Below are 455,986 nucleotides of genomic sequence, written 5' to 3' on the forward strand. Positions count from 1 at the left end.
TACGCGCCCTAGGATCTGATCCCTGAGCACTTCATAGATCCGACGCGCTCCCATCTGCCCGACACGGTGTGGCACCTTAATCTGGACCATATGAACCTAACCAAGAACGCTATTGGTTAGACCAGTCTGCGCCCGTTCGGCTTCAAAACCAAGCTGGTTCAATCGAGGTGGCCGCGCAAAACAAGCTCCGTGAACTGCTGACCGTCTGTATTCCGGCGTGACCCAATATCGGTCTCGATGAAGTCTATCGCCGACTGAATTGCAAGGAGCCTTCCGGGTTATGTGCTCAACAAGGCCGGGACTGCCGTTTTTGAGACGATACCGACAAAGTTGGTGGGATTGTCGTGCTTGAAACCAAGTTCAGGTGCTTCTCGGCCTCGGGCGGCTGGAGATTCCATCTGCTTTGATTGGCCTGCCTCTTGCAAAGTTCAGGCAAGTCGCAGACGCGATCTCTCATGTGACTCTTTGAGACCAAATCCAGCGCTTCGTAGCTTCCGTCCAGTTCGCAAGAGCTTGGCCGGCCGACCCAGTCCAGGACATGCCCCTAAATAAGTCGCTCCTCCTCGCGCATCACTCTCCATGACATGTTATCCTCGGCGTTTCCCCATACCTTAGTGGCCAGCGTGTCGGCAGGTGATCCTTTTCTTTGGCTTGAGAGGAGGAAGGCGCCGCGCGCATTGAGGTGGGCTCGCAAAGAGACCCGTAAGACACTAGTGACCCTACAATCGGATTGGCGCTATAGGCGCTTCCACCAGGGCGCGCTCACCATCAGGAAGGGCCGAGACGACATCCCGAAGGTTTCCTTGGGATGGCGCGGCCTAGACAATTTCACCCGAGACGAGAAGCACGTGCGCGGCGTCTGGCGTCGTACCACGCTTGATAGCTATCGCACCAAAGAGCCGCAATGGGAAACTATTCTGGACGTGGACGCGTTAGCTGCGAAGGAGAAGAAGAATTGGGTTTTTAACGGAGACACCAGATGCCTACAGCCCGAAGAGCGGCTGTGCTTGGTCAAACTTTTCGATGGCGGAAGGGAAGCTGCATTTGTACGCGAGTTTGACCAAGATATGAAGGCCTTCGTCAAAACCGGCTTCAATCTCCCTGAGGGAAAGCAGGATGTCGACTGGGTAGACCGCGACACTATTCTGGTTGCGCGAGATTGGGGCAAAGGGACCATGACACGTGCCGGTCATCCCTTCGTCTTGAAGGAGGTCAAGCGCTCTCAGCCGCTCGCGCAAGCACGCGAGGTCTTTCGCGGCGAACGGACCGATTATAGGGTTGAGCCATTCGTGCTGCGAGACAATGAGGGCGCGGTCCATGCGACCGGCGCCGTACGATACACGAGCTGCGATGAGCGGGAGTATATACTCCTGGGACCCAAGGGACCAATCAAGCTCCGTCTGCCCAAGCGCGCGGAGATCGGCGGCATCACCGGTGGCCGCCTGCTCATTAAACTTGATAAAGGCCTTGATGAAGATTGGGCGCCGTTCGGTGGCGCCGGCTTCAGGGGCGGCTCGATGATCTCGTATGATTTGGCGGAATGGAAGCGGGATCCGCTGCATGCCAGGCCCTCGCTTGTCTTTCAGCCCGGGCCTCGACAGGAACTCAGCGGCTTCCTCATCAGCAAGAGCTTGTTGATACTCACAGTCCTTGACAATCTTCAGGGCAAGGCATTCACCTACAAGTACGACCGCGGCACTTGGCGGGTCACGTCCATTCCACTTCCAGAGAATGCGAATGTCAGCCTGTTAACCGCTTCCGATACTTCCGATCGAGTAGTGTTCACCGTCTCCAACTACCTCAAGCCGACGTCACTCTGGTACTTTGACGCCGAGACCGAACACCTTGACTCCTTGAAGGTCGCGCGTGAAAGCTTCAACGCGTCTAGACATGTCGTTGAGCAACTCAAGGCGACCTCGCGCGACGGAACGCGTATTCCTTACTTTTTGGTGCGGCCCCGTAACGCCCGTCTCGACGGTTCAATTCCTACTCTTCTCTATGGCTATGGCGGCTTTGGGCATCCCCTCCTGCCGTCCTATGATGGGGTCATGGGACGACTCTGGCTCGAACAGGGCAACGCATATGTCGTCGCGAACCTGCGCGGCGGCGGCGGGCTAGGGCCGCACTGGCACGAGGCTGCCCAGGGAGCGTCGAAGCAGCGCACATGGGAGGACTTCATCGCAGTTGCGGAGGACCTGATCAGGCGGAAGGTCACAAGTCCGCGGCGGCTGGGAGTGGTCGGCGCCAGCCAAGGAGGCCTGCTGGTGGGAACCGCGCTGACCCGGCGCCCCGATCTCTTCAATGCAGCGATCGCGCGGGTACCGTTGTTCGACATGCTTCGGTTCACCAAGCTGACATTGGGCGCGCTCTGGAGGGGTGAATATGGCGATCCCGCCATTCCCGACCAACGCGAATGGATCCAGCGTTACTCGCCTTATCAGAAGCTGGTGCCAGGCAGAACCTATCCGGCTCCGTTCATTCTCAGCGCGACTAACGACGACATCGTACATCCAGCACACGGCCGCAAGGCAGCCGCCAGGCTGCGTGCGCTTGGCCAGCCGTATTTCTACTATGAGGATTTCAAGGGCGGACATGGGCCCGCCACTCCTATCGAAAGTGCTCGCCAGGATGCGCTCATCTACATCTATGCACATCGGCGGCTTGTCGATGGTGGGTGAAGTGGAGCACGATCAGCTCGTCAGTTGTTACTTTCACCAACGCTGACTAACATCAGCTCGTGCAGCCCTCGGCAGCTTTGAGAACTTCTCAGTGGAGGCAAAGTGGCAGTCGGCTGGAGACCCTTTCGATATTCAGGCAGCGCGCAAGGGAAGTCGCTAATTAGGCTCAGACCCCGCATGCCGACCAGCGCCTTGAAAAGCGGTGCCGGGTAATGAGCCATCGTTCGGCCGGCGCCTCCTAGGTCTGTACCTAATTAGCGAACTCTGATTCCTTCGCACCGAGTTGATTCGGCGGAGACTTCGATGCGCAAAGGGCTGTTCTGGCTCAACCACAAGCGGTGGGCTCAGATAAAGCCGCATCTGCCCACGAACCAGACTGGCCCGGCGCGCGATAACGACAATTTGCTCACATAGATTGGGCTGAGACTTGATACGTCAGCTCAACTTGTTGCAGCTTGCTATGAGACGTCTCGCTGCTGTGTCTTTTCCATATTCTGAAGCTGAAGCTACTACTCTGACGGTTGATTCGCACGGAAACGGTAGAGCCAACGAGCGCCAGCTCCTTCCGGCATTCAGCCGTCATGGCCGCCCGCTGAAAGCGGCGACGACACACTCTCAAGGATCGCCGTCTGGCTTGCATTGAATCGCTTACCTCCGTCAATAGTCCCAGCACCCATGAACGGCCAAGAACTTCCGATTCAATTAGGGTCCAGGTTTTGCACTCCGGAGGAGACGTAGGCTGGACCGCGCCCGAACGCTCCTTCGATACTTCAGCCGGTGCTCAAACAGAAAATGATGCGGGTCCGTGATCGTGACGTGAGACACGACCCGCTTACGAATAGGGGGACTTTTGTTTCGGCGACCCCACCATGACGCTCGCCGCCATCGATCGCCTCGTTCACCAACCCACCATCGTTGAGGTGGACGTCGAGAGCTATCGCAGGCGCACCGCGCCATTCGGTCGAGTGGAAGTACTCGCACGCGCGCCGTAAGGCCAACCGCCTCATTCATGTTCGATCGCTCTAGTCGAGCGCGGTTATCTGGCGGATGAAGACCCTGAAGGGCCTCACGCCCTACGAATACATCTGCAAATGCTGGACATCCCAGCCAGAACGATTCAAGCTCAATCCGCTCCAGCAGATGCCGGGACTAAACACCTAATGCCGGGTGAGTTTAGCTTCCGCGTGCTCCATGCGGATCCGTTGCTTCGAAAAAGTGCGCGTCTTGCAGACCGTTTGCCGGTTACGAGTCAATTTGTTCGGGATGCGCGTCGACAAACACTGCGAGCTGTGGATGGAAGGGGCGCTGCGCCAACTCTTTAATCCGGCGAATGACAACTACGACTTCCCGTCTGCCGAGCGCCTTGCGATAGCAAAAGAGTTCTCCGAACAGAGTTTGGCGCTGAATCCTCCGGACGCTGTCCTTAGAGAAGGGTAGGAATGAGCATGTTGATGAAAGAGTCCCCCCAGGTGAGGCAAACATCATACCGTTCTTGTTTCGGCTATCGATGCAGGTGCGTGCTCGATAAATGCATCTTCCTCATTGCTTTAGACCAATCTCTAGAGTGGCGGCGATCATAGCGATTGAGGATCGTATACTGGCAGTGAAGTCTCGCTGGTTCACCGTGTCCGAGTTCAGACACGCGGGGCGCATTGGCGTTCACTGCAACGTCATTTAGACGACATCTACATCTAAAGACCAGACGGATACACATTGCGCCTCGCCGCATCGTCGCCCAGCGCCGATCGCCCCGGGCCGCCGCTGTTCTTTGTTCCCACAGGCTTAGGAGATTGTTCCTATATCCTCAACTTGGTGGAGGAAATGGACGCGGACTGTCCAATCTATGGTCTACCGTGGCCTTCTTTCAGTGAAGTTTGTTCACCAACTCTTGAAGCGATAGCCTCGCAAGTCATTCCGGCGATCAGGGAGATACGGTCCCGGGGTCCATATCGATTTGCTGGATACTCATCAGGCGGAATATTGGCTTACGCCATAGCCGAGCACTTACTGAGCCTCAATGAAACTGTCTCATTTATGGCGTTCATTGATGTTAGGCTACCCGCAAAGCCAGCCGGCATGACGCCCACCCAGATGGTATGCGAAGTGGTGCTGGAAACTCTTGAACCCCTTGAGGACGAGCACTTTAAACTATTAAAGCGCTTTGCACGGCACAGTTCAATTGCTCAACTACTTGAGAAGGCTCATCAAATAGGAGCTATACCTCCGGATCACAATGATGCTTTGATGTACGAGAGAATTGAGCAGTTTCAAAGGGCGCTGCAGCTATATCGGGCTCCGTCGCTGCCAATTGAGGTACATCAGTTTTACGCGACGGATTCTTTCGTAAGTTGTCGCGCACGACTAGACAAGAGCTCAATAGCTCCAGAGATGAGCTCGCCGATGCGAGGCTGGGACAGGGTTTTGAGTGCAGCGGCCATTGATACCACACCGATTCCAGGCAATCACGCGACGATGATGAACACTCCAGAAAACCGCAAAGTCCTGGCACGCTCGTTATCAAGAGCCTTAAATAGCTCACCGACGTGATCTGAGGCCGCCGGCGAACCGGACCATTTTTGGTTAGAGTTTTTCGCGATTTCCCAGGCCGGGAGGAGCGAAGAACGATGAAGGCTCGAAGTTTTCGGGCGCCCAGAAGGCGTTCATTTTGAAGCTCCACTGAACGTCCTTGAAGCGGCGTGCGGGTTGATCGGTCCTCTCGGCCGTAGCCTGGGCCGCCGTCAGTTCGTCCGCGATCATGGCGAGTAGCCGCGTGTTGCGGGCGAACCCGAACAGATAATCCACGTGGTTGTCCTCGCACCACGCCATCAGCGGCTCGCGCGCAAAGGTATATCGCTTCGCGCTTATGTCGGCGTTAACCAGTTGGCGGACCAGCTTGAGATACCGCTTCCTCACAAAGCAGCTATTCATGTATTCGCCACTTTCGACATGGACCGGCCTGGGCCAGCGAGGTAAACAGCGTCTCGTGGCCTGATCTGGTCCCGCCCCGGCCGTCGCAACGGCGACTGACCGGATCCAAAAATGCCTCGCCCGGTTAGTCCGGGCGGGGCATTACCTTGCGCAGGAGCCGGCTGCGATCTTGCGGCGGCGTCTCACCGACCATGCGAGCTTCGCAGGATGGACGCACCGGTTCCCTTAAGGAGCTTCAGTCGCAAGCAACGGAGGGCGCGTTGTCGTGCTTGAGGTGTCGCTTTCGGACATTGTAACTCACGAGCCAGATCACGCCGACCGCGATCGGCACGAAGGCTGCGGTCAGGAACGAGGGCTCTACTCGCAGTCCGACGTCATGCGCGCCCTTGGCAAGATAGCTAAACAAGCTGACCACATAATATCCTATCGCCCCGACCGACAATCCTTCGACCGTGCACTGCAGCCGAAGTTGCTGTCTCGCGCGCTCGTTGATAGCCTGCAACAGGTCACGATGTTGTCGTTCGATTTCGACGTCGACACGGGTTCGCAACAGATCGGCGGCACGCGCGAGCTTGACCGACAGAGCTGCCTGACGATCCTCTACGGTCGCGCAGGTTCGCATTGCGGGCGCCATGCGGCGCGCCAGAAACGACGACCAGGTTGGATAGCCCGAGACATCGTTGCCTTCAATGATGGACAGTCGCGATTGGACCAGCTCGTTGTAGGCCCTGCTGGCGCCGAAGCGAAACAGGCTGCCGGTCGCGCCTTTTTCGAAGGAGGCGGCCAGCGCCGTCAGCTCAGCAAGAAGATGGTTGTTGAACTGCAGCCCCTCACCGCTTTGCATTTTTTCGAGCGCCTCAACAAGCCGGCGATCGATGCGATCAACGGAAGGTGCAAGCTCAAGGGCCGCCGACAGGCCAAGCAGCGCCAGTGGACGGTAGGTCTCGATCTCCAGGAGCCGTTGCACCAGCGCTCCGAGATCGTGCGACGTCAATCCGAGGTCGCAGACGAGGATTTTCGTAAAGCCTTTTTCGTCTACGCGGAAGTCTGAGGCGGCAACGCCTGCGCCGCTCTTTGTGGCAACCATGGCCAGGCTGTTCTTGTCAAAAACCTGTTCGGCGCGCCTGGTCGGCGAGGCGTCCTGCTCCACTTCTAGCCTGATCGCGACCAGCAACTGTCCGGTCTGACGCAACGCGCGGATCAGCGATCGGACGGTACCATCAACTTTGTCAAATCGGTCTGCGGTGGAAGCATTTGTGTTACTCCAGATCCAGGTGAATGTTGTGAATTCCGAATGCTGCTCCCAGCGTAGCATAGCGGGCCCGATGACAATCTGATGAAGTTTCGCCGATTGCTCAGGTGGCGGAAGATTGCGCTCGAGGCAAAAATCGATAAAGCGGCAGCGATCGCTTGTGGCCGCCTCACCCTGCGCAAGAAAAGCCAAGTGGATCACGCTGAATGGCGAAACAAGGCGCGTAAAAGGGCGCGCGTGCACTTCGCCGAGCACGGCGTCGCGTTGCGGATGTGGCGTGAAGGTTCGCAGATCCAATTCATCGACCATGTATTGACGCCTCTCTTCAGGGTGAGCAAGCAACCGTCAGCCGCGCGAGGCCGTGGCAAGCAGGAGCGTCCTGCGTTCCGCCAGCGGGGTGCAGACAGGCGACCTCCGGTGCGGCAACCACATTGTCGATTGACAGATCGAGGCCCAAACACGACTCCCATCTTGCTGCCGCCGCGCCCTGACGCGGAGAGGCGGTGCAGGATTTGGGCCAGCACTGTAGAAGGGGCATGCTCGTGTCCTTTGGCGCAACGTGGCTTTCGAAGACAGTTGGAGGCAGGTTTTAGACATGATGCGCGCTTGTATTCTGACAGGATGCGTACGGGGCGCAGGCCACAGGAAATTGCCTGCTTCGCACCGTGATCGCTCGCCAAGCGGCTACATTATCTGAGACGCCATGCTGTGGACGGATTTGCCCATGCAGAGGCGGCGACTGACCGCGCCCGGACCAGGCGGGCAAGGCTTGGCCGATGGGCTGATAACGTTCCGTCGCGTGAGGTTGACGTGATCACGCAGCCGGAGCGCACGCCGTCATCGTTTTTTGAGGTGACATTCAGGGCAGTGCAGCGCCGCGGCTCGACCGCAGTGAGGCAGATACGTGGTGAATGTCGTGAGCGATCGACCGAATAGCGGCGGATCACAAGTACGGCCGACTCGACTTGGCGGGCGTATTGCTCGAGTGCGGTCGCGGAGGTTTTGATTCGTCGTAGCCATCCGGCCGAGATCCGGTTTCTCGCCGGTCTTTGCGGGACGCGAGGATCGCCACGTTCTCGTTGATGTCAACTCTGTTTCGGATCGAGCGCACGAAGTGGCCTCTTCGATCGGTGGATCTGGCCGAAGGCGCAACAGAGGCGTCACAACGTTCATCCCCTGCCGCCTGCGCCGTCATTCCTCGAGAAACAAGAAAGTTACTCCTTTGCTGTCGAGCCCCTGCGGGGTGCGCCGTCGATCGCCTCCGGCCTGTCGATCACCATCGAGGCCGCAAAGTGCGGGCTCGGAAAACAGAGGCCAAGGAGGATTACCATGGCGACCATCGGCACCTTCAAGACGACCGGCAACAACGAGTCCGGGCGCTCTATCTGCCAAATGAATGGACGGACGACCCCGCTCGCCTGAAAGCGGCGCATGTCCCGAGCGATGTGGGCATTGCGACGGAGCCGCAGATCGCGCGTCGAATGGTCGCTCGCGCCGTCGCCGCAAAGGTGCCGTTCTCGTTCGCGGCGGCGGACAGCGTGTATGGCACAGGTGAGATCGAAACCCTGCTGCGCAAGGCGGGAAAAGGCTATGATCTGGGGTTCTTACAATCACGTGTTCGTTCCTGGGGCAAGCAGCAGCCTGTCGCCGGCACCGCCTCCGCGATCGCGCAGAGCCTTCCCAAGAAGGCCTGGCACCGCTCGGCGTCCGGCGAAGGGACCAAAGGTCCGCGCTGGCCGGTGGTCCGGCGATTCGCGGGTAGGGTCGGGTTGTTGACACCAACCTGATTCGAGGAACTACCGATGCCCGACGAGATGATGAACCTCGGACGCTCGCGGAGAAGACCCCTGATGCGGATCTGCGGCGGGAGATGATCGGCTTGCCGCCCAGCTACTGATGGAGCTGGAAGTGCAAGGCCAGACCGGAGCGGCCTACGGCCAGGAGGATCCCGAGCGGCTGGCGCAGCGCAACCGCTAGGAGAGGTGGGCTTCGTTTTCCGTAATAGCTAGCGCCGACATCGGAGTGGCTTCCGGCGAACCACACCTGCTGCAGCCAATCCGCATGCTTGAAATTCGCGCAAGGGCTGCCCCGCATACTCAGCGCGAGAGCAGGCCTTTGTCGGGCACTTGCTGGGCCGGTTGTCGACATTAAGACTCAATGCCAGAAACCTGACACTACGCGCCGCTACGAAGTGTCTGCTGAGCCTGCGAATTCACTTCGGCACGCGATTTGCTCTGTTCACGGCATCGTCGCCAATCGCACTGCGATGGTCTTCGGGGACCGACCGCCGCGTTCGCGTCTGGTCCCCTCCGACGGTTTGCTGTGGCAGTAACTTGGCGCTCGGTTGTTGACTGAGAAAATGCAGGCAAGTGTTGGATGCGATCTAGAGTGCTTCTTTTGGGAGCCGCAACAATTGCGCCCGTCGCAAGCGGTGCAACCAAAACGGCGAACCTTGAGCCCGGAGTGAAACTGCCACCGGCGGTGCGGGACTGGTCCGGGGGCTATATGGGCGGACAGGTACGGTCGAACCTCGTTCACCAATCCCTGCGGTCAGTCGATCTATGGCGATGCCGACAGGTTCGATGTCACCCGGCACAACCCGCACCTGTCGATTGGCCACGGGCCGCATTTCTGCTTGGGCGCTGCGCTGGCCCGCCTGCAATTGCGATGCGCCGTCCCCGCGCTGTTCGTGCGACTGGATCTAGCGCTGATCATCGCCGCGGAGGACGTCGTCTACATGCCGTTTTACGTCATTCGCTGCCCGCAGCGCCCGCCGGTCACCTTCCGCCCTTCCATCGCTCAGAGAGTGAAGTGCCACCATGTCCGAGCAACCCTTGCCGACGCTGCCGATGTGGCGCGTCGATCACATCGAGCCCTCGCCCGAGATGTTGGTGCTATGCACCAACGGTCCGATCCACCGCGTGCGCTTCCCGTCCGGGCACGAAGGCTGGTGGGTGACAGGCTACGACGAGGCCAAGGCGGTGCTGTGTGACGCGGCGTTCCGGCCCGCGGGAATGCCGCCGGCGGCATTCACCCCAGATTCGGTGATTCTCGGTTCGCCGGGCTGGCTGGTCTCGCACGAGGGGGGCGAGCATGCCCGGTTACGCACGATCGTGGCACCGGCCTTCAGCAACCACAGGGTGAAGCTGCTCGCCCAGCATGTCGAGGCGATCGCCGCGCAGTTGTTCGAGACGTTGGCGGCCCAGCCCCAGCCCGCCGACCTGCGGCGCCACCTCTCATTTCCCCTTCCGGCCATGGTCATCAGCGCGCTGATGGGCGTGCTCTACGAGGATCACGCCTTGTTCGCCGGGCTGTCCGACGAGGTGATGACGCACCAGCATGAAAGCGGCCCGCGCAGCGCGTCGCGCCTGGCTTGGGAAGAACTGCGCGCCTACATTCGCGGCAAGATGCGGGACAAGCGCCAGGATCCGGGCGACAACCTGCTAACGGATCTGCTCGCGGCGGTTGACCAGGGCAAGGCGACCGAGGAAGAGGCGATCGGCCTGGCGGCGGGCATGCTGGTGGCAGGCCACGAGAGCACCGTCGCGCAGATCGAATTCGGCCTGCTGGCCATGTTCCGCCATCCGCAACAGCGCGAACGCCTGGTCGGCGATCCATCGCTGGTGGACAAGGCGGTGGAGGAAATCCTGCGTATGTACCCGCCGGGCGCGGGCTGGGACGGCATCATGCGCTATCCGAGGACCGATGTGACCATCGCGGGCGTGCATATTCCCCCGGAAAGCAAGGTGCTGGTCGGCCTGCCGGCGACGTCGTTCGATACGCGCCATTTCGTCGACCCGGAAATCTTCGACATCGGGCGCGACGGAGAGCCGCACCTGGCGTTCTCTTCCGGGTCTCACTCCTGCATCGGCGCGGCGCTGGCCAGGCTGGAACTCAAGGTGGTGTTCGGTTCGATCTTCCAGCGCTTTCCCGCGCTGCGCCTGGCCGTGTCGCCCGAAGAATTGAAGTTGCGCAAGGAAATCATCACTGGTGGGTTCGAGGAGTTCCCGGTGCTCTGGTGATGCGCCGCGGATCGCGATCTTCTCCGCAACTGTCGGCGCGCCTGGCGCGCGCCCGTCAGATCAGCCAGCCAACAGGTAACCATCAACGTGCAAGAAACCACGGCAGCATGCCGGGACGCCTTCGCCGAACTGGCGTCGCCAACCCGCATCCACGACCCGTATCCGTTCATGCGGTGGTTGCGCGAGCACGATCCGGTGCATCGCGCGGCGTCGGGCCTCTTTCTGTTGAGCCGCCACGCCGATATCTCCTGGGCGTTCAAGGCCACGGGCGATGCGTTTCGGGGACCGGCGCCTGGCGAACTGGCGCGCTATTTCCCGCGTGCGGCGAGAAGCCTGTCGCTCAATCTGCTGGCGTCCACGCTTGCGATGAAGGACCCACCGACGCATACGCGTCTGCGCCGGCTGATCTCGCGCGATTTCACCATGCGCCAGATCGACAACCTGCGGCCGAGCATAGCGCGCATCGTCGCTGCGCGACTGGACGGCATGGCGCCCGCGCTGGAGCGCGGGGAGGCGGTGGACCTGCATCGGGAATTCGCGCTGACCTTGCCCATGTTGGTCTTCGCCGAACTGTTTGGTATGCCCCAGGACGACATTTTCGGGCTCGCCGCCGGCATCGGCGGCATTCTGGAAGGCCTGAGCCCGCACGCCAGCGATCCTCAACTCGCCGCGGCGGACGCGGCCAGTGCCAGAGTGCAGGCCTACTTCAGCTGCCTCATACAGCGCAAGCGCACCGATCCCCGCCACGACATCGTGTCGATGCTGGTCGGCGCACATGATGATGATGCCGACACGCTGTCGGATGCCGAGTTGATCAGCATGTTGTGGGGCATGCTGCTGGGCGGCTTCGCCACCACTGCTGCGACCATCGACCATGCGGTCCTGGCGATGCTGGCGTATCCCGAACAGCGGCACTGGCTGCAGGCAGACGCCGCGGGGGTGAAGGCATTCGTCGAAGAAGTCCTGCGCTGCGACGCGCCCGCGATGTTCAGCTCCATTCCGCGTATCGCCCAGCGTGACATCGAACTGGGCGGCGTGGTGATCCCGAAGAACGCGGACGTGCGCGTGCTGATCGCGTCCGGCAATCGCGATCCGGACGCCTTCGCCGATCCCGATCGCTTCGATCCCGCGCGGTTCTACGGCACCAGTCCAGGCATGTCGACCGATGGGAAGATCATGCTGAGCTTCGGCCACGGCATTCACTTCTGCCTCGGTGCGCAACTGGCCCGGGTGCAGTTGGCCGAGAGCCTGCCGCCGATTCAGGCCCGCTTCCCCACGCTGGCATTGGCCGAGCAGCCGACCCGGGAGCCCTCGGCCTTCCTTCGGACGTTCCGCGCGCTGCCGGTGCGGCTGCATGCGCACGGGAGCTGAGATGCGCGTCACGGTCGACCAGGATCTGTGCGGAACCAGCGGGCAGTGCGTGCTGACGCTGCCGGGCACCTTTCGCCAGCGCGAACCGGACGGCGTGGCCGAAGTGTGCGTGGCGAGCGTCCCGCAGGCGCTGCACGCCGCCGTGCGGCTCGCGGCCAGCCAGTGCCCGGTCGCCGCCATTCGGGTCATCGAAAGCGACGCTGGCCATGGCGAGCGCGCCAGCGCCGACCCTGCGCCTTCTCCAGCGGAGGCCGAGCGGCATGCCGCGAAAGACCAGCACAATCTAGGATGACACGATGGGACGGTTTGAAGGCAAAGTGGCCGTGGTGACCGGCGCCGGCGCCGGCATCGGCAAGGCATGCGCCCTCGCCATCGCGCGCGAGGGCGGCAGAGTGGTGGTGGCCGACATTGAGGGCTCGGCGGCTATCGCCTGCACCGCGCAGATCGCGGCCGAAGCGGGCCACGCGCTCGCCCTGGCGATCGACATCGCCGATGCGCAGGCGGTGGCAGCGCTGTTCGAGACGGCGGAGCGGCACTTTGGTGGGGTCGACCTGCTGGTGAACAACGCGAGCGCGATGCATCTGACCCCGCGCGACCGCGCGATCCTTGAGCTGGACCTAGCGGTGTGGGATCAGACCATGGCGACCAATCTGCGTGGCACGCTGCTCTGCTGCCGGCAGGCCATCCCCCGGATGATCGCCCGCGGCGGTGGCGCGGTCGTCAACATGTCGTCGTGCCAGGGGCTCAGCGGTGACACCGCGCTGACATCCTACGCCGCGTCGAAGGCGGCGATGAACATGCTGTCGGCCTCACTCGCCACCCAGTACGGTCATGCGCAGATCCGCTGCAATGCGGTTGCGCCGGGTCTCATCATGACTGAGCGACTCCTCGCCAAGCTGGACGCGTGCATGCAACTGCATCTGCGGCGCCACCAGCTCCTGCCGCGCGTCGGCCGCCCCGAGGACGTGGCCGCGCTGGTGGCGTTCCTGCTCTCCGACGATGCTGCGTTCATCACCGGCCAGGTCGTGTGCATCGATGGCGGCATGCTGGCGCATGTGCCGACATACGCCGACGGTGGCAACAGCCGCGCCGCGCGGCCTGCCGGCGAGACCGCCGAAGCGGACGCGGCGCCGCGCTGCTGATGGACATGCTGCTCAACCCGCTGAACCGTCGGCATCGGCTGCGGCACGACATCCCGGTCGTGCCCGGCGCTTTCCCGCTGGTCGGGCATCTTCCCGCCATCGCCAGAGACCTGCCGCGCCTGCTGCGGCGCGCGGAACGGACGCTGGGTAGCCAGTTCTGGCTGGATTTTGGCCCTGTCGGCCACCTGATGACCTGCATGGATCCGGATGCTCTCGCACTGCTCCGGCACAAGGACGTGTCCTCGGCGCTGATCGAAGACATCGCGCCCGAATTGTTTGGCGGAACGTTGGTCGCCCAGGACGGCATCGCGCACCGGCAGGCGCGCGATGCGATCCAGGCGGCGCTTCTGCCCAAGGGGCTGACACAGGCCGGCATCGGCGAGCTGTTCGCGCCTGTCATCCGGGCGCGCGTGCAGAGGTGGCGCGACCAGGGCGACGTCACCATCCTGCGCGAAACCGGCGATCTGATGCTCAAGCTCATCTTCAGTCTCATGGGAATCCCCGCGCAGGACCTGCCGGGATGGCATCGCAAGTACCGGCAACTGCTGCAGTTGATCATCGCGCCCCCGGTCGACCTGCCCGGACTGCCCTTGCGGCGCGGCCGTGCCGCCCGCGACTGGATCGATGCGCGGTTGCGCGAGTTCGTCCGCGCCGCGCGCGAACATGCCTCGCGCACCGGGTTGATCAACGACATGGTGAGCGCCTTCGATCGCAGCGACGATGCGCTTTCCGATGACGTTCTGGTCGCCAATATCCGCTTGCTGCTGCTTGGTGGTCACGACACCACCGCCTCGACGATGGCCTGGATGGTGATCGAGCTAGCGCGGCAGCCTGGGTTGTGGGACGCCCTGGTCGAGGAGGCGCAACGCGTAGGCGGGGTGCCGACCCGGCACGCGGACCTGGTGCAGTGTCCGGTCGCCGAGGCGCTGTTCCGCGAGACGCTGCGCGTGCATCCGCCGACGCCGCTCCTAGTGCGTCGCGCACTGCGTGAATTGCGACTCGGCCAACGGCGCATTCCTGCGGGCACCGATCTGTGCATCCCGCTGCTGCATTTCTCGACCTCGGCGCTGCTGCACGAGGCGCCCGATCAGTTTCGGCTGGCGCGGTGGCTGCAACGCACCGAACCCATCCGGCCGGTGGACATGCTGCAGTTCGGTACCGGCCCACACGTCTGCATGGGCTACCACCTGGCATGGCTGGAACTGGTGCAGTTCTGTATCGCCTTGGCGCTGACCATGCACGAGGCCGGGGTGCGACCGCGGTTGCTGAGCGGCGTCGAAAAAGGCCGGCGCTATTACCCGACCGCACATCCGTCCATGACTATCCGCATCGGATTCTCATGAGCTGGCATCGCATGCCCCGTGTGGTGAGGCAGCGGCGCCGGCGACGCGCGGCATTGCTGCACTCGGCCCGCGCGCTCGGTGCGAGGCCCGCAACACCGCGGCGGCTCGCCGCTCGCCGTGGCCGTCTCCTGGCAGGTACAAGGACATGAACAACATGCAGACCGGTTCCACGCCACACGACGACCGAGCTGGCGTTTCCGCGAACGGCGGATTGGGCGCGCAGGCGCGCGGCGCATCCGGCAGGCTGCTGCCCGAGATCTGGATGCAGGACGGCGCAAAGCGGGTCGAACAGGCGCTGGCGCGTCTTCTCTGCGCCGAAGACGACGGTGAGACCGAGCTGATGGCGGCGATGCGCTACGCCACCTTGCATGGCGGCAAGCGCACGCGCGCCTTGCTCTGTTTGGCTGCCGGCGCACTGGCCGACACGCCGGCGCACATCCTCGACGACGTCGGTGCCGCCATCGAGATGATGCACGCCTGTACGTTGGTCCACGACGATCTGCCCGCGATGGACGACGACGTGCTTCGCCGCGGCCTTCCGACCGTGCACGTCAAGTTCGGCGAAGCCACCGCGATCCTGGTCGGCGATGCGCTGCAGGCGCACGCCTTCCTGACCCTGGCGAGCCTGGATGCGCCGGGCGACAACCGTATCGCGCTCGTGCGCGAACTGGCGCAGGCGGTGTCCGCCGAGGGTGCCGCGGGCGGGCAGGCCATGGATCTGTCGCTGGTTGGAAAGCACGTCGAGCTGGACAGGATCCTGGTGATGCACCGGATGAAGTGCGGAGCGCTAGTGCGCGCATCCGTTCGCATGGGCGCGCTATGCGCCATCGCGGAGGATGCCGCGCACGCTGCGCTGTACTGTGCGCTCGATCGCTACAGCGCCTGTTTCGGCCTGGCGTTGCAGGTGATCGACGACATTCTCGACGCGACAGCGGATACCGCGACGCTGGGCAAGACCCCCGGCAAGGACGCGGCGGCGCGGAAGCCGACCTGCGCGTCGATCATGGGGCTGCAGGCAGCGCGCCAGTTCGTGCTGGATCTGTTGCGCGACGCGGGGGAGGCCGTCGCCCCGTTGGGGCCGCGTGCGGAACGGTTGGCGCAGATCCTGCAGCGGGCCAACGCGTATCTGTTCAAGCACGCGCCATGCGCATGAGCGCACCCGTCCGCATGGCGTCGGCCCTGTGCCGCTGCGATCGGCCGGCGGCAGCGGTGCATGCTGCACTGTGTCCGAGTCCGCGGCGCCGATCGCAGCGGTTGCCCAGCACGGCCGCGACGGGCCTGCGGCGACGTGCGCGGCGTCTGCCCGATCTGGTTCCCGTCAACCGTCTGCAGAAGGAACATCCCGCGTGAACGCGCTGGCTGAACAGATCCTTTCCGAATTGCGCCACCTGCTAAGCGAGATGCGCGATGGCGGCAGCGTCGGTCCATCCGTCTACGACACGGCGCGAGCTCTGCAGTTCCACGGCAACGTCACCGGTCGGCAGGACGCATACGCGTGGCTCATCGCGCAGCAACAGGCCGATGGCGGATGGGGAAGCGCGGACTTCCCGCTGTTCCGTCATGCGCCGACGTGGGCGGCGTTGCTGGCTTTGCAGCGTGTCGACTCTCTTCCCGGCGCTGCCGACGCTGTCCAGGCTGCAACGCGGTTCCTCCAGCGCCAGCCCGATCCCTATGCGCATGCGGTGCCGGACGACGCGCCGATCGGCGCGGAGCTCATCCTGCCGCGGTTTTGCGACGAGGCCACATCCTTGCCGGGCGGCGAGGCGTTTCCGCGCCACCCGGCGCTGTTGCCGTTGCGGCAAGCGCGGGTCAAGCTGGGGGCCGTGGCGACGTTGCCGAGCGGCCATCCGTTGCTGCACTCCTGGGAAGCCTGGGGGGCGTCGCCGACCACCGCATGGCCAGATGATGACGGCAGCATCGGCATCAGTCCGGCGGCCACCGCCGCGTGGCGTGCGCACGCCGTGACACAGGGGAGCACGCCGCAGGTCGGGCGCGCCGACGCGTATCTGCAGGCGGCATCGCGAGCGACGCGCAGCGGCATCGAAGGTGTCGTTCCCAACGTCTGGCCGATCAATGTGTTCGAGCCATGCTGGTCGCTGTACACCTTGCATCTGGCCGGTCTGTTCGCGCATCCCGCGCTCGCCGGGGCGGTGCGCGTGATCGTCGCGCAGCTCGATGCCTGCCTGGGCGTGCGCGGTCTGGGCCCGGCCGTGCACTTCGCGGCAGATGCGGACGACACCGCCGTTGCGTTGTGCGTCCTGCGCCTTGCAGGCCGCGCCCGGGCGTTCGATGCGTTGCGCCATTTCGAAATCGGCGAGCTGTTCGTCACCTTCCCCGGCGAGCGCAATGCCTCGGTGTCGACCAACATCCATGCCCTGCATGCGTTGCGACTGTTGGGAAAGCCCGCCGCCGGCACCAGCGCCTACGTCGAGGCCAATCGCAACCCGCACGGTCTCTGGGACAACGAAAAATGGCACGTTTCGTGGCTGTATCCCACCGCGCATGCGGTCGCAGCGCTGGCGCAAGGCAAGCCGCGGTGGCGCGACGAGCGCGCGCTGGCGGCGCTGCTGCAGGCGCAGCGCGACGACGGCGGCTGGGGCGCCGGTCGCGCGTCCACATTCGAGGAAACTGCCTATGCGCTGTTCGCCTTGCACGTGATGGACGGGAGCGAAGAGCCGGCAGGGCGGCGGCGCATTGCGCAGGCGGTGGCGCGTGCGCTGGAGTGGATGCTCGCCCGCCATGCGGCGCATGCATTGCCGCAGACTCCGCTGTGGATCGGCAAGGAACTGTATTGCCCCACCCGGGTCGTGCGCGTGGCCGAACTCGCCGGGTTGTGGCTGGCGCTTCATTGGGGGCGGCACGTCCTGGCCGAGGGAACAGGAGCGGCGCCATGATTCAGACCGAACGCGCGCTGCAGCAGGTGCTGGAGTGGGGGCGTTCCCTGACCGGGTTCGCCGATGAGCACGCCGTGGAAGCGGTCAGGGGCGGCCAGTACATCCTGCAGCGCATCCACCCGAGCCTGCACGATATCAGCGCCCGCACCGGCCGCGATCCGCAGGACGAAACGCTGACCGTGGCGTTCTATCGCGAACTGGCGCTGCTGTTCTGGCTCGACGATTGCAACGACCTTGGCCTGATCGCGCCGGAGCAGCTCGCCGCGGTGGAGCAGGCACTGGGGCAGGGCGTGCCGTGCGCGCTCCCCGGATTCGAGGGTTGCGCTGTGCTGCGCGCTTCGCTGGCCGCGCTCGCCTACGATCGTCGCGACTATGCTCAGCTTCTCGACGATACCCGGTGCTACTGCGCGGCGCTGCGCGCTGGACACGCACAGGCGGCAGGGGCTGGACGCTGGTCCTACGCCGAGTACCTGCACAACGGCATCGATTCGATCGCCTACGCGAACGTGTTCTGTTGCCTGTCGTTGCTGTGGGGACTGGACATGGCGACCTTGCGCGTGCGTCCGGCGTTTCGCCAGGTCCTGCGGCTCATCTCCGTGATAGGGCGTCTGCAGAACGATCTGCATGGACGCGACATGGACAGCTCGGCCGGCGAAGCCGACAACGCGGCGATCCTGCTGCTGCAGCGCTATCCGGCTATGCCTGTGGTGGAGTTCCTGAACGACGAGCTGGCCGGGCATACGCGCATGCTGGATCGGGTGATAGCCAAAGAACGCTTTCCTGCGCCCTGGGCACCGTTGATCGAGGCCATGGCGACCATCCGCGCGCAGTACTACCAGACCTCGACGAGCCGCTACCGCAGCGACGCTGTGGGAGGAGGCTAATGTGCGCCGGCCTGAACGCGCGGGATGCGGCGGCGTGCGCGTGCTGCCGTCGGTCCGATCCGACGCAACACCGTCGCCCGATGCGACGGATGCCCTCGTTGTCCACCATGTAATACGCAGTGGTAGAGAGTCCTTGGGAAGTGGATAGTTGGTCTATGGATTGCCGATGAAAGGGGCTGCCATCGCTCATCGCGAAATCCCAGAGATGCGGCTTCGGCAGCAGCAGAACTCCGCTTACGTTCTTGTGCGCGCTGTGGTTGGATGCCCGCAATACGCGTTGACGATAGATCTTCGATATATTCGTCCGAAGTCGACGTCAGCAGCGCAACGCCTGCCGCATTCAGGCCCATGACTCAGCTTCCGGCAGCTCGAGCCAAGCTCAAGATTTTGGCGCTTGCTCAGAAGACCGCCTCTGTGTGAGACAAGTGTCCCTGTACGCGCAATAAGAGGAACCGCGCTGTGACAGTCTCTCTTGACGGCAAAGTTCGAGACGGACGGCACTACATGCAGGTCCGTGTCTACTTTGAAGATACCGACGCCGGCCAGATTGTTTATCACGCAAATTTTTTGCGTTTCATGGAACGTGGCAGAACGAATTACTTGCGCCTGCTCGGCACCAATCAGAAGGCGCTGCTCAAGGAAACGCGGAACGATGCGCCAGGCTTCGCCTTCGTTGCCCGTTCCTCCGTCGTGCAGCAGCACCACATCCGGCAATCTCCAGCATGGTGATCAGCGAGCGGTTGGTGTGCCCTTTGAACTCCGCCAGATCGGCCGCCCAACCGCACATCGACTCACTATCCATTCTAGCCGATCACGTATGGAAGGCGCGACCGTCTTATCTCACGGAGACCACCACCATGATCATCTTCGGACCACTGCTTGCCTCGTCGGCATCTGCTTTTTCTGCTGGCTGCTGTTCACGCTCGCTGTCTTCGCACTGCCCTTCTTCGTTGGCCTGACGATCGGCACCTGGACCTTCCACACCGGCGCCGGAGTGCTCGGTGGCGCAGTAGCAAGGCTCATGGCGGGCGGTGCAACCATTTGCATTGGCCAACTCGCGCTCGCCTTCCTCCCATGGACTTGGCTTAGAATCTTGATCATCCTCATCTATGTCGCGCCTGCTACCTTCGCTGCTTACAGCGCGACGCACGGAATTGCCCAGATGGGGATATCTTCACCCCCGTGGCAGACGGTTTTCGCAGTCGTCGGGACTGTTGCCGTCAGCATCACGGCCTTGGTTCGCTTCACCGGGATGGCCGCAGACGAACCAGCAAGACAACGCGTGACGCGGGGCTGACATCAGTACTGGCCGGCAAGACCTAGTCAGACCGTATATTACAAAGGCTTCGAAGCACTACCGGCGATCGATGTGGACGCAGACACAATCAGCATCATAGGACGCTCCAGTTCTTCGGCCAATTGCGGCACCTGCTGAATCTGCTCGCGTGTCGGGGCAAACTCCTCGACCTGCCGAATCTGAAAACCCGCGCTGATCAGCGTATTCAGGGTAGTGCCAAGCGTCCTGTGGTATTTCAGAACGCCCCTGGCGAACCAGTCCGTCCGACGTTCACCCTCGACGGAATATCGATTGACCGGCCAAGTTTTGCGGCCCTCCTCATCGGAAATCCAGTGCGCATGCGCCGCTGCCATGAAGATCGGATGCTCAATCGTGAAGACAAAATGCCCGTCAGGAACCAGTGCTTTGCGGATCACATGCACGAGGCGGCCAAAATCCTGAACATAGTGAAAGGTCAGCGCGCTGTAGGCGAGGTCGAAAGCCGTCTCAGGTAGGTCCAGCGTGTCGAGATCGGCGATGCGATACTCGATGGCCGTATCCGCTGTGTCTCTCCTGGCACGCTCGATCATGTTTTGCGACAGATCCAGACCCAGAACCGAGGCCGCGCCCTGCTCGCGCATCCAGCGCGAGGCCCAGCCGAAGCCACATCCCAGATCGACGACACGTTTGCCGCCCAGATCGGGCAGCATAGCCCGGATCGCGGGCCATTCAGGGGCGCCGTCCAGCCCATGCACCTGTCGGGGCAACTGGCCGTAGCCAGCGAAGAAATCGGGGTCGTCGTAAATATTCTGCGCCATGTCTGCCTACTACTCGGCTTTTCGCTCTGCCCCGGACGGTTCCTGCAGATCAAAACAGAATTGTCGCGGTGGGCTGCGAGGCGTCATGATCCTACTCAAATCAAGCTACACAAAAGGCATCTTGAATTGGCCGGACTTCTCGCGCCGAAAACGAAAAACCCCGGCATGAAAGCCGGGGCTCCCGTTGATGCCACGGCGTACATCCGGCCGCGACAACCAAGCGACAGTTAGCACGCGGTTTTCGAAGAAAATGTGACCTTCGCGTCGTCGTTCTTGAATATCGGCGGATTTCAAGGTGTTTGTACTTCGCACGACGATCACGCCGGGCATTCCAAGGCCTACGACCAGGCGAGACAACAGATCCCTTGCCACCTCGCGCAGAGACTTGCCGCACGGTCCTTGATTGATTTAGATGAGAAGGTGTTTTTTCTTTTTGGAGCAAATGACGTGGCGTTAGGGACTGTTAAGTGGTTCAATCCGACGAAAGGCTATGGATTCATCGCGCCGGACGATGGTGGCAAAGATGTTTTCGTGCACATCTCTGCGGTAGAGAAGGCGGGCTATACCTCGCTTGTTGAAGGCGCGAAGGTCAGCTACGAGCTGGTGACGAACCTCAGCGGCAAACAAGCCGCAGAAAATCTCCGCCTAGGATGAGGCGGGGCTCGACGTCCTGGCGTTCTTTGAGCTAGTCAGAATCTCGCGCTCTTGAGACATTTGGAAGATATCCGAGTTGGCGCTCGAGGGCGGCCAAAGTCGAGCGGGCTGAATCCAAACGTGCGGTCGCCTCAGTTAGGTTGGCCCACACTTCGTTCTGCCGCGAGACAGCTGCCGAGCCGATCTTACGGCTATTCTTAAGACACCGCGTGTTTTGGCTGCGTAAGGCGCGCCCCAATTCAGGCAGTATCCTGGTCAGCGCTCGATGCGCGGAACGTTCTTTTCGCTCCAGGCCGTCGACCACGGCGAGGGCCTCGCGACAGTGCCGTATCGCTTCGATGGTTCTGTCTTCGAGGTTGCTATTGTCGCTCATCCGATTCTTTTACTCCCTCGAGCTCTTAACGGGTGCCGTCCTGCACGAGATCCTCCCCGGGCTGCACGGCTAATATGTCGTGACCTCTGCGCCGTTCAGGGAAAGGCCTGGCGACGGGCGATAGGTCCGCATTGAAAGGGCGGATCAGGCATCCAGCGTGCTCGCGATTGTTATCTTTGAGCTACACTCAGAGCGGCCCAAGCGTCGAGCCTCGACCGATCATCGCAGAGTGGCAGTTTCGTGGCGGTCGTATGCGGCATCGGCCAAACGGCGACGGATCACAGATACGGCCAGCCGCTCTCGTGAATGTGGTGTGCTGTCGACGCGCGATCGTGGAAGCGGAGATCCGTCCACCTGCAATAAAGAGAGCTCATCACCATTGGATTCGGTTGAGCCAACTCTTTCAGTGGACTCGCAGATCGCCACGTCCTGCTTGATGTCAGCTCTGTTCGGACCGCGCGCAACCAAACGGCCTCTTCGATGGATTGATCTGGCCGAATGACGGCTGACGCCTCGACCGCCTATGGCGCAACGGCGCCGATCGACTTTCTTCCCCTGCCGGCTGCGCCGTCATTCCTCGCGAAACAAGAAAGTCGCCTGGCTGCCATCCTCCGCTGACGCTTGGTCATTGCACCGCCGGATTTGCCGTTCGTACCAGGCATGAAAGCGAGGATTGATCGTTGACATCTCGCCTTCGTCGCGCAAGAGGTCGCGATGACGCAACATCTCGCGGAGATACTCATCCCACATCACAGCCTGCGGCCACGGCGCAGACTCCGGTTTGAAACTGTATTGTTGGTAGCCACCGCGCCAGAGCGGCAGCACCTCCATTGGATCCACTTTGATGCCGTACCGCTCTGTTACCGCTCGAGGGGTGGCGATTGCCTCCGCGAGTGCCCTGCGGAACTCCACGTCACCGACTAACCGCTCCATGAAGCGTTTGAGGTGCGACAGCGTGCACAGTTGCTCCGGGGTGCGCCGGTCAAAAATCTGTCGGTAGTGTTCGGCGGCAGCGTGTGTCATTTGACGAAGCTTACTTCATGTTCTCATCGCACTCATCGCCTCCTCGAGCACCCCGCCGATGCGGGTCGGAGCGAAGCCATGTCAGACCTCGGTCACGACCGCAACAATAACAACCGCAACAACTGCAACGAGATCAACTGCGTTGGCGTGGACAGCGGCCGCTTCCGCGGCTTGCGCGCCGCTCGTGGCCACCTCCGCAACGGCCTGCACAGCGCCGGTCGAGATCGTATCACTCGAATTTAAACAGTGCCACCGGCGAGCCGTTTAGTCGTCAACTTCTGTCGAGCTCGAATGCAACTTTTAGCTTCATCAAGTGTGAAGCTGTAGCCGAGGCTCTTTCGGATCGCGACAATCGATGCAAGGCCGGTAGCAGTTGGTTTTACGCGTTCGAGCAGACACCCTCGTTCCCCAGATCGTTGACGAATCGCTCTACGTCAGTTCGCGACACAGCCAGTCTCCGTGAATTTGCTCAAAGTCGCCAACCATCTCGGGCTCACAAGCAATCGGTACCGACGCCGTGAACAAGGCAAGAGGCGTTGAAGATTGTTGATTTTTCGCTTTTTCTGACCCTACGTATCGTCCACTTGGTGACACTTTGTTGCCGAACTGACAACCGGCCCGCTAGGCGGGACGAGGTTTTCGTTGTCGGTGTCCAAACGCAGCGGCTTGGGGCGATATCAAAGGGCGGAATGGACGACTTCGGACGTTGCTGATCGTTGGTGCGACCTTGATTCAAGTTGCTTGACGAGTTGAATGCCCCGCTCTGCATTCGGACTGCAAAGACGACCGATCATGGTCGCATCCGTGGCACTCGCCAACAAGATTTGCCGCGCATCATCTAGGCCTTGCTCGTCAAGGCGCGGCATTTAACAGGCGCCGGCGGCAATGTTGAAATCTTGATCGAAGGAACACTCCAGCCGAGGCAAGGTGCAAATCTGGATGAACCTTGAACGACCACTGGCCGCCAGAGAAATGGATGATGGCCAGCGAGCAATTCCGACACTCACCCTTCTTTTTGTTGTTTGCTCCGTTGCCTGCGCTTTGACGCTGTCGGAAACCCGTCTTGCGGAGTTGCACAAACAGTCCCATAGCAAGCCTTCTCACCCTTGTAGTTGGCCAGCGCTTCGACCAACGTCGACATGACGTCCTGTTTCAGTTCGTCGGGGATAGGCTCAGGACCTCCTAGCGAGTTCAACGCCACCTCGATCAATTCGATCGCGCGATCCTTGTTGCCGCTCTCATAATAATACTGAGCGACCGTCCCATAGGACAGGTACTTAAAGCCACCGTCCCCTTGCGGAGGATTCAGCGCAAGAATGTGTTCGGACAACTCTTTGCCCATCGCGAGGCGCTCGGCAGACGGGAAGTGGGAGTTGTCATTCGCCGGATCAAAGAGTTGGCGCAGCGCCCACTCCATCCACTGCTCATCGTTTTTGTCGATCGCGTCGCGAGCGAATTGCCTCAAAACCGGCAAGCCGGTCTGCAAGTTGCGCAGTTTGTGAAGCAACAGTTCCGCATGGAGCGCGCGGAAGCGGAGATCGTCCGGCATCACCGCGACGGCCTCTTCAACCGTCGAAAGCGCCTTTGCCCAATCCTCCGCCTCCATCGCCGGCTGAAGCTTGGCGAGTATAGGCTCAGTCAGCGCCCGCTTGCGCTTCATTTCGCGCATTTCGCGTCGTCCGCTGTCGATCCGCTCTGTATCGGCGGCTTTAGCTTCATCGCTGGTGCGCCAGCTGCCGTTAAGAATTTTCGGCAAGACGTCATCGAGCTGTGTCGGAAAACCGACAAAGGCGATGCGGCCGTCACGGTCAACGACGAACGAGGTGGGAATCCCGACAGAAAAGCTGGGATCCATCCAAAGCTTGTTCATTTCGCCTGTGGAGTCGAACCCGATCCGAAAGTTCAGGTTCGAGAACTTGTCGGTCAACCACGCGTCCAAGCTTGTTCGGGCTTCGTCCGCCGTTGGAGCTTGTTCGTAAGCTGCGACGCCGAGCAGCTCAAGTCCGCTGTCTTTGTATTTCTCTTGCAGCTGTACTAGATGAGGCATCACTGCCGTACATGGCCCGCACCAAGTTGCCCAAAATTCGACGATGTACACCTTCCCGGGCTGGAAGCTTGTGAGGGGCTCGCCGCGCAGCCAATTCTCCACCTTGATCGGAGGAGCCGGGGACTCCATGCGCAGCACCATGTTGTTCTCCAAAACTATTGCCACTCGTTGCGCGACTTTGTGCGCTAGCCCGTCTCTCTCAGAAACGGAGCACCCCTTCAAGAGAAGGAGAGCATCACTCGTTTTGCGCATCTGATGTGCGCTCAGCCCTCACTCCGTGTTTCTGCATCCAAATAGCAACAAGCGTGCCATCTCGGTCAGCACCCATCAAGCGCCTGATTACGCTTTGAAAACTCCAAGGCGCCCCAAACGCAGCCGGTGTTTTGAACCTGACAAATTTGTCCCGTGTCAGACGTTGGACACGGAATCCAAGAGGGGTGAGCGCTTGGTCATGCGATCCGATCCGGCAAGATCTCGTGTCTAGGACTGCCGCCGCCCTAACGCATCATGTAGCAATGGCAGACAGGATCGATTTCGCAAGGGAGGCGCGCTCCCGTTCCAGGGTGACCAGCACAAGCATTTGAATAGGTCTTCCCACCGCCTTCGGCGAGACGATTGAGACGTCGGTTTCGATGATGCCCTCAGAGCGGAGCCTCTTCAGTCGTCGTTGACAGGGCGGTAGCAGGAAGCCCGGCCATTTCGCCGAGCACCTCGGAAGTTAGGCGGTTGTTCTTTCGCACAATCTCGAGGATGTGGGCGTCTACTCGATCATATCGCATGATCAGCTCCCGCCTGAGGTGAATTCCGCCGTGAAATTCTATGCGATGCAGGAAATCGTCCAAACCTCGGGAAAGTGCGCCGCAAATAGGTTCAGGACAATGCACGCAGACGACATGGCACAGACCTTGCTCACAGACCTTGCTACTGGAGTGCGGCAATAGCGAACGAGTGCTGGTGCAAACGGATGCGCACCACCCGAAGCTCTGCTTCCTTGAACGGATGTAACCCCTCATGAGGGAAAACCTTCCTGCTTGTGACTTGGATCGTCCTCGCGCTTAGCGGCGGCACCGACATTCGCCGCGGATCTCGCTGGGAAGCCCCCATGCGGCAAGCCGGTCGCGCCTGCGATCAGAGATCAGCTACACAAAAAGTCGCCCAAGGTCGGGCACTAAGTTTTGGAGAGTAACATGGTGCTCGGATTAGAATCTCCAGCTCCTCCGATCAAAGTGGAGAACTGGCTGCGTGGCGAGCCCCTCTCGAGCTTCCAGCCTGGGAAGGTGTACATCGTCGAGTTTTGGGCAACTTGGTGCGGACCGTGTGTCGCGGCGGTCCCGGAACTGGTGCAGTTGCAAGAGAAATACAAAAACAGCGGCATTGAGGTCCTCGGACTCGCGGCTCTTGAACGCGCTCAAACAGCGGACGAGGCCCGAGACAAGTTGGACGCCTGGTTGACTGAAAAGGTACCGAATCTCAATTACCGGATCGGGTTCGACTACACAGGCGAAATGGAAAAGCTCTGGCTGGATGCCAGCTTGTCTGTCGGGATTCCCACCTCGTTCGTGGTCGACCGTGACGGCCGCATCGCCTTTGTCGGTTTTCCGACACAGCTCGATGACGTTTTGCCGAAAATTCTGACCGGCAGCTGGCGGACCAGCGATGAAGCTAAAGCCGCCGAAATAGAGCGGATTGCCGAAAACGAGCGTATAATGCGCGAAATGGAGCAACAAGCCTGACTGAGCCGCTTTTCGCCAAACTTAGGCTAGCGATGGAGAGATTGGGCGAAGCCGCGTTCTGCCCTCGAAGAGGCGTCGCTCTAAGGCCGGATGAGCTTAACGTCCGTCTCCTCCATGCGGATCCGTTGCTTCGAACGGACCGGGTTTCCAGCTGCGAATGAATTTGTTCGCGGTGATCGACAAATACTGTGGGCTGTGGATGGAAGGGGGACGAGTGCCTCGGCACTTTTAGCTATACGGTGTGCGGTCCCATTGGCGACAAAGGATGCGTGTGCGAGTCATCAAGAGGCCCGCCTACAAAAGTGGTTCATCAGCGGTGGCGCCTAAAGCTAGCGCTGTCCCCACGACTGGACTGCACCCCTGCAGTGAGACACGATAATTACAGTGAGAGTGGGTTGTCGTGAATCGTTACCGCGCGTTGTTTTGCGCGAACGCTGCTTCGAACCGAATAGGTTTGCGAGCGGGGCATCGGCACCCGTAATCTTGCACCCGTTTCTAGTTCGGTCGTATTTTCCACAAAGGCTAACATGCCCGAATCCACACGCCGGCAAAACCGGGCTAAGATTGGATTTTCCCTTCTGGGGGCACCTCATGTTCGATACGGCAACCATCGCGCTTTTGCGCGCGGTCCTTGATCAAGTGTGCGAAAGCGTCTTAGGACGACAGATCGGCGCACGTACGCACGTTGCTTCGAAGATCCTGGAAACCGGGGGCGAAGTCTCACGCGAGAGGCTTAGGCAGATTGGGCGAGATGCCCTTTCGCACGCGCCCACGATGTGGCGTTGATCGGGGGGGCGGACGTGAACTTCCAAGTCACGGTCCTCAAGATCCTGGTGGCATATCCGGATGGGTTTGCCGTGATGGAGGACCTCAAGAGGGACATGGCCATCCTGGCGACCAGCGGACGCGATTGGGCGGACCGGACCAGACGCCTCGCGGCGCGGGTGCCGGATCTCGACATCTGGTCACAAGGGCTCATCGAACGCACAAGCGGTGGTTGGAGGCTGACTTCCAAAGGGCGGGAAGTGCTTGAATTTATGGAAGCCCGACCGATGCCGGAGCCAATCCAAGCGGCGGCGGCCAGCGAGACGACCCCGCCGGTAGCCGAAATAGCGGCGGTTCCTCCACTGACGCAGCCCGCCGACCGTGCGAAGCTGCGGCGCGAACGCCGTGAACGCCGCCGCGAAGCCCGCGAACGAGCCAGGGCGAACGCCTCCTAGTCAAAGAAAAAGCCGCCAGCGGAGCTCGGCGGCTTAATAGTCCCGGACTGTCGATTGCCTCCCCAGCCCCAAAGCGTACCGCCGCTACCTTGTTTGCGGTCATGCCGGCCCGATCTACCGACCGTTTTTCGATTCGGCCATCAGGCGGCCGAGTTGTGCACCGAGCTCTTACAGGCCCGGTAGGGCCAGAAACGAAGTGGGCGGGAGGCGCACCCGCACGATATCGCCGGCCACGACCGCCCCTCCAACCCGCACCACGCCCAGCACCCCACATCTGAATGCAGGGCCCCTTTCCGCCGACGAGTGCACGCGCCGCTTAAGGCCCGCCCGGAAGCGGTCTATCAGGACACAGGGCGTCCGGAGGCCGGTCAACTCGACGATGGCTGTGGGCCCGAGTTCGATGAAGTCCCGAGCGGCATCCGTTCGAGGTCCAGGCCTGCATTGGTGATGTTCTCGCCGAGCTCTCCGGCTCCGACCACGAAACCAGCCTTCGAGAGGGATGCGAAGAGCTCGAATGGGATCAGGTGGACCTGCCGCAGGTTGGGAAGCCGGGGTCGGCGCCGGGCGAGATAGCGGTGCCCGACGAAGGGGCCGGCGTGGGCGTCGCCTTCGACGCCACGGCCTTCAACCAGCACGATCTGATCCCGTGACGGCTTGCTGAAGTGGTGCCCGCGATCGGCGGCGACCGCCACCACCTTCCCTCGAGCGAGAGGTCGTGCGCGTGCGACATCAGGCAGCGCGGGCGAGGGAGCGCCGCTTCTGTCGCAGGTAGCGCGTGATTTCTGGCAACGTCATCGCGTTCAGGATCCGGTCGGCAGGGACGCCGCCCTTGCGGGCCATCTGGACGCCCCAGTGCATGTGGTCGAGCTCGGGAATCGAGTGCGCGTCCGGATTGATGCTCAGCATGCAGCCAAATTCGAGGGCGGCCTGCTGCCAGCGCCAATCCAGGTCAAGACGCCACGGATGAGCGTTGATCTCGACGACGACGTCGTGCTTCGCGCATGCCCGAAGCACCTTCTCGACGTCGATTTCGTAGCCAGGTCGACGCTGGAGTTGTCGTCCGGTCATGTGGCCGATGATGGTGGTGCAAGGATGGGAGATCGCCCGAAGCAGGCGCTGCGTCTGTGCCTTGCGGTCCAGCTTGAAGCGGCCATGGATGCTGGCGACGAGGAAGTCGAAGCGTTCAAGCACCTCGTCGTCATAGTCGAGCGACCCGTCCGCCAGAATGTCGGACTCGATGCCTTTCAGGATCCGGAAATCCTTGCCGAAGCGCTTGTTGAGCCGGTCGGCTTCCCGGTGCTGCTGCGCGATCTCTTCCACGGAGAGACCCCCGGCATAGTGGGCGGACTTCGAATGGTCGGCGACCCCGAAATACTCGAAGCCGCGCTGGTGGGTTGCCTTCGCCATCGACTCCAGGGTCTCGATGCCGTCGGAAGCATCGGTGTGGCAGTGAAGGATTCCGCGCAGATCCTGGTCGGTGACGAGCTTCGGCAACTTGCCCTTCAGAGCCAGCTCGACCTCGTTGCGCCCCTCCCGGAGCTCGGGATCAATGAAGGGCAGCCCGAGAGCGTGGTAAATGTCGGGTTCGTCGCCGGCGATCAGCGGGCGGCCCTTGTGCAAGCCGTCGGCCTCCAACCGCATTCCCTTCTTAGAGGCTATCTCTCGGAGCTGCTCGATGTGAGCGGTGGAGCCGGTGGCGAAGAGAAGGGCGGCGCCGAAGTGTTTGCGGTCGGACAAGCGGATCCGCAGCCCATCGGTCTGAGCAGGCTCCGATGTCTTGCCGCCCCTGGAAGCTTCCGCAACGATCGCGAGGTCGCCGACGAGCTCGCAGCCTCGACGGAAATCGCCGGCGATTGTTACGCGCTTGAGCTCGGGATGGGCCTTTCGGATCGAATCCTTCGCTTGCGCAAGCAGAGCGGCGGCACGGTGCAGGTGGAGGCGGCCTTCTCCGCTTTTGGCGATCGCCGATTCTGCAGGATCTTGGTCTGCAGCGCGGCTCCGAGCCCCTTGGCCTTGTTGATGCGGTCCTCCTTGGCAGCGTCCTCCAGCTCCGCGAGCGAGCCGATGCCGAGATCCTTGTAGAGGCGCAGCACTTTGTCCGGACGCAGACCCGGCACGGCAAGCATCTCGAGCACCCCCTCAGGAATCTCCTTCCGCAGCTTTTCGAGGCTCGGATGAGTGCCCGTCTGGTGAAGTTTGGTGACAATGTCGGCGATAGCATCGCCGACGCCCGGGATCTCCGTGAGACGATCTTCGGCGATGACCGCGTCCAGCGGGACGACAAGGGCGCCCAAGCTATCGGCGGCCCGAGAATAGGCTTTTGCACGGTAGGGGTTGCCGCCACGCAACGCGGTGCGCTGCGCATATTCTCGCAGGAGTCCTGCTATGGTGCGAGCGTCGAGGGAAGTCACTCAACGGACCTCCTGCCCCGCGCGATGAGGACTCGTTGCGGCAAAGCGAGTTCGAGGGGCCATGTCGTCGTTGGGCCGACTCTCCAGAGATCTCTCGAGCTTCTGCGCTGCCCGGAAGTCTTCCAGGTGTTGCGTGTTTGGGCCGTAAGCCGCCTCCTTCTTGAGGAGGTTATAGATCCGGCCGACCACAAGCTGCAGGTGCTTCATCCGGCCCTTCGGCATCGATCGGGCCTTGCAAAGAGCTCGGACGGCGTAGGGGCGGAAATAGTCGAATGCGTCTGACATGATCGGTAAACGCCTGTTCCCGCCGATAGTTCTGCCGCCAAGGCTGTCACACGCGCCCTGTCAAAGGTCCTCGGGTAGTCCTTGAAAGGCGGGTGCCGCACCTTCCCCTCCGCCGGCTTTGCCCGATACTCGACCTCGGCGAGCGACTTCGCTGTTCTGCTCATCCGGCTCCACGGCTCGCGCTCAATTCGTCCTAAATCGGTGACGGCTGTTGCGCCGCGCGCCGAGCGGCCCGTGACGGGCCATAAGCGATCCATAAGGCCGCTCTTCGGTGGGCCCGATTGTGTGTTCACTGGCTGGACAGTAGTCCGGGAAAATCACAGGAACCTGCGGTGGTCGATCGCAATCTCCTCGAACCTGTTGTGATCGACACAAAGGGCCAGCCGGTCAACCTCGGGTGGGGTCTTTAGTACACGGGTCACAAAGCGGGCCAGAGACGGGTGAACTTAACATTGGTGCGGCAGTGACAGGCTGCACGGCAGCACGCAATCGATCGAGAACCCGCACTGCTCGTCATGGCCCCGCACCGTTATGTCGATATTCGGCCGAGCTCGATCAAGCTGAGGCGATCGTCAGGGACGTCGGAGCAAGCCACTGCACCGTCCTATGCCCATGATTCAGAGCGATAGAAGGTGTCGCAGTGGCAATTGGGCAAGTTAGGAACGAGGGCTCGGATTCCACATTGCTTATGAGGTGCAATCGGGAGTCTCAGCATGGCAGTGCAAATCGTGATGGATCACAGCGGCGACAGCCAGCACTTCTTCGACAACTCCAATGCAGAAGCATTGGTAGAGGCGGAAAGGCTTTTTCTCCAATTTACCAGCACAGGATATACCGCGGCGGTGCGGAAGGGGCCCGGTGAGGTAATCCGGATCACCGCGTTCGATCCGACGGCCGAAGAGACATTGTTCTTACCGCGGCTCGTGGGCGGGTGAGCACCGGTGAAGAAAAGGATCGTTCGCATCGGCCCGTGGACCGTCCGGAGCTTGGCCGTTGGTAGGCTTTATCAAGCAGCAAAGGAGGAGAAAACGGTTCAGGGTCGAGCGCTGCGACTGCTGCGTTCTTGGCTTTCGCCCCAGCAAAGGGTCGAATTCGATAGGAAAGGATATTTCGACGTCGTGGGGTGCGATACCGGAAAGCGGTACCGCATCCGGCTGGGAACGTCCGGCAACGTCAACGAGATCGACGAATACGGGCGGCTCGGGAAAGGATGGTGCTTCGTTCCGGTGGGCGGCTTGGTCCTGGGCGATGTCATGCTTGCCCAAAAAATAGCTCTTGAATCGGATGAGGCACGGGTCTTGAGCATCGCCAATAGCTTCCCGGGGCCGATCCGTTGGCGCCGACCCGGTACTCGTCCGCCCGAGGGGAGAATTCCGCTCGGACGTGCCGGGTAGAGGCAGGCCGGCGTCGCCGACCGGCCGGCCTTCTGTGCGGCGGCCGGTAGCGTCGTGCGCGAGGCCCGCAGCGTCGCGGCGGCCGAGAAGTTGGCGCGCGAGCGCGGCCACAGCGGCATGGGGATCATGCTCGCAAAGCGGTTTTGCAGGTAGAGATCTGTGCCGGCCGGCTTCCCTGCCATCACCACAAGAGAAGGAAGGAGACCATGCAAAGGGCGCCGATGCCGTCTGTGCGACCGCTTGCAAGTGCGCCGATCTATTCAGAGGAGAGGAGCAACTCAGCGGCACAAAGTGTAGCGAAGTGTGTAGCAGGCGTTTGGCGCGCGCACCCGAACGCGCTGATTTTGTGGGGGCTCTCGGCGTCTTGGCGCTCCCTAGGGTGCCCCCATTGAACCCGCCGGGGTGTCCTATTGAAACCGGGGTTCGAGGTCGCCGATATTTTATCAGACAGTGCAGAATTGCATCGCATCCGAACGACTGTTCCCAGCGGGCACTCAGTTTCGTTCCCGCGGTGATCGTCGTCTCGATGTCTTGCAGCATTTCGCCGAGCCGTTCCGCAAGGCGTTCGAACAGAGCCCGGGACTGCCTGTCCTGGGCGGCCTCGCAAATCGAGCACATTCGGCTTCGTGTTGGCGAATCTTCTCAAGCTGAGCAACGAGTTCTTCCATATCCTATGTGGACAGTCACGCTCGGTACTTCACACCTGCGACGACTTTTAGCGGCCACAGCGGGCTTCTGGGAAATTTCCAAGGTTGGTGTCGCGGTATGGCCGAACCCGGCCGCTAACGCGCCTTGAGGGCGCCCGCGACGGTTCTTAAGGGCGGCCTCGACAATCCTGGGAAGAGACCTGCTTGCCTGCAAACGCCAAGCAGAGCTCGTATGCCCCGACGCATGAATGAACCAGGCGTGCACCCGCCATTCAACCAATCGGGAACCCAAGATCGTAGCCCGGCGACCACAAAGCCGAAAGTACAGGTCAACGAAACCATTTGATGGCGGAAGGAAAAGAACCTGCAACGCACGCTATCTACCTGCTCGCAAAGATCAACGAGACCCTACTCGCGATGGACCAGGCCGGCGAGATCAACCAACTCTGGGACAAGTGGCTCGGTCCGAGCACCGAGTTTAAGATGACACGCACCGACAAGGTCGCGCCGCTTAGCCAGTTGAAGTTCACGCCGCTCCCATGACTTAGTTGGCGCCATTCACATTTGAGCAAGCTATATCCTGAGCCGCCCGCTGGCTGCTCTTTCGCCGGGCGTGTGTACTATCAACGTGGTGCGAAGAACTTCAGCGCGGGGAAATCGCATTTTCGCGATCGAGCTGCGCCACGAGCCAATCTGCAAAGGCTCGTACCGCAGATCTCTGTCGGCTGGCCCGTGGGTAGATCAGGCGATGGCCGACGTAGCGGATATCGTTGGCGCGTCCTGCCAGGGGCGCAACCAATCGCCCGCTCGCCAATTCGCGTTCGGCCAGAAGCATTGATTCCAGCGCTACTCCCAAACCCTCCGCGGCTGTCGCGATCGCGAGAAAGCTGCGATCGAATCTCATGCCGTGGAGTGCAGGGGCCTCCAATCCGTTGGCCGCGAACCATTGGTGCCACTGAACCTGCTTCACGTCGGAGCGGATCAGCGTCTGATCGAGGAGATCGGCAGGCTTCCTGATCGATTTTGCAAGGGCAGGCGAGCAGAGCGGGGTGACCGTCTCCTCCTGGAGAGGAACAACCTCCACGCCCTCCGCGCGCGGCGGACCGTAAACGATATCGATATCAAAATCATCGTTGCTGAAGCGAGCGTAGTCCGTGCTCGCAGCCAGGCGGACTTCGAGCTTCGGATAAGCGGCGAGAAACTGTGCAAGCCGTGGTGCCAGCCATTGTGCGGCAAAGCTTGGCGCGGAGTGGACGCGCACCAATTGCGGACCGCGCGCGGCGACTTCCTCGAGGCCACGGCGAAGCTGATCGAAGGCCGCTCCCGTGTGACGCATCAGATTTTCGCCGGCCGGCGTGAGCCGCACTGATCGTGCGCGGCGTTCGAACAGAACGGTGCGGAGCGTGTCCTCCAGCTTGCGGATCGCGTGACTGACCGCACTCGGCGTCAGGTGAAGCTCATTCGCGGCATCACGGAATGATCCCGTGCGAGCCGCGGCTTCAAAGGCGCGAATTGCCGATATTGGGACATTCGACAGCATTCCATAAGTGAACCAGATTCATCGATCCGTGACAACTGTGCGTTTGTCTGTTGCGCCTCCGCGGTTCATTCTTGGCCTGCCAAGGGAAAAAATTCGCGGGAGGAACTGATGCTGCTCAGCAGTAAGGCGGCCATCATTTCGGGGCGCGGCATCGCCGCGCGGCATCGGGCTTGCCACGGCACGGCGGTTCGCCGCCGAGGGCGCCCGCGTCGCCATTCTCGACGTTGACGCGAGCGCGGCGGCGGACGCCGCGGCGTCGCTTGGCACGTCCCACATTGGGCTGCGATGCGACGTTGCCGACAAATCATCCTGTGAGCAGGCCGTCGCTCGCGTGATGGAAGCCCTCGGGGGTATCGATATTCTCATCAACAACGCCGGCATCACCCAGCCGGTCAAGTTCCTGGATATCTCGCCGGCTGATTGGGATCGCATTCAGGACGTCAATCTCAAGGGCATTCTGTTCCTCTCCCAGGCGGTGATCCCGCACATGCGTGCGCGCAAGTCCGGATCGATCGCCTGCATGTCGTCGGTTTCGGCCCAGCGTGGCGGTGGAATATTTGGCGGCCCGCACTATTCGGCGGCCAAAGCGGGTGTGCTTGGTCTCGCCAAGGCGATGGCCCGTGAATTCGGCCCGGACGGCATTCGTGTCAACTGCGTCACGCCCGGCCTGATCGGCACCGATATCACGGCCGGCAAGCTGACTGACGAGATGAGGACGAAGATACTCGAAGGCATTCCGCTCAATCGTCTTGGCACGGCGGAGGACGTGGCTGGTATTTACACATTCCTGGCCTCGGATCTCTCCGCCTACGTGACTGGCGCCGTGATCGACGTCAACGGCGGCATGCTGATCCACTGAGCCAGCGAGACAAGGTCCAGATCGATGGAAACGCTGACCAACACGCCCAAGCTGACGGACCGCGCCTATAACATTCGCCGCAATGCGCTGCGCATGGGCGAGGTCCAGGGCCAGGGCTATATCGCACAGGCGCTGGACATCTCGGACGTCCTCGCCGTGGCCTATTTTCACGCAATGCGCTACCGGCCGGAAGATCCCTCCTGGGAAGACCGCGACCGCTTCCTGTTATCAAACGGGCACTACGCCATCGCGCTTTATGCGGCTTTGATCGAGGCGGGGATCGTCCCCGAGGACGAGCTCGAAACCTATGGCAGCGACGAGAGCCGCCTGCCGATGTCTGGCATGGCCGCCTACACGCCCGGAATGGAAATGTCGGGCGGCTCGCTCGGGCTTGGGCTCAGTATCGCCGTCGGCATGGGCCTGGGGCTCAAGCGCAAGAAATCCGAGGCGCGGGTGTACACGTTGTTCTCCGACGGCGAGCTCGACGAGGGCTCGGTCTGGGAAGCCATCCAGTCGGCGGGCCATTACAAACTCGATAATCTGATCGGCATCGTCGACGTCAACAATCAGCAGGCGGACGGTCCTTCGACGCAGGTGATGGCGTTCGAGCCGCTGGTCGAGAAGCTTCAGGCTTTCGGCTGGTTTGTGCAGCGGATCGACGGCAATGATCTCGATGCCGTGGTTGCCGCGTTCGATGTCGCCAAGTCTCATCCCGCGCCCAAGCCGCGGATGATCGTCGCCGACACGCTGATGGGCAAGGGCGTTCCCTTCCTGGAGCAGCGCGAGAAGAACCATTTCATCCGGGTCGAGCAGCACGAATGGCAGCTGGCGCTGGCCGCGCTGGAAGCCGGGAGGCAGGCATGAAGACCGTCAGATCAGCACCCCAGCCGGGCAAGCCGCGCCTGACCACCTCGGCCATGATCGCCTCGATTGCGGCGGAGGGACAGAAGACGAAGCCGGCGCCGTTTGGACACGCGCTCGTCGAGCTCGCGCGCAGCCGTCCCGATGTGGTCGGCATGACGGCCGATCTTGGCAAATACACCGACCTGCACATCTTCGCGAAGGAATTTCCGGACCGCTATTATCAGATGGGCATGGCTGAGCAGCTTCTGTTCGGGGCAGCCTCCGGTCTTGCCGCCGAAGGCTTCATGCCGTTCGCGACCACCTACGCCGTGTTTGCATCGCGTCGCGCTTACGACTTCATCCACCAGACGATTGCGGAGGAAGACCGCAACGTTAAGATCGTCTGCGCATTGCCCGGGCTGACCTCGGGCTATGGCCCGAGTCATCAAGCCGCAGAGGATCTCGCGCTGTTTCGCGCGATGCCGAACATGACGGTCATCGATCCCTGCGATGCTCATGAAATCGAGCAGCTGGTGCCCGCGATCGCGGCGCATCAGGGGCCGGTCTACATGCGCCTGCTGCGAGGCCAGGTGCCGGTCGTGCTGGATGAATACGACTACAAGTTCGAGCTCGGCAAAGCCAAGCTGGTTCGTGACGGGAAGGATGTTCTAATCATCTCATCCGGCATCATGACCATGCGTGCGCTCGAGGCTTTGCAAACTCTGAAGAACGACCGCGTCGATGCTGCGGTGCTCCATGTTCCGACCATCAAGCCGCTCGACGCCGAGACGATACTGCGTGAAGCCGGCAAGTCAGGCCGCTTGGTCGTCGTCGCCGAAAACCACACGACGATTGGCGGTCTCGGCGAGGCGGTTGCCGCACTCCTGCTGCGTTCAGGCATCCATCCGCCGTTCCGCCAGATCGCATTGCCGGACGAATTTCTTGACGCCGGCGCACTTCCGACGCTGCACGACCGCTACGGGATCTCCACCGCCGAGGTCGCAAGGCAGATCAAGCAGTGGCTTTAGCGCACCAGCACTAAGCGCCAGTCACGCCGAATCCGAGTGAAGAGTTCCGCCCGCTGCATGTTGCAGCGGGCGAGCGATGGCTGTTGCCCGAATGCGGGCGGTCGAAGAGCCCGGAGAGCTGAAAGCCAGCGCAGGCTCATGTAGCCGCACAACGTCAATACAGGATCAGGAGGAAAACATGACTGTCTCGAAGCTCGGACGCATCAGCCGCCGTTCGCTATTGGTGGGGGCGAGCGCCGTACCTCTCTGCGCGATTCTGACCCGTCCAGCGTCTGCCGCCGAGTTCGTCTACAAGTTCGCAACCGGACAGGACCCGACCCATCCGGTGAACGTCCGCGCGCAAGAGGCGATCGACCGCATCCGCGAAGCAACCAGCGGCCGGCTGGAGATCAGGCTGTTCCCGGCCAATCAGCTCGGGTCCGACACCGAGCTGCTGACCCAGGTTCGCAGCGGCGGCGTCGAGTTCTTCAATCAGTCCTCCTCGATCCTCGCCACTCTGGTGCCGAGCGCGGGCATCGTGAACACCGGGTTCGCGTTCACCGACTACGACAGCGTGTGGAAGGCGATGGACGGCGACCTCGGCACCTACATCCGGGCGCTGATCGCCAAGACACCGATCATGGCGGTTTCGAAGGCCTGGGACAACGGCTTCCGCCAGGTGACCTCGTCCGGCCGCGAGGTGCGCACCCCGGATGATCTGAAGAATTTCCAGATCCGCGTTCCGCCCGCGCCGCTGCTCACTTCGCTCTTCAAGGCGCTCGGCGCCGGCCCGACGCCGATCAACTTCAACGAGGTCTATTCCGCGCTGCAAACCAAGGTCGTCGATGGCCAGGAGAATCCGTTGCCCATCATCGCGACCGCGCGCCTCTATGAGGTGCAGAGCACGTGCAGTCTAACGGGGCACGTCTGGGATGGCTACTGGATCCTCGGCAACAAGCGCGCCTTCGAGCGCCTGCCCAAGGACGTGCAGGAGATCGTGACGCGCGAGCTCGACCGCTCCGCCGTCGATCAGCGTGCCGACATCGCGAAGCTCAGCCAGTCGCTGCGCAACGATCTCTCGGCCAAGGGCCTCAAATTCATCGACGTCGATCGCGCCGCCTTCCGCCAGGCCCTGTCCAAGACCAGCTTCTACGCAGACTGGAAGGGCAAATTCGGCGAGGAAGCATGGTCGCAGCTCGAAAAAGCCGCGGGCCAGCTATCATGACCAGCGTGAGCCATCCGCCCCCCGTCCATGCCGGTGTGGCGGCCAGCGCCCCGCAGGCAGGCCGGCGCAGTTGGGTGATAACGGCGAACACGGTGCTTGGTCATGTCGTGGCGGTTCCGGCAGCACTGCTCGTGCTGGCGGAGATCGCTGTGCTGTCTGCCGGCATCGTGGGGCGATACGTGTTCCGCTCGCCGATCATCTGGTCCGACGAGCTTGCCGGCATTCTCTTCCTCTGGCTCGCCATGTTCGGTTCCGTGATCGCGTTCCAGCGCGGTGAACACATGCGGATGACGGCTATCGTTGGCGTTCTCAGTGCGGAGCATCGCGCGTTCCTAGATGTCGTCGCGGCCGCAGCATCGCTGGCATTTCTTGCGCTCGTTGTCTGGCCGGCCTACGAATTTGCGGCCGACGAGGCCTTCGTCACGACGCCGGCGCTCGAGATCGTCAACAGCTGGCGCGCGGCGGCGCTACCGATCGGCATCGGCTTGATGCTGATCGCCGCGGTTCTCCGGCTGATCCGCATCGCGAGCCTGCGCAACCTGCTGGCTTCGGTCGCGATGGTCGCAGGCATCCTCGCGACGTTCGTTCTGCTCGCTCCCGTCTTGAAGCCGCTCGGCAATCTGAATCTTCTGATCTTCTTCGTTTTTGTCGTCGGCGCAATGGTCTTCGCGGCCGTCCCGATCGCCTTCGCATTCGGCCTCGCCACGGTCGGCTATCTCGCCCTGACGACCAGTACGCCTGACGTGGTGGTGATCGGACGGATGGACGAGGGCATGAGCCACCTGATCCTGCTCGCCGTGCCGCTCTTCGTCTTTCTTGGCCTCCTGATCGAGATGACGGGCATGGCGCGCGCCATGGTCAGTTTCCTGGCGAGCCTCTTGGGCCACGTGCGCGGCGGACTGCACTACGTGCTGGTCGGGGCGATGTATCTGGTCTCGGGTATTTCCGGCTCCAAGGCAGCGGACATGGCGGCGGTGGCTCCGGTCCTGTTTCCCGAGATGCGGCAGCGCGGGGCCAAGCCGGGCGACCTCGTTGCGCTTCTGGCGGCAACCGGCGCGCAAACCGAAACGATCCCGCCCTCGCTGGTCCTGATCACGATCGGCTCGGTGACCGGCGTGTCGATCTCGGCGCTCTTCACTGGCGGGTTGCTCCCGGCCGTGGTGCTCGCGGTCATGCTCGCGGCCGTGGTCTGGTGGCGATACCGCCGCGAAGACCTGTCTCACGTCAAGCGGGCTACCGGCCTGCAAATCGGGCGGGCCTTCGTCATCGCGATACCGGCCATCGCGCTGCCATTCGTGATCCGGACCGCCGTCGTCGAAGGCGTCGCGACGGCAACGGAGGTCTCGACCATCGGCATCCTGTACTCGGCCTGTGCGGGTCTCTTCGTCTATCGCCAGTTCGACTGGCGCCGCATCTATCCGATGCTGGTCGAGACAGCCTCCCTTTCAGGGGCGATTCTGCTTATCATCGGCGCGGCGACAGGCATGGCCTGGGCGCTGACCCAGTCGGGATTTTCTGCCTCTCTCGCCAAGTTCATGACCAGCCTGCCGGGCGGGGTACCGGTCTTCCTAGCGGTGACGATCGTGACTTTCGTGATCCTCGGCAGCGTGCTGGAGGGAATCCCGGCCATCGTCCTGTTCGGTCCGCTGCTGTTCCCGATCGCGCGGCAGGTCGGGGTACACGATGTCCACTACGCGATGGTCGTCGTCCTCGCCATGGGCATCGGCCTGTTCGCGCCGCCGTTCGGCGTCGGCTACTACGCGGCGTGCGCCATCAGCCGCATCAATCCGGACGAAGGCATGAAGCCGATCGTGGGCTATATGATCGCGCTCCTGATCGGCACGCTGATCGTTGCCGCCGTGCCCTGGCTATCGATCGGCTTCCTTTGATGAGTTCGGAAGGAGCCTCGTGAAAACCCTTGCCTCCTGCTCAGGCGAATTTCGGCAGGTGCAGGGGCAGGCCGTCGCAAGGCATATCGATCTGCTCGACCTGGCCCTTGCCGACCTCCGTCACCCGGAGCTTCTTGCCTCCGAGCGTGAAGGCACAGTTCGTCGGCTGAGGCCCATCCAGGATCAGCCGATCTATCACTTCGCCGCGCTGATCCAGCACCGTGACGTTCTTCTGGTTGTAGACCGTGCAATAGAGCCGGCCGTCCGTTCCGAAGGCCATCCCGTCCGGCCCTTTGAAATCCGGATTGGAATCCGGCTGCAGCACGTTGCCGAAGACAAAGCGTTTCGGCACTGCCTCGCCAAGCACGTCATATCGGTAGATCTCGCCGGTGAAGGACGCGTTGGCGTAGAGGTGGTTGTCGGGACCGAAGGCAATGCCGTTGGTGAAGCGGATCTTGCGATCTAGCACGCGGAGCACCTTCATGGCTGCCGGATCGATCTCATACACACGGCCGTCCCAGTCGAGGTCCATATAACCGTCGACGAAGGCCTGACCGTTGATGAAATCCTCGGCGGCCATTCCGGAGTCGGTCATGTACAGCAATCCGTTCGGACCAAAGCAGAGGTCGTTCGGAAACAGAAACCGGTCCGCGCCTTCGCCCTGCATGCGCCGGACCTCATTTCCGCTTTCGTCGATGCAGATCAGCGCCCTGAGCCCGGCTTCCGCGATCCAGATCCGGCCGTGGCCATCGATCGTCAGTCCATTCGGACGGCCACCCGTCGTTCGGATCACGCGGCGATTGCCGCGAGGATCGAGCCGCGTGACGCAAAGGGTCGAGGCGGACATCTCCGTGACATACATCGAGCCGTCGGGCAGGCACACCGGACCCTCCGGCGCGCCAATTCCCGTTGCAAACAGTCTCGACGCCATTCATCCCTCCCGTTCTCGAATGTTGCTCTCGTTATGCGATGACCAGGCCGCTGGCCGGATCGATCAGCACCACGCGATTGAGGTCGATGGCTAGGTCGACCTGCTCGCCATGGCTGCTGACGTCGTGGGCCTGCAGCTCGGCAACCGCATCGACGCCGCCGATCTTGATGGTGGTGAAGGTGCGTGTCCCCGTCGGCTGAATGAGATCGGCAGTGGCCGAATAGGAGACCGCGCCTTCGCGCAATGGCCCGCCGGCCCGACTGAAGTGCTGGGGCCGAATGCCGACGAGAATCTCTCGCCTATCCATACTGGCCAGCGGCCTCGCCTTCGCGCTCGGAAGCGTCAGTTCACCGCCGGACTGAAACACCACTGCGGCGTCGCGGCCGTTTGTCTTGAGGGTCGCGGGGATGAGGTTGATCGAGGGAGAGCCGAGAAAGCCGGCAACGAACCCCGTGCGCGGCTGCTCGAACAGCTCGAGCGGAGCGCCTTGCTGCTCGATCTGTCCCTCGCGCAGCAACACGATGCGGTCGGCCAGCGTCATCGCCTCGACCTGGTCATGGGTAACGTAGATCATGGTCGTCGTGATCTCGTGATGCAGGCGCTTGATCTCGGTGCGCATTTCGTCACGCAACTGAGCGTCGAGATTCGAGAGCGGCTCGTCGAACAGGAACAGGTCGGCCTTGCGAACGATGGCGCGGCCGATGGCGACGCGCTGACGCTGTCCTCCGGAGAGCTGCCGCGGATAGCGCTGGAGGAGATTGCCGATGCCGAGCATCTCGGCGGCTTCACCGACCCGCTTCCTGATCTCGATCTCGTGAGTCTTGCGCGCGCGCAGACCGAAGGCGATGTTCTCGCTGACGGTCAGATAAGGGTAGAGCGCATAGTTCTGAAACACCATCGCAATATTGCGCTCGCGCGGGCGCAAATCGTTGACCACCGCGCCCCCGATGTTGATCGTTCCACCATCCGGATCCTCGAGACCGGCGATGGTTCGCAACAGAGTACTCTTGCCACAGCCGGACGGCCCCACCAGCACAGCGAATTCACCATCGGCGATGGTGAGATCAACTCCCCTGACTGCATGCACGTTGCCGTAATATTTGTGTACTCCGGACAGCTTGACGTCAGCCACTCCGCTCTCCCTAACCCTTGACTGCGCCCAGCGAGATGCCGCGCACGAGATAGCGCTGCATCACCGAGACCGCGACGAAGATCGGCAACGTCCCCAGGACCGACATCGCCGCGATCTTTGCCCAGAAATTCGATTGGCCGCCGAAATAGTGCGTCAGCATGACCGGAAAGGTGATGACCTCGGTGCGCGTGAGCACGAGTGCGAACAGAAAGTCGTTCCAGGCGAACACGAAGGTGAAGACCGACGTCGCCATGAGGCCGGGGCGAACCATCGGGAAGACGACCTTCCAGATCACCTCCCATCGATTGAGGCCGTCGATGAGCGCGCTTTCCTCGAGCTCCAGGGGCACGTCGACGATATAGCCGCGCATCATCCAGATCACGTAGGGAAGATTGAAGGCCGTGTAGAGCAGGATCAGCCCGAAGTAGCTGTCGACGAGGCCGAAATACACGTAGATCAGGAAGATCGGGAAGACGACCGCAATCGGTGGGATCATGCGCTGGGAGATGATCCACATCGCGAGGTTCTCGCCGCCGGTGCCGAACCTGGCAAGGCTGTAGGCGCAGAGCGTCCCGAGAACGATTGCGATGCCGGAACTGACGCCGGCGACGATCAGGCTGTTCAGGATCGCCAGGACGTCGCCATCTTTGAACAAGACGTAATAGTTTGAGAACTGGATCTGTCCGGGAATCCACAAGGGCGGGACGTGGTAGATCTCGTCCGGTGTCTTGAACGAAATCATGAACAGCCAGTAGACCGGGAACAGAAACAGCAGCGTTACGACGCCCGCGCCGAGATAGCGGGCCGTGAGGATCCGGGTCTTTCTCGCCGGAAGCCTGCCGATCCTCATCGCACAAGCTCCATGCGCTTGAGGACCAGGGTCGTGATCAGCGTCAGCAGCGCAATCACCAGGAAGGAGATCGCGGCCGTGTAGCTGGTCTCGAATTGCGAGAAGCCCTGCACATAGGTGTAGAGCGAAATGGTCTCGGTCATCGAGCCCGGCCCGCCTTCGGTGAGGGCCCAGATGACATCGAAGATGCGAACCAGATCGAGGCCGCGGATCAGGCAGGCGACGGCGATCACGGGCGCGATCGCCGGCAGAACGATCGCGCGAAGCACGCGCAGGTACGACGCCCCATCGGTCTCCGCGGCCTCGAGCTGCGACTGGTCAACATTCGATAGTGCGGCGAGCAGCAGCAGGAACATGAACGGCGACCACTGCCAGACCTCGCAGATGATGATCGCCGGATAGACGAAGGCGGGATTGACGGTCCAAAGGATCCGCACTTGCTCGCCGGCGAAGAAACTCAGAATCTGGCCAATCGGTCCGAAGCGGACGTCGAACATCAGACGCCAGGTCGCACCCGCGACGATCGGAGAGATCACCGTCGGAAGCACCAGCAGCGCGACGAAGAGCTGTCGACCCGGCATGCGATCGATGAAGAGTTGCGCCATCAGGAACCCGATCAGCAGCTCCAAGGGGAGGGCGATCGCGGTGATGATGGCGGTGTGGCCGAGCGAAGCCCAGAGGCGGGCATCCCTGAACAGCTCCGCATAGTTCAAGAAGCCAACGAAGGAGGTGTCGTTCTCGGTCATCGTGATGCGCTGGAAGCTCACGATCAGCGAGTAGATCAGAGGGAACAGGCCGACCAGGAGAAGAATCAGAATGGCCGGCGCAACGATGAGATAGGGCAGGCGGTCCTCGAGCATGCGCCCGAAGCGGCTGGGGCGGCGCTGCTCGGCGCCATTGAGGTTCACAGAAACTGTCATCATCAGTCCGGAAAACGGCACCGCACGGGAGGGCGATGCCTCCCGTGCGGTATCCAGTCAGTTATTGCGGGTAGGCGCCGGGCTTTGCGGCCCAGACCTTGTAGACGGCTTTCTGGTTCTCGACGCCGACCTTCTCGGTGATGGCGTCGAATTGTTGCGCCATGCGATCGAGAATGGCCTTGGGATCTTCACCGGCCCAGAGGCTCGAGATCGCCTTGGTCATTGCCTCGTCGTACTTGTCCTGTTGCAGCAGCGACAGGTCGAGCAGCCCCTTCTCGCCGGACGTCTTGATGGTGTCGAGATAGGCGGCAGCGTCAGGCCAGAGCGCACGATACTTCTCGCTCGCGTAGTGCGAGAGCCGGAACGGATCGCGCAGCGTATAGGGCAGCTGGACGCGCTCGAGGCTGGTCTTCTTGCTGTTCAGCCACTGGATGAACAGATACGCGGCCTCCTTGTTCTTGCTGGTGGCCGAGACCGACAGGTCGAAGCCGACGCCGAGCTCCGGGCGACCGAGAGGCGTGAGCGCGTAGCCGACCTTGCCGGCGACCTGCGATTTCGGCACCCACTTCAAAGCTTGCTCGCCCGAGCCATAGCCCGCGGCCCAGCGGCCGTAGGGCGGCCAGGAGATCGTCATCGCGGTCGTGCCCTGAAGGAACGCGGCGAGGTTGTCGACGAAATTCCACTGCTCCACGCCCGGCGGCATGAACTTGTTCTCCGCCACCATCTGCTTGAACACCTTGAGACCGACCTCGCCATTCACCGCGGCCTTCATGGTGTCGCCATTGAAGAACTTGCCGCCTTCCATGCGGAAGCGCTCCTGGAACATGTATTGCGGATAGGGCGCGGTACGGAAGAATCCGGCGCCGTAGACCTTCGGCGCCATCTTGTCGGTGATGAACTGGCCGATCTCGTCGAACTGCTTCCAGTCCTTTGGCGGGGCAAGCTCATAGCCGAACTTGGCCTTGAACTCGTCCTTCATCTTCGGATCGTCGAAGATGTCCTTGCGGTAGTAGAGCAACATAACGTCGCCGTCGTCCGGGAAGCCGTAGATCTTCCCGTCATACTGCATCTGGTTATCGCGGTACGCGGCCGCGATGTCCTGCAGCTCGTCGCGGTAGCCGAACTTGTCAACATACTTGTCGAGAGGCTCGAGCGCGCCTGCACGCGCAAGATCGGGCATCCAGGACGGAATGACGTTCAGTGCGTCATAAGCTCCGGCGCCCGATTTGAAATCCTGCATGATCTTGGTGAACATCTGGTCGGTCGGCACTTCGACCACCTTCACCTTGATGCCGGTGAGCTTCTCCCATTGCGGACCCGAATAGTTCAGCGGGTCGAGCGACTGGAGGCCAGCCTCCCAGACGATGCTGATCGTTGTACCCGCGTACTTCTTCGCGGCTTCCACCGCTGTGTCGGCGGCATCCTTGTCGGCAGCCAGCGCCGAACCAGCAGCCAGCGTTAGCACTGCAGCCGCGCCGAGAAATGTCCTGAACTTCATCCCTTCCTCCTCCTCTCCTGAGCGTCCGGAGTCCAGCAGCAGAGCCGGCTTCGGAGCGCTTCTCACGTGATCTCTGCCCGGTTAGCCAGCCGCCGGCGTGAACGGACGCTGTCGGCGGCGATCCTGGCCGAGAGAAACAAATTCATCTATGTCGAGGATTTGCAGCGCAGGCGCATCGCGGGTCCGGGCTTGTCGCCCGCAACCTGAATGGACGCCAGCTGGCGTTGTAGAAGCACGTATCCTCCCCAAAACGCTCGAGAGCGTTGACTTTGGGGCTAGTCTGCGTCGAGGCGGAACTGGTCGACAAATGAGAACTTTGCAAGCATCGGTGAACCGCAGTCACCTATCTGCTGAGGTCTCTCGGGAGCAAAGCGAGCCAATCATGCGGTTGCTAGATCGGGCAGGAGAACAGGCTCACAGGACTGTCCAGACGCAATGCTCGCGCAAGCTCGCGCCGGTGCAATCGTGGCGGAACAGGCCGCGCTTCAGGACAGTGGTCGCGGGCGCGGCGCCATTTCCGAGTCTAGGATCAGTCGGCCGTCGAGACGGCCATCCAACCGCTTCACGTATTCCGAAGCTTCCTCCATATGCGCCTTCATGAGCGCGCGCACGCGCTCGCTGTCGCGTGCACGGGCGGCCTTGGCGATCTCCGTGTGAATCTTGACGTTGGCGCATCCAAATCGCGTGTGCTCTTCCGGAGGCGTCTGGGTGCTGAAGACAACCAGCCGACGGAGCATCTCGTTGATCAGCTCGCATGCGAAGCGCAGGAAGGGATTGGGGTTTGCTGCAGCCAGGATGTCGTGAAAGTCGAGATCCGCCTGGCGTTGACGAACCAGAAGAGACGGCTCCTGCGAGGTAGGCTGGCACGTTTCGATGTTGTGCTCCAGCGCGTCGAGCTGCTCGTCCGACAGAAATGGCACCGAGCCGGCAGCCAGTTCCGGCTCCAGCAAGCGCCGGGCCGCATAGATGTCCTCCATGCTGACCTCTTTGAAGAACAGGTAGTTCTGCAACAGCTGAAAGGTGCGCTCGAGCGGGACCTCCATGATCGTCGCCCCGCCGGTCGGGCCGGTGCTGATGGTGATCAGTCCCTGCACCTCGAGGGACTTGAGCGCCTCGCGGATCGTGCTCTTGCTGACCGAAAACAGCCGCTGAAGCTCTTTCTCCATCGGAAGCTTGTCGCCCGGACGGAGATTCTTCTGGGTGATCAGCTGCTTGATCTCTTCGGTAACGAGGTCGGCGCGCTTTTGAATTTTCAGCCGGCCCCCCGGCCGCGGCAATTTTTCTAACTCCATCGTCATTCCCGAATTCTCCAAAGCTACCAATGAGTTCCAAGGTTGGTTCTGGCGGGAACTAAGCGTGTGGCCAGAGAAAGACCCGACTCATTGATTGACACTTTTCTCATAATAGGCATATTCATGCAAATCCGGTTTATCATGATAAATAGAATAGACCGGTCGGATGAGGGGAGCGAGCATGTCGATCGGGCAGAACATCCCGGAAATCTGGGCGGCGATTCACACCCCCTTCGACGCCTCCGGTGCCATCGACGAGGCCGGAGTCCGCCGGAACGTCCGCCACTACATCGCAACCGGATTGGCGGGCGTGTTCTGCAATGGGCTGATCGGCGAAGTCTGGTCGCTCACGCTGCAGGAGAGAAAGCGTGTCATAGAGGTCATTGCGGACGAGGCGGGGGGGCGCCTTGGGATTTCCGTGGTGATCTCGGGTCCCTCGGTGGAAGAAACCATCGATCTCGGCGAGCACGCGCGCCGGCTTGGCGTCAGCCACGCGGTGCTCATGGTCCCAACCTCCGGGCCGCGATCCCCTGCGCAGCAGTTCGCGTATCTGCACCACATCTGTGTCCGGTTGGAGATGCCGATCGTCATCTTCAACGCGCGAACCGCCGCGGGCAGTCCATTGGATCCCGGCGTTTTCACGCAGCTCTGCTCACTACCCAATCTCAAGCTGCTGAAGACGACAGGCAACGCAGCCGAGAACGCGGCGCTTCGCCAGGCTGCGCGAAACGGCGTGCTGGTGTCGGACCCGCTGGAAGAGAACTTCTTCGCCAACATGCAGACCGAGGGTCAGTCGATCCTCTATGCTGACCCCGAGCCTTACCTCTATCAACGCGGCGAGTTTCGCCCGATCGCGGACTATGTGGCACTGCTTGCGGCCGGACGGACGGACGAAGCAGCACGCATCTGTGCTTCACTCGCGCCGCAGCGGATCATCTTCAACAAATGGATCATGGACCCGCTGAAGCGCGGTCACATGCCGAACGCAGCGGTCAAGCATTGGTGCGATCTGATCGGCCTTGCCGGCGGCGCCGTGCGCTCGCCGGTCACGCCGCTGTCCGCTGCTGAAAGACGGGAGCTGGAAGCCGATCTCATCGCATGTGGTGCGCCCGGCCTGCTGTCCACCGCCGAGCGAATTTCGTCGTGACTTGTGCTGATTGCAATCTTCAATGGAGAGGAACATGACTTTGAGGCCTGTCGACCGTCGCTCGGTACTCCAGATGCTGGCCGCTGCCGGCTCCGCACCATTCGTTCTCAAGAGTACCTTTGCCCGCGCGGAGACGCCGCTCACGGTCGGAGTTCTGTACTCCGGTTCCAAGCAGGATTACGGCTTCAACCAGTCCCACGCGCAGGCCGCCGCGGCGCTCAAGAAACAACCCGGCATCAAGGTGATTGAGGAGGAGCGCGTTCCGGAAACGATCGCGGCCCAGCGCAGCATGGAAGGCATGATCCGTCAGGACGGCGCTCAACTCATCCTGGCGACGTCCTTTGGCTACTTCAAGCCCCACGTTCTGGAGATGGCGGCAAAGTATCCGGACGTCACCTTCGCTCACACCGGCGGCGTGTGGACGGCGGGCATGCCCGAGAACATCGGCACGTTCTACGCCTACATCTTCGAGGCGCAGTACATTTCGGGAATCGTCGCCGGCCACATGACGAAGAGCAAGAAGCTCGGCCTCGTCGCGGCGAAGCCGACTCCCAACCTTCTGCGCAGCATAAATGCGTTCGCGATTGGCGCGCGCTCGGTCGATCCGGCCATTCAGGTGCAGGTCATCTTCACTGGCGACTGGGTGCTTCCTGTGCGCGAGGCCGAAGCGACGAACACGTTGGTCGACCAGGGGGCCGACGTCATCGCCGCCCAGGTCGATAGCCCGAAGGTCGTGATCGAGACGGCGGAGAAGCGCGGCGTCATGTCATGCGGCTACCACTCGAGTCAGGCCGATGTGGCTCCCAACGGCTATCTCACCGGGGCCGAGTGGAACTGGATCACGCCCTACCTCGTCTATGCCGGCAGCGTGCGTGGCGGCAAGAAGCCGGAGCACTATCTCCGTGCCGGGCTTGGCGATCATTTCGTCAAGAACAGTCCTTTTGGAAAACTTGTTACGCCTGAGGCGCGCGCAGCGGCCGAGACGGCGCGGGCAGACCTCATCGGCGGTACGCGCGTGATCTATAGTGGCCCGCTCAAGGACAACAAGGGCAACGTCGTCATCCCTGCCGGAATCATGCAGAGCAGCAACGACCGTGCGCTCGACGGCATCAATTATCTTGTCGAAGGCATCATCGGCCAAGTGTAGGAGGCGCTCTTGTCTTCGATCTCCGGAATCGAACCCGTGCCTTCGAAGCCGCTGGTAACCGCAGCTCAACTGAGCGTGGCCTTGCCTGTCCTGGCGGTGCTGCTTGCGTCGGCTATCTTCGCGGCGTTCGTGGCCTTGTACGGACAGAACCCCGCCACGGTGTTCGGTCTGATCGTCCAGGGCGGCTTCGGTAGCAGCTTCGCCTGGCAGGATACCTTGTCACGCGCCGCTCCTTTGGTACTCGTGGGGCTGGCCGCCGCGATTCCCGCGCAAGCGGGGCTGGTGATTATCGGCGGCGAGGGGGCCTTGGTGCTCGGCGGGCTCGCGGGTGCCGTTGTGACGTTGCCCTTCGCGGGAGCGCACGCGCTTCCCATGCAACTCCTGATGTTGCTGGCCGGCGCCTTGATCGGAGGGCTCTGGTTCGGTCTGGCGGGTGTGCTCCGCCAGTATCGCGGCGTCAACGAAACGATATCTAGCCTGCTGCTGTCCTATATCGGAATCGCCGTCTTCCACCACTTGACCGAAGGCATGTTGCGCGATCCGGCAAGTCTCGACAAGCCGTCGACCCACCCTATCGATCCGTCCTACATGCTGCCGACGCTGCCAGGTGTGGGCGTTCACGCCGGCCTTGCCGTCAGTCTATTGCTGGCGATCGCCGCACATGTCGTGCTCCGCTACACGCGTTGGGGTTTTGCGCTGCGGGTGGTCGGCGGAAGTGCCCGGGTCGCGAGGATGATGGGCCTTGCCGTCAATCGCTGGATCATCGGTGCCTCGGTCGTGGCAGGTGGTATGGCGGGAATTGCCGGCGCCATCGAGGTGGCGGCCGTGCAGGGGACGGCCAACTCCTCACTCATCGTCGGCTACGGCTATAGCGGAATCCTCGTCGCATTCCTGGCGCGGCACCAGCCGCTTGCGATTGTCGCTGTCGCGCTGTTGATCGGCGGCATGCAGGCAAGCGCCAGCCTGCTGCAACGACGTCTTGGACTGCCGGATGCGACAATGCTGGTGTTTCAGGGGCTGATCTTCGTCTGCGTCCTCGTCGCGGATGCAATTGCGCAACAACTCCGAGAAACGACGCGGAGGTAAAGGCATGGACGGTACATCAATCGGCTGGCTTGCGCTGCCGCTCGCGATCCTGGGTGGGGCGATCCGTGTGTCGACACCCTTCATTTTCGTGAGCATCGGTGAGCTGATCACCGAGAAATCGGGCCGTATCAATCTGGGCCTCGAGGGCACTCTGATGCTCGGTGCCATGGCGGGGTACGCGATCTCTTACCTCTCCGGCTCGCCCTGGCTCGGCGTGCTTTCGGCCGGACTTGCCGGAATGGCATTCGGGCTGCTGCATGGCCTTTTGTGCAGTGTGAAGCGCGTCAATGACACCGCGATCGGCATCAGCCTGATCGTGCTAGGGACGGGCCTCGCGTTCTTCCTGGGCAAACCCTTGATCGAGCCCAAAGCGCCGCCGCTTCCCTCGATTGGACTCGGGTTTTGGTCGACCGTACCGCAGGTGCGAGCTGCGCTGGACGTCAACGCACTGTTCTTCGTCGGAATTGCACTGGCTTTTGCGGTCTACCTTTTCCTGAACAGGACCGGCTGGGGGCTGATGCTGCGTACGGTGGGAGATAGCGAGGATGCCGCACGCGCGCTTGGCTTTCCCGTACTGCGGGTACGAATCATCGCGACCATGGCGGGCGGCTTTCTCGCCGGCATCGGCGGCAGCTTCCTGTCGCTTTCGTATCCGGGAAGCTGGAGCGAAGGCCTGTCGAGTGGCCAAGGCATCATGGCCGTCGCGCTCGTCATCTTTGCGCGCTGGCGTTCGGTCAACGCGCTGGGCGCATCGCTGCTGTTCGGCGGGGCGGGCGCTCTCGGTCCTGCGCTCCAGGGCATTGGCGTGACCGGCTATTACTACCTGTTCAATGCAGCCCCCTACATCCTGACGCTGGCGATCATGGTTGCCTCGACGTCGCGCGCCGCTCCGTTCGCCGATGCGCCGGGCGAACTCAAGCTGCACCGGTGAGAAGCGCCGTGACGGGAATTCATCCTGGGAGGATAGTCCGATGACCGCTCCGCAAGTCGAGCTCAGGAACATGACGAAGCGTTTCGGAGCGAATCTCGCTTTGAACAACGTGTCGCTACTGATCCGCTCGGGCACCGTCCATGCGCTGCTAGGGGAGAACGGCGCCGGCAAGAGCACGTTGGTCAAATGCCTCGTGGGCTTTTATCATCCGGACGAGGGTCACATCCAGGTGGATGGGCGCGAGCACCGGCTAAACTCGCCGAAGGATGCCGATGCGCTCGGCATCGGCATGGTGTATCAGCATTTCACTCTCGTGCCGTCGATGACGGTGGCGCAGAATCTCGTCGTCAGCGGTGCGAGATTGCCGGCCTATATCAACTGGCAAAGCGAGCTGAGGCGGCTGGCCGAAGTCACCAAGAAGCTTCCGTTTCACGTGCCACTCGATGTACGCGTCTCGCAGCTCTCTGCGGGCGAGAAGCAGAAGGCCGAGATCGTTAAACAGCTCTATCTCGGGCGCAAGCTACTCATCCTGGACGAACCGACGTCGGTGCTGACGCCGGCAGAAGCCGATGAAGTGCTCGGCCATGTTCGCAGCCTGACACGGACGGGCGTACTCAGCGCCATCCTGATTAGCCACAAGTTCCATGAAGTGCGCCGATTCGCCGACGACGTGACGGTATTGCGTCGAGGCGTGTCGGTGAGAACGGGCGCCGTCGCCGATTTGACGGACGACGCTCTGGCAGAAGCTATGATCGGAGAGCCCGTCAGCAAGATAGTGCAGCACGCGCCGAAATCGCCGCCGAGGTCCGATATTATCCTCTCCATCAGCGACCTCCGCGTGAACGGCGACAATGGTCTTCCCGCTGTGAAAGATCTCTCGCTCGAGGTGCGGGCAGGGGAGATTGTCGGGATTGCCGGGGTATCCGGAAATGGACAGTTGGAGTTGGTCGAGGCCCTGATGGGGCAGCGGGATCGAAGCGGTACGATGACCGTGTCCGGCTCGCCGTTCAATGGTACGCGAAGGGAAATCGCCCGCCTCGGCGTCTATGGACTGCCGCAAGAGCCCCTGAAGAACGCCTGCATCGACCGCATGTCGCTGGCCGAGAACCTTGCCCTGCGTAATTTCGATCGGGTGCCGCTCTGCCGTGGTATCGCAATGAACTACGGCGCGCTCGCCCAGCAGGCCGAGAGGCTGGTCGCTCAATTTCGTGTCAAGGCGCCTAGCCTGACCGCAAGCATGAGCACGCTGTCCGGTGGCAACGTGCAACGGGCCGTACTGGCGCGGGAGCTCACGCAGGACGTTCGCCTGCTGGTCGCGTCAAATCCAACGTTCGGGCTTGATTTCGTTGCGTGCGAAGAAACGTACCGCCGGATCCTCGAGGCGCGGAATCGCGGAACCGCAGTGCTACTCATCTCGGAGGATCTCGACGAGTTGCTTGGCTTAGTCGACAGGGTCCTCGTCATCAGCGCGGGTCGCATAGTCCATGAAGTGTCAGCCGAAGGCGCCGACAAGCGCGTGATCGGCAAATACATGGCGGGAATGAAAGCGGCCTGACTCGAGGGCGCGCATCTGACCAAAATCAACAGGGAGACGTTCGTGGTCACGCAGATCAATCATTTCATCGATGGCAAGCAGGTCCCGAGCGGCACTGAACGCAGTTTGCCCGTCTTCAACCCGGCAACGGGTGAGCAGACGGGCCGTGTTGTGGCCGCCAACGCGGTCGTGGTGGCGGACGCGGTATCCGCCGCGAAGAGGGCGGCGCAGGGTTGGGCCGACACGACGCCTCTTCGGCGTGCACGCGTCCTCAATCGCTTTCTGCGGATCGTCGAGGATCGCGCAGATCAGCTTGCCGACGTAATCGTCTCCGAGCACGGCAAGGTTCACTCTGACGCTCTCGGGGAAGTTCAGCGCGGAATGGAGGTGGTCGAGTTTGCCACGGCCGCTCCGCAGCTCCTCAAGGGCGAACTCACCGAGAATGTCGGTACCCGCGTCGACAGCTATTCTACTCGCCAGCCGCTCGGTGTTGTCGCCGGAATCACGCCTTTCAATTTCCCGGTCATGGTTCCGATGTGGATGTTCCCGGTGGCTCTCGCCTGCGGAAATGCGTTCATTCTGAAGCCATCTGAGCGCGACCCATCGGCGTCGCTCATCATGGCGGAGTGGCTGAAGGAAGCCGGTCTGCCGGACGGTGTGTTCAACGTGGTGCAAGGCGACAAGGAAGCTGTCGATGCGCTGCTGCATCACCCAGATATTTCGGCGATCAGCTTCGTGGGCTCCACGCCTATCGCGCAGTACATCTATTCGACGGCCGCGAACACCGGGAAGCGCTGCCAGGCGCTGGGTGGCGCCAAGAACCACATGATCGTGATGCCCGATGCCGACATGGATCAGGCGGTGGATGCGTTGATGGGGGCCGCCTACGGTTCCGCCGGCGAACGCTGCATGGCGATCTCGGTTGCCGTGCCGATCGGCGAGGGGACGGCGGATAAGCTGATCTCTGCGCTCGAACCCAAGGTCCGAGGCCTGAAGGTCGGGCCGGGTACCGACCGCGAAGCGGAGATGGGGCCTCTCGTCACGAGGCAGCACCTGGAGAAGGTAAGGAGCTATATCGATGCCGGTGTCGCCGAGGGTGCAAAGTTGCTGGTCGACGGACGCAAGTTCAGGATGCAGGGCTATGAGAATGGTTTCTTCGTGGGCGGTACCCTGTTCGACCATGTCAAGCCGAACATGAAGATCTACAAGGAAGAGATCTTCGGACCGGTGCTGTCAGTCCTTCGAGCGCCGGACTACACGACAGCCGCGCGCATGATCAATGAACACGAATTCGGCAATGGCACCGCCATCTTCACACGTGATGGTGATGCCGCGCGTGAATTCGCCCATCAGATTAAGGTCGGAATGGTCGGCATCAACGTTCCGATTCCGGTGCCGATGGCCTTTCACTCCTTCGGTGGATGGAAAGCATCGATCTTCGGCGACCACCACATGCACGGCCCTGAAGGCGTCCGCTTCAATACGCGAATGAAGACCGTGACCAGCCGCTGGCCGACAGGAATACGAGCAGGTGCTGAATTTGTCATGCCAACCATGTCATGACGGCGTCTCGAAGCTGCATGTTTCTCTTTCTCCCAAACTGCGAGGGCCCTCGGCCCTCGTTTCTTTTTCGGGCCATTTCATTGGCCGCAGTCTTAGAGAAATGATCGAGTCTGCGCAGACAGTTGTGCAAGCGCAGTGCGGACAGGAGTGCGATTTTTCTCCAGATTGCTTGCTCGCTCGAATATGGCGAAGCTGAAGTTTCGGTACCGGGCGCGATATCGCATTGTACAACCTAGGGAATTGGCGCACCCGACACGGGTTCGAACGTGTGACCTTGCGTTCGGAGCGCAACGGTCGGCCGACGCGCGACGCGCCCGGTGCTTTCCGAATAGAAGCTGCGCAGCCAGTGGAGATAGTCTCCGCGATTGCGGCTGGCTACACGAACGTGACGACAAACATGCGCCACGGGAAACGCGATTCCACTGGCTCGAACCCCTGACACATAAGCCATAGCGGCGCGCAGCCCCGAACACTGGAAAAAAAGGAGCGGGAATGACTGTTACATCGAGAAATATCAACAGCTTAGATGGTGCCCCAAGTACGGCCTGCACCTGCCGCTTCATCGTCAGGGCGACGTCTACCAGCGTGAAGGCATCGATCTCGACGTATCGACGCTCGCGGACTGGGTAGGTGCCTCCGCGGTAACCCTGATGCCTCTGGTCGACGCGATCCGGAGCCATGTCTTCGCAGCCGAGCGCATCCACGCGGACGACAGTGTGCTGCAGAAGCACACGGAAAGGATGATCGAAATAATCTGAAAATCTGTCTGCACAAGCTGTGGCAGCGATGAGGGTAGGCCCCTCGGGATCGACTTTCAGGAGTAGGTCCCAAATCACTTCAAGCGGCTTCGCTTAAGAGGCGCGGTCGTGAGCGTTGACCCGAACCGGCCGGCTCTGACCTACGTGCGCGACGAACGTCCGTTTGCCGGCCCAGACCCGCCGGCGGCAATGTTCTTCTACTCGCCCGACCGTGGCGGTGCGCATCCGGAGCAGCATCTGGCAGGCTATGCCGGACTGATGCAGGCCGACGCCTACGCCGGCTTTGGCAGGCTCTACGAGGCCAATCGCAAGGGCGGCCCGACCATCGAGGCCGCGTGCTGGGCGCACGGCAGACGCAAGTTCTTTGGTCTCGCGCGGCTCGGCAAGGCGCCGATCGCGGCCGAGGCGGTCAAGCGCATCGATGTTCCGTTCGCCATCAAGCGCGAAATCAATGGTTTTACTGCGCAGGAGCGTTTGCGTGTGCGCCAGGAGCGTAGCCGGCCCCTGATCGTCGAGCTGGAGTCGTGGTTGCGCGAGCAGCGCGCCAAGCTCTCCAGGAACAACGATACGACCAAAGCGATCAATTACTGTCTCAACCGCTTGGATGCATTTGGCCGCTTCCTTGATGACGGACGGCTTTGCATGACGACGGATGGTGTTGAGAAGCTCTTACCTTCAGTTCGTAGCAATTTTTTTTGGTTTTTCCTTCCAGGCAGCCACCATGCGTTCGTAGGCCTGCTCGACGCGTGCGACGTAGCCAGCTTCCCGTTCGCGGATTCCTTGATCCAATAGTCCCGGCCCGGGCCAGCCTTGCCGTAGGCACGGGGAGCCCCAGCCTTCAGAGCCACCTTCCGGAGTTTCATCGCCGTGAACGCTGGCCGCGCGTAAGCGTAGTCCTTCCCGGTCGTCAGGACGTGCCAGATCATGACGGCGAGCTTGCGCCCCGTCGCGACGGCTGCGACCCCGGCCCCGTGCTTTTTCTGCGTGCGGTTGAAGAATGCTCGCAACGGACCCGGCGCCGTCTTGGCTGACCACGCCGCCTCAACCAGCATCTTGCGGGCGTCACGGTTGCCCTGCTTCGAGATCCGGCCATGCCGTGCCGGGTGCTCGCCTGACTGCCGAACCCGCGGAGTCAGCCCGAAATAGCTGCTGAGCTTATCCGGCGACGGGAACCGCGCGATGTCGCCGATGGAGGCCAGTACACTCGATGCGACAACCGAACTCACGCCGGGGATCGTCATCAGCTTGAGAGCCCGTGGATCGTCCAGAGCCTGCTGGGCCACGACTTTGTCGATCTCCGACAGTTGCTTCGTCACGCGTTCGAGTTCCGCGATCAGACGCCGGAGCATTGCACGCTCCTCCGATGGAAGAGGCAGACTGTCCAGCCAATGCTGTCCGCGCTTGCCGAAGAGATAGCCTTTGTAGGGCGGGATGAGGTTGGCATGCAGGATAACCTTCATGCGTCCTTTAATCCGGATGATCTGCGCCAAGACGCCAGCTCGCTCGGCCATCTGGCGCCGGCGGCTGTAGGTGTCCTCGTCAGCAACCCAGACCTCCGGCAAGAAGCCGGCAGCATGCAGCTTTGCCAGGGTCCCAGCATCGACCTTGTCCGTTTTGACTCGCGCATAGGCGATCGCCCGAACGAGCCTCGGATTGGCGACGGCGACGCGCTTAACGTGCGGGCGCAGAATACGTTCGACCGCCGCGCTGTTGCCCGTCACCTCGATGACCGCCTCATCCTCGAGGCTGAGTGTCTTGGCAAAGGCGACAAGCCGATCGTGGACGAGATCTACGCGGAGCTGTCGGATTATTGTTCCGTCCTCCAGGATCGCCACCTGGGCGAACGATCGGTGGATGTCCATGCCGACGATTTGCATGCTTGGTTCTCCTTCGTCTCAGGAGCCAGTGGCTTGCACGACATCTACGGATCCGCGCTCGCAGCGCAGCCGGGCAAGTCGTAGGGGGCGGCCAAGTAACAAAGCGAGCTCACAGCTCATGGTCATGGCGGCCTGCCACCGTTTCGTGCTCCAGCGCCCCTATCCCGGCTTCGACAGACTAATCCGGACGACCAGTCCTCTCCACCGGGTTTGAGCGCTGAAAACATCATGCCCTTTAACAATGCTGCTGAACGTGAGCTACGGGCGGTCGCCGTGGGGCGAAAAAATTGGACCTTCGCCGGGTCCGATGAGGGCGGCCGGCGCGCGGCTGCCATCTACAGCCTCATCGCCACCGCCAAGCTCAATGACATCGACCCACAGGCTTAACTTGCCGACGTGCTGGCACCCTGCCGGATCACCCTCCAAGCACATTGACGAACTGCTGCCTTAGAATTGGCAGCCCCAAATCGTCGCTCACGCCGCTTAAGCTCCATTAGCCTTCCGCCAAAACGGCCCAGCCGGGGGCCGTCGCCGGATGCGTACCCATGATGCCACCGCCCCGCTTTCAAGCTTACGCTCAAGCTTTGCAAGATCATCGCTCACGGTTGGGAATTGCGCACAACGACACACGAACCCGCAACGTGAGAAAGTAGCATTGCTCGCGCTCTTACGTAAGAGTTTACGATCGAGCCAAATGCGGTAGGGTCAGTTCACCTTTACCCGCCGCAACCGAGAGGTTCAATTTCTCGGCGGCAGCGCCGAGCACCGGCACGGAAACGGCACTCTCCCGCGCTAGGCGCACAGCACACTCAATATCCTTTGCAGAATTCGCAATAGAGATTGCCAATACATCTGGTTTCTCACCCAGCAGAAAGGCCGCGAAAGCTTGGAATATCCCGCTGTTTGTGGAGCCGCGTCCGACCAAAGAGCGGAGGGTTACAAGATCCATCTCAAGACTATTAGCAAATTGGCAGACCTCAGCGGCGACCGCAGCTATGCCCATAGTCATGCTGTTGTAAACAAGCTTGAGCTTGTGGCCGTCTCCAACATCTCCAGCATGCATAACGGTCTCGCAAAATGCAGCGAGAATGCGTTCAACGATAGGAAAGAGCTTTGGATCCGAGCCAACCATCGCGTTGAGAAGGCCGAGTTCCGCTTGTTCGGGGCTCCGTGTTACCGGTGCATCAATAAAGCTTAGACCTAGCTTTTCGGCTGTTTTGGCCAATGCAATCGTCGAAGCAGGGTAAGAGGTCGTGCAATCGATTATCAAACCGCCTTGGGACATATGGACAAACAGTCCATCTTGCTCCAGGCACACCGCCTCAACTTCACGGCTGGATGGTAAGGACAAAATGACGACGCCTACATGCTGCGCCAACTCAGCGATCGAAGTATGTTCGCGGGCCCCTGCACGAGTTAGACGATCAGCACCACACCGGTTCTTGTTGGCTTTGATATAGAGCTCGCATTGGCGACGTAATAGGCTGATGCCTATACCTGTTCCCATGCGCCCAGCTCCGATTAGGCCTATGCTCTGCTTGATCGTATTGGGAGAGGCGCATGCTGATGATCCCTTGCTCATGATTTAGCATTCCGAAAAAAGCCATGCCTTTGTAGGATGGGCAATAGCTCGTGATGGTTGTTGATGGTGTAATCTGGACGCGCGGCTTCCAGGCGCGCCGCCGAAACAAATCCACCTGTAATGGATATGCTTGTCAGCCCGAGATTGCGCGCAATATCAGTCTCGACGGGCATATCGCCGATGATGAAGGTTGAGGACGGATTCAGGTTGTACCTGTGCATATAAAGGCGAAGCCGCTCTCCTTTGCTCATCGATTTGTACTGCGTGGCGCGGCTTTCAAAGGCGAGCACATCGGTGATGTAGTTATCAACTCCAAGTCTCCTCAGCTGGGATTGTAGAGGCACGACTATATGGTTGCTAACGATGATGAGTAGAGCGGATTCCCGGCGCGCTAACTCGAACACTCTGCGCGCCCCCTCACGTAAATCGGCTTTTTCCGCAAGAGGCTCGTATGTGTCGTGGAACAGTGCGCCCTCGTCACGCTCTACTGCCGCAATCTCCTCCTGCGACATTCCAAGGCTACGAAAGAGACGAGAGAGGGGGACATCACAATGCTCTCGAAAGGTGTCTATATCGATGCGCGGATGACCAAAATGGCCCAAAATTACATTGGTCGTTTCGAGCAGCGCGTACGTGTCATCGAGCAGTGTTCCGTTCCAGTCAAATACGAGGGCGGGTTTCATGATCCTGACCCCAGACAAGGATTAACAGGAAGAGCGGCCAGCAACGCCTCCAAGCTTCTGTCCGCGCGCTGCCGTCCAGCGGGGGTCGGCATCTCGAACGTGAAGGGTGACAAATCGATGCCCTCTAGCCTGTCGGCCAGTACGGATACTAGGGCGCGGAAGGGCAGATAAGTTATTGTCGCTGCTTGGATCGCTGTCGCAATGTTGCTTTCAATGGTTCTGAGGACTGGCAAGTCCATCCTGTGGAAGCGAAGGCACTGGGCGCGCAGTTCAGGCGGCAGTCGCTTCAATGCCTGCCAGAATGCGAGCTCATCTAGCGTTTCAATACCCATGCCGTAGTAGTTTGGAGCAACTATAGGTGGCGAACCGATCGCCCAATGTACGGCTCTGGCTCCGGCGGCAAGGAGCATTGTTGTGACGGCTTGGCTGGTATCGCCTCGAATGAGTGCCTCGTCGACGACTACTATGGTCCGTCTAGCGACGGCAGGTTCCGACACCCGATACTTCTGAGCGATACGAGCTTGCCGGCCCCTGGGTCTGCCGAGGAGCGTTCGCTCCAGAAAGTGCGTTGCCACTACGTCATCACGCTCGGCGAGCACGCCCTGTTCGGCGAGAGAGTCAAACAGACCATCGGCGTACGGCCCCCCAGTATTTGGCATGGAGGACACGATTGGCGGCGTCACGAGTGGCTCTGCTTGAACTCGCTCGGCAACGATTCTCCCCAAGGCGAGCCCGATGTTGTAACGGGTATGAAGATGTGAATGGCCCTCGACCGACGTGTTCGGACTTCCCAAATAAAGAGTTTCGTAGGCGCAGAGTTTGGCCCTATATCGTCGGCTGTTCAGGGCATGGTCAACGCTGTCGCCCGTCTTCGCGTCCACACGCTGTATGCTCCCAGGCAAGAGCTGCTGGGTCTTACCTTTCAAGCCGGCGAAGGCACAATTCTCAGAGGCAAAGAGCAAAAATCCGTTGTCCGTGCGCATAGTCTCCAATGGTCGCAAACCACTTCGACTGCGGTATGCAACAAGATTTCCGTCCCTATCTATCAAGAGCGCGCTGATGGCGCCGTCGACACGATCATCAATTTCGCGAAAGATGGCCTCGTAGTTTGCGGGTAAACCGTGGCGCCAGTAGTCTCGTTCACAAAAGCGTTCAATCCACTTTAGCAAGAGATCGGAGTCTGTGTTGGCGTCTGTCAGTTGCTCGTGCGCCAATAATTCGTCCCTTAGTTCATCAGCATTGACAAAAGCACCATCCAGAGAAATTGCAAAATAGCCGCTGGTGCCTGTACCGGCGGGAATTGGCTGCATATCGCCATCACCTCCAGATCCACAGGATCTGCTACGGATCTGCGCGATTGCAACATGAGGCCGAAAGCGCGGATCTTGTTCGATGCAGTCAATGCGTACTGAATTATCGGCCGATTGAAATGCCCTTCCATATCGGATCCCACGCTCTTGCATGAAAGCAGCGACTACGACACCTGCTTGCCCACGGAGTGCAAGTGTCGGAATCATAGTCTTCAACTGATTTACAACACGCGGCGATGGTTCGGTTGAAGAGCAGAGAAACGCACCGGCGACACCGGACATATAGTCACCCAATTTTTTAAGGAGCCGATCTGGCGGGTCGTTTCCATGCCTAATGTGCTTATGAAGCCGGGACTTCGCTTCATCCTTAAGCAAGCGTCGTACCATTGCTTCGCCACCTCGAGATCGCGAAGAATTGGGATAAGTGCCATCTTAGGCGGGCAACGATTACTATGGGTCGTTCAGGTCCAGACATTTTGTCGGAGATGGTACAAGGTCGTACGAAAAGCACCACGCAGGGCGGCGCCCTCCGGAGCCCAGAGACAAAGTCTGCCGCGAGCTCGGGTGCCAGGCAGTTTCCTCGGACATGTGCAAGCCGCCCGAGGCTTTCTGATTTGCCACTTGTGCGTTCGATTTTGCAGTGAGCCGAGGCGGTCTTCACGCAAGACCCAGGATCAAAAATGGGAGTCACGACATCCCAGCAGGTCTTTAATGTCGGCGGCATTTCGTTTTTTTCGAGCAAGCATCGGCAGAGATGACGAGGAAAAGGTGCCGCCGTGTCTCGTCAATACCGAGCAAGAGCAGATCTAGACCGATGAAAGGCACCCAAGACGGTGTGCAGAGAAGGCTAGCGCATGTTCATGTCGTTCGCTCGAACGGTCCAAATGCATCTGGAGCGGTCTCTTCGCGTCACGAAAAGTCGGCCGCGCTCACGCTCACTATTTCGGTCGAACATCGGCTACGCTGGTGACGGGCGGGGGAAGGTCCGAAGGCTGGGACTATCACTGGCAGATGCTTGATGAGGGCTATCTGGTGGACGGAACGACGGCCCGATCAAGGGTGATTCCTGGTGCGCTTGCTTATGTCAAGCACGTCTCCTACGAACCCTGAGCGAAGGCGACACCGTCAAGTCTCGATGTTTCTCGGAAGCCACAAGTCGTCAGGCAGATGATCCAGGCTGCGACGGCAGGCTCTGGTACTTTCCGCTATACCCGCCAGACCTCAACCTGATCGAACAGGCATTCTCCAAAGACCAAACACTGTTTGCGGCAAGCGCAGAACCGCACCATCGAGGACACTTGACGCTACATCGGTCACCTCATCGAGGGTATTCTGTCTCGCGAATGCGCAAGCGACCTCGCCAACGCCGGTTATGCCTCCGTCAAAATGCGAGACACTCTAGAGCTTATCTTGCGCGATGTGGCGATAGCTTTCGGCGGGCGCAGTTAGGAATGGATCGTGTTAGCGGCTCCGGGGGATATCGGTTGAGAAGTCCAATTGCGGCACTGGTGATGTTCTTTTCTCGCATAGGTGAGAAATCGAGATAAGGCAGTCGGACTTGATATACACGAGCGCTGGTCTGAGCCGGGCGGTGGAATGTCGATCAGATCGGCTTCGTTAATCTTTGGCGCGATGGAGTGAGACCATCCAACTCACGCCATTGTAAGTGTCGTTTCTATTCAACTCGAACATGGCATCTTTGCCATCACCACGACATAGTGTTTGATTGCATCGACCGAAGCGAGCCCTGGACGCACGTCGTCGACGCTGGCCGGATCAACTACTAATAATGGCGATTGATCAGCGGAATAGTGCATGGCATTTCTCAGTGAGACGCAAGACCAGGCACCGTCTACAAGCGTAGCATAGAAGGCGAGCTGCATTGTGTCATCCTCGACGGGCCCTGCCGAGGCGGGGCAGCGTAACCCTGGTAGTTACACAATCCACAAGGTGTTGATGCTGTGTAATCGTGCGCAATCTCATTTGCGCGAAAAGCTCAGCAACTTCGAGGAGGGCAGAACCTTGTTCCTTCGCGGGCGAAGACAGGCTGGCGCTTTGTGCAACGACAGTCGGATCAATGATCACACTATTTAGTGTTCGGCACAATTTGTCTCGCCTGCCTCGGAGAAGTCCGGTGCCGCCGCGGAAAGTTCGTCACGCTGTCTCTCATCTTATCGGACTGTGAGCCGCGACAACAAGGCTGCCGGTGATGGAGGAAAAATGTGCCGTTTTGCGTGAACCTTTCAACCGCGCCGAGTGTGGCCGGTTTGCCAAACCACTAAGATAAAGGCGTTCGCGTGTCTTGGTTCACTCCCATCAGTTTCGACGACTGCAGGAGGTCACACTATGCTGTCGCGCTCGACATCGTTCAGTTCTAGAAAGTATATGCCCGGTGACCAGTACGTGGTTACGGGGTCTGCCGCTATCGGAGGCCGATTCATCGATCTAGGGAATGACGAAATCGTCCAGCCACTCTTATCAGCGCGCGAAAAGACAATGGAGCCGGTCAATTCACGGCCGAGCGGCTACTTCGATCCTACCGGCCTCATGCCGCTCCGGAAAGCTGTCGCCAAAAGGCTCGCCGCCCAAACAGGCATTGAGTGGACAGCGGAAGAGATCGTAATCACTGCAGGTTCAAACAAAGCACGGCTCTATGCTGCCTTGGCCGTCCTGAAGGGGGGCGATGAGGTTATCATTATTCGCCCCTGGCAGCCGGAGGTCCCTCCTCTGATTCTTGCCCTTGGCGCAGTACCAGTGTTCGTCGATGCTCAACGACCAAGATATACTCCTGATGTCAGCTCTATTCGAGCTGCTGTCACACCACGAACGAGAGCTATAATTATTCATTCCCCTAACAATCCGACTGGCGCAGTCTACAACCGAACAACACTGCACAATATCGGCGAGCTCGCTATCGAACTCCGGATATGGATCATTTCGGATGAGTGCTACTCTAGTTTCGTATTCACTGGTTTCCATCGCCACGAATCGATCGTCACCGTCCACCCTGGCGTACGGTCGCGGACAATCATCGTCAGTCCACGTTCAAAGTGCCTAGCAATGGCTCGATTTCGCTTGGGTTATTTGGCGGCGTCCGCGCCTATCGCGCGAGCTGTGGGAAAGCTTCAGAGTCGTGCAGGGACAACTCCAAGTCCAGCCGTCCAGGAGGCTGCTCTTTACCACCTTAAAGTAACCGAGGGCCATGTTGAGCGGGAGACATACAACTGGCTGGTCAGCGCTCGCGACATTGGTCTTCACATTCTTTCTGATTTACGTGACGTAGCCCCGCCTCGCGCCGATGGTGCGTTCTTCTTCTACCTCGATCTGAATAGGCTTGCATCAGCTTTGCAGGCCGACGGTCGAATTGGAGCGACGAATGATATTGCGCGGCGGCTTCTGAAAGAAACTAACGTAGGATGCGTTGCCGGTGACACGTTTGGCGACGTCAACGGCCTGCGTCTCTCCTTCGGCAGTCCGCCTGAAGCAGTGGCTATCGGACTGAAGCGTATCGTCCAAGCGCTGAATAGCCTTAGGCTTGAAGAACCATAAGTCCGATCTCATCACACGGAAGACATCGATATGAATAACAGCCTCAGGCCATGAAATGGCGGCGTGGGTAGTGCCGGTGGCCTTAAGACCGAGAGTCGCTTGGATTGTGAAATTGAACCCGAGAGCCGCCGCAGCTTCTGGCGATCACGGCTCCTGATCGAGGCTCCAATGAAGCGATCGGTCAGAGATATGACTGGTTCCTGCCACGCGCCAGAGGGCCACTCGGCCATCCCTGTGATGGTCGCGCGTTGCGGACGCTATCGTCCGCACTGAAGTGCTTGCCGCCTCTGTCGATCGAGCGGGCGCATGTCGGCAATGGTAGGTCGGCCGCATTGCGCAAAATTCAAGCCGGGGTCTTCATCTCGGGCCAGATTCTGCATCATCAATCCAGAGCTGCGTCACGCTCCTCCATCATCATCAGGTCACCGGAGGCCGAGGTCATCCAGGCGCGGCTAGCTCAAATGACGGGCCGGCGAGGGTGCCAACGTGCTCCTCTCGGCTGTCCGCAACAACCTCCGCGGCGTTGACGCCTCTCAGAGAATTCCTGGCCGCGCCGTGGGACCCCTACGGCGACCGCATGTCCAGCCAAGCTCAATACGGCTTCTTAACGGACGACTGGCTAGTGCTCTCCAATGAGCGTGAATTCCCTTACTAACTGGCAGGAGCGCGCTTCTGCTGGAACGTCAACAACAATCCGCGTAGTAAGACTTCATGCGTCCGTAAGTCAACCGTTTGGCGTGAACAACCTTGTTAGCTCCCAGTGACTCGCCTACGGGGCTTTCGTCCACATCGTACCATCGCACCATACGTGATCAACGCGCCCCCACTCGCAAGCCGCTGCGACACTTGGGAAGAATCCACGGCCATGGTGGTTGGCGCTTGTATTGCAAAGCAGCGGAATGCCAGTCAGCTTTTCGTATTCGATTAGAAGCTCGGCGACTTTGTGCTGAGAGGTTCTGCAAATCGTCTGTAGCCGCGCAGAGCCGTCGAGATGTACAATGGCCGGGATTCTGTCTCGCCACTCTGCTCTCGTCTCGTGATCAAAAAGCATGTAAGGGTCCCGCGTTCCAGGATCAAAGATATCGGGCGCACGATCCTCCAAGCAGATCGGCGCCACTGGTCTGAAGTGTTCGCGAAGTTTGATGTCGTTGAGATGATCTTTCATTCTCGATGATGTTGGGGCTGCGAGAATGCTTCGGCTGCCCAATGCGCGAGGTCCGAGCTCGGCGCGGCCGGAAAGAAAAACCACCGGCTTGTTGCTCGCGAGGATGGTAGCAAGCTCATGCAAGCTGCACGGCGTGGACCTCCATTCTGGTGGTACATCACAATGTTCCAAGGCCGGCCCACTATACACCGACCAATCTAAGGGCGCGAAACCTTTATCCGCCACCATCGCACAACAAGCCGCACCGATTGCGGAGCCGCTGTCATTTGGGAACGGGGGCACCCAGATAGCATCGAACAGGCCTGCCGCCCGTAACGCGCTATTCCATTTGATATTGAGACCGCAGCCACCAGTAATGCACAGATTGCGTGCTGAAAAGTCCGAATGGCGCTGTATTGCATTCGAAATCTCCTGGACGAGCAGACGTTCGAGGAAGCAATGAAAGGATGCGAGCACATCCTCGGGGGACGAAGTCTCCAAGCGACGCGCGCTAGCATCAAAGAACTCATGCGTGGTCGCAAGTGCGGACTCCATGCTCGGAACGTCCGTGCGGTAGCTGGCAAGGTTCGTCTCAGCCGCGAAGACCTTATGATAGAGATCTTGAAAGACCGCGACAATGTCTTCATTAACAGACCCGAGCGCGATATAGGCCATCAGTTTCCCGGCAACACCTAAATTGAGTTTGCCCGCACCGCCGGGGTCTAGCTTGCCGGGATCACCCAAGTCCCAGTTGGCGCGCTTCACCTGCTTGTATGGTCCAAAGTGAAGGCCCGCAGCGGCATAGACGTGCCCGATCATAGGGAAAAGACATTCGACGAATCGAGCGCTCCTGCGTTCTACGTGATAGAGACGTGGAAATGTGCCGCCATCCCATAAAAGGCAGAAAGCGGGCTGCCCAGCTTTGGCAAAGGGGCTGGTGCAATATGCGGCGGCCACGTGGCTCGTCACATGTGGAAAACTTATGTATGGATAGTCCGCGCCGTCGAGTCTAAGACCAAAGCCCTCATGTGAAGCAAGGACGCTCACTGCGTCCTTTTCAACATAGGGACCGCCTTTGAGGGCGATGGGTGCTGTCCCGCTGAGGACCCGGAATTGCGACTCGCGCTTGCCTACCCAGCCGTCGACGACGAACTGATCAACTTTCCCTGGATGCAGGCCGTGTTCCGCCAAGGCAAGGACGATTGCATCGAGATTGTCGATCGTTTGATACCGAGGGTTGTTGGTACGCTTTTCCTGCTCGATACAAAAGATAAGCCGTTCGTCCTCGACGAGAGCGACAGCTCCGTCATGCGTCAGCTTGATACCGCAGATGCGCATAGTGCCTCCATGATTTTGAAGTGATCAGAGCCGCTTCGGAAGTATGCGGGTACGTAGTCACCGCCCAAGGCACTGCTCGCGGGGACTTCCATCAACGCTCGAAACCCCAAGTTCACATCTGTTCCACCGTTAGGGGACGCTGATCTCATCGCAAAGAGCCGATTAGTAGGTGCCGCGCGAGGTGCAGAGCAAAATTGAGGCCAGTCGAGTTGGAGAATTGTTTGCGATTTCACGGCTGCATCGAGTGGTCACAGACAATTTGTAAGAGTTCTGACATCTGGGCGTATGTTTTCGGCGAGAGTTTGCAATACGTTTATCGAGAGGGAACGTTCTGGCACGCAAGGCGCGAGACCGCCGCCGGCATCCGATGTGCCCTCTCAAGTAGAAGCTGGAGAACGCAACAGTCGACTATCGAGAGCGACCGTAGGCTGATCATGGGAAGCGCGTCGCGGACCCTGGAAAACTGGCCCTCGGCATCACGAGAAATTGCCCCTGCTTGGATAGCGCGGGAGAGAGCGAAGGAACGAGAACGAACGACGGAAGGCTCGTCCGGATTGATCCACCGGGGGAGCTGATGAAGACATCGAATGATGTGGTGGAGATGTTGCGCCAAGTGGCGTGCGGGTGGGGTCTGAAGCGGATTGCGCCACAGCTGGGCGACGGGCATTACGGTGAAGGACTACGTGGCGGCGGGCGGCGGTCGCCTGAGCGCCGGAAATGGCTCCATGGACTCGAGGGTAGGCTGCGCAAGAGGTTCATTCGGCACGGCGGCGATGCGGATCTGGTGCGCCAGGACCTGTTGGTCGGAAAAGGCGTGGCTGTCAGCCCGCGAACGTGGCAACCCTGCCGTGCAGCCCTATCGTTAGGTGCTGAAGGCCGAAGCGCTGGCGACGACGCGGTTTCGAGACGGGCAGCGGCAGATGGACGTCGGCGAGCGTCTAGTCGAGATCGGGGAGGTGTAGATCAAGGCATTCGTATCTGGCGACGCCTGGGCATTCGCGGCGGCTGCATGTCGGTGCGTTTCGAGCCGCGAAGAGTCGATTCAGTTTAGCCGCAAGTTCATCGCGCTCGCGAAGCATTGGGCTTCTGTCCTCGCGCCTGTGCGCCGTGTCGGGCGTACACGAAGGCAAGACGGAGAATGGCATCGGCGACTTGAAGAAGAACGCGCTCGCGGGCGTTCCTTCGCGGGCTAGGAGGCATTCGAGGCGCATCTCGCCAAGTGGGAACGTAAGGTGGCGAACGTGCGTACCTACGACACGACTTGGCGAGGCGCCGATCGCTCGTGTTGGGCGTGACCAGGCAGACCGGTTGAAGCCGCTCTGCGGGCAGCCGTCGCTGGATCGTTGCGCGAACTGACCGCCTGGCGCCGAGCTCTTCGTCGCCGCGGGATGTGGCGCTGGGAGAGCGGTTCAGCCAGGCATGGAAGCCCGAGCGCGAAACCCTCAGCGCATCGCGTAGCCGTTCCACCGGCCAGACCGCCCGGTGCTTTGCGATGAAAACGAACTTCATGTCGCTTCCTCCGCGAGAAGGCTGCGGGCCTTTTTTAGGATATCCCGCTTGGCCTTCAATTTGGCGACCTCACGGCGCAACCGATCGATCTCCTGCTGCCGGCTTCATCTGCCCGTGGCCGGGAAAGGCCTGCACTGGATCGGAGCCCAACGCCTTCACCCGCTCGCGCAGAACGCTCTCATGAACATCCAGGTCGCGCTCAGCCTGCGCCACCGAAACACCCACGCTCCCTGACCAGCTTCACCGCCTCGATCTTGAACTCACGATTGAAACTTCCGTCTTTTCACCGCCCATCTCCGGCTTCAGACACACCTAATCTCGGTGTCTATCCAACCGGCAGCAGCCCGGCATGATGGGCCTGTCGGAAGGAGACACCTGGATAGGCAGCGGCGGTCGCACCTCCCAAAGCCAGCAGGGCACCCCAGCCTGCGCCAACCAACGTGAGCAGCCGGTCGAGCGCCACATCATCGCGCAGCCCCAGGCATGCATCGGTACTCCCCAGTTTGCTGATGAGCAGCTTATAGAATTCCGATCCCGCTCCGTGCCGTGGCAACAAGAGCGTCTCAATCCTCAACTCCCCCCAATGAACCACATTGTGCGCCCTAAATGGATGGTTCTCGGGACAGCGGGGACAACGCGTTCGCTCCAGACCGATTGGATTGGGCTCTGCTACGAAAGCAATATCAATTGCAGGACTGATGAGATCGGAGATCAGTTGGACTCTCGCTCGGTCGACTAGATGAGAATCGAAATTAGCGCCGCCGGTGCTCGAGGAGCGTGGCCCGCAGATTGCCGGCCAAGAGGGAAGTGTGAACGCCGGTGATCAATCGGCCGTTCTCGCTGCGCGAATGGATATTGAGGCGAGCGGTCAGTGCTCCGGATCGTCGACGATACACCGGGCAGCATTGAGGAATTCCTGACCTTGGATAATTGGTCCCGTGCCGCCGTTGGTGCGCTCCAAGAGGGTGCTACCCACGTTGTGTTCGAAGTTGCGCAATCAGCGACTCAGCGTCCACTGTTGGATTCGGAGTGCCCTCGGCTTGGCGCAGGCTTCGATGCTGAGAAACGGTGATTGTCCAGCGTAGATCGCGAAATTCCACCGCCACTCTCGAAGAGCAACCCGAACTCGCGTGGTTCAGTCAAATGCTACCATTCCAAATCGGAGTTGGGTCAATCGCAAATTCAACTTGGCACTGGCATGTCCTTCCGAATTGATCGGAAGCATGTTTCAATCGATGAAAGGGGTAGAACCGGTCGGGAATATTCATTTTGGTGACGCCATCCTTCGCGAGCCTGCCTCAGGCCAGTCGCTTGCCAAACTGCTGTCCAGCGAGAGCGCGCGGCTGAAGGCCGAGGGCGGCGAGTCACTGACAGTTTATGAGCCAAAAGCAAAGGAAGATCTTGAATTATCGGGGCTCTTCCGTTCTTCCAACTATCTGAAGCTGGCGGGTGTCTGCCTTTGTCCCAATCGGCGGCTGCTTTTTAGTGAGGCCAATCTTTTGATCTTACTCAATCTTACCCAAACCTTTGAGTGAAAGGGACGCTCGGACGAAACAATGATGGCTAGCCTTCCCCTGCCGCGGCCTGGAACCGAAGGGGCACGTGGATTTCCGGGCCAAAGAGCCCAGAGGAGGGATTGATGCCAAGGAAGCTCGCCGCTCTTCGCGACCATTCGACGAATTTTGCCAGAAACGCTCTCATCTGCTCGACGCTTTTGGTCGGAGCGGTCGGAACACTCAGCCCAACCAAAGCCGACGACCTCAATTGGCGGCAGTTCGAAGGTACATCGATTGTTTGGGCATACGACATCCATCCATATGCGGATGCGGTCGCGGCCCAGTTGCCCGAATTCGAAAAGCTGACGGGCATCAAGGTGACACCGGAGCTTTATCCGGATGATGCGTACTGGAATAAGCTCACCATTCAACTGAGCACCAAGTCGCCGAGCTGGGATGTTGTGGGGACGGGGATTCAGCCCGCCTGGGATCTCGCACCAGGGCAGTTGCTTGAGCCGCTCGATCGCTATCTGAACGATCCAAACCTAACGGCGTCCAGCTACGACTACAAGGATTTCTTCCCTGCACTGCGGAATGCACTCACCTGGAAAGTGAAGGAAGGGCAGATCGAGCCGGGAGGCGGTCAGGTATGGGGCATCCCGCATGGATTCGAGAACATCCAGCTGTTTTACCGCAAGGACATCTTGGACAAATACGGGATCAAGGTTCCGACAACGCCGCCTGAGATGTCGGCCGCTTGCGAGAAACTCAAGGCGTCCAATCCTGCCATCACGCCATTGGGCGTACGCGGCGTGCGCTTTTGGAGCAGCATCCACACAGCCGCAATCTCGATCGCCAAGTCCTACGGAGTCCACGATTTTATCCTCAAGGACGGAAAGCTGGAAACAGGTCTCGACTCGCCCGAGTCGATCGTCTTCCACAAAGAGTATGTGGACATGATCAAGAAGTGTGCGGCTCCATCCTTCGCCAACGACAACTGGTACCAGGTGGTCGATGGCATCAGCTCCGGACGTACGGCGATGGCAATTGATTCCAATATGTTCGGGTTCTGGAACAACGTGGCCGGCAAGCCCGCTTCGGGCAAGATCGCATTCGCACCTCCATTGCACGCTCCGAACAGCAAGAACTTCGAATCGAACATCTGGATCTGGTCTTTGGCGGTGAATGCTGCCTCCCAGAAGAAGGGTGCCGCCTGGCTGTTCATCCAGTGGGCAACGTCGAAGCAGGTAGAGTTGAACGGCGCGGTCGCCGGCAAGCTCGTCAACTCTCCGCGCGCCTCCACATGGAGCGACAAGGCTTGGCTGGAATATGCGGCAAAGCCCGAATTCAATAACTTTGTCGATACGTTCAAGAGCGTGCAGGACAGAGCAGCGCTCGCTTTCACGCCGCGGGTCGGATTCGCCGAAGCAATGAACGCCTGGGCCGTCGCCATGCAGAAGATGGTCAATGGCGCCGATGTGAAAACGACGCTGACCGATCTCGCCTCGGGAATCCGCTCGTCAATGTGAAGCCGAAAAGGGGCGGCAAGGTCAGTTGCCGCCGCCTCGCATCCTAGAGTTAGAGTGATGGATCCTCGAGGGATTAACGGGACCGTGACGCTACAGCCTACGGCCGGTCAACTTGCCTCGTCGAAGGACGAGCCGGTGAAAAGTGCCGGCGAGTGGCGTCTCGACTGGTGGAGCATTGCCGCGGTCGTACCCGCTATCGTCGTCCTGCTCGGCTTTCTTTTCCTGTTCTTCTACGGAATCTTTCAGTCTCTTACAGATCTCCGGTTTGGACGACCGCTGGTCCACTTAGTTGGGTTCAACAACTATGCAGCCCTGATCAAGACTGAAGATTTCTGGAGCAGCGTTCGCGCGACCCTCGGCTACGCGGGATTGGCTGTACTAGTAGAAGCCATATTTGGACTTGCGCTTGCAAAGCTATTCGCCACGGAGGTGTTCCTTGCACGTTTGATGCGGCCTGTCATTCTGCTGCCACTCGTCCTTCCGCCGATGAGCGTTGCCCTCATGTGGACGACGATGATGGACCCGCAAAACGGGATTCTGAATTATTTGCTCTCGCTTGTTGGGATCAGCCGCTTTGCATGGATTTCGGATCCAACGACGGCGATGTTCTCCCTGGTTCTCATCGACGTGTGGACCTACACGCCTTTCTTCGCACTGATCATCTTTGCCGGTCTACAGGGCATCAACGACGAGGTGAGGGAGGCCGCTCGGGTCAACGGCGCGAAAGGTTGGGCAACCTTCCGGTATATCGAGTTACCGCTCGTCGCTCCATATATTCTGATTGCCGCGGTATTTCGGCTGATCGAATCCCTCAACCAGTTCGACATCATTTTTGGGACCACGCAAGGAGGGCCGGGCGATAGCACCGCCGTGCTTTCGGTACGCGCCTACATTGTCGCCTTCCAGAATCTTGCCTTTGGGCGCGGTGCCGCGCTCATGGTAATCAATTGGTTGATAGTGCTCGTCGGAGCGTTTGCCATGGTCAAGCTGTGGCGCTTCGTTAGGCAGCGTGTAAGCTGAACGAGGTCGCCAATGCGTTTGAGACGATCAACCTCTACCAGTCTGATGCTGAATGTCCTGGTCGCTGCTTGCGCGCTGATCCTGACGTTTCCCCTCGTCTGGATCGTGATGATGTCGCTCAAACAGCAGTCCGAGGTCATGACGTGGCCGCCGACGTTCATATTCACGCCAACGCTGGAGAACTTTCGCGTCCTCTTTGACGTCGCCCAGGCCGGCGCGACCAGTTACGGTACCATCAAGGTTGATTTCCTGACACCGATCGCGAACAGCGTAGTGATTGCGTTTGGCGCCGTTACGATCTCTGTGCTCGTCGGAGTGCCCGCCGGATACGTGCTGGCGAGGCGCGACGTACCTTTCAAGGAAGATATCGCTTTCTTTATCCTGGGCTTCCGCTTTGCTCCGGCGTTGCTGGTCGTCATCCCGCTCTTTAGCGTTTTCCAGAGAATTGGGCTGTACGATACCTATTTCGGGATGATCTGGGTTTACCAGGTCGTCACCCTGCCGATGATCGTCTGGCTGAGCCGCTCCTATATCGAAGACATCCCGAAGGACATCGAGGAAGCGGCCGCCATGGATGGTGCAAAGCCGTTCCGCATCGTGCTGCACATCGTGCTGCCGCTCTTAAAGCCGGGTCTGATAGGCGCCTCATTGCTCATTTTTCTGCTCGCATGGCACAACTTCGCGCTCGGTCTGATCTTGAGCTCGACCAGGGCGCCGGTGACGGTAGCTCTTCTCAAGCTGCTCAATCCGGGCGTCCAATTCTACCCCGTCATGGCCGCCGGACTTGTGGTGACCATGGTCATTCCCGTCGTTCTGATCGTCCTCGGCCAGCGTCATCTTGAACGTGGTCTTACCTTCGGTGCCGTGAAATGAGCCCCAGGCCATTGATGTTCTTCGGAACGACCAATCTTGATCTCTGCTTCAATGTCGAGCGGCTTCCGACACCGGGCGAAAGCCTCATGGGAGCCTTGAACCGCAACCCCGGAGGCAAGGGCGCCAACCAGGCTGTTGCTGCTGCTCGGCTTGGACTGCGCCCACACTTTTACACGCGGCTCGGAGACGATGATGCCGGTCGATCGCTGTCGCTGTCCCTGCGGGATGCGGGCGTTCGCGCTGACGCTATCGAAGTGTGCCCAGGAGAAATATCGGGATCAGCTCTCGTTCTGGTCGGTGACGATGGCTCCAACATGATCGTCATAGATCCCGGCGCTAATCTGAACGTCACCCCTGCCATGATCGATAGAGCCGCGGAATTCATTGAGCACGACGCGATCGTTGTTGCCGAGATGGGCATGCCGATTCCCGCTCTTAATCGCCTCTTTGAGATGAAACGGGCAAAGGGATTTGAACTCATTTTCAATCCAGCGCCCGTTAGAGCCGGGCTTTCATCAGCGGCATGGAGAAACGTCAATTTCGTCACTCCGAACCAGACCGAAGCTTTTGAGTTAACCGGGGTCGAGGTGCACGACTTTGAGAGTGCCGCTCACGCCGCCGGAAAACTACTCGACCTCGGTCCAAACGCAGCGCTGATTACTCTCGGCGCGCAGGGGGCCTTTTACGCCGATGCGGAGCGGGCTTTTGCCCTGCGGGCATTTCCCGTGAAGGTCGTTGACACGACCGCTGCGGGCGATGCGTTCAATGGGGGCTTCGCAGCGTCACTCGCCCAGCGGCTGCCGTTGCGAGAAGCCGTCAAAAGGGCGCTGGCAGTGGCCGCATTGTGCGTGACACGACGCGGCGCCCAAAGCTCCATGCCGACCGGCGAGGCCGTCGACGAGTTCCTGAAATCCCAAACGATCTTGGAGTTGTAATGACCGAACAGTTCTCAGTTGCAGACAGGACCGTGCTCGTCACCGGGGCCGGCGGCGGCATAGGCTCCTCCATTGCCAATGCCTTCCGCCAAGGCGGAGCAAACGTCCTCGCGACAGACGCGAACCTGGAGAACCTCCGGGACATTCTGACGAGGTTACCTCACGGGAACGGCATACTGCCAATGGCGATGGATGTGGCGCGCGAGGAAGACGTTGCAAGGGTTCTCGACGAGATCGCCAGGCTGTTCGGCAGGCTTGACGTGTTGATCAACAACGCCGGCATAAAATCGGCCCAGCCGCTTCTCAGCGGCAATGCTGACAAGATCGAGCGTACCATACAGATCAACTCGGTCGCCGTGCTGCGCTGCTCGAAGCTGGCCATCGAGCGTTTTATGAACAGCAAAGGCGGTCGCATAGTCAATGTCGGCTCCTCACTGTCCTCGCAAGGCGCCGTTTTCAACTATCAGGCCGGCGGAGCCGACTATTGCTTGTCGAAGGCGATCGTCCACGACGTAACCAAGCTCCTCGCCTACGAATGCGCTCCTCTCAACATCAACGTCAACGCAATCGCGCCCGGCATCATCGATACACCCATGCACGGCCGTCCGCGGCAGGAGACCGAGGCACGGCATAGTGGCCGAATTCCTTTGGGGCGGGTCGGATTGCCCGAGGATATCGCTGGGCTTGCGGTCTTCCTCGCAAGTCCCGCAGCCTCCTACATGACCGGGCAGATCGTTCATGTGAACGGCGGGATGCTGATGAATGGCTAGCGCAGGCTCTCACCTCAGCTGGCCACCAATCCAAGGCATCATCTCGGATCTGGACGGGGTGGTCTATCGCGGGCACGCAGCAATCGCAGATGCGATAGGAGCATTCGCTCGGTGGCAGACAGCCGGCCTGCGATTTTGTTTCGTGACGAACAATTCGACGCACACGCCAGAGGACGTCGTCCGCAAGCTGGAAGGACACGGTCTTGCAATTGCGCCCGAGCAGGTGGTTACAAGCGCTGTCACGGCCGCGGAGCTCATCCGTGCGAAATACCCAGAATTGAGACGCGTCTATGTTATCGGTGCTCCCTCCCTCGTGAAGGCCTTGGTTGGCGCAGGACTCGAGGTCACCGAGCGAACACCCGAAGCCGTAGTGATGGGGCTCGATCGCGAGATCACGCACGAGAAGATGCGGATCGCGGTTGACGCGATCCTGAATGGAGCCGCTTTTATCGGCACCAATCCGGATCTTCTGCTGCCGACGGCGAGCGGATTCGAACCAGGAGCTGGTGCAGCGATCGCAGCTATTGCTGCTGCCACGCAAGTGAGACCGTTGATCGCCGGTAAGCCCGAACCGCATATGATCGAAACGGCACTTTCGCGGCTTGGTACCGCTCGCGATTCGACTATTCTAATCGGGGATCAAATTCAGACCGATATTCAGGCCGGAAAGAGGGCAGGTCTACCGAGCGTGCTTGTCACGACCGGTGTGCCGGCCCGAGAGGACCCGTCTTTGAAACCGCCCGATTTCATCGTGTCGAGCTTGGGCGAGATCGATGTGACCGCGACTCTCTCGGGGCCGTCACGACAGAGGAGGGTATGATGGCCGATGTGCGCCTGCAAGGCGTTAGGAAGGTGTATGGAACGATAGAAGTCCTGCGCAACATTGACCTGAAAATAGATCACGGCGAGTTCGTTGCCTTCGTCGGTCCATCTGGGTCGGGCAAGTCCACTTTGTTGCGCATGATAGGGGGGCTGGAGCCCATCAGCGGCGGGCGGCTCCTGATCGATAATGAGCTCGTCAACGATATCGACGCGGCGGACCGCAACATCGGAATGGTATTTCAAAGCTACGCTCTCTATCCGCATATGACCGTGAGAGAGAACCTTGCCTTCCCGCTGCGTATGGCCAAGGCTGCGAGGGGCGAGATCGCCACCAGGATAGGGGAGACTGCTTCGCTCTTGCAGGTGGATCATCTGCTGGACCGCAAGCCCCGACAACTCTCAGGGGGACAACGGCAGCGCGTCGCAATCGGGCGCGCAATCATGCGCGAACCAAAGGTGTTCCTGTTCGATGAGCCCCTCTCCAACCTGGACACGGAATTGCGGGTGCAGATGAGGGTTCAGATTGCCAAGCTTCATAAGCAGCTCGGCAACACGATGATCTATGTAACACACGACCAGGTCGAGGCGATGACCATGGCGGACAAGATCGTCGTGCTCAAGGACGGAAATATCGAGCAAGTCGGCAGCCCGCACGACCTCTACCACAATCCGGCATCGCGCTTCGTGGCAGGGTTCATTGGTTCGCCCAAAATGAACTTCCTGGGTGGCGAGGTCGAGGCGGCGCACCAGGGAGGTATGGACGTGCGCCTTCAGGCCGGCACCAGCGTCTGCGTCCCGGTCCAACCAGACAAAGAATTGGTCGGCAAGGCGATCACGCTCGGAATTCGGCCCGACGATTTCTCCGCGTCCTCGCAGACGCAGCAGGATATCGCCATCGAGCTCGATGTCGATTTCGTCGAGCATCTCGGCAGCGTTACCTACATCTACGGCAACGCCGGAAACGAAGCTGTCGTCGCCAAGGCGCCAAAAGAGCCGCTCAAGAGGGCGGGGAAGCTTCGTCTTGCTGCTGCTCCCGCGGATTGCCACCTGTTCATGAGCAACGGCAGGGCGCTTCGGCGGTTGCATGCGCCGGCGAATTGGAGCTAGTCTTTCGCTCAAGCCGGGCGATGATGTCGGCTCGAGTTTTGGATAGCGGACGGATGAGGTGAAGGGAGCCGGTATCAGGCAGTTCTTCCGAAATTCCCGCTCTTTTGTACTTGGGGCGGGAATCGGTTCAGGCATGACCGCACGAGCGGCCGAACGGGCGGGCGCAGATTTCGTACTTGCGCTCAATGCGGGCCGTTTTCGTGCGATGGGCGGCTCCTCGCCTGCATCCATTCTTCCAATCCGCAATTGCAACGAGTTCGTGGCCAGCTTTGGACGGACCGAAATCCTGCCTAGCACGAAACTGCCCGTATTCTTCGGTGCCTGCACGTTCGATCCGCAGCTCGATCTTGACCGCTGGCTCGATCGGATCATCAGATGGGGGTTTTCCGGAGTCACCAACTTTCCGTCAGTCATACACATCGATGACTACCGGAGGTCGTTGCTCGAGAAGTGCGGCCTTGGTTACGCTCGAGAGACCGAGCTTCTGGTGAAGGCCGCAAAACGCGGCCTGATGACCATCGCCTATACGCGCACCCAAGCCGAGGCCAGGCGCATGGTTGAAGCGGGTGCTGAGGCGATCTGCATCAACTTCAATCTAAACCGCGGTGTCGAAAGCACGTCGGACCCGTCGATCAGCCTGTCGGAGCTTGCAGCACGCACCAGTGCTGTTGCGCGCGTTGCTCAATCCATCGACAAGAGTGCCATTTGCCTGCTTGGCGGCGGACCGATTACAAAGCCCGACGAATTGTTGGATATCTGCCGAGAGACGGGTATCCAAGGTTTCATCGGAGGCTCTTCGCTGGACCGCGTGCCGTTGGAGATGTCCGTCCTTGAGGTGACCTCGGGCTTCAAAACCATCCACTTATTGCGGGAGAAGGTCGATCTGCTTGAACGGCAGCTCCAGCTGAGCGGATTCAGGCACGGGGTCATCGCGCAGGCGTCTTCGATGAAGCGCATCCTCGAGACGACAAAACGCTTGGCCGCCAACCCCAATCCAGTGCTTGTCTGGGGCGAAGCCGGCTCGGGGAAACGAAGAATAGCAGGTCTCGTACTCGCCTTTAGCGATCGCAAGCACGCCAAGGCGGCGCTGTTTCAGTGCCGGCCAGGCCCCGCGATCGATACGCTGGGAGCGTTGTTTGGCGCCGAGCGCGATGAGACCAGAAGGCGCCAATTGTCGCTCCTGGAAACGTCAAGCGATGGTGCGGTCTTGCTGCTGCATGTGGACCAGCTTTCGCGCGAGGGGCAGGAGCGTCTTGCCGATTACCTCGAGACTGGCGGTTTCACACCTTTGAACGGTATCGCGGTTGTCCGCTCCACGGCGCGGATCATCGCGACCGCCACCGTCTCCCGGGGGGCTGGCCTTGAAACTGTGTTATGTCCCCGGCTGCTCGCTTTGTTTGCGGGACTCGATATTGAGCTGCCTTCCTTGCCAGACCGGCTCGAGGATCTTCCGCAGCTGATTCAACACTTCACGGTCGAGGCGAAGGGAGATTCGAGGGCCCAGACGCTTGCAATTGAAAATTCAGCATTCCTGGCGCTCGCCGGTCATGACTGGCCGGGCAATTTGCGGGAATTGCGCCAGATCGTAAACCAGCTCGTGACCCTGCGGCAAACCCACATCACGGCCGATGTGCTAAGACCGCTTCTGGATGCCCAGTCACATGCCAAGCCCTCGGCTTCGCTGTCCGAACGCGAGTGGATCATTGAAGGCCTGAAAAGAAACCGGCTTCACCGAGGCAAGACCGCCCGCTCTCTCGGGCTTTCAAGAAAAACGCTATATAACAAGATCAAGAAGCTGCGGATCCTCGAATAGCGCTGCGCTTCTCACGTTGGAAGTGGCCGCCTTGAAGCGGTTGCCTCTAGGAGCGCGAACTTCGGTACCGGCGACCCCTGAGGTCCAAGGCTTACCAGCCCCATGTCGGTTCCAATCGTCAGAGCGAGCGCCTCCGGGGGCAAATAGACCACGCCATCGAGTTGCGAACCTAACCGCCGCTCCGCCGCCGCGACGTCCGACTCGTTGGCCGCCGCGAACAACGCCTTGAACCCGAGGCTTGCGAACCATTCCATGCGCCGAAGCTCGAGCTCCTGTCCGGTGTCGACGGGCACGCCTCCGCTCGACCGTTCAAGTATCGACGCAGGTGGAAAGTTTATGATCCCGGTGATCTCAGCATTTTTCAACAAGTCGGCGAAATCCTCCCAGCATGCAAAGGGATCGATCATGACGATCGCCGCATAAGCAGGAACGGGCGTCCTCTTTTTGATAATGTGCAAGTCCCGCAATAGGCAGTTGTTCCAGTCGATGACAGGCAGGGTCGCCATGACGAGCATAGCGTCCTCAGGAAGGCTGCGCAGCGACGGGGCATAGATCTGCAGGGACATGCCACGGCGAACCAAGAGGTCTGTGGCAAGTTTGCCGATAATTGTCGCTCTCACGGCTTCTACCCAATCTTACCCATTTACACGCTTCGTCGATCTTATACCCGGTTTGGGCCCGGTCTAGACCACCTGCTGTCACAAATGGTCCGGGAGGACAACCGTGTCTCACCATTGCGCGGACGGCCAGAGGTCGGTCCGGGATGGCCATCTATTCGAGCCAGCGACTGCGGCCTTGGGCGCGGTCGCGGTCGTGGCCACAATGGACACCAAGGGGAAGGAAGCCTCTTTCCTTGCGGATGTCATCAAGGGACAAGGCAGAAGTACCGTCCAGATCGATATTGGCACGTCCGCCAATCGGAATCTGGCGCGGCCAGCTGACGGTGCGGGAGCGCGCCTGGCGTCACCAGCCGAGCTCCTGAAAGAGATAGCCGCCACTACGCGCACGCGAGTTGCCGGGCTCCTGGCCTCCGGCGAGATCAGCGCGATCGTGGCGATTGCGGGAGGCAAGGGGAGCGCTGTTTTCGGCGAGATCGCGTCTGATTTGCCTTATGGCTTTCCGAAGCTGCTGGTGACGAGTGCGCGGCCAGCGCTCCTCGCTGAACTCGCGACCCATCACGACATCGTCCTGTACCCAACGCTGGTCGATCTCGTCGGTATCAACGCGTTCACGGCACGAGTGCTGGAGAATGCAGGGCGGGCTATTTCCGCCATGCATTATCAACCCAGCAGACGTGAACGCGAGAGGAAGGTCGTTGCGATCACGGCCTTCGGCGTGACGACGCCTGCAGCAAATCAGTGCGTGTCCCTGCTTGCCGATGCCGGCCTGCACGCGATCGTGTTTCCGGCCAACGGAGCCGGTGGCCGGAAAATGGAGCAGCTGATCGCTGCCGGCGAATTCGATGCCGTGATCGATCTGACTACAACGGAGTTGGCCGATGAACTCGTGGGAGGCACAGCCAGCGCCGGCCCCGATCGGCTCAAGGCGGCCTCGCACCAACAGATCCCGCAAGTCATCGCACCCGGCGCGGTTGACATGGTTAATTTCGGCCCGCCCTCCAGCGTACCCGATCAATTCCGAAACCGCCGGTTCTACTCCCATACTCCTTACACGACACTGATGCGTACGACGCCTGCCGAGAATGCCAGTATCGGCGAGCTTACGGCCGAGCGGCTGTCGCAGGCCCAGGGGCCTGCCATCGTGCTTTGGCCAGCCAAAGGCGTGTCGGACTACGACCGGGAGGGCGGCGTATTTCGTGACACGGAAGCCGACCAGGCCTGGCTGCAGGCAATCAAGACCAGTCTCCGGCCAGAGATCGCGGTCCGCGAACTCAGCTGCCACATCAACGACCCCGAATTTGCCGAGGCCGCCGTGACGTGGATCCTCGAGCACTTGGACCTGGGAGGTCTATTTCGTGCGAATATTTGATCGAGCGGAAATTGTTTCGAGGATCGCAAGCCAAGTCGCGGACCGAAAAGCGATTCTCGCCGCGGCCAGCAGCTGTGGGTTGGTCGCAAAATGTGCTGCGCTCGGAGGGGCCGATATGCTGGTGGTCTACAGCACAGGTCTCTCGCGGCTCATGGGCCTTCCCACCAGTCGCATCGGTGATTCCAATGACCGAACGTTGGAGCTCGCTGCGGAAATCCGCAACGTTGTATCTTCTGTGCCGGTGATTGGCGGCGTTGAAGCTTGGGATCCTCTCCGGCTTGATCTTGATGCTCTTCTGGACAAGTTCTCTGCTGCCGGCTTCTCCGGCGTGATCAACTACCCGACCATCTCCACCATGGGAGAAAAATGGCGTGACCGCCGCGGTCGTGTAGGGCTCGGCTTCGAGCGCGAGGTCGAGATGATTGCGACTGCCCGCAAGAAGAACATCTTCTCGCTCGCCTACGTAGCGAGCCCTGACGACGCCAAAGCCATGGCGAGTAGCGGAGCGGACTGCATTGTCCCTCATGTCGGCGCTACCCGAGGCGGGCTCGTGGGCCACGAGGAAGGACAGTCGATCCAGGAGGCGATCAGGCGCATCAACGAGATCAACGCGGCAGCCAAGGGGGTCCGATCGGATATCATTCTCCTCTGCCACGGTGGGGCAATCGCCGAGCCACAGGATACGTATGAAGTTTACCGCTCGACCGAATGTGTCGGCTTCGTTGGCGCCTCCTCCATCGAACGGATTCCAATCGAACGTGCAGTGAAGGCAGCGGCAGAGGAATTTAAAGCCGTTCCTCTGCCGCAGCAAAACTGATGTTCATCGCAAATAAAAAAGAGGCTGGAATGAACGAGCCAATCAGCCAATCAGGCAAGCAGAACAAGGTGACGCTCTCCCGAGCGGGCAGATCGGCGGATGATAGGGAAGCCGATGTCCTCGTGATCGGTAGCGGGGCAGCCGGTCTGTCAGCCGCCCTCTATGCGGCGAAGGCTGGACTTCGAGTGACCGTCTGTGAAAAATCTCCACGACTTGGCGGAACGACGGCTCTCTCAAACGGCATGATCTGGATTCCCTGCTCGCCCCAGGCGCGGTCCGCAAAAATCGAGGACTCGTTTGCCAAGGCCCGGACCTATCTTCAGCATGAGCTGGGCAATTACTACCGGCCAGACCTCATCGAAGCCTATCTGGAGGACGGTCCATCCGCGCTTGCTTCGCTCGAGAACGGGACAGAGGTCAAGTTCACACTGGCCTCAGCGCCCGATTATCACTCGAGCCAAGTCGGCGGCGTAGACAAGGGCCGGGCACTCAGCCCTGCCCCCTACGATGCGCGCCTTCTCGGCAAAGACTTCAATCTCATCGGGGATCCCATTCGTGTTGTACTCGGAGGGATGATGATCTCGTCCGGCGAGGTCCGAAGCTTCCTGAATCCGTTTCAATCCTTCTCGTCCCTCAAGCACGTCCTGCGCCGCGTCAGCCGCTACGCACGGGATCGCTTGAGCTATAGGCGCGGCACGGAATTCAGTGGAGGCAACGCGTTGATCGCTCGCTTGCTGGTGAGCTTGCGCAAGCTCAATGTCGAAATATGGCCGGCGTCTACTCTTCTTGAACTCATCAAGGAGGATGGGCGCGTCACGGGGGCAATCATCAAACACGCCGATTCCGAGCTTCGCGTGCGTGCTTCCCATGGCGTCGTCCTCGCAACCGGCGGCTTCGCGCGCAACGCCCAGCTGAGAGCCGAGCTGAGCGGACCGCATCAGCATGACGACACCCTGGCTCATCCCGATGTCACCGGCGATGGCATTGAGCTTGCAACGAAGGTCGGAGCCGCAGTCGATAAGGATGTCGCGTCCGCAGGGTTCTGGACACCAGTATCGATCCTCAAGACCAGGAGCAGCTCACAAGTTGTCCCGTATGGCTGGCTCGATCGGGGGCGTCCCGGCGTCATCGCGGTCGCGCCGAACGGGCGCCGATTCGTAAATGAGTCCAACTCCTACCATGACATTTGCCTGGCGATGTTCGCAAACGGATACCCCGCAGACAAGCGGTTCTATTTCGTCTGTGATTACGATTTCGTTCGCCTCCGCGGCATGGGACATCTGTTGCCGTGGCCATGGACGCTGAGCATCCGGAAATACGCGCGGCTTGGATATATCAAGGTGGGGCGAACAATCCCAGAGCTTGCCAGGGAAATCGGACTCGACCCAGCCGAGCTCGAGAGAACGATCGAGGAGCACAACGCCCACGCCGCCACAGGGATCGATCCACTCTTCAAGCGTGGTGAGTCGGCCTTCAACCGCACGCTTGGGGATCCATCGGTCGGAGCAAAGAACCCAAATCTCGGACCGATCCGAAAGGGCCCCTTCATTGCGCTGCCGATCGTTCCGGCAACGCTCGGCACTGCGTCGGGCCTCGCAACCGATAGCTGCGGTAAAGTTCTGGACGCACAGCGCAAGCCGATCCCGGGTCTCTACGCCTGCGGCAACGACATGACTTCGCCAATGCGCGGAATCTACCCGGGAGCAGGGATCACAATCGGTCCCGCGATCGTCTTCAGCTACCGTGCTGTGGCGGATATCCTCGCCGCCTCCAATACCGAGAAGCGAGTGGCTTCCTAAAGGGAGGATTGAGATTGCCGCCCTGCGATCGCGGAAATTCTGCTGATGCTTGCGGTTCCGTTCGAGCGGGGCGGCGACGTGCCGAAGGGCGCTATAAGTGTGAGCCGATACTATTGATGCTAGGCCGTCAGAAAAGGGGGAGGCCGTCGCGGCACTGTGATCTGCGCGACTTCGTTGTCTCTTCGGATACCAGTCCTTGTTGTGAATCATGATGATGAGCCGCGATAATCTCAGCTTGCTCTTTCCGACTGCCGATGACGCGGCTTTGCACGAGGCCGCCATTGCGCCCATTGAACAGCGGAGTGTTCTCGTTAACGGCGAAATGCGGGACTGGATAGGGCCGGTCAAGAACGTTCTGTCTCCCGTGATGGTCCGCGGAAGTAATGGCGGGTTGACGCAGATGCGGATCGGCAGCCATCCGTCCGGCGACGTCGCGACGGCGATAACCGCACTCGACGCTGCGGTCGCTGCATACGACAGCGGGCGCGGCGCGTGGCCCACCATGCGTGTTTCAGAGCGCATCCTGGCGATGCAAAGATTTCTCGCCGGAATGTGTGCGCGCCGCGCCGAAGTCACACGGCTTATCATGTGGGAGATTGGCAAAACGCTCGCGGATTCAGAAAAGGAATTTGACCGCACAGTGGACTACGTCCGGCAAACAATCGACGCGGTGCGCAATCTCGACAATGCCAACTCGCGGTTTGAAATCGTTGAAGGAGTGATTGCCCTGATACGCCGAACGCCACTCGGCGTTGTCCTCTGCATGGGGCCATACAACTATCCCCTGAATGAAACTTTCGCGACGCTCATTCCGGCGTTGATCATGGGCAATTGCGTCGTCTTCAAGCCGCCCCGACACGGCGTTCTCTTGTTCGAACCGCTGCTGGAGGTGTTCCGGGCCGCGTTCCCGCCTGGAGTAGTCAACTTCGCCTACGGTGAAGGCGCGGAAATCGTCCCGACACTTCTTGAGACCGGCCAAATCAATGTCCTTACGCTAATCGGCTCGAGCCGAGTGGCCGACCACCTTAAAAAACTCCACCCAAAAACCAACCGCCTGCGTGCCATTCTCGGTCTCGACGCAAAGAACGCGGCGATCGTTATGCCTGATGCTGATATCGCACTCGCAGCAAAGGAATGCCTACTAGGCGCGCTCTCGTTCAATGGACAGCGCTGTACGGCCCTGAAGATGCTGCTCGTGCACCGCGATGTCGCTGATTCGTTCATATCGGCGCTACAAGCGGAGCTCGCCCAACTAAAAATCGGTATGCCCTGGGCGCCAGACGTGACTCTGACGCCCTTGCCAAGTGTCGAGAAAGTAAACCAGATGAGCGCGCTTCTAGATGACGCCGTAACGAAGGGCGCCCGTATTCTCAACGCCGGCGGGGGTACGGCCGTAGGCACTCTTTTCTATCCCGCAGTCGTCTATCCTGTGGGGCCGTCCATGCGGCTCTTTCGGGAGGAGCAGTTCGGACCACTCATCCCCATGTCGAACTTCGAGGATGTCGACCTCGCGCTTGATTACGTGGCCACCTCTGAACATGGCCAGCAGGTAAGCTTGTTCGCCCGCGACCCCGACGTGATCGGTCGCATGTCGGATGTCCTGGTCAATCAAGTCTGCCGCGTCAACTTGAACTGTCAATGTCAGCGTGGGCCGGACGTGTTTCCCTTCACGGGCAGGAAGGATGCGGCCGAAGGCACCTTGTCGGTCACGGATGCGCTACGTTCGTTTTCCATTCGATCGATGGTGGCCGCGAAGTATACGAGCCCATCGCGCGAGATTCTGAATACCATCGTCGAGGGACGGCATTCCAATTTCGTTCACACTGGTTCATCCTCTAACTAGGGGATCCAAGATGCGTCGCTCTCGCTTTGCCAAAATTGTAGCAACGGTGGGGCCGGCGACGGCCGCACCCGAGATGATCCGCTCTCTTTATTTTTCAGGTGCGGACACGTTCCGGCTCAATTTCAGTCACGGATCGCATGATGACCATGCGGGGGTTCTTGCGTCGATCCGGCGGCTTGAACACGAGGTCGGCACGCCAATCGGCGTGCTGCAGGATTTGCAAGGACCGAAGCTTCGCATCGGCTCATTAGATGGCGGCAAGCTGATGCTGAATGCGGGCGAAACGGTCCGCTTTTCGCTCGACGGAGGAGGGGACGGAAAACAATCCATTCCCCTGCCTCATCCCGAAATCTTCGCAGCCGTCCATCCCGGCCAGGACGTCCTGATCGATGACGGCCGAGTACGTCTAAGTGTTGTTAGTCCCGGCGACAAGGAGATCGTCGCGAGAGTTGTCGTGGGCGGCGTGATCCGTGACCACAAAGGGGTAAACCTCCCAGGTGCACTCCTTGATATATCCCCCTTGACCCATAAGGATCGCACCGACTTAGCCTTCGGCCTTGAACTTGGCGTCGACTGGGTCGCTCTGTCGTTCGTTCAAAGACCATCGGACCTCCTCGAAGCACGTTCCCTGATCGGTGAAGCTGCAGGTCTGATAGCCAAGATCGAGACGCCCATGGCGCTCGAATGTATCGGCGATATCATTGCCCTGTCGGACGGCATTATGGTCGCGCGCGGCGATCTTGGTGTTGAGATCCCGCTCGAGGAGGTGCCTCCGCGACAGAAGGAGCTCGTTCGCGCCTGTCGGCTTGCCGCCAAGCCCGTGATCGTCGCAACGCAGATGCTGGATTCGATGACGGCTATGCCGACGCCAACGCGCGCGGAAGCGTCCGATGTCGCGACCGCCATCTACGATGGTGCCGACGCTGTCATGCTTTCTGCTGAATCGGCGAGCGGAGCCTATCCGATCGAGGCGGTTACCATGATGGACAGAATCATCAAAAGCACCGAGCGGCATCATCTCTATCGGTCGCTTCTCGACGCCTCGCAGGTCGGTGAGGAAATCACGCCTCCTCATGCGGTTGCGGCCGCGGGCGCGGATCTGGCCGCCGCGATTGATGCGAGAGCGATCATCGGGTTCACCGCAAGCGGGACCACCGCCGCTCGTATCGCGCGTAGAAGGCCGCTGGTCCCGATTCTCGCTCTTACGCCAGACGAGAGGGTCGCGGGGCGCATGAGCTTGCTGTGGGGGGTACACAGCATTGTTGCAGCCGACCCCTCCAGCTCCGATGACATCACGCAAATAGCGGCCGCGACGGCGCGCAAGGAAGGCTACGCCGAGCCGGGTGATTTAGCGATCGTGATCTCCGGAGTGCCATTTGGACTGAGGGGCGCGACCAACAATCTCCGTGTTGCGGCTTGCTAAGGTCACGTAATGCGATCCGCTGGCAGGCCGGCTTGTCTGCTTCCTCCCTAGACTAAGCCGCTGTTGGAGAAATCCAGCAGCGGCGATCTTTTGAGGCGGCAATCTCAATGGTCGATCGCCAGGAAGTGTCAAAAGCGACTCATCTCGTGTTTTACAGTATTCCAGCAAGATGTCTTCGTCATTTAAGTGGGTATCTAATTTTAATCGAGACGATATGATGCCGGACGTGCGCGCGTTCCTGGTGCTCTGGGCGCAAGCCTTCAACGCTCACGACGTCGACAAGCTGGCGGCCTTGTACGCACGTGACGCGCTACTGTACGGTACATCGAGCTCGAAGCTCTATTCGGGTGCTGAAGAGATTCGAACCTATTTCCGTCGCACGCATACAGTGGAATTTGAAGCTTGGCGTTCTGCGAGATTGGCCGCCAACCTCGTTCTGGTGGTGGGCAATTATGTCTTTTCCCAATCTTCCACGGATCACATAGCGGCGACACCGGCTCGTTTCACCTTCGTGCTGAGCCACAAAGACGATGCGTGGCAGATCTTGCATCATCATTCGTCCGCAGCCCCTGACTAGTCGATCTGTAAAATTTGCCCGCGACGAGGATGTGTTCGAACAACACATCCAATCCGCTTTGCGTCATCTCGCCTCGCTTGACGTGCGGGAGTGAACCTCCAGGCAGCAACTTTGGACTCTGCATCAGGGGTACCGCAATCCACGGCTCTTGAGCGAGCGTCGTTGGCTACCTGTCGCGGTGATCTTGGATCGCTTCTATTCCGACAGCTTCTGGATTGTAAACGCGAGAGCCAAATCTCGGTGCCAGCAGTTCGGTGTGTTAGTACACAAATGATCTATTCCCCGGTAGGACTAATAATTGTCGCGCTGAATGCGCATTATTCCCGCATAAATTGCTTCTTTTTTCGGCGATTTTTGTAGGATGAATTACTCAAAATTACCCAGTTTTGAGCGCGGGCTCGGTGACTCGGCTGCACCAAGCATATTTTCTTGAAATGTTAGTGACGAGCCACCGCAGAGCGGCCTCACAAATACGAATAGCCCACCTCGAGGAGGAAAGCCCAGTGTCAATCGTCCCGCCTACACCAGCGCAGTTGCGAGATGTCGCAGGGCAATGCGGTCTTTCACTTTCCGATGAAGACCTTGTCTCCTTCCGCGGCCTTATCAAGGGGGCGCTTGAAGCCTACAACTATGTCGACGCCGTTCCCGACGAATTGCCTGCGGTGAAGTATCCTCGCACGCCGGGATATCAGCCGAGAGCCGAGGAGAACCCGCACAACGCCTGGTATCGAAAGACGAGGGTGCTGGGGGCGCCTAGTGGGAAGCTCAAGGGAAAGACAGTCGCGCTGAAAGACAACATCATGCTCGCCGGGGTGCCCATGATGAACGGCTCGGCGACGCTCGAAGGATTTGTTCCTGATATCGATGCGACCATTGTCAGTCGGATGTTGGACGCGGGCGCCGAAATTGCAGGCAAAGTCCACTGCGAATGCTTTTGCACATCCGGCGGCAGCCATACCGGTGCGCTCGGACCCGTGCACAATCCTCACAAGATGGGCTACTCCGCAGGAGGCTCGTCTTCGGGCTCCGGGGTTGTCGTTGCCCTTGGCGAAGTCGATATGGCGATCGGCGGCGATCAGGGCGGTTCAATACGCATGCCCTCGTCCTTTTGCGGAATCTACGGCATGAAGCCGACTTGGGGCTTGGTCCCCTATACCGGCATCATGCCCAATGAAATGACGCTGGATCACACCGGTCCGATGACCGCAACAGTCGCCGACAACGCATTGTTGCTTGAAGTGATTGCTGGAGACGACGGTTACGATCCGCGCATCAAGGCGCCGAAGGTCGAAGACTACACCAAAGCGCTCGGCCAAAGTATCAGTGGATTGAAGATCGGCGTTCTGAAGGAGGGCTTTGAGCAACCCGGAGCGGAGGCGACTGTCAACAGAAGCGTTCGTGAAGCGGCCAAGCGCTTCAGAGATCTCGGCGCCTCGGTAGAGACAGTGTCAGTGCCGATGCACCTCCAGGGAGCCGCAATCTGGACGCCGATCGGTACCGAGGGCGCGACACAGACCATGATGTTCGGCGACGGCTATGGTACCAGCCGATCGGACCTCTTTTCACTGTCGCTCATGGACTTTCATCGCGGCTGGCGGCGGAAAGCGAATTCCCTGTCCGAGCAGGCGAAGCTGTTCCTGATGCTCGGCACATTCATCAATAACAATTATGGGCCGCGATTTTACGGCAAGGCGGTCAACATATCTCGCCGCCTGAGGGCGGCATACGACAACACGCTTAAGGATTACGATCTTCTTCTAATGCCAACGACGCCGATGAAGGCGACCCAGCTTCCTCCGCAGGATGTCAGCCGAGAGGACTATATCGCGCGCGCGACTGAGATGTTCACCAATACCGCTCCGTTCAACTTCACGCACCATCCCGCTATGTCGCTGCCCTGCGGAATGGTGGATGGCCTGCCAGTGGGTTTGATGCTTGTTGGTCGTCACTTCGAGGAGACGACCATCTATAGGGCGGCGCATGCGTTCGAGCAGATTGGCGACTGGAAACAAATGTAGAAGCAATGGGACGGGTGACGCCGAAGCTGTCCCGCCATGATCAATACCACAACCTTAGATGTGACGAGGGAAAGTCGCGCGTGCGAGCACGCGGCGTAAGAGATGACTCGTCAATTTTCTCACGCCAAACGCGATATCGAGAGATGACGGCGCCTGCACGCGGATTGCGGACTCTTTGAGAGACGATCGAGGTTTGAAACGAGTAGAGGAGGGAACTAATGCGCAACTTGTCTGCCTACGTTTTTGCAACAGCCGCTCTGTTGGCGTCGTTTACAGCCGCAAGGGCCGAGGATGTCCTGTCCGAGGTCTCCACGCTGGAGAACGAGTATTTCAACAACTGGTCGCAAGGTGCCGAGCAGGCGGCGAAAGCGCTCGGTTTGAATTACCGCATCCTTTCGGGAAAGGGTGATGCCGCCAAGCAAATCGAAATCTACGAAGCTCAGTTCGCGGCGGGCGTCAAAATTACATTCGGCGAGAATCTGGTCGCTGCAAACATCAAGCCCATCGTCGAGATGGCGAAAAAGGCAGGAGCAGTGCACGTTGCTGTCTGGGAATCTCTGCCGGGCTTTCATCCTTTGGACGGTGGGACCGACAACTATGCCTTCGCGACCTTCTTCACGCCGGACGACGTCGACAACAGCTATAGAATAGCAAAGCTGCTTTTCGACAAGATCGGCGGAAAAGGCAACGTCGTTCATATCACAGGCTTTCCCGGGGTCGATGCGGACATCGCCAGAACCGCAGGCTTCGAAAAGGCCCTCGCTGGATACCCGAACATCAAGGTCGTCGCCCGCCAGCCAGGAAAATGGAACCAGGTCGACTCCCGCAAGGTCATGGAAGACCTGCTGGTGGCACATTCCAAGATCGATGCGGTATTCGGTCAGAACGACTCGATCGCACTCGGAGCCATGCAGGCCGTTGAAGATGCTGGTATGCACATCCCGATCACAGGGCTTGACGGCAACGGCGAAACCCTGAAGCTGGTGAAGGAGGGCCGAATTCTTGCTACCATGGGCTTTACGCCACAGTGGCAGGCCGGTTTCGCACTTGTGCGGGCGTACGACGCCTCCAAGGGGTTCAAGCCGAGTCCGTGCGAACGCATGATGTACACGGGGGCGACGCTGATTACGGCTGCGAATGTCGACAAGTATCAGGCGTTTCTTGCAGGGGAAAAGCTGCCCTTCGACTGGAAGAAAATGTCGCGCGCGCTCCATCCCAACGATTGGGACCCTCAAAACTACGTCTGGCCGATCGACGTGAAGACCTATTGGGGAAGCCGTATGCCCGCCGGTTACAACCTTCCGAAGCCATATCAGGAAGCCTTCGACGCGGGTTGTGTGGGGAAGCTGACGGCGGAGTATAAGGACCACTACAAGCAGCGAATTCCCGAGTAAAATGCGCCTGGATGCCTCCCTTCTCGAGGGAGGCATCCCTCCAAGAAATGCTCAATCGGATCGCAAAATGTTGCAGGCATGGCAGGTCGGGCGTGGGGATGGCGAGCTAGCGCGGCGCATCGTAACCATTTCGGTGTTTGCTGTCGCATGCGCGGCCATCGGCTTGGCGGCCCCCTCATTTTTGACCGTGGGAAACCTGAGGGCGATTGAGCTATCCAGTTCTGTCCTCTTGGTTGCATCGGTCGGTGCGACTTTCGTCATTTTGATGGGCTCCATTGACCTTTCGATCGGAGCGATCGCGAGCTTCTGTGGCATGCTGGTTGCGCGGATGGCGCCGGACTTCGGTTTCTGGGCAATTCCCATTGTTTGTCTGGTGGGCCTGTCCTGTGGTGTGATCAACGGGCTCGTCTACGTCTACCTCAGGATCCCCTCCATCCTGGTGACGCTTGCAACCGCAACGACTCTCTCGGGTGCCGTCCTCTTTGTCTCTGATGGCCGTTCGCTGACGGTAACTGATGCCGCCGTGATCGACATCGCTCAGGGCGCATGGCTGAATGTGATTCCCAATGCGGTCCTGATTTCCCTCGTCATCTATATGGCTGCAGTCGTTCTAGGGGCGCGCACTCGGTTTGGCCGTATGACGCTTGCACTTGGAAGTGACGAGCAAACAGCCGCTCTTGTTGGAGTGAAGGTCAATACGATCAAAATACAGGCGTTTGCGTTGTCCGGCCTCCTGGGGGGTTTTGCCGGAGCGTTATTGGCCGCGCGTCTTGGATCCGCCACAGCGACAATGGGCAGCTTCATGACTCTGGACACCATTACCGCGGTGGTCGTCGGCGGTACTGCGATCACCGGAGGATTCGGCAACGTGCGCCTGACGATTCTTGGGGTGCTTTTCACGACGACTCTTTCGAATGGTCTGAACACGCTTGCGCTCGCGCCTCATCTGCAGGCGATCATCCAGGGGGTCGTCATACTGTTCGCTGTTCTCCTCAACACGAAGCGTGTGAGCGCGGAGGACGTGAGATGACGGCAGTACGCAATCCAATCTTCGCGATGCGAGGCGGATCCAAGAGCTTTAACGGCAATTGGGTCGTGGAAGGAGTTGATCTTCAGATTTTTCCAAACGAGATTGTCGGCATCGCAGGTGAAAATGGGGCGGGAAAATCCACGACCCTCAAAATGATCGCTGGCATCCATTCCCCGAATGGGGGCGAGATGGAGTTATTCGGTAAACCGTTCAAGCCCCTCCGTTACACCCAGGCCGTCGAGGCCGGGATCTCGATGGTGTTCCAGGAGCAGGCCCTTATTCCCAGCCTTTCCGTCTATGAAAATATCTTTCTGTCGCTCGAAGTCAATTTTACCAACCGGCTGGCCCTCGTTGATCGAAAAGCGATGATTGCCCACAGCGAACGGCATCTGAAAGACTTGGGTCTTGCGCACATCGACCCACGTCGGCGGACGAGTGACTACGCCTTCCACGACCGGCAGATGATCGAGATTGCCAAAGCCTTTGCATTGGCTGAGTACTTCCACATTGACCACCCTATCATCCTGCTTGACGAACCGACCGCGGCCATCGGTGAGCGCGAAGTCAGGCTTCTCTTCGACTCGATCCGCCAATTCCGTGCGCGCGCATCCTTCGTTCTTATCACTCACAGGCTTTCCGAATACATAGAGCTGTGCGATCGCATCTATGTTTTCAAAGATGGTCGAAACGTGGGTGAGTTTGCCGGAGAACGGATTTCCGAGCAGAACCTCCACATGGCGATGGTGGGGCGAATCCGGGATGAGGAGTACTTCAAGGAAAAGCGCCAGCTGGACGTCACCGAAGCGCCGATTGTGATTTCGGCGAATGGGCTTGAGGGCGATAACGTCAGGAACGTCAGTTTCGATGTTCGAAAAGGCGAGATCGTCGGACTTGGCGGACTGGTTGGATGCGGCAAAGAGGCCGTTGGAAGGGCAGTTGTCGGATTTGATCCGTTTCCGGCAGCCGGCACCGTCGAGGTGAACGGAAAAGTCCTGCCCCTTCGGAGGCGTGGCAAGGCCGCCATCGCAAATGGCGTAGGCTTCGTCCCCAAGGAACGAAAGACCGAAGGCATCGTACCTTACATGTCAGTCGAAGCGAACATTTCTCTGGCTTCGCTGCCCCTCGTCTCCCGGCTGACTGGAATCATATCGGCAGCGCGAGAACGGTCTTTAGCGCAGAAGCACGTCAATGGCTTACGGATTCGATGCAGCGGGCCGACGCAACTCTGCCAATTCCTCTCCGGCGGAAACCAGCAGAAGGTCGTGCTGGCAAAATGGCTGGCGCGAGGGGTACAGGTTCTGGTGCTCGACAATCCTACCCGTGGTGTTGATGTCGGCGCAAAAGAGGAGATCTACAGTGTCCTCAGGGATCTGACGGACCAGGGAGCAGCCATTCTTCTGATATCGGACGATTTGCTCGAGCTCATCGGTCTGTCAAACCGGATTCTGGTGATGCGCGATGGCGAGATCCAGTTCGAGCGGGACGCGCCTGCCAATGATAAACCGACGGAGCAGGAACTTGTCAGGCACATGGTCTGAGACAAAGGCGCGTAGATCGAGATTGCGACTCGAGGCTACAATGGAGATCGCGAGGCAGTTTGTTCAGCGTCACCGCGCGATCATAAATCCAGGTGGCCCCGCGCTTCTGCTGCTGACGATGGTCATCGTTTTCACAGCCATCAATCCTCGCTTCCTGAGCTGGATAAACCTTTTCAATCTGATGAGACAGTCCTCCATCCTGCTCATCGTGGCGACCGGCATCACCTTTGTCATTCTCATGGGAGCAATCGACCTTTCCGTCGGCGCGATCGTGACCTTCGTGGCAATCTCCTCGGCAGTTCTGATCCGGGATTTCGGGTTCAGCGCCGCTGCGATCCTGTTTGCTGCTTCCGTCATCGGGGCGCTTTGCGGCCTTTTCAACGCCATTTTGGTGCTGCGCCTGCGGATCCCGTCCTTTGTCGCCACCCTCAGCACCATGACCATCATTGGGGGCATTTCCACCTGGATCAGTGGCGGTGTGAACGTGTTTTTTCGCAGTCCGGATCTCACATGGGTCGCATCCGGTGTAATGATCGGGCGCATTCCAAACTCGGGAATTCTGGCGCTTCTGATATTTGCGGTCGCCTCTTTTATCGGTGCGAGAAGCCATTTCGGGCGATCTCTGTTTGCAATTGGCGGGGGAGGAGTGACGGCTCGGCTTTCGGGCATCGATGTTCTTCGCACGAAAGCAATCGCGTTCGTCGCATCCGGAATGCTCTGCGGAATTGCAGGCTTGCTGCTTGTCGCGCGAACCTCGACCGGAACCGCCCGGATGGGCGATGACCTTTTGCTTCAGGCGATCGCAGCTGTGGTCATGGGCGGCACCGCTCTTTCAGGCGGTTCAGGAGGCGTGCATCGAACGCTAATCGGGGTGTTGGTGATTGCCGTTCTGCAAAATGGCTTAAACATCGCAGGGGTGCATACCTACATCCAGATCATGGTGACGGGCCTTATCGTCATCCTGGCCGTGACAGTCACGCTCGATCGATCACGGCTTGCCTTCATCAAGTAGACGGGATCTGTTCCGGTATTGAGCGGGTCAATTGGGCGGCTTCCTTGCACAGGCTTCCCTTTCAGGCTTTATCTTGTTTTATGGGAGTGCGAGTGGTGTCCAAACAGCGCCCATGGACATCTCGGAACGTAAACGATGGCTATGAAGGTGCTACTGGCGAAGCGGTTCGTCTCTGGACATTCTTCGTCGATGCAGAGTCCAATAGCGGCGAGAGGTCTCGCGCATCATTTTATCAATACCGTTACTGCGAACGGCACCAGGAAGGATGTCACAAGGGCATTCAGGCCCATGCCAAGGCTTGAGAACACACCAGCGATCTCATCAACCTGGAAAGCGCGTGCGGTGCCGATGCCGTGCGCCGCGATGCCTGCGGCAAAGCCTCGAGCCCGAAAATCGATGATGCCTGTCCAGTTCATCAAGGGGGTCACGATGATGGCGCCCATGATACCAGTGAGAATGACTGCGACAGCAGTCACCGACGGATCCGCATGTAGCGTTTCGCTGATTCCCATTGCAACGCCGGCCGTGAGTGACTTCGGCGCAAGAGACAGGATAGTTTCGAGGGGAAGCCCGGCGGCCTCGGCAAGAAGGACCACAGATGTGACAGCTGTAACGGAGCCGGCAACCAGGGCGGCCAGCATCGGAACGATCGCCGCGGTGACCAGCTTGCGATTTTCATAGAGAGGCACGGCGAGCGCGACGGTTGCAGGCCCCAGCAGAAAATGTACGAACTGCGCACCAGCGAAGTAGGTTGTGTAGGAGGTACCCGTCAGAAGCAGAAACAAGCCGATGATCCACATCGCATGCAACACAGGGTTGCCGAGTGGATGACGGCGCGTTGCAACTGATACCGCGTCGGTTATTGCGTAGACCAGCAAAGTGATTGTCAGCCAAAGTAAGGGGGATTGCGACAGATAGACCCAGAGCGAAAACGGATCTTCCTTCATCGAGCGTCCTCTCGGCTTGTGAAGCGACTGACAATCTGGAACGTCAGCACGGTCGCGAGCAAGGTCACAGTCACCGACACCATAAGAATGCAAATGATGCCTATGCCATGCGCAGCGAGCAGATCAAGTTTCTGCACGACCCCAACGCCGGCTGGCACAAAAAGGAGCGACAGGTGAGTCAACAGTCCCTTGCTGACATTCTCCACGCTATTATCCCGAAACGGTCCTCGGGCCATCATCACGAAGCGGTCGCGGGCAAGCAGCATGATCAGCAAGAGGAGGAGACCAAGCACAGGCCCTGGCAACGGCAAGCTCAGACCTTGCACAATGATCTCGCCGATGAGTTGGCAGAGGAGGACAACAGTGAGACTCGCGATCATGAACGACCCTTACGATAAATCGCATCAAGTCGTTGAGGACCTGACGCATAATCCACAGCCTCCGGCAAAGCGCGATGCATCGTGGCCAAAGACGAAGCGACTCTAGTAATCAGTCCTTATCCTCGTCGGAATTATCGCGCACGCTCCTCTCCCTGTGAGAGAGCTTGCTAGGCAGGCAGCATTGCCTCGTCGATTTTCGATCTACGGTGACCGCAATACGTATTTCAAAAATCAGGAGGTCTCAAGTTTTCTGTGCATGGTTTGGCAAGCACAACTGGTGCTCATCTCGTGAGCCTCTGATCTCTCTATCTCCATTGTTTGGCCGTTGGTCAGAAAACGCACGATAATTGCAAATTGTGTCTCACATTCTTCGGATGCTGGGATCGATTTTTTTTATTTGCTGGTTGGCAAGCCAAGTGTCCGGCCTCGATAGGTTGAAACCGTTATCTGTGTAGGCCGCGAGTTTCTCACGATCTTCGTCCGGTCGCCTCTCGAGGTCGCCTGGTCTATTTACCCAAGGTTACCCCGATGCTGCGTCGTGCCCCAATGACCCAGGCGAGTTCATTTGGAAGAATGGCGATTGGAAGCAGGACTTCACTCCGTATCTCGAACCGTTTGATGACGTTCCAATGCGCAAAGTCGAAGTCGAATCGTTCCGCAATGCGAGCGGAAAGAGGTCGGCAGTGTCAATGGGCGACCACGATTGAGATTCTGTTTTGTTGCTCGGCTCCGCTGGCAGACCGGCTCGTCTGCTTTCTCCCAAGACTTAGGCCGCTGTTGGAGAATCCGGCAGCGGCATTTTTTGGAAGGCTGCCGGTTGTCTCATTCATTGATGCGCACCCAAGAAGGATGTCGCTGGATAGTGTTGTTGTCAAAGCAGGGCTCGCTGGATGGCTGCCACGCCCGTCAGGTGGTGCGGCACCAGCCCGTGGGGGTGCCTGAGGAGGGAGGCGCGGTGTAGTTGCGGACCGCGAACTTCTGATACTGCCTGCACAACATCCATTCCCGTGATTGCACAGGACCGCATCGACACGCTGGACCGCGTGTCGCGCAGCCGGCATCAAGGTCTGCTGTAGCGGCATCATCGGAATGGGCGAGCAGGCTACCGACCGGCTCCGCATGCTAGTGCTGCTCGCCAACATGACCGTTCACCCGGAGAGTGTTTCCATCAATCTTTGGAATGAAGTCAAGGGGCGTCCCGGTCAACGTAACCGCGGAACGGCCGGATCCCATCGATGTGGTGCGCCTCGTTGCGGTGGCGCGCATCATGATGCCACAAAGCGTGGTCCGGCTCTCTGCCGGACGTCAGTACATGACTGATGAATTGCAGGCACTCTGGAAGCGATGTGCCGGATGACGAGCGCCGTCTCTATGAAAACCACATGCGGCCTTTCCATCGGCAAGAAGCCGTATCTGAAGGACGGCTATGGAGCCCACGTCGGCTTCGAGCTGAAAGGCGGCGTCGAGGCCGGCCGTCGCTTCATCGATGCGCTCAAGCTGTTCTATCACGTTGCCAATATCGGCGACGCACGGTCGCTCGCCATTCACCCGGCGTCGACGACGCATCAGCAATTGACCGCCGCCGAGCAGCTCGCCGCCGGCGTCACGCCAGGCTATGTCCGCCTGTCGGTCGGCATCGAGCATCCCGACGACATCTTGGCTGATCTCGGCCAGGCGCTGGCGCAGGTCGATGCCGGCACACGCAAGGCCGCCTGAATCGCATCATCCAAATTGCAACGGAAATCTAGAATCATGAAAATCCTTCGTCGTACAACCCAGGCCGCCGGTCTTTGGCTCGCATTCACGGCAACCGCCTTCGCCGGTGAACCGCTGAAGATTGCGACCAGCGCCGGCCCGGTTGCCCAATTGGCGTCCTTTGCCGCCAAGCTCGCCAAGGAGAAGGGGCAGGACGTCAAGATCGTCGAGCTGTCGGACTGGATGGCGTTGAACGAGGTCGTGAACAGTGGTGAGGTCGACGCCAATCTGTTCCAGCATGCGACTTATCTTGCTCTTCAGAACAAGCAGCGCGGCTTCAATCTGGTGCAGGCCGACAAGGTGGGCGTGATTGCGTCTGTCGGCCTGTTCTCGAAGAAGATCAAGACGCTCGACGAGATCAAGTCCGGCGACAGCGTCGCTATTCCAAACGAGCCGCTCAACGGTGCCCGCGGTTTGATCCTGCTGGAACGGGCTGGGCTGATCAAGCTTGCGCCCGGCAAAGGCTTTTCGGTCAGCAAGCTCGACATCATCGAGAATCCAAAGAACCTCAAGATAGTCGAGCTCGACCCCGCCCAAACCTATCGGTCGCTCGACGACGTAACGCTGGCGCTCGTCAACATCACTTACCTTATTCCGGCCGGCGGCGATCCGAAATCCGCCCTGATCATCGATCGCACCGCTGACGATGGCCTCGTGCTGCGCTTCACGGCCCGGCCCGACAAGAAGGACGATCCGCGCCTGAAGGCATTCATCCAGGTGTTCAACTCGCCGGAGGTGAAGCAATTCATCGAGGAGAAAGTCCCGGCGTTCATCCCGGCGGGGTTCAGCAGCTAGCGCGCCCTCGAGGGAAAGCTTCGGCATGATCTATGTCGTCGACGTGAATCAGATGAGCTTTGCCTTCATGGCCGGAGTGAGGGCCACGCTTCAGAGATCGCGGGATCGCCGGCGTTTGTGCAGGCTCTGGGGCGCTTCTTCCTGAATCGACAGGGCTCCGAGGCGTTGAACCGCCGCCCGCGTGCCGCAACCGTTCAGGAACCCGCGCTCTTCAACGACATGTCTTCCGAATTCGCGGATGCTACGGCGGATGTCCTCGTTGCCCGCGTTGGATAGATCTTGCGGCAGATTGCGCGTGATGGCCGAAGCGCCGTTCAGAAATGAGACTGGAGATTAGTGATGTCGAACCCTGGTCGTGCCGAGAGGCTGTCGAGTTCGGCAGGATCCGTTGTCTTCGAGGCGGATGTGCTGGTGCTCGGGGGCGGTCCCGCGGGCACATGGGCAGCGGTCAGCGCCGCCGAGCATGGCGCGCGTGTCGTGCTGGCGGACAAGGGCTTTTGCGGCACATCAGGCGCCACGGCGGCGGCCGGAACCGGCGTCTGGTATGTCGACCCCGCTCCGGAGCGCCGCGAGGCCGCGATGGCCAGCCGTGAGAAGCTCGGTGGGCACCTCCAGGACCGCCGCTGGATGGCGCGCGTGCTGGACCGGACCTACGTCCAGAGCAACCAGCTCGCCGAGTGGGGCTATCCTTATCCCGTCGATGACGACGGCAGGCCGCGGCGCAATTCGCTCCAGGGCCCGGAATACATGCGCCTGATGCGCAAGCGGACCAAGCAGGCCGGCGTAACCATCCTCGATCATTCGCCCGCGCTCGAGCTGCTGGTCGACGGCAACGGTGTGGTGGCGGGAGCTTCGGGCCTGCGCCGCCAGAAGGGGGATCGCTGGGCGGTGAACGCCAAGGCCGTGGTGATCGCCACCGGCGGATGCGCCTTTCTCAGCAAGACGCTCGGCTCGAACGTGCTGACCGGGGACGGCTATCTCCTCGCCGCGGAAGCGGGTGCGGAATTCACCAGCATGGAGTTCTCCAACGCCTACGCGATCTCGCCGGCCTTCGGATCGGTGACCAAGACCTTGTTCTACAGCTGGGCCAGCTTCACCGATGAGCAGGGGAGCGTCATTCCCGGCGCGTCCTCGAAAGGTGGCCGCTCCGTGATTGCGCGCGCGCTCCGCAAAGGCCCCGTGTACGCTCAACTTGACCAGGCAGATGCCGAAACCCAGCGGCACATGCGCGCGTCGCAGCCGAACTTCTTTCTCCCGTTCGACCGCACCGGTATCGATCCCTTCACGCAACGTTTTCCGATCACGCTGCGCCTCGAAGGGACCGTCCGCGGCACCGGCGGCCTGCGGATCATCGACGACAGCTGTGCGACCACCGTGCCGGGTCTCTACGCCGCAGGCGATGCCGCGACGCGCGAACTGATCAGCGGCGGCTTTACTGGTGGCGGCAGCCACAATGCCGCCTGGGCCATGTCGTCAGGTTATTGGGCCGGCCAGGGCGCCGCCGATTTTGCGCGACAACTGGGCACAACCATCTGGTGCCCGGCTTTCCGGCGCGGCACTGTTGGTCTGCGCTCCGGCAACGGGCGGCCATTGCAGGGCGTCGCGCTCGCGCGAAGCGTTCAGGACGAGGTGTTCCCCTACGAGCTGAATTACTTCCGCGAGGCTGGGCGACTCGGTGGGTCGCTCCGTCGGCTGGATGCATTGTGGTCTGATGCCTCGGCTGCCGATGCGCCGGACGAGCAGGAGCTGCTACGTGCACGCGAAGCGGCCGCCATGCTCGCGACCGCGCGTTGGATGTATCGCAGCGCGCTGGCGCGTCAGGAAAGCCGGGGCATGCACCGCCGTGACGACTACCCCGAACAGGACGACCGTTACCTCCATTTCGTGACGACCGGCGGGTTTGACGACGTCTGGACATCGGCGCGCCCGTTGGCATCTAGGCAATATGCGGAGGCCGCGGAATGATCGAGGTCATCGATGCCGAACGGTGCACGGCCTGCGATATTTGCGTGAGCGTGTGCCCGACCAATGTCTTCGACAAGACCGACGGCATTCCCAGGATCGCGCGCCAGAGCGACTGCCAGACCTGCTTCCTGTGCGAGCTCTATTGTCCCGAGGATCCGCTGTTCGTCTCGCCGTTCGCCGACGCGCCGCAAGCGGTCGACGTGGCGGCGTTGAAGGAGGCGACCCTGCTGGGCAGTTATCGGCGAGCGGTGGGTTGGGTCGAGGAGAGCCGCCACCTGCGGACGGCCGATCGGAGCTATCGGCTGTTCGGCCATTGAAAATCATGTCGTCTCTGGAGGCCGGCCATGAGCGGAGATCGCCTCTTTCTGGTGAAGCCGGGATTTGAAGATCCCCGAGCGGCCGGGCCGCTTCTTCGTCTGCCCGCACTGCAACGCGATCGAGGGATTGCTGGCGTCGTTTCCCGGATTGGCAACGCAGATCGAGGTACACCGCCTGCCGTTCGCGCGTCCGCGAACGTCCCTCGTCGAATTCCTGGGCGAGCAGCATCAATCGCTTCCGGTTCTGGCCTTCGATGAGAGTCGGCCGGTGCCTGAGGACGCAGGCGTTGCCAACGGCCGGCGCTTCATCGATTCCTCGGAGCGAATACTCCGCTATCTGGCTGATCGCTACGCATTCCCATATCTTCACCATTAGGACCGATCGGGATCGTCGGCATTCCCCTAGGTTTGCACCTGTCCCCAGCGCTGGACCGTGATCCGCGTCAGGCTCCGGAAGATCACGCCCTCCACAAGGAGGCCGATCAAGATCACGGTGAGCAGTCCTGCAAAGACGCTCGCCGTCTCCAGCTGTGCGCGGCTGGTGTAGATGAACCAGCCGATCCCGCTGGACCGCGCGCTGACGCCGAACAAAAGCTCGGCCGCAATCAGCGTGCGCCAGGCGAACGCCCAGCCGATCCGCAAGCCCGACAGGATCTGCAGGAAGGCCGCTGGCACCAGGATCTCCGCGACGAACCGGCCGCCCGAGAGGCCGAGGTTGCGGCCGGCCATTCACAGGGTCGGCGGCACGGCGAGGAAGCCGCCGTAGCAGGTGAGGGCCACCGGCCACAGAGCTGAGTGCACGATGACGAAGATGAGGCTCGGCGGTCCCACGCCGAACCACAGCAATGCGATGGGCAGCAGCGCGATGGCCGGAAGCGGGTTGAACATCGACGTCAACGGGCCAAGGGCCTCATTACCCCAGCGCGACAAAGCGGCGAGGGTCGTCAGCACCGCCGCGACGGCAATCCCCAGTGCGTAGCCGGTGATGAGACCCGCAGCGAGGTCGCTGCACGGTTCGGTAGTTCGCCCGACAAGATGGCCGACCACAACGCCGACAGCGTCGGGCGCAGGGTCGGCAGCAGAAGCGCGTTGTCGAGCCAGCGCGCATAGAGCTCCCAGGTGAGCGCAAAGCCGGCGAGGATGACGAAGCGCCGCCAGAGCGTTCCCGCAAGCGCACGCCGTAGCGCCGGCGCATGAACGAGTTTGGGGGCCGCGATGTCAGACATGGTCGATTTCCGGTGCGGAAAACAGGGTCTCCTGGATCCGCCGCTCCAGCTCGCCAACCTATGCGTCGACCGGCCTCGTCTACGTCATGCATGTCGGCGCGGCTCAGACGATCAATCTGTTTGGTAATGATGACCAGAAGGAATGCTGGCTCAACACGAACAATGGTGCGTTGCTTGGCACATACTCGACAAGCGAACGCGCCACGGGCGGCCATTGGTGGTACAATCTATCCGAGGCTTCACGCGAAGGTGACAATTATCTTCTAAACGCCGAAAAATCGTTCGCCAGATCCCCCGCGAATAGCTTCGAGACATACGAGCTCAGATATGTCCTAATCTCGGACCCCGCAGGACTGGCTCTAACGTTGCCGCCAGTGCTGGAAGATCGCGGCAAACATTTGAGAAAAGATAAATTGTTGAAGTTCGCCACGTCCGGCGGCATGCGTGGCCGAACTCATCATTTAGCGAGGGGCGAAGGCGGGGCCGGGCGGGCTGACTTTCGTGTCCTCTATCACCGCAAACGCGGGGCACAGTTCTGTACATTACGTACTGACCTGTGCCTCTAATCGATCGCCGAATTCAGCTAACCGACCATGACGGCAGCTTGTGCACTAACCTGAATTAAACGGTGGGCCGGTACGAGATGATGACCAAAACGCCCACACATCACCTCTATTGGCCTGGGCGATATTCGACCTGGCCTTGCGTTCGCATCGCGCGTTTCTTGGGGTGAACGCGCAGCATTGCTTCATTCTATCGGACGGACGCTGGAAAGCGGCGAGATGTCGGGCGTCCACGATCGGCACCGCGTTCGTCCAGGCCAGAGGCTCAGTCGCGTATCCGCAGCTGAGGATGGGAGTCGCCTAGCGCGACCCGCCTCCACAACGATCGAGCCGAAGGTAACTATGTCCTTGTGGTGTTTGACGGCCTGAAGAGCCACACCCGCTTTAGTTGCGAATTGTGGTGGCGTTGATAAACTCACTAAACGCGCAACTAAGGGGTAACGATGTCCGCGTATGAACCCACTCCCGAGGAGCGGCAAAAAGTCGCCTTCGACGCCCTTCAGGCTCTTGCTGGAGCTGACGTCACGCAAAAGCGCCTACTTGCCGCGTTGGCTATGGGGACTCCAAGTATCGAAGCGACAAGCTATCTCATCAAGAGCCGCGTCAAGGATCACAAGAAGCTCGTCGAGAAGGTGTTCGAACGGCGGCAGAGTAAACCAACTTATCAAGCCAAGGATGTCACAGATATCATCGGCCTGCGCATCCTAACGCTGTACCGTAGTGACCTACAAAGCGTGCTACAGCGATTTCTCAAATTCGTTGAATTGGCTCGCAACGAACCCCTGGAACTTTTCTTCGGAAAATCAGTAAGTGAGGTGGTCGAGGAGCTGATCATATATGGATATCCTTACGAGCAATCGCTCTGCCAAGCGCTGGTCTCGCAGCTCAAAAAGTATGACTTAGTGCTAGATGGCAAGCGCATCCGGCACGAGCCAAAGGACAATGGCTACTCGTCTATTCACATCATCCTGCGGGCTCAAGGCTCCCTCGGCGAAACGCGATTTCGCGTCCCGGTCGAGGTACAAATCCGCACCGTTCTCGAGGACGCGTGGGGCGAGGTCCAACACGAGCTGATGTATAAATCTCGTTTCGGTAATCCAGAGAAGGCCACGGATGGCCTACGCAAGAGCGCGAGTGATCAGCTCCGAAACTGGAAAGATCTACTCGACTCGTGCGGAAATACCGCCGATATTATCAAGGAATTGATTAAGGAGATCTATAAGTCCGCAGATTCCGAATCGGGTCGAGCATTTCCCTCCATTGACAATCGTCAACTAACTAAGCTTGACCTGTCACCGGATATCCAGAAAGGCGTCAATGAGGCCGTCGAGCGCATCGACGCACTGTTCAGCAGTGTGCGGAATACGACCAACAATTTGCCTCGCGAACAAGGCATCACCGAGCTCGCAGAGATTGCGATTACCCTGCAAAACTCGCTCGAAAACGTAGGCTCACATTCGAAACGCGACGATGCAATTTATTATCTCAATATGGAGATCGCACTTTGTCTGCTCTGGATTGGTCGTCTTCTGCAGGAGCTCGCACTGGAAAACTCCGAATCTGGCTTCCTAGTATCGTCTGATCTGCGCGGAAAGATGCGAGCGGCGCACGTGCTCACTCGGTCCGGTGATGAGGTCAAGGACTTTCCCTTCGCCATAGAAAGCCTCGACGAAGCAGCTCGGCGCTATTTTGCTCTTGAGAATACTGCAAGTCATCCTCCTGACGCGCTACTTGCATTTCGGCTAGGCGAAGTTCTATCTGCTCGGGACGAGCCGGAGCTTGCGCTCAGCAAGTTCGAAGAAGCCATGGAACTGCTTGAAAAAGATCCGCAATTTCTGTCCGGCAACCCTATGCGGAGCTATATCGCTCGCCGCCTTGGGTTTGCATATTGGGAGGCGGCCGAGACCATCCGGCAGAAAGGGATGGAAATTGGCAGCACTGACTTCATGCTAACCAAGCGTCGCGATGCCTACGCCGACGCAATTCGCGTTACCAAACAGGCCTTCGATGCTGCAAATGCAGCCCTCCAGACCTCGGCAGGAGGAGCTGAGATGCAGCGCGAGGTCCGCCTTTCGGCAAACAACCTACTCTATTATTCAATAGAGTTTTTACGGGCTCGGGGTGCCGCCGAGACGCTCGAGCAGCTGGGCTTGAGCCGTAAAAATTGGGGAGACCTGCTTAAGGTTATAGTTCCCGCTGCTGCTGATTTAGATCGGCAAGAACTGCCGGCTGTTGTCGACACGATTCGGGAGGTGGCTCGCCTGTCAGGGGACCGCGACCTAGAAATTCGCGCGGCCCATCGCGTGATAATGCTGCTCGAAAAAGGCGACTGGCGGACGCGGTACCCAGCGGAGTTGTTGCAATCCATGCTAGAGGAAGCGAGAAACTCGCTGAAAACTTAATCTTAACTTGCAGCAGGTCTAATAGCGACGGAACTTGAGCGTTGCGACTGCGTTGACAGTGGTCGTCTTAGGCCCTATGTTTATGATCCTCTGAAAAAGGTAAGACGAATCAATGGCTAAGCCTGTTCTTTGGTAGTTTGAGACTGCCATCAACTTCGATATTGCCCGACGACGATCGGAGAAAGTTTTTCTTCGAAGCTTTTGCGCGTCGATCTGTTTGGTATCGTCCATCCCCTAGTTTAGTGTGGGCGGCCCCCTGACGAACATTGGAGGTTCATTCGGAAGGCCGGGTCAGGTAAGTGATTTCTCAATGATCCGAAGTGACTGTTGCCCCAGTTCCATGGTTCAGGAGTGTCAGCTTAGGGCGGCGTAGTATCCCACGGACAGCTGACCTTCCCCATATTTCGACGGCGAACCCGCTATCACGCGTGAAAGAAACTTGCCCCAATCCCTCTGACTGAGTTCGCCCGGCTTACCCGCCCGCTTTGCGGCGTCCGCCTTAAGAAGCTCAAGCGACTTGTCCGCCCGGAATACTCGTCCATTTGTTTTTTCGAGAAGACGGGCGAGGAGAGAGGAAGGGCATATTCCAATGTTTGGTATTGCGCGCGAATTCCTCTTTCACAGGAATCATCGCAACGAGTTCGGGACTCGTCATCAACTCGAGACCTGCAGCGCGCAACGTTGCATTGTGACTAGCGTGGTGATCTGCCCTGGCGGACCACCGCTTCCATCGACAAAGCTAAAGCTTGGCGTTTCATCCTAACTTAAAGCGAAGCTGTGCGCGGCTCACGTGAGCGGCACTGAATACTCCACATACAGTGGCGCGACGCCTGAATGAGCCGATTTGGGGCCGAAGCCAAGACGGGAGAAGAAATTCTCCCAGTCGTCCCGACTGAGTTCGCCTGGTTTGTCCTGACGACGATCTCGGTCGGCCCTCAGATCATCCACAGACTTGTCTGCACGCAAAACTCTTCCCTTTGTTCTTTCCAGCAGACGTGCCAGCAGAGAGGGGAATGGCATGTTCCAGTGCTTGGTCTTGCGAGCGAATTCCTCTCTCACCGGGATCATGGCGACAAGATCTGGATGGGTCATGAGCTCAAGGCCGTTGGCCCGCAGCGTCGCATTATGGCTAGCGTGATGGCCCACCTTGTACAGCACCGTCGCCGCGAGAAGTTTCTGTATGTCAATGGCGGCGGGATCCTCTCGCTTGGTGCCGCTCGGCCAAACGTATTGCTGCCAAGACTCCCAGTTTCCGACCTGCGCATCTCCTGGGAAAAGCAGGACGCGAGGATCAGTTTTGCTTCCGAACGCGAAAGCGAGAACCAAGCTGGTGTTGTTGGTGTCGGAATCGAGCTTCAGAGCGAGCTGTTCCGCGGCGCCGAGCCAATCGCGATCGATACGCCGCCAATCTTCCCGTTCGGAAAAATAGGCCTGGTTCCGTTCCCCTTCGACTTCCGAAAGCCGGCGAAAATGCTGGTTGTCAAAGGGCATTGAAAGTTCGATGGTTCTGGCTTCATCAGCATCAAGCGAAATGGTTTCCTTCTCCAGTTGAACCGCAGCTGCCAAATAGACGCCGAGTCCAGCGCTCTCGTCGGTCAGGTAGACCTCTCCCTTTCGCGGGTTGCTGCGGAGGAGCAGCTTGGTGTCCTTCGGAGGACCAAGAACGTATGCTTCGACGGGAATTCCGGCGGGCAGGGGAATCGGATCCGCCCCTGGCGTGAAGTATCTGACCTTTTTGGCAAGGCCCTTGAGCATCGTCAGAATGGCTCCGGTATCCATTCTCGATGCAGCCACACCTGGCGATTGACCGGTAAACGCGAGTAGCTCTCTTACTTCATCGCGTTGTCCTCCGCCTCTTGGCGCTGTTGCTGCCTCTTCATCATCCTCCTCCGGAGCGGCTGCGGCCGGCCCGAAGTGCTTGTCAAGCGTCAGCAGGAGCTGAAGTGCTTTTTGCCGTCGCGCGCGGATCCGTGCCGCATCCGCATCCTTGTCGTTCTCCGTCCAGGCGAGCCAGAGCTCATCGATCTCGAACTTTCGGAAAATAGTCTCCGCTTGACAGAATCCGGATAGATGGTCCCAATGTTCATGGGTGATTACCAACACATCGAGATGAGAACCCGTCGCTTTTGCTAGGTCGCCGGCGATCTCGTTCATAATGTCCGACGCGGATGGCATCCCTTGGAGCGCCCCGCAATCGATCAAGATTTTCACGTCCCGTTCCGGTCCGGCGGGAATCCTGATCAGAAAACAGTCGCCGAGGATATTGTTGTACATGCGAACAGAGATGTGGCCGGGCCTGGCTCGTGCAGCTGTTGTGGCTGAAGCCGCGTCCACCTCGCTGTCAAAACCCGTATCAGGAGATGGAGCGGACTGGGCACCTCTTTTGCGCGCCGGCTTTTTGTCTTTTGTCTTTTTCGCCGTCGTCCGCTTTGCAGCCTTCTTTCGTGCGCTTAACATGGCGTTATCCGTTCCGGTGCAGAAAGGCGAACGGCTCTTCGCGGGAATCGAGACCGAAATAAGTAGCCCCGAGCGACTCCGTCTCACGCTCGAACAGAAATCGCCTCTGCGCTTCGAGACGCGATGCGCTTAGAATGTCCTTGCTTACGATGTATCGAACTTTTGCCGAATGAAGATCGATGATCAGGGTACATCCACCACGGAAGATGAAGTCCGCCGCGCGCGACCGGTGCCCTGATGCATCGACGTTCGTTTGCTCCTGGGCATCGCTGAAGCCTCTTCGCTCCTGGACGATCTCGACCACAAGCTGCGGAAGTTCCTCGCCGTCGGGACCGATACGACGTGTGGTTCGGACCGACTGGACATCAAAGGCAGGTGCCCCGCCATCCTTGATCGACCGCCTGATCGTCTTCGGCGCATCGTCGTCAAGCGCCAATCCCATCTTGCGAAGGGTTTCCGCCGGTAACCGGCTTCGGTCCTTCAGGCGTCCATAGAAAGCCGCTGCGTTGTCGATGGCTTGCTTCCAGAGATCTTCACGGCTTTCCTTATGGCTCGTGTCGATTCCATCAAGCCATCCCAGAGCTACGTCCTCATCCGGTTCCTCCCACAACAGGCTGTCGACTGCCAGGGATCGGCAATCCCGCGGGTAGATGCCCCTTCTTCTGAAGGCTTCAACAAAAGCAATGCGGTATCCACGATCGTCATCAGCGACAAGATCGCTATCAGCCGTCACAACGCCGCGCAGGAAGTCGCCGAACGTGATGTCGACGGGAGGAAGATAGTCGAGCGCACGGATGCACATCCGCAGGACATGGCCTGCCGTCTTGTTCGCCTCAGCGGTCAAACGATTCAGCAGATCGGGATGAAGATCTCGGTCGGGGAAGCGCTCGCCCTCGCCTGTAACCATCCGGATCAGGTCCGCCACACGGGTTCGATAAATGGTTACGAATGCGTCGAAGACGGCCGCAACCAGAATGGCGCCGCGCTCGTGCGGCTCCGTCACATGCGCAATCGCCCGCGCGTCCGGAAGACCGGTCGCCCGATCGATCTTGTCGATGCCATCTCGGAGAGCTCCGTAATTGCCGATCGCCTGACCGAACTGCAGCGCAAGATTGCTGAGCAGCGAGCGCTGCGAAAGGTCGCCACGTAGCCGTCCGATCTGGTTCTTGACGGCTTCGGGCATGGTAAAGTGCTGCAAGAGGGCTACGATGTCCGCGAATGCCTCATGGAACGCCAACGAGTCAGGGTTGCTCGGCTCAAGATACATTCTGTGCATGCCGTCCAAGATCGCGTGACTCATCTCGTGCGCGATAATGTCGTGCGACAGACAAGAAAAGATCATTCCGCCCGGCAAGTTATTGCCAACATCCTCCCCGCTGGCCCGGAAGTAGCCGAACAACAGAGCTCGTTTTTGCGGACTGTAGTATGCGTTCGCCTCGCGTAGCGCGTGTGGATGGATGCGAAGTTTGCCGATATAGGTCCTGCGCTTATATGCAGTCAGATCGTCTTTTCGCGCCCATCTCCACGCCCAAAGAACTCGTCGACCGAGCGCGCGCTCAAAATTACGGATCGTCGTCATGCCGATCGCATAGACCATCTGTTGATGGAATTGCGGGTTGCCCTCCGATGGCGCGTGCCCGTCTTGCGCCAGTAGCTGCGGTGAGTTCAGATTGACCGGTTCATAAAACGCGTCGCTAGCCGGGTCTACGTCAATCACCTCAAGGTATTCGCCCGTTGGACCAGCCTCAAGTTGCTCCCAGGGCACCTTGATGACTGCCGCGTTCATGGTGGCGGTCCGCAGATCCGTCGACGCGGAAGGGTCGAACGCGTAGACGCGCAGTCGTCGGAACGCGGGAGAGCTGGGCTCGCGCACGATCAATATCCTCCAGCAAAAGGAAATTGCGTCGGAGGGGTGATGGCGACACCAAGCTTGTTCTGCAATGCCGGATCAATATGTGCACGCAGAGCTGCATCGCAGATGGCGTAACCCCAGTTTATTAGCCGATCCTGTAAATTCCTGGGCACCGCCTCAAGTCTGGTCGGAACCTCGGCGAGGGGGATTGGATTGCGGGTCGAGCATCCAAGTGGATCCTGGCCGAGCTTGTAGTCGGCGAAGGACGTCCGAATGCCCCAATATGTACCCGTGTGGTCCTTGCGTTGGAACGAGTCGATCAGGTGTCGCTTGCGCAAGCTCCTGACCTGATTGTCCACCGTATCAAGCACCCGCAAGGAGTGGCGGGTCCAATCCCGATGCGGATCAGGCTCGGGAGCGATTTTTTGACCTGCGTCACTGACGAGCAACGTCGTGTATCTCTTCGAAATCGTCTCCAGGCCGAGATTGTCGTACACTCCGCCATCGCTCAGGATCGCCGTCTTCGTGTAGGGCTCACGATGAAGGTCGGCGCCAGGAGTGTTCACGACGTCTTGTGTGATATCGAGCTCGCACGGCGACAGGATCGGAGGAAAGGCCGAGGACGCAGCCACGGCTTTCGCAAGCGCAACATCCGGGCGGTTCACCAATCCTACCCTGTAGTCGCCCATGTAGTTGCGCGAAAAGCGCCAGAGAGCCGCCGTCTGAATGTTCGTTGCGTTTATGACGAAGCGCGGATTGCCCGGTTGGCCGTCGTCAGGAAGATCTGCAAGTGTCGCTCCCTTGAAGGCGAGATCGTCATAAGCCTTTGCAACGCGGTCGCTGATAGACCCGGGCAGCAAGATTCCCCCGATGATCGCACCGGCGTCAATTGTCGTATTAGCCATTGCTCTGATTTTGCTGACGACGATGTCGAAGTTGGTTGCAACATCGTTCTGGAAATTCAGATCTTTCCAGTTTGCAGCGAGTATCCCAGCCGTGATCGAGCCGCCGGAGACGCTGGAGATCCGTTTGATCTTCCGCAGCAGCGATAGCTCGTTCAGTCGGATCAGTGCCCCGACATGGAAAACCATGGCACGGTAGCCGCCCCCAGAGAGTGCAAGGCCAATTCCGTCTTCCGGTTGGGAGGGGGCTCTGTCGATGAACTCGTCCACAGACATCAGAAAAGCTCCAATAGTTTTATACTGAGGAGTTGGGCTTAGAGGAGCATTCCATCAACGGCATGCCGCTCCGCAATATGCTTACGAAGGTACAAAGTAGGTCTTATGAAAGGACGGCAACAACGATACACGCTTCGGTAGAATTGGCAAGCGACCGGACCACTTAGGTAACCGACGCGGCGCTTATCACCAGAGGCGTCGCATGAGCTACAGGCACGCCCCTTTTTCTACTGACTGCCGTTGACTCGCGGTTGTGATAGACGCAACGTAACTACTTTTCAGTTATAGGAGGGGGCGGTGCGTTTTCAATCGAAATGTCGGGTTCGCTCAGCACGTCGTGCTGTTGCTTTGATGATGTTGTTGGCTTGCGCCACGGGCTGCACACGAGGCGAGCTTGAACATAAGGCCGACGCCTACAATCAAGCGATTGCCGAATCGAACAATCGTCAAATCCTGCTGAATGCAGTCCGGGCTAGTCAACGCGCGCCAATGTCCTTCGTCGGCTTCGGGGACGTAGCTGCGACTCCGACTTTTTCCGGCGCGGCGGGAGGAACGTTCAATTTCGATGTGCTGGGGCTCACGACCTATAATGTGAATCCGACAGTCAATGTGAATGGCGGATTCACCTCCTTTACGATGAACAACTTGAACTATTCGGCTTTCGCTCACGAGATGCAGGTCCCGCTATCGCCGAACATCGTCGCGTATTTCGAGCAGCTAAAATTTCCGAAAGAACTTCTCAGATTGATCTTCGTCCAGGAATATACGCTTCCCTTGCAAAAGAGGCAGCGGATCGCAGCCGAAGCTGCGGCGAGATGTCGGGCGAGAGCGAACCAACGTGATACTGATATCTGCGAGGCGATCGACAAGGATCGCGACCGCTTTGATAAGGCTGGCTGTCAGGACTTTCCGGAAACTCATGCGACCGTGACATTGTTAAATGTGGGCCGTGATCTATGTGCGATGGTGACCTTCCAGACGTTCGTAAGACAATTGCGGCTTCTCGAGATTGAACTCCCATTCAAGCCGCGTACTACGCAAGCGATCCTGTACTATCTCGGCGACCTGATCGCGGCGCAGAATTACTCGACGCATCCCTTCATACCCGAGGTCCTGGTCGAAAAGGACAACCGAAGACTGACGGTTCCGCTCTTCGAGGTCAGGCGGGCCGTTCCAGCCCCCTCCGGAGCTGCCGTTGCCGTCTCTTATGGCGGCGAGAGTTTCTTCATCCCGACACCTGCCTTTGGCAGCACCGAAGAGGCGCGTTCACTGCAGGTGTTGGACTTGGTGTCACAGGTGATAACAGCCGCCACCTCCAAAGACGCGCTACCGAAAACCTCGACCGTCACATTGGTGCAAGCTCGATGAATTCGGCGAGACAGCACCGAGGTAGTGCTGTCCACACGGACGGCCGAGAGTGGCCAGCAGTCTATACGTCGATCACGCTGAAAAAATGCAATTTCGCGCTACAACAAGCAGAAATGATGCGTCTGTTTTTCATAATGATATGCACTTGACTGGTTCGCAGCTCGCTCTCTGACGGCGCATCGCGGAACAGGTCATTGGAAGTTTCCGCCAAACAGCAATCTCTCGCCTTGGACGAGTAGGGATTGCCAAGTACAGTTCGTTTATTTGCGGCCGTGAGTCGTATTTAGCCAAAAAAGCAAATGGATCAACCATCTCTGTTTTCTCAATCTGAGCCGCCCCGGCAGTTTTTGCGGTCCGCCCTTGAGATCGTTAGGACGGTCTCTGTCGGTCAGATTCGGCACGTGCTCTACCAAGGCGGCCCGTGCGAAATGGTTCTCCTCGGTGAGGTGTCGGTCTCGCCAAAAAGGAGCGAGCCGACATACAGGCTTTCCACCGGAGAGACTGTTGTCGTCACGGCTCGGGCTCAGGTTGAGTTACCAACAGGTATTGACGGGGTTCTTCGCAACCTCGGAGATGGAAGGTTTAAGTGGCTAAGACACCGTCGCCTGAAAGCCTTTGAAGAGGCTGTAGCCAGAGAGGGTTGGGCGGGGGTAGCAAGGAAGCAGGCTCGAGAGTGGTCCGGACAGTTTAGCTTTCGTGCAGAGGGGGAGCGGTCGCAAGCCCTGAGACCGCCCCAAGTCGGTGCGTTGCATGCAGTCGGCGCGCATTGGAGCCTGTTCAGCCAGCCGGCCACCGTCGTCATGCCCACAGGGAGCGGTAAGACCGAAACAATGATATCGATCCTTGCGGCGTACGACCCGGCGCCGCTTCTCGTGATCGTGCCGTCCGACCCTCTACGTGCTCAAATTGCGCGAAAGTTCACCACCTTCGGCTTACTGCGAACACTCGAGGTTCTTGCACACAACGTGCCCAATCCGATCGTCGGGATCGTGTCAAACTTGAATGGTCGCTCGAAGACTACCTCTCGAGCTATCCTCCCATGGTTCGGTTTATCGATCTAACCGCGTGCCGCGCGTTAGCGACCAGCGGGAGACACAATTGCCATTTTAATGGGTGACTTCGGTGAAATGCTCGCTCAGATTGAGCACGGAAGTATTCGTAGATTCGGAAGCGATTTAGAATGCCGCTCTCGCTAAAGACGTCCATTACTACCGAATGCAATTTTTCTGAATGGTCGATTAACAAGAAAAGCCGTGCCAAGCTGATTGAAGTTATTGCCTACCTGTATTTGCGACAGGAGGAAAACGCTCAGCGCGTGATCAATGCCTTGGAGCCGCGCCGACGGGCTTCAAAGGGCAAGGTGGTACAGAATGTCGTGCGAAAGCTGACGGCTCCGCATGCGGAAGACCTAGAGTTGCGTCGGTCGGGCAGCGACGCGGAGAAGGAAGCCGCGGAGAAGCGGATCAGAACATCCATTATTCATCGCGACGGCCTACTGTTCCAACATATCTCGTGGGTCGCCGCGAGAATGGCTCTTCCGAATGGCTATATGACCGCTCCCGCATGTGCGGCAGGCAGATAAGGGCTTTGACGGTTTTATCGTCGACTTGGATGCGAATGGACGCGAGATCAAGCGAATTGTGCTTTGTGAGGACAAGGCTTCGAAATCACCCCGTAGCCTCATAAGTTCCAGCGTATGGCCTGAGATCGGGACTATTCTTAGCGGTGATCGCGACGATGAGATCCTCGCCGAACTCGTAACCCTGCTCAAGAGTGTCCCAAACATCGATCCCGAGACGGCGGTTGACGACGTGTTCTGGGAGGGCGCGCGCGAGTTCAGGGTTGCCGTGGCGACAGGCGAAGATCAGCGCAAGGCAGGGAATTTTCTGCACATCATTGCCGGCTTTGAAGCCGTGGCCGGTGGTTCGCTCGAATCGCGGACGGCCGGCGTGTTGGCCTTCGACAACGTGCGGAGTGGGTTGGCCCTCCTCGCAGGCGAGGTGGCGGCGAAAGTCAAGGAGATCGCCGGTGTTTGATCCAAGTTCCCGCGTTCTTCTACGCCAAGCACCGGACCTGCCTGGTCTGGACCCGGAAATATTGGACGAAATACTTACGGCCGCGCACATAGAGCTGGCCACAGTCCGCCTTCTGGGGGCATCTGCGATCACAAGCGATGTGATCGACCGGGTGAGGCGCCTTGCTTCGACCTTCGAGGCTTATGTCGCACTCAATCTTCGACCAGAGCAAACACGTGCTGCGGCCTTCGTCGCAGCGAGTGCTCATCAGATATTGAGCCGCGTTCGTGAAGCCGCATTAGACCGGCCGACGCTTGTTTCGGGTGATGCTGTAGGAGCGTCGATTTCGGCGACGCTCCTGTTCCTGATTGCCGACCGCGCGGCTGATGCTGCGGAAGTTGCAGGTCAACTGAGGGCCAGGGGCGAACGGCGGGCCGTCCGACGATCTTTGATTCTTAGCCTTCGGGAGTTGGCAACCGGCAATCTCACCCCGCTGATAGAGCGTGACCTCGACGAAGACTTCATTACGCAGGGTGACAGCCGCGAAGTCGCTACCGACCTCCTTCTGAGGGAATGTGCGTATGTTGTCCAGGGACTCGGTCAGGAGGCGCGCGGAAGCGCCACTCCTGACGCGGAGGTCCGTTCAAGGCTGAGCCGGGTCATCCGTCTGTCGGAGGCATCGGCAGTAGAGTTCAAGCTGGGGCTTGAGGGAACGGTACATCACCAGTTTGCGGGGCCGCATCATCTGGCAACGCTCTTGAGCCGCCTCGTCAATGGCATGCAGGCTGCAATGCTAGTTCGGCTTCCAACACCATCCGGTGCGCAGCCGAAGGCCTGGGCCGACTGGCTCCTCTCGCAGGCGCAATCGCGTCCGTTTTTATGGATCAATCATCTGAAGGCAATCAGGACCGGATACCTGAACCGCGGCAGATCGATGGTGATGACGTCTCCGACCGGTTCGGGAAAGACAACTCTATCTGTTCTGAAAATTGCAGCGACCTTATGTGCGGGGGAGAGCGTCGTCTACCTAGCGCCAACGCATGCTCTGGTCGATCAGGTCGAAACGGACATGTCTGCGCAAATCGGGGGCCTGGAGGCGGTCAGCGTTGTCGAAGACGTCGCCCTCGAGGAGCTTGGTGAGAGGCTGCCACGGTTCTCCGTAATGACGCCAGAGCGTTGCCTTGCCCTTTTGGGTTTCGCACCAGAACTATTTGAAAAGGTAGGGCTTCTTGTATTCGACGAATTTCATCTCATCAGTGCAGACGATCCGAAAACCTCATCAAAGGTGAGCGCGCGAGCGATCGACGCAATGCTGGCGCTTCTGACGTTTCTCCGTCATCGCAAGCAAGCGGACCTGCTGCTGCTGTCTGCCATGGTCGCCAACGGCGCCGAAATTGCGCGTTGGCTGCGCGGTGTGACGGGAAGGGAAGTCGAGCCGTTCGACGATCCTTGGAAGCCAACACGACAACTTCGCTCTTGTGTCATCTATGACCGCTCTGACGTTGCTCAGGCCGCGAAAGAAGCACTGAGGATGAAAAGTAAGGCGGCACAGAACCGCGTTCCCGCACAGCCGCTCGGGCTATTCTCGTTGATCTCAGGCTGGCACCCCAAGAGGCCGGAAAAACTAGTCGTGCAAGCACTCTCAGATCGACGGCCGCCGCTAGTGAGAAACGCCAGGGGCCGATTTACATCGAACAGGAACGAAGTCGCTGCGCAGATTGCCGCGGACTACGCGTCCGTCGGAAAGCGTGTGATCGTGTTCTGCAACGATACCAAGGCATGTGGAAGCGTTGCAGATCAGATCAATGGACTCCTGGCGCGGGCTACGATCGCGTTGGATGAGGCGCAGGAGGAGATGCGGAAGTCGGTTCTCAAAGATGTGGGATCGTCCGAAGCCACATTCGATCCCTCTGGGTGCAGGGCGACCGTACACCATGGCGATCTGCTCCCCCTGGAGCGGAGGCTGACGGAAAGCGTTTTCCGGGTTCGCAGGGAGATCGAAAGCGACGATCTGGGCCTCGATGTGGTCGCCGCGACATCAACCATTGCGCAAGGGTTGAATCTGCCGTGCGACGTGGTGATCCTCGCAGGCACCGACAGGAGCGCGGTTGATGACCCAAGTGGCAGTCCCCGCACGGATCTGCGTCCTCACGAGATACTCAATGCGCTAGGAAGGGCCGGGCGCGCGGCATACGCAGCAACCGGGCTAGCAATCGTCATACCTGCACAGCCGATTGGAGTAGAGAGAGCGAACCTCGCTCTACCGGAGGAAGGAATCTTGAAGACGGTCTTTTCCGAGCAGGATGCCTGTGAGGAAATCTATGATCCGATCGAGTTGCTGCTCGATCAGATCGAGGTATCCGCCGATACCGATCCGAAAATGCAGTCGGTTATCCGGCGTTTGTCGGCTGTCACAGCAGCGGGCGAGAGCGGCTTCGACGATATTGTCCGTCGCTCTCTGGGGTACTTCCGGCTGAAAGAAGCTGATGCTCCAGGAGCGGATAGATGGCTCCAACGCTGCCGTACCGCGCTCAAAGCTGCCGAGGAGCAACTGGAAGATCCGCCCGTTCTCGATTGGCAGCGGGAGATCGCTGTACGGAACGGTATTCCTCCAAGACTCATCGAGCGGCTGGAGGAGGCGCTTGATCAGGCGCCGGTTGATAAGACCGCAACCGAAGACTGGATCAGATGGTTGCTCGATGTCGTGGCTGAACACCCTTTGGATTTGACGATTTTTGTCAGGGAGGCGGCCCTCGAGTCGGTCTTCGGCCGAGCCTACACAAATACGACAGCGCCCAAAGCCACAGCCAGGCGGATACTGGATGCGCTTCAGACGTTAGTCTCGATGTGGTGTGGAGGACGCACGCTTGTTGAGATTGAGGCTTGGCTCCTCACCTTCATCCGGAAGCACGAGGGAAAGGTTAAACAACAAGCAAATCGATCGTCCACGGCGCAGCGTGCACGCCGTTTCGCCATACGCATTGCCCCTGATTTCGGTTTCCTCTGTGGCGTGCTTGGACAGATCGTCGCCCATAAGGCTGCAGAACGGGAAGGGACCGTGCTTCCGATCATCGACATGCTGCCCCAAATGGTGAGAGCCGGGGACTACGATCGCCATCATGCCGCCTTGAGACAAATTACAACCGCCGCTTCGCGGGTTGAAACCTTTGAGGCATGTCTCGCGTTACGAGGGCACTTCAAGGCGGGACCATCCGCAGAAATGGACGTTGTAAGAAATGAAGTCACGGCCGCGATGCTGTTTCAGTCGTTTACGGGCTTGAACGATGAGGAATAACGATTCAAGAAGGGGTTGAGGAACGCTTGGAGGATGACGCTTCGCCGAATCGCTTTGTAGCGAAATTCGATTCTTCAAATGCGTTGACTATCTTTCCGACAACCAGAAAGCTATTCGGATTCAGGGGAGGGGAAGGTCCTGAGCGACTGCACCGAACTGGTCGGGCGGAAAGAGGCAATCCGTCTGATCGACGAGCAAATCGGGCTTCACGGCGAGGCTATTTCGAAGCATCTGGCACAGTATGATGCGCGCGGTGCGCTGCCGACTTGGCACGGAATCATTCGTGACATCGAGGAGTTCATCAATGTCGTTCTCTACAGCGACATCGATGACGAGAAGTCGCTTCGGTTGATGCACCTGCCGGTCGGCGGGCTGGTCGCAGACCCGAATGTGCCTCTTCTAGCGCGAGACCTGGTGGCGCCATACTACGGCGAGGCGTTGGCAAAGCGATTCATCATCGCCATGCTTCGGGTCACTCGCGCTAGGCCCATCCGCGGTCCGTCGGTGCACTTTGTCACCGGACCTGCGGTAAGTGATGCAGTGCGAAAAGCCGTCTTCGCTTGGAGAAAAGCCGTCTTCGCTTGGAAATGACTCCCAAGCTTGAGTTTGCTAAAGGGCATTTCAGCCGTTTTTTCCAAATGAGCCTTGAAATCGCTGGATGAATTGAGCGGATTTTTGATTTCGCTGTGCGACTTCTGCCTCCGCGTCCAAGCACTTGGCCAACAGGCGGTGCAGCGGAGCTCTACGATCGTGCGACGAATACCCATTTCCGGCCGGTTAAGCCCCAGAGTGCGACCGGCAAGTCATTGATTCTTCAAAACCTGCGGCTGACTCTTAATCAGCGGGTCCCAGGTTCGAGCCCTGGACACGGCCGGTTTGCTATTCGGTGTTTCCCTAGTTTCTATATCTTCACCCATTCGATACAGCGCGCAGATCCGATGAGACAAGTCGGTCACGTGCTTGTCGTAGAATAGGAAATCGGAGCGGGCAAAACGGACGGTGTGTTCTGTCCCTCGCAGCAAGATACCGCTTGCTGCAAAACCACAACCAGAAGCAGAATGTTCCGGATCTGGCCCGCGAAACGCAATGCGCAGTTCGATGCGGCGGCGCAGCGATCGCTGGCGGAGTCACGCGCAAAGATCCGTTATGCACGCACGAACTAGCCGGCTTAACCTCTTTCGCGTCAGCCGCGCTTTCGCTCAGAGGGTAACGTAAACTCCACGACCTCGTGCTTGTCGCACGGATCAGGTGGCTGATTTTTCTTCACGATCAGCTCGAGCTCGAGAGCCTCGAAGGCGAGCTCATCCGCCAAGCGCTTGAACAGCTCGCGCTTTTCTATGTCCGTCGCCCGCTGACTCATCAGCGTAAATTCTCTGGCGTCAGCGCGGACCTTTTCCAAACGTCGTCGGAGGTCCTTCATGTGTGTCGGCGTAGCTTTTAGTAATATCCTCGGCCCGAACAATCAGTTTGCTTGTTCGGATCCACCGGGAGACAACTGCCGAAGCTCGATACTGGTTCTATGTGCACCGCTAATTCGCCGCTCTTAGTGCTGCGATATTTAGCCATGCTCCATGACCCAGCCCCGGTTCAGGGATTGCAGGCTGAGGTCGGCCGTCCTGGCTGATGAGCCATCTCTGTCCGGCTCTCGCCCGATGATGCATAGACTAGCATACCTGAAGGGCCTGAATGTTCGAAAGCGCACAGACGCGAGTGTTGCGCCCGACTAGGCTGCGAGCGATCCTGGGCGTTCGCGAAGCGCACAGGCCCAACGGCATCGGCGGATGCCAAATGTGCCGGCTGCGGCGACGCGGTTCCGTCCGCGAACGCAGCGTTGCCGGCTGCGTGCCGGGTATGAGGCAGGAACAAGCTCGGCAGATTAGATCAACGATGGTCGTTCTCGTGCGTAGTTTCCTTCTCATAGTGGGAATATGGCTGCTGGTGAACGTTCTGTTCGTTGTAGCTGTCCTGCCCTCGCGCAGACCGGCACCTACTCGGCGCGCAGCAATTCCATCGCCCGTGACGATCAACGGGACGGCCGGTCGCTCGGATGGTCGCGAACCACCACTCCTGCAGCGCCGGATGGCTCCAGTTGCAATCAGAGTTCTTTTCGTCGTCCTCCTCCTTCCAGCCCTTCGAGCGTGGAATGCGGTTAGGCGGCACTTCAGAGAGCATCACGACTAGAGTCGGGCCATCGTGCGCTTGAGTTCTCGTCGATGTCTTCACTGCGCCGCGGGCCCCCCGAGCGATTCAGCGAGACCGTCAGCCCGATCGCAAGTGCGGTCGCTATGGCCATGGCTCCAACCATAGTCATGACCCGCGTTAAAACGATAATGTGAAAATCTCAGATCGGGAAACAGCCGGCGCCAGCATTCCCAACCCAAAATGCCGCAATCGGCGCTCAATTTGTCTGCCGCTTTTGAGCTGAAGCCTGATCGATCAGGAAATCGTCCAAGTCTCGGCCGCTTCGAAGCTGCGGCCGCAGCCATCGCGGCTGCCTGCCACGACCCGACCATGTCTCCGCTGGGTTCTTCGGATTGCGATATTTGGGACGGACGGGCGGATATGGACGGCGGCGCTTGTAATTGAGCCGTGTGACCTCGCTGGCCAGTCTAATGCTGCGCAGCCTTTCCTCCAAACGTGCTTTTTGCACCAACATTTTCTGAGTGAGTTTGGCGGCGACCTCTTGGTGAAGGGTCCAGAGCTCGTCAACGGAGAGCGAATTAAAATGCGCGGTGTTCATGGCTCCAATCCGAATCTTGGGCAGAAGGCCCGGGCACACAAGTCGGGAATCAGGGAGCAGGCAAGCCGTCAGTTAAATATTGATCGTACAATCCACATTTAAATCCGCTAGGTGGCAGGGAAAAAGGCGCGACGATGGTAATATCGTGATGGAGTATTTAATTCGTAGCGGGGGTGTCCACGTATCGCGACATCCACGAACTCATCCCTCGGCAAGTTTTGCTTTGGTGTTCGGGAACGGGCGCAACTATCGCGATCGACCGGGCGGCTAAGCCGCGGATCGAGGCCGGCGCAACTCAGATGACCCGATGAATCCATCGGCCTATCCCCTTGTTGCAGGCATCCCTGGAGTGCTGGACCGGCATATCAATTAGGTGGCCAAGAATACCATTAATTCATCGCGTTGCCCGATTTAAGCCGCATGGGGGCCGTTGTCGCCGCTAAGGCTCAAGCGGGGGCGCACCCGGGAGTTTCCGATGTCCGGACAGTTGCGATTGTACTTCGCCAGTTTGCTCCTTGTCGGAGGTTTTTCGGCGACGCCTGCGTCTTCCAATCCTCTAACCGATTTCTTCAATACTGCTACGTCCCAACCCACGGTAACCACCTCTCCGCCGCAAGCCGAATGCGCGCCGCGTCCCGGTACCTCGACCATTGGCGGACAGCATTGGGTCTACCGAACGGACGGTCGTCGCAGATGCTGGTTCCTGGCCGAGGGCATCGCGACGGTGAAGAAGCCCATTCGGGCTCCCGCGGCCAAAGACCGTAGCGCCAGTTTCGACGAGAACCGGACCACGCAGACCACGCGGAGCGTGATCGTTGATGCGCGCGCGGAGTTGCTGCGCTCTGCACCGCCCGAGCAATCTCAGACGCCTGTAACGGAAATGCAGGTAGCAGATGCCACTTCCGATCTCGGCACGGGTGCTGCCCTGATGTCGGAGGCTCCCGTCGGAGATATTCCCCGCAACCAGCTCAAGCACGAACACTCCGTGCCGGATCAAGTCAACGTTGGGCAGTTTCTCGCCGCCGCGCCTGCCGACCCACCTCAAGATATGCCGCTGGGCCCGCGCACTGCAGAGGGGCACGACGAAGCGCGCAGCTGGACGGGCTGGCTCGGTGGGCTGCTGATGACGCTTGGTGGCCTCTCGCTCTTAAGCTCGAGCCACACGCTTCGGCACGCAGTGAGACTACGCCACTGAGGTGGCGACATACGAGGTATTGCCGCCGCGCGAGGTATCGCCGAACTGCCACACGTACAATGGTTCCGTTGCATCGCACTTAGTTTGGCGCTGCCTTAGCTGGACATTCGGGTACGATGATCGTCACCTTTTTGGATCGGACGGCATCATGCGGTATAAGGTTTTCGTGGTGGACGGCAGCCGGCAAGTGATCTGCACTGCAAAGCTCGACTGTATTGACGAGCAGGCGGCGAGACGCCGAGCCGAGCAAATGCATGACGAGCACGACGTTGAGCTTTGGGAAGGCGATCGGCTCGTTGCGGTGTTCCGAAGTGCAACGTCGAATGAAAGTCGGAGCTAACGCCCGACCCTGAATGGGCGGCCGGTCTCGCCGCCGAGTTCGTTCAAGTGTTGTGAGGCATCCCGGCCTGGCTGGTTGGCGACGCGTCGTAGCGACGTCATCGCCGAGGCTCGCTAGGCGCAGATGAAGCCGCCCAGTCCTCTTTCAAGGTAGAGGTGGACGCGAGGAACGCGGGCAATCCGTGCATCGAATCGCGCGAGTGAGCCGGGTCATCCTTCGGATCCGGCGGGTCTCTAAACGGCTCTAGCTCTGCCGCTCGCTTTGGTACGCCGCCTTCTGCCGATTGGTTCTGTTTCTAGATGTCGGAGCTTACTTCGAAGCTTCTCCACCTCTCTGAGCTCCTCCAGAAGCGCCTGGTGCCGTTCGCTCAGAACAGCACTAGAAGAAATTTGACGCGTACTCGACATCACATGCCTCAGAAAAGGACTTAACTAGGAAGTCGACGAAAAACGGAAGACAAAGAACGCCCGACTGAAGCTCAATGAGCTATGGCCGCGGCCGCCAGATGCTCCCAGTACTCTGCCTCTGCAAGCAATTTCCAGCTTCGCGCAGGTTGGAGTACGGCAGTCTGACGGCAAAGCAAGGCCATTGCGCGAAAGCGGCGGGCAGCTTCCATTCCAACCTCCCATGTTTTCTTTTTCCCAACATATTTTTTAATTTTGTGATGGAGTCATCATGATTATATACGATAACAAAATAATCGTTTGTTTTGCTTTTCTCCGCACCCAGGGCAGATGCGCCGGCTACCGAGCCCGTAACAATGATGGCGGGTCCTGGCTGCGCGCTACGCTCTAGAGCGTACCACCATCCCGCGATGGTCCGCCTCGCAAGGTGGGGTCCAGGAGCCTCTATGATTGCGGCACACCGGTGCAACTGACGGGAATCATGCGGCTACAGGCAGCGATCAGTGCGATCGGAATTTTCGAAGGGATCACCTCACCCGTCGTGCACAGATGTGCTGTCCGCGCCGCCGCACGTCGGCGAAACTTGCTCCATGCGCCCCGGCCTGGGCGCAGCATCGATGAATCTTATTAAACGCTGCTCATCCGTAATAATCCGGTGATTCTTTACCGGCTCTCAGCCGGCGCTCTTGTCGGGATTCAATTGTTGGGTCGGCTATCGTATTTGTATTGCGACGGTTTTGTCGATTGTTGGGTCGTCGCGACGGGTTATTTCGCGGTAGCTTAATATGAAATATGTATTATATATTAAATGTTGACGATAATAGACATTTAATGAATAGTTTGTCGCTGGCGGGGCCGGAGATAAATCCGCAGCCGCTGAAGTTGCCAAGGTGTCTGAAAAATCCATCTTGAAAGAAGGGATTCCTCCTATGTTGCATCATTTCATCGAGACCAAGGAAGCGTTGAAGCGTCTGCGGACGGACCAGGACGGCGTGGTGTCATTCGAGTACATCATCGTCGCGGTTTGCATCATCGGCGCAGTGTCGGCTGTGTTCGGCGTTGGTGCCGGCGGTGCGATCGGAACCGCGCTGACAGGCGGGATCACCGCGATCACCACCGCTTTTACTGCGGCAGTCTGATACGGCCGTCCGGCCAGAGGGGGGCATCGGAATGTGTCCCCCTCCGAATGTTATTTCTCTCCATTCTTATTCTTGCTGTGCCTTCCACCACCCTGAGGCATGCATGAGCTGGGTTTGTTCCATCGTCTCGATACTGGAAATCTCGTTGTTGCTGTATGTCGCAACGCTCGACGTCGCGACCCGCACGATCCGAAATGACGTCTGTCTCTTGCTGGCGCTGCTCGGGATCGCCCGTCAGCTTGCCAGCCCAATGCAACTTGCCGAATCCCTCATCGCCGCGACGATCCTGTTCCTGCTGCTGCTCGCGCTCTACCAGCGTGGCGGGATTGGCGGGGGCGACGTCAAGTTACTGGTAGCTTTGGCCATTGGCCTGCCGCCGACGGGCTTGATTGAGTTGCTGACGGTAACCACGCTGGCCGGGGGCGTTCTTGCCCTGGTGCATCTGGTGATGCGCGTCCTGCCATATCCGAGGTTGGCGCCGGTCGGATCGTCGCTCGCACGCCGCGTCTACGCGATCGAGCGCTGGCGCCACGTGCGACACGCGCCCCTGCCTTACGGGGTGGCGATAGCGTGCGGTGGCATCTGGACCATCTCGAGCAGAGGATTTTGACATGTCATCCACGTTGCGCCTCTCGATCATCCTGGTGCTCTTGCTCGCAACCACCGCATTCGGGCTGATCGCCTACAACATGAACCTGCCGAAACAGGTTCCTGTAACCGTTACGGCGCAAGGGCCGGCGCCTGCTTCGACTGTCGGGTATTTTGTCGCGGCACGTCCCCTGTCGAAAGGTACATTGACCCGCGAAGACGATTTCGCCGTGCGCTCGGTGTCGCCTGAACGCCTCCCTGCAGGAGCGATCCTGGAAACACCGGACTCGAAGGCCGGACTTCCCGGCTCTCTGGTTCGCAAGTTCGTCGACGCTGGCAGTCCCATTACCTTGCAGGACGTATTGCGACCTCGGGATCGAGGCTTCCTGGCCAGCGTCCTGGCACCGGATAGCCGTGCAATCAGCATCAAGGTGGACGAGGAGTCTGGCGTGTCGGGGCTGATCAGGCCGGGTGATCATGTTGATGTCTTGTTGACCCAGGTGTTCGAGAAGGCAGATCCCGCGCGCCGGGCCCTGAGCGAGACCGTTCTAGGAAACGTTCGAGTCATCGCGATTGATCAGGAAATCATGCAGGGTGGCCGAACCGTAAGCTCGGTAGCCGGCTCGGTGGCCGGCAAGCAAGCGCAGACTGTGTCGTTGGAGCTTGCCCCGGACCAGGTCAAGAAGATCACGGTCGCAAGGCAGCTCGGAACGCTTTCCCTGGCGGTGCGGGCCGCAGTCGAACAGTGGGATACGGCGGACACTGGCGCGATGTCCAGCTGCGATGTGTCGCCGGAAATCGCCCGCCAAAATGCGATTGCCGGCCGGACTGCAGCGGTCGTTGTTCATTCCGGTGGTCAGATAAAGCAATACTCGGTCAGGAAACAGGAATCTGCCGACGGCGACGTTCCGATCAACTGCGACGGGTCCGAAGTGTCTCGCCGCGGAGCGACGATGGTGGTTCAGGCAGGCAAGTTGCTGGAGAAACGTTGATGAGCGTTAACATAGCGGCCATCAGTACACCTGAAGAACCAACGTCTGTCGTCGCGCGCAATCGAATCGTCTGCTTCGTCAATGACGAACTGAGTGCCGCGGCTCTGCGCAAGGGCCTTGAAGGCAGCAACATTTCGATCAAGCGGGGCACGATCCGCAATGCCATACGGATGCTCGAAACGGACACCGAACTATTCGCCCTGGTGACGGACATCAGTGGAATCGATGATCCATTTGCCGAACTGGAGCGGCTGGCCGGCGTCTGTCCGCCCGATGTCCGGGTGGCTCTGATCGGTGAAAGCAGGGAGATCACCTTCTATCGCGCGCTTATGGAGCTCGGCCTGACCGAGTACCTGCCGAGACCGATCACGCGGGACATGGTGCTGGACCAGCTGCGCCCAAAGCTGCTTGGCGATCGTGCGCCGGCGCCGACCGACCGAGGCGGGCATGTGATCTCGATCTGCGGCGCGCAGGGCGGTGCCGGCGCAACGAGCATCGCCATCAATCTCGCGCTGCAACTGGCCGAGACCACCAAGGCCAAGGTCGCGCTGCTCGATCTTCATCTTCAAGGCGGCGAAACAGCCGTGATGCTGGGTGTTCAGCCCGGACCAGGCCTGCGCATCGCCCTGGAGAACCCGATGCGGGCGGACACGTTGTTCCTCGAGCGCGCCGCAATTGCAGTCAACGAGCGGGTTAGCCTGATTTCCGCCGATGAGGAGCTGGATGCTCAGCTCGACATCACCGAAGCGGGCGTGAGGCACGTCCTTGGCCTGCTCCGCCAACGATTCAACTACATCGTTGTCGATGTCCCGGTCCCGTTTCCGTCATCCATCCATCCGGTGATCTCTCTTTCCCGGCACGTGCTGGTGCTGCTGGAGGCGGAGGTGACCGGACTTCGCAATGCCCACGCACTACGGACCGCCGTCACCAACATTGCCGGCAGGGATCGGGTCTTCACCTTGCTGAACCGTGCCAATCGCCCGGGCGGCCTTCCCAGGGCCGCAGTGGTCAAGGCGTTGGGGACAGAGCCTGACATGGTCGTACCCGATCTCGGGAAGGGCATGACCCAGGCGGTCAATCTCGGAATACCCGCGCTGAAGCACGTATCTGCACTGCGACGCCATCTCGCGCCGATCGTACGGGAGATCACGGGGCTCGGCGCCGAGCAGAAGGGACGGCTGAGGAGGCTGCTGGGGCTATGAGAAGGTTTGGTAGGCGCGACGAGGAAACGCCGGTTCGCTTGCCTGCATCGACGCCGAGCTTGGCTGCAACGACGCCAAGCGTGCCTGCATCAACCTCAAGGCGCGACGAGGCTTCGATTGACCGGCCGGTGATGCCAGCTTCACTGCGCGAACGCGTCATCGAGCAGATTGAGCCATCGGTGGCCGCAACTGTTTCGCGTGACGTCCTTCGGCGCCAGATCGAGGAAATCATCCATGGCATCGCCAATGAGGAACGGCTCGAACTGTCGGGTCGCGAGCAGCTTCAACTGGCGGACGAGATTGCCGACGACATGACCGGCTATGGGCCGCTGCGTCCGCTTCTGCTCGATCAATCGATCAACGACATCATGATCAACGGGCCTAGTAACGTTTATGTCGAACGAGCCGGCAAGCTGGAGCGGATCGCGGTGCGCTTCCGCGACAATGATCACATCGCATCGGTGGCCCAGAAAATTGCCGCGCAAGTTGGACGGCGCATCGACGAATCCAGTCCGATGGTGGATTGCCGCTTGTCCGACGGCAGCCGCGTCAACATCATCTTCCCGCCGCTGGCGATCCACAGCCCCTGCATCTCGATTCGAAAGTTTCCGAGCCGCCGTCTGGATATCGCCGCACTGATCGAAAACGGCTCGATGACGGCAGCCGTCGGACAATTGCTGGAGATTGCCGCCCGGTGTCGGCTCAATGTCCTGGTCTCCGGCGGCACCGGGTCCGGCAAGACGACGCTGCTCAACGCCATGAGCCAGTTCATCGATCACAGCGAACGCGTCGTCACCATCGAGGATGCGGCGGAGTTGCAGCTCCAGCAGCCGCACGTGATCAGCCTGGAGACCCGGCCTCCCAGCCTTGAAGGCACGGGGCAGGTGACACAGCGCGATCTGTTGTGGAATGCGCTGCGCATGCGTCCTGACCGGATCGTCGTGGGCGAGGTGCGCGGCGCCGAAGCGTTTGACATGCTGCAGGCGATGAACACCGGCCATGATGGTTCGATCTCCACGGTCCATGCCAATAGTGCTCGCGACGCCCTGACCCGCATCGAGAACATGGTGCAGATGGGGCAGGTGAATCTGCCGTCGCGAGCCATTCGAACTCAGATTGTCGCTGCACTGGATCTCATCGTGCAAGTCGAACGCATGCGCGATGGGCAACGTCGCATTATCCAGATCAGCGAGGTGATGGGGCTGGAATCGGATGTGATCACCACCAACGACATCGCAACTTTCGAATACCAGGAGGAGGACGACAATGGGCGGATCTCGGGCACTTACCGGGCCACCCTTGCAGTCCCGAAATTCAAGAGCCGTCTCGTCTATTTCGGGCTCGATCGCGCCTGGGCCGAGGCAGTGAGGCAGATATGATACCTGAGGCCGTGATCGTCGCTGTTCTGGTGCTCGCGATGTGCGCAGCCGTCGGCTCGTTATGGCTCGACGGCCGGGAGCGACGCATGGACCGCCGGCTGGCGGTCGCTCTACCGGCCTCCCATCCGGCCAGTCTGCCATCCATTCGCCGGGCGGAGACCGGCTCCCGGTATCTGCTTCTCCACCGTTTGGCCAATTACAGGCCCGAGATGGTTCACGCCTGGCATCCGGCGTATGTGCTGCTTGCTGCCGCTATCGCCGTAGCAGCGATCTTCTACGCTAATCGCCTGCTGGGATTTTCCGTTTTCTACGTGTGTGTCGCGGCTGCGATTGCCGCCGTGGTAGTCGTGCGAGGTCTGTTTGGCTGGCAGCAACGTCGGTTCGCCAGTCAACTTTTCCGGCAGCTGCCTGACGCCATTCAGCTGGTGACGAGTACGGTTCGATCGGGTCTGCCTGTGCACGAAGCATTTCGCACCATCGCGCGCGAAATGCCGCAACCGACGTCCGGACAATTTGCAATCGTGTGCAGCGAAATGAATCTGGGAAGACCTCCGGAGGAAGCCGTCGAAGGCGTCTATCGGCGAACGCAAGTGGCAGAGTATGCGATGTTTGCGGTGACACTTGCGGTTCAATTGAAGTCCGGCGGCAGCTTGGCCGAGACCTTGCAGACGCTGGGCGACACGGTGAGTCAGCGTGTTGCGCTCGCTGCTCGCGCCAAGGCGCTGGCGGGAGAAGTGATCTTTTCCTCGCGAGCACTCACGATCTCGCCCCTGATTGCCGGAGCATTGCTATACGCGGCCAATCCGCAGAACGTCGATCTGCTGTTCACTGACCCGACCGGAAACAAGCTTCTGGCTTACGCGGTAGTCTCGGTGCTCATCGGGCATCTGGTGATAAGTTGGATGGTCAGGCGGGAAACAGAACTATGACTTTCGGTCTCGGGCTGGCGGCCCTCGCAGTCGTAGCTGGAACGGCGGCCTTCATGTTGATCATCCGCGAACTACACGTCCGTGCATTGGACACGCGGGTCTCAAGCGCCGTGATGGGTATCCCTTACCGTTCAGCCCCCTTCAAAGACCTGACCGGTTGGTTCTCGTGGCTGGGCATGCGCTATCGGCGCTTCTACGCCGAGGAGAATCTGGAGGAGCTACGAACGGTCCTCCACTCATCTGGTTTCAATCATCATAGAACCTTGCCGATCTGGATCGGCATCAAGATCGTCAGCATGTTCGCGCTGCCGGTCATTGCGCTGCTTCTGGCGCAACTTTCGGGAAGGAGACCTGCCGACGTGCTGGTCTTCACGCTGATGGGTGTGGTGATCGGAATCTTGGGTCCGCGATTGGCTCTGTCGGTGATGAAGCGGCGCTTTGATGCTGCCATTCGGCTGGGTACGCCGGATATGATCGATTTGCTGATCGTGTGCAGCGAGGCGGGAATGGGCCTGGAAAGCGGGCTGGGGCGGGTCGCCGAAGAAATGAAGTCGACCAATCCTGCCATGGCCTGGGTGCTGCACCGACTCCTTGATGATCTCCGGATACTGCCAAGTCGCGTCGAAGCATTCGAGAACTTGGCGGTCACTTCGGATGGTCTTCGCCGGTTTGGCACGATGATCAGCCAGAGCTTGCAGTACGGAACGCCGTTGGGCCAGGCGCTGCGCAGTATCGCGCTCGACCTGCGGCGGGAACGCATCACCAAGCTGGAAGAAAGGGCGCACAAGTTGGGCGCCAAGCTGACCATTCCGATGGTGCTGTTCCTGCTCCCAGCCATGTTCGTCATCATGGGGGGAAGTCCCGTTCTTCACCTCGTGCGTTCGTTCGCCAGCTTCGGAAAGTAGCCATGACCACAATTGCCCTCTCCAAGAGCGGATCTTACGACCGGATCATGCGGCTGCTTGGCAGCTTGTGGTTCTTGTTGCTGGCTCTTTGCGTCGCCGTCAGGATTGGGGCGTCGCTGCACGATCCATGGCCCTCGCTCTTGTCGAGCTTTTGCCTCGGCATCTTCTACATGCTCCTGGCACTGTTGATCATGACGCGCTCACCGGCAAAGGCGCATGCCGATGGCCTGCTTCCAAGAATAGCTGCCTTCGTCGGCAGCTATCTGCCATGGACGATCAGCTTCCTCGGCAAAACCGACGACACGCTGCCCAACCTGGCATCGACCGCCTGCGTGCTGGTCGGCACGATCATGATGCTTGTCACCATCCGACATCTGGGTCGGTCGTTCAGCCTGGTGCCACAGGCGCGCTCGGTGGTCCAGACCGGTCCGTATCGATGGATCAAGCACCCGCTCTATGTCGCAGAAGAAATCGTGGTGCTGGGCGTCGTGCTGCAATACCTGACACCGGTCACGGTGATCGTCCTGGTCCTGCATATCGGCATTCAGGTCTGCCGAATCCTTTACGAGGAAGACCTGCTTCGGCGCAATTGCCCTGAATATTCGAGTTACGAAGCATCACGTTGGCGAGTGATTCCTTACGTTTGGTGAGCGGCTATGCGTGGCCGGATTGTGGTGGACATGGTTCAGATCGCTGCGGCTCGGGTGACGCGATCGCACGTGGCAAGTCCCCGTGGAGGCAGGCGCGCGTATCGTAGAGGGTCCTTCGTCGCCGATCAGCGCGGCGCCGTCGCGTTTGAGACAGTCATCGTTTACATTTTCATGGTGTCGTTCCTGCTGATGCCGCTCGCCGACGTCGCTGCCGCGGGCTTCCGGTTTATCTCTGCGTGGTCGGCCTTGCGCTCATTCGGACAATACATTCAATACAAGAGTCCGCCCGACCCGGCGAACCCGGGGACCTGGGTGTCGACGCTGCAGACAACGGTCGCCGGGCATACCATCGGCAACATCCAGGTCATGTGCGGAAGCACAGCTTGCAACTCCGGCAACCTTGGTTTGACTCCCAAGTACTTTACGTTTTCGACGACCGTCACTTTGGCCCCGATTGTGTTGACGTCGGTGCTGTGCCCCAGCAGTTGCACGTACACGCTGCCTTACTCCGAACGTTTCCAGTAGGTGTTCTCATGCGCAGTCTGCTCCGTTCCAGACGAGGCTCGGCCGCATTCGCGACAGTGATCGCGCTGATTCCGCTCATCGGCGTGGTCGCACTCGGGGCCGAGGCGGGATCGTGGTACGTCACCAGGCAGCACGCGCAGAATGCCGCCGATGCAGCGGCCTACTCGGGCGCCCTGCGACTTGCATGCGACAATGCTGGTGTGCTCTGCGATACATCAGTGGATTATCAAGCAAAGGAATTCGCGGCGCAGAACGGGTTCTGCAACTCCGGTGACACGGCCTATCCGGGCACCAACTGTGCGACAAGCCTTCCAGCAGGAATCTCGCGCGCCGTGCAGATCGATATCGGCAGCTACAGTGCGGGTGCGTTCACAGCGCCGCCCGCAGGAGGCGGCGGTAACGCCGTTCGCGCCCTCGTCAGTCAGCAACAGCCGGCCTACTTATCGGCAGTGCTGGGTTTGACGACCGTCAACATCCCCGCCCAAGCCATCGCTCTGGTCGAACTGCCGAGCAAGGTGTGCGCCTTGGCGCTCGGACCTGATCCGAACGGCGGCGGAGGGGCGCTTAAAATTGCCGGTAACGTCAGCAACAACGGCACGGGCTGCCCGATAATGTCGGATGCCAGTGTACAGTTTGCCAGCACTGCCTCTTTCACCGGTTCGGGGTGGGCCGTCTTGGGCGTAACGGGCTGTAGTCCAGCCAGCACCTGCGCCGATCCCGGCGTCACGCACAACTATTTCATGCCGTACGCCAACAATCCGCTCAGCAAATTGGATAGCCAATCGTTCAATAGCTTGACATCGAGCGGAAGGCCAAACGATTTGGCATGCAGTGGTACGTTGACGCCCAACACTCCGCCGAGCAGCACTAACCTGTACCGCAACCTAACGTGCACGACCGGGGACACGGTGGATTTTAGTCCGGGCACGTACTTTTTCTACAATGGGACAATAAAGTTCAATGGCGGAACCATCACCTGCAATGCCTGTAGACCCTGGCCACCGGCAGGCACGGGCGAAGGCGTCACTCTGGTATTACTCGGGGATTCGAGCATTTCCATCTCTGGCGGCGCCAGCGTTGAGCTGTCCGCTCCCTACACCAACACCTTCTCTTCCGATCTGAACGGCGTTCTGATTGATGATCAGGCGCCGAGCAAGAGCAGTAATAAAGTCAACATCACCGGCGGTACGGTAAGGCTGGGTGGTGCGATGTATTTCCCGCATGTCGACGTGACCTGGAACGGAGCGACACAAAGTACCAATACGACCTGTTCACAAGTGATCGCCCAGACACTCACCATGGGCGGTGGCGGCTTCCTGAGCACGGATGGATGTAATCCGGTCACCGTCCCTTACACCCAAGTTGTCCGCTTGGTGCAGTGATGAGAAAGCTCGATCAGCGGGGCATCGCATCGTTCGAGTTCATCCTCGCCTTTGTGTCCCTTTTTATGTTGATCTTCGCCATCTTCGATCTCGGACGCTATGCGATCACGATGCAGTCCTTGCGGACGCTCGCGAGCGCCGGGGCCCGAGCGGTCATGATCAGCTGCTACACGCCCGCCTTGCTTCAAAGCCCGCCTCAGTCGCCGTCAATCTGCGGGGGCGATCCGATGTCCACGACCGCTAAACAGACTGCCGCGCCGTTCCTGTATCGCGGCGGTCTCACGCCGACGCTGAGCGTGGCATCCAGCGGCAGCAACTTGACCGTGACCGCTTCTCAAGCCGGCTTCACCATGCTGATGCCGATATGGGGCACAGCACTCAATGCGCCGAGCGCGTCAACGCAGATTCCCTTTTAGGCAAAATATGGCAACGTGCCTTACCCATCTTGGCCGACATCGCCTCGGGTCGGTGCTCGAGCTGGACAAACCCCTCGGAATCGAACTGCGCCAAAGCAATCTGAGCCTGGCCAAGTGCCGTTTGGAGACGACGAGCCGACGCCGTTCGATCGTGAGCCACGACGGAATCTCGCGCAAACGTGGTCGTGCTGCAGCAGTTCTGAACGGAGCTGCAGAGAGAAATGATGCGCGCCCGCAACATTGGAAAGTTTTCTTTGCCACTTGAGGCTGTGCGGGAAGCGTCTCTTCTTGCAAGCAGGCAGCATCAAGGACGATGATCTTGGAAACGCGAAGTAACGAATTGTAGTCGGACATCTTGTAAGCTCTGCGGCGTGGTGCGCAGAGGGGAACTATTGGGGATGTCGAGCACGTAGATTTGCGGGGGAGCCGCGGATCGCAGTTGGGGGACTCGAATGGGTGGCGATCGCATTTCAGGTAAGATAAGGGAGCTTCTCGCCTTCAGCGTGATGGGTCTTGGCGCGGCGCTCGCCTCCTTTGCGTCCGCTGACCGCGCGATGGCGGCAGACCGGCGGGGCTTCTCCGGCGGCGGCGTCTTCGTCAGCGAAATGAACGACGTCCAGCGGGTCAAGGTGGTGGTCAACAAGTCACGCACCTTCAAGGTCGATACGGCTTTCGCAACTATCGTGGCCGGCTCGCCCGACATTGTGGACGTGAAGTCGCTCAGCGATCACCTGATCTACGTCCAGGGCAAGCAGACCGGCACCACCAACGTCATCCTGCTCGACTCCTCGATGAAGCAGATCGGCATCCTCGACGTCGAGGTCGTGATCGATACCGGCAATCTCCAGCAGAACATCCGCAGCAGCACTGGCGGGCACGGGATCCGCGTCTCGGCTTCCGAGGGCCAGGTGGTACTCAGCGGAACGGCCGCCGATGCGGTTACGGCCGAGCGGGCCATGGCGATCGCCACCAGCACGGTCGCGAAGGGGGGCACCGTCGTCAACGCGATGAGTGTCGCGGCGCCGCAGCAGGTGATGCTGGAGGTGCGGTTTCTCGAGGTCACCCGGGATGCCGGCCGCGACCTCGGTGTGAACCTGTACGCAGCGAATGCCAACGGGACCAACGTCGCGAATACGGGACGTGGCAATTTGAGCACTACGGCGGGCCGGCGACCGATTGGTGGTATCAACACCGCTAATAGCCCCCTGGGCGTTGGCGGCGGCCAAGTCGGTGCTTCCCCCACCGGTAGCCTGCCGTTACTCGGAACAGCTGGTACGCTTCTTGGCACAGCGGGCGGCATAGCTCCGATCCCGTTCGGAAGCTTGTTGACCAGCATCGTCCGAACCAGCAATGGCGGTTCGGTGGACTTGTTGATCTCTGCGCTGGAAACCAAAGGATTGGCTCGCAGGTTGGCCGAGCCGAACTTGACCACGCTTTCCGGAGATGCAGCGCGCTTCCTGGCCGGTGGTGAGTTTCCAGTGCCGATTCCGAACACGACCGCAGCCGGCTTTCCGACCATCACCATCGACTACAAGAAGTTCGGTGTCGAGCTGGCCTTTGTCCCTACCGTGCTCTCGCGGGGGGTCATCAACCTTCGGGTGGAGCCGTCGGTCAGCGAGCTTGATTTCGCCAATGCAGTGACGATTCAGGGGACGACAGTTCCGGCGTTGACCCGCCGCGATGCACGGACCACGGTGGAGCTGCGGGACGGCCAGAGCTTTGCGATCGCCGGCTTGCTGCAAACCCGCAACCGTCAGGACGTTTCGCAATTGCCCTGGATCGGCTCCGTGCCTGTGCTCGGAGCCTTGTTCAGCAGCAAGTCGTACCAGCAGGAGGAAACCGATCTCGTCATCATCGTGACGCCGCGCCTGGTCGCACCGGCCGCACCGGGTCAGCAACTGGCGTCGCCGCTCGACTCTCGCCTTCCGGCCAACGACGTCGATTTCTTCCTCAATGGCCAGATGGAAGTCCGCAAGCGTTACAATGACTACGTTAACTCCGGCGGCGACGTTAAAGGACCTTATGGTCACATCATCGCTCCCGAGATCACTGCGACCATTCCGGCACCGGCTGTTGCGAACCAGCCCGTCGTAAAAACGCTCAACTGAGAAGGAAGCGGGAGATGACCATCAGGTATCTGGCTCTGTTCGCACCGCTGCTGCTCGGGGGATGTTACGGGGTGGCCGGTCATGACGAGGTGGACCGCTATTTCCAGCGTTCAGACACCATCACGATGAGTGCCGGCAATGCCAAGGAGGTCAACGCGGTCACCCACACAATCCATCCATGGCCGCGAAACGTCGGTGATCGCAGGATCGTGCACGACGCCCGGCGCGTGGGCGCCGCCGTGACTCGCTATGGCAACACGAAACAGCCAGTGGATCAGCTTCCCGACATTGGCGATGCGACGAAACAAATGGGCGTGCGGACTGCCCCAACCCAGAACGTCAACATAGAAGGATTGGGGGCTGGATCGACTACAGGAGTATCAGTGCCGGTCGGCGGAGTAGGCGTAGGCGGCAGGTAACGATTTTTAGTGCGTGGTTTTGGCGATGTTGTTTGCGAACGGCGCAGTGAAGTTGCTGCGACGTGCGGGGGACCAAGGGGTTATGCGACGTATCATCTTCATGCTGACCTGTTGCTGGTTGGGGATCGGCCTTGCGGGGTGTGATCATACGCTTAGGCAGGCTGCCGTCGTCGCTCCCGTCGAGCCGCCTGGCGGCGACCCGGTGCAGGAGCCGACCGACGTCAAATATTATCCCTCGGACGAGCCGGTACGGCTGGGCTTGGAGCATTTCAACCGCGGCAGCTACGGGTTAGCTAATCGCTATTTCAGGGATGCGGTCGAGAAATCGCCGAAGGACGTGACGGCCTGGGTTGGACTCGCGGCGAGCTATGATCGGATACGTCGGTTTGATCTGGCTGACCAGGCCTATGCCCAAGCGATCCGGCTGGGCGGCGAAACCGTGCAGGTCCTGAATGACCAGGGATATTCGTACATGCTGCGCGGCAATCTGAGTGCGGCGCGCCGAAAGTTTGAGAAGGCCTATTCGCTCGACCCAGGCAACCCGGTTATCGCCAATAACCTCGAGCTTCTCAATGGCAGCCGGCGGTTCATTGAAAGACCACCAAACAACCAGCCTTAAGAGGGCGATCGACTACTGCAATCGCGGCCAGTTCCCGTCAATTGGGCCCAATCACAGCATCAGCGTGACGGCTGCCGCTGCGGACGATGACAACAACGCCATTGCGAACGGTAAATCTCGCGCCGAGCAGCTTCCGCACCTTGTCCGTGATCGGAGAGGAAAAGGGAACGGTTTCTCCCACGACGGGATCGCCGACCTTTGTCGTCTCAGTCGCGGGGCCAGCAACTGGTGCAGGCTTGATATAGTCTCGGACAAGCTGAATCTCTTCACGTGACAGGATGAGCGGAGCCTGGTCGGCTTGGATCTCCGACGGCGGTTTGGGTATTCCACTGCTTGCCTTTTCGCGCATCTCATTCGTGCTTGCGATCTGATCGAGCCTGGCTACGCGCAGCTTGAGTGCGATGATATCACGTTGCAGTGTCGCGATCTCCAATTTGCGCGCGTTGACCTGCATGAAGACAATGATGGCGCAAACGCAACTCACGACGAAGCCGACGCTCAGCAGTGCGATCAACCAGCGCTCGAAGTTTCCCGTCGATCCCCCGGTCGTTCGGGGGAGTTGATCGCGCTGGAGATGGCGTCGCCAGATGCGACGTGCTCGGTCGATCCAATTGGTAGAGCCCGTTACGCCGGTCCCCGCCCGGCCCGACCCAAAATGCGCGGGCGACGAGGCGGCCTTCTCTCGGGCCGGTTCAACGGACGACGACGTGTCGACTTGCTCAAGCCCAGGATTGTCGGGGACGCGATCCGCCGTCGTCAGATGCGCGGCAGGGTGGAACGGATCCATCTGCTTATCGAGCCGGCCCATCTCCGCTCTCCATGCAGCCAATCTATCAACTCCGCCAGTTCCGCCGACGCGGCGGAATGAGGGTACCCGAGGATCCGATCAATCGGAACGGAAAAGGGTCCAATCCGTCGCGTGAGCCGCTCTAACGGTAGCTTGCAAGAGATACGGCGCCAACCAGATGCCAGGGTTTACCCCGCGGATGCTCCGACCGCGCGGATGGTAGCCGGTGAAATGCAGCACTTTGATCGTGCGACGAACGCCCACTTTCAGTCGGATAAGCCCGGTCGTGCGACCAGCAAGTCATTGATTGTTCTCAACCCAAGGCTGACTCTTAATCAGCGGGTCCCAGGTTCGAGCCCTGGTGCGCCCACCAAACAAATCAATGACTTGGCGAGAAAAACCGTTTGAGCAGCTGATTTTTCAAACGGGCTTTTGAGCAGCGATCAACCGGAACTTGGCGATGCGATGGGCTCACCCGAGTCATCACTAAGAGTTCGGGTTCTTGAGTTGCTGCCATTGCCCGGCGCGATTTCTGCTGCCAACCGGCATCAGTGGGCAGCAGCTCGGTCGCTCCGATGATGGATTGGAGCGAGAGTTTAAGTTTTTCAATTGGTTAGAGGGCCGCGTGGGCCCGATGTGTGCACCGCGAGATCAAGAAAAATCTCACCACAGCCAACGTGAGCAGGCTTGTGGCGCATTTGCAAAATCTGGATTTCCGAGGGCAGCAGGCCGGCGGGTGCTTACTTGCAATCTCAGCTGTTCGACGCGTAATGATCGAAGATCGTGGGTTTGACTCCCACTCTCTCCGCCATTTGCGCGGTTTTGTACGCCAAACGACGATTTCGTGCGCTTGGGTCCGTTTCGCGAGCGACTCGTCCATCTGCTGGTCGCCCTGGCCACGGCCCATCTCTGTAGGGTCGCGATCGGCACCGTTGGCACCCGTTCTTACCGAGCTCGCTTCATAGCCTCAACTCAAAGCGTGACCGGCCAGCCCGTACACCCATGGCTCATTTTCCTTGCGGTTCAGGAATGGCCGGCCCTTAGACATCGTCGTGACGGTCTCGGTGATCGCGAGGCGGCTCTGTTGAAGGAAGTCGGCAAACAGACCCGTCTGCTCCCGCGTATCGACGCGGACGAATTGTCCCGCGAGATCCCTCAGATGCACGGCGGTGAGATGGATCGCGTCACAATCGTTGCTGGCGACGATCGGGCCGATCACATGACCGCGCCCGAATTCGCGCTTCATCGAAAAACCGACGGCCTCTCCGCCGCGGCGCAAGACGGAGATTGACGCGCCATCGGAAAGCAATGCGAGCAGCTTCTGCCGGTTAGTTCCGAAGGCGCGCTCATCCAGTGCCGCGATCTCTCCGATGCTCGCCGTGGACAGTGAAGTCAATTCACCGTCGAGAGCCGGCACCGGCGGAGGTGGTGAGACGAGTTCTCCCTGCCACATATATGCGGTGGCTTCCTTCGTGAACCCCAGCGACAGATACAGGTGATAGGCGGCATGGGTTGAGTTGAGGGCCAAATTTCGGTCGCCGCACCGCTCGAAAACCTGTTCCATGAGCCAGCGGCCAGTACCTTGTGCCTGGGTTCGAGGCGATGTGATCACCAGGCCGATCGTCGCGAATTCCTGGCTATAAGGGAACCACATCGCGCTGCCGAAAACGCGGTCTATGCCATCAACGGCGACGATGCCGTGGCCGGCGCGGCGCAGGAAATCCCAGTCCTTGGGGCGATGCGGCCAGCCGACACCGATCGAAAGCGCGTGGAGCAGCTTCACATCAACGTCGTTGATGTCCTTGGCCATCAGTTCAAAGGACTTCACGCGTACCGTTCGTCCCATTTAGCTCATCCATTCCTTTGCGGGGCTCAAAGCCTGCGGCCTATGCCCGCCGGCCTTCTGCTGCGTGCCGCACAAGCCCTCTTTTGCAGCAGCATAGCGCGGAACGCCAGCAGGTTTCGCCTGTTTGGCAGGCGGTATTCGGAATGTTTCGCCGCCAGTGCAACTCGATTCAGCAGGGAAAGCTACTGGTTGCCGCCTATCGATATCCGGCAACAGCACGCAGGGTGAGCCCCAGTGAACGTTGAAGGCTTCGCTGGAGGGCTCGCCGCCTTTCCAGCCCTCGGTGGCCGGCCATGCCGGTCTCAACGCGCCGCATCCCGGGCGAGGACCTGAGAGGACCACGTCGATGGCGTTCCTTTTCAATTCCGATGCTGCTCGGGCGGCTATTTTCCGGCAGGCCTTTGCGCGCGAGCTCCCTGATCTCGGGTTCTATCATTCCAGCGAATGCTTCGAGCCGGAAAAGATACAGTACCTAATAACCTGGAACGCGCCAGACGACGTCTCACGCTTTCGAAATCTGGAAATGCTCTTTTCCATCGGCGCCGGGGTCGACCAGTTCAAGCCAGAGACCATACCTGGCCACGTCAAGCTCGTGCGCATGGTCGAGGATGGCATCATATGCATGATGCAGGAGTATGTCGTGCTTGGGGTGCTGACACTCCATCGCGAGATGCTTGCCTATCGGGAGCAGCAGGGAAGAGGCCTATGGCAGGCTCTTGCAACGACCCAGGCTGCCGATCGGCGCGTCGGCTTTCTGGGCCTCGGCATGTTGGCGCAAGCTGCGATTGATCGCCTCAAGCCGTTTGGATTTCCGCTTGCCGCGTGGAGCCGCAGCAACAAGAAGATCGAGGGCGTCGCGTGCTTCCACGGCGATGGTCAGCTTGGCAGCTTCCTGAAAGGAACGGACATTCTCGTCTGTCTCCTGCCCCTGACGGAGCAAACAAGCGGCATCTTGAACGCACAACTGTTCTCTCTCCTGCCGGCTGGAGCAAGGCTGCTTCATGTCGGCCGCGGTCCGCAGCTTGACCAGGGCGCACTCATCGAAGCACTCGACAGCGGGCGCCTCGCCGCAGCGATGCTCGACGTGACCGATCCCGAGCCGCTGCCGGAAGCCCATGCGCTCTGGTCGCATCCGAAGGTAATCATCACGCCGCATATCGCGTCCGTGACGCAGCCGCATACGGCCGCGCAATCCGTCATACAGAACATCCGGCGCCACCGCGCCGGACGAAATCCGATCGGCCTCGTCGATCGAACGCTCGGCTACTAACAGGAAAGATGCCATGTCACTTCTGATCGCCATCGACACCAATCCGGACTTCGCACCGAAGAAGGCCGTGCCGGATCCCGAACGGCTCATTTCGGGCAATCCGTCCTTCAAGACCTGGGCGCAGGACGCCTCGAAGGGTGAGAAAGTGCTGACGGGCGTCTGGGAGGCAACCCCCGGCGAGACCCATTCGATCAAGGGCACCACCTTCGAGTTCTGCCACATCATCTCGGGTCTTATCGAAATCGAGGAAAAGGGTGGCGAGACGAAGACTTTCCGCGCCGGCGACAGCTTTGTGATGAAGCCGGGCTTTGTCGGGGTCTGGCGCACGATCGAGACCGTGCGAAAGATTTATGTCTGCCATTATGACTGAGCACGGTGCCTGACGGCGGCTTCACTGAACGACGGCCAGAACAATCGACTTTCGAGATACCGTCTGACCGGATTCGACGCCATCAGACGCTTCCTTCTCGATGAAAAATGCGGCGCGCGGCGCGGTGCTGTATCGCTCGGTTGAGACGGCTTTGTCTCGCCAATCGCATATCCAGCAGTGATGGCGGTTTGACCCCAAGGGCAAGGGAACAAATACATGGTTGCATTGAAAGACAAGGATCTGTTTCGCCAGCAGGGACTGATCGGCGGCCACTGGCGCGACGCGAGTGCGAAGGCGACGGTGGATGTCATCGATCCTGCCAGCCAGCAAGTTCTTGGCACCATCCCGGATATGGGGTGCGAGGAGACGAGGGCTGCCATCAACGCTGCGGCCGCTGCATTCAAGCATTGGAAGACCAAGGCCCATGCAGAGCGTGCCGCCCTGCTGGAGCGCTGGTATGAGCTCATGCGACACCATGAGCAGGATTTGGCTCTTCTGCTCACGCTCGAGCAGGGCAAGCCACTGGCGGAATCGCTCGGCGAAATCCGCTATGGGGCATCATTCGTCAAATGGTTTGCGGAAGAGGCGCGCCGGATCAACGGATCGACGATCCCGTCACCCACGGTCGATCGCCGCATTCTGGTTCTGAAAGAACCGGTCGGCGTCTGCGGGATCATTACGCCCTGGAACTTCCCCAACGCGATGATTACACGCAAAGTGGCGCCCGCGCTGGCTGCGGGCTGCACCGTCGTCATCAAGCCCTCTGAATTCACGCCGTTTTCGGCCCTCGCGATCGGTGTGCTGGCGGAGCGGGCAGGAATTCCACCTGGCGTGATCAACGTCGTGACGGGCATGCCCGCGGACATTGGCAAGGAGCTGATGGCCAATGAGACCGTCCGCAAGATCTCGTTCACGGGATCGACCCGCGTCGGCGGGCTGCTGATGAAAGGCGCCGCCGACAACATCAAGCGGCTCAGCCTCGAGCTCGGCGGCAATGCGCCGTTCATCGTCTTCGACGATGCCGATATCGACCGGGCCGTCGAGGGCGCGATTGCGTCGAAGTTCCGCAACGGCGGACAGACATGCGTCTGCTGCAATCGCATTCTCGTGCAATCAGGCGTCTACGATACCTTTGCACAGAAGCTCGCCGGGAAGGTCGCGAAAATGAAGGTCGGCGCAGGTACCGAAGAGGGGGTCACAATCGGTCCGATGATCAACGGCGCGGCGATCGACAAGATCAAGCGGCACGTCACGGATGCCCTGGACAAGGGCGCAAAGATCATCTCGGAGAGTGAGGCGGTGCCGGAAGGTCGGCAATATGCCCGGCCACTCGTGCTCGGCGGCGCGACGACTGAGATGCTCCTGGCGTCCGAAGAGACGTTCGGGCCGGTCGCACCGCTTTTCCGCTTCGAGACGGAGGAGGAGGCGATTGCGATCGCCAATGGCACGCCGTACGGCCTTGCGGCGTATTTCTACACTGAAAACCTGAAGCGTTCCTGGCGTGTTGCCGAAGCGCTTGAGTTCGGCATGGTCGGCCTGAATACCGGCCTGATCTCGACGGAGGTCGCGCCTTTCGGCGGTGTCAAACAGTCTGGATTGGGACGCGAGGGATCTCAGCTCGGGATAGAAGAATATCTCGAGAGCAAGGCGCTCCATGTCGGCGGCCTGGACTGAGCGTCCATCGGATCTGAAATAAGAAAGGGGGCGGCTGAACCGCCCCCTTTTCCTTGACCAGCGCAGATCTCTATTGAAGTTTTACAAGAACTGAAGCGTCGTGAGGGATCCCGAAAAGACAGCGCTCAGGCGCTCTTGCGAAGAGGCTCCAGGCCGACTGCGGCAGCCAAGCCACCGATGCTCGAGACCTCGGTGTATTCATAGAAGGGATTCGCCGGCTCGTGACCGCGGTTCACCCATACCTTGCTCTTGATGCCCAGATCGTAGGCGGTCATCAGATCGTAGCGGAACGAGGAGGAGACGTGAGTGATATCTTCCGGGCCGCAGCCCAGCTTGTCGAACATGTATTCGAAGCCTTTCATGTGCGGCTTGTAGGCGCCAGTCTCCTCGGCCGTGATGACCGTGTGGAAGGGAGCGCCGAGCTTCTCCACGTTGGACATGATGAGGTTCTTCATGGAGTTCGACAAGATGACCAGCGGAATCTGCTTGGCAACCTTGGCCAGACCAGCCGGCACGTCGGCGTGTGGACCCCACGTGTGGATCTCTTCATTGATGCGCTGGGCATGCTCCGGCTTAAAGACGACGCCATTGCGCTTGCAGGCGCGCTCCAGCGCGTTGTGCACGACCTCGAAGTACGGTTTCCAGGCGCCGAGAACCTCGTCCAGGCGATAGGCTGAAAAGTCCTTGATGAGCTTTGCCATCGCCGCGGCAGAAAGCTCCGAGCCGTAGACACGGGTCGCGGCGCCGGCCATGTCGAAATTTGTCAGCGTCCCGTAGCAGTCGAAGGTGATGTATTTCGGTCTGAATGTCGCCATAGCTCCAATCCTTGCGATCTCGCACCGCTAGCCGGTACGACACACAGCCTAGCGAGCAACCGGCGAGATAAAGCGCCGATGTCGCGGTGGTCGGGAGCAGATTGTGTCGTATCGCATCGGAGCCGTGGCAGAGAGTTGCGCGACGACGGCTCTCCCCGTTTAGCCTCGATCCGTCGCCGCACCATGCCGGCATAACATGCCGCAGTGGTGCCCAATCAAAGTCAAAACGCCCTCCGTCCGTGTCATGCCTGGGAGCAAGTGCTGTCTTCGGCAACTTATGTTGAGCCCGGACACAACGGGCTGTTCGCACAAACATCGCGGCCGATCTGGAGGACAATATGTTGAGCAACTCGCTAATTGAGCTCGATCGCGCGCATCTGATTCACCCGGTCTCTTCTTATCGCAGCCACGAGGCGACGGGCGTCCGCGTGCTGAAGTCAGGCAAGGGCGCGACGCTGACCGATGTCTCGGGACGCCAATTGCTGGACGGCTTTGCGGGTCTATGGTGTGTCAATGCCGGTTACGGACAGGACAGCATCGTTAAAGCGGCTACGCGACAGCTGCAGGAGCTGCCTTATGCGACAGGCTATTTCGGTTTGGGCTCGGACCCGGCGATCCGGCTGGCGGCCAGGTTGGCTGAGTTGGCGCCTGGCGATCTGAACCATGTCTACTTCACGCTGGGTGGCTCCGATGCCGTCGACAGTACAATCCGGTTCATCAGGTACTACTATCATGCCAAAGGGAGGCCGCAGAAGGACCAGTTCATTTCCGTGGAGTCTGGCTACCACGGATCATCGACGGCAGGGTCTGGCCTGACTGCGCTGCCGGCCTTTCATACGGGCTTTGGAGTGCCATACAACTGGCAGCACAAAATTCCGTCCCACTACGCCTATCGCAACCCTGTCGGTTCGCATCCCCAGGCTATCATTGCGGCGTCGGTCGCGGCCTTGCGGGCGAAGATCGCCGAACTCGGCGCCGAACGCGTCGCCGCCTTCTATGTCGAGCCGATACAGGGGTCAGGAGGCGTCCTCGTTCCGCCGCCGTCCTGGCTCAAGGCCATGCATGCGGTCTGCAAGGAGCACGATATTCTGTTCGTGGCCGATGAGGTCATCACCGGCTTTGGCCGTGTCGGTCCGCTCTTTGCCTGCGAGGAAGATGATGTCGTGCCGGATCTCATGACCACGGCAAAGGGGCTGACCTCGGGCTACGTGCCGATGGGGGCCGTTCTCATGTCCGACGGCGTCTACAACACGATTGCCGACGGTGCCGGCAAGGCGGCCGTCGGCCACGGCTACACCTATTCCGCGCATCCCGTCAGCGCAGCCGTTGGGCTCGCGTGCCTTGATCTCTATGAAAACGGCCTGTTGGAAAACGGCCGGAAGGCCGGGCACCGCCTGATGGAAGGTCTTCGCGCGCTTGCCGATCATCCGCTCGTCGGCGATGTCCGCGGTCGCGGCATGCTGGCTGCAATCGAGCTTGTGACTGACAAGGAGCTCAAGACGCCTCTGCCGGCGGAAGCCGACGCGGCGCGCCGCATCTTCGACCGCGCATGGGACAATGGTCTCGTGATCCGCGCTTTTGCGCAAGGCGTGCTGGGCTATGCGCCGCCGCTGTGCTGCACCGATGACGACATCGATGGCATTATTGAGCGGACAAAGACTACGCTCGACCATACGCTCGAAGACAAGGACGTCCGTGCGGCGATGAAGGGATGATCACCGCGCTGCCGGCGCCGTTGTCTTAGTTGTTAGCCATTGAAGATGCTTTCGAGCGGAAGATGGGATTTCACGATCGGGGACTTCAGCACGACGAAGCTGAAATACTTGTCGATACCGATATCCATCTCGACCAGGCGTTCCATGACCGCCTGGTATTCGCTGATCCCCGCCGTGATGAACTTGACGAGATAGTCGTATCCGCCCGAAACGAGATGGCACTCGACGACGGAATCGATCTTTTCAATCGTCGTGAGAAAGCGCGCGAAATCGATCTGCCGGTGATTTTTCAAGGTGATTTCAGCGAAGACCGTCAGAGTTTGTCCGAGCTTGGCAACATCGATCTGGGCGGAATAGCCGGTGATGAAGCCCTCCGTCTGGAGCCTCTTGACGCGCATCAGGCACGGGCTCGGCGAAAGATTTATCAGCTCTGCGAGCTCGACGTTGGAAATGCGCCCGTTCTTCTGCAGTTCGCATAAAATCCTGATGTCAATCTTATCGAGCTTCATAGCAATGCCATCAGATGGGGCCGACAACGGCGTCGGGGCTTTGAGCCTTCAGCGTCATATGCATCTTCATAGCATCAACCAGCAGCTTTTCCCAACGAGGCGGAAACTGCAATTCAGAACTCGCTGACCTTGCCCCAGGCGCTCATTCTCAGCCGTTCCGGCCTGTAGGGACGCGGGTCGACGATCGGTGCCCGACCGGTGATGATGTCGGCGATCATGTGCCCGGTGCCGGGCCCAATCCCGAAGCCGTGGCCACTGAACCCCGCCGCGAGGATGAAGCCTGGAATGGATTCAACTTCGCCGATTGCCGGAATGCCGTCCGGTGTGCTGTCGATGTAGCCGGCCCAGACGCTTGAGATGGCGAGGTGCCGCAGCTCAGGAACCAGCTCGCACGCGCGTCGATGCGTCAGCCGAATCTGCCTCATGTCGGGGCGGGGATTGAGCGTTCGATTCAGCTCCATCGGGGTCACCTCATCCAGTCCCCATTTAGCCAGCGTCTCATGGCCCTGCCGCATGCCCTCGAAGGCCCCGGGGCTGAGGCTTCGCCAGCGGCGGGCGAACATGGGGAGGAATTCGCGGCCGAACCTGACCTGCTGCGGCGTCGGATCGACTCGCGCGCGCCCGCTGATGGCGAGCGTGTATCCGCCGTTGCCGCGCCGTGTGAGCGACAGCTGCGCAGTGTGCAGAGCATCAGGCAGGCCGGCTGCACCAGGAGCCACGGCGAGAATGGATTGGCGCACCGATGCCTGAGGGAAACGAATTCCAAGCTGGTTGCAGAACGAAGAAGCCCACGCGCCTCCCGCCATCACCACCGTTTTCGTCCGGATCGTGCCGGCCTCGGTCACCACCCCGCTGACCCGACCGGCGCTGAGCTCGATGCCGCGCGCGGCGCAGAGCTGGTGCACGGTACCGCCTGCCGCCATGATCGCACGCGCGGCGATGGGGACGGCTTTTGAAGTGTCCGCCGTCCCGTCTGTCGGTGAGAAGACGCCGCCCTTCCACTTACGACCCGTCGCCTTGCCCCGACCGCTCGCCTCTTCCGAGCTCAACATATGCGTCGTGACGCCAACGGTCCTGGCGAAGTCCCCCCACTTGGCCCAGCCCGCCAGCTCATTCTCGTCGTTCGACAAATACAACAGGCCGCAGCGGCGAAAGCCCGTGTCTTCACCCGTTTCCTGGGCAACTCGTTCCCAGAGATCGAGGCTCTTGGTCGCAAGCGGCAGCTCGCGTGCGTCGCGGTTCTGTTGGCGGCACCATCCCCAGTTGCGGCTGGACTGCTCGGCGGCGACGCGGCCCTTCTCGAGCAAGGCAACCTTGAGGCCGCGACGCGCGAGATAGTAGCTTGTGAACACGCCTACGACGCCGCCGCCGATGACGACGACGTCCGCTTCACGAGGAAGGGACGGACTGGATTCGATATGCAGGAGCGGCGCGCTCATCCGACAGGGATCTCCGGTGGTCGCCGTAGCGTAACCGAGGAATTGCGGCAGCCCCCGCGGACTTTCGTCGTGAGACCGAATATCCTGCGGTTTACTGCCTTTGACGCAGGCTAATATTGCGAAAACACCTTGCTTGCGTCGCAGCTTGCAGGCGGCGAGACTGATGCACGTGTTCCTGCGATCCGTCGCGCGCCTTCGTGGCAGGGGTCACGACAGGCCCGGCGGCGCAGATTGAAATGCCAAATCGGACTTCGTTTTCAGAAGTTCGTGCTGCCCGGATGCCGGCTTTCGGCGACTCCGCGGTGATTGAAATCGTCAAGATCGACAGAACCAACTGATCGATCGGCCAAGTCCATAGAGGCAACTTTCATGAGCCGTGTCCATGAACAGGCCTTCGCGGAAGCGATCAAGCCATGACGTGGATGCCGTCTGAGGTTCGCTTCGATCGAGTTGGCCGATCAGGTCGGCACTGCGCTCCGAGCAACAGCTCTTGCTTCTTGCGCGAAGAGACCTGAATCATGTCGCAGCCTCCAATGAAGGAATGGCAAGTTGAGCGGCGAATTATTGACCTGTCGAGGGAGCGTGGAGGCGCAAGGAGCCGAAGGCGCCGGCCGCACCAAGATGACGGCACTGGCTTGAAAGAGGAGGGTGCTCGCATGGTCTCTGGCATCCAGGTGGCAAGTCCCGCCGATGTCGCGCTGTCGGTGCGCGAGCTGACCGCAAGTTTGCCGGAAGGAATGGAGCGGGCCAACGCCGTCGAGAACATCTCCTTCGATCTGAAGCGCGGACAGATTCTCTGTATCATCGGGGAATCCGGATCGGGCAAGTCGGTCACCGCCAATGCGATCATGGGCCTTCTCCCGAAGGCGATCCGGATCCCTTCGGGTGCGATTCACCTGGACGGAATGAACATCGTGGGCCTCTCGCCCGACAAGCTCCGTAGCCTGCGCGGCCGCGTCGTCTCGATGATCTTTCAAGATCCTCTCTCGGCGCTCAACCCGCTGATGACCGTGGGCGCGCAGATCGAGGAGGTGATGGCAGCCCACGACGTCGGCACGCCGGCCTCGCGTCGCAGCCGGGCCATAGACTTGTTGATTGAAGTGGGTCTGCCTGATCCGCAGCTCATGTATCACCAATATCCCTTCCGGCTTTCGGGCGGGCAGCGGCAGCGGGTGATGATCGCCATGGCGCTGGCCCTCGAGCCCGCCATCCTGATCGCGGACGAGCCGACGACGGCTCTCGACGTCACGACCCAGGCGCAAATCCTCAAGCTGATCCGCGACATTCAGCGCCGCAAGGGGATGAGCGTCATGTTCATCACCCATGACTTCGGCGTCGTCACGGAGATCGCCGACAATGTCGTGGTCATGGAGAAGGGTCACATCGTCGAACAGGGCAGCGCTGCCCAGGTGCTGCAGTCGCCCAGTCATCCCTACACAAGGCGCCTCATCGCAGCAGTCCCGCACTTGACGGGCGAAGACCGTGCTCTTGTGGAAGCTCCGGCCAACGAGCCGATCCTCAAGGTCGAGGGGCTGGTGAAGACCTACCGCAGTGGCAGCGCGCTGTTCGGAAAACAGCGGATCGTGCCGGCGGTGAACCAAGTATCGTTCGATCTGGCGCCCGGACGCACGTTGGGGGTCGTCGGCGAAAGCGGCTCGGGCAAGTCCTCGCTGGGCCGGCTGTTGATCAAGCTGCTCGACAGCGACGACGGCCGGATCCTGTTCGAAGGTCGCGACGTCGCCAAGCTCTCGGAGGCCGAATTCCGTCCGCTACGGCCGCAAATCCAGATGATCTTCCAGGATCCCTTCGCCTCGCTCAATCCGCGCTCGACGGTTGGACAGATCCTGACCGTAGGTCCGGCCGCGCATGGAATGCCTTACGCGAAGGCGTGCGACCAGGCACGGTCGCTGCTGTCGCGTGTCGGTCTCGATGCCGGAGCTTTCGGCCGCTACCCGCACGAGTTCTCCGGCGGGCAACGTCAGCGCATAGGCATCGCCCGCGCGCTGATGTTCAAGCCGAAGCTCCTGATTGCCGACGAGGCGGTCTCCGCGCTCGACGTGTCGATCCAGGCGCAGATCCTCAAGCTGCTGGACCAGATCCAGCGCGAGACCGGCGTCTCGATGATCTTCATCACCCATGACCTGCGTGTCGCCAGCCAAATCTGTGATGAGATCGCGGTCATGCACAAGGGCCGGGTCGTCGAGAGCGGGCCGCCGTCGCAGATTTTTCTGCGCCCGCAGTCGGCCTACACGCGCGAACTGGTCGCAGCGATTCCCGGGGAGCAGCAGGGCGGCGCACGGGCCTTAGCGGCAAATTCATGAGAGCCACGGCGGACAGCGCCATCTGGAGGGAGATACGATGACAAAACGCTCTGGAAATTCGAGCTACTCACGACGCGACGCGCTGCGCGTAATGGCCATGGGCGGGGCAGCCAGCCTGCTCGCGCCCAACCTGCTCGGCAAGACGGCTTACGGCCAGACTCGTCCGGAAAAGCCGACTGGCCGCATCATCGTCGGGCTTTCCCAGGAGCCCACGATCTTCAATCCCCTGATGGTGAAGATCGAGGTCGACGATGGCGTTCATTTCTCCGTCTTCGATGCCCTGTTCCGCGTCGATCCCAAGGGCGTCATCCAGCCGAATCTCGCCGCGGAGGTCCCGAGCCAGAAGAACGGCGGTATCTCGGAGGACGGCCTTAAATGGCGAGTCCGCCTGCGCGACAACGTTCGCTGGCACGACGGCGCTCCCTTCACGGCCGAGGATGTCAAATTCACCCTCGAGCTCATCACCAACCCAAAATTCCGCAGTTGGCGTACCGCGGGTCATTCCCTCGTCCGCGACATCACGGTGGTATCGCCACAGGAGATCACTTGGCGCATGGAAGAGGCCTTCGCGCCCTACCTGTCGTTCCTGACCGAAACCTTCATCGTCCCCAAGCATATCCTGGAGAAGGAGGCGGACCCGAACACAGCCGCCTTCAATCAAGCTCCGGTCGGCACCGGTGCTTTCAAATGGGGCAAACGCGTAGCAGGCGACCATCTGGAGCTTGTCGCCAATCCCGACTATTTCGGCGAAGGTCCCTACATCAATCAACTGGTCTTCAAGTACATCCCTGACCTCACGGTCCTCTACACTCAATTCAAGAGTGGCGACATCGACCTCGTCGGTCAGGCTTACATCACGCCTGACAATTACCAGGAGGCCCGCAAGCTGCCGGACCGTGTGGTGACGCTGGTGCCGAGGTCCTCGGTCGAGACGATCTATTTCAACCTCGAGCGGCCGCAGTTCAAAGAGCTTGCAGTCCGCCAGGCGATCTATGCCGCCATCGACAGGAAAGCGATCCTCGAAGGGCTCTATTATGGCGTGCCGAACGCCACGGAAACCTTCATGCCGCGGCAATCGTTCTATCATAATCCGAACCTGCCGGTTCAGGAGTTCAGCCCGAAGCAGGCGCGAGAGATCCTGGATAAGGCGGGCTGGCTGCCGGGGCGCGACGGTATCCGCGCCAAGGATGGGGTGCGTCTGTCCTTCGCGAATTCGGCGACATCAGGCGACCATCTGCGCGAGCAGGTTCAGCAATTCCTCAAGCAGTCACTGGCCGAGATCGGCATCGAGATGACGATATCGAACTTGCCCTCAGCGGTGATCTTCGGCGATTTCTGGGTCAAGTCGCAGTTCGATACGATGTTCGCGGGCATCACCTATCTGATCGGCGCCGATCCGGACGTGACGAATCGATTTCATTCGCGGGCAATTGCTGCGAAAGGCGGTCGTGGCTCGAACACCGCTCAGTATGCCAATCCGGAAGTCGATGCCCTTCTCGATAAGGGCGCCCGCTCCTTCGATCCCGATGAGCGGCGTGCGATCTACCACAAGGTCCAGGAACTGGTCCGTCGCGACCTGCCCTTCATGCCGCTGTACCAGAGCACGTCCGTCCATGGGTGCAAGAGCGCGATTCGAGGCGTGGTACCGAACCCCAACACCCGCACAGAATCGTGGAATGCCGCGAGCTGGTATCGGACGGCTTGAGCACGGCGGCCGCCGCTCAACTTTCGGGAAGGCCGGCGGCCATCCAATGGCACTATCACGTTACTGAGGGCCAAATGCGCGCATTCCTGCTCAGCCGTCTTTCGCAGAGCCTCGTGCTGCTGGTGATCGTTTCGATGATCGGCTTCGTCATCCTGAGCATCAGCCCGGGCGGCCCCCTGTCGCAACAGGGGCTCGATCCAGGGATGACACAGGCGGATATCGCCCGCATCAAGGAGCAACTCGGGCTCAACCGGCCGCTGTGGATCCAGTATCTCGATTGGGCGTGGCGCCTCGTTCAGGGTGATTGGGGCCATTCCTTCCGCGGCGGCACGCCGGTGCTGACGGTCATCGGCCGGCACGTCTTTGCCACGCTCCTTCTCATGGGCACATCGACGATGATCGCGATAGCGGTCGGCACCTGGATCGGCATTCGTGGCGCCACGCACCGTTATTCCCTGTTCGATTATCTGGCGACCGCCGGAGCCATGGTCGCACTGTCGATTCCTACCTTCTGGTTCGGGCTCGTCGGGATCTACATCTTCTCGCTGCGGCTGGGCTGGTTGCCTGCGGGCAACATGTACACGATCGGCGACGGCTCGGCGCTGAACTATCTGCATCACCTCATCCTGCCGAGCATCGTGCTGTCGCTGGTCCATGTGGCGGTCTGGAGCCGCTACATGCGGACGGCAACGCTCGACGCCATCAGCCAGGATTTCGTGAAGACGGCGCGCGCCAAAGGCGTGAGCGAGCGCCGGGTCTTGATGAAGCATGTCGTCGGTAACGCGCTCCTGCCGATGATCACGCTGGCTGGAGTGCAGTTGCCCAGCATTCTGACCGGCGCATTGGTGACCGAGACCGTCTTTACCTGGCCGGGAATGGGACGCCTGTTTCTGGACAGCCTCAACTACAGCGACTACCCGGTCGTGATGGGGCTGCTGATGTTCTCCGCCGTCCTGGTCATTCTCGGAAACCTGATTGCGGACATCGTCGTCGCTATTGTCGACCCGCGCATACGTCTGGCTTGAATCCGCAACGCCCTGCAAGGAGCCGACCGTTATGACCGCTCTCGCCGTAAGCACAGCGCCAAGCCGATGGTGGCACAGCCGCGCGGCATACCGCTTCATGAACCATCGCCTGGCGCTGCTGGGTCTGGCAATGATCACGCTGCTGACGCTGGCATGCGTCGTGGGCCCGTATCTGCTGCCATATGACTCTCTCAACATCGACTTGCGCGCACGCTTCGCTCCTCCGATGACCGGAAATCATTATCTTGGCACCGATCCGCTCGGACGTGACCTGGCGGCTCGACTGCTGATGGCAGGACGGATCTCGCTGCTGGTGGGATTTTCGGCGATGCTGATATCGATCGTGATCGGAGCACTGGTCGGCGTGGTCGCAGGATATCGCGGCGGCTGGATCAGCGCAGTCCTGATGCGGACGGTCGATGGGTTCCTGTCCTTTCCGTCGATCTTTCTCGTGCTGGCGCTGGCTGCAGCTTTGCGGCCGAGCCCCCTCATGATCACGGTTATCATTGCGCTCACGAAATGGATGGAAGTTGCCCGCATCGTCGAGACCGAGGTTCGCTCGCTACGCGAACGCGAGTTTGTCCAGGCCAGTCGAATGCTCGGCTTGAGTGGAACGCATATCATGTTCAGGGAGATCTTGCCCAACGCCATGGGCCCGATCATCGTCGCCGCCAGTTTGACGGTAGCCCGCGCGATCCTTCTCGAAGCCTATATCAGCTTTCTAGGTTATGGGATTCAGCCGCCGCTGCCGAGCTGGGGCAACATGCTCAACGGCGCCCAGCAATATCTGGCGAGCGCTCCATGGCTCGCCATCATTCCCGGCGCCGCGATTACGATCGCAGTGACGAGCTTTAACTTCATCGGCGATGGCTTGCGCGATGCCCTCGATGTTCGAAACGACCACATCTGATCAGCTCGCGCCAAGCCGCGGCTGAGCACGGCAGGATATGAGAGAAGCAAACTAACTCCCTCGGAACGCTTGCTACTTCCATGCAGCGCGCTGCGGCGTTTCGGTTTTTACTGTCGCGCCTTTGGGACTTATATCTGCCCCGCAAAGCTACGCTCTTAAAGCCACACGATCCGGGTCACTTCGAGCGCATGTTGCGTATGCTACGTGGAGAAATCCCCATGATGATCGCCGAAATGGCGCCCTAGCGACGATTGGGGGTAAGTATGACGCCGACTTTCGAACTCCGCGCCGCGGCAGCTCTGACGGCCCGTCTTCGAACGGCGTCTTGGCGCGCCCGCCGCCGACCGCAGATTGGCCGCCTCGAGCCACGAACAATGAAATTCTATGCCGAACTTTGCTCCAGTCCAATTGTGTAATGCTGTCTGGTGCAACGTACAGTGCGGACGATGCGAGGATCAGGTGGCCCTCACCGTCAATCAGGTCCTGGCGACAAGTACAGCGAGCAAGAGAAACGTCGACCAATGATGAAGCCCGCAGCCTACAAGGCCGGAGATCGCGACGATCGAGCCGCGGTGCTGGTTCCGTTCGCCAAGTTGCATCTGGAAGGCGCCCTGAAGCTCTCGCAGGAAATGTCCTGGCCCTATCGGCTCGAAGATTGGGATGTCGCGCTACAGCTGGGCCAAGGCTTTGTTCTGGAGCGGGCTGGGACGGTGATCGGGACCGCGGCATGGTGGCCGTATGGCGAGACCCATGCTTCCGCTGGTATGATCATCGTCGCGAAGACTGCTCAGGGCCGTGGCTATGGGGCCCGGCTCATGGATGCGTTGTTGACGTCCGCGCGTCCACGAAGCATTGCGCTGAATTCGACCGCCGAAGGCCAGGCGCTTTACCAGCGGCGCGGTTTCGTCCCCGTCGGGGTCATCCACCAGCATCAGGGACTTCCCAGAGGACGCCATGAGCCGCCGCCGGGGCTCGTCAGGCCGATGGCTGCCTCGGATTTCGAGGCGATCATGCGACTCGATCGCGACGCTACGGGCTTGGAGAGACGACACATGCTCGAAAAGCTGCTCAAAAGCGGTGATGGCTATGTCCTGCATCGCGACGGCACGGCCCGCGGCTACGCCATTTCCCGGCTGTTCGGCCGCGGGCATGTCATCGGTCCTGTCGTCGCCGAAACCGCGACCGATGCGCAGGCGCTGATCGAGGCTGCGCTCGCGCGGCTCGGCAGTGTTTTTGTCCGCATCGACACCTCTGCCACATCGCAACTCGGGGATTGGCTTGAAGGCATCGGCCTGGAGCAGGTCGGCGATGCCACCACCATGATCCTGGGCACGCCGGCGCTTTCGCGCGGGCCGGCGGGCGTGTTTGCGATTCCCAATCAGTCGTTCGGCTAGGAGACATCGACGTGCGACGCGAGGAGATGAGCGGAACGGATCACCAGAACTCCGAGACGGCCGCAACGCTCGGCACGCTGGCAACGCCGGCTCTCCTGCTCGACGAGCATCGGCTCGATCGGAATCTCGCCCGCCTGTCCTCGCGCATGGCGGAGCGGGGCGTCGTGCTGCGTCCCCACATGAAAACCGCGAAATCCATCGACGTGGCGCGACGGGCCTATCCGTCTGGATCGGGGCCGATTACTGTCTCTACCCTGGCGGAAGCCGATTACTTCGCGCGGCACGGTTTTCGCGACATGACTTATGCGGTGGGTCTGGCGCCCCACACAGCTGAAAGAGCGATGCGTCTGCGCAAAGCAGGCGTTGACCTTAAGGTACTGCTCGATTCGCCGGAGCAGGCAAGAATGCTCGGCGCCGTCGGTCGTGCCGCTGGTGTGACACCGACCGCGTTCATCGAGATCGACTGCGATGGTCACCGCGGCGGGTTGACCGCGAACGATCCAAAGCTCATTGCTGTCGCGGTCGCGCTAGGCGAGGCCGGCGTCAAGCTTGCCGGCGTTCTTACCCATGCCGGCGAATCCTACAGCCTCTTCACGCCCGAGGCTCTCGTCACGGCCGCGGAGAATGAGAGAGCGGTGGCGGTTGCCGCCGCGGAGGCCTTGCGGGCAGCCGGGCACCAATGCCCAATTGTGAGCGTCGGCTCGACGCCGACAGCGCATTTCGCCGAAGACCTGACCGGCGTCACGGAAATGCGGGCGGGCGTCTACATGTTCTTCGACTTGGTCATGCACGGTGTTGGTGTCTGTACGACGGAGGACATCGCCATCTCGGTGCTCGCTACCGTGATCGGCACCAAGTCTGAGAAGGGTTGGATTTTGGTCGATGCGGGCTGGATGGCGCTCTCGCGCGACCGCGGCACCGCGGCGCAGCGGGTCGACCAGGGATATGGTCTGGTCTGCGACGTGGCCGGCAAGGTCTATCCGGACCTGATCGTTTCGCAAGCGAGCCAGGAGCACGGCATCCTCGCCATCAGGCCCGGGTCGTCGGGCGCTTTGCCCGACCTTCCGATCGGCGCGAAGGTCAGGATTCTCCCCAATCACGCCTGTGCGACGGCCTCGCAACACGAGTTGTACAACGTCGTCTCCGCCGGCAGCGACGCGATCGAAGCGCGATGGCCCCGGATGCGCGGCTGGTAGGCCGCCGAAAGGATCGCTTCCAATGACCTCGCCCCTTCGACACCTGACGGAAGCTGGCCTCCTCGGAAAATTTTACATCGACGGAGAATGGCGGAAGCCGATCGGATCAGTCGCGGCAACAGCAACCGTGGTCAATCCGGCGACGGAGCAGCCGATTGCTGACGTCGCGCTCGGCGATGACGATGACGTGGACTGCGCCGTCGCAGCCGCCAGACGAGCCTTCGCCGGCTGGTCCGCGACACGGCCCGCTGAGAGAGCGGCGCTGCTCGACCGGATTCACGCTTTGCTTCTTGAGCGCCTGGAGCTGTTCGCGCAGGCGCTTACCTGCGAGATGGGAGCTGCGATTAGCTACGCGCGTCGCGCTCAGGTGCCGTTGGCCGCCGAACATATCCGCGTCGCCCGCGAAAATCTCGCGAATTATCCTTTCCTCGCCGCGCGCGGCAGCACCGCGATTATGCGCGAGCCAATCGGCGTCTGCGGCCTTATAACGCCATGGAATTGGCCTCTCTATCAAATCACAGCCAAGGTCGGTCCGGCGCTCGCAGCAGGCTGTACGGTAGTGTTAAAGCCGAGTGAGCTGTCGCCGCTGAGCGCTTTGCTATTCGCGGAGTTGATGGACAATGCGGATTGTCCACCCGGCGTCTTTAACCTCGTCAATGGGACAGGTCCGATCGTTGGCGCCGCTCTGGCGTCGCATCCAGAGGTCGACATGATCTCGATCACCGGCTCGACGCGGGCCGGCGTTCTCGTTGCGCAAGCGGCGGCGCCCACCGTCAAGCGCGTTGCCCAGGAGCTCGGCGGCAAGTCGCCGAATATCATCTTGCCGGACGCCGATCTTAGCCGTGCTGTTCCGCTCGGCGTCGGCGCCGCCTTCCGCAATCTCGGCCAATCCTGCAGCGCACCGACGCGTATGCTCGTGTCTCGCTCGCACATGGAAGAAGTCGAGACTTTGGCGGCAGCGGCCGCTTCAGAACTGGTGGTCGGCGATCCCCTTGCGGAAAGAACGACTCATGGTCCGATTGCGAACCGTCCACAATTCGAGCGAGTCCAGGCCATGATCGGTGTCGGCCTGGAAGAAGGCGCCAAGCTCGTCATCGGCGGGCGAGGCCGGCCCGGCGATCTTCAGATTGGCTTCTATGCGCGGCCGACCATCTTCTCGAACGTCCATCCCGACATGAGGATCGCGCAGGAGGAGATATTCGGCCCGGTGCTGTCGATCATTCCCTACGACACCGTGGACGAGGCGATCGCGATCGCCAATGACACTGTCTACGGCCTCGGCGCGCACGTGCAGGGCACCGATATGGAGACGGTACGGGCGGTCGCCCATCAGATTCAGTCGGGCCAAGTGCATCTCAATTATCCCGACTGGGACCCCAACGCACCTTTTGGCGGCTACAAGCGCTCCGGGAACGGCCGCGAATACGGCATCGAGGGCATGGAGGAGTATCTCGAGACGAAGGCCGTCCTCGGATTTTACCGATGAATGCTGGCAACATCTGCTTGGCACCGCACAAAACTGGTCTGCGCTGCGATCGGCCGGTTATCTGATGATGCGCCTTCACCTCCGAAGAACGTTCCAGCCGTCGTTCACAACGCACTGGAGCGCGCCTGCCGCCGCAACAACATCCTGTCCCGCGCCGAAGGCGCCGACACGATCTATAACCGCATTCCGACCTGGGGACCGTATCCGGACGTCCCCCCAAAGCTATGCTGCAATCCTTCCGGCAAATCACGGCCAGGTATTGCAGTCCAAGACCTGGAGATCGCCGTTTGCGGAGGCGAGGAAGTGGAAGAAACTTCTAAGCATCTGCTGAACTCCGCCAGAAGAGGGTTCTCACGCTGCACAGGTTGAACAACTGGTCCAAACATCCATTTCCGCCAACTCAGCTCTCAGCGACTAGATGGAAATTATACATGTCAGTTCAAAGTACGAGAGGTTCCGCCAAAACGGTGGCGTTCATCCATACGGTTTCCGGCGTCGTTTCCGAGTTCGAGGGCCTCGCCAAAAAACATTTGCCCGATTGGAAGCCGTTCGCGATCCTCGACGAGAGCCTCTTGAGAAACACCATTGAGTGCGGGTCGCTCTCCGATCTGACGAAACGGAGGCTCGCGACCTACGTATGGTCGGCAGCCGACGCCGGGGCAGATGCGGTTGTCGTCACATGCTCGACTCTCGGACCGGCAGTCGATGCCATTGTGGCGCTCTGCCCTGTGCCGCTGTTCCGTATTGATGAAGGTATGGCCAAAGCCGCTGTAGAGCTTGGAAACCGCATAGGCGTCCTAGCGACCTTATCCACAACGCTGGTGCCGACAGTGGATTTGCTGAAGCGCCAGGCATGCGAGGCGGGCAAGGCGATAGCGATCGACCATGTGCTTGTTGAGGGAGCGTTTCAACTCCTCGCCGATGGGGACGTCGAAGCCCATGACGCGCAGATCCGTCAAGCTCTCGAAGGGCTGTCGCAGAAGGTTGATGTGGTCGTTTTTGCGCAGGCCTCGATGGCTCGTGCAGTGCGGGGCACGGCCCACAGTCTTCCAGTTCTGACAAGCCCCGTGCTTGGGGTTGAAAACGTGAAACGGCGTTTAGAGCAGCGATAGGGACCAGGTGGGAGAGGCTGCAAATGGTTCGCCATCCTCGAAAACCTTCGATTGCAGCACCTGTAACAAGACTGATTAGGACATGCCAAAGGCCCCTTCGTCGCGCTCATCAAAGGCGACGACATTGGCGTCGACGTTCCGATGCCGCTATTTCGCGTCGCCGACCATCGCGACGCAAACGGGAGTTTCTAAACGCCGTCGAGTGCGATCCAGCGGGCGAGCAGTCGCGCCGCCCCTGCGCCGAACTGGGAGTCGATAGCGCTTGAGCAGCTCGTATCAATCAAGCGCTCAAAAACCCGAGCATCTTGCGAAGTTCTAGATGATTTCAGCACATTCTGTTGCGCGCACGATGCGATGAAGGGTTGATCGGAACTTTGCTTCCGCATTCCTGGCAGCCGAGGTTCGGTGGAACATGTCACCCCACGTCGAGCGCATTCACAGCGATGAGCGTCTTCCCGCCGAGGCGGACGTCGTCATCGTCGGCGGCGGCATTCTCGGCTCTACGGCCGCCTATTACCTGGCAAAGCGCGGCCTCTCCGTGGCGCTGCTCGAGAAGGGCCACGTCGCCTGTGAACAATCGAGCCGTAACTGGGGTTGGTGCCGCCAGCAGAACCGCGACCGGCGCGAACTGCCGCTCTCCGTGCTGTCCATGCGGCTGTGGGACGAGCTCACGCGCGATATTAATCGGGACCTCGGATTTCGTCGCTGCGGTCTCGTCTATGCGACCCACGACGAGGCTGTGCTCGCCGGCTGGGAAAAGTGGCGCGAGATCGCCAGGGAGTACGACGTCGACACGCGCGTGCTGAGCCGGGCGGAGGTGGCCGAACGCGTCCCGGAAGCGCGCGACAAATGGGTGGGCGGGACCTATTCGGAGCGGGACGGCAAGGCCGAACCTGCGCTCGCTGCGCCGGCTATCGCCGAAGCGGCCAGAACTCTGGGCGCCACAATCCACCAAGGATGCGCCGCGCGGGCGCTCGACTTGGCCAACGGCAAGATTGCTGGCGTGCACACGGAGAAGGGCTACATCAGAACCAGCGCGGTGCTGTGCGCCGCCGGCGCCTGGTCCTCGCGCTTCCTTCGGCCGCTCGGCATCAGTTTCCCCCAAGCGAGCATCCGGCAGACCGCGCTGCGTTCTACCCCGACAATCAACATAGGCGAGGCGGTCTCCACACCCTACTGCACCATCACGCGTCGACTGGACGGCAGCTATACGCTTGCGATCAGCGGCAAGGCGAACCTCGAGATTACGCCTCAGGCCATCAGGTATAGCCGGGAATTCATGCCGCAATTCTTGCGTCGCCTGAAGAACGTCAGGCTCGGCGTCGGCCACTCGTTCGTGTCGGGGCCGGATTCAATGTCGGCCCTGCTGACCAACGATGATCGGATCTTCGAACGGAATCGCGTGCTGGATCCTCCGCCCTTGAAATGGCTGGTGAGCCAAGTGGTGGAGAGTGTCCGGAAAACCTTCCCTCAACTCGGCGAAATCAAGATCGATAGCGCCTGGGGCGGCTTCGTCGATTGCACGCCGGACGCGGTGCCTGTGGTGTCGCAGGTGGATGGGGTGAAAGGCCTCGTCCTCGCGGCGGGCTGCTCGGGTCATGGTTTCGGTCTGGGCCCGGGGCTCGGCTATCTGGCCGCAGACCTTGTCGTCAACGACACGCCTTGCGTCGATCCTACACCGTTCCGGCTGTCGCGTCTGGTCGACGGCTCGAAGCTGGACATCTCCGCCATCTGAAGATCGAGCCGGAAGTCGGCAGTTCCGAAGGAACGTTTCCTCCCCAACTTGAGCCACTCCTTGGGGGTGGCTTTTTCTTTAGAAAGCGATTTGGATGATCCAGGGGCTTAGCCGAGGGCGCAGCGTTTGGGCCTGGACGAAAGTATCGCCAGCTCGCCGGACGGTGGTTCAAGAGCCGGGCGTCTCGTCCAGCGGACGAACGACCGCGTCGGAGTTCATGATATCAGCCGGATCAAAGGCGGTCTTGATCCGGCGCATTGCCGCGATGCGCCCAGGATCGCCGTACCGCTCCAGAAGGTGCTTCTTGAACCGCCCGACGCCGTGCTCCGCGCTGAACGTGCCGCCGAGCGCCGCGGCCGTGTCGTAGAGTTGCAGCGACAGGCTGCCTTCGATCCGCTTGGTGAACTCCAGCCGGTCGACATTGGGAGGAACGAGCACGTTGTAGTGCAGATTGCCGTCGCTGACATGGTCGTAGACGGACAGCTCAAGGTCGGCGTCATACGATCGCACCTGCGCGCCGGCCAGATCCAGGAAGCGCCGAATGGAGGAAAGCGGTACCGAGGTGTCGTGTTTTACTGATCCGCTCCGGCGCTTCTCCCCCTCGGGGATGGTCTCGCGGAGCCGCCACATCGCGGTCCGCTGCGATCCGCTCTGCGCCAGCAATGCGTCGTCGAGCCATCCGGCCTCGATCGCCTCGGCCAGCACGGCTTCCATCAATTCGTCGAGATCGAGATGGCGTGAGGAAGAGGCGAACTCGACGAGGACAGCGCCTGCTGGGCCGGCTCCAAGGCTGGGCGGATCGGTCATTGTATCGGTCGCAAGTGCGATCGATCGGGCCGCCATGAATTCGAATGCGGTCAGCAGATCCGCGGATTCGCGGCGGACCAGAGCGAGAAGCTCGGCAAGCGGCGCGCCGCTCGCGAGCTTCAGCCAGGCGGTCGCGCGGCGGGTCGGCAAGGGCGCGAGACGCAACACTGCGCCGGTGACGATGCCGAGCGTCCCCTCGCTTCCGACGAAACGCTGTTTGACGTCGTAGCCGGTGTTGTTCTTCCGCAGCTTGCGCATGTCGGAGACCACCGTGCCGTCCGCCAGCACCGCCTCGATTCCGAGCAGCAGATCGCGCGTCATCCCGTACCTGACCACCGACAGCCCGCCGGCATTGGTGCCGATGTTGCCGCCTATCCGGCAACTCCCTTCCGCGCCGAGACTGAGCGGCAGCAGAAGTCCGGCGGCCGCCGCGGCGTCCTGTATGAATGGAACGCGATCTTCCACCGAACCTAGCAATGTCAGCTGCGATGCGGAAGATTCCCCCGAAAGCGCTGGCGCATCTCGTCTATAGCTTGAACGAGATTGACGCTCCAACCGCATTGTCCTGGGGGCTCGTTGGAGTCGTCTTTCCCGATGCGTCGTTGGGGAGTGAGAGCGATCGGCTGCTTGCCACCATGCGGGCTCGTTCTCGAAGTGCGCTCGTCGCAGTTAAAGAATATCAACGCGCGGCTCCGGAACTTGGGCCACGCGCTGCGCGCGATTCCGCCGCAAACTTGCTCGCGACGGTGCTGTCCTCGGCGATCGCTAGAAGTTTGCGAGGATCCTGACATTTCACCGCCGATTAGCCCGCTCCTCCCATCACCTACTCGCTCGATACGGGCGGCGTGCTTATCATGTTTGCAAGCATTACTACGGTGCCCAGTACGGGGACAGTGTCAGCGCCATCACTGCGAGACTGTTGCGGAAGCCAGTCGTGCTGCAAGGCAGCAATTGAGATGGATGACATTGCCGGTCGGTCGCGTGTATGTTAACGCCCCACAGACCAATCAATTCGTATCGAAAAGCCTGAAGGGAGGTACTTGATGTCGACGGCCCTGCGCATCGCTCATGGTGCATTCGGCAGGGTCGCTCTGCTCGACATGGACCGGTCCCTGGTCCGTCACGCCCATCATCACTGCCATGTCCTGCTCAAGGTCGAGGGCGCCGACACGCATTTCCTGGTGGGCGAGCGGGTCTATCCGCTCATGGACTCGACGGCCGTGCTCGTCGACGGCTGGAAGCCGCACGCTTATGTGCATGACGTCAACCGGCCGCGAACCCTGATCTTAGCGCTCTACATCGAGCCCGAATGGCTAAAGGAGTTCCGGCCGGGTTGGGCCGCCAGCGGTGCGCCCGGTTTCTTCGAGCAACCGTCGGGCGAGGTTTCTCCGCGCATCCGCCAGCTCGCGTTGCACCTTGCTGCCGATATGATGGCGCATCCGGACGCGCTGCATGCCCATGAGCAGATGCTGTCGAATCTCATGATCGCGGTGATCGAGCGCTTCACGCCTTGGCGCAGCTTTCCAAACTCGATCCGCGGCATGAGCGCCGTGAGTTGCGACTGGCGGATCCGGCGCGCGATGGATGCCATGCGGAGCAGGGATTCTTACGCCAACGTTGATCAGTTCGTGAGGGGCGCAGGCCTCTCGCGCGCGCAGTTCTTCCGCCTGTTCGAGACCTCGCTCGGAGTCTCGCCAAAAATCTATCTCAATGTAGTGCGCATGGAACGGGCGCTGGATGCGGTGATGCGCGAGGACACCCCGCTCGGGGAACTCAGCGAGCGCTTCGGTTTTCCGGAGCCGGCGCACTTCACGCGCTTCTTCCGCGATCATTCCGGCGTCAGCCCGCGCGAATTCCGCAACGTCTCGCGTCTTGCGGGCTGATATTGCGGCGCACCTGCCTTTCAAATGAGACGATTTGGTAAGTCGTGAGAGCGGGCGGTATGGCGCCCGCACCCCTCCTCCTGACAACTGTCGGCGTCGCGTCGAAGAACGCGTCGGGAGGTATGCCGGGACATGGCGCAGGCCGCGGTCCGAACCGCAACATCGATCGATCAGGGCAAGGGTGACGAGCGGCCGTGGGTCGGGCGTTCGATCGAACGCGTCGAGGATGCCGCGCTGCTGAGCGGTCGCGGCCGCTTCATCGACGATCTCGGCGTTCAACCGGGCACGCTGCACGCCGCGATCCTGCGTTCGCCACATGCGCATGCCGATATCCTCGCAATCGATACCGAAGCAGCAATGCGATTGCCTGGCGTTGCGGTCGTTCTGACCGGCAGGCAGGTCAAGGCCGTGACGTCGAGCCTCGTCGTGGGCGTGAAAGCGCCCGTCGAGTGCTGGCCGATCGCGATCGACCGCGTACGCTATGTCGGCGAGCCGGTGGCGGTTGTGGTGGCGACCGACCGCGCCCGCGCCGAGGACGCCCTCGAGCTGATCTCCGTGGAGTACCGCCCGCGGGCCGTCATCGTCGATCCGCTCGGCGCACTTGCGCCGGAGGCTCCCCTCCTGCACGACGGCTTTCCGAGAAATCTCGCAAGCGATCGCACGTTCCGCTACGGAAATCCCGAGCAAGCTTTCGCGGACGTTCCTCACCGTTTCTCGATCGACGTCAAATATCCGCGCAACTCCTGCACGCCGCTCGAGACTTACGGCGTCATCGCCTCGCACGATGCCGCCGAAGATGCCTTCGATATCCTGGCCAATTTCCAGGGGCCGTTCAGCATCCACACCGTGATCGCGCGCGCCTTGAAAGTTCCGGGCAACCGGCTCCGACTTCGCACGCCGCCGGATTCCGGCGGCAGTTTCGGCGTCAAGCAGGGCGTTTTTTCGTACATCGTGCTGATCGCAGCAGCGGCTCGCGTCGCGGGCCGACCGGTCAAGTGGATCGAGGATCGGCTCGAGCACCTCACCGCATCGGTATCCGCGACCAACCGGGCCGTGACCCTGTCGGCGGCCGTTGCCGTCGATGGCAGAATTCTCGCGCTCGATTGGGATCAGGTCGAGGATTGCGGCGCGCATCTGCGCGCGCCCGAGCCGGCGACCCTCTATCGCATGCACGGCAATATGACGGGGGCTTACGACATCCGCCACGTCAGGATCCACAACCGCGTGGTCGTCACCAACAAGACGCCAACCGGGCTCAACCGCGGGTTTGGTGGGCCGCAGGTCTACTTTGCGCTGGAGCGCTTGGTGCAGCGAATCGCGATCGGCCTCGATCTTGATCCGCTCGAGGTCATCAGGCGCAATCTGGTTCCGGCCAACGCCTTCCCTTATCGCACGGCAACCGGTGCGCTGCTGGATTCCGGCAACTATCAGGAGGCGATTGCGAGCGCTGTCGAGCAGGGACAACTCGCGGAGCTCAGGGCGCGGCGCGATGAAGCGCGCGCGCACGGGCGTCTCTATGGGATCGGATTCACTGCGGTTGTCGAGCCCAGCGTGTCCAACATGGGCTATATCACGACCGTGCTGACGGCGGCCGAGCGCCGCAAGGCGGGGCCGAAGAACGGCGCGCAGGCCACCGCGACCGTCGGCCTCGATCCCGTCGGCAGCGTCACCGTTCACGTCGCCTCCGTGCCGCAGGGGCAGGGCCATCGCACCGTGCTGTCGCAAGTCGTCGCCGACGTCTTCGGCCTCGAGCCAAAGGACGTCCGGGTCAACGCCGAGATCGACACCACCAAGGACGCTTGGTCGATCGCGTCCGGCAACTATGCCAGCCGTTTCGCCGCGGCGGTGGCCGGCACCGCCAAACTGGCGGCCGAGCGCGTGGCGGGCCGTCTCGCCCGCATCGCCGCCAGTCAGCTCAATGTCGAACCGGCGGACATCGTGTTCGCCAAAGGCTTCATCGCGTCCCGGCATAATCCGGAAAACCGGATCGCATTTTCACGAGTCGCTGCACTCGGCCATTGGTCGCCGGGCTCGCTTCCGGACGACGTCGGTCAAACCATTCGCGAGACCATGTTCTGGACGCCGCCGGAACTGACGTCGCCCGACGACGAGGATCGCATCAACTCGTCGCTGTGCCACGGCTTCATCTTCGATTTCTGCGGCGTCGAGATCGATCGCACCACTCTTGAAACCCGCATCGACCGCTACGTCACCATGCATGATTGCGGCACGATCTTGCATCCCGGCATGGTGGACGGGCAGATCCGCGGCGGCTTCGCGCAGGCCCTGGGCGCGGCGCTCTATGAGGAATATGCCTACGCCGATGATGGCAGCTTCCTGATGGGAACGCTGGCCGACTATCTGCTGCCGACCACCACCGAGGTGCCGGAGCCGCAGATCATCCACATGGAGACGCCGTCGCCCTTTACTCCGCTCGGTGCAAAGGGCGTCGGCGAAGGCAATTGCATGTCGACGCCGGTCTGCGTCGCCAACGCGGTCGCAGACGCGCTTGGGCTCGCCGATGTCACGCTGCCGCTGGTGCCGGCAAGGCTTGCCGAGCTGGTGCGCGGCGCCGAGCCGCCGCCGCCGTCGGGGCGGTCGACGGCGAGGCCTGCGCGGCAGGGAGACCGGCGGCTTCGCGGAGAGGGCCTGGCCTTCGTGAAGGGCGCGCCGGAGCAGGTCTGGGCCATGCTGCTCGATCCGGCGACTCTGCAATCGGTCATTCCAGGCTGTCAGCGCGTCGACAAGATTTCCGAGACGCATTTCCGCGCCGACGTGACGCTTGGCATCGGACCTGTCACCGGGCGCTATCGCGCCGACGTCGAGCTGTTCGATCCCGACCCACCGCACGCGGTGACATTGCGCGGAGCGGCCCACGGTGCGCTCGGCTTCGGCAGCGCGCAAGGACGCATTACGCTCGCGCCCGACGGCAAGGGCGGCACGCACCTGACCTACAGCTATGACGCCGCCATCGGCGGCAAGGTGGCGAGCATCGGCGGCCGCCTGCTGGATGGTGCTACGCGGGCAATTATCGGGCAGTTCTTCGCGGCATTGGCCCGCAAGGCCGGCGGCGGGGCGGCCGGCCGCTTCTCCCGGTTCTCATGGCTGACGAAACTCGCAGGCCTGTTCGGAGGGCGCCGATGAAGCCCGCCGCGTTCGACTATGTCCGCGCCGAAACCGCTGACGAAGTCCTTTCCGGACTAGCGCAGGAAGGCGGCAATGCGCGTGTTCTGGCCGGCGGCCAGTCGCTGATGGCGATGCTCAATATGCGTCTCGCCAAGCCAAAGCGGGTGATCGATATCATGCGCCTCAACGAACTCCGTCATATCGAGCGGAAGGCGGGCGCCGTCGTCGTCGGCGCCGGCGTGCGCCAGGCCGAACTGTTGGCCTGGCCCGATCTCGCCGAGGTCCTGCCACTCGTGGCACTCGCGCTGCCATGGGTCGGGCACGAGCAGACCCGCAGTCGCGGCACGATCTGCGGTTCGCTCGCCCACGCCGATCCCAGCGCCGAGATGCCGCTCGCGTTGATCGCGCTCGGCGGCGAGGTGCATCTGCGCAGCGCCAAGCGGCGGCGGCATGTGGCGGCAAAGGACTTTTTCGCCGGCATGATGCTGACCGCGCGCGCGGATGACGAACTGATCGAAGGTATATCTCTGCCGATTATCCGCCAAGCGCGCTTTGCGTTTCGAGAGGTCGCGCGGCGGCACGGCGATTTCGCCATCGTTGCCTGCGCGGCGATGACGACGCCTGCAGGCATCCGCTTCGCCGTGGGGGGCGTTGCGGACGTCCCGACCGCGCGTGACTGGCCGCGACTCGAGGGCAGCGCGCTCGACGACGCCCTCAACGGATTTGCCTACGAACTCGATGCCCGCGACGACATCCACGCAACCGCGCGCTATCGCCGTGACCTGGTGCGGATGATCGGCCGCGAGCTGATCGGCGAGGTGCTGCAATGACCCGGCTAGTCGCTAATGCCCGCCATCCCGTCTCCATCACGCTAAACGGCAAGCCCGTCGAAGGGGAAGCCGAGCCGCGCATGCTGCTCTCCGACTTCCTGCGCCATGAGCTCGGTGCGACAGGCACTCATGTCGGCTGCGAGCACGGTGTCTGCGGCGCCTGCACCATCGTCGTCGACGAAATGCTCACGCGTGCCTGCCTCGCCCTCGCGGTGCAGGTCGATGGCTGCGATATCGGGACGGTCGAAGGGCTCGCGCCCTCGCCTGACCGGCTCGGCGTGCTGCAAAGCGCCTTCCGGCGCAACCATGCGCTCCAGTGCGGCTTCTGCACTGCCGGAATCCTGATGTCGCTGGACCACTATCTGAGTCGGCACAAGGCGCCGACCGAGGACGGTATTCGCGATCTCCTGAGCGGCCATCTGTGCCGTTGCACCGGCTACACCCCGATCATTCAGGCGGCCTTGGAAGCGGCCGCGGAGCTTGCCACCGTCACGGAAGAGACCCCAGATGCTTGATCTCGGCAGCAGCTTCGTTGCCAGCGCGTCGCGCGATCCCAACGCCATTGCGCTCGTGGATGGCGATCTCCGTCTCACTTATCGGCAATGGTACGAGAAGATCTCGGTGCTGGTGGCATCGTTCGACCAAGTCGGGCTGAAGCCGGGAGATCACGTCATCACCCTGCTGCAGAACCGCTGGGAGGCGGCCACGCTGCATTGGGCCTGCCAGTTCGCGGGAATCGTCATCACGCCGATCAACTGGCGGGCCAAAGCCGACGAGCTGGATTTTTGCATCGAGAACTCGGAGGCGTCCGCCCTTTTCTACCAGGACGTCTCCGCGGAGGCCGTCAGGCAATCGTCGCGCGCCGGCCAATTGCGGCGTTTCCCGGTCGATCCTGGGACAGGCGAGGCGTTCAGCTTTGCCGAGATGATCGAGGGCAGCGCGCCCGACGCCGAGCCGCGCGTGGGCGCCGACGCCTGGTCGATCATGCTCTATACCTCGGGAACGACCTCGCGGCCGAAGGGCGTGCCGCGGCGGCATCGCGCGGAACGGGCCGCGGCGATCGCCCATGTCGCGCAAAACCTTTATGGCCGCGGCGAGCGCACCCTTGGCGTGATGCCGCTCTATCACACGATGGGGGTTCGCTCGCTGCTTGCGATGTCGCTGATCGGCGGTACCTTCATCTGCCTGCCGCGCTATGACAGCCGCCAGGCGTTGGCGTTGATCGAAAAGGAGATGGTCAGCAACCTCTATCTGGTGCCGACTCTTTATCACGAACTCGTCCACCACGAGGCGTTTGGCGCCACCGACGTGTCGAGCGTACGCAGGCTTGGCTTCGCCGGCGCCTCAATGACCGACGGATTGCTGAAAAAGCTAAACGAGACGTTCAGGCCGGAACTGTTCGTCAATCATTACGGCAGTTCGGAGATCTATACCTTTACGATCGACCAGAATGCGCCGGCAAAACCCGGCTCTGCCGGCAAGGCGGGCATCAATCAACATATCAAGGTGGTGCGGATCGACGCGCGCTCGGTCGCGGAGCTTGCCGCAGTCGGCGAGGAGGGCGAGATCATCGCATTGCTCGCTACCGATGAGGCGTTCGAAGGTTATTGGCGGCGATCCGAGGCCGACGCCAAGGCGCTCCGCGAGGGCTGGTACTTCACCGGCGACACCGGCTTCGTCGATCCGGACGGCGATCTCCACGTCACCGGCCGTGTCGACGACATGATCATCACCGGCGGCGAGAACGTCTCGCCGGTCGAGATCGAAAGCTGTCTGTCGCTACATCCCGCCGTGTCCGAGGTCGCAGTGGCCGGCATTGCCGACGAGAAATGGGGCAAGATCGTCGCCGCCTTCGTCAAGCGTAACAAGCCCGTATCCGAGGCCGAGCTGGAGCAGTTCTGCCGCACCTCCGGGCTCGCCAATTTCAAGCGGCCGCGCCGCTATGTCTTCGTCGACGGCATTCCGAAATCGCCGGTCGGCAAACTGCTGCGGCGGCTGCTCGTCGCCGGGGAATACGAGACCGAGCGCCTGCCGCCGCCAGGCACCGCCTGACCTCAATCACCAACAGAAGGAACCACAAATGTCGTCACCCTACACATTTTCCGATTCCCGCCTTGCCAAGCTGAACGGCTTCAAGGTCGAAATCGATGAGGCACATGAGCGCGCCGACATCATCCTTGTCCGCCCGCCGTATAACATCGTGGCGATGCCGCAGCGCGATCAGCTCCGGCTGAGCTTCGAGACGCTCGATGAGGATACGCGCGTGCGCATCATCGTGCTGCGGTCGGAGGGAGAGCATTTCTCCAGCGGCGGCAATATCGGTGGTTTCATGGAGGCAAGTCCCGAACATGTCTCCAAACTCGCCTGGAATATCGCTGCACCGGCGCGTTGCGCCAAGCCAGTGATCGTCGCCAACCGCGGTTACTGCTTCGGTGTCGGCTTCGAACTCTCGCTCGCCTGCGATTTCCGGATTGCGTCGGAGACCACGCAGTATGCGCTACCGGAGCAGAAGCTCGGGCAAATTCCGGGATCGGGCGGTTCGGCGCGGCTGCAGAAGATGGTCGGCATCACCCGCACCAAGGACATCGTGATGCGATCCAAGCGCATCTCGGCGAAGCAGGCGCTGGAGTGGGGCATCGCAACTGAATGCGTGCCGGATGCGGAACTGGAGAAGGCTACCGACAGTTTGGTGGACGAGCTTCGCACGTTCTCGCCACTGGCGCAGCGGACTGCGAAGAAGCTCCTGAACGACACCGAGGATTCGACGCTGGCCATTGCGATCGAGCTCGAGGGGCACTGCTACAGCCGCCTACGCCAGTCGGACGACTTCAAGGAAGGCGTTGAAGCCTTCAACGCGAAACGTCCCCCGAAATTCATCGGCAGTTGAACCGTTCCGGCGCGTGGTGGCTAGCCACCGCGCGTCGTTTCCGGCGGAAATTTTCATAAACAAGACCATAGAGGGAGCGAATATGAATCCGTTTAGCATTTTAGCCGCTGCGAGCGCGCTGCTCGCCGCCACCGCGCTTTCGAATGCCGCACTGGCGCAGGCTGGACCGCTCAAGATCGGCGTGGTCACCCCTTTGTCCGGCACGTATACGCCTATTGGGCAGCAGGTCCGCTGGGGACTGGAGCTGGCTGCCAAGGATATCAACGCGGCAGGCGGAATTGCAGGACGGCAGATCACCCTGATCTTCGAGGACGAGGAAGCCAATCCGGCCGTTGCCGTTCAGAAGGCCGAGAAGCTGTTCCAGGTCGAGAAGGTGGACTTTCTCACCGGCACGGTGAATTCGGGGTCGACGCTCGCCGTCGCGCAGCTCGCAGAGCGTAACAACAGGCTTGCCGCTACGACTGTCTCCTTCGCCGACTCGATTACCGGCGACAAATGTTCGCCGAACATGTTTCGCGTGAACGCCCGCGCCGAGCAGCAGTCGGTCGCGCTCGCCGCCTGGCTTGAGAAGGAGAAGCCGAAGTCGAAGGTATTCTATCTCGGGCCCGATTATGAAATGGGTCGCTCCACCGTCGCCGCCTTCAAGGTCAACGCCGAAAAGAGCGGCGCCCAGTCGATGGGCGAGGTGTTCGCGCCACTCGATTCCAAGGATTACACGCAGTATTTCGGCCAGATCCGGGCTGCCCGCCCGCAGGTCGTCTATACCTCGGTTGCGGGGAACGACACGGTGCGACTGCTGACCCAGTTGCAGGATTTCGGCATGCTGTCGAACCTGACAGTCGTTGGCGCCTCAGGCACCGTGACCTCTCAGAACATCGGCGCGATCGGGGCCGCGGCGGAGGGCTTCGCCACCGGTGTGGGTTATTCAACTCAGATTGATACGCCCGAGAACAAGAAATTCGTCGAGGCGTTCCGCGCCGCCAACAAGGCCGACCCTGACCTCTACGGCGCCGACAGTTACGGCGTCCTCTTTGCCTACAAAGCGTCGGTCGAGAAGGCGGGCTCAACCGAAACCGACAAGGTACGCGATGCGTTGAGGGGACTGACCTGGAAGACGCCGCAGGGCGACAAGACGATCAGGGCCGGCGACCATCAGGCAATGCAGCCGATGTATGTGGTGCGCGTAAGCAAGGGCAAATTCGACATCGTCACGAGTGTGGCTGCGGATAAGGCGATCGGACCCGACGCCTGCACACGATTCTGAACCAAGGGAAACGTCCGCGTTCTCTCCCGTGAGTCCGGGCGAGCGCGGGCGGAGCATGATCTCTGGAGACGACGTCCATGTCACCGATAGACTATCTGCAATTTGTGTTGGCACCGCAGATCCTGAACGGGCTGACGCTCGGCGTTGCTGTTGTTCTTGTTGCGCTGGGGCTCACCATCATTTTCGGTATGCTGGACGTCATCAACATGAGCCACGGCGAATTCTATGCAGTGGGAGCCTATGCAGCGGTGGCGCTTGGAGCCGCGGGCGTCGGTTTCTGGTTTCTGCTGGTCTTGGTGCCGATCTTGATGATTCCCCTCGGTATGGTGGCAGAGCGGCTGTTGATCCGTCCGGTCTTCGACTCGAAGGACCGCCACGTCACCACGCTGCTCGTTACCTTTGGCCTGGGCCTCGTTGTCGAGGATGGGCTGAAAGTGATCTTTGGTGCGAACACGCAGCGCCCGCCGACACCCATTCCGGGCGCAACGGAATGGTTCGGAATTCTCGTGCCAAGCTACCGTCTCTTCCTTCTCGCGGTGGGAGCAGCGATCATCGGCGGCGTCGCCTATGTTGTGTACCGCACGCGCCTCGGCGCCATGGTCCGTGCAGCTGCCTTCGATCGCCATATGGCGGCCTCGCTGGGGGTGCCGGTCTCGGTCGTGTATGCGGGAACCTTCGCGTTCGGCGTAGCGCTCGCGGGGCTCGCCGGCGTGCTGCTCGCGCCAATCTATTCGGTCTTTCCCACCATGGGGCGGGACTTCATCCTGCTTGCCTTCAGCGTCGTCATCGTCGGCGGCATGGGCTCGATCTGGGGGTGTGTGTTTGCCGGGTTGCTGCTGACGCAGGTGCAGGCGCTCGCGAGCCTCGTTATTTCGCCGATATGGACGGATCCCATCGTGTTCGGGACGATGGTCGCCTTCCTCATGGTCCGCCCTCAAGGCCTGTTCGGGAGGCTCGGACATGCTTGATCGGCTCGCTGTCTCCATGCGTGCGAGCCATGTACTCGCGTTTCTGCTTCTCGCGGCGGCGTTGGGCCTCGCGGGCATTGGCGCTGCATTGGACGACAGTTTTTACCTCCGCCTCGGTACCGAAGCGCTGATCTTCGCTGGACTCGCTCTGTCAGTCGACCTTCTTCTCGGCTATTCGGGCGCGCTGTCGCTGGGGCAGGCGCTTTATTTTGGCATCGGCGCCTATGTTTCGGCCCTGACATTGATGACTGTTCCCTCGTTCTGGCTGGCCATGGCTGCCGCAGGTCTTGCGACGCTCGTTACCGCCACGATCGGCGGCCTGATCGCGAACCGGGTTCGCGGTGTCTATTTCGCCCTCATCACCTTTGGCATGGCGCAAGTCGTGGCCAAGATCGTCTACAACACGCGCGAACTGGGCGCTTCTGACGGCATGATCGGCATTCCCGTTGTCCAGATCCAATTCGGCCCTGTCGCGATCTCGGCTGGCAATCCAGTCGGGTTCTTTCTGATCGTGCTGGCCATCATCATGGGACTGTATGGACTGAGTGCCTATTTGCTGGAAACGCCCTTCGGCCGGGTGCTGATGGCCCTGAAAGCCAACGAGAGGCGAGTGCCCTTCCTTGGTTATTCGGTGTGGCGGGCGCGTATGGCGGTCTATATCTTCGCAGGACTCGTGGCCGGGCTGTCTGGCGCGCTCTATCCGGTGCTGCGGGGTTTTGTCTCGCCCGAGCTGATGTTCTTCGCCACTTCCGGGAACGCGGTGATCTCGGTGATCCTCGGGGGTGTCGGTACGCTCATCGGCGCGATCTACGGTGCGGTGCTGCTCGTCATCCTGAAATCGATCATCGGCAGCTGGACGGAGCATCATCTCATCGTCATCGGCCTGCTGTTCATGCTCTGCGTGATGTTCCTGCCGAAGGGGCTCGTCGGCTTCACAAGGCCCTGGATTGAACGCCGAATCGCCCGCGCGCCATCTCAGGAGGTCGCCGCGTCCGCGGTTTCCCCCGCGATCGTCAAATCCGGGAGCGTGTCATGATCCCGCATGTCCTCGACGTTCGTGGTCTCGGCATCTCATTCGGCGGCCTCAAGGCGGTCGACGATGTGAGCTTTTCCGTCGAGCGCCATCGCATTACCACGATCATCGGTCCCAACGGTGCCGGCAAATCCACCTTGTTCAACCTGATCAGTGGCGCCCTGAGGCCCAGAAGCGGAAAGGTCATGATCGACGGCGTCGAGATGACACGGGATTCTGCCGAGCAGAAGAAGGCCGCAGGTCTTTCCCGCTCGTTCCAGATCACCAACCTCTTCTTCGAGTTGACCGTTGCGGAAAACCTGCGGCTCGCGGCGCAGCTGCTCGAACCGCCATCGCGCGCCTTGTTGCCAATCCGCCGTTCGCGCCGCGCCATGGAGAAGACCGAGCAAATGCTCGAGCGCTTCGCGCTGGCGCATCGCCGCGACGAACTCGCCGGCAATCTCTCGCACGGGGATCAGCGCCGGCTGGAAATAGCAGTCTGTCTCGCATCCGAACCCAAGATCTTGCTGCTCGACGAGCCGACACAGGGCATGAGCCATGCCGATACGCGGGACACGGCGGTCCTTGTGCGCAGCCTGACCGAGGACGTGACCGTTCTGCTCATCGAGCACGATATCGGTCTTGTGATGAGCCTGTCGGACCATGTTGTCGTCATGCACCAGGGTCGCAAGCTGGCCGAAGGTCCTCCAAACGTAGTGCGATCTGATCCGGCCGTTCAGGCCGCCTATTTCGGGCATCGCTGACATGCTAGACATTCGCGGATTGCACTCCCACTACGGTCTCAGTCACATCATCCAGGGCATCGATCTCGACGCTAGGGCCGGTGAAGTCATCGGCATCTTTGGGCGCAACGGCGTCGGAAAGACGACATTGCTCAAAACTATCGCCGGTTGGGTGACAGCGAGTGCCGGCACGGTCACGCTCGCTGAGCGCGGACTTTGCGGCCTTTCACCCGATCGCGTCTGTCATGCTGGCGTCGGCTTTGTGCCGGAGGATCGCCGCATCTTTCCAGGGTTGACTGTTGAGGAAAATCTGTCGCTGGGTTTGCTGCAGGTGAGGGGGCGTTCGAGACAGCAGGAGCACCGTGCGATTGATGCGATTTACGGTCGCTTTCCGCGACTGGGCGAGCGACGGCATCAGCTCGGCACGACACTATCCGGCGGCGAACAACAGATGCTGGCAATGGCGCGGGTCATGGTCGGTGAGCCACGTCTCGTGTTGATCGACGAACCAAGCGAAGGCCTGGCGCCAATGATTGTTGCAGAAGTCTTCGCAATCGTGCGGGAACTGCGCGATCGGGGGGCAATCGTGTTGCTGGTCGAGCAAAACGTACATGAGGCCCTGTCGGTCGCCGACCGCTTCCATGTGGTCGAACGCGGAAAGATCGTATTCAGCGGCGAGGCAGGCGTCGAGACCGATTGCACCCGGCTGATGCAGCTAATCGCGGTATGAGGACGATACCAAACTGATCACCACCAACTCCCGTCGCAAAAGAGGAGCATAGTGGATGAAGTCGCCCCCGGATGAATTGAGTTAAGTGGAAGGACGTCTGTTTCGGGCGCTTTCGAACGTTCATGATGGTCAGACGGCGTTTGACGACACTCCTCGCGCGTAGGCTCAAACAAGCTTCACCACCTGGAGATATCGATAATCCTGCCCCGCTCGTGCGGTGAAAGACCGGGAAGCAAGAACTTCCGCTTGCCAGTAAATTGAACATGATTATTTATGATCATGATCACTAGTGATCATGGTCACATTTTGATTTTGGGTCCAAATCTGAGCAGGTCGGTGCCGTTCGAATGCCATCCCTCGCTGGGAGAGGCGCTTCCTTATTTGGAAACGCCTGCCAAGCAATTGATATCATTGCAGGCGAATTCGGCCATTTTTTCCAGATGTTCATTGGAATCATTGAATATTCAAACTGATCTTGATTCCGCGATTCTGGCGTTCGCTCAGGGCAGACGTTGCTGCAGAACTCCCAGACCTACCGCTCCACTTCGGCTGTTCGTTTGGAAACTAGGCATTTGGAAAGGCGCCGCGTTGCCGGTGGCCAGGACCTAGCGTGCGTTCAGGCTACATGCCAAATTCTGTCTAGATCCTCACCCAGATCGGCTCGCTTCATCTGGTGCCCGCCGGTTACACATCGGCTTGCGCAGGGTCCGAGCCAATCTCGCAAGGCGGCGTCCTTCGTAAGCATTTTGCCGATAGCGGAGAACACAGCAGTGCCGATTGCTTGTTGCTGGCTGCGCAGATGGTCCTCAAGCAGCTTGTGTCGGGTAACGTAGCCGGCATTCACGCCTGGGATTGATTGGTTCATTAGCAGCTTTGCATCGAATTCTGAAACTCCAGCAGCTGTGGCAATGGTCCGGAATGTTTGGCGAAGATCGTTACCCCACTTCGAAAGGGTATCGCGATCCTCTTTTGTTTCGGCAAGATGGCCCGACTCACTGTCGCCGGGAAAGATCCATTTCCGCGACTGCAGCGGATACATCTGCCTACCGAAGCGTATCGCCCGAATGAGACACAGCATCATTTCTCGGGAGAGTGGGACGTCGAACGCTCGCTTCCTGCCGCCCTTTGGCTTTTCGATGTGTAGAGTTCGGCGGCGAGAGTCGACGTGACTCGGCTTCACCTGCTGTAGTCCGAGATCCACAAAGCAGCGTGAGCAGATGGAATTCGCGACGGACCGGATTTTCGAGGGCAGCCAACTCCCGGAACCATTCGGTCAAGTCGCTCGCGCCCATGCCGGTATCTCGGCGCTTCTCTTCATTCCAATCGACGGCGTCTGCTGGGTTGTCGCGTGGCAGAAATCTGTTGGTCTTGCGAGCATGATTGTAGATTGCGCGCAGCGTTCGCATGCAGCCATTTGCGATATACGGACCGTTCTCTTTCGTAATGTCGTCGTGCTTTCTGGCAACGCGAGCAGGATCCATCGCGAGTTCGCTTAGCGAAGTATCGAGCCATTCCGCAAAGAGGCCTTCTACCTGATCGCGATAACCGCTTATGGTCTTTTCACTGCGACCCTTTCGGATCAAGTGCGCTTCCCGATATCGCTGCCATGCTTGTCTGAGGGTGACAGTCGAAACCTCGATTTTCGCCTCGTTCCCAGCCTGGCCGGCGCCAGTCTCTCCATCTTGCTTCGCCGTCTTCGGATGCTGTCCTCTGCTGATCTGAGCCAGATATTCCTTCGCAATCGCGCGGGCTGCTCGGGTGGTCAACTCGCGCGTGTCGCCGATAGATACTCTGATCGAAGACGCCCGCTTTCCTCCCTGCCGGAGATCGCCACGGTCGGTCTGGCGCTTCCCGGTAAACAACGCCAGATGAAAGCGGCTTGCCGGGAATGTTGGGTATCGTCTGCTGAAAGTGCGGCGTAACCGTTTCGCCGATACCACGGGCGGCGGCAGGTGTCGCCATGGCGATGGCAATGGCAGCATAGGCTGCACTTAGGATGTCGCATTTTCATGGTCGTGTTCTCCTTCGGTTGCATGGAGGTGCTGATGCTGTTTTCCGAAAGTGGCCTGCTCACCTGCCAACCACAGTCTTGATTGAGTCGACGAATACCCAGAACGAGGCGGCGAACAGGCCGACATCCTTCAAAAGAAACTGACCCGGCGCGACGGTGATCGCGGGCGGTCCGAGCTCCGGCACGACGACCCCCGGCGTCGAGAGCATGAAGCTAAGTGTCGCAACGAAGAGTCCGGCGGAGAGCAGACCACCGGCAGCGGAGAAGATCGGACTCGCCAATCTGAGGGCGATCAGCAGCCCGATGCTGAGTTCGAGGAGCCCAAGGAAGGTGGAGAAGCCGCGGACCGAGAACAAACTATAGAACCAGCTCAGTAACGGGCTGTTCTCAACCAGCGGCACCAGCCCCTGGGCCTCGTAATCAGTGAACTTCATCCCGCCGAACCAGGCGTAGATGATCCCGAGCGATGCATAGAGGCCGAACCGGCTGAGTGGTTCGGCGTAGACAAGCACATGGCGCGCGTGATCGCGCCAACCGGCAATGGCGAGCGGGGCAAGGCGCGGCGTTGAGATCGGGATATTGAAGAGTGACATGGTTGGTCTCCAATTTGTTGAGCACGTGTTACGCCGCAGCCGCGATTCGGTATCGCGCCGGAACTGAGCTGAGGGAGAGGTTTGGTATGAGCTTCTGCCGCGCCGCTTCGTAGTTGGCCCAGTCCGCTGCATCTGGAAGCGAGGGAATGCTGACGACTTCACCCTGATCGAAGCCGGCGAGCGCCGCGTCGACGAGGTCATCCGACGTCATGACGATGTTGGATGGCAGATTGTCGACGGCGCCGCCGGCTGCACCCCAGAAGTTGGTCGCTGTCGCGCCGGGCAGGACGGTCTGGATACGCACGTTCTTGTCAGTCAGTTCCTTCTGAAGCGACTGGCCCAGGGCGAGGACGAACGCTTTCGTTCCGCCATAGACGCCGTTCAGGACTTCCGGTGCGATGGCGACCACTGAGGCAATGTTGATGATCGCGCCGCCTCCACGCGCAACGAGCGCGGGAGCCGCGGCATAGGTAAGCCGCATCAGTGCGGTCACGTTGAGATCGACCATCTCCTCCATGGCATCGACGTCGGACTGCAACAGCGGCTCGAGTCCGCCGACACCTGCGTTGTTAACCAGCATGGTGATGGCGGGGTCCGTGGCGACGATCGCCTCGATCCGCTTCAGGTCCGCCTTGTTTTTCAGGTCCGCGGCAACAGTCTTGACCATACGGCCCGTGGCGCCGGCGATGCGCGTCGCCAGCTGGTCCAGCCGAACCTCGTTGCGTGCGACGAGAATCAGATCGTAGCCCCGGCGAGCCAGCCGGTCGGCATAAACTGCACCGATCCCGGCGGAGGCGCCTGTAATGACCGCGACACCTTTGAGAGAGATGGACATTGCACTTCTCCTTGTTGGCGCCACTGGCGCGTTGGGGTTTGATACTTCTGGGTTAATCTACCGAAATGCGGCGCGAACTTCGTCGATGGTCTGCTTGGGATTCTGGAGGTGAGGGTAGTGCCCGATACCGGGAAGGAGCGTCAGCCCGGCGCCAATTCTGTCGGCGAGCTCGATCCCCATCTCCTTCTTGATGTAGAGGTCGTTCTCGCCCCACACGACCTTCACCGGGATCGCGAGTTGCTCCAGACGCGATTCGAAGTGATTCTGGTCCCGCGTAAAGTGCGCATAGTAGTACGAGAAGGCATCCGCTGTCGTTATTGCGCCGTGGCCCCAGGCACGTGACATGTCGTCCTTGAATTCGCGCGGCACATCGAATTGCGCTTCCTTGGGCAGGCCTCTTCTGAACGCGTTTTCGAGGATGTCGTCGCGGTTCTTGTTCAGCTGGTCCCGAGCCTTATCCATTGAAGGGCCAGCCTTCAGGCTCTGCAGGCTCGCATACATGTAGTGGGACCTGTCGAAGGGGGCGAAATCGCCGACGATGATCGACGTCGCGATGCCGGGCTTCTCCTGAGCCAGGAGAAGAGCCGGCAGAGCTCCGACGTCAGTCGCGTAGATCGTAAGCTTGGATGTGTTGATGCCCGCCTTGCGTATGTAGTCGTTCAAGACGCGCGCGTAGTCCTTGGGGGCGTACGAAAACCTGTCGACCTTCGGCCTCGAGGAAAACCCGAAGCCGGGCCAGTCGAAAGCGTGGACTTCGTAGTCGTCGGCGAGGGTAAGAGAGATACTTTTCCAGGCGTACAGCGTTTCCGGAAATCCATGCAGGAAGAGGACGGTCCCCTTCGGGTTCGCGTTGTGGACCACCATTCTCCGGAGCGTGATGTCCTCGTCGATCTCGATGAAGCCGACGTCGACCTTCTGTTCCTGTTCGGAAAGAGTTTGGGCGCGTGCCGGCGCACCCAAAGAGCCGGATATGGGAGCGCCGAGTGCCGTAGCCGCCGCGACCGCCATCGCTACGCCGCGGTGACATCGGTCGATTCTCTCCGAGATATTGATCATGTCGGTCTCCCAAATGCGAAGGTCGCGTGTGTCGCAGTCGTCATGCCGCTTGCCTGGCCTTCCTGAGCTGTTCACTCGCTCAGCATCAGAAGCGGCTTGCCCTTCTCGACGATGTACGTGGCAAGCTCGGCGGCCTTGACGGAGCCGATGTTCTTCACCGCATGCGGCGTTCCGTGCGGAATGAAGAGCACCTCGCCGGCCTTGACGGTCAGCGGCGGCCTGCCGTCGAGCTGATACTCCAAGGCGCCTTCGGTGACGTAGACGAGTTCTTCGCCGGGATGCGAGTGCCGGACCGCGCTCACGCCCGGGCCGAACTCAACGAGCACCTGGATGACCTCGCGTCCAGCAGCACCGAGATCGTTGCGGAGCAGGTTGGTGCGCTTGATGTCGCCCAGATTGACTTCGTGGGCCTGAGCCACAGGCAAGGTCAAGCCGGCGGCGACGAACAGTGCCGCAACTGCGGCGATGGTGCGGAGTGTCTTCATGGATATTGTCCTTCAGGGTTGATGGGTTGCAGGGCGTTGAGATCTGGCTCAGGTCAGAGATTGCGGAGAGGCCGAAACGCCGCGGCGACTTCCCGGGAGAAAAGTTCGGGTTGTTCCCACGCAGCGAAGTGTCCACCCTTCTCGACCTCGTTGAAGTAGATGAGGTTGCGGTAGGCGCGCCGCGCCCAGCTCTCCGGAGCGCGATAGACCTCGTCGGGGAAGACGGAGATCGCGACGGGAAGCGAGATTTCGGCTGTCCTCTGCGCGGAGGAGAGAATGACGCTCTGACCCGCCGTCTCCCAGTAGATGCGCGCGGATGAAACAGCCGTGTTCGTCAGCCAGTAAAGCGTGACGTCATCCAGCATCTCGTCGCGCGTGAGCAGGCGAAGCGGTTCGGCGTTGTTGTAGTCGAACATCCAGGCCGCCAGCCCGGCGGGAGAGTCGGTCAGCGCGTAGCCGATGGTCTGCGGCCGCGTTCCCATCATTGCGGCATAGGCCCGATATCTCTTGTAGAAGATTGAGAGTGCGTCGAACGCGGCTCGTTCCTTCGACGAGAGATCCTGCGGAGCAGCAGCGCCGGTGGCAAGCAGCGCCGCGATCTCGGACGGCACGGCCGCCGGCAGATTGATGTGGATGCCGAGCAACCCTGCAGGAGCCTGTCGCGCCATTGCGCTTGAGATCGGCGCGCCCCAGTCGCCGCCCTGGGCGACATAGCGGCCGTAGCCGAGGCGATTCATAAGTTCGGCCCAGGCTCGTGCGATGCGCTCCGGCCCCCATCCGAGACTTCTCGGCTTGCCGGAAAAGCCGAAGCCGGGGATCGACGGTAGGATAAGATGGAATGCGTCCTCTGCACGTCCACCATGGCTCGTTGGGTTGGTCAGAGGACCAACAGTCTTGAGCAGCTCGAACACTGAGCCCGGCCAGCCGTGCGTCATGATCAACGGCAGCGCGTTCGCATGACGTGAGCGGATATGGATGAAGTGAATGTCGACGCCGTCGATTGTCGTTGTGAACTGCGGCAGGGCGCTGAGCCTGGCTTCGGCTTTGCGCCAGTCGTATTCAGTGGCCCAGGAGCGCATAAGTTCGCTGAACGCGGCGAGCTGAAGGCCCTGCGATCCGTCATCAACCGTCTCCCGGTCGGGCAGGCGTGTCGCAGCGACGCGCCGCCTAAGATCGCTCAGTGCCTCATCAGGGAAGTTGACACGAAACGGGCGAATTACATTGTTCGGTTCAGCCAGAGCGTGGTGAAGAGGAAACAGGCCAGCGGTGCCGGCAATCGCAATACCCATCGCAGCGCCGCCGAGCAGGGCGCGCCGATCCTGGTCGATAACTTCGTAAACGTGCGGCCTGTCCATCTTGCTCTCCCTTGCCTGACCGGGCGTTGACCATCTGGTTCGCGCACCGCCCGTGGCTTGAATGTCGCCGGAGAGCCGGAAAATAGCTTGTTAGGTGTTGTTAGACGCTGTTACCAATTGTTTACGTTGAAGAAATTCGCTACGCGGCAACCACATGCCTGCCGATGTCAAGATCCATGCCTGCCGATGTCAAGATCCATGACTGGGGTCCGGCAGCGATTGGTCGTGGTGAGTGTGACAATTTGGCCGGATCAGCGGTACTGGAAGTGCCGCTCCCTCCGTTGCACTCACTTGCACCTCACAACGTGCAGCTTCTTCTTGAGCTGCAAAACCTCCGATAACGATGTTGTCCGCACACAGATCGCCGGGCTTTCGGTGGTTTTCCCCGAAAGAAAAGGGAAGCTTGATGGGGGCAGACGCGGTACAGTGAATTCCGCAAACCAGCAATCGACAAGGGTGAGCGCAAGTGACCGGGCTTGACACAACGAGCGGTTCTCGCGCCAATCTCGTGAGGGCTCCGCACGACGCAGGCATCGCCTCCTTCGGACCGTTCTCCCTTCACGACAAGACGCGGCTGCTTGAGAAGGACGGGGTGCCCGTCAAGCTGGGCAGCCGCGCGCTGGATATCCTGCTGCTGTTGGTCAGCCGGGCTGGCGATATCGTGTCGAAGAATGAGCTGCTGGCCCACGCGTGGCCGGGCCTTGCCGTCGAAGAGATTAGTTTGCGAGTGCATATCGCCGAGCTTCGCAAGGCGCTCGGTGACGGCAAGGAGGGGGCGCGCTACATCACCAATGTACCGAGCCGCGGCTATTGCTTCGTCGCACCGGTGCAGCGCATCGCAGACGCATTTCCGGTGGTTTCACCTTCTGAGCAGGCGCCGAGCGCCCCTGAGGCGTCTGTGCCAGTCCTGCCTCCCCGCCTGGAGCGGATGATTGGGAGGGATGACGTTGTGCGGGAAGTGGCGCAGCGTTTGCTAGCCGAACGCTTCATCACGCTCAGGGGCCCTGGTGGCATCGGCAAGACCACCGTTGCGATCGCGCTGGCCCACGAACTCTCGGCCCGATTCGAAGGTCAGGTTCGCTTTCTCGATTTCAGCATGGTGAAGGATGCGGCGCTTGTCGCCGGCACGGTGGCCTGGGCCCTTGGGCTCGTGGTGCACCATTCTGATCCAACGGAAAACATAGTCGGTCACCTGCGCAACCGGCGCCTGCTGCTGGTACTCGACAGTTGCGAGCATGTCGTCGAGGCGATTGCGGCACTGGCGGAGCGCATCCACCAGCAGGCGCCTGGCGTCAGCATTCTCGTCACCAGCCGCGAGTCGCTGCTTGTCGAAGGCGAGCAGATCTTCGAGCTCGCCCCACTCGAGGGGCCGCCGCAGGGGGCGAGGCTGAGCGCACGCGAGATGCTGGCCTATCCGGCTGCGCGCCTGTTCACGGAGCGGGCGGCTGCGGCAGGCCATCGCGAGGAAATCGCCGACGAAGACGCCGAGATTGTCGCCGAAATCTGCAGCAAGCTCGATGGCATTGCGCTGGCGATCGAACTCGCCGCCGTGCGGGTCGGCACGCATGGATTGCGCGAGATAGTGACGCTGCTCGACGGCCGGCTAAAGCTGGAGTGGCGCGGCCGGCGGACGGCGCCTCCGCGCCATCAAACCCTCGGTGCAACGCTGGACTGGAGCTATGGCTTGATCAGCGAGAGCGAGCGCATCGTTCTGCGTCGCCTTGCCATCTTCGCCGCTCCTTTCACTTTGCAGGGAGCGACTATGGTCGCAGGCGAGGAGGGCGAGCCGGTCGAGCATATAGTGGAGTCGCTGGAGCAACTCGTTGCCAAGTCGCTGATTTCGGTGCGGCCTGACGCCCCCGTCACGCGCTATCGGCTGCTTGACACCACCAGGGCCTATGCCACGCAAAAGCTCGCTGACAGCGGTGAAGCGACGAGCATCGCGCGCCGGCATGCCCGCTATATCCAGCACGCGCTCGAAACGACGGCGACGGATTCAGGCGCTGGCAACCAAGCCTCGAGTTCGCGAGCTCGGACGCTGCTGTTTTCCGATGCGCGTGCCGCGCTGCAATGGGCTTTCGCCAATGATGATGGCGCTGGACTGCGCGTTCCGCTCGCCGGCGCTTGCGCCAGGCTGTTCGTCGAGCTCAATCTGCTGGACGAAGGGCGCCTATGGTCGAGCCGCGCGCTCTCGATGCTTGATGATTCGACCCGCGGCAGTGCGTGGGAACTGGAGCTTCAGGCAACGCTCGGACACGCTTTCATGTTTACCGAGCGCAATAGCGATCAGGCTGAACTGGCGCTGCGCCGCGGCCTCGAAATTGCCGAGGCGCTGGGTGACCGCCCCAACAAGTTTCGTCTGCTGGCGCGTTTGAATATGTTCTATCGGCGCACTGGTGATTTCCGCGAACTGCTTCCCACTGCTTTTGAGGCGGAACGTGTTGCGCGTGAGATCGGCGACAAGGCCGGTCTTGTCGGAGCCAAAGCACTAGTCGGCGTTTCCTATCACCTGATAGGCGATCAGAGAACTGCGCAACTGCATCTCGACGAGGGCCTTTCGGATGCCGGTGCGCTCCGCGGGGCTCAACCCGGTCATTTCGCTTACGCGAGAATGCCACAGGTGCCGCTCGCGCGCGTGCTATGGCTGCTTGGGTTCCCCGATCGGGCGGTCGAATGCGTTCACTCTATCATTAAGGCGGCGCCACAGGACGCGGTGATGCATTGCATCGCTTTGTGCTGGTCTGCATCACTCTATGGTTGGATCGGGGATTGGTCTTCAGTTGAGCAGATGGCCGGACGTATTTCGACTCATGCCGCGAGCCACGCACTGGCGCCATATCAGGCCGTAGCCACCGGTTTTCGAGCGCAGACAATGATCGCGCGCGGTGAGCGCAAAGCAGGAATCGAATTGCTGCAAAACGTGCTGGCACGTTTGCATGCGGATCGTTACGAACTGTATGCATCTGCCTTCATCTCCGAGCTTTCACAGGGATTGGCAGAGTTGGGTCAATTGGCGGAGGGGCTGCGCATCCTGCATGAGGCAATCGCCCGCATCGAGCCGGCCGGAGCGGCTTTCGACGCGCCGGAGCTTCTGCGCCTGCGCGGTGAACTCGAGGCGCGCGGCGGTGACACGAACGCGGCAGAGGCAAGCTTTGTGGCCTCGATCGCACTGGCAGAGAAGCAGGGCGCGCTGTCGTGGCGGCTGCGAACGGAAACATCGCTGGCCCGCCTTCGACGCAAGCAACGCAGGGCGAAGCCGCTGCACGGACTGGCCGAGACCTATGCCCGCTTCACGGAAGGCTTCGAAACGGCCGACCTGAAGGCTGCACGCGAACTGCTGGACGAGGCTTCAAAGTAGTCGCTGCGTCAGCCGAAGCGGAAGTCGGAGAGGTCGATCGACACCATCAGCGTATCGAGCATCGGCTTCAGGTCATCCGCGCGCAGATAAGCCCGGCGTCGGGTCGGAATCCAGATGCCGTCCACGTTCACGTGGTCGGATACGTACTGCGCCGCCGGGAAGCTGCCGGCGATATCGACGCGGTAGTCGTGCCGGCGGATGAGCATGTCCTCGCCGAAATAGAAGTCCTGCTCGGAGCTATGGCTCGCGATCTCCGCGGGAAAGGTGGCCCTCAAGCCGCGCCAAGTTTCCGCTTCGTCGCGCCAGGGCTCGATTTCCTCGACCTTGAAACCGTCCATGGCGAGCAGGAACGGTGTGGTGAGGTAAGTCCAGAGCGCGTATCCGTTGAAGTAGGCGCGATGCAGCGGGTCCCAACTCGTTCGCAGATCGTGCCGCGCAAACGAAGCGCGGGGATCGGATCGTTCGGCGACGATGCTGCCATCCTCGGCAAGGATGGCGATGCGGTTGGATGTGAAGGCGGTATGCCTGCCTTTTTTTTTTTTTTTCCAAACGGCGCGACCGATGCCCATTGCCGATGCAGCTCGACCTGCATGGTCCGCGCGACCGGATCCTGCGGGACGCCCTTGAGGGCCCAAAGGTCGCCGCCGCTGACGATGGTCGCGGTGAGCGTGTGGTGAGATTTCCAGCGGTTCAGGCCTCCGTGGGCCTCGATCGCGTCTTTCAATAACGGAAGCATTCTTCGTCTCCCAGCTCAAATATTTGCTTCTGCGCCAGCATCAGCATTGCCGATCAGCTTCGATCGTCGTGACCTGTGTTGCCGCTGCTGTCGAACGGCTTGACGCATGACCGCGTGGCGGCCCGTCAATTTGAACCGTGCGGGCGGCGAACAGCGCCGCACCGTATCCGAATTGGAGCTGGCCTTGCCGAGAACATCTCGCAGCACCCCGAGTAACGGCGTGCCGCCATCGGCATCGGCGCTGCGTGCAGTTTCGCCAACTTGGATGGTGAAGGTCATGAGGCGATCTCCTGAGAATTGCCAGATGAAGCGCACATCGCGCGCTTACATTTTCGACTGTGGCGTAGGCTTTAGCTGCCGAGCTGACCGACGTAGTGTCCTAGGCGATTCTCGACATCGCCCGGCCGATGAAAGCCGCGTGCCATCAGCGTTTTGATCCTGGCCTGAGCGGCAGGACGTCCGAGCGAGGCAACAAAAGCGTCCCACTCCGGCGCAATGTCCGAATCCGCAGGCAAGCTTGCCGCATCGACCAAGCGTTTGGTGTCAACGATGGCCTGCTTGTCAAAAGACGCGATCCGCATGGCTAGCGCATCGACGAAGGTGTCGAGCTCCGCATCCGCAAGCGATCGATTGACGTATCCATACCGCTCGGCGAGCTCGCCGCAAATATCGTCGGCGCTGAGAAGAATCTCCAGCGCGCGTCCGCGCCCGACCAGGCGAGGCAACCGCGCCATCGGCCCACCACCGGGTACGAGGCCGGCACCAACTTCCCATTGCGAAAGAATGGCCCTTTCGCGGCTCGCGAAGCGCATGTCGCTCGCTAACGCGAGTTCGCTGCCGACGCCCGTCGCCCGCCCGCGGATCGAGGCGATCGAGACGACCGGCGCGCGACTGAGCCGTACCAGCATATCGGGAAGAGCTTGCAGCCCGGTCGGTCCGGGCGGGATACTCGTCGAGTCCTCAAGGGGCGCGAGGAAGTCGTAGTGCGTCAGGAAAAAGCCTTCGACAGCGCTGTCGAATACAACGACCTTCACCTTCTCATCGGTTTCTAAGGCCGCAATGATTTCATCAAGCTGTGGGATGCTTTCCGGACCGAAAATATTCAGCGGCGGATGGTTGAACGTGACTCGCCAATAAGAGGGCAGGCGTGGCTCGAGCCGGACACGTGGCGCGGCAGATGTCTTCTCTAGGTGGGTCATAATGCACTCCTTGGTTGCTCACCGACCTTCCCCCATGAACTCTCAGAACGCTCGTTAGGCGTTGTTAAACGGTGTTGGACGTTGCGGTAGACGACAAAACCTTCGTCCATTCATGCGCTTAGGCTGGGCCCTGGCTTTAGAACCCGCACGGACCGCGATACCGATCCCCGGGGCAATCAATTCCTCCCGGCTCTGACCGGCCGAATCGCGCTGACAACGTCTAACAACGCTTAACGAGCCAACGTGCCGTACCCGGTGCATACCGCTTTCACACGAGGCCGATGTCTTTCGAAAGACGACGCCTCAACGGGAGCAAAGACCATGCACAAGGACGTCAACCAGACTCGCCGCGCGTTCATCGGTGCCGCTGCTGCGCTCGCAACCGGCATTGGCTTAACCGGCCCCGCAGCCGCGCACCTGAGCCAGGTCGCCGAAGCTGCAGATGCAACGAGTGCGTCCCTTGGGCATCTGAAGCAGATCAACGCCGGCATTCTGAACGTAGGATATACCGACAACGGCCCAGAAGGCGGGCCAGCGGTCCTGCTGCTGCACGGCTGGCCCTACGACATCGACAGCTTTGCCGAGGTCGTGCCGCTCCTGACCGCCCAGGGCTATCGCGTAATCGTGCCGTATCTGCGCGGCTATGGGACGACCCGCTTTCTTTCCGCTGCAAGCGCCCGCAACGCCCAGCCTTCGGCGCTTGCAGCGGATATGATCGCGCTGATGGATGCGCTGAAGATCGAGAAGGCAGTCGTGGCCGGCTTCGACTGGGGCGCGCGCACCGCCAATATCATGGCAGCGCTCTGGCCAGAGCGCGTCAGCGCCAACCAGCAGGCCGGCAAAGTGCCGCTGTCGCCGAAGGCCGAGCTTGAGTGGTGGTACCAATTCTATTTCGCCACGGAGCGCGGCCGCATCGGCTACGACAAGCACCGCCGCGAGTTCGCGAAGCTGATCTGGAAGCTTGCATCGCCGAAATGGGAGTTCGACGATGCGACCTTCGAGCGCAGCGCGAAGGCCTTCGACAATGCCGATCACGTCGCGATCGTGATCCACAATTATCGCTGGCGGCTTGGATTGGTCGACGGCGAAGAGGCCTATGACGAACTCGAGGCGCAGCTCGCGCTGGCGCCGACCATAGGTGTGCCGACCATCACCATGGAAGGCGACGCCAACGGCGCGCCGCATCCCCAACCCGCCGTCTACGCCAAGAAGTTCACCGGCATGTACGAGCACAGGCACATCACCGGCGGCATCGGACACAATCTTCCCCAGGAAGCGCCGAACGCTTTCGCACAGGCCATTCTCGACGTCGCCGCGCAGGTGTGATCGCGGCGTCCGTATTCACCACGCACACCAGGAGAGAACCATGACACTAGCAGTTAGTCCCGCCAAGGTCCGTTCGACGGACATGAAGTTCGAGCTAGCCGTTATCCCGGTCTCGGACATAGCGCGCGCCAAGGAATTCTACGCGAACCTTGGCTGGCGTTTTGACGCCGAGTTCACCAACGGTAGCGACTTCCACATTGTCCAGTTCACGCCCCCGGGCTCCGGCGCCTCGGTGATCTTCGGCAAGAATGTCACGCCGGCCAAGCCGGGCTCTGCCCAGGGCCTGTACCTGATCGTGTCCGACATCGAGGCTGCCCGGAAGGAGCTGCTTGCGCGCGGTGTCAAGGTCAGCGAGGTCTTTCACGGCGGCGATGGCGTCCACACCGGCACCGATGAGCCTTATCTGTTCGGAAGCGTCCGGATCAGTGGCCCGGATCCGCAGCGCCGCACCTATCAATCGTTCGCGTCATTCAGCGATCCAGACGGCAATGGCTGGGTGCTGCAGGAAGTCACCAGCCGTCTGCCGGGCCGGGTCGAAGGTGATACGACCTTCGCATCGGTATCTGACCTCGCAGCGACGCTTCGCCGCGCGGCGACCGCTCACGGCGAGCATGAGAAGCTCACCGGCGAGCACGACGTGAATTGGCCGGATTGGTACGCGGAATACATCGTCAACGAGCAGGCGGGCAAGCCGCTGCCGGAGTAACCATCATCAGCTGCGGCCCGCCGCTCGCCGGCGGACCGCAGCTTCAGAAGCCAGCTGCGGAGTAATGCCCATGAGCAATCGAATCCTCGTCTTCTACGGCTCCTATCGTTCCGACCGGATGGGTATCCGGCTTGCAGAGTACGTTGTCGACCAGCTGCGCCGCCGAGGTGACGAGGCCGAGCTGATCGACGCCAAGGCGATCAACCTCCCGATTCTCGACCGCATGTACAAGGAATACCCGAAGGACGAGGCGCCCGCGGCGCTCGAGCAACTCGCACGGAAGATCAAGGCGGCGGACGGGTTCATCTTCGTCACCGGCGAATACAACTGGGGCGTTCAACCCGGATTGAAGAACCTCACCGACCACTTCCTGGAGGAGTGGTTCTGGCGGCCTGCTGCGATCGTCAGCTATTCGGCCGGGCGTCTGGCTGGAGCGCGCGCCGCCACCGCCTGGCACGGCACATTGTCCGAAATGGGCATGGTGGTGATCTCGAGCACGGTCGCCGTCGGGCCGATCGGTCAGACCCTCTCGGCCGACGGCCAGCCGACCGGTGAGGGCGGCAACGCGCTCGAACAGTCCTTTCCCCGCTTTGCAGACGATCTGATGTGGTGGGTGGAGGCCGGCAAGGCACAGCGGCAGCGCAAGGCGCCACCGTACTGAATGCGACGTAGGGAGATGATCGCGCCACGGCTATCAAAACGACTCGTCTGACCGGAACTAGTCCGAACACCCGAACACGCCGTCGAGGTACAGTACCGCATCGTCAATGTCGGATATGTCTCCAGCGGCGGGCGGTATTGCACATATTTGATATATCATGTATCAGAGTTCGCAGGTATCTGCTTGAGATCTGCGAGACGCATGACGAAGCTCATCTTCGGGGTGGTGGCGGACGATCTGACGGGCGGCATGGAAACGGCCGCCATGCTGGTCGCTGCCGGAATCCGAATGCGGATTTGTCACCGACCCCGATCTCGTCGGCAGCTGCGGCGATGTGCCGGCTATCGTGGTCGCGCAGAAGACGCGGGTGATCCCCGCGAACAAAGCCGTCGGTATGACCGCGAAGGCGGCACGGGCGCTGCTCGCGCGGGACGTCAGGCAAATCTTCTTCAAATATTGTGCGACGTTCGATTCCACCGACCAGGGAAATATCGGGCCGGTCTCCGACCTGCTGATGCAGCTGACCAGCGCCGAATACACCGCCTTTTGCCCGGCTTCTCCCGCCCTTCGAAGGACCGTCTATAACGGTCATCTGTTTCTCGGGATCGAGCTGATCTCGGACTCGCCGAAACGCAATGACCCGCTGACACCCATGACCGATCCCGATCTCGTGCGGGTTCTGCAGCGCCAGACGCGGGCCAAGGTTGGCCTTCTGGCGCATTCGCAGGTCGACGCCGGCGCGGACTCGGCCGGACGCGTGATCGCGGAAGCGGCGGCTCGGGGTATCCGCTACTTCATTGCAGATGCGATCTACGATCGGGATCTCAATACGCTTGCCACGCTGACTTGCGATTGGAAGCTGATGACGGGCAACGCGACGATCGTGCAGCACTACCCGGACATCTGGAAGGCGCGCGGGCTCGTCGCCGCCGACAGGAGGCCGCCCAGTCTGCGCGCGGTTGGCGGCGGCGGCGTGGTCCTCGCCGGGAGTTGCGCTGAGCGGACGTTGGAGCAACTTGCTGAATTCGAGAAGAGCCATCCCTTGCTTCGCATCAATCTTCTGAACGCTGAAGATGTGGCGGCGACGGTTGGCGATGCGCTCGACTGGGCGCGGCCGCGGCTGGGCCGCGGTCCCGTTGGCTTCGCCACCTCGGGCGCTCCGGAGGCCGTTAAAATGGCTCAGCAGCGGTACGGCCGAGAAGGCGCGGCGGAACTCGCCGAAACCATTCTTGGTCGGCTTGCTGTCTCTCTTCGCGGTGTCGGCGTGCGGCGCTTCGTCGTGGCCGGTGGCGAAACGTCTGGTTCGATCGTCGAACAGCTCGGCATTCGGCGTTTGCGGGTCGGTCCCTATGGCGGGCCCGGCATCGGCACTGCGGTGACCGAAGACGAGGATCCGGTGGCCCTCTGCCTGAAGTCCGGCAAGCTGGGCCCTGTCGACCTGTTCGCGACGACGCTCGAAGCGATGTTGAATCCGGAGGCGGTGAATTGAACGAACGCGAACTTAGGCAATCCGTGCTGGAGACTGTAGCGCGCCTGGAAGCCAAGGGCTTCAATCACGGCAGCAGCGGAAATGTCAGCGCTCGCATCGGAGAAGACATTCTCATTACACCGACGGGCGGCAATAGCGGCAATACGACGATCGACGGTCTCGTCCGTTTGAAGCGCGATGGAACGGTGGTTGGAGACGGCTTGCCCTCGAGTGAATGGCACATGCATCTGGCGATCCTCAACGCCTATCCGCATGTCAACGCGGTCGTGCACAGCCATGCCGACTGCTGCGTCGCGCTGTCCTGCCTCGCAAGGCCGATTCCAGCATTCCACTACATGGTCGCCAGTTTTGGTGGAAATGATGTGCCTTGTGCACCCTACGCCACATTCGGCACCAGGGCTCTCGCCGAGGGCTCCGTCGCCGCGCTGAAACAGCGCAAGGCCTGTCTGCTCGCGAACCACGGGATGATTGCCGTGGGCAAAGGGCTGCAGGCGGCGTTCGACCTTACCGTGAAGCTCGAAACCCTTGCCCGCCAGTATCTGCTCGCCTGTCAGGCCGGCGAACCCGCGATCCTTGCCGATGACGAAATGGCGCGGGTGGTCGAGCGCTACGGCAGTTACGGCCGCGCCGATTTGCCGGCCTGAGAAGGACAGCTTCATGGAGATCACCGGCAGGACCAAGATCATGTTCGTGCTCGCCGACCCGATCGATCATGTGCGGGCGAGTGCGGTGATGAATGCCTATTTCGGATCGATCGGCGACGACTTGGCGGTGTCGCCGATCCACGTCCTGCCGGGCGATCTCGGCCACGTCGTTGCAAGCATCAGGCTGATGCGCAACGTCTTCGGCTTCGGCGTCACGATCCCGCACAAGACCTGCGTGACCGAGCATCTGGATGACATGACGGAGGCGGCACGGCGCATCGGCGCGGTCAACTTCGTCAAGCGAACGGCCGAAGGAAGTCTCGTTGGCGACAATCTGGATGCGAGGGGATTCATCGTCAGCCTCGCTCAGCATGACATCGCGGTTCGGGATCGGAAGGTGCTCCAGGTCGGTGCTGGTGGCGCGGGACGTGCAACTGCATTCGGCTTGGCGGAGGCCGGCGCCCGCGAACTCATGATCATGAACCGGGATGAGGAGAAAGCTCGCGCGCTTGCGGCCGCCGTCGCTGCGCATTATCCCGCGACGAAGGTCAGCGCCGGTCGTGCGGAGGCACGCGCATTCGATCTCATCGTCAATACGACGTCGCTCGGCATGAAACCGGACGACCCGCTTCCGCTGGATATCGAAGGCGTCGGTCCCGACGCCACCGTCAGCGACATCATCGTCAATCCTGCCGTCACGCGGCTTCTCGCAAGGGCGGCTGCGCAGGGCGCAAAGGTCATCGGCGGAAAGCCGATGCTCGATGCGCAGATGGCCCTTGTCGCCGGGTTCATCGCGCGATAGCCTGATATATCAAATATTATATCGAAGCGGAGCCGTGCCGGCGGCTTTGGATTGGGTGCAAGGGTCGCCCGCATCGAGGCAGACAGAAGGAAGCGAGGCTCCGTGGATATTGCATCGGCCAGACAATCGGCATCGGGCGCATCGATCCGCATCAGTGGCTTGGAGAAGCGCTTCGGTGCCGTATCCGCCGTCGATGGCGTCGATATCGATATTGCTGCCGGTGAGTTTGTCGCCCTGCTCGGACCAAGCGGCTCCGGAAAGACCACGATCCTGATGAGCGTCGCAGGATTTGAATTCCCGACCAGCGGCACCATTCACGTCGATTCCGAAGACCTGACCTATGTTCCTTCGAACAGACGCAATCTGGGAATGGTGTTCCAGAATTACACGCTGTTCCCGCACATGTCGGTTCTCGACAATGTTGCCTTTCCCCTGAAGATGCGCGGTCTCCGGACGGCTGAACGTCACGCGCGCGCCGAAGCCGCGCTCGCGACCGTGCGGCTGGCAGGCTATGGCTACCGTCGCCCGAATGAGCTTTCAGGCGGCCAGCAGCAACGCGTGGCGCTCGCGCGTGCCATCGTCTATCAGCCGCGCGTCCTGCTGATGGATGAGCCGCTCAGTGCGCTCGACAAGAATCTGCGCGAAGACATGCAGCTCGAGATCAAGCGATTGCACGCCGAGCTCGGCATCACCGTCATCTTCGTCACCCACGACCAAAGCGAGGCGCTAACCATGGCCGACCGGATCGCCGTCCTGAGGGACGGCAAGATCCAGCAGATCGGGCCGGCGCGCCAGCTCTACGAAAGGCCCGCGAATCTCTTTACTGCCGGCTTCATCGGCGAGATGAATTTCGTCGACGTCGCCGTCCAAAGCGTCGGCGACGACATCTCCGTGGCTCTTCCATGGGGTGAAACATGGCGTCTGCCGGCCACGGCGGCCGTTGAGCCGGTTGCAGCCGGCGAGGCCGCGGTGCTGGCCGTGAGGCCTGAGCGGCTGCAGTTCGGCGCCGGCTCCAGCGGGCAAGTCATCGCTGTGACGTTGAGCGACATCGTCTATGCCGGGGCGGCGCTGCTGCTGATCGGACGTCTGCCTGACGGCACCGAGATGCGGGCGCGAATCCCCGGCGCCTCGCAGCTCAGCTCTTTGACCCCAGGCGACGTTGCGTCCTTCGCGATCCCTCCGGAGGCGATGCTGCTCTACCGGGGAGAGCGGCAATGATGGAGGCGCGGCGATCGCATTTCTGGCGTTCCGATGGCCGTCGGCTGAGTGGCCTGTCGACGTTGCTGCTGCTGCTGCCATTTTTCGCCCTCGTCGCCTTCGTCTTTGTCTATCCGATCCTGCAGCTCCTGGTGATCAGCATTCTCGAGCCGCATCCGACCTTGGAGAATTACGCGCGCGTCGTCGAAAACCCGGTTCACATGCGCGTCCTGCTGCGCACGCTCTGGACCGCAACGCTGGTGACCGCCTTGTCCGTGGTCCTCGGCTTCCCGGTGGCCTACTACATGAGCCGGGCAAAGGGAACGGTCGCCGCCCTTGTCGCGGTCTGTGTCATCCTGCCGCTCTGGTCGAGCGTCCTGGTACGCACCGCCGCCTGGTCATTCCTGTTCCAGCGCAACGGGCTGATCAATTCGGCGTTGATGTCTCTCGGTCTGACGTCACAGCCGTTCAAGCTGCTTTATACCCAGAGCGCCGTGGTCATCGCCATGACCCACGTGCTTCTGCCGTTCATGATCCTGCCGATCTACGGCGCACTACGCAGCATTCCGAGCGACTATGCGCGTGCGGCCGCCGTGCTCGGCGCAACGCGCCTGCGGACCTTTCTGGAGGTCATCCTTCCCTTGAGCCTGCCGGGCGTCGTTTCCGGTTCGCTGCTCGTGTTCCTCACGGCGATCGGCTTCTTCATCACGCCCGCCCTGCTCGGTTCGCCGCAGGAGATGATGATCTCGACGCTCGTCTCAAAGCAGATCCGTGAGGTCCTCGATTGGCCCTTCGCTGCAGCGTTGGTCGGGGTACTGACCGTATTCGTGACGTTGCTTGCGGTCATCTTCAGCAAGACGCTTCGCTTCGACCGGCTGATGGGGAATGCCTCATGAAGCCGCCGACCGACCGCGGATCGCTCGCGCTGGCGGCCTATGTCTATGCCGTGCTGGCCTTCATCATCGTGCCGTTGGTCATCGTCATCCCAATGTCGTTCAGCCAGAACGACTATCTGGCATTTCCGCCGTCCGGCTTCACGCTGAAATGGTACTCGGAATATTTTGACAGCAGGCAATGGCGTGCCGCCACCTGGCTCAGCGTGCAGGTGGCCTTGCTGACCGCTCTTTTCGCGTCGGTCATCGGCACAGCCGCGACCTATGCAATGATCCGCGGCCGCAGCCGGTTGGTCACCGCTTTCCAGATCCTGCTGATCGGGCCGATCATTGTGCCGCATATCGCACTCGCCGTCGGCCTTTATCTGTTTTTTCAGACGATCGGACTCTCCGGCACGATTCCGGGCTTCGTGCTCGCGCATACGGTGCTCACCTTGCCCTTCGTCGTTTTCACGATGGCCGCCGCCTTGGGAAAGGTCGATGCTAATCTGGAGGCGGCCGCCATGAGCTGCGGCGCGACACGCTTTCAAGCCTTCCGCCTGGTCACGCTGCCGCTCGTCCTGCCGAATCTCGTCAGCAGTGCGCTGTTCGCCTTCATCATCTCCTTCGACGAGCCGGTGGTATCGTTCTTTCTGTCCGGTGTGCGACAGAAGACGCTGCCGCGTCGAATGTTCGAGGATATCGAGCAGAACCTGACGCCGGTGATTCCCGCGATCGCGACGCTGCTGATCGTCTTGTCCATTTTGATTCTGCTGGGGGCCCAGGTCCTCCGATCCCGCAGCGTTACCCGGATAGCGAGCCAGTGAGAAGCCAGAGAGGAGATCGTCGATGCTGAAAACAGGTTGGATGTGGAACTCGGCAGCTGTCGTGCTTGCCTCGGTTCTTTCCGGAGCGTTGCCGGCTGCCGCTGAAAAACTGGAAGACCAGTTGGTGATTGCAACGACCGGTGGCCTGATGGGCAACACCCTCGCAAAATATTTCTACGATCCCTTCCAAAAGGCCAAGAATGTCGAAATCGTCCCGGTCGCAATCGAGGTGCCCGATCAGTGGGCGCGCGCCAAGGCGATGCAGCGAACCGGCAAGGTGGAGTTCGACATCGTCACGGCAACAGGTCCCGACCTGGTCGGACGCACCGATATGCTCGAGAAGATCGATTGTGCGAAACTGCCCAACGTTCAGAAGTTCGGCGTCTCCGACGCCTGTCAGCCCTACGGCGTCGCCCGCACGACCGGCGGCATGCTGATCACCTACAATACCGAAACGTTCAAGAACAAAGCGCCCAAGACCTGGGCGGACTTCTGGGACGTCAAGCAGTTTCCCGGGCCGCGAGGGCTCCCCGACACCGGCGACAGCGATTGGTGGGTGCCGGTAGCCGCGCTGCTCGCCGACGGCGTCAAGCCGGAGCAGCTTTTCCCGCTGGACATCAATCGCGCCTACAAGAAGCTGGACGAGATCCGTCCCAATGTCGCGGTGTGGTGGAAGACCGGCGACCAGGTGCAGCAGATCATGCGCAGCCGCGAGGTCGTCATGGCCATGAGCTATTCGGGCCGCGCGCTCGCCGTGGTGAAGGAGGGCGTACCGGTTGCCATGTCCTGGGACCAAGCCATTCGCGACACCGGTTACATGGCTGTTCTCAAGGGTGCGCCCGACCTCAAAGCCGCCATGGCCTATCTCGACTTCTTCTATGCGAGCTCCGATGCGCATGTGCCGTTCATGCGCGCTGTCAACTATGCGACGGCCAGCAAGTCGGCCATCGAGTTGTTGAAGCCGGAGGAGCGCAATCTCTACGCGACTTCGCCGGAGAACTACGAAAAGCTGGTCAAGCCCGATTTCGCCTGGATCGGCGAGCACCGTAACGAACTGCGCGAGCGGTGGATGGCCTGGCTGACTCGCTAGGCCGCATTAGCTTCTCCCGCCATTTGCGCTTCTAAGTGAGGACCGAGCATGGATCACACCAGTGACCCCGGCGCGCTGCGCTACGTGATCGATCCCGGAAGGCTCGATCTCGTCAAGGAGTTCCGCGCAAGTCCGCTCGGAGCGCATAGCCCGGAACTCCGCAAGCTGTTGGCCCGGATGCGCTGGGGCAAGCCGGAAGGACGGCTTGTTCTGATCGTGCTCGAACCTGGCAAGGCCTGGCGGCTGTCGCGCATCCCCAAGCGTCGCGGCGATCCCATGCCTTTCGTCGATGATCGCGTCTTCACCTCTCTTGTTGAAGCGGAGTGGCATGTCTTCAAGCTGCGTTGGCAGGAAATGACGGGAACGACGCTGCCTGCGGAGATTTCCGGTGATCTATAGGACCAACGAATATCTCGGCTATCCGGATCGCATCAGCGTCCCGGCAGGCGAGCCCGTCAGATTCCAGCTCAGCAGCAAGCGGCCGAGCGTGAAGGTCGAGGTGCTCAGGCTGCGCTGCGGCGATGTCGACAGCAACGGCCCTGGCTTCAAATATGAAGTGATAACGAGCCCCATTGACGGTGAGCATGCCTGCCTCGACCAGCCGATCCGGCCGGGATCCAACGTCGTCATTGACCACGACGGTGCACTGGTCCCGACCGGCGGGCACTGGTGTTTCGGGGCCTACGTGTATCCGACGCGGATCGCGGACAATGCCAAGGCCGTGATGGGAAATTGGTGCGAGCGCTCGGCGTGCGGCTACGCGCTCGAACTCGACGAGGAGGGGCATCTGGTGCTGGTGCTGGGCCAGGTGAGCGGTACGCCGGCGCGTTTTGCCCTCGACGTCAAGCTGCGCCCGCGCGTCTGGGCATTCGTATCGTGCGCGCTTGACCTTGCGGGGGGATCGGTCTCCTTATCGCTGATCGTTCCGGCAGATGGCGTTCGGCCAGTCGCTGCCTATTCGAAATCGTTTGCCCTGCCGCAAGCGCCCGCGCTCGATTCCGGCCTGCCGTTCCTGATTGCGGCCCATCATGCGAATGGCGATCGCCAATATACCTCGCACTTCGATGGCAAGATTGAAGCTCCGCGGGTCTTTTCGTATCCATTGAGCGCAGAGGCGCTGCGGGTATTCGACGGCCGGTTGCGGACGGGAGCAAGCGATGCAGGGCTTGTCGCCTTCTGGGATTTCGCAAACGGCATCTCGTCACTGTCGATCAAGGATATTTCACCGAACGGCCTGCACGGCAGCCTCCACCAACTGCCCCGCAGGGGCGTGACCGGCTTTCAATGGTCTGGATCCGTTCACGACTGGCGGCTGTCGCCGCAGGAGTATGCGGCGATTCATTTCCACAGCGACGATATCTACGATTGCGAATGGCAGACAACCTGCACGCTCGATGTGCCAGCCCACTGGCGATCAGGCGTCTACGCGCTCCGGCTGACCTCGGGAGGTGACAATCCAGACCGGGACTGCGAAAGCTACGTCACCTTCTTCGTGACGCCCGGCAAGGCGTCCCGGCGGGCGGATCTGGTCGTGGTCGCTTCGATCGCGACATATCTGGCTTATGCCAACAGCGCGTTGCGTCTCTATCAGGTTCACTTCGAGACTTTGATGGAGCACGTTCTGTGGTTGCCGCAAGATGACGTCTTCATGCAGGAGAACCCGGAGATCGGCCAGTCGACCTATGATTGCCATGTCGACGGCTCGGGGCGGGCCTACAGCTCCTGGCTGCGGCCCATCCTCAACATGCGTCCGCGCGGCTATTGGTTCAATTTGATCAACGACACCCATATCCTTGACTGGCTCGAGGAGAAGGGGATCGCCTACGATCTGATCACGGATGTCGAGCTTGACCGGGAAGGAGCGCGGGCGCTCGCTCCTTACCGGGTCATGATGACGCCGACCCATCCCGAATATTTCAGCTTCAACATGATGAACGCGATCATGGCGTATCAGAACGCCGGCGGGCGGCACATCTCGATGGGAGGCAATGCATTCTACTGGCGCTGCGGCTTTCACCCGGCCGCGCCCGCCGCGCTGGAGGTTCGCCGCGGCATGGCCGGGACGCGCACCTGGGAATCGGAGCCCGGCGAAGTGCATCTAGCCGGCACCGGGGAGCCGGGATCGCTGTGGCGGCATTCGGGCTTTGCGCCGCAGAAGCTGGTCGGCGTCGGGTTCTCCGCCATGATCAACGATACCTGCGGCTACTATCTGCGCACGGCCGAAAGCGAGGATCCGCGTGTCGCGTTCATCTTCGAGGGCACAGGCCGTCACGAAAAATTCGGTGATTTTGGATTTCGCTACAATGGTGCCGTCGGCAGCGAGATCGATCGATACGATCTCGAACTCGGAACGCCGCCGCATGCGTTGCGGATCGCGACATCCGAAGGATTGGGCGCGGGCGCGCTGCCCACACCGGAGGAGTTTCGCACCGTGGTCGACGGTCTCGACGGCACGCAAAATGCGCTGGTGCGCGCCGACATGGTGTTCTTCGAGACCGCCCATGGCGGCGCCGTCTTTGCGACGGGATCGATCACCTACGGCATGTCGTTGGGTCACAACAACTATGACAACAACATCAGCACCATCACGTTGAACGTCGTGAATCGGTTTCTCGATCCGAGGCCGTTCGTCATGCCTGCCAAAACCTAGACTGCAGCCTCGATTTCGGCCCAACATGCAAAGCCGCCATCTCGCCGCCAGAGATGGCTTTTCGAACCAGGGAGGCTGTCATGTCGGACAAGCCTGAGTTTCATCCGCCTGAATTGGGATCCGTCAATGTCGCTCCCCGCAAGGCGCGCCCGATGCATGCGGACGAGCACTGGGCCAGCCAGCCCTGGTATGAGGTTCCGCGCGGCGATCCCTCTGTTGCGGAAGTCTACACCTATACCGATGCGATGTCTTACGACCCGGGAGACGAAGTTGTCTTTCGCTCCTCGGCAACAGCAAAGGTCTGGCGGTTGCAGATCTATCGCGACGGTCTCGAGCCCGAGATGGTGCATGAGATCGATGTGCTTGACGGCGTGTTCGCGGCTACGCCGTCCGATGCCTATCGCAATGGCTGCAACTGGCCGGTCGCTCACCGATGGACGCTGCCGCCGGATCTGCGCTCGGGCTTTTATCGTGTGGTCTCGTCGTGCGAGCGAGCGAATGGGGCCCGCTTCATCCAGCACCATTTCTTCGTCGTGCGGCCGACGGAGAAGACGCGGCGCGCGAAAATACTGATGATCCTGCCGACGGGCACCTGGACCGCCTACAATGATTTTGGCGGTGCCAATCATTATTTCGGCGTCGAAGGTCCTGACAGCGACGAGCCGTCGCCGGTGCTGTCGCTGCAGCGGCCATGGACGCGCGGCATGGTCTGGCTGCCGTCCGGCGCACCGCGCATCTGCGCTGATCCCGCGCCCGAGATGGGCGACGCGCCCCGCTACCCGATGAAGGAGTGGGCCTTCTCCAACGGCTTTGGCCAGTATTACGCGGCGGCGGGCTGGGCCCAGTACGACCGGCATTTCGTGCTCTGGGCGCAGAAGGAAGGCTACGCGCTCGACATGATCACCCAGACCGATCTTCACTACCGGCCCGAGTTGCTCGACGCCTACCCCTGCGTCACCATCATCGGCCATGACGAGTACTGGACATGGGAGATGCGCGAGGCGATCGAGCGCTATGTGGAGGGCGGCGGGCGCCTCGCGCGCTTCGGCGCGAATTTCCTGTGGCAGATCCGGCTCGAGGACGACGGCAAGCGCCAAGTTTGCTACAAGTTCAAAGCCATCCACAAGGATCCGATCGTCGGTACGGACCGCGCGCGCCTGATGACGTCTGCCTGGGAAGATCGCAACGTCCGTTGGCCGGGCGCCTCGACGGTCGGCGTGAACGGCGCGCACGGCCTCTACGCATCCTGGGGCGGATTTGCGCCGAACGGCCAAAGAGGCTTTACGATCTATCGCCCGGAGCATTGGGCGTTTGCCGGCACGGGACTGCACTATGCCGACGTCTTCGGCGACAAGCAGCACATCTTCGCCTACGAGGTCGACGGGTTGGACTACACGTTCCGCAACGGTCTTCCTTTTCCGGTTCCGGTCGAAGGGCAGCCCGAGACCATCCAGATCCTGGCGATGGCGCCGGCCGTCCTGGCGGAAGACGAGCCGCAGGGTGAGGGCTTCCGCTACTACGTACGCAGCAGCGACCACGAAGGCCTGGTGGAGTGCATCACCGGCGAGGTCACGCCCGAGGGTCTGGCCCGCTACAAATACGGCTCCGGCATGATGGTGCACATGACCCGCGGCAAGGGCGAGGTGCTGACAGCCGCGACCTGCGAATGGGTGATGGGGCTGAAGCGCGGCGATCCGTTCACGCAGCGGATCACCCGCAACATCCTGGATCGCTTCACTGCGCCCCGTTCCGCGTGAGCAGCTTTCAACGACGCCTGGATTTCGCGCCTGCTGCCTTGGCAGCTGGCGCGGCGCGCGTCTTCGTCGCTTCAATCTCGACGTCGTCGTCGACGGCCGTCTCGGGAGTCATGAAGCGCGTACCGCCATGCTTTTCCAGTAACCGGACGAGATTCTGGCCACCCTCCATCATGTCGGCCTGGATCGACTCGCGAACCTTGTCCGGCCGGCGCTGCCGCAGATTCTTGAGAACCGACAGATGTTGGTGTTCGTTGGGATAGGTCGGGGGGGCGTGCGGGTAATGGAAATTCAACAGGGGTCCGTTCCGCATCCAGATATCGTCGAGGATGGCGAGCACTTCGGGAAGCCCCGATCCATCATAGAGACCGCGGTGGAATTGCCAGTTGGCGCGAACGGCGTCGGACCATCTATGCTCCTTCTCCGCGCTGATCAGCTCGCGGTGAGTGGCCTCCATCCTGTCGATATCGGCTTCCGAGATGCGCGTGGTTGCGTGCTCGGCGGCAAGTCCCTCGAGAAACAGCCTGACGGTCCTGAGCTCGATATACTGCTTGGCCGTCATGTGGGCGACCATAATCGAGCGTCCCGCCTGCATCTCGAGCGCGCGGCCGCGCACGAGCTGCATCAGGGCTTCGCGAATGGGCGTCTCCGACACGTTCATGGTCGCAGCAAGGTCACGGATCTTGAAGCGATGGCCCGGCCAGAACCGGCCTTCCATCAGCGCCTGGCGCAGATTGTTGTAAACCAGGCTTGTCAGGCTGTCGCGAGCCACCGGGCCCACGCCGCCCTCGCCAGGTCTCTGTTCAACGTCAACCATTCTCGGTCCCCGAAAGGTCTGGGCCGTTTCGGCTATCCGCGCCGACACGGGTTCGAATCCATTTCATATATAATATAGGAGATCGTTCTTGCGCGCCGACCGTCTGCGCTTCTTCTACGACAGAAACTTCAAGGTCCTCCCGAGACCCAAATTCGTCAGCTCGAAGTCGGGCTCCGCCAGCCGAGGTTCGACGGCCCGGGTCAGGCAAAGCAACAATCCCCTTGTAACCGAGAACATAATATATGATATATCAAAACTAAAGGAGAAGAAGGCATGCCGGAATTGATCAGGACAAGGGATGCTGCCCTGCGGGCGCGCGCCAAGAAGGTCGTGCCAGGCGGGATGTGGGGACATCTCCACGCGGCCAAGTTGCCCGAGACGTATCCGCAGTTCTTCAGCCGCGGCGAGGGCGGCGTGCTCTGGGATGTTGATGGTCACCGCTACGTGGACTTCATGTGCAGCTGGGGTCCCAACCTGCTCGGTCATCACCATCCCGAGGTGGAGGAGGCCGCCGAGCGTCAGCGGCGTGACGGCGACTGCCTCAATGGTCCGGCGGAAGTCATGGTCGAGTTGGCCGAGCTTGTCGTCGATATGGTGGCACATGCCGATTGGACGCAGTTTCAGAAGAACGGCACCGATGCGACGACGACGTGCGTCACGATCGCAAGGGCTGCAACGGGTCGGCGAAAGATCCTCGCCGCCAAGGGCGCCTATCATGGTGCCGTGCCGTGGTGCTCACCGTCGCTTCTCGGTGTGACCGCGGAGGATCGCGCCCATCTCGCATACTTCACATTCAACGACGTCGAGAGCCTTGAGGCGGCGGCCAACGCGGCGGGTGATGATCTTGCCGGAATTCTGATTTCGGCTTTCCGCCACGATCTCGGGGTCGACCAGGAACTTCCCACCGTAGAGTTCGCCCGTGCGGCGCGTCGCATCTGTGACAGCAAGGGCGCCGCGCTGCTCATCGACGAAGTTCGCGCCGGCTTCCGCCTGAATGCCGCGGGTAGCTGGGAAGGCCTTGGTGTCCGGCCCGACTTGTCCGCCTGGAGCAAGGCGATCGCCAATGGTTATGCCCTGGCGGCTGTGACCGGAGCCGATTGGCTGCGTCGTGCTGCATCCCAGGTCTTTGTCACGGGGTCATTCTGGGCCGGCGCCGTCGCCATGGCTGCTGCCGTCGCGACATTGAAGATAGTACGCAGGGACGATGTTCCGACCCGCCTCGGGCAGCTCGGACAAACGCTGCGTGATGGCCTCGAGACGCGCTCCCATCAGTTCGGACTTTCAATCCGTCAATCGGGGCCAGTGCAAATGCCGACGCTTTTGTTTGAAGGGGACCCGGACTATCGGAAAGGTTCGGCGTTTTGCAGCGCGATGCTTGCAAGAGGTGTCTACTTCCATCCCAAGCACAACATGTTCCTCTGCGCCGCCCATACCGAGGCCGACATCGCCGTTGCACTCGAGGCCGCGGAGCACGGCTTTGCAACTGTGGCGGCACTTTGAAGAGAATGATGGTGCGACGAATGCCCATGTTCGGTCGGATAAGCCCGTGGTGCGACCAGTAAATGATTGATTGTTCATTACCCGTCGCTGTCTCTTAATCAGCGGGTCGCTCGACGCGCAAGATTGCGAAGATCAACGCGCCGCGAACGGTCTCGGGCGCGACCTGGGCGCCGAACTCGGTCACCTACACTGGAAACAACCGAACCCACTTGATGCGAAGTCCCGAGGCCGGCCGTTTCGAGCTGCGGCTCGCCGACGGTGCTGCCAATCCCTACCTGCTGCAGGCCGCGGTTCTATCCGCCGGGCTCGACGACCTCAGCAACAAGCGAGATCCCGGAAAGCGACTCGACATCAACATGTATACCGAGGGGCACACCGTGACCTCGGCCAAGCGGCTCCCGATGAATCTGCTCGATGCCTTGCGAGCGCTCGAACACTCAAGCGTGCTGCGGGATCATCTCGGGGAGTTCGTACCCGCCTATCTCAAGCTGAAGTATGAGGAGTGGAACGACTACGCACGCCATCTGACCCAATGGGAGCGCGACAGCACTCTGGACTGTTGAGTCGCAACAGGTGTTCAGCACTGGCGCGATGGGAAGCCGGCACGCGCCGTATCACACACAGACGATCTGGAGGACCAGGTACCAAACCATTTGCTCGTCAACGAACCATCATTGTCGGTCCAGGGGATCGGTGGCAATTGCGGCAGGTAGGATGCATATGGCATCACTTTCGCAAGCGTCACCCTGCCCGGATACCGTGCGAGAAAAGCCTTGTTCATTCCGCCGTCCAATCCGCTGTAGATCGGGGCAACTGGCACGTTGTCTTCAAGCAATTGCGCGTACGCGCGCTCGTCGGCGCGCCGTTTTTCCAGCGCCCTTCGCGCGATTTCCGGATTGACGACAAAGGGAGGGCATTTCTCGATCGGATTGAACACGAGAGGGTGCGGCGAATTCGGGGAAGGTTGCGCATCGAACACATAGCGGCGGTTACACACATCCACTTTGGGTTCGAGTTGTGTCGTCTCGAAATGATCGTTGCCGACCTTGAGCATTTCCCAGAAGGGCAGGTTGGGATTGTTTCGATGGCGCGCCAGATTCACCGGTGTCAGGCGGAACGGGTAGGCTTGGACCTGGAACGATGTTCGGCCGCCGCGGAATGAGTCACGCGCCAGCGAATAGATCTCGCTGATCTGTTCGTCCGTCATGGCATAGCAACCGCTCGACCAGCAGTCGCCGTGGATCATGAGGAAGCTGCCGTTTCGCTTGTTTGCCCTGTCGAAGCTGTTCGGATAGCCGAGGTTGATCGAGAGATAGAAATTGGAGTTGGGGTTCATCAACTCAGGCGTAACTGTATAAAACCCTTCCGGAGCCTGTCGGTCGCCCTCGTACAATTTCGGCCCGAGATCGCCCGACCACCGGCAGATCGGATAGGTCTTCAGCAATTGGAAACGGCCGGCCGTGTCCTGCTTCCAGACTTCGAGCTCTGCCTCGTCCTTGAAGAGACGCACAAGGATAGGGGAATATTTCGGCATCTTCTTCTGTTCGAGCAGCGCGAGCAGCTCGGCCGGCAATTCCTGCGTCGCCTTGGCGGGCAGCGGCTTGCTGCTTTCGCCGAAGCATGTGGCAGGTGTCAAGGCAGCGGCAAAAGCCGCCGCCAGCACAATTGCGTGTCGGACCATGGCGCATATCACTGCTGTACCTCCAGCCCGCCGCGCGCCGCTATTTCTCAAGTCCGACGAACATCGTAGCCTCCTCGACCGACTTCCGCTCCGACACCATCGCATTCGCCGGAAAAGCCTCATCATTCTGCCCCCGATGTCGCCGAACCACCGGACGCTGTTTCAGCGGTTCGACGCCGCGTCCGGCGAGCACGCGAAGGCGCAACACAAGTCGTTCGATTGCAATACTATGGATCAATCGGACGACATCGTCTACGGAGTGCACGACCTCGAGGCAATGTGCTCTCCGCAAGCCTCGCCCGTTCGGCAGGCTCAGCTGAACTCGACCGAGAGGTGATCGCGCTGGTGCTCCGTACCTCGCCGGCAACTCCGGCAGGGCGCCAGGCGATCCATCACGGCGCCTGTACGCTTCAGCACGCGATGACACATCATGGTTCTGCTGCAAGATGGTCCCCGCTACCGGCGAACGCACACGCTGGCGCGACCACCATTACTACAAGATGGCTGTCTCAGCGCGGCTTTCATCTTGACGAACCGACGTCGTCGCTAGCGACTAGCGCAGCACGACTTCTTGATCTGTCCAGCGAAGATAATGCCGCGGTGCAGCGCCCAGCTCGCGCTTGAACATGGCGGCGAATGCGCTCGGGCTGTCATAGCCCACGTCCAGCGCTACGCATGTGACGGGTTCGCCTGCGCCCAGGCGTGCCAAAGCTTCCAGGAGCCGCACGCGTTGTCGCCACACTGAAAAGCTCTGACCGGTCTCGCGGCGGAACAGCCTCGTCAGCGTTCGCCGGCTGAGGCTGCATTTGTCTGCCCAGTCGTCGAGCGTGAGGTCCGAGGAGGGGTCGCCAAGCACTGCCTTACAGATCGCCGCAAGGCGGGGGTCCGGTGGCACCTGCACGTGAAGCGTCACCTCCGGCATGTGTGAGATCTCGGCGAGCAGGAGTTCGAGAAGCTTGCCGTCGCGTCCGTCCTGGTCGTAGGTCTGCGGCATCCGCACCGCCTCGTCCATCAGGGCTTCGACGAGCGAGGATGCGCGAATCAGGCGGCACGTCTCCGACGTTCCTCGTCGGCGATCAGGCGTGACATAGATCGTCTGGGCCTCGACTTCACCCCAGGCGCGCGACTGATGTACAACGCCGGCCGGAATCCATAAACCATGCCCGGGTGGAACCACGAAATGACCGCGCTCGGTCATCATCGCCGTGACGCCGGTGATCTGCAGGATGAACTGGTCGCGCCGATGCGCGTGCCGCGTGCTGGTGCTCTCGTTCGGATAAGTTGCGGTCATCGCGGCGACCGGCCGCGCGATCGTCTGAAGTTGTCCGGCATAGTTGGCGGCCGCTGCGGGGCCCTCCTGTTTGCTGCAGGTTCGCAATTCGCCAGTCACATCTCGCCGCGCTACGACTTTCACGTGTCGTGAACTCCCGATCCAAGTCCTTTTCTGCAAGGCTCTTATGCATCTTCCGGGCCAGATATGGCCCGATCGCGATGGTTCTTGTCCCCGATCAGGTAGCGCGGGACAGGGCGTTTGGCAACAATGCTCGCGCCGGTCAGATTCGTCAAAGCCGAATACGGCGTCTGGCAAGGTCCTTCTCACGCCGATATGCGACACGGAGAGCTCGATGAACAGACGCGAATTCACCCAGGCCATGCTGGCCGCCGGCGCCGCTATCCCCTTCGGCATCACGCGATCGGCCGGCCAGACCCGCGGTGGAACACTCAACACCATCATCCAGCCCGAGCCGCCGCTGCTGGTCACCGCCTTCAACCAGCAACAGCCGACGCTGACGCTCGGCGGCAAGATCTACGAGAGTCTTCTCAAATATAGCGCTGACCTCAAGCCGATGCCGGGCATGGCGCAGTCCTGGGAGATTTCGCCGGACGGGCTGACCTATACGTTCAAGCTGTTTCCCAACATCACCTTCCACGACGGCAAGCCGATGACGTCCGAGGACGTCGTGTTCAGCTGCATGAAGGTGTTGACGGAGACGCATCCGCGCGCGCGGCAGAATTTTGCGCGCGTCGCTTCGGCCGAGGCGCCCGATCCGCTCACCGTCGTGTTCAAGCTGAAGCAGCCCTTTGCGCCGTTCCTCGGCTGCTTTGACTGCACCTCGGCGCCGATCGTGCCAAAGCACATCTATGAAGGCACCGACTACCGCAAGAACCCGCTGAACGACAAGGCGATCGGCACCGGCCCATTCAAGCTGAAGGAATGGGTGCGCGGCTCGCATGTCCATCTGGTGCGCCATGAAGGATACTATCTGAAGGACCAGCCGTACCTGGATGAGATCATCTACCGCATCATCCCGGATTCGGCATCACGCGCGCTGGCGCTGGAGAACGGCACGGTGCAACTCGCGCAATGGACCGACGTCGAGTTCTTCGACGTGCAGCGATTCAAGGCGCAGAAGAACCTCGAAGTCACCACCAAGGGCTATGAGTATTTCGCGCCGCACCAGTGGCTCGAGATGAACAACCGTATCGCGCCGATGAACGACAAGCGCTTCCGGCAGGCGGTGATGCACCTGATCGACCGCGACGCGCTCGCCAAGCGGGTCTATTTCGGCAGCGCCAAGGTCGCGACCGGCCCGATCTCGTCCAAGACGAAATTCTACGACGGCAAGGTCAAGCGCTACGACTATTCGATCGACAAGGCCAAGGCGCTGCTCGATGAGATGGGGCTCAAGCCCGACACCAACGGCAAGCGCGCTGAGATCAAATACATCGTGCCGCCTTACGGCGAATCCTATCAGCGCGCCGGCGAGTTCTTCCGCCAGAGCTTTGCCCGCGTCGGCATCGATCTCGTTCTCGTCGGCACCGACATGGCCGGCTGGGCCGAGAAGGTCGGCAACTGGGACTATGAGATGACCCAAAACCTGCTCTACCAGCTCGGCGATCCCGCGCTCGGCGTCTCCCGCACTTACGTGTCGTCGAACATCAAGAAAGGCATCCTGTTCTCGAACACCGAAGGTTATTCCAACCCTGAGGTCGACAGGCTGTTCGACGAGGCCGCCGTCACGCTCGACGAGGCCAAGCGACTGGAGCTATATTCCAAGGTGCAGCAGATCCTGGTCGAGGACGTGCCGGTCGCCTGGACGCTGGAGCTCGAATATCCCATCATCTACGACAAGGCGTTCAAGAACATCGTGTCGACCGGCATCGGCTCGCACGAAACTTTCGGGTCGGTCTACAAATCGTGATCCGTCTCGGCAGCGCGGCGACGATCGGGCTGATGGCACTGAGCCGGATTGCCCAGCTCCTCGCCGTCATCCTCGTCATCGCCACTTTCAACTTCGTGCTGGTGCGGGCCGCCCCTGGCGATCCCGCCCAGGTCATGGCCGGCCAATCCGGCGCGTCCGATCCGAAGCTGCTGGAAGATCTGCGCAAGGAATATGGGCTCGACAAGCCCTACGCGGTGCAGCTGGCAAGCTATCTCGGCCGCGTCGTCAGGCTCGACCTCGGCTATTCCTACCGCCAGCGCCGCGCGGTGGTCGATCTCATCCTGGAACGGCTGCCGGCGACGCTGCTGTTGACGGTGACGGCCTTCTGCCTCGCGCTGCTGATCGGCACGACCCTCGGCGCGCTCGCGGGGCTGGCGGCGGGCAGCGTGCTCGATACGGTTTTCACCGTGCTGTCGCTGGTGCTTTATGCGACGCCGGTGTTCTGGCTGGGGCTGATGCTGGTGCTGGTCTTCTCCGTGACACTCGGCTGGCTGCCGCCGTTCGGTTACGAGACCATCAACGTGAAGCTCTCGCCGCTGGAGCATGTGCTCGACATCGCCAAGCACATGATCATGCCGGTGACCTCGCTGGCGGCTATCTATCTCGCGATCTATGCCCGGCTGATGCGGTCCTCGATCATCGAGGTCGCCCAGCAGGACTTCATCAAGACCGCGCGCGCCAAGGGCCTGTCCGGGCCCAGCATTGTGGTCGGCCACATGCTGCGCAACGCGCTGGTGCCCGTCGTCACCGTGGCCGGCATGCAGGCCGGCGCGCTGGTCGGCGGCGCCGTGGTCATCGAGACGGTGTTCGCCTGGCCGGGCCTCGGCCGGCTGACCTTCGATGCGCTGCTCCAGCGTGATTATCCCGTGCTGCTCGGCATTTTTCTCATTCTGTCAATCGTGGTCATCGTGCTCAATCTGCTGACCGATCTGATCTACAGGCTGATCGATCCCCGCATGACGACAGGAGCTGCGTGATGGATGCGGCTCGCGCCTTCCTGCGTCATCCTAGCGGCATGGTCGGCCTCGTCGTGCTGCTTGTCGTGGTCGTCATCGCGCTCATCGCGCCCATCGTCTTTCCGGTCTCGCCCTGGGAAATGGTCAGCGCGCCGTTCACGCCGCCCGGCGAGGACGGCCTGCTGCTCGGCGGCGACACGCTCGGCCGCGACGTTGCGGCCGGTGTTGCCTATGGTGCCCGCGTGTCGCTCGTCATCGGCATCGCCTCGGCCATGGCGGCTATGGTGATCGGCGTCACGATCGGCGCAATCTCCGGCTATTTCGGCAGCAAGGTCGATCTCGTGCTGATGCGGGTGACCGAGCTGTTTCAGACCATCCCCGCTTTCGTGCTCGCGATCCTCTTGGTCGCGACCTTCAACCCGTCGCTGCTGACGATCATCCTGACCATCGGCGCCGTGAGCTGGCCGCCGCTGGCGCGGCTCACCCGCGCCGAGTTCCTGCGCCTGCGCAATCGTGAGTTCGTCGAAGCCGCGCTGTGCCAGGGCGAGAGCACCTTGCAGATCGTGCTCGGCCATATCCTGCCCAATGCGATCTCGCCGATCCTGGTCGTGACCTCCCTGACGGTCGCCACCGCCATCCTACTCGAAAGCGCGTTGTCCTTCATGGGCCTTGGCGATCCCAATCTGATGTCCTGGGGTTTCATGATCGGAGCCGGCCGCACCGTCATCCGTAATGCCTGGTGGATGAGCGTGTTTCCGGGGCTCGCGATCCTCATCACGGTGCTTGCCATCAACCTGTTCGGCGAAGGTCTCTCCGATGTGCTCAATCCGCGTGTATCGAGGCGCCGGTCATGAGCGAGGCCGTGCAAGCCAAGGCACCCGTTCTGTCGGTCGAGGGGCTCTCGATCGCGCTGCCCGAAGGCGGCGATCGCCCGTTCGCGGTCGAGAACGTCTCCTTCGAGGTCAAGCCCAACGAGGTCGTCTGTCTCGTCGGCGAGTCCGGCTCGGGCAAGTCGATGATCGCCCATGCGGTGCTGTCGCTGCTGCCGAAGGGCGTCAATATTGCCGCGGGCGCCGTGACTGTCGCAGGACAAGATCCGGCAAAGCTCGACCGGCAGGCGCTGCGCCGCCTGCGCGGGGGCGAAGCCGCGATGATCTTTCAGGAGCCGTTGTCCTCGCTGAACCCGCTCAAGCGGGTTGGCAGGCAGATCGAGGAGATGATCCTCACCCATCAGAAGCCGATGCCGTCGACAATCGAGGTGCACGAACGCGTGCAGCAGCTCCTGACGCAGGTCGGCCTGCCAAATCCAAAGCTGCTTGAGAAGAGCTATCCGTTCGAACTGTCCGGCGGCCAGCGCCAGCGCGTCATGATCGCGATGGCGATGGCCAACCGTCCGGCGCTCCTGGTCGCTGACGAGCCGACCACAGCGCTCGACGTCACCACCCAGCGTCAGATCCTGCGCCTGATCGACGATCTCCGACGCGACCGCGGCATGGGCGTGCTGTTGATCACCCATGATTTTGGCGTCGTTGCCGATGTCGCCGACCGCGTCGTGGTGCTTCGTCACGGCAAGGTGGTGGAGCAGGGGACGGTCGAGGAAGTCCTGCGCAGTCCTAAGGCTGACTACACCCGCGAGTTGATCGATGCCGTGCCGAAGGCGCGGCTCGACGAGATCCGCCGCACCGCGGTCCATCCTACACCGCTGCTCGAAGTCATCGGTCTTGAGAAGACATTCCGGGTCAAGCGCGGCCTGTTGCAGCCGCCGCGCGAGGTCGTCGCGGCCGACGGCATCTCGCTGACCTTGTACGAGGGCGAGACGCTCGCCGTCGTCGGCGAATCCGGGTCCGGCAAGTCGACGCTCGGGCGCATGATCATGCGTCTGACCGAGCCGGATGGCGGTGTCATCCGCTTCAACGGCCAGGATCTGCGCCAGCTCCGCGGCGAGGCGCTCCGCCAGGCGCGAAAACAGCTCCAGATCGTGTTCCAGGATCCGTTTGCGAGCCTCGATCCGCGCCAGAAGGTCGGCGATGCCATTGCGCGCGGACCGATGGCCTTTGGCACGTCGCGCACGGAAGCGATGGAGCAGGCGAGGAAGCTGCTGGTGCGAGTTGGCCTCAACGCCGTCGCCGCCGATCGTTACCCCCACGAATTCTCTGGGGGCCAGCGCCAGCGCATCTGTATTGCGCGCGCACTGGCACTCAAGCCGCGCGTGCTCATCGCCGACGAAGCCGTGTCGGCGCTTGACGTTTCCGTCCAGGCTCAGGTGCTGGCGCTGCTTGCCGAGCTCCGTCAGGAGATGAAGCTCGCCATGATCTTCATCACCCACGACCTGCGGATCGCCGCCGAGATCGCCGACCGCGTCATCGTGCTCCAGAAGGGGCGCATCGTTGAAGAGGGCGCGACCGCGGACGTTTTCACGGCCCCTCAAGCCGCCTACACACGCGACCTGCTCGATGCGATCCCGGGCCGCGATTTCTTTGACCAGCCGGGCTTTGCCAGCGTGACCGGCACACTAGCGACAGCAAGGATGAATTCATGACCGACAGCCGTCCCCTTCCAGCCGGCGCGCGCGAGCGCATCGAGGCCGCTGTGGATGCCGCCTTCGACGAGCAGATCGACACCACGATCGCGTTCACGGCGATCCCGAGCACGCGCGCGGCGGAGGCGCCCTGTCAGGACATGTTCGCAAAGCTGTTGCGCGATCGCGGCTACGAGGTCGATGACTGGGTCATCAACCAGGACGATCTGAAGGCGCTGCCGGGCTACGGTCCGGTCGAGACCGATTTCTCGCGTGCCCGCTCCGTCGTCGGCACCTTCCGGCCGGCCAGGGAAGAGGGCCGCTCACTGATCCTTCAGGGCCATTGCGACGTCGTGCCGGCAGGTCCGCTCGACATGTGGGAGCGGCCACCGTTTCAGCCGGTGGTCGAGAACGGTTGGCTCTATGGTCGCGGCGCCGGCGACATGAAGTCCGGTACCATCTCGGCGCTCTACGCGCTCGATGCGATCAAGGCCGCGGGCTACAGGCCCAAGGGCCGCATCCACCTGCAATCGGTGATCGAGGAGGAGAGCACCGGTCTCGGCGCGCTCTCCACACTTCAGCGCGGCTATCGTGCAGATGTCTGCATCCTGCCCGAACCGACCGACGAGAAGCTGATGCGTGCCCAGGTCGGCGTGATCTGGTTCCGCCTGAAAGTGCGCGGGATACCAGTCCATGTCGCACGAGCCGGCACCGGCTCAAATGCGATCAAGGCTGCAATCCACCTGATCCAGAAGCTCGAAGGTCTCGAGGCCGAATGGAACGAGCGCGCCAAGACGCACCCCTCGTTCAAATCGGTCGAGCATCCGCTCAACTTCAATCCTGGAATCATCAAGGGCGGTGACTGGGCCTCCAGCGTGCCCGCCTGGTGCGATGTCGATTGCCGCATTGGTGTGCTGCCCGGCTGGAAGATCGCCGACGCCCAGGCCGAGATCGTGGATTTCGTCGCCAAGGCGGCGCGCTCGCATCCATTCCTCGCCAACAATCCGCCGGAGATCGTCTGGTCCGGCTTCCTGTCGCCGGGCTACGAGGCGACGGAGATTCAGGAAAGCGAGGCGGTTCTCGCTCCGGTCTACGAGCATGTGTTCGGCCGCAAGCTGACCAGCTTCTCATCAACCGCACTGACCGATGCGCGCTTCTATGGTCTCGATTTCGGCGTGCCTGCGTTTTGCTTCGGCGCCACAATGGAAGGCGCGCACGGCTTCAACGAGCGCGTCGATCTCGCCTCGGTCAAGCGCGTCACCAAGGCGCTTGCGCTGTTCACCGCGAGCTGGTGCGGCATCGAGGCCAATTAGCCGAAAGAAGAAACTCACCGCAAAGAGGGAGGTTCGCGAATGGACAGCCAGGGTGCAGGCGGCAAGCCGCCGGTCAAGACGCTAGAGGATCTGCGCGCGCATTTCGGGCAGCTCAGCCCGCTCGCCGAGAAGAAGGTCCTCAGCCATCTCGACAGGTTCTGTCGCGACTTCATCGCGCTCTCCCCGTTCCTCGTCCTTGCCACCAGCGACGGCAACGGTCATGCCGACGCAAGCCCGCGCGGCGATGCGCCGGGCTTCGTCGCCGTGCTCGACGACAAGACGCTGCTGATCCCGGACCGGCGCGGCAACAACCGCGTCGACACCTTCGGCAATATCATCGCTTCCCCCGGCATCGGCCTGATCTTCCTGGTGCCGGGGATCAACGAGACCCTGCGCGTCAATGGCCGCGCCGAGATCTCGCAGGATGCCGAGCTGTTGACGCCGCTCGCGGTGCAGAACGTGGTCCCAATCATCGGGCTGAAGATCCATGTCGAGGAAACCTATTTTCATTGTGGCAAGGCGCTGATGCGCTCGAAGCTCTGGAATCCGGCTGCTCAGGTCGAGCGCAACAGTTTCCCGACGCTCGGCCGGATCATCGCCGAGCAGACTGTCGCCATCGCGGTCGAAGAGGCCGAGAAGACGATGGAAGAAGGATACCGTACGAGGCTCTACTAGTCCGAACGGAGCGGCATCGTCAGCTTTCGGACGATTAGGCGGCTCCTCGCGCCCGCTTCATTGAACATTCAGTAAAGTAGTTTGCTAAACACGCGGCTATGGCCGACCTTCCTGCTCTCCTGTTGTTCGGGTGGGCTGGATTCTCCTGCCGGGCGACATCGGCGATCGCATTCGGCAAGATCTTCCGGCATTTTCGCTGCGACTGCGAACATCCCGCTTGCGCGCCAGCGCCGCGGGTCTTTCGCCGGACTCGCGACAAACGAGGCTTGACGATCTCCGAAATTTAGTAATACGTTTAGTGTTACAAAAAACTAAACATCACGCATCGGGCCGATGTGTGGGAGGAGCCCAAGCCATTCCGGAGCCATCTCCGGAAGCGGCCCGTCTCGTCCTTCACTCATCGTTCCTCAAACTCGGTTTCAGGGTCTTGGCGTCGTTCCGGCAGGACGCGCCAAGCGGGTCAGATGCTTCAACGAGAGAGGAAACGGATATGCGGACATTCAATTGGTTGAGAGGCTCGGCGGCCACCACGGTTCTTGGGGTGGCCCTGCTGGGGGGATTTGGCGGAGGCGAAGCTGCGGCCCAAGGTAAGCAGCTCACGCTGTGCTGGGCGGCATGGGATCCAGCCAACGCGCTGGTCGAGCTCGGCAAGGACTTCACCAAGCAATCCGGCATCGAGATGAAATACGAGTTCGTCCCGTGGACGAGCTATGCCGATCGCTTCCTCAATGAGCTCAACTCCCACGGCAAGCTCTGCGACCTGATTATCGGCGACAGTCAGTGGATCGGCGGCGCGGCCGAGAACAAGTGGTACGTGAAGCTCAACGATTTCTTCGGCAAGGAGAAGATATCGATGGACGACTTCGTCCCGGCGACGGTCGTCGGCTATTCGCAGTGGCCGAAGAACTCGCCGAACTATTGGGCGCTGCCGGCCATGGCGGATGCGGTCGGCTGGACCTATCGCAAGGACTGGTTCTCGCGCCCGGATATCCAATCGGCGTTCAAGGCGAAGTACGGCCGCGATCTGGCGCCGCCGAGGACCTATGACGAGTTGAAGCAGATCGCGCAGTTCTTCCAGGGCCGCGAGATCGACGGCAAGAAGGTCTATGGCGCCTACATCTTCACCGAGCGCGGCTCCGAAGGCATCACCATGGGCGTGACCAACGTGCTCTACAATTACGGCTTCAGCTACGACAATCCCAAGAAGCCGTACCAGATGCAGGGCGTCGTCAATTCGGCCGACGCCGCCAAGGGGCTCGAGTTCTACAAGGAGCTCTATAAGTGCTGCACGGCGCCGGGCATGACCAACGCCTACATGCAGGAGGGGCTCGACGCCTTCAAGTCCGGTCAGGTGGCGATGCAGATGAACTGGTTCGCCTTCTTTCCCGGCCTCTACAAGGATCCGAATGTCGGCGGCGACAGAATAGGCTTCTTCGTCAACCCGTCCGGGCCGAACGGACACTTCACTCAGCTTGGCGGGCAGGGGATCTCGGTGGTCGCGACCTCCGACCGCAAGGACGACGCGCTCGCCTACATCAAATGGTTCGCGCAGCCCGCCGTGCAGCAGAAGTGGTGGCAGCTGGGTGGCTACTCGGCGCTGAAGGCCGTGGTCGACGCACCAAACTTCCCGAAAAGCGCGGCGTTCGCGCCTCAGTTCCTGGAGTCGATGGGCATCGTCAAGGACTTCTGGGCCGAGCCATCCTACGCCCAGTTGCTGCTCGACATGCAGAAGCGTGTGCATGACTACGTCGTCGCCGACAAGGGCACGGCGCAGCAGGCGCTCGATCTCCTCGTCAAGGACTGGACCAAGGTCTTCAAGGAGCAGGGCAAGCAGGTCGCCTCGCAATAGGCCGTAGGCCTCGCGTCGACGAAACGGTACCCCGGGGCGTGTGCGCCTCGGGGAACCCGAGCCAGCCAGCCGATGGACAAGATGACCACGATCCTTCAACCTGACGATGCTACGTTTCCCGGCATGAGCGAGCCCGCCAAATCCCGCACCGGGCGACCTGTCCGCGGACTGTCGGACCGAACAATCGCATGGCTGTTCGTGGCGCCGACGATCGCGCTGTTGCTGGCGATCAACATCTTTCCGCTGCTGTGGATGATCCGGCTGTCCTTCACCAGCCTCAATCTCAGCATGTCCTATCTGCCGCTGCGCTTCGTCGGCCTCGACAATTTCACTGACATCTTGACCGACGAGGACGTCTGGTTCCGGCTCCAGACCACGGCGCAATTCGTGATCTGGTCGGTGGCACTGCAGGTGATCATCGGCTATGGCCTGGCGCTGTTGATCAACCGCCAGTTTCGCGGTCACAGCTTCTGGACCACGATCATCCTGCTGCCGATGATGCTGTCGCCGGCGGTGGTCGGCAACTTCTGGACGCTGCTGTTGCAGCCGCAGATCGGGCCATTCAACTACGTGATCAGCCTGTTCACCGGCGTGCCGCCGAGCTCGTTCAGCATGACCGGGCAGGTCTCGCTCGCGCCCTGGACCATCGTGCTGGTCGACACCTGGATGTGGGCGCCCTACGTCATGCTGATCTGCCTCGCCGGGCTTCGCTCCATACCCGACTACATCTACGAGGCGGCCGAAGTCGACCGCGCCTCGGCCTGGCGGCAATTCTGGTCGATCACGCTGCCGATGACCTTTCCATTCCTGATGCTCGCCGTGCTGTTCCGCGCGATCGAGAACTTCAAGATGTTCGACATGGTCAATCTGTTGACGTCCGGAGGCCCGGGCTCGACCACCGAGCTGGTGTCGATCACGCTGAAGCGCGCCGCGTTCGAGAAATGGCGTACCGGCTATTCCAGTGCACTCGCCATCATCCTGTTCGTGACCGTGTTCGGTGCGGCCAACATCTACGTCAAAGCCCTCAACAAGGTGAAGCAACGATGACCGCCGCCCTCACCAAGTCCACCGCGCACTCCATTGTCGAAGCGTCGCCGCGCGCAAAGATGGTGGCGGGTGGCCTCGTCATCCTCTACGCCGTGATCACGATCCTGCCGCTGGTCTGGATCGTCGCCACCGCCTTCAAATCGCAGAGCGACGCGATCGCATATCCGCCCAAGGTGATCTTCGAGCCGACTCTCGAAGGCTTTGTGAACCTGTTCACTGTGCGCACCCGGCAGACGCCTGACTTCATCGCCAAGCTGCCGCCGCCGGAGACGTGGTACGACAAGCTCGTGCGCCAGCGCGACATGGTCATTGCCGGACCGTCGAAGGTCGTGCCGCGTTTCGTCAACTCGCTGATCATCGGGTTCGGCTCGACCTTCCTGGCCGTCTTTCTCGGCACGCTCGCGGCCTACGCTTTCTCGCGCTTCCGCATTCCCCTGGCTAACGACCTTCTGTTCTTCATTCTCTCGACGCGCATGATGCCGCCCGTTGCGGTCGCAATCCCCATCTATCTGATGTACCGGCAGCTCAATCTGACCGACACCAGGCTCGGAATGATCCTGCTCTACACTGCCGTGAACGTCTCGCTCGCGGTCTGGCTGCTCAAGGGATTCATCGACGAGATCCCGCGCGAATACGAGGAGGCCGCTCTTGTTGACGGCTACACGCGGCTGCAGGCGCTGCGCAAGGTTGTGTTGCCGCAAGCCGTCACGGGTATCGCAGCCACCGCGATCTTCTGCCTGATCTTCTCCTGGAACGAATATGCCTTCGCGGTTCTCCTGACCAGCGGCGAGGCGCAGACCATGCCGCCCTTCATCCCCTTCATCATCGGGGAGGGCGGGCAGGATTGGCCGGCCGTTGCCGCGGCCACCACCCTGTTCGTCGTGCCGATCGTCCTGTTCACCGTGTTGTTGCGCAAGCACCTGCTGCGCGGCATCACCTTCGGAGCTGTGCGCAAATGAGCGGTTCTGCTGCAATCGCCAAAGGCGTGGTCTCTCGCTGGTTCCGACGCGGACCCTGGGAGACGGCTGCCATGACCCTGATCGGGGGAGGCATCGTCATGCTGGTGCAACCCTGGTCGATCGATCTCTACAGCTATTCCTTCGTGACGATCCTCGCCGGTACGCTCGGCTACGTCGTCGTGAGCCATTTTCCGGAATAGGGCGGCAGACATGGCACAGATCCGCGTCGAAAACCTGCGCAAGTCGTTCGATCAGTTTGCCGCCGTACAAGGCTCCAACTTCACGATCGACGATGGCGCTTTCTTTGCGATGCTCGGCCCCTCCGGCTGCGGCAAGACCACCACCTTGCGCATGATCGCGGGTCTGGAGCTGCCGACCGAGGGCAGGATCCTGCTCGACAATGAGGACGTGACCTTCCAGCGGGCATCCGCGCGCGATATCGCCTTCGTGTTTCAGCTTTTCGCGCTGTATCCGCACATGAACGTCGCCGAGAATATCGGCTTTCCGCTCAAGTGCCAGGGCATGGCCCGGCGCGATATTCACCAGCGGGTGCAGGAGACAGCCAAACTGCTGCGAATCGAGCATCTGCTGTCGAGCAAGACGTCGAAGCTGTCTGGCGGCGATCGGCAGCGCGTTGCGCTGGGGCGCGCGATGGTGCGGCGGCCAAAGGCCTTTCTGATGGACGAGCCGCTGGGCGCGCTCGATTCCGAGTTTCGTCATCTGATGTGCAGCGAACTCCGCGACCTGCACGATCGCATCGGGGCGACCACCGTCTACGTGACGCATGACCAGCTCGAGGCGATGTCGATGGCGGATCGGATCGCCGTCATGAACCAGGGACGCGTTGAGCAGATCGGCCTGCCGCAGGAGATCTATGATCGGCCCGCGAGCATGTTCGTGGCCGATTTCATCGGCTCGCCGCCCATGAATTTTCTGCGCTTCGAGGCTGGTCTGCGCTCCGGCGATCGGACGATCAGCTTCCATGACACGAGCATCGCGGTGCCGGAGATCCGAGAGGATCGCGCCAGCGCCGGTATGGCACTCGGCGTTCGTCCGGAGCATATCCGCTTCGCCGACGCGGCACCCGTCCGCGGCGAGGTGTTTGGCGCGGAGTATCTTGGGACCACCCAGATTGTCACCGTCGACACCGCACATGGACGCATTGCGGCGCGGTTGCCTTCCAGCACGCCCGTGCGGATCGGCGAGCGGGTCGGCCTTGAATTCCGTTCGGAACGACTCGCGTTATTCGACGTCGCCAGCGGCCTTGCGATACGAACTGCCACCGCGGGGAGCGCAGACCATGGCTGACGTCGCCCTACGCAACATCAGCAAGCGCTTCGGCGCGGTGGCGGCCGTGCGCGAGCTCTCGCTCTCGGTGAACGACGGAGAATTCATGGTGCTGCTCGGACCGAGCGGTGCCGGCAAGACCACGACCTTGCGGCTGATCACTGGGCTCGAGACTCCCGATTCCGGCTCGGTCATGATCGACGGACGCGACGTGACGCTGGCTCCTCCGGGAGCGCGCGATATTGCCTTCGTCTTCCAGCAATATTCGCTCTATCCGCATCTCACCGTCTATGACAACCTTGCGTTTCCGTTGCGCTCGCCCGCGCGACGGGTATCGGAGCCCATCATCAAGAAGCGGGTCGAGCAGACGGCGGAGTTGCTGCACATCGCAAGCAAGCTGAACAATCGCGCAACCCGACTTTCGGGCGGCGAGATGCAGCGGGTGGCAATCGGTCGTGCGCTGGTCCGCGATCCCTCGATCTATCTGATGGACGAGCCGCTGTCGTCGCTGGACGCCAAGCTCCGTGCCGAGCTGCGGCTGGAGCTCAAGCGGATCCAGCTCGAGCTTGGTGCGACCATCCTCTACGTGACCCACGATCAGGTCGAGGCCATGACGATGGCGTCCCGGATCGGCGTGATCAAGGACGGCGAGCTGCTCCAGCTCGGCACGCCCCGGGAAATCTACGAGAGACCGTCGTCGAGCTATGTCGCCTCGCGCCTCGGCACGCCCCAGATCAATTTCCTCCCCGCCCGGCTGTTGTCGGACGTGCCGCTGCCGCCGGGAACGGAGACAGTCGGTATTCGCACCGAGCACCTTCGCCTCGCGGCGCGCAATGGCGGGCCGATGGTCGGCCGCGTGCACCGGGTCGAGCACCTCGGCGAGCAGAATCACGTTCACTTGGACTATAAGGGAGAGATGCTGGTCACACTTGCGGATCCGCATCAACCGCTGCATGCCGGTCAGGAGGTTGAGCTGGATCTGATGCAACCGCTCTGCTTCGACGGCGCCGGGCAGCGCCTCCCGGCGGTTCATTAGAGGATCAAACGCGATGTCGCTGCAACCCGGGACGTTCAAATCGCTGGTCAAGCTGGCCGCAGAGCGGGTCATTGCCAGCGCGCCGGAGCTCACGAGCCTGGACCAGGCCATCGGCGACGGCGACCACGGATTCAACATGAAGCGCGGGTTCGAAGCCGTGCTCGGCAAGCTCGATGCGATCTCCGAACAGCCGTTCGACGAGGCTTTGAAGACGATCGGAAAGACGCTCGTGATGACGGTCGGCGGTGCTTCCGGCCCGCTTTACGGCAGCTTCTTCCTGGCCGCAGGCGAGGCCCTCTCGCACGACAAGCATCTGCCTGAGGACATCGCTGATGTCTTCGGCAGCGGTGTGAACGCCGTCAGTGCCCGCGGCCGTTCGCACGCCGGTGAAAAGACCATGCTCGACGTGCTCGTTCCCGTGCTGGAGACGCTGAAGAATGCAGCCGGCCAACCGGACCTGATCGCGCGAGTCAGCACAACGGCCGCAGAGGCGGTCGAGCGGACTGCGCCGATGCGGGCCACCAAGGGGCGGGCGTCGTTTCTCGGGCCGCGCAGCGTCGGTCATATCGACCCCGGCGCGCGCTCGAGCTGTATTCTCGTGCAGGCGGTATGCGCGAGCCTGGAGGGAAAGCAATGACTGATGCCGTGGGGATCGTGATCGTCTCGCATTCGAAGGACATCGCCAAAGGCACCGCCGACATGGTGCGGCAGATGGTCGGCAGCGAGGTCAAGGTGGCCTTCTGCGGCGGCAATCCCGATGGCGGGCTCGGCACCAGTGTGTCACTGATTGTCGACGCCATCAACGATGCCTGGTCGGCCAAAGGCGTCGCGATCCTCGTCGATCTCGGCGGCGCCGAAACAAACAGCGAGATGGCGGTCGAAATGCTGGAGCCGGCACGCCGCGATCTCGTTGTCGTATGCAACGCGCCGATCGTCGAGGGCGCCGTGATGGCGGCGACCGAGGCGGCGGGCGGCAGCTCGCTGGCCCAGGTCAAGGCCGTGGCCGAGGAACTCTCTGCCGACTGATGCGTCGGCGAACGATGATGGAATAAGACCATGTTGGATAAAGCGGACGGCCAGATCTTCACCGAGAATGTGCGGCTGGTGCACGCGGTGGGCATGCATGCACGCCCGGCGGTCAAGCTGACCAAGCTGGCCAAGAAGTTTCAGGCCCAGATTTCCGTCCGGGTCGCGGGCGCGACCGAGTGGATCAATGCCAAGAGCGTGGCCAAGATCATGGCCATGCGCGCGGCTCACGGCAGCACGATCGAGATCAAGGCGTCGGGCAGCGACGCACAGGCTGCCGTCGCCGCCTTGGTCAACCTGATCGCAACCGACTTTCCGGACGAGGCGTCATAGCATGCAGGGAGGCGCCGCCGGACTGGCTTTTCGCGGCAGGACCGCCTCGATCGGCTTTGCCCACGGCCCGCTCATCCGTGTCGATGCGGGCACGAATGGCGAGCGGATCGCAGGCTCGCTGGTCGAGGAGGCGCTCGATCTTCGCAAGGCGATCGACGCGGCGAGCGGGCAGATCGCCGAGCTCGCCGCGATCGCGGGAGGTGAGGCCGCGCAGATTCTCGAGTTCCAGGTCGCGCTGCTGGAGGATGAGGATTTCATCGAAGCGATATTCACGGCGATAAGCGAGGGGGATGCCGCCGACGTCGCATGGCGTTCCGCGCTCGACGAGCAGATTGCAGACTATAATGCGGCCGAGGACGAGTATCTGAAGGCGCGCTGCTCCGATCTTGCGGATCTACGCGACCGCATCATCAGCATCTTGCGCGGAGGCGGGGGCGAGGCCCCCAAGCTACCGAGCGGTGCCGTCGTTTGCGCCGACGATCTGCCGCCCTCGCGTTTCCTGGAGATCGACTGGTCGGCCGGCGGTGGTCTTGCGCTCCTGCGCGGTAGCCCCACGAGCCATGTCGCGATGCTGGCGCGCGCGCGGGGCATCCCCATGGTCGTGCAGCTCGGCGCCATTCCGGAGATCGGCGGAACGGCGCTGCTCGATGGCGAGGGCGCTACGCTCGAGCTCGATCCCAGTGCCGAGCAGCTGCGGCTGTTCGAGAAGCGGCGCGAAATTCATCGCAAGAGCCGGGCGTCCGCGCGGGCGATCCTGCGACGGCCGACCGCATCATGGCGCGGGGAGCGGATCAAGCTGCTCATCAACATCCAGCGCGTCGAGGATCTCGATCATGCCGACGCACAATATGCTGACGGCATTGGGTTGATGCGCACCGAGTTTCTGCTCCCAGAGCGCGGCGGCCTGCCCGACGAGGAGACGCAGTATCGCGCCTATGCTGCCGTTCTGCGCTGGGCCGATCGACGCCCGGTTACCATTCGCACGTTTGATGCCGGCGGCGATAAGCCGGTACCTGGATTCACCATCGACGGTGAGGCCAATCCCTTTCTGGGCGTGCGTGGCCTGCGGCTTTGCCTCGCCCGCCCCGAGATATTCAGCGTGCAGCTCCGCGCGCTGGCCCGTGCGGCCGTGCATGGAAATCTCAGGGTCATGTTTCCGATGGTCACGGCGCCGGACGAGTTCGAGTGCGGACGGAAGCTGTTCGCCGAAATCGTGCAGCGCTTGCAGGCCGAGGGCATTGCCGCGATGCTCCCGGAGCTGGGAATCATGGTCGAGGTCCCGGCGGCGGCCCTGGCGATCGCGACCTTCAAGGCCTCCTTCTTCTCGATCGGATCGAACGATCTCGCGCAATATGTCCTTGCATGCGACCGTTCCAATGGAGCTCTCGCCCCCTTGATGGATCCCTTGCATCCGGCCCTCCTCGAACTGATAGCGCGAACCGCGGAGCACGGACGTCGCGCCGGAACGAGCGTCAGCCTGTGCGGCGACATGGCGAGCGACCCGCGCTGTCTGCCCGCGCTTCTGAATTGCGGCCTGCGCGAGTTGTCGGTGAATGCGTCGGCGCTGGCGCAGATCAAACAGACAATCGACCGCTTGAGCAGCGGAGGCGGGCTTGGCTGATATGGCGATCGATGAACCGGCCGAGGCGGGCGCCGTTGCGGTTTACAAGCGCATCTTCAAGGAGGTGCTTGAGAGCCGCCCATCAGGCATGCGGCTGCGTCTGGCCCATGCCATGGGCAAGAACCGCAGCTTCGTCAGCCAGATCAGCAACCCGGCCTATCCGGTGCCGATTCCCGTGCAGCACCTGAACACGATCTTCGACGTCTGCCATTTCCCGCCGCAGGCGAAGGCGGCGTTCCTTCGTGCCTATACCCGTGCGCACCCGCGCCGGATCGGCCGCCTGACGGAGGGGGCGCATGAACGGACGCTGACGCTGCACCTGCCGGATCTCGGCAGCTCGAAGCGCAATGCGGAGCTCGATGCGCTGCTGCAGGAATTCGCGCGGCGCTTGGGAGCAATCATGCGGGAAAAATGAGCGCCAAGCTCAGAGGGACGAAGAGGGGAGGAGAACATGAAAAAGTTCATCAATTCGGTTGATGGCGTGCTCGCGGAGAGCCTCGACGGGTTGGCTGCGGCGCATGCCGATCTCGTGACGCTCGGGCCCGAGCGAAAATTCGTGCGGCGCCGCGAGCTCAATTCGCGGAAGGTCGCGCTCGTATCCGGCGGCGGTAGCGGGCACGAGCCGCTGCATGCGGGCTTCGTCGGCTATGGCATGCTCGATGCGGCTTGTCCGGGACAGGTCTTCACCTCGCCGACACCGGACCAGATCGTCGAGGCGGCGCAGGCCGTTTCGGGCGACGCCGGCGTGCTCTTCATCGTGAAGAACTATGCGGGCGATCGCATGAACTTCGAGATGGCGGCCGAGATTTCCGAGGGTCGCACGGCCACCATCGTCACCGACGATGACGTCGGGGTCGAGAATTCCACCCACAGCATCGGCCGCCGGGGTGTGGCCGGCACTCTGATCGTCGAGAAGATCGTCGGCGCGGCGGCCGAGAAGGGGGCTGACCTCCAGGCTTGCGTTGCACTCGGCGAGCGCGTCAACGCCCGGACGCGCTCGATGGGGGTGGCACTGACGAGTTGCACGGTTCCGGCTGCAGGCACGCCGACCTTTGTGCTCGCCGAGGACGAGATGGAAGTGGGTGTCGGCATCCATGGCGAACCGGGACGCCGCCGCGTCAAGCTGGAGCGCGCTGACGCGATCGCTTTTGAGATGACAACTGCCATTGCCGGGGATCTCGACGCCCGCGATGGCGACGAAGCCCTGCTGCTCGTCAATGGATTTGGCGGAACGCCCGCGATCGAGCTTTATCTGATGTACAACGCGGCGCGGCGGATGCTCGAAAAGCGCGGCTTGCGCATCGCCCGTTCGCTGGTCGGCAGCTATGTCACCTCGCTGGACATGGCGGGGTGCTCGCTCACCGTGAGCCTGCTCGATACCGAGACCCGGGCGCTGTGGGACCATCCCGTGCGCACGGCCGCGTTGAAATGGTGATGGCGGCTGCGAATGGCTGCTGATGATTTCGATCGTGCTCCGGCGGACGATCGGCCGGGGCCACGCCTCACGCATGTATCGGGAATTCTCCCGGTTCACCCTCCCTGAAACTTGCCGTGTCCCTTGGACACGGCTTCTTTTTTGGGGCGGTAGGCAGCTATTTCCCTGTCCGTCCCAGGCGCGGGGTCCAATGAGTGCTTTGCGCTGGAAATGATCGGCGGGCCCCCTCGGCTCCGGCCGAAACGAGCGTCGCCATTGCAGCAGCGATGAACGCGAAACTCCATATCGCCGCGCTGTTGCGGCGACGCCTGTAAGCTCTCCAAGACGATCTTGAGCTTCTCGTCCCCGAACCAGCGCCGCCGCCGGCCCGTATCCATCACCTCAGGCCGTTCGTCTCGGTCGCCGCGCCTATCTGATGCACCCGGTCCAATCAGGGACTCGGCCGCTCTGACATCTTTTGACTCAACATGCCGACGCGCAGAAACGTTCAGTCACACGCGGCCCAATTTGGATCCAGGTGTCTGGATAACGAGCGCGGGTCGGGAGAAGGGCGACGCTCGATTCCATCAAGATCGGACGTTCGTCGGGTAGTTCAGCTTTGCGAGAGCGGGAAAGCGAGGTCTGCAGCGTCGAAGAGCTTGATGTTCGCGGGGCGGTGCGCGGTGTGCAGCTGACCAATGGATCGAAGCCTGCAGCGACGATCAAGGTTCTAGAAGGAGGGCAGATGACTGTCGCAATAGTCGGCGCAATGAGAATCCTGACAACGCGCCGGTTGAATATGCCACGGCTCGGTTTTTGGATGCTGATGGCCGTCGCCGCCGCATCCCCTGCATCAGGGCAGGAGAGCTTCAATAGCGTCGCCGGTTCATGGTCGGGCAGTGGTTGGATGAAGCCCAAGGACGGCCCCCGGGAGCGGGTTCGCTGTAAGGTCGACTACGTGCCCAAGAACGAAGGCCAATCCGTCAGGATGAATGTGCGCTGCGCGAGCGAGGCGTACAAGATGGATCTGGGCGCCACGATCGAACAAAGCGGCTCGGAGCTTTCAGGAAACTGGTTTGAAAGCCAGTACCGCGTCGGGGGCAAGGTCTATGGGAAAAATCAGAATGGCGTGATCGATGCCCGCATCGAGGGCGACAAGATCACGGCGTTGCTCGTCGTTCGTACGAAAGGAAGCCGCCAATCCTTCGTCATGGAGTCGCCGGGAGCCTGGGTATCCGAGGTCGCCATCGATCTTACGCGCGATGCGCGATGACGCGAACAAAGTACCGACGCGATCTCTCTCATGGCTCGCATGTGTGCTGTTGACGTCGTGCGCTGTGCAGCCCAAAGGCTCGCCGATGGCTCCGGAGCCGTCGAAAGTCATGGGCTCGCTGAAGAAAGTCGCCGCCGAAGCCCAATTGAAGGAGCCTGTCGAGTTCTCAGAGCCTATCCGAGCCCATCCGATCTCCTCCGTTCCTTGGATCATATGTTTGCGAAGCGGCGCCACGGAGTTGTCAAAGCGGCGTCCTTATGCGGTGCTATTCGAAGGCAACCGCTACGTTGAGGCGCGACTGTCGGTGATCGTCGACCGCTGCGAAGGGCAGTCGTTCGCAGCTCTGCCGAAATGATGCAGAGGCAGGCTTCGCTCGCAGACGGAGGTCGACTGAGCGACCGCAGGCTCAGGAGTGCTCGTCCAGGTAGCTAACCTTGGCGGCGAGCTGATAGCCGCCGTTGCGCACCGTCTTAAAGATGTGGTTTGCGCCGCTCTCTGCAAGTTTGCGCCGAAGTCGACTGATCAGTACATCAATGGAGCGGTCCAGGACGTCTCCATCGCGCCCGCGGGTCAGATCGAGCAGTTGGTCGCGAGACAGAACGCGGCCGGGACGGTCGAGAAACGTCAAGAGGAGATCAAACTCCGCCCCGGTCAAATCGATCGAGGTGCCTTGCGGAGCGACCACCGACCGGGCGGAAGGATCGGCGACGAACCCTTCGAAGAGGTAGCGACCTTTCCCGCCGTGAGAGGGGCGGCCATCGTCGCCCCGTCGGAGCACAGCGCGGATACGGGCGATCAGTTCACGCGGGTTGAACGGTTTGCCGAGATAGTCGTCGGCGCCGATCTCCAGGCCGATGATCCGATCTACCTCTTCTTTCAGAGCAGTGAGCAGGATGATCGGAATCCGCGATCGTGAGGACCGGAGATCGCGACAAAGATCGAGTCCGGACCCGTCCGGGAGCATCACGTCCAGTACGACCAGATCGATCTGATTCGTGGCGATCCGTTCACGTACCTCCGCGCAGCGGGACGCGAGTTGAACCCGGAAGCCCTGCTCCTTGATGTAGCGAGCAAGGAGCTTGCGGATCTCTAAGTCATCATCGACGACAAGGATTTGGGGAATGTGCATGAGCGCCGGTTTAGTCCGGTTGGAACAGGCTGAAGGGTATTATTTGTAACGAAGGCTGTCCTCAATTCGGACTGGACATCTTTCGACACAAATCGCGGTCGGTCAGCAACATTAGGTCATCAGCGGCCAGATTCCGAGCCATGTAGCCCGTTTATCACGAGCGCAGGGTTCACAATAAGGGGGTCTGAATGCGCTCCGCCGCCGGTCTTAACCATCCTGGTTCATATCCGTCGTTTCCGTACCAACGCCGGTGGCCGCTCGGATATTGCGCATCGCGCCTGCTTCGCTTCGCGCTGTCGTACGGCCGGACGGGTGCGAAATTCGAGGGCGGCTTGGCCTCGGACAACCGAGTATGCCCCGCGATCGCGGCGGGTTGGAGGCAGTTGGCGGCGACGGGCCGAAACAAGTCGATGCGCTTGGCACTCCTGCCCATCCTTGCACTGTTGCCCGGTTGCGCGACTCCCGCGCTGGTCCAGGGCAACGGGCTGTCCTCCTACGAAGGATTGAAGCAGTCGGATGGAAAGATCACCAAGTCCCGTCTTCAGGTGAAGAAAGAGCAGGTAGCGGCGGCGAAGACGATCAATGTCGCATCGACGGCATTCCCTGCCCACGTTGCGCCTGCGCTAACCCATGAGCAACGTATCCTTGTTGCCAATACGGTAAGCCGCGCCTTGTGCATCAATTTGAGCGACAGATTCAGAGTGGTGTCGCCCGATCAACGGGCGGATTTGACCGTGCGTGCGGCCATTACGCGTGCGACGCCGACTGATGAAGTCGCCGCGGGCGTCTCGGCCGCGGCGAAGCTCGGTACAAGCTTCGTGGACACGGCCGTTCCGATTCCAGTGCCCCGCATTCCGGTTGGACTCGGAGACTTGTCCATCGAGGCCGAAGCCGTCGACGTCACGGGGCGGCAGCAAGCCGCCATGATCTGGGGAAGAGGGGCGAACGCCTTTTTCAGCACGCCGAGAGCATCGAAAGCCAGTGACGCTTACGATCTCGCTCGGGACTTCGGCGACGACTTCGCTAAGATGCTCAACAAGGGTGAAAGTCCCTTCGAGGGCTTTAGTATCGATATCCCGTCCTTGGAAAAGGTCGGCTCGAATATTGGTCTCGCTCCCAAGTATGCGGCGTGCGAAACCTATGGCCGGGCTCCTGGGATCGCCGGTCTGGTCGGCGGCAAATTGGGCCTTCCTCCCGAATGGACCGATGACGGTCCAGCGGAAACACGAAAGTAGTGGTGGTCGAGGACGGCCGGATCGGCAGACGCGGCCTTTGCGGCTCGATCGCGAAGGTCGCCTACGATGATGGTCATCCACGTCGTCGTGTACGGCCCCCGTGCCCCGTGTCGGCCGATCGAGCATCTATCGTCGAGCCCTTCAGGTGGACGACCCGTTCGCTCGGAGGTCTTATTAGGCGTCCTCAGATACCGAAGACCATGTGTACATCGAGATCAGTGATGCGTGTGGCCGCGCTGTTTCTGATGACCGGCCTTCTTTGCGGATGTGCCCTCCTGTTCCCGCGCGATGTGGTTCCGAAACGGCTCATTGACGAGGCCGAACTCACCGGGATGCCGAACATTCGGGTATGGGGGGACGCTCCGCCCGAGGCGCTTGCCGCCCTGTCTACAATCAAACAAATCCGGAGCAAGCCGAATGCCGCTCATGGTCGTCTCGGCCAACAATCGGATGAGCTCAACATTCTCGCAATATCTGGCGGAGGCGACAACGGTGCCTTCGGTGCCGGTCTCTTGGTCGGGTGGGGTGATGCCGGCACGAGACCTGAGTTCGATCTGGTCACCGGGGTGAGCGCCGGCGCGTTGACTGCGCCGTTCGTCTACCTGGGGCGGAGCAGAGATGCAGCATTGAAAGAGGTGTTCACGAGGTACGAGCGCAGCGATATCTACGATCCCGGCGTCGTGGCGCCATTGCTCGGATCGGGCTTGGTCGACAGCTCCCCGCTCGAGAGTCTGATAGCAAAGTATGTCGATGATCAATTCCTCCGCGATATCGCGATGGAGCGGCGAAAGGGTCGAGTGTTGCTCATCGGAACGACGAATCTGGACGCGCAGCGTCCCGTTCTATGGGATGTGGGACGCATAGCCATGAGCAATCATCCGCAAGCCCTGCCCCTCTTCCGAAAGATCCTGCTGGCTTCCGCTTCTGTGCCGGGTGCCTTTCCTCCCGTCCGCATCAAGGTCAGTGTTGCAGACCGCACCTACGAGGAACTTCATGTCGATGGAGGCGTGACTCAGCAGGTTTTCGTGCCGCGACCTTCGACCATCATTCGCACCGACGTCCCAACCAAGAAAGCTGCTGCACGCCTTTTCATCATCCGAAACGGAAAGATCAGCCCGGAATGGGAAGCCGTAGAACCGGGCATTCTCTCTATTTCTCTGAGGTCGATCTCCACCCTGATCAAGAATCAAAGCATCGGCGACCTCTATCGCATCTATGCGAAGGCCGAGATCGACGGTACCGACTTCAACCTTGCGGCAATTCCGTCGACCTTTCGAGCGACGAGGGAGGCTTCGTTTGAGCAGGGATATATGCAGGCGTTGTACACCGAAGGCTATCGTTCCGGTTTCGAAGGCTACCGGTGGATAAAGGCACCCCCGGGAATCGCGAAGAATCCGAAGCCGCTGGGTCACTTCTCCAGTTCGGCCTCGCCCCCCGCCAGCCAGAGTGCGGAGCTCCGGTAAATGTGTCCCGCCGGGGTTAAAGGGGCACCCGTCAGTGTGGCTCCGCCGGAAGCGAGTGCGTAACCGGCAGCGTCACGGTCTGGATCAGCCCCCGTGGTGATCCGTTCTGGATCTTGATGCTGCCTCCTGCGCGCTGAACGATCTCTTTCGCGATCGTCAAACCGAGCCCGGCACCATCGAACTGCTTTGTGCGCGCCCGATCGACGCGGAAGAACGGCTCGAAAACCTGCCCGATAAGATCGGGCGGAATCCCCGGACCGTCGTCGTCGATCACAACGACGATGTCCTTCGCGCTGCTTTGGACAGCGACCCGGGCCCGCTTACCATGCGTGGATGCATTTATGAGCAAATTCCTGAAGGCGCGGCTCAGGCCTGTTCGATTCGCGAGGGCGGTCGCCGCCGCAGAGCTGGTCAGAGTGACGTCGTAAGATAGCGTTCGAAGCTCGTCCACGAGGTCGGAAACGAGAATGTCCAGCCGGATCGGCTCAGGTGCCGACTTGCCGGAGTCCTCTCTCACGAGAAGAATTGCGCTGTCCGCGATCTTTTCCAGCTCGTCGATATCCTTTAGCCACATCTGGCGGTCCTCTTCATCCGTGACGAACTCGGCACGCAGGCGCATACGGGTGATCGGTGTCCGTAAGTCGTGGCCGGCTGCCGCGACCAGCCGCATTCGGCTTTCCATTGCCGCCTTCAGCCGGGAAGACAGAGAATTCAGCGCTCTGGCTGCGACCCGCACCTCCGCCGGTCCTGTCATGGCCAGTTCGGGAAGGACACCGTCCGGGCCTACGGTTTCGATCGCGCGTTCGAGAAGTACGAGAGGTTTGACCATCCGGTTCGCGAAAAAGAGAGCGACCGCCATTGTGCCCAGCGTGGTCAGCGCGAGCCAAATCAAAAGCAGATGGAAGACGCCGCCCGCGGGAGGCAAGTCAGGGATTTGCGTGACGATCCATCCTTGATCAACCGGAATGGACAGGAGAGCAAGATCGTCCCTGCGGGACACGATGACGTCGCGGGGGATCCCGCGGGCCATCAGCGCGTCGCGCAGCCAAGTGGTGAGATTGGTTTCGACTTCACCGCCCGCTGCGGCCTGTTGAACGATGACCAATTTGGGAGCGACCTGCCCAACTCGGGTCAATAACTCTACCTGGTCGACGAGTGGAGTGATTGCCTCCCGTTCGTTGGGCGGATCAAACAGGTAGACGAGAATCCCGGTCAGAATGCAGACCACCGAGATGATCACGACGGTGAGAAGGACGGCGAGTTTGGCGCGCAGGGTGTTCACGCCGGAAAGTCCTGCACCCCGACCTTCGCGACGAGCTGATAACCGCCATTGCGAACTGTCTTGAAAAGGGGCGGCATTCCGGAAGTGTCCAGTTTACGCCTCAACCGGCTGACGAGGACATCGATGGAGCGATCGAAGACCTCTCCCTCTCGGCCGCGCGTAAGGTCCAGGAGTTGATCGCGCGAAAGCACACGTCCCGGTCTGTCGAGAAAGACCTGCAACAGGTCGAATTCCGCGCCGGTCAGTTCGAGAGCATTGCCCTGCGCATCGGTCACGTTGCGCAACTGCGGATCGGCCGTAAGGCCGTCGAATCGGTACTTCCTTGCTTCTTGAGATCGAAGACTTCTTTCTGAGCGGCGTCGTAAGACGGCGCGAATTCTGGCGACCAGTTCTCTCGGATTGAACGGCTTGCCGAGATAATCGTCGGCTCCCATTTCCAGACCTACGATGCGATCGACATCCTCCTTGAGCGCCGTCAGAAGGATGACGGGGATCATGTTCCGTTTCGCTCGCAAATCGCGGCAGGCGTCGAGCCCGGAGCCGTCCGGAAGCATCACATCCAGGACCACGAGATCCACCGGTCCGGCGGCAAGGCGCTCGCGCATCTCGCTGCAGCTCGATGCCAGGACGACGCGAAGCGACTGGCTTTCGATGTAGCGGGCAAGAAGCTTACGAATCTCGGGATCGTCGTCGACGACTAGGATCTGAGGAGTGTGTTCGTTCATGGATGCCGTTCACAGTGGCTCGGAAGCGCGGTTTTACCGGTAAACAGGGGCGAAAAAAGCCGGAACTCGTAACGAAAGGCGCCGAGGCACCAATCTAGCAACATTTCGACACAAACTGGCACCCTCCAGAGACGATCCGACACAAATTGTACTAAGCGAGCAAACGCCACGTCCTACCCGAGTGGTCGTCGGCCCTTCGCGGAAGTGTGGCCGGCGAGGCGTTCGGGAGTCGACGGGGGCGCGGGAGGAAGGTGCTGATATGAAGAGAATCCATCGGGGCCTGAGGTCAATGGCGATCATGACGTCTCTGGTCTGCCATTCCATCGTCCATGCCGAAAGTCTCTCATTCGCGATGACCGTCGTGGCCGCATCGGTCGAGAGATCGGAGGTCACCAGGACGATCACCGCGACAGGCAACGTCGTGGCGTGGCGTGAAATCCCGATCAGCTCTGAAGCGGGTGGGCTGGCGGTGATCGAGGTCGCCGTGGACGAAGGCGACGTCGTTGTGAAGGGGCAGGTACTGGCGCGCCTCAGCCATGATCTGACAGCTGCGGCGATATCCAAGCAGAAGGCCGCGATCGGCGAACTGGAAGCGAGCCTTGCCATTGCCCGATCGGATGCTGCGCGCGCGCATTCGGTGTCCTTGGGGGTGATGAGCGCGCAAGCCATCGAGCAGCGCGAGACGCTCGTCAAGACGACCGAGGCCAAGCTGGAAGCGGCTCGTGCCCAACTCGACGAAGCAGAGGCACGGCAACGTCAGACGGTCATCATCGCTCCCGCTGCGGGAACGATCGCCTCGAGATCGGTGGCGATCGGCCAGGTGGTTCAAGCCGGAGTCGAGATGTTCCGATTGATCCAGGACGATCGCATCGAGGTCGATGCCCGCGTGGTCGAAACCGACCTGCTCGCTGCTGCGGCAGGGCAGCATGTGATGGTGCTCGGCCCCGGTGGGCGATCCGAGCATGGATCGGTCCGCCTCGTTTCGCCGGTGGTGGATCCGAAGACGCGCTTAGGTACGGTTCATGTCGCCCTGCCAAACGGAACGAATCTCAAGCCAGGGATGTTCGTTCGGGTCGAGATTTCGGCCGCAAGAAAGCTTGCGTTGACTGTTCCGTTGAAGGCGCTGGTCTGGCGCGAAGCGAAGGCTCACGTCTTCAAGATCGGACGCGACAGTCTGGTGTCGTTGGTCGAGATCGGAATCGGCGCCAAGGAATCGGATGACGTGGAAGTCCTGCGTGGACTGGAGGTTGGAGATCGCATCGTGACCCAAGGTTCTGGTCTCCTCAGCGACGGTGATTTCGTGAACGTGAAGACTGCCTCGGTCAAAGGCGGCGCGCTGCGATGAACGGCATCTCCGGTTGGGCGATCCGCAACCCCGTCGCGACCATCATTCTGTTCGTGCTGCTCACCCTTGCAGGGGCCGTCGGCTTCTCGAAGCTCCGGCTCAACAATATGCCCGACATGGACATTCCGACGGTGACGGTCAGCGTTGCCTGGCCTGGAGCAGCGCCGACTGAAATCGAGGCGCAAATCACCCGATTCGTCGAGGACGGCGTCGCAGGGCTTGGTACCGTCAATCGCACTCGTTCGATCGTGAACGAGGGACTGTCCATGACCATGGTCGAGTTCGCGATCGGCACCGATATCGATCGGGCGACGAACGACGTCCGGGATGCCGTCGTATCGGTCCGTTCGAAGCTCCCGCAAGGAACGCTCGATCCCATGGTCCGGCGTGTCGATGCGACGGGACAGGCGATCCTGACGTTCATCGTCGACGCTCCGATGATGGCTCCGGACGCGTTGAGCTGGTTCATAGACAACGACATCGCCAAAGCCGCGCTTGCGGTCCCCGGCGTCTCCAAGATTCTCAGATCCGGCGGCGTCGATGCGGAAATCATCATCAAGCTCGATCCAGACCGATTGCTGGCTCTGGGACTGACCGCCGCGGAAGTTTCAGACCTTGTGAGAAACCGCAACATCACTCAGCCCGGCGGTCGTGCGACGCTGGGGGGATCGGAGCAAGTCATTCGTACCGTGGGAAGCGTTCCTGACGTCGCGGCCCTGAAGGAGATGCGCCTGGCCTTCAGCGACGGCCGCAGCGTCAAGCTGTCCGAAATCGCAACCGTCGAGCGCTCATGGGCCGAACCGCGACAGAGGTCCCGGTTCAATGATCGGGAAGTCGTGGGGTTCAGCGTCTACCGCGCCGTCGGGACCGGAGAGTTTGCAGTGACCCGAGCCGTCAGGAAGCGGATGGCCGAATTCGCCGCTGCGCAAGGTGGCGTACGGATCCTGGAAGTGACGTCCTCGACCGATGCGGTCATCGAGGGATACGACGCCGCCATCGAGGCGCTCCTGTTGGGAGCGTTGCTCGCAGTTCTGGTCGTATGGATCTTCCTGCGGGATATTCGGGCGACCTTGATCTCGAGCGCTGCGCTACCGCTTTCGTTGATGCCAACCTTCGCGGTGATGCATGCGCTGGACCAATCGCTGAACAACATCACTCTTCTGGCGATTGCTCTGGTTGTCGGCATTCTTGTCGACGACGCCATCGTGGAAATCGAGAACATCGTCCGGCACATCAGGCAGTCCGGAAAGACCGTATACGAAGCCGCCATCGGTGCGGCCGACGAGATTGGCCTCGCCGTGGTTGCGACGACCTTCGCTATCATCGTGGTTTTCGCGCCAGTCGGCCTGATGCCGGGCATTCCGGGGCAGTTCTTCAAGGCTTTCTCGATCGCCGTTTGCAGTTCTGTCTTCTTCTCTCTCGTGGTCGCTCGCCTGCTTACGCCATTGATGGCGGCCTTTCTCCTGAAGACGACCGGAAGAGAGCATCCCGAGCCGGCGTGGGTGCGGTACTATGCCTTGATGCTGACCTGGACGCTGCACTATCGATGGATCACCACCGTCGCCGGTGTCATATTCTTCGTCGCGTCCTTATCGATCATTCCGTCCCTTCCGACCGACTTCATGCCAGCGGCCGATCGAGGCCGCACGATCCTCAGCGTAGAGTTGGCGCCGGGTGCGACGTTGCAGGAAACGGACGCTGCCACGCAAAAGGTCACGTTCCTGCTTAGAGCGAGACCTGAAGTCGCTTCCGTCTATGCCGCCGTCGGAACCGAGACTTCGACACTTTCCGGCCCGGGAGACCTGTCCACCTCGGTGGGAGAGGTCAGAAGATCGACCGTTACGATCAATCTCGTTCCGAGAGCCGAGCGAACCCTCTCCCAACAGGCGTTCGAAGCTTCGATCGGCCGTCAACTTTCGATCATTCCGGGCGTCCGGATCCGCCTTGGCGAGGACGGCTCCTCCGGTGCGAAAATCCAGGTGTCGTTGTTGAGCGATGATGCCGCAGCACTTGCCCATGCGGCAGGCCGATTGGCCCAGGATATGCGCGCAACTCCGGGATTCCAACGCGCGAGAGTCATGAGCAGTTTCGCCAAGCCTGAGCTGCAGATAACCCCCAAGGCGGACAAGGCCGCTCTCCTCGGAGTTTCTACGACCGCGATCGCCAAGACTGTCAATATCGCCACCGTAGGCGATATCGACCAGAACCTGTCGAAGTTCAGCCTGGGCTCGCGGCAAATTCCCGTTCGCATTCTGCTGAACGACACTGCTCGCTCCGACATGGCCGGCCTGTCGATGCTGCAGGTGCCGACTTTCGAGACGCCGGTGCCCTTGTCGTCTGTCGCCGATATCAGCTTCGGCTCAGGTCCGCTCCAGATCGACCGGACCGATCGCACCAGAAGCGAGACGGTCGAAGCAGAATTAAGTGGCTTGACGGTAGGCGAGGCGGAAGATCTGGTCGCCCAGATGCCTTCGATCAAGCAGCTGCCGGCAGGGGTATCCTACAAGCTCGCGGGCGATTCCGAACGCATGCAGGAGCTGTTCGACGGGTTCAAGCTGGCGGTCGGATCGGCGATCGTTCTGCTCTTCGTCGTCCTCGCGCTGCTCTTCAACGGGTTCGTTCAGCCGGTAACCATTCTCACCGCGCTGCCGCTGTCGATCGGAGGGGCTCTCGGCTCGTTGCTGATGACGCAGATGTCGATCTCCCTGCCGGTCATGATCGGGCTGCTGATGCTCATGGGAATTGCGGCGAAGAACTCGATTCTTCTCGTCGAGTACGCGATCGTCGCCAGGCGCGATGGCGGCCTTGACCGCACGCAGGCTTTGTTGGACGCGGCCCGGAAACGAGCTCGGCCGATCGTCATGACCACGATAGCGATGAGCGCCGGCATGCTGCCCATAGCCTTGGGCATGGGAGCGGATGCCGAGAGGAGGGCGCCGATGGCGATCGCCGTGATCGGGGGACTGTTCAGCTCGACCCTTCTCAGTCTGATGTACGTACCTGCCTTCTACACGGTGATGGACGATCTGCAGCGCTGGGCAGGAAAGGTCTTTCGGAGAGACGTCGCGCGAACCGGTGTGATCGTTCGACGCGCGCCGTGACGCACGCGGGGTTCGGGCGGTTGCAGGCGGTCGAGCGATTGCGTCGGGCTGCGCCGGAGAAGAAGCTCGTGATCGAGGTGAAGACCGCCGATGCCGCACTTGCCGCGGCCGTCGCCGGCTGCGACGTGATCCAGGCGGAGAAGCTCTCACCGGCGGAAATAGCCGCACTGGTCAAGCGCATGGCATCGATGGCCTATACAAGCGCTCGCCCGATCATCGCCGCGGCCGGCGGCGTCAACGCGGCAAATGCAGCGGCCTATGCGGCAGCCGGCGCCGAAGTCCTGGTCACGTCCGCGCCCTATCTGGCAAAGCCCAGGGATGTGCAGGTGCAGATTGCGGCAGCCGAAGCCGACAGACGTAGTGCGCGGCTTGGTCCGAGGACGGACGCAATCGCTCCGGCATTGACGTAGCTGGAGCAGATCGCCTCGCTATTTGGATGGGCTCTTGGTTTCGAGGTGACCTCCGAGGAGCAGAATGAGCCCGGCGGTGACGATCGCGATGCCGATCCACTCGATGATTGTAGGAACCTCGCCAAGTATCGGTATCGCCAACAGCGTTGCACTGGCCGGTACCGCCGCAGCCAGACCGGCCGAGGGCGTAGGCCCGAGAATCCTCACGGAAATGGAGAACAGGATGACCGCCAGGAAACCTGGGCCCAAGCCCTGGAAGGCGGCCTGAAGCAGTATCGTCGACCACGGCGCATCCTGCATGGTGGAAGGAAGAAGGAAGAACCAGACCGGTACGAAAAGTAGCGCGTTCGGCACGCTGACCAGCACCAGCGCCTGGCGCGCTTCGATCTGCCAGTGCTTCACGCCCACAAAGTAGATCGAGAGCACGGCTGAGGCTGCGAGGAAGAATCCGATGGCCGATGCCACGCTGTTGCCGCCGGCGCGCATGCCCGGAAGGGCAACGAGCACTGCGCCGACGAGCAGAATGAGAACTGCAATGAGTTGCCGCCGGGACGGCACGCGCCGTGCGACAAGCAATCCCAGCAGAATGGTGAAGATCGGCAGCGAGCCGTTGGCGAACGCTCCCCCGTATGCCGCCGACGCCCCCTTCAACCCGAAGTACATCAAAATGCTGTATAGCGCGCCGGGACCACAGATTGACATCGACAGGATTGCGTGCAGCGGCAGGTGGCGCGGCCACCAAGCCTTGGCGAACGGAAGAACCAGGGCGCCGGTGACCAGGAACCGAAGTGCGGTCAAATCGAAGGGTGTCAGGCCGGATTGCATGCCGGCCCTCGAGAAGACGAGAAAGCCGGACCAGATGCAGAACACGCCAGCTGCGCTCAGGAGTCCGACAATCCGCTCGTTCGATTTGGCTACAGGTGTCAAGTCCGTGTCCGATTGCTTGAGATATCTTAGCGCACTTAAAACACCTGCGACTTTCAAGATGCTCTCCGCAACATGGTCCTCAAGGGTGACGCCATGGTGAGCGATCCTCGGGAGTTTTTCTAGCCGAGAGTTCCGCAAGCCGCTGGGGCAGCCCGGCATTCGCGAGAAACAGGAGGATACGTTGAACGATCGCGACGCATTGTGCGAGAGATGACGTCGTATTCGGATACTCTGGGGTGCGGCCACGCTGTGCGATGACGGAATCAACGCCTGGAACACTTCCGTCGGCGCTCCGTTAGCGCAGCAAACGCCGGGAGTTGTCCATGACCAATTATCCAAAGCCGCCTTATCCTGCGCAGCAGCAGCCGATGCCGGGCTCGACGCGGGCCATGCAGCCGCGCCCGGATCATGGCGAGGAGAGTTACAAGGGCTCCGGCCGTCTTGCCGGAAAGAAGGCCGTCATCACGGGCGGCGACAGCGGCATCGGCCGCGCGGTGGCGATCGCCTATGCGCGGGAAGGCGCGGATATCGTCATCTCCTATTTGAACGAGGACGAGGATGCGGCCGAGGTGAAGGCGCTCGTGGAGCGGGAGGGTCGCAAGGCCATCCTGATCCCGGGCGATATCAGCAATCCCGAACATTGCCGCGCCATCGTGCGTCGCACCGTCGAGGAGCTCGGCGGAATCGACATCCTCGTCAACAACGCCGCTCATCAGGCGACGTTCAAGGACATCGCGGATATCAGCGACGACGAATGGCGGCGGACGTTCGAGATCAACATCCACGCCATGTTCTATCTGGCCAAGGCCGCCGTCCCCCACATGCGGCCGGGCTCTGCGATCATCAACACGGCCTCGGTGAACTCCGACATGCCGAACCCGAGCCTGCTGGCCTACGCCACGACCAAGGGTGCGATCCAGAATTTCACCGGCGGGCTTGCGCAGATGCTGGCCGAGAAGGGCATTCGGGTCAATGCGGTGGCCCCGGGGCCGATCTGGACGCCGCTGATTCCCTCGACCATGTCGGAGGAAAGGGTCAAGAACTTCGGCAAGCAGGTGCCGATGCAGCGCGCCGGCCAGCCGGCCGAGCTCGCGACGGCCTATGTCATGCTGGCCGATCCGCTTTCGAGCTACACGTCGGGCGCGACGTTGCCCGTCACCGGCGGCAAGCCGTTCATCTGATCCGGGCGAGCACCGTGGCGGCACCGCACTACCGGCGCCGCCACTCTCAATCAGTAGCTTTCAATCACGCAGCGCTGGACGCCTTGGCGTTGACGCCCTTGCGCAGGGCCACCGTGTTCAGCTTGGTGTTGGCGGCCTTCTCTTCGTTCAAATTGGTGGTGAGGAAGCGCACGATGTCGTCGTGGCCGAGCTCTTCCGCCCAGGCGATCAGCGTGCCGTACCGGCACATTTCATAATGCTCCACCGCCTGTGCGTTGGCGACGATCGCGGCGTCCAGCACGGCCTTGTCCTCGATCTCGCCGGCGGTCTCGTCGGCTTCCTTGATCAGGCCGTCGATGGCCGGGCAATGCGTGCCGCTCGGCTCCTTGCCGAGCTTGGCGAAGACCTTGTCGAGGCGCTCGACCTGCTTGTTGGTCTCTTCCAGATGCGCCTTCAGCCCGGCGACGAGATCCCTGTTGGTGGCCTTGTCGATCATCTTCGGCAGCGCCTTCAGGATCTGCTGTTCCGCGTAGTGGATGTCTTGGAGCCCGTGCAGCAGCAGGTCTTCCATCGACTGGATGTCCTTGGTGAAGAATCCCATAAAAGACGTCTCCTTTTCACAATGATGGCAGTGGAACGCGGAGCGGCCGCCGCTGTTCCATTCCCGTGTGCAGATCGGGAGAGCCGAATGAGCGATGGAGTGGATCATTTTGTAGGCCTGCTCGGACGTGCGGCGATGGACGTATGGGGCGACATGCCTCGCGACATCCAGGAGGCACTGTTCGAGACCGCGATGAAGGGCCGCGACACCGAGCGTGAGGAGCTGGCGCGATTGCTGCACGAGCGGCATCCGCGCACGCTGCATCCGGCCCGGCCGGGCTGACGCCGGCGGGCTGGGAACGAACATGCGATCTCCTGATTGGTGAATCGGGTGGCGCCACACGGGCTCCAACGAGGACCGCGCGGGGCGCATCGCCCGAGCCTGTCAACCTGTGAGTCGACCGACGTGACTGAGAATATCGGCAAATGGTACGACCCGATTTCGGAGCGGTGGATCGTGCCTCGCCAACCCCACACCATCGCCGCGTTCGATCGGTCGAGCGCGGAGAACGTGCCGGAGGCGAACAAGAGAGAAGAGACGCAGCGGATCTGGAATCTGCTGGTCGATTGCTGCGCACGTGGATGATGCAGCGTCGGCGCCAAAACGAGCGACATGACGCGCTCGACGACGCTCGGGAGTGTCAACGGCCTTGAGGCTGGCTTTGCGCGGGGCAGGCCAGCGTTCCCGTCAACCCTGATCTCGACGACGTCCGGAGCGGATCGGTATACTACCACCCATGCCGACGCCGCCGGAATAAGGATCAGAGATGGACGATACGATTGGTTTCCCCGACCCCGGTCTTGACCTGTCGGACGGCTTCAAGCCGCACACCTCGCATTGGGGCGTGTTCTCCGCGCGCCAGGGCGCGGCCGGGTTGGAGGTCAGGGCCTATGCGGGCGATCCCGATCCGAACGGCATCATCGACAATTTTCCCGGCGCGCTCCGCCACCAGGCGCGCATCGCCCAGCCGGCAATCCGCCGCGGCTGGCTCGAGCGCGGGCCGGGCCCCGACGATCGCCGCGGCCGCGACGAGTTCGTCTCCGTCAGCTGGGAGAAGGCACTGGATCTCCTTGGCGACGAGCTTGGCCGCATTCGCGACACCCGCGGACCCGGCACCGTGTTCGGCGGCTCCTATGGCTGGTCGAGCGCCGGGCGCTTCCATCACGCCCAGAGCCAGGTGCATCGCTTCCTCAATATCGCGTTGGGCGGCTATGTGCGCTCGGTCAACACCTATTCGTCCGGTGCGTCCTCGATGCTGCTGCCGCAGATCCTGGCCGGCTACGAGGACATCACCAAGCGCAACGTCACCTGGGAGCAGATCGCGGCCGAGACGGACATCGTGCTGGCGTTCGGCGGCATGGCGCTGAAGAACTCCATGGTGGCCGGCGGCTCGATCAGCAAGCATGTCGAGCGCGGCGCCATGGCGGCGGCGCGGGCGCGCGGCTGCGAGTTCATCCTGGTCAGTCCGCTGCGCGACGATCTGCCGGTCGAGGCCGGCGCCGAATGGATGAGTTGCGTGCCCGGCACCGACACTGCCTTGATGCTCGGCATCGTCCATACGCTGGTCAGTGAGAACCTGCACGACCAGGCCTTCCTCGACCGCTACACTGAGGGCTGGGCAATCTTCCTGCGCTATCTCAACGGCGAAAGCGACGGGCAAGCCAAGCACGCCGAATGGGCCGCCGCGATCTCAGGCGTCAGTGCGGATGCGATCCGCAAGCTGGCGCGGCGCCTTGCCGGAAAGCGCGCGCTCATCACCGTCTCCCATTCGCTGCAGCGCGCCGAGCATGGCGAGCAGCCGGTGTGGATGGGCATGGTGCTGGCGGCGGCCCTCGGCCAGATCGGCCTTCCCGGCGGCGGCTATGCCTATTCGCTGGGTGCGATCGGCTATTACGGCCGCCGCGTCAACGACGTGCCGGGACCGACGCTGGGGCAGGGCCGCAACGGCGTTGCCGATTTCATTCCGGTGGCGCGCATCGCCGATATGCTGCTCAATCCCGGCACCACGTATCGCTACAACGGCGAGACGCGCACCTATCCGGATATTCGTCTGGTCTACTGGGCGGGCGGCAATCCCTTCCATCACCATCAGGACATCAACCGCCTGCGCAAGGCCTTCGCGAAGGTGGACACGCTGGTCGTGCACGAGCTCGCCTGGACCGCCACCGCCCGCCACGCCGATATCGTGCTGCCCGCGACGATGACGCTGGAGCGCGAGGACATCGGCTATTCCACCAACGATCCCCTGATGGTCGCGATGCACCGGATCGCCGAGCCGTTCGGGCTCGCCCGCGACGACTACGACATCTTCGCCGATCTCGCCGAGCGTCTTGGGGCGCGCGAGCCGTTCACCGAAGGGCGCACGTCGCGGCAATGGCTGGAGCATCTCTACGAGCCGACCCGCGCATCGCTTGCCAAACGCGGCCTCGAAGCGCCGAGCTTCGAAGAATTCTGGGCGCGCGGCAGCCTGGTCGTGCCGCAGCAGCCCGATGACGGCGGCCGGCTACGCCGCTTTCGCGAGGATCCCATCAATCACGCTTTGCCGACGCCGAGCGGACGCATCGAGATCTACTCGGCCAAGATCGCGGGGCACGGTGATGCGGATTGTCCCGGACATCCGGTCTGGCTCGACAAGACCGATGTTCCCAAGCCGGGGGCACCGTGCTTCCTCATCGCCAACCAGCCCGTGACGCGCCTGCACAGCCAGCTCGATTTCGGCGGACATTCGCTGGGCTCGAAGCATCGCGGCCGTGAGGTCGCGCGCATGAACCCGGTCGATGCACAGGCGCGCGGCATCAAGGACGGTGACATCATCCGCCTGTTCAACGAGCGCGGTGCCTGCCTCGCCGCGGTCCGCGTTACCGACGGCATCGCGCCCGGCGTGGTTCAGCTGCCGACCGGCGCGTGGTACGATCCGATGGATCCGGAAGACGAGGCGCCGCTCTGCGTTCACGGCAATCCGAACGTGCTGACCCGCGACGTCGGCACCTCGTCCCTGGCGCAGGGCTGCACCGGCCAGTTGACGACCGTCGAGGTGGAGAAGTTCACCGGCAATCTACCGCCGATCCGCGCGTTCGATCCGGTTTGGGCAAACAAGGAGACCTTTAGATGATCCGCAAGGCAACAGCAGTCTGGAAGGGCACTGGTCGCGATGGCACGGGCCATCTGTCGAGCGAATCCGGCGTGCTTGCCGGGACGCCCTATTCGTTCAAGACCCGCTTCGAGAACGAGAAGGGCACCAATCCCGAAGAGTTGATCGCGGCAGCCCATGCCGGCTGCTTCACCATGGCGCTGGCCTTCGGCATGCAGATGGCGGGTTTCACGCCGGACGAGCTGTCGACCGAAGCCGCCGTTACGCTCGAGCCCGAAGGCAAGGGTTTCAAGATCAGCAAATCCGCCCTGACCCTGCGGGCGAAGGTGCCTGGTCTCGACGATGCCGGCTTCGCCCGGCTCGCCGGCGAGGCCGAGAAGAACTGCCCGGTGTCCAAGGTGCTCAACGCCGCCATCACGCTCGACGCCAAGCTGGTCTAGGGCGAGCGCCTGCTTCCGGTCCATCGGGTCCAGGCGACCGGGTGGGCGTCAACGCGCGGCTTTCGGCCGGGCGGCCGAAAGCCTATATGATGGACAAGCTTTTGAGCGATCATTGGGAGCACATCACATGACGACGGAACGCGCAGTTTTGGCCGGTGGCTGCTTCTGGGGCATGCAGGATCTGATCCGCAAGCAGCCTGGCGTGATCTCCACCCGCGTCGGTTACACCGGTGGGCACGTCAAGAACGCCACCTACCGCAATCACGAGGGCCATGCCGAAGCGATCGAGATCGTGTTCGATCCGGCCAGGACCAGCTTCCGGACCATGCTGGAGTTCTTCTTCCAGATCCATGATCCGACCACGCTCAACCGTCAGGGCAACGATATCGGCACGAGCTATCGGTCGGCGATCTTCTACACCAGCGAGGAGCAGAAGCGGATTGCCGAAGACACCATCGCCGACGTCGAGGCGTCCGGCCTGTGGCCCGGCAAGGTGGTGACTGAGGTCGCGCCCGCGCGCGAGTTCTGGGAAGCCGAGCCCGAGCATCAGGATTATCTCGAACGCTATCCCGATGGCTACACCTGCCACTTCATCCGGCCGGGCTGGAAGCTGCCGCGGCGCGCTGCCGCAGTCGGAGGCTAGAGCCTGAAGAAGGTGGCTCGCCGCCTGTGGCGGTCCACCTCCTCATCGGTCAAAGTCGACGCGAGTCCGCTCACGCATCGGCATGCGAGGCCCGGCGCTGCTCCGCGGTGACGATCCCCGCCGTCAACGTGACGAGACCCATCAAGGCGGCCAGCAGCCAGAATGCCAGCGGCAGTCCGCCGAGCTGTGCGACGAAGCCGACGCCGGCAGGGCCGAGTAGGATGCCTGCATAACCTGCCGTCGTGATCGCCGCGACCGCAAGTCCCGTGGGCATCACCGTTTGTTGCGCCGCCCGGCGGAATAGCACGGGCACGAGGTTCGAGGCGCCGAGCCCGATCAGCAGGAATCCGCCGATCGCGACCGCTGCGACGGGCGCGGTGAGCAGCACCACGAAGCCGGCAATGGCAATGAGGCTGCCCCACAGCAATGTCGTGCGGTCTCCGATGCGCGCAACGACCGCATCGCCGGCGAGCCGGCCGATCGTCATCGCGATCGAGAACACGATATAGCCGATGCCGCCTTGTGCCTCGCTGACGAGCCCGGCGCCGATCACGAGCAGCGCGCCCCAATCGAGCATCGCGCCTTCGACCAGGAAGGTGATGGCGCCGAGCAGCGCCAGCAGCAGCACCGATCCATGCGGCAGCACGAACAATGGGCCTTCCTGCACCTGCACCGAGCGAAGCAGGCGCGGCCAGGTCACGAGCATCGCGATCAGCATCAGCACGGAGCAGATCAACGTCGAGGCGAGCGCGCCGAGCTGCAGAGAGAGCAGCGCCGTCATCAGCGCGGAACCGGCGAAGCCGCCGATGCTGAACAGGGCGTGGAAGCCGGACATCAGCGGGCGTCGCGCGGCGCGCTCCACCTCCACGGCGTGAATGTTCATGGCGACGTCGATCGAGCCGAGCGCGGCGCCGAACGCAAGCAGCGCCAGCGCCAGCGCCAGCGGCGAGCTTGCGATCGCGAGCAGCGGCAGCACCAGCGTCAGACCGAGTCCGCCGGCGACGATGATCGGCCGGCTGCCATAGCGCGCGCTGAGCACGCCGGTCAGCAGCATCGCCACGACCGAGCCGATGCCGAGGCTGAGCAGGAGCAGGCCGAGAACTCCGTCGTCGACGGCGAGCCGCGCCTTCGCGAACGGCACCAGGGGTGCCCAGCACGCGATGCCGAAGCCCGCAACGAGGAAGGCAAGCCGCGTCGCAAGGCGGGTTGCCGGCCGGTCGGCAGAAGACATGGGAACTCCGGGAAGCAGGGGAGGAGACGGTCGACAGGCCCGAGGATTGCCGCGGCTTTATGGCAGAGCCCTGCTCGAATGGTCGTGGCAGGCGCTCAACGGCTGCATGCCTCGACCTAGCCCCCGAGGATCCGCCGGCACGCCTCGACGAACACCTCTGCGCCCGTCACGATGTCGGCATCCGCCGTGTTCTCGGTCCAATGATGGCTGATGCCGCCGATCGACGGCACGAACAGCATGCCGGCGGGCATGACGGTTGCCAGCATCTGCGCATCGTGGCCGGCGCCGCTCGGCATGCGGATGGAACGACCACCGGCGACGGACTTGCTTGCGGCCTCGATCGCGTCCTGAAAGCCCGCATTCATCATCGCGGGTGCGCCGGTGCGCAGCTTCGTCACCGTGACGGTGCAGGGCCCGTTAGCACTGGCCTCGTCCGCCATGGTCCGGAGCAATTGCTCCAGCCGGGCGATGACGGTCGGGTCGTCGTCGCGGATCTGGAACAACATCTCCGCGCCCCCGGGGATGATGCTCGGTGCGCCCGGATCGAGCGTGATGCGGCCGGTGGTCCAGACCGTGCGCGGGCCGCAGGCCGTCGGGAAACGTTCGTCGATCGCGACGCAGAACTTGGCCAGCGCCAGGCCCGCATCCTTGCGCACCGCCATGCGCGTGGTGCCGGCATGGTTCTGCTCGCCGGCAAAGCTGATCTGGTACTGCCAGATGCCGACGATGGACGTCACGACGCCGATCGCCAGGCGACCGCTTTCGAGCGTGTCGCCCTGCTCGATATGCGCCTCGAGATAGCCGACGTGCCGTCCCGGCTCGGCAGTGATGCGTGGACGCTCCGCCAGCCCCATGTCGGCAAGGGCATCGCGCATGGTGCGGCCGCTGGTGCGGTCGCGGGCCGCGTCGATGTCGGCCTCGCTCACCTGTCCGACATAGGAGCGCGAGCCGAGGAAATGACCGAAATGTCCCTCCTCGTCGCACCAGGCGGCAACTTCCACCGCGCCGTTCACGGAAGCGTCGGCATTCAGCACGCGCGCCGCCTCGAGCGCATAGACGACGCCGAGCGGGCCGTCGAGCCAGCCGGCATAGTTCTGGCTTTCCAGGTGCGAGCCCGCCAGCAGCTTCGGCCCGGGCTTCGAGCTCGTCCCGAACACATTGCCGATGCCGTCGATCGTCGCGGAGAGCTCGGCCTCGGGCAGCTTCTGGACGAGCCATTCCAGCGACAGCTTGTGCGGCTCGGAGAAGGTCGGCTTGTGCACGCCGGTCTTGTAGGCGCCGAAGGCGCGCAGTGCATGGAGGTCGGCGAGAACGCGATGGCCGTCGGCGCGGGGCTGGGTGTCAAGCATGTTCGGCAACCTTGAGCGCCTCGGTGCGGATCTCCTCGACCAGCCGTTCCTTCAACTGGACGAATTCCGGCGTGGTCTTGATCTTGTAGGAGCGGGGATGCGGCAGGTCTACATGAATGTCCGCCTTGATGCGGCCGGGGCGCGCGCTCATGACGATGACGCGGCTGCCGAGGAAGATGGCTTCCTCGATGTCGTGAGTCACGAACAGCACGGTCTTCTGGTCGCGCTCCCAGATCCCGAGCAGCATTTCCTGCATCAAAGCGCGGGTCTGGTTGTCGAGCGCGCCGAACGGCTCGTCGAGCAGCAGGATCTTCGGATCGTTGGCGAGCGCGCGTGCGATCGCGGTGCGCTGCTGCATGCCGCCGGAGAGCTGCTTGGGCCAATGGTTTTCGAAGCCGGACAGCCCGACCTGGCGGATGAAGGCATCGGCGATCTTGTGTCGCTCCGCCTCGGACACGCCGCGCTCGCGCAGGCCGAAGGCGATGTTCTCGCGCACCGTCAGCCAGGGGAACAGCGTGTAGGACTGGAACACCATGCCGCGATCGGCGCCCGGGCCGGTCACCTCGCGTCCGTCGAGCGTGACGCGGCCACCGGTCGGACGGTCGAGGCCGGCCACGATGCGCAGCAGCGTGGACTTGCCGCAGCCGGACGGGCCGAGGATGGTAACGAAGTCGTTGTTGCCGATAGTGAGGTCGGTCGGCTCCAGCGCCCTGGTCGGCGCGTTACCGTGGCGCGCGGGGAAGGTGCGCGAGACCTGCTCGATCCTAAGAATGGTCATGCGAGCTTCCAGGGAAACAGCCAGGCGTTGAACGCCTTGAACAGGAAGTCCGAGATCAGGCCGATCAATCCGATCACGATGATGCCGAAGATGATCTGGCCGGTGTTGAGCAGCGCCTGGCTGTCGGTGATCATATGACCGATGCCCGAGGACGAGCCGATCAGCTCGGCGACGATGACGTAGGTCCAGGCCCAGCCCAGCACCAGCCGCAGGATCTCTGCGATCTCCGGCGCGGAGGAAGGCAGCAGCACGCGGCGGATGATGCCGCGGTCGCTGGCGCCAAGCGTATAGGCGGCCTCGACCAGATCGCGCCGCGTGGCACCGACCGTCACCGCGACCATCAGGATGACCTGGAACACCGAGCCGATGAAGATGACGAGCAGCTTTTGCAATTCGCCGATGCCGGCCCACAGGATCAGCAGCGGGATGAAGGCCGAGGCGGGCAAATAGCGTGCAAATGAGACGAAGGGTTCGAGGAAGGCTTCGACCGGCTTGTAGGCGCCCATCAGCACGCCGAGCGGCACCGCAATGATCGCCGCGAGCGCAAAGCCGCCGACGACGCGCCAGATCGTCATGCCGATGTCGAACAGGAAGCCGTGCTTGGTGAGCAGCTCGAGGCCTTCCTGCACCATGGTGAGCGGATTGGCGAGGAAAGTCTTCGACACATGGCCGCCGAACGTCGCCCACGACCAGAGGGCGACGAACAGCACGAAGAACGCCAGGCCATATGCCGCACGTTGCTTCGATGTCACGGGATCCAGGGGACGCATCAAACTGTATCCGAATGGTGCGCCGGCTCCGCCTGAGGCGGAACCGGCAGCTTGGCGAAAGTTACTTGATGAAGCTCGCGTCGTAGAGGTCCTCGACCTTCGGCACGGCCTTGATGATGCCGATCTCGAGCAGGAGCTCGGCGGCCTCCTTGTTGAAGGTCAGGAAGTCGCCGGCGAAGAACTTCTGGTTCGCCGCCTTGTCCTGCCAGCGCAGGTATTTCGCCGAGTTGCCGAACTGCTCGGCGGTCTGCTTCACGTCGGCGCCCATGATCTCGTAGGACTTGGCCTGGTCCTTGGCGATCATCTCGAGCGCCTCGAAGTAGCTGTCGGCGAGCGCCTTGGCCGCCTTGGCATTCTCCGTCAGGAACTTCGGCGTGCAGCCGAACGTGTCCATGACCATCGGATAATCCAGCGTGGTGGCGATGATCTTGCCCTTGTCCGGCGCGGCACGCACGGTCGACAGATATGGCTCATAGGTCATCGCTGCATCGTTCTGGCCGGAGACGAAGGCCTGCGCGGCCGCCGCCGGCTCGAGGTTCACGACGGTGACGTCCTTCGTGGTGAGGCCGTTCTTCTTCAGCATCCAGGCCAGCGCGAAATAAGGCGAGGTGCCCGGCGCGGAGGCGGCGACGGTCTTGCCCTTCAGGTCCTTGATCGCGGCGATGTCGTTGCGCACGGCCATGCCGTCGGCGCCGTAGCTCTTGTCGAGCTGGAAGATCTGCTTGGTCGCAACACCGTTGGCGTTCCAGGAGATCCAGGTCTCGACCGTTGTCGCCGCACACTGGATGTCGCCGGAGGCGATGGCGAGATGGCGGTCCTTCTGCGGGATCTTCTTGATGGTGACGTCGAGGCCGTTCTTCTTGAAGATGCCGGCCTCCTTCGCCAGCGTCAGGGGCGCGAAGCCGGTCCATCCGGAAATGCCGATGCCGACCTTGACGTCCTGGGCGAGCGCCGGAGTGGAGGCCGCGAGAGCAATGATTGTCGCAAATACTGTCGAATTACGCATGATTATCGTCCTCTTGCCGATCGATGGTTTGACGTCCTGTTGATCTCTGCCGGCCCATATGGGCGGTTCCGCGAAGCGTTGCACGATTTGTGCCGACATATCCTCTCAGCCTCCCTTGAATCGCGCGACAAGGCGGTGAGAGTCACCGGGATAGAGCAGGCGCACGGCGGTGATCGTGCGTGCGCTGCGCCAGGTATAGCGGTCGATCACGAGACAGGGGGCGCCGACGGCGATCGCGAGCGCTTCCGCCGCGCGGTCGTCCGCAACGATGGCGCTGATCGTGTGCTCGGCCTCGGTCCATGGGACATGGTGAAGCAGCCAGGAGCCGGGCGGCTCGCGCGAGAAATCCGCGGTTGCGGCGTCAGGAACGGACGAGAGATCGATCAGCCTGTCCTCGACCGCGAACGGGACCTTGTCGGCGCTATGCCGGCAGGTGATCGCGATCACCTTGTTGGCCTTCTTCACGCCGAGCCGGTCGCGATCGGCGGCCGTCGCCGCGCGCAGCTTGCGGCCGATCAGCTCGTAGCCGTAACTGCGCCCGAGCGCGGTGATCTCGGCGCGAATGTCGGCGATCTTGAGCACCGCCGACTGATGCTGCGGCCGGCGCACGAACGAGCCGGCGCGCCGCCGCCGCTCGATCAGATCGGCCTGCGCCAGCTCAGACAGCGCCTTGTTCACGGTCATGCGCGAGCAGCCGTAGCGCGCGACCAGTTCGTGCTCGAAGGGAATGCGATGGCCGGGCGGCCACTCGCCGGTCAGGATCCGCTGCTCGATGTCGGCGCGGATGCGCTTATAGAGCGTCGGCTTGTCGGCATCGGTGACGAGGCTCATGCGACAAGCCTCCGCATCGATGCGTTGAAGCGTTCGCGTGCGGCTTGGCGCAATCCATGCTGACCGCCCTCGACCACCTTGCGGCCGCTGGCCCAGACGCAATCCACGGCGGCGCCGCCGGCGGCGAAGATCCAGCCGTCGATGACGGCATCGTGCGCGCGCCCTGCGAGCGAAGGATGCGACGTGTCGAGCGTGAGGATGTCGGCACGTGCGCCGGGCGCAAGGCCGATGGCCGGTTGTGCCAGCGCCCGCGCGCCGCCGGCGAGCGCCCCGTCGAACAGCGAGCGTCCCGTGGAGCGGCCGGCGCCGCCGGAGAGAACGTTGCGCTGGCGGTGCTTGAGTCGCTGGCCGTATTCGAGCTGGCGCAATTCGTCAGCGGCGCCGATCAGCACGTTGGAATCGCTACCGACGCCGAAAACGCCGCTGGCGTCGACAAACTCCCGCGCTGAAAAAGTGCCGTCGCCAAGGCTCGCTTCCGTAATGGGACAGAGGCCCGCCACCGCACCGGTCTTGGCGAACGCCGTCACTTCCTCGCTCGTCATGTGGGTCGCGTGAATGAGGCACCAGCGTTGATCGACGGGCGCATGCTCCAGCAGCCACTGCACCGGACGCCGGCCCGACCAGGCGAGGCAATCCTCGACCTCCTTCACCTGCTCGGCGGCATGGATGTGCACCGGCCCGCCCTCGGCGAGCGGAAGGATCGCGGCGAGCTCGTCCGGCGTGACCGCGCGCAAACTGTGCGGCGCGATGCCGAGATTGGCGCCGGGCAAGGCGCTGATCGCCTGGCGCGAGGCCGTCATCAATGCGGCGAACTGATCGACCGAGCAGATGAAGCGGCGCTGCCCGGCATGCGGCGCTGCGCCTCCAAACGAGCCATGCGCATAGAAAGTCGGCAACAACGTCAGCGCAATGCCCGAGGCTTCGGCCGCCTGTGCAATCCGCGCGGCCATCTCGGCGGGGTCGGCGTAGGGCGATCCGTCGCGGTCGTGGTGCAGATAGTGGAATTCGCCGACGCGGGTAAAACCCTGCTCGAGCATCTCGACATAGAGCAGGGTCGCCACGGCCGCGACGTCGTCGGGCGTCATCGCCAGCGCAAAGCGATACATCGTTTCGCGCCAGGTCCAGAACGTGTCGGTGGAATCGCCGCGCAGTTCGGCAAGCCCCGCCATGCCGCGCTGGAACGCGTGGCTGTGCAGGCTCGCAAGTCCCGGAAGGGCAATGGCGTGGCGTTCGTCGCCGGCGGCCGGCGCCACGCCCGGCGTCACCGCCGCGATCGCGCCGCCGGTGACGACCACCTGCACGTCATTGGCCCAGCCCGAAGGCAGGAGCGCGGAAGCGAAATGCAGTCGGGTCATGATTTACACGCCGGCTGGACAGAACCGCCTTACGATTATATGTCTAGACATATAAGTCAAGCATCCCCAGGGCGAACGGATACCCGCATGGCAGAGCGCTTCGACCGGATCTGGCACAATGCCCGCCTCGCGACGATGCGGGTCGATCGTCCCGATCTTGGCGAGATCGAGCATGGTGTCGTCGCCGCACGCGGCGGCCACATCGCTTATGCCGGTGCGAAAGCGGATTTTCCGCTCGACGCAGACGCGGTCGATCGGATCGATTGCGAGGGGCGCTGGATCACGCCGGGCCTCATCGATTGCCATACCCATCTCGTCTATGGCGGCAACCGTGCACATGAGTTCGAGCTGCGCCTGAAGGGGGCGAGCTACGAGGAGATCGCGCGCGCCGGCGGCGGCATCGTCTCGACTGTGGCGGCAACGCGCAAGGCCAGCGAAGCCGAGCTCGTCGCAGGCGCGCTGCCGCGGCTCGACGCGCTGATCGGCGAGGGCGCCACCACGGTCGAGATCAAGTCCGGCTACGGCCTCGACACCGAAACCGAGATGCGACAGCTCGCGGCTGCGCGCAGCCTCGGCCGTGAGCGGCCGGTTACGATCCGCACATCGTTCTTGGGAGCGCATGCGCTGCCGGTCGAGGCCGGTGGCGACAAGGATGGTTACATCGATCTCGTCTGCAACGAGATGCTGCCGGCGGTCGCAAAAGCGGGCCTCGCCGATGCCGTCGATGCCTTCATGGAGGGCATCGCATTCTCCGCCAAGCAGACCGCGCTTGTGTTCGAAACGGCGAGGGGACTTGGACTGCCGGTCAAGCTCCATGCTGACCAGCTCTCGAATCTCGGCGGCGCTGCGCTTGCGGCGAAATTCTCGGCGCTCTCGGCCGATCATCTCGAGCACACCGACGAGGCCGGTGCTGCCGCAATGGCGAGGGCCGGCACGGTGGCGGTGCTGTTGCCCGGCGCGTTCTACTTCATTCGCGAGACGCAGAAGCCGCCGGTCGAGACGTTCCGCCAGCATAACGTTGCCATGGCACTGGCGACCGACTGCAATCCCGGCAGCTCGCCGCTGACCTCGCTGCTGCTCGCGATGAACATGGGCGCGACATTGTTCCGGATGAATGTGGCCGAGTGCCTCGCCGGCGTCACCCGTGAAGGCGCGCGGGCGCTCGGCCTGCTGCATGAGACCGGCACACTGGATGCCGGCAAATGGTGCGATCTCGCGGTCTGGGACATCGAGCGACCGGCCGAGCTGGTCTACCGCATCGGCTTCAATCCGTTGCACAAGCGGGTATGGAGGGGGCAATGACGGAGCGGGAGACAGCGATCGTCGTCAAGCCGGGAACAGTGAGCCTCGACGATCTCTCACGCGTGCTCGAAGGCGCCCCCGTCGTGCTCGATCCTTCGTTCTGGCCGCGTATCGATGCGGCTGCGCTGATCGTTGCGCAGGCCGCGCAGGCCGACGTCCCCGTCTACGGCATCAACACCGGCTTCGGGAAACTGGCGTCCAAGCGCATTCCGCCGGACCAGACCGCGCTGCTCCAGCGCAACCTCATCGTCTCGCATTGCTGCGGGGTCGGCCAGCCGACGCCGGAGCCCATCGTCCGCCTGATGATGGCGCTTAAGATCGTCTCGCTCGGCCGCGGCGCTTCCGGCGTGCGCCGCGCGGTGATCGAGCAGTTGCAGGACATGCTGGCCCGTGGCGTCTATCCGCTGGTGCCGCAGCAGGGCTCGGTCGGCGCCTCCGGCGATCTGGCACCGCTTGCGCATATGACGGCCGTGATGATCGGCCAAGGGCAGGCGATCATCGATGGCAAGATCTTGTCCGGCAGCGAGGCACTCGCCGCCGCCGGCCTCACGCCGCTGACCCTTGGGCCCAAGGAAGGCCTCGCGCTGATCAACGGCACGCAATTCTCGACCGCATACGCCCTCTCAGGCGTGCTGCGTGCATATCGCCTCGCCCGCGCCGCACTCGTGACCGGCGCGCTGTCGGTGGATGCGGCGATGGCGTCAACGGCACCGTTCCGGCCCGAAATTCAGGCGCTGCGCGGCCATGCTGGCCAGATCGCGGCGGCCGCGACGCTGACCGCGCTGCTCGACGGCAGCGACATCCGCCTCTCTCACCTGGAAGGCGACGAGCGTGTGCAGGATCCCTATTGCCTGCGCTGCCAGCCACAGGTTGCCGGGGCCGCGCTCGATCTGGTCACGCAGGCGGCGCGCACGCTGATCGTGGAGGCCAATGCCGTCACCGACAACCCGCTGGTGCTGGTCGAGACCGGGGAGATCGTCTCCGGCGGCAATTTCCACGCCGAGCCGGTCGCTTTTGCCGCAGATGCCATCGCGCTGGCGCTATCGGAGATCGGCGCGATCAGCGAGCGGCGCATCGCGACGCTGGTCGATCCCGCGCTCAATTTCGGACTGCCGCCGTTCCTCACCCTCGATCCCGGCATCAATTCCGGCTTCATGATCGCCGAGGTGACGGCGGCCGCGCTCTATGCCGAGAACAAGCAGCGTGCGCTCGCCTGCTCGATCGACTCGACACCGACCAGCGCCAATCAGGAAGACCATGTCTCGATGGCCGCGCATGCTGCGCGGCGCCTGTCCGACATGGCCGACAATCTCGCCGCCATTCTCGGCATCGAGCTTCTGGTCGCAGCCCAAGGCATCACGCTGCGCGCGCCGCATGCAACCAGTGCGCCGCTGGTCGCCGTCATCGCCGCGTTGCGTGAGCAGGTGCCTGCACTCGGTGCCGATCGCTATATGGCCGGCGATCTCGCCAAGGCCGCTGCATTGATCGAGGCCGATGCGCTTCCGGCTGCCGCGCTCGCCCAGCTTCCCACCGATCCGTTTCCGCGACTCCTCTGAAGAGGCCCACATGAACCGCCGACTGGACAATGACCGCACCATCCGCGCTCCCCGCGGCAGCGACATCAGCGCGAAGAGCTGGTTGACCGAAGCGCCCTTACGCATGCTGATGAACAATCTCGATCCTGACGTCGCCGAGCGCCCGAGCGAGCTCGTCGTCTATGGCGGCATCGGCCGCGCCGCGCGCGACTGGGAGAGTTTTGACCGGATCGTTGCGGCCTTGCGCAAGCTCGAAGCCGACCAGACGCTGCTGGTGCAGTCCGGCAAGCCGGTCGGCGTGTTCCGCACCCATGCCGATGCACCGCGCGTGCTGATCGCGAATTCCAACATCGTACCGCATTGGGCGACGCTCGATCATTTCAACGAGCTCGATCGCCAGGGCCTGATGATGTACGGACAGATGACGGCGGGCTCCTGGATCTATATCGGCAGCCAGGGCATCGTGCAGGGCACCTATGAAACCTTCGTCGAGGTCGGTCGGCGTCATTACGGCGGCAGCCTCGCCGGCAAATGGATTCTCACGGCCGGCTTGGGAGGCATGGGCGGGGCGCAGCCGCTGGCGGCGACCATGGCCGGCGCTTCGATGCTTGCGGTCGAATGCCAGCCGAGCCGCATCGAGATGCGCCTGCGGACCGGCTATCTCGACCGGCAAGCCGCAACGCTTGATGAAGCGCTCGCGATCATGGCGGACGCCGCGAAGACGAACAAGGCGGTCTCGGTCGGCCTGCTCGGCAACGCCGCGGTGATATTCCCTGAGCTGGTGCGCCGCGGCGTCAAGCCCGACATCGTCACCGACCAGACCAGCGCGCACGATCCGATCAACGGCTACTTGCCGAAGGGCTGGACGCTTGCCGAATGGGAAGCCAAGCGCGCGTCCGATCCGAAGGCAGTGGAGCGCGCCTCGAAGACGTCGATGGTCGCGCATGTCCAGGCCATGCTGGATTTCCATGCGCAGGGCATTCCGACGCTCGATTACGGCAACAACATTCGCCAGATGGCGCAGGATATGGGCCTGAAGAACGCGTTCGATTTCCCCGGCTTCGTGCCCGCCTATATCCGCCCGCTGTTTTGCCGCGGCGTCGGGCCGTTCCGCTGGGCCGCGCTGTCGGGCGATCCCGAGGACATCTTCAAGACCGATGCCAAGGTCAAGGAGCTGATGCCTGACGACAAGCATCTGCACAATTGGCTCGACATGGCAAAGGCGCGCATCAAGTTCCAGGGCCTGCCGGCACGGATCTGCTGGGTCGGTCTCGGCGACCGCCATCGCCTCGGCCTTGCCTTCAACGAGATGGTGGCGCGTGGCGAACTGAAAGCGCCGATCGTGATCGGCCGCGATCATCTCGACAGCGGCTCGGTGGCGAGCCCCAACCGCGAGACCGAGGCGATGAAGGACGGATCGGATGCCGTCTCCGACTGGCCGCTGCTCAATGCGCTGCTCAATTGCGCCAGCGGAGCGACCTGGGTGTCGCTGCATCATGGCGGCGGCGTCGGCATCGGCTATTCGCAGCACGCGGGCATGGTGATCGTCGCCGACGGCACGCCCGAGGCTGCGAAGCGGATCGAGCGCGTGCTGTGGAACGATCCCGCCACTGGCGTCATGCGCCACGCCGATGCAGGCTACGACATCGCGATCGAGTGCGCGCGCGACAAGGGGCTCGATCTGCCGAGCCTGGCGGAGTAGACGAGGCTCAGGCCACGACCTTGGTCCCGGTGCCATCGAGGCGCCGGCTCTCCTTCGCAAGATGGTCGCCGATCGCATCGGCCGGCATGGGCTTGGCGAAATAGTAGCCCTGGATGAAGTCGCATCCCAGGCGGCGCAAGGTGTCGAGCTGAGCACGCGTCTCGACGCCCTCGACGACGCAGGCGATCTCCATGTCGTCGCAGAGACCGGTGAGCGATTTGATGATCTTGTGGCTGACGGGATTCTCGTTGATGTCGGAAACGAAGCTGCGGTCGACCTTGATCTTGTCGAGCGGCAACCGGTGCACGTGGCTCAACGACGAATAGCCGGTGCCGAAATCGTCCAGCGAAATGCCGCAGCCCATTGCCTTCAGCGTTGCGATCGATTGCTGTGCGCGGACGAAGTCGAAGGTGACGGCGGTCTCGGTGATCTCGAAATCGATCCGGCGCGGCGTCAACCCGCTCTTCTCGATGATCGAAATCAGCGGCAGGATGCCCTCCGCCGCACAGACATCGTGGGCTGAGAGATTGAACGACAGGCGGATGTGATCGGGCCATGTCCTGGCGATGGCGAGCGCGCGCACCAGCAGCGCCTGCGTCAGCGGCCGGATCAGCCCGATGCGTTCGGCGGCCGGAATGAAATCGGCCGGAGAGACCAGGCCGAGGCGGGTGCTGCGCCAGCGCGCCAGGACCTCGAAGCCGGCGGTGTGCTCGCTCATGGCATCGACGATCGGCTGGAACACCAGGTCCATCTCGGTGCTGAAATCGGCGGTGCGCAGCAGGTTCTCGATGACTCCGCGACTGCGGATCTCGGCCTCGAGTTCGCTCGAGAAGATCACGGTGCGGCCGCGCAGATGGCGCTTGGCGTGATAAAGTGAATAGTCGGCGCATTCATAGAGTGCTTCCGCGGTCGTTGCCGATTGGGGAAACGAGGCAGAGCCGATCGAGCAGGACAGCCCGGTATGGGCAGTGTCGAGCTGGTAGGGAAGCCTGACCTGGTCGCCAATGCGCTGGCCCAGCCGCAGCAGGTCTGCATCGTCGGGGTCGCCGCAAACGACAAGGCCGAACTCGTCGCCGCCTAATCGGGCGAATTCGACCCGCTGCGGACCAAAGCCCTCGCACACCTCGCGGATGCGGCGGCCGGCCTCGATCAGGACGCGGTCTCCGACCGAATGGCCGTAATTGTCGTTGATCGGCTTGAAACCGTCGAGATCGATGATGCCGACCGCGATCCGAACGTTCCTGCGTTCGGCATCGGTGAAGGCGCTCGACAGCTCGGCGAAGAAGCGGCGGCGGTTCGGCAGCTCGGTGAGTGAATCGAGATTGGCAAGGCGGAAGTTCTCGTCAGAGAGCGCCTGCGTCGCCGCCTGTTGCGCGAGCAGCGACTTGCGGCTGGCGACGAGATCGGCGAAGTCGCGGTAGTAGATGAACAGCACCGTCACCATCGCGGCGGAAACCAGCAGGTTGTTGACCGCGATCGCCTTCAGCGTCGGCTCGCCCGTGGCGAAGAAGAACAGCACATAGGGCACGTCGACGATCAGCGTCACGATCAGCGCCGCCGAGCGCAGATGCATCAGCGAGAAGATGCAGCCGATCACGGTGACCGCCATGTAGAACGCGACCTGGCTCTTGGCGAAGGGATCGCCGTAGGGGTAGAGCGCGAAGGACCAGGCGGTGAAGCCGGCACCGATCGGCAGGGTCAGCCAGTTGGTGGCGCGCAGATTGCGCAGGATGTCCGCATCGCTGCGCACCAGCCGGCGCTGGCGTAGCCACCAGAAAGTCCGTAAGGCCGCGAGCACCGTCAACACGGCCGGCACGATCATCGTCAGCCAGTCCGGCGCCACGTTCACATAGGTGTAGGCGACCGCAATCGTGTTGCTGATGAGGATGAAGTAGAGCAGCGGGATCTGCTTGGAGAAGGCGTCGAATTGCGCCCGCGTCAAGTCCGGATTGTCGGCAGGAACGCGAAACAATCGCATCGCGGCGGCAAGATGAGATTTCAAATCGGCAATAGGCATTGCAATACGAGCCCCAGACCCCCTGAAAAACGTGGGCAATCTTGCACGGCAGGGGTAAAGGGCCCGTTAGATCAATCCTGGCCCGGGCAGGCCAGCACTGGTTGCGCGCTGCCTTACGATTTTCCGATCGCGTGCATTGGTGAGGTCCCGTTAAGGATATCCGGCCGCAGCGTGCGCACGTCTCAGGCACAGATCGCCCGAAATCGCTGCAGCTACCGCCTGCTATCGCCCATGCGCGACATCAGCCTAGCACATGGCCACGGTCGGATCAGGCGAGGACGGCCTGGCGCTCGCGCGCCGGTTCGCGGACGCGCTCGCCGGTCCGAGGCTCGGCAAGCTGCGTGAAGCTCCGATGGCTCGCCTGAACCGGTGCCTCGACGATCACGCCCTCACAGACGATCTGTCCGCCGAGCATCCTGAATTCCAGCTTGTCGTAGCGCGGCATTGTCTCGCCGGGTGCCGGGGGCAGCAGCCCGATGCTTCCCTGGATGTTCAGCGCGGCTTCGCCGGTGCCGTGCAGCCGCGGATTCCACATCCTGATTCCGCTCTCCGCCCAGCGCTGCCGGATCAGCGCCGCGCGGTCGGCGGGCTCTGCGGCTCTCGCGCGAACTTTCGGGACGTTGCGGATCTCTGGCGAAGGAGACGCGAGAGCCGGAGCCGGCTCGATGTCGGTGACACCGCTCAAGGAGTCGTTAGTCGCCGCAGCGAGCGGAACATCGTTTGTAGGGACTTGCGGGCTTTCGACAACGAGCGCCGGTTCGCTGTCGGCGCTGGCTTCGGAGGCATCAGTCGTGACGCTATCGGCCTCGGCGCGGAGAAGCTCGACTTCTTCGACGGCGACCGGATCGACGGCGGCGGAAACGTCGGGCGAGGAGGCTGCCTCGATGATGACATCAGGGACATCAGTCAAGGCGGTCGCGACCTCCGCCGACGAAATCACAACCTCTTCTACGACGGCGGAGTCGACCTCTGCAGGAATCTCAGCAGGCGATGCATCATCGTCAACGATGGCGAGATCAGAGGCTGCAACTGGCTCGCTCTCCGCACCGGCCGATGCAGCCAGCACCTCCTCGGAGGTTGGCGGCGTCGCGGGCGCCTCGATTTCCGGCACCGTCGCCGGAGAGGAGTCCCCGCTGATACGGATTTCGTCGGACGGATTCTCAGCGACGACAGACACAGCCGCATCGTTCTCCGCGACCAGAGCCTTGGTGGCGGGGGCAGCGTCGTCGCGCACCGGGGCGGTGCTGATCTCGGCGCTTGGAGCTTGAGCCGGGACCTCGACGTCTTCGATGATGGCGGGCGAAGCGTCCGTGGCGGTCGGCGCGACCTCAATGTTGCCGCTGTGCGGCACAGGCCGGAGTCGGGAAAACGCCCAGTTCACCGCAGGGATGCGGCGCAGCAACGATATCAGTCTCGAAAGCACTGGGAGTTGTCCAAGAGGTGCTCGGCGTGAGGCAATCGCTGATTCGTCAGCAATGTGAAAACCTGCCCCGGCCGTCACATCCGTGTCAATGTAAGGTGGACCAATTGCAGAACATCCGCGCATCCAGCGCGCATCCGCCCGAGTTACGCAACCCGCACAGCAGCCGATGATGCAATAATACCCCTGTTTTGCCCGACGCCGCAAGCGCGTCTTCGGTAACACCGAAAATACTCAAGCCTTTCAACCCCATCGCTACTGTGCATGGGGTTGTTTTTCACTTCTTGTTTTGCAGGCGTGCCTAGCGCGCGCCGGCGCGCTTTTTTTGCCAGACGAGGTGCACCGCGCGCATCAACTCTCGTTGCAATCCAAGCTTGGGGTTCCCGTCGTCGCCGCGAGTCGCTATTCAGAACCGTCATTGTCTGGCCGAGGACGTCGCATGAGGAAGCTTGTTGCCATCGGAGCGGTCCTGCTCTGGTCCACAATCGCATCCGCACAGGATCGCACCATCACCGTAGCTTCAACCACCTCGACGGAACAGTCGGGGCTGTTCGGTCATCTGCTGCCGCTGTTCGCGAAGGCCGAAGGCATCAGCGTGAAGGTCGTCGCCGTCGGCACCGGCCAGGCGCTGGACATCGGGCGGCGCGGCGATGCCGACGTGGTGTTCGTCCACGACAGGCCCGCCGAGGACAGGTTCATGTCCGAAGGGCAGGGCGTGAAGCGCTTCGACGTCATGTACAACGACTTCGTCATCATCGGCCCCAAGAGCGATCCGGCGCAGATCTCAGGCAGCAAGGACGCGGCCGAGGCGCTGCGCAAGATCGCGACGGCGAAGGCGCCGTTCATCTCGCGCGGCGACAAGTCCGGCACGCATGCGGCCGAGCTGAGACTATGGAAGGAGGCTGGCGTCGACCTCAGTGCCGGCAAGGACATTTGGTACCGGGAGATCGGCCAGGGCATGGGTCCGGCGCTGAACATGGCCTCGTCGTCGAATGCCTACCTCCTGTCGGACCGCGGCACCTGGCTGTCGTTCAAGAACCGTGGCGAACTCGCCATCCTGACCGAGGGTGACAAGCGGCTCTTCAACCAGTACGGCGTCATGCTGGTCAATCCCGCAAAGCATCCGAACGTGAAGGCGAAGGAGGGACAGGCCTTCGTCGACTGGCTGGTTTCGCCGCAAGGGCAGCAAGCGATCGCCGGGTACAAGGTCGGCGGCGAGCAGCTATTTTTCCCCAACGCGCCCAACTAGGACGAAGGCGACGGTCGACACCGCGACGCTGAGAGCGAGCAGGATCAGCCCGAGCCCGAGCGCCAGCGGCAGCTCGCCTTTGCTGGTTTCCAGCGCGATCGCCGTCGTCATCGTGCGGGTGAAGCCGCGGATGTTGCCACCGACGATGATGATGGCACCGACTTCCGCAATGGCGCGCCCGAACGCGGCGAGAAAGGCCGTCAGCAACGAGGTCCGGCCGAGCGCGAATAGCAGGGCCATGCTGCGCAGGGCCGACAGCCCGTCGATCCGCGCCAGGTCGCCATACTCCGCCCACAACAGGCTTGCCGGCCGGTGCACCAGCGCCACCACGATCGGCGTCGCCAGCAGCGTCTGCGCGATCACCATGGCGGCCGGCGTGAACAACAAGCCCGCCGCCCCGAACGGGCCGGACCGCGACAGCAAGAGATAGAGCGCGAGCCCGACCACGACCGGCGGAAGCCCGAGCAGGGCATTGGTCAGAATGATGATGATTTGGCGTCCCCGGAAGCGGGTGATCGCAAGCAGGGCTCCAAAGGGGGCGCCGATGAGGAGCGCCAGGATGCTGGCGGTCATGCTGACCCGCAACGACAGGGCGACGATGCCCAATAGCTCGGTGTCGGCATCGCCGATCAGCGCAAAGGCGGCACCGATGGATCGTGCGAAATCGTTCATCCGGTCTCGGGCAAGCCCCTGTTCCGCGGTAGCCCCGCGCCGCCCTTCTCGCTGCTGCCGCTGCCATAATCAAGGGGCCAGGGGTGGGCAGCCCCGCCGGAGCCGTTGGAGAAGGGCTCAGGATGATCGGTAAACGCGGCCAGGGACCCACAATCGAGGCACCTGGCGGCCCCGCGGGCGGCTTTCTTCCGGCCTCGGATGCGCTAAGGAACAGGATCGGGTCGCGCCGGCCCAATGGCGGTGCTAGACCCTAATGCAGGAACAATGAAGCCGGGCTGCGACTGGCGCGCCCGCAAGGATGAAGGATGTGACGCAATGATCCAGACCGTTGGCATCATCGGGGCAGGGACCATGGGGAACGGCATCGCGCAGGTCTGCGCGGCCGCCGGCCTCTCGGTCGTAATGGTCGATATTTCCGATGCGGCGGTGAACCGCGGCCTTTCGACCGTCGGCGGAAGCCTCGAGCGGCTGGTCAAAAAAGAGAAGATGTCGGCGGCCGACCGCGAGGCGACGCTCAAGCGCATCACCGGCACCACGGACCGGGCGAAGCTGTCGGATTGCGACCTCGTCATCGAGGCCGCGACCGAGAACGAGGAGCTCAAGGTCAAGATCCTGAAGGATCTCTGCGCCACCCTGTCGCCGCGCACGCTGGTCGCGACCAACACCTCCTCGATCTCGATCACCAAGCTCGCCGCCGCGACCGACCGTCCCGACCGCTTCATCGGCATGCACTTCTTCAACCCGGTGCCGGTGATGGCGCTGCTCGAACTCATCCGCGGCCTGCAGACCTCGGACGACACCCATGCCAAGGCGCTGGATTTCGCCAAGCGCGTCGGCAAAGTGGCGATCACCGCCAAGAACAGCCCGGGCTTCGCCGTCAACCGCATCCTCTGTCCGATGATCAACGAGGCGATCTTCGCGCTCCAGGAGGGCATCGCGACGGCGGAAGAGATCGACGCCGGCATGAAGCTCGGCTGCAACCATCCGATCGGGCCGCTCGCACTTGCCGATCTCGTCGGGCTCGACACCATGCTTTCGGTGATGGAGGTCTTTTACAAGGGTTTCAACGATCCTAAATATCGGCCAGCGCCGCTGCTGAAAGAGATGGTCGATGCCGGCCATCTCGGCCGCAAGACCGGGCAGGGCTTCTACACTTATACCGCCTGATGAAGGCATTGGCGGCGGGCGCCTTAGCGTCCGCCGCCAGATCCCGCAATTTGCGCTGCGACAAAGACGCCGCGTGCGATAGGCCCGACAATGTCGAACGGGCGGCCTGCGGGGATAACGGAACGGATAGCAAAGGACATGTCGGATCGACTGAAGGCCGAGCGGGAAGCTGCGGCCGCGCGCCGGAGCCTGTTGACCCAGGATGCGATCGAGCGAACCGGGATCACCGAGGAGATGATTGGAGAACTCGTCACCCGCTTCTACGGACGCGTGCGCGAGGACGCGCTGTTGGGACCCGTCTTCGGCGTCGTGCAGAATTGGGACGAGCATCTCGCCAAGCTCAGGGATTTCTGGTCGTCGGTCGTGCTGATGAGCGGCCGCTATCATGGATCGCCGATGCGGGCACACCTGCCGCTCAGCCTGGCCGGTGGCCATTTCGATCGCTGGCTCGACCTGTTCGAGCAGACCGCGCGCGAGGTCTGCCCGCCGGCGGCGGCTGCGCTGTTCATCGACAAGGCGCGTCGTATCGCCGACAGCTTTGAGATGGCGTCGGCAACATTTGCGGGCCGCATCGCTTCGCCGCGTCACGTGCTCAGGTCGTGAAGGACACGATGCCTGCGTGGGATTCCGCATCGCATCGTGGCGTCGCACCAATTCCTACATCATCGGTCTGATCTGCAAAATCATCATGCCGTTCGCGCAATGCGATGTAGAACTTGCGAAAACGCGCTTGCTCGCTTTCATTCTCGTTCAATCAACGCGAGCAAAGCCATATTGATGCACTGCGGCGCCAAGTCTTCGCCTTGTTTTCGGCAGAGTTCCAGCGCCTGCTAGCGGGCATGGCTCGCGCATCGTTCGATACCCATTCATCATCTTCCGAACACGCTACGGAACCCGACGTCGAAGCGGGCACCGAACAGACACGGCGATCCCTGCTGCTCGGTGCGATGGCGACGACGGCGTGTCTCGGCTGTTCAACCAGGACCCGCGCAGGTGAGGATCCGCCCGGCTCGGATGAGCGGCCGCAGAAAGGCGATCTGCTTGTCTTCTCCGAAGGTGACCAGGAGGGAAAGCTCGTCACTGCGGCTGATCTCAAGGTCGGTGGACCGCCGATCCATGCCTGGCCGAAGGACCCCACCACATCGGTGGTGCGCAGCGCCTCGCGGCTCAACGAAATCCTGATCATCAAGCTCGATCCCGCCGACCTCGACGAGAAGACCCGCGCGCGCGCCGTCGACGGCATCATCGCCTATTCGGCGATCTGCTCGCATGCCGGCTGTCCCGTCACCGCCTGGGTGAAGAGCGATGTCGGCGACAAGGAGGTGTTCAAGTGCATGTGCCACAACTCCGAATTCGATCCCCGCGCGGGCGCGCAGGTCGTGTTCGGGCCGGCGCCGCGGCGGCTTGCAGCGCTGCCGCTGGAGCTCGCTGACGGTTCGCTCAGCGTCGCCGGCAATTTCATGGGAAAGGTAGGTGGCACACAGCCAGGATGATGGACGGTTGCGGGCTGGGCCCGCGTCAGGACTAGCCGCTTCCGCCGAAGGGCGGGCGACGGGACGAACGACAAGAATTCACAACAAGAATTCAAGCGGATGAAAAGGGGAACGTCCATGAGAACTTCCATGACCAGGAAGCAATGGTTACTGTCCGGCTTGGTCGCCTTCACGTGTCTTGCCTCAACCGCCGCCCTATCGGGTCCGATCGAGAGTTATTCTCCGGTCACCGCGCAGCGGCTGGAAAACCCCGAGCCCCACAACTGGATGCTCTACCGGCGCACCTATGACGGGCACGGCTATAGCCCGCTCGACCAGATCAACACCTCCAACGTGAAGAACCTCACACCGGTCTGGACCTTTTCCACTGGCGTGGTCGAAGGCCATCAGGCCCCGCCGATCGTCAACAATGGCGTGATGTTCGTGACGACCCCAATGGGCCAGGTGATCGCGCTGAATGCGAAGACCGGCGACGAATACTGGCGCTACAAGCGGCAGCTTCCTGACGATCTGTTCCAGCTGCATCCGACCAACCGCGGCGTCGGTCTGTGGGAGGACAAGCTCTACCTCGCCACCACGGACGACCACGTGGTCGCGCTCGATGCCAAGACCGGCAAGGTGCTGTGGGACACCAAGGTGCAGGACTACAGGAAGGGCCAGTACCTCACCCTGATGCCCTTGATCGTCGACGGTAAGGTCATTGTCGGCGGCTCCGGCGGCGAGTTCGGCGTACGTGGCTATATCGTGGCTTATGATGCCAAGGACGGTAAGGAGCTGTGGCGGACCTACACCATCCCCGGTGAAGGCGAGCCCGGCCACGAAACCTGGCAAGGCGACGACTGGAAGAACGGCGGTGGATCGGCCTGGATGACCGGCAATTACGACAAGGAGACCAAGACGATCTATTGGGGTGTCGGCAATGCCGCGCCATGGCCCGGCGACTCGCATCCCGGCGACAATCTCTATACTGCATCGGTGCTCGCGCTCGATCCCGGCACCGGCAAGATCAAGACCTATTTCCAGTACCACCAGAACGATTCCTGGGATTGGGACGAGGTCGATGCGCCGATGCTGATCGATTTGCAGCGCAACGGCCGCACCATCAAGAGCCTGGTCCATCCCGGACGCAATGCGATCTTCTGGGTGCTGGAGCGGACTCCGACCAAGATCAATTACGTCGCCGGATGGCCGTTCGTCTTCACTGACGTCTGGAAGGGCATCGACGAGACCGGCAAGCCGATCGTGGATCCTGCGCACAAGCCGGTGATCGGCAAGCGCGTCGAGTTCTGTCCCTCGCTCTGGGGCGGCAAGGATTGGCCGTCGGCGGCCTACAGCCAGAGGACCGGCCTCGTCTACGTGCCTGCCAACGAGAATTTCTGCGGCGGCTTTACCGGCGAGAAAGTGCCGCTCAAGCCGGGCGAGCTCTGGCTCGGCACCAAGCCGGAAGACATCGGCCTGAAGACAAAGCCGGGTGCAGATCATTTTGGCGAGCTCCAGGCCTGGGATCCCGCAACCGGAAAGAAGGTCTGGCAGCACAACTTCCCCAAGTCGCATCTGTTCGGATCGGTCACCGCGACCGCGGGCGATCTCGTCTTCGTCGGCGGGACCAACGACCGCTATTTCCGCGCCTTCCACGCCAAGACGGGCGAACTGCTGTGGGAGCAGAAGACCAACTCCGGCATCGTCGGCATGCCGGTGTCATATGAGATCGACGGCACGCAGTACATCGCGATCCAGTCGGGCTGGGGCGTCGACGCGCAGCGCATCCAGGATGCACTCGTGACCAATAATATCGGCATTGAAGCCAACGTGCCGCAGGGCGGCGTCGTCTGGGTCTTCGCGCTGAAGAAATAGCTCCGCGGGCGGATCGAAAGAAGCGGAGCAGCGGGGGGTGGCGAATGCGGCGGATGGCAACATCCGCCGCATTTGTTTGCGCAGCGCCAGATAGCTACTTCCCCTCGCGCTCGACCTTGTCCTTCTCCTTCTGGTTCATCTCGCGAATCTTGGGATCCGGATTGTGCTGCCCGGTGGTCTGGGTGGTGGAGGCGGGTGGGGCGTTGGCGTTGGGCAGCGAAGTCTGGTCGGGGCCGGTGGGGCGCGTCGCAGTGGTCGGCGGCGCCGTGTTGCTCTGGGCGAATGCGCCCGCGGCGGTCAAAAGAAAGGCGCCCGACAGCGAGACTGTGAGCGCCCTTGAGATGTTGGTCATCGATCTGCTCCTGTCAGATCGATGGAAACGGCGCGAGGCGGCTTGTGTTCCGCCTCGCACTTCGGTTCCGTCTCACGCCTCCAATTGCTTGCCGATCGGAAGTGCGCGGATGCGTTTTCCCGTCGCTGCGAAGATCGCGTTGATCAGGGCTGGCGCGAACGGAGGAACGCCGGGCTCGCCGACGCCGCTCGGCGGCGTGTCGGGTCCGGGCGGTACGATGTAGACGTTGGTCACCACAGGCGAGTCGTCCATCCTGACGACCTGGAAGTCGTCAAAATTCTTCTGCTGCACCTTGCCGTCCTTGAAGGTGATCTCGCCGTATTTGGCGAGACTGAGCCCCATGATTGCCGCGCCCTCAATCTGCGAAGCGATGCGCTCGGGGTTGACATAGGTGCCGCAATCGATCGCGGTGTCGACCCGCGGCACCGTCAGCTTGCCCTTGTCGTCGACGGCGACCTCGACGACGGTCGCGATGTAGCTGACGAAGCTGCGGTGCACGGCGATGCCGAGACCGTGGCCCTTCGGCACCTTTCGTCCCCATTCCCCCTTCTCGGCGACCAGCTCGACCACCTTGCGCAGGCGCGCGGTGTCGATCGGGTAGCTGTCCTGGGGCTCGCCGTAGTTCCAGAGGTCCTTCACGTTGGGCTTGACGATGCGAGGCGAGCCGATCAGCTCGAGCAGCATGTCTTTCTGGTCGCGGCCCGTTGCCTGCGCGATCTCGCCGACCATCGACTGAACGGCGAAGGCGCGCGGGATGTTCGAGACCGCGCGGAACCAGCCGATGCGGGTGAACGCCGCGGCTTCCGGGTTCTCACACGAGATGTTCGCGATCTCGAACGGCATATCGACCAGGCCCATGCCGATTTCGAACGGCGCCTGATGCACCGTGCCGGCGGCAAAGGTCGAGGCGATGCTGGGAGCCACGCTGCGGTGGCGCCAGGCGATCACCTTGCCGCTCTTGTCGAGGCCGGCCTCGATCCGCTCGACCGAGACGGTGTGCAGGAAGCCGTTGTGGATGTCGTCCTCCCGCGTCCACTGCACCTTCACCGGCGCGCCGAGCTCCTTCGAGAGCAGCGCGGCTTCGAGCGCAAAGTCGCATTTCGACTTGCGTCCGAACCCGCCGCCGAGCAGCGTCACGTTGACCGTGACGTTGGCCTCGGGAATGCCGAGCGTCTTGGCGACGTCCTCGCGGGTGCCGCCGGGGCTCTGCACCGGCGCCCAGATCTCGGCCCTGTCGCCCTTGACGTCCGCGACCGCCACCGGCGTCTCCATGGCGACATGGGCGAGATGCGGAAGGTAATATTCGCCGACGATCACCTTGTCGGCGCTCTTCAGGGCAGCGTCCGCATCGCCCTCCTTGCGCAGCACGAGCCCCGGCTTGCGCGAGGCCTCCTCGAGCTCCTTGCGGTAGGCGACGGAGTCGTATTTGCCGTTGGGACCGTCGTCCCAGGTCAGCTTCAGCGCGTCGCGGCCCTTGATCGCCGCGCCTGTGTTGCGCGCGATCACCGCGACGCCGCCGAGCGGCTGGAATTTCGAGGGCCACGGCCAGCCGCGCACCTGCATCACCTTCTCGACACCGGGGACCTTCAGCGCCTCCGCCGGCTCGAACTTGACCAGTTTGCCGCCGGTCACCGGCGGACGGGCGATCACGGCATATTTCATGCCGGGCAGCCGCACGTCGGCGCCGTAGTTCGCCTTGCCGGTGGTGATGTCGTGGAGATCGACGATGCCGATCTGGCCCTTGCCGAGATAGCGGAAGTTCTTGGGGTCCTTCAGCTTGAGGCCCTCGATGCTGGGCACCGATTCCTTGGCGGCGTCGGCGGCGAGCTCGCCGAAGCCGAGCTTGCGCCCGCTGGCGCTGTGCACGACCTCGTGGTTGACCGCCTTGACCTCGGTCGCCGGCACGCCCCAGCGCTTGGCCGCGGCCTGCTCCAGCATTGTGCGGGCCGAAGCGCCGATCTGGCGCATCGGGATCAGATAATGCCGCGTGCTGCGCGAGCCGTCGGTGTCCTGGTTGCCGAACTTGACCTCGTCGCCATGGGCTTGCTGCACCTTGACCCTGGACCAGTCGGCCTCCATCTCCTCGGCCACGATCAGCGGCAGGCTGGTGCGCACGCCGGTGCCCATTTCCGAACGGTGCCCGACGATGGTGACGATGCCATCCGCGCCTACCGAAACGAACACGCGCGGATCGACCACGACGCCATGCGGCATCTTGCCGGCGCCGGTCTCATAGGCGAGCGCCTGGCGCGACATCACGGGGGCGGCGAGCACGAAGCCGCCGGTGACGCCGAGCCCCTTCAGGATGCTGCGGCGCGACACCTTCTCGACCTTGATGTGCTTTTCGAAGCCGCGAAGCTTGCGGGGATTGTCGATGAAGTTCATGTCACACTCCCGTCGATGCGAGATGGACGGCGTTCTCGATGCGCTGATAGCAGCCGCAACGGCAGATGTTGCCAGACATCGCCTCGCGGATCTGGTCGTGCGAGGGTTTGGGATTCTCCATCAGAAGCGCCGCGGCCTGCATGATCTGGCCGGCCTGGCAGAAGCCGCATTGGGGCACATTGACCTGACGCCACGCCTTCTGCACCGGGTGATCGCCGTTCGGATGCAGCCCTTCGATCGTGGTGACCTCGCGTCCGGCGACGTCGTTGACGGACGTGATGCAGGCGCGCACCGCTTGCTTGTCGACGATGACCGTGCAGGAGCCGCACAGGGCCTGGCCGCAGCCGTATTTGGTGCCGGTGAGACCGGCCTCGTCACGCAGGAACCAGAGTAGCGGGAGATCCGGGTCACCGTCCCAGCTCTGTTCCTGGCCGTTGATCTTCACCTTGATCATGATCGTGCCTCGCTCTTCATAAGCATGCCAAATTCAAAGTCCGCCGACGCCGGTCGGCGACCTCGTGCGTCGTCTCGCCACATCCCGCCGTAGTCCCGCGCGGGCAAATCCCGGAGGGAGGCAGGAACGCAGGTAGCGAAGTCTGGATGTGCTCGATACCTCCCGTTTTCTTCTTAATTGATTGTACGTCGTGCGGCATCGTGACGGCGCGACCCTAGCAGAGATCGCGCCGACCTGGCGTTCACAGCCGAGTGTTCTCACCGGGAAAAGATTGCATCGACGGTTTGTCAAAAGCAGGGCGCGTCATCCGCCACGTTGCGCATCAAATGGGCGCAACGAAAAAAGCTTCGTCCGCCGGCTGCACCGAACGGACGAAGCAGTAGGCCTCAGTCGAGGGAGGGAGAACGCAGAGCACCGCGAACTTCAAGCAGGAAGCGGACGGTCCTGCGCAGTCATTCAGATACCAGGACTGAGGAGCCGATGGTCCTCACCCACGCGTGGTGCAGAAGCGGCGGCATCGCGCCGCGGTGGTCCCGGCAGCGGGGACCGTGAGGCTCGCTGGCGGCAACGAACGCCAGCGAGCTGCAGATGGTGTAGCCAAGATCCGGCGGCCGGCCAGTTCAGGCGGGCGTCCCAGGCAGTCTTCCTAAGCGGCTTTGGCCTTCGCGACATGGGTCGCGATCGCGTCCATCAGGGCCGGGGACAGGCAGTCATAGGGCTCGAGGCCGATCTCCTTCAGCCGCGAACGGATGCCGGCCATCTGCTCGGGCTTCACACCCGATTCGATCACGGAGGAAACGAAGGCGGCGAATTGCGGCGCCTGCGAGCCCTGCTCCTGGAACAGTTCGGGATGGATGAAGTCGAGGCCGTAGAACGGATGGTTCTTGTTCTCGATCCGGCCGTACATGTGCGTGCCGCAGGCCTTGCAGGCGTAACGCTGGATCACCGCGGAGGGGTCGACGATCTGGAGCTTGTCGCCGTTCTCGAGCACGGTGACGTTCTGGCGCGGCACGACGGCGACGACGGAGAAGGTCGCGCCCTGCGGCTTCCAGCACTTGGTGCAGCCGCAGGCGTGATTGTGGGCGACGTCGCCCTTGATGCCGACCTTCACCGGATGGTCGCTGCATTTGCAGGCCAGCGTGCCACCGGCGAAGCTGCCGCTGCCTTGCTTGATGCCGTTGTCGATCGAGGGATGGAGTGCAACAGTCATGGTCGATCCTCCTTGGTGTGACGTTTTCGAGCTAGAACACGACGACTGAACGGATGGATTTGCCCTCGTGCATGAGGTCAAAGCCCTTGTTGATCTCCTCGAGCTTGAGCACGTGGGTGATCATCGGATCGATCTGGATCTTTCCGTTCATGTACCAGTCGACGATCTTCGGCACGTCGGTGCGCCCGCGCGCGCCGCCGAAGGCCGTGCCGCGCCAGTTGCGGCCGGTGACGAGCTGGAACGGGCGGGTGGCGATCTCCTTGCCGGCCTCGGCGACGCCGATGATGATTGAGGTGCCCCAGCCGCGATGGCAGGCCTCCAGTGCCTGGCGCATCACGGTGGTGTTGCCGGTGCAGTCGAAGGTGTAGTCGGCGCCGCCGTCGGTGAGGCCGACGAGGTGCTGAACGATGTCGCCGGTGATCTTCTTCGGGTTGACGAAGTCGGTCATGCCGAACCTGCGACCCCATTCCTCCTTGGAATCGTTGATGTCGACGCCGATGATCTTGTCGGCGCCGGCCATCTTGGCGCCCTGGATGACGTTGAGGCCGATGCCGCCGAGGCCGAACACGACCACGTTGGAGCCCGGCGTCACCTTGGCGGTGTTGACGACGGCGCCGACGCCGGTGGTGACGCCGCAGCCGATGTAGCAGCTCTTGTCGAACGGCGCGTCCTCGCGGATCTTGGCGACCGCGATCTCGGGCAGCACGGTGAAGTTCGAGAAGGTCGAGCAGCCCATGTAGTGGTAGATCGGCTTGCCCTTGTAGGAGAAACGGCTGGTGCCGTCGGGCATCACGCCCTTGCCTTGCGTCGCGCGGATCGCGGTGCAGAGATTGGTCTTCTGGCTGAGGCAGCTTTTGCACTGCCGGCATTCCGGCGTGTAGAGTGGGATGACGTGATCGCCCGGCTTCACCGAGGTCACGCCCGGGCCGATCTCGCGGATGATGCCGGCTCCCTCATGTCCCAGGATCGACGGGAAGATTCCCTCGCTGTCGAAGCCGTCGAGCGTGTAGGCGTCGGTATGGCAGATACCCGTCGCCTTGATCTCGACCAGGACTTCGCCGGCCTTCGGGCCTTCCAGATCGACCTCGACGATCTCGAGCGGCTTCTTGGCTTCGAAAGCAACGGCGGCACGTGTCTTCATCGGTAGCTCCTCAAATTCTCATCAGACGCCAAGAAGTAGTCCTGGCAGCCCTCGTAACGTTCATTTCTTGCCCATGCAGGCGTCTTCAGCCTGGGTATAGGCCTCCGTCTTCTCCTCCTTTTTCGCAGGACGCTGCCGGCCCAAGGCGTCGGTGGAGCGCGCGCGGAGATAGACGTAGAGATCGTCCATGTAGCAGGCGACGTTCGGGTTATCACCGAAGGCCGGCATGACGTTCTCCTGCGCGGTCGAGATGCTCTTGCGGCCGGAGGCGACCACGCCGAGGAAGTCGCCGTAACTCATCGACTTGACAGAGTCCCTCAGCGCCGGTGCGTAGGTCGATCCCATGCCGTCGGGGCCGTGACACACGTGACAATCCGAGTGATAGCGGCGATATCCGGAATAGGTGAACCAGTCCACGGTACCGTCGGCCGAAATCTTGTAGGTCGGGTTTCCGTCCTTATCGAGCCACTTTCCGTCGTCTTCCTTCTTCACAGCGGTCGGGTCGCCCGGACCCTCTGCGACCGCGATTCCTCCGGACACAACGAAGATCATCATCACAACAATGACAGAGCAGATTTTACGCAAGAGATTTGTTCCTCGGCCGGCATTCGGTGGAGACGAGCCGGCGCGTGGAACGATCCACGCGCCGGAGCGATGCTAAGCGAGGCCTAGTTCGGCAGCGAGAACACGGTCAGCGTACCGCCGAGTGCCGTGTAGTTGCTGAGGGCCGCGTAGCCGCCGACGGCGCCGAGGCCTGCGGTCGGATCAGTCAGGCCTGCCGCGAGACCAATGCCGGCCCAGCCGCCCACGCCGGAGAGCACGGCAATGTACTGTTTGCCGTTGTTCTCATAGGTGGTGACGTTGCCGATGATGCCGGACGGAGTCTTGAACTTGTAGAGCTCCTTGCCGGACTTGGCATCGACCGCCTTCAGGTAGCCTTCGAGCGTGCCGTAGAACACCACGCCGCCTGCCGTTGCGAGCGCACCCGACCAGACCGAGAACTGCTCCTTGTTCGACCAGACGATCTTGCCGGTCTTGTTGTCCCAGGCGATGAAGTTGCCCATGTGGCTTTCACCCTGGGGCGGGTACATCGAAAGCGTCGCCCCCACATAGGGCTGGCCTGCGGTGTAGCTCACCTTGAACGGTTCGTAGTCCATGCAGACGTGGTTGGTCGGAACGTAGAACAGCTGCGTGTCCGGCGAGTAGGCCGCCGGCTGCTGGTCCTTCGTGCCGAGCGCGGCCGGGCAGATGCCCTTGGTGTTCTTGTCCTCTCCGCCGTGCTCGGTGGAATATTGGGCGACGACCTTCGGACGGCCATAGGTTGGCGAGTTCTTGTCCATGTCGACGCCGCTGGTCCAGTTCACTTTGGGATCGTACTTCTCGGCAACCAGCAGTTCGCCGGTGTCGCGATCCATGGTGTAGGCGAGGCCGTTGCGGTCGAAGTGCGTCAGCAGCTTGCGGTTCTGACCGTTGATCTGCTGGTCGCTGAGGATCATTTCGTTGACGCCGTCATAATCCCATTCGTCATGGGGCGTCATCTGGTAGACCCACTTCGCCATGCCCGTGTCGGCATCGCGGGCGAAGATCGCCATCGACCATTTGTTGTCGCCGGGACGCTGCTTCGGGTTCCAGGTCGAGGGATTGCCCGACCCGTAATAGACAAGGTTCAGAGCGGGATCGTACGAGAGCCAGCCCCAGGTGCAGCCGCCGCCGATTTTCCACTGATCGCCCTGCCAGGACTTCAGCGAAGAGTCCGGGCCGACCGGCTTGCCGAGCGACGTCGTCTTCACCGGATCGACCTTAATCTGATCGTCCGGACCCGTGGAATAGGCGCGCCAGACCTGCTTGCCGGATTTGAGGTCGTATGCGGTGACATGGCACTGCACGCCGAACTCCCCGCCGGATATGCCGACGAGGACCTTGTCCTTGACGACCAGGGCCGCCGAGGTACCGGTCTCGCCCTTTGCCGGGTTGCCATTGGTGGCCGACCAGGCCACCTGACCGGTCTTTGCATCGAGCGCCACGAGGTTGGTGTCGGCCTGATGCAGAATGATCTTACCGTCGCCATAGGACAGGCCGCGGTTGACGGTGTCGCAGCACATCACGGGGATGACGTTGGGATCCTGCTTCGGCTCGTATTTCCAAACGATCTTGTTCTCTTGCGAAAGGTCAATGGCGTAGACCTTGTTAGGGAACGGCGTGTGGACGTACATCATGTTGCCGATGATCAGCGGGCCGCCCTCGTGGCCACGCAGCACGCCGGTCGAGAAGGTCCAGGCAACTTGGAGTTTCCCGACATTCTGTGCGTTGATCTGGTTTAGCTTCGAATAGCGGGTATTGGCGTAGTCGCCCGCCGGCATCACCCAGTCTTTCGGGTTTTGCGACATCTTGATCAGCTCGTCATTTGCTGAAGCGCTGCCGACGGCGAGAGCCGCCGCCGAACCAAGACAGGTCGCCAGAAGCACCTTGCGCATAGTTATTCCTCCGTTGGTCTCGTTTATTATTTCCGAAGCGTTGCTCAATCGCCGGGCTTCTCGTCCGGCGTCTGCTCGTGCAGGGCGGTCACGATGGGGACCAGAAACGATGCTGTGCTGTTTCCTCCTCCTGATGAGAGCCACGGGTCCACGTGCAGGAGCGGCCCGTTCTTGTTGTTCCTGCCGCAATCCCTAACGGCTTCGCCATCGGGAAACTTGCCCAAGAGCGAAGGCGGTTTGCTCGACAGCGCACGGAGGTGAAGATTTTGATTTTGCAGTAGCGAATTCAGCGGCTTCGGTGCGCCCTCGAGGCCGCCTCGGCGCTCAGGTTCCCCTTGACGGCGCTGCAACTAAGGCGGAGGATTAAGTTTCAAGAGTGGCAATGGAACGATGGCGCTCGTTGCAAGAGACCGCTCAAATGCGAGGTAAACGTCACGCAATCACGGCTGAGGGCTCCGGCAGCGCTGGTTGCGATTCGCGCCGAATCTCCGGATCAAATCAGTGGCTGGATTAATGTCCGACACCATTCACACGCTCTCGACGACCGGAATGACGCCGAAGCGGCAGATCCAGAGCTGGATCGACGGGCTCACGAGCCTGTGCGGGCATTTCGACGTTGATCCGCTGGAGGCGTCCTCGCTCGAAGGTCGCATCGATTACACCACGGTCTCGCGCCTGAAGCTCTGCCAGATCGAGGTCAGCCAGCATCGCATCGCGCACACGCTGGCGCGCGCCAAGGCCAATGAACACCCGTACATAAAAATCCATTTCCAGACTTACGGCGTGTCTTATTTCGAACAAGAAGGCCGCCACATCGAGATCAACCCGGGCGACATCATCGCCTATGACGTCTCCTGTCCGCATTCGATCATCAGCCCCGCCTTTACCCGACATGACGTGGTGATCGTGCCGAAGGCGCTGCTGCGCGACCGCGGATTCCCGTCGCAGCGGATGCCGGCGTGCAAATTGACGGCGAAGACGGGGACCGGGCGGATCGCCCACGATTTCGTCCACGCCACCTTCGACGAGGCGGCAAAGCTGTCCGCCAACAGCGCGGTCGGCGTCGCGGATTCACTGATCGACCTGTTGCTGCTGCCGCTGCGCGAAGCCGACACGATGTTCGATCGTGTCGGGCCCGAAGCGATGTATGTGCGCGCGCAGTTCTTCATCCGCGAGCACTTGCGCGACCCCGATCTGTGCATCGATCAGATCTCGGCCGAGCTTGGCTGCTCCAAGCGCTATCTGCACATGCTGTTCTCGGAGCGCGGCACCACGGTGAGCGACTACATCTGGCAGGCGCGGCTGCAGAACTGCCGCCAGGAGCTCGAGGCCCACGCCGGCAAGACTATCACCGACGTTGCCTTCTCCTGGGGGTTCTCCAGCTCATCGCATTTCAGCCGGGTGTTCCGGAAATATTTCGGCGTGGTGCCGTCCTCGATCCACAAGGCACAGCAGGGCGCGGCGAGCTCGGGCGAGCATTAGACGCGGTTTTTCCAAAAGCGGCCGGCGAGGCCGTCCTCGTGATGTGCCCAACTTTCTGATCAGGCCGGCTCGAGGCCCAACGACTTCGCGCTCTCGATCCAGATCGGCAGCTCGCGCTGGTACAGCGCATTGGTTTCCTTGAAGCCGATCGCGGGCTCGAGCACGAAGGTCGAGAGAACCTCCTTCACTTTCGGATCGGTGTTGGCGGCGACGCAGAGCTCGGCGAGGCGGTCGACGACGGCTTGCGGCGTCGCCTTGGGCACGGCCCAGCCGGTGAACCCGCTCACGGTGAAGAATTTCGACGTCGCGCCCTGCTCGGGAAGGGTCTTGATCGCGGGGATCGCATCGACCTTCTTCGAATGCACGGCGAACACCGTGCCGCGGTCGCTTTGCAGGACCGACTGCGCGGCCGTGTAGCTGCCCATCGCGGCATCGAGGGTGCCTTCCAGCATTCCCGTCCACATCGGCGCCTCGCCGCGATAGTGCACCGGCTCGATGTTGAGGCCGTACTGCTTGTTGAGCTCGTTGACAGTCATGTGCGGGGCCGAGCCCGCGCTGTAGGTGCCGAAGTTCACCTTGCCGCTCTTGCGCGCGAAGGCGACGAAATCCTCCAGCGTCTTAACCCCTGTTTTCGGGTTCGCGACCAGCAACAGACCCGCGCCGGGAATGACGCTGACGAGCGTCAAATCCTTGTCCATGTCGTAGCCGGGATTTTTCATCACCACACGGTTCATGATGTAGGTGGTCGAGATCGAGCACAGGATGGTGTGGCCGTCGGGCTCGGCGCGGGCGACTTCCGCCGTCCCGATCGCGCCGGAGGCGCCGGGCTTGTTCTCGATGACGACGGTCTTGCCGACCTGCTTGGAGATGAACTCGCCATAGGCGCGCGCGAGCAGGTCGGTCTGGCCGCCGGCGGGATAGCTGCAGATCATGCGAATCTGCCGCGCCGGCCAGCTACCCTGTGCCGATGCGCCGCGCGCGACGAGCGGCATCGCCAGTGCACTGGTCCCGGCGGCGATGAAGTGGCGGCGATCGAGCTTGGCGGACATGATTCTCTCCCTGATTTTTGCCGAACCTACTGCATCCGGCTGTCGCTGCCATCGGTCGCAGGCGAGACAGATTGGCGCATTCGATTGGTCTGCGCGGTGCCTATTCGGTGATCACCCGGACGCGCAGATTGCTGGCGATGGCCGGGGAATTCACGGGGCACCGATGGGCGAATGAAATGCCTCCAGTATACGAAGGGAGACGCCGCTAGCCACATCCTCCGTCATTCCGGGATGCGTGCGCAGCACGCAGGCCCGGAATCCATCGCCCCGCATGCGCTGCTGATAAATGGATTCCGGGCTCGCCCTGCGGGCGCCCCGGAATGACGGTGCCTCACCGCTGGATGATCTTGGTCCAGACATCGCCGAGGATCGCGGGCTCGCGCGGCGGCAGATAGGTGAGGCCGGCCTGCTTGCCGAATTCGGCGATCTTGCCCGAAGCCGTGAGCTCCGTCAGCGCCTTGTTGACGGCCGCGATCAGCGCGCCATCGCTGGCGAGCCCGACATAGCCGCGATTGGCTCCGATCGGATAATAGTAGCCGGACGCCGTGATCGCCGTGTCCGGGTGCGCGGCGCGATGGGCGTCGAAGCGGGCAAGATCGATCAGCGTCGCGTCATGGTCGCCGCGCTCGAGCGCGCCGAGAAGATCGTCGCGGCCGGGGACGAGGTGGGTGATGTTGTCGATCAGGCGCCCCTTGTCGAAGGTCATCAGGATGGCGTCGCCGAGCGATCCGCTTTCGATGGCGAGACGAAGGCCGGCGAGATCGCCGATGTCGCCGACCTTGCGCCCGCGGGCCTTTGGCCCCAGCACCACCGTCATCGGCGAATAGATGTAGGGCTGGCTCGGCGCGAGCACGCCGAGCGGGACGCGGCGCCGCCGATCGTCGCGCGTGGCGCCGGCGAAACCCGGCAAGCGCGCCGTCTTCATCCCGGGTGCGACAAGCGAATCCTGCGTCAGCGCGTAGCCGCCGACCAGCGAGCAGCGCCCGTCCGAGAGCAACGCGTTGGCCTCGAGTTGCGGGCTCGAATCCTCATCCAGCCTGCTCTCGAACCACTGGATCTTCAGCGGGCGTCCCATCCGCTCGGCGATCGCCTGCGCCAGCAGCACGTCGAAGCCGGCATCCGGCTTGTCGCGGCGATGCACCGAGAGCGGCGGCCGGTCCTCGTCGAGACAGACCTTCAGAGGATCGTCGGCTGCGAGAGCGACCGACGCCATCGCGGACAGAACGGCCGCAGCGCTCCAGGCAACGCGCCGGCCCCTCATGGCTTCCTCCGGCTGGAGACGAAGGCCCAGAGGTTTCCGATCTCGTCGTCGCTGAGAATGTCGGCCCAGGGTGGCATCTTGTTGTTCTTGCCGTTCTTCACCGTGGTGACGAAGCGCGTCTTGTCGTCGGGAATGGCACGCAGATCCGGCGTGACGGTGCCGGAATTCATCAGATTGGGGCCGTGGCAGTGCGAGCATTTCGAGGCGTAGGTCGACTTGCCATGGTCGATCTGCGCCTGCATGGAATTGCCGGTGGTGTCATCGGCGCGGACGGTCGCCGCATGCGCGACCGACAGCACCGCGACGGCGGCGATCATCGCCGCCGTCTTGTGAGGGATCACTTTCAGCATCGTACCCGTGTCTTACTGTTTGACCGCAAAGACCCACAGCGAGCCGCCGGGCGGCACGTTGGCAAGCCGCTCGTCGCCGGAGAACAGCGAGTAGACGCCGCCATAGCCGCTCGTCACGGCGACATACTGCACGCCGTCCTGCTGCCAGGTCACCGGCTGTCCCTCGATGCCGGAGCCGGTCTGGAACTGCCAGAGCTTCTTGCCGGTGTCGGCGTCGAAGGCCTCGAACTCGCCGGTCAGCGCGCCTGAGAATACGACGCCTCCGGCCGTCGAGAGCACGCCCGAGAAGCGCGGAATGTCGCTCGGCGCCTCCCATTTCGATTTGCCGGTCATGGGGTCGATGGCCTTGAGATGACCGCGCGGCCCGTCGCCGTATTCCCAGAGGTCGGTCAGATCCATGCCGAGATACCATTCGCCCTGCTTGTAGGTGACGGGCTCGGTCTTGTACCTGCCGCCGAAAGCGAGCGTGTTGGCATAGGCGAGGCCGGTCTGCGGATTGAACGACATCGGCTCCCAGTTCTTGCCGCCAAGGATCGAGGGATAGACGGTGACTTTCTTGCCCTCGCGTGCGTCCTTCGACACGTCGGTCTCGATCGGACGTCCCGTCTTCATGTCGATGCCGGTTGCCCAGTTGACCTTCACGTAAGGATTGGCCGCGAGCAGCTTGCCGTTGGTGCGGTCGAGCACGTAGAAGAAGCCGTTGCGGTTGGCATTCAGCAGCGCCTTGGTCGGCTTGCCCTCGATCGTCATGTCGGCGAGCACCATCTCGGCCACGGCGTCGTAGTCGAACGGATTGTTCGGCGAGAACTGGTAATGCCACTTGATCTTGCCGGTCTTGGGATCCAGCGCCAGGACGGAGCAGGTGTAGAGATTGTCGCCGGGGCGCACCGCCGAGTTGAACGGGCCGGGATTGCCGGTGCCCCAATACACCGTGTTCAGCTCGGGGTCATAAGAGCCGGTGATCCAGGTCGAGCCACCGCCGAGCTTCCAGGTGTCGCCCTTCCAGGTGTCGCCGCCGGGCTCGTCCGGCGAGGGGATCGAGTGGGTCCGCCAGAGATGCTTGCCCGTTGCCGGATCCCAGCCGTCGATGAAGCCTCTTGTGCCGAATTCGGCGCCGGAGATGCCGGTGATGACGACGCCGTCGGCAACGAGCGGGGCTACCGTCATCGAATAGCCTTCCTTGATGTCGGCTGCTTTTTGCCGCCACAGCTCCTTGCCGTTCTTGGCGTCGATGGCAATCACGTGGGCATCGAGGGTCGTACGGAACAGCTTGCCCTCGTGAATCGCGACGCCGCGGTTGATGATGCCGCAGCAGACGATTCGCGGCGTCTCCGCCGGATATTCGATCTTGCTCTTCCAGATCTGCTTGCCGGTCTTGGCATCGACCGCCATCGTGGCATTGTGCGAGGTGACGTAGATGACGCCCTGATAGACGATGGGCTGCGATTCCTCGCTCCGATCGTCATTGAAGCTGTAATTCCAGATCGGGACGAGATTCTTGACCGTATCCTTGTTGATCTGCTTCAGCGTCGAGAAGCGCTGAAGATTGTAGCCCATTCCGTAATTGAGAACGTTCGATGTGTCGGTCGCACCCTTGACCAGCTGCTCGGTGGTCTGTGCATTTGCACAGGTTGACGCAAGCATGACGAGGCTCGCGGCCATCGCAAAGCGTTTCATCCGTTCCTCCCAAAATGCGCGCCTTTTGACGCTGCGGCTGCAACACTCCGTCGGAAACCAAAACGCGTCAATACGAAAGTCGTAAGCAACGTGCCGATATCGTCGGCGGTCACCTGACGGAAACCTGACAAAGGCAACTCCAACTTGTGCGGAGACGCTGAGAATTCCGTGGCGCGAAGCGCGATCGGGAGCAGGTCGATGCATCTCCACCGGTTGTGGCGCGCGTAAGTTGCAAGTCCGGACTTGAACCGAGGTCCGCTTGCGGGTTTATCTCGGCTCTGCCCCATTAATCAGGGGCTCTATGTCAGGGAGGTCTCGATGATTTCGGCTCGCTCGATTGCCCTTGCACTTATGATTGCACTCTCGGCCGGTCCGGCGTGGTCGGCTTCCGGCAATGCGGTCAAGTTGTTCGACACCGACAACGACGGCACGCTCGATCTTGCCGAGGTGAAGAAGGCCGCTGCCACCACCTTCGCAAAGCTCGATCCCGATCGCGACGGCACGCTCGATGCGCGCGAACTGCGTGGACGGTTGAGCGCGAAAGCACTCGCCGCGGCCGACCCCGACCGCGACGGGACCCTCACCCTCGACGAATATTTGTCGGTGGTCGAGCAGCGTTTCAGCGCAGCCAATCCCGACAAGGACGGAACGCTGGATGCGAAGGAGCTGAACGCGCGCGCCGGTCGCGCGCTCGTGCGATTGCTCCGGTGAGCGCCGCGGCCGGAACGGGCGTGACGGGCGTAACGTTTGCGATCATTCTCGTCTCGCGCTCGGGAACATCGGGCTGCTCGGCCTGTTTCTCCGCATGTCCTGCCGGCGCCGGGGCTGCGCTGCGGGAGAAAAGGAGATGCAGATGAATACGAATCGTTCCCTTCTTGCTGCCTGTGCAATCCTGGCGCTGAGCGCCGGGGTTGCGGTCGCCGGTCCCTGCAACACCGGCAGCGCCAGCACCGACAAGGATGCTGGTTCTGGTCCGGTCACCGTGGGCTCCGCGCAATCGCACACGTCCGGTTCGGCGAGCGGTACCAGCCAGCATCCGCCGACCAGCACCATGAACCGTGCCAGCGGTGAATCGCCGGCGTCGTCCGAGGATGCGCAGCGCCAAATGCAGAGCGAGCCGACGGCGGCTCAGCGCGCTGCAGGCGCCAAGCCGAATGCCGAAATGGCCGACAAGGATTGCTGACGGCACCGTTGTCGATTGGACGCGCGGTGCATTGCACAAGGCAGTGTCTCGCTGGTCAGGTTTGACCAGGAGGGAACTTGCCTTGTCCGAGAGAGAAATTGCGGCCGCGAAGAATTGGCACAGACGCGGCGGCAGTCGAATCGAGGCTTGAACTGCAATTGACGCAGCCCTAGGTTTTCGCCGCGCGATGTCGCGCTCAATACCTTGGGAGACCCGAATGGCTTGGAAAGCTCCGAAGATCGTGGAAGTGCCGGTCGGCATGGAAATCAACATGTACGCCTGCGCCTCGCGCAAGTAAGACCGACGACCTGCCGCGGCTTCGATGGCAAACGCCGTCGGAGCCGTGGCAGTGTCGGATCTGCGCCTCGCCGTGCTCCATGCTTTGCGGATTGACGTGAATGCCGCACGTGGACGGGCTTCAATTCTCTGGCCGCAAAATCTCGACCGTGCTCTGCGGCAGTGTGTTACGCTGGCGCCCGGTCAGCGCTGCTGCCGCATCATAGCGGCGCGCGCCTTTGGGGCACGGGATGGGCGGCAGAGCCTGCAAGTTCTGGACGGTGATCGTGTGCGCGATCGTGCTGGCGCCGGCGCGCAGCAGCGCCGAGGCAGGTTTTGATACCGAGCACATCTTCGGCTTCATGATCGGCACCGATATCGGCAATGTCGGCGAGCGCGAATTCCAGACCCAGACGACGGGGCGCTTCGGCAAAGGCGGGGGCGCTTATCGCGCCCTTGAACACGAGGTCGAGATCGAGGTGGTGCCGCTGCCGAATTTTCGTGTCGAGGTCGGCGGCACCGCCAGCTTGCACCACATCACCGGCGTCCCTGACATCGACGACCGCCGCCAGTTCAACTTCCAGGGCATCTCGCTTGACCTGCGCTATCGCCTGCTCGACCGTGAGCGCGCACCATTCGGCCTCACGATTGCGGCCGAGCTCCACGGCGACCGCATCGACGAGACCAGCGGCGCGAAAGGGCGGATGTACGGCACGGAATTCACGTTCGCCTTCGACGGCGAACTCATTCCGAACTTCGCCATCGGCGCCCTCAACCTGATCTACCAGCCGGAATGGGCGCGCTTCGAGATTGGAGGGGCTTCCGAGAAGAGCTCGACGATCGGGGCCGCGTTTGCCGGCCTGGTGCGCGTGCGGCCCAATGTGCTGCTCGGCGGCGAGATGCGCTACTTCCGGCAATATGAGGGCATCGGCCTTAGCGAGTTCTCAGGCCAGGCCCTGTTTGTCGGCCCCACCGCCTATTTCCAGCTCTCCGAGCGTTCCCGGCTCACGGCGAGCTGGAGCATGCAGGCCTGGGGGCGCCCGGCCAGCTCAGGCGGCAATCTCGACCTCGTCAATTTCGAGCGGCATCAGGCACGATTGGTGTTCGGCGTGAATTTTTAGCGCGGAAAGTCGTCATGCCCGGGCTTCTCCCGCGTGCGCGGCCGAAGCCACTTCGGCGAGGCGACGGCCAGGGCATCCACGTTCTTTGTTCCACGAGGCAAGGAGGCCGAGCCCGGCCATGACGAGGCTCCGGCGCTATGAAACTTCCCCCTCCTTCGCGCGTAGCTTCATGTGCTAATCTCTCCATCGCCCCCTTGCGAGAGGATCCCGGCATGAACCCGATTGACCTGGTGGTGACTGTGTGCGCGGTGCTCTCGCCTGCGACCTGCGAGGAGCGGCATCTGGTGTTCCACTATTCCGGGTCGCCGCGGCAATGCGCGATGGCCGCGCCGCCCTATATCGCGCAATGGGTCGGTGAGCATCCGAAGTGGCACGCGGTGAAGTGGCGCTGCGAATATCCGCACCCGAACGACAAGGCGTGAGCTGCCAGAATCCGTTCGAACGCTACTTGGTGCAGTCCTTCAGATCCTTGTCGGCGATCGAGAACACCGCGTCGGCCTTGATCTCGATATCGCGGACGACGCACTGCCGTGCATTGGGGTAGCTGACCCTGGCGTCGTAGCGGCCGGGCTCGATGCCGGTGATGCGCAACCGCTCGTCGTGGTCGACCTCCTTGTCCTTGTCATTCAAGCACTGGTTCGGACCCCAGTCGGTCTTGCCCGCGGGTGCAAGCTGGAAGCCGGAGATGGTCTCCGTCGTGAGATTCCAGAGCCTTATGCCCTTGCCCTTGGTCTGCGCGGCGGCTTCCCCGGCAAGCGTCAACAACGCGGTCAAAGCAAGAACCCCACGCATCAGCCAGTCCTCCCAAAGGGCGCCGTCATTCCCTGATCAGCCGCTCGCGGTTCTTTGCCTTGTCGAAATTCTTGGCGCGGTCAAGGCCATTTGGTGCGATCAGCTTCGCCGAGACGAGATCGGCGCCGTCGAAATCGGCGTCGATGACGATGGCGCCGGTCAGATCGGCTCCGCCGAGTTGGGCGTTTTTCAGTGATGCGCCGCTCAGATCGGCGCCCCTGAGGACTGCGAATTCGAGGTCGACGCGCGACAAATCGGCGTTGCGCGCGTTCAGCCGTTCCAGCTTGGCGGATCTCAGCACCGCGCGCATCAGTCCCATCGACTGGTTGCGCATATCGGCGCCGAGATTCGCGTCCGCGATCGAGGCGCCGACCAGGCTTGCGCCGGTGAGGTCGGCAGCGATCCGCGCTCCTGACAGGTTCGCACCGTCGAGACGCGCGCGGGCCATTTGCGAGGCGAACAGATTGGCGCCCTTCAGGCTTGCGCCGGTAAGATCCGCATCCAGCAGCCACGCCTGATCGAGGATCGCACCGTCCAGCCTGGCGTCTCGAAGTATTGTCTTGTTGAGCCGCGCGGCGCGGAGAACCGTGTTGGACAGGTCCAGCTCCGAGAGATCGAGACCCGACAGGCGTTTGCCGGTGAAATCGGCAGGCTGCTTTGGGCTCGCTTTGGCCAACATGGCCTCGACCTCCGGCCTCGTCATTTCAGCCGAGACCATCGCGGGGGAGGTGAGGTCGACGCCACGCATCATGTCCTGCGCGCCCGCCGTCATCGCAACGAGTGCGAGGCTAAGCGCTGCAAGACCAAGCGTTGCGAAGGCGACTGTCCGTGTCATCATCAGCTCCGCCGCCCGCTAATCTAGCACGTCCACCAGGCGACCGGCTATGAGGCATCTCGCTCAGTGCGGTCGCCTTGCGTTCGTTGCGCGAGGCCGGCCTTGATCGCCGCAATTTCGGCTTCGCCGCGTGTGTCGCGCGGGATGCCGATAGGCACCTCGGCCACGATCCGCGCTGGTCGCGGCGACAGGTAGAACAGCCGGTCGCCCAGGCGCACTGCATCGTCCAGGCTGTGTGTCACCAAAAGCGTCATCACCGGCCGGCTCGCGACGAGCGTTGCAATTTCATCGCGCAGGCGTCCGGCGAGAGCGTCATCGAGCGATGCCAGCGGTTCGTCGAGCACCAGAATATCCGGCTCGACGGCAAAGGCGCGGGCGAGCGCCACGCGCCGGGCCAAACCCAGCGAGAGCTCACCGGGATAGTGGTCGCGATGCGCTTCCAGCTCCAAAATCCTGAAGAGCTCGGCGAGCTTGGCATCAGCGACATCGGGCGCAGCCAGCCGTACATTCTGCTCAACCGAGCGCCACGGCAGCAGGCGCGGCTCCTGGAACACCATGCCGATCCGCGCCTCCGGCGGTCGCGCGACGCGGCCTGCAAAGTCGTGGTCCAGTCCCAGGATGATGCGCAGCATCGTGCTCTTGCCGCAGCCGGAGGGGCCGATCAGCACGCCGACCTCGCCGGATTGCAGCGCGAACTTGACGGGCGCCAGAACCTCGTGCGTTCCGCCCGCGGCACTCCTGAAAGTCTTGCCCGTGATATCGACCTCAAGCCGCACGGGGCCGCCACCTGTTTGCGCGGGCTTCGAACGGCTGCACCAGCAAGGTTTCGATGACGAGCACGACGGCGGCGAAGGTGAGGGAATAGGCCAGCAGCCGCGGCGTGTCGAACAGCTGGAAGGCGACGCCGATCTCGAAGCCGACGCCGTTCGGCCGCCCCAGCAGCTCGGCGACGAGCACGATCTTCCACACCAGCGACAGACCGGAGCGGGCCGAGGCCGCGATATAGGGCGCCAGTTGCGGCAGCACGACGTGGCGGAAGGCGCGCCAGCGCGGCATTGCGAACACGCTCGCCATCTCGTCGAGCGAACGGTCGAGCGCGCGCGTGCCCTCGCGCAATGTGACGATGGCGGTCGGCAGCTTGTTGATGGCAATCGCCGCGATCGCGGCGGCCTCGGTGAGGCCAGCCCAGATATAGGCCAGCACGATCACGACCAAGGCGGGCAGGTTGAGCAACAGGATCAGCCAGGGATCGCCGAGCCGGTCGGCGAGCTTCACCCGGCCCATCAAATAGCCGATGGCACTGCCGAGCGACATCGCGAGGGTGAAGGCGAGCGCGACGCGCGCCAGCGTGGCGCCGAGATGCAGGAACAGCGCGCCGCTTGATGCTTCCGCGATCATCACCTGAAGCACCGCCGGCGGGGAGGGCAGCTTTGCGCCGCCGACCACGAGCGCGGCAATCCACCAGATCGCGAGGAACAGGGCGAACGACAGCAGGCGCAGCACCTCAGTCTCCGGGGACTGCGTGATAGAAGGTGCCGGGATCGAGCTCGGCTGCGGGGCCGACGAGGTCGCGGCCGCCGATCTCGGCCAGCACGCGGTAGAGCACGCGCGCGTCCTTTTCCTCGTCATCGATGCTCCGGCGCGGAATGCCGTCGCGGTAGCGGTCGCGGTAAGCCTTGAGCAGGGCAGGATCGGTCGTGCCGGTAAGCGGCGCGACCTTGTCCCAGGCCGCATCCGAGGTCGCCAGCAACTCCTTGGCCTTGCGGGTCATTGCGATGAAGCGCGCGACGGCCTCCTTATGGCTCGCGGCCCAGCTCTCATCGAAGACATAGCCGACCGCGGCGACCGCGCCTTTGGCACCCAGCTTCGGCAAGATGTCCTCGATGCCGGCGAGGCGCCTGAAGCCCTTCGCTTCGAGCTGGGCGCAGAAATTCCAGAAGTTGAGGCTCGCATCCATCTCCCCGTCCAGCGCCTTGGCGGCGATCAAAGGCGGGGCGCCGTAGACGATGGTTGCTTCCGACTTGAGGTCGATGCCGTCCTGCTTCATCCGCGCCTGCAGCAGCAGCCAGCTCTTGTCGATCGCCCCGCCGGCGACCGCGAGCTTGCGGCCCTTGAGGTCGGCGAGCGTCTTGATCGGCGATGAGGCCGGCACCATTACGGCGCCGAGCGCGCTGGAATAGGGATAGAAGGTGAGCTTGGCACCGAGCGTGCGCTCGCGTGACACCCAAAGCCAGTCCGACAGGATGATGTCGGCGCTGCCGGCGCGCATCGCGATCTTGCCGGCTTCGGTGCTCGCCAGCTCGGTGACCTCCAGCGACAGGCCGGCCTCCTTGTCGAGGCCGGCGCTGCGGATCGCGGCCAGCTCCCACGAGAATGTTCCGGTCTTCTGCACCGCAAGGCGGATCGTGTCCGCAGCGCCAGCAGGTGCGGCTAGCGCCAGCACCGTTGCGAGCACCCAAATTCGCGCCAAAACTCTCATCACCTTGTGAGCCGTTTCCTCTGACAGAGTGCTTTTCAGCACAATACGCATAGCATAGCCTTGGTCGCAACCAGCGGGAGGACGCGCATGAACCTGGCCGGACGGCTACGACCGATTGTCGCCGCATTGACGGCGCTCGCTGCGAGCGTATGCGCGGCACGGGCCGAAGAGGCCAACGACTATCCCACCGCGGCGCGCGCGGAGTACGTCTATGGCTGCATGAAGGCCAATGGCGAGACGCGCTCCGCGATCGAGCAATGTTCCTGCTCCATCGACGTGGTCGCCTCGATCATACCCTACGAGCGCTATGTGACCGCCGAGACCGCGCTCAGCATGTCGCAGGTGCGCGGCGATCTCGGTGTGCAGTTTCGCACTTCGGAGCAGGCCAACTCGGCGGTGAATGACTTGAGGCGCGCCCAGGCGGAAGCCGAGGTGAGGTGCTTCTGAATTGTGCCGCGGTGTCTCTTACCCTCCCCTGGAGGGGTCCGGGACGAGCGTAGCTCGCCCGTAGTCGATCGCGCGAAGCGCGAGCGGGGTGGGGTGATCTCTCCACTCTGGCAGTGTCGGATGCGGAGAGACCGTCACCCCACCCCGTCCCATGTTTCGCTACGCTCAATGTGAGCCGACCCTCCCCCTCCAGGGGAGGGTGCTCCTCGCCTCACGTCCCCGGCTTCTCGACATCCCATTCATTGCGGAACACATGCCCTTCCGTATCCCTGGCCTCCGCACGAAAGCGCTTGGCGCCGTTGGAGACATAGGTGAAGCGCAGGTTGGGATCTTCCGAGATCGAGATGCCGCCTTCCATCGACAGCACCGGGCTGTCGTCCTGCGTCAATCTGAGCTGGTTGATGAAGAAGGCGGGGATATAGAGCTGCGTGACCTGGTCCATCTGCAGGCCGGAATTGTTGGGATGGCCGATCATGATCTGCGCTTCGCGCAACCGGCTGGCCGGACCGTCCTCACGGGCGAATTGCCGGTAGCGCATCTGGCCGAGCCGGTTCTTGGCTTCCTCCACGTTCTTTGCAGTCGGCGCCGAGCAGCCGCCGGAGGCCTTCACATAGACTTTCGAGACGTAGAGCTGGCCGTCGCTGAGCTCGGCGACCGCGTGCACGTCGGTGTAATTGTTGACGCGCACGCGGGTCGAGATTTCCGTGACATTGGCGTCCGGGCCGAGCTCGAACTTCGCGGCCATCGGCGCGGGATTGCGGTCGATCACCAGCGTGATCGAACGGATGCGTCTGCTGTCGCCGGGCGACAGCTTGCTGCGCAGCGTCACCGGCACGATGGCGGCATCCTCGGCGCGATAGGGCATCTCGATGCCGATGACCTCGGCGCCGTCGTTCATCGGCCGGTTGTTGAAGATGTCCTGCACCAGGCCTGGCCAGGGATCGTAGGCCTGTTCCGCCTGCGCCGGCACGGCAAAGGCGATGCCGAGGAGCAGGGCGATCAGGGGCAGGCGGCGTGTGCATGCCGTCATGGTCATGCTCCTCGGTTTAGGTGAAGCTGATCTCCTGCCAGCGTAGCGCGCCCGCTATTCCCATTCAATTTCCGAAAATGCTGCAGTTGCGTTGCGGGCGTTGTAGTCCTCGAACAGCTGCCAGTGCGGCCGCTCGTCCGCGGCCGCCTTGTCCGCCGCGGCGCGGATCGGCGCGCCCTTCTTGTTCAAGGCGCGGACGTCGGACAGCAGCGTTGACAGGTAGCGCCGTTGATCGCTCAGCGCCGCAGGCCAGCCGCTCACAGGACCGTGGCCGGGAACAACGCGCAGCGCTGGGATCGTCTCCAACTCCTTGAGCGTGGCGAGCCAGCCGCGAATGCTGCCGTCCATCACCGGAATGTGGCCGAGAAAGACGAGATCGCCGGCAAGCAGGGTTTTGGTGCTCTCGTCGAACACGGTCAGATCGTTGTCGCTGTGGCCGGCCGGCCATGCGCGCAGTGTCAAGCGGCGCGAGCCCAGATCGAGCGTGAGCGTGTCCATCACGAGCAGGGTAGGCGGTACGATCTTCACGGGATCAATCAGTTCGGGGCCCATGAGGCGTCTGAAATTATCGAGATAGAACGGCCCGCGGGCGGCCAACGCCTGCGGCAACTTGCTGTGGCCGACGAAGCTGGTTCCCTCCGCCGCGAAAGCAGCATTGCCGAAGACATGGTCGGGATGGCCATGGGTGTTGATGACATAGCGGATCGGCTTTTGCGTGCGCGCTCGTACCGTCGCCAGCAGCGCCTCGCCCTCGCGCTGGCTGCCGCCAGTGTCGATCACGGCCACCGCGTCGTCTCCCACGATGAAGCTGAGGTTGGCGATGCCGCCTTCATTCTCGCGGCTCATCAGCGCGATGGCCCCGGAGTGTACGAAGATTCCCGGCGCGACTTCGCTCACAGGCAATTCGGCCGCCCCGGCGCGTGCTAGCGTGGCTGTTACCAGGGACAAGGCTGCGATCACGAGAGCGATGCGAGACACTTTTCCGCCTCAGTTCAAAGGATTGGCCTCATTGCACTGCAACAAAGAAAAGCCGGCAAAAGTTGGCACACGTGGCGCGTCATGCGTCGCATGGATAACATTCAAACAAAACGAGGAGGAAGCGCGATGACGCAGGCCGGACGACATCGTCGCTGGTGGTTTTCACTCTGGATCGTAATCGCATCATGTGCGCATGGCGATCTCGCCATCGGGCAGACCAACGAGACCGGAGATCTCTCATTCGAGCTGGTCGACCCGAAGGTGCTGCGCGTCTGCGCCGACCCGCGCAACCTGCCGTTCTCGAATGAGAAGGGCGAGGGCTTCGAGAACAAGCTCGCCGAGTTTCTGGCGGACAAGCTGCAGAAGAAGCTGGACTACGTGTTCTTCCCGCAGGCCGCCGGCTTCGTGCGCATGACGTTGGGTGCGCATCGCTGCGACGTCATCATGGGCTACCCGCAGGGGGACGACCTCGTGCAGGGCACCAATCCCTACTACCGCACGACCTATGCACTGGTTGCCAAAACTGGCAGCGGGCTCGAGGACGTCGACACGCTGGAGGACGCACGCCTGAAAGGTAAGCATATCGGCATCGTCGCCGGCACGCCGCCGGCGACCAATATGGCGTTGGCAGGCCTGATGGGCGACGCAAAGCCCTATCAGCTGATGATCGACACGCGCTTCGACAATTCGGCGCAGGCGATGATCGAGGACCTCACTGCCGGCAAGATCGACGCCGGCGTGCTCTGGGGACCGATGGCCGGCTATTATGCGAAGAAAGCCGGCCCCTCGCTGCACGTCACGCCGCTGGTCAAGGAGACCACCGGGTCCAAGCTGGTCTATCGCATCGGCATGGGCGTGCGACCCGCCGACCAGAACTGGAAGCGGCAGCTCAACCGGGTGATCCAGGAGAACCAGGGCGAGATCAACAAGATCCTGCTCGATTTCGGCGTGCCGCTGCTGGACGAGAACAACCGGCCGCTCGGCGCGGAGACGGCCAAGAAGGCGCCATGAGCCGGCCGCTTGCCGCTGCGTTCGTCGTTGCCTTGCTCATGGCCCCGGCGTCGGCGCAGCAGCAGGAGCCGTTCGAGCCCGAGGGATATCGTACCGACAATTATCGCGCGCCGGTGCCGGCGACGCTCGCTGGCGCGCGCGTGCTCACGACCGGCGAGGCGGAGGCGATCTGGCGTGCGAACAGCGGCACCTTCGTTGACGTCATGCCGCGCGCGCCGAAACCAAAGAACCTTCCTGTGAGCACGGTATGGCGTGACGCGCCGCGCCAGAACATTCCGGGCAGCTTCTGGCTGCCGGACACCGGCTACGGCAACTTGCCGCCCGCCATGGACGATTATCTTCAGCGCGGCCTCGCGCGCGCCTCACGCGGCGACAAGGCCGCGCTGCTGGTGATCTATTGCCTCGCGGATTGCTGGATGTCCTGGAACGCCGCCAGGCGCGCATTGGCTTACGGCTATGCCAACGTCGCCTGGTATCCCGACGGCACCGACGGCTGGGAGCGCGCGAAGCTGCCGACGGAAGATGCGCAGCCGGAGCCGCGGCCGGAGCAATAGTGATCAAGCGCAGGTGCGCTCCCTCGCCCCGTTCTTACGGGGAGAGGTGAAGATCCAACCTACGGCCTCTGCTTCTGCAACTTCGTCAACGTGCCCGTACCGTTGGTCTCGGTCGCAGAATAGCTCACCCTGTCGCCGGCATGGACGGCATCCAGCATCGCGGCATCTTTCGCCTTGTACTCCTGGAGCGCGCCGGCGCTGCCTGTGCTGGCGCCGACTGTGCCCTTCTGGGTCTGCTGGATCGAGATCGTGCCGTTGAGCCGATCGATCCGCGTGATCATCCCGGTCATGTCGTCAGCAAAGGCGCTGGTTGCGAGCATGCTGAGGACCGCAGCGCCCGCAAACATGATTCTTGTGGTTCCCATCGAGGCCTCCCGACGTCTTGAGTTCACGTCGACAAGCAATCATAAATCGATTTGGTTCCGGCACATAGCGCGGCGAAAGGTTAACGTTGCCGGGGCGATTGCGGGAACTTTTCGTGAGCGGTCAGCGTAACTGACGCTATTCCATTTCCTGCTGGATCACACGCCCGAGCGCGAACAGGCGCTGGTCGATCGAGGTTGGAACCTCGCAGACGAAGCGCACCACCTTGTGGCGGTCCTCGAAGATCCGGGTCTTCCAGATCAGCTCGTTGCTGAGCGCCTGGACCTTGGCCTCGTCGCGCGGTGTGGCCCCTTGCAGGGCCTGGAGCTGAATTGCCTCCTCACGGATCTTGTCGGCGGCATCGCGCTGCTTGCGGCTGACGCGCTCGAGTCCGTTCATGACCTGGGAGCGCTGGGCGTTGAGCGTGTCGAACAGGCCGGCGAACAGCAGCTTTGCGTTCGCGGTCTTGTCGGCAGCGGAACCCGCGAGAAACTCCTTCACCAGCTTTTCCGCCTCATCCAGCGGCGTCTTGCGCGCCGCCAGTTTCGCAACGAGCGCGCTGATCCTGGCGTCGTCCTTCCATTTGTTCTGGACGTCATCGAGCGGCGGACCACCCCACACGGCCGCCAGCGAGATCTCGGGCACCTTCGCCTGGGTGCACGGCCAGTCCGGATAGCGCGGATCGGCGGCGAGCGCCGTCGTGCTCGCGACAGCGAGCACGAGTACAGAGGTGACCAGAACCCGAACAATCATCCTTCGCCTCCCGCAGGCCCGCGTCGCGCCAGCCCGCGCGAGGGATCATAGGCCAGGATCGCGCCGATCATGAAGACGATTGTGCAAGCAGCGACCACCGCCAGGGAGATCCAGTTGATCTGGCCATACAGCGCGAAGCGGATCAGCTCGACCGCATGGGTGAACGGATTGGCCTCGCACAGATAATAGAGATAGGGGCTGCCCTCCTGCACGCGCCAGAGCGGGTAGAGCGCAGAGGAGGCAAAGAACATCGGGAAGATCACGAAGTTCATGACACCGGCGAAGTTCTCCAGCTGCTTGATGCCCGACGAGATCAGCATGCCGAGCGAGCCCAGCATCAGCCCCGACAGGATCAGCGCCGGCAGCACGGTGAGATAGCCCTGGGGCGGCGGGGTGATGTCCCAGAGCCAGGCGATCAGCAGGAACGCATAGACCTGAAGCAGCGATACAGCGGTTCCCGCGAGCAGCTTGCAGAACAACAGGAAACCGCGCGGGAGCGGACTTACCAGGAGCGTGCGCATGTTGCCCATCTCGCGGTCATAGACCATCGAGAGCGAGGACTGCATGCCGTTGAAGAGCTGGATCATCGCCATCAGTCCCGGCGCGATATAGACCTCGTAGAGGATGTAGGTCTCGTAGGGCGGGATGATGGAGATGCCGAGCACCTGACGGAAGCCGGCGGCAAAGATGAACAGCCACACCAAAGGCCGCACCAGCGCCGAGACGAAGCGCTCGCGCTGATGCAGGAAGCGCAGGCCCTCGCGCCAGACGATGCCGCTGAGGCAGGTCATGTACTCGGCGAACGAGAAGCCGCGCGGCGCCTCGCGCGTTGAGATGCTGCTCATGCGCCGCCTCCCGGCATGGTTTGCGCGCCGGTCAGGCGCATGAAGGCGGTGTTGACGTCCTGCGCGCCTGTTGCGGCGATGACGCGGCTCATCGGCCCCTGCGCCAGCACCTTGCCCTGGTGCAGCACCACGAGATCGTCACCGGGCATGATCTCGTCGAACAGGTGCGTGGCCCAGAGCACGCCGATGCCCTGCTCGGTCACGAGCTGGCGCACGTGGCTGATGATGTCGGCGCGCGCCTTGACGTCGAGACCGACGGTCGGCTCGTCGAGCAGCAAGAGGCGCGGCCGGTGCAGCAACGCGCGGGCGATCTCCAGCCGCCGCATCTGTCCGCCGGACAGGTCGCGCACCTTGCTTGCGGCGCGATCGGCAAGGCCGATGCGGCCGAGCAGCTCGGCGCTGCGCACCGATGCCTCGCGGCGGCCGATGCCGTGCAGCGCCGCGTGGTAGAGCAGGTTCTGCGTCAGCGACAGGTCGAGATCGAGCGTGCGGGGCTGGAACACGACCCCGAGCAGCCGCAGCGCCTCGCCGGGGCTCTTGCTGACGTCATGGCCGAAGATCGAGACTCGGCCGGACTGGATGCCGAACAGGCGCGTGATCAAGGAGAACAGCGTGCTCTTGCCGGCGCCGTTGAGTCCCAGCAGCGCCGTGAAGCTCGCGGGCTGGACATTGAAGGACACGTCCGTCAATGCGCGCCGCGGACCATAGGCATGGCTGACGCCGTCGATCGACAACGCCGCCACCGTGGCCCCTTCGGGTCTCGGCGTCTCCTGCGCTTCGGCGATCGGGGCGGGGCTGGTCATGGCGCGATCGTGACGCCCCAGGGCAGCTCGCCGACCTGAATGGTCTTGATCACCTTCTGCGCGGCGACGTCGATGACGGAGACGTCGTTCGACACACCGTTGGTGGTGAGCAAATATTTCTCGTCCGGCGTGAACGCCATGTGCCAGACCCGCTGCCCGACCAGGAGGTATTTCGTCACCTTGCGCGAGGCGACGTCGACCACCGCGATGCGGTTGGCGGGGCCGAGCGCGACGAAGGCGGTCTTGTCGTCCCTGGTCATGCCGATGCCGACCGGCTGGATCGCCTCCTTCCGCAGGCCCGGGATCTCGAACGTGATCTTGCCGATCACCTCGTGCTTCTTGGGGTCGATGATCGAGACGGTGCCGCCGATCTCCGAGGACACCCAGACTTCCGACGAATCGTGCTTGTACTCGGCAAAGCGCGGCCGCGCGTCCACCAGCACGTTGGCGACGATCTGTCGCGAGGCGGTGTCGATGAAATGCGCCATGTTGGTGGTTTCCGAGGTGTTGATCAGCGTCTTGCCGTCCGGACTGATGGTCATGCCCTCCGGCTCGACACCGACCTGGATGTCGCCGAGGCGGGCGCGCTTCTCGAGATCGATCACCGTCACCGTGTTGTCGTTCTCGTTGGCGACATAGAGCATCTTGCCGGCGGCATCCTGCGCGAACAGCTCGGGGTCGGGTCCGGAGGGCAGGCTGTCCACCACGGTTTGCGTCTTGGCGTCGATCACCTGGATGGTGTCGTCGTCGCCGACCGCGACCATCACGAACTTGCCGTCGCGGGTAAGGTCGATGCCGCGCGGACGCTGGCCGACCTTGATGGTCTTGGTCACGGTCCAGCTGTCGGTATCGATCACCGAGACCGTGTTGCTCTTCTCGTTCGAGACGTAGGCGATGAACGCATGCGCGGGCGGTGCAGCGAGCGTGATCGCCACGGGTACGGCCGTCGCCAGCATGCGCAAGGTCTGTCCGCGGGCGGTCTTCACCTCCCCCGCTTGCGGGGGAGGTCGTATCGCATCGTCAGATGCGATACGGGAGAGGGCTCTCTCCTCTTGGGGGTTATCGCGCGTGGAGACACCCTCTCCCCAACCCTCCCCCGCAAGCGGGGGAGGGGGCGCAGCGTCGTCGCGGTGACGGCTCGATCTCATCTCACCATGCTCACTTCAGCTTGCATTTGCTCTCCGGGCGATCGTAGCCGAGCGTGTCGAGCTCGGAGACCTGGTGCAGGAATCCTTCCTGCGGCGACACCGATACCACCATGCGGCCGTCGACCAGGAGGATCGGCTGACGCAGCTGCAGGTTCCAGTCGCGCAAGGTCAGCCGCGTGCCCTTGAAGGCGGCGACCGAGAAATCCGGGCCCTTGATGAAATCGGTGACCTTCCTGACCTCGCCGGAGTTGGTGCGCGAGGTGGCTTCGCCGATCATGCGCACGGCCGTCCAGGCCTGCATGTCGCGTGCGGTCATCCGCCGCGAATTCAGCTTGATGAAGCGGTTTTGCATCTGGATCGCGCCCCACTGATCCTGCGATGCGTCCCAGCTGCGCGGCACGAGGCCGGCCGAGCCGGCGACTGGGCGCGGATCCCAGGTGCGATAGGGCAGATAGGCGCCGAACACCTCGCTCTCGTCGGCGGCGACCAGCACGTCATAGGCCGGCGCCTGCTGCGTAAAAACGGGGATCTGGCGCTGGATCTGCGCCACGCCGCTATCGGTGCGCCGCGCACCGCCCTTGTCCTCGAAGGTCCGCTCCTGCACGATCTTGGCGCCGAACCGCGCCGCGGTGCGCCTGATAGCATCCGCGAACAGCTTGTCCTCGTCGTGCGAGCCGACCACCAGCAGCCAGCGCGACCATTTCTTCCACACCAGATATTGGCCGAGCGCATCCGCCAGCATCGCGCGCGTCGGCGCGGTGTGGATGACGTTGGCACGGCAATCGGCTTCGCGCAGCCGCTCGTCGACCGCGCCGGCGTTGAACAGCAGCGTGCCGCGGTCGCGCAAGGCGTCCGCGACCTTCAAGAGCGCATCGGCGGGCAGGTCGGCGATGATGAAGCCGTTCTTCTCGGCGAGGGCGGTCGCAGCCTGCGCCACGTCCTCGCCTTCCCTGATGCGGCGCTCCTCCAGCGTGAAGCGCTGGCCGGTGAATTTCCCGGTGGTGTTGTTGTCCTCGATGGCAAGGCGCGCGCCGGCGAGGCCGTCGTTCTCGGCGGGTTGCTCGGCCAGCGACAGCGTTGATCGAATGCCGGCGATTCCGAGATAGCCGACGCCGATCGTGATGGGATCTGCCGCAAGCGCGCTCGTCGCGGCAAGACCAAAGCCGATCAGGCCGGCCAACCATCGGATCATGTTTCCTCCAGACGATCTCCCCGGCTTGACCGCCGGTGAAGAATTGTCTCTGCTTCAAGCATGACCAATTTGTCAGGCCATGCAACCCCGCATTTCGTCCCCGCGCGCGCGAAGCCGGGCATCACGATCATGCGAGCATTGTTGGCGATTCCAGCTTTGCTGTTGACGGGCTCGGCCGCGCTCGCCGACCCGCCGAAGCTCGCGGTGTTCGATTTCGAGCTGGTCGACACCAGCCTGCCCGGCGAGTTCTACGGCTCCAAGCCGGAAGAGGCGCGGCTCGTGCGCATCAGCGAGCAGCTGCGCAAGGAGCTGGCAGAGTCGGGCAAGTTCCAGGTGCTCGACATCGCGCCGGTACGGGAGGCCGCCCGTCGCGCGAACCTGCAGGCCTGCGGCGGCTGCGACCTCAAGCTCGCCGGCCAGCTCGGCGCCGACCTGGAGATCACCGGCCTCGTGCAAAAGGTCTCGAACCTGATCATCAATCTCAACATCTATCTGCGTGACGTGAAGACCGGCAACATGATCACGGTCGCCAGCGCCGACATGCGCGGCAACACGGATGAATCCTGGTCGCGCACGATGAGCTATCTCATCCGCAACCGCCTGCTGGCGTCGAACTACGGCAAGCGGGAGTAGATCTTTCTCTCCGCGATTCGGGAATTGTAGGGTGGGCAAAGGCGCACTTGCGCCGTGCCCACGATCAATCAATGCTTGAGAGAAATCGTGGGCACGCTTCGCTTTGCCCACCCTACGATACTGCGGTCGCGGAGAGACACCCCTCATCAAAACGAGACAAGGGAGGAAGATCACCCCTTCAGCTTCTCCGCATGCCAGTGCAGGTGATCGCTCATGAAGGTCGAGATGAAGTAATAGCTGTGGTCGTAGCCCGCCTGGCGACGCAGCGTCAGGGGGATGCCCGCTTTGGTGCAGGCGGCTTCGAGCAGCTCGGGCCTCAGCTGCTCCTTCAGGAAATTATCGGCCTCGCCGACGTCGACGAGGAAGCCGGAGAACTTGGCACCGTCCTCGATCAGCGCCACCGTGTCGTGGTTGCGCCAAGCCTCCTTGTTCGGTCCGAGATAGCCGGTCAGCGCCTTGATGCCCCAGGGCACGAGCGAGGGCGCCACGATCGGGGCAAAGGCGCTGGCTGCGCGAAAGCGGTGCGGGTTGCGCAGCGCCACCGTCAGCGCGCCGTGGCCGCCCATCGAATGTCCCATCACCGATTGCCGCCTGGCATCGACCGGAAAGCTCTCCGCAACCAGCTTCGGCAGCTCGTCCGTGACGTAGCTCCACATGCGATAATTGCGCGCGAACGGCTCTTGCGTGGCGTCCACATAGAAGCCGGCGCCGAGGCCGAAATCGTAGGCATTGTTGGCGTCGCCCGGCACGTCGGGCCCGCGCGGGGAGGTGTCGGGCGCGACGAAGATCAGGCCAAGCTCGGCGCAGGCCTTGCGGAATTCGCCCTTCTCCGTGACGTTGGCATGCGTGCACGTAAGGCCGGAGAGATACCAGACCACGGGCAGCTTGGCACCCTCCGCATGCGGTGGGATATAGACCGAGAACACCATGTCGGTTCCGGTCGCCTGGCTGGCATGGCGGTAGACGCCCTGCACGCCGCCATGGGATTTGTTGGTCGAGACAGTCTGAATCGTCATGCCTAAGAGCTCCGTGGCATCTCACCACATCAAGATTGCAACGCTTGTGTGACCGAATTTGTGGCGAGGTCAGGCAACGCCGCTGTCGATCGCCAGCCGCACCAGCTCCACCGAGGTCTTCACCCCGAGCTTCTGGCGCATGATGGACGAAGTATTAGCCACCGTCTTGTAGGACGATTGCACCAGCCACGCGATCTCGGACAGGCTCTTGCCGGCGCTGAGCAGCCGCAGAATCTCCATCTCGCGCGCGTTCAGCTTCGAGAGCGGGTTTTGCGCCAGCGTCGGTCCGGCGAAGGCGATGCTGCGCGCGATCGCGGTCGGAAGATAGGTGCCGCCGCTTCCGACGGCGCGGATCGCCTCGACGAGGTCGTCGGGGTCGCCGGTCTTGGAGACGTAGCCCTTGGCGCCGCACTCGATCGCACGCGCGGCGAAGGCGGGGTCGTCATTCATGCTGAACATGATGATGCGGGCCTCGGGGGCGCGCTCGAGGATGCGGCGCGCGAGCTCGAAGCCGGAGACGGTCGGCAGATTGATGTCGATGATGCAGAGGTCGGGACGTTCGACGATGAAGACGCACTCGCCGTCCTCGGCGTCGGCGGCTTCCAGGATTTCGATCTCGCCTTCGTCGGCCAGCACGGCACGGCAGCCGGAGGCGACGATGGGATGATCGTCGACGATCAGAATGCGCATAGGCGTTCCCCGCGACAGCCCGTTCCCTTGGAGCTTGCCTGTTCTGCGCCGCACGAGGCTGACCAGACAAGACGCGCGTCTCGTGTCGCCTCATGCAACCCGGCCGGGATTGCTGTACGCTTCCGATTAGATATCGGGCGGTTCGCCTCTGTCAACGTCGTCGGACAGGCGTGGCAAACCCTTCGCGAGGCACGAGCGAGACCAATGTGGCAGAATCTTTCCTTGCGCGGGCGCATCAATCTCTTGCTGGCGCTGCTGCTGGCGCTGGGGCTCGCGGTCAATATCGGCCGGCAGATCGCCGAGGCCGGCCCGCGCGTCCAGGCCGAGGACCAGAGCGTGATCCGCCTCGCGCGCGAATTCATCGAGATGATCGTTGCCGATCTCAACGAGGCACCCGATCCTGATGCCAGGCTGAACCAGATCGCGCGCGATCTCAGCCGCCTGCGCCATGTCAGCATCGCGCTGCACGATTCCGGTGGGAACCCGCTGACGCCCCGCCGGCTTGGCTCTGAGGTCGACACGCGTGCTCCGCCGGCCTGGTTCGTCAGCCTGGTCCATCCCGAGCAGACCGCGGTCAGCGTGCCGGTCTCGATTCGCGGCAAACCCGGCTCGCTCGTGATCACCTCGCATCCAGACGATGAGATCGCCGAGATCTGGGACGGCATCGTGACCCAGCTCGAGGTCGGCTCGGTGATCGCGCTCGCGCTGTTTTTCCTGATGATGAAGGTGGTCGGCCGTGCCCTGGCACCGCTGCAGTCGCTGGCGGACGCCATGGGGAAGCTCGAAAGCGGACATTACGAGGCCCGTGTCGCGCCGGGCGGCGCGCCGGAGCTCGCGGCGATCTGCACCAGGCTCAACCATCTTGCCGCGACGCTTGGTGAAGCGGTCGAGGACAAGCGGCGCCTTGCCGAGCGCGCGGTGTCGCTGCAGGACATCGAGCGCAAGGAGATCGCGCGCGAATTGCACGACGAGTTCGGGCCCTATCTGTTCTCGCTGCGCGCACATGCGAGCGCGTTGGCGAAGCAGGCGGACGGACGCGAGCCGAGTGCCGATGCCGTACGCAAACATGGCAGCGCCATGCTGGAGCAGATCAATGCACTCCAGCAGTTCAATCGCCGCGTGCTCGAGCGTCTTCGGCCCGTGGGCCTTGCCGAGCTCGGCCTGCGCCAGGCGCTCGAATCGCTGTCGCGGCTGTGGCGGGAGTCGCGTCCCGACGTTGCGATCGAGACTTCCATCTCGCCGGCGCTGGGCCCAACCGGCGAGACCGCCGATCTCACCATCTACCGCATCGTGCAGGAGGCGCTCACCAACGTGTTCCGCCACGCCGGCGCGACCTCGGTCAGTGTCGTCATCGAGCCGGTCGAGCAGGCCGGCGGCCGCTGCTGCGCCCGGGTGCGGGTCAGCGACAACGGCCGCGGCATGGAGCCGGGGCAGAAGCTCGGCTTCGGCCTCGTCGGCATGCGCGAGCGGATCCTGGCGCTCGGCGGCACGCTCAATGTGGTCTCCGGTGAGGGCGGTGTGACGGTTGAAGCGCTGGTGCCCACAGCGGCAACCTGATCGTACCGGAAGCGATCGGGAAAAATTCCCGATTTTGTCGGGAAAATGGGTGCGGATAGGGTCCGACCTTTTGTGGCTGGCGTCCCCATTGCGGCCGAATAAACTCGCCTCGACCAATCGGCGGAACATCAAAACAGCCGGTGGTCACGGATGGGAAGGCGGGGATGGGCAGGGTTGTTTCGTTCAGGCGTGCTTTGCTGATGGCTTCGGTGTCGACCGGGCTGGTATCGGGCTTGGTCTATGCGACCCCTGCCGGGGCCGCGCCGGACGAGGAGACCAACGTCCAGAACCTGCCCCCGGTCGAAGTGACCGCACCACCTTCGGCAGCGCGGCGCGCGGCGCCGTCGCGACCTGTTGCGCGCGTGGGGGCGCCGGGATCGGCCGCGCCGAGGACACGGCTCTACGTCTTTCCGACCTCGCCGGGCATCGGCCGAGGTCTCGATGTCGACAAGGTCCCGTCGGCGATCAATGCCGTCGATGCCAACCAGATCAGGCGCACCGGTTCGCTGAACGTCACGGACGCGCTGCGCGACAACATCGCCGGCGTCAACATCAGCGAAGTCACCGGCAATCCGTTCCAGCCGGATGTCGAATTCCGCGGCTTCGTCGCTTCGCCCGTGACGGGCACGCCGCAGGGGCTTGCCGTGTACCAGAACGGTGTCCGCATCAACGAGGCATTCTCGGACGCCGTCAATTGGGACCTGATCCCCACCGCCGCGATCAGGTCGGTGACGCTGGTGACCAACAACCCGGCCTTCGGCCTCAATGCGCTCGGCGGCGCGATCAACCTGCAGATGAAGGACGGCTTCACCTATCAGGGCGCCGAGCTCGACCTCATGGGTGGATCGTTCGGCCGCATTCAGGGCTCGGCGCAATGGGGCAAGCAGGTCGACCAGAACTATGCCGTCTACGGTGCGCTCGAAGGACTGCGCGACAACGGCTTCCGTAATTTTTCCCAATCGACGGTGCGGCGCTTCTACGGCGATGTCGGCTACAGGGCCGGCGACAGCGAATTCCACGTCAATATGGGCGTGGCCAAGAACGATTTCGGCGCCAGCGCCACCGTCCCGGCCGAGCTGCTCGACAGATATTGGGGCGCAACATACACCACGCCGCAAACCACCTCCAATCGCGTCGGCTATCTCAACCTGACCGGCAAGGTCGACGCGACGCCGACCTGGACGCTCGAAGGCACCGCGCGTGTGCGCAGGTACGAGCAGAAGGTGGTCGACGGCAACCCGACCGACGTGGAGGAGTGCGCTGCAGATCCGGCGCTGCTCTGCTTTGGCGACGACACCTCACCCGCCTACGGTGGGGGCGGCGTGCAGCTTGCCAACCCGTTTGCGCCGGGAACGATCCTAGGCGCGATCGACCGCGGCTCGATCCGTTCGACCACCTTTGGCGTGTCGGGGCAGGCCACCAACACCGACCAGTTGTTCGGCCATGACAACCGCTTCGTGGTGGGCGCGACCTATGACGCCAGCGTCACGCGCTACAACGCCTCCTCCGAAATCGGCTCGATGGGAGAGAACTACGTCGTCAGCGGCAGCGGCGTTTTCCTGGGACCGACTCCTGTGGCGGACCCCGTCGCCGGCCCGGTCTCGCTGCGGACCGTCAATCAGTATAACGGCCTCTACGCGATGGATACTTTCAACGTCACGGATGCCTTCGCGATCACGGGCGGCGGCCGCTTCAACCTGGCGCGGATCACGTTGGAAGATCAGCTCGGGACCGCGCTCAACGGCGATCACACATTCGCGCGTTTCAATCCAATCATCGGCGGCACCTACAGGGTCACGCCGGAATTGACCGCTTATGCTGGTTATTCGGAGGCCAACCGCGTGCCGACGCCGCTCGAACTCGGCTGCTCCGATCCCGCCAGGCCTTGTCTCATCGCAGCCTTCCTGGTTTCGGATCCACCGTTGAAGCAGGTCGTCTCCAAGACCTTGGAGGCCGGTTTTCGTGGCACCAAGGAATTGAACATCGGCACGCTGGGATGGAAGATCGGCGGCTTTCGCGCCACCAACCACGACGACATCATGGCGGTGCCGGTCGTTGGGCGGACTGGTTTCGGCTATTTTTCGAACGTAGGCCGCACGCGGCGGCAAGGGCTCGAAGCCGAAGTCAACATCAAGTCGCCCACGCTGCAGTTCCAGGCGAGCTACGCCTTCGTCGATGCGCGCTTCCTGGATCCGCTCGAGCTCGGCTCGGAAAGCCCGTTTGCCGATGACATCTCCGAGACCATCCAGGTCAGGCCCGGAAACCAGATCCCGGCAGTCCCGCGCCACCGCGTCAAGGTCGGCGTCGACTATGCCGTGACCGACGTCTGGAAGGTCGGCGGCAACGCGCTGTTCGTCTCCAGCCAGTATCTGGTCGGCGACGAGTCGAACCAGTTCGCGAAGCTGCCGTCCTACACGGTGTTCAATCTCCACACCTCCTATCAGGTCGCGAAGAACGTCCAGCTCTACGGCCGCGTCGACAACATCTTCGACAAGCGTTACGTGACCTACGGCCAGTTCTTCGACCGCGACGCCTTGCCCAACTTCACCAATGGCGGCGCGGATTTCACCGACCCGCGCTCGCTGAGCCCGGCACGGCCGCGCGCGTTCTATGCGGGGTTGAGGGTGACGTTCTAGATTTTCACTCCACCTTCACCCGCTCGAGCGGTGCCGCAGCGACGCTCGCCTGCTCCCGGCCTTTGGCCGCACTCGCGCGGTGGCGTCGCTGCACCAGATATTGATCGCCGAGCACGCCAACCAGGATCACCGTTCCCATCACCGCAAAATTGAGCGAGCTCGGAATGCCCAGCAGGTTGACGAGATTCTGCAGCACCTGGAGCAGCACGGTGCCGAGCACGACGCCGATGATCGAGCCTTCGCCGCCGCGCAAGGAGCAGCCGCCGAGCACGGCGGCGGCAATGGCGTAGAGCTCGTAGAACGAGCCGTGCACCGCCGGCGAAATCGAACGGGTGTACATCGCGATCAGGATCGCCGAAAACGCAGTCAGCCCGCCACAGATGACATAGGCCGAGATGATCACGCGGTTGGTGCGAATGCCGGAATAGCGTGCCGCTTCCTCGTTCTTGCCGACGGCAAAGAGATAACGGCCGAACACCGAGCGGTGAAGCACCACCCAGGCGATCACCGCCACCACGGCGAGCGCAACCACGCTGTGCGGCAGCGGGAACCCGAGCACGTTGGTGCGGCCGGCGGCCAGCCATTCCAGCATCGGAAAGCTCGCGCCGAAGCCGAAGCCCGCCGTCGCGTCCTCGGTGTAATAGCGCGCCGCGCCGCGGTAGATCAGGAGGCCGCACAGCGTGACCACGAAAGCCTGGATCCGCATCCTGGTCACCAGCGTGCCATGAATGAGGCCGATCACGAGCCCGGCCGCGACGATCATCGCGAGGGCTACGACCCAGTTGACGTCGTGATTGACGATCAGGTCGATGAACAGGACGCCGAGCAGTGCGATCACCGAACCCACCGACAGCTCGATCCCGCCGATGATGATGATGAAGGCTTCGGCGATGGAGAAGATGCCGAACAACCCGATCTGGTTGGCGGTGTTCGAGAGATTGCCGACGTACAGGAATCTCGGATTGATCAGGGCGACAACGGTCCCGACCACCAGAATCAGAACGAGAAGGCTCAGGTCTTTCTTGCTCAAGGTCCCTCCGCCGTGATTGTGTGGCCAACGGCAAGCTGCAGCACATTGTGCTCACTGAACTGGCTGCGATCAAGGAAGCCCGAGATCGCGCCTTCATGCATCACCGCGAGCCGGTCGCTGACCCCGATCACCTCCTCCATGTCGCTGGAGATCATCAGGATCGCCACCCCGGCATCGGTCAGGCGGCGCAGCATGCCGTAGATTTCCTGCTTGGCTCCGACGTCGACTCCGCGCGTCGGCTCGTCGACGATCAGGACCTTCGGCCGCATCGACAGCCATTTGGCGAGCACGACCTTCTGCTGATTGCCTCCCGACAGCGAGCCGACGGCGGTCTTGACGTCCGGCGCGCGGATCTTGAGGCGCTCCCGCTGACGCACCGCGTTCTCGTTCTCGCGCTCGGTATCCACCAGCCAGAAGCGCATATAGGACGCCAGATCCGGCAGCGAGATGTTTTCGGTGATCGAGACGTCGAGCAACAGGCCGGCGCCCTTGCGGTCCTCCGGAACGAGATAGATGCCTTGCTCGATGGCGGCACGCGGGCTTGCGATGCGGATCGGCTCGCCGTCGAGCCGTATCGTGCCGCCACGCAGTGGGTCGATGCCGAAGACGGCGCGGGCGAGCTCGGTGCGGCCGGACCCGACGAGACCGGCAAGTCCGAGGATCTCGCCGCGGCGGACCGACAGGCTCACGGCGCGGCCGGGATAGGTGTCGGTGACGGCATCGACGATCTCCAGCACGCTGTCGCCGGGCGGCGCGGCCGGCGGAACGTAGAGCGATTTCAGGTCGCGGCCGATCATCAAGCGGATCATCGCCGCCGGAGAGAGCTCCGCACGCGTCAGCGCGCCGACAACGCGACCGTCGCGCAGCACGACCGCGCGGTCGGCGCACTGCATCACCTCGTTGAGCCGATGCGTGATGAAGATGATGCTGACGCCGTGGGCTTTCAGGCCGGCCACGGTGCGCATCAGGCGGTCCGTCTCGGCGAGCGTCAGGCTCGAGGTCGGCTCGTCCATGATGACGAGACGAGCGTCGAGCGAAAGCGCCTTCATGATCTCGACCAGCTGGCGCTGCGCCAGCGACAGTTCGGCGAGCGGCGCATCGGCCGCGAAATCGCAGCCCAGCCGCTCCAGCAGCGGCGCGACATCGGCATACATCCGTTTGCGGTCGATCAGCCGCAAGGGTCCGCCGTGCACGGGCTCGCGGCCGATGAAGACGTTGCCGGCCACATCGAGATTGTCGAACAGGTTCAGTTCCTGATGGACGAAGGCGATGCCCGCCTTGATCGCATCTGCCACGGTGAGCGAAGATCGCGCGGCGCCGTCGACACGAATGAAGCCGCCGCTGGGCTCCACGACCCCGCCGAGCACGCGCATCAGCGTCGACTTGCCGGCGCCGTTCTCGCCGATCAGCGCAACGACCTCGCCGGGCGACACCTGGAGACCGACGTGGTCGAGGGCGACCACGCCTGGATAGCTCTTGCTGATGTCGACCAGTTCGAGGAATGGTTCTGGCATGGCAGGCTGCGCGGGGGGCAGCGCGGATCTCTCCTATTTCTTCAGCATCTGCTTCATCGAGGCCATGAACTCGTCGACATTGGCCTTTTCGATGACCTTGCCGGGCACGATGATGATGCCGTTGGCCGGAATGCCGGCCTTGTTGCCGCCGATGTAGTTCGCCATCAGCTTCATGCCCTGATAGCCCCATTCGAACGGCTGCTGCACCACCGTGCCGACGATGCTGCCTTCCTTGACGCCGCCGAGCGTGATCGGATCCTCGTCGAAGCCGATGATCTTGATCTTGCCGAGCTTGCCGGCCTCCTTGAGCACCTCGTAGATCCGCGGCGTGTTGTAGGAGTAGAAGCCGACGAGACAGCTCACATCGGGCATGGCGGCGAGGATGTCCTCGACGTTGCGCTTGGCGCGGGTCTGGTCGATCTCGTCGCCGCGAACGTCGACGAGCTCGACCTTCGAGCCTTTGAGCGTCTCCTTGACGCCTTCGATGCGCTCGCGTGCGTTGTCGGCGCCGGGCAGGCCGACGAAGCCGACGCATTTGCCGCCGTTCGGCAGCGCCTTGACCATCAGCTTTCCTGCCTCCTTGCCGAGGTCGGTGTTGGAGGAGCCGATATAGGCCACGCGCTTGGATTTCGGCGCGTCGCTGTCGGTGGTGAACAGGACGGTCTGGGACGCAACCTTGTTGAGATGCTCGGTCTGGTTCTTCGGATCGACCGCGCTGACCATGATGCCGGCGGCACCGGCGGCGACGAGGTCGTCCATCACGCGCTGCTGCACGGCGGCCGCAGCCTGTTCCGGATATTTGAACTGGAGCTCGTAGTTGGGCAGCTCGCCCTGCGCCTTCTTCATCCCGGCCTCGGCGATCTTCCAGAAGTCGGACGCGCCATTGACGACGAAGGCCAGAACCTTCTTGTCCGCCGCATCGGCCGGGCCGACACCCGCTGCAACCGCGAAGGCAACAGACACACCTGCAAGCAAGAGACGCTGCATATCATTCCTCCCCTAAGGCGGTCGGCCCTTTTTGATGGCCAACTCTGCTTGAGCCCGGATTGGGCGCATGCCTCACCCCCAGCGGCACGGCAATCAGCCGCTACCCGCATCGTTGCGGCAGAGGCGGGTCACCGACCCGGCCGGCGAGGTGAAATGAGGCACGTACCTCAAGCTAGCAGAAGCCCGCCGCGCACGCAATTGGAAGCAACGGTCTGGACGTCAACCGCCGCGCTCAGGCTGGTGCAGCCGGTGCTGCGGCAACCTTTTCGGGCAATCCGCAACCCGGCCGCGGCTTTAACCAACTGGAAACCATCGCAAATGATCTGAAAATTGTAACGAAACTCTCCGGCCGTGTCCGCGTCGGTTCGCCGGAGGGCAAGTCTGATGACAGAGCGCCAGTTGAGAGAGCAGGAATTCCAGATTGCGCGGTACCGGCATCTGGAGCGCGAGGTGACCGATCCGCTAGCAGCGTGTCTGCTTCACAGCATCATCGAGGAGCTCGAGGCCGAGCTGCGCAAGCAAAGACCGGATTGGCACGGGCCCGGTCATTAACCGTTTGTTGGCGCTAATGATGGCAATTGTCGCCGTGGGAATACTAGGGGAGGCTGCTCCCATGCTGAAGGACGGCACCTACGCGGCGTGGTACAAGACGCCGATCGACCAGGGTACCGGGATCGTCCATGTCGCAGACGGCCAGATCTGGGGCCGTGACAGCCTGATGACCTATCACGGCACCTGCCAGATCGATGGAGATCACTTCACCGCAACCGTATTGACGAAGCGTCACACCGACGGACGCGCCACCGTGTTCGGCAACGATGATGAGTTGACGTTGACGATCGAGGGAAGCTGCCCTGGCAAGATCGCGACCTACACCGCGACGGCACCTCAGGCGCCGGGCATGATCCTCCACGGAACGCTCATCCTCACGGAACAACAGCCGCCCGCACCTGAACCACCAGGGCAGATGCCGGCATTCAACCCCGACAAGCTGCCGAAATTGAAGCGCTCGCGCTGATCATCGCGACGAAATCGCACGTCGTCTCGACTGGCCGCCGGCCGGCTCCGAATCCAGCTCATCTGCGGCGCTTCGTCATTTTTCCTCCGGCCATCCCCGGGCGAGTATCGCCGCCTGTTGCAAGGTGATGCTTCGGACCAGCGGATCCGCATGGCGGTGCACGAGTTGCCAATCCGTGCCGTCCTTGCGGTAGACTTCGGTCACGCGCAGCGACCAGTCTTGAGCCGGCAACCCGCCCACCTCGGCGCGCTGGCGCTCGACCATGACGAGAGCGACGAGCGCGTCGGATGCATAGGTTTGCAAAACCTCAAGTTCGGTTTCGCCTTCCCTGAAGTATCGGGAGAGGGCAGCCAGACGCTGGGGACTAGCGTCGAATCCCCGACTTGTAGGCCCGCCAAAGGGCTGCATCAGCGTGAAATCGGGCGCGATGCGGACAAGCTGGGACCAGCGGTCCACATCGCCACGCATGAAGGCGGCATTCTTCTCGCGGGCGCGTTCGACGAGGCCCGCTATCGCGTCGCTTCCCGCGGCCGCATCGGCCGAAAGCTGACCGGATAGGGGAATTGCTGCGGTAGCGGCCATCATCGAGCGCCGCGATATCTTTTCCTGCTCGCATGGCCACCTGTTCAGCCCGGACGGTTTGTTGGTCATTTCTCAGCTCCTGATCGAACGACGAGCCCCATGCATGAAGCCTTGATCCCAATGAATCCAGCGATATGATTTCAGCAACATGCTGAACCAAATTGATTTATCCAGGATCGACCTCAATCTCCTCGTGCTCTTCCGTGTGGTTTTGGAGGAGCGCCATGTGGCGCGCGCAGCCGCTCGGTTGAGCCTGACACCGTCGGCGGTCAGCCATGCGCTCGGCCGGCTCCGGCTTCTGCTGAACGATCCGCTGTTTCTGCGGACCCCGAAGGGCGTCGTTCCAACGGCACGGGCCTTGGAGCTAGGGGAGCCGGTGGCTGAGATCATCGCGCGCGTCGAACAGCTGTTCGGCTCGGCTACGCCGTTCGACCCCGAAAAGAGCAGCCGCAGGTTCACCATTGGCGCACCCGATGCGGTGCTGGTCTCGGCTACCGGTCCGCTGTTGCGGTCGATCGCAGCTGCCGCGCCGCACATTGACATCGGGTTGATCCACCTGATGCCCGCGCCGCGCGACGGCGCGACCGGAGAGCCTTGGCAGCAATGCCTCGACATGCTGGAAAGACGCGAGCTGGACGTCGCAATGTTGCCGCTGCCTTCGGTATCACCGCGGTTCGAAGCGCGCAGCCTCTATGAGGAGGAGTTTGTGCTGGCCATGCGCAAGGGACATCGCTTGTCAAAAGCGCCAACCCATGCGGCCTTCGCGCAATCGCAACATCTGCTGGTCTCTCTCAGTGGTGAACCGCGCGGTTTCGTCGACGACATGTTGGCTAAGCGCGGCCTCCAACGCCGCATCGCGTTAACGGTCCCGAATTTCATGATGGCGCTTGCCCAGCTTTCCGGGTCTGACCTGATCGCAGCCTTGCCGCGCCGATTGGTGGAGCACCACGCGCGCCGTTTCGGCTTGGTGTTCGTCGAGCTGCCTTTTGCGCGCAAACCGGACACGATCCGGGCCATCGCAACCAAGGCGGCGATGAGAGACGCCGGCATTGAGTGGCTGATGCAGGTCTTGGTCGGTTCAATCGGAGCAAGTCAACGCTAGAATCCACCCGCTTCTCAAATCGCCCGGAACTGTTCATTGTGCCGGCCCGAAACGAAAAGAAGTGGAGCAGCATCAATGACGGAGGGGGTCTCGCGCCGCCGGTTTGCCAAGCTGGCGGGATTGTCCGCAGCCGGGATTGCGAGTCCCCTTGTCGTCGAAGCCAAGCCGGCTCGGCCGCCGCGCAATGCAGGCGGTTTTCCGGCGGGCTTTCTCTGGGGCACGGCGACCTCGTCCTATCAGGTCGAGGGCGCGGTCGAGGAGGACGGGCGAGGGGCCTCGATCTGGGACAAGTTCGTCCGCATCCCCGGCAAGATCGAGGACGGCACCACCGGCGACCGCGCCAACGAGCACTATCACCGCTACAAGGAGGACATCGCCTTAATCAAGGAACTCGGCTGCAAGGCCTATCGCTTCTCGGTGGCCTGGCCACGGCTGTTTCCGGAGGGCGACGGCAAGCCCAATCCGAAGGGGCTCGACTTCTACAATCGTCTCGTCGACGAGCTCCTGAAGAACGGCATCGAGCCGTGGCTGACCCTTTATCATTGGGATCTGCCCCAATCGCTCGAGGACCGGTTCGGCGGCTGGCGTTCGACCGAGACCTGCAAGATCTTCGGCGACTACGCGGCCTATGTCGCAAAGCACCTCACCGACCGCGTCAGGAACGTGTTCACGTTGAACGAGAGCGGGCGCTTCGTCTATTTCGGTTACGGCGTCGGCATCGACGCGCCGGGCTTGAAGCTGCCGCAAGCCGATGTCAACCAGATCAGGCACAACAGCGCGCTGGCGCACGGGCTCGCAGTGCAGGCGGTGCGCGCCCATGGCCGCCGCGGCACCAGGGTGGGGCCGGCGGAGAACATCGATGCCTGCGCGCCTGCGTTCGACACGCCGGAAAACGTGCGCGCCGCGGAGATCGCGCTGCGCGAGATGAATGCCGGCTATCTCAACGTCATCATGACGGGCCGCTATACCGACGCCTTCCTCAAATACGCCGGATCCAACGCGCCGAAATACACCGATGCGGAGCTCAAGATCATCTCTTCGCCGGTCGATTTTCTCGGTCTCAACATCTACGCGCCGCAGAACTACATCGTGGCCTCCGACCAGGGCGCGGGCTTCAAGCCGCTGCCGATCCCGAAATCGTTCCCGCACATGAATTCGGACTGGCTGCGCGTCGGGCCCGAGACGATCTACTGGGTGCCGAAGCTGGCGGCGAAGATCTGGAAGACGGACGCGATCTATATCAGCGAGAACGGCACCTCCGGCGACGATGTGGTGTCGCCCGACGGCAAGATCTACGACACCGATCGCATCATGTATCTGCGCAACTATCTCGCCCAGCTCCAGCGCGCCACCGACGAAGGCGTGCCGGTGCGCGGCTATTTCCTCTGGAGTCTGATGGACAATTTCGAGTGGGTGTATGGCCTCAACAAGCGTTTCGGGCTGTACCACGTCAATTTCGACACCCAGGTCCGCACGGCAAAGCTCAGCGCCAGCTTCTACCGCAACGTGATCGCCAAGAACGCGGCGGGGGCGTAGCGGCTGGCTCGGTGTTTTCGCCTCTCGCCGCCTGCGGGGAGAGGCCAGAATTTGCGCCAGCAAATTCCGGGTGAGGGGGCTCTCCGCGAGTCCATCTGCTACTGAGTTTGCGGAAGCTCCCCCTCACCCGGATTTTCCGCTGCGCGTAAAATCCGGCCTCTCCCCGCACGCGGGGAGAGGCGAAGAAGGCAGCGCGCATTGACTCGCCAGTCCCTCTGATTCACAACGCTCACACACGCATAAACAAGAGGACGACGCCAATGCCTGACGCGCTGATCATTGATGCCTGCCGCACGCCGCGGGGCATCGGCAAGGCCGGCAAGGGAGCCCTGTCGGGCATTCATCCGCAGCAGCTCGGGGCGACCGTGCTGCGCGCACTCGCCGACCGCACCGGCATCGATACCTCCGATGTCGACGACATCGTCTGGGGCTGCAGCGCGCAGGTGGCAACGCAAGGCGGCGATCTCGGCCGCATGTCGGCGCTCGATGCCGGCTACGACGTGCGTGCCAGCGCGGTGACGCTGGATCGTTTTTGCGGAAGCGGCATCACCAGCGTCAACATGGCGGCAAGCTCGATCATGGCCGGTGCCGAGGATCTCGTCATCGCCGGCGGCTGCGAGATGATGTCGATGGAGGGACGCCGCGGCGGCGGTCCGATGATGATGGATAGCGGCAATCTGCGCTTGCGGGCACGGCATCCGCAATCGCATCAGGGCGTCTGCGCCGATGCGATCGCGACGCTGGAAGGCATCACCCGAACGGACGTCGACGCGCTCGGGCTGGAGAGCCAGAAGCGCGCCGCGCATGCGATCGCGAACGGCCACTTCAAGAAGAGCCTCGTGCCTGTTCACCGCGAGGACGGCAGTCTGGCGCTGGATCATGAAGAATACCCGCGGCCGCAGACCACGATGGAAGGCCTCAGCAGCCTGAAGCCGGCATTTCCCGCCGTCGCGGACTACGCGCTCGACGACAAGGGCACGACCTATCGCGGCCTGATCCTGCAAAAGTACCCTGATCTGAAGATCGACTTCGTGCATCACGCCGGCAACTCCTCCGGCGTCGTCGACGGCGCTGCCGCGATCCTGCTGGCCTCGCCCGCTTACGCCAAGGCGCATGGCCTTAAAGCCCGGGCCCGCGTGGTCGCGATGGCCAACATGGGGGACTCGCCGACCCTCATGCTGAACGCACCGGTGCCGGCAACGCGCAAGGTGCTGGCCAAGGCGGGCCTCACAATCGACGACATCGACCTGTTCGAGATCAACGAGGCCTTCGCCGTGGTGGCGGAAAAATATATCCGCGACCTCAAGCTCGACCGGGCCAAGGTCAACGTCAACGGCGGTTCGATCGCGCTCGGCCATCCCATCGGCGCCACCGGCTCGATCCTGATCGGCACCGTGCTCGACGAGCTCGAACGGCGCGATCTCAAGCGCGGTCTCGTCACCATGTGCGCCGCCGGCGGCATGGCGCCGGCCATCATCATCGAGCGCGTTTAGCTTGTTTACCTCGCCCCGCTTGCGGGGAGAGGTCGGATTGCATCGAAGATGCAATCCGGGTGAGGGGGACTCTCCGAGCACTGAACTCTCACCGTCTTTGCTGAAGCGGCCCCTCACCCCGACCCTCCCAGCGCGAGCAAAGCTCGTCGCGCCCCCGTAAGAACGGGGAGAGGGAGAGGATCTGCAAATGCGGCTGCTGCGCGATCCAATCCTTATTTTTCAGGGTGAAACACGCGCCTCCTTTCACAAAGGGGCCGGTCGTCGCTTGTCGAAGGCGGCGAATCAGTTCTAGCAAGATGTCGTGCGGGCCTTTGAAACAAGGCAAAAGCCGCTGCCCGAGGCTTCCTCCGCTCCGGAAGTAGCTAAAAAGCAGGGTTTTTTGTCACAGCAGGCCAGAAAAGCCCGTAATTTCGCGACAAAACTGTGCAGAAGGCTATAGGCCTTCAACGGTTGGTCTAATATGCAACCGGCAACGAATCAGAGGAGACACGATGCCGACCCAGATGTCCAAATCGCAATTGATCGAAAAGATTGCGACCGCCACCGAGCTTTCCAAGCGTGACGTCAAGAACGTCATGGAGACGCTGACCGACGTCGGCCACAAGGAGCTCAAGAAGAACGGCCTGTTCCTGGTGCCGGGCTTCGCCAAGTTCGTGGTCATCAAGAAGCCCGCGACCAAGGCGCGCAAGGGCACCAACCCGTTCACGGGTGAAGAGATGATGTTCAAGGCCAAGCCGGCCCGGAAGATCGTCCGCGCCCGCCCGGTCAAGGCCGCCAAGGACGCCGTGGGCTAACAACGCAAAGGCCCCCTCGAACGAGGGGGCCTTTTGTCTGGGGCTGCCGCGAGGGTTCGAGACGGAGGGCTCAACCCTTGCGGCGCTTCACTCGGACCGTAACAGGCTGAAGCCGCGGCTCGCGTCCTGCGAGCCCATCGCGAATCCGGTCGATCGCGCGATCGAGCAATTGGCGCAGCCGCTGCGTCTTCCGCGACCGCTTCGCTCTTTCCAGCAGTTTCTTCATCGCCTTCACTCCGCCGCTTCCTTGGCTTCAGCCGGCTCGAGCGCCGCGGCGATGGCTTCGTCGACGCGCTCCAGCCAGATGAACTCGAGGGTGTCCCGCGCGCTCTTCGGGATGTCGTCATAGTCCCGCTTGTTGCGCGCCGGCAGCATCACCCGCTTCAGGCCGGCAGCAGCCGCAGCCACCACCTTCTCCTTGATGCCGCCGACCGGCAGCACCAGGCCGCGCAGCGAGATCTCGCCGGTCATCGCGGTGTCACTCCTCACCGTGCGGTTGGTGAGCAGGGAGGTCAGCGCCGTGAACATCGCAACGCCCGCGCTCGGCCCGTCCTTCGGGGTTGCGCCCGCGGGGACGTGAACGTGGATGTCGCTCTTCTCGAACGCTTGCGGATCGATGCCGAGCTGAGAGGCCCGGCTCTTCACCAGCGTCAGCGCAGCCTGCACGCTCTCGCGCATGACGTCGCCGAGCTGGCCGGTCAGGATCAGCCCGCCCTTGCCGGGCACGCGCGTGGCTTCGATGAACAGGATGTCACCGCCGACCGGCGTCCAGGCGAGGCCGGTGGCAACGCCCGGAACGCTGGTGCGCAGTGCGATCTCGCCCTCGAAGCGCGGCTGGCCGAGCACGGTGGCGATGTCCTTTGCCGTCACCGTGACCTTCGCGGCCGTGCCGTCGGCGACCTGCACCGCGGCATGCCGGAACACCTTGCCGATCTCGCGCTCGAGGTTACGCACGCCGGCCTCGCGGGTGTAGCCCTTGACGATCAGCTTCAAGGCTTCCGGCTCGATCTCGGCCTGCTCAGCCGAGAGGCCGTTGGCCTCCAGCTGCCGCTGCACCAAATAGCGCCGCGCGATCTCGAGCTTCTCGTCCTCGGTGTAGCCGGCGAGGCTGATCAGCTCCATGCGGTCCAGCAGCGGACCCGGGATCTGGTCGAGCATGTTGGCGGTCGCGATGAACACGACGCGCGACAGATCGAAGGGCACGCCGAGGTAATTGTCCCGGAACGTTCCGTTTTGCTCGGGGTCGAGCACCTCCAGCATCGCGGCGGAAGGATCGCCCTGCACGCCACGGCCCATCTTGTCGATCTCGTCCAGCATCATGACGCAGTTCCTCGCGCCCGCCTTCTTGATGCCCTGGATGATGTTGCCGGGCAACGCGCCGATATAGGTGCGGCGGTGACCGCGGATCTCGGCCTCGTCGTGCACGCCGCCCAAGCTGACGCGCACGAAGGGGCGATCCATCGCGCGCGCGATGGATTGGCCGAGCGAGGTCTTGCCGACGCCGGGCGGGCCGACGAAGCACAGGATCGGCGCCTTGCCCTGCGGGGCGAGCTTGCGCACCGCCAGATATTCGATGATCCGGCTCTTGATCTTCTCCAGGCCGAAATGGTCGGCATCCAGGATGGCTCGCGCCTCCTTGATGTCGATCGGCTTCTCCGCGGGCAGCGCCCAGGGCAGCTCGATCAGCCAGTCCAGATAGGTGCGGACCATGCCGGCCTCGCCGGCAGCCTCCGGCATGCGCTCGTAGCGGCGCAGCTCCTTCTTGGCATGCGCCTCCGCCTCCGGCGGCATGTTGGCCTTGGCGATCGCAGCCGTCAGCTCGGTGACCTCGGCCTGCTTGCCGTCGCCTTCGCCGAGCTGGCGCTGGATCGTCGCCATCTGCTCGCGCAGGATCGCCTCGCGCTGCCGCTCGTCGAAGGAGGCCTTGGTCTTCTGGCCGATTTCGTTGGAGATGCGCAGCACCTCCAGCCGCTCGGCCAGGTGCTTCGACACTTTCTCCACGCGAAGAGCGAGGTCGATGGTCTCCAGCACCTCCTGCTTGTCCTGCGGCTTGATATCCATGAACGAGGTTGCCAGATCCGCCAGCGCGCCGGGCGCGCTGGTGCCCTGGAACATCGCGGCGAGCTCGGGCGGCGCCTGCGGCAGCAGCTCGATCGCCTCGATGGCCTGGCGCTGCAGATTCAGCGCGCGGGCCTCGATCTCGGGCGAGGTCGTGGCCGGCTCGGGGATCTGCTGGAAACGCGCGGCCGGGAACGGCGTCCCCGGCAGGAAGTCGAGGATGCGCGCGCGCTGCACGCCCTGGCAGACGATGTGATGGGTGCCGTCGGGCGCGGTGATGTAGCGCACGATGTTGGCGATGGTCGCGACCCTATAGAGGTCGTCCGGCCCGGGGTCATTGGTCTCGGGACTGCGCTGCAGGACGATGCCGATCGGCCGCTGCTCGCGCAGCGCCTGCTGCGCGGCGGCAATGGACTTCGCCCGGCCGATCGTGATCGGCGCGATCGCGCCAGGAAACAGCACCATCTCACGCACGGGGACGATGATCAGTGCATCGTCGGGGATCTTCACGTCGTTATTGGCTTGTTCGTTGTTCATCTGTTCGGTGGCCATGATCGACCTCAGGATTTCGCGAGGCGCAGTGCGACGCAGCCGTCCATCACGAAGCGGCTGATGGCGTAACGGCCGAGGGGAAGCGCAATGCGGCGCTCAAAACGCCCTTGCGGCAGCTCGAGCCGATGGATGCGGGCGTTGCGAAGCTCCGGCGGGAGGGTGCGCTGACCCGAGATGACGAGCACGCCGTCATGGATGACGGTCTCGACATTGTCCGGATTGACGCCGGGAAGCGCGACCAGGATCAGGAGTTCACGCTCGGTCTCGAGCACGTCGATCGGCGGCTCCCAGCAGGCTTCCTGGCGGCCGAACTGCTGGCGCAGCCGATCGGCGCGGGTCAGCGAGTCCAGGGCTTCGGACAGCATCCAGTCGAGGGGATTTTTGGGTTGCATGATGCGGGCTCTGGGATGGGAAAGCCTGCATATGGGGCCGGTTCCAAGGAAATCCAGTACGGAAATCCAGTGCAGTGGCGCTGACGTGTTATGCGCCGCCGTGCGATCAAGGCAAGCGAACGCCGCGGCATGGCCGCGACGTTCCGTTCATTGGCAGGGCGGGTCAGGCTGCGGCGCGGTACTCTTGTTCCGCTTCGAGGTTGATCACGGAGGTGGCGAGCTCGGTCAGCGTGCGATCGGTCGCCTCTTCCTCGTCCAGCGTCTCCTGGAGCAGCCTTGCGGCGTCCTGCATGCCGAGCTCCTCGGCCCAGGTGCGCAGCGTGCCGTAGCGGGAGATCTCGTAATGCTCGACCGACTGCGCCGCCGCGAGCAGTCCGGCATCGAGCGCCGGCGCGCCCTTGAACTCCTTCATGATCTCGGCGCCTTCATCGGCAATGCCGTTGATGGCCTCGCACGGCTTGCCGCGTGCCGGCTTGCCCAGCATCTTGAAGATCTGGTCGAGCCGTTTGACCTGGCCCTGGGTCTCACGCAAATGCTTGTTGAAGGCGGCCGTAAGCTCCTTGGAATTCGCGGCCTTGGCCATCTTGGGCAGGGTCTTGATGATCTTGTTCTCGGCGAAATAGATGTCCTTCAGCGTCTCCAGAAACAGGTCGCTGAGCATCTTCGGCGCCTGACGCGGCCGGCGCGCCGCGGTCTTCTTTGTCGTGCGTTTCTTCGCTCGTTTAGCCATACGTCCTCCTCATGAGGTAACACGGGAAGGCCTCGCCCTCCTCAATCCTCAGGCGATCAAAGCCGCTCCATGAACGAAAGTTCCAAACTGCAACCGGCGAAGGCTCAGGTCGGGCGCTTGTAGGGATCTTCCTGGCGCTGCCGTGCCTCGGTGTTGCGATCGAGCTGCGCCCGCTCGCTGCGGCGCAAGTTGCCCGCCTTCATCACGCCGTAAACGAGCGCCCCGCCGAGCACGAACGCGCCGATGAACCAGAGCCAAAGCATCTGGGCCGAGGCGTGGCCCAGGAGCATGCTAATGCCGCTGTCGCTCATGATTGGTCTCCACGATTGTCCATTGCTATCACGCTGAGCTAAGTCGGCGGTCGAAACCTCGTTCCATGCGGCCGCGGCGTCAGACCAGGTCGGTCAGCGGTTGCCGCACCGCTTGCGCTTTCGGCTCGCCGCCCCGGGCGGTGAAGTCTCCGGCTTCGGTGGAAGTCCGCAGCCATTTCGTCACGTCGCTGATTGCTTCCCGCGGCGAGTGGCCGAACTTGCGCAAGCCGCGAAAATATTCGAGCTGAAGGTGGGCCGATGTGCCGCGCTTGGGGATCGACTTCAGATGCTGGATGTCGTCTTCGATGCCGAGATGATCGACGTGGGGTGCCACCATGGCGATCACTGCATCGAGCCAGCTTCTGAATGAGACCGGCTCGAACGAGACCAGGTCGATATAGGTGCCGTCGGTTCCGTAGCGCTGGGCGCGCCAGCGATTCTCCTCGACCAGCGCGCGGTGCACGGCCGAATAGGTGGCGTTCAGCTCGGGATGGTGGACGGCGTGGCGGACCAGCGCGCGGAACAGCGCCGCGATCGCCACCGAATCCGCAATCGCCGTGCAGCAATCGGTGATGCGCAGCTCGAGCGTCGGATGCTGCAACGAGGGCCGCAACGCCCACCAGACATAGGTGGCGTTGGGGATGATGCCGGCATCGACCAAGGTCTTCACGTAGGTCTCGTATTCGGACAGGTTCCGAAACATCTCGGGAAAGCCGGTCCGGGGCAGGGCATCGTTGGCGGCATTGCGGTAGCCCAGCAATCCCGTCGGGTAGCCGCACCAGAACGGCGAGGAGGTCGAGAGCGCCAGCAGCAGCGGCAGGAACGGCACCAGGCGGTGCATGATCTCGACGCGCAAATCGGGCTCGGGCACCTCGACATGGACGTGCAGTCCGCTGATCGGGTTGCCGAGGCCGACCATTCCGAGCTCGCTGATGACCTTGCTGTAGCGGCGCTTGCGCGTCATGCGCTGCTGCTGCGGCTGCGCCAGCGGGTGTGTGCCGGCCGCGATGATGCCGACGCCGTGGTCCTTGCCGACCTCGGTGAGCACCGCGCGATAACGCGCGAGCTCGGCCAGCGCATCGACCGAAGACGTCAGCGGCGGGGTCGCCACCTCGATCTGGGATTGCAGGATCTCGGTGGTCAGCCGCTCGCCAAGGCGCTTCTGCGCCGCGGCCATGTAGGCCTTGGGCAGCTCGGATCGCGGCGCCGCGGACTGGCGGTTGACCAAGAAGTATTCCTCCTCGATGCCAAAGCGGTAGCGGTGCACGGCCTATGCCGCCCCCTGCGCCCTGGCGTGGCGGCGAACCGCGTCCCCGAAGGCTGACAGAATGCGCGCCGAGGCGTGGTCGGAGCTCGCCCAATAATCGGGATGAAAAAGCGTGCCGAGCGCAAAATCGCTGGCGCTCTCGACGCTGACGGCCTCGATCGAGCCGTCGTCGGCGACGGCCTCCGCGACGAGGCCCGGTGCGAGATCGGCGATCAGGAAGCTGTGCAGCGAATTCACGAGAATCGAATCCGCGCCGCAGATCTGCTGCAGGACGCCACCCTTGCGCAAGCCCACCTTCTGCCGCAGCCGATAGCGGGCATCCTCGTTGTCCGCGTCGGGCGTGCCATGGCGTTGTTCCTCAGGCAAATCGTCGGGCTCCTTCGAAAGCGTGCCGCCCAAAGCGACGTTCAGCTCCTGGAAGCCGCGGCAGATGAACAGAGCGGGGATGCCCCGCGCCAGCGCCCGCGGGATCAGGCGCAGCGCGACCTCGTCGCGGAATTCGTCGAACGGGCCGTCACGCTTCTCGTCGACTGTTTGTCATAGCGGGACGGATGGACGTTGGTCTGTCCGCCGCCGACGAAGAGGCCGTCGAGCCCGTCCAGATAGGCATCGATGTCGGCTTCCGGCGCCGCGGGCAGAATCCGCGGCACGGCGCCGGCGACAAGGCCGATCGCATTGACGCAGACCATCGAAACCGCGGCGAGTTGTTCGCCGCGCGCGACCAGGGAATCGGAGAGAATGCCGATCTGCGGTGCGCCGCTGCGCCCCTGCCACTGCCCGCGCGAGGCGCTACGCCGCCACTGCTGAAGGCCGTACGCCACGGCATCCGCTGCGCTGCCGAATTGATGAATCGCCGCCTTGAGCTCTCTGACGTTTGTCCCCAATCGAAGCGCCCAACCGCTGCAGGCAACGGGATCGTGCGGATCAATTCTGGAACGGGGCTCGTGCAATTGCTTCGGCTGCTTCTGTTCGTGTATCGATGCACAGTGAAACGGCAATCGTCGGGAATGGTTGCTTCGCGATTGCACCGCTCGATCTCATTGCCTCCGCACCAGCCTTAACTTTTGTTATTGCTCTCGCGCGTCCTCGGGATGCTGCTCGCCGCCTATTCCGTGCAGTTCGTCATCAACGGGGTCGCGGCGGTCCGGACCGGCCTGCCCTGGTAGCTGCGACAATCTGTTAACCTGTCGCTATCCCGTTCGGCCGGAGTGTCACGGGATCCGGGACGCTTTCGCTTGCACTGTCACGTTGCTTTGACGTAACTCGGTCCAATAAGCCCTCGACAGGAAATCGACATGTCGATGACAGCGGACGAGCTCGGCAAGAGACAGGCCATTATCGACGCCTGCCGGCGCATGAACGCGCTCGGCATCAACCAGGGCACATCGGGCAATATCAGCGTCCGGCATGTGGACGGCCTCCTGGTCACGCCGACCAGCCTGCCCTATGAGGCCATGCGTCCGGACCAGATCGTCTTCATGGCCATGGACGGCTCGCACGCGCCCAACCAGAAGCCGTCGAGCGAATGGCGCTTTCATCGCGACATCCTGAAGTCGCGGCCCGACGTCAACGCCGTCGTGCATGCCCATCCGACCTATTGCACCATCCTGGCGATCATGGGCATGGAGATCCCGCCCGTGCATTACATGATCGCGGCGGCGGGCGGCGACAGCATCCGCTGCGCGCCCTACGCGACGTTCGGAACGGCGGAGCTGTCCGAGCACGCGGTGCGGGCGCTGGAGGACCGGCTCGCCTGCCTGCTCGATCATCACGGCATGATCGCGATCGGCAAGACCCTGGACAAGGCGATGTGGCTGGCGGTCGAGGTCGAGACGCTGGCGCGGCAATATCACGGCTGTCTGCAGATCGGACAACCGCCGCTGCTCCCGAGCGAGGAAATCGAGCGGGTCCGTCAGCGCATGGCCGGCTACGGCCTGTCGGAAGGGTAGGGCGGCGAAACGGTGTTAGTGCGGATCAAACATCTCGTCGATCGCAAGAAGACGAACCGCACCATGGTTCGGCTGCGCGCCCTGCTGCGCAGCAACGAGTTCTACCTGATCCCGCTGGCGCTCGTGATCGGCACGCTCGCGGGCGCGGTCGTGACGCTGATGGCCCACATCGCGCAGATCGCGCATGTCGTGATCTACGGCATTCCCATTGACGTCCACCTGTCGGCCCACGCGAGCGTCAGCCCATGGGCGGCACTGATCGCGCCTGCGCTCGGCGGGCTGGCGCTCGGAATCATGGAATGGTCGCGGCGGCGCATGAAGATATCGAACGCGGTCGATCCGATCGAGGCCAACGCGCTGCGGGGCGGCAATCTGTCGATGCGCGACAGCGGGGTGGTCGCAGGCCAGACCCTGATCTCGAACGGCTGCGGCGCCTCCGTCGGCCTCGAGGCGGGCTACACCCAGATCGGTTCGGGCATCGCCTCGCTGATCGGCAAATTCTTCAATCTCCGCCGCAACGATCTGCGCCTGATGGTCGGCTGCGGGGCCGCGGCGGCGATCGCGGCGGCGTTCGGCGCGCCAATCACCGGCGCCTTCTATGCCTGCGAGCTGATCGTCGGCGTCTATGCCGTAGGCAGTGCCGCGCCGATCCTCGCCGCCTCCCTCGCGGGCGCCTTGACCGCGCAATGGCTGGGCGGCGCGCCATACTCGCTGGAGATACCGAAGGTCAGCGCCGTCGGCGTCGAGCAATATCTGGCACTGATCGGGCTCGCCCTCATCACCAGCGGCGTCGGCATCGCCGTGATGCGCTCCTCGCCGATGTTCGAGCGGCTGTTCGCCTGGATGCCGGTCTGGCTGCGTCCTGTGATCGGCGGGCTCATCGTCGGCGGGTTCGCCATCATCACGCCGCAGGTTCTCGCGGCCGGCCATGGCGCCATGGTGCTCGATCTCTTCCACGACATGACGATCGGCCTGATCGCGCTGATCATCGCCTTGAAGGTGACGGCCTGCCTGATCTCGCTCGCCTCCGGCTTTCGCGGCGGCCTGTTCTTCGCCTCGCTGTTCGTCGGCAGCCTGATCGGAAAGTTCTTTGCCGCGGTGCTGCTGCTCATCAGCCCGAACTTCGCGATCGATCCGCTGGTGGCGATGTTGACGGGCATGGCGACGCTCGGCGTCGCCATCGTCGGCGGCCCCCTCACGATGTCGTTCCTCGTGCTCGAGATGACACGTAACGTCGACGTCACCGCCGTGGTGCTGGCCGGCTGCATCGTGACCTCGATCTGCGTGCGCTTCATGTTCGGCCATTCGTTCTCGACATGGCGCCTGCATCTGCGCGGCGAGACCATCCGCAGCGCCAACGACGTCGGCTGGCTGCGCAATCTCACGGTCGAGCGCCTGATGCGCTCGGACGTCGGCAAGGTGCCCTCGACCACGACGATCGCCGCCGCGCGCCGCGAGTTCGCGCTCGGCTCGCGGCCGGGAATCGTCATCGTCAACAATGCTGACGAATATATCGGCCTCGTCCTGCTGCCCGATTTGTTCTCCAGCGACCTCGACACCATCGCCGACGACATCCAGGTGATCGAGCTCGCCCGCCTGATCGACATCGTGCTGATCCCGGAAATGAACGTGAAGTCGGCGATGGCGGTGTTCGACGAAGCCGAGGCGGAGATGCTGGCGGTGGTCGATTCCACCGACAGCCGCAAGGTTGTCGGCTTCCTCACCGAGAGCTTCGCCCGCCGCCGCTATGTCGAGGAAATCGACAAGGCGACAAGAGGCGTGCTGGGGGCGCTGTCGTAGGCGAGGTTACCGGCCGGGTGGCGCCTCGACGAGCCAGGCCACGACCCGGCGGACCAGCGGCAAGACCACGAGCAGGGTCGGGAAGGCGACGAGCCAGGACAGTCCCCAGGCGCCCGGCCAGGTCGCCAGGAACGCCGGCGTTGCCCCCAGGCTCCGCAGCGTCGAAATGACCGATACCACCGCCGTCATGAGGATGGACAGCACGAATGGCGTCACGATCGGCGCATAGCGCGCCGGTAGTTTGCGAACCACAATCATCTGGTTTCTCTAGGATCTGGTTTCTCTAGGAAAGGACGCGTCGATCTCGTTGAACCTGGAAAATGGCATCGATCCCGACGGCGTCGGTTGATGCGTTGGTTCACGTAAACGCTTACGGCGGCCGAAAACGGCGCGGCTGTTCATTAACCGCTCAGGTTGCCTGGTTCAAGCTGGGTCTGATCGTTCGGGATTTACAATCGTTCAAAGCGTGGCAGATCGCCGCGATCATGAAACCATTTCAGTGGTTTGCGGATTATAGATCGTTTGCTTATGTTTCTTTGGGCGAGAACAGAGGAAATTCGAACATGAGTATTGGACCCGTGATTTCCGCAGCCGGCCGCAACACGATCGTGGTCGCGCTCGCAGGCCTCGCCCTGATTGCGGCTTCCGCATCCCCGTCTGCAGCGGCTTCGGCCGGAAGCCCGGCCGCCAAGTCGGCTGTCAATGCGGCCGTTGCCGGCCAGGCTGCCTCCGACGTCACCGATTTCAGCGCACACCGGCGTCGCCATTATCATCGACGCGGGCCGAATGCCGCGGGTCTCGCCTTCATGGGCATGGCCGCAGGTCTGATCGGAGGCGCGATCGCCGAGAGCCGCCGCCGCGAATATTATGAAAACCGCTATTATTATGGCTATGGCCCGCGTTACTACGGCGGCCCTGGTTACTACGGCGGTTCCGGCTACTACTACGATCCGGGCTATCGTTACGCACCATACTGAGCGGCCGGAGCCCGGAAGCCCCGGATTGTACTAGCCGGGGAGCGTTTGAATCCCATCTCCCGTAGCCCGGATGGAGCGAAGCGAAATCCGGGTCCGCTCGCGCGGCATCTCGAATTGTCCCGGATTACGCCCGCGCTCCATCCGGGCTACGAGAGCAGGGTGTTTCGCTTCTCTGTCAACCTGCCCGCATAAAAATATTCCGCTTTACCGAAATTCGGAAATATCGTATGTGTCGCCCATCCCGGCTCAATCTCGAGGGGCGATCATGAGGTCGTCATTGTCGCGAGCCGGGCTTGCGGTGGACGCGGCAGCGTCGTGTACGAGAGCTGAGGGCAGGGCGGATTGCTCTCCGTGAGCCCGAGGCTTCGTACGGACGAGCGGCGCTGTCAGGTTCGTCGCGCCGGCATTTCGATGGCAACGTGCACAGCGCCGTCGAACCCTGCGGCGCCAACGGACCGCGCGTACGGCAAAACCGTGTGGTCCTGGCCGTCGTTGCTACGGTCAAGCTCTCGCGAATGCGGCGCTCGCGTCAACCGGCGCGGTGCCGGTGACTTTCGCAGGAGCGAGGGAGGCCAGAGGGAACTCGGCTCCCAGGAGAGCGCGGCATAAGCCGTCCGACCATCGCGCAGGGAAGGCCGTGTGTTGGGCTTCACCTGTATGCTGCTGTGCGGTTCTTCCTGCGTGTGCTTTTCGCGCAGCGGACCGCGGGTGCCGCCGGCACCCGGCCTTCCCTGCGCCCTCTTGGAAAAGAGGGTGAAGTGACCAAGCAAAGCTCGGGCGAAATCAGCCGCGAGAATGCGAAGGCATGTCTGCACCTCCACACTCGCTGTCATCGCCCGCGAAGGCGGGCGATCCAGTACGCCGAGACGCCAGTGATTGAAACGAGGGGGGCGCGGCGTGCTGGATTCCTTGCCTTCGTAGGGAACGACAAGTGTTACTTGGAGAACGCAGCGTCGCCTCACACTCCGTCATTGCGAGCGCAGCGACTTGTCCGCCGAAGCCTTTGGCGAAGGCGGAAGCAATCCAGAATCTTTCCGCGGCGGGATTCTGGATTGCTTCGTCGCAAGGGCTCCTCGCAACGACGAGAAGGAGAGTGCGAGCGCTACACTCTCTCGTGCCCCGGACGCAGCGCAGCGTCCCCCCGGCGATGCGAAGCATCGTCCGGTTCGACGATGCGCTGCCGAGCCGGGGCCCATCCATCCGCAATTGCCGCGTTACCTAGGTCCCGGCTCTGCGCCGCAACGCTTGCGCGCTGCAGCTTGTCCGGGACACGGGAGAGCTGCATTGTCGCGCTGGAGCGCGCCAGACGTCGTTGGCGCCGGCGCCCCTTTACCCGGCAATTCTGCCGGTGGACTCACCTCCTGCAATCCGGTTCAATGGCAACGAGCTTTCAGGCGATCGGGCAGGCCGGGTGGCGTGCCCAACTCATACGAGAGCCTCCCGCGCCACTTGCGCGAAACGGTCGGGAGTGCTTTTTGCTGAAAGTTCCCCGCGGGGCGCATCGCCCCCGATCCAGAGAGATGAGATGAGCAAACTCGTTATCCGCGCCGGCGATTTCACCTTCGATGCCCGTTTCGAGGAGCAGGCGGCGCCCAAGACCGTCGCCGCCTTCCGCAAGGCGCTGCCGTTCGAAAGCCACATCATCCATGTGCGCTGGAGCGGCGAGGGCGTGTGGATGCCGCTCGGCGACCTCGACTTCGGCGTCGGCTACGAGAACCACACCAGCTATCCCGCCCCCGGCCAGATCATCCTCTATCCCGGCGGCATCAGCGAAACCGAGATCCTGCTGGCCTATGGCGGCGTGCACTTCGCGAGCAAGATGGGCCAGCTCGCCGGCAACCATTTCATCACGCTGACCTCGGGCCTGGAGAACCTCGCAACGCTGGGCAAGAGCGTGCTGTGGAAGGGCGCGCTGCCGATCCGCTTCGAGGAAGTCTGAGTGACCGAGCCCCGCTACCCGCGCGATCTCCGCGGCTACGGCCGCAATCCGCCGCATCCGCAATGGCCTGGTGACGCGCGGGTCGCGGTGCAGTTCGTCGTCAATTTCGAGGAAGGTGGCGAGAACAACATCCTGCACGGCGATCGCGCCTCGGAGGCCTTCCTGTCCGACGTGCTTGGCGCGCAGCCCTGGCCCGGCCAGCGCCACGCCAACATCGAATCCATGTTCGAATATGGCTCGCGCGCCGGCTTCTGGCGGCTGTGGCGGATGTTCAACGAGCGGACCTGGCCGACCACGGTGTTCGGCGTCGCCACTGCGCTCAAGCGCAATCCCGAGATTGTCGCTGCGATGAAGGAGGCGGGCTGGGATATCGCCAGCCACAGCCTGAAATGGATCGAGCACAAGGACATGACCGAGGCGCAGGAGCGCGCCGAGATCGCCGAGGCCATCCGCGTGCATACCGAGGCGACGGGGGCGCGGCCGCTCGGCTGGTACACCGGGCGGTCCTCGATCAACACCAACCGTCTCTTGATGGAGGAGGGCGGCTTCCTCTATCTCTGCGACTCCTATGCCGACGATCTGCCGTATTGGGTCAAGGGCGCCAGCGGCAAGCAGCTCATCATTCCCTATACGCTCGATGCCAACGACATGCGGTTCATCAACCCGCAAGGATTTGCCGAGGGCGAGCAGTTCTATACTTATCTGAAGGACGCCTTCGACGTGCTCTACGCGGAGGGCGAAACCGCGCCTAAGATGATGTCAGTCGGCCTGCATTGCCGCCTCGCCGGCCGGCCGGGCCGCGCAGCGGGCCTGATCCGCTTCCTCGACTATATCGGCAAGCACGAGCGCGTCTGGGTGCCGACCCGGTTGCAGATCGCGCAGCACTGGCACGAGAAGCACGCCCATCTTGCCGCCGACGCATTCGAGATCGGGTGAGATGATGTCGCAGATTTCGCTGGCCGATCTCAACGCTGCAACCACGGCCGACTTCGTCGCGGCGCTCGCCAACGTCGTCGAATATTCGCCGTGGATCGCCGAGCAGCTCGCGGCAAAGCGGCCGTTCGCCGGCATCAACGAGCTGCACGCCGCGCTGATGGCCGCGATCCAGAGTGCCGAGCCTGACGTGCAGCTGGCGCTGATCCGGGCGCATCCCGATCTCGCCAACAAGACGCAGCGCGCCGCGGGCCTCACCGCGGAATCGACCGACGAGCAGAACAGCGCTGGGCTCGACCGGCTGTCGGATGCCGAATATTCCGCGTTCGAGCGGGCCAACAACGCCTACCGCGACAAGTTCGGCTTCCCCTACATCGTCTGCGTGCGCCGTCACACCAAGGATTCCGTGCTGCGCGACTTCGAGGCGCGGCTGCTCAACATCGCCAAGACCGAGATAAGGCGTGCGATCGAGGAGATCGGCCGCATCTCGGCGCTGCGGCTCGACCAGCTGGTCGCCGCCGACGACAGGCTGAAGGTGCACGGCCGGCTTTCGACCCATGTGCTGGACAACCAGATTGGCAAGCCCGCACCTAGCATCCCGATCGAGCTCGTGGAGCTCGCGAGCCTTGGCGAGAACCGCGTCATCGCGCGCACGGTGACCAATGCCGATGGCCGCACCGACCAGCCGCTGATCGGCGGCCGTCCGCTGCCGATCGGCCGCTACGAGCTGCGCTTCAGCGTCGCCAAATATTACGCCGCGCGCAACGTGCCGCTGTCCGATCCGCCCTTCCTCGACGAGATCCCGCTGCGCTTTGCGATCAGCGAGCCGGAAAGCCATTACCACGTGCCGCTGCTGGTCACGCCCTGGAGCTACTCGACCTATCGCGGCAGCTAGAGCATGATCCGGAAAAGTGCGTAGCGGTTTTCCGACAAGATCATGCTCAAACAATCAACTAAAGCACGATGACGATTCATCCTAGTCGCATCGCGCTTTAGACATGCTGTGCCGATGCGGCGGCTGACGCCGCGTCGGCCTCGGCGGCAGCGCCACCGCTCAATCCGTTGAAGAAGGCATTGAGCAGCACCGACACGACCGCGCAGAGCAGAATGCCGGACTCCAGCAGCGGGTGCAGATTGTGCGGCAGATTGCGGAAAAAACCGGGAGCAACGAGCGGGATCAATCCAAAGCCGATCGAGATCGCGACAATGAAGAGATTGTAGCGGTTGTTGCGGAAATCGACCGAGGCCAGGATGCGTGCACCGGTGGCCGCCACCATGCCGAACATCACGAGGCCGGCGCCGCCGAGCACGACCAGCGGCACCGCCTCCACCAGCGCAGCGAGCTTCGGCAACAGCCCGAGCACGAGCAGGATGCAGCCGCCCGTGACCGTCACCCAGCGCGATCGCACGGCCGTGACTGAGACGAGGCCGACGTTCTGCGAAAACGAGGTATAGGGAAACGTGTTGAAGATGCCGCCGAGCAGCGTGCCGAGCCCGTCAGCGCGCAAGCCGCGGCTCAAGGCTTCGCGGTCGACGGCCTTGCCGGTGATCTCGCCGAGCGCCAGGAACATACCGAGCGATTCGATCATCACCACGATCATGACGATGCACATGGTGATGACAGGCACCAGGTGGAATTGCGGCATGCCGAAGCGAAAGGGAATCACGAGTGCGCCCCAGGGGGCGGCGGCGACCTTCTCGAAATGCATCACGCCCAGAATGCTCGCGAGCACCGCGCCGGCGATGATGCCGAGCAGCACGGCGACGTTGGCAAGAAACCCGCTGCCCCATTTGATCAGGCCGAGGATGAAGAGCAGCACGAACAGCGAGATGCCGAGCCCCTGCAATTGTCCATAGGCTGGATTGGGAAAGCTGCCGGAAACGCCGTCGACCACCTTCGTCAGCGTCGGCAGGCCGCCGCCGGCCCAGTTGATGCCGACGCGCATCAGGGAGATGCCGATGATGAGAATGATGGTGCCGGTGACGACGGGAGGAAACAGCGGCAGCAGCCGGCTGACGAACGGCGCAACGACGATGCCGAACAGGCCGGCGGCGATCACGGAGCCGTAGATGCCGAGCAGGCCGATGTCCGGTGAACCCGCCATCGACAGCATCGGACCGACCGACGCGAACGTCACGCCCATCATCACGGGCAGGCGGATGCCGACGCCGGGGAAGCCGAGGCACTGGACCAGCGTCACAAGTCCGCAGGCGAACAGGTCGGCGCTGATCAGGAAGGCGACATCCTCCGGCGGCAGCTTCAGCGCGCGGCCGATGATGAGGGGGACCGCGACCGCGCCGGCATACATCACCAGCACGTGCTGGAGCCCGAGCGCGAGCAGGCGCGGGACCGGCAGGACCTCGTCGACGGGATGGACGTCGTTGCTCATGGATGTATCCCCCGAAACGTGCGTCTAGCCAAATTTGCCATGGAGCGCCGGAAACAGCCGGTCCGGCTTGAAGGGCGGCGCGGTGAAGCGAATGCCGGTGGCATCCGCGATCGCGTTGCCGAGCGCGGCGGCGACCGGATTGTACGGGCTCTCGCTCATCGACTTCGCGCCGAGCGGGCCGATCGTGTCGGACGTCTCGGCGAAGAAGACCTCCGTGCGCGGGACGTCGGCGAAAGAGGGCAGGTGGTAGTCGCGGAATTTCGGATTGGTGACACGCCCGCTCGCGTCGATCACCATCTCCTCGTAGAGCGCAGCGCCGAGCGCCTGCGCCACGCCGCCTTCGACCTGACCGCGGCACTGCATGGGATTGGCGACGACGCCGGCGTCCGCGGCGTGCACGCTCCTGAGAATCCGGAGCTCGCCGGTCGCCTTGTTCACCGCGACGCGAAAGCCCTGCACGTTGAACCCCACCGATCGCGGCGTGCCGCCGGACGTGCCGCTGCCTGCGAACGGCCGGCCGCGCTCGCGGGCGAGCTTCGCCAGCTCCGTGAAAGGCATGCGGCGGACGCCGCTGACGACGGAGTCCGCATCGAGCGCGCAAGTCTCCACATCGCACAGCCAGGCCCCGGCGGCTGCCGCCTTCAGCTCGCTCGCAAGCTGGACGGCGGCCGCATGCGTCGCCTTGCCCGCAACGAAGGTGCCGGCGCTGCCATACGCGCCGGTGTCGTGGCCGCCATGGGCGGTGTCGGACTGGCGCAGACGAATCTTGTCGACGGTGGTCGCCAGCGTGGTCGCCGCGATCTGGCGATGCACGGTGCTGGTGCCGTTGCCGAACTCGGCCGTGCCGACGGTGAGGTCGAAGCCTCCGTCGTCGTTGAGCGCGATCGTCGCATCGGCGAAGTGGCCGGCCGGCGGCACCGTGTCGATCATGGTCAGCGCGATGCCGTCGCCAATCAGCCAATCCGGCGACAGCTCCGGGTGCGGGGTATCGGCCTGCATCGCGCGCTCGACGAGATCGAGGCACTGGTCGAGCCCGTAGGAGCCGTAGAGCACGTCGTGATATTCGGAGGGCGGCGGAGACAGCATGGGATCGCCGGGCCTCACGATATTGCGTCGGCGCATCTCGTAGGGACTGATTCCGAGCTGCCTCGCCAATTCGTCGATCGCCGCTTCCACCGCGATCAGCGCCTGCGGCAGGCCGTAGCCGCGAAACGCGCCTGCCGGCACGGTGTTGGTGTAGACGGCGACGCCGTCGACCCGCTTGTTCGGGCAATTGTAGACGGCGATGGACTCGGCCAGCGCGTGGAACATCACGGGGCCGGCATGATTGCCGTAGGCACCGGTGTTGGAGAGCACGTCGAGCTGGAGCGCAGTGAGCTTGCCGCCCGCATCAGCGCCGGCTTTGACTTGGATCCGCATCGGATGCCGCGTCGAGGTCGCGATGAACTGCTCCTCGCGTGTCAGCTCCAGCTTGACCGGCCGCCCAGTCTTCAGCGCGGCAAGCGCCAGGATGTCCTCGACGAACATCTCCTGCTTGCCGCCGAACCCGCCGCCGACGCGTTCGCAGAACACGCGGACCTTGTCCATGGGGAGCTGGAAGATGTCCGACAGCGCACGCCGGGTCAGGAACGGCACTTGCGTCGAGGTGCGGACGTTGAGCACGCCGGAATCATCGAGCCAGGCAAGGCCACCATGGGTCTCGAGCGCAGCGTGCTGCACACGGTGACTGTGGAAAGTGGCCTCATAGGTGGCGGCAGATGTGGCGAGGGCCGATGCGACATCGCCGAACTCGCCATGCGTCTCCGCGACCAGATTGCGCTGGGCATCGGCAACGCGGTTCGCAGTGGTGCGGTCGGGATGGATGACCGGCGCACCCGGGGCCATCGCCAGCTCGGGATCGATCAGCGCCGGCAGGACCTCGTAACTGACTTTCAGCTTGCGGCACGCCGCCTCGGCGGCGGCTTCGGTCTCGGCGACGACGGCGGCGACCTTCTGGCCGATGAACCGGACGACATCGTCGAGGACGCGGGTATCCTCGGGGTCCATCCAGTCTTTCTCATGCCGCGCCGTCGAGATCAGGACGGACGGCGCATCCTCATGCGTCAGCACAGCGTGCACGCCGGGAATGCTCAGCGCGTCAGACTTGTCAATCGCGACGATCCTGGCGTGCGCATGCGGCGAGCGCAGCAGCTTGATGTGCAGCAGACCATCGATTGCGGTGTCGAAGGTGTAGCGTGCCGTGCCGCGGACCACGTCGGGGCCTGCGGGGGCGGGCAGGCTGCGGCCGAAGGCGGCGCCGGCCTCGACGCTCGCCTCGACATTGGTCTTGCCGAGGATCGCGTCCTCGATCGACCGATAACCGGTGCAGCGGCAGATATTGCCTTTCAGCGCCGTGCCGAGATCGGTGCGCTGCGCCTGGTTCAGCGAGGCGCAGGTCAGGATCATGCCGGCGGTGCAGAATCCGCATTGAAAGCCCTGCGCATCGAGGAAGGCCTGCTGCATCGGATGCGTGCCGTGATCGCCGCCAAGGCCTTCGATCGTGGTCACGCTGCGGCCCTCGGCCCGGAACGCCGGGATCAGGCAGCTGTGCACCGGCTCGCCGTCCAGCAGCACGGTGCAGGCGCCGCAGTCGCCGGCATCGCAGCCTTTCTTCACGCCGAAATGGCCAAGCTCGCGCAGGAACGTGCGCAGGCACTGGCCGGCGCGCGGCTCCTGGGAAAATGCCTCGCCATTGACCTCCAGACTCATGCGGTTATCGCTCCCAGCAGCTCGCCGCGAATGTCCTCGGCCAGGCGCAGCGTCATGTGCTTGCGCCAGAGTGGCGCGCCATGGATGTCCGTGTGGTACAGATCATCGGTAATCTCCTGCATGAGCGCCGCGCGCAACGCGCTTGCGTCCGGGGCTTTGGGGAAGCGCAGCTGGATTGGCCGCACCGTCGACGCGGTGACCGTGAGTGTCAGCGTATCGTCGGCTTCGAGACTGCCGATCAGCAGCGCCGCCGAGCGGCCGACCGGCGCCAGCGAGATCTGGCGGAAGGCCGTACGGCGCTTCAGCGCGGGAAGCGGGATGTCGATCTGCCGGAGCAGGTCGCCTGGCGTCAGGCTATTGCGCTGGTTGCCGGTGACGAATTCGGTGACCGGAAGCCTCTGTTCACCGCCGCCGGCCTTCCAGATGGTGCAGACGCCGTCGAGTGCCGACGTCAGCGAGATCATCGGTCCCGCCGGCAGCGACATGCAGAGATTGCCGCCGACGGTCGCGGTCTTCCAGATCTTGAACGAGGCAAGGAAGGCCCGGCAACACTGGTTGATCAGCGGCGCTGCGAGCCAATCGGACGGGCAGGCGAGTCCATCGAGCTCTGCGATGGTGCAAGTGGCGGCGATCGAGAGGTGGCTCTCTGTGATCGCAAGTGCCGGCCATTTCAGATCGGTGAGATCGATCAGTCGCGTCAGATGCGTTTGCGGCTCCGAGAACAGCCAGGTGCCGCCCGCGAGCCAAGCATCACCTGCCGTCCAAACGGGCAGCTGCGCGCGCGTTTGCGGATGGGCGACGGCTGTGATGGTATTCAAGTCCATGGCTGCGCCAACGCTTCCGACGGTTGAATGGTCCGAGCGAAGTGTTGCAAGACGGGAGCCAAGTGGCAACAACAAGTCGAAGCAAGGACGCAATCGTCCTCGGCCTTGCAGGTCCGCCGTCAGCGTGGGTGAGGAGAAGCAGGATCATGACTGAGGCAAGTTCGACCTGGATCAGGGATCCCCTGGCCATCCTCGCCGACGGGGCCGAGAGCGGCATTGTCGTGAAGGGCGGCCGAATCGTCGAGCTCGTGCCGGCGGGCGGCGTGCCCGCAACCGCCGATGTCGCAGTGTTCGATGCGGGCGAACACGTCGTGCTGCCGGGCCTGATCAATACCCATCATCACTTCTACCAGACGCTGACGCGGGCGCTGCCGGCGGCGATGGACCGCGAGCTGTTCCCCTGGCTCCAGGCGCTCTAGCCGTTGTGGGCAAGGCTGACGCCGGAAGCGCTCGAGCTCGGCGTCACCGTGGCGATGTCCGAGCTCCTGCTCTCCGGCTGCACCACCACGACGGATCACCACTACGTCTTCCCGCCCGGACTCGAAGACGCCGTCGATATCGAGGTGGCGGTGGCGAAGCGCCTCGGCGTGCGCGTGCTGCTCACGCGCGGCTCGATGAACCTGTCGCAGCGCGACGGCGGCTTGCCGCCCGACAGTGTCGTGCAGGACGAGGACACCATTCTCGCCGATAGCGCCCGCGTGGTCGCCAAGCATCATCAGCGCGGCGCGGATGCGATGGTGCAGATTGCGCTCGCGCCATGCTCGCCGTTCTCGGTGACGACGTCGCTGATGCGCGCCACGGCCGACCTCGCCGACAAGCTCGATTTGCGCCTGCACACCCATCTCGCCGAAACCGAGGACGAGAACAGCTTCTGCCAGCGGATGTATGGCTGCCGTCCGCTCGACTATCTCGAGCAATGCGGTTGGCTCAATGCGCGCACCTGGCTCGCCCACGGAATCTTCTTCAATCCGGACGAGATGAGACGGCTTGGCAAGGCCGGCACGACCGTCAGCCATTGTGCGTGCAGCAACCAGCTGCTCGCGTCGGGCTGTTGCCCGGTGTGCGACATGGAAGAGGCCGGCGTCGGGATCGGCATTGGTGTCGACGGCTCGGCCTCCAACGACGGATCCAACCTGATGCAGGAGGTGCGGGCCGCGTTCCTGCTGCAACGCGCGCGTTATGGCGTCACGAAGGTCAGCCACAAGGATGCGCTGCGCTGGGCCACCAAGGGCTCGGCGGCATGTGTGGGCCGGCCGGAACTCGGCGACATCGCCGTTGGCAAGGCCGCCGATCTTGCGCTGTTCCGGCTCGACGAGCTGCGCTTCTCGGGCCACGGCGATCCGCTCGCCGCGCTCGTGCTGTGCGGGGCGCATCGCGCCGACCGGGTGATGGTGGCTGGAAAATGGGCGGTGATCGACGGTGCGATCCCGGGTCTCGATGTGGCAGACCTCATCTGCCGCCACAGTTCCGCGGCGCGGGCCATGCGGGCTGGATAGCGGGCGAAATAGAGAAAGAGGGGGCAGCCACAAGTGCCGGGTGCTTCTGGCCACCCCCTCCGAACCTCCTCCGGGAGGAGCAGGTGATTTAGTCAATGCAAGAAGCGTGCTACTTGCCCGGCAGCTTGTCGTCGATGCCTTTCACGTAGAAATTCATGCCGAGGATCTGGCCGTCATCCAGGTGACCGCCGCCCTTGCATTCGACCGGCTTGCCGTCCTGCCCAACGATCGGGCATTTGAACGGATGCAGCTTGCCCGCGGTGATCGCGGCCTGGGCATCCTCAGCCATTTTTTTCACATCGTCGGGCATGTTGGTGTAGGGCGCCATGGTGAACATTTGGCTGTCGAGGCCACCCCAGGTGTCCTCGGACTTCCAGGTGCCGGCGAGCTCGGCCTTGACGCGCTGAATGTAGTAGGGGCCCCAGTTGTTGATGATCGAGGTCAGCTGGGCCTTTGGCCCGAACTGGATCATTTCGGAATCCTGGCCGAAGGCCAGTTTGCCGCGTTCGCTGGCGATTTGCATGGCGGCCGGCGAATCCGTGTGCTGCATGATGACGTCGGCACCCTGGTCGATCAGCGCCTTGGCGGCGTCGGCCTCCTTGCCTGGGTCGAACCAGGTGTTGGCCCAGATGATCTTGACCTTGATGTTCGGGTTGATGGTCTGCGCCGCCAGTATCGTCGCGTTGATGCCGGAGACGACCTCCGGAATCGGGAACGAGCCGATATAGCCGAGCACGCCCGACTTCGACATCTTCGCCGCAATCAGGCCTTGAATGTAGCGGCCCTGATACCATTTCGCCGAATAGGTCGACATGTTCGGGTTGCGCTTGTAGCCGGTGGCGTGCTCGAAATGCACGTTCGGATATTTCTTGGCGACCTTCAGCGTCGGATCCATGTAGCCGAACGATGTGGTGAAGATCAGTTTGTTGCCGGCGCGGACGAGCTGCTCGATCGCTCGCTCGGAGTCCGGGCCTTCGGGCACGTTCTCGAGATAAGTGGTCTCGATCTTGTCGCCCAATTCTTTCACCAGCGCCTGGCGACCAAGGTCGTGCTGATAGGTCCAGCCGAGGTCTCCGATCGGACCGAGATAAACGAAACCGACTTTCAGCTTGTCGGCGGCGGAGGCCGCACTGACGCTCGCAGCGAGCAAGAGCCCGGCAGCCAGTGCAAGAAGTGATTTCCTCATCATCGATCTCCAAACTTCGGGGGAAGCCACGATCCGCAGCATGCGCGCCCCATCGTGCACACTGCCGAAACGAAAGCTAACGGTCGGGCACGAACACCGTGCCGAGCGCGGCCGGTGCGGTTGAGCCGCCCGTGCGCGCGCGGGAGAGCAGGACCAGCACGATGACCGTCGCGAGATAAGGCAGTGCCGACATGAATTGCGAGGGAATGCCGACGCCCCATCCTTGCGCATGCAGTTGCAGGATCGTCACCGCGCCGAACAGATAGGCGCCGATGACGAGCCGGCCCGGCCGCCAGGACGAGAACACCACCAGCGCCAGTGCGATCCAACCGCGGCCTGCGGTCATGCCCGGAATGAAGAACGGCGTATAAGCGAGCGGCAGATAGGCGCCCGCAAGACCCGCGCAGGCGCCGCCGAACATCACGGCGAGGGTGCGGATGCGCAGGACGGGATAGCCGAGCGCATGCGCGGAAACGTGATTGTCGCCGCAGGCGCGGAGGATCAAGCCTGCCCGGGTGCGGTACAGGAACCACCACACCGCGACGATCAGTGCGATCGAGAAATAGACGAAGCCATTCTCGCCGAACAGCACGCGGCCGATCAGGGGGACATTAGTGAGACCTGGAATGGCGAGGGGCACGGCCGGCGTGATGCGCTCGCCGACGAAGCCGGCGCCGATCAGGCCGGAGAGCCCGACGCCGAGGATGGTCAGCGCGAGGCCGGTTGCGACCTGGTTGACGGCGAGCCCGAGCGCCATCAGCGCGAACACGAGCGACATCAGCGTGCCTGCAACGATGCCGAACAGCGCGCCGATCAAGATCGATCCGGTCAGCCACGCGCCGGCAAAGCCACAGGCCGCGCCGACGATCATCATGCCCTCGACGCCGAGATTGAGCACGCCGGAACGCTCGGCCACGAGCTCGCCGGTCGCCGCAATCAACAGCGGCGTCGATGCGGCAAGCACCGCCAGGATGATGGCCTCAACCAGCTCCACGGGCCACCGCCTTTCGGTTCGGGAACACCAGCTTGAAGCGGTAGAGAATGAGGGAGTCGCAGGCGAGCACGTAAAACAGCAGAATGCCCTGAAAGACCTTGGTGACGTCCAGCGGAATCTTCATCGCGATCTGCGCCTGCTCGCCGCCGATAAAGGTCAACGCGAGGAAGAGGCCTGCAATTAATATTCCAAGCGGGTTCAGCCGGCCGAGGAAAGCGACGATAATCGCGGTAAAGCCGTAGCCTGGCGAGATGCCGGGCTGGAGATGCCCGACTGGACCCGCCACCTCGATGATGCCGGCAAGCCCGGCCAGCGCCCCGGAGACGGCGAAGGTCAGGATGATGAGCTGGTTGGCGTTGAAGCCGCCGAACCGCGCGGCGCGCGGCGCAGCGCCGACCACGCGGATCTCGAAACCCTTGATGGTGCGCCCGAGCAGGATCGCGGCTGCTGCGACGACGAGCAGGGCGATGATCGAGCCGAGATGCAGCCGGCCGCCTTCGATCAGCAACGGCACGGTCGCGACCGGATCGAACTCGGCCGTGGTCGGGAAATTGAAGCCGTGCGGATCGCGCCAGGGGCCGCGCACGAGATAGTCGAGGAAGAGGTCGGCGACATAGACCAGCATCAGGCTGGTCAGGATCTCGCTGGCGCCGAATTTCACCTTGCAGATCGCCGGGATCAGCGCATAGAGCGCGCCCGCAGCGGCGGCGAGGACTAGCATAGCCGGCAGCACCCAGACGCCGGCATCAGTACCTTGCGTCTTCACCGCGATCCAGCTTCCCGCGACTGCGCCGATCAGGAATTGCCCTTCGGCGCCGATGTTCCAGGCGTTGGCGAGATAGCACAGCGACAGGCCGATCGCGATCATCACCAGCGGCGTCGCCTTCACCGCGATCTCCTGCAGCGAATAGCCGTCGGTGAGGGGCGCAATGAAATAGGCGTGCAGGGCAAGCAGTGGATTCTTGCCGAGGATCGCGAACAGGATGACCATGGTCACGATCGTGAGGCCAATCGCGATCAGGGGGGACACCAGCGCGATCGTGCCGGAGCGCTCGGCACGCTTCTCAAGCACCAGCTGCATGCGCGATCTCCTTTGGCTGCAGGCTGCTGCCGCCCATCAGAAGGCCCAGCTTCTCGCGGCTTGCTTCGCGTGACGGGAGCGGAGCCGACAGCTTGCCGTGGAACATCACGGCGATGCGGTCGGCAATCTCGGCGAGCTCGTCGAGATCCTGGCTGGTCACGAGTACCGCCGCGCCTGCGGTGGCGAGATCAAGCAGCGCCTGACGGATGACGGCGGCAGCGCCCGCGTCGACACCCCAGGTCGGCTGGCTAACCACCAGTACCGCGGGATTGCGCAGGATCTCGCGTCCCACGATGAACTTCTGCAGATTGCCGCCGGACAGGCTGGCGGCCTCGGGATCGCGCTTGGCCTTGCGGACGTCGAAGGTTTCTGTGGCGCGGTCGACCGTTCTCAGCGTGGCCGCCGTATCGATGAAGCCGCGATGGACCATGCCGCTGGCGGCATGGCCGGTGAGCAGCGCGTTCTCCGACAGTCTCATCCGCGGCGCGGTGCCGTGGCCGAGCCGCTCCTCGGGAACGAAAGCCGCCCCCAGCTTGCGCCGCTGGGTGATCGAAAGGTGACCGGCGGCGATGCCCTCGATCACCACCGTTCCGGGGTTCTTCGCGAGACGCTCGCCGGAGAGCGCTGCGAACAATTCGTCCTGGCCGTTACCGGCGACGCCGGCGATGCCGAGAATCTCGCCGCCCTTCAGCTCGAATGAGATGTGCTCGAGCCGCACGCCGTGCGCTTCGACGGGAGCCAGCGAGAGATCGTTGACGACGAGCCGCGGCACGGTGGTCTTGCGGCCGGATGCGCCCTTCACCTCCTTGACCTCGCCGCCGACCATCATCCGCGCAAGTGAGGCGGCGGTTTCGAGCCGCGGGTTGCAGGTCTCGACCTTCCTGCCGCCGCGCAGGATCGTCGCGGTGTCGCAGAGCCGCTTCACCTCCTCCAGCTTGTGGCTGATATAGAGGATGGCGCGGCCCTCGGCCTTGAGGCGATCCAGCACGATGAAGAGCTGGTCAGCCTCCTGCGGCGTCAGCACCGCAGTGGGCTCGTCCAGGATCAGGAATTTCGGATCCTGCATCAGGGCGCGGACGATCTCGATGCGCTGACGCTCGCCGACGGAGAGTTGCCACACCTCACGCCTGGGATCGAGCGGCAGACCGTAAGTCTTCGACACCTGTTCCAGCCGGGCCGACATGTCCTTGAAGGATTCCTTGCCGTCGAGGCCAAGCGCGACGTTCTCGGCAACCGTGAGATTGTCGAACAGCGAGAAGTGCTGGAACACCATGCCGATGCCGCGGCTGCGCGCTTCGGACGGACCGGACAGCACGATCCGCTCGCCCTGCCAGTGAATCTCGCCGGCGCTGGGCTGGATCAGTCCGTAGATCGCCTTGACCAGCGTCGACTTGCCGGCGCCGTTCTCGCCCAGCAGCGCGTGGATTTCCCTCGGCCGGATCTCGATATCGATGCAATCGTTGGCGAGGAAATCGCCATAACGTTTGGTGAGGCCGATGGTCCTCAGGAGCGGGGGCTCGCCGCAATGCTGGCCGTCGGGCGTCGGATCTAACATTCGCTGATGCGCTTGCATGGGTGAAGTGCCTCAATACTGGGCCAGTTTGAACCCCGGCGTAAGATGTGAAAAAGCATCATCCCTTGCTCAACGCGTCGGCAGGCTCTCGGCCCAGCGCTCGTCGTCGATTTTCGAGCGATCAAACCCCGCAAACAGCACCTCGTGGGCGGGGCGATTGCGTCTGCCGGCCGAAGGCTGTTGCAAATTTGTGACGGTCCAAGGCAAATCGGAACCCGCTGTGCAGACCTGACGCCATGTTGAGCAATGGACGCGTCGGTCGTCCATCGCGCGGAGTGCAGCGGCCGCAATGGTTGCCTCAATGCGGCACTCCACGGTGTCGTCCCCCTTGGGATGTGCTGCTACTTCGTCCAAACGCCGACATGCAGCGCTTCGGCTTCGTCTTCGAGCAGCGGCCCGACGACCTCCGTCGGCCGCTGGCCGCTGGCAAAGACGTCGCGGCATGGCAGGTTGAGCGTCGGATTTTCCGGATGGTTGCCGGTGATGCCGCGCAGGCGATGCTCGCTGAGGCCATAGACGACACGGCCGATACCGGCCCAGTAGATCGCGCCGGCACACATCGCGCAGGGTTCGGCTGAGGAATAGAGCGTGGCCTTCGCCAGCACCTCGCGGTCGAGTGTACGGCTGGCCTGGGTGGCTGCGAGACGCTCGGCATGCGCGGTGCCGTCGTGATCCGGCATGTAGCCGTTCTCAGCCTCGATCAGCACCTTGCCGTCCGCATCGACGACAATGCAGCCGAAGGGGTGGTTGCCATGGGTGAGGGAACGGCCGGCGACCGCGAAAGACAGGCGCAGAAAGTGCTCGTCCCGCCCGGATGCATCGCCCATCGATCCTCCGTTCAGTGCCCCGCCATGTGGCGGCCGACCACCGTGAGATCGGCTTCGCTGGTCCGCGCTTCATACACGAATTCGCCGTGGAACATCACCACGAGCCTATCCGATAGTTCGAGCAGCTCGTCGAGGTCCTCGCTGACGAGCAGGACGGCGGCGCCGCGGTTGCGCGCGGCCATGATCTCGGCGTGGATCTGCGCCACCGCCGCGAAATCGAGGCCGAAGCAGGGATTGGCTGCGATCAGCACTTCGACGTCGCCGCCGAGCTCGCGGGCCAGTACAGCCCGCTGCACGTTGCCGCCCGACAGCGCCGAGATCGGCGTATCGGGCGTGCGGGTCTTGATCTTGTACTGGCCGATCTTCTTCCTGGCGTCGCTCCGGAAGGCGCTACGATTGAGCCACCAGCCGCCACTTGCAAAGGGTGCGCGGTCGAATTCTCGAAAGGCGATGTTGTCGGCGACGCTCATGCCGCCGACGCAGGCGTTCTTCAGCGGCTCCTCGGGCAGCAGCGACATCCTGTGCCGCCGCATCTCCTCGCGGCTTGCGTGATAGAGATCGCCGGCGACGCGCACCTCCCCGCTCTCGGCCTCGCGCTGGCCGGCCAGCACCTCGACGAGCTGGCGCTGGCCATTCCCGGAAACGCCGGCGATGCCGACGATCTCGCCGGCGCGAACGGTGAGCGAGACATCGTGCACGGCAACGGCGCCCGCATCGTCCAGGGCGCGGAGCTTTTGCAGCTCCAGCCTGGCCTGACCGGCTTCGCCGGTGCGCGGCGGCTGCACCGTCAACTCCTCGGCACCGATCATGGTGCGGGCCATCGCGTCCGGCGTCAGCTCGGAAACCTTGCCGGCACCGGCGAGCTTGCCGCGGCGCAGGATGGTGACGTCATCGGCAAACGCCATGACCTCGCGGAACTTGTGCGTGATCATCAGGATGGTCAGCTCGCCCTTCACAACCATGTCGCGGAGCATGCCGAGCACCTCGTCGGCTTCCGCCGGGGTCAGCACCGAGGTCGGCTCGTCCAGGATCAGGAAGCGCCGCTTCAGATAGAGCTGCTTGAGGATCTCGCACTTCTGCCGTTCGCCGGCAGAGATGTCGGAGACCTTTGCGGAGAGCGGTACCTTGAAGGGCATGCTGCCCAAGAACGCCTCCAACTCCTTCATCTCGTTCGGCCAGTTCACCACGGCCGGCACGTCATCGCGCGCCAGCACGAGGTTTTCGGCAACCGTCATCGCCGGCACCAGCGTAAAATGCTGGTAGACCATGCCGAGGCCGAGCGCGTGGGCATCCTTCGGGTTGGCGATCGCCTGCTCGCGGCCGCCGACGATGATGTCGCCTTCGGTCGCGTGGTAGTAGCCCATGATGCATTTGACGAGGGTGGATTTGCCGGCGCCATTCTCGCCGAGCAGGGCGTGGAACGAGCCCGGCCGCACCTTCAGCTCGACATTGTCCAGCGCCAGGAAGTCGCCGAAGCGCATGGTCATGGCGACGGCGTCGACGCCGAAGGCGCCCGAGGGCGGTGGCGTTTCGCCGATGATCACGAAATCGCTCCGATGAAGGCATCCGAGGTCGAGACCGCGCCGAATACGCCGCCCTGCATCTTGATCATCTTCAGCGCATGGTCGTGGTTGCTCTTGTCGGTCGCGCCGCAGCAATCGTGCAGCAGGACGCATTCGAAGCCGCGGTCGTTGGCCTCGCGCATCGTGGTGTGGACGCAGACGTCGGTCGTGATCCCGGTCAGCACGATGTTCTCGATGCCGCGCACGCGCAGGATCAGCTCCAGATCGGTGGCGCAGAACGAGCCCTTGCCGGGTTTGTCGATGATCGGCTCGCCCGGCAGCGGCGCCAGCTCCTCGATGATGTCCCAGCCCGGCTCGCCGCGCACCAGGATGCGTCCGCACGGGCCGGGATCGCCGATGCCGGCCCCGATCTGGCGCGAGCGCCAGCGCTTGTTGGCGGGCAGGTCGGAGAGATCGGGGCGGTGGCCCTCGCGGGTATGGATGATGTGGAAGCGTTGCTTGCGCATCGCCGCGAGCAGCCGCTTGATCGGCTCGATCGGTGCCCGTGTCAGCGAGAGGTCATAGCCCATCTTGTCGACATAGCCGCCGACCCCGCAGAAATCGGTCTGCATGTCGATGATAATCAGCGCGGTGTTCTCGGGGCGGAGATCACCATTGTAGGGCCAGGCATAGGGCTCGGACTTGATGTAGCGCTCGGGCATGGACGACCTCGTGCGTGTTACCGTGTGATCGAGAGTTCGGCGGGCGCGCCGGTCAGCGTCCGCTTCGGCGAGCAGGTGATGATCATGATCGCCAGCGTCAGGATGTAGGGCGCGGCGTTGAAGAGGTGATAGCCGGAGGTGACGCCGACCGATTGCAGCGCCGGACCCAGCGCCGCTGCGCCGCCGAAGGCGAGCGAGGCCCACAGGCAGAGCAGGGGATCCCAGCGCGCGAAGATCACGAGGGCCACGGCGGTGATGCCCTGGCCCGAGGAAAGGCCCTCGTTCCAGCTTCCGGGGTAGAACAGGGACAGAAACGAGCCGCCGATGCCCGCGAGGAAACCACCGGCCATGGTGGCGCGCAGGCGGATCAGCAGCACGGAATGGCCCATCGCGCGTGCGGCATCCGCGCTCTCGCCGGCGGTGCGGATGAGCAAGCCCCAGCGGGTGGTGCGGAAGGCCCAATAGAGGATCGGCGCCAGCGCCACGCCGATCAGGAACAGCACGTTGATGCGCAGCGCTGCCTGGACTTGCGGGATGTCGCTCCACCAGCCGAAGTCGATGGCGGGCAACCGCGGCGCTGTCGGCTCGATCAGCGGCTTGCCGAGATAGAACGCAAGGCCAGTGCCGAACAGCATCAAGGCAATGCCGACGGCAACGTCATTCACGCGCGGCAGCGAGCAGATGCCGGCATGCAGCGCACCCAGCAGCGCGCCGGTGATGCCGGCGGCAAGCACGCCGAGCCACGGAGAGCCGGTGAGATAGGAGATGCCATAGGCGCTCATCGCGCCCATCACCAGCGTGCCTTCGAGGCCGAGATTGATGCGGCCCGCACGCTCGGTGATGCATTCGCCCAGGCTCACGAACAGGAATGGAGTGGAGACGCGAATCGCGCCGCCGAGGACGGCGAGCGGGACGGTCCAGAGGCCGATCGATCCGTCTGCCATCTCAGGATTTTCCCTTCAGGAATCCGATGCGGCCGTAGAGCGCATCGCTGGCGAGCACGAAGAGGAAGATGATGCCCTGCAGCACCAGCACGGACGCATCGGGCAGCCCCAAGCGGCGTTGCAGCAGGCCGCCGCTGGCGCTGATGCCACCGAGCAGGATCGCGACGGGGATGATGGCAAGCGGATTTTGCCGCGCCAGAAAGGCGACGAGAATGCCGGTGAAGCCGTAGCCGGCAGCGAGGTTGGCGTTGGTGCGTCCCTGCACGGCGGCGACCTCAACCATGCCGGCGAGGCCAGCCGCGCCGCCGGCAAGGAAGCAGACGGTCAGGATCAGCTTGTCGACGCCGAGACCGACGATCTTTTCGCAGCACGGATGTTGCCGCCCGCCACGCGCGCGGCGAAGCCGAACACAGTGTGATAGATCAGGATGTAGGAGGCGATCGCAGCGATCAGGCCGAACACGAGGCCCCAATGCACGTCGGTGCCAGGAATGGAGCCGATCATGTTGGCGGCGCCGATCTCGCGGGTGGACGGCTTGTTGAGGCTGGCGGGATCGCGCATCAGCCCCTCGACGAGATGGTTGAGGATCGCGAGCGCGATGTAGACGAGCAGCAGGCTCGAGATGGTCTCGTTGACGCCGCGATATTGCCGCAAGCCGCCCGCGAGCATGATCCACAGCCCGCCGCCGATCACGCCGGCGCAGACCATGGCGACCTGGACGACGAGCGGCGGCATGCCCTGAAGCGCGAGTGCGGCGCTGGTTGCCGACAAGGCGCCGATCAGCAGCGCGCCTTCGCCACCGATGATGACCATGCCGAGCTGCGCCGGCAGCGCAGTACAGAGTGCGGTGAGGATCAGGGGCGCTGCGCGCGTCAGCGTGTTCTGCCAGGAGAACCAGGTGCCGAACGCGCCGTAATACATGTAGAAATAGAGATCGAGCGGATGCTTGCCGAACATCGCGACGAAGATGCCGAACACCGCGAGCGCGCCGACCAGGGCCGCGCCCGGGATCAGGACATATTCGATCGTGCCGCCGTGACGCTGGAGGAAACCGGGATCGGCGGCCGGGGCGACTGTCCCGACCGCGTCTGTGGAATCCGCCGCTTCCGTCGTCACGAAGTGGCTCCGAGCACGCCCTCGACGAGGTAGTCCATTTTCTCCAGTTCAGGATCCTTCTGGCCGCGATTGGTGCCGGCAGGGATCACTGTCTTGCCCTTGTTGTCGACCAGCCCGCCCTTGAAGATGGCGTAGCCTTCTGCCGACAGGAATTTTGCCTTGGCCTCGTCGGCCGCCTTGCGCGCTTCGGCCGAGACCGCTTCGCCATAGGGCGAGGTCTTGACGATCTCTTCCTTCAGGCCGCCGCGGTAGAAATTCGGGATGCCTTCGCCGGAGGCGATCATCTTGACGAACTTCGGATAGAGCGCCTCCCAGTTCCACTCCGCGCCGGTGAGATAAGCCTTGGGTGCCAACGCCGACTGGTTGGTGTGATAGCCGCAGACGAAGGCGCCGCGCCGTGCCGCGTTCTCGACCATGGTCTTGGGCCCATCGACGTGGCAGGTGAGCACGTCCACGCCCTGATCGATCAGGCTGTTGGTGGCTTCGGCCTCCTTGACCGGCATCGACCAGTCGCCGGTGAAGATCACCTGCGTGGTGGCCTTTGGATTGACGGACTTGGCGCCAAGCGTGAAGGCGTTGATGTTGCGCAGCACTTGAGGGATCGGCTTGGCCGCGACAAAGCCGAGCTTGCTGCTCTTCGATGTCAGGCCGGCGACGATGCCGGAGATGTACTGAGCCTCGTCGATATAGCCGAAATAGCTGCCGGCGTTCTTGGGGTCCTTCTCGCTCCAGAGGCCGCCGCAATGCTCGAAGCGTAGCTTCGGGTACTTGTTGGCCATCTTGATCATGTGCGGATTGTAGTACCCGAACGAGGTCGGGAAGAGCAGGGTGGCGCCATCGAGATTGATCATGGACTCGATCGTCTTCTCGACCGCATCGGTCTCCGGCACCTTCTCCTCCTCGACCACCTTGAGGCCGGGAATCTTCTTCAGCGCCGCCGCGCCCTGCGCGTGCGCCTGGTTGTAGCCGTAGTCGTCGCGCGAGCCGACATAGATGAAGCCGATGGTGGTCTCGGCTGCGAAGGCCGGGCGGAGGCCCGCTGCCGCGCCGAGGGTGAGGGCCGCGCCGCCCTGCAACACATGACGTCGTGAAATCCTGCCAGAATCCATTGCTCGCTCCCCTTGGCGGATGCCCCGCCTTGATCTCACGGCTGCGCCGGCTTGGCGGAGCCGGGATCAGATGTCGCAAGCTTCGTGCCAGAGACTATGAAGCGTGCAATTCGTTATAAGTACTTGAAACAAATATGGGATAATGTGTGCTTTGAACTTGGCGAGGAAAATGGCAGGCTAATTTCTGGGCAATATCAAAGCATTGTATGCAGCGGAGTTGAGCAGCCAGAACCTGCTCGCGCATGTGCATGATCCGCGTCGGACGGTCGGCCGGCAAGGCGCATTCATGCTAACCACGCGCTGACTGGGACGGCGCCGGAGGATGTCCGCTGGCACCGAACCTGTATCGATTGTCGTCAGGACCGCCGTGTCCTCAGAAGATGGAAAGCTCGCCGAGATGGGCGCTGGTACCGTTCACGATGCATCGCTCGGCAATGAGATCGTTCGCCGGATCAACGAGCTCGGCGCGATCTCGGAAGACCCCGAGAAGCTCACCCGCATCTTCCTCAGCAAGGAGCTGCGCAAGGCCGCGGACCTCATCATGGGGTGGATGCGCGAGGCCGGCATGAGCGCCCATCTCGATGCCATCGGCAATGTCTGCGGACGGTACGAAGGCGACCGGCCGGGCATGCCCTGCCTGATGCTCGGCTCGCATTACGACACCGTGCGCGATGCCGGCAAATGGGATGGACCGCTGGGTGTGATCACGGCGATCTCTTGCGTCGCCGATCTCAACCGCCGCGGCAAGCGCCTGCCATTTGCGATCGAGGTGATCGGCTTTGCCGACGAGGAGGGGGTGCGGTTCGCTTCGACCTTGCTCGGCAGCCGTGCGGTGGCCGGCACCTTCGATGAGAGCGTGCTGAATACGCGCGACCGCGACGGCGTGTCGATGCGCGAGGCGCTCGTGCAGTTCGGCCTCGATCCCGACCATATCGGTGCGGCCGCGCGCGCGCGGTGCGAGCTGCTTGGCTATCTCGAATTGCACATCGAGCAGGGGCCGGTGCTGGAAGCGCAGAACCTGCCCGTGGGCGTCGTCACCGCCATTGCCGGGGCCACGCGCCTTGCAGCCCGGCTCTCGGGTATGGCCGGTCACGCCGGCACCGTGCCGATGGCGCTGCGCCGTGACGCGCTCGCCGGTGCGGCCGAATGCATCAATGTGATCGAGCAATTTTGCCGCACCGACGAGGGCGGCCTCCTCGGCACCGTTGGCTACATCCAGGCGAGGCCCGGCGCGACCAACGTCATTCCGGGTGAGGTATCCTTCACCATCGACATGCGCGCGCCGACCGACATGCATCGCAAGCGCGCGGCGGCCGATGTCGTCGGCCAGATCGAGGCGATCGCCAAGCGGCGACAGCTGGCGCTTCAGCTCGACGTTACCCACGAGAACCGCACCGCGCCCTGCGCGCCCTGGCTCAAGCAGCAGATCGCGCAGGCGATCGAAGCCGAAGGCTTCTCCGTGTTCGAGCTGCCGAGCGGGGCAGGGCACGACGGCATGGCGATGATCGACATTGCCGATGTCGGCATGATCTTCGTCCGCTGCCGCGGCGGCATCAGCCATCACCCGGACGAGCATGTCGCGCTCGCCGATGCCGATGCCGGCGCGCGTGTGCTGCTGCGGGTGATCGAGAATTTCGGGCCGCGTACGGCCTAGGCGAGCGTCACGAACCCGCAAGTCACCGGGTAGAGATACGAATCAGTCATGTTTAAGATGGCGGCCATCATCACGAGGGTCACTAGACAATCAGCCGATCGACGGACATGAACAGCGACATCTCTTTTCCATCACATCGTGAAAACCGGTTCTATCAGGGGATGGCTGCGACCTTCGTCGCCAACGCCCTTCAGGCGGTCAATTTCCTCGGTGATCGATTCCTGAGACAATCGCATCATTCGTTGTCGGCGATCGAGGACCTCTATCGGCACTCGATGGACAGCGCCTTTTCGGTGACCGAGGCCTTCCTCGTCACCGGCGCACCGCACGCCTCCGCCTATTACCCCCGCGACTTCGCCTGGTTCTATCCCGACGTTCTCGATCCTGAAACCATCATGGATGCGCAGGACGCGGTGCGGCGGGTGCGCCTGCTCGAGAAGAGCGTGCGCCTGCTGCTGGAGGCCGTTCGCGCCGACGTGGTCACCACGACCATCGTACCGGCCGGGCGCGGCCGGTATCTCGGCGTGAACTATTTTTCGCGACCCTCGGATACGCTGCTCGGCATTCTCGCCGGTCTGCAGCAGATGATCTCTGCCGAGGAGAGGGCGTCGTCCCACCTTGCGATGTCGCAATGCGCGCATGCCGGCCGCTTGTTGCTGGCCGAATATGGCGGAGACCTGAAGCGCGCGATCCTGAAGCTTGCGAGCGAGCTGGAGTCCTTCGACGCTGACGGCACCAGATATTTGCTGTGCGACGCCAGCGGCCCGCGCTCCGCGGCGACGGATACCCGCGCCGAGCGCCGGCGTTTCGTCACCAATGCCTGCGTCTACACGACCTTCGTGTGGGGCGTGCAGCTCGGGATCGTCGGCGAGAACGAGCTGAAGCGGCTGCTCGGGCGCGACCTCGCGCAGTACAAGAGGGATCTGCTCCGCCTCTTCGGCAAGAACGGCTACATCAGGCATTCCCTGGACGGCCCGGCGAGCTCACCGGCATCGTCGGTCGCATTGGATTTCGTCAGCGTGCATCGCGGCTTCTGGGATATGAGCGAGGCGAGCGAGCGCGCGCTGTTCGCGGCTACGACGGATCTGATCATCGCCGAGCCACGGTTTCGCATTCCGAGCACGTTCCACTTCCTGGTTTCGGCGGACAACCCGCGGACCAAGATCATCCACAAGATCGCAGCTCCCGCCTATCAGGGGCGCTCCTCCTGGCCGACGTTCAACGTCGAATTTGCCGACCGCATGCTGGATTACGATGAGTTCTCAGGGAGCGATACCTATCGGGCCTGCGCGCAAGGAATCCTGAAGGACATTCGCGCCGCGACCGAACTCCATGGCGGCTATCAGGAGCTGATCTCGGAGCAGGGTCTGAAGTATCGCACCTGGGCCTATAAGGGTGCCGTGGCCCACTCGTGGTTTCCGCGCTTTCTGTCGGTTTGGAGGAGGGCCTACGGCACGCCACTCCTCCAGTGGAACGATTGATCCGCGACCGAGGTTGCCGAGCGCGCAGGCCACGGTGCCAGATTGTCGCGGTTTCACCCCGAGAAACCCGGATTATTCCGCCGCCTTCGCCGTCTTGCCGAACATCCGCGTCGGGGCCGGGAAGCCGCACGAGGTGCCGTCGGTGACCTTGACCTGATTTTCCCACGGCAGTCGGAAGGTGCCGGCGACCATGTCCTGCATGAAGGTGTAGGGGCAGTCCATCGCGCCGCCCTTCACCGCGACGTAGCCGCGGTGCCAGAGCTGGTAGATGTTGTTTTCGACGCCCCAGTTGATGCGGGCTTCGCGCACGAGATCCGGCCGGACCTCTGCGGTGATGATCTCGTCGGCACGGCCGGTCGTACCATGCGCCAGCACGGTGCCGTCGAAATTGACGATCATGCCTTCGCCCATGGAATCGAACGAGCCGTCCGAGCCGCACATGCAGACATTTGCGGTGATCATCAGATTCTGAAACGAATTGGCCTGGTTGGTGAAGCGCCAGGCTTCGCGGATCGGCGCGGTGTAGCCGGCGGTGCGGATCATGATCTCCGCTCCTTTGTAGGCGCATTCCCGTGCCATCTCCGGGAACATGCCGTCATGACAGATGATCAGCGCGATCTTCGCGCCCTTCGGACCCTCGATCACGGGAATGCCGATGTCGCCGGGCTCCCACGGCTCGACCGGAATCCAGGGATGAAGTTTGCGGTAGTAGAGCTTGATCTCGCCGTGATCGTCGATGATCAGGCCCGAGTTGTAGGGATTGCCATGCGGGTTGAACTCCATGATGGAGAAGCAGCCCCAGATCTTGTTGTCGATACAGGCCTGCTTGAAGGCCGCAACCTCCGGTCCGTCGAGCCGACACATGATCTCCGGATTGATGTCCATCGAGAGGCCGTGCAGGGAGTATTCGGGGAAGACCACCAGATCCATGGTGGAGAGATTGCGGCGGGCCTTGCCGACCATCCAGACGATGCGCTCGGTCTGCCTGGCGAGATCGGCCGCGCTCACCACATTAGGCAGTTGCAGCTGCACAAGTCCGACTACCACACCGTTGGGGGATTTGTTCAGCCCGCCAAGCCCGTTCATGATCAGCTCCCTTGCCTGTCTGGCGCAGCGTCGTTGCGCGCCGGATCTTTTGCCGCAAGAAGCAAATCCGATTTCGATGAAGAGCTAAAGGTTATTTTTCAGGCGATGGCGCAGTTCCGCGGCAGCAGGCGATCTCGTCACGCCACGAGATCGAGCAGCCGGCATGAGCCGCGCACCAGCACCTTGCGTCCTGCGGATGTTATCGCAGGCACGCCGTCATTCATGACAACGAGGCCGAGCTTGGCGAGGCTTTCGACGAGATAGGCCTTCGCGAGGCGACCGTTCGACACGGGGTTGCGAAGCGCCTTTAGCGCTTCCCACTGGTCCGTCGATAGATCAAAGTCGAAATCGTTGCTCATGTTGCCTCAGCCGATCGTCCGGTTCGCGTGCCCCTGTTAGCGGCGCCGCATGAAGACCATGCGACGACAATGAGTCGGGAATTCGGTCAGCTGTTTAGAACATCTCTTCACAAATTGCGGCACTTCGTTGCGCCACAAGAGTTAACGTCGTTCGTGCAGAATACCGTCACGATCTCCGATCACTAATTGATGATCCGCAATTGATGTTGCGATGCGAGCTGCCGCAGTGCACGGCAAGCATCACTGTCCTATTTGGCGTCGCGATATGCACAGAAATGATGAGGCGGGAGGTTGAGGACTCTGTTACCTTGGCCCGCGGGGAATGGCTTCACACGGCAGGAGTGGAGTGCATGAACAGGCTGGTGGAAATTCGCAGTCAGGAATTCCTTTGCCGAGAGCGCGCGGCGCTCGATTCGAAGCGCCGGCCGTTCTGGCTGGCGCAGGCAGAAGAATGGGAGCAGCGCGCTCTCGACGAAATCGCGCGTCACTTTCGGGCGTGCAATCAGGCCGAGCTGAACGCCGCCTGACGGAGGTGGCTATTATTGCTTATTGATAAGTCGCCACAATATCGGAAACAGCGCGTTCGAGCTGTTGCGCGGTGGCGCATTGGCGCACGACGCTGCAAAAAGTTGCGTAGCGCGGCATCTCGGAATCGCCAAAGCCCCAGGCGAGCCGCCCCTCGGGATTGAGCCAGACCAACCGCTTCGAACGCTCGGAGATCCGGCGCAAAATGTCGGCGCGTGGGTCGAGATTGTTGCTGCGGGCATCGCCGAGCACGATCACCGTGGTCTGCGGCGTCAGCGCGCTCATGAACTCCTTCTCGAAATCGACCAGCGAGGAGCCGTAATCCGACGAGCCGAAACCGACCTTGGACATGATCTCGGACATCGCTTCCTCCGGCGACTTCGTCTCCAGGATCTCGCTGACTTCGATCAGGTGTGAGGAGAAGGCGAAGGAGCGGACGTCGTCGACCACCTCGTGCAGCGAGTGGATCAGCAGCAGGAAGAAGTCCGAGACTTGCGCAACGGAGCCCGAGACGTCGCACAGCGCGACGATCTTCGGCCGGTCGCGATGCTTGCGCTTCCATGCCGTGAGGAAGGGCACGCCGCCCCAGGCCGCGTTGCGGCGGAGCGTTCGGCGAACGTCGAGATGGCCGCGGCGCTGGCGCTTGCGCGGCTTGGAATAGCGCTCGCGCAGCCGGCGTGCGATCTGGCGGATGAGGGCACGCATCTCGGCGACCTGGCGACGCTCGATGCGGGCAAGCGGCGCGTTGCGCAGGATCTCGTTGCGGAGGTTCTCGGCCTCCTCGCGGGCATAAAGTGCAAGCCCTTGCGAGACCGTGTCGCGCACGGCTTCGCGCAAGGCATCGAGCGCGGCGCGCAGGCGTTCGGCCAGCGACGGGTTGGTCGCGGTCAGCTGGTCGAGATCGTCGCGCAGGCGCTGGAGGCCCATGGCGTCGAGGATGCGGCTGGAGAATATGCCGCGCTGGGTGGAGTAGCGGATATCGGACAGGGAGGCCGCGCCGGAGGCACTGGCAATCGCGGCAGCGATCGCGTTGCGATCCTGCGACAATAGCATCTGCGCCAAGGGACCCAGGCCCTGGGAAGGCTGACCTTCGCCCGCCTCGCTCGCCGAGCCGGCGGAGGGCGGCTGATCCTCGCCTTGCGCAGCATGATCTTCGCCGGCAGCCTCAGGCTGATCCTGCCGCGGCTCCGGCTGGCTGAAGAACAGATCAAAGCAGTCGCCGAGCGCGAGCTTCTCGTCCTGCGACTTGGCGAGCGTCAGCAGCAGCGCATCGCGCAGCACGGCACGATCGGAGATGCCGACCTGCGCGACGGCGCGCATCGCATCGATGCTTTCGGCCGGCGAGACGTGAACGCCAGCGCCGCGTGCCGCCCGAAAGAAGCGATGGAGATTTTCGCGCATCGGCGTCAACCGAAGACGTTGGACCGGGCCGCCTTGGCAATGAAGGTCGTCACCTGCGGCGTCGCGGCCTCGATGTCGGCTTCGTATTTCAGGAGCACGTTGAGCGTATCCTTGACGATCTCAGTATCGAGTTCGGAAGCCTGGAGCAGCACCAGCACACGCGCCCAGTCGATGGTCTCGCTGACCGAGGGCAGCTTCTTCAGATCCAGCGAGCGGATCTCGTGGATGAAGCCGACCATCTGCCGGCGCAGCGTCTGCGAGATGCCGGGCACGCGGCTTTCGACGATGCGCTCCTCGAGCCGCTGCTCGGGAAAGCCGATATGCAGATGCAGGCAGCGTCGCTTCAGGGCATCGCCGAGGTCGCGCTCGCTGTTGGAGGTGAGGATCACCGTCGGCGGCGTGATCGCCGAGACGGTTCCGAGCTCGGGGATGGTGACCTGGAAGTCGGACAGGATTTCCAGCAGCAGCGATTCGAATTCGGCGTCCGACTTGTCGATCTCGTCGATCAGGAGCACGCAGCCGCCCGGCTGCTCAAGCGCCTGGAGCAGCGGCCGCGGCTCGACGAATTCCTTGGAGAAGAACACGTCGCCGAAATCGTGGAGCTGGTCGAGCGCGGCATGCAGCGTCTGCGCGCCGCCGAGAACCTCGCCGAGCTTGTCCTTGAGGATCTGCGTGTAGAGAAGCTGCTTGGCGTATTTCCACTCGTAGAGCGCCTTGGCCTCGTCGAGGCCCTCATAGCATTGCAGGCGGATCATCTTCATGCCGCGCCATGCCGCGATCGCCTTGGCGAGCTCGGTCTTGCCGACGCCCGCGGGGCCCTCGACCAGGATCGGCTTCTCGATCTGCTGCGACAAATAGACGGCAGTCGCGATCTGCCGGCTCGCGATGTAGCCCTGCGCGGCGAGGCCGCTCTCCACTGCCTCGATCGAGGTCGAGGCCTTCTGATCAGCCACGAAAGGGCGCTCCCAAAGGTCTTGCTTGAGGCTTGTTCTGCCTGCGTTCCAGGCAAAGAACAAGCCACGTTTGGGAGACATCCGACCCGCGTGAACGGCGTTTTTTCCGCTAAGCGCAAATAGTTGGGCGCTTCGCTGTTGGCGCGATCAGTGCCGCAGCAACTCCGGCTTGCGGATCGTTTGCCTCAGCTCGGCGCCGCAATCGGCGCATTCATAGACGAAGTCGATCTTGGCAAGGCTCCAATGCGGCTCGACCTCGCGCACATACATCGGCAGGAACCCCATACAGGTGGGGCAATTCACTGGCGCGATTTCGACGTCCTGATGATGCTGAACGTAAGCTGGCATCTCGGCTCTCCTTCGCAGGCGACCCATCAAACCCCGCGCAAAGGCTACTCCCGGTCGCCGCGGGGCCCTCATCAACTCTTTCGAATGGAAGTGGAACGGCGGCTGTTTGTCGTTCGCTGTGACATTCTTGTTACGGCTTCTATACTGTAACGGGCGGACCAAATGCCTATTTCACAGGCCGATCCGGTGTTCGGACTTTCATTTCAACGATAAAGGAGCACGCCCATGACGCATGCCATTCGCTTTCACAAAACCGGCGGTCCGGAAGTCCTGGTCTGGGAGGAGGTCAGCGTCGGCAAACCTGGGCCCGGCGAGGCGCGCATCCGCCACACCGCGGTCGGCCTCAATTTCGTCGACATCTATAACCGTTCCGGCCTCTATCCGGCGCAACTGCCGAGCGGGCTCGGCAGCGAGGCGGCTGGCGTCGTCGAGGAGGTTGGGCCTGGCGTCACCGATCTGAAGCCGGGCGATCGCGTCGCTTACGGCGCCTCGCCGCTCGGGGCCTATGCGGAGGCGCGGCTGATCCCCGCCGACCGGCTGTTGAAATTGCCCGACGGCGTCGACGACAAGACAGCGGCGGCGATGATGCTCAAGGGGCTCACCACGCAATATCTGATCCGCCAGACCTATCGGGTGAAGGCCGGCGATACCATCCTGCTGCATGCGGCCGCCGGCGGTGTCGGCCTGATCTTGAGCCAGTGGGCGAAGCATCTCGGCGCGACCGTGATCGGCACCGTCAGCAACGACGAGAAGGCGAAGCTGGCAAACGCGCATGGCTGCGACCATGTCATCATCTATACAAGGGAAGATTTCGTGAAGCGGGTCGACGAGATCACCGGCGGCAAGAAGGTGCCGGTGGTGTATGATTCCGTCGGCAAGGACACGTTCCTGAAATCGCTGGATTGCCTCGCTCCGCTCGGCGTCGCCGCGCTGTTCGGCCAGTCCTCCGGCGCGGTTGAGCCGCTTAATCTTGGCCTGCTCGCCCAGAAGGGCTCACTCTACGTCACGCGTCCGACGCTGTTTACCTACGCCGCCAAGCGCGAAAATCTGGTGGCGATGGCGGGCGAGCTGTTCGACGTCGTCAAGTCCGGAGCGGTCAAGATCGAGGTGCACCAGACCTACCCGCTGAAGGACGCCGCCAAGGCGCATGCCGATCTTGCGGCACGCAAGACCACGGGATCGACTGTTCTCCTGGTGTAGTGCCGACGGGGCGGTGGCGCGAGCTCCGCTGCACACTTTGCGCTAACGCGGCCCTTCAGGTCCGGATCATGCTGTGGGCCTGCGTCACGTCCTCTCGTGCTTGCGCAGGTCGCGGACGTGATCGAGGCGAATTGCCTGGAGATCGACGTCCTCGGGCTCGATCTGTGGGAGGGCCGCCTCGGCCAGGATGGCCTCGGTGACATCCTCGACCGAGTTCTCCACGATCTCGTGGATGAACGAGACGTTCCGATACTCACCCGAGGCGATGCGGGAAATGACCTCGCGCCGGGTGATTTCGGGATCGACGACCGCCTCGCGGCCCCGCCGTCCATAATCGATCATCACGACGAAGTATTGCATGAAACGATCCTGCCGCGCCCCGTGGACGGGACGCGGCAGATTATTTCCGAAAATCGGAATTATGTCAAGTGTGATTTCTGTTAATCAGAAGCGGCAGCCCTCATTTGCCCTTCTTGCGCGGCCGCGCCGACTTCGCGCGCAGCCGCTCAAGCTGTCCCTTGGGCATGGACAGGCAGATCTCCCCGACCCAGTCAAGCTTGACGCCGACGATCGGCTTGGCATTGAAGCTCGTGAGGTTGACCACTGAGGGAGATTTGCCCCGCTCGATGGTCTTCAGATAGCGCTCGCCCGTCTTGAGGCGGACCACGGCCTCTTCGCCGTAGAAGCTCGACAGCGGGTGGCGCTGGTCCTTGTAGACGACGATCACGTCGCCGCTTTCGTATTTGGGCAGCATCGAATCGCCCACGATCTCGAATGCGATCGTCTCTTCCATGATCGGGAAGGGCAACGCGACGTCGCCGAGACCTTCCGGCGGAACCTGTTCGTAGTCCGGCTCGATCACCGCGCCGGCTCCGACGCGGCCCATGATCGGCGCGAGATTGAGCTCGAGATATTCCATGATCGGAATTATCTCCGAGGCCTTCACCAGGCGCTCGCCGCCGAGAATCTCCGAGACCGCGCCGGGCCGCACGCCCATGGCCGCAGCCAGGCCGCCCTTGCTCTTGCCCGTCTTCTCCAGGCCCCGCTCAATCATTGCTACGTCCAGCATGGTGATTCCCTCGATTGCGCACCGTCTCGCCTCTTGTAATCCGAAATTCGGAATTGATGCAATTATGAATATCAGAAATACGGCTTGACTCTGTATTCGGAATAACGGAATGTGCGTCTCGCCTCCCGGGTGGAGGCGCATCACAGGACAGCAGCATGGAACCGGGCCATTGGCCGTCGGAGCACTCCGACGCGCTTCGCGACTATTTTCACAAAGGCATGTCTTATGCGGAGATCGGAAGACAGATAAACGCAAGGTTTGGAACGGCTTATACGCGCAGCGCGGTGGTCGGCCGCGCCAAGCGGCTCGGGCTCATCGTGCCGCAATGGATGACGAGCCCGGCGCTCGCGCCGCCCTTGCCGGGTGAACCCACCCTGCTTTCGCCGCGCCGGGTGGCGTGGCCGAGCCTCAATCTGCCGCCGAAGTCCGCCATGAAGCCTGCAGCGCGGGTGAAGTTGCGCTGTGTCGGCATCCAGCCGCGCCTGATCCAATTGGTCGAGCTCGAGCCGGCCGACTGCCGCTATCCCTATGGCGGCGACAAGGACGGTGAGGAGATCACCTTCTGCGGCCACCCGCGCCAGCCGGGCTCGAGCTATTGCGCGCCGCATGGCCGTCTGACGCGCCGTTCCGAGGCTGCGTCGGCGGCCCGTGCCGCGGGCCCGGTCGTGCTGAAGCTGGTCTCGGCGCTCTGACGGTGCCGCCCTCCGTTCAACTCTCAGTCTTGCAAGGAGATCCGAGTGGCTCGTGCCCGACGCAACAAGTCCTACAAATTGGCGCAGATCTACGACCGGCGGTCGCGGGAGGTGCCGTTCAACGCCGAGACCGCGGAGGTGGAGGTCGACAATCCGCACGCGCTCGATTCCGACGAGAAGATCCTGGCGATCCGGTCGGTCCGCGGCGATCCGCTTGGCCGGCTGCACGCGCACCATCAGATCGACGAGGCGCAATACCGCGGCGGGCGCGCCTTCCAGAACGATTGGGAGCGGGCGGAACGCGGCCCGCAGGCGGTGGATACGACGCGCGAATATGTCGATGGGACGGGCACGCGTGAGCCCGTCACCGAAAGCCAGCGCCAGGCGGTGCTGCGGCTCAACCGGATCGAACGAGAGCTCGGCACCGACGGCGCCGCGCTGGTGCACGACGTGCTGGTGCTGGGTCTGACCATGGATCAGGTTGGGCAGCGTCGTGCCGTCCGCACGCAACGCTGGAACGATTACTTCGCGCGGCGTTTTCGCGAATGCCTGGACCGGCTGGCGCTGATCTACGGCTTCGCGACGGACACGGGAACGGCGCGCGGGGGCCGACGTGGATGATTGCGGAGCGCCGGCGGTCTCGGCCGCCGGCGTCCCGCCCATTGCTTACGGGTGAGGGACGATCTGGTAGGGCGTGGTGTAGGGCTCGACGCGCAGCGAGGCATGGGCCAGCAGCCCGATCTTGGCTGTCGGTGCCTGCTGTAATTCGCCGTTGGGGCCACGATGCACGTTGTATTGCCAGACGGTGAGATCGCCCTTCTGTGCCAGCGCGTGTGCAACGGCGCTCGCATCATTGCCGCCGAGCGCCTGAAGCTCTGCCGCCGACAGTCCGACGACGATTTCGTCCTTGACGGTGACGATCTTGAACAGGTTCATCTTGGTCTCCTGCGCCCATGCGCCTTGTGTCGAAAGGGTGAGAAGCGCGATTGCGGCGCCCTTGATGAGATCGCAGCGAGAAAGCATGCCGTCGTCCTTTTTGGTGCTGAGGTGCGCCCAATCGAAGAGTTTTCAGCCATGGCGCCCGTGTCTGCGTGGCCGTGCCGCAACGGCTTGGTCGCTCGCGCGTGGACGGCGGTTCACGGGGACCGGCCGCGAGATCGACTTTCACGCGCCTAACGCAACCGCCGGGACCGATTCAACAAATGCGTGCATCTTGCTGAAGAATCGCCAATTCGTGCGCGCTAACGTGGATTTCACGTCGGAAGCACGACGAAACCCCGTGTCGATTGACAGCAAGAGGGCTGTGCGCGTGATTGATGACGCTTCTTGACGCAGGTGGGTGACGGCGATCGATATTCCTGTTATCCGGAAACGCCGTGGCGCGATGCAGACCAAGCATCGCTATACCCACGGTTGGGCTTGCCGGATGGGTTGTTGCTTGGCATAGTTGCAACCAGATGGAGGCCGTCGTTTGGACGCGGTTCAGCCTGCAACCCGGCGGGTCCCTTCGGCCTAACGTTCGTCGCCATAGTTCTGTTGCGGCGTTCGGTTCTCGAGCGGATCACGACCGATGCTTGTCATAGGTGCGAGATGAAAAACCTCAATTTCGCGGCTGAGCTGCATCTCAAGCTCGGTGTGCCTGCAGGCAGCACCGTGGAAAGTCTGCGCCTGCTGCGGGCCTTCCTGAAGCTCGCGCCGCGACAGCGCTTCGAGGTGATCAAGCTGGTCGAAGATCTCGCCACCGACGAAGCTCTTCCCGAGCACCCCTTATCCTAGAGCCCGGCCGCGCGCCCATCCTGCCCATTTTCCTGCCAGAGCAGGCTCCCCGGCATCGTTCGCCGGAGCGCTGGCGGCTGGATGGCGGTCAGGCAAATGTGGTATTCAGACGGAAAAAGGGAGGAGCGAGACCATGATCGAACCGAAAATCGAAGTTCCGGCCGAACTGCGTGACTTGGCCGAGAAGACCATCGACCAGGCCGAAAAGGCCTTCGGCATGTTCTTTGAAGCGGCGACCAAATCGATGTCGTCCGTTCCGGGGGCGGGGACAGAGGTGTCGAAGCAGGCGTTGGCTTTCACGGAGCAGAACATGAAGTCGGCCTTCGAGCATGCGCGCAAGCTGGTGCATGCCACCGACCTCCAGGAGGCAATGCGAATCCAATCCGATTTCCTCCGTAGTCAGTTCACCAGCGCCGGAGATCACATGCGTCAGATGACCGGCAGTCTCATGCAACCCGGCAAGGGCAAGCCCTGATTTTCGGTCTGTGTACAGCGTGCCCACAAATTGATCTTGTATGACGTGAAGATCCGCGCTTCGATACCGGTGCAGGTCCATGATGGGCCACCGAATGATCTCATTCGCCGTCTGTCATCCTTTCTGCTGATCCCTGCCGGTCCACCGGCAGGGATTTGCATTTGCAGCCTTCGTGCAGCCCGGCGTGACCATCCGGGATGAAGCTCAGACTATCGCTGAAGCATGACTTCGGAAAAGCGCTGAACGGTTTGCTCGAGCGCGGCCTTCGGCGGCCGATCAGGCATCTAACGCAGCGATGCGATGTAGGCCGCGATATCGCCGGCTTCGGTTCGGCTCAGGGGAAAATTCGGCATCTTCGGGTGCGGATCGAGCAGGAAGAATGCGAGCCTTTCCGCACTGAAATCCGGCCTGCGCGCGACGGACGCAAAGGAAGGGACGTCGGCGCTCGCCTGAGCCTGTCCGTTCGCCACGACATGGCAGCTCGCGCACCAGCGCCTGGCGAGGTCGGCGCCGTGACCGGCATCGGCGCCGAGAGCGGACGACGAGCCGACGCCAGAGACGAGTCCAAGCAGCAGGAAAATCCGTCTCACATGCCGGAGCATAGGGCAATCTTTCTGCATTCGCTTGCGGCTGCTGTGCTCATCCGCAGCAGGATCCTGGAAACTGCGAGAGATCGATGCGAGCGACGATCGAGCGCAGCAGCCTGCGGGTCGAACGATAGAGATGCCGCATGGATGCAGGCACTCTCGCCGCGAGCAGGCCCTTCGGAACAAGGCTTTTCCTACCAAGACTTCCGGTATAGTGCGACACGTGTCTCTCCGACGGCACGTGGTTTCTTACCGTGCCGTGTCGGAGCCGCCTTGATCTGCCGCAAAGCGTCCCGGCCAATAGTCGTCCGGGTTCATGATCATTGGGCTCTGCAAGCGCAAGGGGCGGCTAGAGACAGGCGGCCTTGCCGCGTTCGGGGCAGAGCCGGAACGCGCTCGACAGCGTGAAAAGAAAGCGTGGGCTGCGACGCTCGTTGTCAGGCGCCCGGTAGCTTAAGGGGACGGCGACGCCGAAATCGGCCTGGAGGTCGTCCGGCAGGAAGAAGCGCACACCGGCCCCCGCCGATGTCAGCGACAGCCCGTCGCTCAGGCGATAACCGTGGTTCCAGACGGCGCCAGCGTCGCCAAAGGCATAGAGTTGGTAGCCGGTCCAGTAGCGGAAATTGAGCTTCTGGTCGAAGCGCAGCTCGAGCGAGCCGGCAAGGCCGTTGTCGCCGCTGATCTCAGCTGCGCCATAGCCACGGCCAAAGGCCGCGCCGCCAAGATAGAATTGCTGCGAGGTGAACAGCGGGCGCGATGCCGTCTGGCTCGCCGCACCGAGCTTGAGCGACCAGACATCGTTGAGTGTCTGGTAGCGCGTGAACCAGAGGTTCAGGACCGAGAAGTTCGAGGAGGCGCCGTCGCGTGACAACAAATCGTCCTGGAAATGCGAGGCGCCAAAAATGTCCAGGCCCTGACGGTAGGTCAAAGTCGCAAAATTGGTACCGCCAAAAGGATCCAACAGCCGGTAGTCGGCGGTTAGGCTCGCCGTCCTGATGTGGTCGTTGTACCAGGGCCCGTAAAGGTCATGCTCGGACACATTGCTGAAGGTCGTCGCCGCGGTCAGCGTGAGCGTGGAGGATTGCGACTGCAACGGGACGACGCCGGCACGCAGCTCGAACGCCTCGGTCGTGGTGATGTCGCTGTCGAGCCGGCGCATATCGCCGGGCCTTACCGCGCTGTACAGCACGGAAGCGCCGAGGCGGACACCGTCGACGCCGACGGGCGCATCGTACGACAGGCGTGCGAAGCCGAGCTGACGGGGGTCGTTGGCGATGGTCGACAGGTTGACCGCCAATGTATCGCCAGGCGTGAGGTAGGAGTTGAACGCGCCGGTGGCGTAGGTCTGCCAGGGACCGACCGACGAGGATCCGAGATTGTCGAGGCCGAACGAGGAGAAGACGTGCCAGGTCTTCAAGTAGATGGTCAGGCGGAAGCGGCCCGTCGTACCGCCGATCTCCTCCAGCGCAGTGTCGGTGATCCGGACGCCCGGCCTGCCATTGATCAGGAAGAGCTGGCGTTCGAGCGTTGCCAGTCGCGAAGGCTGTTCGGTCAGAACCGGCGCCAGCATCGGCCTTATGCCGAACTGTTCGGCACCGTCGCCCTTCAGCTCGGCCTGCACGATCGCACCTTCCAGGACCTGAATCCGGACACGGCCGTCGGCGATGTCTTGTGGTGGCACGATGGCGCGGCTCAGATGAAAGCCGGCTTCGCGGTAGAGGTCGCTGATGGCGCCTGCAATCGCGGCCAGATCCGCCTGCGAGACCTTCCGGCCGAGATAAGGCTGGTAGACAGCGGCGATGCGATCAGGGGAAACCGCGTGGGCGCCGCTGACGCTGACGCCGCGCAGCACGAATTGCGGCTTGGTATCGCCGCCCGTCGTGGGCTGTCCGACGCTCGGCAATCGGACCGGCGGCCGGCCAAGCGATTCCTGCTCGGTCTGGTTATCAAAATATTTCTCGGGCTGGCGCGGATCGAAACCCGGCTGGTTCGCCTGTTGAGCAAATGCCGCTGGAGTTGCCGCGAAAAATACCGCCGCCGATACCAATGCGGTAAGGAGATGCCGCTTCTCACCGCGCGCAGCGACGCTGTCTCCGTAGTTCGACGGAGGATCTGCCACGGGACGGTAAGGGTTCGTTAGCCGCATGATTTTTCATAGGTTTTTATGGTCAACGATTGGTTAATCCGGCCGCTCCGCTGGCCGCTTTCCGATAATCCTATCTTGAGTGATTTCGGATACCCCTCAGGCTTGGCTGTAAACGCGGGCTGAGGATCATCATGTTCGGCAGAGTTGGAATGCGGCGCGCCCTGGCGGCGGCGCTGATCCTGGGGACGGCCTCCAGCGCATTCGCGGCGGACGACGGTGTGTGGTCGGTCAGCAAATCCTCGGGCGAGGTCTGGCTTGCCACGAGCGGCGCCCAGCAGGTGTCGTTGACGTCAGAAGGAACGCTGAAACCCGGCGATACCATTCGCACCGGTCGCAACGGGCGCGTTCTCCTCGTCCGCGGCGAGGAAACGATCCTGATCTCTCCCAATTCGGTGGTGGGCCTGCCGGCCGAGAAGAAGGACGGCCTGTCGACCACCATCACCCAGCAGGCGGGTTCGATCCTGCTCGAGGTCGAGAAGCGCAACGTCAAGCATTTCGAGGTCGAGACGCCCTATCTCGCCGCCGTGGTCAAGGGAACGCAGTTCAGCGTCACGGTCGGTGCCGGTAGCACCAAGGTCGGCGTGCTCCGCGGCCAGGTCGAAGTCTCCGATTTCAAGACGGGACAGATTGCGCAAGTGATGCCCGGACAAGCGGCCACCGTCTTCGAACACGGCAAGCCCGGTCTCAGCCTCAGCGGTGCGGGGACGCTCAATCCGATCGAGCAGGGCAAGCCCCGCGCACCCACGATCGAGCGTGTCCCAGTGCCGAAGTCGGGCCTGTCGGCGCCGCGCCATGCGGCCAACGGCCATGCCATCCATGCGCTCGGCCCAGTCGACAAGGGAAGCAAGGCGTCCGGCGCACCCAAGGCCTCGGGGCAGGCGGCCGGGGGGCATGCCCCCAAGGCGGGAGTCGTGCGCATTTCGGCCGCGCTGGGAGAGGTCAAGCTGAACGTCCACAAGGCGACGCGCGGCCTTGCGCACGGCGGCGTTCCGCCAGGGCAGGCACGTAACGCGAATGCCAGGGGCGACAGTCAGACGGTCTGGAACGATGGCAAGACGAGCCCGGCCGCATCCAGCAGCGCGGCAAGCAGCGGTGCCGCCAGCGCGAACGCCACGATCGCCGCAACGACGGCCGGCGCATCCAGCGATGCCCCGCGAGCAAACAACGGAAAGGACGGTGGCAACGGTAACTCGGACAACAACAACGGCAACGGTGGCAACAGCGGCAACAGCGGCAATCAAAACAATAGCGGTAACGGCGGCAACAACGGTCACGGTCACAGCAGCCATGCCGACAACGGCGCCACCGGCAATGGCAGAGGCAACAACGGCCACGGCCACGGAAATGGCAGCAATGGGCACGGCAGACGCTGAGCTCTAGGTGGACGCTTCCGTCGGGGCGGGTGTGGGGGGCTCGGGTGAAACGCTATCGGCCGCATATTCTTGTCGTGATCGCGCTCGCGGTGGTGTTGTCCACGGGCTGGCACGCTGCGCTTCGCAATGCGCTCACCGATCTTCGATTCAAGTGGCAAACGCGTGCGGCCACCGGCGACATCGTCGTGGTCGGTATCGATGCGCCGTCGATCGACCAGATCGGGGTGTGGCCCTGGCCGCGGCGTCTCCATGCCGAAATGCTGCAAAGGCTGGAAGCGGCAGGCGCGCAGGAGGTTGCCTTCGATGTCGATTTCAGCACGCCGTCGGATCCCGCCTCCGACGCGGCCTTCGCCAAGGCATTGCGAGACGCCGGCGGTTCGACGATCCTGCCATCCTTCAAGCAGCCGACACCGAGGGGCGGCCCGGCCCACGTCAACCGGCCGCTGAAGTCGTTCAGCAACCAGTCGTGGCCGGCTCTCGTCAATGTCGCAATCGAATCCGACGGGCTGGTTCGCCGCTATCCGTTCGGCGAGAAGCTCGGCGATGCTTTCATGCCTTCGATGGCCGTCGTGCTGGCGGGACAGGACGCCAATCGGCGACCGCCCTTTCTGATCGATTTCAGCATTCGCGCACCCTCCATTCCCGCCGTCTCCTATGTCGACGTGCTGCGCGGCGATAGCGCCACGCTCGACAAGCTGAAAGGCAAGAAGGTCATCATTGGCGCCACGGCGCTCGAGCTCGGCGACCGTTTCAGCGTTCCCAACGGCAGTATCATCTCGGGGCCAGTCCTCCAGGCGCTCGCCGCTGAATCGATCCTACAGAACCGGACCCTGCGCTGGACCTCCGATGTCGGCATGGTGGTCGGACTGGGCGCAATCTGCCTGCTGATGCTGTATTCGTGGCGCCGTATCGCGCCAGGACTTCGCGTCGCAATCCTGATCGCAGCCGGGGCGGTGGTCGAGCTGGCCGCAATCCTTGTGCAGGCAAGATGGCCCCTGGTCATCGATACGTCGCTGTTCCACATCGCCATCGTCGCTTACCTGACCGCGATTGCGCTCGACGAAATCGACTTCCGCAGCCTGCTCGGACGCATCGCCGAGAGCCGCTTTCATCGCATCGCGATGTCGCTCGGCGACGGGCTGGTCTGCACCGACGAGGATCACCGCATCACGGTCTGGAATCCCGGCGCGAGCGCGATCTTCGGCTACATGCCGGCCGAGATCATCGGCCGCCCGTTCGAAACGCTGTGCGCTTTGCCGGCACACGCCGGTGCAAGACCGTCCATGCACGACGCCGCGCGCCAGGCGCTTCTGGTGCCGGGGGGCGCCGTCGTCGTCGAGTTCGAAGGCCGGCGCAAGAACGGGGAAACCTTCCCGGTCGAGGCGAGCTTTTCGGGCTGGCAGGGAACGGACGGCTTTCAATATGGTGCCATCCTGCGCGATATTTCTGTGCGCAAACGTGAAGCCGAACGCATTCGATATCTCGCCGAACATGACGCGCTGACGGGGCTGGCCAACCGGAACATGCTGCATGTGGGCCTGACCGATCTGATCGCCGCGGCGGAGCGATCGAGCGTCGCGTTGCTCGTGCTCGGGCTCGACGGCTTCCAAGAGATCAACAACATGCTAGGGCACTCCGCCGGCGACCTCGTGCTGCGCGCGGTCGCCGAGCGGCTCCGGAGCGAAGTCGGTGGCAAGGCGATCGTCGCCCGGCTCAGCGGCGACGAATTTGCCATCGCGATCGATTGCGCAGAGATCACTGAGCCGGTCGCGGCGGTGACCGAGCGAATCGCGCGCGCGTTCGAAGCCCCTCTCGCAACCGGCACGCGCCAGCACCGGGTCAAGATCAGCGTTGGCGTCGCCGTCTATCCTGAAGGCGGGAGCAACGCCGATGACCTCCTGAGCAACGGCCATCTCGCGCTGACGAAAGCCAAGGCGACCAGGCGCGGCGGCCACGTCGTATTCGAAGCCGCGATCCGGCAGGAGCTCGAGACCCGCTTGAGGCTGGAGGGCGAGCTGGCGCTTGCGGCCGATCGCGGCGAATTCGAGCTGTTCTACCAGCCGCAAGTTCATCTGATCGACGGCAGCCTGGTCGGAGCCGAAGCGCTGATCCGCTGGCGGCATCCGGTGCGCGGCTACGTCTCGCCGGCCGAATTCATGCCTGTTGTCAACACCTCGGCGCTGTCGGAGCGGATCGCGAACTGGGTGATGGAGACCGCCTGCCGCCAGGCGCGAGCTTGGGAATTGTCCGGCAGCGATGTGCGCGTCGCGATCAACCTCTCTCCCTCGCAGCTTCAGTCCGGCGACCTTGCGCATTCGGTTGCAGCGCTGCTCGAGACGACGGGGCTGACGCCGTCGCTGCTCGAGATCGAAGTCACCGAAGACATCCTGCTGCATGACGAACGCCGCGTGCTTGAAATGTTCAAGCGAATCCAGGAGCTCGGCGTCCGGATCCTGTTCGATGATTTCGGCACCGGTTATGCGAGCCTGAGCTATCTCAAGAAGTTTCCGCTCGACGGCCTCAAGATCGACCGGTCGTTCGTCTTCGGTCTTCTCTCGAACTCCGACGACGCTGCCATCGTCGGGTCGACCATCGGCCTCAGTAAGCAGCTCGGTCTCACCGTCGTCGCCGAAGGCATTGAGAACCGCGCAACGGCCGACTTCCTGGTCACCATGGGATGCGAGGAAGGGCAGGGATATTTCTTCGGCCGTCCGATGCCCGCCGAGGCGTTTGAGAGACAGTTCCTGGCGGCCGAACTCCAGACTGTCAGCGCCGCCTGAGCGGAGGCTTTGGCCTGCGCGTGACACTAGCACTCCGAATGGAGGCTGGTTGTTTTGGCGAGCACCGTCGCGCGGGTCAACATCTGGTATTCAGCATCCGGTGACGGGGCCTACATTCCTGCTTCCCGCGAGTTCGCATCGCGATCTGAGCGCGGAAATGCGCCACGGGGATTGGCCTCGCATGGTCTGCTTTCGAAAGCTGAGCGGAGAGACATCTTGAAGTTGCGCAGGGCAGCTTTTGACCCACAGCCGACGAAGGCCGAGATCATGAGTATTTTGCCAAACTGAAATCACGGAACTAAGCACCGGGAACCAAATGGCCGGAGCTAAGCTGATCCTGCCGGATCGCGCCTCGACAACGTGATGCCGACACAAGGCCTCAGCTCGGCCAGCCCCGGAGCTGAGGCCTTTTTATCCCTGTGTACATTTTTGTACAAAGCGGCGGAACGCAGTACGAGTTTGTGGCTTCATCCCACGGGGCCTTCATGGGATAAAGAGACGTGCCGCGTTACATCTCCTTCGCCCGAGAGGCGGCAGCAACGCTGCTGCGAATGGCAAAAACAACAAAGGACCCACAGGTTGCGTCGGGATTGATCCAGCGAGCGGCCGACCTGAAGGACCGCACGGGCGAGTTGCCCCCGGTTGATATCGAGATTGCCGCGGCGGACCCAAAGAAGCCGTTGACGAAGAACTGAGCCCGCCGCAATCGGCGGTCCCCTTTATCGGAAATATGGTCCTTTATCGGAAATGGGGATGAAGCTGGGGCCCAACGGGGTCGCCAGAACGCTTTCATACATTTCCTTTCCAGATCAGCCATCGGTAGACGCCGAACACGTTGATAAGTGTCACCACCACGTTTTGCACCATCAGCGCATATTCCGCTGTTAGATAGCCGACGACGATCCAGATCACCGATGCACCGCTCAGTACGACGAAGGCCCAGCCGGTAATGAGTGGCCGCGCCCGGGCAGCTAGGATCAGCCCGGCGCCGATCGTGCCGACTGTCGCCACCCAACGCAGGATTTCATCCATGATGCGTGTGCTCCCCGAAAGCCGACGTCGGAGCGTCGCTCCGCGATTTGCCTAGACGGACGCAGTCACAGGCAGGCCGCCGGAGTGGAACTTTCCGTCTCGTGCCGACCACCATGCGACCCCCGCCCGAGCGACTTGGCCCCACAGTGGCGGCCGAAGGTCAGGGCACCACTGTGGTGATCCCGTGCGGTATCAACTCCGCTGCGCCGAAATCGGAAGCTCCTTTTTTCTCATCCCCGAACCGCGTTTCTATCAACCGGCGTGCTGGCACATTGCCCCGGGCTGCGAAATGAAATCTGAGCCAAGGACTTATCTCGCAACGAGCTGATGAATGAGCGCGACTTCCGCTGTTGCCCCTTAGCCGAACAAGGCAAGACTGTTGTATGTCGGCTATCGGCGGCAGAGCGGACGAGGGGCCGTGCTCACTTCGACCCGCTGCTTGTGACTCAAGCCGAAATGAAGCTCGACCCACCCAACACCGTTGTCAATTGACTAGGGATTGATCTGCAACCTAAGCCTAGCGTCACCGATTTCGGTAAATGGCTTTAGTTTACGAGCGCGACATGACTGAAAAAGTTGCCAATGATGGGAGCATCTCGCAGCGTATCGCAGCTTACCGGAAGGAAGCGCGTCTCGCGTCGGAAGACCGGGGTGCCGCCCGCGACTTGATGAAGCCGCAGGAGCTTTGAAGCGCAAATCGCTACACAAAAGAAAGCCCGCTGGTATCCGCGGGCTTTAGGCTACTACCACTTCTGGCGACCAAACCAGTCGTTGAGCTCTTTTTTGGCTTGATCCTTTTGGTAACCGTAACGCTGCTGGAGCTTACCTCAAGTTGGTCTTGCTTGCCATCAATGGTGTCTAGGTCGTCATCCGTGAGTTTGCCCCACTGCTCTTTCACTTTGCCTTTGATCTGCTTCCAATTTCCTTCGACGCGGTTCCAGTCCATGGTGGCCTCCTCTTAGAACTTCAATTCAGATGCCGAGACCGCCGCTTTGGCTAGCTATCGCAAGCGCTTCGGAGAAGCGGGCATTTGACCTTTGGCTATCTGCGATCGGCGCCGCAACAGAACGGCGGGCGATGGTCTCCCGCAAACAACAACGTTGAGGGACATTGGTTCGCGTCAGCTTTGGCTCTGGAGCGATTTTCACGATGCACCAAATCGCGATGCCATTAGGATGAATCGTCATCGCGCTTCACGTTATTGTTTGAGCATGATCTTCTCGGAAAACCGCTACGCACTTTTCCGGATGATGCTCTAACGCACAGCGGCGCCGAATGCCGTCACCCGTTCAAGGCTGTAACAGCGAGAGGAGGCGTTGTCGGTCCTGATCAAGAACACGCTGGGCTCTGCGCAATGTGTCCAGCTCTGCTTCAGCAGTAGCGGTATCCTTTCCTTCCCGCTTCAACTGAAGGATCGCTCTCTCTTGCTCTGCAAGGCGTCGTTCTCCTTCAACTACATCGCGCTCGATCTGCCTCAACGCATCATAGACGAAGGTCTTGTCCATCAGTGTGCTCAGCTGGCGCCGCCAATCTCTTCTTTTTCGGTCAACCTCAGCTCCGTCCCGACGTTCCCGCTCGCCACCGCTTTTCGGCCAAAGCCAATCTCATGCGCAGGGCAGATTAAAGCTGCTTGAGCCGCAGAGCACTGCGCTGGCGCCGGGCTGGGGTTCCTTGTCTGGCGATTCTTCAGAGCCGCCTCATCGATCCAGGGGTACCGCCTGGTCTCTCGATGCCATTGCGAGAGAGCAGCCGCACGCGCTCGTTGTCATGCATGCCAGCATTCCATCGTCTTGGATCCAGTCAGGCCCTCGGGGGGCTTGCTTGCGGCTGGCCAGCCACAGCTTGCGTCCCTCGCATGCTCGGGCAGATAGATCGCTCACCGTAAAGCAACCCTTTTCCCAGCGGCTGCATCGTTCAAATCGTGGCGCAATTAAATATTAATATAATTCGCCATTTTAAATGAATTAAATGCTGGACGAGATTTAAAGTTGGATTAGAATGAGGACCGCTTGGCGCCGGATGAACGCGTCAAGGACCTCCTAGAAGCGGTCCCATCATCCCGCCCTGCCGCCCTGTTCCAAGGATGTAAGGGGCCGCTTCTAGGGCAAATTGTGAGCTAGATCATGCACCTGTCACTAGGTGATTGCTTTCTCATCTCCGCAGCAACGGCTACGCTCCTCATGATTGAGATCGGAGTCTTGATCATCGTGGGTCTGATCTGAGCCAATGAGAAGAGCGTAGGGACGTTCTGAGGGCCAGCTACATATCACGTCTCCTTGGAAACGTGTTCGGCCTCGACGGCGCGGAGCAGGGCGGCAAGGCTGGGATACTCCACGCCATTGCGGACGTAGCGGTTGACGTGCTCGGCATAGCGGGCCGATCCGTCGGGCTTGCCCTGCCACCTGAACAGCAGCACGGCACTGTTGTGTTGGCGCAGTACGTGGCCAGTCCCATTTCCGAAATACTTGCTCATGGCGTGGCGCTTCATGGTCGCGCCTCCGGCTTCGCCAGCTCCGGCTCGTCGATTTCCAGAAAGCATCCGGAACGGAGATGTTCCTATTGTGAAGCGAGGAGATCTTCGCCGGGGGCGAGCAGCTTCACGCAAGTTCCGCTTTCGTGAAGCATCAGCCAGCCCTTCTCGACCGCATAGACGATGCCAGCGCCAAACTCTGTGGCGCCGGCCTTAAGCTGGTAAGGAAACGTTGCACTGATCTTCTCGATATGAATGCGGCCGTCTTGAAACAACAGCACGGCCGACCAACGCTGGAGGGCTGAGGTTCGTCAACAGCAGCACGGCCGGCATCGCTACGACCGCTTGTACAAGCCCGCCGTGCGCGACCGGGCTCAGCGCTTGACCCTTAAGGTGAAGATTTCCGTTGGCAAGTGCCACCGCGGGGGGAGTGCCTTCAGATCGGCTCCGGGACCGAACCGCAGCGCCGAGCGAGTCAACGGAGGACGGTCTCACTAGGGGCGGTCGCAGAACAGCTACCTTCGGCGCGCGACCGCGACGCCAAAAAGGAAGGCGACGAACAGGCTCGCAAGCGGTGCTTCGCGCGTGATCGCGGAAACCGTCGCGAGTGCCCCGCCGGGCTTGCGCGATTCCTCGACTGCGGAGGTGAGGCGATCGACCGCTGCGTGCAGGCCTCCGGCGACTTCACCGATGGTGCGGGAGACGTCCGCGGCCGTATCGATGGCACGCTCGGCCATGCCGGGCTGGGACGAGGATTGCGGTATCTCCGTGCTCAAGGACGCGACCTCCTGGCGTGATGATCGAAGCCGGCACCTTTGGCTATCCGCGCGAGCGCTCGTTTTGAACAGCGGGTCTGGTGACCTTTGGCTATCCGCGACAGGCGCCGTGATTGACGGCGGGTGCCGGCCTTGGATGAGCAATTCAGCGCGCGGGATATTGTTCCGGAAGATATGCGGCCACCTGCGGGCTCCCCGGGAAACGACGGGTGCGAATCTCTGTTAGGCTAAAGTGAACCTTGCTGACGTCAGGAGACAGCCGTGACCGACCGGACCATGACGGATCGAGCCCGGCACATCGCCTTGCTTGGCGCTCCCATCGACATGGGGGCTTCGCAGCGCGGCACCTTGATGGGGCCTGCGGCGCTGCGCACCGCCGGCCTTGCGACATTGCTGGAAAGCCTTGATTTCGAGGTCGTCGATTATGGCGATCTGTCCATAGCCGAAGTCCGGGAGCTCACCGACCGGCCGCCCGAACAGGCCAATCACTACCGCGAAATCCAGCGCTGGACGCGCGCCCTGAGCCGCAGAGGCTATGAGATCGCGACATCAGGTGCGCTGCCGATCTTTCTCGGCGGCGACCACACGCTGTCGATGGGGTCGGTCAATGCGATGGCGCGGCATTGGCAGGAGCGCGGCCGCGAATTGTTCGTGCTCTGGCTCGACGCCCATGCCGACTACAACACGCCGGAGACGACGATCACCGCGAACATGCACGGCATGTCAGCCGCGTTTCTGTGCGGCGAGCCCGGGCTCGACGGCCTGCTCGGCGACGATCCACGCGCCTCGATCGGCCCGGACAAGCTCGATCTCTTCGGTGCGCGTTCGATCGACAAGCTCGAGAAAGAGCTGATGCGCACGCGCCGGATCCGGATCGTCGACATGCGCCAGATCGACGAGTTCGGCGTGGCTGTCCTGATCCGCCGCGTCATCGAACGGGTCAAGGCCAGCAATGGCGTGCTGCATGTCAGCTTCGATGTCGATTTCCTCGATCCTTCCGTGGCGCCGGGCGTCGGCACCACCGTGCCGGGTGGCGCCACTTATCGCGAGGCGCACCTGATCATGGAGCTGCTGCACGATTCCGGCGTCGTCGGATCGGTCGACATCGTCGAGCTCAATCCGTTCCTGGACGAACGCGGTCGGACCGCGCGCACGGCGGTCGAATTGATCGGCAGCCTGTTCGGTCAGCAGATCACCGACCGGCCGACGCCGAGCAACGCCATCGCGCCGGGCGAGTGAAGCGCGCGTCTGAGACGGCGGCCTGTGCGCACGCCTCGTCCTTCGAGACGGCGCTTACGCGCCTCCTCAGGATGAGGCTATTTGGCATTAGCGCTCGTTGAAACTGCCGCCGCGCACTCCGTCCTCATCCTGAGGAGCCCGCTTAAAGCGGGCGTCTCGAAGGATGGCCGCGGGGAAGACTCTCAGATGCGTTAGCCCGGCCTTCAAGCGAAAGGCCGCGCCCATGTCGAGCGCGGCTCTCGTGCCGCCTGATCGGCTGCTCTCACCAATGGCGGTGGTGCCGATGCCAGTGGTGCCGAACGACCGGATAGGACCCACCGTAATAGGCGTAGGCGGGGCGCACGACGCGCCGATAGCGATAGCCGTAGGAAACGGGCGCCGTGTAGTAGGTGGTGGTGTAGCCACCGCCCCATCGATAGGGCTCGTCGTATCCGTAGTCGTAGGCGTAGGGGCCGCCGTAGTAACCGGCACTGTAATAGCGGGGTCCGCCATAGTAGCCATAGCCGGGTCCCCAGCCGTAGGCGGAGGAGGCAAGGCCACCGATGACGGCGCCTGCGACCAGGCCGCCGGCGATGCCAGGTCCCCAACCTCGCCAATGGGCTTCGGCGGGAGACGTTGCTGCGATCGAGCTCAGGCCTAGAGCGCCGGCCATCAAGGCTGACATTGCAATCTTCTTCATCAACATACCTCTCACATCACATTGCCTTAGGGAATAACGGGAAGAATAAGCAATGGTTGCTGCTGTCCGGTGGCGAGAGCCAATGGGTGCTCGGCGTCGGGACAGCGTCACCGAGAATTCGGGCCTGGACGGCGACGCCCGCCGCTCCCATCAGTTCGGCCAAGTGCCTCCCAGAGGTTCGGGACTGCCCCGAGCGGCGCGCGGCGCGCCGAGAAAGAATCCGATCAAATCGCCTTGAATCATTAAATGGTCGAATACCGGGAAAAACCGGAAACTTTGGAGCGTGTCCTTAAGTTGGGACGCCACGAGGTTCGGATTTCCGGAGAGCAGGCATGGACGACGACATGGTCTTGAAGAACGCCGCGGACACCGCCTGGACGGTGTACCGGGCGCGACACCCCGAGGTCGCCGCCCACGACACAAGGCGCTGTCTGCTGGAACGCCATCTGCAGAGGAGGTGGGAAGAGCACCCAAGCGATACCGAAGAGCTCGCCTCTTTCGGGATAGCCTACCTGCACCGCCTTCCCAGGGATGAATGTTGACGTGCATGAAGATGCTCGTTGTCCGCGTGGCCCGCACGAGCACGAGGCCGAGTTGGACCCTGCTTGCGATTTCATGTCTCATCTCGGCGACCATCGTGACGGTTTTGCGCGTCGTGTGCGAGGGATAGAGCTTGCGCCCGGAGTGCCCGAGCCGGGAACTCCATCCAGCAACCCGTCGCCTCGCCCGAGACCACGACCGGCGCGGCATCGACCAGCGCTACGAGCCGCAACAGGAGGGGAACCGGAGGGGGCTCAACCGAATTAACCTGCGATAGGAAAATTGCGGACCCTTCGATGGCAAACGGTCGCTTCGCGTACTCCATGTCCAGAGCCCTGCGTCACCCCGGCGTGATGGCGTTGATCGTGGCGGGCGTGACGATTGCGGCCATGCTGATCGTCGACCACGGCCCGTGGAGCCGGGCCAAGACACAGCCTGCCCACGTCGCGATGTACGCGACCACAGGCGAAGCGGCACGGGCCGCTGGCGCCCTGGTGCTCCCGACCGATCCGAAATCGCCGATCGAGCCGCAGCGGCCGAAGACGTCTCCAACCGTCAATCCCGTGACGCCCTAAAGCGCGACGAATTGTCATCGCGCTTTAGGTTATCGTTTGAGCATGATCTTTTCGGAAAACCGCTACACACTTTTCCGGATCATGCTTTAGCCTCTCAACCCTTGCGGCCGTAGTTGAGGAGCCCGCCACTCGTCTTCGGCGGATGAGCCCGCAAGGCTTCTTCGTTCGGCTCGGTGCCCCAGCCGGGCCGGTTCGGGATGATGAGATGGCCGTTCTCGATCTCCGGCTCGTGCGTGAACAGCTCGCGATCCCAGGACAGACGATCGATGTCGATCTCCATGATGCGCAGGTTCGGCACCGCGGCGCAGAAATGCGCGTTCATCATCGAACAGAGATGGCCGTAGAAATTGTGCGGGGCGACGTTGACCTCGAAGGCTTCGGCGGCAGCTGCGATCTTCATCGACTGCCAGACGCCGTTCCAGGGCGTGTCGATGATCGCGACATCCATGGCCTGCGCGTGGAAGTAGGGCAGGAATTCACGCAAGGAGAGCAGCGTCTCGCAGGACGAGATCGGGTGCGGGCTTTGCCGACGGATATAGCCGAGCGCTTCGGGATTGAAGCTGTCGATCTCGACCCAGAACATGTCGAGGTCGGCAATGGTGCGCAGGATCTTCAAGTAGCCTTCGGTCTTGGCGTTGAAGTTGCAGTCGAGCAGGATATCGACGTCGGGGCCCGCGCCGTCGCGGATCGCTTCCAGATGCATGTGCAGGTCGCGCAGGATCTTGCGGTCGACGTTGATCTCGGGCGCGAAGGGCGAGCCGAAGCCGGGGCGCCAGCCGGTCGGCTTGCCCTCGTCATAGGAGAAGATGTTGGTCTTGAGCGCGGTGAACTTCTTCTCGCGCACCTCGCGCCCCATCGCCTTGACGCCGTCGAGAGTTTCGATCGCCGGCTTGTACCAGGACGGGTGATTGATCCGCCACGTGGCGCAATGCGACCAGTAGACCCTGACGCGGTCGCGGATCTTGCCGCCGAGCAGCTCATAGCAGGGGACGCCGAGCGATTTCGCCTTGGCATCGAGCAGCGCATTCTCGATCGCCCCGAGCGCCTGCGCCACCACGCCGCCGGCCGCAGGACGCGTCGCTGCGAACAATTCGGCAAAGGTGCGCTCGTGCTGGAAGACGTTCTGGCCGATGACGCGCGCCGAGAGGCGCTGGATCGCGGCGCCGACGCCGGGCGAGCCAAAGCCTTCGTCGAATTCGCTCCAGCCGACGATGCCGTCCTCGGTCGTCAGTTTGACGAAATGATAGTTTCTCCAGCCGGCGTCGCAGGCGAGGATCTCGAGGCTTGTTGCTTTTGAAGATTTGGTCATGTCGCTCCCTGTCGCCCGGCCGGGCTTTTCTTATTGCCCGATCTTGAGCCGGGCCCGGGCCGCATTGTTAAGCCAAGCGCGGGGCGGCTGGAAGATGCAGCGATGCGGCGCGGCAGCGCGTCCGAAGCAGGCCTTGCGTCAGCCGATCACCGACGAGCCGAGCAAAGCGAGAACGGCGAGCGCCATGACTGCGGTGCCGAGCCAGCCCAGCGCGATCAGCCAGGAGCGAGCCCTGAAGCGGCCCATGATGGTCCGGTTCGAGACGATCAGCATCATCATCGCCATGATCGGGACGGCGACGATGCCGTTGAGCACCGCGCTCCACACCAGCATGTTGATCGAGTCGATGCCGGTGAAGCCGAGGCCGAAGCCGATCAGGGTTGCCGCGGCGATGATGGTGTAGAAGCCGGCCGCTTCGTCCGGCTTGGCCTCCAGCGTGGCGCGCCAGCCGAAGATCTCGGCAACGCCATAGGCCGCCGAGCCCGCCAGCACGGGAATGGCGAGCAGTCCCGTGCCGATGATGCCGGTCGCGAACAGGGCGAAGGTGAAATCGCCGGCCAGCGGCCGCAGCGCTTCGGCCGCTTCCGTCGCCGAGCCGATATTGGTGATGCCGTTGGCGTGCAGCACCGATGCGGTGGTCAGGATGATGAAGAAGGCGATGCAGTTCGAGAGCAGCATGCCCGAGATGGTGTCTGTCTTGATGCGGTCGAGCTCGTGATCGCCGCCGCGCTTGAGCTGGCGAAGCGGCTCGTCGCGCTCGCCCTGGTTCATCTCCTCGACCTCCTGAGAGGCCTGCCAGAAGAACAGGTAGGGGCTGATGGTGGTGCCGAGCACGGCGACGACCATCAGGAGATAGTCGGCGCTGACATTCGGCTTCGGCCAGACCGCGGCGAGCAGCGCCGTGCTCCAGGGAATCTGCACCGTGAAGGCGGTCGCGACATAGGCGAACAGCGCCAGCGTGAGGAATTTCAGCACCGGCGAATAGCGGCGATAGGGCACGAACACCTGCAGCAGGGTCGAGCCGGCCGCGAAGATCAGCGCGTGCTCGTGGTTGAGGCCGCCGATGACGAGCGAGAGCGCCTCGGCCATCGCGGCGATGTCGGCGGCGATGTTGAACGTGTTCGCGGCGACCAGCATTGACACCAGCGCCAGCACTGCCCAGCGCGGCGCGACGCGCATGACGTTGGCGGCGAGCCCCTTACCGGTGACGCGGCCGATCTGCGCGCTGACGAGCTGGATCGCGATCATGAACGGCGTGGTCAGAAACACGGTCCACAACAGACCGAAGCCGAATTGCGCGCCGGCTTGCGAATAGGTCGCGATGCCCGACGGGTCGTCGTCGGCAGCTCCGGTGATGAGGCCGGGCCCCAGCCGTTGCAACAGCGTCGGCGCGGATTTCGTCGGGGTGAGGGCGCTGTCGCTCATGAACGGGCTCGAACGGGTGCGGACGTCGTCTTTAGCAAATGCGAATCGAATACCATAAGTTCCCGCTGCCGAAGCGGACGGCTGATTTCCGAAAATGCTAAGTCGCGTTTGCTCCGTCGGGCAAAACAGGGCTATATTGCCATCATCGGCCTATTTGATGCTGACGAACATGCCCCAGGCGGCGGCCAGCGCCGCGCCGGTGAAGAGAACCACCGGGTTGTCGCAGAACGTGCCGCCGTAGCTGCACACGTTCGCGCCGAATTGGCCGAGCTCATGACGGCTCGCGGAATAGAACAGTCCCGACAGCACCAGCAATGCAGCGGCGACGTAATACATCGAAGGTCTCTCCGGCTTGCCCCCGTCCATTCGACATGTCCCAGCATGAGGCGAAGAGATTTCACTTCGGCCAATCCGCTTTGCGGCATTTGAGATAAAGTTTGACCCGTCGGGCAAAACACCGGCAAGATGGCACCATCGACCGTGCCGGCGTGATGGCTGGTCGTCGACATCAAAAAGGCCCCGCATCGCGGGGCCTTCGTCGTGTCGGGGCTCTGCTGCCTATCGCCGCATTCCATAGAGCTCGCGCTCGCGGACGATATCCTCCGGCGACAATGGCGGGCTTGCGGCGTCGAAGTCGCTCCAGCCGGACTTCTGCCAGGCGGCGCTGCGCTCCTGAAGGTTGACCGATCGTTCGTGCAGAAGCGCATCGAGGCGCGCGCGGTCCTGGTCCGGCACCCTCGCCGACACCAGCGTGCCGCCGCGGCGGACGCCCTCGGCATAACGCGATGCGTCTTCCTTCGAGACGCCGGCCTGCGTCAGGGCGCCGACGATTCCGCCCGTGGCCGCGCCGGCAGCAGCGCCTGCCGCGGTCGAGGCGAGCCATCCGGCCGCGACCACCGGGCCGAGACCGGGGATGGCGAGGAGGCCGAGACCTGCGAGCAGGCCGGCGGCGCCGCCGAGCCCCGCGCCGATGCCGGCACCGGTGCCGGCGCCTTCGGCGCGATCGTCGACGCCGTCGCGGTCACGATCGACCTTGCCGGCGACCTTGCCGGAGCGTGAGCCGTACCAATTGTCCGAATTGTTGGCGACGAGGCTGATGTCGGAATGCGGCACGCCGGCGCTTTCGAGCCGGATCACGGCGCGCTCGGCATCGGCGTAATTGTCGTACAGGCGAGAGATGGTCGTCGTCATGTCTGGATCTCCTGATTTCGCGAATTTCTTGCGCGAATTACTTGGCGGGGTTGACGTTGCCCTGGAAGTCGACGCTGACGTCGGTCTTGGTGCCGGCCTTGTCGGCCTTGCCGCGCCAGACGCCCTCGTTGTCCTTCTGCAGGCCGGAGACGTTGGAATAACCCGCGCCCTCGATCCGCGATTTCGCCTGTCCTTCGGTGAAGCTGTTGCGGCCCGCGACCGGTGCGTTGGAGTTGTTCTGGTCGGAGCTGTTCACGGCGTTGTTGCCCGGCCCGCTTTGCGCCGGTTGCGACTGGGCGCCGGCGGGCGCCGAACCGAGCAGCAACAAGGTTGTGGCCAGAACTGTCAGACGTTTCATGTTGTTGTCTCCTGCAAGTGATTGTGCGGGCGACAACAAGTGAGAGTCGGATTGGTTGCTATTCTGAAGGAGAAGTTTGCTGCGGCGCTTCGGTCGGGACAATCCGGCAGCGGCGTTGCCGAGCGAGCTACGGGCATCGCTCGTCCGCTACGCTACTTCGAGGATTGCACGGACTCGGCCTGGCCCTTGGTGGGCTCCCACGGCGCCGGAAGGATCACGCGGATGGGGCGCGCGTCGGTTGTGGTTTGAACGACGGTTGGGGCCTTGTCCTTCGGGGGCTCGGCCAGCGCCACGCTGACCAGGGCGAGCAGCATCGCCAGCGACGTCGTCACGATCCGCAAGTCGAGCATGGAAGCCTCCTGTTTCCGCACCAACGCGATCGGGCGGAGTTGGTTCGGCTTTAAGAACCGGGAACAAGCGGCAATTCGTGACGTTTGTAGTCTACACGCCTGGATCACCGGGCTGCTGGAGGAGGACACACGATGAAGTTCAAAACGATCATTGCCGCCGCCGTGCTGACGTCGGTTGCGGCTCCCGCGTTTGCGCAATCGTTCTACGTTGTGCAGGACGTCAAGACCAAGAAGTGCACCATCACCGAGTCGAAGCCGACGACCACGGAAACGACGGTCGTCAGCGGCGACACGGTGTACAAGACGAGGGCGGAAGCCGAGGCCGGCATGAAGACCGTCAAGGTCTGCACCTCGAACTGATGCACTGCGGGAAGGTCTCACCCGAGCCTGCGCTCGAAACAAAGCCCACGCGGAGCGATCCGTCGCGGGCTTTGCTTTCGGAAACTCATGTCGCGAAGCCTGATCCGTGCTCCGCCCGTCACGCGCGGCCAGGATAGGAACTCCGTCCGTCTCGGCCGATTGTCGCCAGCGCTATAAACGACGGTGAGCCAGCTTCGACCATGCAATCACGCTATCCCTTGCTGAAGAGGTGGACGGCGGAAGAGCATGAGCGGCTGAAAGCGCTGGCTGAAGCCGGAGGCCGGCCCGACGAGATTGCCGCAGAGCTGAATCGGACCGAAGCGGCGGTGCGGGTGCGCGCCTGGCAGCACGGCATCGCGCTGGGTTCCGCCCCGACCAAGCGCGGCAAATAGCGCGTGCTGGGGCGTATAATCATCAACGCGCCGCCCTAGCAAAGACCGGTTGTTTGCTGCATCACGCGCGCCAGGTCATCTTCGGTGAAGGGCTTGCGGAGCAATGGAAGGCCGCCTCGTCGCGGCTCCCGGCCGGATACCTGCAGCACCTTCACGGCCGGACGCAGGCGTCGAGCGCGTTCGGCCAATTCATGACCATCCATGCCCGGCATGTTGATGTCCGTCATCAGGATGGAAATGCTTTCATTGTCCCGTAAGGCGTCGAGTGCTTCGCCGCCGCTCTGGGCGCAAACGACCTTGCAGCCGAGGTCCTCCAACATGCTTGCGAGTACGTCGCGCACGTTGGGATCATCATCGACAAGCAAGACCGTGTAACTCATGGGCAAGAACTCCTTGCCCGTCAACTTAGGCAAATCCGATACGTTCCCTGGCAAAGGCGCTTTGGCACTCCGATCGCGTTGACTGCCAAGGTACAAAGGTCCGTTGGACTTACTTCACCGATCGGACCTTGGTCTCGTCGCCGGACGGGCCGGGCGCGGCGCCTGCTGCTGGAATCTCATGCGCGGATTGATATCGCAATAGCTGGTCCACCGTCCGGATGCCGAGGCCAGGCACTGCTCTCTCGTTTCATACATGCACTCGCCGGGGTAGCCAACATTGCCACCGAAGACGCACCAGGGATAGTCGCGGCCGGCCTTTGCTGCTGAAGAAAGCCCCAGCAGCAGGGCCCCAATAAGCAAAGCGAATCGCATTTTACTCTCCATCATGCAAAGTCGGCGGACTATAGAACATCCCGAAATGGACGCGAGCCTCGAAGGCAATCCGCAGGGCGCTGGCCATCGACCAAGGAGATGTTGTTCTGTTCGCGGTGCAGCAGAGGCGAGATCGCAGGAGTGAATTGCTCCTCCCAATGGTCGGCAACAGGCGAAGACGGGAGCGCCACCAGCGGAAGTCGCCGTTCCGCCCGTACAATCGCCTGGTCGGCGCAGGTCGAATGTTGATTCAAATCAATGGTTATCCCGACGCTTCGAGATCAATTGCTTCGGATGCTGCTTGATCTCACCAGGAGATGAGCATGCGGATATTCGCTCTCGCTGCTGTCCTGAGCCTGACGCCGGCTACGGCCTTCGCCATCTCCGAGTGCAGCGTCACCGGCAGCCCATCTGTGTTCGGCGTGGACATGACCGCCTACTTCGCGGTCAAGTCGGGCGAAACGTGCAATTTCCCGATGCGAATTCCGGGAGCGATGCATCGCTCGGGCGTGGCCCGGAAGCCCGCGCACGGCAAGCTCAGCCAAGTCAACGTAACGACGTTCAGGTACACCGCGGCATCCAACTACAAGGGCACCGATACGTTCGCCATCTATGGTGAAGGAAAGGGTCCGTACGGCTCGGGCAAGTCGGTCATGACGGTGAATGCAACGATAGAGTAGTAGCTGCCAATGAACCATCGCAGCGCCTCTTGGCAACTCACGATGCCGGGTCAAAACCGACAAAGCTTTCTCCAGCAGATGTTGTCCGCCTGACCATCGACAGCCGACATTCCCTTATACGTAGCGGCGGCCAGCGCGCACGCCTCTCCTTCGAGACGGCGCTGACGCGCCTCGAAACTGGTCCGTGTCAGTGCCCTCTGAAAATGCAGCCACGCACGTCGTCCTCACCTTGAGGAGCCCGCTCAAGGCGGGCGTCTCGAAGGATAATTACGGCGGAAGCTCTCAAATGTGATGGCCGCTGTCGACGGGTAAGACGCAAACCCGGCCGGCGAAAGCGGGATCAGCGTTCAATTCTGCACACAAGCACGCCGAAGGCTGCGGTGTAGCCCACGGACGAAACACGTCTGAAACAGTGCTGAAACCAGATCGTCCTGAACTCGGCGCCCGCCGGGGCCGACCAACCAAGCGAAACGGAGAGACAATCATGATCCAGATCGGTTCGAAGGAAGAAGTCGCGCTGCTGCTGGCGCTGTTTGGAACGCATACCCAGCCGGCGCAGCGGCCGAAGCCGAAATCGCAAGCGAGGTGACAGACGCCATGCCCGGCTTGGCCGAATGCCAGAGCCTGCTCAGGCTCCTGATCGCCAGGGGCGATCCCAAGGCCATCCCGCTTGCCAAGGGCGCCATCGACCAGTACCTGAACACCGCACCGTTAAGCATGCGCGGGCGGGGCCTGCGCGTGCTCCAACGCGATGCGCTGGACCAGCACGATGCCGCCGTCGGGGTGCAGCGCTCGTTCGCCGAGACGGTGGACGCCTATATCGAGCGCAAGCTTGCCGAGGAGTGAGGCCGGCCCACGGTCGCGGATCCCCCGTGTTCCCGGAACTCATTGATCCCAAGCGATTTTTTTCGACGCGCTAGCAACCTTTGCCCGCTCTTGGGCCTATAGGCCAAAGGAATGCGGTCATGGCCCGATATTACTTCGACCTTCGCGACGACAAGGGAATTGCGCTGGACGAGGAGGGGCTGGAATTGTCGAGCCCGCGTGCCGTTCAGGCCGAGGCGGCCAAGTCGGTCGCTGACCTCGCGCGTGATGCGCTGCTCTCCGCGCCGCTCACCGGCGACCGGCAGGAGCTGGCGATCGACGTGCGCGATGCCAGCGGTCCCGTCATGCAGGTGAAGTTCTGCTTCCAGATCGAAGATTTGAAGTCGCGGCCGCGCTCACGCGGTCATTGACGCGTCAGCGTCGGGCGGGACGGCTCGGGCAGGGGCGGGCGCAATTGCTCCGACTCCAGCACGGCGATCTTTCGGCCGAGCTGCCAGACCTCGACCTTGCCGAGCCGCGTGAACTTTTTGGCGATGACCACCGCGCTGGAATCGGACGGGGCTTCGAACGCTTCGGCGGAGCGGAAGACGCCGTTCTCGCCGACGAGATAAGCGCGATATTGCATCATGTCGGCGCCCTCAGGCCGGGCGAGCGCAGCCAGGAATCGATCTGCATGGCGGTTTCGTCCCGGCGCGCCTGGCGCAGCAGCATGTCGCGGCGGGGGCCAGGGGTCAACTTGCGCGCTTCCTCGCGGCAGCGCTCCGCTTCGTCCGCGAGTCTCTCGCGCAAGGTGGTGGTCTGTTTGAAACGACGCCGCTTTTGCATGGCGTTCTCCCTCGTTGAAGTAGGCGGGAGCGCAACTGGCGTTCTCGTCACCGATCTCTGCCAGGTGCCTTGCGGTGATGGATTAACCTTATGCCTTCTGCAGTGGCGAGTCACATCATTTGATATGACGCGCCGATTTATTTTCGGGCGAAATTTGAGCGTGTTGAGTGGCTTACTCATCTTGTGCCCGGCGAGTCCTAAAGTTCAATATTGAGCAAAGGCGACCTGTGTTAGTTGATGTTGCATCACCGGCCAAAGGCTTCGTCCGTAGGCGTCGGTGGCTGAGAGACCGAGCGCGCTCCCGCCTGCAAAGCGAAGGGAGCACCGCGATGACCGTCTATCGGCCCTTGCCAGCCGACCGTGAGTTGGCCGAATACATGCGCCAATTCGTGCGCGAATGCCGCGAGCTGTTGAAGCAATCGCCACCCGATACGTTTCTGGGACGCAAGACGCACGAGCCTTTCCAGGGCGACGGCGACGCTACGCCGAACGAGGAGCGCTGACCGTCAGCGCAATCGCGATCGCCGGCAACAGGCCGGCCTGCAAGGTGCGGGTTTGCTCCGCGCCGTCACAGATGGTCCGGGCGATCGCGCGCTGACGTATCAGGGCGAGGCAAAGCCGTTCTGCTTCGAGGAGGGCGGCATCGGCGCGCGCCAACAAAGGATCGTCCGTTGATCCGTGCATGGGCGGTGCAACGCGGTGTGTTGCCGGTTGTTCCTGGTGGTGCTCCCCGGGTGTGACTCTGGCGACAGCGCGCGGTATTTCTTGTTGTTGCGTGAACCCCTCTATCTTGCGCTCACCCGGGCGGACAACGCCGATTGACATTGTTCCCTATTTGTTCTAAAGAGGTTTCTGTTTCAACCTCTGGGCGAACAGCCGAAGTTTGACTCACACTGGAATTTCTGCGGGGTCGTTGATGAGTAGCTCCCTTCTCTCTTTTGTCCTGTTGAGCAGACCGATGACGCCTGACATGTCAGCAGTCGCCAAAGTTCTTCACGCCCGCCATCCGGAATTGGCAGCAGAGGCGCCGGACGATGACGAGCTGCAACCGGCTCAGGCGAATTCGCCGCTCATCCGCTGTGGCAACGAGCTTGTTGCGGTCATGTCGATGCCGGCGCCCATCCCGCAGGATCCGGGGCTTCCCTCCAGTGGTTGAACAAGTCGGAAGGGTTCACGCGAAGTGATCCACGCTTCACAGGCGCGCTTCCACCCTTTCCGGCACCGGGCCCCGATGAAAAACGGTTCGGTCAGTTGCCTCCGACAACGGCCGCTCCGGCAGATCCGCTGGTGCTCCAATCCGATCCGCACTCAGGAGTGACGTATCAATATTACGACAATCCGTTGGCAGGCGGCACGCCTGTGGTGCGTAATGCAATCAATGCACTTGCTTTGACGGCTGGAGGGACTGCCACCGCCGCCCTAGCTCCCTCTATCCTTCCCTGGCTGCTCGGCATTGGAGGCATTTTGGCGTTTACGCGCGCTGCCAACGCGGAGGAAAGTCGTTCCGGCGCGACGATGGGGGCTGCCGCTCCTGGCGGAGGAGTGTTCTCGACGGGAGCGCCTGCGCAGAACACAGTGAATAATGGACACAACCTTGGCAACGCGACTGGCATCAGGGGCGTTTTGACACCATTGACCCCTAACCCGCAGCTGGGCGGCGCTTCCCCGTTTGATCCAGAGGTGCCCGCTGGCACTTTTGCAGATCGCTTCGGGGAGTGGACCACTACCGCAGCTGGCACCATGCCCGCGAAAAATCCCCCAGCAGCGTCCACATCTGTCGCAGGATCAGTCGCGCCTGAAGACGTTCGCCGTCTCGCCCGTGTAAATGAGGCGAATGCGGGCAACGTGTTCACGACGGGCAGTGCGCCAGTCCCGTATCTACCATTCACCGAATTCGATGGGCGGTTTGGCAGTTGGACCGTCCCGACCGCTGGCGGCCAGCAGCCGCAACCGAGCAAGCCGATCGGCGTGTTTGCAGACGAGCCGAGCTACCTCATTCCTCCACCCATCTTTGGAGTGGATGGGCCCGTCAATCCGCAGACCGACAGTGAGGAATGGTTCTCGCGCTGGATACGATCTTTGCTTCGGTCCGAATGACATCTGTGGTGAAGCGAGAGCCGTCATTTGACACGTCGGGCAAAACACTGGCAGAATAGCATCATCGAAAAATTCGGAACAAGCTCGCGGATCTGCCGCGGGCTTGTTTGTTTTGGCGGCGCAGAGACGTTCGTGCGTTACGCGCCACCCGGCCCGAACCACCGCGTCAGCGCCTCCACAAGTCCGCGTTGGCTCTCGTCGCCTACCCAGGCCACATGGCCATCGGGCCGCACCAGCACCGCGCTCGGCGCAGCCACCGGTCCGATGGCCGGAAGCTGCCAGGCGCCGTCGTAATCGGCATCGACGAACTCCAGGCGATCCGCCCAGGGCGTGATGTCGATGCTGCCGCGCTTGCCGAAATTGAGCAGCACGCCGCGCGCGCCGTGCAGCAGCGTGAACAATCGTAGCTTCCGCCCGCCCGCCACGAGATCGAGATCGGGCATGCGGCGGCCGAGCAGCGCGTGGCCTGCGCCGAGGTCGTAAGCGATGTCGAGCCCGCTCATCATCGCGCCAAGGCGCTGTCGCGGCTCGTCCATGGCGAGCAGCTCGGCGATCACCTCGCGCGCGGCCTTGCGGCCGTCGTCGCCGCGGCGGAGCAGGGCGATCTGCGCCATGGTGTTCTTTAGCACGCGCGCGGCCACGGGATGGCGCTCGCCGTGATAGGTGTCGAGCAGGCTCTCGGGCGAGGTGCGCCCCACCACCTGCGCCAGCTTCCAGCCGAGATTGACCGCGTCCTGCACACCGAGGTTGAGGCCCTGGCCGCCGACGGAATGATGAATGTGGGCGGCATCGCCGGCGAGCAGCACGCGGCCCCTGCGATAGGACGCCGCCTGCCGCGCCGCGTCGGTGAAGCGGGAGATCCAGGCGGGGTTGTGCACGCCGAAATCGGTGCCGTAGACGGATTCGAGCGCCGCGCTGAGATCGCGCAAGCTCGGCTCGCCGCTGCGCGCAAGCTCGGCTTCCGTCACGACGACCAGCACGCGCCCGCTCTCGGTCTGGCTGAGGCCGTGGAAGCCGAGCGCGTCGTGACGCAGGCCGAACTCCGGCGGCTCGCGCATCTCGACCTCGGCCATGAGGTTGCTGAGCGAAGGTTCTGAGCCGGGGAAGTCGATGCCGGCGCTCTTGCGCACCGCGCTGCGGCCGCCGTCGCAGCCGACGAGATAAAGCGCGCGCAGGCGCATCCCGCTGGACAGCGTGACGTCGAGGCCGGTGTCGTCTTCCGCAAAGCCCGTCACCTCGCGGGCGCGATAGATCGGCACCGCGAGCTCGGAGACCCATTCGGCCAGCAGGCGCTCGATCTGGTTCTGCCGCAGCGCGAGCCCGTAAGGATGGCGGGTGGGGAGATCGCCGATGTCGAGCCTGGTCCAGGCGAAGCCAGCGAGCTGGGTGATCTGCCCTTCGCGCAGGAAGCGCTCGGCGACGCCGCGCTGATCGAGGATCTCGATGCTGCGCGCGTGCAGTCCGCCGGCGCGCGTCTCGGCGATGTCATGGCTCGCGCGCCGCTCGACTAAGGCGACGTCGACTCGAGCCAGCGCGAGCTCGGCGGCCAGCATCAAGCCGGTCGGGCCGGCGCCGGCGATGATGACATCATGGCCGGTGGCAGTTGCGCGTTCTGCTCGCGGCCGGGACGTCGGAAGCGGGAAAGGCATGTCGTGACCCCTCGACTGATTGTTCAGGCCGAGAGGTCTTACGCGATCGCCGGGGGCTTGAAGCAAGTCCCATGCGCACCACATATTGAGCTCGGAGGAGGGGCTTTGCGATTTGCGCGCTGTCGATTGACGCGTCGGGCAAAACACCTTCAAAATGGCATCATCGAGATGCGCGCCGCTCGTGGCGCAGCTCAATCGTCCTTCGACATATCGCCGGGTTTTGTGGGCAGATCGATGCTGCCGCCCTCGCCATGCGCGAGATCGCGGCCGTCATCCGCCGTCGCGCCGGCGTCTTCGACGATCTGCGTGGAGTGTTCCTTGTCGATGCGCGGCTTTGAGGGCGGACGATCTCGCGACGTGTCGTCTTGCGATGTGCCGGGTGAGGTCATCTTCATCGTCATGGCCGGTCGCTCCTGATTGTCCAACGCGGCTTGCGCGAATTCGTTCGTTTGACACGTCGGGCAAAACACTGGCAGAATGGCATCATCGAAACGAGTTTGACTTGGCCCGCGCGGGACGCAATCCGCGGCGGGCTTTTTAAATTCAGCGGAAGGTTTTGACACGTCGGGCAAAACACCGGCAGAATGCCATCATCGAGACGAGCTTGGTTCACCCGCGCGGAACAATCCGCCGCGGGTTTTTTCGTTCTCGATGTCGCAATCGGACGGCGGCGGCGCATTGCGGCCACGCACTCGCTTGATAACGCGTTGAGAGAGCGCCGATCGGCGCGCCGTCGTCCGAACCATTGCTGGCCGTGCACGCGCGAACGTGCCGGCCCGCGGCGCAGGGCCGCGTGCCCGCGCCGCTGCGGTCTCCGGGACCGGAGATAGGGTTCGCGCCCGAAACGATCGCGCTCTTCGCGCGATCTGCCGCGCATTTTCTTGACAAGGAGAGATGATGACCGCCTACCTGATATCGCTTGCCGTCGCGGGCCTCGTTGCCATCGTGCTGTGGGAGACGTTTGCGTGAGCGAGGACATCGTCGAAGGTGAACCCGAGCGCGCACCGGTCCGCTTACCCCCGCGAGCGAAGACCTCGCGGGCGCGTAACCTGACCGAAATCCGCTCGCTTGCGCGCAGCCACACCAGGACGGCCATCAGGGTGCTCGTCGGCGTCATGCGCAGCGAGGATGCAACGCCCGCGGCGCGCGTCTCGGCGGCCAACGCCATCCTCGATCGCGGCTGGGGCAAGGCCGCACAGCCAGTCGAGAACGGCGAGGACGGCGTGCTGGAATTGATCCACCGGATCGAACGCATCATCGTGCATCCGCCGAGCTCGAACAGCGGTGACGCCGTCACGACGCTCGAGATGGCGGAGCTTCCAATCTGCAATCGCGCCTCGATTGACCGTTGACCCGTCGGGCAAAACACTGGCAGAATGGCATCATCGACAGAAGTTGGTGTTGCCCGCGCGGATGCGATCCGTCGCGGGTTTTTCGTTTGATGCCTTTGCGAACGAGGGCATCTCGTGTCCATCCTGAAAATTCCGACGGCGAAAATCTTCGAGCCGCTGCTCAAACCTGCGCGCTACAAGGGCGTTTATGGGGGACGCGGCTCGGGCAAGTCGCATTTCTTCGGCGAGCTCCTGGTCGAGACCTGCCAGGCCGAGCGCGGCACGCTCGCGGTCTGCATCCGCGAGGCGCAGCGCACGCTGGCGCAATCGTCGAAGCGCTTGATCGAAGGCAAGATCGCAAGCCTCGGGCTCGGGCACGGCTTCAAGTTATTCAGCGACAAGATCGAGACGCCCGGCGACGGACTCATTATCTTCCGCGGGCTTCAGGATCACACCGCCGACTCGATCAAATCCCTGGAGGGGTTTCGCATCGCCTGGATCGACGAGGCGCAATCCTTGAGCGCACGCAGCCTCGCGCTGCTGCGGCCGACGATCCGCGCCAAGGACTCCGAGCTCTGGTCGAGCTGGAATCCGCGTCGCAAGAGCGATGCGATCGACGATTTTCTGCGTGGGCGGCAGCCGGACGGCGCCGTGGTCGTGAAGGCGAACTGGCGCGACAATCCCTGGTTTCCGGATGTGCTCGAGGAGGAGCGGGTGCTCGACCAGAAGCTCTATCCGGAGCGCTACGATCACATCTGGGAGGGAGACTATGCACGCGCCTTCGAGGGTGCTTATTTCGCCTCGCTGCTCTCGGAAGCGCGCGCGCAGGGGCGGATCGGCAAAGTTGCCGCAGATCCGCTGCTGCCGCTCCGTGCCTTCATCGACATCGGCGGCGCCGGCGCCGCCGCAGATGCCTTCACGATCTGGGTCGTTCAGTGGGTCGGCAGCGAGCTGCGAGCCGATCTTCAGCACCTGCGGAGGTGGCGAAAGAGCGTGGAGCAGGCCCAGAGCTACACCTTCAAGGCAGTGATCACAGTGATTGCCACTGGCCTGATGGGTGCCGTCTGGCTTGGCGTCAAGGTGGTACTGGGTAAATGAGCCTTCATGGCGCCGTTGACGTCGCTCCGTGCCCGATCAGGATCTGCTGCCCAATGAGTGGCTCATGTACAGAATTCGTATCGTCGATGCGTCCGATGATGACGTTGCTGAAACCTTAGCCGATCTGCATCGACTCACGTTTTTCGATGCCGCGGCGATGCCCACGTTCGACCTCGGCGCGTGGTGGATGGCTTATCACGACGCGGACGCAGTCGCGTTCGCCGGAATTGTGCCCTCGACCCACGTTCGAAGCGCCGGCTATTTCTCCAGAGTTGGCGTGTTGCAGCGGCATTGGGGACGTGGCCTTCAGCGCAGATTGATGCGTGCGGTGGAAGCGAGGGCGCGGCGTATCGGATGGGACAGCATTGTCTCCGATACAACGGACAACCCGGTATCAGCGAACAACTTCATTCAGGCGGGTTATCGGCTGTTCGAGCCCGAGACCCCTTGGGCCTGGGCGCATACGCTCTATTGGCGGAAGTGGCTGCACTGAGCAGGTTTGCCGCCGCACGGAACGCGCCGTCTATCTAATGGCCAGTACGCGCCTGGAACGTCCGAGGACCCGGCAGCCTGGGGGCTGCCGGGTCCTTTTTGCGTATTGAAGCGATGCCGGCGTGGGACTTGCGAAGTCGGCAGCGCCGGGCTTTAAGCTTGCTCTTGCAGGAAATTCGGCGGCCATAAGCCGATGTAAGGGAGAGCGCGACCGATGCCCACCAAGCCTCAATTGCCGTTACGTTCCTCGCAAGGGACGGGAGGGCCGACCGCGCTCGATGGTCTATTGGTCGTTGATTTCACGCGTGTGGTCGCTGGCCCGGCCTGCACCCAGACACTCGCCGACTACGGTGCGCACGTCATCAAGATCGAGAATCCCGATGGCGGCGACGACACGCGCGCCTATGAGCACGCGGAGATTGGAGGTGAGAGCGCCGCCTTTCTCAGCCTGAACCGCAACAAGCGCGGCATCGCGCTCGATCTTGCCGTGCCGGAGGCGCGCGAGATCGCGCTGGACCTGATCCGCAAGGCAGATGTGGTCGTGGAGAATTTTTCGAGCGGGGTCATGAAGAAGTTCGGGCTCGACTATGAATCGGTCGCGCCGCTGAACCCGCGGCTGGTCTATTGCTCGATCTCCGCCTACGGACGCAGCGGACCGTTTGCCTCCCGGCCAGGCTTCGATCCGATCACCCAGGCGGAAAGCGGCTTCATGTCGCTCAACGGATTTGCCGATGGACCGGCGGTTCGCACCGGCCCGCCCATCGTCGACATGGCGACGGGGATGTCCGCCTGCAATGCCATCCTGCTGGCGCTGCTGGCGCGGGAGCGGCTCGGCCGGGGGCAGCATGTCGAAGTCGCCCTGTTCGACGTTGCGATGGGGATGACCGGTTTCTACGGCATGGCCTATCTCATCAACGGCGAAAATCCCGGCCGGTTCGGCAATTCGCCGAGCGGGTCTCCGACCGTCGGAGTCTACGAGGCCTCAGATGGGCCGCTCTACATGGCCTGCGCCAACGACCGGCTCTACCGCCGGCTTGTGGTCGAGGTGCTGAATCGGCCCGATCTCATCACCGATCCGCAGTTTGCGACGCGCAAAGCCCGTTCGGAGAACAAGGAGCTGCTGCGGGCAGCCATTGCCGAAGTCTTCGCCAGCGATACGCTCGAGAACTGGATGGCGAAGATGAAGCTGGCCAATATCCCGGTCGGCTATCTCCGGACGGTCGAGGAGGGTTTCAATGCCCCCGAGGCTCGCGAGCGCCATCGCTTGAACCGGATTCCGCATCCGACAGCCGAGTGGGTGCCCAACATCGAGCCGCCGATTACGATGAGCCTGACAGGCGCGGTCGACCCCGTCGCGGCACCTCTTTTGGGCGAGCACACCAAGCAGATCCTGCAAGATATGCTCGGCTACGACGAACGTCGGATCGCGGATTTTGGCGAGAAGGGCGCTTTTGGGTTGGTCAAGCCTCCGAGGTCGACTTGAGGCACTGGCTCGGCTTGATTTGGCGAAGGTCCCGCCGCATAAATGTGTGAAAGCGAGGGACACGAATGGCGCCTGGCCAGGAGCCGAGCATGACCCAGCCCGCAGGTCTGCAAGCCGGCGGTGAGGTCTATGCGGCCATGATCGCGAAGGCCCGGAGCCTCCTTCCGCGACTACGGGAGCGGGCGGCACGGACGGAGGAGCTGCGGCATCTGCCTTCGGAAACAGAGACGGATCTTCATGAGGCCGGCTTGTTCCGGATGCTCCAGCCGGCCCGGATTGGTGGCGCTGAGCTCGACTATGTCGCTCTCGTCGATTGCGCTGAACTGCTCGGGCAGGCGGATGCGTCGGTCGCCTGGAATCTCGCCAACCTGGCGAGCCATCATTGGATGCTCGGCATGTTCGAGCGACGGGCGCAGGATCTGGTCTGGGGCCGCGATCCGGATACGCTGATTGCATCCTCGTTCATTTTTCCGGCCGGGCGCGCGACGAAAGTCGAGGGCGGATACCAGTTGCGCGGCAGCTGGCCGTTCTCCTCGGGTGTTGCCTCCTGCGAATGGAACATGCTGGCAAGCGTGGTCTATTCCGACGATGAGGCGGACGGTATCGAGTATCGGATATTCCTGCTACCGAGCGGCGACTACAAGGTACTGGACACCTGGAATGTCGCGGGATTGCGCGGGACGGGGTCGTGCGATGTGGAGGTCAGCGACGCTTTCGTTCCTGACCATATGACGGTCGCCGTAGGGGACCTCTCGGGTGGCCCGACGCCGGGAAGCACGGTCAATCCGAATCCTCTGTATGCGCTGCCTGTCTTCTCACTATTTCCTTACGTCCTTTCCGGTGTCGCGCTGGGGAATGCGCAGGCGTGCCTCGACGATTACACGGAGGTCGCGCGTCATCGTATTTCGACCTACAACCGCGCCAAGCTGAGCGATTTTCAAAGCACGCAGATCAAGATCGCCGAGGCCTCGGCCAAGATCGACGCTGCGCGCCTGATCATGCGATCGGCTTGTCTCGATGCCATGGAGGACGCGCGGCGCGGCCATATTCCCGATATGGCGACCAAGACCAGATACCGCCGCGACGGATCCTTTTCCGTGAACTTGTGCACGGACGCAGTCTCGATGCTGTTTGCGGCCAGCGGCGCGCGCGGGCTGTTCACGAGCGGCGTGTTACAGCGGCAGTTCCGCGATGCGCACGCGATCAACTCACATCTCGCATTCAACTTCGATGCGGCCGGGACCAACTACGGACGGGTGGCCCTCGGCCTGCCCTCCGAGAATCTCACGCTGTGAGGTCGGCCGATGAATGACTTGCCGAAGCAGCCTCGCGCTCCGGATCCTGCCAACGAGCTCGCGAGCGACAGCTCGCAGATTGATCCTCGCGACTTTCGCAACGCGCTCGGGACGTATGCAACGGGCGTGACGATTATCGCGGCGGCAGCGCCCGACGGCACGCCGTACGGGCTGACATGCAATTCCTTCGCCTCGGTCTCGCTGAATCCCCCGCTGGTTCTGTGGAGCCTCGTCGTCTATTCCTCGAGCCTGACCGTCTTCCAGAACGCCAGCCATTTCAGCGTCAACGTTCTCGGCGCTTCGCAGCAGGCGCTCGCAAACAAATTTGCAAGATCGTCGGACGACAAGTTCACAGGCGTCGACTGGACCCCTGGCCTCGGCAACGCGCCAGTGCTAGCCGAGAGCGTCGCCAACTTTCAATGCCGCTCCGTGAATCGCTATTATGGCGGTGACCACGTGATCTTTCTCGGCGCGGTCGAGGCATATACCTACAATGCGAAGGAGCCGCTGCTCTTTGCGCGAGGGGCGTTCGGTCGTTTCATAGCCGACGATGAGCGCAAGAACGTGCCGTAACGCGCCCCCTATACTGCTTTGCGCTCTGCCGCCGAAAGCTTGTAGATCTCCAGCGCGTCCGCGTCCGCACCTCGCGCGGCCTTCGCCAGCCTGAAAAGCTGTCCGGCAAGCGCGGCCATCGGCACCGGCGTCGAGGTTGCCTGTGCAACATCGGCGACCGTATCGAGATCCTTGAGCATCGTGGCGATGTGGCCGAGCGGCGGGCTGTGAATGCCGTTGACCATTCGTGGCACGAACAGCTGGAGCGGGATTGAATCCGCAAATCCGCCGGCGAGCGCTTCGGGCAATCGGTTGGCGTCAATTCCGGCGTTCACGGCAAGGCGGGTTGCTTCCGCGAGCACGGCCATCGCGCATCCGACGATCACCTGGTTGCACAGCTTTGTGGTCTGGCCGGCGCCGACCGGGCCCATGTGCGTGAACCTGCGCGCCATGGCCAGCACATAGGGCCGCACCCTCTCGATGTCGCCAGCTTCTCCCCCCGCCATGATGGCGAGCGTGCCTTCCTCGGCGCCCTTCGTGCCCCCGGACACCGGCGCATCGATCCAGCCCGTCCCGTTCGCGTCTTTCAATCGCGTTGCGAGATCGCGCGCCGCGTCGGGATGGATAGACGAGAAGTCGACCACAAGCTTGCCCGCGCCAAGGGCTGCTGCCAGACCTTCGGGCCCGAAGATCACCTCCTCCACCGCCGCCGCATCCGTCACGCACATGAAGACGATATCCGAGCTCGCCAGCAGATCTCGGGGCGTAACCACGTGCTTGGCACCAGCCTCGACGAGCGGCGCCACCTTGCCCTCCGAGCGATTCCAGACAGCGACCTGATAGCCAGCCTTCAGCAGGCGTCGGGTCATCGGCGTTCCCATGAGTCCGAGGCCGAGATAGCCGAGCTTCTCGGTGCGGTTCTTGCTGTCGTCAGCCATAGGTTGCCTCCTTCTGTCGCAGACGCCGCTTTACCATACATAGCCTACCTGCCGGCAAGATCGCCCACCTCGCATGGCTTGCCTGATTGTTTGAACCATGAAACATTTGAGGCGGTCGGGTTGGCGGCGCCAGTCGGCGCCGGAGCAGCGGAGTGGCACGATGCGAACCGTTTCGAAGTGGATCCTGGCTTTGGGGGCGGCAGCCGCCGTGAGCGCGGGCGCAAGCCCGTCATGGGGGCAGCAGACGATCCGCGTCGGCTGGACCATCCCTGCGGAGGAGTCCAAGTACTGGATGATGCGCAGGCCGGCAGAGTTTCCCAATCTCGGCAAGACCTACAACATCGAATGGACCCAATTCCAGGGCACCGCGCCGATGACGCAGGCCCTGGCGGCAGGTGCGCTGGACTGCGCGACGCAGGCGCCGCTCTCCCTCTCCAATGGGGTCGTCGGCGGCAATCTCAAGGCCTATATCGTCGCGCAGCATGTTTTCGAGATGCCCGGCGGCTTCTCGGTTTACTGGGCCGTCAAGGATGACTCGCCCATCAAGTCAATCGCGGATCTCAAGGGCAAGACCGTCGGCATTTCCGTGATCGGTGGCGGTACGCAAGGGCCGTTCAATCTGCTCTTGAAGCAGAATGGCGTCGATCCGGCCAAGGACATCAAGCTGGTCGAGGTCGGCTTTGCCGTCTCCGAGGACGCGCTGCGCCAAGGCCGCGTCGACGCGGTCAATATGAACCAGCCGTTTGCTGCGCGCGCGGAGGCAAAGGGCGGCACAAGGAAGCTGTTCTCGCTCTCCCAGGCCATGCCGAACATCGTGCACATCCTGGAAGCCTGCCGTGCCGATTTCGTCGACAAGAACCCTGAGTTGGTCAAGGCCTATGTCCGCGATATTACCTCGGGCATGAAGAAGGCACTCGCGAACCGCGAGGAGACTCTCAAGGTCGTCAATGAAGTGCTGAAAGCCCCCATCCCGGTGCTTGAGACCTACCTGCTCAAGGACAATGATTTCGGCCGCGATCCGGGTGCTGCGCCGAACTTCCCGGCGATCCAGAAGATGCTGGATATCTATGCAGAGACAGGAATGCTGCCGAAGCTGGATGTCGCACAGTTCAAGCATCCGTCGATCGTCGCGCCGCTGCAATAGAAGCGGGCGAATTGCCGAACCAACATCGTGGCGTTCCGGATCATCCGGGACGCTGCACGAAGAAGATGCATATATGAAGAAGTTGCGATCCCGAGTCACCACAGACGGCCTCGACCGAGCGCCGCATCGTGCATTCATGCGCGCCATGGGGCTCGACGACGCTGCGATTGCGAAGCCGATGGTGGGCATCGTCAGCATGAAGGGTGAGCAGACGCCCTGCAACATGACCCACGACTTCCAGGTAGCTGCAGCCAAGACCGGGATCGAGGAGGCCGGCGGTACACCGCGTGAGTTCTCGACTGTTTCGGTGTCCGACGGCATCAGCATGAATCATGAGGGGATGAAGTTCTCCCTGTTCTCGCGTGAGCTGATCGCCGACTCGATCGAAGCCGTGGTCCATGGGTTGGCCTACGATGCGCTGATCGGATACGGCGGGTGCGACAAGACCCTTCCTGGCGTGATGATGGGAATGGTCCGCTGCAACGTGCCATCCATCTTCATCTATGGCGGCAGCTCGCTGCCCGGGCGCGTGGATGGACGTACGCTGACTGTGCTCGATTCCTATGAGGCTGTCGGCAGCTTCATGACTGGCGAGATCGACGGCGCCACGCTCGAGCGGATCGAGCGCGCCTGCCTGCCGACGATCGGTGCGTGCGCCGGCCAGTTCACCGCGAACACCATGGGCATGGTATCGGAGGCGATGGGGCTGACCATTCCCAACGTCTCGATGGTGCCCGGTGTCTATTCCGAGCGTGCGCAGATTTCGCGACGCGCCGGCCGACTGATCATGGAGATGCTGGACCGCGGCGGGCCGCTGCCGCGCGACATCGTGACGCGGAAATCCCTGGAGAACGGAGCGGCGATCGTGGCAGCGACGGGCGGCTCGACCAACGCCGCGCTGCACCTGCCGGCGATCGCGAATGAGGCCGGAATTGCATTCAGCATCGATGACGTGGGGGAGGTCTTTGCCAGGACGCCGTTGATCGGCAATCTGCGCCCCGGAGGCAAGTATACGGCGAAGGATGTCTACGATATCGGCGGCGCTGCGGTCATCATTCGCGAGCTGATCCAGAGCGGTCATATCGATGGCGGCTGCTTGTCGATCACCGGCCGCACACTTGCCGAAGAGTACGGTGTGGCCAACGCGCCCGACGGAGAGGTTGTGCACACGGCTCGTGCGCCGATCATGCCTGACGGTGGCGTCGCGGTGCTGAAGGGTAACCTCTGTCCCGATGGGGCGGTGATCAAGGTGGCGGGCTTGAAGAGCCAATTCTTCGAAGGCGTCGCGCGTGTTTTCGAGGATGAAGAAGCCTGCGTCGCAGCCGTTCGTGACCGCAGTTACAAGGCGGGCGAGGTTCTCGTGATCCGCAATGAAGGGCCAGTCGGCGGACCTGGCATGCGTGAGATGCTTGGCGTCACCGCACTGATCTACGGGCAGGGCATGGGTGAAAAAGTGGCGCTGATCACCGATGGCCGGTTCTCCGGCGCGACCCGCGGGATGTGCATCGGCTACGTGTCCCCCGAGGCATTCGTTGGCGGTCCGCTGGCGCTCGTCCGGAATGGTGACAGGATCCGGATCGATGCGGCAAATCGGCGGATGGATGTCCTGCTCGAAGAACAGGAGCTCGCTGCGCGGCGACGCGATTGGAAGCCGCGCCCGCCACGCCACCGTGCAGGTGCGCTGGCAAAATATGCGCGGCTGGTTGGGCAGGCGCCAGGCGGAGCCGTGACGCATGAAGGCCCGGCAGAATGGCCGTGGTTCGAATGACGCACCGCACGGGTGCGAAAATGACAGCCCGTCTGGCAGGCTTCTTGCTAAGCTCGTGCCGCTGAAGCTTCGTGCGAGTAGGACGGAAGGCGGGATGACGGTAGTGTCTGCGAGATCGAGCGAACGGGTGAGACCGGTGACGCACCAAGACCCGGCTTCCGCAATCATCGAGATCGACCGCGTCTCGCAGGTTTTTCAGACCTCGGCACGCAAGGATCATGTTGCGCTGTCGGATATCTCGCTGAGGATCGAGGAGGGAGCTTTCGTCTCCATCCTTGGTCCGTCCGGCTGCGGCAAGTCGACACTGCTCTACATTGTCGGCGGCTTCGTCAGTCCAACCAGCGGCGCGGCGAAGATGAAGGGGCAGGCGATCACGGGGCCCGGTCCGGATCGCGGACCGGTGTTCCAGGAGTTTGCGCTATTTCCCTGGAAGACCGTGCTCGGCAACGTGATGTATGGGCCGCGTCAGCAAGGAATTCGCATCGCCGAGGCCGAAGCGCAGAGCCGGGCGCTGATCGAGATGGTCGGCCTCAAGGGCTACGAGAATTTCTATCCCAAGGAGCTGTCGGGCGGCATGAAGCAGCGCGTGGCGCTGGCGCGGACACTTGCCTACCATCCCGAAGTGCTGCTGATGGACGAGCCGTTCGGGGCGCTTGACGCGCACACGAGGACGCGCCTGCAGAACGATCTTCTGAATATCTGGGAGCGTGACCGCAAGACGGTGCTTTTCGTCACCCATTCGGTCGACGAAGCCGTCTTCCTCTCGGACAAGGTCGTCATGATGTCGAAATCGCCCGGGCGAATCCGGCAGGTCATCGACATCGACCTGCCGCGGCCGCGCCGCCGCAACGAGCTGTTGCTCGATCCGCGTTACCAGAAGTACGTCGTCGATATCGAGCGCATGTTCGACGAGAGCGACGAAGCCGGAGCGCCCGCATGATGTCGGCGGCCGGCATGACCAAGCGCGCTGCCCCGGTGCTCGCCTGCATCGGATTGCTGGTGGTGTGGCAGGTCGCGTCACTGGCGCTGAAGAATGACAGCTTTCCGACCGCGATCGGAGCGATGAAAGCGATTCCGGACATCCTTGGCGACAAGGAATCTCTGATCAATATTCTGGCCTCGCTCCGGCGCATGGCGATGGGATTTGGCGCGGCCGTGCTCGTGTCGATTCCGCTTGGCCTCTTGATGGGACGTAGCGCCGCAGTTGCGGCCTTCTTCAATCCGCTCCTGATGGTGATCTATCCCGTGCCGAAGGCGGCCTTGATGCCGATCATCATGCTGTGGCTCGGCGTCGGCGACATCACGAAAACGCTCGTGATCTTCCTCGGCGTCAGCCTGCCCGTGATTTATCACAGCTTCGAAGGCGCCAAGGCGGTCGAAGAGAAGATGCTGTGGTCGGGTGCTGCGATGGGGCTCTCGCCGGTGCAGCGTCTGGTGCGGATCGTGCTACCGGCGGCCCTGCCTGAAATTCTGACGGGGTGTCGTACGGGGTTGGTGCTGGCGCTGATCACGATGATCACCAGCGAGATGATTGCCCGTCAGTCCGGTGCCGGAAACATCCTGTTCAACGCGCTCGACATGGGCCAATACGAAACCGTCTTTGCGATGATCATCATCGTGGGAGCGATGGGAATCTGCCTCGACGCGATTTTTGAAAGGGTTCGTGCCAGGCTCGTGCGCTGGTCCGAGCCACAGTTCGACATGCCGCTGAGCTTCTCATGATGTCGCGGCTTCTCTCCCCTAATTTCGTTCTTGGGATTGCTCCGATCGCACTGGTGATCGCGCTGTGGCAAGGCTTGGTGTCTTTCGGCTTCGCGCCGGCAGTTCTGCTGCCGCCGCCGGGCTTCGTCTTCGGCAGGCTGCTCCAGCAACTCGTAACCTCGACGTTCCAGCACGAGATCGCGGCGACCCTGATCAGGCTGTTTGCCGGCTTCGCGATTGCTGTCGTGCTCGGTGTCAGCATCGGCATTGCCGCCGCCGCCAATCCGACGATTAACGCCGTGGTTCGGCCCATCGTGCGCGTATTGGCGCCTTTGCCCAAGGTCGCGCTCTATCCGGCCTTGCTGCTGCTGCTCGGATTTGGCCACGGATCGAAGATCACATTAGTGGCTGCCGACGCTCTTTTCCCGATCCTGCTGTCGACCTATTACGGTGCCTCGACCGTCGAGCAGAAGCTGATCTGGTCGGCTATGGCTGCGGGATCGTCACGCTACGAAATCCTCTTCAAGGTAGTGCTGCCGGCAGCGATGCCGTCGATCCTGACCGGGTGCCGGATTGGCCTTGTCATTTCCTGCATCGTGGTGTTTCTGGCCGAAATGATCACGTCGACGGACGGACTGGGGCACGCCCTCGTGACTGCGGCCAGAACCTTCCAGGCCGTGGACATGTTCGTGCCGCTGATCACGATCTCGCTGCTGGGCTTGATCTTGAACGGCCTGCTGGGAGCCGTGCGCTCGTACTTGCTCCGGGGCTTCCCCGAAGCGTAACTAACAAGAATCCTGAAGACCGGGAGAGAACCATGCTGGCTGATCGTATCGAGGCAAAATGGATCGATGCGTTTTGCGAGATCTTTGAGCGATGCGCCGTCAAGGCCGGCGATACCGCGGCGATCCTGTCGGAGACCCAGTCACGCGCGTTGAACGTCCATCTCGCGGAGCTGGCCCTGCTGCGGATGGGCGCGCGGCCGTTTCATGTGGTGATGCCGACGCGGCGTAACCGGCATATCGTTCCGGTCCGCTCCACCGGGGCGAGCGAGGCGATCCAAAAGCTTGGTCCAGTGATCACGGCGCTTCAGCAGGCCGGCTTCGTCGTGGATTGCACCATCGAAGGACTGATGCATGCGGTGGAGACGCCGGAGATTCTCAAAGCCGGCGCGCGGATCCTGGTGATCTCTAACGAGCATCCCGAAGCGCTGGAGCGCATGGTGCCGGATTCCGCGCTCGAAAAGCGTGTTCGTGCGGCAGCCAAAATGCTGCGCGGAACGAAGCGCATGCGTGTCTCCTCGAAGGCCGGCACGGCGCTCGATGTCGATATGGTCGGCGCGTCGACGGTCGGTGTGTGGGGCTGGACCGACAAGCCCGGCACGCTCGCGCATTGGCCCGGCGGCATCGTCGTCAGCTTTCCCAAGAGCGGGACCATCAACGGCACTCTGGTGATGGCGCCCGGCGACATCAACCTGACCTTCAAGCGCTACCTGACCTCGCCGGTGAAGATGACTCTGAAGGACGACTATGTCGTGGAACTCGAAGGCGAGGGCACGGATGCCGCGATGATGCGCGCTTATCTGGCCGCCTGGAGCGATCGCGAAGCCTATGCCGTGTCGCATGTCGGCTTCGGCATGAATCCCGGTGCGCGCTATGAGGCGCTATCCATGTATGACCAGCGCGACACCAACGGCACCGAGATTCGGGCCGTTTCCGGCAATTTCCTGTTCTCGACCGGCGCGAATGAATTTGCAGGGCGCTACACGGCCGGACATTTCGACCTGCCGATGATGGGAACGACGATCGAGCTCGACGGCGTTGCGGTCGTCCGCGAAGGCGTGCTTCAGGACGTCTTCGGGTAGCCGCGATCGAGCACGGGCGGCCGGGCGAGGTCGAAGTGCCGGAGCAGGTCGACCATGGCCTGCAACCGCTTCACGCGATAAGCATCGACGTCCATCCCGGAGTAATCCAGGAAGCCGGCGCCCGTGCGCAGGCCGATGCGGCCTTCATGCATGTTGCGGGAAATGACCTCCGGCGCGCGATAGCGGTCGCTACCAAGCGCGCCTTCGAGGTAACGGCTGGCGTAGTACAGGATATCGCCGCCGCCCCAATCGATGAATTCGAGCAGCCCGAGTACGGCATAGCGGAAGCCGAAGCCGTAACGGATCGCCTTGTCGATCTCTTCGGCGCTGGCGACGCCTTCCTCGACCATGCGCGCGGCCTCGTTCATTGCCAGCGCCTGGATGCGCGGGACGATGAAACCCGGTGTAGCGGCGCAGACCACCGGCACCTTCCCGATGCCTTCGAGCAGCGTCTTGACCTCGTCGATGACGGCCGGGTCTGTCGCCTTGCCGGGCGAAACCTCGACCAGCGGGATGAGATAGGCCGGGTTGAGCCAGTGCACGTTTAGAAAGCGGCGCGGGTTCACGATTGCGCCCGAGAGATCGTCGACGAGGATGGTCGAGGTCGTTGACGCGATGATCGTTTCAGGGCCGACCCGCTTTGACGCCGCCGCCAATACTTCGCGCTTGAGCTCGACCACCTCAGGAACGCCCTCGAAGACGATGCCGGCCTCGGACAGAGCTGCAGCGCTTCCGCCGGCCGCCACCACCGAGACGCGCGCGCTAAGTGGATCGACATCCGCTTCGGCCAAGAGCCCCAGCTTCGACAGGCTGGCGAAGGTTTTCCTGACTTCGCCAAGCGCGTCCGTTTCCAGCTTGGTGAAGTCCTCCGCGGAACGCGCCTTGATATCGATCATCGTGACCCTGTGCCCTGCATACGCGAAGGCAACGGCAATGCCCCGGCCCATGCGGCCAGCGCCGAGACAGGCGATATTGATGCGATTGGTCATCGATCAGAATCCATTGCGAAGCAGCGTCTGTAGTTCAGCCTTGCTGAGATCGCCGAGCCCGAGCGTCTGGAGCGTTCGGCCACCTCGGGCAAAATCTTCGCCGCAGATTGCGCCGCCGATTGACAGAAGCGCTTTGGCCAGCGGTGTGTCCACGCCAGCGAGGCCCGCGACGGACACCAGCAGCGACAGCCCAAGCCGCAGATCTTCGCGCATGTAACGGTGCTCTGTCAGCACGATCCGCTCGCGCCAATCGCCGGAATCGGTCAGCCGGTCGTGCGAGCCGCGGCCATACATCCAGATCTCGCCTTCCTTCGCGTAATGGTGAGCGAGCGGGAAATGTGGCGCGCCGTAGCCGAGTGCCTCGCGCACCGCGATGCGTTCTGCGTCGAGCGCGTCAGTGACCCGGCGGATCGCGGCTTGCGTACCTTCCTTGTGAATGTCCCAGCGCTCGAAATGTTCGATCGGCCCTGCGTTCATCACGATCAACGGCGGGTGAATGATCGGACCTGCGTTCATCAGGGCGCCCGACAGCGCGTCTCCGCACGCCTCGATCGCGTCTGGGAAAGCGCGTCCGATCACAGCGAGCGCGTGGGGCGCCTGGTCAAGCGGGAACACGCCGACGGGGAGCCGCTTGGCGCGGATGGTGATCGCGACCTCGAAGGGTCCGTGCTTGCGGGTCAGCCACGGGAGTGTGCCGGTTTCGGCAAAGCTGGCCTTGGCATTGTTGCCGGCATCTCGGGCCGCCTGAGCGAAGATCATCGAGCCGAACGTCGCTGGCGGCAGAAACACGACCTGACCGTCGCGCAGATGCGGCGCGAGCTGGCGGGCGATGTCTGCTTGCGCGAAGGCGGGCGCGGGGCACAGGATCAGCTCCGTGCCGTCGACCGCGTCCGCGATTTCGGTCGTGACCAGCGCCAGCTTCACGTCATGACGGCCGTTGTGATCCTTGACCAGAATGCGCGAGCCGGCGGCGCGATGCGCTGCGACCTTATCGGCATCGCGGCGCCAGAGCCGCACCTCGTGCCCCGACAGCGCAAAATCGCCCGCGGCCGCGAAAGAGCCGTTTCCCCCACCCAGAACTGCGATCTTCAAGATGCTTCTCCTTGCGCCCGTGACTGCGCATCAAGCTGCTTCAGCAGGAAATGCTGCACCTTGCCCAGCGCCGTCCGCGGCAGATCGGTGACGAAGACGATCTCGCGCGGAATTTTGTAGCGCGCGAGTTGCGCTTGAAGATGCGCCTTCAATTCGTCCGCCTCGAGCCGGCAGCCGGATCTCGCAATGACATAGGCAATCGGCACCTCGTCCCAGCGCGGGTCCGGCCGGCCGATCACGGCGCAGTCGCTGACATCAGGATGTTCGAGCAGGACGCGCTCGACCTCGGCCGGGTAGACGTTTTCTCCGCCTGAAATGATCAGGTTCTTCTTGCGGTCGCGGATCCAGAAATAGCCGTCGGCGTCGCACAGGCCGATATCGCCGGTGCGATACCAGCCGTCGCGCAACGCCTCGCGCGTTGCAGCCTCGTTGCCCCAATATTCGAAGAACACGTTTGGGCCGCGCACCGCGATCTCGCCCGGCGTGCCCGCGGGCAGTTCAGCCCCGGCCTGGTCGATCACCTTTGCCTCGCAGCACAGCCCGGCAAGGCCGGTCGATCCCGCGCGCGAAAGATCGCCGCCAAGCCGCGTGTAGACGGCGATCGGGCAGGTTTCGGTCGAACCATAGACCTGAAGCACCGGGACGTCGCGCGCGACGAAGCGCTCGATCAGGTGCGGCGGTACGATGGTCGAGCCGGTGGCGACGGCCTTGAGTGAGGAAAGATCAGCGGTCGCCCAGGCAGCGTGCTCGCTCACCGCCTGAAGGATCGCAGGAACCATCACCGTGAGTGTCGGCCGTTCCCGTTCGATAGCCGCAAGCGCGGCGTCCGGCGTGAAGCGCGCATGCACCGTGACCGTCGCGCCCAATTGGAGCGCGGGCGTAGTCTGGATGTTGAGGCCACCGACGTGAAAGAACGGCAGCACGGTCAGCACATGGTCTTCGGATGTCATGTTGTGCATGTGCTGGCTCATGACGCCGTTCCAGAACAGCGCCTCCTGGCGCAGCACCGCGCCCTTTGGTCGCCCCGTCGTGCCCGACGTGTAGACGATGAGCAGTGGGCAGGAGAGGTCGGTGTGTGGATTTCGGCTCGTGCCGTCACCGCGAGCCAGCAAATCTTCGAACGACGTGCCGCGAGGCGGCGCGAAGTCGAGGCCGACGACCGATGTCCCCACCGCGGTCTGCCCCAGCTCGGCAAGCACGCCGGAAAACGCCTGCTCGAGCACCAGGACCTTGGTGCCGGCATCTCCGAGAATGAACAGCTGCTCGGCGACGGCCAGGCGCCAGTTCAGCGGCACCAGCATCGCGCCGAGCCGCGCACAGGCGTAGAGCAGAACCAGATAATCCGGCCGGTTCAGGCTTAGAATCGCGACGCGATCGCCGCGGCCGACGCCGAGCTCCCCCTTCAAGGCAGTCGCGGTCCGTTCGATCCGTGCGGCGAATGCCGCGTAACTCAGCCGCTTGCCTTCGAAGGCAATGGCCGTCTTGTCTGGGGCGAACGCCGCGTTGCGGTCGATGAGGCTACAGAGGTCCACGGTCAGTCGTCCGTTTCACCGGCCTCGTACAGTGCTTCGCGCCCGATCCGGTCGAGGCAGAGCTCGGCGGTCCAGGGGAGCATCAGCGAGCCGCAGCGGCTGTCCCGATAGATCCGCTCCAGCGGCAGCGAGCGAAGCATGGCCTGGCCGCCGCAGGTGCGGATCGCGAGCGCGGCGAGCTCATTGGCGCCCTCCATCACGGAATATTGCGCGGCATAGGCGCGCAGCACTTGCTCCTTGTTCGGATTGGCGCGCGCCTCGGTCACGGCCTGGAACCAGATTGCCTTGATCTGCTCCAGCTTGATCTGCATCTGCGCCACCGCGATCTGCTTGGTCGGGTACATCCGCCGCTTGACCGAAGGCATGCCCGCGACCTCGCCGCGCAAGTAACGCACGGTGAAGTCGTAGGCGGCTTGCGCCAGGCCCATATAGGTTGGCGACAGCGTCAGGAACATGTGCGGCCAGCGCTGAGCTGCCTGGAAATACACGCCGCGCGGCATCAGCGCCGAATCTTCCGGAACGAACACATCCTTGAACAGCAGCGTCCGGGAAACCGTGCCGCGCATGCCCAGCGGATCCCAGTCGCCGACGACCGAGACGCCTTCTGATTTGGCTGATATCGCCAGGTAGAGCGTGTTGCGGCGCGACGCCTTCTTGCCTTGCTCGATCTCGGTGCAAAGCACGCCGTAATAGTCGGCGTGGCCCGAGAGCGATGCAAAGATCTTCTTGCCGTTGACGATCCAACCGCCTGCGACCGGCCTTGCTTCAGTGCCGAATGCGACCCCGCCGGCAGCGGCAGCTCCACCTTCGGAGAAGGGCTGCGAGTAGATCGCTCCATCCTCGACGATGCGCTTGTAATGGATCGCGCGCCGCCGCTCGTGCTCGGCGCGCGTCTCCGCATCCATGTCCAGATCGTCGACGAGGGGACCCGACCACAGCGTCGAGCAGACATGCATGTTCCAGGTCAGCGCTGTGGCGCCGCAATAGCGGCCGATCTCGGCCGCCGCCAAGGCATAGGTCTGGTAATTCGCGCCGAGGCCGCCGTGCTTCTTGGGCACGGCGATACCGAGTAGACCGATGCGATGCAAATCGCGGTAATTTTCAGTCGGGAAAGTCGCCTCACGATCGTAAGTGGCGGCGCGACCGGCAAACACGGTCTGGCCAATCTCTCTCGCGCGGGTGATGATGCCGGCCTGCTCGTCGTTCAAGCGGAATGCAGTGGGATCGAAGATCGGCGCATCCAGCGCGACCCTGTTGGTCGCGCCAATCGTCTTGCTGACTTGCATGGTCATCGCGCAGTTACCTTAGGCTTTGGTCGCGAGAGAGTTCAGGAACCGGCCGAGAGCTTCGTCGAAAGCCTCGGGGCGTTCGAGATTGGCGAGATGGCCGACGCCAGGCAGCTCGACATATTCGGCCCCCGGGATATAGGTCGCCGTCTTTGCCATCATCGGCGCGGGCGCGTTGTTGTCCTTTGAGCCGGACAGCAACAGCGTGGGAACGGAGATACTTCCGAGCGTGCTGCGTTGATCGAAGCCGATGAGAGCCAGCATCATGGCGCGATAGCTCGCTTCGGGCACGCTCCCCATGCATTCGCGGGCGATCTCCATCCCGTTCGGATCGGGATCGTCGCCGACGAGCTCCTTCACCAGGGAGGGGGCCAGCGACTTCATCGTCTCGCCGCGATCAAGCGGTCCCAGTCGCGCTGCGATGAACGCTTTCTGCCAGTCGCCGTCCGCCTTTCCGAAGGCAGGGCTGGTCTGCGCCAGCACGACTGCGCGTGCCAGCTTGGGGGACTGAACCAGCCACTTCTGAACGATCATGCCGCCGATGGAATGGCCGACCAGAACAGGCCTGCTGACGCCGAGTTGCGCGATGAATTGCTGCAGCGCCTCCGCCAGGGCAGCGATACTGACGCTGGCAAGCGGCGCCGATCCTCCATAACCGGGCATGTCCCATGCGATCGCGCGGAAGCGGTCGCCAAATGTCGCAAGCTGCCGCCGCCAGGCCCGCGCCGCGCCGCCGATGCCGTGCAGGAAGATCAGCGGTATCGCGTCCGGATCACCCGCCGCTTCGTAGGCGAAGCGTTCGTCCTTTGTTATCATTGGCACAGGCTGCGACACGCGACATCCTTCTGCTGGGCCCTTCGATGCTAACAGGCCTGTGGGGGATGGAAAGCGATAATTTTATACTTAAAGCAATTTTCGGGCCGTCTCCCGCGCGGCGGTGCTCGCCGATCGAGCGCCGCTTTCGTTGCAAAAACTTGAAGTTTAAAATATATCGGAAGCGCGATCACGAGAGCCGAGGGAGCCAGCGTATGTCCGGATTGCCGCATTCGCCGCACGCGCTGGTCACCGGTGGTGGGCGCGGCATCGGCCGAGCGATCGGGTCCGCTCTCGTCGGCGCCGGTGCGACCGTGACCGTGCTTGGCCGGAGCGCGGCGGTTCTCGACGAGGCGGTTAATGCAGGCACCGCGCACTTTGCGGCTGTCGCTGACGTCTCGAACGAAGCGTCTTTGAAAGCTGCCATCGCCGGGGCAAGTGCGCGCAAGCCGATCGACATCCTGATTGCCAACGCGGGTAGCGCTGAATCGGCGCCGTTCGCGAAATCGGACAGCGCGCTCTTCGGCCGGATGATGGATGTCAATTTCATGGGCGTCGTACATGCTGTCCAGGCCGTGCTGCCGGGCATGAAGGATCGTCCCTACGGCCGCATCGTCGCGGTGGCGTCCACCGCTGGGCTCAAGGGCTATGCCTATGTCAGCGCGTATGCAGCGGCCAAGCACGCCGTGATCGGCCTCGTGCGTTCGCTTGCTCTCGAGATGGCCGGAAGCAACGTCACCGTGAATGCGGTGTGCCCAGGCTTCACCGACACCGACCTCGTCGCCGGGAGCATCGACAACATCATGAAGAAGACGGGCCGGACCCGCGAGCAGGCAATTGCCGAGCTCGCGAAGCACAATCCGCAAGGACGGCTGGTCACGCCTCAGGAGGTCGCAGACGCGGTTCTCTGGCTGTGCGGGGAGGGCGCGAGCGCGATCACCGGACAGGCGATCGCAGTGGCCGGTGGCGAAGTCTAGCCTGCCTGGCAGGTGCGGAAAAAGAAAGCCAAGGAGATCCCATGAGCAGACCAGCCAATCCCGTTACCGTGCCGCTTGCGGATTACTCACCGCAGCACTTCCTGCTCGCCGTGGTCGACGGCGTTGCGACGGTCACGCTCAACCGTCCCGAACGAAAGAATCCGCTGACGTTCGAGAGCTATCGGGAACTGACCGACTTCTTCCGCGCCTGCGCCTTCGACGACGCGGTCAAGTCCATCGCCGTCACGGGTGCCGGCGGCAATTTCTCGTCCGGCGGCGACGTGTTCGAGATCATCGGCCCGCTGGTGAAGATGGACACCAAGGGTCTGACCGCATTCACGCGCATGACCGGCGACCTCGTCAAGGCGATGCGGGCCTGCCCGCAGCCGATCGTGGCCGCGGTCGAAGGTATCTGCGCCGGCGCCGGGGCGATCATCGCCATGGCATCCGACATGCGCCTTGCGGCGAGCGGGGCCAAGGTGGCGTTCCTGTTCAACAAGGTGGGGTTGGCCGGTTGCGACATGGGTGCTTGCGCCATCCTGCCGCGCATCATCGGGCAGTCCCGCGCCTCCGAGCTGCTCTACACCGGCCGGTTCATGACGGCGGAAGAGGGCGAGCGCTGGGGCTTCTTCAGCCGTATCGTCACCCCGGAGCAGGTGCTGCCCCAGGCGCAGGTTCTGGCCAAGCAGGTCGCGGAAGGCCCGACCTTCGCCAACACCATGACCAAGCGGATGCTGGCGATGGAATGGGCGATGTCGGTGGAGGAGGCGATCGAGGCAGAGGCCGTGGCTCAAGCCCTGTGCATGACAACGGCGGATTTCGAGCGCGCCTTCGACGCTTTCGCCAACAAGGTCAAACCGGTCTTCAGGGGCGACTGAGCCGGTCGCAATCATCTGCAGCCAATCCAGTGAGGGGACTTGCGGGAGATTATTTTAGGCTTAAACTAATTTCATTGCCGCCTGCGTGAGATGAAGCTCGCCAATCGCGCGGTGATGTCGCCGATGCGCATGTATTCGGGTTCCGCAACAGCGTGCGCGACCGGCAGGATCTTGAGGAGCTGAGAATCAAGGCTAAGCCCAAGACCCGGGCCGAGCTCAAGGCGGAGGCGACAAAGCCGCTTGCGGCGGAGTGACCGCCCGTGCGACGTTAACCCATTGCCTGCGGTTCGAGTGGAGTTAGGGCGATGAAGGCGATTATCGTCGGTGGCGGTATCGGTGGTCTCACGACGGCTTTGATGTTCCGCTCGCGCGGCTTGGATTGCGAGATCTTCGAGCAGGCCGACACCATTCGCGAGCTCGGCGTCGGCATCAACACGCTGCCGCATGCCATGCGCGAGCTGGCCGGCCTCGGCCTGTTGCAGAATCTCGACGAGATCGCGATCCGCACCGATCAGCTCTACTATCTCAACCGCCATGGCCAGGAGGTCTGGCGCGAAGCTCGCGGCATCGACGCCGGCCACGACGTGCCGCAATTCTCGATCCATCGCGGCCGCCTTCAAGGCGTCATCCACCGTGCCGTAGAGGAGCGGTTGGGCCGTGAGGCGATTCACACCGGCTGCCGGCTCGGCGCCTTCTCGCAGGACGAGGGCGGCGTCACCGCTTACTTCTTCGATCGCGCCGGCGCCCATGTCCACACCGCGCGCGGCGATATCCTGATCGGCGCCGACGGCATTCACTCGCGCGTCCGCGAGACGCTGTTTCCGAACGAAGGGCCGCCGTGCTGGAACGGCCTCATGCTGTGGCGCGGTGCGCGTGACTGGCCGCTGTTTCTCACCGGCAAATCGATGATCGTGGCCGGCGGTCTCAATGCCAAGGTGGTGATCTATCCGATCGCGGAAGGATCGAGCCCGGCGAGCCGCCTGACCAATTGGGCGGTGCTGGTGAAGGTGGGCGAGGGCAACGCGCCGCCGCCGCGGAAGGAAGACTGGTCGCGGCCGGGCCGCCGCGAGGAGCTGATGCCGCACGTGGCGCGCTTCTCGGTGCCCTATATCGACGTGAAGAGCCTGATCTCGGCAACGCCCGAATTCTACGAATATCCGACCTGCGATCGCGATCCCTTGCCCTATTGGTCATCGGGCAGGGTCACGCTGCTCGGCGATGCCGCGCATCCGATGTATCCGGTGGGGTCGAACGGCGCCTCGCAGGCCATTCTCGACGCGCGCTGTCTTGCGGATGTGCTGGTGCGCGCCGAGCACCCGCGTCAGGCCTTGCTCGAATACGAGAAGAAGCGTCTGCCGATGACGGCCGAGATCGTTCGCTCCAACCGGCGCGGCGGGCCGGAGGGCGTCATTGACGCGGTCGAGCAGCTCGCGCCCGACGGCTTCGACAATGTCGACAACGTCCTGAGCTATTCCCAGCGCGAGGCTATCGTGCGCGGCTATGCCACCAAGGCAGGCTTCGCCGCGGTGCCGGGACTCGCGGCGGTCCGCGCTTAAGACAGGCTGCTAGCCGCCGGGCGGCGGCGGCAGGAAGTGGATGTTGAACTCGGCAGCCATCGCCACGACGTCCTCGGGCTTCTGCTCCTTCATGTTGTGAAGCCCCCAGAACAGGTCGAACAGCCTGCGGCTCGGCGAGACCCAGAACAGCACCTTGGCGGTCTGCTCCGACTTGTTGAAGATGCCGTGCGGCACGCCCATGCCGAGGCGGATCAGGTCGCCTGCACTTGCCTGCGCCTCCGAATTGCCCAGCATGAAATCGAGCTTGCCCTCCAGCATGTAGAGATACTCATCCTGGTCGGGGTGAATGTGCGGCGGCACGAAGGTGCCCGGCGGCAGCGTCGCGTGCCAGGAGAAGCTGTTCTCGGCGTAGCTCTTCGGCACGTAGGTCTGGCCGAGGATGTTCCAGGAAATGCCCTGGATTCCCTCATTGGCCCGCGTGATGCCGGTGATTTCGCTCTTCATTGCAGTCCTCCCGTAACGCAATACACGGCCTTAGTTCGCCGCCTTGCAGTCCTTGGCATAGCGGTCGCCGTAATTCTCGAAGACCTTCTGCACGATCTCGGTCTGGAACTTGCCGTCCGGACGCTTGGCGACCTTGGTCAGGTAGAAATCCTGGATCGGATAATTGTTGTTGTTGAACTTGAAAGCCCCGCGCAACGAGGTGAACTCGGCCTTCTTCAAGGCGGCGCCAACGGCGTCCTTGTTGGAGAGATTGCCCTTCACGGCCTTGACGGCGCTGTCGATCAGCATCGCGGCATCGTAAGCCTGGAAGGCGTAGGTGCCGGGAACGCTGTTGTAGGCGGCCTCGTAGGCGGCAACGAACTTCTTGTTCTGAGGATTGTCGAGGTTGGGCGCCCAGTTCGCGCCGCCGAACATGCCGACCGCCGCATCCTGCTGCGCCGGCAGGGTCGACTCATCGACCGTGAAGGCCGAGAGCACCGGAATGGTGTCGGCGAGCCCCGCCTGGCGGTATTGCTTGACGAGATTGACGCCGAGGCCGCCCGGCATGAACGTGAACACTGCATCGGGCTTCTGCGAGGAGATCTTGGACAGCTCCGGCTGGAAATCCAGCGTGTTCAGCGGCATGTAGGACTCTTCGACGATCTCGCCTTTATAGTCCAGCTTGAATCCCGCTACCGAATCCTTGCCGGCCTGATAGTTCGGCACCATCAGGTACATCCGCTTGTAGCCGCGATCCTGCGCGACTTTGCCGAGGATCTCGTGCACCTGATCGTTCTGATACGAGGTCACATAGAAGAACGGATTGCAATCCTTGCCGGCGAAAGTCGACGGACCGGCATTGGGGCTGATCAGGAAGGTTTTCGACTCCGTAATCGGCCGGTGGATGGCCTGAAGGATGTTGGAGAATATCGGCCCGACCACGAAGTCGACTTTCTCACGCTCCAGAAGGCCCTTCACCTTGGTCACCGCAGCATCCGGCTTCAGCTCGTCGTCGACGACGACGACCTCGACATCGCGGCCACCCATCTTGCTGCCGAGATCCTTCACGGCGAGCGCGAAGCCGTCGCGAACCTGCTGGCCCAGCGCTGCGGCGGGCCCCGACAGGGTCACGATCACACCCAGCTTGATCTTTTCCTGGGCGAGGGCAGGGGTCACCACGGTGCCGAGTAGCATCGCAGCTGCAGCCAAGGTCATTTGCGTCTTCATGATCTGTCCCTCGTGAGGATTGGCTTGCGCTGCAAGCCACGTACTTCAATCCAAAGCTTATGCCGATGACGGCGGCCCCGGCAAGCCGAGCGCGATGCGTCGCATCCTGCGGGCAGTTGTGCATGCAAGCTGCGCGCCAATTATTTGAAGCCTAAAGAAACTGGCGTGCGGTCGATTGTTGCAGCTTTGGACTTGCGGCCGGCGCGGATTTATTTGAAGCTCAAAACGTTGGGGAATCCGTGCCCGCGCCAATGCCGGCCGTGAGTGACTGCATCGACATGCTCGATTCCGAGACCAAGGTTGTCGAAACACCGGAGGACCACGCCGAAGAGCTGCGGCTGTGGTTGCGGCTCTTGACCTGCACGACGCTGATCGAGGGCGAGGTGCGCGGCCGGCTGCGGCAGCGGTTCGACGTCACGTTGCCGCGTTTCGACCTGATGGCACAGCTCGACAAGGCGCCTGACGGCATGACCCTGTCAGATGTCTCCAAGCGCATGATGGTCTCGAACGGCAATGTGACCGGGCTCGTGGAGCGCCTGGTGGAATCAGGCCATCTCGACCGGCGGACCTCGGACACCGATCGCCGCGTCCAGGTGATCCGGCTGACAAAGCTTGGGCGTGCCGAGTTCCGCAGGATGGCCGCCGAGCACGAGACCTGGATCGCCGATCTGTTCGCCGATCTCTCCCCGAAGGACGTGCGCGAATTGATGCGCCTCCTCGCCAAGACCAAGGCGTCCGCGCAGAAATCGGCCGCCCGCCGCCGGCCGTAGCCTGCGGGCGCGACAGCCCGACACCCTTTGCCGCATGAAAAAGCACGGGATGCCCAAAATCCCCTATTGCGCCGAATTGTTTTAAGCCTAAAATGTTTTCCAGATCGTGCTGCCGGGTGCAATCCATGCTGAAAGGAGCGTGCGATGGCCAACGCCGCCAAGATTCAAGTGTCGGGCTCGTGTGACGGCAATGCTGCGACGGCCCATGTCGATACGTTCGCGCGGCAACATCTGCCGCCGCGCGAGCTCTGGCCCGAATTCATCTTCACGCGGCCGGAGCTGAACTATCCGCCGCGACTGAATTGCGTCAGCTATTTCCTCGATCGCTGGGTCGAGCAGGGCCACGGCGATGCTCCTTGCGTCGTCAGCCCAGGCGTCAGCTACACCTATCGCGAGCTGCAGGCGCTGGTGAACCGCATCGCCAATGTGCTGGTTGGCAAGCTCGGCCTCGTCACCGGCGGGCGTGTGCTGCTGCGCTCGGCCAACAATCCGATGATGGTTGCGACCTATCTCGCGGTGATCAAGGCCGGCGGAATCTGCGTGGCGACGATGCCGCTGCTGCGCGCCAAGGAGCTGTCCTATCCGATCCAGAAGGCGGAGATCACGCTGGCGCTATGCGATGGAAAGCTCGCCGAGGAGATGGAGAAGGCGAAGGCTGCGGCACCGGGCCTCGATCGGGTCATCTATTGGGGCAATGGCGCGGCGGATTCGCTCGAAGCGCTGATCGCCGATGCCAGTCCGGAGTTCGAGGCGGTCGATACCGCCGCCGACGACATCTGCCTGATCGCGTTCACCTCGGGCACGACCGGCGATCCCAAGGGCACCATGCATTTCCATCGCGACATGCTCGCGGTCTGTGACGGCTATGCGCGCAACATTCTGCGCGCCGAGCAAAACGATCGCTTCATCGGCTCGGCGCCGCTCGCCTTCACCTTCGGCTTCGGCGGCGTGCTGTTTCCGATGCATATCGGCGCCTCCTTCGTCGTGCTGGAGAAGACGACGCCGGACGACATTCTGAATGCGATCGAGCAGTACAAGACCACGGTCTGTTTCACGGCGCCGACCGCATACCGCGCCATGCTCGGCAAGCTCGCAGGCCGCGACATTTCTTCGCTCCGCAAATGCGTCTCCGCGGGCGAGACCCTTCCCAAGCCGACATTTGATGCCTGGCTCAAGGCGACCGGGATCAAGCTGATGGACGGCATCGGCTCGACCGAGATGCTGCACATCTTCATCAGCGCGACCGAGGACGAGATCCGCCCCGGCGCCACCGGCAAGCCCGTGCCGGGCTATGAAGCCAAGATCGTCGACGATGAGGGCCGCGACGTTCCGCCCGGAACGATGGGCCGTCTGGCCGTGCGCGGGCCGACCGGCTGCCGCTATCTGGCCGACGAGCGGCAGCGGAAATACGTCCAGAACGGCTGGAACATCACGGGCGACACCTATCTGATGGATGGCGACGGCTATTTCTGGTACCAGTCGCGCTCCGACGACATGATCGTGTCGGCCGGCTACAACATCGCAGGAACTGACGTCGAAGCGGCGCTGCTCACGCATCCGGCGGTCGCCGAGTGCGGTGTGGTCGGTGCGCCCGACGAGGCGCGGGGCATGATCGTCAAGGCTTATGTTGTTGCCGCGCCCGGCGTGACCCCTGACGCTCAGCTGGTGGTCGAGTTGCAGGAGCACGTCAAACGCGAGATCGCGCCGTACAAATATCCGCGCGCCATCGAGTTCGTCGCGCAATTGCCGAAGACCGAGACCGGCAAGCTGAAGCGCTTTGCCCTGCGGCAGTTGGCGCAGGCTGCAGTGACGTCCTCAGGCGTCGCCGCGGAATGAGAGAAGGATAGAGAATTGTCTGTGACGACGCCGAAAAGCCCGCAACTCGCGGTGCTGCCGACCGCAGCCGAAGATGGAACGCGCACAAGGGCGCAGATCCTGCAGCCGTCAGGCTGGCCGCTGCCGAAGGGTTATGCCAACGGCATGGCTGCCGAAGGACGTATCGTCGTCACCGGCGGGGTGATCGGCTGGGACGCCGAGGAGCGTCTCGCCGATGGCTTCGTTGCGCAGGTGCGCCAGACCCTGGACAACATCGCAGCGATCCTGGCCGAGGCCGGTGCCCGGCCCGAGCACCTCGTGCGCCTGACCTGGTACGTCGTCGACATGGACGAGTACCTGGCCAATCTGAAGGAGCTCGGCAAGATCTACCGCGACGTCTTCGGAACGCACTATCCAGCGATGGCCCTGGTTCAGGTCGTCCGCCTCGTCGAGAAGGCGGCGCGCGTCGAGATCGAAGCCACCGCCGTCATTCCGAGCTGAACTGCACCGCGATCAGCTCGCTTTGGCGAGCTCGTCGTCTTCAGGCGAGTTGAGATAGACGCCGGATATGGTGTCGACCCAGCAGAGATGATCGTGCACCTTCTTCACGCCCTCGACGTTCTCCGCGGCGACGATCGCGGCCTGCCGTGCCCGCTCTTCGGTGATGACGCCGCTGAGATGAACGATACCGTCGCGCACGATGACGTTCAGCCCGAACGGGCACCAGTCGTTCTTCTCCATGGTGTCGATGATGCGGCTGCGAATGTGGTCGTCATCGGCGGTTGGATCCGGCACTTCGCGGGCGAGCCCGGCCAAGGCCTGTAACAGGTTGGCGCGGGACACGATCCCGACAACCTTGTCGTCGCGCACCACCGGCAGCCGCTTGACGTTGTTTCGCTCCATGAGATCGACGATCTCCGCAAGCGCCGTATCCTCGGTGATGGTCACGGGCGAGTCGGTCATCACTTCCGAGATCTTGCGGCCGTGCTCATGGACGAAGTCGCTGGCGGATTTGCCCGGACCGAGGATGAACCGCAGCCAGCGCCCGCGCTTGCGCCCGGTGCCGATCTCGCTGCGGCGGATGAAATCTCCTTCCGACACCACGCCCACCAGCTTGCCGGTAGCGTCGACCACCGTGAGGCCGCTCACATGTCGCTTCAGCATGATGTTTGCCGCCTCGACGATGCTGGTGTCGGGGGTGACCGAGATGACCGACCGGGCCATGATCTGGTGGGCGCGCATGGACAAACTCCGCTGGCTTTTTGGAATTTCGATGCATGAACCTAAACAGGGTACCAAGGTGCGGTTTGACTCAGGTCAATCGGATGAACATGTTCGTCCGATTGAGCATTTGTGAGACGGCTCCGCCACACCTAAGCCTCCGGCTCCGATCTCGGCGCGAGATCCGAGGAGCGGAAGGGCTTCGCCTTGTCCAATTTGCGATAGGCCGTCGACGCCTTCCGCAACAGCTTCTTCTCGCGCTTGCGATCGAGGAAGCGATTGCTGGCATCGATCCCGGCGCCATTCAATGACGCCGCCAGCGCCTGTCCGCGTGCATCGTCGTTCAATTGACCGAGCGAGCGTTGTGCCTTGCGCAATTGCTTGAGGATGGACTTCTGTTTCGTCGCCACGCCATCGGCGAACAGATCCGCAAGCGACTCGACCGAGTAGGTCATCCGCTTGTTGAGCAGCCGCAGCTTGTGACGTTTCTCGACATCGAGCTTCTTCAGCTTACGGGCCTTCTTGAGCAGCGTCGTTTCCCACTCGGTCAGCCGCTCCGTCGCATGGTCGGCGAGGGTGCAGCGACGCAACCGGATCGCTTCCTTGCTGCGGCGGGTCGACCAGGGGCCGCTTTCGATCCACGTTGAGGTTTGCTCGACCAGGCGGCGATACCGCGCCGATTGCAGCGCACGCGCCAGCAGCCGATGGCTCTCCGCGCGTTTCTCGTCCCAGCGCTGAAGCTCGGCGACCACGGCGAGCTCGTCGCTACTCTCTGCGACGATCCGCTCGATGGCCACGTCGAGGTCCCGCACCATGCCGAGCTGACTGTTCAGCCATTTCAGTTCGGCCCAGACTTCCGGTCGCACGTTATCGTCGACCATCGGCGAGAAGAAGCGGATGGCAGTCCGCAGATGCGTCAGTGCGATCCGGATCTGGTGCAGCGCATCCGGATCGCCGCGGCAGGTGCCGTCGTGCTGAGCGATCACCGCGCCGAGGTGTCGGCGGGCGATGATGCGGAAGGCCGTGTCGCAGGCCATGCCGGGGCTGAGGCGGGCGGGCAGGACATTGCGCCGCGTTGCCGGCTTGGCATGCGTATTTGCCGTCGAGCGCGTGGTGGGTCGCGACTTCCTTCGCATCAATCAGTTTGCCTTGTTTGCCCCTCAGCGATGACGTTCCGGCAGTTCTGAAGCGTCTGCTCTTGTGTCCCGGAGGCATCGATGATCGCCCAGCCGACATGGCCGATATTATAGTGCTCTTGCAGCGCGGCAACCTCCGGCGTGGCGTCCGATGCGTCTCCCCGGCGGCTGCCGATGCGCGCTTGCCGGGTTGCAAGGTCTGCGACCAGGAACAGCCCGTTCAACGTCACATTGCACTCGCGCGCCAGCGCCGCGATCGCATCGCGTTCGTCCTCGCGCGCGAATACGCCGTCGACGATCGCCGAATGGCCCTGCGCCAGCACCCGCCGGGCCAGCCGCACCAGCGCGTCGTAGACGCGGGTCGTGACCTCCGGCGCATAGGCCGAAGGCGGCAGACGGTGGGTGTCCTCGACGGCGAACATCTGCTTGCGGACGAGATCGCTGCGCAGCACGATGGCGCCCGGCTCCGGTGCTACGACCGGCGCGAGCGCGTGCGCCAGGGCGGTCTTTCCGGTGCCGGACAGCCCGCCGACCGCAATCAGGCGCGGAGCGGGAGGACGGATCAGCGTGCCGGCGAGGTCGAAGTAACGTCGTGCCAGGTTGAGAATGCCGGGACCGTCGGAATGCGGCCGCTTGAGTCGCGCCAAGGTCACTTGGGCGCGGATCGCCGCCCGGATCGACATGAATAGCGGCAGGGTCGAGAGCCCGTCGAGATTGTCGGCCGGCGTCGCGGCGAGATAGCGGTTCAGGACCATGTTCGCCGCGCCCGGCTGATGATGCTGCAGCAGGTCCATCAGCGTGAATGCGAGATCGTAGAGCACGTCGACCGTCGCCATCTGCACGTCGAACTCGATCGCGTCGAACAGCACGGGGCGATCATCGATCATGACGATGTTTGCCAGATGCAGATCGCCATGGCAGCGGCGCACGAATCCCCGCTGATTGCGCTCTGCGAGCAGGGGACGAATACGCGAGTAGGCCGCGTGCGAAGCCTTGCCGAGTTGCTCGATCGCCTCTGCGCTGAAATGGCCGCCGGGCTGCAGACCATTCGTGTTGCCGTCGATCAGGCCCGGGATGGAGGAGACCCATGCTTCTCCGTCGGCGCGTGTCGCCGCCAGGTGCGAAGCCGCAATGGCGTCGGCGGCGGCCGAGGCAAGCTTCGCGTCGAGCGGGCCCGCCTCGGCCAGATGATCCAACGTCCTGCTTTCGTCGAAGCGCGACATGTCGACCGCATATTCGATCGGCCGGCCGGCGCCCTCGACCTTCACCGATCCATCCGGCTCTTCCGTGATCGCCACAACGCCATGATAGATCTGCGGCGCCAAGGGCCGGTTGATCCGGATCTCCTCCTCGCAGGCCGCCTTGCGCTTTTCGAGCGTCGAATAGTCGAGAAAGGGAAACCGGACGGCGCGCTTGATCTTCAGCGCGCGCTTTGCGTCCAGGAACACCGAGGCGGCATGCGTGTCGATGCGCATCACGCCGGGATGGTCGGTCAGCATCCGAAAGATGCGCTCCTGAGCCGCCGTGTCATCCTTCATCGAAGCGGACATGGCAAGCACCATCAGGGCGTCAGCACGGCCGCGCCGAGGATCGGGTCGGGCCGCTCTTCCATCTGGAGCCGCGCACGTGGGGCCGGCAACACTATCGCACGCATGTCTGTCTCCGGGCGAACCGCTCCGACTGAACTATCTCATAGAACGACCGAGTGGCCAGTCCTTGACTCAGTCAACGCCCGTCCCGGGTGACCAGTACCGAGTTCCCCGGCTTGACGAGGATCAAGTATTTCGATGAAGCGCTTGCCTATGTTGAAGGCTGAGGAGCTTCCAATGCCCGTCGGGTACGTCTTTCGAACTTCCATGGCATCGACAACGTGACAATGGCCGTCATTGGCCAGCCACCGTGCTGGGTTATGATCTCGTACCAGGCTCCTTGCTTCGGCCGCATCCTCAATCATCGGAACCGCCGCTGACCCAGCGCATTTGCTTTCATGTCTATCTATCGCCTAAACAACCTGCTGTCGCCGCGCTCGGTCGCGCTCGTCGGCGCGAGCGCGCGTCCGGCGTCTGTTGGACGTGCGGTCCTGGAGAACATTCGCAAGGCCGGATTCAAGGGGCGGTTTGGCCTCGTCAATCCGCGCCACGCCGAGATCGGCGGCATCGCGGCGGTGAAGAGCCTGGACAGGCTGGACTTCGTGCCCGAGCTCGTCGTCGTCACCGCGCCCGCGGGCGAGATTCCAGGCATCGTCGAGCAGGCCGGCCGTCGCGGATCTGCGGGTGCGCTGATCGTCTCGGCGGGGCTCGGCCAGGGACCGGGATCGCTGCACGAGGCGACCAGCGCTGCCGCCCGCAAACACGGCATGCGGCTGATCGGGCCGAACTGCCTCGGCATCATGATGCCCGGCGTCAGCCTGAATGCCAGTTTCGCCGCCCACATGCCGGGGGCCGGCAACCTCGCGCTGATCTCGCAATCGGGCGCCATTGCCGCCGGCATGGTGGATTGGGCCGCGCAGCGCGGCGTCGGCTTCTCCGGCATCGTCTCGATCGGGGATCAGATCGACGTCGACATTGCCGATCTGCTCGACCATTTCGCGATGGATCACAAGACCCGCGCGATCCTGCTCTACATCGAGGCGATCAAGGACGCGCGCAAGTTCATGTCGGCGGCGCGGGCCGCCGCGCGCGTGAAGCCCGTCGTCGTGGTGAAGTCCGGCCGCATGGCGCAGGGTGCGAAGGCCGCTGCCACGCATACCGGGGCGCTCGCCGGTGCCGACGCCGTCTATGACGCGGCGTTCCGCCGCGCGGGCGTGCTGCGGGTGTCCGACCTGCGCGAGCTGTTCGACTGTGCCGAGACACTCGGCCGCGTGGAATCGCCGACGGGAAAGCGTCTCGCCATCCTCACCAACGGTGGCGGCATCGGCGTCCTCGCCGTCGATCGATTGGTCGAGCTCGGTGGTATTCCGGCAACCATCTCGACTGATGCGCGCAGGAAGCTCGATGCGGCGCTGCCGCCGACCTGGTCCGGTGCAAACCCCGTCGACATCGTGGGCGACGCCGACGCTGCGCGTTACGCAGCGGCGCTGGAGGAGCTGCTGGCCGATCGCGACAACGACGCAGTCCTCGTCCTCAACGTGCAGACCGCGATCGCATCGGCCGTCGAGATCGCCAAGACCGTGACGGAGCTCGTGGCCAAGTATCGGGAGCAGCACCGGCGATGGGCAAAGCCCGTGCTGGCGGCCTGGGTCGGCGCCGATCAGCACATCATCCAGGCACTCTCCAGCGCCGGCGTGCCGAACTATCCGACCGAGGACGACGCCGTGCGCGGCTTCATGCATCTGGTCCGGCACCGGGAAGTCGTGGAGGAGCTGACCCAGGTGCCTCCCGCGATGCCCGATACGTTCGTTCCGGATGTCAGGGGGGCGAGAGAGATCGTCACAGCCGCGATCGCGGACGGCCGCCAGTGGCTCGAACCTGTCGAGATCAAGCACCTGCTCGAAGCCTACAATATCGCGATGGTGCCGACCTTTGCGGCAGCCGATGTCGACCAGGCGGTGACCTATGCAAAGGACATCTTCGCCCAAGGCGGCACCGTCGTGCTGAAGATCATGTCGCGGGACATCACCCACAAATCCGACGTCGGCGGCGTCGTGCTCAACCTGACGACGCCGGAGGCCGTGCGTGCAGCGGCGACGGACATACTTGCGCGAGCGCGAAAGCTGCGGCCCGAGGCGCGTATCGGCGGCGTCATCGTCCAGGCCATGGTCGTCAAGGCAAAGGCGCGCGAGCTGATCCTCGGCCTTGCCGACGATCCGACCTTCGGCACGGTGGTGGTTTTCGGCCGCGGCGGCACGGCGGTGGAGATCATCAACGACAAGGCGCTGGCGCTGCCGCCGCTCGACCTGCAATTGGCCCGCGATCTGATCGACCGCACGCGCGTGTCGCGGCTGCTGAAGGCCTATCGGGACGTGCCGGCGGTGAAGCACGACGCCGTCGCCATGGTGCTGGTCAAGCTGGCGCAGATGGCGGCCGACATTTCCGAGATCCGCGAATTCGACATCAATCCGCTGCTGGCCGACGAAACCGGCGTGACCGCGGTGGATGCCCGCGTCGCAATCGCACCGCCGCAGCGGAAGTTCGCCGGCTCCGGCCCGGCCAATTTCGCCGTTCGCGCCTATCCGTCGCAATGGGAGCGCCGCCTCAAGCTCAAGGAGGACTGGCGCATCTTCGTGCGGCCCATGCGCCCCGAGGACGAGCCGACCATCCACGAATTCCTGCGTCACGTCACGGCGCACGACCTTCGCCTGCGCTTCTTCGCCCCGATGAAGGAGTTCACCCACGAATTCATCGCGCGCCTGACCCAGCTCGACTATGCGCGCGCGATGGCCTTCATCGCGTTCGACGAGGCCAGCGGCGAAATGGTCGGCGTGGTTCGGCTCCATTCCGACTCGATCTACGAGACCGGCGAATACGCGATCCTGCTGAGGTCCGACCTCAAGGGCAGGGGGCTCGGCTGGGCCCTCATGCAGTTGATCATCGACTACGCGCGGTCGGAAGGATTGAAGACCATATCGGGCGACGTGCTGCAGGAGAACACCGTCATGCTCGACATGTGCCGGCAGCTCGGCTTCGAGGTCAAGCCGGACCCGGCCGAGCCAGACATCTGCGACGTCAGGCTGAAGCTTTGATGCCGTTCGCCGGCCTGCGGGTCGGGACGCCTGACCGCGATGGGGTTCGCGGCGGGGGCGCCGCGATCGTTTGCCGCGAGCGGCGATGTGATGGGATGCGAGAGAGCTGTGGTCACGTGCCGTGTCCTCCTGGGCGGCGCAGGCGCGCTGCGCGCGAATGCGAATTTCGAAATGTGGATGAAGGGTTTATGCGCAACAGCGTCGGGGTTGGCGCAGCCTTGCAGGCCTGACGCTCGCGACTGTTGCGATGGTGCCAATATGCCACTGTTTTGCCCGACGTGCCAGAATTTATTTCGCAAATCCGAAAAGACCTCGTCCATCCCCGCAAGTCCTTGTTCTGACAGGGGCGGTCTACTGTGCATGGGGTTGTTTTCGCATTTTTGCTGGGAGGCAGCGTCTGGCGTAGCGCCCTCGATCCTCATCCTGAGGCCCGCCGACGGCGGGCGTCTCGAAGGATGGCCATTGCAGAAATCGCTCCATGCGATTGCTCTGCCGCGAGAGTTGAACAAGTCGCCGCGGCATCCGACTCGAGCCGAAGCCGTTCCTCTAGGAGCGCGCCTTGGCCGAATCTGCATCGGGCGCCGTCTTGGCCGCCGTTCGCAAGTTCTTCACGACGATTGCGATCAGCGGCAGCAGCGTCGGCACGATCGTGCTCAGCGGATGATGCACCGCGCCCGACACCTGGGCCTGGAGCGCACGTGCCTCGAGCTGGAGCGCTTCGATGGACGCGTCATGAATTTCGTTGGCGAGCTCGATATCGCGGCCCGACGGAGGCCGGCCGGCGATCAGGAAGAGAGCGGCCGCGATGGCGAAATTGACGGCGCCGAGGATGGCCGCCGCGGCGATCGCGCTCCAGATCTGCACCAGCGCGAAATAGGCCGACAGCTCCAGCATCAGCAGTCCGAACGCGGCGATCAGCGCCGCGAAGGCGCGCAGGCCGAGGCCGATCAGCAGATGGCGCAGCCTGATGTCGGCGATGATCCTGTCGGTGCGCCACAGCACGCGCAGATGTTTGACGACGTTCTCGGTGTTCACCTAGTGTCTCCTCAGCATGAAGCCGACGACCACGCCCAGCGCGAAGGCGGAGGCGAGCGAGGTAATCGGGCGCTCCGCAACGAGGCCCTGGAGCTTCTCCCCCTCCTGTTCGACGGTCTCGCCGAGCGCAGCCCTGATCTGATCGGCGAGCGCTTCGGTGCGAGCTTTCGAGCTCTCGAACATCTCCTCGCCGGCGGTGCTCAACAGGCGCGTGACGTCGACCTTCAGCGTTCGCAACTCTTCGCTCATCCTGTTGGCGTCGAACATGGATCTGGCACCCTCATTGAATTGAAACGAGCCTAAGACCCCGCGCAGCGATCGCGCTTGATTTGCGTCAAGAGGCGGGGGTGTCTTGAGACAGGTCAAGCCGGCCGCCACATGCTGGCCTAGAAGTACCGGCTGGATGGGGACCGATTGTCCCGATGAGGTGGAAAGCGTGGACCACGAACCGCTGCTACGCGCGACGCCGTCGGGCGATGTGCTGAAATTGCGTCCTGAAGGGCGCTGGACCGCCGCGAACGTGGTGAGGCTCGAGACTTTGTCCCGCTCGGTCGGGGCCGACGTCGATCGTTCGCGCGCCGTAACCCTGGACATGTCGGGCATCAGCGCGCTCGATACGCTCGGCGCCTGGGTCCTGGAGAAGTTGTCGCGCAGGGTGTCGTCGTCAGGTAGGTCGGCCGAGTTCGTCGGCGTCGCCGATCATTTCAGCGGGCTGATGGACGAGGTGCGCCAGGTCAACCGCCGCACGCCGGCTCCGGCGGCCGCGCCCAATCCGGTCCTGGCGCGGCTGGGCGATCTCGGCAAGTCCACGGTCGGGGCGCGGGAGGACGTCACGGTCTTTCTCCAGATGCTCGGCGCCCTGTTCATGGCCGTCATCGGCGTGCTGCGCCGGCCGCGTTCGCTGCGGCTGACCTCGCTGGTATATCAGCTCTACCGCATCGGATGGCAGGCGATCCCCATCGTCACGCTGATTACGTTTTTGATCGGCGCCATCATCGCACAGCAGGGCTTTTTCCACTTCCGCAGGTTCGGCGCGGAATCGTATACGGTCGACATGGTCGGCATCCTGGTGCTGCGCGAGCTCGGCGTGCTGATCGTCGCCATCATGGTCGCAGGGCGGTCGGGAAGCGCCTACACCGCCGAGCTCGGCTCGATGAAGATGCGCGAGGAGATCGACGCGCTTTCCACCATGGGGCTCGATCCGGTCGACGTCCTGATCCTGCCGCGCGTTGCGGCCTTGGTCATTGCGCTGCCCATCCTCACTTTCATCGGATCGATCGCCGCGCTCTACGGCGGCGGGCTCGTCGCGCAGTTCTACGGCGACATGGGGCCGGCGATCTACATCGCACGCCTGCATGAGGCCATTTCTGTCACCCATTTCGAGGTCGGCATCCTGAAGGCGCCGTTCATGGCGCTGGTGATCGGGATCGTGGCCTGCAGCGAGGGATTGCGCGTCAAGGGCAGCGCGGAGTCGCTGGGGCGGCAGACCACGACGTCAGTGGTGAAATCGATCTTCCTGGTGATCGTGCTCGACGGCCTGTTCGCGATCTTCTTTGCCTCGATCGGAATGTGACGATGGAAGAATCGCAAGACCAGTTCGCGATCCGCGTCCGCGATCTCGTGGTCGGTTTCGGTCGCCAGACCGTGCTCGACCATCTGTCGCTCGACGTCCGCCGCGGCGAGATCCTCGGGCTGGTGGGTGCCTCCGGCGGCGGCAAGTCGGTTCTGATGCGGACCATCATCGGCCTCATCCCGCGCCGGAGCGGGACCATCGAGGTCATGGGACAACCCGGCGGAGGCCACGGCCGCGGCGCCGCGATGGCCTGGGGCATCCTGTTCCAGCAGGGCGCGCTGTTCTCCTCGCTGACGGTGCGCCAGAACGTCCAGTTTCCCTTGCGCGAAAATCTCGTCCTGTCGCAGGAGCTGATGGATGAGATCGCGATCGCCAAGCTCGAGATGGTCGGCCTGCGTGCGGAGGACGCCGACAAATATCCGGCGGAGCTGTCCGGCGGCATGACCAAGCGCGTGGCGCTGGCGCGCGCGCTCGCGCTCGATCCGCCGATCCTGTTCCTGGACGAGCCGACCTCGGGCCTCGACCCCATCGCCGCCGGCGAGTTCGACGCGTTGATCAAGACGCTGCAAAAGACCCTGGAGCTCACGGTGTTCATGGTGACCCACGACCTTGCGAGCCTGACCACGGTCTGCGATCGCGTCGCCGCGCTCGCCGACGGCAAGATCGTGGCGATCGGCCCGATGCGCGAATTGCTGCAATCCGAGCATCCCTGGGTGCGCGCCTATTTCCACGGCAAGCGCTCGCAGATGCTGCAACACGAGATGAGATGAGAGATGGAAACCCGCGCTCCCTATGTGCTGATCGGCAGTTTCGTGCTGGTCGCGATCGTCGCAGTGTTCGGCTTCGTCTATTGGCTGAACAACACCGGCGGCATCGGCCCGCGCACGAACTATCACGTGCAATTCCAGGGACCGGTGCCCGGCCTCCTCGTCGGCGCGGGCGTGCTGTTCAACGGCATTCGGGTCGGAGAGGTCACCCAGCTCGGACTCGCGCCTGAAAACCCGCGCTTCGTCAATGCCACGATCTCCGTTGCAACCGCGACGCCGGTGCGTGCCGACACCAAGGTCGGTCTCGAATTCCAGGGCCTGACCGGCGTTCCCGTGGTGACGTTGGAGGGCGGCGTGATAATCGCGAAGTCCGGCGAGCTGCCGACTTTGATCGCGGAGGCCGGCGCAGGCCAGAGCATGACGCAGGCGGCGCGCGATGCGCTGCGGCGGGTCGACACGGTGCTTCAGGACAATTCCGGCCCGCTGAAGGACACCATTGCCAATTTCAAGACCTTCTCCGACGGGCTCGCGCGCAACACCGGCAAGATCGACGGCATCCTGGCGGGCCTCGAGAAGATGACCGGCGGCGGCACGCCCGCGCCGAAGGTCACCTACGACCTGCGGACGCCGCAAAATCCCGGGCCGGCCGGCAAGACGCTGTCGGCGTCGCTGGCCATCCCAGAGCCGACGGCAGTGGCAATGCTGCAGACCCAGCGCATGCTGTTCGCGCCGGCCGGGGACAGGCCGGGCTTTGCGGAGTTCCTCTGGGCTGACAGCATTCCGAAACTGGTGCAGGCGCGCCTGATCGACAGTTTCGAGAACTACGACATCGCCCACGCCCCGCTGCGCACGACGGATCTCGGCGCGGCGGACTACCAGCTCCTGCTCGACATCCGGCGCTTTCGGATCGCGACGGATGGGGAGGCTCGGGCCGAAATCGGACTGTCGGCGCGGATCGTCGACAAGAATGGCAAGGTGATCGCATCGCGGCTCATCGAGGCCAGCGAAAAGCTCGACAAGGTCGAACCGGCCGCTTCTGTCGCCGCCTTCGATGTCGCCTTCGCGCGCATCGCCAAGGAGCTGATCGGATGGACCGTGCAGGCGGTGTGAGGGGCGACTATTCCAGCGTCTTCAGATAGGATAGCAGGTCGTGGATCTGGTCCGGGCTGAGCGCGAAGGCCGGCATGTCGGCATGTCCGGTGGAGATCCCCTCGGCCAGCGCCTCGCCAAGGCTGTTGATCGGATAGCGCCGATGCAGGTTGCGTAGGGGAGGCGCGATCTCCAGCGGGCTCTTGGAGGCGCGGTCGATCGCGTGACAGCGTGCGCAATTTGCTCGGGCGAAAGCCTTGCCGCGTTGTTGGGCGGCCGGGGCCGCGAGCGCAGGCGTGATCAGAAGCAGCCCAATCAGGCCGTGACGCAGTGCGCTTTGCAGCATGGAATCATCCCGTCGAACCGTGGACGCAGAATAAGAGCGGGATGCCAGCCAAATTTGATCTGGGTCAATCGGCTGCGGCACGGTGCAGTAAAATGCAGCCGCGCGGTGGACTCGGCCTGACGTCGGGAGCGGCCGGCGTGGGGAGCGATGGATGAAGCCTTCCGTGGTCACGAGTGAGCCGAACGGACATCATTGCGACGATTGTGCCGTGCGTGGAGCGGCGGTCTGCTCGTCGCTCGATGCAGCCGAACTCCGGGAGTTCGAGCATCTCGGCCGCCGCGTCCATTTCGATTCGGGCGAGACCGTGTTTTCCGAGGAGGACATCACGACCTCGTTCTACAACGTCCTCGAAGGCGTCATGCGGCTGTACAAGCTGCTGCCTGACGGCCGGCGGCAGATCGTCGGCTTTGCCTTGCCCGGTGACTTCCTCGGGATGAATCTGTCCGGCCGGCACAATTTTTCGGCCGATGCGATCGGCGTGGTGAAAGTGTGCCAATTCCCTAAAGGGCCTTTCGGCCGTTTCATCGAAGACCGGCCGCAATTGCTCAGGCGCATCAACGAGCTGGCCATTCGCGAGTTGAGCCAGGCTCGCGACCACATGGTTCTGCTCGGCCGCCGCTCGGCCGACGAGAAGGTCGCGACCTTTCTGCTCGGCTGGCGTGAGCGGCTGGTCGCGCTCAAGGGTCCGTCCGACATGGTCGCGCTTCCGATGAGCCGTCAGGACATCGCCGATTATCTCGGCCTGACCATCGAGACCGTCAGCCGCACCTTTACCAAGCTTGAGCGTCACGGCGTGATCGAGATCATTCACGGCGGAATCAGCCTGCTCGATCCGGCCCGTGTCGAGGCCATGGCCGCAGCCTGACCTCATCTCCGGGACTCTCTCGGCAATTTGATCCCGATCAATGACGGCGGCCATGCCCCGCAAAATAACGCCGGAGAGAAATCCGGGAGGGGATGATGCCTGCTGACGCGTTGCTGGTGATCGTTGTCGTTGTCGCGATCTTTGTCGTGTTCGCCGCAGTTCTGGCCTGGGCTGACCGGCAAACCAGGGCGGGCCGGCTCGATCCGGATTCCAGGCACTGAAGCCTTCTGCAGGTCCAAGTCCAAGTCCAAGTCCAGGTTTAGGTCCGAGTCCGGCGCGCCAGGGTCGATGTTCGCCCAGGCGGGCGCTGGCCCTCGGCAGCGTCTCGACGCAATCGCAGTTTGCGTAATCCGCAACTCTGCGTCGAAGAAGACGCATCGCCGCAGCTTTTGGCTGCTGACTTCCTCGTTACCGGCCTTTTCGTGGCATTTGCCTCAAATCGCGCGCGTGCTTTCCGGTTGAAATGCCTGGTAACGTTGACTACGCAGGAACCCAGTGCCTCGTAGTCTTAGGAGCCCCGCGGCGTGCCTCAGGACAAGACCGGCGATCCCCGACAACCGGCGGGCAACAAACTATCGGTCCTGCGCAAGCACCCGATCTTCGCGGATCTGGAGCCGGAAGCGCTCGATCAACTCTGCCGCTACGCCAAGCACACCACCGTCAAGCGTGGGGCGACGATCGCGGCCAAGGGCGATCCCGGCAACAATCTCTTCGCGGTGATCGCGGGAACAGTCAAGATTTCCTCCTCATCGCCTGATGGGCGGAACGCCATTCTCAATCTCATCGGCCCGGGAGAAATCTTCGGCGAGATCGCCGTGCTCGACGGCGCGCCCAGGTCGGCGGATGCGACCGCCAACACCAATTGCGAGCTCTACGTCATCGATCGCCGGGACTTCCTGCCGTTCGTGAAGAGCCAGCCGGCGCTGGCGATGAAGTTCATCGAGCTGCTGTGCGCGCGCCTGCGCTGGACCAGTCAGCAGGTCGAGCAGGTGATCCTGCAGAATCTGCCGGGCCGGCTTGCCAGTGCGCTGCTCGGTCTCACCGAAGAGCGCAAGCTGGCTTCCGGCAGCGGCACGCTCGCCATCACGCAGCAGGAGATCAGCGAGATGGTCGGGATGACGCGCGAGAGCATCAACAAGCAATTGCGCGCCTGGGCCGGCCGCAACTGGGTCCGCCTCGAGCACGGCGCCATCGTCGTGCTCGATACGGACGCGCTGCGCGAGCTCGCCGAGAGCGGCCTCGGCGGCGAGTGACGCCGTCGGCCTAATCGTCGATGATGGCGACCGCGCAGGTCCAGCCCGCGGAGGCCCGCTCGATCTTTGGAGGCGTCAAGTCACGGGCCCAGCGACGTCGAGCCAGCCCGCCATACCCACCATAGTGCGAATTGCGCCAGAGATCGATCGATGCAAGTCTTGCATCGATCGATGCCGGATTTGGCTTGGACAGAGAATGCCGCCCGCCCTAGGGACGACATTGGCGCTTGACTTCACACCTGAAGCGGAGCGACCCAAGGCGGCCTGCAGCCGGGCCGACAACGATATAATCAATCCAATCAACCCAGGAGGAAGCCCACATGAAGACGCTCACCGGTATCATCACAGCCGTTGCACTGGCGGTCTCAGCACCCCTGGCCACTGCACGCGATTTCCGCTCGGCTGACGTTCACCCCGCCGATTATCCGACCGTCGAGGCGGTCAAGTTCATGGGCCAGCAACTCGCGGCGGCGAGCGGCGGCAAGCTTGGCGTGAAGGTGTTTCCGAACGGCGCCCTGGGTTCGGAGAAGGACACGATCGAGCAACTCAAGATCGGCGCGCTCGACATGATGCGGATCAACGCATCGCCGCTGAACAATTTCGTGCCCGAGACCATCGCCTTGTGCCTGCCCTTCGTCTTCAGGGACACGCAGCACATGCGCACCGTCCTCGACGGTCCGATCGGCGATGAGATCCTGGCAGCCATGGAGCCCGCGGGCCTGGTCGGCCTTGCCTATTACGACAGCGGCGCGCGCTCGGTCTATACCGTCAAGGGACCGGTCAAATCGCTGGCCGATCTGAAGGGCCTGAAGATCCGCGTCCAGCAATCCGACCTGTGGGTCGGCATGATCCAGAGCTTGGGGGCCAACCCGACGCCGATGCCCTATGGCGAGGTCTACACCGCGCTCAAGACCGGCCTCGTCGACGCTGCCGAGAACAACTGGCCGTCCTACGAATCCTCCCGTCACTTCGAAGCCGCCAAGTTCTACAACATCACCGAGCACTCCCTCGCGCCCGAAGTTCTCGTGATCTCGAAAAAGGTCTGGGACACGCTGAGCAAGGAGGACCAGGCGATGGTCCGCAAGGCCGCCAAGGAATCGGTGCCCGTCATGCGCAAGCTCTGGGACGCGCGCGAGCAGGCCGCCCGCAAGACCGTCGAAGCCGCTGGCGTTCAGGTCGTCACGATCGGCAACAAGGCGGAGTTCGTGGATGCGATGAAGCCGGTGTACCAGAAGTTCGCCGGTGGCGAGAAGCTGCAGAGCCTCGTCAAGCGTATCCAGGACACCAAGTAAGACAATACGGGAATCGGGTCCGGCGTCGCCGCCAGGCGGCACCGGATGCCGTGAGGAGGCGCGGGATGACAGACCCACACGTCGCAAGTCACGAGCAGGGGGCCGTAGCAGCACGCCCGTCCACCGGCTTGCTGTCGCGGGTCAATGCCCCCATCGCGCGCATTGGCATGTACCTTTCGGTCACCGGCCTGCTCGTCATCGTCGCCATCGTCTTCTACCAGGTGTTCGGACGTTACGTGCTCAACTCCAGCCCGACCTGGACGGAGAACCTGGCGCTGGTCCTGATCCTCTATGTCACGCTGATCGGCGCCGCCGTCGGCGTACGCGATGCCGGGCATATCGGCATGGACAGCCTGCTGGTCATGCTCCCCGATCACGCGCGGGAGAAGATCGAGATCGTGATCCACGTTCTGGTCGCCGTGTTCGGCCTCGCCATGGCCTATAACGGCTGGATCCTCGGCGCGTCGGTCGGCACCGTGAAGATCCCCAATCTCGGCCTGCCCGAGGTGATCCGCTACGTGCCGCTGTTCGCCTCCGGCATCCTGATCGTTTCGTTTTCCATCGAGCACATCATTGCTCTCCTGCGCGGCGAAGAGGTCGTCCCCTCATGGAACTGATCATCCTCGGCGCCACCTTCTTCGGCTTTTTGATCCTCGGCGTACCGGTCGCCTTCGCGATCGGCCTGGCGGCCATCTGCACCATCCTCTACGAAGGCCTGCCGGTCGCCGTCATCTTCCAGCAGATGATGTCGGGGATGAACATCTTCTCCTTCCTCGCAATTCCGTTCTTCGTCTTCAGCGGTGAGCTGATGCTGCATGGCGGCGTGGCCGACAAGATCGTGCAGCTCGCCAAGAATCTCGTCGGGCACATCCGCGGCGGGCTCGGCATGTCGAACGTGGTCGCCTGCACGCTGTTCGGCGGCGTCTCCGGCTCGCCCGTGGCCGACGTGTCGGCGATGGGCGCGGTGATGATCCCGATGATGAAGAAGGAGGGATACGATACCGACTACGCCGTCAACGTCACCACCCATGCCTCGCTCGTGGGCGCCTTGATGCCGACCAGCCACAACATGATCATCTATGCGCTGGCGGCCGGCGGCAAGGTCTCGATCGGCGCGCTCATTGCGGCCGGCCTGCTGCCGGCGCTGGTGCTGATGGTCTGCATGCTGGTTGCCGCCTACGCGGTCGCGGTGAAGCGCGGCTATCCCGCCGGCAAGTTCCCGGGCTGGGCCGAGGTGGTCCGCTCGCTGGCGGCGGCGCTGCCGGGGCTTCTGATCGTCGGCATCATCCTGGCCGGCATCCTGTCCGGCGTCTTCACGGCAACCGAATCGGCGGCCATCGCCGTCACCTACTCGATCCTGCTGACGTTCTTCATCTACCGCACCATGACCTGGGGCAACTTCCTGTGCGCCGCGGCCAAGGCGGTGAAGACGACGGGAGTGGTGCTGCTGCTGATCGGCGTCTCCACCATGTTCCAGTACCTGATGGGACTTTACGAAGTGGCGGATCTCGCCGGCGCGATGATGAACAAGTTGTCGACGCAGCCCTGGGTGATCTTCCTGCTCATCAACATCATCCTGTTCGTGCTCGGCACGTTCATGGACATGGCGGCCACCATCCTGATCTGCACCCCGATCTTCCTGCCGATCGCGATGAAGGCGGGCATGGACCCGGTGCAGTTCGGCATGCTGATGCTGATCAATTGCGCCCTCGGGCTCAATACGCCGCCGGTCGGAACGACGCAATTCGTCGGCTGCGCCATCGGCGGCATCTCGGTCGGTGCGGTGATGCGCACCATCCTGCCGTTCTATGCTGCGCTCATCGCAGCACTGATGTTCGTGACCTACGTCCCTGCATTCTCGTTGTGGCTGCCGCGCCTCTTGATGGGCTACAAGGGCTAGCAGCACCAGGGAGACATTGTCAGTGACGGACTATCGCAAGCTCTTCGATCTCACCGGCAAGACTGCGGTCGTTCTCGGCGCCGCATCCGGCATCGGCAAATCGTCGGCCGAAGCGCTTGCCGGTCTCGGTGCGCGGGTCGTCTGCGCCGATCGTGCGCTCGACGCAGCGGAGGCGACCGCCGCCGGCATTCGCGACAAGGGCGGCTGGGCGGAAGCAGCTGATTGCGACGCCGCAAGCGCCGCGGACGTCAACGCGCTCGCCCAAACCGTGATGCAGAAGTTCCCGCGGCTCGACATCGCCGTGACGACGCCCGGGCTCAACATCCGCAAGACCATCCTCGACTACACCGAGGAGGATCTCGACCGCGTCCTCAACCTTAACGTCAAGGGCACGGTCTGGTTCTTCCAGGCCTTCGGCCGCATCATGGTCGCGCAGAGGGGCGGCAGCATCATCGCCTGCTCCTCGGTCCGCGCGGTGACCATCGAGCCGGGCCTCGGCGTCTACGGTTCGACCAAAGCGGCGATCGGCCTCCTGGTGAAGGGCTTTGCCTCCGAGGTCGGCCACGCCGGCGTGCGCGTCAACGCGATCGCCCCGAGCATTGCCGAGACCGCGCTGACCGGCCCGTTCAAGCAGCGCCCCGACATCTACAATCTCTACGCCGGCCACACCGTGTTCAACCGCTGGAGCAGCGCCGACGAGGTCGCGACCGCCGTCGCCTATCTCGCCTCGGATGCCGCAAGCTATGTCAGCGGCAGCACGCTGTTCGTCGACGGCGGCTGGACTGCCGTCGACGGCCCGCCGACCGGTCTCACCCAGTTGCACAAATAGCAAAGGTTGTAGCTCGGGTTGCGCTTGCACGTCGGGCGGCTTACTGGCCGAGCCTCCTTCGCAACCGCAGCAGGAAGCTCCGGCGCGCGCGGCTTGAGCAAATCGCATGGGGCTTGCCGGATAAATGCGCTCGGCTGGCCGGTATTTTGGTGTTACGAACTGGGACATGAACCAGCACGCCAAGATCAGCCCGAAGATCGAGATCCGCCATTCGACCTGTCCGCATGATTGCCCCTCGGCCTGCGCCCTCGATGTCGAGGTGGTCGAAGGCCGCAGCATCGGCCGCGTCCGCGGTTCGAAGAAGCAGACCTACACCGCCGGCGTCGTCTGCGCCAAGGTCGCCCGCTATGCCGAGCGCATCCATCATCCCGAGCGGCTGATCTATCCGCTGCGCCGCACCGGCCCCAAGGGTTCAGGTCAGTTCGCGCGGATCTCCTGGGACGAGGCGCTGGACGAGATCGGCCACCGCTTCAACCAGGCGGAGCGCGAGTTCGGCGCGGAATCGATCTGGCCCTATTACTACGCGGGCACGATGGGCCTCGTGATGCGCGACGGGCTCAACCGCCTCACCCATGTGAAGAAATATTCGCGCTTCTACCAGACCATCTGCGCCAATGTCGCGCGCATCGGCTTTGCGATCGGCACCGGCAAGATCGCCGGCGTCGACCCGCGCGAGATGGCGCTGTCCGATCTCGTCGTGATCTGGGGCACCAATCCCGTCAATACCCAGGTCAACGTGATGACGCACGCCTCGCGCGCCCGCAAGGAGCGCGGCGCGAAAATCGCGGCGATCGACATCTACGACAACGAGACCATGAAGCAGGCCGACATCAGGATCATCCTGCGGCCCGGCACCGACGGCGCCTTCGCCTGCGGCGTCATGCATGTCCTGTTCCGCGACTTCTATGCCGACCGCGCCTACATGGACAAGTACACCGATTGCCCGGCCGAGCTCGAGGCACATCTGAAGTCGCGCACGCCGGAATGGGCCTCGGCCATTTGCGGCGTCCCGGTGTCGGAGATCGAGGCCTTCGCCAAGGCTGTCGGCGAGACCAAGCGGACCTTCTTCCGTCTTGGCTATGGTTTCACCCGCTCGCGCAACGGCGCGACGCAGATGCATGCGGCGCTGTGCATTCCCGCGGTGACCGGCGCCTGGCAGTATGAAGGCGGCGGCGCCTTCTTCAACAATTACGCGCTGTGGCACTTCAACGAATCCATCATCGAAGGCCACGACGCCATCGACAAGACCACCCGCGCGCTCGACCAGTCGCAGATCGGACGCATCCTCACCGGCGATGCCGAAGCTCTGCAGGGCAAGGGCCCGGTCAAGGCGTTGCTGATCCAGAACACCAACCCCATGACGGTGGCGCCGGAGCAGGCGCTGGTCCGGCAGGGCTTTGCGCGCGAGGATCTGTTCGTGGCGGTGCACGAGCAGTTCATGACCGAGACGGCGCAGATGGCCGACATCGTGCTGCCGGCGACCATGTTCATGGAGCATGACGACCTCTATTACGGCGGCGGCCATCAGCACATCTCGGTCGGGCCAAAGCTGATCGACCCGCCGGGCGAATGCCGCTCCAACCACGAGGTGTTGCAGGCGCTGGCGCCGCGGCTGGGCGCCAGGCATCCGGGCTTCGAGATGAGCCCGCGCGAATTGATCGACGCCACGCTGAAGCTGAGCAATCACGGCGACATCGCCGGCCTCGAAGCCGACATCTGGCGCGACCTGCAGCCGGATTTCCGCACGTCGCATTATCTCGACGGCTTCGCTCACGCCGACGGCAAGTTCCATTTTAAAGCCGATTGGGCGCACCCGCCGTTCGGGCAGACGATGGGCGATTTCGACAAAATGCCTGATCTGCCGGACCATTGGGCGGTGATCGAGCACGCCGACCGGGCCCACCCGTTCCGGCTCGCGACCAGTCCCTCGCGCAGCTTCCTCAACACCACCTTCAACGAGACGCCGTCCTCGCAGGCGCGCGAGGGCCGGGCCAGCGTGATGATCCACCCGCTCGACGCCGCCGCGCTCGGCATCGCCGATGGCGATGCGGTGACGCTCGGCAACGGCCGCGGCGAGACCACGCTGATCGCGACGCTGTTCGAGGGCGTGCGGCGCGGTGTCCTGATCGCCGAATCCGTCCATCCCAACAGCAACCATATCGGCGGCCGTGGCATCAACGTGCTGACCGGCGCGGACACCATCGCGCCGATCGGCGGCGCGGCGTTCCACGATAATAAGGTCTGGATCAGGAAGGCCGCCTCAGCTCAAGGCGTGCACTCCGTAACGCCGTAGCCTGCGAATTCCTTCGCAATGTTCGGGTTCATCGACTTCGCCTGCGCGATATCGGTGACGCCGTCGCCGCCGCTTCTGCGCGCAGCGATACCGCGGCCGAACAGCGAGGACGAGGAGCGCGGGTTGCGCTGGATCGCGTCGGTATAATCCTTGATTGCCTCACCATTGCGCCCGAGCTTGAGGTTGACGAGCCCGCGGCTGTCGAGTGCATCGCTCAAGCCCGGGTTGATCTGGAGCGCCAGATTGCAGTCGGCGAGCGCGCCTTGCGGGTCGCCCGTCGCAGCCCGGCTCCAGCAGCGGTTGTTCAGGGCTTCCGCGTCCTTGGGCGCGCGGCGGAGCACTGCGTCGAAATCCTGTATCGCGAGCGCATAGGCGCGCTTGATCGCGTAGACCTGGCCGCGTTTGTAGCGCGAGGTGACATCGTTGGCGTTGGCGGTGATCTTGCGGCTGAGATCGGCGATGACGGGATCTCGTGCCAGTTCGTCCGCATTCGGGGCGGGCTCCGCCTGCGGTACCTCGCAGACCGGCTTTTGCGGCTCGGGTGTCTGCACCTGTGGCTTGGCCGCGTCGTCCCGCGGCCGCGTCGCCGGGCTTGCGAACGAGAACTCGGTCGTCAGCGAGGAGGACAGCCAGGGCACCTGTTCGCGGTTGGTGGCGGCAACCACGCCGTTCTTGGTGTTGGTCAGGGCCTGTTCGGCGCTGATGTTCGGCGCGCGCATTTCGCGCAGCAGCTCGGCGACAAACAGGCTGCGATCGGTCTTGCCGGTCGCCGTGACCGCGCCGAGCGCGGCGGAGTAGAGCACCAGCGTATTGCTCGGTGCGATCGCCGGTGCCAGGCCGGCCGAATAGCGGCGGAAGCGCCGCTCGAACGGGTTGCGGCGGGAAGCGTCGATCAGCGCGATCTTGATGGCGGCACCGCGCGTGTTCATCTCGGCGAGGATGGCGTCGAGGCCGAAGCCGTCGCGCGAGACGTCCGGCTCGGTCCAGATCTGGGCATCGACCGGCAGCAGATAGGTCTGACGGTTGGACTGGATGGCAAAGCCGTCGAAGAAGATCAGCGCCACCGCGCCGCGCTCGATGCGGTCGTAGAAGCGGCCCAGCACCTGCCGCATGGCATCGCCGGTGAGATTGCTCTGCCTGTCGACGACGAAGCCGCCGCGCTTCAATTCCTCGGCGACGTCCTGGGCATCGTTGGCGACCTCGCTCAGGACGAACTCATTGTCGGGATATTTCGCGTTGCCGATCACCAGCGCGATCTTCGCGGTGTCGGCCGCATGGCATGCGGCACCGCCGCTCAGCACGACCAATCCTGCCAGCAACAACATCAATGCGGCGCGCATGAAATGGCTCATCGGTGATCAAATCTCCGGTCAGGATAACGCGCGCAAGCCCCAGTTCAATCGCGAAGCGAAGTTGCGCCCACACGCTATGGTGAGGCGACCCTGCAGATTGCCCTTGCGCGCGCCGCCGGTCCTGCCGCAAATGGCTGCAAAACCGGACCAAGCGAGCGAGCATGTCATGACCGACACCACAGCCGTCATCACCGAGAAGCGCGGGCAGGCGTTCTGGATCACCATCAACCGGCCGGAGAAACGCAACGCGCTGAACGGCGAGGTCATCGCCGGGATCACAAGAGCCTATCGCGACGCGCATGAGGACAAGGACGTCCGCGTCATCGTGCTGACGGGCGCGGGCGACAAGGCGTTCTGCGCGGGCGCCGACTTGCAGAATTCCGGCGCGGCTTTCGCGATGGATCATTCCAAACCAAATGTCGACTATGCCGATCTGTTACGTTTGTCACAGAACGCCACCAAGCCCGCGATTGCGCGCCTCAATGGCGTCTGCATGGCCGGCGGCATGGGCCTTCTGTGCATGACCGACATGGCGGTTGCGGCCGATCACGTCGTCTTTGGCCTGCCGGAGGTGAAGGTCGGCGTGTTCCCGATGCAGGTGCTGAGCCTGCTCCAGCGCATCGCTCCGCCCCGTCTCGTCAACGAATGGGCGCTTACGGGCGAGCCGTTCGACGCCAGGGCCGCGCAGGCCGCGGGGCTGCTCAACTACTTCGTGCCCGCCGCCGAGTTAGATGCCAAGGTCGACTGGCTGATCGGCCGCATCGTCGACAAATCCCCGACCGCGATCCGCCGCGGCAAATACGCCATGCGCGCGATCGCCTCGATGTCGTTCGACGAGAGCATCGCCTACACCGAAAGCCAGATCGCGCTGCTCGCGATGACCGAGGACGCCAAGGAAGGGTTGAAGGCGTTCAGCGAGAAGAGGAAGCCGGTCTGGACGGGGAGGTGAGGAGGCAGGGGCACTGCTCTCTGCTGTCATTCCGGGGCGCGCCATTTGGCGCGAGCCCGGAATCCATTTGTCGATATGATCTGCTGCACGACGGATTCCGGGCTCGCGCTGCGCGCGCCCCCTGAATGACGATCTCACCCCGCGTTCGCCTTCAGCCCCGCCGCTTGGATCCCCGCCACCGCGCAGGCCTCGTCATTGTCGGACGTATCGCCGGAGACGCCGACCGCGCCGAGCAGGGTCGCGCCGTCCATGATCAACACGCCACCGGGGACCGGCACCAGTGCGCCCTTGGCGATCGTGTTCACGGCATCGACGAAATAGGCCTGCTCCTGCGCGCGCTGGAACAAAGCGCGCGAGCCCATGCCCATGGCGAGCGCGCCATAGGCCTTGCCATGCGCGATCTCGGCGCGCATCAGGCTGGTGCCGTCCTGCGCCGCCGCGAGCTTGAGCACGCCGCGCGCGTCCAGGATGGTGACGACCAGCGGCTTCAGCTTCAGCTCGCCGGCCTTCGCGAAGGCTGCGTCGAGGATTTTTCGGGCGGTGTCGAGGGTGAGGTCAGCCATGGCTGGTTTCCTTTGCAGCTGGAGAGGTGGCGTTGGATTTGGCGCGATCGAGGCTCATGGCCAGCACGCGCGCGACGTGAAGCGCTTCGCGCTGGGTGCCGTCGTGGATCTGGTGCCGGCAGGAGGTGCCATCGGCGACGACTAGCGTATCCGGGTCCGCGCGCCGCACGGCCGGCAGCAGCGACAGCTCGGCCATCTCGATCGACGCATCGTAGGTGTCCGCGCCATAGCCGAACGCGCCAGCCATGCCGCAGCAGCTCGACTCGATGGTCTCGACCTTCAGCCCCGGGACGAGGCGCAGCACCTGCTCGACCGGCTTGAAGGCGCCGAAGGATTTTTGATGGCAATGGCCATGCACCACGGCCTTGTCGGCGACGATGCCGAGCGGCAGTTGCAGCCTTCCGGCCTCGGCCTCGCGCACCAGAAACTCCTCGAAGGTCAGCGCGTGGGCGCCGATCGCCTTGGCCTCGTCGTCCTTGCGCAGTGAAGCGAGCTCGTCGCGCAGCGTCAGGAGGCAGCTCGGCTCGAGGCCGACGATCGGCACGCCGCGCGCCGCGTATGGCGCGAAGGCCGAGACCAGCCGGTCGAGCTCGACCTTGGCTTCGTCAACGAGGCCGGCTGACAGGAATGTGCGGCCGCAGCACAGCGGACGGCTGCCGCTCGCAAGTTTTGGCAGATGCACGCGATAGCCGCCGGCCGTGAGCACGCGCAGAGCGGCGTCCAGATTCTCGCGCTCATAGATGCAGTTGAAGGTATCGGCGAACAGCACGACCTCGCGGCCGGTCTCCGGGCCGATGCTTTCGGCGGGCGGCACGAACACATCGCGGCGGAAGGCGGGGAGGGTCCGGCGTGCGCTGATGCCGGCGAAGCGCTCGAACAGCCTTCGCAGCAGCGGGCTGCTGTTTCGCAAATTCGCCAGCGGCGCGAAGCGCGAAGCAAGGCCGGCATAGCGCGGCAGATATCCGACGAGCCGGTCGCGCAGCGTCAGGCCGTGAGAAGCGGCGCGCGCGGCCAGCACCTCGATCTTCATCTTGGCCATGTCGACGCCAGTCGGACATTCATGGCGGCAGGCCTTGCAGGAGACGCAGAGTTTGAGCGTCTCCATCATCTCGTCGGAAGAGAGCGCATCCGGGCCGAGCTGGCCGGAGATCGCAAGCCGCAGCGTATTGGCGCGGCCGCGGGTAACGTCCTTCTCGTTGCGCGTGGCGCGATAGGACGGGCACATCACGCCGCCCTCCAGCTTGCGGCAGGCGCCGTTGTTGTTGCACATCTCGACTGCGCCCTGGAAGCCGCTGCCGGCGCCGGGATAAGCGGACCAGTCGAGCTTCGTCTTCAGCTCGCCGACCCGATAGTCCGGCTTGAAGCGGAACAGCGAGCGGTCGTCCATCCTGGGCGCATCGACGATCTTGCCGGGATTGAGCACGCCGGCGGGATCGAAGCGCTGCTTCACCTCCCTGAAGTCGGCGACGAGGCGCTCGCCGAACATGGCCTCGTGGAATTCGGAGCGCACCAGCCCGTCGCCGTGCTCGCCGGAATGCGAGCCCTTGTACTCGCGCACTAGGGCGAAGGCCTCTTCGGCGATGGCGCGCATGGCCTTGACGTCCTTCTCCAGCTTCAGGTTCAGAACGGGGCGCACATGCAGGCAGCCTTCCGAGGCGTGCGCATACATCGTGCCGCTGGTGCCGTGCTTGGCGAACACTTCGTTCAGCCGTGCGGTGTAGTCGGCGAGGTGCGGCAGCGGCACGGCGCAGTCCTCGACGAAGGAGACCGGCTTGCCCTCCTGCTTCATCGACATCATCACGTTGAGGCCGGCCGCGCGGAAATCGGCGATGCCGCTCTGCAGCGCCGGCTCGGTGATCTCGACCACGCCGCCCCATTTACGCGTGTCGTTGTTCCAGCCGAAGCCGAGATCGCCCATCAACTCGCCGAGCTGCTTGAGGCGCACCAGATTGTCCGACTGGTCTTCTTCGGCGAATTCGACCACCAGCACGGCGTCGGGATCGCCCTTGATCGCCGCGGAGATGACGGGTGCGAACATCGCGATGTCGCGGCCGAGCGCGATCATGGTGCGGTCGACCAGCTCGACAGCGATCGGCTTGAGCTTGACGAGGTGCTGGGCCGCGTCCATCGCCTCGTAGAAGCTGCCGAAATGGCAGACGCCGAGCGCCCTGTTGCGGATCACGGGCCACAGCTTCAGCTCGACCTTGGTGGTGAAGGCGAGCGTGCCTTCCGAGCCGACCAAGAGATGCGCCATGTTGTTCGGCGCATTGCGTGGCACCAGCGCATCGAGATTGTAGCCTCCGACGCGGCGCTGCACCTTCGGGAAGCGCGCGGCGATCTCGTCGGCCTCGCGGGCGCCGAGGTCGAGCATGTCGCGGAACAGGGCGCGGGTGCTGTCGCCGGCCTCGAGGTCGGAGAGATCGCGCGCGACCTCGCCGAAACGGCTCAGCGTGCCGTCGGCGAGTGAGGCCTCCATCGACAGCGTGTTGTCGCGCATGGTGCCGTAGCGCAGGCTGCGGCCGCCGCAGGAATTGTTGCCAGCCATGCCGCCGATGGTGGCGCGGGAGGCCGTGGAGACGTCAACCGGAAACCACAGGCCGTGCTTTTTGAGCTGACGGTTGAGGTCGTCGAGCACGATGCCGGGCTCGACCACGCAGGTGCGGCCTTCGACGTCGAGCGACAGGATCCGGTTGAGGTGCTTGGACAGATCGATCACGAGGCCGTCATTGACGGTCTGGCCGCATTGCGAGGTGCCGCCGCCGCGCGGGGTGACCTTCAGCCCCTCGTCGCGCGCGATCGCCAGCGCCCGCAGGGCCTCGTCCATGGTCTTGGGGACGACCACGCCTGATGGCATGATCTGGTAGAACGAGGCGTCGGTGGCGTAGCGGCCGCGGCTGAAGCCGTCGAACAGCACGTCGCCGGTCAATTCCGACCGCAGGCGCCGTTCGAGCGAGGAGGCGTTCGTCATCCCTGATTCCGGACTGACCCGGCCAGGCTCAGCCTTGCTGGGATATTCATTGTGGTTCCTGACCGACTATATTGCGAATGCAAAATGGGCAAGCCGGGCGCCCCTCAAGGCGATGCCGGCGCGCCCTCTTGGGGCTCGGTCAGGTGCTCGATCGCTGCCGTCCGTTTGTTGCGCAGATGCTGGAACAGGATGTCGCTAAGCTCGCTCCCGGCGCGGCGGCGCAATGCATCGAGAATGGCCTCGTGCTCACGCATGGCTTCCGCCCAGCGCTGCCGCTTGCGGGCGAAATTGGCGGAGTAGCGGACGCGTCGGATCCGGCCGGCGAAATTGGCGTAGGCGATCTTCAGCGTCTCGTTGCGCGCGGCCGCGACGATGCTCTCGTGGATGCGCTGGTTGGCCTGGAAATAGCCGTGCATGTCGCGATGCAGGTAATGGCCGTACATCTCGTAGTGCAGCTGCTCGATCGCCGTGATTTCCGCATCCGTTATGGCTTCGCAGGCGAGGCGCCCTGCCAGGCTTTCCAGGCCTGCCATGACGTCGAACAGTTCCTCGATATCGCGCTGGCTGAGCTGGCGCACCCGTGCGCCGCGGTTGGGCAATAGCTCGATCAGGCCCTCGGCGGCGAGCACCTTGAGCGCCTCGCGCAATGGCGTGCGGGAGATGCCGAGCATCTCGCAAAGCTGCCGCTCGGGAACGCGCGCGCCTTCCGGAATATTGCCTTCGACCACGTAGTCGCGCAGCCGCAGCAGGATCTCGCCATGCAGCGAGGCCTCCTGCCGGTCGCCATTGCCGGCGAGCGGGGTGATCGGAACCCCGGTGTCGGGAATCGTGGATTTCATTTGCAGCACAATAATTTGCCCGATTGGTCGCGTCGACGCTCAAATCGAATACCAGATTTCAATTGAAGGGACAAAGAATGAATGCAAAATAGCCGATGGAGCCTGCATCACCCGCCGGAAAGGAGCTTCACATGCCTCAGGGACGCCATTTCCTACAGATTCCGGGCCCGAGCCCGATCCCCGAGCGCGTCCTGCGCGCGATGGACATGCCCGTCATCGACCACCGCAGCGCCGAATTCGGCGAGCTCGGCCGGACGGTACTCGAAGGCAGCCAGCAGATCTTCCAGACCAAGGGGCCGGTCGTGATCTTCCCTTCATCCGGGACCGGCGCCTGGGAAGCCGCGATCGTCAACACGCTGTCGCCGGGCGACAAGGTGCTGATGGTCGAGACCGGCCACTTCGCCACGATGTGGCGGCAGATGGCCGCCCGCTTGGGCATCGAGGTCGATTTCGTCCCGGGCGACTGGCGCCGCGGCGCCGATCCCACGGTGATCGAGGCCAAGCTCTCCGAAGACGCCGCGCGCACCATCAAGGCGGTGATGGTCGTGCACAACGAGACCTCGACCGGCGCGACCAGCCGCATCGCCGAGATCCGCGCCGCGATCGACCGCGCCTCGCATCCGGCACTCTTGATGGTCGACACCATCTCCTCGCTCGGCTCGGTCGACTATCGTCACGACGCGTGGAAGGTCGATGTCAGCGTCAGCTGCTCGCAGAAGGGTTTCATGCTGCCGCCCGGCCTCGGCTTCAACGCGATCTCGGACAAGGCCTTGGCTGCGTCCAGAACCAACAAGATGCCGCGTTCCTATTTCGACTGGGAGGAGATGCTCAAGCCCAACGCTAAGGGCTTCTTCCCCTATACGCCCGCGACCAATCTGCTCTACGGCCTGCGCGAGGCGATCGCGATGCTGCTCGAGGAGGGGCTCGACAATGTTTTTGCGCGGCATCAGCGCTTGGCGGCCGCGACGCGGGCCGCGGTCAACCATTGGGGTCTCGAAGTGCTGTGCCAGGAGCCTTCGGAGTTCTCGCCGGTGCTCACGGCCGTGCTGATGCCTCCGGGGCATGATGCCGATCAGTTCCGGAAAGTCGTGCTCGACAATTACAACATGTCGCTCGGCTCGGGCCTGTCGAAGGTCGCCGGCAAGGTCTTCCGCATCGGCCATCTCGGCGAATGCAACGCGCTGACGCTGCTCGGCGCGCTCACCGGCGTCGAGATGGGCTTGTCGGTGGCCGGCGTGCCGCACCGCTCCGGCGGTGTGGATGTCGCGATGAAGCTGCTGGAGCAGCGCCCGCAGGGCAATGCCGCGCAGCATCTGAAGATCGTCGGCACGTAAAGGTCGGCACGCAAAGGTGGTCGCGACGGAGCGGCCGAGGGCAGGCCGGCCCGCTATGCACGAACGGCCCTTTGGAGGAGAGGACAAGCCGGTCAAATGGTGCTATTCGGCGCCACCAAACCAAGGCAAGACCGGGAAGGACGCCGATGACCGTGCATACTGGAAGGCATTTCTTACAGATTCCAGGACCGACCAATGTGCCCGATCGGGTGCTGCGGGCGATGGATATGCCGACGCTGGACCATCGCGGTCCGGAGTTCGCCGAGCTCGGTTATGCCGTGCTTGCCGCAATGCAGCGCGTATTCCGCACCAAGCAGCCCGTGATCATCTTCCCCTCGTCCGGTACCGGCGCCTGGGAAGCGGCGATGGTCAACGTTTTCGCGCCCGGCGACAAGGTCTTGATGTGCGAGACCGGCCAGTTCGCCGTGCTGTGGCGCGGCATCGCCGACAAGTTCAAGCTCGATGTCGACTTCATCCCGAGCGACTGGCGCCATGGCGCCGACCTTGCGGAGATCGAGAAGCGCCTTGCCGCCGACAAGCAGCACGCCATCAAGGCGGTCTGCGTCGTGCACAACGAGACCTCGACCGGCTGCGTGACGCCGCCGCTGGAGGTGCGCAAGATCCTCGACCGCACCAAGCATCCGGCGCTGCTGATGGTCGACACCATCTCCGGGCTCGGCTCGATGGAATATGAGCACGACGCCTGGGGCATCGACGTCTCGGTCGCCGGCTCGCAGAAGGGCCTGATGCTGCCGCCGGGCCTCGGCTTCAACGCCGTCTCGGAGAAGGCGCTCGCGGTCGCCAAAGCCAACCCCGGCATGCGCTCCTACTGGGACTGGCAGGAGGTGATCAGCTTCAACAAGCTCGGCACCTTCCCCTACACGCCCGCAACGAACCTGCTCTACGGCCTGCGCGAGGCGGTGAAGATGCTGGAGGAGGAGGGGCTGGAGAACGTCTGGACCCGCCACAAGCGCCACAGCGCCGCGACGCGTGCTGCGGTCAAGGTCTGGGGCCTCGAGACGCAATGTGCTGATCCCGCCGCGCATTCGCCGGCGCTGACCGGCGTGCGCGTGCCCGAGGGCTTTGATGCCGACGCCTTCCGCAAGGTGGTGCTGGAGAACTTCGACATGTCGCTCGGCACCGGCCTGAACAAGGTCAAGGGCAAGGTGTTCCGCATCGGCCATATCGGCCATTTCAACGATCTGATGCTGATGGGCACGCTCGCCGGCGTCGAGATGGGCCTCGATCTCGCAAAGATCCCGCACCGGAGCGGCGGCGTATTGGCGGCCATGGACGTCCTCAAGGGACGCGACGTTGTGCCGATGACCAAGGCTCAAGTTGCCTGAGGCTCAGGTTGCCTGAGGGCGGCCTGACTGAACTGTAGTGAAGGAAGTGAGCGCGCGATGAACGCACCGACGACTGCCAACGAAGACCTGCTCTACTCCGTCACGGACGGCATCGCGCGGATCACCTTCAACCGCCCGCAGGCGCGCAACGCCATGACCTTCGCCATGTATGACCGCATGGCGGAGATCTGCGAGGAGATCAACGCCGACCGCTCGATCAAGGCGCTGATCCTGACCGGCGCGGGCGACAAGGCGTTCGCCTCCGGCACGGACATCTCGCAATTCCGCGCCTTCAAGACCGCGCAGGATGCGCTCGACTACGAGGCGCGCATCGATCGCGTGCTCGGCACGCTCGAGCAGTGCCGCGTGCCGGTGATCGCGGCGATCGCCGGCGCCTGCACCGGCGGCGGCGCAGGGATAGCGGCCTGCTGCGATCTTCGCATCGGCACCGAGACGACGCGGATGGGCTTTCCGATTGCGCGCACGCTCGGCAACTGCCTGTCGATGTCCAACATCAGCCGCATCGTCGCGCTGGTCGGTCCCGCCCGCACCAAGGATATGATCTTCAAGGCGCGCCTGGTCGAGGCGCAGGAGGCGCTGGCGCTCGGCCTGCTCAACGAAATCGTGCCTGACGTTGAGACGCTGCAGCGCCGTTCCGACGAGACTGCAAAGCTCGTCGCCAGCCACGCGCCGCTGACGCTGGAAGCGACCAAGGAAGCGGTGCGCCGCATCCGCCGCACGCTCTCGCGCGAGGAAGGCGAGGACCTGATCCTGAAAGCCTATATGAGCGAGGATTTCCGCGAGGGCATGGATGCCTTCCTCAACAAGCGGACGCCGGTCTGGAAGGGCAAGTAAGTCTCACGGGCTTTCGGCTCCGTCAGTCGAAAGTCATATGCGCGCAATTGCCCGTCTGCTTGAACTCTACAGGATTAATCCGCACTATGCAGCGATAGAATTTTCCGCACCTACAACTCAAAAAACATCAGGGGACGAAACTCGTGCGAATTCCAGTGAAAGCCCTCGGCGCTGCGACGGCGCTGTTGTTGAGTACGCCGGCCGTTGCGGCCTGGGAGCCGACGAAACCGGTGGAGATCGTGGTGGCGGCGGGCGCGGGCGGCGCCTCCGACCAGATGGCCCGGATGATGCAGGCCGCGATCCAGAAGAACAATCTGATGAAGCAGCCGGTGGTGGTCTCGCTCAAGGGCGGTGCCTCGGGCGCGGAAGCGCTGATGTACATGAAGTCCAGCGAGGGCGATCCCAACAAGGTGCTGATCGCCTATTCGCTGATCTACATGCTGCCGCTGTCGGCGAAGATCCCGTTCAACTGGCGCGAGCTGACGCCGGTCGCGGTGGTCGCGCTCGACCAGTTCGTGCTGTGGGACAACAGCGCGGGCCCCAAGACGCTGAAGGAATTCGTCGCGGCCGCCAAGGCTGCGAGCGCGCCGTTCAAGATGGGCGGCACCGGCTCCAAGCGCGAGGACCACGTGCTCACCGTGTTCCTGGAGCAGAAGACCGGCGCGAAATTCTCCTATCTGCCCTACAAGTCGGGCGGCGAGGCCGCGACCCAGCTGGTCGGCAACCACACCGAAGCCAACGTCAACAACCCATCCGAAAATCTCGAGGTCTGGCGCGCCGGCCAGGTGCGTCCGCTCTGCGTGTTCGACAGGGAGCGCATTGCCTATAGGACCAAGGTGACCGACACCCAGTCCTGGGCCGACATCCCGACCTGCAAGGAGGAGGGCGTCGACGTGCAATATCTGATGCTGCGCGCGATGTTCCTGCCCGGCAAGGTCACGCCGGAGCAGCAGGCGTTCTACGTCGATCTGTTCCACAAGGTGACGCAGACCGCGGAATACAAGGACTACATGGAGAAGCAGGCCTTGAAGCCGATCTTCCTCACCGGCAAGGACATGGTGCAGTTCCTCGAGGAGGACGATGCGCTGAACAAGTCGCTGATGACGGAAGCCGGCTTCGTCGCGAAGTAGCTGTCCCTTTTTTCTCCCTCTCCCCGTTCTTACGGGGAGAGGGAGAATTGAACGCACTCCGTCCCTAACAGTCCATGTCCCAAACCGATATCGAAATCGTCGTCGAGGATCCCACCGCGCCCGAAGACGATTCCCCTTCCGTCGTCTCTTCCGGCACGATCGAAATCGTCGTCTGCCTGCTGCTGCTCGCGCTCGCGGTCACGCTCGGCTACGACAATTGGCGCACCGGCGCGTCCTGGGACGCGACCGGGCCGGAGCCCGGCTATTTCCCGTTCTATCTCTCCGTCATTCTCGCCGGCGGCAGCCTCTACGGTCTGATCGCCGCGCTGCTTGCGCGGCGCGCCTCGTCCGGAACCTTCGTCACGCGCGCGCAAGGCCGCCGCGTGCTGGCGGTGTTCGTGCCGACGTCGCTGTTCTGCCTGGCGACGCAGTTCCTCGGCCTCTATGTCGCGAGCTTTCTCCTGATCGCGGGCTTCATGCGCCTCGTCGGCCGGATCGCGTTGTGGAAGTCGCTGCTCACCGCGTTCGCGTTCACGGCCATCATGTTCGTTACCTTCGACGTCGCCTTCGACGTCATCATGCCGAAGGGGCCGCTCGAAGCGGCCCTCGGGCGCTAGGCGGAGCCCCCGCGCGATGGAAGCTCTCGGTCTCCTGCTCCACGGCTTTGCCGTCCTGCTGACGTGGAAGACGCTCGTGCTCATGATGGTCGGGCTGGTGCTCGGCATCTTCGTCGGCGTGCTGCCCGGGCTCGGCGGCCCCAACGGCGTCGCGATCCTGTTGCCGCTGACCTTCACGATGGACCCGACCTCGGCCATCGTGATGCTGTCCTGCATCTATTGGGGCGCCTTGTTCGGCGGTGCCATCACCTCGATCCTGTTCAACATCCCGGGCGAAGCCTGGTCGGTCGCGACCACTTTCGACGGCTATCCGATGGCGCAGCAGGGCAGGGCGGCGGAGGCGCTGACTGCTGCGTTCACCTCTTCCTTCGTCGGCTCGCTGGTCGCGGTGCTCCTGATCACCTTCCTCGCGCCGATGATCTCGTCCTTTGCGCTGAAATTCGGCCCGCCCGAGTTCTTCGCGGTGTATCTCCTCACCTTCTGCTCCTTCGTCGGCCTCGGGCGCGAAGCCAAGCACAAGACCGTCATCTCGATGTCGCTGGGCCTTTTGCTCGCCGGCATCGGCATGGATACGGTGTCCGGCAGTCTGCGCATGACCTTCGGCTCGCCGGAGCTCCTGCGCGGCATCAACTTCCTGGTCGCCGTCATCGGCCTGTTCGGCATCAGCGAGATCCTGCTGACGATGGAGGAGCGCCTTGCGCTGCGCGGGCATGCGGCCAGCATCTCGCTGCGCGTCGTGCTCGGCGTCTGGAAGGATCTGCCGAAATACTGGGTGACGCTGCTACGCTCCTCCTTCATCGGTTGCTGGCTCGGCATCACCCCGGGCGGTGCGATCGCGGCCTCCTTCATGGGCTACAATCTGGCAAAACGCTTCGCCAAGGAGCCCGCGAGCTTCGGCAAGGGCCGCATCGAGGGCGTGTTCGCGCCGGAGACGGCGGCGCATGCCTCCGGCACCTCGGCGCTGCTGCCGATGCTGGCGCTCGGCATTCCCGGCTCGGGCACGGCCGCGATCCTGCTCGGCGGGCTGATGGTGTGGGGCCTCAATCCGGGGCCGCTGCTGTTCGTCGAGCACAAGGATTTCGTCTGGGGCCTGATCGCCTCGATGTATCTCGGCAACGTCGTCGGCCTCGTGCTGGTGCTGACGACGGTGCCGATCTTCGCCTCGATCCTGCGCGTGCCGTTCGCGGCGGTGGCGCCGATGATCGTGGTGTCCTGCGCGATCGGCGCCTATGCCATCCAGAACGCTATGTTCGACATCTGGCTGATGCTGGGCTTCGGCGTGGTCGGCTACGTCTTCAAGAAGATCGGCATTCCGCTGGCCCCGTTCACCCTGGCGCTCGTGCTCGGCAACCGTGCCGAGGATGCCTTCCGCCTGTCGATGATCGGCTCCGGCGGCACCTTGAAGGTGTTCTGGTCGAACGGCCTAGTCGGCTCGATCACGACCCTGGCGATTGTGCTGCTGTTCTGGCCGGTGATCGACGGCCTGCTCGGCCGTGTCGGGTTGACGCATGGGACCAAGGCGACATCGCCCTAGGGTGGTAGAGAAATATTTTTTAAATCAATGGCTTATGTCAAGGTTAGCTCTTTGATCCGGATGCCACCGCGATCTGCGATTGTTTCCGAATGTTGCCGCGGCGGCACAGCCCTTGGGTGAGGATGCGCGTATATTTCGATCACAAGATCGTGCAAGGGGGAATTCTCCATGAAGCGGATAGTGATTGGAATGGCGGCTGCGATGTCGCTGTTTGCCACGGGCGCGCTGGCCGCCGATCTCGCGGCAAAGCCGTACGTCAAGGCGCCTATGGTCGATCCGGTCTGGAGCTGGACGGGCTTCTATGTCGGCGCCAACGGCGGCTACAGCTGGGGCCGTTCGCGCACTGACGTCACCTACACCAACACGGCGACCGGTGCGGTGATCGTGCCGCCGGCCGGATCCGTCACCAACGCCTCGTTCGACATGAACGGTGCCGTCGCCGGTGGCCAGGCCGGCTACAACTGGCAGAGCGCGAATTGGGTGTTCGGCATCGAGGGCGACCTGAATTGGTCGGACGAGAGGGGGCGCGCCGGCTTCAACTGCGCCCCCACCAGCCTTGCAGGCGGCGCCTGTCTTCCGGGCCTGACCTTTCTGCCCCCCGGCGCTGCTGCCGGCACCACTCTGACGCTCGACCAGGATCTGCAATGGTTCGGCACGGTCCGCGGCCGCGTCGGCATTCTGGCGACGCCGAAAGTGCTGTTCTATGGCACCGGCGGTGTGGCCTTCGGCGAGATCAAGACCACGGGCACTATCGCCGGTTTCACGCCGGCTGGTGTCGCGGTCGCCTCGACCAGCTCTTCATCGGACACGCGCGTCGGCTGGACCTTGGGTGCCGGTGTGGAAGGCAAGATCACTCAGAACTGGAGCGCCAAGCTCGAATATCTCTATGTGGATCTCGGCCGGTTCTCGTCAGGTCCGTTCTCGCTCGCGCCGTTGCCCACGATTGCGGCCAGTGCTTCCTCTCGCTTCACAGACCACATCCTGCGCGCCGGCATCAACTATCAGTTCGGTGGCCCGGTGGTCGCCAAGTACTGAGCGACGAAGTACTGAGATCAACAAGGCGTCCAACAACAAGCAAAGCCCGGCTCGCGCCGGGCTTTGTCGTTGCAGAGGGGCCTTGAGATTCACACCACCTTCGCGTCTTTGAGCCTTCCGATCTCGTCGGTCTCGAAGCCGAACTCCTTCAGCACTTCGTCGGTCTGCTCGCCGAATTCCGGCGGCCGCGCCACCATCCTGCTCGGCGTGCGCGACAGCGTCACGGGCTGGCCGACCAAGCGGATATGCCGGCCTTCATCGTTCGGCACGTCCTGCGCAATGCCGAGATGCTTGACCTGCGCGTCCTCGAACATCTGGTCGATGGCGTAGATCGGCCCGCAGGGCACGCCGGCCTCGTTGAGCTCGCGGACCCAGGTCTCGGTCGACTTCGTCACGGTGCGCTTCTCGATCTCGGCGTTGAGCGCATCGCGATTCTTCGAGCGGGCGGGAGCCGTTGCATAGTCGGGATGAGTGTAAAGCTCGGGCGCGCCGATCGCCTGCGCGCAGCGCTCCCAGATCCGCCCGCCCGTCGTGGCGATGTTGATGTAGCCGTCGGAGGTCTTGAACACGCCGGTCGGAATGCTGGTCGGATGGTTGTTGCCGGCCTGCCTGGCGACCTCCTTCTCCATCAGCCAGCGCGCGGCCTGGAAGTCGAGCATGAAGATCTGGGCCTGCAGCAGCGAGGTCTGCACCCACTGTCCCTTGCCCGAGACCTCGCGCTCGAGCAGGGCGGTGAGGATACCCATCGCGCAAAACAGGCCGGCACTGAGGTCGGCGACGGGAATGCCGACCCGCATCGGGCCTTCGCCCGGTGCGCCGGTGATCGACATCAGCCCACCCATGCCTTGCGCGATCTGATCGAAGCCCGGCCGCTTGTGGTAGGGACCGTCCTGGCCGAAGCCGGAGATGCTGCCATAGACGATGCGCGGGTTGATCGCGGCGAGGCTGTCGTAGTCGATGCCGAGCTTCTTCTTCACGTCGGGCCGGAAATTCTCGACCACGACGTCGGCCTTGGCGGCAAGGCGCTTGAACACCGCGAGCCCGCGCTCGTCCTTCAGGTTCAGCGTCATCGCCCGTTTGTTGCGGTGCAAATTCTGAAAGTCGGAACCGCGCCGCGGCCCGCCCGGCTGCTCGCCGCCGGCATCCTCGGTCAGGGCGTCGATCTTGACGACGTTAGCGCCCCAGTCGGCGAGCTGTCGCACGCAGGTCGGCCCGGAGCGGACACGGGTCAGATCGAGCACGGTGAAGCGCGACAGGGCTTCCGAGGCATGCGGGAAGGGCATCGTGAAAGGCTCCGGGACAGGTTGCGGGCCTACCATAGTGGCCAGAGATCACGCGACAAGCCGGGCCGGTGCCGATCCCGCCTGCTGAAATGCCTTGCCTGAGGCGCTGTCTGCGAGGTTAGCGCGACAGGCGCTTCAATTCGGCCCGCGCCTGCGCGGCAAGGGGATCATCGCCATGGCGCGCAATGAAGAGTTCAAGGGCCTCCCGCGTTCCCTTCCGGCGGGCAGCTTCATATTCCTCTGCCACCGCAGCGGCAGGATCTCGCGCCATCGGCATGGAGGGCGCGCGCCCTGCCTTGCTGCTGTCGTCTGCCTTGGCCTTCTCCACCATCACGGGCAGTCCTCCGAGAGGTTGATGGGACAGTCCAGCAAGCGCAATCAAGGCGCCAAACAGGCCGGCCGGGAGTGTGCGTCGTTTCATGAAACCCTGCAAATCACGGGAGTTCCGGGAACGAAACTCTATGCTGCCGTTCCGTATGACTACGGGATTTAATGGCTAACACGGCCTTATGGGAGCAGCGCAAACGCCGCTGCCCCATTTAAACCAAACGTTTAACTCTCTAGCTAGAATCATGTGCCCCCGCGGCGAATCACACGACGCGTTGCTTGGAGAGTCCATTGGCCACCGCCGTTTATGTCAGTGCCACCAACAACGCCGAGATTGACGGCCTGCTGTCCGGCGTCAAATGGTCGGGCACGATCACCTACAGCTTTCCTGACGCGCCGAGCGACTATTCGAATCCTTATTCCGGCGGCAGCGGCGAGCCAACCACCTCGGGCTTTGCCTCGGTGCCCACGCAGATCCAGGCGGCGATCAACTACGCCGTCGGATTGATCCTGAGCTACACCAACGCCAACATCCAATATGCGGGCACCAACGGCGCCGACCTCATGATCGCGCAGTCGTCGGCCGCCAATCCGACCGCCTACGCCTACTATCCCGGCAATTATGCACCCGGCGGCGACATCTGGTTCGGGACTCAATACAATTTCTCGCTGGCCAAGCTCGGCAATTACTACTTCACCACTGCGCTGCACGAGCTCGGACACGCGATCGGCCTCAAGCACAGCCAGGAGGCCGGCGGCCCCGGCAACGTTGCGGTGCCGAGCGCGCATGACAGCAGCGAATACACCGTCATGAGCTATCGCAGCTATGTCGGCGCTTCGACCACGGGCGGCTACACCAACGAAGCCTACGGATATTCGCAGACCTACATGGCCAACGATATCCTCGCGCTCCAGACGATGTACGGCGCGGACTACACGACGCAGAGCGGCAGCACCGTCTACACCTGGAATCCGACCACGGGGCAGCAGTTCATCAATGGCGTCGGCCAGCTCGCACCGGGCGGAGGCGTCGGCGGCTCGGCCAACCGCATCTACGAGACCGTCTGGGACGGCGGCGGCACCGATACCTACGACCTCTCGAACTACACGACGAACCTGAGCATCAACCTCAATCCCGGTGCCTCGTCGGTGTTCTCCTCCGTGCAGTTGGCCTATCTCGGCAACGGCCACTATGCATCGGGCAACGTCTACAACGCCTATCTTTATAGCGGCGACGCGCGCTCCTACATCGACAACGCCACCGGCGGGTCCGGCAACGACACGATCATCGGCAACGCCATCGCCAACACGCTGAACGGCGCCGGCGGCAACGACACGATCACCGGCGGTGCGGGCAGCGATACCATCAACGGCGGCTCAGGCACGGACACCGCAGTGTATTCGGGCAGCCGGGCCAACTACACCATCTCCTACAACGCGGCGACACAGACCTTCACCCTCGTCGACCTGCGCAGCGGATCGCCTGACGGTACCGATACCGTCACCGGCACCGAATATTTTCGGTTTGGGGATGGCACGGTAGCCAGCTCCAGCCTCGTTTCGACAACGATCGAGGCGTTCGGGTCGACCAGCGTGTTCCGGTCCGGCGGCAACTATTATCTGAACAACATCTCGACCGGCACCGGCCCAACGCTGAAATACCAAGGCAATGTGGTGGACACGGCCAATTACACGACGTGGTCCGTCATTGCTGCCGAGCAGGTGTCCGGTGGCGGCTACGACGTGGTCTGGAAGAACTCGGCCAACGGGCACTACTCGGTCTGGAGCACCGACAGCAGCGGCAATTTCGTGACGACGCTGGCCGCGGCTCCCGAGGTCCTGGGGAGCGATCCGACCCTGAAAGCACTGGAGCCGACGCTGCAGCAGGATCTCAATGGCGACGGCACGATCGGAGTGCCGATTGCCAGCCCCGTCACGATCGAGGCGTTGGGATCGACCAGCGTGGTGGTGTCCGGGGGCAATTACTATCTGAATAACATCTCGACCGGCACCGGCCCAACGCTGAAATACCAAGGCAATGTGGTGGACACGGCCAATTACACGACGTGGTCCGTCATTGCTGCCGAGCAGGTGTCCGGTGGCGGCTACGACGTGGTCTGGAAGAACTCGGCCAACGGGCACTACTCGGTCTGGAGCACCGACAGCAGCGGCAATTTCGTGACGACGCTGGCCGCGGCTCCCGAGGTCCTGGGGAGCGATCCGACCCTGAAAGCACTGGAGCCGACGCTGCAGCAGGATCTCAATGGCGACGGCACGATCGGAGTGCCGATTGCCAGCCCCGTCACGATCGAGGCGTTGGGATCGACCAGCGTGGTGGTGTCCGGGGGCAATTACTATCTGAACAACATCTCGACCGGCACCGGCCCAACGCTGAAATACCAAGGCAATGTGGTGGACACGGCCAATTACACGACGTGGTCCGTCATTGCTGCCGAGCAGGTGTCCGGTGGCGGCTACGACGTGGTCTGGAAGAACTCGGCCAACGGGCACTACTCGGTCTGGAGCACCGACAGCAGCGGCAATTTCGTGACGACGCTGGCCGCGGCTCCCGAGGTCCTGGGGAGCGATCCGACCCTGAAAGCACTGGAGCCGACGCTGCAGCAGGATCTCAATGGCGACGGCACGATCGGAGTGCCGATTGCCAGCCCCGTCACGATCGAGGCGTTGGGATCGACCAGCGTGGTGGTGTCCGGGGGCAATTACTATCTGAATAACATCTCGACCGGCACCGGCCCAACGCTGAAATACCAAGGCAATGTGGTGGACACGGCCAATTACACGACGTGGTCCGTCATTGCTGCCGAGCAGGTGTCCGGTGGCGACTACGACGTGGTCTGGAAGAACTCGGCCAACGGGCACTACTCGGTCTGGAGCACTGACAGCACGGGCAACTTCCTGACCACCCTTGCCGCGGCTCCGGAAGTGCTCGGGTCCGATCCGTCTCTGAAAGCGTTGGAGCCGACGCTCCAGCAGGATCTCAACGGCGACGGCACGGTGGGCGCTGCGCCGACATCCGGCGATGGTTTCGCGTTCGATTTCACCCAAAGCGGGGCGTCGCTGACTGCTCCATCCGAGCCGCCGGACTTTATCCCGGCACCAGCCGATCCGTGGACCGCGTCGGATCAGTGGACTCCACCGGCGGACAGTCACGGCACGGCCGCAATCGACATTCCGGCCGACTTTCTCCAGGCCCGTCACGATTTCGATTTCCAGCTGACCTGAAGGCGAGGTCGTTTCCGCGAGGCTTCTCCGGCAAACATCTCTGTCTTGGTTCGCCGATGTCCCATCCTGGCGACTAAATCGCAGCTATCCGCAGTGACGGGAATGGCTAGCGAGCGGGATCAGGCGATTTCGAGCGAGTGCTTGAAGTAAGCGATCGTCTCCTTCAGCCCGTCTTCGAGCGCAACCTTCGGCTCCCAGTTCAGCACGGCCTTCGCCTTGGTGAGGTCGGGCTGGCGCTGACGCGGGTCGTCCTGCGGTAGCGGCTTGAACTCGAGCTTGGAGCGCGAGCCGGTGAGCTCGATGACCTTTTCGGCGAGCTCGCGAATCGTGAACTCGGAATTGTTGCCGAGATTGATTGGGCCGGTGACGTCTTCCCCAGTCACCATCAACCGCATGATGGCCTCGACGAGATCATCGACATAGCAGAACGAGCGGGTCTGGCCGCCGTCGCCGAACACGCTGATCGGCTCGCCCTTCAGCGCCTGGACGATGAAGGACGAGACCACACGACCGTCATTGGGCTGCATGCGCGGGCCGTAGGTGTTGAAGATGCGCGCGACCTTGATCGGCAGGCTGTGCTGGCGCCAGTAGTCGAAGAACAGCGTTTCGGCGCAGCGCTTGCCCTCGTCGTAGCAGGAACGGATGCCGATCGGGTTGACGTTGCCCCAATAATCCTCGGTCTGCGGGTGGATCAGCGGATCGCCATAGACCTCGCTGGTCGAAGCCTGGAAGATGCGCGCCTTGAGCCGCTTGGCGAGCCCCAGCATATTGATGGCGCCGTGCACCGAGGTCTTGGTGGTCTGCACGGGATCGCGCTGGTAGTGGATTGGTGAGGCCGGACAGGCCAGGTTGAAGATCGCGTCGACCTCGATGTAGAGCGGGAAGGTGACGTCGTGCCGGACCGCCTCGAACAGCGGATTTGCGATCAGATGGGCGATGTTGCGTCGGCTGCCGGTGAAATAATTGTCCGCGGACACCACCTCGGCGCCGGCATCCAGCAGCCGCTCGCAGAGGTGCGAACCGATGAACCCGGCGCCCCCGGTCACGAGGATGCGGCTGTTCCTGTAGTTTTCAAACGGCATGATCGGTTCCAGATTGTCGGCGGGGAGCAGGCTGAGTGGTATCGGCAACGGCCGGACTCGCCAATAGCCAAATGGATTTGGATGGAGGTGTTAAAGTACCCCTACTGTGCATGGGGTTGTTTTGGCACTTTTTTCAGTTGGATCCCCGCCATACGTCTAGAACTCCCGCCGCTTCAGCCAGGCCCGCGCCCCCCAATGGGCAAAGCACCAGGCCGACCGGGGCAAGGAGAGCTGCTCGACATTGCGATAGATCTGCCAGACCCATTTGGCCGAGCGCAGCGGGCGACTGGAGACCGAGGAGCCTCTGACCCGGTAGCGGGCCAGATCCTCGTTGAGGCCGTATGCGGTATGGCCGCGCTTGAGGATCGAGAGCCACAGGCAGAAATCGTCGTAGCCCTCGTTCTTCATCGCGACGGGACCTGCGATCTCGCGGTCGACCATCGCGGTCAGCGTCGCGATCGCAGTGTTCTTCAGGAGCTGCCCATAGGTGAGCGAGGCCGGCACCTCGATCAGCCGGCCAGTCACCGTGTTGGTGTCGTTGATGCGGCGAAAGGCGGTGTAGCTGAGCGCGGCCTGCTTTGCCTTTGCGAAGGCGAGCTGCCGCTCGAGCTTCTCGGGCAGCCACAGATCGTCGCTGTCGAGGAAGGCGAGATAGCGGCCCTGCGCGGCGTCGATCGCGGCCTGACGCGCCAACGCCGGCCCGCCGTTCTTCGCCTGCCGGATCAGCTTGACGCGCGGATCGCGCTCGCCGATGTCGGCGATGATCTGCGGGGTCTTGTCCGTCGAGCAGTCGTCGGCGATCAAGAGCTCCCAATCTGTGAACGTCTGGCTCTGCACCGAGCGGATCGTCTCCTCGATCAGGCCTTCGACGTTCCAGGATGGAGTGATGATCGAAACGAGCGGCATGACGGGTCCGTTCAGTTCGCGCGGTCAGGCGCGGCGATTGCGGCACGCAAGGAGGCCGCAAAGGTGTCGAGCAGCTTAGTGTCGCTGACATAGAGCTCGCCCGGATAAGACCGCCGCCAGGCCGACTCGAAATAGGGCGCGCCCTTGGCGGGATCGAACGGCCCGGCGGCGAGCGCCTCGCGCAACCGTGCGGGTACGTCGGCCAGACGATCGACCGCATAGACCAGCGGACAGGAGCGGTAGAATGCGTCGCCCATCACCACCACCGGCTTGCCGAGCAGCAGCGCTTCGGCGCCCGACTTGCTGTTGACGGAGACGACGGCAGCGGCGCGATCGAGCACGGTGTAATTGTTGGTCTGCGGCGGCAACAGCACGAAATTGTCGAACCGGCGCGCGAGCTCGAACAGGCGGGCGGCCGAGATTGCCCCGATCTGGGCAGGATGCTCCTTCACTACCAGCACATGCGAATCCGGGATCGTGCGCAGCAGGAAGTCGACGGTCGCGACCTGGTCGAGATAGTCCGGCGAGCGAAGCGTCAGCGCCATGTCGGCGGGAACGTGGAACGGATAGTAGACGAAGGGCGTTTGGGGAAGCGGCTGGTAGAGCTTGCGCAGCCGCGTCGCGTTGAGCGCCATGGCGGCATGCACCTGAGCGTGACGCAGATTGTGCCCGAATTCCTGGTGCTTGCCGAGCGCGAACTGGTCCCAGAGCTTTTCGACGAGACGATTGGCGTTGCGCAAATTGACGACCTTCTTGAAGGCCGCCGAATAATGATGCTGGTCCTTCTTGGGAATGACGATCGCGCGCTGCGTCAGCGTGTCGTCGAGATAGGCGCGGACCTCGGACGACACCGTGTCCGCCGGCGTCGGCATCACGTCGGGCGCGCCGAGCGTGTCGGGCGTGAAGTACATGCGGCCGCGAAAGAACGACGGCTCGATGAACCAGTTGCGGATGTTGCGGCGCCTTGCGGCGTAGAAGCTCGCGATCACCGAAAGAAAGCCGCCGAGCTCCTGCACCAGCTCGGCGCGCTTGCCTTGCCGCTCCAGCCGGTCGAGCAGTGTCTCCATCGCGTTGGCGTAGATCATGAAGCGGCGGCGCAAGGCGGCGCTATCGCGGATACCGAAGGTGAAGCGTTCATGGCTGAACAGGAAATTGGTTCCGTCGAGGCCGTAGGCGGCGACGCGCGTATCGAACGCGCCGCGATCGTCGGGCGAGGGGGCGGCCTTGAGGCCTTCGCGATACATGTTCGTGACCGGCACGCCCCCGGCCGCCGACATCTCGGCGCTGCGATCGTCGAAGGCAAGCAGCTCCACGTCATGGCCTGCCGCGCGCAAGCGTTGCGCTACCGGAATCCAGAACCGCGTCTGATATTCGGCAAGCGTGGTGATGAGAATGGTCGTTGCGGATGCTGTCATGGCTCTAGTGGGCGTGTTCGATCGCAATGCTCGCGAGCGGCAAGCCCGTCATCGCGCAATGTGCGCGCCTTGCCGTATATTGCGACGGGCTCGCCTGATCGTGCGCGGCGATGCGCTGAAGCAGGGGCTGGACGAGGGACGGTGCGATCCGCTTGTCGCGACGGGCGGGATTGAACTGGCTGCGCAGCCGCTCGGTGACGGCCGAGCCGAGCGCCGCGCTGGCGGCGCCCTTGATGATCTGGCCGATGCTCGGCTTGTCGCGCGTGCCCTTCATGGTGGCAAGCAGCGATACGTAGGGCCGGCGCGCGTTCGTCGCGCGCGTCAGGACGTCGGCGACGCGTTCGGCGGCTTGCCCGTCGTTCAGGTGAAAGAAGGCCTCGATATCGGCAGCGTGAACGCGGGCGAAATCGAAGGCCTCGGTCTCGCGCTCGATATGGTCGATGGCGCTGAGCAGCTCGTCGAACGAGGCGACCGGCCGGCTCACGCGTGCGGGCAGCGCGGCATGGCCGGCGGTCGTCGGCGTGTTCAGGTATTCGAGCTGGAGCGGGAGCTTGCCGAGCAGGACCGATTCGACGGCCGTTCCGCAATTGAGATGAATGACGGCGGCCGCATTGCGGATGCGGTCGAGCACGCTGCCGGTGCCGTCGATCAGGACGTTGGCGTGGCGCGAGAGCGCGCTGCGGTAGACGTCTTCACTCTCGAAGGGGTGCGGTCGCACGAGAATGTTGCGGTCGGGGCGCGCTGCGGCAAGCCGGTCGATCTCGGCGAGATAGCTCGCGAAGACCTGCTTCAGGTCCGCGATGAAGCGATCGACATAGGTGCCGTCCCAGCCGGCCCGCACCATCGCTTCGCGCTCGCCGCCCGGCTTGCCGGTGAAGCGTGAATTGACCAGTGGAAAGTTGGCGTTGACGAGCAGATAGCCGCGCGGCTCGCCGTCGAGCAGCGTGCGCCAGCGTGGGGCTGCAAAGTCGAAGCGCGGGCATCCGGTAAGGTGAAGCTGCTCCGGCTTCATCGTTTCGGCGGCGAGAAAGGCGTCGTGCAGCCGGCTGCCCCAGAAGAAATAGCCCGTCAGGATGTCCGCGTAGCCGCTGCCCTTGATGTGGGCCGCCATCGCCGGTGGCGAATTGCCGCCTTTCTCGGCGAGCACGCCGCCCTCGGTATCGAGCACGTAAAGCGCGAGGCCCGCCTTGGCGAAGCTGCGCATCAGGTCGAGATTGACGGCACGTGCGTAGTTGACGACCAGTGCGTCCAGCCCGAGCCGCGGCACGTCGACGGCCTGCTCGTACATCGGCACCAGCATGACGGAGACGCCGCGCCGCGCGAGTTGATAAGCGAGCATGACTGCCCCAGGCAGGTCACGCTTGGGGTGATCGACCACGAGGCCTATGCGCAAGATGTGAGCTCCCGGCAGATCCGCGTCAGAGCCGCATCACAGTGCGCTCGAGCTCCGTCAGGGCACCGACCGCGCGGAAGCGCGGCGGCGGTTCGGGATAAATGCGCGGCTGCTGGATGTATGTCGCCGTGTACAGCAGGCGGCTGTGTTCCGACTGGATCCGGCTTCCCATGTGCAGGCAGCGGGCTGTGTTGACGATGAAGGACGACAGGCGCGGCGCGATCATTTCCTTGACCGCATCGGGGCCGGTCTTGGCGAACACCTGGGCGTCGCTCATGTGACTCTTGAGCGTGTTGCGGAACGCCTTCGATGGCCCGGCCGGAATGAAGGTGAACGGTCCGTCCGCGCTCTCCCGAACGTCGGTCAGATAGATGAAGAGCTTGCAGACGCGCTTGTCGTCGTGATCGAGGTGCCACAATTGCGAGAAGCTCAGCGCCTGATTCGGGGTCGGTTGCGACAACGTCAATACCACGTCGGACAATTGCGGCAGATCGTGCATGAAGTCACCGATGATGCGCAGTGCAGCAGGCTGCAGGGCGTAGCGCACGAAGGGATGGTCGGTGGCAAAGGAGCCGTTGACGAGATCTTCATCCAGCAGGCTAACCCAAAAGGATTTGTGCCGTTCCTTCTGCTGGCCGACGAGCTCGTTGAGGCGCTTCACCTTGCGGTCCGCGAACGAGGCAACGGCTTCCGCGAGGCTGCGATCCACGAGCGCGGACACGTCGACATAACCATCCTCGGCGAGCTTGCGGCTCGCCTCGGACCACTCGGGCTTCGTGGGAAGCTGCTTCAGCAGTGCGACGCGCTTGCTGCGCGCAGGCAGTTGCAGGGCGGTCAGAGCCGCCTTCACCGCCCATCCGAGGTCGGTGCGGTTGACGTGCCACAACAGGCGGCGGAACTGGCTGATCTTGGCCCTCTTCGGGGTAGACTGATCGGCCGTCGTGTTGATGGTTGTCATGTGGGCTCCCAGCAATACAAAAAACCATCATTGTGGATCGTCGGCGCGAACGGCATCCGTTCTCGCGCCAGGACGCGGACGCGGCCCTGTCGCTCATACTCGTCGAGCGTCGAGAACAGCTGCGTCTGGTAGTCGACCGAACGGATATAGAGGAAGCTGACGATATCTCGCGGGCTCGAGAGATTCAGCAGCTCCGTCGTCGGCTCGATGTTGATGACGCGCTTCGGCTTCGCAGCAATGATGTTGTCCACCACCTTGCGCACGTCATAAGGGATCTGCTCGATGCAGAAATAGGTGAAGACGACCTGACCACTGATGGCGGGATAACTCGGGTCGTTGCCGTCGGTCAGGTCGATCCTGTCGAGCGAAATCCGGTCCGACAGGCCAAAATGCGCCGCGATCTCGCGGCCTGCGGCGATTCCGTTCGGTGCAATGTCGAACCCGTGCAGCTTCCAGTCGGGATGATTGAGGTGAAGCGAAAGCAGGTTGATGCCGCAGCCGGCGCCGAGCTCGACGATCTCCGTGGCGCCACCTGCGTGCCGCGCGAGCAAGTCGCCGAGGGCTCGGGCCCGGTAGCGATAATAGTCGTCGGCCGCGACCCTGCAGATCTGATTGTCCACCTTGCGAAGACCCTGCGCGGGATTCTCTGGTATCAGGAACTCGTCGATGCTGGCGGCTTTCGTCCAGCTCTTCTCGGTCAGCATTCGCAGCCAATGCGTCAGATTGTACTCGGAATCGACGACGTCTGCCGTGCGCTTCACGCGGCGCAAGGCAAGACGGCCAATGCTCCTTGCCGCGTCTATGGCATAAGTCGTGGCCTTGTCCGACAACGACGCCGGAGCGAACCCTGTGTTGACCGCCTTCGAATCTGTCGCGTGGATGTTCATTTAGCTGCTTTGGATGTCAGTCCCATCAGTTGCCCGACTGCGGGAAATACGGTCCGGTGCCGATGCTCGAGGACCAGAAAGTACTGGAGCGCCCAGGTCACCAGACAGAAAACCATGGAACCGAGCGCGAGCTTTAGCACGCTGTCGAACCGAATGTAACCTGCAATTGTTGCTAGAAAAACGCTTGCCAGGAGAAGGATTGCGAACTGGGTTCTGATCATCTTCGCGAACTGATTGCGATCGAGCTCGAGTGCACTGCGCAACTCTCTCAACTGCAAGGGAAGCACGGCGATACTGCCGATGACCTGGCCAAGTATCAGGGCGCGTTCCGCGAACAAATGCAGTGTCGCGGCGGACACCGCCGCCCAGATCAGAAGCTGAACGGCCACCAGCCGGTTGAGCTTGGCCTGCACCTCGGGCCGCGTCAGGAAGATCAGGCTGCCGATTGCCACATATTGCGCGCAGATCGGAACCAGGAAGCTCAGGCCCATCCAGAACGCGTAAGGCGTAAGAAGCGGGCCGATCCAGATCTCCATGATTTGAGGCGAAAGGATAGCGGTGCTGGCGAGCGGCGGCACGACGAACATCGGCATCATGACGAGGCCGAGGTCACCGAGGCGCTGGAACGACGCGGCGCTGCCGCGCTCGTCGAGCCGACTGGCAACCGGAAGCAGAGCGGAAGTCAGGAGACTGACCACAACCTTGGAGAGCCGCGACAATCGTACCAGCGCGTCGTAGGTGCCGACGGCCCTGGGGCCGAACAGCAATCCGATCAGGAACGGTTGAAGCGGTCCGGAAATGCCGCCCATCAGCTTGCCTTGCAGCAGCAGCAGGCAACGATGCAGAATGTCCTTTCGGATGTCCCGGGTCCAGGGCAGCAATCGCACGTGCTTGTGCCGCAGGGCGACGAAGGCGGCAATTCCGATGACGACGGCGCGGGCGACCAGGGTGGCGAGATAGATGTAGGCGACCACCTCGAAGCCTGCCGCCGCCCACGATGCTGCGAATGTCAGGCCGACATAGGCCGCCGTCGACGTGACCTCGGCGGCGCGGAGCAGGTTGTAGCGCTCGAAGCCTTTGACAATGCCTTCCCACACCAGCGCCGGAACGAAGATCAGATTTGCGAGGGCAGTGTAGTGCATGATCCGGGCGAACGTCTCGAGGTGCGCGGCGTCAACCTTCATCGCGATGACGAACAGTGGCGTCGCGAGCCAGATCGCGGCGCTGAGGATCAAGGCAAGAGCGATGGAGGCCGCGCCCAGGAAGGCGATCTGGCGGCTGGCCTGGGTCCAGTTGCGGTGCTCGCGCGCGCGCGCGACGACCTGGGTTGCGACCTCGGACAGACCGAGGTCAAGCACCGCCATCATGCCGCTGGGAAGCAGAAGCCGCGAAATGACGATGAGACCGAACTCGGTCACCCCCCAGGTTCCGATGATCAGCGGAATGACTGCGAGGCCCAGCAAGGCGGCCACGCCGAAGGCAAACGCCGAAATCACCGTGTTCTGGATCAGGCGCTTGATCATTGGTGTTTCGTTACCAAGCGCTCAATCCGCCATCGACGGCGATGTTCTGCCCGGTCACGTAGGAGGCCGCGTCGGACACCAGGAACAGCATGGTCCCCACCATCTCATCCGCCCGCGCCATGCGGCCAAGCGGGACGCGAGCACCGTAGCGCGTCTTGAACGTCTCGTTCTGTCCGCTCTCCACCCCGCCCGGGGTGAGCGTATTGACCCGAACGCCCTTCGCCCCCCAGTAGGTCGCGAGGTGCTTGGTCAGGCCGATGACCCCGGCCTTAGACGCCGTATAGACCGCCGGCGTGTTGATGGCGCGGCCGAGATATTCGGAGCCGTCGTAGATGCGCTGGTCGGGTGCCATCAGGCCGTAGATCGAGGCGGTCTGCACGATCGCACCATAGCCGCGCTCGGCCATCCGGCCGCCGAACACCTGCGCGACGGTGAACATACCGTCGAGATTGACCGACATGATCTCGCGCCAGGTATCCTGCGAGAACGTCTCGACCGGGGCGAAGAAGGCGTCCACATCGCGGGTCTTGCTGGCGGCGTTGTTGAGCAGGATCGAGACCACTCCGAGGTCGGATTCGATTGCATCGGCCGTCTTGCGCACCGCATCGGGATTGGTGATGTCGCAACCATAGCCCTTGGCCCGGACGGCATGGCGTGAGGCGACGTCGGCCGCCGCGGCGTCGGTCGCAGCCTGATCGAGATCCACGATCGCGACATTGGCGCCGAACTCGGCAAGCCCCTCGGCAAATCGACGTCCGAGAATGCCGCAGCCGCCGGTGACGACGGCCGTCCGCCCAGTCAGATCGAACAGAGCCTTGAAGCTCGTGGTCATCGCTTGCGCCTCCTCAGGCCGGCGGCCGCTGGCGGAGCAACAGTTCCACCACTGCAAAATCGAGATCCGAATCGATGTCGATCGAACGCTCTTCCGGCATCTCGAACAGGCGCGTATCCGGATAGAACACCGCGGGGTGCTCCAGGAACGGTGCGACCCGCCAGACATAGATCGACGCGTTCATGTCGAAGCAGCGCGGGGCGTCCTGCCGTCGGGTGATCGGCGGATTCGCGGATTTCGAGAGGCCGACGCTGCCGTCGGTGCGCTGCTCGACGAGGTTGAAATACGGCGAGCGCCGCGCCGGCGCACCGGTGATGACATTGCGCGCGCCGCTCTCGCGCAGCAACGCCACTGCACCGGTGATGTCCGAGGCCAGCCTGAGCGGGGACGTGACGTCGAGATCGACGAAAATTTCCGGCGTCCGACCCATTTGCGCTATGGCCTGCTCGAGGCAGTGCCGGATCGCCGGCAGCTTCGGCGCGGTGTCGGTCGCCATCTCGTCGGGGCGCTTGACCGCGATATCGGCGCCGGCCTTCACCGCCGCATCGAGCAAGGCGTCCGAATCGCTGCTGAAGGCGATCGCGTCGAACAGGCGGGTCTCGCGCGCCTGCTCGATGCTCCACGCGAGCACGGGCCTACCCAGGAGATCGCGCGCGTTCTTGCCGACGACACCTTTCGAGCCGCCTCGCGCGCAGATGGTACAGACAAGGCTCATGGCGAAACCCAGGTCTTGCTGCGCAGCGCGCGCTCGCTGGCGTCGATCAGATGCATGACGCCGAGGGCCTCCGGCAGCGAACAGGCCGGACTGGCGCCACGCATCGCCGCCACATGCATGTCGCGATAGGTCTGGTCGCGCTCGCTGGGGATCTCCCTTGCCTTGCCGTTGACGGCGAGGCGCCCGCCGACGAGATCGGCCTCGATGGTGTCGTCATCGACATTGACGCGAATGCGACGGACGCCCTGACGATCGAGATAGTCCATATGGACGTGGACGGACGGCGCCCGCTGCATATCGAGCAGCAGGTCGAGGTGGTCCTCGACGTCGATGTCGCGCGTGCCGGAGGCGCCGCCAAGTGCTGCGACGCGATGCCATGGCCCGAACAGCCAGAGCAGATAGTCCAGCTCGTGGCTGAGATCCCGCAGCACGCCGCCTCCGGCATCAGCCGTGGCGGAGGCGGTTGTGCGGTGATCGCGGTCCGGTCGCCAGTCCCTGATGTCCTGGCCGACATAGGCGCCGACCGTGATCACGTCGCGTCCGCGCAGCGTGTCCGCCAGCGCCGTCATCACTGGGTGAAAGCGCAGATTGTATCCGACGCTGACATGGGCAAACGGATATTTCGGGGGCGGTGCCGGCGTTGCGAAAAGCGGCTTTTCGACGAGGACTTTGCCATGGAAGCCGGTTTGCGCCAGCTCTTGCAGATTGTCCGCATGGCGCGCCGTCTCGGTGGCAATCACGACGTAGTCCGGATGCGCCGCCGCAACGGCCTGCGCGATCGAACCGTAGTCGCCACCTTCGCGCCGGCTGACCGTTGCGACCCGAAGGCCGAGTTCGCGCAGGACGCGCGCATGCCTTGTGCCGATCGAGCCGAGGCCAACCACGACGGCTGTTGTCGAGGTCACGGGAAGACCTCGTGAAACTCCGCATGCGCCTGCTCGAAATCCTCCAGCCGGCCGATATCGAGCCAGTACTCGCGAATCGGATAGACCGCGACGCGTCCCTTGTCGGCAATCACGCGCTCGAGCACGGTCGGCATGTCGATGCTGACGCCCGGCGTGACGTGGCGGAAGACCGACCTGCCGATTACATAGATGCCGGCACTGACGAACCAGCTCTCGGTCGGCTTCTCGCGAATGGTCTGGAGAAATCCGTCCGTGGTGGACACCACCCCATAGGGGACGTGCACCTTGTGCTCGCGGACAGCCATCGTCGCTTCTGCCGGCGCTCCGTTGTGGAAGTCGAGAAGCGCTCCGTAGTTGATCGTGGTGAGGATGTCGCCGTTGGTGACGATCATCGGCAGATCCGGCGGTGTTGCAAACAGCCCGAGCGCACCGGCGGTGCCGAGGCGCTCGGTCTCGTGCACGTACTGGATGTTGGCGCCAAAGGCGGCGCCATCTGCAAAGTAATCCTTGATCGTCTGGGCCTTGTAGTTCACCGAGATGAAGATGTTGCCAAAGCCCTGCTGCACGACGTTGCGGACGATCGTCTCGAGCAGTGGGCGGCCGCCGACATTGAGCATCGGCTTCGGCACGTCGCGCGTCAGCGCGCCCAGGCGCTCGCCAAGGCCGCCGGCCATGATCAGCACCGGATTCTGATATTGGCGCGGCTCGAGCAGTTCATCGAGCGTCTCGACCACGACGAGATGGCCGCCCTCGTCGACGAGCGGGAGCTGCTTGATCGAC

General features: G+C 62.5%; 414 protein-coding genes, 1 tRNA gene and 28 pseudogenes (2 of these 443 cut by a window edge). 259 read left to right on the plus strand and 184 right to left on the minus strand.

Features of this window, described 5'->3' with window-relative positions:
• On the minus strand, positions 1-90 hold the 5' end (the start) of the coding sequence (locus tag ABIA40_RS02735; RefSeq protein ID WP_404538936.1) for a PLP-dependent aminotransferase family protein. It extends 1,389 nt beyond the left edge of the window; only the first 90 of its 1,479 coding nucleotides appear in the window; its start codon is at positions 88-90; its stop codon lies off the left edge, out of view.
• A gap of 494 nt (positions 91-584) precedes the next feature.
• Between ABIA40_RS02735 and ABIA40_RS02740 the strand changes: the two genes are divergently transcribed.
• The 5 genes and pseudogenes from ABIA40_RS02740 to ABIA40_RS02760 all read left to right on the plus strand — a co-directional run bounded on the left by ABIA40_RS02740 (position 585) and on the right by ABIA40_RS02760 (position 5,225).
• The gene (locus ABIA40_RS02740; protein ID WP_404538939.1) at positions 585-2,678 is read left to right on the plus strand and encodes a prolyl oligopeptidase family protein; all 2,094 of its coding nucleotides are present in this window, start codon (positions 585-587) and stop codon (positions 2,676-2,678) included.
• 854 nt (positions 2,679-3,532) lie between these two features.
• Positions 3,533-3,631: pseudogene (locus tag ABIA40_RS02745) on the plus strand (ATP-binding protein); the annotation flags it as partial.
• A gap of 91 nt (positions 3,632-3,722) precedes the next feature.
• Positions 3,723-3,839: pseudogene (locus ABIA40_RS02750) on the plus strand (IS481 family transposase); the annotation flags it as partial.
• Between the two features lie 102 nt (positions 3,840-3,941).
• Positions 3,942-4,115, plus strand: coding sequence for a hypothetical protein (locus ABIA40_RS02755; RefSeq protein ID WP_157785295.1), 174 nt, complete (start codon positions 3,942-3,944; stop codon positions 4,113-4,115).
• 276 nt (positions 4,116-4,391) lie between these two features.
• Positions 4,392-5,225 (plus strand): thioesterase domain-containing protein, encoded by an 834-nt coding sequence (locus ABIA40_RS02760; RefSeq protein ID WP_404538942.1) that lies wholly within the window; start codon positions 4,392-4,394, stop codon positions 5,223-5,225.
• A gap of 33 nt (positions 5,226-5,258) precedes the next feature.
• On the opposite strand, the gene ABIA40_RS02765 is transcribed toward ABIA40_RS02760, so the two are convergent.
• Positions 5,259-5,606: a transposase gene (locus tag ABIA40_RS02765; protein ID WP_036008476.1), complete on the minus strand. Its 348-nt coding sequence runs from the start codon at positions 5,604-5,606 to the stop codon at positions 5,259-5,261.
• Between the two features lie 235 nt (positions 5,607-5,841).
• Positions 5,842-7,167 (minus strand): DUF3422 family protein, encoded by a 1,326-nt coding sequence (locus tag ABIA40_RS02770; RefSeq protein WP_036008464.1) that lies wholly within the window; start codon positions 7,165-7,167, stop codon positions 5,842-5,844.
• 1,064 nt (positions 7,168-8,231) lie between these two features.
• On the opposite strand from ABIA40_RS02770, the pseudogene ABIA40_RS02775 reads away from it, so the two are divergent.
• The 11 genes and pseudogenes from ABIA40_RS02775 to ABIA40_RS02825 all read left to right on the plus strand — a co-directional run.
• Positions 8,232-8,591: pseudogene (locus ABIA40_RS02775) on the plus strand (transposase); the annotation flags it as partial.
• Positions 8,592-9,677: 1,086 nt separating this feature from the next.
• A complete protein-coding gene (locus tag ABIA40_RS02780) occupies positions 9,678-10,880 on the plus strand; it encodes a cytochrome P450 (protein WP_036046380.1) in 1,203 nt (400 codons plus the stop codon).
• 81 nt (positions 10,881-10,961) lie between these two features.
• On the plus strand, positions 10,962-12,251 hold the full coding sequence (locus tag ABIA40_RS02785) for a cytochrome P450 (RefSeq protein WP_036046375.1): 1,290 nt from the start codon (positions 10,962-10,964) through the stop codon (positions 12,249-12,251).
• Position 12,252: 1 nt separating this feature from the next.
• Positions 12,253-12,543 carry a ferredoxin gene (locus ABIA40_RS02790; protein ID WP_404538947.1) on the plus strand — a complete coding sequence of 97 codons (291 nt, stop codon included), beginning with the start codon at positions 12,253-12,255 and terminating at the stop codon, positions 12,541-12,543.
• 4 nt (positions 12,544-12,547) lie between these two features.
• The gene (locus ABIA40_RS02795; protein WP_036046362.1) at positions 12,548-13,393 is read left to right on the plus strand and encodes an SDR family oxidoreductase; all 846 of its coding nucleotides are present in this window, start codon (positions 12,548-12,550) and stop codon (positions 13,391-13,393) included.
• Positions 13,393-14,736, plus strand: a complete 1,344-nt coding sequence (locus ABIA40_RS02800; protein WP_225156288.1) for a cytochrome P450 — start codon at positions 13,393-13,395, stop codon at positions 14,734-14,736. The genes ABIA40_RS02795 and ABIA40_RS02800 overlap by 1 nt, the downstream gene beginning before the upstream one ends.
• A gap of 154 nt (positions 14,737-14,890) precedes the next feature.
• Complete coding sequence (locus ABIA40_RS02805; protein WP_225156566.1) at positions 14,891-15,889, plus strand: polyprenyl synthetase family protein; 999 nt, start codon at positions 14,891-14,893, stop codon at positions 15,887-15,889.
• A 193-nt stretch (positions 15,890-16,082) separates the two neighbouring features.
• A complete protein-coding gene (locus tag ABIA40_RS02810; RefSeq protein ID WP_225174432.1) occupies positions 16,083-17,630 on the plus strand; it encodes a hypothetical protein in 1,548 nt (515 codons plus the stop codon).
• Positions 17,627-18,514 (plus strand): hypothetical protein, encoded by an 888-nt coding sequence (locus ABIA40_RS02815; protein WP_225174433.1) that lies wholly within the window; start codon positions 17,627-17,629, stop codon positions 18,512-18,514. Before ABIA40_RS02810 ends, ABIA40_RS02815 begins: the two co-directional genes overlap by 4 nt.
• A 459-nt stretch (positions 18,515-18,973) precedes the next feature.
• A pseudogene (locus ABIA40_RS02820) lies at positions 18,974-19,207 on the plus strand (4-hydroxybenzoyl-CoA thioesterase); the annotation flags it as partial.
• A gap of 164 nt (positions 19,208-19,371) precedes the next feature.
• A pseudogene (locus ABIA40_RS02825) lies at positions 19,372-19,811 on the plus strand (hypothetical protein).
• 38 nt (positions 19,812-19,849) lie between these two features.
• Here the strand turns inward: ABIA40_RS02825 and ABIA40_RS02830 are convergent.
• The gene (locus ABIA40_RS02830) at positions 19,850-20,608 is read right to left on the minus strand and encodes a class I SAM-dependent methyltransferase (RefSeq protein WP_404538952.1); all 759 of its coding nucleotides are present in this window, start codon (positions 20,606-20,608) and stop codon (positions 19,850-19,852) included.
• Positions 20,609-21,055: 447 nt separating this feature from the next.
• Here ABIA40_RS02830 and ABIA40_RS02835 point away from each other — a divergent pair, with 447 nt between their 5' ends.
• Complete coding sequence (locus tag ABIA40_RS02835) at positions 21,056-21,262, plus strand: cold-shock protein (RefSeq protein ID WP_036008407.1); 207 nt, start codon at positions 21,056-21,058, stop codon at positions 21,260-21,262.
• A gap of 943 nt (positions 21,263-22,205) precedes the next feature.
• Here ABIA40_RS02835 and ABIA40_RS02840 read toward each other — a convergent pair.
• Positions 22,206-22,658, minus strand: coding sequence for a hypothetical protein (locus tag ABIA40_RS02840; RefSeq protein WP_404538955.1), 453 nt, complete (start codon positions 22,656-22,658; stop codon positions 22,206-22,208).
• A gap of 78 nt (positions 22,659-22,736) precedes the next feature.
• On the opposite strand from ABIA40_RS02840, the gene ABIA40_RS02845 reads away from it, so the two are divergent.
• The gene (locus ABIA40_RS02845) at positions 22,737-22,901 is read left to right on the plus strand and encodes a hypothetical protein (RefSeq protein WP_404538958.1); all 165 of its coding nucleotides are present in this window, start codon (positions 22,737-22,739) and stop codon (positions 22,899-22,901) included.
• Between the two features lie 760 nt (positions 22,902-23,661).
• Here the strand turns inward: ABIA40_RS02845 and ABIA40_RS02850 are convergent.
• Positions 23,662-24,846 carry a TlpA disulfide reductase family protein gene (locus ABIA40_RS02850; protein WP_404538961.1) on the minus strand — a complete coding sequence of 395 codons (1,185 nt, stop codon included), beginning with the start codon at positions 24,844-24,846 and terminating at the stop codon, positions 23,662-23,664.
• A gap of 373 nt (positions 24,847-25,219) precedes the next feature.
• Positions 25,220-25,484, minus strand: a pseudogene (locus tag ABIA40_RS02855) (winged helix-turn-helix transcriptional regulator); the annotation flags it as partial.
• Between the two features lie 408 nt (positions 25,485-25,892).
• Here ABIA40_RS02855 and ABIA40_RS02860 point away from each other — a divergent pair.
• The 3 genes from ABIA40_RS02860 to ABIA40_RS02870 all read left to right on the plus strand — a co-directional run bounded on the left by ABIA40_RS02860 (position 25,893) and on the right by ABIA40_RS02870 (position 27,658).
• Positions 25,893-26,438: a TlpA disulfide reductase family protein gene (locus ABIA40_RS02860; RefSeq protein ID WP_404538964.1), complete on the plus strand. Its 546-nt coding sequence runs from the start codon at positions 25,893-25,895 to the stop codon at positions 26,436-26,438.
• Positions 26,439-27,029: 591 nt separating this feature from the next.
• Positions 27,030-27,224 (plus strand): hypothetical protein, encoded by a 195-nt coding sequence (locus tag ABIA40_RS02865; protein WP_225156309.1) that lies wholly within the window; start codon positions 27,030-27,032, stop codon positions 27,222-27,224.
• Positions 27,225-27,238: 14 nt separating this feature from the next.
• Entirely contained in the window at positions 27,239-27,658 is a 420-nt protein-coding gene (locus tag ABIA40_RS02870) for a hypothetical protein (protein ID WP_225133385.1), read from the plus strand.
• Positions 27,659-28,026: 368 nt separating this feature from the next.
• Here ABIA40_RS02870 and ABIA40_RS02875 read toward each other — a convergent pair whose 3' ends face one another.
• The 4 genes and pseudogenes from ABIA40_RS02875 to ABIA40_RS02890 form a co-directional block, all read right to left on the minus strand.
• The gene (locus ABIA40_RS02875; protein WP_225125086.1) at positions 28,027-28,350 is read right to left on the minus strand and encodes a hypothetical protein; all 324 of its coding nucleotides are present in this window, start codon (positions 28,348-28,350) and stop codon (positions 28,027-28,029) included.
• 37 nt (positions 28,351-28,387) lie between these two features.
• Positions 28,388-30,069, minus strand: a pseudogene (locus ABIA40_RS02880) (PHP domain-containing protein).
• Positions 30,070-30,354 carry a hypothetical protein gene (locus ABIA40_RS02885; RefSeq protein WP_404538968.1) on the minus strand — a complete coding sequence of 95 codons (285 nt, stop codon included), beginning with the start codon at positions 30,352-30,354 and terminating at the stop codon, positions 30,070-30,072.
• Positions 30,355-30,414: 60 nt separating this feature from the next.
• Positions 30,415-30,503 (minus strand): annotated as a pseudogene (locus ABIA40_RS02890) (DNA ligase); the annotation flags it as partial.
• Positions 30,504-31,067: 564 nt separating this feature from the next.
• On the opposite strand from ABIA40_RS02890, the gene ABIA40_RS02895 reads away from it, so the two are divergent.
• From ABIA40_RS02895 to ABIA40_RS02905, 3 genes and pseudogenes are all read left to right on the plus strand, one after another.
• On the plus strand, positions 31,068-31,289 hold the full coding sequence (locus ABIA40_RS02895; RefSeq protein ID WP_404538971.1) for a hypothetical protein: 222 nt from the start codon (positions 31,068-31,070) through the stop codon (positions 31,287-31,289).
• Positions 31,290-31,295: 6 nt separating this feature from the next.
• Positions 31,296-31,748 (plus strand): hypothetical protein, encoded by a 453-nt coding sequence (locus ABIA40_RS02900; RefSeq protein ID WP_404538974.1) that lies wholly within the window; start codon positions 31,296-31,298, stop codon positions 31,746-31,748.
• Between the two features lie 1,031 nt (positions 31,749-32,779).
• A pseudogene (locus ABIA40_RS02905) lies at positions 32,780-32,938 on the plus strand (ABC transporter); the annotation flags it as partial.
• A 100-nt stretch (positions 32,939-33,038) separates the two neighbouring features.
• Here the strand turns inward: ABIA40_RS02905 and ABIA40_RS02910 are convergent.
• Positions 33,039-33,935: a LysR substrate-binding domain-containing protein gene (locus ABIA40_RS02910; RefSeq protein ID WP_404538977.1), complete on the minus strand. Its 897-nt coding sequence runs from the start codon at positions 33,933-33,935 to the stop codon at positions 33,039-33,041.
• A gap of 108 nt (positions 33,936-34,043) precedes the next feature.
• Between ABIA40_RS02910 and ABIA40_RS02915 the strand changes: the two are divergent.
• The 5 genes and pseudogenes from ABIA40_RS02915 (at position 34,044) to ABIA40_RS02935 (ending at position 39,758) form a co-directional block, all read left to right on the plus strand.
• A pseudogene (locus tag ABIA40_RS02915) lies at positions 34,044-34,794 on the plus strand (SDR family NAD(P)-dependent oxidoreductase).
• Between the two features lie 24 nt (positions 34,795-34,818).
• Positions 34,819-35,658, plus strand: a complete 840-nt coding sequence (locus tag ABIA40_RS02920) for a transketolase (RefSeq protein ID WP_404538980.1) — start codon at positions 34,819-34,821, stop codon at positions 35,656-35,658.
• Positions 35,655-36,665, plus strand: a complete 1,011-nt coding sequence (locus tag ABIA40_RS02925; protein WP_193374973.1) for a transketolase family protein — start codon at positions 35,655-35,657, stop codon at positions 36,663-36,665. Before ABIA40_RS02920 ends, ABIA40_RS02925 begins: the two co-directional genes overlap by 4 nt.
• 178 nt (positions 36,666-36,843) lie before the next feature.
• On the plus strand, positions 36,844-37,869 hold the full coding sequence (locus ABIA40_RS02930) for a TRAP transporter substrate-binding protein (protein ID WP_225125202.1): 1,026 nt from the start codon (positions 36,844-36,846) through the stop codon (positions 37,867-37,869).
• Positions 37,866-39,758 carry a TRAP transporter large permease subunit gene (locus ABIA40_RS02935; RefSeq protein WP_404538983.1) on the plus strand — a complete coding sequence of 631 codons (1,893 nt, stop codon included), beginning with the start codon at positions 37,866-37,868 and terminating at the stop codon, positions 39,756-39,758. The genes ABIA40_RS02930 and ABIA40_RS02935 overlap by 4 nt, the downstream gene beginning before the upstream one ends.
• A gap of 40 nt (positions 39,759-39,798) precedes the next feature.
• Here ABIA40_RS02935 and ABIA40_RS02940 read toward each other — a convergent pair whose 3' ends face one another.
• The 6 genes from ABIA40_RS02940 to ABIA40_RS02965 form a co-directional block, all read right to left on the minus strand.
• The gene (locus ABIA40_RS02940; protein ID WP_404538986.1) at positions 39,799-40,689 is read right to left on the minus strand and encodes an SMP-30/gluconolactonase/LRE family protein; all 891 of its coding nucleotides are present in this window, start codon (positions 40,687-40,689) and stop codon (positions 39,799-39,801) included.
• Between the two features lie 31 nt (positions 40,690-40,720).
• Positions 40,721-41,821: an ABC transporter ATP-binding protein gene (locus tag ABIA40_RS02945; RefSeq protein ID WP_404538988.1), complete on the minus strand. Its 1,101-nt coding sequence runs from the start codon at positions 41,819-41,821 to the stop codon at positions 40,721-40,723.
• 10 nt (positions 41,822-41,831) lie between these two features.
• Positions 41,832-42,671, minus strand: coding sequence for a carbohydrate ABC transporter permease (locus ABIA40_RS02950; protein WP_404538991.1), 840 nt, complete (start codon positions 42,669-42,671; stop codon positions 41,832-41,834).
• Complete coding sequence (locus ABIA40_RS02955; protein WP_404538994.1) at positions 42,668-43,591, minus strand: carbohydrate ABC transporter permease; 924 nt, start codon at positions 43,589-43,591, stop codon at positions 42,668-42,670. Before ABIA40_RS02955 ends, ABIA40_RS02950 begins: the two co-directional genes overlap by 4 nt.
• A 61-nt stretch (positions 43,592-43,652) precedes the next feature.
• Complete coding sequence (locus tag ABIA40_RS02960; RefSeq protein ID WP_404538997.1) at positions 43,653-45,089, minus strand: ABC transporter substrate-binding protein; 1,437 nt, start codon at positions 45,087-45,089, stop codon at positions 43,653-43,655.
• Between the two features lie 485 nt (positions 45,090-45,574).
• Entirely contained in the window at positions 45,575-46,411 is an 837-nt protein-coding gene (locus ABIA40_RS02965) for a FadR/GntR family transcriptional regulator (RefSeq protein ID WP_370100214.1), read from the minus strand.
• A gap of 151 nt (positions 46,412-46,562) precedes the next feature.
• Between ABIA40_RS02965 and ABIA40_RS02970 the strand changes: the two genes are divergently transcribed.
• The 8 genes and pseudogenes from ABIA40_RS02970 to ABIA40_RS03005 form a co-directional block, all read left to right on the plus strand.
• Positions 46,563-47,528, plus strand: coding sequence for a dihydrodipicolinate synthase family protein (locus ABIA40_RS02970; protein ID WP_370157818.1), 966 nt, complete (start codon positions 46,563-46,565; stop codon positions 47,526-47,528).
• A 34-nt stretch (positions 47,529-47,562) separates the two neighbouring features.
• Entirely contained in the window at positions 47,563-48,675 is a 1,113-nt protein-coding gene (locus tag ABIA40_RS02975; RefSeq protein WP_370157819.1) for a BMP family ABC transporter substrate-binding protein, read from the plus strand.
• 9 nt (positions 48,676-48,684) lie between these two features.
• Positions 48,685-49,761, plus strand: a complete 1,077-nt coding sequence (locus ABIA40_RS02980; protein WP_225174447.1) for an ABC transporter permease — start codon at positions 48,685-48,687, stop codon at positions 49,759-49,761.
• A 4-nt stretch (positions 49,762-49,765) separates the two neighbouring features.
• Positions 49,766-50,692: an ABC transporter permease gene (locus ABIA40_RS02985; protein WP_225125409.1), complete on the plus strand. Its 927-nt coding sequence runs from the start codon at positions 49,766-49,768 to the stop codon at positions 50,690-50,692.
• A 40-nt stretch (positions 50,693-50,732) separates the two neighbouring features.
• A complete protein-coding gene (locus tag ABIA40_RS02990; RefSeq protein ID WP_404539002.1) occupies positions 50,733-52,247 on the plus strand; it encodes an ABC transporter ATP-binding protein in 1,515 nt (504 codons plus the stop codon).
• A 42-nt stretch (positions 52,248-52,289) separates the two neighbouring features.
• A complete protein-coding gene (locus tag ABIA40_RS02995; RefSeq protein WP_404539005.1) occupies positions 52,290-53,789 on the plus strand; it encodes a CoA-acylating methylmalonate-semialdehyde dehydrogenase in 1,500 nt (499 codons plus the stop codon).
• A gap of 593 nt (positions 53,790-54,382) precedes the next feature.
• Positions 54,383-54,547 (plus strand): transposase, encoded by a 165-nt coding sequence (locus ABIA40_RS03000; RefSeq protein WP_404546147.1) that lies wholly within the window; start codon positions 54,383-54,385, stop codon positions 54,545-54,547.
• A 144-nt stretch (positions 54,548-54,691) separates the two neighbouring features.
• Positions 54,692-55,201, plus strand: a pseudogene (locus tag ABIA40_RS03005) (transposase); the annotation flags it as partial.
• Positions 55,202-55,222: 21 nt separating this feature from the next.
• Here ABIA40_RS03005 and ABIA40_RS03010 read toward each other — a convergent pair.
• Positions 55,223-56,409: pseudogene (locus ABIA40_RS03010) on the minus strand (IS110 family transposase).
• A 252-nt stretch (positions 56,410-56,661) separates the two neighbouring features.
• On the opposite strand from ABIA40_RS03010, the pseudogene ABIA40_RS03015 reads away from it, so the two are divergent.
• A pseudogene (locus ABIA40_RS03015) lies at positions 56,662-56,875 on the plus strand (transposase domain-containing protein); the annotation flags it as partial.
• A gap of 228 nt (positions 56,876-57,103) precedes the next feature.
• On the opposite strand, the gene ABIA40_RS03020 reads toward ABIA40_RS03015, so the two are convergent.
• From ABIA40_RS03020 to ABIA40_RS03035, 4 genes are all read right to left on the minus strand, one after another.
• Complete coding sequence (locus ABIA40_RS03020) at positions 57,104-58,006, minus strand: NAD(P)-dependent oxidoreductase (RefSeq protein WP_404539008.1); 903 nt, start codon at positions 58,004-58,006, stop codon at positions 57,104-57,106.
• Positions 58,003-58,689, minus strand: a complete 687-nt coding sequence (locus ABIA40_RS03025; protein ID WP_225125220.1) for an HAD family hydrolase — start codon at positions 58,687-58,689, stop codon at positions 58,003-58,005. Before ABIA40_RS03025 ends, ABIA40_RS03020 begins: the two co-directional genes overlap by 4 nt.
• Positions 58,686-60,386, minus strand: a complete 1,701-nt coding sequence (locus tag ABIA40_RS03030; protein WP_370157822.1) for a hypothetical protein — start codon at positions 60,384-60,386, stop codon at positions 58,686-58,688. The genes ABIA40_RS03025 and ABIA40_RS03030 overlap by 4 nt, the downstream gene beginning before the upstream one ends.
• Positions 60,387-61,678: 1,292 nt before the next feature.
• Positions 61,679-61,882 carry a hypothetical protein gene (locus ABIA40_RS03035; RefSeq protein WP_404539012.1) on the minus strand — a complete coding sequence of 68 codons (204 nt, stop codon included), beginning with the start codon at positions 61,880-61,882 and terminating at the stop codon, positions 61,679-61,681.
• Between the two features lie 463 nt (positions 61,883-62,345).
• Here ABIA40_RS03035 and ABIA40_RS03040 point away from each other — a divergent pair, with 463 nt between their 5' ends.
• Positions 62,346-63,548 carry a pyridoxal phosphate-dependent aminotransferase gene (locus ABIA40_RS03040; RefSeq protein ID WP_404539015.1) on the plus strand — a complete coding sequence of 401 codons (1,203 nt, stop codon included), beginning with the start codon at positions 62,346-62,348 and terminating at the stop codon, positions 63,546-63,548.
• A 769-nt stretch (positions 63,549-64,317) separates the two neighbouring features.
• Here the strand turns inward: ABIA40_RS03040 and nodU are convergent.
• Both nodU and ABIA40_RS03050 read right to left on the minus strand, forming a co-directional pair.
• Positions 64,318-66,030 carry a nodulation protein NodU gene (gene nodU, locus ABIA40_RS03045; protein WP_404539018.1) on the minus strand — a complete coding sequence of 571 codons (1,713 nt, stop codon included), beginning with the start codon at positions 66,028-66,030 and terminating at the stop codon, positions 64,318-64,320.
• A 1,368-nt stretch (positions 66,031-67,398) separates the two neighbouring features.
• Positions 67,399-67,792 (minus strand): annotated as a pseudogene (locus ABIA40_RS03050) (transposase); the annotation flags it as partial.
• A gap of 96 nt (positions 67,793-67,888) precedes the next feature.
• Here ABIA40_RS03050 and ABIA40_RS03055 point away from each other — a divergent pair.
• The 10 genes from ABIA40_RS03055 to ABIA40_RS03100 all read left to right on the plus strand — a co-directional run bounded on the left by ABIA40_RS03055 (position 67,889) and on the right by ABIA40_RS03100 (position 77,904).
• Positions 67,889-68,278, plus strand: coding sequence for a hypothetical protein (locus ABIA40_RS03055; protein WP_225187131.1), 390 nt, complete (start codon positions 67,889-67,891; stop codon positions 68,276-68,278).
• A 484-nt stretch (positions 68,279-68,762) separates the two neighbouring features.
• Complete coding sequence (locus ABIA40_RS03060) at positions 68,763-69,074, plus strand: hypothetical protein (protein ID WP_036008294.1); 312 nt, start codon at positions 68,763-68,765, stop codon at positions 69,072-69,074.
• A gap of 104 nt (positions 69,075-69,178) precedes the next feature.
• Positions 69,179-70,564 (plus strand): ABC transporter substrate-binding protein, encoded by a 1,386-nt coding sequence (locus ABIA40_RS03065; protein ID WP_404539023.1) that lies wholly within the window; start codon positions 69,179-69,181, stop codon positions 70,562-70,564.
• Between the two features lie 84 nt (positions 70,565-70,648).
• A complete protein-coding gene (locus tag ABIA40_RS03070; protein WP_404539025.1) occupies positions 70,649-71,584 on the plus strand; it encodes a carbohydrate ABC transporter permease in 936 nt (311 codons plus the stop codon).
• A 45-nt stretch (positions 71,585-71,629) separates the two neighbouring features.
• A complete protein-coding gene (locus ABIA40_RS03075) occupies positions 71,630-72,457 on the plus strand; it encodes a carbohydrate ABC transporter permease (protein ID WP_225133364.1) in 828 nt (275 codons plus the stop codon).
• Positions 72,458-72,471: 14 nt separating this feature from the next.
• The gene (locus tag ABIA40_RS03080; protein WP_225174480.1) at positions 72,472-73,392 is read left to right on the plus strand and encodes a ribokinase; all 921 of its coding nucleotides are present in this window, start codon (positions 72,472-72,474) and stop codon (positions 73,390-73,392) included.
• Complete coding sequence (locus tag ABIA40_RS03085) at positions 73,392-74,162, plus strand: SDR family NAD(P)-dependent oxidoreductase (protein ID WP_225133363.1); 771 nt, start codon at positions 73,392-73,394, stop codon at positions 74,160-74,162. The genes ABIA40_RS03080 and ABIA40_RS03085 overlap by 1 nt, the downstream gene beginning before the upstream one ends.
• On the plus strand, positions 74,155-74,982 hold the full coding sequence (locus ABIA40_RS03090) for an HAD-IIA family hydrolase (RefSeq protein WP_036008283.1): 828 nt from the start codon (positions 74,155-74,157) through the stop codon (positions 74,980-74,982). Before ABIA40_RS03085 ends, ABIA40_RS03090 begins: the two co-directional genes overlap by 8 nt.
• A complete protein-coding gene (locus ABIA40_RS03095; RefSeq protein ID WP_225133362.1) occupies positions 74,982-76,091 on the plus strand; it encodes an ABC transporter ATP-binding protein in 1,110 nt (369 codons plus the stop codon). Before ABIA40_RS03090 ends, ABIA40_RS03095 begins: the two co-directional genes overlap by 1 nt.
• A gap of 58 nt (positions 76,092-76,149) precedes the next feature.
• Positions 76,150-77,904 (plus strand): phosphoenolpyruvate hydrolase family protein, encoded by a 1,755-nt coding sequence (locus ABIA40_RS03100; protein WP_100213489.1) that lies wholly within the window; start codon positions 76,150-76,152, stop codon positions 77,902-77,904.
• 11 nt (positions 77,905-77,915) lie between these two features.
• On the opposite strand, the gene ABIA40_RS03105 is transcribed toward ABIA40_RS03100, so the two are convergent.
• Positions 77,916-78,470, minus strand: a complete 555-nt coding sequence (locus ABIA40_RS03105; RefSeq protein ID WP_225156352.1) for a hypothetical protein — start codon at positions 78,468-78,470, stop codon at positions 77,916-77,918.
• Positions 78,471-78,627: 157 nt separating this feature from the next.
• On the opposite strand from ABIA40_RS03105, the gene ABIA40_RS03110 reads away from it, so the two are divergent.
• The 11 genes from ABIA40_RS03110 to ABIA40_RS03160 all read left to right on the plus strand — a co-directional run bounded on the left by ABIA40_RS03110 (position 78,628) and on the right by ABIA40_RS03160 (position 93,344).
• Positions 78,628-79,893 carry a Tm-1-like ATP-binding domain-containing protein gene (locus tag ABIA40_RS03110; RefSeq protein ID WP_404539031.1) on the plus strand — a complete coding sequence of 422 codons (1,266 nt, stop codon included), beginning with the start codon at positions 78,628-78,630 and terminating at the stop codon, positions 79,891-79,893.
• Positions 79,880-80,710, plus strand: coding sequence for a phosphoenolpyruvate hydrolase family protein (locus tag ABIA40_RS03115; RefSeq protein ID WP_051056930.1), 831 nt, complete (start codon positions 79,880-79,882; stop codon positions 80,708-80,710). The genes ABIA40_RS03110 and ABIA40_RS03115 overlap by 14 nt, the downstream gene beginning before the upstream one ends.
• Before the next feature lie 29 nt (positions 80,711-80,739).
• Positions 80,740-82,509, plus strand: a complete 1,770-nt coding sequence (locus ABIA40_RS03120) for an FAD-dependent oxidoreductase (RefSeq protein WP_225156357.1) — start codon at positions 80,740-80,742, stop codon at positions 82,507-82,509.
• A gap of 208 nt (positions 82,510-82,717) precedes the next feature.
• Positions 82,718-84,352 carry an NADP-dependent glyceraldehyde-3-phosphate dehydrogenase gene (locus ABIA40_RS03125; RefSeq protein ID WP_404539036.1) on the plus strand — a complete coding sequence of 545 codons (1,635 nt, stop codon included), beginning with the start codon at positions 82,718-82,720 and terminating at the stop codon, positions 84,350-84,352.
• 10 nt (positions 84,353-84,362) lie between these two features.
• On the plus strand, positions 84,363-85,775 hold the full coding sequence (gene pyk / locus ABIA40_RS03130; RefSeq protein WP_225125240.1) for a pyruvate kinase: 1,413 nt from the start codon (positions 84,363-84,365) through the stop codon (positions 85,773-85,775).
• Between the two features lie 217 nt (positions 85,776-85,992).
• A complete protein-coding gene (locus ABIA40_RS03135; protein WP_404539040.1) occupies positions 85,993-86,352 on the plus strand; it encodes an SgcJ/EcaC family oxidoreductase in 360 nt (119 codons plus the stop codon).
• Positions 86,353-86,855: 503 nt separating this feature from the next.
• Positions 86,856-88,370 (plus strand): amidase, encoded by a 1,515-nt coding sequence (locus tag ABIA40_RS03140; protein WP_404539043.1) that lies wholly within the window; start codon positions 86,856-86,858, stop codon positions 88,368-88,370.
• A 218-nt stretch (positions 88,371-88,588) separates the two neighbouring features.
• A complete protein-coding gene (locus ABIA40_RS03145) occupies positions 88,589-89,764 on the plus strand; it encodes a sugar ABC transporter substrate-binding protein (RefSeq protein ID WP_036008276.1) in 1,176 nt (391 codons plus the stop codon).
• A gap of 67 nt (positions 89,765-89,831) precedes the next feature.
• Complete coding sequence (locus ABIA40_RS03150) at positions 89,832-90,794, plus strand: ABC transporter permease (RefSeq protein ID WP_370157831.1); 963 nt, start codon at positions 89,832-89,834, stop codon at positions 90,792-90,794.
• Positions 90,791-92,332, plus strand: a complete 1,542-nt coding sequence (locus ABIA40_RS03155; protein ID WP_051056927.1) for a sugar ABC transporter ATP-binding protein — start codon at positions 90,791-90,793, stop codon at positions 92,330-92,332. The genes ABIA40_RS03150 and ABIA40_RS03155 overlap by 4 nt, the downstream gene beginning before the upstream one ends.
• Before the next feature lie 40 nt (positions 92,333-92,372).
• Positions 92,373-93,344 carry an ABC transporter permease gene (locus ABIA40_RS03160; RefSeq protein ID WP_404539047.1) on the plus strand — a complete coding sequence of 324 codons (972 nt, stop codon included), beginning with the start codon at positions 92,373-92,375 and terminating at the stop codon, positions 93,342-93,344.
• Between the two features lie 224 nt (positions 93,345-93,568).
• Here ABIA40_RS03160 and ABIA40_RS03165 read toward each other — a convergent pair whose 3' ends face one another.
• Both ABIA40_RS03165 and ABIA40_RS03170 read right to left on the minus strand, forming a co-directional pair.
• The gene (locus ABIA40_RS03165; protein ID WP_036008273.1) at positions 93,569-94,291 is read right to left on the minus strand and encodes an LrgB family protein; all 723 of its coding nucleotides are present in this window, start codon (positions 94,289-94,291) and stop codon (positions 93,569-93,571) included.
• The gene (locus ABIA40_RS03170; RefSeq protein ID WP_404539049.1) at positions 94,288-94,671 is read right to left on the minus strand and encodes a CidA/LrgA family protein; all 384 of its coding nucleotides are present in this window, start codon (positions 94,669-94,671) and stop codon (positions 94,288-94,290) included. Before ABIA40_RS03170 ends, ABIA40_RS03165 begins: the two co-directional genes overlap by 4 nt.
• Positions 94,672-95,687: 1,016 nt before the next feature.
• Between ABIA40_RS03170 and ABIA40_RS03175 the strand changes: the two are divergent.
• From ABIA40_RS03175 to ABIA40_RS03210, 8 genes and pseudogenes are all read left to right on the plus strand, one after another.
• A pseudogene (locus ABIA40_RS03175) lies at positions 95,688-96,007 on the plus strand (biotin synthase); the annotation flags it as partial.
• 74 nt (positions 96,008-96,081) lie between these two features.
• Positions 96,082-96,387 (plus strand): annotated as a pseudogene (locus ABIA40_RS03180) (PLP-dependent transferase); the annotation flags it as partial.
• Between the two features lie 36 nt (positions 96,388-96,423).
• Positions 96,424-97,221: a MetQ/NlpA family ABC transporter substrate-binding protein gene (locus ABIA40_RS03185; protein ID WP_050992062.1), complete on the plus strand. Its 798-nt coding sequence runs from the start codon at positions 96,424-96,426 to the stop codon at positions 97,219-97,221.
• 339 nt (positions 97,222-97,560) lie between these two features.
• Positions 97,561-98,703, plus strand: a pseudogene (locus ABIA40_RS03190) (FAD-dependent oxidoreductase); the annotation flags it as partial.
• Positions 98,675-98,869: a DUF982 domain-containing protein gene (locus ABIA40_RS03195; protein WP_370058643.1), complete on the plus strand. Its 195-nt coding sequence runs from the start codon at positions 98,675-98,677 to the stop codon at positions 98,867-98,869. The pseudogene ABIA40_RS03190 and the gene ABIA40_RS03195, both read left to right, overlap by 29 nt.
• Positions 98,851-99,186 carry a hypothetical protein gene (locus ABIA40_RS03200; RefSeq protein ID WP_404546148.1) on the plus strand — a complete coding sequence of 112 codons (336 nt, stop codon included), beginning with the start codon at positions 98,851-98,853 and terminating at the stop codon, positions 99,184-99,186. The genes ABIA40_RS03195 and ABIA40_RS03200 overlap by 19 nt, the downstream gene beginning before the upstream one ends.
• The gene (locus tag ABIA40_RS03205; RefSeq protein ID WP_036008263.1) at positions 99,183-99,503 is read left to right on the plus strand and encodes a ferredoxin family protein; all 321 of its coding nucleotides are present in this window, start codon (positions 99,183-99,185) and stop codon (positions 99,501-99,503) included. Before ABIA40_RS03200 ends, ABIA40_RS03205 begins: the two co-directional genes overlap by 4 nt.
• Before the next feature lie 27 nt (positions 99,504-99,530).
• Positions 99,531-99,879, plus strand: a pseudogene (locus ABIA40_RS03210) (DUF3088 domain-containing protein).
• A gap of 26 nt (positions 99,880-99,905) precedes the next feature.
• On the opposite strand, the pseudogene ABIA40_RS03215 reads toward ABIA40_RS03210, so the two are convergent.
• Positions 99,906-100,729 (minus strand): annotated as a pseudogene (locus ABIA40_RS03215) (ABC transporter permease).
• Positions 100,730-100,815: 86 nt separating this feature from the next.
• On the opposite strand from ABIA40_RS03215, the gene ABIA40_RS03220 reads away from it, so the two are divergent.
• Together ABIA40_RS03220 and ABIA40_RS03225 are read left to right on the plus strand one after the other, a co-directional pair.
• Positions 100,816-101,295 carry a hypothetical protein gene (locus ABIA40_RS03220; RefSeq protein ID WP_404539053.1) on the plus strand — a complete coding sequence of 160 codons (480 nt, stop codon included), beginning with the start codon at positions 100,816-100,818 and terminating at the stop codon, positions 101,293-101,295.
• 440 nt (positions 101,296-101,735) lie between these two features.
• Positions 101,736-103,694 carry a hypothetical protein gene (locus tag ABIA40_RS03225; protein ID WP_036046051.1) on the plus strand — a complete coding sequence of 653 codons (1,959 nt, stop codon included), beginning with the start codon at positions 101,736-101,738 and terminating at the stop codon, positions 103,692-103,694.
• 786 nt (positions 103,695-104,480) lie between these two features.
• Here ABIA40_RS03225 and ABIA40_RS03230 read toward each other — a convergent pair.
• From ABIA40_RS03230 to ABIA40_RS03240, 3 genes are all read right to left on the minus strand, one after another.
• Positions 104,481-106,151 carry a hypothetical protein gene (locus ABIA40_RS03230; RefSeq protein ID WP_404539056.1) on the minus strand — a complete coding sequence of 557 codons (1,671 nt, stop codon included), beginning with the start codon at positions 106,149-106,151 and terminating at the stop codon, positions 104,481-104,483.
• A gap of 4 nt (positions 106,152-106,155) precedes the next feature.
• Positions 106,156-107,937: a hypothetical protein gene (locus ABIA40_RS03235; protein WP_157784022.1), complete on the minus strand. Its 1,782-nt coding sequence runs from the start codon at positions 107,935-107,937 to the stop codon at positions 106,156-106,158.
• 89 nt (positions 107,938-108,026) lie between these two features.
• On the minus strand, positions 108,027-109,181 hold the full coding sequence (locus ABIA40_RS03240) for a patatin-like phospholipase family protein (protein ID WP_036008252.1): 1,155 nt from the start codon (positions 109,179-109,181) through the stop codon (positions 108,027-108,029).
• 297 nt (positions 109,182-109,478) lie between these two features.
• Between ABIA40_RS03240 and ABIA40_RS03245 the strand changes: the two genes are divergently transcribed.
• The 5 genes from ABIA40_RS03245 to ABIA40_RS03265 all read left to right on the plus strand — a co-directional run bounded on the left by ABIA40_RS03245 (position 109,479) and on the right by ABIA40_RS03265 (position 115,859).
• Positions 109,479-110,549 (plus strand): hypothetical protein, encoded by a 1,071-nt coding sequence (locus tag ABIA40_RS03245; protein ID WP_157785282.1) that lies wholly within the window; start codon positions 109,479-109,481, stop codon positions 110,547-110,549.
• Between the two features lie 428 nt (positions 110,550-110,977).
• Positions 110,978-111,610 carry a DEAD/DEAH box helicase family protein gene (locus ABIA40_RS03250; protein WP_404539061.1) on the plus strand — a complete coding sequence of 211 codons (633 nt, stop codon included), beginning with the start codon at positions 110,978-110,980 and terminating at the stop codon, positions 111,608-111,610.
• A gap of 119 nt (positions 111,611-111,729) precedes the next feature.
• On the plus strand, positions 111,730-112,131 hold the full coding sequence (locus ABIA40_RS03255; protein ID WP_404539063.1) for a hypothetical protein: 402 nt from the start codon (positions 111,730-111,732) through the stop codon (positions 112,129-112,131).
• Positions 112,115-112,585, plus strand: coding sequence for a hypothetical protein (locus ABIA40_RS03260; RefSeq protein ID WP_404539065.1), 471 nt, complete (start codon positions 112,115-112,117; stop codon positions 112,583-112,585). Before ABIA40_RS03255 ends, ABIA40_RS03260 begins: the two co-directional genes overlap by 17 nt.
• The gene (locus ABIA40_RS03265) at positions 112,578-115,859 is read left to right on the plus strand and encodes a DEAD/DEAH box helicase (RefSeq protein WP_404539068.1); all 3,282 of its coding nucleotides are present in this window, start codon (positions 112,578-112,580) and stop codon (positions 115,857-115,859) included. Before ABIA40_RS03260 ends, ABIA40_RS03265 begins: the two co-directional genes overlap by 8 nt.
• Before the next feature lie 120 nt (positions 115,860-115,979).
• On the opposite strand, the gene ABIA40_RS03270 is transcribed toward ABIA40_RS03265, so the two are convergent.
• Positions 115,980-116,216, minus strand: coding sequence for a hypothetical protein (locus tag ABIA40_RS03270; RefSeq protein WP_036008200.1), 237 nt, complete (start codon positions 116,214-116,216; stop codon positions 115,980-115,982).
• A gap of 414 nt (positions 116,217-116,630) precedes the next feature.
• On the opposite strand from ABIA40_RS03270, the gene ABIA40_RS03275 reads away from it, so the two are divergent.
• Positions 116,631-116,733: transfer RNA gene (locus ABIA40_RS03275), tRNA-Ser, on the plus strand.
• 309 nt (positions 116,734-117,042) lie between these two features.
• On the opposite strand, the gene ABIA40_RS03280 is transcribed toward ABIA40_RS03275, so the two are convergent.
• A complete protein-coding gene (locus ABIA40_RS03280; protein WP_157284130.1) occupies positions 117,043-117,279 on the minus strand; it encodes a hypothetical protein in 237 nt (78 codons plus the stop codon).
• A 978-nt stretch (positions 117,280-118,257) separates the two neighbouring features.
• Entirely contained in the window at positions 118,258-118,599 is a 342-nt protein-coding gene (locus tag ABIA40_RS03285) for an H-NS family nucleoid-associated regulatory protein (RefSeq protein ID WP_074448231.1), read from the minus strand.
• A gap of 475 nt (positions 118,600-119,074) precedes the next feature.
• On the opposite strand from ABIA40_RS03285, the gene ABIA40_RS03290 reads away from it, so the two are divergent.
• From ABIA40_RS03290 to ABIA40_RS03360, 15 genes are all read left to right on the plus strand, one after another.
• The gene (locus ABIA40_RS03290) at positions 119,075-119,794 is read left to right on the plus strand and encodes a hypothetical protein (protein ID WP_404539071.1); all 720 of its coding nucleotides are present in this window, start codon (positions 119,075-119,077) and stop codon (positions 119,792-119,794) included.
• Positions 119,795-121,428: 1,634 nt separating this feature from the next.
• The gene (locus tag ABIA40_RS03295) at positions 121,429-121,677 is read left to right on the plus strand and encodes a Flp family type IVb pilin (protein WP_404539074.1); all 249 of its coding nucleotides are present in this window, start codon (positions 121,429-121,431) and stop codon (positions 121,675-121,677) included.
• Positions 121,678-121,780: 103 nt separating this feature from the next.
• Positions 121,781-122,287, plus strand: coding sequence for a prepilin peptidase (locus ABIA40_RS03300; RefSeq protein WP_275511574.1), 507 nt, complete (start codon positions 121,781-121,783; stop codon positions 122,285-122,287).
• 1 nt (position 122,288) lies between these two features.
• A complete protein-coding gene (gene cpaB, locus ABIA40_RS03305) occupies positions 122,289-123,257 on the plus strand; it encodes a Flp pilus assembly protein CpaB (RefSeq protein ID WP_271543913.1) in 969 nt (322 codons plus the stop codon).
• Positions 123,257-124,459 (plus strand): AAA family ATPase, encoded by a 1,203-nt coding sequence (locus tag ABIA40_RS03310; RefSeq protein WP_271543915.1) that lies wholly within the window; start codon positions 123,257-123,259, stop codon positions 124,457-124,459. Before cpaB ends, ABIA40_RS03310 begins: the two co-directional genes overlap by 1 nt.
• The gene (locus tag ABIA40_RS03315) at positions 124,456-125,838 is read left to right on the plus strand and encodes a CpaF family protein (RefSeq protein WP_271543917.1); all 1,383 of its coding nucleotides are present in this window, start codon (positions 124,456-124,458) and stop codon (positions 125,836-125,838) included. The genes ABIA40_RS03310 and ABIA40_RS03315 overlap by 4 nt, the downstream gene beginning before the upstream one ends.
• A complete protein-coding gene (locus ABIA40_RS03320) occupies positions 125,835-126,767 on the plus strand; it encodes a type II secretion system F family protein (protein WP_271543919.1) in 933 nt (310 codons plus the stop codon). The genes ABIA40_RS03315 and ABIA40_RS03320 overlap by 4 nt, the downstream gene beginning before the upstream one ends.
• Positions 126,764-127,672, plus strand: coding sequence for a type II secretion system F family protein (locus tag ABIA40_RS03325; RefSeq protein ID WP_271543921.1), 909 nt, complete (start codon positions 126,764-126,766; stop codon positions 127,670-127,672). Before ABIA40_RS03320 ends, ABIA40_RS03325 begins: the two co-directional genes overlap by 4 nt.
• 2 nt (positions 127,673-127,674) lie before the next feature.
• Complete coding sequence (locus ABIA40_RS03330; RefSeq protein ID WP_275511571.1) at positions 127,675-128,322, plus strand: isoprenylcysteine carboxylmethyltransferase family protein; 648 nt, start codon at positions 127,675-127,677, stop codon at positions 128,320-128,322.
• A 30-nt stretch (positions 128,323-128,352) separates the two neighbouring features.
• A complete protein-coding gene (locus ABIA40_RS03335; protein WP_271543925.1) occupies positions 128,353-128,847 on the plus strand; it encodes a hypothetical protein in 495 nt (164 codons plus the stop codon).
• Positions 128,848-128,855: 8 nt separating this feature from the next.
• Positions 128,856-130,229, plus strand: coding sequence for a pilus assembly protein TadG-related protein (locus tag ABIA40_RS03340; RefSeq protein ID WP_404539080.1), 1,374 nt, complete (start codon positions 128,856-128,858; stop codon positions 130,227-130,229).
• Positions 130,229-130,645, plus strand: coding sequence for a TadE family protein (locus tag ABIA40_RS03345; RefSeq protein WP_225143018.1), 417 nt, complete (start codon positions 130,229-130,231; stop codon positions 130,643-130,645). The genes ABIA40_RS03340 and ABIA40_RS03345 overlap by 1 nt, the downstream gene beginning before the upstream one ends.
• A 452-nt stretch (positions 130,646-131,097) precedes the next feature.
• The gene (locus tag ABIA40_RS03350) at positions 131,098-132,753 is read left to right on the plus strand and encodes a type II and III secretion system protein family protein (protein ID WP_271543932.1); all 1,656 of its coding nucleotides are present in this window, start codon (positions 131,098-131,100) and stop codon (positions 132,751-132,753) included.
• 14 nt (positions 132,754-132,767) lie between these two features.
• Positions 132,768-133,172, plus strand: a complete 405-nt coding sequence (locus tag ABIA40_RS03355; RefSeq protein ID WP_271543934.1) for a hypothetical protein — start codon at positions 132,768-132,770, stop codon at positions 133,170-133,172.
• 82 nt (positions 133,173-133,254) lie between these two features.
• Positions 133,255-133,791, plus strand: a complete 537-nt coding sequence (locus ABIA40_RS03360; RefSeq protein ID WP_085969012.1) for a tetratricopeptide repeat protein — start codon at positions 133,255-133,257, stop codon at positions 133,789-133,791.
• Positions 133,792-133,828: 37 nt separating this feature from the next.
• On the opposite strand, the gene ABIA40_RS03365 is transcribed toward ABIA40_RS03360, so the two are convergent.
• Complete coding sequence (locus ABIA40_RS03365; protein WP_271543937.1) at positions 133,829-134,599, minus strand: hypothetical protein; 771 nt, start codon at positions 134,597-134,599, stop codon at positions 133,829-133,831.
• A 946-nt stretch (positions 134,600-135,545) separates the two neighbouring features.
• Entirely contained in the window at positions 135,546-136,424 is an 879-nt protein-coding gene (locus ABIA40_RS03370) for a GNAT family N-acetyltransferase (RefSeq protein WP_271543939.1), read from the minus strand.
• A gap of 346 nt (positions 136,425-136,770) precedes the next feature.
• Here ABIA40_RS03370 and ABIA40_RS03375 point away from each other — a divergent pair, with 346 nt between their 5' ends.
• From ABIA40_RS03375 to ABIA40_RS03385, 3 genes are all read left to right on the plus strand, one after another.
• Entirely contained in the window at positions 136,771-137,694 is a 924-nt protein-coding gene (locus ABIA40_RS03375) for a glyoxylate/hydroxypyruvate reductase A (RefSeq protein WP_271544290.1), read from the plus strand.
• Between the two features lie 13 nt (positions 137,695-137,707).
• Entirely contained in the window at positions 137,708-138,064 is a 357-nt protein-coding gene (locus ABIA40_RS03380) for a cupin domain-containing protein (protein WP_271543941.1), read from the plus strand.
• Between the two features lie 216 nt (positions 138,065-138,280).
• A complete protein-coding gene (locus tag ABIA40_RS03385) occupies positions 138,281-139,738 on the plus strand; it encodes an NAD-dependent succinate-semialdehyde dehydrogenase (protein WP_271543943.1) in 1,458 nt (485 codons plus the stop codon).
• A 125-nt stretch (positions 139,739-139,863) separates the two neighbouring features.
• On the opposite strand, the gene ABIA40_RS03390 is transcribed toward ABIA40_RS03385, so the two are convergent.
• Entirely contained in the window at positions 139,864-140,553 is a 690-nt protein-coding gene (locus ABIA40_RS03390; RefSeq protein ID WP_157284088.1) for a haloacid dehalogenase type II, read from the minus strand.
• Between the two features lie 338 nt (positions 140,554-140,891).
• On the opposite strand from ABIA40_RS03390, the gene ABIA40_RS03395 reads away from it, so the two are divergent.
• Positions 140,892-142,268, plus strand: coding sequence for an aspartate aminotransferase family protein (locus tag ABIA40_RS03395; protein WP_404539087.1), 1,377 nt, complete (start codon positions 140,892-140,894; stop codon positions 142,266-142,268).
• 32 nt (positions 142,269-142,300) lie between these two features.
• Here the strand turns inward: ABIA40_RS03395 and ABIA40_RS03400 are convergent, their stop codons facing one another.
• Both ABIA40_RS03400 and ABIA40_RS03405 read right to left on the minus strand, forming a co-directional pair.
• Positions 142,301-142,777 carry an Lrp/AsnC family transcriptional regulator gene (locus tag ABIA40_RS03400; RefSeq protein ID WP_027544593.1) on the minus strand — a complete coding sequence of 159 codons (477 nt, stop codon included), beginning with the start codon at positions 142,775-142,777 and terminating at the stop codon, positions 142,301-142,303.
• 113 nt (positions 142,778-142,890) lie between these two features.
• The gene (locus ABIA40_RS03405; RefSeq protein WP_271543948.1) at positions 142,891-144,216 is read right to left on the minus strand and encodes an FAD-binding oxidoreductase; all 1,326 of its coding nucleotides are present in this window, start codon (positions 144,214-144,216) and stop codon (positions 142,891-142,893) included.
• Between the two features lie 656 nt (positions 144,217-144,872).
• Between ABIA40_RS03405 and ABIA40_RS03410 the strand changes: the two genes are divergently transcribed.
• The 10 genes from ABIA40_RS03410 (at position 144,873) to ABIA40_RS03455 (ending at position 157,100) form a co-directional block, all read left to right on the plus strand.
• Positions 144,873-146,537 (plus strand): ABC transporter ATP-binding protein, encoded by a 1,665-nt coding sequence (locus ABIA40_RS03410; RefSeq protein WP_271543950.1) that lies wholly within the window; start codon positions 144,873-144,875, stop codon positions 146,535-146,537.
• Between the two features lie 37 nt (positions 146,538-146,574).
• The gene (locus ABIA40_RS03415) at positions 146,575-148,242 is read left to right on the plus strand and encodes a peptide ABC transporter substrate-binding protein (protein ID WP_271543952.1); all 1,668 of its coding nucleotides are present in this window, start codon (positions 146,575-146,577) and stop codon (positions 148,240-148,242) included.
• 74 nt (positions 148,243-148,316) lie between these two features.
• The gene (locus ABIA40_RS03420; protein ID WP_128263188.1) at positions 148,317-149,267 is read left to right on the plus strand and encodes an ABC transporter permease; all 951 of its coding nucleotides are present in this window, start codon (positions 148,317-148,319) and stop codon (positions 149,265-149,267) included.
• A 31-nt stretch (positions 149,268-149,298) separates the two neighbouring features.
• A complete protein-coding gene (locus tag ABIA40_RS03425) occupies positions 149,299-150,177 on the plus strand; it encodes an ABC transporter permease (RefSeq protein ID WP_128263189.1) in 879 nt (292 codons plus the stop codon).
• Between the two features lie 521 nt (positions 150,178-150,698).
• On the plus strand, positions 150,699-151,571 hold the full coding sequence (locus ABIA40_RS03430; protein WP_404539092.1) for a GNAT family N-acetyltransferase: 873 nt from the start codon (positions 150,699-150,701) through the stop codon (positions 151,569-151,571).
• A gap of 26 nt (positions 151,572-151,597) precedes the next feature.
• On the plus strand, positions 151,598-152,767 hold the full coding sequence (locus tag ABIA40_RS03435) for an alanine racemase (protein ID WP_404546150.1): 1,170 nt from the start codon (positions 151,598-151,600) through the stop codon (positions 152,765-152,767).
• A 22-nt stretch (positions 152,768-152,789) separates the two neighbouring features.
• Complete coding sequence (locus ABIA40_RS03440; protein ID WP_404539095.1) at positions 152,790-154,253, plus strand: aldehyde dehydrogenase family protein; 1,464 nt, start codon at positions 152,790-152,792, stop codon at positions 154,251-154,253.
• Positions 154,254-154,622, plus strand: coding sequence for a hypothetical protein (locus ABIA40_RS03445; protein ID WP_404539098.1), 369 nt, complete (start codon positions 154,254-154,256; stop codon positions 154,620-154,622).
• Between the two features lie 62 nt (positions 154,623-154,684).
• Positions 154,685-155,365 carry an aspartate/glutamate racemase family protein gene (locus ABIA40_RS03450; RefSeq protein ID WP_271543961.1) on the plus strand — a complete coding sequence of 227 codons (681 nt, stop codon included), beginning with the start codon at positions 154,685-154,687 and terminating at the stop codon, positions 155,363-155,365.
• Between the two features lie 412 nt (positions 155,366-155,777).
• Positions 155,778-157,100 carry an NAD(P)/FAD-dependent oxidoreductase gene (locus tag ABIA40_RS03455; protein ID WP_404539102.1) on the plus strand — a complete coding sequence of 441 codons (1,323 nt, stop codon included), beginning with the start codon at positions 155,778-155,780 and terminating at the stop codon, positions 157,098-157,100.
• A gap of 168 nt (positions 157,101-157,268) precedes the next feature.
• Here ABIA40_RS03455 and ABIA40_RS03460 read toward each other — a convergent pair whose 3' ends face one another.
• Complete coding sequence (locus ABIA40_RS03460; RefSeq protein ID WP_404539105.1) at positions 157,269-158,462, minus strand: FAD-binding oxidoreductase; 1,194 nt, start codon at positions 158,460-158,462, stop codon at positions 157,269-157,271.
• 488 nt (positions 158,463-158,950) lie between these two features.
• Between ABIA40_RS03460 and ABIA40_RS03465 the strand changes: the two genes are divergently transcribed.
• The 11 genes from ABIA40_RS03465 (at position 158,951) to ABIA40_RS03515 (ending at position 171,350) form a co-directional block, all read left to right on the plus strand.
• Positions 158,951-159,790 (plus strand): AraC family transcriptional regulator, encoded by an 840-nt coding sequence (locus ABIA40_RS03465; protein WP_271543967.1) that lies wholly within the window; start codon positions 158,951-158,953, stop codon positions 159,788-159,790.
• A gap of 132 nt (positions 159,791-159,922) precedes the next feature.
• On the plus strand, positions 159,923-162,934 hold the full coding sequence (locus ABIA40_RS03470) for a molybdopterin cofactor-binding domain-containing protein (RefSeq protein ID WP_404539109.1): 3,012 nt from the start codon (positions 159,923-159,925) through the stop codon (positions 162,932-162,934).
• Positions 162,931-163,746, plus strand: a complete 816-nt coding sequence (locus tag ABIA40_RS03475; protein WP_271543971.1) for a xanthine dehydrogenase family protein subunit M — start codon at positions 162,931-162,933, stop codon at positions 163,744-163,746. The genes ABIA40_RS03470 and ABIA40_RS03475 overlap by 4 nt, the downstream gene beginning before the upstream one ends.
• Positions 163,743-164,261, plus strand: coding sequence for a (2Fe-2S)-binding protein (locus ABIA40_RS03480; RefSeq protein WP_404539112.1), 519 nt, complete (start codon positions 163,743-163,745; stop codon positions 164,259-164,261). The genes ABIA40_RS03475 and ABIA40_RS03480 overlap by 4 nt, the downstream gene beginning before the upstream one ends.
• Positions 164,254-165,798 carry an AMP-binding protein gene (locus ABIA40_RS03485; protein ID WP_404539115.1) on the plus strand — a complete coding sequence of 515 codons (1,545 nt, stop codon included), beginning with the start codon at positions 164,254-164,256 and terminating at the stop codon, positions 165,796-165,798. The genes ABIA40_RS03480 and ABIA40_RS03485 overlap by 8 nt, the downstream gene beginning before the upstream one ends.
• Positions 165,799-165,826: 28 nt before the next feature.
• Entirely contained in the window at positions 165,827-166,633 is an 807-nt protein-coding gene (locus tag ABIA40_RS03490) for an enoyl-CoA hydratase/isomerase family protein (protein ID WP_271543978.1), read from the plus strand.
• Positions 166,587-167,897, plus strand: a complete 1,311-nt coding sequence (locus ABIA40_RS03495; RefSeq protein WP_404539118.1) for an ABC transporter substrate-binding protein — start codon at positions 166,587-166,589, stop codon at positions 167,895-167,897. The genes ABIA40_RS03490 and ABIA40_RS03495 overlap by 47 nt, the downstream gene beginning before the upstream one ends.
• 77 nt (positions 167,898-167,974) lie before the next feature.
• Entirely contained in the window at positions 167,975-168,865 is an 891-nt protein-coding gene (locus ABIA40_RS03500; RefSeq protein WP_271543981.1) for a branched-chain amino acid ABC transporter permease, read from the plus strand.
• A complete protein-coding gene (locus ABIA40_RS03505) occupies positions 168,858-169,901 on the plus strand; it encodes a branched-chain amino acid ABC transporter permease (protein WP_271543983.1) in 1,044 nt (347 codons plus the stop codon). Before ABIA40_RS03500 ends, ABIA40_RS03505 begins: the two co-directional genes overlap by 8 nt.
• On the plus strand, positions 169,898-170,641 hold the full coding sequence (locus ABIA40_RS03510) for an ABC transporter ATP-binding protein (RefSeq protein ID WP_275511549.1): 744 nt from the start codon (positions 169,898-169,900) through the stop codon (positions 170,639-170,641). The genes ABIA40_RS03505 and ABIA40_RS03510 overlap by 4 nt, the downstream gene beginning before the upstream one ends.
• Before the next feature lies 1 nt (position 170,642).
• Complete coding sequence (locus ABIA40_RS03515; RefSeq protein WP_271543986.1) at positions 170,643-171,350, plus strand: ABC transporter ATP-binding protein; 708 nt, start codon at positions 170,643-170,645, stop codon at positions 171,348-171,350.
• 616 nt (positions 171,351-171,966) lie between these two features.
• Here ABIA40_RS03515 and ABIA40_RS03520 read toward each other — a convergent pair.
• From ABIA40_RS03520 to ABIA40_RS03550, 7 genes are all read right to left on the minus strand, one after another.
• Positions 171,967-172,389: a hypothetical protein gene (locus ABIA40_RS03520; RefSeq protein ID WP_404539122.1), complete on the minus strand. Its 423-nt coding sequence runs from the start codon at positions 172,387-172,389 to the stop codon at positions 171,967-171,969.
• Between the two features lie 4 nt (positions 172,390-172,393).
• Positions 172,394-173,332, minus strand: a complete 939-nt coding sequence (locus ABIA40_RS03525; protein WP_404539125.1) for a hypothetical protein — start codon at positions 173,330-173,332, stop codon at positions 172,394-172,396.
• A gap of 88 nt (positions 173,333-173,420) precedes the next feature.
• Positions 173,421-173,954: a YkgB family protein gene (locus tag ABIA40_RS03530; RefSeq protein WP_404539128.1), complete on the minus strand. Its 534-nt coding sequence runs from the start codon at positions 173,952-173,954 to the stop codon at positions 173,421-173,423.
• 28 nt (positions 173,955-173,982) lie between these two features.
• The gene (locus tag ABIA40_RS03535; RefSeq protein WP_404539131.1) at positions 173,983-174,789 is read right to left on the minus strand and encodes an SDR family NAD(P)-dependent oxidoreductase; all 807 of its coding nucleotides are present in this window, start codon (positions 174,787-174,789) and stop codon (positions 173,983-173,985) included.
• A gap of 57 nt (positions 174,790-174,846) precedes the next feature.
• Positions 174,847-175,845, minus strand: a complete 999-nt coding sequence (locus ABIA40_RS03540; RefSeq protein ID WP_404539133.1) for an alpha/beta fold hydrolase — start codon at positions 175,843-175,845, stop codon at positions 174,847-174,849.
• Between the two features lie 71 nt (positions 175,846-175,916).
• Positions 175,917-176,330, minus strand: coding sequence for a cupin domain-containing protein (locus ABIA40_RS03545; protein ID WP_271543994.1), 414 nt, complete (start codon positions 176,328-176,330; stop codon positions 175,917-175,919).
• 53 nt (positions 176,331-176,383) lie between these two features.
• On the minus strand, positions 176,384-177,685 hold the full coding sequence (locus tag ABIA40_RS03550; protein WP_404539136.1) for an epoxide hydrolase family protein: 1,302 nt from the start codon (positions 177,683-177,685) through the stop codon (positions 176,384-176,386).
• Between the two features lie 466 nt (positions 177,686-178,151).
• On the opposite strand from ABIA40_RS03550, the gene ABIA40_RS03555 reads away from it, so the two are divergent.
• The gene (locus tag ABIA40_RS03555) at positions 178,152-181,043 is read left to right on the plus strand and encodes an ATP-binding protein (RefSeq protein ID WP_404539139.1); all 2,892 of its coding nucleotides are present in this window, start codon (positions 178,152-178,154) and stop codon (positions 181,041-181,043) included.
• Between the two features lie 8 nt (positions 181,044-181,051).
• On the opposite strand, the gene ABIA40_RS03560 is transcribed toward ABIA40_RS03555, so the two are convergent.
• The 3 genes from ABIA40_RS03560 to ABIA40_RS03570 all read right to left on the minus strand — a co-directional run bounded on the left by ABIA40_RS03560 (position 181,052) and on the right by ABIA40_RS03570 (position 182,978).
• Positions 181,052-181,612: a hypothetical protein gene (locus ABIA40_RS03560; protein WP_404539142.1), complete on the minus strand. Its 561-nt coding sequence runs from the start codon at positions 181,610-181,612 to the stop codon at positions 181,052-181,054.
• Between the two features lie 182 nt (positions 181,613-181,794).
• A complete protein-coding gene (locus tag ABIA40_RS03565; protein ID WP_404539145.1) occupies positions 181,795-182,058 on the minus strand; it encodes a hypothetical protein in 264 nt (87 codons plus the stop codon).
• Positions 182,059-182,129: 71 nt separating this feature from the next.
• Positions 182,130-182,978, minus strand: coding sequence for an enoyl-CoA hydratase/isomerase family protein (locus tag ABIA40_RS03570; RefSeq protein WP_404539148.1), 849 nt, complete (start codon positions 182,976-182,978; stop codon positions 182,130-182,132).
• A gap of 321 nt (positions 182,979-183,299) precedes the next feature.
• Between ABIA40_RS03570 and ABIA40_RS03575 the strand changes: the two genes are divergently transcribed.
• The 13 genes from ABIA40_RS03575 to ABIA40_RS03635 all read left to right on the plus strand — a co-directional run bounded on the left by ABIA40_RS03575 (position 183,300) and on the right by ABIA40_RS03635 (position 196,999).
• Entirely contained in the window at positions 183,300-184,304 is a 1,005-nt protein-coding gene (locus ABIA40_RS03575; RefSeq protein WP_404539151.1) for an alpha/beta fold hydrolase, read from the plus strand.
• 40 nt (positions 184,305-184,344) lie between these two features.
• Complete coding sequence (locus ABIA40_RS03580) at positions 184,345-185,010, plus strand: VOC family protein (protein ID WP_404539154.1); 666 nt, start codon at positions 184,345-184,347, stop codon at positions 185,008-185,010.
• Positions 185,011-185,080: 70 nt separating this feature from the next.
• Entirely contained in the window at positions 185,081-185,671 is a 591-nt protein-coding gene (locus tag ABIA40_RS03585) for an NADPH-dependent FMN reductase (protein ID WP_271544009.1), read from the plus strand.
• Between the two features lie 346 nt (positions 185,672-186,017).
• On the plus strand, positions 186,018-187,160 hold the full coding sequence (otnK, locus tag ABIA40_RS03590; RefSeq protein WP_404539156.1) for a 3-oxo-tetronate kinase: 1,143 nt from the start codon (positions 186,018-186,020) through the stop codon (positions 187,158-187,160).
• Positions 187,157-187,804 (plus strand): class II aldolase/adducin family protein, encoded by a 648-nt coding sequence (locus tag ABIA40_RS03595; RefSeq protein WP_271544013.1) that lies wholly within the window; start codon positions 187,157-187,159, stop codon positions 187,802-187,804. The genes otnK and ABIA40_RS03595 overlap by 4 nt, the downstream gene beginning before the upstream one ends.
• Positions 187,805-187,817: 13 nt before the next feature.
• A complete protein-coding gene (locus tag ABIA40_RS03600; protein ID WP_128263205.1) occupies positions 187,818-188,606 on the plus strand; it encodes a shikimate dehydrogenase in 789 nt (262 codons plus the stop codon).
• Positions 188,607-188,714: 108 nt separating this feature from the next.
• Positions 188,715-189,824, plus strand: coding sequence for an ABC transporter ATP-binding protein (locus ABIA40_RS03605; protein WP_271544298.1), 1,110 nt, complete (start codon positions 188,715-188,717; stop codon positions 189,822-189,824).
• Positions 189,821-190,699 carry an ABC transporter permease gene (locus ABIA40_RS03610; RefSeq protein ID WP_128263206.1) on the plus strand — a complete coding sequence of 293 codons (879 nt, stop codon included), beginning with the start codon at positions 189,821-189,823 and terminating at the stop codon, positions 190,697-190,699. The genes ABIA40_RS03605 and ABIA40_RS03610 overlap by 4 nt, the downstream gene beginning before the upstream one ends.
• The gene (locus tag ABIA40_RS03615) at positions 190,696-191,502 is read left to right on the plus strand and encodes an ABC transporter permease (protein ID WP_128263207.1); all 807 of its coding nucleotides are present in this window, start codon (positions 190,696-190,698) and stop codon (positions 191,500-191,502) included. Before ABIA40_RS03610 ends, ABIA40_RS03615 begins: the two co-directional genes overlap by 4 nt.
• Before the next feature lie 22 nt (positions 191,503-191,524).
• Positions 191,525-192,592 carry an ABC transporter substrate-binding protein gene (locus ABIA40_RS03620; RefSeq protein WP_271544018.1) on the plus strand — a complete coding sequence of 356 codons (1,068 nt, stop codon included), beginning with the start codon at positions 191,525-191,527 and terminating at the stop codon, positions 192,590-192,592.
• A 48-nt stretch (positions 192,593-192,640) separates the two neighbouring features.
• The gene (locus ABIA40_RS03625) at positions 192,641-192,991 is read left to right on the plus strand and encodes a hypothetical protein (protein ID WP_128263209.1); all 351 of its coding nucleotides are present in this window, start codon (positions 192,641-192,643) and stop codon (positions 192,989-192,991) included.
• Positions 192,981-195,242, plus strand: a complete 2,262-nt coding sequence (locus tag ABIA40_RS03630; protein WP_271544020.1) for a N,N-dimethylformamidase beta subunit family domain-containing protein — start codon at positions 192,981-192,983, stop codon at positions 195,240-195,242. Before ABIA40_RS03625 ends, ABIA40_RS03630 begins: the two co-directional genes overlap by 11 nt.
• An 80-nt stretch (positions 195,243-195,322) precedes the next feature.
• Positions 195,323-196,999 (plus strand): N,N-dimethylformamidase beta subunit family domain-containing protein, encoded by a 1,677-nt coding sequence (locus ABIA40_RS03635; RefSeq protein WP_404539162.1) that lies wholly within the window; start codon positions 195,323-195,325, stop codon positions 196,997-196,999.
• 109 nt (positions 197,000-197,108) lie between these two features.
• On the opposite strand, the pseudogene ABIA40_RS03640 reads toward ABIA40_RS03635, so the two are convergent.
• Positions 197,109-197,813: pseudogene (locus ABIA40_RS03640) on the minus strand (GntR family transcriptional regulator); the annotation flags it as partial.
• Positions 197,814-198,086: 273 nt separating this feature from the next.
• On the opposite strand from ABIA40_RS03640, the gene ABIA40_RS03645 reads away from it, so the two are divergent.
• The gene (locus tag ABIA40_RS03645; RefSeq protein ID WP_404539165.1) at positions 198,087-199,313 is read left to right on the plus strand and encodes an aminotransferase class III-fold pyridoxal phosphate-dependent enzyme; all 1,227 of its coding nucleotides are present in this window, start codon (positions 198,087-198,089) and stop codon (positions 199,311-199,313) included.
• A gap of 128 nt (positions 199,314-199,441) precedes the next feature.
• Positions 199,442-199,876, plus strand: a pseudogene (locus tag ABIA40_RS03650) (type III glutamate--ammonia ligase); the annotation flags it as partial.
• Positions 199,877-199,890: 14 nt separating this feature from the next.
• Here the strand turns inward: ABIA40_RS03650 and ABIA40_RS03655 are convergent.
• A complete protein-coding gene (locus tag ABIA40_RS03655) occupies positions 199,891-200,994 on the minus strand; it encodes a L,D-transpeptidase family protein (RefSeq protein WP_404539168.1) in 1,104 nt (367 codons plus the stop codon).
• 553 nt (positions 200,995-201,547) lie between these two features.
• Positions 201,548-202,408, minus strand: a complete 861-nt coding sequence (locus tag ABIA40_RS03660) for a helix-turn-helix domain-containing protein (RefSeq protein WP_057026658.1) — start codon at positions 202,406-202,408, stop codon at positions 201,548-201,550.
• Between the two features lie 211 nt (positions 202,409-202,619).
• On the opposite strand from ABIA40_RS03660, the gene ABIA40_RS03665 reads away from it, so the two are divergent.
• The 20 genes from ABIA40_RS03665 (at position 202,620) to ABIA40_RS03760 (ending at position 221,880) form a co-directional block, all read left to right on the plus strand.
• Positions 202,620-204,197 (plus strand): ABC transporter substrate-binding protein, encoded by a 1,578-nt coding sequence (locus ABIA40_RS03665; protein WP_271544027.1) that lies wholly within the window; start codon positions 202,620-202,622, stop codon positions 204,195-204,197.
• Entirely contained in the window at positions 204,194-205,195 is a 1,002-nt protein-coding gene (locus ABIA40_RS03670; RefSeq protein WP_271544029.1) for an ABC transporter permease, read from the plus strand. The genes ABIA40_RS03665 and ABIA40_RS03670 overlap by 4 nt, the downstream gene beginning before the upstream one ends.
• Entirely contained in the window at positions 205,195-206,028 is an 834-nt protein-coding gene (locus tag ABIA40_RS03675; protein WP_271544031.1) for an ABC transporter permease, read from the plus strand. The genes ABIA40_RS03670 and ABIA40_RS03675 overlap by 1 nt, the downstream gene beginning before the upstream one ends.
• Positions 206,025-207,713 carry a dipeptide ABC transporter ATP-binding protein gene (locus tag ABIA40_RS03680; RefSeq protein WP_404539173.1) on the plus strand — a complete coding sequence of 563 codons (1,689 nt, stop codon included), beginning with the start codon at positions 206,025-206,027 and terminating at the stop codon, positions 207,711-207,713. The genes ABIA40_RS03675 and ABIA40_RS03680 overlap by 4 nt, the downstream gene beginning before the upstream one ends.
• Entirely contained in the window at positions 207,710-209,005 is a 1,296-nt protein-coding gene (locus ABIA40_RS03685; protein ID WP_109142916.1) for an ArgE/DapE family deacylase, read from the plus strand. Before ABIA40_RS03680 ends, ABIA40_RS03685 begins: the two co-directional genes overlap by 4 nt.
• Before the next feature lie 39 nt (positions 209,006-209,044).
• Complete coding sequence (locus ABIA40_RS03690; RefSeq protein WP_271544035.1) at positions 209,045-209,680, plus strand: pyridoxamine 5'-phosphate oxidase family protein; 636 nt, start codon at positions 209,045-209,047, stop codon at positions 209,678-209,680.
• A 490-nt stretch (positions 209,681-210,170) separates the two neighbouring features.
• A complete protein-coding gene (locus tag ABIA40_RS03695; protein ID WP_404539177.1) occupies positions 210,171-211,529 on the plus strand; it encodes an ABC transporter substrate-binding protein in 1,359 nt (452 codons plus the stop codon).
• A 123-nt stretch (positions 211,530-211,652) separates the two neighbouring features.
• The gene (locus ABIA40_RS03700) at positions 211,653-212,576 is read left to right on the plus strand and encodes a carbohydrate ABC transporter permease (protein WP_404546151.1); all 924 of its coding nucleotides are present in this window, start codon (positions 211,653-211,655) and stop codon (positions 212,574-212,576) included.
• Positions 212,573-213,535 (plus strand): carbohydrate ABC transporter permease, encoded by a 963-nt coding sequence (locus ABIA40_RS03705; RefSeq protein WP_036041947.1) that lies wholly within the window; start codon positions 212,573-212,575, stop codon positions 213,533-213,535. The genes ABIA40_RS03700 and ABIA40_RS03705 overlap by 4 nt, the downstream gene beginning before the upstream one ends.
• A complete protein-coding gene (locus ABIA40_RS03710) occupies positions 213,532-213,735 on the plus strand; it encodes a hypothetical protein (protein ID WP_157284013.1) in 204 nt (67 codons plus the stop codon). The genes ABIA40_RS03705 and ABIA40_RS03710 overlap by 4 nt, the downstream gene beginning before the upstream one ends.
• A gap of 10 nt (positions 213,736-213,745) precedes the next feature.
• Positions 213,746-214,843 carry an ABC transporter ATP-binding protein gene (locus ABIA40_RS03715; protein ID WP_404539180.1) on the plus strand — a complete coding sequence of 366 codons (1,098 nt, stop codon included), beginning with the start codon at positions 213,746-213,748 and terminating at the stop codon, positions 214,841-214,843.
• Positions 214,836-215,858, plus strand: a complete 1,023-nt coding sequence (locus ABIA40_RS03720; RefSeq protein WP_404539183.1) for an ABC transporter ATP-binding protein — start codon at positions 214,836-214,838, stop codon at positions 215,856-215,858. Before ABIA40_RS03715 ends, ABIA40_RS03720 begins: the two co-directional genes overlap by 8 nt.
• Positions 215,859-215,871: 13 nt before the next feature.
• Positions 215,872-216,495, plus strand: coding sequence for a dihydroxyacetone kinase subunit DhaL (gene dhaL / locus ABIA40_RS03725; protein WP_404539186.1), 624 nt, complete (start codon positions 215,872-215,874; stop codon positions 216,493-216,495).
• Positions 216,492-216,884 (plus strand): dihydroxyacetone kinase phosphoryl donor subunit DhaM, encoded by a 393-nt coding sequence (gene dhaM / locus ABIA40_RS03730; RefSeq protein WP_036041954.1) that lies wholly within the window; start codon positions 216,492-216,494, stop codon positions 216,882-216,884. Before dhaL ends, dhaM begins: the two co-directional genes overlap by 4 nt.
• A 30-nt stretch (positions 216,885-216,914) precedes the next feature.
• Complete coding sequence (locus ABIA40_RS03735; RefSeq protein WP_063710681.1) at positions 216,915-217,217, plus strand: HPr family phosphocarrier protein; 303 nt, start codon at positions 216,915-216,917, stop codon at positions 217,215-217,217.
• Between the two features lies 1 nt (position 217,218).
• Entirely contained in the window at positions 217,219-218,838 is a 1,620-nt protein-coding gene (ptsP, locus tag ABIA40_RS03740; protein WP_404539191.1) for a phosphoenolpyruvate--protein phosphotransferase, read from the plus strand.
• Position 218,839: 1 nt separating this feature from the next.
• Positions 218,840-219,253, plus strand: coding sequence for a hypothetical protein (locus ABIA40_RS03745; protein ID WP_198399756.1), 414 nt, complete (start codon positions 218,840-218,842; stop codon positions 219,251-219,253).
• A gap of 36 nt (positions 219,254-219,289) precedes the next feature.
• Positions 219,290-220,273, plus strand: a complete 984-nt coding sequence (dhaK, locus tag ABIA40_RS03750; protein ID WP_404539194.1) for a dihydroxyacetone kinase subunit DhaK — start codon at positions 219,290-219,292, stop codon at positions 220,271-220,273.
• A 724-nt stretch (positions 220,274-220,997) separates the two neighbouring features.
• Positions 220,998-221,525, plus strand: coding sequence for a hypothetical protein (locus tag ABIA40_RS03755; RefSeq protein ID WP_271544050.1), 528 nt, complete (start codon positions 220,998-221,000; stop codon positions 221,523-221,525).
• 109 nt (positions 221,526-221,634) lie between these two features.
• Positions 221,635-221,880 (plus strand): hypothetical protein, encoded by a 246-nt coding sequence (locus tag ABIA40_RS03760; RefSeq protein WP_271544053.1) that lies wholly within the window; start codon positions 221,635-221,637, stop codon positions 221,878-221,880.
• 51 nt (positions 221,881-221,931) lie between these two features.
• Here ABIA40_RS03760 and ABIA40_RS03765 read toward each other — a convergent pair whose 3' ends face one another.
• Positions 221,932-222,654 (minus strand): response regulator transcription factor, encoded by a 723-nt coding sequence (locus tag ABIA40_RS03765; protein ID WP_271544055.1) that lies wholly within the window; start codon positions 222,652-222,654, stop codon positions 221,932-221,934.
• A 410-nt stretch (positions 222,655-223,064) separates the two neighbouring features.
• Between ABIA40_RS03765 and ABIA40_RS03770 the strand changes: the two genes are divergently transcribed.
• Positions 223,065-223,889, plus strand: coding sequence for a DUF3313 domain-containing protein (locus ABIA40_RS03770; protein ID WP_271544057.1), 825 nt, complete (start codon positions 223,065-223,067; stop codon positions 223,887-223,889).
• Positions 223,890-224,110: 221 nt separating this feature from the next.
• Positions 224,111-225,352: a patatin-like phospholipase family protein gene (locus ABIA40_RS03775; protein ID WP_404539197.1), complete on the plus strand. Its 1,242-nt coding sequence runs from the start codon at positions 224,111-224,113 to the stop codon at positions 225,350-225,352.
• 31 nt (positions 225,353-225,383) lie between these two features.
• Here ABIA40_RS03775 and ABIA40_RS03780 read toward each other — a convergent pair whose 3' ends face one another.
• Together ABIA40_RS03780 and ABIA40_RS03785 are read right to left on the minus strand one after the other, a co-directional pair.
• Positions 225,384-226,634 (minus strand): HAMP domain-containing sensor histidine kinase, encoded by a 1,251-nt coding sequence (locus tag ABIA40_RS03780; protein ID WP_271544061.1) that lies wholly within the window; start codon positions 226,632-226,634, stop codon positions 225,384-225,386.
• The gene (locus tag ABIA40_RS03785; RefSeq protein ID WP_271544063.1) at positions 226,631-227,359 is read right to left on the minus strand and encodes a response regulator; all 729 of its coding nucleotides are present in this window, start codon (positions 227,357-227,359) and stop codon (positions 226,631-226,633) included. Before ABIA40_RS03785 ends, ABIA40_RS03780 begins: the two co-directional genes overlap by 4 nt.
• A 289-nt stretch (positions 227,360-227,648) precedes the next feature.
• On the opposite strand from ABIA40_RS03785, the gene ABIA40_RS03790 reads away from it, so the two are divergent.
• From ABIA40_RS03790 to ABIA40_RS03800, 3 genes and pseudogenes are all read left to right on the plus strand, one after another.
• Positions 227,649-228,704, plus strand: coding sequence for an efflux RND transporter periplasmic adaptor subunit (locus tag ABIA40_RS03790; RefSeq protein ID WP_404539199.1), 1,056 nt, complete (start codon positions 227,649-227,651; stop codon positions 228,702-228,704).
• The gene (locus ABIA40_RS03795; RefSeq protein WP_404539201.1) at positions 228,701-231,805 is read left to right on the plus strand and encodes an efflux RND transporter permease subunit; all 3,105 of its coding nucleotides are present in this window, start codon (positions 228,701-228,703) and stop codon (positions 231,803-231,805) included. Before ABIA40_RS03790 ends, ABIA40_RS03795 begins: the two co-directional genes overlap by 4 nt.
• A 29-nt stretch (positions 231,806-231,834) precedes the next feature.
• Positions 231,835-232,215: pseudogene (locus ABIA40_RS03800) on the plus strand (hypothetical protein); the annotation flags it as partial.
• 18 nt (positions 232,216-232,233) lie between these two features.
• Here ABIA40_RS03800 and ABIA40_RS03805 read toward each other — a convergent pair.
• Positions 232,234-233,199, minus strand: coding sequence for a DMT family transporter (locus tag ABIA40_RS03805; RefSeq protein WP_404539203.1), 966 nt, complete (start codon positions 233,197-233,199; stop codon positions 232,234-232,236).
• 266 nt (positions 233,200-233,465) lie between these two features.
• Between ABIA40_RS03805 and ABIA40_RS03810 the strand changes: the two genes are divergently transcribed.
• Positions 233,466-234,323: an SDR family oxidoreductase gene (locus ABIA40_RS03810; protein ID WP_404539205.1), complete on the plus strand. Its 858-nt coding sequence runs from the start codon at positions 233,466-233,468 to the stop codon at positions 234,321-234,323.
• Between the two features lie 64 nt (positions 234,324-234,387).
• Here the strand turns inward: ABIA40_RS03810 and ABIA40_RS03815 are convergent, their stop codons facing one another.
• The gene (locus tag ABIA40_RS03815) at positions 234,388-234,903 is read right to left on the minus strand and encodes a ferritin-like domain-containing protein (protein WP_036008066.1); all 516 of its coding nucleotides are present in this window, start codon (positions 234,901-234,903) and stop codon (positions 234,388-234,390) included.
• A gap of 87 nt (positions 234,904-234,990) precedes the next feature.
• Here ABIA40_RS03815 and ABIA40_RS03820 point away from each other — a divergent pair, with 87 nt between their 5' ends.
• The 5 genes from ABIA40_RS03820 (at position 234,991) to msrA (ending at position 239,077) form a co-directional block, all read left to right on the plus strand.
• Positions 234,991-235,185 carry a hypothetical protein gene (locus ABIA40_RS03820; protein ID WP_036029310.1) on the plus strand — a complete coding sequence of 65 codons (195 nt, stop codon included), beginning with the start codon at positions 234,991-234,993 and terminating at the stop codon, positions 235,183-235,185.
• Positions 235,186-235,308: 123 nt separating this feature from the next.
• A complete protein-coding gene (locus ABIA40_RS03825) occupies positions 235,309-235,488 on the plus strand; it encodes a hypothetical protein (protein ID WP_036008060.1) in 180 nt (59 codons plus the stop codon).
• Between the two features lie 181 nt (positions 235,489-235,669).
• Positions 235,670-238,015, plus strand: a complete 2,346-nt coding sequence (locus ABIA40_RS03830; protein ID WP_404539209.1) for a molybdopterin guanine dinucleotide-containing S/N-oxide reductase — start codon at positions 235,670-235,672, stop codon at positions 238,013-238,015.
• Positions 238,012-238,434, plus strand: coding sequence for an OsmC family protein (locus tag ABIA40_RS03835; protein ID WP_157283988.1), 423 nt, complete (start codon positions 238,012-238,014; stop codon positions 238,432-238,434). The genes ABIA40_RS03830 and ABIA40_RS03835 overlap by 4 nt, the downstream gene beginning before the upstream one ends.
• 127 nt (positions 238,435-238,561) lie before the next feature.
• On the plus strand, positions 238,562-239,077 hold the full coding sequence (gene msrA / locus ABIA40_RS03840; protein ID WP_036008049.1) for a peptide-methionine (S)-S-oxide reductase MsrA: 516 nt from the start codon (positions 238,562-238,564) through the stop codon (positions 239,075-239,077).
• A 70-nt stretch (positions 239,078-239,147) separates the two neighbouring features.
• Here msrA and ABIA40_RS03845 read toward each other — a convergent pair whose 3' ends face one another.
• The 7 genes from ABIA40_RS03845 to ABIA40_RS03875 all read right to left on the minus strand — a co-directional run bounded on the left by ABIA40_RS03845 (position 239,148) and on the right by ABIA40_RS03875 (position 246,397).
• Positions 239,148-240,308, minus strand: a complete 1,161-nt coding sequence (locus ABIA40_RS03845) for an MFS transporter (RefSeq protein WP_271544077.1) — start codon at positions 240,306-240,308, stop codon at positions 239,148-239,150.
• Positions 240,309-240,424: 116 nt separating this feature from the next.
• Positions 240,425-241,657, minus strand: coding sequence for a Zn-dependent hydrolase (locus tag ABIA40_RS03850; protein WP_404539214.1), 1,233 nt, complete (start codon positions 241,655-241,657; stop codon positions 240,425-240,427).
• On the minus strand, positions 241,650-242,435 hold the full coding sequence (locus tag ABIA40_RS03855) for an ABC transporter ATP-binding protein (RefSeq protein WP_036041970.1): 786 nt from the start codon (positions 242,433-242,435) through the stop codon (positions 241,650-241,652). Before ABIA40_RS03855 ends, ABIA40_RS03850 begins: the two co-directional genes overlap by 8 nt.
• Positions 242,432-243,205, minus strand: coding sequence for an ABC transporter permease (locus tag ABIA40_RS03860; RefSeq protein WP_404539217.1), 774 nt, complete (start codon positions 243,203-243,205; stop codon positions 242,432-242,434). The genes ABIA40_RS03855 and ABIA40_RS03860 overlap by 4 nt, the downstream gene beginning before the upstream one ends.
• 61 nt (positions 243,206-243,266) lie before the next feature.
• A complete protein-coding gene (locus ABIA40_RS03865; RefSeq protein WP_271544085.1) occupies positions 243,267-244,211 on the minus strand; it encodes an ABC transporter substrate-binding protein in 945 nt (314 codons plus the stop codon).
• A 105-nt stretch (positions 244,212-244,316) separates the two neighbouring features.
• Positions 244,317-245,042 (minus strand): histidine utilization repressor, encoded by a 726-nt coding sequence (gene hutC / locus ABIA40_RS03870; protein WP_370108249.1) that lies wholly within the window; start codon positions 245,040-245,042, stop codon positions 244,317-244,319.
• Positions 245,039-246,397: a formimidoylglutamate deiminase gene (locus ABIA40_RS03875; RefSeq protein WP_404539222.1), complete on the minus strand. Its 1,359-nt coding sequence runs from the start codon at positions 246,395-246,397 to the stop codon at positions 245,039-245,041. Before ABIA40_RS03875 ends, hutC begins: the two co-directional genes overlap by 4 nt.
• Positions 246,398-246,484: 87 nt before the next feature.
• Here ABIA40_RS03875 and hutI point away from each other — a divergent pair, with 87 nt between their 5' ends.
• The 3 genes from hutI to hutU are packed head-to-tail and all read left to right on the plus strand — an operon-like array spanning position 246,485 to position 250,936.
• Positions 246,485-247,699 (plus strand): imidazolonepropionase, encoded by a 1,215-nt coding sequence (hutI, locus tag ABIA40_RS03880; protein ID WP_404539225.1) that lies wholly within the window; start codon positions 246,485-246,487, stop codon positions 247,697-247,699.
• Complete coding sequence (hutH, locus tag ABIA40_RS03885; protein WP_404539228.1) at positions 247,696-249,255, plus strand: histidine ammonia-lyase; 1,560 nt, start codon at positions 247,696-247,698, stop codon at positions 249,253-249,255. Before hutI ends, hutH begins: the two co-directional genes overlap by 4 nt.
• A gap of 10 nt (positions 249,256-249,265) precedes the next feature.
• Positions 249,266-250,936: a urocanate hydratase gene (gene hutU / locus ABIA40_RS03890; RefSeq protein WP_404539230.1), complete on the plus strand. Its 1,671-nt coding sequence runs from the start codon at positions 249,266-249,268 to the stop codon at positions 250,934-250,936.
• Between the two features lie 7 nt (positions 250,937-250,943).
• Here hutU and ABIA40_RS03895 read toward each other — a convergent pair whose 3' ends face one another.
• Positions 250,944-252,953, minus strand: a complete 2,010-nt coding sequence (locus ABIA40_RS03895; RefSeq protein ID WP_404539233.1) for a putative bifunctional diguanylate cyclase/phosphodiesterase — start codon at positions 252,951-252,953, stop codon at positions 250,944-250,946.
• 268 nt (positions 252,954-253,221) lie between these two features.
• Positions 253,222-254,355 (minus strand): hypothetical protein, encoded by a 1,134-nt coding sequence (locus tag ABIA40_RS03900; RefSeq protein WP_404539235.1) that lies wholly within the window; start codon positions 254,353-254,355, stop codon positions 253,222-253,224.
• 457 nt (positions 254,356-254,812) lie between these two features.
• On the opposite strand from ABIA40_RS03900, the gene ABIA40_RS03905 reads away from it, so the two are divergent.
• The gene (locus ABIA40_RS03905; RefSeq protein WP_157283964.1) at positions 254,813-255,622 is read left to right on the plus strand and encodes a substrate-binding domain-containing protein; all 810 of its coding nucleotides are present in this window, start codon (positions 254,813-254,815) and stop codon (positions 255,620-255,622) included.
• On the opposite strand, the gene ABIA40_RS03910 is transcribed toward ABIA40_RS03905, so the two are convergent.
• Positions 255,596-256,294 carry an ABC transporter permease gene (locus tag ABIA40_RS03910; RefSeq protein WP_404539237.1) on the minus strand — a complete coding sequence of 233 codons (699 nt, stop codon included), beginning with the start codon at positions 256,292-256,294 and terminating at the stop codon, positions 255,596-255,598. The two genes, ABIA40_RS03905 and ABIA40_RS03910, sit on opposite strands and share 27 nt — an antisense overlap.
• Positions 256,295-256,609: 315 nt before the next feature.
• Between ABIA40_RS03910 and ABIA40_RS03915 the strand changes: the two genes are divergently transcribed.
• The 4 genes from ABIA40_RS03915 to ABIA40_RS03930 all read left to right on the plus strand — a co-directional run bounded on the left by ABIA40_RS03915 (position 256,610) and on the right by ABIA40_RS03930 (position 260,808).
• Complete coding sequence (locus ABIA40_RS03915) at positions 256,610-257,461, plus strand: 3-hydroxybutyryl-CoA dehydrogenase (protein ID WP_157283960.1); 852 nt, start codon at positions 256,610-256,612, stop codon at positions 257,459-257,461.
• A gap of 138 nt (positions 257,462-257,599) precedes the next feature.
• Entirely contained in the window at positions 257,600-258,064 is a 465-nt protein-coding gene (locus ABIA40_RS03920) for a group III truncated hemoglobin (protein WP_404539239.1), read from the plus strand.
• 236 nt (positions 258,065-258,300) lie between these two features.
• Positions 258,301-258,954 (plus strand): ubiquinol-cytochrome c reductase iron-sulfur subunit, encoded by a 654-nt coding sequence (locus tag ABIA40_RS03925; protein ID WP_404539242.1) that lies wholly within the window; start codon positions 258,301-258,303, stop codon positions 258,952-258,954.
• 129 nt (positions 258,955-259,083) lie between these two features.
• Positions 259,084-260,808, plus strand: coding sequence for a methanol/ethanol family PQQ-dependent dehydrogenase (locus ABIA40_RS03930; protein WP_404539245.1), 1,725 nt, complete (start codon positions 259,084-259,086; stop codon positions 260,806-260,808).
• Positions 260,809-260,902: 94 nt separating this feature from the next.
• Here ABIA40_RS03930 and ABIA40_RS03935 read toward each other — a convergent pair whose 3' ends face one another.
• From ABIA40_RS03935 to xoxF5, 7 genes are all read right to left on the minus strand, one after another.
• Positions 260,903-261,160, minus strand: coding sequence for a hypothetical protein (locus tag ABIA40_RS03935; protein ID WP_157283956.1), 258 nt, complete (start codon positions 261,158-261,160; stop codon positions 260,903-260,905).
• Positions 261,161-261,232: 72 nt separating this feature from the next.
• A complete protein-coding gene (locus tag ABIA40_RS03940; RefSeq protein WP_404539248.1) occupies positions 261,233-263,545 on the minus strand; it encodes a molybdopterin cofactor-binding domain-containing protein in 2,313 nt (770 codons plus the stop codon).
• Position 263,546: 1 nt separating this feature from the next.
• Positions 263,547-263,999 (minus strand): (2Fe-2S)-binding protein, encoded by a 453-nt coding sequence (locus tag ABIA40_RS03945; RefSeq protein WP_024342565.1) that lies wholly within the window; start codon positions 263,997-263,999, stop codon positions 263,547-263,549.
• Positions 264,000-264,645: 646 nt separating this feature from the next.
• Positions 264,646-265,209, minus strand: coding sequence for an S-(hydroxymethyl)glutathione synthase (gene gfa, locus ABIA40_RS03950; RefSeq protein WP_036042003.1), 564 nt, complete (start codon positions 265,207-265,209; stop codon positions 264,646-264,648).
• Between the two features lie 31 nt (positions 265,210-265,240).
• On the minus strand, positions 265,241-266,350 hold the full coding sequence (locus tag ABIA40_RS03955; protein WP_027574628.1) for an S-(hydroxymethyl)glutathione dehydrogenase/class III alcohol dehydrogenase: 1,110 nt from the start codon (positions 266,348-266,350) through the stop codon (positions 265,241-265,243).
• A 60-nt stretch (positions 266,351-266,410) separates the two neighbouring features.
• Positions 266,411-266,902 (minus strand): c-type cytochrome, methanol metabolism-related, encoded by a 492-nt coding sequence (locus ABIA40_RS03960; RefSeq protein ID WP_157284197.1) that lies wholly within the window; start codon positions 266,900-266,902, stop codon positions 266,411-266,413.
• Positions 266,903-267,018: 116 nt separating this feature from the next.
• Positions 267,019-268,824 carry a lanthanide-dependent methanol dehydrogenase XoxF5 gene (gene xoxF5, locus ABIA40_RS03965; RefSeq protein ID WP_404539253.1) on the minus strand — a complete coding sequence of 602 codons (1,806 nt, stop codon included), beginning with the start codon at positions 268,822-268,824 and terminating at the stop codon, positions 267,019-267,021.
• A 513-nt stretch (positions 268,825-269,337) separates the two neighbouring features.
• On the opposite strand from xoxF5, the gene ABIA40_RS03970 reads away from it, so the two are divergent.
• On the plus strand, positions 269,338-270,306 hold the full coding sequence (locus tag ABIA40_RS03970) for a helix-turn-helix domain-containing protein (protein ID WP_025037738.1): 969 nt from the start codon (positions 269,338-269,340) through the stop codon (positions 270,304-270,306).
• Between the two features lie 59 nt (positions 270,307-270,365).
• Here ABIA40_RS03970 and ABIA40_RS03975 read toward each other — a convergent pair whose 3' ends face one another.
• From ABIA40_RS03975 to ABIA40_RS03990, 4 genes are all read right to left on the minus strand, one after another.
• Positions 270,366-271,355: a tripartite tricarboxylate transporter substrate binding protein gene (locus ABIA40_RS03975; RefSeq protein WP_271544111.1), complete on the minus strand. Its 990-nt coding sequence runs from the start codon at positions 271,353-271,355 to the stop codon at positions 270,366-270,368.
• Between the two features lie 331 nt (positions 271,356-271,686).
• On the minus strand, positions 271,687-272,616 hold the full coding sequence (locus ABIA40_RS03980; protein ID WP_404539257.1) for a substrate-binding periplasmic protein: 930 nt from the start codon (positions 272,614-272,616) through the stop codon (positions 271,687-271,689).
• A complete protein-coding gene (locus tag ABIA40_RS03985) occupies positions 272,613-272,966 on the minus strand; it encodes a cytochrome c (RefSeq protein ID WP_157283950.1) in 354 nt (117 codons plus the stop codon). The genes ABIA40_RS03980 and ABIA40_RS03985 overlap by 4 nt, the downstream gene beginning before the upstream one ends.
• A 12-nt stretch (positions 272,967-272,978) precedes the next feature.
• Positions 272,979-274,643 carry a methanol/ethanol family PQQ-dependent dehydrogenase gene (locus ABIA40_RS03990; RefSeq protein WP_157283948.1) on the minus strand — a complete coding sequence of 555 codons (1,665 nt, stop codon included), beginning with the start codon at positions 274,641-274,643 and terminating at the stop codon, positions 272,979-272,981.
• Positions 274,644-274,961: 318 nt separating this feature from the next.
• Between ABIA40_RS03990 and ABIA40_RS03995 the strand changes: the two genes are divergently transcribed.
• The 5 genes from ABIA40_RS03995 to ABIA40_RS04015 all read left to right on the plus strand — a co-directional run bounded on the left by ABIA40_RS03995 (position 274,962) and on the right by ABIA40_RS04015 (position 277,645).
• The gene (locus tag ABIA40_RS03995) at positions 274,962-275,354 is read left to right on the plus strand and encodes a calcium-binding protein (protein WP_404539261.1); all 393 of its coding nucleotides are present in this window, start codon (positions 274,962-274,964) and stop codon (positions 275,352-275,354) included.
• 142 nt (positions 275,355-275,496) lie between these two features.
• Positions 275,497-275,826: a hypothetical protein gene (locus tag ABIA40_RS04000; RefSeq protein ID WP_271544118.1), complete on the plus strand. Its 330-nt coding sequence runs from the start codon at positions 275,497-275,499 to the stop codon at positions 275,824-275,826.
• A 217-nt stretch (positions 275,827-276,043) separates the two neighbouring features.
• Entirely contained in the window at positions 276,044-276,124 is an 81-nt protein-coding gene (gene pqqA / locus ABIA40_RS04005) for a pyrroloquinoline quinone precursor peptide PqqA (RefSeq protein WP_008562446.1), read from the plus strand.
• Between the two features lie 229 nt (positions 276,125-276,353).
• Positions 276,354-277,223, plus strand: coding sequence for a hypothetical protein (locus ABIA40_RS04010; protein ID WP_404539264.1), 870 nt, complete (start codon positions 276,354-276,356; stop codon positions 277,221-277,223).
• 212 nt (positions 277,224-277,435) lie between these two features.
• Positions 277,436-277,645 carry a hypothetical protein gene (locus tag ABIA40_RS04015; RefSeq protein ID WP_036007926.1) on the plus strand — a complete coding sequence of 70 codons (210 nt, stop codon included), beginning with the start codon at positions 277,436-277,438 and terminating at the stop codon, positions 277,643-277,645.
• A gap of 22 nt (positions 277,646-277,667) precedes the next feature.
• Here ABIA40_RS04015 and ABIA40_RS04020 read toward each other — a convergent pair whose 3' ends face one another.
• From ABIA40_RS04020 to ABIA40_RS04040, 5 genes are read right to left on the minus strand one after another with little or no spacing between them, the layout of a single operon-like run.
• Complete coding sequence (locus ABIA40_RS04020) at positions 277,668-278,015, minus strand: hypothetical protein (RefSeq protein WP_157283940.1); 348 nt, start codon at positions 278,013-278,015, stop codon at positions 277,668-277,670.
• A gap of 25 nt (positions 278,016-278,040) precedes the next feature.
• Entirely contained in the window at positions 278,041-278,850 is an 810-nt protein-coding gene (locus tag ABIA40_RS04025) for a pentapeptide repeat-containing protein (RefSeq protein WP_404539267.1), read from the minus strand.
• Positions 278,851-278,897: 47 nt separating this feature from the next.
• Positions 278,898-279,626, minus strand: a complete 729-nt coding sequence (locus tag ABIA40_RS04030) for an ABC transporter ATP-binding protein (protein WP_404539270.1) — start codon at positions 279,624-279,626, stop codon at positions 278,898-278,900.
• Positions 279,616-280,353: an ABC transporter permease gene (locus tag ABIA40_RS04035; RefSeq protein WP_036042015.1), complete on the minus strand. Its 738-nt coding sequence runs from the start codon at positions 280,351-280,353 to the stop codon at positions 279,616-279,618. Before ABIA40_RS04035 ends, ABIA40_RS04030 begins: the two co-directional genes overlap by 11 nt.
• A 1-nt stretch (position 280,354) precedes the next feature.
• Entirely contained in the window at positions 280,355-281,329 is a 975-nt protein-coding gene (locus ABIA40_RS04040) for an ABC transporter substrate-binding protein (RefSeq protein ID WP_404546153.1), read from the minus strand.
• A gap of 87 nt (positions 281,330-281,416) precedes the next feature.
• Here ABIA40_RS04040 and ABIA40_RS04045 point away from each other — a divergent pair, with 87 nt between their 5' ends.
• Positions 281,417-281,776, plus strand: a complete 360-nt coding sequence (locus ABIA40_RS04045) for a hypothetical protein (protein WP_404539273.1) — start codon at positions 281,417-281,419, stop codon at positions 281,774-281,776.
• Positions 281,777-281,987: 211 nt separating this feature from the next.
• Here the strand turns inward: ABIA40_RS04045 and ABIA40_RS04050 are convergent, their stop codons facing one another.
• Positions 281,988-282,806: a quinoprotein dehydrogenase-associated SoxYZ-like carrier gene (locus ABIA40_RS04050; protein ID WP_404539276.1), complete on the minus strand. Its 819-nt coding sequence runs from the start codon at positions 282,804-282,806 to the stop codon at positions 281,988-281,990.
• Between the two features lie 54 nt (positions 282,807-282,860).
• Positions 282,861-283,784, minus strand: a complete 924-nt coding sequence (locus ABIA40_RS04055) for a quinoprotein relay system zinc metallohydrolase 2 (RefSeq protein WP_338122662.1) — start codon at positions 283,782-283,784, stop codon at positions 282,861-282,863.
• A 126-nt stretch (positions 283,785-283,910) separates the two neighbouring features.
• Here ABIA40_RS04055 and ABIA40_RS04060 point away from each other — a divergent pair, with 126 nt between their 5' ends.
• Together ABIA40_RS04060 and ABIA40_RS04065 are read left to right on the plus strand one after the other, a co-directional pair.
• Positions 283,911-284,795: a substrate-binding domain-containing protein gene (locus tag ABIA40_RS04060; RefSeq protein WP_198399754.1), complete on the plus strand. Its 885-nt coding sequence runs from the start codon at positions 283,911-283,913 to the stop codon at positions 284,793-284,795.
• On the plus strand, positions 284,792-285,349 hold the full coding sequence (locus ABIA40_RS04065) for a PQQ-dependent catabolism-associated CXXCW motif protein (protein ID WP_271544134.1): 558 nt from the start codon (positions 284,792-284,794) through the stop codon (positions 285,347-285,349). Before ABIA40_RS04060 ends, ABIA40_RS04065 begins: the two co-directional genes overlap by 4 nt.
• Before the next feature lie 59 nt (positions 285,350-285,408).
• On the opposite strand, the gene ABIA40_RS04070 is transcribed toward ABIA40_RS04065, so the two are convergent.
• The 6 genes from ABIA40_RS04070 to ABIA40_RS04095 form a co-directional block, all read right to left on the minus strand.
• Entirely contained in the window at positions 285,409-285,714 is a 306-nt protein-coding gene (locus ABIA40_RS04070; RefSeq protein ID WP_157283926.1) for a copper-binding protein, read from the minus strand.
• A gap of 136 nt (positions 285,715-285,850) precedes the next feature.
• Entirely contained in the window at positions 285,851-286,465 is a 615-nt protein-coding gene (locus tag ABIA40_RS04075) for a hypothetical protein (RefSeq protein ID WP_157283924.1), read from the minus strand.
• Positions 286,462-287,310: an ABC transporter permease gene (locus ABIA40_RS04080; RefSeq protein WP_404539281.1), complete on the minus strand. Its 849-nt coding sequence runs from the start codon at positions 287,308-287,310 to the stop codon at positions 286,462-286,464. The genes ABIA40_RS04075 and ABIA40_RS04080 overlap by 4 nt, the downstream gene beginning before the upstream one ends.
• Positions 287,307-288,113: an ABC transporter ATP-binding protein gene (locus ABIA40_RS04085; RefSeq protein ID WP_404539284.1), complete on the minus strand. Its 807-nt coding sequence runs from the start codon at positions 288,111-288,113 to the stop codon at positions 287,307-287,309. The genes ABIA40_RS04080 and ABIA40_RS04085 overlap by 4 nt, the downstream gene beginning before the upstream one ends.
• Entirely contained in the window at positions 288,110-289,069 is a 960-nt protein-coding gene (locus tag ABIA40_RS04090) for a YVTN family beta-propeller repeat protein (RefSeq protein WP_271544309.1), read from the minus strand. The genes ABIA40_RS04085 and ABIA40_RS04090 overlap by 4 nt, the downstream gene beginning before the upstream one ends.
• Before the next feature lie 202 nt (positions 289,070-289,271).
• Complete coding sequence (locus ABIA40_RS04095) at positions 289,272-290,453, minus strand: ABC transporter substrate-binding protein (protein ID WP_275511500.1); 1,182 nt, start codon at positions 290,451-290,453, stop codon at positions 289,272-289,274.
• A 60-nt stretch (positions 290,454-290,513) separates the two neighbouring features.
• On the opposite strand from ABIA40_RS04095, the gene ABIA40_RS04100 reads away from it, so the two are divergent.
• Positions 290,514-291,086, plus strand: a complete 573-nt coding sequence (locus ABIA40_RS04100) for a DUF3280 domain-containing protein (RefSeq protein ID WP_157283914.1) — start codon at positions 290,514-290,516, stop codon at positions 291,084-291,086.
• Between the two features lie 170 nt (positions 291,087-291,256).
• Here ABIA40_RS04100 and fghA read toward each other — a convergent pair whose 3' ends face one another.
• Both fghA and ABIA40_RS04110 read right to left on the minus strand, forming a co-directional pair.
• Positions 291,257-292,102, minus strand: a complete 846-nt coding sequence (fghA, locus tag ABIA40_RS04105; RefSeq protein ID WP_404539287.1) for an S-formylglutathione hydrolase — start codon at positions 292,100-292,102, stop codon at positions 291,257-291,259.
• 69 nt (positions 292,103-292,171) lie between these two features.
• Complete coding sequence (locus ABIA40_RS04110) at positions 292,172-292,792, minus strand: response regulator transcription factor (RefSeq protein WP_036007891.1); 621 nt, start codon at positions 292,790-292,792, stop codon at positions 292,172-292,174.
• A 204-nt stretch (positions 292,793-292,996) separates the two neighbouring features.
• Here ABIA40_RS04110 and ABIA40_RS04115 point away from each other — a divergent pair, with 204 nt between their 5' ends.
• A complete protein-coding gene (locus ABIA40_RS04115) occupies positions 292,997-294,349 on the plus strand; it encodes a histidine kinase (protein ID WP_404539290.1) in 1,353 nt (450 codons plus the stop codon).
• Between the two features lie 164 nt (positions 294,350-294,513).
• Positions 294,514-296,985, plus strand: a complete 2,472-nt coding sequence (locus ABIA40_RS04120) for a TonB-dependent receptor (RefSeq protein WP_404539293.1) — start codon at positions 294,514-294,516, stop codon at positions 296,983-296,985.
• A 4-nt stretch (positions 296,986-296,989) separates the two neighbouring features.
• On the opposite strand, the gene ABIA40_RS04125 is transcribed toward ABIA40_RS04120, so the two are convergent.
• Genes ABIA40_RS04125 through ABIA40_RS04135 form a run of 3 tightly spaced genes read right to left on the minus strand, consistent with a single transcriptional unit; the run spans position 296,990 to position 300,516 of the window.
• On the minus strand, positions 296,990-298,015 hold the full coding sequence (locus ABIA40_RS04125; protein ID WP_271544150.1) for an ABC transporter permease: 1,026 nt from the start codon (positions 298,013-298,015) through the stop codon (positions 296,990-296,992).
• Complete coding sequence (locus ABIA40_RS04130; RefSeq protein ID WP_271544152.1) at positions 298,012-299,529, minus strand: sugar ABC transporter ATP-binding protein; 1,518 nt, start codon at positions 299,527-299,529, stop codon at positions 298,012-298,014. Before ABIA40_RS04130 ends, ABIA40_RS04125 begins: the two co-directional genes overlap by 4 nt.
• A gap of 33 nt (positions 299,530-299,562) precedes the next feature.
• Complete coding sequence (locus ABIA40_RS04135) at positions 299,563-300,516, minus strand: sugar-binding protein (protein WP_404539298.1); 954 nt, start codon at positions 300,514-300,516, stop codon at positions 299,563-299,565.
• Positions 300,517-300,900: 384 nt separating this feature from the next.
• On the opposite strand from ABIA40_RS04135, the gene ABIA40_RS04140 reads away from it, so the two are divergent.
• Positions 300,901-301,068: a hypothetical protein gene (locus tag ABIA40_RS04140; RefSeq protein WP_271544156.1), complete on the plus strand. Its 168-nt coding sequence runs from the start codon at positions 300,901-300,903 to the stop codon at positions 301,066-301,068.
• Between the two features lie 61 nt (positions 301,069-301,129).
• Positions 301,130-301,534 carry a hypothetical protein gene (locus tag ABIA40_RS04145; RefSeq protein WP_271544158.1) on the plus strand — a complete coding sequence of 135 codons (405 nt, stop codon included), beginning with the start codon at positions 301,130-301,132 and terminating at the stop codon, positions 301,532-301,534.
• Positions 301,535-301,609: 75 nt separating this feature from the next.
• Here the strand turns inward: ABIA40_RS04145 and ABIA40_RS04150 are convergent, their stop codons facing one another.
• On the minus strand, positions 301,610-302,185 hold the full coding sequence (locus ABIA40_RS04150) for a DUF4440 domain-containing protein (protein ID WP_271544160.1): 576 nt from the start codon (positions 302,183-302,185) through the stop codon (positions 301,610-301,612).
• Between the two features lie 79 nt (positions 302,186-302,264).
• Here ABIA40_RS04150 and ABIA40_RS04155 point away from each other — a divergent pair, with 79 nt between their 5' ends.
• From ABIA40_RS04155 to ABIA40_RS04170, 4 genes are all read left to right on the plus strand, one after another.
• The gene (locus tag ABIA40_RS04155) at positions 302,265-303,218 is read left to right on the plus strand and encodes a LysR family transcriptional regulator (RefSeq protein ID WP_404539302.1); all 954 of its coding nucleotides are present in this window, start codon (positions 302,265-302,267) and stop codon (positions 303,216-303,218) included.
• A gap of 75 nt (positions 303,219-303,293) precedes the next feature.
• Complete coding sequence (locus ABIA40_RS04160) at positions 303,294-304,754, plus strand: GH1 family beta-glucosidase (protein WP_404539305.1); 1,461 nt, start codon at positions 303,294-303,296, stop codon at positions 304,752-304,754.
• A 260-nt stretch (positions 304,755-305,014) separates the two neighbouring features.
• On the plus strand, positions 305,015-306,247 hold the full coding sequence (locus ABIA40_RS04165) for an acetyl-CoA C-acetyltransferase (protein ID WP_404539307.1): 1,233 nt from the start codon (positions 305,015-305,017) through the stop codon (positions 306,245-306,247).
• Between the two features lie 491 nt (positions 306,248-306,738).
• Positions 306,739-307,041, plus strand: a complete 303-nt coding sequence (locus tag ABIA40_RS04170; protein ID WP_018320691.1) for an HU family DNA-binding protein — start codon at positions 306,739-306,741, stop codon at positions 307,039-307,041.
• 70 nt (positions 307,042-307,111) lie between these two features.
• Here the strand turns inward: ABIA40_RS04170 and ABIA40_RS04175 are convergent, their stop codons facing one another.
• From ABIA40_RS04175 to ABIA40_RS04215, 9 genes and pseudogenes are all read right to left on the minus strand, one after another.
• Positions 307,112-307,267: a hypothetical protein gene (locus tag ABIA40_RS04175; RefSeq protein ID WP_404539310.1), complete on the minus strand. Its 156-nt coding sequence runs from the start codon at positions 307,265-307,267 to the stop codon at positions 307,112-307,114.
• Positions 307,268-307,272: 5 nt separating this feature from the next.
• Positions 307,273-309,651: an endopeptidase La gene (lon, locus tag ABIA40_RS04180; protein ID WP_404539313.1), complete on the minus strand. Its 2,379-nt coding sequence runs from the start codon at positions 309,649-309,651 to the stop codon at positions 307,273-307,275.
• An 8-nt stretch (positions 309,652-309,659) separates the two neighbouring features.
• Positions 309,660-310,043 carry an Hsp20/alpha crystallin family protein gene (locus tag ABIA40_RS04185; protein ID WP_024342525.1) on the minus strand — a complete coding sequence of 128 codons (384 nt, stop codon included), beginning with the start codon at positions 310,041-310,043 and terminating at the stop codon, positions 309,660-309,662.
• Between the two features lie 163 nt (positions 310,044-310,206).
• A complete protein-coding gene (locus ABIA40_RS04190) occupies positions 310,207-310,773 on the minus strand; it encodes a ferritin-like domain-containing protein (protein WP_271544171.1) in 567 nt (188 codons plus the stop codon).
• Positions 310,774-310,877: 104 nt separating this feature from the next.
• Positions 310,878-311,084 (minus strand): hypothetical protein, encoded by a 207-nt coding sequence (locus ABIA40_RS04195; protein WP_036007833.1) that lies wholly within the window; start codon positions 311,082-311,084, stop codon positions 310,878-310,880.
• Between the two features lie 79 nt (positions 311,085-311,163).
• Positions 311,164-312,351, minus strand: a complete 1,188-nt coding sequence (locus ABIA40_RS04200; RefSeq protein WP_157283884.1) for a carboxylate-amine ligase — start codon at positions 312,349-312,351, stop codon at positions 311,164-311,166.
• Between the two features lie 3 nt (positions 312,352-312,354).
• Positions 312,355-312,831 (minus strand): gamma-glutamyl-gamma-aminobutyrate hydrolase family protein, encoded by a 477-nt coding sequence (locus tag ABIA40_RS04205; protein WP_404546156.1) that lies wholly within the window; start codon positions 312,829-312,831, stop codon positions 312,355-312,357.
• On the minus strand, positions 312,822-313,172 hold the full coding sequence (locus ABIA40_RS04210) for a gamma-glutamyl-gamma-aminobutyrate hydrolase family protein (RefSeq protein ID WP_404546158.1): 351 nt from the start codon (positions 313,170-313,172) through the stop codon (positions 312,822-312,824). The genes ABIA40_RS04205 and ABIA40_RS04210 overlap by 10 nt, the downstream gene beginning before the upstream one ends.
• A gap of 6 nt (positions 313,173-313,178) precedes the next feature.
• Positions 313,179-313,379: pseudogene (locus ABIA40_RS04215) on the minus strand (DUF3606 domain-containing protein); the annotation flags it as partial.
• A gap of 42 nt (positions 313,380-313,421) precedes the next feature.
• On the opposite strand from ABIA40_RS04215, the pseudogene ABIA40_RS04220 reads away from it, so the two are divergent.
• From ABIA40_RS04220 to ABIA40_RS04230, 3 genes and pseudogenes are all read left to right on the plus strand, one after another.
• Positions 313,422-313,517: pseudogene (locus ABIA40_RS04220) on the plus strand (MarC family protein); the annotation flags it as partial.
• A gap of 129 nt (positions 313,518-313,646) precedes the next feature.
• Positions 313,647-314,300 carry an L-fuculose-phosphate aldolase gene (locus tag ABIA40_RS04225; protein ID WP_271544176.1) on the plus strand — a complete coding sequence of 218 codons (654 nt, stop codon included), beginning with the start codon at positions 313,647-313,649 and terminating at the stop codon, positions 314,298-314,300.
• Positions 314,301-314,312: 12 nt separating this feature from the next.
• Complete coding sequence (locus ABIA40_RS04230; RefSeq protein ID WP_128263305.1) at positions 314,313-316,100, plus strand: chloride channel protein; 1,788 nt, start codon at positions 314,313-314,315, stop codon at positions 316,098-316,100.
• Between the two features lie 6 nt (positions 316,101-316,106).
• Here ABIA40_RS04230 and ABIA40_RS04235 read toward each other — a convergent pair whose 3' ends face one another.
• Positions 316,107-316,358 (minus strand): DUF2798 domain-containing protein, encoded by a 252-nt coding sequence (locus tag ABIA40_RS04235; RefSeq protein WP_157283880.1) that lies wholly within the window; start codon positions 316,356-316,358, stop codon positions 316,107-316,109.
• A gap of 62 nt (positions 316,359-316,420) precedes the next feature.
• On the opposite strand from ABIA40_RS04235, the gene ABIA40_RS04240 reads away from it, so the two are divergent.
• The 4 genes from ABIA40_RS04240 (at position 316,421) to uraD (ending at position 320,844) form a co-directional block, all read left to right on the plus strand.
• Positions 316,421-317,077, plus strand: coding sequence for a hypothetical protein (locus tag ABIA40_RS04240; protein ID WP_404539319.1), 657 nt, complete (start codon positions 316,421-316,423; stop codon positions 317,075-317,077).
• A gap of 1,525 nt (positions 317,078-318,602) precedes the next feature.
• A complete protein-coding gene (locus ABIA40_RS04245; RefSeq protein ID WP_036045261.1) occupies positions 318,603-319,016 on the plus strand; it encodes a DUF3830 family protein in 414 nt (137 codons plus the stop codon).
• Positions 319,017-319,952 carry an allantoinase PuuE gene (gene puuE, locus ABIA40_RS04250; protein ID WP_271544179.1) on the plus strand — a complete coding sequence of 312 codons (936 nt, stop codon included), beginning with the start codon at positions 319,017-319,019 and terminating at the stop codon, positions 319,950-319,952. It abuts the gene before it with no gap.
• 4 nt (positions 319,953-319,956) lie between these two features.
• Positions 319,957-320,844 (plus strand): 2-oxo-4-hydroxy-4-carboxy-5-ureidoimidazoline decarboxylase, encoded by an 888-nt coding sequence (uraD, locus tag ABIA40_RS04255; RefSeq protein WP_271544312.1) that lies wholly within the window; start codon positions 319,957-319,959, stop codon positions 320,842-320,844.
• A 97-nt stretch (positions 320,845-320,941) separates the two neighbouring features.
• On the opposite strand, the gene ABIA40_RS04260 is transcribed toward uraD, so the two are convergent.
• Genes ABIA40_RS04260 through ABIA40_RS04270 form a run of 3 tightly spaced genes read right to left on the minus strand, consistent with a single transcriptional unit; the run spans position 320,942 to position 325,911 of the window.
• The gene (locus tag ABIA40_RS04260; protein WP_271544181.1) at positions 320,942-322,339 is read right to left on the minus strand and encodes a nucleobase:cation symporter-2 family protein; all 1,398 of its coding nucleotides are present in this window, start codon (positions 322,337-322,339) and stop codon (positions 320,942-320,944) included.
• 24 nt (positions 322,340-322,363) lie between these two features.
• Positions 322,364-325,087, minus strand: a complete 2,724-nt coding sequence (locus ABIA40_RS04265) for a molybdopterin-dependent oxidoreductase (RefSeq protein WP_404539323.1) — start codon at positions 325,085-325,087, stop codon at positions 322,364-322,366.
• Entirely contained in the window at positions 325,084-325,911 is an 828-nt protein-coding gene (locus ABIA40_RS04270) for an FAD binding domain-containing protein (protein ID WP_404539325.1), read from the minus strand. Before ABIA40_RS04270 ends, ABIA40_RS04265 begins: the two co-directional genes overlap by 4 nt.
• A gap of 146 nt (positions 325,912-326,057) precedes the next feature.
• Between ABIA40_RS04270 and ABIA40_RS04275 the strand changes: the two are divergent.
• Positions 326,058-327,407 (plus strand): annotated as a pseudogene (locus ABIA40_RS04275) (8-oxoguanine deaminase).
• A gap of 109 nt (positions 327,408-327,516) precedes the next feature.
• On the opposite strand, the gene ABIA40_RS04280 reads toward ABIA40_RS04275, so the two are convergent.
• The 10 genes and pseudogenes from ABIA40_RS04280 to ABIA40_RS04325 form a co-directional block, all read right to left on the minus strand.
• Positions 327,517-328,593: a BMP family ABC transporter substrate-binding protein gene (locus tag ABIA40_RS04280; protein WP_404539327.1), complete on the minus strand. Its 1,077-nt coding sequence runs from the start codon at positions 328,591-328,593 to the stop codon at positions 327,517-327,519.
• Positions 328,594-328,669: 76 nt separating this feature from the next.
• The gene (locus ABIA40_RS04285) at positions 328,670-329,587 is read right to left on the minus strand and encodes an ABC transporter permease (protein ID WP_271544190.1); all 918 of its coding nucleotides are present in this window, start codon (positions 329,585-329,587) and stop codon (positions 328,670-328,672) included.
• Positions 329,574-330,668 carry an ABC transporter permease gene (locus tag ABIA40_RS04290; protein WP_404539331.1) on the minus strand — a complete coding sequence of 365 codons (1,095 nt, stop codon included), beginning with the start codon at positions 330,666-330,668 and terminating at the stop codon, positions 329,574-329,576. The genes ABIA40_RS04285 and ABIA40_RS04290 overlap by 14 nt, the downstream gene beginning before the upstream one ends.
• Positions 330,652-332,223 (minus strand): ABC transporter ATP-binding protein, encoded by a 1,572-nt coding sequence (locus ABIA40_RS04295; RefSeq protein ID WP_404539334.1) that lies wholly within the window; start codon positions 332,221-332,223, stop codon positions 330,652-330,654. The genes ABIA40_RS04290 and ABIA40_RS04295 overlap by 17 nt, the downstream gene beginning before the upstream one ends.
• Before the next feature lie 359 nt (positions 332,224-332,582).
• Positions 332,583-333,068, minus strand: coding sequence for a nucleoside deaminase (locus ABIA40_RS04300; RefSeq protein WP_404539337.1), 486 nt, complete (start codon positions 333,066-333,068; stop codon positions 332,583-332,585).
• An 11-nt stretch (positions 333,069-333,079) separates the two neighbouring features.
• The gene (locus ABIA40_RS04305) at positions 333,080-334,612 is read right to left on the minus strand and encodes an ABC transporter ATP-binding protein (protein WP_225182870.1); all 1,533 of its coding nucleotides are present in this window, start codon (positions 334,610-334,612) and stop codon (positions 333,080-333,082) included.
• Positions 334,609-335,292 carry a cysteine hydrolase family protein gene (locus tag ABIA40_RS04310; RefSeq protein WP_404539340.1) on the minus strand — a complete coding sequence of 228 codons (684 nt, stop codon included), beginning with the start codon at positions 335,290-335,292 and terminating at the stop codon, positions 334,609-334,611. Before ABIA40_RS04310 ends, ABIA40_RS04305 begins: the two co-directional genes overlap by 4 nt.
• 17 nt (positions 335,293-335,309) lie before the next feature.
• The gene (locus ABIA40_RS04315) at positions 335,310-336,236 is read right to left on the minus strand and encodes an ABC transporter permease (RefSeq protein ID WP_036045297.1); all 927 of its coding nucleotides are present in this window, start codon (positions 336,234-336,236) and stop codon (positions 335,310-335,312) included.
• A gap of 1 nt (position 336,237) precedes the next feature.
• Positions 336,238-337,352 (minus strand): annotated as a pseudogene (locus ABIA40_RS04320) (ABC transporter permease).
• On the minus strand, positions 337,349-338,461 hold the full coding sequence (locus ABIA40_RS04325) for a BMP family ABC transporter substrate-binding protein (RefSeq protein ID WP_036007715.1): 1,113 nt from the start codon (positions 338,459-338,461) through the stop codon (positions 337,349-337,351). The pseudogene ABIA40_RS04320 and the gene ABIA40_RS04325 overlap by 4 nt, the downstream one beginning before the upstream one ends.
• 397 nt (positions 338,462-338,858) lie before the next feature.
• Between ABIA40_RS04325 and ABIA40_RS04330 the strand changes: the two genes are divergently transcribed.
• Both ABIA40_RS04330 and ABIA40_RS04335 read left to right on the plus strand, forming a co-directional pair.
• Entirely contained in the window at positions 338,859-340,115 is a 1,257-nt protein-coding gene (locus ABIA40_RS04330; RefSeq protein WP_404546160.1) for an allantoate amidohydrolase, read from the plus strand.
• Between the two features lie 107 nt (positions 340,116-340,222).
• Positions 340,223-341,596, plus strand: a complete 1,374-nt coding sequence (locus ABIA40_RS04335) for a hypothetical protein (RefSeq protein ID WP_404539344.1) — start codon at positions 340,223-340,225, stop codon at positions 341,594-341,596.
• Between the two features lie 72 nt (positions 341,597-341,668).
• On the opposite strand, the gene ABIA40_RS04340 is transcribed toward ABIA40_RS04335, so the two are convergent.
• Entirely contained in the window at positions 341,669-342,682 is a 1,014-nt protein-coding gene (locus ABIA40_RS04340; protein ID WP_404539347.1) for a formamidase, read from the minus strand.
• Between the two features lie 137 nt (positions 342,683-342,819).
• Positions 342,820-343,041: a hypothetical protein gene (locus tag ABIA40_RS04345; RefSeq protein ID WP_271544208.1), complete on the minus strand. Its 222-nt coding sequence runs from the start codon at positions 343,039-343,041 to the stop codon at positions 342,820-342,822.
• 350 nt (positions 343,042-343,391) lie between these two features.
• Between ABIA40_RS04345 and ABIA40_RS04350 the strand changes: the two genes are divergently transcribed.
• Positions 343,392-343,568, plus strand: a complete 177-nt coding sequence (locus ABIA40_RS04350; RefSeq protein ID WP_404539350.1) for a hypothetical protein — start codon at positions 343,392-343,394, stop codon at positions 343,566-343,568.
• A 19-nt stretch (positions 343,569-343,587) separates the two neighbouring features.
• Here ABIA40_RS04350 and ABIA40_RS04355 read toward each other — a convergent pair whose 3' ends face one another.
• The 3 genes from ABIA40_RS04355 to ABIA40_RS04365 form a co-directional block, all read right to left on the minus strand.
• On the minus strand, positions 343,588-344,967 hold the full coding sequence (locus ABIA40_RS04355) for a VWA domain-containing protein (protein ID WP_157283865.1): 1,380 nt from the start codon (positions 344,965-344,967) through the stop codon (positions 343,588-343,590).
• A gap of 5 nt (positions 344,968-344,972) precedes the next feature.
• Complete coding sequence (locus ABIA40_RS04360) at positions 344,973-345,920, minus strand: MoxR family ATPase (protein WP_036007771.1); 948 nt, start codon at positions 345,918-345,920, stop codon at positions 344,973-344,975.
• Positions 345,921-346,067: 147 nt separating this feature from the next.
• Positions 346,068-346,268 (minus strand): hypothetical protein, encoded by a 201-nt coding sequence (locus ABIA40_RS04365; protein ID WP_036007702.1) that lies wholly within the window; start codon positions 346,266-346,268, stop codon positions 346,068-346,070.
• Positions 346,269-346,493: 225 nt separating this feature from the next.
• Here ABIA40_RS04365 and ABIA40_RS04370 point away from each other — a divergent pair, with 225 nt between their 5' ends.
• Complete coding sequence (locus ABIA40_RS04370) at positions 346,494-347,468, plus strand: quinone oxidoreductase (RefSeq protein WP_275500678.1); 975 nt, start codon at positions 346,494-346,496, stop codon at positions 347,466-347,468.
• Between the two features lie 84 nt (positions 347,469-347,552).
• On the opposite strand, the gene ABIA40_RS04375 is transcribed toward ABIA40_RS04370, so the two are convergent.
• Positions 347,553-347,828, minus strand: a complete 276-nt coding sequence (locus ABIA40_RS04375; RefSeq protein ID WP_404539354.1) for a hypothetical protein — start codon at positions 347,826-347,828, stop codon at positions 347,553-347,555.
• Between the two features lie 100 nt (positions 347,829-347,928).
• Complete coding sequence (locus ABIA40_RS04380; protein WP_036045323.1) at positions 347,929-348,537, minus strand: S24 family peptidase; 609 nt, start codon at positions 348,535-348,537, stop codon at positions 347,929-347,931.
• Between the two features lie 155 nt (positions 348,538-348,692).
• Between ABIA40_RS04380 and ABIA40_RS04385 the strand changes: the two genes are divergently transcribed.
• Positions 348,693-349,229, plus strand: a complete 537-nt coding sequence (locus tag ABIA40_RS04385) for a GcrA family cell cycle regulator (protein ID WP_271544218.1) — start codon at positions 348,693-348,695, stop codon at positions 349,227-349,229.
• 45 nt (positions 349,230-349,274) lie between these two features.
• On the plus strand, positions 349,275-349,850 hold the full coding sequence (locus ABIA40_RS04390) for a hypothetical protein (RefSeq protein WP_404539357.1): 576 nt from the start codon (positions 349,275-349,277) through the stop codon (positions 349,848-349,850).
• 45 nt (positions 349,851-349,895) lie between these two features.
• On the opposite strand, the gene ABIA40_RS04395 is transcribed toward ABIA40_RS04390, so the two are convergent.
• Positions 349,896-350,252, minus strand: a complete 357-nt coding sequence (locus ABIA40_RS04395) for a hypothetical protein (RefSeq protein ID WP_157284176.1) — start codon at positions 350,250-350,252, stop codon at positions 349,896-349,898.
• 567 nt (positions 350,253-350,819) lie between these two features.
• Between ABIA40_RS04395 and ABIA40_RS04400 the strand changes: the two genes are divergently transcribed.
• Both ABIA40_RS04400 and ABIA40_RS04405 read left to right on the plus strand, forming a co-directional pair.
• Entirely contained in the window at positions 350,820-351,005 is a 186-nt protein-coding gene (locus ABIA40_RS04400; RefSeq protein WP_036007684.1) for a hypothetical protein, read from the plus strand.
• A 133-nt stretch (positions 351,006-351,138) separates the two neighbouring features.
• On the plus strand, positions 351,139-351,480 hold the full coding sequence (locus tag ABIA40_RS04405; RefSeq protein WP_157283861.1) for a phasin: 342 nt from the start codon (positions 351,139-351,141) through the stop codon (positions 351,478-351,480).
• A gap of 284 nt (positions 351,481-351,764) precedes the next feature.
• Here the strand turns inward: ABIA40_RS04405 and ABIA40_RS04410 are convergent, their stop codons facing one another.
• Both ABIA40_RS04410 and ABIA40_RS04415 read right to left on the minus strand, forming a co-directional pair.
• On the minus strand, positions 351,765-352,082 hold the full coding sequence (locus tag ABIA40_RS04410; RefSeq protein ID WP_157283860.1) for a cytochrome c: 318 nt from the start codon (positions 352,080-352,082) through the stop codon (positions 351,765-351,767).
• Between the two features lie 334 nt (positions 352,083-352,416).
• Positions 352,417-354,213 carry a ShlB/FhaC/HecB family hemolysin secretion/activation protein gene (locus ABIA40_RS04415; RefSeq protein ID WP_271544227.1) on the minus strand — a complete coding sequence of 599 codons (1,797 nt, stop codon included), beginning with the start codon at positions 354,211-354,213 and terminating at the stop codon, positions 352,417-352,419.
• 131 nt (positions 354,214-354,344) lie between these two features.
• Between ABIA40_RS04415 and ABIA40_RS04420 the strand changes: the two genes are divergently transcribed.
• The 3 genes from ABIA40_RS04420 (at position 354,345) to ABIA40_RS04430 (ending at position 359,061) form a co-directional block, all read left to right on the plus strand.
• Entirely contained in the window at positions 354,345-355,586 is a 1,242-nt protein-coding gene (locus tag ABIA40_RS04420; RefSeq protein ID WP_404539362.1) for a FecR domain-containing protein, read from the plus strand.
• 44 nt (positions 355,587-355,630) lie between these two features.
• On the plus strand, positions 355,631-358,366 hold the full coding sequence (locus ABIA40_RS04425) for an EAL domain-containing protein (protein WP_404539365.1): 2,736 nt from the start codon (positions 355,631-355,633) through the stop codon (positions 358,364-358,366).
• A gap of 500 nt (positions 358,367-358,866) precedes the next feature.
• Positions 358,867-359,061 carry a hypothetical protein gene (locus tag ABIA40_RS04430; protein ID WP_271544233.1) on the plus strand — a complete coding sequence of 65 codons (195 nt, stop codon included), beginning with the start codon at positions 358,867-358,869 and terminating at the stop codon, positions 359,059-359,061.
• A 94-nt stretch (positions 359,062-359,155) separates the two neighbouring features.
• Here ABIA40_RS04430 and ABIA40_RS04435 read toward each other — a convergent pair whose 3' ends face one another.
• The gene (locus ABIA40_RS04435) at positions 359,156-359,398 is read right to left on the minus strand and encodes a hypothetical protein (protein WP_051056887.1); all 243 of its coding nucleotides are present in this window, start codon (positions 359,396-359,398) and stop codon (positions 359,156-359,158) included.
• A 539-nt stretch (positions 359,399-359,937) separates the two neighbouring features.
• Between ABIA40_RS04435 and ABIA40_RS04440 the strand changes: the two genes are divergently transcribed.
• Positions 359,938-360,087 carry a hypothetical protein gene (locus tag ABIA40_RS04440; RefSeq protein ID WP_275511463.1) on the plus strand — a complete coding sequence of 50 codons (150 nt, stop codon included), beginning with the start codon at positions 359,938-359,940 and terminating at the stop codon, positions 360,085-360,087.
• A gap of 54 nt (positions 360,088-360,141) precedes the next feature.
• Here the strand turns inward: ABIA40_RS04440 and ABIA40_RS04445 are convergent.
• The 6 genes and pseudogenes from ABIA40_RS04445 to ABIA40_RS04470 all read right to left on the minus strand — a co-directional run bounded on the left by ABIA40_RS04445 (position 360,142) and on the right by ABIA40_RS04470 (position 362,644).
• Positions 360,142-360,344 (minus strand): annotated as a pseudogene (locus ABIA40_RS04445) (CsbD family protein).
• A 25-nt stretch (positions 360,345-360,369) separates the two neighbouring features.
• Positions 360,370-360,585 carry a hypothetical protein gene (locus ABIA40_RS04450; RefSeq protein WP_271544242.1) on the minus strand — a complete coding sequence of 72 codons (216 nt, stop codon included), beginning with the start codon at positions 360,583-360,585 and terminating at the stop codon, positions 360,370-360,372.
• 102 nt (positions 360,586-360,687) lie between these two features.
• On the minus strand, positions 360,688-360,903 hold the full coding sequence (locus ABIA40_RS04455; protein WP_036046393.1) for a hypothetical protein: 216 nt from the start codon (positions 360,901-360,903) through the stop codon (positions 360,688-360,690).
• A gap of 761 nt (positions 360,904-361,664) precedes the next feature.
• Positions 361,665-361,886 carry a hypothetical protein gene (locus ABIA40_RS04460; RefSeq protein ID WP_271544246.1) on the minus strand — a complete coding sequence of 74 codons (222 nt, stop codon included), beginning with the start codon at positions 361,884-361,886 and terminating at the stop codon, positions 361,665-361,667.
• 68 nt (positions 361,887-361,954) lie between these two features.
• Positions 361,955-362,149: a hypothetical protein gene (locus ABIA40_RS04465; protein ID WP_404539370.1), complete on the minus strand. Its 195-nt coding sequence runs from the start codon at positions 362,147-362,149 to the stop codon at positions 361,955-361,957.
• A 234-nt stretch (positions 362,150-362,383) separates the two neighbouring features.
• Positions 362,384-362,644, minus strand: coding sequence for a hypothetical protein (locus ABIA40_RS04470; protein ID WP_036007657.1), 261 nt, complete (start codon positions 362,642-362,644; stop codon positions 362,384-362,386).
• Positions 362,645-362,905: 261 nt separating this feature from the next.
• Here ABIA40_RS04470 and rocF point away from each other — a divergent pair, with 261 nt between their 5' ends.
• Positions 362,906-363,883 (plus strand): arginase, encoded by a 978-nt coding sequence (gene rocF / locus ABIA40_RS04475; RefSeq protein ID WP_404539373.1) that lies wholly within the window; start codon positions 362,906-362,908, stop codon positions 363,881-363,883.
• A 262-nt stretch (positions 363,884-364,145) separates the two neighbouring features.
• On the opposite strand, the gene ABIA40_RS04480 is transcribed toward rocF, so the two are convergent.
• Positions 364,146-364,562, minus strand: a complete 417-nt coding sequence (locus tag ABIA40_RS04480) for a hypothetical protein (protein WP_036007763.1) — start codon at positions 364,560-364,562, stop codon at positions 364,146-364,148.
• A gap of 332 nt (positions 364,563-364,894) precedes the next feature.
• Between ABIA40_RS04480 and ABIA40_RS04485 the strand changes: the two genes are divergently transcribed.
• Both ABIA40_RS04485 and ABIA40_RS04490 read left to right on the plus strand, forming a co-directional pair.
• On the plus strand, positions 364,895-365,104 hold the full coding sequence (locus ABIA40_RS04485; protein ID WP_036007651.1) for a hypothetical protein: 210 nt from the start codon (positions 364,895-364,897) through the stop codon (positions 365,102-365,104).
• Positions 365,105-365,398: 294 nt separating this feature from the next.
• Positions 365,399-365,677, plus strand: coding sequence for a hypothetical protein (locus tag ABIA40_RS04490; protein ID WP_036007648.1), 279 nt, complete (start codon positions 365,399-365,401; stop codon positions 365,675-365,677).
• 94 nt (positions 365,678-365,771) lie between these two features.
• Here ABIA40_RS04490 and ABIA40_RS04495 read toward each other — a convergent pair whose 3' ends face one another.
• From ABIA40_RS04495 to ABIA40_RS04520, 6 genes are all read right to left on the minus strand, one after another.
• The gene (locus tag ABIA40_RS04495; RefSeq protein ID WP_404539378.1) at positions 365,772-366,986 is read right to left on the minus strand and encodes a mandelate racemase/muconate lactonizing enzyme family protein; all 1,215 of its coding nucleotides are present in this window, start codon (positions 366,984-366,986) and stop codon (positions 365,772-365,774) included.
• Between the two features lie 138 nt (positions 366,987-367,124).
• On the minus strand, positions 367,125-368,411 hold the full coding sequence (locus ABIA40_RS04500; protein WP_404539380.1) for an NRAMP family divalent metal transporter: 1,287 nt from the start codon (positions 368,409-368,411) through the stop codon (positions 367,125-367,127).
• 150 nt (positions 368,412-368,561) lie between these two features.
• Complete coding sequence (locus tag ABIA40_RS04505; protein WP_197948764.1) at positions 368,562-368,747, minus strand: hypothetical protein; 186 nt, start codon at positions 368,745-368,747, stop codon at positions 368,562-368,564.
• A gap of 222 nt (positions 368,748-368,969) precedes the next feature.
• Entirely contained in the window at positions 368,970-369,602 is a 633-nt protein-coding gene (locus tag ABIA40_RS04510) for a hypothetical protein (RefSeq protein WP_404539383.1), read from the minus strand.
• Between the two features lie 37 nt (positions 369,603-369,639).
• Positions 369,640-369,960 carry a hypothetical protein gene (locus tag ABIA40_RS04515; RefSeq protein ID WP_275511456.1) on the minus strand — a complete coding sequence of 107 codons (321 nt, stop codon included), beginning with the start codon at positions 369,958-369,960 and terminating at the stop codon, positions 369,640-369,642.
• 152 nt (positions 369,961-370,112) lie between these two features.
• A complete protein-coding gene (locus tag ABIA40_RS04520; protein ID WP_404539386.1) occupies positions 370,113-370,310 on the minus strand; it encodes a hypothetical protein in 198 nt (65 codons plus the stop codon).
• Positions 370,311-370,442: 132 nt separating this feature from the next.
• Here ABIA40_RS04520 and ABIA40_RS04525 point away from each other — a divergent pair, with 132 nt between their 5' ends.
• Positions 370,443-370,670, plus strand: a complete 228-nt coding sequence (locus ABIA40_RS04525; RefSeq protein ID WP_404539389.1) for a hypothetical protein — start codon at positions 370,443-370,445, stop codon at positions 370,668-370,670.
• 200 nt (positions 370,671-370,870) lie between these two features.
• Complete coding sequence (locus tag ABIA40_RS04530; protein ID WP_404539392.1) at positions 370,871-371,062, plus strand: SANT/Myb-like DNA-binding domain-containing protein; 192 nt, start codon at positions 370,871-370,873, stop codon at positions 371,060-371,062.
• A gap of 35 nt (positions 371,063-371,097) precedes the next feature.
• Here ABIA40_RS04530 and ABIA40_RS04535 read toward each other — a convergent pair whose 3' ends face one another.
• Both ABIA40_RS04535 and ABIA40_RS04540 read right to left on the minus strand, forming a co-directional pair.
• Entirely contained in the window at positions 371,098-371,442 is a 345-nt protein-coding gene (locus tag ABIA40_RS04535; protein ID WP_404539395.1) for a response regulator, read from the minus strand.
• Positions 371,443-371,556: 114 nt separating this feature from the next.
• Entirely contained in the window at positions 371,557-371,829 is a 273-nt protein-coding gene (locus ABIA40_RS04540; RefSeq protein ID WP_404539397.1) for a DUF3551 domain-containing protein, read from the minus strand.
• Between the two features lie 308 nt (positions 371,830-372,137).
• On the opposite strand from ABIA40_RS04540, the gene ABIA40_RS04545 reads away from it, so the two are divergent.
• From ABIA40_RS04545 to ABIA40_RS04555, 3 genes are all read left to right on the plus strand, one after another.
• Positions 372,138-372,494 (plus strand): Ig-like domain-containing protein, encoded by a 357-nt coding sequence (locus ABIA40_RS04545; protein ID WP_404539399.1) that lies wholly within the window; start codon positions 372,138-372,140, stop codon positions 372,492-372,494.
• A gap of 597 nt (positions 372,495-373,091) precedes the next feature.
• On the plus strand, positions 373,092-373,340 hold the full coding sequence (locus tag ABIA40_RS04550; protein WP_109142991.1) for a hypothetical protein: 249 nt from the start codon (positions 373,092-373,094) through the stop codon (positions 373,338-373,340).
• A gap of 119 nt (positions 373,341-373,459) precedes the next feature.
• Positions 373,460-373,729, plus strand: a complete 270-nt coding sequence (locus tag ABIA40_RS04555; protein ID WP_271544271.1) for a DUF6894 family protein — start codon at positions 373,460-373,462, stop codon at positions 373,727-373,729.
• On the opposite strand, the gene ABIA40_RS04560 is transcribed toward ABIA40_RS04555, so the two are convergent.
• Positions 373,723-373,947 carry a hypothetical protein gene (locus tag ABIA40_RS04560; protein WP_157283845.1) on the minus strand — a complete coding sequence of 75 codons (225 nt, stop codon included), beginning with the start codon at positions 373,945-373,947 and terminating at the stop codon, positions 373,723-373,725. The genes ABIA40_RS04555 and ABIA40_RS04560 overlap by 7 nt on opposite strands.
• Positions 373,944-374,144, minus strand: a complete 201-nt coding sequence (locus tag ABIA40_RS04565; protein ID WP_109142994.1) for a hypothetical protein — start codon at positions 374,142-374,144, stop codon at positions 373,944-373,946. Before ABIA40_RS04565 ends, ABIA40_RS04560 begins: the two co-directional genes overlap by 4 nt.
• A 329-nt stretch (positions 374,145-374,473) precedes the next feature.
• Between ABIA40_RS04565 and ABIA40_RS04570 the strand changes: the two genes are divergently transcribed.
• Entirely contained in the window at positions 374,474-374,647 is a 174-nt protein-coding gene (locus ABIA40_RS04570) for a hypothetical protein (RefSeq protein ID WP_275511453.1), read from the plus strand.
• On the opposite strand, the gene ABIA40_RS04575 is transcribed toward ABIA40_RS04570, so the two are convergent.
• Complete coding sequence (locus ABIA40_RS04575; RefSeq protein ID WP_404539403.1) at positions 374,625-374,801, minus strand: hypothetical protein; 177 nt, start codon at positions 374,799-374,801, stop codon at positions 374,625-374,627. The two genes, ABIA40_RS04570 and ABIA40_RS04575, sit on opposite strands and share 23 nt — an antisense overlap.
• 301 nt (positions 374,802-375,102) lie before the next feature.
• Here ABIA40_RS04575 and ABIA40_RS04580 point away from each other — a divergent pair, with 301 nt between their 5' ends.
• The gene (locus ABIA40_RS04580; protein ID WP_404539405.1) at positions 375,103-375,300 is read left to right on the plus strand and encodes a hypothetical protein; all 198 of its coding nucleotides are present in this window, start codon (positions 375,103-375,105) and stop codon (positions 375,298-375,300) included.
• Entirely contained in the window at positions 375,297-376,241 is a 945-nt protein-coding gene (locus tag ABIA40_RS04585; protein ID WP_404539408.1) for a hypothetical protein, read from the plus strand. Before ABIA40_RS04580 ends, ABIA40_RS04585 begins: the two co-directional genes overlap by 4 nt.
• A gap of 137 nt (positions 376,242-376,378) precedes the next feature.
• On the opposite strand, the gene ABIA40_RS04590 is transcribed toward ABIA40_RS04585, so the two are convergent.
• Together ABIA40_RS04590 and ABIA40_RS04595 are read right to left on the minus strand one after the other, a co-directional pair.
• Positions 376,379-377,890 carry an FAD-dependent monooxygenase gene (locus ABIA40_RS04590; RefSeq protein ID WP_404539411.1) on the minus strand — a complete coding sequence of 504 codons (1,512 nt, stop codon included), beginning with the start codon at positions 377,888-377,890 and terminating at the stop codon, positions 376,379-376,381.
• A 191-nt stretch (positions 377,891-378,081) separates the two neighbouring features.
• A complete protein-coding gene (locus ABIA40_RS04595) occupies positions 378,082-378,291 on the minus strand; it encodes a hypothetical protein (protein ID WP_404539414.1) in 210 nt (69 codons plus the stop codon).
• A 564-nt stretch (positions 378,292-378,855) separates the two neighbouring features.
• On the opposite strand from ABIA40_RS04595, the gene ABIA40_RS04600 reads away from it, so the two are divergent.
• The 6 genes and pseudogenes from ABIA40_RS04600 (at position 378,856) to ABIA40_RS04625 (ending at position 384,162) form a co-directional block, all read left to right on the plus strand.
• On the plus strand, positions 378,856-379,242 hold the full coding sequence (locus tag ABIA40_RS04600) for a hypothetical protein (RefSeq protein WP_404539417.1): 387 nt from the start codon (positions 378,856-378,858) through the stop codon (positions 379,240-379,242).
• Positions 379,243-379,356: 114 nt separating this feature from the next.
• A pseudogene (locus ABIA40_RS04605) lies at positions 379,357-379,956 on the plus strand (PBSX family phage terminase large subunit); the annotation flags it as partial.
• Between the two features lie 427 nt (positions 379,957-380,383).
• Positions 380,384-380,812 (plus strand): GNAT family N-acetyltransferase, encoded by a 429-nt coding sequence (locus tag ABIA40_RS04610; protein ID WP_404546162.1) that lies wholly within the window; start codon positions 380,384-380,386, stop codon positions 380,810-380,812.
• A gap of 213 nt (positions 380,813-381,025) precedes the next feature.
• Positions 381,026-382,294 carry a CaiB/BaiF CoA-transferase family protein gene (locus ABIA40_RS04615; protein ID WP_271537179.1) on the plus strand — a complete coding sequence of 423 codons (1,269 nt, stop codon included), beginning with the start codon at positions 381,026-381,028 and terminating at the stop codon, positions 382,292-382,294.
• Between the two features lie 89 nt (positions 382,295-382,383).
• On the plus strand, positions 382,384-383,589 hold the full coding sequence (locus ABIA40_RS04620) for an acyl-CoA dehydrogenase family protein (protein WP_271537181.1): 1,206 nt from the start codon (positions 382,384-382,386) through the stop codon (positions 383,587-383,589).
• 9 nt (positions 383,590-383,598) lie between these two features.
• Positions 383,599-384,162, plus strand: coding sequence for a flavin reductase family protein (locus tag ABIA40_RS04625; protein ID WP_275500628.1), 564 nt, complete (start codon positions 383,599-383,601; stop codon positions 384,160-384,162).
• Between the two features lie 8 nt (positions 384,163-384,170).
• On the opposite strand, the gene ABIA40_RS04630 is transcribed toward ABIA40_RS04625, so the two are convergent.
• Positions 384,171-385,079 carry an NAD(P)-dependent oxidoreductase gene (locus ABIA40_RS04630; protein ID WP_157285611.1) on the minus strand — a complete coding sequence of 303 codons (909 nt, stop codon included), beginning with the start codon at positions 385,077-385,079 and terminating at the stop codon, positions 384,171-384,173.
• 160 nt (positions 385,080-385,239) lie between these two features.
• On the opposite strand from ABIA40_RS04630, the gene ABIA40_RS04635 reads away from it, so the two are divergent.
• The 6 genes from ABIA40_RS04635 to ABIA40_RS04660 all read left to right on the plus strand — a co-directional run bounded on the left by ABIA40_RS04635 (position 385,240) and on the right by ABIA40_RS04660 (position 391,556).
• Positions 385,240-386,223 carry an ABC transporter substrate-binding protein gene (locus ABIA40_RS04635; RefSeq protein ID WP_057028661.1) on the plus strand — a complete coding sequence of 328 codons (984 nt, stop codon included), beginning with the start codon at positions 385,240-385,242 and terminating at the stop codon, positions 386,221-386,223.
• Between the two features lie 73 nt (positions 386,224-386,296).
• Complete coding sequence (ilvD, locus tag ABIA40_RS04640) at positions 386,297-387,991, plus strand: dihydroxy-acid dehydratase (RefSeq protein WP_157285609.1); 1,695 nt, start codon at positions 386,297-386,299, stop codon at positions 387,989-387,991.
• 94 nt (positions 387,992-388,085) lie between these two features.
• Entirely contained in the window at positions 388,086-388,931 is an 846-nt protein-coding gene (locus ABIA40_RS04645) for an ABC transporter ATP-binding protein (RefSeq protein ID WP_404539424.1), read from the plus strand.
• The gene (locus ABIA40_RS04650; protein WP_404539427.1) at positions 388,928-389,713 is read left to right on the plus strand and encodes an ABC transporter permease; all 786 of its coding nucleotides are present in this window, start codon (positions 388,928-388,930) and stop codon (positions 389,711-389,713) included. Before ABIA40_RS04645 ends, ABIA40_RS04650 begins: the two co-directional genes overlap by 4 nt.
• Positions 389,710-390,477: an ABC transporter permease gene (locus ABIA40_RS04655; protein ID WP_404539430.1), complete on the plus strand. Its 768-nt coding sequence runs from the start codon at positions 389,710-389,712 to the stop codon at positions 390,475-390,477. Before ABIA40_RS04650 ends, ABIA40_RS04655 begins: the two co-directional genes overlap by 4 nt.
• A 32-nt stretch (positions 390,478-390,509) precedes the next feature.
• Positions 390,510-391,556, plus strand: a complete 1,047-nt coding sequence (locus ABIA40_RS04660) for a peptidase M29 (protein WP_404539433.1) — start codon at positions 390,510-390,512, stop codon at positions 391,554-391,556.
• On the opposite strand, the gene ABIA40_RS04665 is transcribed toward ABIA40_RS04660, so the two are convergent.
• The 5 genes from ABIA40_RS04665 to ABIA40_RS04685 are packed head-to-tail and all read right to left on the minus strand — an operon-like array spanning position 391,538 to position 397,271.
• Entirely contained in the window at positions 391,538-392,545 is a 1,008-nt protein-coding gene (locus ABIA40_RS04665; protein WP_404539436.1) for a 3-hydroxybutyryl-CoA dehydrogenase, read from the minus strand. The two genes, ABIA40_RS04660 and ABIA40_RS04665, sit on opposite strands and share 19 nt — an antisense overlap.
• A gap of 3 nt (positions 392,546-392,548) precedes the next feature.
• A complete protein-coding gene (locus ABIA40_RS04670; protein WP_271537198.1) occupies positions 392,549-393,637 on the minus strand; it encodes an NAD/NADP-dependent octopine/nopaline dehydrogenase family protein in 1,089 nt (362 codons plus the stop codon).
• The gene (locus ABIA40_RS04675; RefSeq protein ID WP_404539439.1) at positions 393,634-395,169 is read right to left on the minus strand and encodes a class I adenylate-forming enzyme family protein; all 1,536 of its coding nucleotides are present in this window, start codon (positions 395,167-395,169) and stop codon (positions 393,634-393,636) included. Before ABIA40_RS04675 ends, ABIA40_RS04670 begins: the two co-directional genes overlap by 4 nt.
• 2 nt (positions 395,170-395,171) lie before the next feature.
• Positions 395,172-396,461, minus strand: coding sequence for an acyl-CoA dehydrogenase family protein (locus ABIA40_RS04680; protein ID WP_404539442.1), 1,290 nt, complete (start codon positions 396,459-396,461; stop codon positions 395,172-395,174).
• Between the two features lie 12 nt (positions 396,462-396,473).
• A complete protein-coding gene (locus ABIA40_RS04685) occupies positions 396,474-397,271 on the minus strand; it encodes an alpha/beta fold hydrolase (RefSeq protein ID WP_404539445.1) in 798 nt (265 codons plus the stop codon).
• Positions 397,272-397,483: 212 nt separating this feature from the next.
• Between ABIA40_RS04685 and ABIA40_RS04690 the strand changes: the two genes are divergently transcribed.
• The 3 genes from ABIA40_RS04690 to ABIA40_RS04700 all read left to right on the plus strand — a co-directional run bounded on the left by ABIA40_RS04690 (position 397,484) and on the right by ABIA40_RS04700 (position 400,679).
• Positions 397,484-398,245 carry an SDR family NAD(P)-dependent oxidoreductase gene (locus tag ABIA40_RS04690; protein ID WP_404546164.1) on the plus strand — a complete coding sequence of 254 codons (762 nt, stop codon included), beginning with the start codon at positions 397,484-397,486 and terminating at the stop codon, positions 398,243-398,245.
• A 41-nt stretch (positions 398,246-398,286) separates the two neighbouring features.
• Complete coding sequence (locus tag ABIA40_RS04695) at positions 398,287-399,123, plus strand: enoyl-CoA hydratase family protein (RefSeq protein WP_404539448.1); 837 nt, start codon at positions 398,287-398,289, stop codon at positions 399,121-399,123.
• A gap of 305 nt (positions 399,124-399,428) precedes the next feature.
• Positions 399,429-400,679, plus strand: coding sequence for a flavin-dependent oxidoreductase (locus ABIA40_RS04700; protein ID WP_404539451.1), 1,251 nt, complete (start codon positions 399,429-399,431; stop codon positions 400,677-400,679).
• Positions 400,680-400,688: 9 nt separating this feature from the next.
• Here the strand turns inward: ABIA40_RS04700 and ABIA40_RS04705 are convergent, their stop codons facing one another.
• Both ABIA40_RS04705 and ABIA40_RS04710 read right to left on the minus strand, forming a co-directional pair.
• Positions 400,689-401,144 carry a cupin domain-containing protein gene (locus tag ABIA40_RS04705; protein WP_157285597.1) on the minus strand — a complete coding sequence of 152 codons (456 nt, stop codon included), beginning with the start codon at positions 401,142-401,144 and terminating at the stop codon, positions 400,689-400,691.
• A 30-nt stretch (positions 401,145-401,174) separates the two neighbouring features.
• On the minus strand, positions 401,175-402,350 hold the full coding sequence (locus tag ABIA40_RS04710) for an ABC transporter substrate-binding protein (protein ID WP_275500610.1): 1,176 nt from the start codon (positions 402,348-402,350) through the stop codon (positions 401,175-401,177).
• A gap of 251 nt (positions 402,351-402,601) precedes the next feature.
• Here ABIA40_RS04710 and ABIA40_RS04715 point away from each other — a divergent pair, with 251 nt between their 5' ends.
• From ABIA40_RS04715 to ABIA40_RS04725, 3 genes are all read left to right on the plus strand, one after another.
• Entirely contained in the window at positions 402,602-403,120 is a 519-nt protein-coding gene (locus ABIA40_RS04715) for a MarR family winged helix-turn-helix transcriptional regulator (protein ID WP_271537214.1), read from the plus strand.
• 144 nt (positions 403,121-403,264) lie between these two features.
• Positions 403,265-404,956 carry a benzoate-CoA ligase family protein gene (locus ABIA40_RS04720; protein WP_404539455.1) on the plus strand — a complete coding sequence of 564 codons (1,692 nt, stop codon included), beginning with the start codon at positions 403,265-403,267 and terminating at the stop codon, positions 404,954-404,956.
• A gap of 21 nt (positions 404,957-404,977) precedes the next feature.
• Positions 404,978-405,436 (plus strand): RidA family protein, encoded by a 459-nt coding sequence (locus ABIA40_RS04725; RefSeq protein WP_404546166.1) that lies wholly within the window; start codon positions 404,978-404,980, stop codon positions 405,434-405,436.
• Between the two features lie 12 nt (positions 405,437-405,448).
• Here ABIA40_RS04725 and ABIA40_RS04730 read toward each other — a convergent pair whose 3' ends face one another.
• From ABIA40_RS04730 to ABIA40_RS04740, 3 genes are all read right to left on the minus strand, one after another.
• Positions 405,449-406,177 carry a CBS domain-containing protein gene (locus ABIA40_RS04730; RefSeq protein WP_404539458.1) on the minus strand — a complete coding sequence of 243 codons (729 nt, stop codon included), beginning with the start codon at positions 406,175-406,177 and terminating at the stop codon, positions 405,449-405,451.
• A 131-nt stretch (positions 406,178-406,308) separates the two neighbouring features.
• Positions 406,309-407,292 carry a CHAD domain-containing protein gene (locus ABIA40_RS04735; protein WP_404539461.1) on the minus strand — a complete coding sequence of 328 codons (984 nt, stop codon included), beginning with the start codon at positions 407,290-407,292 and terminating at the stop codon, positions 406,309-406,311.
• A complete protein-coding gene (locus tag ABIA40_RS04740) occupies positions 407,292-408,830 on the minus strand; it encodes an AAA family ATPase (protein ID WP_404546168.1) in 1,539 nt (512 codons plus the stop codon). The genes ABIA40_RS04735 and ABIA40_RS04740 overlap by 1 nt, the downstream gene beginning before the upstream one ends.
• Before the next feature lie 449 nt (positions 408,831-409,279).
• On the opposite strand from ABIA40_RS04740, the gene ABIA40_RS04745 reads away from it, so the two are divergent.
• Complete coding sequence (locus tag ABIA40_RS04745) at positions 409,280-411,973, plus strand: GNAT family N-acetyltransferase (RefSeq protein WP_404539463.1); 2,694 nt, start codon at positions 409,280-409,282, stop codon at positions 411,971-411,973.
• A 546-nt stretch (positions 411,974-412,519) separates the two neighbouring features.
• Here the strand turns inward: ABIA40_RS04745 and ABIA40_RS04750 are convergent.
• Together ABIA40_RS04750 and ABIA40_RS04755 are read right to left on the minus strand one after the other, a co-directional pair.
• Complete coding sequence (locus ABIA40_RS04750) at positions 412,520-413,008, minus strand: phage holin family protein (RefSeq protein ID WP_404539466.1); 489 nt, start codon at positions 413,006-413,008, stop codon at positions 412,520-412,522.
• A complete protein-coding gene (locus tag ABIA40_RS04755; RefSeq protein ID WP_404539468.1) occupies positions 413,009-413,275 on the minus strand; it encodes a hypothetical protein in 267 nt (88 codons plus the stop codon).
• 169 nt (positions 413,276-413,444) lie between these two features.
• On the opposite strand from ABIA40_RS04755, the gene ABIA40_RS04760 reads away from it, so the two are divergent.
• Genes ABIA40_RS04760 through ABIA40_RS04770 form a run of 3 tightly spaced genes read left to right on the plus strand, consistent with a single transcriptional unit; the run spans position 413,445 to position 416,458 of the window.
• Complete coding sequence (locus ABIA40_RS04760) at positions 413,445-414,581, plus strand: MlaE family ABC transporter permease (protein WP_404539471.1); 1,137 nt, start codon at positions 413,445-413,447, stop codon at positions 414,579-414,581.
• A 2-nt stretch (positions 414,582-414,583) separates the two neighbouring features.
• Entirely contained in the window at positions 414,584-415,351 is a 768-nt protein-coding gene (locus tag ABIA40_RS04765) for an ABC transporter ATP-binding protein (RefSeq protein WP_036029007.1), read from the plus strand.
• Between the two features lie 3 nt (positions 415,352-415,354).
• Complete coding sequence (locus ABIA40_RS04770) at positions 415,355-416,458, plus strand: ABC-type transport auxiliary lipoprotein family protein (RefSeq protein WP_404539474.1); 1,104 nt, start codon at positions 415,355-415,357, stop codon at positions 416,456-416,458.
• Between the two features lie 7 nt (positions 416,459-416,465).
• Here the strand turns inward: ABIA40_RS04770 and ABIA40_RS04775 are convergent, their stop codons facing one another.
• Positions 416,466-416,783, minus strand: coding sequence for a c-type cytochrome (locus ABIA40_RS04775; protein ID WP_404539476.1), 318 nt, complete (start codon positions 416,781-416,783; stop codon positions 416,466-416,468).
• Positions 416,784-416,934: 151 nt separating this feature from the next.
• Between ABIA40_RS04775 and ABIA40_RS04780 the strand changes: the two genes are divergently transcribed.
• From ABIA40_RS04780 to ABIA40_RS04815, 8 genes are all read left to right on the plus strand, one after another.
• Entirely contained in the window at positions 416,935-417,648 is a 714-nt protein-coding gene (locus ABIA40_RS04780) for a helix-turn-helix domain-containing protein (RefSeq protein WP_404539479.1), read from the plus strand.
• Positions 417,649-417,743: 95 nt separating this feature from the next.
• Complete coding sequence (locus ABIA40_RS04785; protein WP_404539482.1) at positions 417,744-417,869, plus strand: hypothetical protein; 126 nt, start codon at positions 417,744-417,746, stop codon at positions 417,867-417,869.
• Positions 417,870-418,172: 303 nt separating this feature from the next.
• Entirely contained in the window at positions 418,173-418,901 is a 729-nt protein-coding gene (locus ABIA40_RS04790; protein WP_271537244.1) for a Crp/Fnr family transcriptional regulator, read from the plus strand.
• A 320-nt stretch (positions 418,902-419,221) separates the two neighbouring features.
• A complete protein-coding gene (locus ABIA40_RS04795; RefSeq protein ID WP_275511422.1) occupies positions 419,222-420,193 on the plus strand; it encodes a TRAP transporter substrate-binding protein in 972 nt (323 codons plus the stop codon).
• A gap of 65 nt (positions 420,194-420,258) precedes the next feature.
• Positions 420,259-420,810: a TRAP transporter small permease gene (locus ABIA40_RS04800; RefSeq protein ID WP_275511421.1), complete on the plus strand. Its 552-nt coding sequence runs from the start codon at positions 420,259-420,261 to the stop codon at positions 420,808-420,810.
• Positions 420,801-422,093: a TRAP transporter large permease gene (locus tag ABIA40_RS04805; RefSeq protein ID WP_404539486.1), complete on the plus strand. Its 1,293-nt coding sequence runs from the start codon at positions 420,801-420,803 to the stop codon at positions 422,091-422,093. The genes ABIA40_RS04800 and ABIA40_RS04805 overlap by 10 nt, the downstream gene beginning before the upstream one ends.
• A 22-nt stretch (positions 422,094-422,115) precedes the next feature.
• A complete protein-coding gene (locus ABIA40_RS04810; RefSeq protein ID WP_404539487.1) occupies positions 422,116-422,922 on the plus strand; it encodes an SDR family NAD(P)-dependent oxidoreductase in 807 nt (268 codons plus the stop codon).
• 166 nt (positions 422,923-423,088) lie between these two features.
• Positions 423,089-425,215 (plus strand): molybdopterin oxidoreductase family protein, encoded by a 2,127-nt coding sequence (locus tag ABIA40_RS04815; protein ID WP_404539490.1) that lies wholly within the window; start codon positions 423,089-423,091, stop codon positions 425,213-425,215.
• Here the strand turns inward: ABIA40_RS04815 and ABIA40_RS04820 are convergent.
• Positions 425,188-426,567, minus strand: a complete 1,380-nt coding sequence (locus ABIA40_RS04820; RefSeq protein ID WP_404539492.1) for a caspase family protein — start codon at positions 426,565-426,567, stop codon at positions 425,188-425,190. The genes ABIA40_RS04815 and ABIA40_RS04820 overlap by 28 nt on opposite strands.
• Before the next feature lie 166 nt (positions 426,568-426,733).
• Between ABIA40_RS04820 and ABIA40_RS04825 the strand changes: the two genes are divergently transcribed.
• Positions 426,734-427,516, plus strand: a complete 783-nt coding sequence (locus tag ABIA40_RS04825; protein ID WP_404539494.1) for an enoyl-CoA hydratase/isomerase family protein — start codon at positions 426,734-426,736, stop codon at positions 427,514-427,516.
• A gap of 134 nt (positions 427,517-427,650) precedes the next feature.
• Here ABIA40_RS04825 and ABIA40_RS04830 read toward each other — a convergent pair whose 3' ends face one another.
• The 3 genes from ABIA40_RS04830 to ABIA40_RS04840 all read right to left on the minus strand — a co-directional run bounded on the left by ABIA40_RS04830 (position 427,651) and on the right by ABIA40_RS04840 (position 431,886).
• Positions 427,651-428,079, minus strand: coding sequence for a heme-binding protein (locus ABIA40_RS04830; protein ID WP_157285577.1), 429 nt, complete (start codon positions 428,077-428,079; stop codon positions 427,651-427,653).
• A complete protein-coding gene (locus ABIA40_RS04835; RefSeq protein ID WP_404539497.1) occupies positions 428,072-431,047 on the minus strand; it encodes an FAD-binding and (Fe-S)-binding domain-containing protein in 2,976 nt (991 codons plus the stop codon). The genes ABIA40_RS04830 and ABIA40_RS04835 overlap by 8 nt, the downstream gene beginning before the upstream one ends.
• A 104-nt stretch (positions 431,048-431,151) precedes the next feature.
• The gene (locus ABIA40_RS04840) at positions 431,152-431,886 is read right to left on the minus strand and encodes a GntR family transcriptional regulator (RefSeq protein ID WP_404539500.1); all 735 of its coding nucleotides are present in this window, start codon (positions 431,884-431,886) and stop codon (positions 431,152-431,154) included.
• 131 nt (positions 431,887-432,017) lie between these two features.
• Between ABIA40_RS04840 and ABIA40_RS04845 the strand changes: the two genes are divergently transcribed.
• The 7 genes from ABIA40_RS04845 (at position 432,018) to ABIA40_RS04875 (ending at position 439,737) form a co-directional block, all read left to right on the plus strand.
• Positions 432,018-433,220 carry a pyridoxal-phosphate-dependent aminotransferase family protein gene (locus tag ABIA40_RS04845; RefSeq protein WP_404539503.1) on the plus strand — a complete coding sequence of 401 codons (1,203 nt, stop codon included), beginning with the start codon at positions 432,018-432,020 and terminating at the stop codon, positions 433,218-433,220.
• 146 nt (positions 433,221-433,366) lie between these two features.
• The gene (locus ABIA40_RS04850) at positions 433,367-434,566 is read left to right on the plus strand and encodes a pyridoxal-phosphate-dependent aminotransferase family protein (protein WP_404539506.1); all 1,200 of its coding nucleotides are present in this window, start codon (positions 433,367-433,369) and stop codon (positions 434,564-434,566) included.
• Between the two features lie 57 nt (positions 434,567-434,623).
• Entirely contained in the window at positions 434,624-435,421 is a 798-nt protein-coding gene (locus ABIA40_RS04855) for an enoyl-CoA hydratase/isomerase family protein (protein ID WP_404539509.1), read from the plus strand.
• Positions 435,422-435,576: 155 nt separating this feature from the next.
• Positions 435,577-436,551: a tripartite tricarboxylate transporter substrate binding protein gene (locus tag ABIA40_RS04860; protein WP_271537272.1), complete on the plus strand. Its 975-nt coding sequence runs from the start codon at positions 435,577-435,579 to the stop codon at positions 436,549-436,551.
• 74 nt (positions 436,552-436,625) lie between these two features.
• Entirely contained in the window at positions 436,626-437,168 is a 543-nt protein-coding gene (locus tag ABIA40_RS04865; protein WP_036007459.1) for a tripartite tricarboxylate transporter TctB family protein, read from the plus strand.
• A gap of 16 nt (positions 437,169-437,184) precedes the next feature.
• Positions 437,185-438,702, plus strand: coding sequence for a tripartite tricarboxylate transporter permease (locus ABIA40_RS04870; RefSeq protein WP_271537278.1), 1,518 nt, complete (start codon positions 437,185-437,187; stop codon positions 438,700-438,702).
• Between the two features lie 168 nt (positions 438,703-438,870).
• On the plus strand, positions 438,871-439,737 hold the full coding sequence (locus ABIA40_RS04875) for an outer membrane protein (protein ID WP_271537280.1): 867 nt from the start codon (positions 438,871-438,873) through the stop codon (positions 439,735-439,737).
• 89 nt (positions 439,738-439,826) lie between these two features.
• Here the strand turns inward: ABIA40_RS04875 and ABIA40_RS04880 are convergent, their stop codons facing one another.
• Positions 439,827-441,020: a CaiB/BaiF CoA transferase family protein gene (locus ABIA40_RS04880; protein ID WP_404539514.1), complete on the minus strand. Its 1,194-nt coding sequence runs from the start codon at positions 441,018-441,020 to the stop codon at positions 439,827-439,829.
• A 118-nt stretch (positions 441,021-441,138) separates the two neighbouring features.
• Entirely contained in the window at positions 441,139-441,441 is a 303-nt protein-coding gene (locus tag ABIA40_RS04885; RefSeq protein WP_057028692.1) for a hypothetical protein, read from the minus strand.
• Positions 441,442-441,638: 197 nt separating this feature from the next.
• Here ABIA40_RS04885 and ABIA40_RS04890 point away from each other — a divergent pair, with 197 nt between their 5' ends.
• Positions 441,639-444,590 carry a M10 family metallopeptidase C-terminal domain-containing protein gene (locus ABIA40_RS04890; RefSeq protein WP_404539517.1) on the plus strand — a complete coding sequence of 984 codons (2,952 nt, stop codon included), beginning with the start codon at positions 441,639-441,641 and terminating at the stop codon, positions 444,588-444,590.
• A gap of 119 nt (positions 444,591-444,709) precedes the next feature.
• Here ABIA40_RS04890 and ABIA40_RS04895 read toward each other — a convergent pair whose 3' ends face one another.
• The 11 genes from ABIA40_RS04895 to ABIA40_RS04945 all read right to left on the minus strand — a co-directional run.
• Positions 444,710-445,672 (minus strand): UDP-glucuronic acid decarboxylase family protein, encoded by a 963-nt coding sequence (locus ABIA40_RS04895; RefSeq protein ID WP_271537288.1) that lies wholly within the window; start codon positions 445,670-445,672, stop codon positions 444,710-444,712.
• A gap of 156 nt (positions 445,673-445,828) precedes the next feature.
• Positions 445,829-446,578, minus strand: coding sequence for a glycosyltransferase family 2 protein (locus ABIA40_RS04900; protein WP_271537290.1), 750 nt, complete (start codon positions 446,576-446,578; stop codon positions 445,829-445,831).
• Positions 446,579-446,589: 11 nt separating this feature from the next.
• The gene (locus tag ABIA40_RS04905) at positions 446,590-447,993 is read right to left on the minus strand and encodes a capsule biosynthesis protein (RefSeq protein WP_271537292.1); all 1,404 of its coding nucleotides are present in this window, start codon (positions 447,991-447,993) and stop codon (positions 446,590-446,592) included.
• 4 nt (positions 447,994-447,997) lie between these two features.
• Positions 447,998-449,386, minus strand: a complete 1,389-nt coding sequence (locus ABIA40_RS04910; RefSeq protein ID WP_271537294.1) for a surface carbohydrate biosynthesis protein — start codon at positions 449,384-449,386, stop codon at positions 447,998-448,000.
• 25 nt (positions 449,387-449,411) lie between these two features.
• Complete coding sequence (locus tag ABIA40_RS04915) at positions 449,412-450,344, minus strand: hypothetical protein (RefSeq protein WP_157285565.1); 933 nt, start codon at positions 450,342-450,344, stop codon at positions 449,412-449,414.
• Positions 450,341-451,105 (minus strand): cyclopropane-fatty-acyl-phospholipid synthase family protein, encoded by a 765-nt coding sequence (locus ABIA40_RS04920; RefSeq protein ID WP_271537297.1) that lies wholly within the window; start codon positions 451,103-451,105, stop codon positions 450,341-450,343. Before ABIA40_RS04920 ends, ABIA40_RS04915 begins: the two co-directional genes overlap by 4 nt.
• Before the next feature lie 122 nt (positions 451,106-451,227).
• Complete coding sequence (locus tag ABIA40_RS04925; protein ID WP_404539523.1) at positions 451,228-452,754, minus strand: hypothetical protein; 1,527 nt, start codon at positions 452,752-452,754, stop codon at positions 451,228-451,230.
• Positions 452,755-452,764: 10 nt separating this feature from the next.
• Positions 452,765-453,586, minus strand: coding sequence for an SDR family oxidoreductase (locus ABIA40_RS04930; protein ID WP_271537301.1), 822 nt, complete (start codon positions 453,584-453,586; stop codon positions 452,765-452,767).
• Between the two features lie 13 nt (positions 453,587-453,599).
• The gene (locus ABIA40_RS04935; RefSeq protein WP_404539526.1) at positions 453,600-454,301 is read right to left on the minus strand and encodes an acylneuraminate cytidylyltransferase family protein; all 702 of its coding nucleotides are present in this window, start codon (positions 454,299-454,301) and stop codon (positions 453,600-453,602) included.
• Positions 454,298-455,206, minus strand: coding sequence for a Gfo/Idh/MocA family protein (locus ABIA40_RS04940; protein ID WP_271537304.1), 909 nt, complete (start codon positions 455,204-455,206; stop codon positions 454,298-454,300). Before ABIA40_RS04940 ends, ABIA40_RS04935 begins: the two co-directional genes overlap by 4 nt.
• Positions 455,203-455,986, minus strand: the 3' portion of a protein-coding gene (locus ABIA40_RS04945; RefSeq protein ID WP_404539529.1) for a nucleotidyltransferase family protein. It continues 266 nt past the right edge of the window; 784 of the gene's 1,050 nt are visible here — the last part of the coding sequence; the start codon falls outside the window, past its right edge; its stop codon occupies positions 455,203-455,205. Before ABIA40_RS04945 ends, ABIA40_RS04940 begins: the two co-directional genes overlap by 4 nt.

The organism is Bradyrhizobium sp. USDA 223 (assembly GCF_044909005.1).
Lineage (GTDB): Bacteria > Pseudomonadota > Alphaproteobacteria > Rhizobiales > Xanthobacteraceae > Bradyrhizobium > Bradyrhizobium yuanmingense.

Excerpts from the sequence above, each read along its gene's own strand:
- ABIA40_RS02740 (WP_404538939.1), top strand. The coding sequence starts at position 585 with ATGTTATCCTCGGCGTTTCCCCATACCTTAGTGGCCAGCGTGTCGGCA.
- ABIA40_RS02755 (WP_157785295.1), top strand. The coding sequence starts at position 3,942 with ATGCGCGTCGACAAACACTGCGAGCTGTGGATGGAAGGGGCGCTGCGC.
- ABIA40_RS02765 (WP_036008476.1), bottom strand. The coding sequence starts at position 5,606 with ATGAATAGCTGCTTTGTGAGGAAGCGGTATCTCAAGCTGGTCCGCCAA.
- ABIA40_RS02770 (WP_036008464.1), bottom strand. The coding sequence starts at position 7,167 with ATGGTCGATGAATTGGATCTGCGAACCTTCACGCCACATCCGCAACGC.
- ABIA40_RS02780 (WP_036046380.1), top strand. The coding sequence starts at position 9,678 with ATGTCCGAGCAACCCTTGCCGACGCTGCCGATGTGGCGCGTCGATCAC.
- ABIA40_RS02790 (WP_404538947.1), top strand. The coding sequence starts at position 12,253 with ATGCGCGTCACGGTCGACCAGGATCTGTGCGGAACCAGCGGGCAGTGC.
- ABIA40_RS02795 (WP_036046362.1), top strand. The coding sequence starts at position 12,548 with ATGGGACGGTTTGAAGGCAAAGTGGCCGTGGTGACCGGCGCCGGCGCC.
- ABIA40_RS02800 (WP_225156288.1), top strand. The coding sequence starts at position 13,393 with ATGGACATGCTGCTCAACCCGCTGAACCGTCGGCATCGGCTGCGGCAC.
- ABIA40_RS02805 (WP_225156566.1), top strand. The coding sequence starts at position 14,891 with ATGCAGACCGGTTCCACGCCACACGACGACCGAGCTGGCGTTTCCGCG.
- ABIA40_RS02815 (WP_225174433.1), top strand. The coding sequence starts at position 17,627 with ATGATTCAGACCGAACGCGCGCTGCAGCAGGTGCTGGAGTGGGGGCGT.
- ABIA40_RS02830 (WP_404538952.1), bottom strand. The coding sequence starts at position 20,608 with ATGGCGCAGAATATTTACGACGACCCCGATTTCTTCGCTGGCTACGGC.
- ABIA40_RS02840 (WP_404538955.1), bottom strand. The coding sequence starts at position 22,658 with ATGACACACGCTGCCGCCGAACACTACCGACAGATTTTTGACCGGCGC.
- ABIA40_RS02845 (WP_404538958.1), top strand. The coding sequence starts at position 22,737 with ATGTCAGACCTCGGTCACGACCGCAACAATAACAACCGCAACAACTGC.
- ABIA40_RS02850 (WP_404538961.1), bottom strand. The coding sequence starts at position 24,846 with ATGGTGCTGCGCATGGAGTCCCCGGCTCCTCCGATCAAGGTGGAGAAT.
- ABIA40_RS02860 (WP_404538964.1), top strand. The coding sequence starts at position 25,893 with ATGGTGCTCGGATTAGAATCTCCAGCTCCTCCGATCAAAGTGGAGAAC.
- ABIA40_RS02865 (WP_225156309.1), top strand. The coding sequence starts at position 27,030 with ATGTTCGATACGGCAACCATCGCGCTTTTGCGCGCGGTCCTTGATCAA.
- ABIA40_RS02885 (WP_404538968.1), bottom strand. The coding sequence starts at position 30,354 with ATGTCAGACGCATTCGACTATTTCCGCCCCTACGCCGTCCGAGCTCTT.
- ABIA40_RS02895 (WP_404538971.1), top strand. The coding sequence starts at position 31,068 with ATGGCAGTGCAAATCGTGATGGATCACAGCGGCGACAGCCAGCACTTC.
- ABIA40_RS02910 (WP_404538977.1), bottom strand. The coding sequence starts at position 33,935 with ATGCTGTCGAATGTCCCAATATCGGCAATTCGCGCCTTTGAAGCCGCG.
- ABIA40_RS02920 (WP_404538980.1), top strand. The coding sequence starts at position 34,819 with ATGGAAACGCTGACCAACACGCCCAAGCTGACGGACCGCGCCTATAAC.
- ABIA40_RS02925 (WP_193374973.1), top strand. The coding sequence starts at position 35,655 with ATGAAGACCGTCAGATCAGCACCCCAGCCGGGCAAGCCGCGCCTGACC.
- ABIA40_RS02930 (WP_225125202.1), top strand. The coding sequence starts at position 36,844 with ATGACTGTCTCGAAGCTCGGACGCATCAGCCGCCGTTCGCTATTGGTG.
- ABIA40_RS02935 (WP_404538983.1), top strand. The coding sequence starts at position 37,866 with ATGACCAGCGTGAGCCATCCGCCCCCCGTCCATGCCGGTGTGGCGGCC.
- ABIA40_RS02940 (WP_404538986.1), bottom strand. The coding sequence starts at position 40,689 with ATGGCGTCGAGACTGTTTGCAACGGGAATTGGCGCGCCGGAGGGTCCG.
- ABIA40_RS02950 (WP_404538991.1), bottom strand. The coding sequence starts at position 42,671 with ATGAGGATCGGCAGGCTTCCGGCGAGAAAGACCCGGATCCTCACGGCC.
- ABIA40_RS02955 (WP_404538994.1), bottom strand. The coding sequence starts at position 43,591 with ATGACAGTTTCTGTGAACCTCAATGGCGCCGAGCAGCGCCGCCCCAGC.
- ABIA40_RS02960 (WP_404538997.1), bottom strand. The coding sequence starts at position 45,089 with ATGAAGTTCAGGACATTTCTCGGCGCGGCTGCAGTGCTAACGCTGGCT.
- ABIA40_RS02970 (WP_370157818.1), top strand. The coding sequence starts at position 46,563 with ATGTCGATCGGGCAGAACATCCCGGAAATCTGGGCGGCGATTCACACC.
- ABIA40_RS02975 (WP_370157819.1), top strand. The coding sequence starts at position 47,563 with ATGACTTTGAGGCCTGTCGACCGTCGCTCGGTACTCCAGATGCTGGCC.
- ABIA40_RS02985 (WP_225125409.1), top strand. The coding sequence starts at position 49,766 with ATGGACGGTACATCAATCGGCTGGCTTGCGCTGCCGCTCGCGATCCTG.
- ABIA40_RS02990 (WP_404539002.1), top strand. The coding sequence starts at position 50,733 with ATGACCGCTCCGCAAGTCGAGCTCAGGAACATGACGAAGCGTTTCGGA.
- ABIA40_RS03020 (WP_404539008.1), bottom strand. The coding sequence starts at position 58,006 with ATGAGCAAGGGATCATCAGCATGCGCCTCTCCCAATACGATCAAGCAG.
- ABIA40_RS03025 (WP_225125220.1), bottom strand. The coding sequence starts at position 58,689 with ATGAAACCCGCCCTCGTATTTGACTGGAACGGAACACTGCTCGATGAC.
- ABIA40_RS03030 (WP_370157822.1), bottom strand. The coding sequence starts at position 60,386 with ATGGTACGACGCTTGCTTAAGGATGAAGCGAAGTCCCGGCTTCATAAG.
- ABIA40_RS03035 (WP_404539012.1), bottom strand. The coding sequence starts at position 61,882 with ATGCAGCTCGCCTTCTATGCTACGCTTGTAGACGGTGCCTGGTCTTGC.
- ABIA40_RS03040 (WP_404539015.1), top strand. The coding sequence starts at position 62,346 with ATGCTGTCGCGCTCGACATCGTTCAGTTCTAGAAAGTATATGCCCGGT.
- nodU (WP_404539018.1), bottom strand. The coding sequence starts at position 66,030 with ATGCGCATCTGCGGTATCAAGCTGACGCATGACGGAGCTGTCGCTCTC.
- ABIA40_RS03055 (WP_225187131.1), top strand. The coding sequence starts at position 67,889 with ATGATGGGCCTGTCGGAAGGAGACACCTGGATAGGCAGCGGCGGTCGC.
- ABIA40_RS03060 (WP_036008294.1), top strand. The coding sequence starts at position 68,763 with ATGTTTCAATCGATGAAAGGGGTAGAACCGGTCGGGAATATTCATTTT.
- ABIA40_RS03065 (WP_404539023.1), top strand. The coding sequence starts at position 69,179 with ATGCCAAGGAAGCTCGCCGCTCTTCGCGACCATTCGACGAATTTTGCC.
- ABIA40_RS03075 (WP_225133364.1), top strand. The coding sequence starts at position 71,630 with ATGCTGAATGTCCTGGTCGCTGCTTGCGCGCTGATCCTGACGTTTCCC.
- ABIA40_RS03080 (WP_225174480.1), top strand. The coding sequence starts at position 72,472 with ATGTTCTTCGGAACGACCAATCTTGATCTCTGCTTCAATGTCGAGCGG.
- ABIA40_RS03085 (WP_225133363.1), top strand. The coding sequence starts at position 73,392 with ATGACCGAACAGTTCTCAGTTGCAGACAGGACCGTGCTCGTCACCGGG.
- ABIA40_RS03090 (WP_036008283.1), top strand. The coding sequence starts at position 74,155 with ATGGCTAGCGCAGGCTCTCACCTCAGCTGGCCACCAATCCAAGGCATC.
- ABIA40_RS03095 (WP_225133362.1), top strand. The coding sequence starts at position 74,982 with ATGGCCGATGTGCGCCTGCAAGGCGTTAGGAAGGTGTATGGAACGATA.
- ABIA40_RS03105 (WP_225156352.1), bottom strand. The coding sequence starts at position 78,470 with ATGTCCCTGCAGATCTATGCCCCGTCGCTGCGCAGCCTTCCTGAGGAC.
- ABIA40_RS03120 (WP_225156357.1), top strand. The coding sequence starts at position 80,740 with ATGAACGAGCCAATCAGCCAATCAGGCAAGCAGAACAAGGTGACGCTC.
- ABIA40_RS03125 (WP_404539036.1), top strand. The coding sequence starts at position 82,718 with ATGATGATGAGCCGCGATAATCTCAGCTTGCTCTTTCCGACTGCCGAT.
- pyk (WP_225125240.1), top strand. The coding sequence starts at position 84,363 with ATGCGTCGCTCTCGCTTTGCCAAAATTGTAGCAACGGTGGGGCCGGCG.
- ABIA40_RS03135 (WP_404539040.1), top strand. The coding sequence starts at position 85,993 with ATGCCGGACGTGCGCGCGTTCCTGGTGCTCTGGGCGCAAGCCTTCAAC.
- ABIA40_RS03145 (WP_036008276.1), top strand. The coding sequence starts at position 88,589 with ATGCGCAACTTGTCTGCCTACGTTTTTGCAACAGCCGCTCTGTTGGCG.
- ABIA40_RS03150 (WP_370157831.1), top strand. The coding sequence starts at position 89,832 with ATGTTGCAGGCATGGCAGGTCGGGCGTGGGGATGGCGAGCTAGCGCGG.
- ABIA40_RS03155 (WP_051056927.1), top strand. The coding sequence starts at position 90,791 with ATGACGGCAGTACGCAATCCAATCTTCGCGATGCGAGGCGGATCCAAG.
- ABIA40_RS03160 (WP_404539047.1), top strand. The coding sequence starts at position 92,373 with ATGGAGATCGCGAGGCAGTTTGTTCAGCGTCACCGCGCGATCATAAAT.
- ABIA40_RS03165 (WP_036008273.1), bottom strand. The coding sequence starts at position 94,291 with ATGAAGGAAGATCCGTTTTCGCTCTGGGTCTATCTGTCGCAATCCCCC.
- ABIA40_RS03170 (WP_404539049.1), bottom strand. The coding sequence starts at position 94,671 with ATGATCGCGAGTCTCACTGTTGTCCTCCTCTGCCAACTCATCGGCGAG.
- ABIA40_RS03185 (WP_050992062.1), top strand. The coding sequence starts at position 96,424 with ATGAAAATCCTTCGTCGTACAACCCAGGCCGCCGGTCTTTGGCTCGCA.
- ABIA40_RS03195 (WP_370058643.1), top strand. The coding sequence starts at position 98,675 with ATGCCGCCTGGGCCATGTCGTCAGGTTATTGGGCCGGCCAGGGCGCCG.
- ABIA40_RS03205 (WP_036008263.1), top strand. The coding sequence starts at position 99,183 with ATGATCGAGGTCATCGATGCCGAACGGTGCACGGCCTGCGATATTTGC.
- ABIA40_RS03220 (WP_404539053.1), top strand. The coding sequence starts at position 100,816 with ATGCATGTCGGCGCGGCTCAGACGATCAATCTGTTTGGTAATGATGAC.
- ABIA40_RS03225 (WP_036046051.1), top strand. The coding sequence starts at position 101,736 with ATGTCCGCGTATGAACCCACTCCCGAGGAGCGGCAAAAAGTCGCCTTC.
- ABIA40_RS03230 (WP_404539056.1), bottom strand. The coding sequence starts at position 106,151 with ATGTTAAGCGCACGAAAGAAGGCTGCAAAGCGGACGACGGCGAAAAAG.
- ABIA40_RS03235 (WP_157784022.1), bottom strand. The coding sequence starts at position 107,937 with ATGAACGCGGCAGTCATCAAGGTGCCCTGGGAGCAACTTGAGGCTGGT.
- ABIA40_RS03240 (WP_036008252.1), bottom strand. The coding sequence starts at position 109,181 with ATGTCTGTGGACGAGTTCATCGACAGAGCCCCCTCCCAACCGGAAGAC.
- ABIA40_RS03250 (WP_404539061.1), top strand. The coding sequence starts at position 110,978 with ATGGTTCTCCTCGGTGAGGTGTCGGTCTCGCCAAAAAGGAGCGAGCCG.
- ABIA40_RS03255 (WP_404539063.1), top strand. The coding sequence starts at position 111,730 with ATGCCGCTCTCGCTAAAGACGTCCATTACTACCGAATGCAATTTTTCT.
- ABIA40_RS03280 (WP_157284130.1), bottom strand. The coding sequence starts at position 117,279 with ATGAAGGACCTCCGACGACGTTTGGAAAAGGTCCGCGCTGACGCCAGA.
- ABIA40_RS03285 (WP_074448231.1), bottom strand. The coding sequence starts at position 118,599 with ATGAACACCGCGCATTTTAATTCGCTCTCCGTTGACGAGCTCTGGACC.
- ABIA40_RS03290 (WP_404539071.1), top strand. The coding sequence starts at position 119,075 with ATGTCCGGACAGTTGCGATTGTACTTCGCCAGTTTGCTCCTTGTCGGA.
- ABIA40_RS03300 (WP_275511574.1), top strand. The coding sequence starts at position 121,781 with ATGAGCTGGGTTTGTTCCATCGTCTCGATACTGGAAATCTCGTTGTTG.
- cpaB (WP_271543913.1), top strand. The coding sequence starts at position 122,289 with ATGTCATCCACGTTGCGCCTCTCGATCATCCTGGTGCTCTTGCTCGCA.
- ABIA40_RS03310 (WP_271543915.1), top strand. The coding sequence starts at position 123,257 with ATGAGCGTTAACATAGCGGCCATCAGTACACCTGAAGAACCAACGTCT.
- ABIA40_RS03315 (WP_271543917.1), top strand. The coding sequence starts at position 124,456 with ATGAGAAGGTTTGGTAGGCGCGACGAGGAAACGCCGGTTCGCTTGCCT.
- ABIA40_RS03320 (WP_271543919.1), top strand. The coding sequence starts at position 125,835 with ATGATACCTGAGGCCGTGATCGTCGCTGTTCTGGTGCTCGCGATGTGC.
- ABIA40_RS03325 (WP_271543921.1), top strand. The coding sequence starts at position 126,764 with ATGACTTTCGGTCTCGGGCTGGCGGCCCTCGCAGTCGTAGCTGGAACG.
- ABIA40_RS03330 (WP_275511571.1), top strand. The coding sequence starts at position 127,675 with ATGACCACAATTGCCCTCTCCAAGAGCGGATCTTACGACCGGATCATG.
- ABIA40_RS03335 (WP_271543925.1), top strand. The coding sequence starts at position 128,353 with ATGGTTCAGATCGCTGCGGCTCGGGTGACGCGATCGCACGTGGCAAGT.
- ABIA40_RS03340 (WP_404539080.1), top strand. The coding sequence starts at position 128,856 with ATGCGCAGTCTGCTCCGTTCCAGACGAGGCTCGGCCGCATTCGCGACA.
- ABIA40_RS03345 (WP_225143018.1), top strand. The coding sequence starts at position 130,229 with ATGAGAAAGCTCGATCAGCGGGGCATCGCATCGTTCGAGTTCATCCTC.
- ABIA40_RS03350 (WP_271543932.1), top strand. The coding sequence starts at position 131,098 with ATGGGTGGCGATCGCATTTCAGGTAAGATAAGGGAGCTTCTCGCCTTC.
- ABIA40_RS03355 (WP_271543934.1), top strand. The coding sequence starts at position 132,768 with ATGACCATCAGGTATCTGGCTCTGTTCGCACCGCTGCTGCTCGGGGGA.
- ABIA40_RS03360 (WP_085969012.1), top strand. The coding sequence starts at position 133,255 with ATGCGACGTATCATCTTCATGCTGACCTGTTGCTGGTTGGGGATCGGC.
- ABIA40_RS03365 (WP_271543937.1), bottom strand. The coding sequence starts at position 134,599 with ATGGGCCGGCTCGATAAGCAGATGGATCCGTTCCACCCTGCCGCGCAT.
- ABIA40_RS03370 (WP_271543939.1), bottom strand. The coding sequence starts at position 136,424 with ATGGGACGAACGGTACGCGTGAAGTCCTTTGAACTGATGGCCAAGGAC.
- ABIA40_RS03375 (WP_271544290.1), top strand. The coding sequence starts at position 136,771 with ATGGCGTTCCTTTTCAATTCCGATGCTGCTCGGGCGGCTATTTTCCGG.
- ABIA40_RS03380 (WP_271543941.1), top strand. The coding sequence starts at position 137,708 with ATGTCACTTCTGATCGCCATCGACACCAATCCGGACTTCGCACCGAAG.
- ABIA40_RS03385 (WP_271543943.1), top strand. The coding sequence starts at position 138,281 with ATGGTTGCATTGAAAGACAAGGATCTGTTTCGCCAGCAGGGACTGATC.
- ABIA40_RS03390 (WP_157284088.1), bottom strand. The coding sequence starts at position 140,553 with ATGGCGACATTCAGACCGAAATACATCACCTTCGACTGCTACGGGACG.
- ABIA40_RS03395 (WP_404539087.1), top strand. The coding sequence starts at position 140,892 with ATGTTGAGCAACTCGCTAATTGAGCTCGATCGCGCGCATCTGATTCAC.
- ABIA40_RS03400 (WP_027544593.1), bottom strand. The coding sequence starts at position 142,777 with ATGAAGCTCGATAAGATTGACATCAGGATTTTATGCGAACTGCAGAAG.
- ABIA40_RS03405 (WP_271543948.1), bottom strand. The coding sequence starts at position 144,216 with ATGAGCGCGCCGCTCCTGCATATCGAATCCAGTCCGTCCCTTCCTCGT.
- ABIA40_RS03410 (WP_271543950.1), top strand. The coding sequence starts at position 144,873 with ATGGTCTCTGGCATCCAGGTGGCAAGTCCCGCCGATGTCGCGCTGTCG.
- ABIA40_RS03415 (WP_271543952.1), top strand. The coding sequence starts at position 146,575 with ATGACAAAACGCTCTGGAAATTCGAGCTACTCACGACGCGACGCGCTG.
- ABIA40_RS03420 (WP_128263188.1), top strand. The coding sequence starts at position 148,317 with ATGCGCGCATTCCTGCTCAGCCGTCTTTCGCAGAGCCTCGTGCTGCTG.
- ABIA40_RS03425 (WP_128263189.1), top strand. The coding sequence starts at position 149,299 with ATGACCGCTCTCGCCGTAAGCACAGCGCCAAGCCGATGGTGGCACAGC.
- ABIA40_RS03430 (WP_404539092.1), top strand. The coding sequence starts at position 150,699 with ATGATGAAGCCCGCAGCCTACAAGGCCGGAGATCGCGACGATCGAGCC.
- ABIA40_RS03435 (WP_404546150.1), top strand. The coding sequence starts at position 151,598 with ATGAGCGGAACGGATCACCAGAACTCCGAGACGGCCGCAACGCTCGGC.
- ABIA40_RS03440 (WP_404539095.1), top strand. The coding sequence starts at position 152,790 with ATGACCTCGCCCCTTCGACACCTGACGGAAGCTGGCCTCCTCGGAAAA.
- ABIA40_RS03445 (WP_404539098.1), top strand. The coding sequence starts at position 154,254 with ATGCTGGCAACATCTGCTTGGCACCGCACAAAACTGGTCTGCGCTGCG.
- ABIA40_RS03450 (WP_271543961.1), top strand. The coding sequence starts at position 154,685 with ATGTCAGTTCAAAGTACGAGAGGTTCCGCCAAAACGGTGGCGTTCATC.
- ABIA40_RS03455 (WP_404539102.1), top strand. The coding sequence starts at position 155,778 with ATGTCACCCCACGTCGAGCGCATTCACAGCGATGAGCGTCTTCCCGCC.
- ABIA40_RS03465 (WP_271543967.1), top strand. The coding sequence starts at position 158,951 with ATGTCGACGGCCCTGCGCATCGCTCATGGTGCATTCGGCAGGGTCGCT.
- ABIA40_RS03470 (WP_404539109.1), top strand. The coding sequence starts at position 159,923 with ATGGCGCAGGCCGCGGTCCGAACCGCAACATCGATCGATCAGGGCAAG.
- ABIA40_RS03475 (WP_271543971.1), top strand. The coding sequence starts at position 162,931 with ATGAAGCCCGCCGCGTTCGACTATGTCCGCGCCGAAACCGCTGACGAA.
- ABIA40_RS03480 (WP_404539112.1), top strand. The coding sequence starts at position 163,743 with ATGACCCGGCTAGTCGCTAATGCCCGCCATCCCGTCTCCATCACGCTA.
- ABIA40_RS03485 (WP_404539115.1), top strand. The coding sequence starts at position 164,254 with ATGCTTGATCTCGGCAGCAGCTTCGTTGCCAGCGCGTCGCGCGATCCC.
- ABIA40_RS03490 (WP_271543978.1), top strand. The coding sequence starts at position 165,827 with ATGTCGTCACCCTACACATTTTCCGATTCCCGCCTTGCCAAGCTGAAC.
- ABIA40_RS03500 (WP_271543981.1), top strand. The coding sequence starts at position 167,975 with ATGTCACCGATAGACTATCTGCAATTTGTGTTGGCACCGCAGATCCTG.
- ABIA40_RS03505 (WP_271543983.1), top strand. The coding sequence starts at position 168,858 with ATGCTTGATCGGCTCGCTGTCTCCATGCGTGCGAGCCATGTACTCGCG.
- ABIA40_RS03510 (WP_275511549.1), top strand. The coding sequence starts at position 169,898 with ATGATCCCGCATGTCCTCGACGTTCGTGGTCTCGGCATCTCATTCGGC.
- ABIA40_RS03515 (WP_271543986.1), top strand. The coding sequence starts at position 170,643 with ATGCTAGACATTCGCGGATTGCACTCCCACTACGGTCTCAGTCACATC.
- ABIA40_RS03520 (WP_404539122.1), bottom strand. The coding sequence starts at position 172,389 with ATGTATCCGCTGCAGTCGCGGAAATGGATCTTTCCCGGCGACAGTGAG.
- ABIA40_RS03525 (WP_404539125.1), bottom strand. The coding sequence starts at position 173,332 with ATGCTGCCATTGCCATCGCCATGGCGACACCTGCCGCCGCCCGTGGTA.
- ABIA40_RS03530 (WP_404539128.1), bottom strand. The coding sequence starts at position 173,954 with ATGTCACTCTTCAATATCCCGATCTCAACGCCGCGCCTTGCCCCGCTC.
- ABIA40_RS03535 (WP_404539131.1), bottom strand. The coding sequence starts at position 174,789 with ATGTCCATCTCTCTCAAAGGTGTCGCGGTCATTACAGGCGCCTCCGCC.
- ABIA40_RS03540 (WP_404539133.1), bottom strand. The coding sequence starts at position 175,845 with ATGATCAATATCTCGGAGAGAATCGACCGATGTCACCGCGGCGTAGCG.
- ABIA40_RS03545 (WP_271543994.1), bottom strand. The coding sequence starts at position 176,330 with ATGAAGACACTCCGCACCATCGCCGCAGTTGCGGCACTGTTCGTCGCC.
- ABIA40_RS03550 (WP_404539136.1), bottom strand. The coding sequence starts at position 177,685 with ATGGACAGGCCGCACGTTTACGAAGTTATCGACCAGGATCGGCGCGCC.
- ABIA40_RS03560 (WP_404539142.1), bottom strand. The coding sequence starts at position 181,612 with ATGGGCATCGGTCGCGCCGTTTGGAAAAAAAAAAAAAAAGGCAGGCAT.
- ABIA40_RS03565 (WP_404539145.1), bottom strand. The coding sequence starts at position 182,058 with ATGACCTTCACCATCCAAGTTGGCGAAACTGCACGCAGCGCCGATGCC.
- ABIA40_RS03570 (WP_404539148.1), bottom strand. The coding sequence starts at position 182,978 with ATGACCCACCTAGAGAAGACATCTGCCGCGCCACGTGTCCGGCTCGAG.
- ABIA40_RS03575 (WP_404539151.1), top strand. The coding sequence starts at position 183,300 with ATGCACAAGGACGTCAACCAGACTCGCCGCGCGTTCATCGGTGCCGCT.
- ABIA40_RS03580 (WP_404539154.1), top strand. The coding sequence starts at position 184,345 with ATGACACTAGCAGTTAGTCCCGCCAAGGTCCGTTCGACGGACATGAAG.
- ABIA40_RS03585 (WP_271544009.1), top strand. The coding sequence starts at position 185,081 with ATGAGCAATCGAATCCTCGTCTTCTACGGCTCCTATCGTTCCGACCGG.
- ABIA40_RS03600 (WP_128263205.1), top strand. The coding sequence starts at position 187,818 with ATGGAGATCACCGGCAGGACCAAGATCATGTTCGTGCTCGCCGACCCG.
- ABIA40_RS03610 (WP_128263206.1), top strand. The coding sequence starts at position 189,821 with ATGATGGAGGCGCGGCGATCGCATTTCTGGCGTTCCGATGGCCGTCGG.
- ABIA40_RS03615 (WP_128263207.1), top strand. The coding sequence starts at position 190,696 with ATGAAGCCGCCGACCGACCGCGGATCGCTCGCGCTGGCGGCCTATGTC.
- ABIA40_RS03620 (WP_271544018.1), top strand. The coding sequence starts at position 191,525 with ATGCTGAAAACAGGTTGGATGTGGAACTCGGCAGCTGTCGTGCTTGCC.
- ABIA40_RS03625 (WP_128263209.1), top strand. The coding sequence starts at position 192,641 with ATGGATCACACCAGTGACCCCGGCGCGCTGCGCTACGTGATCGATCCC.
- ABIA40_RS03635 (WP_404539162.1), top strand. The coding sequence starts at position 195,323 with ATGTCGGACAAGCCTGAGTTTCATCCGCCTGAATTGGGATCCGTCAAT.
- ABIA40_RS03645 (WP_404539165.1), top strand. The coding sequence starts at position 198,087 with ATGCCGGAATTGATCAGGACAAGGGATGCTGCCCTGCGGGCGCGCGCC.
- ABIA40_RS03655 (WP_404539168.1), bottom strand. The coding sequence starts at position 200,994 with ATGGTCCGACACGCAATTGTGCTGGCGGCGGCTTTTGCCGCTGCCTTG.
- ABIA40_RS03665 (WP_271544027.1), top strand. The coding sequence starts at position 202,620 with ATGAACAGACGCGAATTCACCCAGGCCATGCTGGCCGCCGGCGCCGCT.
- ABIA40_RS03675 (WP_271544031.1), top strand. The coding sequence starts at position 205,195 with ATGGATGCGGCTCGCGCCTTCCTGCGTCATCCTAGCGGCATGGTCGGC.
- ABIA40_RS03680 (WP_404539173.1), top strand. The coding sequence starts at position 206,025 with ATGAGCGAGGCCGTGCAAGCCAAGGCACCCGTTCTGTCGGTCGAGGGG.
- ABIA40_RS03685 (WP_109142916.1), top strand. The coding sequence starts at position 207,710 with ATGACCGACAGCCGTCCCCTTCCAGCCGGCGCGCGCGAGCGCATCGAG.
- ABIA40_RS03690 (WP_271544035.1), top strand. The coding sequence starts at position 209,045 with ATGGACAGCCAGGGTGCAGGCGGCAAGCCGCCGGTCAAGACGCTAGAG.
- ABIA40_RS03695 (WP_404539177.1), top strand. The coding sequence starts at position 210,171 with ATGCGGACATTCAATTGGTTGAGAGGCTCGGCGGCCACCACGGTTCTT.
- ABIA40_RS03700 (WP_404546151.1), top strand. The coding sequence starts at position 211,653 with ATGAGCGAGCCCGCCAAATCCCGCACCGGGCGACCTGTCCGCGGACTG.
- ABIA40_RS03705 (WP_036041947.1), top strand. The coding sequence starts at position 212,573 with ATGACCGCCGCCCTCACCAAGTCCACCGCGCACTCCATTGTCGAAGCG.
- ABIA40_RS03710 (WP_157284013.1), top strand. The coding sequence starts at position 213,532 with ATGAGCGGTTCTGCTGCAATCGCCAAAGGCGTGGTCTCTCGCTGGTTC.
- ABIA40_RS03715 (WP_404539180.1), top strand. The coding sequence starts at position 213,746 with ATGGCACAGATCCGCGTCGAAAACCTGCGCAAGTCGTTCGATCAGTTT.
- ABIA40_RS03720 (WP_404539183.1), top strand. The coding sequence starts at position 214,836 with ATGGCTGACGTCGCCCTACGCAACATCAGCAAGCGCTTCGGCGCGGTG.
- dhaL (WP_404539186.1), top strand. The coding sequence starts at position 215,872 with ATGTCGCTGCAACCCGGGACGTTCAAATCGCTGGTCAAGCTGGCCGCA.
- dhaM (WP_036041954.1), top strand. The coding sequence starts at position 216,492 with ATGACTGATGCCGTGGGGATCGTGATCGTCTCGCATTCGAAGGACATC.
- ABIA40_RS03735 (WP_063710681.1), top strand. The coding sequence starts at position 216,915 with ATGTTGGATAAAGCGGACGGCCAGATCTTCACCGAGAATGTGCGGCTG.
- ptsP (WP_404539191.1), top strand. The coding sequence starts at position 217,219 with ATGCAGGGAGGCGCCGCCGGACTGGCTTTTCGCGGCAGGACCGCCTCG.
- ABIA40_RS03745 (WP_198399756.1), top strand. The coding sequence starts at position 218,840 with ATGGCGATCGATGAACCGGCCGAGGCGGGCGCCGTTGCGGTTTACAAG.
- dhaK (WP_404539194.1), top strand. The coding sequence starts at position 219,290 with ATGAAAAAGTTCATCAATTCGGTTGATGGCGTGCTCGCGGAGAGCCTC.
- ABIA40_RS03755 (WP_271544050.1), top strand. The coding sequence starts at position 220,998 with ATGACTGTCGCAATAGTCGGCGCAATGAGAATCCTGACAACGCGCCGG.
- ABIA40_RS03760 (WP_271544053.1), top strand. The coding sequence starts at position 221,635 with ATGGGCTCGCTGAAGAAAGTCGCCGCCGAAGCCCAATTGAAGGAGCCT.
- ABIA40_RS03765 (WP_271544055.1), bottom strand. The coding sequence starts at position 222,654 with ATGCACATTCCCCAAATCCTTGTCGTCGATGATGACTTAGAGATCCGC.
- ABIA40_RS03770 (WP_271544057.1), top strand. The coding sequence starts at position 223,065 with ATGCGCTTGGCACTCCTGCCCATCCTTGCACTGTTGCCCGGTTGCGCG.
- ABIA40_RS03775 (WP_404539197.1), top strand. The coding sequence starts at position 224,111 with ATGCGTGTGGCCGCGCTGTTTCTGATGACCGGCCTTCTTTGCGGATGT.
- ABIA40_RS03785 (WP_271544063.1), bottom strand. The coding sequence starts at position 227,359 with ATGAACGAACACACTCCTCAGATCCTAGTCGTCGACGACGATCCCGAG.
- ABIA40_RS03790 (WP_404539199.1), top strand. The coding sequence starts at position 227,649 with ATGGCGATCATGACGTCTCTGGTCTGCCATTCCATCGTCCATGCCGAA.
- ABIA40_RS03795 (WP_404539201.1), top strand. The coding sequence starts at position 228,701 with ATGAACGGCATCTCCGGTTGGGCGATCCGCAACCCCGTCGCGACCATC.
- ABIA40_RS03810 (WP_404539205.1), top strand. The coding sequence starts at position 233,466 with ATGACCAATTATCCAAAGCCGCCTTATCCTGCGCAGCAGCAGCCGATG.
- ABIA40_RS03815 (WP_036008066.1), bottom strand. The coding sequence starts at position 234,903 with ATGGGATTCTTCACCAAGGACATCCAGTCGATGGAAGACCTGCTGCTG.
- ABIA40_RS03820 (WP_036029310.1), top strand. The coding sequence starts at position 234,991 with ATGAGCGATGGAGTGGATCATTTTGTAGGCCTGCTCGGACGTGCGGCG.
- ABIA40_RS03830 (WP_404539209.1), top strand. The coding sequence starts at position 235,670 with ATGGACGATACGATTGGTTTCCCCGACCCCGGTCTTGACCTGTCGGAC.
- ABIA40_RS03835 (WP_157283988.1), top strand. The coding sequence starts at position 238,012 with ATGATCCGCAAGGCAACAGCAGTCTGGAAGGGCACTGGTCGCGATGGC.
- msrA (WP_036008049.1), top strand. The coding sequence starts at position 238,562 with ATGACGACGGAACGCGCAGTTTTGGCCGGTGGCTGCTTCTGGGGCATG.
- ABIA40_RS03845 (WP_271544077.1), bottom strand. The coding sequence starts at position 240,308 with ATGTCTTCTGCCGACCGGCCGGCAACCCGCCTTGCGACGCGGCTTGCC.
- ABIA40_RS03850 (WP_404539214.1), bottom strand. The coding sequence starts at position 241,657 with ATGCTTGACACCCAGCCCCGCGCCGACGGCCATCGCGTTCTCGCCGAC.
- ABIA40_RS03855 (WP_036041970.1), bottom strand. The coding sequence starts at position 242,435 with ATGACCATTCTTAGGATCGAGCAGGTCTCGCGCACCTTCCCCGCGCGC.
- ABIA40_RS03860 (WP_404539217.1), bottom strand. The coding sequence starts at position 243,205 with ATGCGTCCCCTGGATCCCGTGACATCGAAGCAACGTGCGGCATATGGC.
- ABIA40_RS03865 (WP_271544085.1), bottom strand. The coding sequence starts at position 244,211 with ATGCGTAATTCGACAGTATTTGCGACAATCATTGCTCTCGCGGCCTCC.
- hutC (WP_370108249.1), bottom strand. The coding sequence starts at position 245,042 with ATGAGCCTCGTCACCGATGCCGACAAGCCGACGCTCTATAAGCGCATC.
- ABIA40_RS03875 (WP_404539222.1), bottom strand. The coding sequence starts at position 246,397 with ATGACCCGACTGCATTTCGCTTCCGCGCTCCTGCCTTCGGGCTGGGCC.
- hutI (WP_404539225.1), top strand. The coding sequence starts at position 246,485 with ATGGCAGAGCGCTTCGACCGGATCTGGCACAATGCCCGCCTCGCGACG.
- hutH (WP_404539228.1), top strand. The coding sequence starts at position 247,696 with ATGACGGAGCGGGAGACAGCGATCGTCGTCAAGCCGGGAACAGTGAGC.
- hutU (WP_404539230.1), top strand. The coding sequence starts at position 249,266 with ATGAACCGCCGACTGGACAATGACCGCACCATCCGCGCTCCCCGCGGC.
- ABIA40_RS03895 (WP_404539233.1), bottom strand. The coding sequence starts at position 252,953 with ATGCCTATTGCCGATTTGAAATCTCATCTTGCCGCCGCGATGCGATTG.
- ABIA40_RS03905 (WP_157283964.1), top strand. The coding sequence starts at position 254,813 with ATGAGGAAGCTTGTTGCCATCGGAGCGGTCCTGCTCTGGTCCACAATC.
- ABIA40_RS03910 (WP_404539237.1), bottom strand. The coding sequence starts at position 256,294 with ATGAACGATTTCGCACGATCCATCGGTGCCGCCTTTGCGCTGATCGGC.
- ABIA40_RS03915 (WP_157283960.1), top strand. The coding sequence starts at position 256,610 with ATGATCCAGACCGTTGGCATCATCGGGGCAGGGACCATGGGGAACGGC.
- ABIA40_RS03920 (WP_404539239.1), top strand. The coding sequence starts at position 257,600 with ATGTCGGATCGACTGAAGGCCGAGCGGGAAGCTGCGGCCGCGCGCCGG.
- ABIA40_RS03925 (WP_404539242.1), top strand. The coding sequence starts at position 258,301 with ATGGCTCGCGCATCGTTCGATACCCATTCATCATCTTCCGAACACGCT.
- ABIA40_RS03930 (WP_404539245.1), top strand. The coding sequence starts at position 259,084 with ATGACCAGGAAGCAATGGTTACTGTCCGGCTTGGTCGCCTTCACGTGT.
- ABIA40_RS03935 (WP_157283956.1), bottom strand. The coding sequence starts at position 261,160 with ATGACCAACATCTCAAGGGCGCTCACAGTCTCGCTGTCGGGCGCCTTT.
- ABIA40_RS03940 (WP_404539248.1), bottom strand. The coding sequence starts at position 263,545 with ATGAACTTCATCGACAATCCCCGCAAGCTTCGCGGCTTCGAAAAGCAC.
- ABIA40_RS03945 (WP_024342565.1), bottom strand. The coding sequence starts at position 263,999 with ATGATCAAGGTGAAGATCAACGGCCAGGAACAGAGCTGGGACGGTGAC.
- gfa (WP_036042003.1), bottom strand. The coding sequence starts at position 265,209 with ATGACTGTTGCACTCCATCCCTCGATCGACAACGGCATCAAGCAAGGC.
- ABIA40_RS03955 (WP_027574628.1), bottom strand. The coding sequence starts at position 266,350 with ATGAAGACACGTGCCGCCGTTGCTTTCGAAGCCAAGAAGCCGCTCGAG.
- ABIA40_RS03960 (WP_157284197.1), bottom strand. The coding sequence starts at position 266,902 with ATGATCTTCGTTGTGTCCGGAGGAATCGCGGTCGCAGAGGGTCCGGGC.
- xoxF5 (WP_404539253.1), bottom strand. The coding sequence starts at position 268,824 with ATGCGCAAGGTGCTTCTGGCGACCTGTCTTGGTTCGGCGGCGGCTCTC.
- ABIA40_RS03970 (WP_025037738.1), top strand. The coding sequence starts at position 269,338 with ATGTCCGACACCATTCACACGCTCTCGACGACCGGAATGACGCCGAAG.
- ABIA40_RS03975 (WP_271544111.1), bottom strand. The coding sequence starts at position 271,355 with ATGTCCGCCAAGCTCGATCGCCGCCACTTCATCGCCGCCGGGACCAGT.
- ABIA40_RS03980 (WP_404539257.1), bottom strand. The coding sequence starts at position 272,616 with ATGAGGGGCCGGCGCGTTGCCTGGAGCGCTGCGGCCGTTCTGTCCGCG.
- ABIA40_RS03985 (WP_157283950.1), bottom strand. The coding sequence starts at position 272,966 with ATGCTGAAAGTGATCCCTCACAAGACGGCGGCGATGATCGCCGCCGTC.
- ABIA40_RS03990 (WP_157283948.1), bottom strand. The coding sequence starts at position 274,643 with ATGAAACGCTTTGCGATGGCCGCGAGCCTCGTCATGCTTGCGTCAACC.
- ABIA40_RS03995 (WP_404539261.1), top strand. The coding sequence starts at position 274,962 with ATGATTTCGGCTCGCTCGATTGCCCTTGCACTTATGATTGCACTCTCG.
- ABIA40_RS04000 (WP_271544118.1), top strand. The coding sequence starts at position 275,497 with ATGAATACGAATCGTTCCCTTCTTGCTGCCTGTGCAATCCTGGCGCTG.
- pqqA (WP_008562446.1), top strand. The coding sequence starts at position 276,044 with ATGGCTTGGAAAGCTCCGAAGATCGTGGAAGTGCCGGTCGGCATGGAA.
- ABIA40_RS04010 (WP_404539264.1), top strand. The coding sequence starts at position 276,354 with ATGGGCGGCAGAGCCTGCAAGTTCTGGACGGTGATCGTGTGCGCGATC.
- ABIA40_RS04015 (WP_036007926.1), top strand. The coding sequence starts at position 277,436 with ATGAACCCGATTGACCTGGTGGTGACTGTGTGCGCGGTGCTCTCGCCT.
- ABIA40_RS04020 (WP_157283940.1), bottom strand. The coding sequence starts at position 278,015 with ATGCGTGGGGTTCTTGCTTTGACCGCGTTGTTGACGCTTGCCGGGGAA.
- ABIA40_RS04025 (WP_404539267.1), bottom strand. The coding sequence starts at position 278,850 with ATGACACGGACAGTCGCCTTCGCAACGCTTGGTCTTGCAGCGCTTAGC.
- ABIA40_RS04040 (WP_404546153.1), bottom strand. The coding sequence starts at position 281,329 with ATGAGAGTTTTGGCGCGAATTTGGGTGCTCGCAACGGTGCTGGCGCTA.
- ABIA40_RS04045 (WP_404539273.1), top strand. The coding sequence starts at position 281,417 with ATGAACCTGGCCGGACGGCTACGACCGATTGTCGCCGCATTGACGGCG.
- ABIA40_RS04050 (WP_404539276.1), bottom strand. The coding sequence starts at position 282,806 with ATGACGGCATGCACACGCCGCCTGCCCCTGATCGCCCTGCTCCTCGGC.
- ABIA40_RS04060 (WP_198399754.1), top strand. The coding sequence starts at position 283,911 with ATGACGCAGGCCGGACGACATCGTCGCTGGTGGTTTTCACTCTGGATC.
- ABIA40_RS04065 (WP_271544134.1), top strand. The coding sequence starts at position 284,792 with ATGAGCCGGCCGCTTGCCGCTGCGTTCGTCGTTGCCTTGCTCATGGCC.
- ABIA40_RS04070 (WP_157283926.1), bottom strand. The coding sequence starts at position 285,714 with ATGGGAACCACAAGAATCATGTTTGCGGGCGCTGCGGTCCTCAGCATG.
- ABIA40_RS04075 (WP_157283924.1), bottom strand. The coding sequence starts at position 286,465 with ATGATTGTTCGGGTTCTGGTCACCTCTGTACTCGTGCTCGCTGTCGCG.
- ABIA40_RS04080 (WP_404539281.1), bottom strand. The coding sequence starts at position 287,310 with ATGAGCAGCATCTCAACGCGCGAGGCGCCGCGCGGCTTCTCGTTCGCC.
- ABIA40_RS04085 (WP_404539284.1), bottom strand. The coding sequence starts at position 288,113 with ATGACCAGCCCCGCCCCGATCGCCGAAGCGCAGGAGACGCCGAGACCC.
- ABIA40_RS04090 (WP_271544309.1), bottom strand. The coding sequence starts at position 289,069 with ATGCTGGCGACGGCCGTACCCGTGGCGATCACGCTCGCTGCACCGCCC.
- ABIA40_RS04095 (WP_275511500.1), bottom strand. The coding sequence starts at position 290,453 with ATGATCCGATGGTTGGCCGGCCTGATCGGCTTTGGTCTTGCCGCGACG.
- ABIA40_RS04100 (WP_157283914.1), top strand. The coding sequence starts at position 290,514 with ATGACCAATTTGTCAGGCCATGCAACCCCGCATTTCGTCCCCGCGCGC.
- fghA (WP_404539287.1), bottom strand. The coding sequence starts at position 292,102 with ATGACGATTCAGACTGTCTCGACCAACAAATCCCATGGCGGCGTGCAG.
- ABIA40_RS04110 (WP_036007891.1), bottom strand. The coding sequence starts at position 292,792 with ATGCGCATTCTGATCGTCGACGATCATCCCATCGTCGCCTCCGGCTGC.
- ABIA40_RS04115 (WP_404539290.1), top strand. The coding sequence starts at position 292,997 with ATGTGGCAGAATCTTTCCTTGCGCGGGCGCATCAATCTCTTGCTGGCG.
- ABIA40_RS04120 (WP_404539293.1), top strand. The coding sequence starts at position 294,514 with ATGGGCAGGGTTGTTTCGTTCAGGCGTGCTTTGCTGATGGCTTCGGTG.
- ABIA40_RS04130 (WP_271544152.1), bottom strand. The coding sequence starts at position 299,529 with ATGCCAGAACCATTCCTCGAACTGGTCGACATCAGCAAGAGCTATCCA.
- ABIA40_RS04135 (WP_404539298.1), bottom strand. The coding sequence starts at position 300,516 with ATGCAGCGTCTCTTGCTTGCAGGTGTGTCTGTTGCCTTCGCGGTTGCA.
- ABIA40_RS04140 (WP_271544156.1), top strand. The coding sequence starts at position 300,901 with ATGACAGAGCGCCAGTTGAGAGAGCAGGAATTCCAGATTGCGCGGTAC.
- ABIA40_RS04145 (WP_271544158.1), top strand. The coding sequence starts at position 301,130 with ATGCTGAAGGACGGCACCTACGCGGCGTGGTACAAGACGCCGATCGAC.
- ABIA40_RS04150 (WP_271544160.1), bottom strand. The coding sequence starts at position 302,185 with ATGACCAACAAACCGTCCGGGCTGAACAGGTGGCCATGCGAGCAGGAA.
- ABIA40_RS04155 (WP_404539302.1), top strand. The coding sequence starts at position 302,265 with ATGCTGAACCAAATTGATTTATCCAGGATCGACCTCAATCTCCTCGTG.
- ABIA40_RS04160 (WP_404539305.1), top strand. The coding sequence starts at position 303,294 with ATGACGGAGGGGGTCTCGCGCCGCCGGTTTGCCAAGCTGGCGGGATTG.
- ABIA40_RS04165 (WP_404539307.1), top strand. The coding sequence starts at position 305,015 with ATGCCTGACGCGCTGATCATTGATGCCTGCCGCACGCCGCGGGGCATC.
- ABIA40_RS04170 (WP_018320691.1), top strand. The coding sequence starts at position 306,739 with ATGCCGACCCAGATGTCCAAATCGCAATTGATCGAAAAGATTGCGACC.
- ABIA40_RS04175 (WP_404539310.1), bottom strand. The coding sequence starts at position 307,267 with ATGAAGAAACTGCTGGAAAGAGCGAAGCGGTCGCGGAAGACGCAGCGG.
- lon (WP_404539313.1), bottom strand. The coding sequence starts at position 309,651 with ATGGCCACCGAACAGATGAACAACGAACAAGCCAATAACGACGTGAAG.
- ABIA40_RS04185 (WP_024342525.1), bottom strand. The coding sequence starts at position 310,043 with ATGCAACCCAAAAATCCCCTCGACTGGATGCTGTCCGAAGCCCTGGAC.
- ABIA40_RS04190 (WP_271544171.1), bottom strand. The coding sequence starts at position 310,773 with ATGGCTAAACGAGCGAAGAAACGCACGACAAAGAAGACCGCGGCGCGC.
- ABIA40_RS04195 (WP_036007833.1), bottom strand. The coding sequence starts at position 311,084 with ATGAGCGACAGCGGCATTAGCATGCTCCTGGGCCACGCCTCGGCCCAG.
- ABIA40_RS04225 (WP_271544176.1), top strand. The coding sequence starts at position 313,647 with ATGTCGATGACAGCGGACGAGCTCGGCAAGAGACAGGCCATTATCGAC.
- ABIA40_RS04235 (WP_157283880.1), bottom strand. The coding sequence starts at position 316,358 with ATGATTGTGGTTCGCAAACTACCGGCGCGCTATGCGCCGATCGTGACG.
- ABIA40_RS04240 (WP_404539319.1), top strand. The coding sequence starts at position 316,421 with ATGGCATCGATCCCGACGGCGTCGGTTGATGCGTTGGTTCACGTAAAC.
- ABIA40_RS04245 (WP_036045261.1), top strand. The coding sequence starts at position 318,603 with ATGAGCAAACTCGTTATCCGCGCCGGCGATTTCACCTTCGATGCCCGT.
- uraD (WP_271544312.1), top strand. The coding sequence starts at position 319,957 with ATGTCGCAGATTTCGCTGGCCGATCTCAACGCTGCAACCACGGCCGAC.
- ABIA40_RS04260 (WP_271544181.1), bottom strand. The coding sequence starts at position 322,339 with ATGAGCAACGACGTCCATCCCGTCGACGAGGTCCTGCCGGTCCCGCGC.
- ABIA40_RS04265 (WP_404539323.1), bottom strand. The coding sequence starts at position 325,087 with ATGAGTCTGGAGGTCAATGGCGAGGCATTTTCCCAGGAGCCGCGCGCC.
- ABIA40_RS04270 (WP_404539325.1), bottom strand. The coding sequence starts at position 325,911 with ATGGACTTGAATACCATCACAGCCGTCGCCCATCCGCAAACGCGCGCG.
- ABIA40_RS04280 (WP_404539327.1), bottom strand. The coding sequence starts at position 328,593 with ATGAGGAAATCACTTCTTGCACTGGCTGCCGGGCTCTTGCTCGCTGCG.
- ABIA40_RS04290 (WP_404539331.1), bottom strand. The coding sequence starts at position 330,668 with ATGCAGCTGGTGCTTGAGAAGCGTGCCGAGCGCTCCGGCACGATCGCG.
- ABIA40_RS04295 (WP_404539334.1), bottom strand. The coding sequence starts at position 332,223 with ATGTTAGATCCGACGCCCGACGGCCAGCATTGCGGCGAGCCCCCGCTC.
- ABIA40_RS04300 (WP_404539337.1), bottom strand. The coding sequence starts at position 333,068 with ATGGGCGATGCATCCGGGCGGGACGAGCACTTTCTGCGCCTGTCTTTC.
- ABIA40_RS04310 (WP_404539340.1), bottom strand. The coding sequence starts at position 335,292 with ATGCCCGAGCGCTACATCAAGTCCGAGCCCTATGCCTGGCCCTACAAT.
- ABIA40_RS04315 (WP_036045297.1), bottom strand. The coding sequence starts at position 336,236 with ATGGCAGACGGATCGATCGGCCTCTGGACCGTCCCGCTCGCCGTCCTC.
- ABIA40_RS04325 (WP_036007715.1), bottom strand. The coding sequence starts at position 338,461 with ATGGATTCTGGCAGGATTTCACGACGTCATGTGTTGCAGGGCGGCGCG.
- ABIA40_RS04330 (WP_404546160.1), top strand. The coding sequence starts at position 338,859 with ATGGGCGCTGGTACCGTTCACGATGCATCGCTCGGCAATGAGATCGTT.
- ABIA40_RS04335 (WP_404539344.1), top strand. The coding sequence starts at position 340,223 with ATGAACAGCGACATCTCTTTTCCATCACATCGTGAAAACCGGTTCTAT.
- ABIA40_RS04340 (WP_404539347.1), bottom strand. The coding sequence starts at position 342,682 with ATGAACGGGCTTGGCGGGCTGAACAAATCCCCCAACGGTGTGGTAGTC.
- ABIA40_RS04345 (WP_271544208.1), bottom strand. The coding sequence starts at position 343,041 with ATGAGCAACGATTTCGACTTTGATCTATCGACGGACCAGTGGGAAGCG.
- ABIA40_RS04350 (WP_404539350.1), top strand. The coding sequence starts at position 343,392 with ATGAACAGGCTGGTGGAAATTCGCAGTCAGGAATTCCTTTGCCGAGAG.
- ABIA40_RS04355 (WP_157283865.1), bottom strand. The coding sequence starts at position 344,967 with ATGCGCGAAAATCTCCATCGCTTCTTTCGGGCGGCACGCGGCGCTGGC.
- ABIA40_RS04365 (WP_036007702.1), bottom strand. The coding sequence starts at position 346,268 with ATGCCAGCTTACGTTCAGCATCATCAGGACGTCGAAATCGCGCCAGTG.
- ABIA40_RS04370 (WP_275500678.1), top strand. The coding sequence starts at position 346,494 with ATGACGCATGCCATTCGCTTTCACAAAACCGGCGGTCCGGAAGTCCTG.
- ABIA40_RS04375 (WP_404539354.1), bottom strand. The coding sequence starts at position 347,828 with ATGCAATACTTCGTCGTGATGATCGATTATGGACGGCGGGGCCGCGAG.
- ABIA40_RS04380 (WP_036045323.1), bottom strand. The coding sequence starts at position 348,537 with ATGCTGGACGTAGCAATGATTGAGCGGGGCCTGGAGAAGACGGGCAAG.
- ABIA40_RS04385 (WP_271544218.1), top strand. The coding sequence starts at position 348,693 with ATGGAACCGGGCCATTGGCCGTCGGAGCACTCCGACGCGCTTCGCGAC.
- ABIA40_RS04395 (WP_157284176.1), bottom strand. The coding sequence starts at position 350,252 with ATGCTTTCTCGCTGCGATCTCATCAAGGGCGCCGCAATCGCGCTTCTC.
- ABIA40_RS04400 (WP_036007684.1), top strand. The coding sequence starts at position 350,820 with ATGAAAAACCTCAATTTCGCGGCTGAGCTGCATCTCAAGCTCGGTGTG.
- ABIA40_RS04405 (WP_157283861.1), top strand. The coding sequence starts at position 351,139 with ATGATCGAACCGAAAATCGAAGTTCCGGCCGAACTGCGTGACTTGGCC.
- ABIA40_RS04410 (WP_157283860.1), bottom strand. The coding sequence starts at position 352,082 with ATGCTCCGGCATGTGAGACGGATTTTCCTGCTGCTTGGACTCGTCTCT.
- ABIA40_RS04415 (WP_271544227.1), bottom strand. The coding sequence starts at position 354,213 with ATGCGGCTAACGAACCCTTACCGTCCCGTGGCAGATCCTCCGTCGAAC.
- ABIA40_RS04420 (WP_404539362.1), top strand. The coding sequence starts at position 354,345 with ATGTTCGGCAGAGTTGGAATGCGGCGCGCCCTGGCGGCGGCGCTGATC.
- ABIA40_RS04435 (WP_051056887.1), bottom strand. The coding sequence starts at position 359,398 with ATGGATGAAATCCTGCGTTGGGTGGCGACAGTCGGCACGATCGGCGCC.
- ABIA40_RS04440 (WP_275511463.1), top strand. The coding sequence starts at position 359,938 with ATGGCTTTAGTTTACGAGCGCGACATGACTGAAAAAGTTGCCAATGAT.
- ABIA40_RS04450 (WP_271544242.1), bottom strand. The coding sequence starts at position 360,585 with ATGACGATTCATCCTAATGGCATCGCGATTTGGTGCATCGTGAAAATC.
- ABIA40_RS04455 (WP_036046393.1), bottom strand. The coding sequence starts at position 360,903 with ATGGACAAGACCTTCGTCTATGATGCGTTGAGGCAGATCGAGCGCGAT.
- ABIA40_RS04460 (WP_271544246.1), bottom strand. The coding sequence starts at position 361,886 with ATGAAGCGCCACGCCATGAGCAAGTATTTCGGAAATGGGACTGGCCAC.
- ABIA40_RS04480 (WP_036007763.1), bottom strand. The coding sequence starts at position 364,562 with ATGAAGAAGATTGCAATGTCAGCCTTGATGGCCGGCGCTCTAGGCCTG.
- ABIA40_RS04485 (WP_036007651.1), top strand. The coding sequence starts at position 364,895 with ATGGACGACGACATGGTCTTGAAGAACGCCGCGGACACCGCCTGGACG.
- ABIA40_RS04490 (WP_036007648.1), top strand. The coding sequence starts at position 365,399 with ATGGCAAACGGTCGCTTCGCGTACTCCATGTCCAGAGCCCTGCGTCAC.
- ABIA40_RS04495 (WP_404539378.1), bottom strand. The coding sequence starts at position 366,986 with ATGACCAAATCTTCAAAAGCAACAAGCCTCGAGATCCTCGCCTGCGAC.
- ABIA40_RS04500 (WP_404539380.1), bottom strand. The coding sequence starts at position 368,411 with ATGAGCGACAGCGCCCTCACCCCGACGAAATCCGCGCCGACGCTGTTG.
- ABIA40_RS04505 (WP_197948764.1), bottom strand. The coding sequence starts at position 368,747 with ATGTATTACGTCGCCGCTGCATTGCTGGTGCTGTCGGGACTGTTCTAT.
- ABIA40_RS04510 (WP_404539383.1), bottom strand. The coding sequence starts at position 369,602 with ATGACGACGACCATCTCTCGCCTGTACGACAATTACGCCGATGCCGAG.
- ABIA40_RS04515 (WP_275511456.1), bottom strand. The coding sequence starts at position 369,960 with ATGAAACGTCTGACAGTTCTGGCCACAACCTTGTTGCTGCTCGGTTCG.
- ABIA40_RS04520 (WP_404539386.1), bottom strand. The coding sequence starts at position 370,310 with ATGCTCGACTTGCGGATCGTGACGACGTCGCTGGCGATGCTGCTCGCC.
- ABIA40_RS04525 (WP_404539389.1), top strand. The coding sequence starts at position 370,443 with ATGAAGTTCAAAACGATCATTGCCGCCGCCGTGCTGACGTCGGTTGCG.
- ABIA40_RS04530 (WP_404539392.1), top strand. The coding sequence starts at position 370,871 with ATGCAATCACGCTATCCCTTGCTGAAGAGGTGGACGGCGGAAGAGCAT.
- ABIA40_RS04535 (WP_404539395.1), bottom strand. The coding sequence starts at position 371,442 with ATGAGTTACACGGTCTTGCTTGTCGATGATGATCCCAACGTGCGCGAC.
- ABIA40_RS04540 (WP_404539397.1), bottom strand. The coding sequence starts at position 371,829 with ATGATGGAGAGTAAAATGCGATTCGCTTTGCTTATTGGGGCCCTGCTG.
- ABIA40_RS04545 (WP_404539399.1), top strand. The coding sequence starts at position 372,138 with ATGCGGATATTCGCTCTCGCTGCTGTCCTGAGCCTGACGCCGGCTACG.
- ABIA40_RS04550 (WP_109142991.1), top strand. The coding sequence starts at position 373,092 with ATGCCCGGCTTGGCCGAATGCCAGAGCCTGCTCAGGCTCCTGATCGCC.
- ABIA40_RS04555 (WP_271544271.1), top strand. The coding sequence starts at position 373,460 with ATGGCCCGATATTACTTCGACCTTCGCGACGACAAGGGAATTGCGCTG.
- ABIA40_RS04560 (WP_157283845.1), bottom strand. The coding sequence starts at position 373,947 with ATGATGCAATATCGCGCTTATCTCGTCGGCGAGAACGGCGTCTTCCGC.
- ABIA40_RS04565 (WP_109142994.1), bottom strand. The coding sequence starts at position 374,144 with ATGCAAAAGCGGCGTCGTTTCAAACAGACCACCACCTTGCGCGAGAGA.
- ABIA40_RS04570 (WP_275511453.1), top strand. The coding sequence starts at position 374,474 with ATGACCGTCTATCGGCCCTTGCCAGCCGACCGTGAGTTGGCCGAATAC.
- ABIA40_RS04580 (WP_404539405.1), top strand. The coding sequence starts at position 375,103 with ATGACGCCTGACATGTCAGCAGTCGCCAAAGTTCTTCACGCCCGCCAT.
- ABIA40_RS04590 (WP_404539411.1), bottom strand. The coding sequence starts at position 377,890 with ATGCCTTTCCCGCTTCCGACGTCCCGGCCGCGAGCAGAACGCGCAACT.
- ABIA40_RS04595 (WP_404539414.1), bottom strand. The coding sequence starts at position 378,291 with ATGACGATGAAGATGACCTCACCCGGCACATCGCAAGACGACACGTCG.
- ABIA40_RS04610 (WP_404546162.1), top strand. The coding sequence starts at position 380,384 with ATGTACAGAATTCGTATCGTCGATGCGTCCGATGATGACGTTGCTGAA.
- ABIA40_RS04615 (WP_271537179.1), top strand. The coding sequence starts at position 381,026 with ATGCCCACCAAGCCTCAATTGCCGTTACGTTCCTCGCAAGGGACGGGA.
- ABIA40_RS04620 (WP_271537181.1), top strand. The coding sequence starts at position 382,384 with ATGACCCAGCCCGCAGGTCTGCAAGCCGGCGGTGAGGTCTATGCGGCC.
- ABIA40_RS04625 (WP_275500628.1), top strand. The coding sequence starts at position 383,599 with ATGAATGACTTGCCGAAGCAGCCTCGCGCTCCGGATCCTGCCAACGAG.
- ABIA40_RS04630 (WP_157285611.1), bottom strand. The coding sequence starts at position 385,079 with ATGGCTGACGACAGCAAGAACCGCACCGAGAAGCTCGGCTATCTCGGC.
- ABIA40_RS04635 (WP_057028661.1), top strand. The coding sequence starts at position 385,240 with ATGCGAACCGTTTCGAAGTGGATCCTGGCTTTGGGGGCGGCAGCCGCC.
- ilvD (WP_157285609.1), top strand. The coding sequence starts at position 386,297 with ATGAAGAAGTTGCGATCCCGAGTCACCACAGACGGCCTCGACCGAGCG.
- ABIA40_RS04645 (WP_404539424.1), top strand. The coding sequence starts at position 388,086 with ATGACGGTAGTGTCTGCGAGATCGAGCGAACGGGTGAGACCGGTGACG.
- ABIA40_RS04650 (WP_404539427.1), top strand. The coding sequence starts at position 388,928 with ATGATGTCGGCGGCCGGCATGACCAAGCGCGCTGCCCCGGTGCTCGCC.
- ABIA40_RS04655 (WP_404539430.1), top strand. The coding sequence starts at position 389,710 with ATGATGTCGCGGCTTCTCTCCCCTAATTTCGTTCTTGGGATTGCTCCG.
- ABIA40_RS04660 (WP_404539433.1), top strand. The coding sequence starts at position 390,510 with ATGCTGGCTGATCGTATCGAGGCAAAATGGATCGATGCGTTTTGCGAG.
- ABIA40_RS04665 (WP_404539436.1), bottom strand. The coding sequence starts at position 392,545 with ATGACCAATCGCATCAATATCGCCTGTCTCGGCGCTGGCCGCATGGGC.
- ABIA40_RS04680 (WP_404539442.1), bottom strand. The coding sequence starts at position 396,461 with ATGACCATGCAAGTCAGCAAGACGATTGGCGCGACCAACAGGGTCGCG.
- ABIA40_RS04685 (WP_404539445.1), bottom strand. The coding sequence starts at position 397,271 with ATGATAACAAAGGACGAACGCTTCGCCTACGAAGCGGCGGGTGATCCG.
- ABIA40_RS04690 (WP_404546164.1), top strand. The coding sequence starts at position 397,484 with ATGTCCGGATTGCCGCATTCGCCGCACGCGCTGGTCACCGGTGGTGGG.
- ABIA40_RS04695 (WP_404539448.1), top strand. The coding sequence starts at position 398,287 with ATGAGCAGACCAGCCAATCCCGTTACCGTGCCGCTTGCGGATTACTCA.
- ABIA40_RS04700 (WP_404539451.1), top strand. The coding sequence starts at position 399,429 with ATGAAGGCGATTATCGTCGGTGGCGGTATCGGTGGTCTCACGACGGCT.
- ABIA40_RS04705 (WP_157285597.1), bottom strand. The coding sequence starts at position 401,144 with ATGAAGAGCGAAATCACCGGCATCACGCGGGCCAATGAGGGAATCCAG.
- ABIA40_RS04710 (WP_275500610.1), bottom strand. The coding sequence starts at position 402,350 with ATGAAGACGCAAATGACCTTGGCTGCAGCTGCGATGCTACTCGGCACC.
- ABIA40_RS04715 (WP_271537214.1), top strand. The coding sequence starts at position 402,602 with ATGCCGGCCGTGAGTGACTGCATCGACATGCTCGATTCCGAGACCAAG.
- ABIA40_RS04720 (WP_404539455.1), top strand. The coding sequence starts at position 403,265 with ATGGCCAACGCCGCCAAGATTCAAGTGTCGGGCTCGTGTGACGGCAAT.
- ABIA40_RS04730 (WP_404539458.1), bottom strand. The coding sequence starts at position 406,177 with ATGCGCGCCCACCAGATCATGGCCCGGTCGGTCATCTCGGTCACCCCC.
- ABIA40_RS04735 (WP_404539461.1), bottom strand. The coding sequence starts at position 407,292 with ATGCGAAGGAAGTCGCGACCCACCACGCGCTCGACGGCAAATACGCAT.
- ABIA40_RS04740 (WP_404546168.1), bottom strand. The coding sequence starts at position 408,830 with ATGAAGGATGACACGGCGGCTCAGGAGCGCATCTTTCGGATGCTGACC.
- ABIA40_RS04745 (WP_404539463.1), top strand. The coding sequence starts at position 409,280 with ATGTCTATCTATCGCCTAAACAACCTGCTGTCGCCGCGCTCGGTCGCG.
- ABIA40_RS04755 (WP_404539468.1), bottom strand. The coding sequence starts at position 413,275 with ATGTTCGACGCCAACAGGATGAGCGAAGAGTTGCGAACGCTGAAGGTC.
- ABIA40_RS04765 (WP_036029007.1), top strand. The coding sequence starts at position 414,584 with ATGGAAGAATCGCAAGACCAGTTCGCGATCCGCGTCCGCGATCTCGTG.
- ABIA40_RS04770 (WP_404539474.1), top strand. The coding sequence starts at position 415,355 with ATGGAAACCCGCGCTCCCTATGTGCTGATCGGCAGTTTCGTGCTGGTC.
- ABIA40_RS04775 (WP_404539476.1), bottom strand. The coding sequence starts at position 416,783 with ATGCTGCAAAGCGCACTGCGTCACGGCCTGATTGGGCTGCTTCTGATC.
- ABIA40_RS04780 (WP_404539479.1), top strand. The coding sequence starts at position 416,935 with ATGAAGCCTTCCGTGGTCACGAGTGAGCCGAACGGACATCATTGCGAC.
- ABIA40_RS04785 (WP_404539482.1), top strand. The coding sequence starts at position 417,744 with ATGCCTGCTGACGCGTTGCTGGTGATCGTTGTCGTTGTCGCGATCTTT.
- ABIA40_RS04795 (WP_275511422.1), top strand. The coding sequence starts at position 419,222 with ATGAAGACGCTCACCGGTATCATCACAGCCGTTGCACTGGCGGTCTCA.
- ABIA40_RS04800 (WP_275511421.1), top strand. The coding sequence starts at position 420,259 with ATGACAGACCCACACGTCGCAAGTCACGAGCAGGGGGCCGTAGCAGCA.
- ABIA40_RS04805 (WP_404539486.1), top strand. The coding sequence starts at position 420,801 with ATGGAACTGATCATCCTCGGCGCCACCTTCTTCGGCTTTTTGATCCTC.
- ABIA40_RS04815 (WP_404539490.1), top strand. The coding sequence starts at position 423,089 with ATGAACCAGCACGCCAAGATCAGCCCGAAGATCGAGATCCGCCATTCG.
- ABIA40_RS04820 (WP_404539492.1), bottom strand. The coding sequence starts at position 426,567 with ATGAGCCATTTCATGCGCGCCGCATTGATGTTGTTGCTGGCAGGATTG.
- ABIA40_RS04825 (WP_404539494.1), top strand. The coding sequence starts at position 426,734 with ATGACCGACACCACAGCCGTCATCACCGAGAAGCGCGGGCAGGCGTTC.
- ABIA40_RS04830 (WP_157285577.1), bottom strand. The coding sequence starts at position 428,079 with ATGGCTGACCTCACCCTCGACACCGCCCGAAAAATCCTCGACGCAGCC.
- ABIA40_RS04835 (WP_404539497.1), bottom strand. The coding sequence starts at position 431,047 with ATGACGAACGCCTCCTCGCTCGAACGGCGCCTGCGGTCGGAATTGACC.
- ABIA40_RS04840 (WP_404539500.1), bottom strand. The coding sequence starts at position 431,886 with ATGAAATCCACGATTCCCGACACCGGGGTTCCGATCACCCCGCTCGCC.
- ABIA40_RS04845 (WP_404539503.1), top strand. The coding sequence starts at position 432,018 with ATGCCTCAGGGACGCCATTTCCTACAGATTCCGGGCCCGAGCCCGATC.
- ABIA40_RS04850 (WP_404539506.1), top strand. The coding sequence starts at position 433,367 with ATGACCGTGCATACTGGAAGGCATTTCTTACAGATTCCAGGACCGACC.
- ABIA40_RS04855 (WP_404539509.1), top strand. The coding sequence starts at position 434,624 with ATGAACGCACCGACGACTGCCAACGAAGACCTGCTCTACTCCGTCACG.
- ABIA40_RS04865 (WP_036007459.1), top strand. The coding sequence starts at position 436,626 with ATGTCCCAAACCGATATCGAAATCGTCGTCGAGGATCCCACCGCGCCC.
- ABIA40_RS04870 (WP_271537278.1), top strand. The coding sequence starts at position 437,185 with ATGGAAGCTCTCGGTCTCCTGCTCCACGGCTTTGCCGTCCTGCTGACG.
- ABIA40_RS04875 (WP_271537280.1), top strand. The coding sequence starts at position 438,871 with ATGAAGCGGATAGTGATTGGAATGGCGGCTGCGATGTCGCTGTTTGCC.
- ABIA40_RS04880 (WP_404539514.1), bottom strand. The coding sequence starts at position 441,020 with ATGCCCTTCCCGCATGCCTCGGAAGCCCTGTCGCGCTTCACCGTGCTC.
- ABIA40_RS04885 (WP_057028692.1), bottom strand. The coding sequence starts at position 441,441 with ATGAAACGACGCACACTCCCGGCCGGCCTGTTTGGCGCCTTGATTGCG.
- ABIA40_RS04895 (WP_271537288.1), bottom strand. The coding sequence starts at position 445,672 with ATGCCGTTTGAAAACTACAGGAACAGCCGCATCCTCGTGACCGGGGGC.
- ABIA40_RS04900 (WP_271537290.1), bottom strand. The coding sequence starts at position 446,578 with ATGCCGCTCGTTTCGATCATCACTCCATCCTGGAACGTCGAAGGCCTG.
- ABIA40_RS04905 (WP_271537292.1), bottom strand. The coding sequence starts at position 447,993 with ATGACAGCATCCGCAACGACCATTCTCATCACCACGCTTGCCGAATAT.
- ABIA40_RS04915 (WP_157285565.1), bottom strand. The coding sequence starts at position 450,344 with ATGACAACCATCAACACGACGGCCGATCAGTCTACCCCGAAGAGGGCC.
- ABIA40_RS04925 (WP_404539523.1), bottom strand. The coding sequence starts at position 452,754 with ATGATCAAGCGCCTGATCCAGAACACGGTGATTTCGGCGTTTGCCTTC.
- ABIA40_RS04930 (WP_271537301.1), bottom strand. The coding sequence starts at position 453,586 with ATGACCACGAGCTTCAAGGCTCTGTTCGATCTGACTGGGCGGACGGCC.
- ABIA40_RS04935 (WP_404539526.1), bottom strand. The coding sequence starts at position 454,301 with ATGAGCCTTGTCTGTACCATCTGCGCGCGAGGCGGCTCGAAAGGTGTC.